At 68.9% G+C, this 412,658-nt stretch carries 383 protein-coding genes, 1 tRNA gene and 1 riboswitch (1 of these 385 cut by a window edge); of the genes, 226 read left to right on the top strand and 158 right to left on the bottom strand.

The window, feature by feature from the left end:
* Nucleotides 1-219 precede the first annotated feature (219 nt).
* The 3 genes from F6B43_RS13955 (at nucleotide 220) to F6B43_RS13945 (ending at nucleotide 3,764) form a co-directional block, all read left to right on the top strand.
* Nucleotides 220-1,542: a transcriptional regulator gene (locus F6B43_RS13955; protein WP_150449501.1), complete on the top strand. Its 1,323-nt coding sequence runs from the start codon at nucleotides 220-222 to the stop codon at nucleotides 1,540-1,542.
* 176 nt (nucleotides 1,543-1,718) lie between these two features.
* Nucleotides 1,719-3,266, top strand: a complete 1,548-nt coding sequence (exaC, locus tag F6B43_RS13950) for an acetaldehyde dehydrogenase ExaC (protein ID WP_150449500.1) — start codon at nucleotides 1,719-1,721, stop codon at nucleotides 3,264-3,266.
* A 99-nt stretch (nucleotides 3,267-3,365) separates the two neighbouring features.
* Complete coding sequence (locus F6B43_RS13945; protein WP_150449499.1) at nucleotides 3,366-3,764, top strand: DUF779 domain-containing protein; 399 nt, start codon at nucleotides 3,366-3,368, stop codon at nucleotides 3,762-3,764.
* A 9-nt stretch (nucleotides 3,765-3,773) separates the two neighbouring features.
* Here the strand turns inward: F6B43_RS13945 and F6B43_RS13940 are convergent, their stop codons facing one another.
* The 4 genes from F6B43_RS13940 to F6B43_RS13925 are packed head-to-tail and all read right to left on the bottom strand — an operon-like array spanning nucleotide 3,774 to nucleotide 7,460.
* Nucleotides 3,774-4,436: a response regulator transcription factor gene (locus F6B43_RS13940; protein WP_246159951.1), complete on the bottom strand. Its 663-nt coding sequence runs from the start codon at nucleotides 4,434-4,436 to the stop codon at nucleotides 3,774-3,776.
* The gene (locus F6B43_RS13935; protein WP_150449498.1) at nucleotides 4,433-5,611 is read right to left on the bottom strand and encodes a sensor histidine kinase; all 1,179 of its coding nucleotides are present in this window, start codon (nucleotides 5,609-5,611) and stop codon (nucleotides 4,433-4,435) included. Before F6B43_RS13935 ends, F6B43_RS13940 begins: the two co-directional genes overlap by 4 nt.
* A gap of 50 nt (nucleotides 5,612-5,661) precedes the next feature.
* Nucleotides 5,662-6,483 (bottom strand): ABC transporter permease, encoded by an 822-nt coding sequence (locus F6B43_RS13930; RefSeq protein ID WP_150449497.1) that lies wholly within the window; start codon nucleotides 6,481-6,483, stop codon nucleotides 5,662-5,664.
* Entirely contained in the window at nucleotides 6,480-7,460 is a 981-nt protein-coding gene (locus F6B43_RS13925; protein ID WP_150449496.1) for an ABC transporter ATP-binding protein, read from the bottom strand. The genes F6B43_RS13930 and F6B43_RS13925 overlap by 4 nt, the downstream gene beginning before the upstream one ends.
* 266 nt (nucleotides 7,461-7,726) lie before the next feature.
* Here F6B43_RS13925 and F6B43_RS13920 point away from each other — a divergent pair, with 266 nt between their 5' ends.
* From F6B43_RS13920 to F6B43_RS13900, 5 genes are all read left to right on the top strand, one after another.
* A complete protein-coding gene (locus F6B43_RS13920) occupies nucleotides 7,727-9,361 on the top strand; it encodes an ABC transporter substrate-binding protein (protein WP_150449495.1) in 1,635 nt (544 codons plus the stop codon).
* A 91-nt stretch (nucleotides 9,362-9,452) separates the two neighbouring features.
* Nucleotides 9,453-10,526: an ABC transporter permease gene (locus F6B43_RS13915; protein WP_150449494.1), complete on the top strand. Its 1,074-nt coding sequence runs from the start codon at nucleotides 9,453-9,455 to the stop codon at nucleotides 10,524-10,526.
* A gap of 1 nt (nucleotide 10,527) precedes the next feature.
* Nucleotides 10,528-11,625, top strand: coding sequence for an ABC transporter permease (locus F6B43_RS13910; RefSeq protein WP_150449493.1), 1,098 nt, complete (start codon nucleotides 10,528-10,530; stop codon nucleotides 11,623-11,625).
* Nucleotides 11,622-13,334, top strand: a complete 1,713-nt coding sequence (locus F6B43_RS13905) for a dipeptide ABC transporter ATP-binding protein (protein ID WP_150449492.1) — start codon at nucleotides 11,622-11,624, stop codon at nucleotides 13,332-13,334. The genes F6B43_RS13910 and F6B43_RS13905 overlap by 4 nt, the downstream gene beginning before the upstream one ends.
* Nucleotides 13,335-13,336: 2 nt before the next feature.
* Entirely contained in the window at nucleotides 13,337-14,011 is a 675-nt protein-coding gene (locus F6B43_RS13900) for a TMEM175 family protein (RefSeq protein ID WP_150449491.1), read from the top strand.
* Here F6B43_RS13900 and F6B43_RS13895 read toward each other — a convergent pair.
* Together F6B43_RS13895 and F6B43_RS13890 are read right to left on the bottom strand one after the other, a co-directional pair.
* A complete protein-coding gene (locus tag F6B43_RS13895) occupies nucleotides 13,998-15,149 on the bottom strand; it encodes a hypothetical protein (RefSeq protein ID WP_150449490.1) in 1,152 nt (383 codons plus the stop codon). The two genes, F6B43_RS13900 and F6B43_RS13895, sit on opposite strands and share 14 nt — an antisense overlap.
* The gene (locus F6B43_RS13890) at nucleotides 15,146-16,177 is read right to left on the bottom strand and encodes a YqgE/AlgH family protein (protein ID WP_150449489.1); all 1,032 of its coding nucleotides are present in this window, start codon (nucleotides 16,175-16,177) and stop codon (nucleotides 15,146-15,148) included. The genes F6B43_RS13895 and F6B43_RS13890 overlap by 4 nt, the downstream gene beginning before the upstream one ends.
* Nucleotides 16,178-16,512: 335 nt before the next feature.
* On the opposite strand from F6B43_RS13890, the gene rpsF reads away from it, so the two are divergent.
* The 4 genes from rpsF to rplI all read left to right on the top strand — a co-directional run bounded on the left by rpsF (nucleotide 16,513) and on the right by rplI (nucleotide 18,227).
* Nucleotides 16,513-16,902 (top strand): 30S ribosomal protein S6, encoded by a 390-nt coding sequence (gene rpsF, locus F6B43_RS13885; protein WP_150449488.1) that lies wholly within the window; start codon nucleotides 16,513-16,515, stop codon nucleotides 16,900-16,902.
* Between the two features lie 5 nt (nucleotides 16,903-16,907).
* The gene (locus tag F6B43_RS13880; RefSeq protein WP_150449487.1) at nucleotides 16,908-17,414 is read left to right on the top strand and encodes a single-stranded DNA-binding protein; all 507 of its coding nucleotides are present in this window, start codon (nucleotides 16,908-16,910) and stop codon (nucleotides 17,412-17,414) included.
* A gap of 97 nt (nucleotides 17,415-17,511) precedes the next feature.
* Nucleotides 17,512-17,766, top strand: coding sequence for a 30S ribosomal protein S18 (gene rpsR / locus F6B43_RS13875; RefSeq protein ID WP_150449486.1), 255 nt, complete (start codon nucleotides 17,512-17,514; stop codon nucleotides 17,764-17,766).
* 8 nt (nucleotides 17,767-17,774) lie between these two features.
* Nucleotides 17,775-18,227 (top strand): 50S ribosomal protein L9, encoded by a 453-nt coding sequence (gene rplI, locus F6B43_RS13870; RefSeq protein WP_150449485.1) that lies wholly within the window; start codon nucleotides 17,775-17,777, stop codon nucleotides 18,225-18,227.
* A gap of 129 nt (nucleotides 18,228-18,356) precedes the next feature.
* Here the strand turns inward: rplI and F6B43_RS13865 are convergent, their stop codons facing one another.
* A complete protein-coding gene (locus F6B43_RS13865) occupies nucleotides 18,357-19,823 on the bottom strand; it encodes a beta strand repeat-containing protein (RefSeq protein ID WP_150449484.1) in 1,467 nt (488 codons plus the stop codon).
* Nucleotides 19,824-19,910: 87 nt separating this feature from the next.
* Nucleotides 19,911-20,903 carry a hypothetical protein gene (locus F6B43_RS13860; protein ID WP_150449483.1) on the bottom strand — a complete coding sequence of 331 codons (993 nt, stop codon included), beginning with the start codon at nucleotides 20,901-20,903 and terminating at the stop codon, nucleotides 19,911-19,913.
* 592 nt (nucleotides 20,904-21,495) lie between these two features.
* On the opposite strand from F6B43_RS13860, the gene dnaB reads away from it, so the two are divergent.
* The 4 genes from dnaB (at nucleotide 21,496) to arfB (ending at nucleotide 25,575) form a co-directional block, all read left to right on the top strand.
* Entirely contained in the window at nucleotides 21,496-22,863 is a 1,368-nt protein-coding gene (gene dnaB, locus F6B43_RS13855) for a replicative DNA helicase (protein WP_150449482.1), read from the top strand.
* Between the two features lie 99 nt (nucleotides 22,864-22,962).
* Nucleotides 22,963-23,682 (top strand): AIM24 family protein, encoded by a 720-nt coding sequence (locus F6B43_RS13850; RefSeq protein ID WP_150449481.1) that lies wholly within the window; start codon nucleotides 22,963-22,965, stop codon nucleotides 23,680-23,682.
* A gap of 379 nt (nucleotides 23,683-24,061) precedes the next feature.
* Nucleotides 24,062-24,838 (top strand): hypothetical protein, encoded by a 777-nt coding sequence (locus tag F6B43_RS13845; protein ID WP_150449480.1) that lies wholly within the window; start codon nucleotides 24,062-24,064, stop codon nucleotides 24,836-24,838.
* A gap of 299 nt (nucleotides 24,839-25,137) precedes the next feature.
* On the top strand, nucleotides 25,138-25,575 hold the full coding sequence (gene arfB / locus F6B43_RS13840; protein ID WP_150449479.1) for an alternative ribosome rescue aminoacyl-tRNA hydrolase ArfB: 438 nt from the start codon (nucleotides 25,138-25,140) through the stop codon (nucleotides 25,573-25,575).
* A 34-nt stretch (nucleotides 25,576-25,609) separates the two neighbouring features.
* Here the strand turns inward: arfB and F6B43_RS13835 are convergent, their stop codons facing one another.
* On the bottom strand, nucleotides 25,610-26,266 hold the full coding sequence (locus F6B43_RS13835) for a dihydrofolate reductase family protein (protein WP_150449478.1): 657 nt from the start codon (nucleotides 26,264-26,266) through the stop codon (nucleotides 25,610-25,612).
* A gap of 146 nt (nucleotides 26,267-26,412) precedes the next feature.
* Here F6B43_RS13835 and F6B43_RS13830 point away from each other — a divergent pair, with 146 nt between their 5' ends.
* Entirely contained in the window at nucleotides 26,413-26,703 is a 291-nt protein-coding gene (locus F6B43_RS13830) for an NHLP leader peptide family RiPP precursor (protein ID WP_150449477.1), read from the top strand.
* 92 nt (nucleotides 26,704-26,795) lie between these two features.
* Here the strand turns inward: F6B43_RS13830 and F6B43_RS13825 are convergent, their stop codons facing one another.
* The gene (locus F6B43_RS13825) at nucleotides 26,796-27,650 is read right to left on the bottom strand and encodes a helix-turn-helix domain-containing protein (protein ID WP_150449476.1); all 855 of its coding nucleotides are present in this window, start codon (nucleotides 27,648-27,650) and stop codon (nucleotides 26,796-26,798) included.
* A gap of 86 nt (nucleotides 27,651-27,736) precedes the next feature.
* On the opposite strand from F6B43_RS13825, the gene F6B43_RS13820 reads away from it, so the two are divergent.
* A complete protein-coding gene (locus tag F6B43_RS13820) occupies nucleotides 27,737-28,708 on the top strand; it encodes a phytanoyl-CoA dioxygenase family protein (protein ID WP_170285664.1) in 972 nt (323 codons plus the stop codon).
* Complete coding sequence (locus F6B43_RS13815; RefSeq protein WP_150449474.1) at nucleotides 28,705-30,984, top strand: alpha-amylase family protein; 2,280 nt, start codon at nucleotides 28,705-28,707, stop codon at nucleotides 30,982-30,984. Before F6B43_RS13820 ends, F6B43_RS13815 begins: the two co-directional genes overlap by 4 nt.
* A 16-nt stretch (nucleotides 30,985-31,000) precedes the next feature.
* Here F6B43_RS13815 and F6B43_RS13810 read toward each other — a convergent pair whose 3' ends face one another.
* The gene (locus F6B43_RS13810; RefSeq protein ID WP_150449473.1) at nucleotides 31,001-32,023 is read right to left on the bottom strand and encodes a LacI family DNA-binding transcriptional regulator; all 1,023 of its coding nucleotides are present in this window, start codon (nucleotides 32,021-32,023) and stop codon (nucleotides 31,001-31,003) included.
* A 136-nt stretch (nucleotides 32,024-32,159) separates the two neighbouring features.
* Here F6B43_RS13810 and F6B43_RS13805 point away from each other — a divergent pair, with 136 nt between their 5' ends.
* From F6B43_RS13805 to F6B43_RS13770, 8 genes are all read left to right on the top strand, one after another.
* A complete protein-coding gene (locus F6B43_RS13805) occupies nucleotides 32,160-34,232 on the top strand; it encodes a beta-galactosidase (protein ID WP_425486839.1) in 2,073 nt (690 codons plus the stop codon).
* Nucleotides 34,229-35,173, top strand: coding sequence for a carbohydrate ABC transporter permease (locus F6B43_RS13800; RefSeq protein ID WP_150449472.1), 945 nt, complete (start codon nucleotides 34,229-34,231; stop codon nucleotides 35,171-35,173). The genes F6B43_RS13805 and F6B43_RS13800 overlap by 4 nt, the downstream gene beginning before the upstream one ends.
* Nucleotides 35,174-35,196: 23 nt before the next feature.
* Nucleotides 35,197-36,105 carry a carbohydrate ABC transporter permease gene (locus F6B43_RS13795; RefSeq protein WP_150449608.1) on the top strand — a complete coding sequence of 303 codons (909 nt, stop codon included), beginning with the start codon at nucleotides 35,197-35,199 and terminating at the stop codon, nucleotides 36,103-36,105.
* A 61-nt stretch (nucleotides 36,106-36,166) separates the two neighbouring features.
* Nucleotides 36,167-37,498 carry an ABC transporter substrate-binding protein gene (locus tag F6B43_RS13790; RefSeq protein WP_150449471.1) on the top strand — a complete coding sequence of 444 codons (1,332 nt, stop codon included), beginning with the start codon at nucleotides 36,167-36,169 and terminating at the stop codon, nucleotides 37,496-37,498.
* A gap of 10 nt (nucleotides 37,499-37,508) precedes the next feature.
* The gene (locus F6B43_RS13785; protein WP_246159950.1) at nucleotides 37,509-39,635 is read left to right on the top strand and encodes an alpha-galactosidase; all 2,127 of its coding nucleotides are present in this window, start codon (nucleotides 37,509-37,511) and stop codon (nucleotides 39,633-39,635) included.
* 134 nt (nucleotides 39,636-39,769) lie between these two features.
* Entirely contained in the window at nucleotides 39,770-40,060 is a 291-nt protein-coding gene (locus F6B43_RS13780) for an NHLP leader peptide family RiPP precursor (protein WP_150449469.1), read from the top strand.
* A gap of 101 nt (nucleotides 40,061-40,161) precedes the next feature.
* On the top strand, nucleotides 40,162-42,495 hold the full coding sequence (locus tag F6B43_RS13775) for a TOMM precursor leader peptide-binding protein (protein WP_150449468.1): 2,334 nt from the start codon (nucleotides 40,162-40,164) through the stop codon (nucleotides 42,493-42,495).
* Nucleotides 42,492-43,895, top strand: coding sequence for a SagB family peptide dehydrogenase (locus tag F6B43_RS13770; protein ID WP_150449467.1), 1,404 nt, complete (start codon nucleotides 42,492-42,494; stop codon nucleotides 43,893-43,895). Before F6B43_RS13775 ends, F6B43_RS13770 begins: the two co-directional genes overlap by 4 nt.
* Before the next feature lie 5 nt (nucleotides 43,896-43,900).
* Here the strand turns inward: F6B43_RS13770 and F6B43_RS13765 are convergent, their stop codons facing one another.
* Both F6B43_RS13765 and F6B43_RS13760 read right to left on the bottom strand, forming a co-directional pair.
* Entirely contained in the window at nucleotides 43,901-44,974 is a 1,074-nt protein-coding gene (locus F6B43_RS13765; RefSeq protein ID WP_211368136.1) for a DNA polymerase IV, read from the bottom strand.
* A gap of 33 nt (nucleotides 44,975-45,007) precedes the next feature.
* Nucleotides 45,008-45,202, bottom strand: a complete 195-nt coding sequence (locus tag F6B43_RS13760) for a hypothetical protein (protein WP_150449466.1) — start codon at nucleotides 45,200-45,202, stop codon at nucleotides 45,008-45,010.
* A gap of 100 nt (nucleotides 45,203-45,302) precedes the next feature.
* Between F6B43_RS13760 and F6B43_RS13755 the strand changes: the two genes are divergently transcribed.
* The gene (locus F6B43_RS13755) at nucleotides 45,303-46,799 is read left to right on the top strand and encodes an SDR family NAD(P)-dependent oxidoreductase (protein WP_150449465.1); all 1,497 of its coding nucleotides are present in this window, start codon (nucleotides 45,303-45,305) and stop codon (nucleotides 46,797-46,799) included.
* Complete coding sequence (locus tag F6B43_RS13750) at nucleotides 46,793-46,999, top strand: putative acetyltransferase (protein ID WP_150449464.1); 207 nt, start codon at nucleotides 46,793-46,795, stop codon at nucleotides 46,997-46,999. The genes F6B43_RS13755 and F6B43_RS13750 overlap by 7 nt, the downstream gene beginning before the upstream one ends.
* A 645-nt stretch (nucleotides 47,000-47,644) precedes the next feature.
* On the opposite strand, the gene F6B43_RS13745 is transcribed toward F6B43_RS13750, so the two are convergent.
* Entirely contained in the window at nucleotides 47,645-48,379 is a 735-nt protein-coding gene (locus F6B43_RS13745; protein ID WP_150449463.1) for a sulfurtransferase, read from the bottom strand.
* Between the two features lie 91 nt (nucleotides 48,380-48,470).
* On the opposite strand from F6B43_RS13745, the gene F6B43_RS13740 reads away from it, so the two are divergent.
* Together F6B43_RS13740 and F6B43_RS13735 are read left to right on the top strand one after the other, a co-directional pair.
* The gene (locus F6B43_RS13740; RefSeq protein ID WP_246159949.1) at nucleotides 48,471-49,175 is read left to right on the top strand and encodes an acyl-CoA synthetase; all 705 of its coding nucleotides are present in this window, start codon (nucleotides 48,471-48,473) and stop codon (nucleotides 49,173-49,175) included.
* On the top strand, nucleotides 49,172-49,504 hold the full coding sequence (locus F6B43_RS13735) for an amino acid transporter (RefSeq protein WP_150449462.1): 333 nt from the start codon (nucleotides 49,172-49,174) through the stop codon (nucleotides 49,502-49,504). The genes F6B43_RS13740 and F6B43_RS13735 overlap by 4 nt, the downstream gene beginning before the upstream one ends.
* 17 nt (nucleotides 49,505-49,521) lie before the next feature.
* Here the strand turns inward: F6B43_RS13735 and purB are convergent, their stop codons facing one another.
* On the bottom strand, nucleotides 49,522-50,901 hold the full coding sequence (gene purB, locus F6B43_RS13730) for an adenylosuccinate lyase (RefSeq protein WP_150449461.1): 1,380 nt from the start codon (nucleotides 50,899-50,901) through the stop codon (nucleotides 49,522-49,524).
* Between the two features lie 43 nt (nucleotides 50,902-50,944).
* The gene (locus tag F6B43_RS13725; RefSeq protein WP_150449460.1) at nucleotides 50,945-51,451 is read right to left on the bottom strand and encodes a low molecular weight protein-tyrosine-phosphatase; all 507 of its coding nucleotides are present in this window, start codon (nucleotides 51,449-51,451) and stop codon (nucleotides 50,945-50,947) included.
* Between the two features lie 153 nt (nucleotides 51,452-51,604).
* On the opposite strand from F6B43_RS13725, the gene F6B43_RS13720 reads away from it, so the two are divergent.
* Nucleotides 51,605-51,898, top strand: coding sequence for a hypothetical protein (locus tag F6B43_RS13720; protein WP_150449459.1), 294 nt, complete (start codon nucleotides 51,605-51,607; stop codon nucleotides 51,896-51,898).
* Nucleotides 51,895-53,235: a hypothetical protein gene (locus F6B43_RS19620; protein ID WP_170285663.1), complete on the top strand. Its 1,341-nt coding sequence runs from the start codon at nucleotides 51,895-51,897 to the stop codon at nucleotides 53,233-53,235. Before F6B43_RS13720 ends, F6B43_RS19620 begins: the two co-directional genes overlap by 4 nt.
* Here the strand turns inward: F6B43_RS19620 and F6B43_RS13710 are convergent.
* The 3 genes from F6B43_RS13710 to F6B43_RS13700 are packed head-to-tail and all read right to left on the bottom strand — an operon-like array spanning nucleotide 53,207 to nucleotide 54,201.
* Entirely contained in the window at nucleotides 53,207-53,599 is a 393-nt protein-coding gene (locus F6B43_RS13710; protein WP_150449605.1) for a phage holin family protein, read from the bottom strand. The two genes, F6B43_RS19620 and F6B43_RS13710, sit on opposite strands and share 29 nt — an antisense overlap.
* A 7-nt stretch (nucleotides 53,600-53,606) precedes the next feature.
* A complete protein-coding gene (locus tag F6B43_RS13705; protein ID WP_150449458.1) occupies nucleotides 53,607-53,993 on the bottom strand; it encodes a type II toxin-antitoxin system death-on-curing family toxin in 387 nt (128 codons plus the stop codon).
* A 1-nt stretch (nucleotide 53,994) separates the two neighbouring features.
* Nucleotides 53,995-54,201 carry a CopG family ribbon-helix-helix protein gene (locus F6B43_RS13700; protein WP_150449457.1) on the bottom strand — a complete coding sequence of 69 codons (207 nt, stop codon included), beginning with the start codon at nucleotides 54,199-54,201 and terminating at the stop codon, nucleotides 53,995-53,997.
* Nucleotides 54,202-54,281: 80 nt separating this feature from the next.
* On the opposite strand from F6B43_RS13700, the gene hisC reads away from it, so the two are divergent.
* The 17 genes from hisC (at nucleotide 54,282) to F6B43_RS13615 (ending at nucleotide 70,120) form a co-directional block, all read left to right on the top strand.
* Nucleotides 54,282-55,406: a histidinol-phosphate transaminase gene (gene hisC / locus F6B43_RS13695; RefSeq protein ID WP_150449456.1), complete on the top strand. Its 1,125-nt coding sequence runs from the start codon at nucleotides 54,282-54,284 to the stop codon at nucleotides 55,404-55,406.
* Nucleotides 55,407-55,415: 9 nt separating this feature from the next.
* Complete coding sequence (locus F6B43_RS13690; protein ID WP_150449455.1) at nucleotides 55,416-56,561, top strand: thiamine pyrophosphate-dependent dehydrogenase E1 component subunit alpha; 1,146 nt, start codon at nucleotides 55,416-55,418, stop codon at nucleotides 56,559-56,561.
* A gap of 77 nt (nucleotides 56,562-56,638) precedes the next feature.
* Nucleotides 56,639-57,604, top strand: coding sequence for an alpha-ketoacid dehydrogenase subunit beta (locus F6B43_RS13685; RefSeq protein WP_211368148.1), 966 nt, complete (start codon nucleotides 56,639-56,641; stop codon nucleotides 57,602-57,604).
* A 118-nt stretch (nucleotides 57,605-57,722) separates the two neighbouring features.
* Nucleotides 57,723-59,063, top strand: coding sequence for a dihydrolipoamide acetyltransferase family protein (locus F6B43_RS13680; RefSeq protein WP_150449453.1), 1,341 nt, complete (start codon nucleotides 57,723-57,725; stop codon nucleotides 59,061-59,063).
* 59 nt (nucleotides 59,064-59,122) lie between these two features.
* On the top strand, nucleotides 59,123-60,076 hold the full coding sequence (locus F6B43_RS13675; RefSeq protein ID WP_150449452.1) for a metal ABC transporter solute-binding protein, Zn/Mn family: 954 nt from the start codon (nucleotides 59,123-59,125) through the stop codon (nucleotides 60,074-60,076).
* Nucleotides 60,028-60,885, top strand: a complete 858-nt coding sequence (locus F6B43_RS13670) for a metal ABC transporter ATP-binding protein (RefSeq protein ID WP_150449451.1) — start codon at nucleotides 60,028-60,030, stop codon at nucleotides 60,883-60,885. The genes F6B43_RS13675 and F6B43_RS13670 overlap by 49 nt, the downstream gene beginning before the upstream one ends.
* Complete coding sequence (locus F6B43_RS13665) at nucleotides 60,882-61,742, top strand: metal ABC transporter permease (RefSeq protein WP_150449450.1); 861 nt, start codon at nucleotides 60,882-60,884, stop codon at nucleotides 61,740-61,742. Before F6B43_RS13670 ends, F6B43_RS13665 begins: the two co-directional genes overlap by 4 nt.
* A 195-nt stretch (nucleotides 61,743-61,937) precedes the next feature.
* Nucleotides 61,938-62,339, top strand: coding sequence for a Fur family transcriptional regulator (locus F6B43_RS13660; RefSeq protein ID WP_150449449.1), 402 nt, complete (start codon nucleotides 61,938-61,940; stop codon nucleotides 62,337-62,339).
* A gap of 32 nt (nucleotides 62,340-62,371) precedes the next feature.
* On the top strand, nucleotides 62,372-63,382 hold the full coding sequence (locus tag F6B43_RS13655; RefSeq protein ID WP_246159969.1) for a permease: 1,011 nt from the start codon (nucleotides 62,372-62,374) through the stop codon (nucleotides 63,380-63,382).
* A complete protein-coding gene (locus tag F6B43_RS13650; protein ID WP_211368135.1) occupies nucleotides 63,375-64,211 on the top strand; it encodes a TIGR03943 family putative permease subunit in 837 nt (278 codons plus the stop codon). The genes F6B43_RS13655 and F6B43_RS13650 overlap by 8 nt, the downstream gene beginning before the upstream one ends.
* Nucleotides 64,201-65,646, top strand: coding sequence for a hypothetical protein (locus tag F6B43_RS13645; protein ID WP_150449447.1), 1,446 nt, complete (start codon nucleotides 64,201-64,203; stop codon nucleotides 65,644-65,646). The genes F6B43_RS13650 and F6B43_RS13645 overlap by 11 nt, the downstream gene beginning before the upstream one ends.
* Before the next feature lie 16 nt (nucleotides 65,647-65,662).
* Complete coding sequence (locus F6B43_RS13640) at nucleotides 65,663-66,385, top strand: DNA-3-methyladenine glycosylase (RefSeq protein ID WP_150449446.1); 723 nt, start codon at nucleotides 65,663-65,665, stop codon at nucleotides 66,383-66,385.
* Between the two features lie 144 nt (nucleotides 66,386-66,529).
* Nucleotides 66,530-66,766 carry a 50S ribosomal protein L28 gene (gene rpmB, locus F6B43_RS13635; RefSeq protein ID WP_150449445.1) on the top strand — a complete coding sequence of 79 codons (237 nt, stop codon included), beginning with the start codon at nucleotides 66,530-66,532 and terminating at the stop codon, nucleotides 66,764-66,766.
* Complete coding sequence (rpmG, locus tag F6B43_RS13630; protein ID WP_150449444.1) at nucleotides 66,766-66,936, top strand: 50S ribosomal protein L33; 171 nt, start codon at nucleotides 66,766-66,768, stop codon at nucleotides 66,934-66,936. The genes rpmB and rpmG overlap by 1 nt, the downstream gene beginning before the upstream one ends.
* Nucleotides 66,937-66,939: 3 nt before the next feature.
* Nucleotides 66,940-67,245 (top strand): 30S ribosomal protein S14, encoded by a 306-nt coding sequence (gene rpsN / locus F6B43_RS13625; RefSeq protein WP_150449443.1) that lies wholly within the window; start codon nucleotides 66,940-66,942, stop codon nucleotides 67,243-67,245.
* Between the two features lie 368 nt (nucleotides 67,246-67,613).
* A complete protein-coding gene (locus F6B43_RS13620) occupies nucleotides 67,614-67,901 on the top strand; it encodes an HU family DNA-binding protein (RefSeq protein WP_150449442.1) in 288 nt (95 codons plus the stop codon).
* A 200-nt stretch (nucleotides 67,902-68,101) separates the two neighbouring features.
* On the top strand, nucleotides 68,102-70,120 hold the full coding sequence (locus tag F6B43_RS13615) for a bifunctional copper resistance protein CopD/cytochrome c oxidase assembly protein (RefSeq protein WP_150449441.1): 2,019 nt from the start codon (nucleotides 68,102-68,104) through the stop codon (nucleotides 70,118-70,120).
* Nucleotides 70,121-70,160: 40 nt separating this feature from the next.
* On the opposite strand, the gene F6B43_RS13610 is transcribed toward F6B43_RS13615, so the two are convergent.
* Nucleotides 70,161-71,291: a hypothetical protein gene (locus F6B43_RS13610; protein WP_246159948.1), complete on the bottom strand. Its 1,131-nt coding sequence runs from the start codon at nucleotides 71,289-71,291 to the stop codon at nucleotides 70,161-70,163.
* A 112-nt stretch (nucleotides 71,292-71,403) separates the two neighbouring features.
* Here F6B43_RS13610 and F6B43_RS13605 point away from each other — a divergent pair, with 112 nt between their 5' ends.
* Nucleotides 71,404-72,774 carry an ATP-dependent DNA helicase gene (locus tag F6B43_RS13605; RefSeq protein ID WP_150449440.1) on the top strand — a complete coding sequence of 457 codons (1,371 nt, stop codon included), beginning with the start codon at nucleotides 71,404-71,406 and terminating at the stop codon, nucleotides 72,772-72,774.
* A 38-nt stretch (nucleotides 72,775-72,812) separates the two neighbouring features.
* Here the strand turns inward: F6B43_RS13605 and F6B43_RS13600 are convergent, their stop codons facing one another.
* Both F6B43_RS13600 and F6B43_RS13595 read right to left on the bottom strand, forming a co-directional pair.
* Nucleotides 72,813-73,466, bottom strand: a complete 654-nt coding sequence (locus F6B43_RS13600) for a biliverdin-producing heme oxygenase (RefSeq protein ID WP_150449439.1) — start codon at nucleotides 73,464-73,466, stop codon at nucleotides 72,813-72,815.
* 89 nt (nucleotides 73,467-73,555) lie between these two features.
* Entirely contained in the window at nucleotides 73,556-73,867 is a 312-nt protein-coding gene (locus tag F6B43_RS13595) for a DUF2470 domain-containing protein (RefSeq protein WP_150449438.1), read from the bottom strand.
* Nucleotides 73,868-73,977: 110 nt separating this feature from the next.
* Between F6B43_RS13595 and F6B43_RS13590 the strand changes: the two genes are divergently transcribed.
* The 3 genes from F6B43_RS13590 (at nucleotide 73,978) to F6B43_RS13580 (ending at nucleotide 76,620) form a co-directional block, all read left to right on the top strand.
* A complete protein-coding gene (locus tag F6B43_RS13590) occupies nucleotides 73,978-75,234 on the top strand; it encodes a serine hydrolase domain-containing protein (protein WP_343030095.1) in 1,257 nt (418 codons plus the stop codon).
* A gap of 43 nt (nucleotides 75,235-75,277) precedes the next feature.
* Entirely contained in the window at nucleotides 75,278-76,153 is an 876-nt protein-coding gene (locus F6B43_RS13585; RefSeq protein ID WP_150449436.1) for an EamA family transporter, read from the top strand.
* A gap of 98 nt (nucleotides 76,154-76,251) precedes the next feature.
* Nucleotides 76,252-76,620 (top strand): DUF7144 family membrane protein, encoded by a 369-nt coding sequence (locus F6B43_RS13580; RefSeq protein WP_150449435.1) that lies wholly within the window; start codon nucleotides 76,252-76,254, stop codon nucleotides 76,618-76,620.
* Between the two features lie 333 nt (nucleotides 76,621-76,953).
* Here F6B43_RS13580 and F6B43_RS13575 read toward each other — a convergent pair whose 3' ends face one another.
* Nucleotides 76,954-77,922: a nucleoside hydrolase gene (locus F6B43_RS13575; protein WP_150449434.1), complete on the bottom strand. Its 969-nt coding sequence runs from the start codon at nucleotides 77,920-77,922 to the stop codon at nucleotides 76,954-76,956.
* 107 nt (nucleotides 77,923-78,029) lie between these two features.
* Here F6B43_RS13575 and F6B43_RS13570 point away from each other — a divergent pair, with 107 nt between their 5' ends.
* The 7 genes from F6B43_RS13570 to F6B43_RS13545 all read left to right on the top strand — a co-directional run bounded on the left by F6B43_RS13570 (nucleotide 78,030) and on the right by F6B43_RS13545 (nucleotide 85,583).
* Complete coding sequence (locus tag F6B43_RS13570; RefSeq protein ID WP_150449433.1) at nucleotides 78,030-78,866, top strand: ribokinase; 837 nt, start codon at nucleotides 78,030-78,032, stop codon at nucleotides 78,864-78,866.
* 114 nt (nucleotides 78,867-78,980) lie between these two features.
* Nucleotides 78,981-79,268, top strand: coding sequence for a GtrA family protein (locus F6B43_RS19900; protein ID WP_246159947.1), 288 nt, complete (start codon nucleotides 78,981-78,983; stop codon nucleotides 79,266-79,268).
* Between the two features lie 53 nt (nucleotides 79,269-79,321).
* Nucleotides 79,322-79,516: a GtrA domain-containing protein gene (locus tag F6B43_RS19895; RefSeq protein ID WP_246159946.1), complete on the top strand. Its 195-nt coding sequence runs from the start codon at nucleotides 79,322-79,324 to the stop codon at nucleotides 79,514-79,516.
* Nucleotides 79,513-81,012: a glycosyltransferase family 2 protein gene (locus F6B43_RS13560; RefSeq protein ID WP_246159945.1), complete on the top strand. Its 1,500-nt coding sequence runs from the start codon at nucleotides 79,513-79,515 to the stop codon at nucleotides 81,010-81,012. Before F6B43_RS19895 ends, F6B43_RS13560 begins: the two co-directional genes overlap by 4 nt.
* Nucleotides 81,009-83,018 carry an ArnT family glycosyltransferase gene (locus F6B43_RS13555; RefSeq protein WP_150449432.1) on the top strand — a complete coding sequence of 670 codons (2,010 nt, stop codon included), beginning with the start codon at nucleotides 81,009-81,011 and terminating at the stop codon, nucleotides 83,016-83,018. Before F6B43_RS13560 ends, F6B43_RS13555 begins: the two co-directional genes overlap by 4 nt.
* A gap of 61 nt (nucleotides 83,019-83,079) precedes the next feature.
* Complete coding sequence (locus F6B43_RS13550; RefSeq protein WP_170285662.1) at nucleotides 83,080-83,979, top strand: DUF4397 domain-containing protein; 900 nt, start codon at nucleotides 83,080-83,082, stop codon at nucleotides 83,977-83,979.
* Nucleotides 83,979-85,583 carry a class F sortase gene (locus tag F6B43_RS13545; RefSeq protein ID WP_150449430.1) on the top strand — a complete coding sequence of 535 codons (1,605 nt, stop codon included), beginning with the start codon at nucleotides 83,979-83,981 and terminating at the stop codon, nucleotides 85,581-85,583. Before F6B43_RS13550 ends, F6B43_RS13545 begins: the two co-directional genes overlap by 1 nt.
* Before the next feature lie 117 nt (nucleotides 85,584-85,700).
* On the opposite strand, the gene F6B43_RS13540 is transcribed toward F6B43_RS13545, so the two are convergent.
* Nucleotides 85,701-85,774: transfer RNA gene (locus tag F6B43_RS13540), tRNA-Gly, on the bottom strand.
* 57 nt (nucleotides 85,775-85,831) lie between these two features.
* A complete protein-coding gene (locus F6B43_RS13535) occupies nucleotides 85,832-88,060 on the bottom strand; it encodes a helix-turn-helix transcriptional regulator (RefSeq protein WP_150449429.1) in 2,229 nt (742 codons plus the stop codon).
* Nucleotides 88,061-88,192: 132 nt separating this feature from the next.
* Here F6B43_RS13535 and F6B43_RS13530 point away from each other — a divergent pair, with 132 nt between their 5' ends.
* Genes F6B43_RS13530 through dcd form a run of 4 tightly spaced genes read left to right on the top strand, consistent with a single transcriptional unit; the run spans nucleotide 88,193 to nucleotide 91,021 of the window.
* On the top strand, nucleotides 88,193-88,453 hold the full coding sequence (locus F6B43_RS13530; RefSeq protein ID WP_150449428.1) for a hypothetical protein: 261 nt from the start codon (nucleotides 88,193-88,195) through the stop codon (nucleotides 88,451-88,453).
* A 51-nt stretch (nucleotides 88,454-88,504) separates the two neighbouring features.
* Nucleotides 88,505-88,885: an SHOCT domain-containing protein gene (locus tag F6B43_RS13525; RefSeq protein WP_150449427.1), complete on the top strand. Its 381-nt coding sequence runs from the start codon at nucleotides 88,505-88,507 to the stop codon at nucleotides 88,883-88,885.
* 28 nt (nucleotides 88,886-88,913) lie between these two features.
* Complete coding sequence (gene cls / locus F6B43_RS13520; protein ID WP_150449426.1) at nucleotides 88,914-90,386, top strand: cardiolipin synthase; 1,473 nt, start codon at nucleotides 88,914-88,916, stop codon at nucleotides 90,384-90,386.
* A 29-nt stretch (nucleotides 90,387-90,415) separates the two neighbouring features.
* Nucleotides 90,416-91,021: a dCTP deaminase gene (dcd, locus tag F6B43_RS13515; RefSeq protein WP_150449425.1), complete on the top strand. Its 606-nt coding sequence runs from the start codon at nucleotides 90,416-90,418 to the stop codon at nucleotides 91,019-91,021.
* A 337-nt stretch (nucleotides 91,022-91,358) separates the two neighbouring features.
* Here the strand turns inward: dcd and F6B43_RS13510 are convergent, their stop codons facing one another.
* Nucleotides 91,359-91,991: a hypothetical protein gene (locus tag F6B43_RS13510; RefSeq protein ID WP_246159944.1), complete on the bottom strand. Its 633-nt coding sequence runs from the start codon at nucleotides 91,989-91,991 to the stop codon at nucleotides 91,359-91,361.
* A gap of 307 nt (nucleotides 91,992-92,298) precedes the next feature.
* Between F6B43_RS13510 and F6B43_RS19890 the strand changes: the two genes are divergently transcribed.
* Nucleotides 92,299-92,880: a MarR family winged helix-turn-helix transcriptional regulator gene (locus F6B43_RS19890; protein ID WP_246159943.1), complete on the top strand. Its 582-nt coding sequence runs from the start codon at nucleotides 92,299-92,301 to the stop codon at nucleotides 92,878-92,880.
* A 12-nt stretch (nucleotides 92,881-92,892) separates the two neighbouring features.
* On the opposite strand, the gene F6B43_RS13500 is transcribed toward F6B43_RS19890, so the two are convergent.
* Complete coding sequence (locus F6B43_RS13500) at nucleotides 92,893-94,338, bottom strand: MFS transporter (protein WP_150449423.1); 1,446 nt, start codon at nucleotides 94,336-94,338, stop codon at nucleotides 92,893-92,895.
* A 156-nt stretch (nucleotides 94,339-94,494) separates the two neighbouring features.
* On the opposite strand from F6B43_RS13500, the gene F6B43_RS13495 reads away from it, so the two are divergent.
* The 6 genes from F6B43_RS13495 (at nucleotide 94,495) to F6B43_RS13470 (ending at nucleotide 99,858) form a co-directional block, all read left to right on the top strand.
* Nucleotides 94,495-95,082, top strand: a complete 588-nt coding sequence (locus F6B43_RS13495) for a hypothetical protein (RefSeq protein ID WP_211368134.1) — start codon at nucleotides 94,495-94,497, stop codon at nucleotides 95,080-95,082.
* A 166-nt stretch (nucleotides 95,083-95,248) separates the two neighbouring features.
* Nucleotides 95,249-97,117, top strand: a complete 1,869-nt coding sequence (gene dnaK / locus F6B43_RS13490; protein ID WP_150449422.1) for a molecular chaperone DnaK — start codon at nucleotides 95,249-95,251, stop codon at nucleotides 97,115-97,117.
* A gap of 9 nt (nucleotides 97,118-97,126) precedes the next feature.
* Nucleotides 97,127-97,750 (top strand): nucleotide exchange factor GrpE, encoded by a 624-nt coding sequence (locus F6B43_RS13485; RefSeq protein WP_150449421.1) that lies wholly within the window; start codon nucleotides 97,127-97,129, stop codon nucleotides 97,748-97,750.
* Between the two features lie 15 nt (nucleotides 97,751-97,765).
* The gene (locus F6B43_RS13480) at nucleotides 97,766-98,758 is read left to right on the top strand and encodes a DnaJ C-terminal domain-containing protein (RefSeq protein ID WP_150449420.1); all 993 of its coding nucleotides are present in this window, start codon (nucleotides 97,766-97,768) and stop codon (nucleotides 98,756-98,758) included.
* A gap of 5 nt (nucleotides 98,759-98,763) precedes the next feature.
* Nucleotides 98,764-99,234, top strand: a complete 471-nt coding sequence (locus tag F6B43_RS13475; protein WP_150449419.1) for a heat shock protein transcriptional repressor HspR — start codon at nucleotides 98,764-98,766, stop codon at nucleotides 99,232-99,234.
* Between the two features lie 207 nt (nucleotides 99,235-99,441).
* Nucleotides 99,442-99,858: an MmcQ/YjbR family DNA-binding protein gene (locus F6B43_RS13470; protein ID WP_150449418.1), complete on the top strand. Its 417-nt coding sequence runs from the start codon at nucleotides 99,442-99,444 to the stop codon at nucleotides 99,856-99,858.
* 93 nt (nucleotides 99,859-99,951) lie between these two features.
* On the opposite strand, the gene F6B43_RS13465 is transcribed toward F6B43_RS13470, so the two are convergent.
* On the bottom strand, nucleotides 99,952-101,349 hold the full coding sequence (locus tag F6B43_RS13465) for a DUF2252 domain-containing protein (RefSeq protein ID WP_150449417.1): 1,398 nt from the start codon (nucleotides 101,347-101,349) through the stop codon (nucleotides 99,952-99,954).
* A gap of 134 nt (nucleotides 101,350-101,483) precedes the next feature.
* On the opposite strand from F6B43_RS13465, the gene F6B43_RS13460 reads away from it, so the two are divergent.
* From F6B43_RS13460 to F6B43_RS13445, 4 genes are all read left to right on the top strand, one after another.
* Nucleotides 101,484-102,284, top strand: a complete 801-nt coding sequence (locus F6B43_RS13460) for an ion channel (RefSeq protein ID WP_150449416.1) — start codon at nucleotides 101,484-101,486, stop codon at nucleotides 102,282-102,284.
* Between the two features lie 31 nt (nucleotides 102,285-102,315).
* Nucleotides 102,316-103,413 carry an AI-2E family transporter gene (locus F6B43_RS13455; protein ID WP_150449415.1) on the top strand — a complete coding sequence of 366 codons (1,098 nt, stop codon included), beginning with the start codon at nucleotides 102,316-102,318 and terminating at the stop codon, nucleotides 103,411-103,413.
* A gap of 302 nt (nucleotides 103,414-103,715) precedes the next feature.
* On the top strand, nucleotides 103,716-105,443 hold the full coding sequence (locus tag F6B43_RS13450) for an ABC transporter ATP-binding protein (protein ID WP_150449414.1): 1,728 nt from the start codon (nucleotides 103,716-103,718) through the stop codon (nucleotides 105,441-105,443).
* Nucleotides 105,440-107,548, top strand: a complete 2,109-nt coding sequence (locus F6B43_RS13445) for an ABC transporter ATP-binding protein (protein WP_150449413.1) — start codon at nucleotides 105,440-105,442, stop codon at nucleotides 107,546-107,548. Before F6B43_RS13450 ends, F6B43_RS13445 begins: the two co-directional genes overlap by 4 nt.
* A gap of 287 nt (nucleotides 107,549-107,835) precedes the next feature.
* Here the strand turns inward: F6B43_RS13445 and F6B43_RS13440 are convergent, their stop codons facing one another.
* The 6 genes from F6B43_RS13440 to F6B43_RS13415 all read right to left on the bottom strand — a co-directional run bounded on the left by F6B43_RS13440 (nucleotide 107,836) and on the right by F6B43_RS13415 (nucleotide 113,462).
* Nucleotides 107,836-109,155 (bottom strand): ion channel protein, encoded by a 1,320-nt coding sequence (locus F6B43_RS13440; protein ID WP_246159942.1) that lies wholly within the window; start codon nucleotides 109,153-109,155, stop codon nucleotides 107,836-107,838.
* A complete protein-coding gene (locus F6B43_RS13435; protein WP_211368146.1) occupies nucleotides 109,152-110,078 on the bottom strand; it encodes a formylglycine-generating enzyme family protein in 927 nt (308 codons plus the stop codon). Before F6B43_RS13435 ends, F6B43_RS13440 begins: the two co-directional genes overlap by 4 nt.
* Before the next feature lie 118 nt (nucleotides 110,079-110,196).
* Nucleotides 110,197-110,550 (bottom strand): SHOCT domain-containing protein, encoded by a 354-nt coding sequence (locus tag F6B43_RS13430; RefSeq protein WP_246159941.1) that lies wholly within the window; start codon nucleotides 110,548-110,550, stop codon nucleotides 110,197-110,199.
* Nucleotides 110,547-111,074 (bottom strand): DUF6325 family protein, encoded by a 528-nt coding sequence (locus F6B43_RS13425; protein ID WP_246159940.1) that lies wholly within the window; start codon nucleotides 111,072-111,074, stop codon nucleotides 110,547-110,549. Before F6B43_RS13425 ends, F6B43_RS13430 begins: the two co-directional genes overlap by 4 nt.
* Before the next feature lie 42 nt (nucleotides 111,075-111,116).
* Entirely contained in the window at nucleotides 111,117-112,769 is a 1,653-nt protein-coding gene (locus F6B43_RS13420) for a SulP family inorganic anion transporter (protein ID WP_150449411.1), read from the bottom strand.
* Between the two features lie 99 nt (nucleotides 112,770-112,868).
* Nucleotides 112,869-113,462, bottom strand: a complete 594-nt coding sequence (locus F6B43_RS13415; RefSeq protein ID WP_150449410.1) for a hypothetical protein — start codon at nucleotides 113,460-113,462, stop codon at nucleotides 112,869-112,871.
* Between the two features lie 215 nt (nucleotides 113,463-113,677).
* Between F6B43_RS13415 and F6B43_RS13410 the strand changes: the two genes are divergently transcribed.
* The 6 genes from F6B43_RS13410 (at nucleotide 113,678) to F6B43_RS13385 (ending at nucleotide 120,909) form a co-directional block, all read left to right on the top strand.
* Nucleotides 113,678-114,826: a glycosyltransferase gene (locus tag F6B43_RS13410; protein ID WP_150449597.1), complete on the top strand. Its 1,149-nt coding sequence runs from the start codon at nucleotides 113,678-113,680 to the stop codon at nucleotides 114,824-114,826.
* A gap of 2 nt (nucleotides 114,827-114,828) precedes the next feature.
* On the top strand, nucleotides 114,829-115,923 hold the full coding sequence (locus tag F6B43_RS13405; RefSeq protein WP_150449409.1) for a glycosyltransferase family 4 protein: 1,095 nt from the start codon (nucleotides 114,829-114,831) through the stop codon (nucleotides 115,921-115,923).
* 263 nt (nucleotides 115,924-116,186) lie between these two features.
* The gene (locus tag F6B43_RS13400) at nucleotides 116,187-117,173 is read left to right on the top strand and encodes a GlxA family transcriptional regulator (protein WP_150449408.1); all 987 of its coding nucleotides are present in this window, start codon (nucleotides 116,187-116,189) and stop codon (nucleotides 117,171-117,173) included.
* Between the two features lie 42 nt (nucleotides 117,174-117,215).
* A complete protein-coding gene (locus tag F6B43_RS13395) occupies nucleotides 117,216-117,650 on the top strand; it encodes a VOC family protein (protein ID WP_150449407.1) in 435 nt (144 codons plus the stop codon).
* An 84-nt stretch (nucleotides 117,651-117,734) separates the two neighbouring features.
* Entirely contained in the window at nucleotides 117,735-119,942 is a 2,208-nt protein-coding gene (locus tag F6B43_RS13390; RefSeq protein WP_150449406.1) for an ATP-dependent Clp protease ATP-binding subunit, read from the top strand.
* Between the two features lie 130 nt (nucleotides 119,943-120,072).
* Entirely contained in the window at nucleotides 120,073-120,909 is an 837-nt protein-coding gene (locus F6B43_RS13385) for a UbiA family prenyltransferase (protein ID WP_150449405.1), read from the top strand.
* Nucleotides 120,910-121,212: 303 nt separating this feature from the next.
* On the opposite strand, the gene F6B43_RS13380 is transcribed toward F6B43_RS13385, so the two are convergent.
* From F6B43_RS13380 to F6B43_RS13370, 3 genes are all read right to left on the bottom strand, one after another.
* Entirely contained in the window at nucleotides 121,213-122,355 is a 1,143-nt protein-coding gene (locus F6B43_RS13380; protein WP_150449404.1) for an FAD-dependent oxidoreductase, read from the bottom strand.
* A 107-nt stretch (nucleotides 122,356-122,462) separates the two neighbouring features.
* The gene (locus F6B43_RS13375) at nucleotides 122,463-123,161 is read right to left on the bottom strand and encodes a methyltransferase domain-containing protein (protein WP_150449403.1); all 699 of its coding nucleotides are present in this window, start codon (nucleotides 123,159-123,161) and stop codon (nucleotides 122,463-122,465) included.
* Nucleotides 123,158-124,285: a type III polyketide synthase gene (locus F6B43_RS13370; protein ID WP_150449402.1), complete on the bottom strand. Its 1,128-nt coding sequence runs from the start codon at nucleotides 124,283-124,285 to the stop codon at nucleotides 123,158-123,160. The genes F6B43_RS13375 and F6B43_RS13370 overlap by 4 nt, the downstream gene beginning before the upstream one ends.
* Nucleotides 124,286-124,523: 238 nt before the next feature.
* Between F6B43_RS13370 and rraA the strand changes: the two genes are divergently transcribed.
* Nucleotides 124,524-124,988 carry a ribonuclease E activity regulator RraA gene (gene rraA / locus F6B43_RS13365; protein ID WP_150449401.1) on the top strand — a complete coding sequence of 155 codons (465 nt, stop codon included), beginning with the start codon at nucleotides 124,524-124,526 and terminating at the stop codon, nucleotides 124,986-124,988.
* A gap of 124 nt (nucleotides 124,989-125,112) precedes the next feature.
* Here the strand turns inward: rraA and F6B43_RS13360 are convergent, their stop codons facing one another.
* On the bottom strand, nucleotides 125,113-125,712 hold the full coding sequence (locus F6B43_RS13360; RefSeq protein WP_150449400.1) for a nitroreductase family protein: 600 nt from the start codon (nucleotides 125,710-125,712) through the stop codon (nucleotides 125,113-125,115).
* Between the two features lie 183 nt (nucleotides 125,713-125,895).
* Between F6B43_RS13360 and F6B43_RS13355 the strand changes: the two genes are divergently transcribed.
* Nucleotides 125,896-126,276: a VOC family protein gene (locus F6B43_RS13355; protein WP_150449399.1), complete on the top strand. Its 381-nt coding sequence runs from the start codon at nucleotides 125,896-125,898 to the stop codon at nucleotides 126,274-126,276.
* Nucleotides 126,277-126,282: 6 nt separating this feature from the next.
* Here the strand turns inward: F6B43_RS13355 and F6B43_RS13350 are convergent, their stop codons facing one another.
* Nucleotides 126,283-127,656: a glucose-6-phosphate dehydrogenase gene (locus F6B43_RS13350; RefSeq protein WP_150449398.1), complete on the bottom strand. Its 1,374-nt coding sequence runs from the start codon at nucleotides 127,654-127,656 to the stop codon at nucleotides 126,283-126,285.
* A 38-nt stretch (nucleotides 127,657-127,694) separates the two neighbouring features.
* Between F6B43_RS13350 and F6B43_RS13345 the strand changes: the two genes are divergently transcribed.
* On the top strand, nucleotides 127,695-129,503 hold the full coding sequence (locus tag F6B43_RS13345; RefSeq protein ID WP_150449397.1) for a glycoside hydrolase family 15 protein: 1,809 nt from the start codon (nucleotides 127,695-127,697) through the stop codon (nucleotides 129,501-129,503).
* Nucleotides 129,504-129,622: 119 nt separating this feature from the next.
* Here the strand turns inward: F6B43_RS13345 and F6B43_RS13340 are convergent, their stop codons facing one another.
* The 4 genes from F6B43_RS13340 to F6B43_RS13325 all read right to left on the bottom strand — a co-directional run bounded on the left by F6B43_RS13340 (nucleotide 129,623) and on the right by F6B43_RS13325 (nucleotide 133,823).
* Complete coding sequence (locus F6B43_RS13340; protein ID WP_425486845.1) at nucleotides 129,623-130,675, bottom strand: ABC transporter permease; 1,053 nt, start codon at nucleotides 130,673-130,675, stop codon at nucleotides 129,623-129,625.
* Between the two features lie 92 nt (nucleotides 130,676-130,767).
* Nucleotides 130,768-131,652: an ABC transporter ATP-binding protein gene (locus tag F6B43_RS13335; RefSeq protein ID WP_150449395.1), complete on the bottom strand. Its 885-nt coding sequence runs from the start codon at nucleotides 131,650-131,652 to the stop codon at nucleotides 130,768-130,770.
* A 216-nt stretch (nucleotides 131,653-131,868) separates the two neighbouring features.
* Complete coding sequence (locus F6B43_RS13330) at nucleotides 131,869-132,528, bottom strand: response regulator (RefSeq protein ID WP_150449394.1); 660 nt, start codon at nucleotides 132,526-132,528, stop codon at nucleotides 131,869-131,871.
* Entirely contained in the window at nucleotides 132,525-133,823 is a 1,299-nt protein-coding gene (locus F6B43_RS13325) for a sensor histidine kinase (protein ID WP_150449393.1), read from the bottom strand. The genes F6B43_RS13330 and F6B43_RS13325 overlap by 4 nt, the downstream gene beginning before the upstream one ends.
* 230 nt (nucleotides 133,824-134,053) lie before the next feature.
* Here F6B43_RS13325 and F6B43_RS13320 point away from each other — a divergent pair, with 230 nt between their 5' ends.
* Together F6B43_RS13320 and F6B43_RS13315 are read left to right on the top strand one after the other, a co-directional pair.
* A complete protein-coding gene (locus tag F6B43_RS13320) occupies nucleotides 134,054-134,671 on the top strand; it encodes a dihydrofolate reductase family protein (RefSeq protein ID WP_150449392.1) in 618 nt (205 codons plus the stop codon).
* Between the two features lie 132 nt (nucleotides 134,672-134,803).
* Nucleotides 134,804-135,382 (top strand): hypothetical protein, encoded by a 579-nt coding sequence (locus F6B43_RS13315; RefSeq protein WP_246159939.1) that lies wholly within the window; start codon nucleotides 134,804-134,806, stop codon nucleotides 135,380-135,382.
* A 197-nt stretch (nucleotides 135,383-135,579) separates the two neighbouring features.
* Here F6B43_RS13315 and F6B43_RS13310 read toward each other — a convergent pair whose 3' ends face one another.
* A complete protein-coding gene (locus tag F6B43_RS13310; RefSeq protein ID WP_150449391.1) occupies nucleotides 135,580-136,419 on the bottom strand; it encodes an exodeoxyribonuclease III in 840 nt (279 codons plus the stop codon).
* Nucleotides 136,420-136,578: 159 nt separating this feature from the next.
* On the opposite strand from F6B43_RS13310, the gene pyrE reads away from it, so the two are divergent.
* Together pyrE and F6B43_RS13300 are read left to right on the top strand one after the other, a co-directional pair.
* Complete coding sequence (pyrE, locus tag F6B43_RS13305) at nucleotides 136,579-137,157, top strand: orotate phosphoribosyltransferase (RefSeq protein WP_150449390.1); 579 nt, start codon at nucleotides 136,579-136,581, stop codon at nucleotides 137,155-137,157.
* Nucleotides 137,158-137,159: 2 nt separating this feature from the next.
* On the top strand, nucleotides 137,160-138,092 hold the full coding sequence (locus F6B43_RS13300) for an ROK family protein (protein ID WP_150449389.1): 933 nt from the start codon (nucleotides 137,160-137,162) through the stop codon (nucleotides 138,090-138,092).
* A gap of 104 nt (nucleotides 138,093-138,196) precedes the next feature.
* Here F6B43_RS13300 and F6B43_RS13295 read toward each other — a convergent pair whose 3' ends face one another.
* Nucleotides 138,197-138,769 carry a YdeI/OmpD-associated family protein gene (locus F6B43_RS13295; protein WP_150449388.1) on the bottom strand — a complete coding sequence of 191 codons (573 nt, stop codon included), beginning with the start codon at nucleotides 138,767-138,769 and terminating at the stop codon, nucleotides 138,197-138,199.
* Nucleotides 138,769-139,587: an HAD-IIA family hydrolase gene (locus F6B43_RS13290; protein WP_150449387.1), complete on the bottom strand. Its 819-nt coding sequence runs from the start codon at nucleotides 139,585-139,587 to the stop codon at nucleotides 138,769-138,771. The genes F6B43_RS13295 and F6B43_RS13290 overlap by 1 nt, the downstream gene beginning before the upstream one ends.
* A 293-nt stretch (nucleotides 139,588-139,880) precedes the next feature.
* Here F6B43_RS13290 and F6B43_RS13285 point away from each other — a divergent pair, with 293 nt between their 5' ends.
* Entirely contained in the window at nucleotides 139,881-140,825 is a 945-nt protein-coding gene (locus tag F6B43_RS13285; protein ID WP_170285661.1) for an SDR family NAD(P)-dependent oxidoreductase, read from the top strand.
* A 186-nt stretch (nucleotides 140,826-141,011) separates the two neighbouring features.
* Here the strand turns inward: F6B43_RS13285 and F6B43_RS13280 are convergent, their stop codons facing one another.
* Entirely contained in the window at nucleotides 141,012-141,647 is a 636-nt protein-coding gene (locus F6B43_RS13280) for a metal-dependent transcriptional regulator (protein ID WP_150449386.1), read from the bottom strand.
* A gap of 23 nt (nucleotides 141,648-141,670) precedes the next feature.
* On the bottom strand, nucleotides 141,671-142,978 hold the full coding sequence (locus tag F6B43_RS13275) for an Nramp family divalent metal transporter (RefSeq protein ID WP_150449385.1): 1,308 nt from the start codon (nucleotides 142,976-142,978) through the stop codon (nucleotides 141,671-141,673).
* Between the two features lie 217 nt (nucleotides 142,979-143,195).
* Here F6B43_RS13275 and F6B43_RS13270 point away from each other — a divergent pair, with 217 nt between their 5' ends.
* Nucleotides 143,196-143,942, top strand: a complete 747-nt coding sequence (locus F6B43_RS13270) for a TrmH family RNA methyltransferase (protein WP_150449384.1) — start codon at nucleotides 143,196-143,198, stop codon at nucleotides 143,940-143,942.
* A gap of 4 nt (nucleotides 143,943-143,946) precedes the next feature.
* On the opposite strand, the gene F6B43_RS13265 is transcribed toward F6B43_RS13270, so the two are convergent.
* Complete coding sequence (locus tag F6B43_RS13265; protein WP_150449383.1) at nucleotides 143,947-145,269, bottom strand: MATE family efflux transporter; 1,323 nt, start codon at nucleotides 145,267-145,269, stop codon at nucleotides 143,947-143,949.
* 78 nt (nucleotides 145,270-145,347) lie between these two features.
* On the opposite strand from F6B43_RS13265, the gene F6B43_RS13260 reads away from it, so the two are divergent.
* From F6B43_RS13260 to F6B43_RS13250, 3 genes are all read left to right on the top strand, one after another.
* The gene (locus F6B43_RS13260; RefSeq protein ID WP_150449382.1) at nucleotides 145,348-147,309 is read left to right on the top strand and encodes a M13 family metallopeptidase; all 1,962 of its coding nucleotides are present in this window, start codon (nucleotides 145,348-145,350) and stop codon (nucleotides 147,307-147,309) included.
* A 112-nt stretch (nucleotides 147,310-147,421) separates the two neighbouring features.
* Entirely contained in the window at nucleotides 147,422-148,384 is a 963-nt protein-coding gene (locus F6B43_RS13255; RefSeq protein WP_150449594.1) for a serine hydrolase, read from the top strand.
* A 176-nt stretch (nucleotides 148,385-148,560) separates the two neighbouring features.
* On the top strand, nucleotides 148,561-149,337 hold the full coding sequence (locus F6B43_RS13250; RefSeq protein WP_211368133.1) for a COG4705 family protein: 777 nt from the start codon (nucleotides 148,561-148,563) through the stop codon (nucleotides 149,335-149,337).
* Here F6B43_RS13250 and F6B43_RS13245 read toward each other — a convergent pair.
* The 5 genes from F6B43_RS13245 to F6B43_RS13225 all read right to left on the bottom strand — a co-directional run bounded on the left by F6B43_RS13245 (nucleotide 149,321) and on the right by F6B43_RS13225 (nucleotide 153,966).
* A complete protein-coding gene (locus tag F6B43_RS13245; RefSeq protein WP_150449380.1) occupies nucleotides 149,321-149,923 on the bottom strand; it encodes a PadR family transcriptional regulator in 603 nt (200 codons plus the stop codon). The genes F6B43_RS13250 and F6B43_RS13245 overlap by 17 nt on opposite strands.
* Before the next feature lie 88 nt (nucleotides 149,924-150,011).
* The gene (ligM, locus tag F6B43_RS13240; RefSeq protein ID WP_150449379.1) at nucleotides 150,012-151,424 is read right to left on the bottom strand and encodes a vanillate/3-O-methylgallate O-demethylase; all 1,413 of its coding nucleotides are present in this window, start codon (nucleotides 151,422-151,424) and stop codon (nucleotides 150,012-150,014) included.
* 53 nt (nucleotides 151,425-151,477) lie between these two features.
* Nucleotides 151,478-152,362, bottom strand: coding sequence for a formyltetrahydrofolate deformylase (gene purU, locus F6B43_RS13235; RefSeq protein ID WP_150449378.1), 885 nt, complete (start codon nucleotides 152,360-152,362; stop codon nucleotides 151,478-151,480).
* Between the two features lie 12 nt (nucleotides 152,363-152,374).
* Complete coding sequence (locus F6B43_RS13230; protein WP_150449593.1) at nucleotides 152,375-153,181, bottom strand: methylenetetrahydrofolate reductase; 807 nt, start codon at nucleotides 153,179-153,181, stop codon at nucleotides 152,375-152,377.
* Nucleotides 153,182-153,396: 215 nt separating this feature from the next.
* Complete coding sequence (locus F6B43_RS13225) at nucleotides 153,397-153,966, bottom strand: MarR family winged helix-turn-helix transcriptional regulator (protein ID WP_150449377.1); 570 nt, start codon at nucleotides 153,964-153,966, stop codon at nucleotides 153,397-153,399.
* 261 nt (nucleotides 153,967-154,227) lie between these two features.
* Between F6B43_RS13225 and F6B43_RS13220 the strand changes: the two genes are divergently transcribed.
* The 9 genes from F6B43_RS13220 (at nucleotide 154,228) to F6B43_RS13180 (ending at nucleotide 164,130) form a co-directional block, all read left to right on the top strand.
* Nucleotides 154,228-155,106 (top strand): transketolase, encoded by an 879-nt coding sequence (locus tag F6B43_RS13220; protein WP_150449376.1) that lies wholly within the window; start codon nucleotides 154,228-154,230, stop codon nucleotides 155,104-155,106.
* Nucleotides 155,106-156,071: a transketolase family protein gene (locus F6B43_RS13215; protein ID WP_150449375.1), complete on the top strand. Its 966-nt coding sequence runs from the start codon at nucleotides 155,106-155,108 to the stop codon at nucleotides 156,069-156,071. Before F6B43_RS13220 ends, F6B43_RS13215 begins: the two co-directional genes overlap by 1 nt.
* Before the next feature lie 30 nt (nucleotides 156,072-156,101).
* Entirely contained in the window at nucleotides 156,102-157,172 is a 1,071-nt protein-coding gene (locus F6B43_RS13210; protein WP_150449374.1) for a zinc-dependent alcohol dehydrogenase, read from the top strand.
* Nucleotides 157,169-158,707: a sugar ABC transporter ATP-binding protein gene (locus F6B43_RS13205; RefSeq protein WP_150449373.1), complete on the top strand. Its 1,539-nt coding sequence runs from the start codon at nucleotides 157,169-157,171 to the stop codon at nucleotides 158,705-158,707. Before F6B43_RS13210 ends, F6B43_RS13205 begins: the two co-directional genes overlap by 4 nt.
* On the top strand, nucleotides 158,691-159,686 hold the full coding sequence (locus tag F6B43_RS13200; protein WP_150449372.1) for an ABC transporter permease: 996 nt from the start codon (nucleotides 158,691-158,693) through the stop codon (nucleotides 159,684-159,686). Before F6B43_RS13205 ends, F6B43_RS13200 begins: the two co-directional genes overlap by 17 nt.
* 74 nt (nucleotides 159,687-159,760) lie before the next feature.
* Nucleotides 159,761-160,753 (top strand): sugar ABC transporter substrate-binding protein, encoded by a 993-nt coding sequence (locus tag F6B43_RS13195; protein WP_150449371.1) that lies wholly within the window; start codon nucleotides 159,761-159,763, stop codon nucleotides 160,751-160,753.
* A gap of 104 nt (nucleotides 160,754-160,857) precedes the next feature.
* On the top strand, nucleotides 160,858-161,637 hold the full coding sequence (locus F6B43_RS13190) for an SDR family NAD(P)-dependent oxidoreductase (protein ID WP_150449370.1): 780 nt from the start codon (nucleotides 160,858-160,860) through the stop codon (nucleotides 161,635-161,637).
* A 19-nt stretch (nucleotides 161,638-161,656) separates the two neighbouring features.
* Nucleotides 161,657-162,583 (top strand): sugar phosphate isomerase/epimerase family protein, encoded by a 927-nt coding sequence (locus tag F6B43_RS13185; RefSeq protein ID WP_150449369.1) that lies wholly within the window; start codon nucleotides 161,657-161,659, stop codon nucleotides 162,581-162,583.
* Nucleotides 162,584-162,642: 59 nt separating this feature from the next.
* Nucleotides 162,643-164,130 (top strand): benzaldehyde dehydrogenase, encoded by a 1,488-nt coding sequence (locus F6B43_RS13180; protein WP_150449368.1) that lies wholly within the window; start codon nucleotides 162,643-162,645, stop codon nucleotides 164,128-164,130.
* A 209-nt stretch (nucleotides 164,131-164,339) separates the two neighbouring features.
* Here F6B43_RS13180 and F6B43_RS13175 read toward each other — a convergent pair whose 3' ends face one another.
* The 6 genes from F6B43_RS13175 to F6B43_RS13150 form a co-directional block, all read right to left on the bottom strand.
* Nucleotides 164,340-165,485, bottom strand: a complete 1,146-nt coding sequence (locus F6B43_RS13175) for an MFS transporter (protein ID WP_246159938.1) — start codon at nucleotides 165,483-165,485, stop codon at nucleotides 164,340-164,342.
* A gap of 68 nt (nucleotides 165,486-165,553) precedes the next feature.
* Nucleotides 165,554-167,041: an aldehyde dehydrogenase family protein gene (locus tag F6B43_RS13170; protein ID WP_150449366.1), complete on the bottom strand. Its 1,488-nt coding sequence runs from the start codon at nucleotides 167,039-167,041 to the stop codon at nucleotides 165,554-165,556.
* Between the two features lie 171 nt (nucleotides 167,042-167,212).
* Entirely contained in the window at nucleotides 167,213-168,181 is a 969-nt protein-coding gene (locus F6B43_RS13165; RefSeq protein WP_150449365.1) for a VOC family protein, read from the bottom strand.
* 33 nt (nucleotides 168,182-168,214) lie between these two features.
* Entirely contained in the window at nucleotides 168,215-169,279 is a 1,065-nt protein-coding gene (locus F6B43_RS13160) for a PrpF domain-containing protein (protein ID WP_246159937.1), read from the bottom strand.
* The gene (locus tag F6B43_RS13155; RefSeq protein ID WP_150449364.1) at nucleotides 169,272-169,976 is read right to left on the bottom strand and encodes a 4-carboxy-4-hydroxy-2-oxoadipate aldolase/oxaloacetate decarboxylase; all 705 of its coding nucleotides are present in this window, start codon (nucleotides 169,974-169,976) and stop codon (nucleotides 169,272-169,274) included. The genes F6B43_RS13160 and F6B43_RS13155 overlap by 8 nt, the downstream gene beginning before the upstream one ends.
* Complete coding sequence (locus F6B43_RS13150) at nucleotides 169,973-170,728, bottom strand: PIG-L deacetylase family protein (protein WP_150449363.1); 756 nt, start codon at nucleotides 170,726-170,728, stop codon at nucleotides 169,973-169,975. The genes F6B43_RS13155 and F6B43_RS13150 overlap by 4 nt, the downstream gene beginning before the upstream one ends.
* 165 nt (nucleotides 170,729-170,893) lie before the next feature.
* Here F6B43_RS13150 and ligM (F6B43_RS13145) point away from each other — a divergent pair, with 165 nt between their 5' ends.
* A complete protein-coding gene (ligM, locus tag F6B43_RS13145) occupies nucleotides 170,894-172,300 on the top strand; it encodes a vanillate/3-O-methylgallate O-demethylase (protein WP_150449362.1) in 1,407 nt (468 codons plus the stop codon).
* Nucleotides 172,301-172,360: 60 nt separating this feature from the next.
* Here ligM (F6B43_RS13145) and F6B43_RS13140 read toward each other — a convergent pair whose 3' ends face one another.
* A complete protein-coding gene (locus F6B43_RS13140; protein ID WP_150449361.1) occupies nucleotides 172,361-173,731 on the bottom strand; it encodes an aminomethyltransferase family protein in 1,371 nt (456 codons plus the stop codon).
* A gap of 116 nt (nucleotides 173,732-173,847) precedes the next feature.
* Complete coding sequence (locus tag F6B43_RS13135; protein ID WP_170285660.1) at nucleotides 173,848-174,792, bottom strand: LysR family transcriptional regulator; 945 nt, start codon at nucleotides 174,790-174,792, stop codon at nucleotides 173,848-173,850.
* Between the two features lie 111 nt (nucleotides 174,793-174,903).
* Here F6B43_RS13135 and F6B43_RS13130 point away from each other — a divergent pair, with 111 nt between their 5' ends.
* Nucleotides 174,904-176,256: an aminomethyltransferase family protein gene (locus tag F6B43_RS13130; RefSeq protein ID WP_150449359.1), complete on the top strand. Its 1,353-nt coding sequence runs from the start codon at nucleotides 174,904-174,906 to the stop codon at nucleotides 176,254-176,256.
* Between the two features lie 135 nt (nucleotides 176,257-176,391).
* Here the strand turns inward: F6B43_RS13130 and F6B43_RS13125 are convergent, their stop codons facing one another.
* Nucleotides 176,392-177,048: a GntR family transcriptional regulator gene (locus tag F6B43_RS13125; protein WP_150449358.1), complete on the bottom strand. Its 657-nt coding sequence runs from the start codon at nucleotides 177,046-177,048 to the stop codon at nucleotides 176,392-176,394.
* Between the two features lie 88 nt (nucleotides 177,049-177,136).
* On the opposite strand from F6B43_RS13125, the gene F6B43_RS13120 reads away from it, so the two are divergent.
* Nucleotides 177,137-177,919, top strand: coding sequence for an NAD(P)-dependent oxidoreductase (locus F6B43_RS13120; protein ID WP_150449357.1), 783 nt, complete (start codon nucleotides 177,137-177,139; stop codon nucleotides 177,917-177,919).
* Here F6B43_RS13120 and F6B43_RS13115 read toward each other — a convergent pair whose 3' ends face one another.
* On the bottom strand, nucleotides 177,920-179,032 hold the full coding sequence (locus F6B43_RS13115) for a 5-methyltetrahydropteroyltriglutamate--homocysteine S-methyltransferase (protein WP_150449356.1): 1,113 nt from the start codon (nucleotides 179,030-179,032) through the stop codon (nucleotides 177,920-177,922).
* Nucleotides 179,033-179,036: 4 nt separating this feature from the next.
* Entirely contained in the window at nucleotides 179,037-179,948 is a 912-nt protein-coding gene (locus F6B43_RS13110) for an IclR family transcriptional regulator (RefSeq protein WP_150449355.1), read from the bottom strand.
* Nucleotides 179,949-180,232: 284 nt separating this feature from the next.
* On the opposite strand from F6B43_RS13110, the gene F6B43_RS13105 reads away from it, so the two are divergent.
* The 5 genes from F6B43_RS13105 to F6B43_RS13085 are packed head-to-tail and all read left to right on the top strand — an operon-like array spanning nucleotide 180,233 to nucleotide 184,969.
* Nucleotides 180,233-181,015, top strand: coding sequence for an ABC transporter ATP-binding protein (locus F6B43_RS13105; protein WP_150449354.1), 783 nt, complete (start codon nucleotides 180,233-180,235; stop codon nucleotides 181,013-181,015).
* Complete coding sequence (locus F6B43_RS13100; RefSeq protein WP_150449353.1) at nucleotides 181,002-181,712, top strand: ABC transporter ATP-binding protein; 711 nt, start codon at nucleotides 181,002-181,004, stop codon at nucleotides 181,710-181,712. The genes F6B43_RS13105 and F6B43_RS13100 overlap by 14 nt, the downstream gene beginning before the upstream one ends.
* Before the next feature lies 1 nt (nucleotide 181,713).
* Nucleotides 181,714-182,595: a branched-chain amino acid ABC transporter permease gene (locus tag F6B43_RS13095; protein WP_150449352.1), complete on the top strand. Its 882-nt coding sequence runs from the start codon at nucleotides 181,714-181,716 to the stop codon at nucleotides 182,593-182,595.
* Complete coding sequence (locus F6B43_RS13090; RefSeq protein WP_246159936.1) at nucleotides 182,595-183,704, top strand: branched-chain amino acid ABC transporter permease; 1,110 nt, start codon at nucleotides 182,595-182,597, stop codon at nucleotides 183,702-183,704. Before F6B43_RS13095 ends, F6B43_RS13090 begins: the two co-directional genes overlap by 1 nt.
* A 2-nt stretch (nucleotides 183,705-183,706) precedes the next feature.
* Nucleotides 183,707-184,969 (top strand): ABC transporter substrate-binding protein, encoded by a 1,263-nt coding sequence (locus F6B43_RS13085; protein ID WP_150449351.1) that lies wholly within the window; start codon nucleotides 183,707-183,709, stop codon nucleotides 184,967-184,969.
* Between the two features lie 288 nt (nucleotides 184,970-185,257).
* On the opposite strand, the gene F6B43_RS13080 is transcribed toward F6B43_RS13085, so the two are convergent.
* Genes F6B43_RS13080 through F6B43_RS13065 form a run of 4 tightly spaced genes read right to left on the bottom strand, consistent with a single transcriptional unit; the run spans nucleotide 185,258 to nucleotide 187,527 of the window.
* Nucleotides 185,258-186,022: an ABC transporter permease gene (locus F6B43_RS13080; protein ID WP_150449350.1), complete on the bottom strand. Its 765-nt coding sequence runs from the start codon at nucleotides 186,020-186,022 to the stop codon at nucleotides 185,258-185,260.
* A complete protein-coding gene (locus F6B43_RS13075; RefSeq protein ID WP_211368132.1) occupies nucleotides 186,019-186,783 on the bottom strand; it encodes an ABC transporter ATP-binding protein in 765 nt (254 codons plus the stop codon). The genes F6B43_RS13080 and F6B43_RS13075 overlap by 4 nt, the downstream gene beginning before the upstream one ends.
* 2 nt (nucleotides 186,784-186,785) lie before the next feature.
* Nucleotides 186,786-187,175, bottom strand: a complete 390-nt coding sequence (locus tag F6B43_RS13070) for a DUF1048 domain-containing protein (RefSeq protein WP_150449348.1) — start codon at nucleotides 187,173-187,175, stop codon at nucleotides 186,786-186,788.
* A 1-nt stretch (nucleotide 187,176) separates the two neighbouring features.
* Entirely contained in the window at nucleotides 187,177-187,527 is a 351-nt protein-coding gene (locus tag F6B43_RS13065) for a PadR family transcriptional regulator (protein WP_150449347.1), read from the bottom strand.
* Between the two features lie 132 nt (nucleotides 187,528-187,659).
* Between F6B43_RS13065 and F6B43_RS13060 the strand changes: the two genes are divergently transcribed.
* The 6 genes from F6B43_RS13060 (at nucleotide 187,660) to pcaC (ending at nucleotide 192,716) form a co-directional block, all read left to right on the top strand.
* Complete coding sequence (locus tag F6B43_RS13060; protein WP_150449346.1) at nucleotides 187,660-188,433, top strand: IclR family transcriptional regulator; 774 nt, start codon at nucleotides 187,660-187,662, stop codon at nucleotides 188,431-188,433.
* Nucleotides 188,434-188,819: 386 nt separating this feature from the next.
* A complete protein-coding gene (pcaH, locus tag F6B43_RS13055) occupies nucleotides 188,820-189,635 on the top strand; it encodes a protocatechuate 3,4-dioxygenase subunit beta (RefSeq protein ID WP_150449345.1) in 816 nt (271 codons plus the stop codon).
* Between the two features lie 13 nt (nucleotides 189,636-189,648).
* Nucleotides 189,649-190,191: a protocatechuate 3,4-dioxygenase subunit alpha gene (gene pcaG / locus F6B43_RS13050; RefSeq protein ID WP_246159935.1), complete on the top strand. Its 543-nt coding sequence runs from the start codon at nucleotides 189,649-189,651 to the stop codon at nucleotides 190,189-190,191.
* Nucleotides 190,181-191,548, top strand: a complete 1,368-nt coding sequence (locus F6B43_RS13045) for a lyase family protein (protein WP_211368131.1) — start codon at nucleotides 190,181-190,183, stop codon at nucleotides 191,546-191,548. Before pcaG ends, F6B43_RS13045 begins: the two co-directional genes overlap by 11 nt.
* Nucleotides 191,545-192,321: an alpha/beta fold hydrolase gene (locus F6B43_RS13040; protein ID WP_150449343.1), complete on the top strand. Its 777-nt coding sequence runs from the start codon at nucleotides 191,545-191,547 to the stop codon at nucleotides 192,319-192,321. Before F6B43_RS13045 ends, F6B43_RS13040 begins: the two co-directional genes overlap by 4 nt.
* Entirely contained in the window at nucleotides 192,318-192,716 is a 399-nt protein-coding gene (pcaC, locus tag F6B43_RS13035) for a 4-carboxymuconolactone decarboxylase (RefSeq protein ID WP_211368130.1), read from the top strand. The genes F6B43_RS13040 and pcaC overlap by 4 nt, the downstream gene beginning before the upstream one ends.
* A gap of 231 nt (nucleotides 192,717-192,947) precedes the next feature.
* Here the strand turns inward: pcaC and F6B43_RS13030 are convergent, their stop codons facing one another.
* The 7 genes from F6B43_RS13030 to F6B43_RS13000 all read right to left on the bottom strand — a co-directional run bounded on the left by F6B43_RS13030 (nucleotide 192,948) and on the right by F6B43_RS13000 (nucleotide 201,657).
* The gene (locus F6B43_RS13030; protein ID WP_150449342.1) at nucleotides 192,948-194,132 is read right to left on the bottom strand and encodes a 4-hydroxybenzoate 3-monooxygenase; all 1,185 of its coding nucleotides are present in this window, start codon (nucleotides 194,130-194,132) and stop codon (nucleotides 192,948-192,950) included.
* A 295-nt stretch (nucleotides 194,133-194,427) separates the two neighbouring features.
* The gene (locus F6B43_RS13025) at nucleotides 194,428-195,813 is read right to left on the bottom strand and encodes a glycine--tRNA ligase (RefSeq protein WP_150449341.1); all 1,386 of its coding nucleotides are present in this window, start codon (nucleotides 195,811-195,813) and stop codon (nucleotides 194,428-194,430) included.
* 130 nt (nucleotides 195,814-195,943) lie between these two features.
* Nucleotides 195,944-197,293, bottom strand: a complete 1,350-nt coding sequence (locus F6B43_RS13020) for an alpha-hydroxy-acid oxidizing protein (protein ID WP_150449340.1) — start codon at nucleotides 197,291-197,293, stop codon at nucleotides 195,944-195,946.
* 28 nt (nucleotides 197,294-197,321) lie between these two features.
* Nucleotides 197,322-198,326 carry a hypothetical protein gene (locus tag F6B43_RS13015; protein ID WP_150449339.1) on the bottom strand — a complete coding sequence of 335 codons (1,005 nt, stop codon included), beginning with the start codon at nucleotides 198,324-198,326 and terminating at the stop codon, nucleotides 197,322-197,324.
* Nucleotides 198,323-199,453: an o-succinylbenzoate synthase gene (menC, locus tag F6B43_RS13010; RefSeq protein WP_150449338.1), complete on the bottom strand. Its 1,131-nt coding sequence runs from the start codon at nucleotides 199,451-199,453 to the stop codon at nucleotides 198,323-198,325. The genes F6B43_RS13015 and menC overlap by 4 nt, the downstream gene beginning before the upstream one ends.
* Before the next feature lie 677 nt (nucleotides 199,454-200,130).
* Nucleotides 200,131-200,820, bottom strand: a complete 690-nt coding sequence (locus F6B43_RS13005; RefSeq protein ID WP_150449337.1) for a cyclase family protein — start codon at nucleotides 200,818-200,820, stop codon at nucleotides 200,131-200,133.
* Nucleotides 200,821-200,937: 117 nt separating this feature from the next.
* Nucleotides 200,938-201,657, bottom strand: a complete 720-nt coding sequence (locus tag F6B43_RS13000) for a GNAT family N-acetyltransferase (protein WP_150449336.1) — start codon at nucleotides 201,655-201,657, stop codon at nucleotides 200,938-200,940.
* Between the two features lie 117 nt (nucleotides 201,658-201,774).
* Here F6B43_RS13000 and F6B43_RS12995 point away from each other — a divergent pair, with 117 nt between their 5' ends.
* Entirely contained in the window at nucleotides 201,775-203,178 is a 1,404-nt protein-coding gene (locus tag F6B43_RS12995) for an MFS transporter (protein WP_150449588.1), read from the top strand.
* A 119-nt stretch (nucleotides 203,179-203,297) separates the two neighbouring features.
* Here the strand turns inward: F6B43_RS12995 and F6B43_RS12990 are convergent, their stop codons facing one another.
* Entirely contained in the window at nucleotides 203,298-204,068 is a 771-nt protein-coding gene (locus tag F6B43_RS12990; RefSeq protein WP_281349553.1) for an IclR family transcriptional regulator domain-containing protein, read from the bottom strand.
* A 150-nt stretch (nucleotides 204,069-204,218) separates the two neighbouring features.
* Here F6B43_RS12990 and F6B43_RS12985 point away from each other — a divergent pair, with 150 nt between their 5' ends.
* The gene (locus F6B43_RS12985) at nucleotides 204,219-205,337 is read left to right on the top strand and encodes an agmatine deiminase family protein (protein WP_150449334.1); all 1,119 of its coding nucleotides are present in this window, start codon (nucleotides 204,219-204,221) and stop codon (nucleotides 205,335-205,337) included.
* A gap of 66 nt (nucleotides 205,338-205,403) precedes the next feature.
* On the top strand, nucleotides 205,404-207,122 hold the full coding sequence (locus tag F6B43_RS12980; protein WP_150449333.1) for an amidase: 1,719 nt from the start codon (nucleotides 205,404-205,406) through the stop codon (nucleotides 207,120-207,122).
* A gap of 462 nt (nucleotides 207,123-207,584) precedes the next feature.
* Here F6B43_RS12980 and F6B43_RS12975 read toward each other — a convergent pair whose 3' ends face one another.
* From F6B43_RS12975 to F6B43_RS12960, 4 genes are all read right to left on the bottom strand, one after another.
* Nucleotides 207,585-208,751: a thiolase family protein gene (locus F6B43_RS12975; RefSeq protein WP_150449332.1), complete on the bottom strand. Its 1,167-nt coding sequence runs from the start codon at nucleotides 208,749-208,751 to the stop codon at nucleotides 207,585-207,587.
* 1 nt (nucleotide 208,752) lies between these two features.
* Nucleotides 208,753-209,421 carry a 3-oxoacid CoA-transferase subunit B gene (locus tag F6B43_RS12970; protein WP_150449331.1) on the bottom strand — a complete coding sequence of 223 codons (669 nt, stop codon included), beginning with the start codon at nucleotides 209,419-209,421 and terminating at the stop codon, nucleotides 208,753-208,755.
* Nucleotides 209,418-210,158 (bottom strand): 3-oxoacid CoA-transferase subunit A, encoded by a 741-nt coding sequence (locus F6B43_RS12965; protein WP_150449330.1) that lies wholly within the window; start codon nucleotides 210,156-210,158, stop codon nucleotides 209,418-209,420. Before F6B43_RS12965 ends, F6B43_RS12970 begins: the two co-directional genes overlap by 4 nt.
* A gap of 95 nt (nucleotides 210,159-210,253) precedes the next feature.
* Nucleotides 210,254-211,261: an acyl-CoA thioesterase gene (locus tag F6B43_RS12960; protein WP_246159967.1), complete on the bottom strand. Its 1,008-nt coding sequence runs from the start codon at nucleotides 211,259-211,261 to the stop codon at nucleotides 210,254-210,256.
* Between the two features lie 72 nt (nucleotides 211,262-211,333).
* On the opposite strand from F6B43_RS12960, the gene F6B43_RS12955 reads away from it, so the two are divergent.
* The gene (locus F6B43_RS12955; RefSeq protein ID WP_150449329.1) at nucleotides 211,334-212,086 is read left to right on the top strand and encodes an IclR family transcriptional regulator; all 753 of its coding nucleotides are present in this window, start codon (nucleotides 211,334-211,336) and stop codon (nucleotides 212,084-212,086) included.
* Between the two features lie 110 nt (nucleotides 212,087-212,196).
* On the opposite strand, the gene F6B43_RS12950 is transcribed toward F6B43_RS12955, so the two are convergent.
* The 7 genes from F6B43_RS12950 to F6B43_RS12920 all read right to left on the bottom strand — a co-directional run bounded on the left by F6B43_RS12950 (nucleotide 212,197) and on the right by F6B43_RS12920 (nucleotide 217,353).
* Nucleotides 212,197-212,409: a hypothetical protein gene (locus F6B43_RS12950; protein ID WP_150449328.1), complete on the bottom strand. Its 213-nt coding sequence runs from the start codon at nucleotides 212,407-212,409 to the stop codon at nucleotides 212,197-212,199.
* Between the two features lie 54 nt (nucleotides 212,410-212,463).
* On the bottom strand, nucleotides 212,464-212,826 hold the full coding sequence (locus F6B43_RS12945) for a hypothetical protein (RefSeq protein ID WP_150449327.1): 363 nt from the start codon (nucleotides 212,824-212,826) through the stop codon (nucleotides 212,464-212,466).
* Between the two features lie 149 nt (nucleotides 212,827-212,975).
* Nucleotides 212,976-213,797: a hypothetical protein gene (locus tag F6B43_RS12940; RefSeq protein ID WP_150449326.1), complete on the bottom strand. Its 822-nt coding sequence runs from the start codon at nucleotides 213,795-213,797 to the stop codon at nucleotides 212,976-212,978.
* Complete coding sequence (locus F6B43_RS12935) at nucleotides 213,794-214,186, bottom strand: hypothetical protein (RefSeq protein ID WP_150449325.1); 393 nt, start codon at nucleotides 214,184-214,186, stop codon at nucleotides 213,794-213,796. The genes F6B43_RS12940 and F6B43_RS12935 overlap by 4 nt, the downstream gene beginning before the upstream one ends.
* 46 nt (nucleotides 214,187-214,232) lie before the next feature.
* The gene (locus F6B43_RS12930) at nucleotides 214,233-215,078 is read right to left on the bottom strand and encodes an FHA domain-containing protein (protein ID WP_170285659.1); all 846 of its coding nucleotides are present in this window, start codon (nucleotides 215,076-215,078) and stop codon (nucleotides 214,233-214,235) included.
* Between the two features lie 245 nt (nucleotides 215,079-215,323).
* On the bottom strand, nucleotides 215,324-215,899 hold the full coding sequence (locus F6B43_RS12925) for an HhH-GPD-type base excision DNA repair protein (RefSeq protein ID WP_150449323.1): 576 nt from the start codon (nucleotides 215,897-215,899) through the stop codon (nucleotides 215,324-215,326).
* A gap of 152 nt (nucleotides 215,900-216,051) precedes the next feature.
* The gene (locus F6B43_RS12920) at nucleotides 216,052-217,353 is read right to left on the bottom strand and encodes a glutamyl-tRNA reductase (protein WP_150449322.1); all 1,302 of its coding nucleotides are present in this window, start codon (nucleotides 217,351-217,353) and stop codon (nucleotides 216,052-216,054) included.
* A gap of 56 nt (nucleotides 217,354-217,409) precedes the next feature.
* Here F6B43_RS12920 and F6B43_RS12915 point away from each other — a divergent pair, with 56 nt between their 5' ends.
* Both F6B43_RS12915 and F6B43_RS12910 read left to right on the top strand, forming a co-directional pair.
* Nucleotides 217,410-218,216 (top strand): ABC transporter ATP-binding protein, encoded by an 807-nt coding sequence (locus F6B43_RS12915; RefSeq protein WP_150449321.1) that lies wholly within the window; start codon nucleotides 217,410-217,412, stop codon nucleotides 218,214-218,216.
* Nucleotides 218,213-218,947 (top strand): ABC transporter permease, encoded by a 735-nt coding sequence (locus F6B43_RS12910; protein ID WP_150449320.1) that lies wholly within the window; start codon nucleotides 218,213-218,215, stop codon nucleotides 218,945-218,947. Before F6B43_RS12915 ends, F6B43_RS12910 begins: the two co-directional genes overlap by 4 nt.
* 10 nt (nucleotides 218,948-218,957) lie before the next feature.
* Here F6B43_RS12910 and F6B43_RS12905 read toward each other — a convergent pair whose 3' ends face one another.
* Complete coding sequence (locus tag F6B43_RS12905; protein WP_150449319.1) at nucleotides 218,958-220,505, bottom strand: amino acid permease; 1,548 nt, start codon at nucleotides 220,503-220,505, stop codon at nucleotides 218,958-218,960.
* An 88-nt stretch (nucleotides 220,506-220,593) separates the two neighbouring features.
* Here F6B43_RS12905 and hemE point away from each other — a divergent pair, with 88 nt between their 5' ends.
* From hemE to F6B43_RS12845, 12 genes are all read left to right on the top strand, one after another.
* Nucleotides 220,594-221,634 (top strand): uroporphyrinogen decarboxylase, encoded by a 1,041-nt coding sequence (gene hemE, locus F6B43_RS12900; RefSeq protein WP_150449318.1) that lies wholly within the window; start codon nucleotides 220,594-220,596, stop codon nucleotides 221,632-221,634.
* Nucleotides 221,631-223,124, top strand: coding sequence for a protoporphyrinogen oxidase (gene hemG / locus F6B43_RS12895; protein ID WP_150449317.1), 1,494 nt, complete (start codon nucleotides 221,631-221,633; stop codon nucleotides 223,122-223,124). The genes hemE and hemG overlap by 4 nt, the downstream gene beginning before the upstream one ends.
* Nucleotides 223,125-223,230: 106 nt before the next feature.
* Entirely contained in the window at nucleotides 223,231-223,623 is a 393-nt protein-coding gene (locus F6B43_RS12890) for a hypothetical protein (RefSeq protein WP_150449316.1), read from the top strand.
* 1 nt (nucleotide 223,624) lies between these two features.
* Nucleotides 223,625-224,026: a phage holin family protein gene (locus tag F6B43_RS12885; RefSeq protein ID WP_150449315.1), complete on the top strand. Its 402-nt coding sequence runs from the start codon at nucleotides 223,625-223,627 to the stop codon at nucleotides 224,024-224,026.
* Nucleotides 224,016-224,294: a hypothetical protein gene (locus F6B43_RS12880; protein WP_150449314.1), complete on the top strand. Its 279-nt coding sequence runs from the start codon at nucleotides 224,016-224,018 to the stop codon at nucleotides 224,292-224,294. Before F6B43_RS12885 ends, F6B43_RS12880 begins: the two co-directional genes overlap by 11 nt.
* 52 nt (nucleotides 224,295-224,346) lie before the next feature.
* Nucleotides 224,347-225,030, top strand: coding sequence for a hydrogen peroxide-dependent heme synthase (gene hemQ, locus F6B43_RS12875; protein WP_150449313.1), 684 nt, complete (start codon nucleotides 224,347-224,349; stop codon nucleotides 225,028-225,030).
* A gap of 28 nt (nucleotides 225,031-225,058) precedes the next feature.
* On the top strand, nucleotides 225,059-226,075 hold the full coding sequence (hemC, locus tag F6B43_RS12870; RefSeq protein WP_150449312.1) for a hydroxymethylbilane synthase: 1,017 nt from the start codon (nucleotides 225,059-225,061) through the stop codon (nucleotides 226,073-226,075).
* A complete protein-coding gene (locus tag F6B43_RS12865) occupies nucleotides 226,072-226,917 on the top strand; it encodes a uroporphyrinogen-III synthase (protein WP_150449311.1) in 846 nt (281 codons plus the stop codon). The genes hemC and F6B43_RS12865 overlap by 4 nt, the downstream gene beginning before the upstream one ends.
* Nucleotides 226,914-227,891, top strand: a complete 978-nt coding sequence (hemB, locus tag F6B43_RS12860) for a porphobilinogen synthase (protein WP_150449310.1) — start codon at nucleotides 226,914-226,916, stop codon at nucleotides 227,889-227,891. Before F6B43_RS12865 ends, hemB begins: the two co-directional genes overlap by 4 nt.
* Before the next feature lie 176 nt (nucleotides 227,892-228,067).
* Nucleotides 228,068-229,390: a glutamate-1-semialdehyde 2,1-aminomutase gene (locus F6B43_RS12855; RefSeq protein WP_150449309.1), complete on the top strand. Its 1,323-nt coding sequence runs from the start codon at nucleotides 228,068-228,070 to the stop codon at nucleotides 229,388-229,390.
* The gene (gene cofD / locus F6B43_RS12850; RefSeq protein WP_150449308.1) at nucleotides 229,387-230,385 is read left to right on the top strand and encodes a 2-phospho-L-lactate transferase; all 999 of its coding nucleotides are present in this window, start codon (nucleotides 229,387-229,389) and stop codon (nucleotides 230,383-230,385) included. The genes F6B43_RS12855 and cofD overlap by 4 nt, the downstream gene beginning before the upstream one ends.
* Before the next feature lies 1 nt (nucleotide 230,386).
* Entirely contained in the window at nucleotides 230,387-231,127 is a 741-nt protein-coding gene (locus F6B43_RS12845; RefSeq protein ID WP_246159934.1) for a sulfite exporter TauE/SafE family protein, read from the top strand.
* Nucleotides 231,128-231,139: 12 nt separating this feature from the next.
* Here F6B43_RS12845 and F6B43_RS12840 read toward each other — a convergent pair whose 3' ends face one another.
* From F6B43_RS12840 to cofG, 5 genes are all read right to left on the bottom strand, one after another.
* Entirely contained in the window at nucleotides 231,140-232,351 is a 1,212-nt protein-coding gene (locus F6B43_RS12840; RefSeq protein ID WP_170285658.1) for a serine hydrolase domain-containing protein, read from the bottom strand.
* A 198-nt stretch (nucleotides 232,352-232,549) separates the two neighbouring features.
* Nucleotides 232,550-233,206 carry a 2-phospho-L-lactate guanylyltransferase gene (gene cofC / locus F6B43_RS12835; protein ID WP_150449306.1) on the bottom strand — a complete coding sequence of 219 codons (657 nt, stop codon included), beginning with the start codon at nucleotides 233,204-233,206 and terminating at the stop codon, nucleotides 232,550-232,552.
* On the bottom strand, nucleotides 233,203-234,222 hold the full coding sequence (gene fgd / locus F6B43_RS12830) for a glucose-6-phosphate dehydrogenase (coenzyme-F420) (protein WP_150449305.1): 1,020 nt from the start codon (nucleotides 234,220-234,222) through the stop codon (nucleotides 233,203-233,205). The genes cofC and fgd overlap by 4 nt, the downstream gene beginning before the upstream one ends.
* Entirely contained in the window at nucleotides 234,219-235,769 is a 1,551-nt protein-coding gene (locus F6B43_RS12825; protein ID WP_150449304.1) for a flavin-containing monooxygenase, read from the bottom strand. Before F6B43_RS12825 ends, fgd begins: the two co-directional genes overlap by 4 nt.
* Nucleotides 235,766-238,234: a 7,8-didemethyl-8-hydroxy-5-deazariboflavin synthase CofG gene (cofG, locus tag F6B43_RS12820; protein ID WP_246159933.1), complete on the bottom strand. Its 2,469-nt coding sequence runs from the start codon at nucleotides 238,232-238,234 to the stop codon at nucleotides 235,766-235,768. Before cofG ends, F6B43_RS12825 begins: the two co-directional genes overlap by 4 nt.
* Nucleotides 238,235-238,338: 104 nt before the next feature.
* On the opposite strand from cofG, the gene F6B43_RS12815 reads away from it, so the two are divergent.
* Together F6B43_RS12815 and F6B43_RS12810 are read left to right on the top strand one after the other, a co-directional pair.
* On the top strand, nucleotides 238,339-238,806 hold the full coding sequence (locus F6B43_RS12815) for a hypothetical protein (protein ID WP_150449303.1): 468 nt from the start codon (nucleotides 238,339-238,341) through the stop codon (nucleotides 238,804-238,806).
* 254 nt (nucleotides 238,807-239,060) lie between these two features.
* Nucleotides 239,061-244,004 carry an RHS repeat domain-containing protein gene (locus F6B43_RS12810; RefSeq protein ID WP_150449302.1) on the top strand — a complete coding sequence of 1,648 codons (4,944 nt, stop codon included), beginning with the start codon at nucleotides 239,061-239,063 and terminating at the stop codon, nucleotides 244,002-244,004.
* A 126-nt stretch (nucleotides 244,005-244,130) separates the two neighbouring features.
* Here F6B43_RS12810 and F6B43_RS12805 read toward each other — a convergent pair whose 3' ends face one another.
* The gene (locus tag F6B43_RS12805; RefSeq protein ID WP_150449301.1) at nucleotides 244,131-244,952 is read right to left on the bottom strand and encodes an ABC transporter permease; all 822 of its coding nucleotides are present in this window, start codon (nucleotides 244,950-244,952) and stop codon (nucleotides 244,131-244,133) included.
* Complete coding sequence (locus F6B43_RS12800; RefSeq protein ID WP_150449300.1) at nucleotides 244,949-246,481, bottom strand: ATP-binding cassette domain-containing protein; 1,533 nt, start codon at nucleotides 246,479-246,481, stop codon at nucleotides 244,949-244,951. The genes F6B43_RS12805 and F6B43_RS12800 overlap by 4 nt, the downstream gene beginning before the upstream one ends.
* 104 nt (nucleotides 246,482-246,585) lie before the next feature.
* Between F6B43_RS12800 and F6B43_RS12795 the strand changes: the two genes are divergently transcribed.
* Genes F6B43_RS12795 through F6B43_RS12780 form a run of 4 tightly spaced genes read left to right on the top strand, consistent with a single transcriptional unit; the run spans nucleotide 246,586 to nucleotide 250,093 of the window.
* A complete protein-coding gene (locus tag F6B43_RS12795; protein ID WP_150449299.1) occupies nucleotides 246,586-247,680 on the top strand; it encodes an enoyl-CoA hydratase/isomerase family protein in 1,095 nt (364 codons plus the stop codon).
* Nucleotides 247,681-247,683: 3 nt separating this feature from the next.
* On the top strand, nucleotides 247,684-248,550 hold the full coding sequence (locus F6B43_RS12790; RefSeq protein ID WP_150449298.1) for an LssY C-terminal domain-containing protein: 867 nt from the start codon (nucleotides 247,684-247,686) through the stop codon (nucleotides 248,548-248,550).
* The gene (locus F6B43_RS12785; RefSeq protein ID WP_150449297.1) at nucleotides 248,547-249,092 is read left to right on the top strand and encodes a hypothetical protein; all 546 of its coding nucleotides are present in this window, start codon (nucleotides 248,547-248,549) and stop codon (nucleotides 249,090-249,092) included. The genes F6B43_RS12790 and F6B43_RS12785 overlap by 4 nt, the downstream gene beginning before the upstream one ends.
* A 56-nt stretch (nucleotides 249,093-249,148) precedes the next feature.
* Complete coding sequence (locus F6B43_RS12780) at nucleotides 249,149-250,093, top strand: DnaJ domain-containing protein (protein ID WP_150449296.1); 945 nt, start codon at nucleotides 249,149-249,151, stop codon at nucleotides 250,091-250,093.
* Nucleotides 250,094-250,104: 11 nt separating this feature from the next.
* On the opposite strand, the gene F6B43_RS12775 is transcribed toward F6B43_RS12780, so the two are convergent.
* On the bottom strand, nucleotides 250,105-251,538 hold the full coding sequence (locus F6B43_RS12775; RefSeq protein ID WP_150449295.1) for a D-alanyl-D-alanine carboxypeptidase family protein: 1,434 nt from the start codon (nucleotides 251,536-251,538) through the stop codon (nucleotides 250,105-250,107).
* 38 nt (nucleotides 251,539-251,576) lie between these two features.
* Nucleotides 251,577-251,686: riboswitch (TPP riboswitch) on the top strand.
* Between F6B43_RS12775 and F6B43_RS12770 the strand changes: the two genes are divergently transcribed.
* The 6 genes from F6B43_RS12770 to F6B43_RS12745 all read left to right on the top strand — a co-directional run bounded on the left by F6B43_RS12770 (nucleotide 251,679) and on the right by F6B43_RS12745 (nucleotide 257,254).
* The gene (locus F6B43_RS12770) at nucleotides 251,679-252,326 is read left to right on the top strand and encodes an ECF transporter S component (RefSeq protein ID WP_150449294.1); all 648 of its coding nucleotides are present in this window, start codon (nucleotides 251,679-251,681) and stop codon (nucleotides 252,324-252,326) included. It overlaps the preceding riboswitch by 8 nt.
* A gap of 1 nt (nucleotide 252,327) precedes the next feature.
* Nucleotides 252,328-253,830, top strand: coding sequence for an ABC transporter ATP-binding protein (locus F6B43_RS12765; RefSeq protein ID WP_150449293.1), 1,503 nt, complete (start codon nucleotides 252,328-252,330; stop codon nucleotides 253,828-253,830).
* Nucleotides 253,827-254,615: an energy-coupling factor transporter transmembrane component T family protein gene (locus tag F6B43_RS12760; protein WP_150449292.1), complete on the top strand. Its 789-nt coding sequence runs from the start codon at nucleotides 253,827-253,829 to the stop codon at nucleotides 254,613-254,615. The genes F6B43_RS12765 and F6B43_RS12760 overlap by 4 nt, the downstream gene beginning before the upstream one ends.
* A gap of 183 nt (nucleotides 254,616-254,798) precedes the next feature.
* Entirely contained in the window at nucleotides 254,799-255,563 is a 765-nt protein-coding gene (locus F6B43_RS12755) for an SDR family NAD(P)-dependent oxidoreductase (RefSeq protein ID WP_150449291.1), read from the top strand.
* An 81-nt stretch (nucleotides 255,564-255,644) separates the two neighbouring features.
* The gene (locus F6B43_RS12750; RefSeq protein ID WP_150449290.1) at nucleotides 255,645-256,424 is read left to right on the top strand and encodes an enoyl-CoA hydratase/isomerase family protein; all 780 of its coding nucleotides are present in this window, start codon (nucleotides 255,645-255,647) and stop codon (nucleotides 256,422-256,424) included.
* Nucleotides 256,421-257,254 carry an SDR family oxidoreductase gene (locus tag F6B43_RS12745; protein WP_150449289.1) on the top strand — a complete coding sequence of 278 codons (834 nt, stop codon included), beginning with the start codon at nucleotides 256,421-256,423 and terminating at the stop codon, nucleotides 257,252-257,254. The genes F6B43_RS12750 and F6B43_RS12745 overlap by 4 nt, the downstream gene beginning before the upstream one ends.
* A gap of 23 nt (nucleotides 257,255-257,277) precedes the next feature.
* Here the strand turns inward: F6B43_RS12745 and F6B43_RS12740 are convergent, their stop codons facing one another.
* Nucleotides 257,278-258,111 carry a hypothetical protein gene (locus tag F6B43_RS12740; protein WP_150449288.1) on the bottom strand — a complete coding sequence of 278 codons (834 nt, stop codon included), beginning with the start codon at nucleotides 258,109-258,111 and terminating at the stop codon, nucleotides 257,278-257,280.
* A gap of 108 nt (nucleotides 258,112-258,219) precedes the next feature.
* Between F6B43_RS12740 and F6B43_RS12735 the strand changes: the two genes are divergently transcribed.
* Complete coding sequence (locus tag F6B43_RS12735) at nucleotides 258,220-259,689, top strand: DUF4407 domain-containing protein (RefSeq protein WP_150449287.1); 1,470 nt, start codon at nucleotides 258,220-258,222, stop codon at nucleotides 259,687-259,689.
* A gap of 232 nt (nucleotides 259,690-259,921) precedes the next feature.
* Nucleotides 259,922-260,704: an AfsA-related hotdog domain-containing protein gene (locus tag F6B43_RS12730; protein ID WP_150449286.1), complete on the top strand. Its 783-nt coding sequence runs from the start codon at nucleotides 259,922-259,924 to the stop codon at nucleotides 260,702-260,704.
* A gap of 11 nt (nucleotides 260,705-260,715) precedes the next feature.
* Here the strand turns inward: F6B43_RS12730 and F6B43_RS12725 are convergent, their stop codons facing one another.
* On the bottom strand, nucleotides 260,716-261,486 hold the full coding sequence (locus tag F6B43_RS12725; protein ID WP_150449285.1) for an SDR family NAD(P)-dependent oxidoreductase: 771 nt from the start codon (nucleotides 261,484-261,486) through the stop codon (nucleotides 260,716-260,718).
* Nucleotides 261,483-262,091, bottom strand: a complete 609-nt coding sequence (locus F6B43_RS12720) for a ScbR family autoregulator-binding transcription factor (RefSeq protein WP_281349558.1) — start codon at nucleotides 262,089-262,091, stop codon at nucleotides 261,483-261,485. Before F6B43_RS12720 ends, F6B43_RS12725 begins: the two co-directional genes overlap by 4 nt.
* Before the next feature lie 59 nt (nucleotides 262,092-262,150).
* On the opposite strand from F6B43_RS12720, the gene F6B43_RS12715 reads away from it, so the two are divergent.
* Nucleotides 262,151-263,128, top strand: a complete 978-nt coding sequence (locus tag F6B43_RS12715; protein WP_150449283.1) for an NAD-dependent epimerase/dehydratase family protein — start codon at nucleotides 262,151-262,153, stop codon at nucleotides 263,126-263,128.
* On the opposite strand, the gene F6B43_RS12710 is transcribed toward F6B43_RS12715, so the two are convergent.
* A complete protein-coding gene (locus F6B43_RS12710; protein ID WP_150449282.1) occupies nucleotides 263,125-263,754 on the bottom strand; it encodes a GntR family transcriptional regulator in 630 nt (209 codons plus the stop codon). The genes F6B43_RS12715 and F6B43_RS12710 overlap by 4 nt on opposite strands.
* Nucleotides 263,755-263,983: 229 nt before the next feature.
* Nucleotides 263,984-264,625 carry a LysE family translocator gene (locus F6B43_RS12705; RefSeq protein WP_150449281.1) on the bottom strand — a complete coding sequence of 214 codons (642 nt, stop codon included), beginning with the start codon at nucleotides 264,623-264,625 and terminating at the stop codon, nucleotides 263,984-263,986.
* Nucleotides 264,626-264,714: 89 nt separating this feature from the next.
* Between F6B43_RS12705 and rlmN the strand changes: the two genes are divergently transcribed.
* From rlmN to F6B43_RS12680, 5 genes are all read left to right on the top strand, one after another.
* Nucleotides 264,715-265,974 (top strand): dual-specificity RNA methyltransferase RlmN, encoded by a 1,260-nt coding sequence (gene rlmN, locus F6B43_RS12700; RefSeq protein WP_150449280.1) that lies wholly within the window; start codon nucleotides 264,715-264,717, stop codon nucleotides 265,972-265,974.
* A gap of 20 nt (nucleotides 265,975-265,994) precedes the next feature.
* Nucleotides 265,995-267,965: an ABC1 kinase family protein gene (locus F6B43_RS12695; RefSeq protein WP_150449279.1), complete on the top strand. Its 1,971-nt coding sequence runs from the start codon at nucleotides 265,995-265,997 to the stop codon at nucleotides 267,963-267,965.
* Between the two features lie 30 nt (nucleotides 267,966-267,995).
* Entirely contained in the window at nucleotides 267,996-268,928 is a 933-nt protein-coding gene (locus tag F6B43_RS12690; RefSeq protein ID WP_150449278.1) for an aldo/keto reductase, read from the top strand.
* A gap of 49 nt (nucleotides 268,929-268,977) precedes the next feature.
* Nucleotides 268,978-269,991: an aldo/keto reductase family protein gene (locus F6B43_RS12685; protein WP_150449277.1), complete on the top strand. Its 1,014-nt coding sequence runs from the start codon at nucleotides 268,978-268,980 to the stop codon at nucleotides 269,989-269,991.
* A 108-nt stretch (nucleotides 269,992-270,099) separates the two neighbouring features.
* Nucleotides 270,100-270,576, top strand: a complete 477-nt coding sequence (locus F6B43_RS12680) for an NUDIX hydrolase (protein ID WP_150449276.1) — start codon at nucleotides 270,100-270,102, stop codon at nucleotides 270,574-270,576.
* A gap of 85 nt (nucleotides 270,577-270,661) precedes the next feature.
* Here F6B43_RS12680 and F6B43_RS12675 read toward each other — a convergent pair whose 3' ends face one another.
* From F6B43_RS12675 to F6B43_RS12655, 5 genes are all read right to left on the bottom strand, one after another.
* The gene (locus F6B43_RS12675; RefSeq protein WP_150449275.1) at nucleotides 270,662-272,656 is read right to left on the bottom strand and encodes an LPXTG cell wall anchor domain-containing protein; all 1,995 of its coding nucleotides are present in this window, start codon (nucleotides 272,654-272,656) and stop codon (nucleotides 270,662-270,664) included.
* 153 nt (nucleotides 272,657-272,809) lie between these two features.
* The gene (locus F6B43_RS12670; protein ID WP_246159932.1) at nucleotides 272,810-273,280 is read right to left on the bottom strand and encodes a GbsR/MarR family transcriptional regulator; all 471 of its coding nucleotides are present in this window, start codon (nucleotides 273,278-273,280) and stop codon (nucleotides 272,810-272,812) included.
* 4 nt (nucleotides 273,281-273,284) lie between these two features.
* Nucleotides 273,285-274,907: an ABC transporter permease gene (locus tag F6B43_RS12665; RefSeq protein ID WP_150449274.1), complete on the bottom strand. Its 1,623-nt coding sequence runs from the start codon at nucleotides 274,905-274,907 to the stop codon at nucleotides 273,285-273,287.
* Entirely contained in the window at nucleotides 274,904-275,809 is a 906-nt protein-coding gene (locus tag F6B43_RS12660) for an ABC transporter ATP-binding protein (protein WP_150449273.1), read from the bottom strand. Before F6B43_RS12660 ends, F6B43_RS12665 begins: the two co-directional genes overlap by 4 nt.
* 79 nt (nucleotides 275,810-275,888) lie before the next feature.
* Nucleotides 275,889-276,548 carry a type 1 periplasmic-binding domain-containing protein gene (locus tag F6B43_RS12655; RefSeq protein WP_211368129.1) on the bottom strand — a complete coding sequence of 220 codons (660 nt, stop codon included), beginning with the start codon at nucleotides 276,546-276,548 and terminating at the stop codon, nucleotides 275,889-275,891.
* 204 nt (nucleotides 276,549-276,752) lie between these two features.
* Here F6B43_RS12655 and F6B43_RS12650 point away from each other — a divergent pair, with 204 nt between their 5' ends.
* The 11 genes from F6B43_RS12650 to F6B43_RS12600 all read left to right on the top strand — a co-directional run bounded on the left by F6B43_RS12650 (nucleotide 276,753) and on the right by F6B43_RS12600 (nucleotide 289,153).
* Nucleotides 276,753-278,753: a purple acid phosphatase family protein gene (locus F6B43_RS12650; RefSeq protein ID WP_150449272.1), complete on the top strand. Its 2,001-nt coding sequence runs from the start codon at nucleotides 276,753-276,755 to the stop codon at nucleotides 278,751-278,753.
* Nucleotides 278,754-278,849: 96 nt separating this feature from the next.
* Nucleotides 278,850-279,950, top strand: coding sequence for a COG1361 family protein (locus tag F6B43_RS12645; RefSeq protein ID WP_150449271.1), 1,101 nt, complete (start codon nucleotides 278,850-278,852; stop codon nucleotides 279,948-279,950).
* An 85-nt stretch (nucleotides 279,951-280,035) separates the two neighbouring features.
* Complete coding sequence (locus F6B43_RS12640; protein ID WP_150449270.1) at nucleotides 280,036-280,719, top strand: GntR family transcriptional regulator; 684 nt, start codon at nucleotides 280,036-280,038, stop codon at nucleotides 280,717-280,719.
* A complete protein-coding gene (locus tag F6B43_RS12635) occupies nucleotides 280,716-282,242 on the top strand; it encodes an MmgE/PrpD family protein (RefSeq protein ID WP_150449269.1) in 1,527 nt (508 codons plus the stop codon). Before F6B43_RS12640 ends, F6B43_RS12635 begins: the two co-directional genes overlap by 4 nt.
* A gap of 127 nt (nucleotides 282,243-282,369) precedes the next feature.
* On the top strand, nucleotides 282,370-283,269 hold the full coding sequence (prpB, locus tag F6B43_RS12630) for a methylisocitrate lyase (protein ID WP_150449268.1): 900 nt from the start codon (nucleotides 282,370-282,372) through the stop codon (nucleotides 283,267-283,269).
* A gap of 10 nt (nucleotides 283,270-283,279) precedes the next feature.
* Nucleotides 283,280-284,464 carry a bifunctional 2-methylcitrate synthase/citrate synthase gene (locus F6B43_RS12625; protein ID WP_150449267.1) on the top strand — a complete coding sequence of 395 codons (1,185 nt, stop codon included), beginning with the start codon at nucleotides 283,280-283,282 and terminating at the stop codon, nucleotides 284,462-284,464.
* 2 nt (nucleotides 284,465-284,466) lie between these two features.
* On the top strand, nucleotides 284,467-285,645 hold the full coding sequence (locus tag F6B43_RS12620; RefSeq protein ID WP_150449266.1) for a thiolase family protein: 1,179 nt from the start codon (nucleotides 284,467-284,469) through the stop codon (nucleotides 285,643-285,645).
* Nucleotides 285,646-285,747: 102 nt separating this feature from the next.
* Complete coding sequence (locus F6B43_RS12615; protein ID WP_150449265.1) at nucleotides 285,748-286,080, top strand: YciI family protein; 333 nt, start codon at nucleotides 285,748-285,750, stop codon at nucleotides 286,078-286,080.
* A 112-nt stretch (nucleotides 286,081-286,192) separates the two neighbouring features.
* Nucleotides 286,193-287,353: an acyl-CoA dehydrogenase family protein gene (locus F6B43_RS12610; RefSeq protein ID WP_150449264.1), complete on the top strand. Its 1,161-nt coding sequence runs from the start codon at nucleotides 286,193-286,195 to the stop codon at nucleotides 287,351-287,353.
* Entirely contained in the window at nucleotides 287,350-288,258 is a 909-nt protein-coding gene (gene mmsB, locus F6B43_RS12605) for a 3-hydroxyisobutyrate dehydrogenase (protein WP_150449263.1), read from the top strand. Before F6B43_RS12610 ends, mmsB begins: the two co-directional genes overlap by 4 nt.
* 118 nt (nucleotides 288,259-288,376) lie before the next feature.
* A complete protein-coding gene (locus F6B43_RS12600; RefSeq protein ID WP_150449262.1) occupies nucleotides 288,377-289,153 on the top strand; it encodes an enoyl-CoA hydratase in 777 nt (258 codons plus the stop codon).
* A 107-nt stretch (nucleotides 289,154-289,260) separates the two neighbouring features.
* Here the strand turns inward: F6B43_RS12600 and F6B43_RS12595 are convergent, their stop codons facing one another.
* Nucleotides 289,261-289,797: a MarR family winged helix-turn-helix transcriptional regulator gene (locus F6B43_RS12595; RefSeq protein ID WP_150449261.1), complete on the bottom strand. Its 537-nt coding sequence runs from the start codon at nucleotides 289,795-289,797 to the stop codon at nucleotides 289,261-289,263.
* Between the two features lie 185 nt (nucleotides 289,798-289,982).
* Here F6B43_RS12595 and F6B43_RS12590 point away from each other — a divergent pair, with 185 nt between their 5' ends.
* From F6B43_RS12590 to F6B43_RS12580, 3 genes are all read left to right on the top strand, one after another.
* Nucleotides 289,983-290,759, top strand: coding sequence for an electron transfer flavoprotein subunit beta/FixA family protein (locus F6B43_RS12590; protein WP_150449260.1), 777 nt, complete (start codon nucleotides 289,983-289,985; stop codon nucleotides 290,757-290,759).
* Nucleotides 290,760-290,769: 10 nt separating this feature from the next.
* Complete coding sequence (locus F6B43_RS12585; protein ID WP_150449259.1) at nucleotides 290,770-291,738, top strand: electron transfer flavoprotein subunit alpha/FixB family protein; 969 nt, start codon at nucleotides 290,770-290,772, stop codon at nucleotides 291,736-291,738.
* 295 nt (nucleotides 291,739-292,033) lie between these two features.
* Entirely contained in the window at nucleotides 292,034-293,560 is a 1,527-nt protein-coding gene (locus tag F6B43_RS12580; protein ID WP_343030093.1) for a cytochrome b/b6 domain-containing protein, read from the top strand.
* 40 nt (nucleotides 293,561-293,600) lie between these two features.
* Here the strand turns inward: F6B43_RS12580 and F6B43_RS12575 are convergent, their stop codons facing one another.
* Nucleotides 293,601-294,353, bottom strand: a complete 753-nt coding sequence (locus F6B43_RS12575; RefSeq protein ID WP_170285656.1) for an SDR family NAD(P)-dependent oxidoreductase — start codon at nucleotides 294,351-294,353, stop codon at nucleotides 293,601-293,603.
* Nucleotides 294,354-294,558: 205 nt separating this feature from the next.
* Between F6B43_RS12575 and F6B43_RS12570 the strand changes: the two genes are divergently transcribed.
* Genes F6B43_RS12570 through F6B43_RS12550 form a run of 5 tightly spaced genes read left to right on the top strand, consistent with a single transcriptional unit; the run spans nucleotide 294,559 to nucleotide 298,813 of the window.
* Complete coding sequence (locus F6B43_RS12570; RefSeq protein ID WP_150449256.1) at nucleotides 294,559-295,446, top strand: branched-chain amino acid ABC transporter permease; 888 nt, start codon at nucleotides 294,559-294,561, stop codon at nucleotides 295,444-295,446.
* 31 nt (nucleotides 295,447-295,477) lie between these two features.
* The gene (locus F6B43_RS12565; protein ID WP_170285655.1) at nucleotides 295,478-296,404 is read left to right on the top strand and encodes a branched-chain amino acid ABC transporter permease; all 927 of its coding nucleotides are present in this window, start codon (nucleotides 295,478-295,480) and stop codon (nucleotides 296,402-296,404) included.
* The gene (locus F6B43_RS12560) at nucleotides 296,401-297,255 is read left to right on the top strand and encodes an ABC transporter ATP-binding protein (RefSeq protein ID WP_150449254.1); all 855 of its coding nucleotides are present in this window, start codon (nucleotides 296,401-296,403) and stop codon (nucleotides 297,253-297,255) included. Before F6B43_RS12565 ends, F6B43_RS12560 begins: the two co-directional genes overlap by 4 nt.
* Nucleotides 297,185-297,904: an ABC transporter ATP-binding protein gene (locus F6B43_RS12555; protein ID WP_246159931.1), complete on the top strand. Its 720-nt coding sequence runs from the start codon at nucleotides 297,185-297,187 to the stop codon at nucleotides 297,902-297,904. Before F6B43_RS12560 ends, F6B43_RS12555 begins: the two co-directional genes overlap by 71 nt.
* A 21-nt stretch (nucleotides 297,905-297,925) precedes the next feature.
* A complete protein-coding gene (locus F6B43_RS12550) occupies nucleotides 297,926-298,813 on the top strand; it encodes an SDR family NAD(P)-dependent oxidoreductase (RefSeq protein WP_150449253.1) in 888 nt (295 codons plus the stop codon).
* A 16-nt stretch (nucleotides 298,814-298,829) separates the two neighbouring features.
* Here the strand turns inward: F6B43_RS12550 and F6B43_RS12545 are convergent, their stop codons facing one another.
* The 6 genes from F6B43_RS12545 to F6B43_RS12520 are packed head-to-tail and all read right to left on the bottom strand — an operon-like array spanning nucleotide 298,830 to nucleotide 304,811.
* Entirely contained in the window at nucleotides 298,830-299,348 is a 519-nt protein-coding gene (locus tag F6B43_RS12545) for a nuclear transport factor 2 family protein (RefSeq protein WP_170285654.1), read from the bottom strand.
* 17 nt (nucleotides 299,349-299,365) lie between these two features.
* The gene (locus F6B43_RS12540) at nucleotides 299,366-300,250 is read right to left on the bottom strand and encodes an LLM class F420-dependent oxidoreductase (RefSeq protein ID WP_150449251.1); all 885 of its coding nucleotides are present in this window, start codon (nucleotides 300,248-300,250) and stop codon (nucleotides 299,366-299,368) included.
* Nucleotides 300,247-301,830 (bottom strand): class I adenylate-forming enzyme family protein, encoded by a 1,584-nt coding sequence (locus F6B43_RS12535; protein ID WP_170285653.1) that lies wholly within the window; start codon nucleotides 301,828-301,830, stop codon nucleotides 300,247-300,249. Before F6B43_RS12535 ends, F6B43_RS12540 begins: the two co-directional genes overlap by 4 nt.
* Nucleotides 301,827-302,798, bottom strand: coding sequence for an amidohydrolase family protein (locus F6B43_RS12530; RefSeq protein ID WP_150449249.1), 972 nt, complete (start codon nucleotides 302,796-302,798; stop codon nucleotides 301,827-301,829). Before F6B43_RS12530 ends, F6B43_RS12535 begins: the two co-directional genes overlap by 4 nt.
* A gap of 2 nt (nucleotides 302,799-302,800) precedes the next feature.
* Complete coding sequence (locus tag F6B43_RS12525; protein WP_150449248.1) at nucleotides 302,801-303,985, bottom strand: thiolase family protein; 1,185 nt, start codon at nucleotides 303,983-303,985, stop codon at nucleotides 302,801-302,803.
* A gap of 25 nt (nucleotides 303,986-304,010) precedes the next feature.
* Entirely contained in the window at nucleotides 304,011-304,811 is an 801-nt protein-coding gene (locus F6B43_RS12520; protein WP_150449247.1) for an SDR family NAD(P)-dependent oxidoreductase, read from the bottom strand.
* A 216-nt stretch (nucleotides 304,812-305,027) separates the two neighbouring features.
* On the opposite strand from F6B43_RS12520, the gene F6B43_RS12515 reads away from it, so the two are divergent.
* The gene (locus tag F6B43_RS12515; RefSeq protein ID WP_150449246.1) at nucleotides 305,028-305,996 is read left to right on the top strand and encodes a nuclear transport factor 2 family protein; all 969 of its coding nucleotides are present in this window, start codon (nucleotides 305,028-305,030) and stop codon (nucleotides 305,994-305,996) included.
* A 19-nt stretch (nucleotides 305,997-306,015) separates the two neighbouring features.
* Here F6B43_RS12515 and F6B43_RS12510 read toward each other — a convergent pair whose 3' ends face one another.
* The 3 genes from F6B43_RS12510 to F6B43_RS12500 are packed head-to-tail and all read right to left on the bottom strand — an operon-like array spanning nucleotide 306,016 to nucleotide 308,713.
* Nucleotides 306,016-306,486 carry a nuclear transport factor 2 family protein gene (locus F6B43_RS12510; RefSeq protein WP_170285652.1) on the bottom strand — a complete coding sequence of 157 codons (471 nt, stop codon included), beginning with the start codon at nucleotides 306,484-306,486 and terminating at the stop codon, nucleotides 306,016-306,018.
* A gap of 2 nt (nucleotides 306,487-306,488) precedes the next feature.
* Nucleotides 306,489-307,526, bottom strand: a complete 1,038-nt coding sequence (locus F6B43_RS12505) for a TIGR03617 family F420-dependent LLM class oxidoreductase (protein ID WP_150449244.1) — start codon at nucleotides 307,524-307,526, stop codon at nucleotides 306,489-306,491.
* The gene (locus F6B43_RS12500; RefSeq protein ID WP_150449243.1) at nucleotides 307,523-308,713 is read right to left on the bottom strand and encodes an acyl-CoA dehydrogenase family protein; all 1,191 of its coding nucleotides are present in this window, start codon (nucleotides 308,711-308,713) and stop codon (nucleotides 307,523-307,525) included. The genes F6B43_RS12505 and F6B43_RS12500 overlap by 4 nt, the downstream gene beginning before the upstream one ends.
* A 112-nt stretch (nucleotides 308,714-308,825) precedes the next feature.
* Between F6B43_RS12500 and F6B43_RS12495 the strand changes: the two genes are divergently transcribed.
* From F6B43_RS12495 to F6B43_RS12425, 15 genes are all read left to right on the top strand, one after another.
* Nucleotides 308,826-310,211 (top strand): zinc ribbon domain-containing protein, encoded by a 1,386-nt coding sequence (locus tag F6B43_RS12495; RefSeq protein ID WP_150449242.1) that lies wholly within the window; start codon nucleotides 308,826-308,828, stop codon nucleotides 310,209-310,211.
* The gene (locus F6B43_RS12490) at nucleotides 310,211-311,395 is read left to right on the top strand and encodes an acetyl-CoA acetyltransferase (protein ID WP_150449241.1); all 1,185 of its coding nucleotides are present in this window, start codon (nucleotides 310,211-310,213) and stop codon (nucleotides 311,393-311,395) included. Before F6B43_RS12495 ends, F6B43_RS12490 begins: the two co-directional genes overlap by 1 nt.
* An 86-nt stretch (nucleotides 311,396-311,481) precedes the next feature.
* On the top strand, nucleotides 311,482-312,090 hold the full coding sequence (locus F6B43_RS12485; RefSeq protein ID WP_170285651.1) for a TetR/AcrR family transcriptional regulator: 609 nt from the start codon (nucleotides 311,482-311,484) through the stop codon (nucleotides 312,088-312,090).
* A gap of 106 nt (nucleotides 312,091-312,196) precedes the next feature.
* Complete coding sequence (locus tag F6B43_RS12480; RefSeq protein WP_150449239.1) at nucleotides 312,197-313,285, top strand: acyl-CoA dehydrogenase family protein; 1,089 nt, start codon at nucleotides 312,197-312,199, stop codon at nucleotides 313,283-313,285.
* Nucleotides 313,286-313,287: 2 nt separating this feature from the next.
* On the top strand, nucleotides 313,288-314,175 hold the full coding sequence (locus F6B43_RS12475; RefSeq protein WP_150449238.1) for a MaoC family dehydratase: 888 nt from the start codon (nucleotides 313,288-313,290) through the stop codon (nucleotides 314,173-314,175).
* A 154-nt stretch (nucleotides 314,176-314,329) separates the two neighbouring features.
* The gene (locus F6B43_RS12470; RefSeq protein WP_170285650.1) at nucleotides 314,330-315,475 is read left to right on the top strand and encodes an ABC transporter substrate-binding protein; all 1,146 of its coding nucleotides are present in this window, start codon (nucleotides 314,330-314,332) and stop codon (nucleotides 315,473-315,475) included.
* On the top strand, nucleotides 315,472-316,287 hold the full coding sequence (locus F6B43_RS12465) for an LLM class flavin-dependent oxidoreductase (RefSeq protein WP_150449236.1): 816 nt from the start codon (nucleotides 315,472-315,474) through the stop codon (nucleotides 316,285-316,287). The genes F6B43_RS12470 and F6B43_RS12465 overlap by 4 nt, the downstream gene beginning before the upstream one ends.
* A gap of 1 nt (nucleotide 316,288) precedes the next feature.
* Nucleotides 316,289-317,209, top strand: coding sequence for an LLM class flavin-dependent oxidoreductase (locus F6B43_RS12460; protein WP_150449235.1), 921 nt, complete (start codon nucleotides 316,289-316,291; stop codon nucleotides 317,207-317,209).
* Nucleotides 317,206-318,426, top strand: coding sequence for an acyl-CoA dehydrogenase family protein (locus tag F6B43_RS12455; protein WP_150449234.1), 1,221 nt, complete (start codon nucleotides 317,206-317,208; stop codon nucleotides 318,424-318,426). The genes F6B43_RS12460 and F6B43_RS12455 overlap by 4 nt, the downstream gene beginning before the upstream one ends.
* Nucleotides 318,423-319,448, top strand: a complete 1,026-nt coding sequence (locus F6B43_RS12450) for an acyl-CoA dehydrogenase family protein (RefSeq protein WP_150449233.1) — start codon at nucleotides 318,423-318,425, stop codon at nucleotides 319,446-319,448. Before F6B43_RS12455 ends, F6B43_RS12450 begins: the two co-directional genes overlap by 4 nt.
* Nucleotides 319,445-320,989, top strand: coding sequence for an AMP-binding protein (locus F6B43_RS12445; RefSeq protein WP_150449232.1), 1,545 nt, complete (start codon nucleotides 319,445-319,447; stop codon nucleotides 320,987-320,989). The genes F6B43_RS12450 and F6B43_RS12445 overlap by 4 nt, the downstream gene beginning before the upstream one ends.
* A 4-nt stretch (nucleotides 320,990-320,993) precedes the next feature.
* Entirely contained in the window at nucleotides 320,994-321,389 is a 396-nt protein-coding gene (locus tag F6B43_RS12440; RefSeq protein WP_150449231.1) for a Zn-ribbon domain-containing OB-fold protein, read from the top strand.
* Nucleotides 321,386-322,534, top strand: coding sequence for a thiolase C-terminal domain-containing protein (locus F6B43_RS12435; RefSeq protein WP_211368128.1), 1,149 nt, complete (start codon nucleotides 321,386-321,388; stop codon nucleotides 322,532-322,534). The genes F6B43_RS12440 and F6B43_RS12435 overlap by 4 nt, the downstream gene beginning before the upstream one ends.
* Nucleotides 322,535-322,659: 125 nt before the next feature.
* A complete protein-coding gene (locus F6B43_RS12430) occupies nucleotides 322,660-322,857 on the top strand; it encodes a hypothetical protein (RefSeq protein ID WP_246159930.1) in 198 nt (65 codons plus the stop codon).
* 4 nt (nucleotides 322,858-322,861) lie between these two features.
* The gene (locus F6B43_RS12425; RefSeq protein WP_150449230.1) at nucleotides 322,862-323,125 is read left to right on the top strand and encodes a ribbon-helix-helix domain-containing protein; all 264 of its coding nucleotides are present in this window, start codon (nucleotides 322,862-322,864) and stop codon (nucleotides 323,123-323,125) included.
* 30 nt (nucleotides 323,126-323,155) lie between these two features.
* Here the strand turns inward: F6B43_RS12425 and F6B43_RS12420 are convergent, their stop codons facing one another.
* From F6B43_RS12420 to F6B43_RS12395, 6 genes are read right to left on the bottom strand one after another with little or no spacing between them, the layout of a single operon-like run.
* Complete coding sequence (locus F6B43_RS12420) at nucleotides 323,156-324,037, bottom strand: TIGR03620 family F420-dependent LLM class oxidoreductase (protein WP_211368127.1); 882 nt, start codon at nucleotides 324,035-324,037, stop codon at nucleotides 323,156-323,158.
* Entirely contained in the window at nucleotides 324,034-324,537 is a 504-nt protein-coding gene (locus tag F6B43_RS12415; protein WP_170285649.1) for a nuclear transport factor 2 family protein, read from the bottom strand. Before F6B43_RS12415 ends, F6B43_RS12420 begins: the two co-directional genes overlap by 4 nt.
* Nucleotides 324,534-325,019 (bottom strand): MaoC family dehydratase, encoded by a 486-nt coding sequence (locus F6B43_RS12410; RefSeq protein WP_150449228.1) that lies wholly within the window; start codon nucleotides 325,017-325,019, stop codon nucleotides 324,534-324,536. The genes F6B43_RS12415 and F6B43_RS12410 overlap by 4 nt, the downstream gene beginning before the upstream one ends.
* 56 nt (nucleotides 325,020-325,075) lie before the next feature.
* Complete coding sequence (locus F6B43_RS12405) at nucleotides 325,076-325,999, bottom strand: hydroxymethylglutaryl-CoA lyase (protein ID WP_150449227.1); 924 nt, start codon at nucleotides 325,997-325,999, stop codon at nucleotides 325,076-325,078.
* Nucleotides 326,000-326,019: 20 nt separating this feature from the next.
* Nucleotides 326,020-326,778 (bottom strand): FadR/GntR family transcriptional regulator, encoded by a 759-nt coding sequence (locus F6B43_RS12400; protein WP_170285648.1) that lies wholly within the window; start codon nucleotides 326,776-326,778, stop codon nucleotides 326,020-326,022.
* 14 nt (nucleotides 326,779-326,792) lie between these two features.
* Nucleotides 326,793-327,959 carry an acyl-CoA dehydrogenase family protein gene (locus F6B43_RS12395; RefSeq protein ID WP_150449225.1) on the bottom strand — a complete coding sequence of 389 codons (1,167 nt, stop codon included), beginning with the start codon at nucleotides 327,957-327,959 and terminating at the stop codon, nucleotides 326,793-326,795.
* Nucleotides 327,960-328,052: 93 nt separating this feature from the next.
* Between F6B43_RS12395 and F6B43_RS12390 the strand changes: the two genes are divergently transcribed.
* Nucleotides 328,053-329,309: an acetyl-CoA hydrolase/transferase family protein gene (locus F6B43_RS12390; RefSeq protein ID WP_150449224.1), complete on the top strand. Its 1,257-nt coding sequence runs from the start codon at nucleotides 328,053-328,055 to the stop codon at nucleotides 329,307-329,309.
* A 44-nt stretch (nucleotides 329,310-329,353) separates the two neighbouring features.
* Here the strand turns inward: F6B43_RS12390 and F6B43_RS12385 are convergent, their stop codons facing one another.
* Nucleotides 329,354-331,063, bottom strand: coding sequence for a flavin-containing monooxygenase (locus tag F6B43_RS12385; RefSeq protein ID WP_211368126.1), 1,710 nt, complete (start codon nucleotides 331,061-331,063; stop codon nucleotides 329,354-329,356).
* A gap of 68 nt (nucleotides 331,064-331,131) precedes the next feature.
* Between F6B43_RS12385 and F6B43_RS12380 the strand changes: the two genes are divergently transcribed.
* From F6B43_RS12380 to panB, 8 genes are all read left to right on the top strand, one after another.
* A complete protein-coding gene (locus F6B43_RS12380) occupies nucleotides 331,132-331,908 on the top strand; it encodes an enoyl-CoA hydratase-related protein (protein WP_150449223.1) in 777 nt (258 codons plus the stop codon).
* Nucleotides 331,905-332,783, top strand: coding sequence for an MBL fold metallo-hydrolase (locus F6B43_RS12375; protein ID WP_150449222.1), 879 nt, complete (start codon nucleotides 331,905-331,907; stop codon nucleotides 332,781-332,783). The genes F6B43_RS12380 and F6B43_RS12375 overlap by 4 nt, the downstream gene beginning before the upstream one ends.
* Nucleotides 332,776-333,051: a LysR family transcriptional regulator gene (locus tag F6B43_RS12370; protein ID WP_170285647.1), complete on the top strand. Its 276-nt coding sequence runs from the start codon at nucleotides 332,776-332,778 to the stop codon at nucleotides 333,049-333,051. The genes F6B43_RS12375 and F6B43_RS12370 overlap by 8 nt, the downstream gene beginning before the upstream one ends.
* Before the next feature lie 129 nt (nucleotides 333,052-333,180).
* Nucleotides 333,181-334,035, top strand: a complete 855-nt coding sequence (locus tag F6B43_RS12365; RefSeq protein ID WP_343030098.1) for a pyruvate, water dikinase regulatory protein — start codon at nucleotides 333,181-333,183, stop codon at nucleotides 334,033-334,035.
* A gap of 72 nt (nucleotides 334,036-334,107) precedes the next feature.
* The gene (gene ppsA, locus F6B43_RS12360; RefSeq protein WP_150449219.1) at nucleotides 334,108-336,495 is read left to right on the top strand and encodes a phosphoenolpyruvate synthase; all 2,388 of its coding nucleotides are present in this window, start codon (nucleotides 334,108-334,110) and stop codon (nucleotides 336,493-336,495) included.
* Between the two features lie 65 nt (nucleotides 336,496-336,560).
* Nucleotides 336,561-337,322: a Rossmann-like and DUF2520 domain-containing protein gene (locus tag F6B43_RS12355; protein WP_150449218.1), complete on the top strand. Its 762-nt coding sequence runs from the start codon at nucleotides 336,561-336,563 to the stop codon at nucleotides 337,320-337,322.
* Nucleotides 337,319-338,167, top strand: a complete 849-nt coding sequence (gene panC, locus F6B43_RS12350) for a pantoate--beta-alanine ligase (protein ID WP_150449217.1) — start codon at nucleotides 337,319-337,321, stop codon at nucleotides 338,165-338,167. The genes F6B43_RS12355 and panC overlap by 4 nt, the downstream gene beginning before the upstream one ends.
* A 28-nt stretch (nucleotides 338,168-338,195) precedes the next feature.
* The gene (gene panB, locus F6B43_RS12345; RefSeq protein WP_150449216.1) at nucleotides 338,196-339,119 is read left to right on the top strand and encodes a 3-methyl-2-oxobutanoate hydroxymethyltransferase; all 924 of its coding nucleotides are present in this window, start codon (nucleotides 338,196-338,198) and stop codon (nucleotides 339,117-339,119) included.
* A 19-nt stretch (nucleotides 339,120-339,138) separates the two neighbouring features.
* Here the strand turns inward: panB and cofE are convergent, their stop codons facing one another.
* Both cofE and F6B43_RS12335 read right to left on the bottom strand, forming a co-directional pair.
* A complete protein-coding gene (gene cofE, locus F6B43_RS12340; RefSeq protein ID WP_246159929.1) occupies nucleotides 339,139-339,930 on the bottom strand; it encodes a coenzyme F420-0:L-glutamate ligase in 792 nt (263 codons plus the stop codon).
* A 16-nt stretch (nucleotides 339,931-339,946) separates the two neighbouring features.
* Nucleotides 339,947-340,453, bottom strand: a complete 507-nt coding sequence (locus F6B43_RS12335) for a GNAT family N-acetyltransferase (RefSeq protein WP_150449214.1) — start codon at nucleotides 340,451-340,453, stop codon at nucleotides 339,947-339,949.
* Nucleotides 340,454-340,606: 153 nt separating this feature from the next.
* Between F6B43_RS12335 and F6B43_RS12330 the strand changes: the two genes are divergently transcribed.
* The 5 genes from F6B43_RS12330 (at nucleotide 340,607) to F6B43_RS12310 (ending at nucleotide 346,904) form a co-directional block, all read left to right on the top strand.
* Complete coding sequence (locus tag F6B43_RS12330; protein ID WP_150449213.1) at nucleotides 340,607-341,167, top strand: acyl-CoA thioesterase; 561 nt, start codon at nucleotides 340,607-340,609, stop codon at nucleotides 341,165-341,167.
* A gap of 21 nt (nucleotides 341,168-341,188) precedes the next feature.
* Nucleotides 341,189-344,998, top strand: coding sequence for a proline dehydrogenase family protein (locus F6B43_RS12325; protein ID WP_150449212.1), 3,810 nt, complete (start codon nucleotides 341,189-341,191; stop codon nucleotides 344,996-344,998).
* 246 nt (nucleotides 344,999-345,244) lie between these two features.
* Nucleotides 345,245-345,679 (top strand): hypothetical protein, encoded by a 435-nt coding sequence (locus tag F6B43_RS12320; protein WP_150449211.1) that lies wholly within the window; start codon nucleotides 345,245-345,247, stop codon nucleotides 345,677-345,679.
* Nucleotides 345,679-345,903 carry a helix-turn-helix transcriptional regulator gene (locus F6B43_RS12315; protein WP_150449210.1) on the top strand — a complete coding sequence of 75 codons (225 nt, stop codon included), beginning with the start codon at nucleotides 345,679-345,681 and terminating at the stop codon, nucleotides 345,901-345,903. The genes F6B43_RS12320 and F6B43_RS12315 overlap by 1 nt, the downstream gene beginning before the upstream one ends.
* Nucleotides 345,900-346,904, top strand: coding sequence for an NAD(P)-dependent alcohol dehydrogenase (locus tag F6B43_RS12310; protein ID WP_150449209.1), 1,005 nt, complete (start codon nucleotides 345,900-345,902; stop codon nucleotides 346,902-346,904). Before F6B43_RS12315 ends, F6B43_RS12310 begins: the two co-directional genes overlap by 4 nt.
* A 79-nt stretch (nucleotides 346,905-346,983) precedes the next feature.
* Here the strand turns inward: F6B43_RS12310 and F6B43_RS12305 are convergent, their stop codons facing one another.
* On the bottom strand, nucleotides 346,984-348,999 hold the full coding sequence (locus tag F6B43_RS12305) for an MDR family MFS transporter (protein WP_150449577.1): 2,016 nt from the start codon (nucleotides 348,997-348,999) through the stop codon (nucleotides 346,984-346,986).
* Nucleotides 349,000-349,320: 321 nt separating this feature from the next.
* On the opposite strand from F6B43_RS12305, the gene ddaH reads away from it, so the two are divergent.
* A complete protein-coding gene (gene ddaH, locus F6B43_RS12300; RefSeq protein WP_150449208.1) occupies nucleotides 349,321-350,160 on the top strand; it encodes a dimethylargininase in 840 nt (279 codons plus the stop codon).
* Nucleotides 350,157-351,368 (top strand): ornithine--oxo-acid transaminase, encoded by a 1,212-nt coding sequence (rocD, locus tag F6B43_RS12295; protein ID WP_150449207.1) that lies wholly within the window; start codon nucleotides 350,157-350,159, stop codon nucleotides 351,366-351,368. The genes ddaH and rocD overlap by 4 nt, the downstream gene beginning before the upstream one ends.
* A 62-nt stretch (nucleotides 351,369-351,430) precedes the next feature.
* Here the strand turns inward: rocD and F6B43_RS12290 are convergent, their stop codons facing one another.
* Together F6B43_RS12290 and F6B43_RS12285 are read right to left on the bottom strand one after the other, a co-directional pair.
* Complete coding sequence (locus tag F6B43_RS12290) at nucleotides 351,431-351,631, bottom strand: hypothetical protein (RefSeq protein ID WP_150449206.1); 201 nt, start codon at nucleotides 351,629-351,631, stop codon at nucleotides 351,431-351,433.
* Between the two features lie 43 nt (nucleotides 351,632-351,674).
* Complete coding sequence (locus tag F6B43_RS12285; protein ID WP_150449205.1) at nucleotides 351,675-353,288, bottom strand: molybdopterin-dependent oxidoreductase; 1,614 nt, start codon at nucleotides 353,286-353,288, stop codon at nucleotides 351,675-351,677.
* 77 nt (nucleotides 353,289-353,365) lie between these two features.
* On the opposite strand from F6B43_RS12285, the gene F6B43_RS12280 reads away from it, so the two are divergent.
* Genes F6B43_RS12280 through F6B43_RS12270 form a run of 3 tightly spaced genes read left to right on the top strand, consistent with a single transcriptional unit; the run spans nucleotide 353,366 to nucleotide 356,807 of the window.
* Nucleotides 353,366-355,039 (top strand): circularly permuted type 2 ATP-grasp protein, encoded by a 1,674-nt coding sequence (locus F6B43_RS12280; protein ID WP_150449204.1) that lies wholly within the window; start codon nucleotides 353,366-353,368, stop codon nucleotides 355,037-355,039.
* Nucleotides 355,033-355,965: an alpha-E domain-containing protein gene (locus tag F6B43_RS12275; RefSeq protein WP_150449203.1), complete on the top strand. Its 933-nt coding sequence runs from the start codon at nucleotides 355,033-355,035 to the stop codon at nucleotides 355,963-355,965. The genes F6B43_RS12280 and F6B43_RS12275 overlap by 7 nt, the downstream gene beginning before the upstream one ends.
* Nucleotides 355,962-356,807 (top strand): transglutaminase family protein, encoded by an 846-nt coding sequence (locus F6B43_RS12270; protein WP_150449202.1) that lies wholly within the window; start codon nucleotides 355,962-355,964, stop codon nucleotides 356,805-356,807. The genes F6B43_RS12275 and F6B43_RS12270 overlap by 4 nt, the downstream gene beginning before the upstream one ends.
* Before the next feature lie 27 nt (nucleotides 356,808-356,834).
* Here F6B43_RS12270 and F6B43_RS12265 read toward each other — a convergent pair whose 3' ends face one another.
* From F6B43_RS12265 to F6B43_RS12245, 5 genes are all read right to left on the bottom strand, one after another.
* The gene (locus tag F6B43_RS12265; protein WP_150449201.1) at nucleotides 356,835-358,280 is read right to left on the bottom strand and encodes a rhamnulokinase; all 1,446 of its coding nucleotides are present in this window, start codon (nucleotides 358,278-358,280) and stop codon (nucleotides 356,835-356,837) included.
* A gap of 171 nt (nucleotides 358,281-358,451) precedes the next feature.
* Complete coding sequence (locus F6B43_RS12260; RefSeq protein WP_150449200.1) at nucleotides 358,452-360,488, bottom strand: bifunctional aldolase/short-chain dehydrogenase; 2,037 nt, start codon at nucleotides 360,486-360,488, stop codon at nucleotides 358,452-358,454.
* Nucleotides 360,485-361,336, bottom strand: coding sequence for an alpha/beta hydrolase fold domain-containing protein (locus tag F6B43_RS12255; RefSeq protein WP_150449576.1), 852 nt, complete (start codon nucleotides 361,334-361,336; stop codon nucleotides 360,485-360,487). The genes F6B43_RS12260 and F6B43_RS12255 overlap by 4 nt, the downstream gene beginning before the upstream one ends.
* Nucleotides 361,337-361,341: 5 nt before the next feature.
* Nucleotides 361,342-362,508, bottom strand: a complete 1,167-nt coding sequence (gene rhaI, locus F6B43_RS12250) for an L-rhamnose isomerase (RefSeq protein ID WP_150449199.1) — start codon at nucleotides 362,506-362,508, stop codon at nucleotides 361,342-361,344.
* Nucleotides 362,505-362,891: an L-rhamnose mutarotase gene (locus F6B43_RS12245; RefSeq protein WP_150449198.1), complete on the bottom strand. Its 387-nt coding sequence runs from the start codon at nucleotides 362,889-362,891 to the stop codon at nucleotides 362,505-362,507. The genes rhaI and F6B43_RS12245 overlap by 4 nt, the downstream gene beginning before the upstream one ends.
* 206 nt (nucleotides 362,892-363,097) lie before the next feature.
* On the opposite strand from F6B43_RS12245, the gene F6B43_RS12240 reads away from it, so the two are divergent.
* Nucleotides 363,098-363,892 carry a nucleotidyltransferase domain-containing protein gene (locus tag F6B43_RS12240; protein ID WP_150449197.1) on the top strand — a complete coding sequence of 265 codons (795 nt, stop codon included), beginning with the start codon at nucleotides 363,098-363,100 and terminating at the stop codon, nucleotides 363,890-363,892.
* 12 nt (nucleotides 363,893-363,904) lie between these two features.
* Here the strand turns inward: F6B43_RS12240 and F6B43_RS12235 are convergent, their stop codons facing one another.
* The 3 genes from F6B43_RS12235 to F6B43_RS12225 all read right to left on the bottom strand — a co-directional run bounded on the left by F6B43_RS12235 (nucleotide 363,905) and on the right by F6B43_RS12225 (nucleotide 367,151).
* A complete protein-coding gene (locus F6B43_RS12235) occupies nucleotides 363,905-364,813 on the bottom strand; it encodes a carbohydrate ABC transporter permease (RefSeq protein ID WP_246159928.1) in 909 nt (302 codons plus the stop codon).
* Nucleotides 364,810-365,739: a carbohydrate ABC transporter permease gene (locus tag F6B43_RS12230; RefSeq protein WP_150449196.1), complete on the bottom strand. Its 930-nt coding sequence runs from the start codon at nucleotides 365,737-365,739 to the stop codon at nucleotides 364,810-364,812. The genes F6B43_RS12235 and F6B43_RS12230 overlap by 4 nt, the downstream gene beginning before the upstream one ends.
* Nucleotides 365,740-365,822: 83 nt before the next feature.
* Complete coding sequence (locus F6B43_RS12225; protein WP_150449195.1) at nucleotides 365,823-367,151, bottom strand: ABC transporter substrate-binding protein; 1,329 nt, start codon at nucleotides 367,149-367,151, stop codon at nucleotides 365,823-365,825.
* Nucleotides 367,152-367,418: 267 nt separating this feature from the next.
* Here F6B43_RS12225 and F6B43_RS12220 point away from each other — a divergent pair, with 267 nt between their 5' ends.
* From F6B43_RS12220 to F6B43_RS12210, 3 genes are read left to right on the top strand one after another with little or no spacing between them, the layout of a single operon-like run.
* The gene (locus F6B43_RS12220; protein ID WP_170285646.1) at nucleotides 367,419-370,139 is read left to right on the top strand and encodes an alpha-L-rhamnosidase; all 2,721 of its coding nucleotides are present in this window, start codon (nucleotides 367,419-367,421) and stop codon (nucleotides 370,137-370,139) included.
* 34 nt (nucleotides 370,140-370,173) lie between these two features.
* Nucleotides 370,174-372,996 (top strand): alpha-L-rhamnosidase, encoded by a 2,823-nt coding sequence (locus tag F6B43_RS12215; protein ID WP_150449193.1) that lies wholly within the window; start codon nucleotides 370,174-370,176, stop codon nucleotides 372,994-372,996.
* Nucleotides 372,997-373,038: 42 nt separating this feature from the next.
* The gene (locus F6B43_RS12210) at nucleotides 373,039-374,046 is read left to right on the top strand and encodes a LacI family DNA-binding transcriptional regulator (protein ID WP_211368125.1); all 1,008 of its coding nucleotides are present in this window, start codon (nucleotides 373,039-373,041) and stop codon (nucleotides 374,044-374,046) included.
* A 9-nt stretch (nucleotides 374,047-374,055) separates the two neighbouring features.
* Here F6B43_RS12210 and F6B43_RS12205 read toward each other — a convergent pair whose 3' ends face one another.
* Both F6B43_RS12205 and F6B43_RS12200 read right to left on the bottom strand, forming a co-directional pair.
* Nucleotides 374,056-374,946: a nucleoside hydrolase gene (locus F6B43_RS12205; protein WP_150449192.1), complete on the bottom strand. Its 891-nt coding sequence runs from the start codon at nucleotides 374,944-374,946 to the stop codon at nucleotides 374,056-374,058.
* Complete coding sequence (locus F6B43_RS12200) at nucleotides 374,943-376,319, bottom strand: FAD-binding oxidoreductase (RefSeq protein WP_150449191.1); 1,377 nt, start codon at nucleotides 376,317-376,319, stop codon at nucleotides 374,943-374,945. Before F6B43_RS12200 ends, F6B43_RS12205 begins: the two co-directional genes overlap by 4 nt.
* 69 nt (nucleotides 376,320-376,388) lie before the next feature.
* On the opposite strand from F6B43_RS12200, the gene F6B43_RS12195 reads away from it, so the two are divergent.
* Together F6B43_RS12195 and F6B43_RS12190 are read left to right on the top strand one after the other, a co-directional pair.
* Nucleotides 376,389-377,372: an aldo/keto reductase gene (locus F6B43_RS12195; RefSeq protein WP_246159927.1), complete on the top strand. Its 984-nt coding sequence runs from the start codon at nucleotides 376,389-376,391 to the stop codon at nucleotides 377,370-377,372.
* A complete protein-coding gene (locus F6B43_RS12190) occupies nucleotides 377,369-380,389 on the top strand; it encodes a glycoside hydrolase family 2 TIM barrel-domain containing protein (RefSeq protein ID WP_150449190.1) in 3,021 nt (1,006 codons plus the stop codon). Before F6B43_RS12195 ends, F6B43_RS12190 begins: the two co-directional genes overlap by 4 nt.
* Nucleotides 380,390-380,533: 144 nt before the next feature.
* Here F6B43_RS12190 and F6B43_RS12185 read toward each other — a convergent pair whose 3' ends face one another.
* Nucleotides 380,534-381,733, bottom strand: a complete 1,200-nt coding sequence (locus tag F6B43_RS12185) for an aminotransferase class I/II-fold pyridoxal phosphate-dependent enzyme (RefSeq protein ID WP_281349556.1) — start codon at nucleotides 381,731-381,733, stop codon at nucleotides 380,534-380,536.
* A gap of 117 nt (nucleotides 381,734-381,850) precedes the next feature.
* Nucleotides 381,851-382,531: a TetR/AcrR family transcriptional regulator gene (locus F6B43_RS12180; RefSeq protein ID WP_170285644.1), complete on the bottom strand. Its 681-nt coding sequence runs from the start codon at nucleotides 382,529-382,531 to the stop codon at nucleotides 381,851-381,853.
* 694 nt (nucleotides 382,532-383,225) lie between these two features.
* Here F6B43_RS12180 and F6B43_RS12175 point away from each other — a divergent pair.
* Nucleotides 383,226-383,870, top strand: coding sequence for a tetratricopeptide repeat protein (locus F6B43_RS12175; protein WP_150449187.1), 645 nt, complete (start codon nucleotides 383,226-383,228; stop codon nucleotides 383,868-383,870).
* Between the two features lie 3,065 nt (nucleotides 383,871-386,935).
* On the top strand, nucleotides 386,936-387,436 hold the full coding sequence (locus F6B43_RS12170; protein ID WP_150449186.1) for a hypothetical protein: 501 nt from the start codon (nucleotides 386,936-386,938) through the stop codon (nucleotides 387,434-387,436).
* 290 nt (nucleotides 387,437-387,726) lie between these two features.
* Here F6B43_RS12170 and F6B43_RS20025 read toward each other — a convergent pair whose 3' ends face one another.
* Entirely contained in the window at nucleotides 387,727-387,855 is a 129-nt protein-coding gene (locus F6B43_RS20025) for a hypothetical protein (RefSeq protein WP_281349549.1), read from the bottom strand.
* Nucleotides 387,856-388,175: 320 nt separating this feature from the next.
* Here F6B43_RS20025 and F6B43_RS12165 point away from each other — a divergent pair, with 320 nt between their 5' ends.
* Both F6B43_RS12165 and F6B43_RS12160 read left to right on the top strand, forming a co-directional pair.
* On the top strand, nucleotides 388,176-388,631 hold the full coding sequence (locus tag F6B43_RS12165) for a hypothetical protein (RefSeq protein WP_150449185.1): 456 nt from the start codon (nucleotides 388,176-388,178) through the stop codon (nucleotides 388,629-388,631).
* A 444-nt stretch (nucleotides 388,632-389,075) separates the two neighbouring features.
* The gene (locus F6B43_RS12160; RefSeq protein WP_150449184.1) at nucleotides 389,076-389,360 is read left to right on the top strand and encodes a hypothetical protein; all 285 of its coding nucleotides are present in this window, start codon (nucleotides 389,076-389,078) and stop codon (nucleotides 389,358-389,360) included.
* On the opposite strand, the gene F6B43_RS12155 is transcribed toward F6B43_RS12160, so the two are convergent.
* The 6 genes from F6B43_RS12155 to F6B43_RS12130 all read right to left on the bottom strand — a co-directional run bounded on the left by F6B43_RS12155 (nucleotide 389,361) and on the right by F6B43_RS12130 (nucleotide 396,082).
* Nucleotides 389,361-389,636, bottom strand: coding sequence for a hypothetical protein (locus F6B43_RS12155; RefSeq protein ID WP_150449183.1), 276 nt, complete (start codon nucleotides 389,634-389,636; stop codon nucleotides 389,361-389,363).
* A gap of 227 nt (nucleotides 389,637-389,863) precedes the next feature.
* A complete protein-coding gene (locus F6B43_RS12150; protein ID WP_150449182.1) occupies nucleotides 389,864-390,205 on the bottom strand; it encodes a hypothetical protein in 342 nt (113 codons plus the stop codon).
* Between the two features lie 15 nt (nucleotides 390,206-390,220).
* Nucleotides 390,221-390,964, bottom strand: coding sequence for a cutinase family protein (locus F6B43_RS12145; RefSeq protein WP_170285643.1), 744 nt, complete (start codon nucleotides 390,962-390,964; stop codon nucleotides 390,221-390,223).
* Between the two features lie 529 nt (nucleotides 390,965-391,493).
* Nucleotides 391,494-392,783, bottom strand: coding sequence for a four-carbon acid sugar kinase family protein (locus F6B43_RS12140; protein ID WP_246159926.1), 1,290 nt, complete (start codon nucleotides 392,781-392,783; stop codon nucleotides 391,494-391,496).
* Between the two features lie 49 nt (nucleotides 392,784-392,832).
* Nucleotides 392,833-394,086: a RuBisCO large subunit C-terminal-like domain-containing protein gene (locus tag F6B43_RS12135; protein WP_150449179.1), complete on the bottom strand. Its 1,254-nt coding sequence runs from the start codon at nucleotides 394,084-394,086 to the stop codon at nucleotides 392,833-392,835.
* 10 nt (nucleotides 394,087-394,096) lie between these two features.
* Complete coding sequence (locus tag F6B43_RS12130; RefSeq protein WP_150449178.1) at nucleotides 394,097-396,082, bottom strand: glycoside hydrolase family 127 protein; 1,986 nt, start codon at nucleotides 396,080-396,082, stop codon at nucleotides 394,097-394,099.
* 155 nt (nucleotides 396,083-396,237) lie between these two features.
* Between F6B43_RS12130 and F6B43_RS12125 the strand changes: the two genes are divergently transcribed.
* The 4 genes from F6B43_RS12125 (at nucleotide 396,238) to F6B43_RS12110 (ending at nucleotide 400,128) form a co-directional block, all read left to right on the top strand.
* Entirely contained in the window at nucleotides 396,238-397,572 is a 1,335-nt protein-coding gene (locus tag F6B43_RS12125) for an ABC transporter substrate-binding protein (protein ID WP_150449177.1), read from the top strand.
* Between the two features lie 99 nt (nucleotides 397,573-397,671).
* Nucleotides 397,672-398,553: a carbohydrate ABC transporter permease gene (locus F6B43_RS12120; protein WP_150449176.1), complete on the top strand. Its 882-nt coding sequence runs from the start codon at nucleotides 397,672-397,674 to the stop codon at nucleotides 398,551-398,553.
* A 1-nt stretch (nucleotide 398,554) separates the two neighbouring features.
* Nucleotides 398,555-399,469 carry a carbohydrate ABC transporter permease gene (locus F6B43_RS12115; RefSeq protein ID WP_150449175.1) on the top strand — a complete coding sequence of 305 codons (915 nt, stop codon included), beginning with the start codon at nucleotides 398,555-398,557 and terminating at the stop codon, nucleotides 399,467-399,469.
* Nucleotides 399,466-400,128, top strand: coding sequence for an aspartate/glutamate racemase family protein (locus F6B43_RS12110; RefSeq protein ID WP_150449174.1), 663 nt, complete (start codon nucleotides 399,466-399,468; stop codon nucleotides 400,126-400,128). The genes F6B43_RS12115 and F6B43_RS12110 overlap by 4 nt, the downstream gene beginning before the upstream one ends.
* 43 nt (nucleotides 400,129-400,171) lie before the next feature.
* On the opposite strand, the gene F6B43_RS12105 is transcribed toward F6B43_RS12110, so the two are convergent.
* Nucleotides 400,172-401,152 (bottom strand): sugar-binding transcriptional regulator, encoded by a 981-nt coding sequence (locus F6B43_RS12105; RefSeq protein ID WP_246159925.1) that lies wholly within the window; start codon nucleotides 401,150-401,152, stop codon nucleotides 400,172-400,174.
* Nucleotides 401,153-401,249: 97 nt separating this feature from the next.
* Here F6B43_RS12105 and F6B43_RS12100 point away from each other — a divergent pair, with 97 nt between their 5' ends.
* Complete coding sequence (locus tag F6B43_RS12100; RefSeq protein ID WP_150449173.1) at nucleotides 401,250-402,089, top strand: NAD-dependent epimerase/dehydratase family protein; 840 nt, start codon at nucleotides 401,250-401,252, stop codon at nucleotides 402,087-402,089.
* Here the strand turns inward: F6B43_RS12100 and F6B43_RS12095 are convergent.
* The 7 genes from F6B43_RS12095 to F6B43_RS12065 all read right to left on the bottom strand — a co-directional run bounded on the left by F6B43_RS12095 (nucleotide 402,086) and on the right by F6B43_RS12065 (nucleotide 409,590).
* Nucleotides 402,086-403,828, bottom strand: coding sequence for a D-apionate lactonase family protein (locus tag F6B43_RS12095; protein ID WP_150449172.1), 1,743 nt, complete (start codon nucleotides 403,826-403,828; stop codon nucleotides 402,086-402,088). The genes F6B43_RS12100 and F6B43_RS12095 overlap by 4 nt on opposite strands.
* 13 nt (nucleotides 403,829-403,841) lie before the next feature.
* A complete protein-coding gene (locus F6B43_RS12090; RefSeq protein ID WP_150449171.1) occupies nucleotides 403,842-404,600 on the bottom strand; it encodes an SDR family NAD(P)-dependent oxidoreductase in 759 nt (252 codons plus the stop codon).
* Nucleotides 404,601-404,707: 107 nt separating this feature from the next.
* Entirely contained in the window at nucleotides 404,708-405,565 is an 858-nt protein-coding gene (locus F6B43_RS12085; RefSeq protein WP_150449170.1) for a phosphogluconate dehydrogenase C-terminal domain-containing protein, read from the bottom strand.
* Complete coding sequence (locus F6B43_RS12080) at nucleotides 405,562-406,371, bottom strand: sugar phosphate isomerase/epimerase family protein (protein WP_150449169.1); 810 nt, start codon at nucleotides 406,369-406,371, stop codon at nucleotides 405,562-405,564. Before F6B43_RS12080 ends, F6B43_RS12085 begins: the two co-directional genes overlap by 4 nt.
* Nucleotides 406,372-406,486: 115 nt before the next feature.
* The gene (locus F6B43_RS12075) at nucleotides 406,487-407,287 is read right to left on the bottom strand and encodes a triose-phosphate isomerase family protein (protein ID WP_150449168.1); all 801 of its coding nucleotides are present in this window, start codon (nucleotides 407,285-407,287) and stop codon (nucleotides 406,487-406,489) included.
* Between the two features lie 106 nt (nucleotides 407,288-407,393).
* Nucleotides 407,394-407,870: a ribose-5-phosphate isomerase gene (locus F6B43_RS12070; protein WP_150449167.1), complete on the bottom strand. Its 477-nt coding sequence runs from the start codon at nucleotides 407,868-407,870 to the stop codon at nucleotides 407,394-407,396.
* A 1-nt stretch (nucleotide 407,871) separates the two neighbouring features.
* Nucleotides 407,872-409,590 (bottom strand): dihydroxyacetone kinase family protein, encoded by a 1,719-nt coding sequence (locus F6B43_RS12065; RefSeq protein ID WP_150449166.1) that lies wholly within the window; start codon nucleotides 409,588-409,590, stop codon nucleotides 407,872-407,874.
* Nucleotides 409,591-409,740: 150 nt separating this feature from the next.
* Here F6B43_RS12065 and F6B43_RS12060 point away from each other — a divergent pair, with 150 nt between their 5' ends.
* Both F6B43_RS12060 and F6B43_RS12055 read left to right on the top strand, forming a co-directional pair.
* On the top strand, nucleotides 409,741-410,478 hold the full coding sequence (locus F6B43_RS12060) for a FadR/GntR family transcriptional regulator (RefSeq protein WP_150449165.1): 738 nt from the start codon (nucleotides 409,741-409,743) through the stop codon (nucleotides 410,476-410,478).
* A 42-nt stretch (nucleotides 410,479-410,520) separates the two neighbouring features.
* The gene (locus tag F6B43_RS12055) at nucleotides 410,521-411,792 is read left to right on the top strand and encodes an FAD-binding protein (protein WP_150449164.1); all 1,272 of its coding nucleotides are present in this window, start codon (nucleotides 410,521-410,523) and stop codon (nucleotides 411,790-411,792) included.
* A gap of 225 nt (nucleotides 411,793-412,017) precedes the next feature.
* Here the strand turns inward: F6B43_RS12055 and F6B43_RS12050 are convergent, their stop codons facing one another.
* Nucleotides 412,018-412,658 carry the 3' end of an MFS transporter gene (locus tag F6B43_RS12050; RefSeq protein WP_150449571.1) on the bottom strand. Its footprint extends 703 nt past the window's final position, so the window shows 641 of its 1,344 coding nt (coding positions 704-1,344); the start codon falls outside the window, past its right edge; its stop codon occupies nucleotides 412,018-412,020.

The following is a 412,658-nucleotide window of genomic DNA, read 5'->3' as shown; positions in this document are numbered from 1 at the left end:
CCGCCCGCCCGCCCGCCCGCCCGGCCGCCACCGGCACCCGGACGCCGCCCGCCCGGCCGTTCGGCCATCTGCAGGGAGGTGGGCCCGTGCGCGGTCGCTTAGGCGCACTTCGGCCACTTCTGTCCCATCGCTCCCTGCAGATGGCGAGATACTCGAGCCTCTCGCCCGCCGCCGACTTACACTGGACCCACACATCCCCCGACCTTGATCGGAGCCCGGGTGTCATCGCCATGGTCGCAGCGACGCGACGTGTCTCCTGAGACCTCGCGTCTGCTGATCGAGCGCGCGCACGAGGAGCTCATCGCGGGAAACGCCGCGGATCAGCGGCTGCTGGATGTGCGCCCTCTCGTGCGGGATTCGTGGCGCCGATCGCTGGCCAGCCTCGCGGGCGCAGATTCTCCTCCGCCGCTGGATCTGAGCATTCTCGAACTCGAGGAATACCGCCGCACCCACCCGCTCGCCGGAGTGATGGACATGGTGCGAGCGCTGCTGCTGCCCGGCGAGGCCGAGGAGTCGGGCGTCGTCGTGGCGATCGGCGACGCGGCCGGGCGCCTGCTCTGGGTCGAGGGCGACCGCCATGTGCGCACGCTGACGGGCGACATGGGATTCGTCGCCGGCGCGAACTGGTCCGAGACAGCGGTGGGCACATCCGCCCCCGGCACCGCTCTGACGCTCGATCGATCGGTGCAGATCCGCGGCGCCGAACACTTCAACCGGCTCGTCGCTCCGTGGTCGTGCACCGCGGCCCCCGTGCACGACCCCGAGACGCGCCGCATCGTCGGGGTCATCGACGTGACCGGAGGCATCGAGGCGGTCACGCCTCAGGCGCAACTGCTGGTGGATGCCACAGCCCGGGCGATCGAGGGAGAGCTGCTCGTCGCCCGGCTCAGGGCGCGGTCCGAGGCACGGCCCGCACGACGCCGCACGTCGGCCCGGCCCGCGGCCGCCAGGGCAACCCTGCGGGTGCTCGGGCGGGACCGTGCGCAGCTCGTGGCGGACCGCGAGGGCACGGAGACGGTGATCGAGCTCAGCGCTCGTCACGCCGAGATCCTCCTGATGCTCGCGACGCATCCGCACGGGCTTTCAGCCGATGATCTCGGCGAGCTGGTCTACGGGCAGCCGCAGGCCGCCGACACGCTGCGCCCCGAGATCGTGCGCCTGCGAAAGGTCCTCGAGCGCGTCGCGCCCCAGCTCGTGCCGTCTTCCCGCCCGTACCGGCTGCCGGTTCCTCTCGAGACCGATGCGCACAACGTGATCTCGCTCCTCGACCGAGGGGCCCATCGCGTCGCGCTCGCCGCGTACCACGGGCCGGTGCTGCCGGAATCGGTCGCCCCCGGGGTGGAGCAGCTGCGGGACACGGTGCGCACGGCGCTCCGCGAAGCGTTGATGGCCGAGGCCGGCATCGACGTCCTCGTGGCGTACGCAGACACCGCGGAGGGCGTCGACGACGTCGACCTCCTGCGCCTGTGCCTCGAGATGCTCCCCCCGCGCTCCCCGCGTCGTGCGGGTCTGGTCGCCCGGATCGAGCGTCTCGAGGCCTAGAGCCGCCAGCGTCTCGTCCGGCCACGGCGGCGGGCGGCGTAGCCCTGCGGCGCCCCCTCTGGCATCGCTCGCCGGGCGGACGAGCGGTGCAACGGGATGCAACGTCCGTCGGCGTAGCGTCCGAGCATCCGCGTGACACCGCCAGTCACGCGTCATGACACGTCGAAGGAGACAGCATGACCATCGTCGAAGAGGGCGTCTCGAGCGTCTACGCCGCCCCCAACACCCGAGGCGCGGTCGCGGACTACCGCCCGCGCTACGGCCACTACATCGGGGGCGAGTTCGTCGACCCCGTGAAGGGCCAGTGGTTCGAGAACCCGTCGCCGGTCACCGGCAAGACGTTCACCGAAGTCGGTCGCGGCACCGTCGAAGACATCGACCGCGCCGTGGATGTCGCATGGAAGGCGTTCGCGACGTGGGGCAAGACGAGCCCCACCGAGCGCAGCAACGTCCTGCTGAGGATCGCCGACCGTATGGAGGAGAACCTCGAGAAGATCGCCGTCGCCGAGACCTGGGAGAACGGCAAGCCGGTCCGTGAGACGCTGGCCGCCGACATCCCCCTCGCGATCGACCACTTCCGGTACTTCGCGGGGGTGCTGCGTGCGCAGGAGGGCGGCATCTCGCAGCTCGATGAAGACACCGTCGCCTACCACTTCCACGAGCCGCTCGGTGTGGTGGGGCAGATCATCCCCTGGAACTTCCCGATCCTCATGGCGGTCTGGAAGCTCGCGCCCGCGCTCGCCGCAGGCAACTGCATCGTGCTGAAGCCGGCCGAGCAGACGCCGGCGTCGATCCTGTTCCTGATCGACATCATCGGCGACCTGATCCCCCCGGGCGTCCTGAACATCGTCAACGGCTTCGGCATCGAGGCGGGCGCTCCGCTGGCGTCGCACAAGAAGATCCGCAAGATCGCCTTCACGGGCGAGACCACGACGGGTCGCCTCATCATGCAGTACGCGTCGCAGAACCTCATTCCGGTGACCCTCGAGCTCGGGGGCAAGAGCCCGAACGTGTTCTTCGAAGACGTCGCGCGCAGCAGGGACTCGTTCTACGACAAGGCACTCGAAGGGTTCTCGTTCTTCGCGCTGAACAACGGAGAGGTGTGCACGTGCCCGTCGCGTGCTCTCATCCAGCGGTCGATCTACGACCAGCTGCTGGGTGACGGCATCGAGCGGGTCAAGGCGATCAAGCAGGGAAACCCGCTCGACCCCGAGACGATGATCGGCGCGCAGGCCTCGAACGATCAGCTCGAGAAGATCCTGAGCTACATCGACATCGGCAAGCAGGGTGGGGCCAAGCTGCTGATCGGCGGCGAGCGCGTCGACCTGGGCGGCGACCTGAGCGAGGGCTACTACGTGCAACCGACGATCTTCGAGGGCGCGAACGACATGCGGATCTTCCAGGAGGAGATCTTCGGCCCGGTGCTCGCGGTGACCTCGTTCGACGACTTCGACGACGCGATCGCGACAGCGAACGACACCCTGTACGGTCTCGGCGCCGGCGTGTGGAGCCGCGACATGAACACCGCGTACCGCGCAGGTCGGGCGATCGAAGCCGGCCGGGTCTGGACGAACACGTACCACCAATACCCCGCGCACGCGGCGTTCGGCGGGTACAAGCAGTCGGGGATCGGCCGTGAGAACCACCTGAAGATGCTCGACCACTACCAGCAGACGAAGAATCTGCTGGTCTCGTACGCCGAAGGTCCGATGGGCTTCTTCTAAACCGGCCGCTCCGTCTCGTTGCCCGCTCCTCGCTCGACGACCGACCCCGGCGGTCGTCGAGCGAGGGACGCGGGACGAGACGCACAGACAGGAGAGACGATGGTCTCGATCGGCATCTATCAGCGTGTGGACGTCACGGAGGCCGCGGGCGAGCTCCTCCGCGAGCTCACCGTCACGCACGGACCACTCATGTTCCATCAGTCGGGCGGATGCTGCGACGGCAGCGCCCCGATGTGCTACCCCGTCGGCATGTTCATCACGGGGCCCAGCGACGTGCACCTCGGCACGCTGGAGGTTCGCGGGCTCGACCCGATCGAGGTCTTCATCTCGGAGGCGCAGTTCGAGTACTGGAAGTACACGCACATCACGATCGACGAGGTGCCCGGCCGCGGGGCCGGCTTCTCGGTGGAGGGCCCGACGGGCCATCGGTTCATCATCCGGTCGCGGATGCTGAACGACGCCGAACTCGAATACTTCGGCCTCGGACCGGAGGCCTGACCGAGGCGCCTAGAGCCAGCCGTTCTGCTCGGCGATGCGGGCGGCGTCGGCGCGATTGCGCCCGGCGGTCTTGCCGATCGCGCTCGAGAGGTGATTGCGCACCGTGCCCTCGGACAGGTGGAGGATGCGCGCGATGTCGGCGATCGACCCGCCGGTGCGCGCGGCCTCCAGCACGTCGGTCTCCCGCTCGGTGAGCGGCGAGTCGCCCTGCGCGAGCGAGGTGGCCGCCAGGGTCGGATCGACGACGCGGAACCCGCGATGCACGCGGCGGACGGCATCCGCGAGCTCTGCCGCCGGAGTGTCCTTCACGACGAACCCCGAAGCGCCCGCCTGCATCGCCCGCTTGAGGTAGCCGGGGCGGCCGAACGTCGTCACGATGATGACCCGGCACGCAGGAGCGGCGGTGCGAAGTTCGGCCGCCGCGGCGATGCCGTCGATCCCGGGCATCTCGATGTCGAGCATGGCGACGTCGGCGCGGGCTGCGAGCGCCGCCGCACGCACCTCGTCGCCGCGCCCGACCTCGGCGACGACGTCGATGTCGGGCTCGAGCCCCAGCAGTGCAGACAGCGCACCGCGGACGAGGGCCTGATCGTCGGCGATGAGGAGCCGGATGGATGCCTCGGCCCCGGCGGTTGCGTCGGCGGTGGCCGCCGCATCCGATCCCGCACTCACAGCGTCACGCGCAGGCTGAAGCCACCGAGGTCGCTGCGCCCCACGGACATGCGGGCGCCGGCGGCTTCGACACGCTCGCGGAGGCCGGCGAGCCCCGTGGATGACCCCGCGGCGCGGGTCGGCCCGACGCCGTCGTCGGCGATCTCGATCTCGCGGGGGCTCAGTGTGATGCGGCAGCGCTGCGCGTGGGAGTGGCGCACCACGTTCGTGACACCCTCGCGCACGACCCAGCCGGCCAGTTCCCGATGCGGGGCCGGGATGCTGTCGGTCGAGGCTGGCGTATCCGCGTCGATGCCCGCCGCGTCCAGCGCCGAACGGGCCGCGGCCAGCTCGCCGCTGATGTTCACTCCGCGGAACCCGGCCACCGTCGCCCGGACGTCGGCGAGGGCGCCGCGGGCCAGCCCCTCGACCTCGCCGATCTCCGCGCGGGCCCGTGCGGGGTCGACATCCACGAGCCGCCCGGCGAGCTCGGCCTTGACCGTGATCACGGTGAGGGAGTGCCCGAGGATGTCGTGGAGGTCGCGTCCCACCCGGTTGCGCTCCCGCTCGACGGCCAGGATCTCGAGCTGGGACTGCGTCGCCCGCAGCTGGTTCATCGCGGCCGTCGTGCGGGCGAACGCGGCCATCATGAGCGAGATCGAGACGATGATCGCGGGCAGCCAGAGAATGTCTTCCGTCCAGCCGTCCACCATCCCGCTCACGACGAGGGCCGTTGCGCCGAGACCGAGGATCACCGGCCAGGTCACGGCCCAGCGGAGCACGCTCATTCCCACGAGCACCCCGACATATGTCCAGGTACCGAACACCCCCCACCCGATCCAGGGGAAGAGGCTGAACGAAAGCGCGAGGAGCCCGGCGCACACGATCAGCCGGTGCCGCCGGGGGAGCGACCACGACACCGGCGCAGCGATGAGGAAGGAGACGCCGAAGAGAACGACCAGCACCACGCCGATCACCGCCGACGCGACCGAGCCGGATGCGGCGACGACCTCCTGGGCGATGCTGATCAGCCAGATCAGGGCGATGCCGCCCCCGGTGTACCAGCTGACGGCACCCCGCGAGAGCAGCAGGTCGCGCAGCGACCCGTCCGTCGGCGTCGTCGCGACGGACGGCGGGCGTATGGGCCAGTCCGGCCCGGCGTCACGGTCGTGACGGTCTCGCAGCCCAGCATCCATGAGCCTCACCCTAGTTCTGCGCGTCTGCGCCGCGAGAGGGAGGCCACCGGTCAGACCCGTTTCGTGTCGCGGCGGAAGGCCCACGCCGTACCGGCGACGAAGATCGCGAGCCAGATGACGGCGTTGACGATCCAGAGCAGGTCCACCGATTCACCCGTGAGGGGCGCGCGGGCGATCTGGCTGATGCCGTACACCGGTGTGAACGCGGCGATGGTCTGCATGAAGTCGGGCATCCCGCTCACGGGGTAGAACAGTCCGCCGATGAAGGCCAGCAGCACGATCGCCAGGCTCGTGATCTGCGCCGCGTTCTCGCCGGGCACCAGGTAGCCGACGAGCAGGCCGAGGGCGGTGAACACCCCGCCGGCGAGGATCCAGCCCACCAGACCGGTCGCGATCCACTGCACGGCCGACAGCTGGATGCCGCAGATCGCTCCGGCCGCGAAGGTCGCCACCACCGCGAGCAGACCCATGAGCATGCCCGCGATCATCTTGATGACGACGTTGACGAACGGGTTGAGCGGAGTCAGGCGCAACTGCCGGCTCCACCCCTGCGCGCGCTCGACGGCGACGGCGGCGCCGGTCTGGGTGGCCGACATCATGGCGCCGTACATCGCCATCGAGACCATGATGTAGGCGCCCACCGAAGGGCCGCCCTGCGCGATCGGGGTCGCGGTGAGCGGCTCATCCTTCAGGGGCAGGCCGATGATGAGGAACATCACGATGGGGAACAGGACCGTGAAGATGAGCGTGCGCCGGTTGCGCAGCTTTCGCTTCAGCTCGATCCCGAGGTAGGTGAGGTTGAATCCGCCGAGCGGCGGAACCCGCCGATCCAGCGTGACGCGATCTGCGGTGGTGGCGGCTGCGGCGGTCATGACCGGTTCCCTTCGGTGGTGGCGGATGCAGGGAGCGGCGCGGATGCCGGATCATCCGACGTCAGCGCGAGGAAGACGCTCTCGAGGTTCTGCGCGGTCACTTCCAGATCGTGCGCCGGGGTCTCGGTGAGGAGGTGACGGACCAGTGCGTCCGAGTCCTTCGTGTGGATGACGACGCGGTCACCCTTGATCTCGACCCGGTCGACACCGGGCAGCGCCGCGAGCGCGACAGGGTCGGCACCGGGGAGGTTCGCCTGCACGATGCGGCCCGAGACGAGGTTCTTGATGGATGCTGTCGTGCCGTCGGCGACGATCCGCCCGCGGCTCATCAGCACGATGCGGTCGGCGTACTCGTCGGCCTCTTCGAGATAGTGCGTGGCGAAGAGCACGGTGCGGCCGCGCGCGGCGTCGGCGCGGATCGCGTTCCAGAAGGAGCGGCGCCCTTCGACGTCCATCCCGGTCGTCGGCTCGTCCAGGATCAGCAGGCCGGGATCCGACAGCAGGGCCATCGCGAACCGCAGGCGCTGCTGCTGCCCCCCCGAGCACAGGCCGACCCGCCGGCCGGCGATCTCGGTGATGCCCGCCCGCTCCATGACCTCGGCCGCCGGTCGGGTGTCGGCGAACAGGCTCGCGGTCAGATCGAGGGTCTCGCGCACCGTGATGTCTTTGAGCAGGCCTCCGGTCTGGAGCACGGCCGACACCAGGCCGTGGGCGATCGCCGCGCGCGGCGACTCGCCGAAGACCTCGACCGTGCCGTCGTCGGGCGCCGAGAGTCCCAGCAGCATGTCGATCGTCGTGGTCTTTCCCGCCCCGTTGGGGCCGAGGAAGGCGACGATCTCGCCTTGTGCGACGTGGAGGTCGATGCCGTTCACGGCGGTGAACGACCCGAATCTCTTCACGAGACCGGAGGCCGCGACCGCGGACGTGCGGCGACCGGCGTCGGAAGAGCTCTGGAGCGGTGCGGGCGTGGTGTGCATGACCCCATGGTGGCGCTGATCCGCCGGCAAGGCATCGCCCGTGCGTCACGACCTCGCCGTGACATTCGTCATGGTCATTCGTGATGCCCGGAGGCGCCGATCCTGAGCGATGTGCTCTGCGCCCGAGCATCCGACACAGCATTCCGAGAGTTTCAGTCTCGTTACGAATCGTGTATGTGTTTGGTGTGGGTGGGCTGCGCGTGAATGATAGCCGGAGGGCTGCGCCTTCCCGTCGCCGCCGACTCCTTCACAGTAGAGGTAGCACTATGTCACTGCACCACACTGGGCGCGGCCGCCTCGGCCTCGCCATCGGGGCGCTCGGCGCCTCGGCCATCCTCCTCGCCGGCTGTTCCGGTGGTGGCGGCGGCACCTCCTCGGACGGCGCCGCGTCGGGCGAGCCGATCATCGTCGGAACCACCGACAAGATCACCTCGATCGACCCGGCCGGCTCGTACGACAACGGATCGTTCGCCGTCATGAACCAGGTGTACCCGTTCCTGCTCAACAGCAAGTACGGCACCTCCGACGTCACCCCCGACATCGCCGAGTCCGCCGAGTTCACCACGCCCACCGAGTACACGGTGAAGCTCAAGTCCGGCCTCAAGTTCGCCAACGGCCACGACTTGACCTCGTCCGACGTGAAGTTCTCGTTCGACCGCCAGGTCAAGATCGCCGACCCGAACGGCCCGTCGTCGCTGCTCGGCAACCTCGACAGCGTCGCCGCACCCGACGACACGACAGTCGTCTTCACGCTGAAGAACGGCAACGACCAGGTCTGGCCCCAGATCCTGTCGAGCCCGGCAGCCCCCATCGTCGACGAAGAGGTCTTCTCGGCCGACGCGGTCACTCCCGACGCCGACATCGTGGCGGGCAACGCGTTCGCCGGGCAGTACGTGATCGACTCGTACAAGGTGAACGAGCTCATCTCGTACAAGCCCTACGCCGACTACCAGGGCAACCTCGGCGCGGCCGAGAACGCCGGGGTCACCGCCAAGTACTACGCCGACTCGTCGAACCTGAAGCTCGACGTCTCGACCGGTGCGATCGACACCGCGTTCCGCAGCCTCAGCGCGACCGACATCGCCGACCTCGCCACCAACAAGGACGTGAAGGTCGTCGACGGCCCCGGCGGCGAGATCCGCTACATCGTGTTCAACTTCAACACGATGCCGTTCGGCGCATCGACCGCCGAGGCCGACCCGGCCAAGTCGCTGGCCGTTCGTCAGGCCGCTGCCGACCTGGTCGACCGCGCCGCGATCGCCAAGGACGTGTACAAGGACACCTACTCGCCCCTCTACTCGTACGTTCCTCAGGGCCTCACGGGAGCGAACACTTCGCTCGAGGGCCTCTACGGCGACGGCAACGGCGGACCCGACCTCGACAAGGCGAAGGCAGCCCTCGCGGCCGCCGGCGTCACGACTCCCGTCGTGCTCAACCTGCAGTACAACGGCGACCACTACGGCCCGTCGTCTGCCGACGAGTACGCGGCGATCAAGACGCAGCTCGAGACCGGTGGCCTGTTCACCGTCAACCTCGCCCAGACCGAGTGGGTCACGTACTCGAAGGACCGCACGACGGACGCGTACCCGGAGTACCAGCTCGGCTGGTTCCCGGACTACTCGGATGCCGACAACTACCTGTCGCCGTTCTTCGCGAAGGACAACTTCCTCGTGAACCACTACGACAACGCCGAGGTCCAGCAGCTGATCACCGAGCAGGCGACCCAGACCGACGCCGCGGCCCGTGAGGCGACGATCGGAAAGATCCAGGACCTCGTGGCCGCGGATCTGTCGACGCTGCCGCTCCTCCAGGGCAAGCAGGTCGCCATCGTCGGTGCCGACGTCCAGGGCGCAGTGCTCGACGGCTCGTTCAAGTTCCGCTACGCACCGCTCCACAAGTAGGCGATCCACCGAAGCAGTGCAGCGCGCGGCGGGGGCCGGTTTCCGATTCGGAACCGGCCCCCGTACGCGCACCGCTGAGTAAGGTCTCCCCATGGTCACTGCGATCGACGATCCCGTCTCCGCGAAACCCGTCACCGCGACCCGCGGCGGTCTCTGGCGATACATCGCCGTCCGGCTGCTGCTCATCATCCCGACCGTCTTCATCCTGGTGACGCTCGTCTTCATCCTGATGCGTCTCACGGGCGACCCGATCACTGCCGCCCAGGGCGGCCGCCTTCCTCCCGATCAGCTGCAGGAGCGCATCCATGCCGCCGGATACGACCGCCCGCTGATCGTCCAGTACCTCGAATACCTCGGCGGCATCCTGCGCGGCGACTTCGGCACCACCATCACCGACAACCGCCCGGTCACCGAGATCCTCTTGACGTACGGCAGCGCCACTCTCGAGCTGGCGTTCTACGCGCTCATCGTGGCCTTCATCATCGGCATCCCGTTCGGTCTGATCGCCGCCTACCGTCGCGATCGCTGGCAGGATGCCGTGCTCCGCGTCACCGCGATCCTCGCGTACGCGACGCCCATCTTCTTCGTCGCCCTGCTCCTCAAGCTCGTCTTCTCGGTATGGCTCGGCGCGCTGCCGGTCGCCGGTCGCGCCTCCACGCGCACGGAGTTGAAGCTGCAGGGACTCGACGCCCCCACCGGCATCTATCTCATCGATGCGCTCAGGCTCGGCGATCCTGCGGCGGTCGTCGACGTGCTGTGGCACGCCGTTCTCCCCGGGCTCGCGCTCGGCCTGCTGACGGCCGGCATCTTCCTCCGCCTCGTCCGCACGAACGTGATCAGCACGCTCGATGCGCAGTACGTCACATCGGCCCGCTCACGCGGCGTCCGCAACTTCCGCCTCGTCACGACGCACGCGTACCGCCCCGCGCTCATCCCGATCATCACCGTGATCGGTCTGCAGATCGGTCTCCTGCTGGCTGGGGCGGTGCTCACCGAGAGCGCTTTCGAGTGGAAGGGCATCGGGTTCATGCTGTCCGACTACCTGAAGGCCCGCGACTTCGTCGCGGTTCAGGGCATCGTCGTGATGATCGCGGTGATCGTGGCCCTCACCAACTTCGTCGTCGACGTCATAGCCGCGCTCATCGACCCGAGAGTGAGGTACTGACATGTCGGATGCCGTACCCACCGACACCGCCGCGAGCGCGCTCACGACCCGCAAGGTCCCGCTTCGCGAGCGCATCCCCGTGATCTCGCAGCTGCGCATGAGCGTCGGGCTCCAGCGCGGGATGCTCGTCGCCGGTCTCGTCATCACCGCGATCTTCATCATCACGGCGATCTTCGCCCCGTGGATCGCGCCCTACGGTTTCGCGCAGCGCAGCGTCGACGGTGTCGACTTCGGAACACAGCAGCCCCCGAACCCGATCAACCTCCTGGGCACGACCGTCAGCGGGTTCGACGTGCTGTCGCGCACGATCTGGGGCGCGCAGACGGCGATCCTCGTGATCATCGCAGCGGTGGCGTTCTCGATCTTCCTCGGGATCTTCCTCGGGCTCGTGAGCGGGTACTTCGGCGGCTGGCTCGATCGCGTGCTCGTCGTCATCTGCGATGCGATCTACGCCTTCCCGTCCCTGCTCCTGGCGATCGTCATGTCGATCGTGATCAGCAAGGGCCAGTCGACGCTTCTCGGCGGCATCCTGTCGGCCGCGATCGCGATCACTGTCGTGTTCGTCCCGCAGTACTTCCGGGTGATCCGCGCCGAGGTCGTGCGTGTGAAGGCCGAGCCGTTCGTCGAATCCGCGCGCGTGATCGGGGTTCCGACCGCCCGCATCCTCGTCCGTCACGTGCTGCGCAACTCGACCCGCTCGCTCCCCGTGGTGGTCACCCTGAACGCCTCGGAGGCCCTGCTGACCCTCGCCGGCCTCGGCTTCCTCGGGTTCGGCATCGAGGCCACCGCCGCCGCCGAGTGGGGCTACGACTTGAACCGCTCGGTCGCCGATGTCTCGAGCGGCATCTGGTGGACCGCCATCCCTCCGGGCCTCGCGATCGTGCTCGTGGTGCTGGGCATCACGCTCGTCGGCGAGAGCCTCAACGACCTGAGCGACCCGCGCCTGCGCCGCCGGCGCTCGGCGGCGAAGTCGACGAAGTCGGCCAAGTCGGCCAAGTCGGCCACGTCGGCGAAGGCTTCGAACAGGGATGCCGTGACCGACGCCACCCCCACGACGTCCGGCCCATCCCCGACTTCCACACCGGGAGGTGCGTCATGACCCCCATCGCCACCGGCGTCGCCGTAGCGGGCGAGAACGTCGCACGCATCGACGACCTGCGCGTGCAGTTCGCGACCGACGGCGACCCGGTCGTCGCCGTCGCCGGCATCTCGCTCGAAGCGCGCGCGGGCGAGGTGCTCGCGATCGTCGGCGAGTCCGGCTCCGGGAAGACCGTCACCGCCAACACGCTGCTGGGCCTGCTGCCCGAGACGGCGACCCTCTCGGGTGCGGTCATCGTGCGGGGCCGCGACGGCGGTGAGACCGATATCGTGCATGCGACAGCATCCGAACTCCGCGCGATGCGCGGGCGCGATGCCGCGATGGTGTTCCAGGAGCCCTCCACCGCGCTGAACCCTGTGTTCACCGTCGGCTTCCAGATCGCCGAGGGCCTGCACGCGCACGAGAAGCTCTCGAAGTCCGAGGCGAAGGCGAAGGCCGTCGACATCCTGCGGCGTGTGGGCATCCCCGACCCCGAGAAGCGCGTCGACGACTACCCGCACCAGTTCTCGGGCGGCCAGAAGCAGCGCGTCGTGATCGCGATGGCTCTCGTGCTGGATGCCGGACTGATCATCGCCGACGAGCCCACCACGGCGCTCGATGTCACAGTGCAGGCAGAGATCCTCGACCTGCTGCGCACCTGCCGCGACGAGTTCGGCGCGACGATCGTGCTCATCACTCACAACATGGGCGTCGTCGCCGACCTCGCCGACCGGGTGGTCGTCATGAACCACGGCGAGATCGTCGAGCAGGCGCCGGTGCGCGAGCTGTTCGCGAACCCGCGCGAGGAGTACACGCGCGAGCTGCTGGCCGCGGTCCCGCACGTCGGTCGCGGCAAGAGTGCGCTGCAGGATCCGGCGGCTCCGGCACCGGTTGCGCCCCCCGCGGGGAGCCTGGTGGTCGCCACCGACGTGCAGATCGGCTACCCCGGCCGTTTCGGTTCGGCGGGCGTCGTGGCCGTCAAGGGTGTGAGCTTCTGGATCGCTCCGGGCGAGGTGCTCGGCCTGGTCGGCGAGTCCGGTTCGGGCAAGACCACCATCGGGCGCGCCATCGTCGGGCTGACAGAGGTGCTCGACGGGTCGCTGACCGTGCTGGGCACCGAGATGCGCAAGGCGAAGCCCCGCCACCTCACCAAGCTGCGGCCCGACATCGGCTTCGTCTTCCAAGATCCGGCGACGAGCTTCAACCCGCTGCTGACGATCGCGGAGTGCATCGCCGAGCCGCTGGTCGTCCACGGTCGCGCCGGCAGTCCGCGCGCCGCGCGTCAGCGCGTGAACGAGCTGCTGGATGCTGTACGCCTGCCGGTCGCGTTCGGTGACCGCTACCCGCACGAGCTGTCCGGCGGGCAGCGGCAGCGCGCGTCGCTCGCGCGGGCCCTCGCCCTCGACCCGAAGCTCCTGATCGCCGATGAGCCGACCAGCGCCCTGGACGTGTCGGTGCAGGCCAAAGTGCTGCAGCTGTTCGCCGATCTGCAGCGCGACCTCGGCTTCGCCTGCCTGTTCATCAGCCACGATCTCGCCGTCATCGACGAGGTGGCCGACCGGGTGGTGGTGCTGCGCAACGGCACGGTGCGCGAGCAGGGAACGACCGTGCAGGTGCTCACGAACCCGCAGGACGACTACACCCGGCGGCTTCTGGCCTCGCTGCCGGTGCCCGACCCGGTCGAGCAGGAGGCACGCCGCGCACTCTGGCGGACGACGCGGGGAGCGTGACGATGACCGGCCCCGTCGGCGGCCCGGGCGATTCCCCGATCGCCCGGGAGGATGCGGCGATCTCGCGCGTCGCGTCCTCCGAGCGGGTGAAGGCGTTCACCGACGCCGTCGTGGCGATCGCGATGACGCTCCTCATCCTGCCGCTGCTGGACTCGGTGGGCGAGGCAGCGCAGCAGGATCTGACCACCCTCGAGTGGCTTCAGGACAACTTCGGCTCGATCATCGCGTTCCTCATCAGCTTCGTGATCATCGCGAACTTCTGGACCACTCACCATCGCGTCTTCGCGAGGGTGGAGCGCGTGTCTGAGCCGCTCCTCTGGCTCACGATCGCCTGGATGCTGACGATCGTCTGGCTCCCCGTCGCCACGGCGATGACCGGACAGATGAAGAGCGACGCCCTGCAGTACGTGCTCTACATCGGCTCGATGGCACTCACGAGCATCCTCCTCATGTGCACTCGTCTCTATCTGCGCGCGCACCCGCAGCTGCACGACATCCCGCGCGAGGCGCTCACGTCGGGGATCATCGCCGACGTGCTGATCTCGGCGCTCTTCGTGGTGGCGATGCTCATCGCGATCCTCGTGCCCGGCGTCGGCTACAACGCGATGTTCCTGCTGCTGCTCAGCGTGCCGATCCACCGGCTGGTCGGGCGATGGAGGCCCGTCAGCGTCCGCTGAACTGGGTGAAGATCCAGAACGCGGCGAAGGCGACGAGCACCACGACCCCGGCCCACGGGAATCTGCGGGTGAGCCGGCGGCCCTGCGGGGCGACGCCGGGCGGCGGCGTGAGGGCGCGCGTCGGCGCAGCGAACGGAACGGCGGATGCCGCGGCATCCGTCCTGCTCGCGCCGGCCGTCTCGCTCGACAGGCGCTCGTCGCGCCAGCGCGCCCACTGCGCGAACTTGTCGTTCAGGGCGCCGACCACCGAGAACAGCCACGCCCACGTGTGCGGATCGATGGTCGAGAAGGAGCGCTGGCCGTAGAGGAAGAGCCAGTCGTCGACGATCTCGACGTCGAGCGCGGCGGCATTGTCGACGAAACGCTCCATGATGTCGGGCGTGAACAGGTAGAGCGCGTCGCGCTCGTAGCCCTCGGGGCAATACAGCGAGAAGTAGGTGTCGAAGTCGCCCTCGAGGCTCAGGCGCTGATGCTTGGCGAAGCTCGCCGGCAGGTTCGACGCCCCGAAGAGTCCGTTGTTGCCCACGGCGTCCAGCACGATGTTGGGCAGCGGGGTGTCGAGCCGGATCGCGACATAGCCCCAATCGTGGGTGGTGCGGTCCTTGCCCGACCCGGTCGTGTAGCGGTAGTTGCCGAACTCGGCGAACCGGGGCTGTGCGGCGCGGACGACGTCGCGCGCCACGCGCGAACCGCCGATCCCGAAGATCATGCCGGGTAGCGGCGGATTGCCGATCGACGGGATGAAGGTCATCCCGTTCGCGCGCGCGAACGCGTCGAGTCGGTACCGGGTGTCGTCCGCCTGGAAGAAGCGGCGTACGACTGACACGGCGATCGTGACGAAGACCGCCAGGATCACGACCGGGAAGAGCAGGAACACCAGTCCGAGGGGCTGGAACCCGTCGCCGCTCACGAAGGAGTCGATCATGGCGAGCACGATGGACAAGAAGACTCCGGCGAAGACGACCACGATGAATCCGCCGACGACGACGGCGCCCACGCCGCCGAGGTTCGAGAAGAGACTCGGTACCCGGCCCTCTGCCCGCAGTCGCCGGATGTATGCGCGGGATGCGGCACGATCGACGGGGTCGGTCAGGGGGCGAGGGTCGAAACCCATGGCCGACGGCTGCGCGGAGCTCATCGGTTGATCCCGTCGGCGTCCCAGCTCAGATCCGCCCCCTCCTCCAGACGCAGGGCTTCCAGCAGCGGGTCGGCGACGATCGCGCGGATGAGCTCGGCGCTCCCGCCCACGATCGTCGAGTCGAAGTCGACCTCGGTCACCATGGTCCATGCCCGGTCGGCGGGCCAGACGAGGCTCGGCGACTCGGCCGCCGGCTCGAGCCCGAGTCGCTCGCGTTCGGGGTCGCGCCACGGCACGCTCGCCGCCCACTCCGGATCGGCCAGCTCGTCGATACGGCCGTGGAACAGGATGTGGTCGCGAGCGGGCAGTCGAAGGCGCGCACCCCGTGAGATCTCGTCGGAGAGGATGCCGGGTTGCCAGGTGGGCTGCCCCAGCACAGTATTGAACGAGTCATGGATGCTCCGCCCGAGCATCGCGTTGTGCTGGGCGTAGACGGCGGCGTCGGCAGCCCGGCGCTCGGCGTCCTCCGCCCGTGTCGCGGAAGCGGTCTGGTCGTGCGCGGCGAGCTGCATGAAGGTGCGACCCGGACTCTGTCCGAAGAAGCCCGTCAGCCCGCCCCATCCCTCCCAGATCGTGACGAACACATCGTCCGGCGTCGTGGTGTGCGCGGCGAGGTGCCTCGCCACGGCCGCAACGAGGTCGGGGTCGAGCTGACCCGCCGTCGGCGCCTCGAACTCGCGGCCGTCGGGGGCGAGGGCGTGCTGCCAGTCGCCGGCCGAGGTGCGAACCAGCCGGTTCCATTGGGCCTCGGAATGGACGACGGTGCCGAAAGCGCGTGCCGTCTCGGCCCAGGTCGTCGGGCCGTACACCATCGCGTCGCTCAGTCGCTGTCGTTCGGCCTCCGGCATCCGCATCCATTCGTCCTGCGTCGGAACGGGTCTCCCCGGCAGCCGGACGACGTGCGGCCTGTGCAGGACCCGGGCGTAGGCGGGGTATCCGTGCGGCACGACGCTGTGCATCGTCGGGGTCGCCGCGTCGAGTCGGGCGCGGATCCAGTCGCCGTGGCCGACCTGATCGGTCCATTCCATGGGGCCACGCTACTGCCGGCGAACGCTTCCCTCACCCTCGGCCCGCGTGCACAACGCAGGATCAACCCGGGCGATCGAGCCCGACACGCCGCTGCGCGGGCCCGCGACGGCGGAGCGGTCCTGCGTTGTGCACGAACGGCGGGGGGCAGGGGTTCGGGCAGGCGGGGGGGCAGGGGTGGGACAGGGGGATCGAATCGCGTGTTGGCGAGGCATCCGGTACACTACGAAGGTTGCCCGGGTAGCGATGCATTCGCATCACATCCCGAGCACGTGCACACACCCTCCTGCTTCCGGGAAATGCCCGGAAGCCGTTCTAGTCCGAAGGAGGTGGGTTAGTGACGCACCAGTACGAACTCATGGTCATCCTCAGCCCCGAGCTGGATGAGCGCACCGTGGCCCCGAGCCTCGACAAGTTCCTCAAGGTCATCACGAATGATGGCGGCTCGATCGAGAAGGTCGACGTCTGGGGAAAGCGCCGTTTCGCGTACGAGATCGACAAGAAGACCGAGGGCATCTACGCCGTCGTCAACTTCACGGCGACCAGCGAAGCCACGCAGGAGCTCGACCGTCAGCTGAAGCTGAACGAGACGGTCATGCGCACCAAGGTGCTCCGCGCCGAGGAGGCCATCGCGATGGTCGCCGCAGAGGCCGAGCGCTCCGCTGAGAAGGCCGCCCGCAAGGCGGCTCGCCCGGTCAAGCCGGTCGCTGCGAAGCAGGACGCGTAACGCTCATGGCCGGCGAGACGATCATCACCGTCGTGGGCAACCTCACGGCTGATCCCGAGCTGCGCTACACGCAGGGCGGACTTCCCGTCGCGAACTTCACGATCGCGTCGACGCCCCGCAACTTCGACCGTGCCGCCAACGAGTGGAAGGACGGCGAAGCGCTGTTCCTCCGCGCGTCGGTCTGGCGCGAGTTCGCGGAGCACGTCGCCGGTTCGCTGACGAAAGGCTCCCGCGTCATCGCGACCGGGCGTCTGAAGCAGCGATCCTACGAGACGAAGGAAGGCGAGAAGCGCACGTCCATCGAGCTCGAGATCGACGAGATCGGTCCGTCGCTGCGCTACGCGACCGCACAGGTCACGCGCGCGGCATCGAACGGTCAGGGCGGCGGGCAGTCCCGCGGCCAGGTCGCCGATCAGCCGTGGTCGACCCCCGGGTCCGCCAGCGCTCCCGCAGCCGGCGGAGCCGACGCCTGGAGCGCCCCCGGCGCCTACGGCGACGACACGCCGTTCTAGCAGCGGGGTTGAGGAGGCGCGCCAGCGCCGAATCGAGACCGCGAAAGATTCGGATGCCTCGGGCCGAGGCATCCCCCACTTCACGTAAAGGAAAACCATGGCTGGAAAGTCAAGCGGCGACCGCCGCAAGCCGCGGAAGGGCGGCAAGACCGCTGCTCCCGCGAAGCCGACCCGCGTCGGCGTCATCGACTACAAGGATGTCGCGACGCTTCGCAAGTTCATCTCGGAGCGCGGGAAGATCCGCGCCCGTCGTATCACCGGTGTCTCCGTGCAGGAGCAGCGTCTCATCGCCCGCGCCATCAAGAACGCGCGCGAGATGGCGCTTCTGCCCTACGCCGGCGCCGGCAGGTAGGGACTGATATGTCGAAGCTGATTCTCACGAACGAGGTCGCCGGGCTCGGTAGCGCCGGTGACGTCATCGAGGTCAAGGACGGGTACGCCCGCAACTACCTCATCCCGCAGGGCTTCGCCGTGGCATGGAGCCGCGGCGGCGAGAAGCAGGTCGCGTCGATCCGCGCAGCCCGCGAGTCGCGTGCCATCCACATCCACGAAGAGGCCGTTGCGCTCAAGGACGCCCTCGAGTCGAACAAGGTCAAGCTGACGGTCAAGGCGGGTGCCGAAGGGCGCCTGTTCGGTGCGGTCAAGACCGGCGACGTCGCTGACGCCGTCAAGGCCGCCGGTCTGGGCGACCTCGACAAGCGCAAGATCCACATCACCGCGCCGATCAAGGCCGTGGGCGAGCACGAGGCGACCGTTCGCCTGCGTGACGACCTCACCGCCGTGATCACGCTCCAGGTGGTCGCAGCGAAGTAGTTCTTCCGTCCTGAGCAGGGCGAAGGGCATGACGGATGCCCCGGACTCGGTCGAGTCCGGGGCATCCGCCTTTTTCGCGCCCGCGTGGCGGGAGGTGAGCCGTCCAGGCACGGTCGGCTCACCCGCCACTCACGCGGAGCGGCGCCGCGACAGAAGCGCCCCGAAGCCGGCGGCGATGAGGGCGAGCCCCATCAGCCACACGGTCAGGCCGCTCGTCCCCCCTGTGGCGGCGAGCTGGGTGACGCCCGTGGCCGCTGCCATCGGGGCCGAGGCCGGGAGTGCGGTCACGCCGGTGCCGGGGTTTCCCGGGGTCCCGGGGTCGCCCGGGGTGCCGGGGTTTCCCGGGTTTCCCGGGTTACCGGGGTTACCGGGATTTCCCGGGGTGCCGGGGGTCACGACCGTCGAGTCACCGACGACCGAGACGGCGTTGCCGCCGAGCGTGATGGGCAGCGCTCCTCCGAGGATCAGCTGGCTGCCGCCGAGGAGGGAATCCGTTCCGCCCGTGGTGGCGGTCGGTTCACTCCCCGTCATCACGGGCGTCGAGGCCGGCTCGGTGCCGGTCGTGCTGCTGTCGCCGAGCACCGAGATGGCGTTTCCGGTGACAGAGACGGGAGCCAGCACATCCGCGAGCACCTGGGTGCCGCCTAGGGCCGAGTCGTCGCCGTTCGTGGTCGCCTCGGTGTCGCTGCCCGTCGTGGCAGGCGTGCCGGCCGCGGAGCTGCCGGTCGTGCTGCTGTCGCCGAGCACCGAGATGGAGTTGCCCGTGATGGTGATCGGTGCGACGGCGTCTGCGAGCACCTGTGTGCCGCTCAGGATCGAGTCGTCACCCGCGGTCGTGGCCCCGGTGTCGCCCCCGTTCGTCGGCGTCGCGGCCGGCTGGGTGCCGGTCGTGCTGCTGTCGCCGATCACCGAGATGGAGTTGCCCGTGATGGTGATCGGTGCGACGACATCTGCGAGCGCCTGTGTGCCGCCGAGCGCCGAGCCGTCGCCGGTCGTCGTCGCCTCGGTGTCGCCGCCAGCGGTGGGCGTCGCGGCCGGCTGGGCGCCGGTCGTGCTGCTGTCGCCGATCACCGAGATGGAGTTGCCCGTCACGGCGATCGGTGCGACGACATCAGGGAGCACCTGAGTGCCGCCCAGAATCGAGTCGGCGCCGGTCGTCCCGGCGGACGCGGGCGCGTCCGACGCGGTGTCGCCGGCGGGCGCGGCGGGTGCGGTCGAGGCATCCGTGACGCTGCTGTCTCCGATCACGGATACCGCGGTGTCGGCGACCGTGACCGGCGCCACGGCGTCGATGACGGCCTGGGTGCCGCCGCCGATCGACTCGTCGCCCGACGTGGTCGCCGCTTCCGACGAGGCCGGGCTCGCGGGCGCGGCCGGGCCCGCGGCATCCGTCGTCCCGACGCTGCTGTCTCCGATGACCGACACGGCGTTGCCGACGAGCGCCAGTGGCGCCTGCACGGTGGAAACGATCTGGCTGCCCGAGAGCAACCCGTCGTCCCCGGTGGTCTCGGCCGCATTGGCGAGCGTTGCGCCGGCGAGGGTGATCCCTCCGGCGATGAGCGTGCCCCATAGGACGCGCTTGAGCATGGTGCGCATGATTTCTCCCTCTGAACTGCGATGACTGATGGATGCGCGCAGACGCGCGCGATGGACGCATGCCGCAAGAGCGCGGCAGCGCCCGGATCAGTCGGGAGAGACGTCCGTAGAGGCAGTGGGTGCCGGTGGCACTCGGTCGTTCGTCGGGCCGTGTCGACGCACCCAGGCACGGTGTGCGGCGAATGGCCCGCGCGCGACCAGCGCGGCGGCACCGAGTCCGGATCCGAATCCGGACGAGAACGCGCCCGACGGGGCACAGAGGCCCATCAGGAGCGCAGAGAACACCCCTGCCCCGCCGGCGATGGCCAGGGCGGAGAACGAGGGGGAGAAAGAAGATACGACGGATGCTGCGGCATCCGCCGTCGCGGTCACCAGGGTGGCCGCGACGACCGCGGGCACGGCGAGAGCCGGCAGACCCGTCGACGCCGGAACGGTCGTGATCGTCGAGACGGGCCACGCCAGCGCGGGCAACAGGGCCTCGACGCCGGGAAGACCCGGCAGTTCGGGAAGGGCGCCGGATACCGCGCCCGGTGTGGAGTGGACGATGCCACGAACGGCTCCGGTGGTGGCGCCCAGCGCGTGGTCGACGGTGCCGGCGACTGCGGTGACGGCGTGACCGCCGCCCAGGCCGGAGACAACGGCTCCGACGACCGGAACACTCGTCGCGGTCGTCACGACCGGTGCGACGGCGGTGCTGACGACTCCGGAGGAGACGATGTCGGCGACGGGCGAGGTGACCGCGCTCACGGTGTCGGTGACCGCCTGGACGGCCGGGACGGCCGCCTCGACGACGGGAGCCACGGGAGGCAGCACGTCAGTCACGGCCGACACAGCGGCCGAGGTGGCGCCCGAGACGGCGCCTGAGGCGGCTCCCGTCACCGAGTCCACTGTGCTGTCCACAGCGCCTGTGAGCGTATCGGTGACGCCGCCCAGCAGGCCACCCCGATCGTCATCGGCGGCGTGCGCTCCGCCCGATCCCCATCCGAGGACCAGCGTGAGCAGCACCCAGGCGAACGCGACGCAGAAGCCTGCGAGTGCCAGCATCCAGACCCGGTTCAGGGTCTTCGTCTGAGTAACCACGTTCACCTCCCACGTCGAATAACGTCGCCACAGCGCGATTGCGACTGCGACTCGGGGTGCCTGGAAGAGCGACGATACCCCCGCCTCAATAGCTCGTCCATAGGTTTCACCGGTTTCTTTACCGGATCTTGAGGATCGGGTTTCGCCACCCCCTATCACCTCACAGCGGAACTTCCCGCATATCTGTACACAAGCAGACCGCAGGAGGGGAACCTTCAAGCGTGACTTCAATCACATCTCAATCCACAGACTAGTAGTGAGCAAATCCCAGATCAGATACGGAAAAAAATATCCAGTCGAAATCGAAACCCACACTTTCCACAGGCGTTGTACACAGGCGCCCCGGCGTTTCGCGCAGACTTTCCACACAGTTATCCACAGGCCGGTTTGCATCTCCCGAGTGCCGTCTCTAGCGTGGGGTCCGGCCCATCGGGGGACCATGGCCGACCGTCGTTGGGGAGCGAAGGTCGACTGTCAGAGGTACGTGATCTGCTTACGAGCGGACGAAGGATGCTGCGGCAACCGTTCGCTTTGCTTTGGAGTGCGCGGACTCGAGGCGGGCGCCGAACAGATGACGGGGAGGACGTAGCGTATGTCGATCGCTGACATCTCGGAGGAGCGACTCGGTGGCTCGCGTCAGCCTGAGCGCACTCCTCCGCACGACCTGCTCGCTGAGCAGAGCGCGCTCGGCGGCATGCTGCTGTCGAAGGATGCGGTCGCCGACGTCATCGAGACTCTCCGGGGTGCCGACTTCTACGTCCCCAAGCACGAGCTGATCTTCGACGCCGTCCTGTCGCTGTACTCGCACGGCGAGCCGACCGACGTGGTCGCGGTCACCGATGAGCTCATCAAGACCGGTGAGCTCCAGCGGGCGGGCGGCGCGGATTATCTCCACACCCTGACCTCTATCGTTCCGACGGCGGCGAACGCGGGGTACTACGGCTCGATCGTGGCCGAGCGCGCCCTGTTGCGGCGGCTCGTCGAGGCGGGCACGCGCATCGTGCAGATGGGCTATTCGGGCCAGGGCGAGGCGCTCGACCTCGTCAACAACGCCCAGGCCGAGATCTACGGGGTCACCGGGGCCGACGCGGCCGAGGACTACATCCCGCTCACGATCGCCGTCGACGCCGCCGTCGATGAGATCGAGGCCGCACGCGGCCGTGACGGCCAGATGACGGGAGTGCCGACCGGCTTCGCACAGCTCGACCAGCTCACCAACGGGCTGCACCCGGGTCAGCTGATCATCCTCGCCGCGCGACCTGCTCTCGGAAAGTCGACCCTCGCCCTCGACTTCGCGCGCTCCGCGTCGATCAAGAACAACGAGCCGTGCATCTTCTTCTCGCTCGAAATGGGTCGAAGCGAGATCGCGATGCGCCTGATGAGCGCCGAGGCATCCGTCCCCCTGCAGAACATGCGCAAGGGCACGCTCGACTCACGCGACTGGACGACGATCGCCTCCGTGCGCGGTCGTATCAATGACGCGCCCCTCTACATCGACGACAGCCCGAACATGACGCTCGTGGAGATCCGCGCGAAGTGCCGTCGACTCAAGCAGCGGGTCGGGCTCAAAATGATCGTGATCGACTACCTGCAGCTCATGACGAGCGGCAAGCGCGTCGAGTCGCGTCAGCAGGAGGTCTCGGAGTTCTCGCGTGCGCTCAAGCTGCTCGCCAAGGAGCTGCAGGTGCCCGTCATCGCGCTGTCGCAGCTGAACCGTGGCCCCGAGCAGCGCGCCGACAAGAAGCCCGCGCTGTCAGACCTTCGTGAATCGGGTTCGCTCGAGCAGGACGCCGACATGGTGATCCTGCTCCACCGCGAAGCGGCCTACGAGAAGGAGAACCCCCGCGCGGGCGAGGCCGACCTGATCGTGGCGAAGCACCGCAACGGCCCGACCGACACGGTCACCGTCGCGTTCCAGGGTCACTTCTCCCGGTTCACCGACATGGCGGTCGGCGGGTAGGACCGGATTGAGGCAGGCGCATCAATTGAGGGTCTGCTGCACACCGGTCACCGGGCGAGAGCCCTGGTCGCCCGGACCCGCCCGCAGTAGCGTGATCGCATGGAGACGAAGATCACAGGGACGACCATGCCGGTGCTCGAGATCACGCTGGCCGGGGGTGAGCAGATCATCGCCGAAGGCGGCGACGTGGCCTGGCTGACGCCGGGCTTCGACATCCAGACCTCGACCGGGTTCGGGTCGGGCGGCAAGGGCGGGTTCCTGAGCGGGCTGAAGCGCATGATCGGCGGCGGCCAGCTGTTCCTCACGCAGTACACCGCGTCCGGAGCCGGCGGGTTCGTCGCGTTCGCCGCGCAGCTGCCGGGCACGATCCGCGAACTCGCGATCGACCCGGCCGACCAGTTCATGGTGCAGTCGGGGTCGTACATGGCCAGCACGCCGCAGGTCGAGGTGTCGGTGGGCATGCAGACCAAACTCGGTGCGGGCATCTTCGGCGGGGCGGGCGTCGTCTTCCAGAAGCTCGCCGGTCAGGGCGTCGCGTGGGTGCAGCTGGCCGGCGAGATCGTCGAGTACGAACTGCAGGCGGGGCAGTCGCTGTTGATCCACCCCGGTCATCTCGCGCTGTACCGGGCCGAGATGCAGATGGAGTTCGCGACCATCAAGGGCGTCAAGAACAAATTCTTCGGCGACTCGCTCTTCCTCGCCCAGCTGCACGGACCCGGGCACGTCTGGCTCCAGTCGATGACGCCGGCCAAGCTCGCGGCGGCGATCGAGCCCTATCTCCCCGACAAGTCCTCCTCCTCGTCGTCGAACGACAACTGATCGGAGGTCGCCCGCGCCGGTCCGTACGGGGCGGCGGGGGTGACGGAGCGCTTGACGCAGGTATGAAACTTCCACGCATGTGCGGGCGAACAACTCACCCCGACGGACGACTGTCCTGATCGCCTTTACGATCTGCCGACGCACCGGCCGCTTCTAGGGCACCCGTGGACGGAACGGTGCTATCGCTCGCGGATCTCCATGGTCGTAAAAACATGTATATTACGTTGAGTGCGCTCATGGGTGTCCAGCAGGGCACCCCATAGGCAGTCTCCCGCGTTGGCGATTGCTCATCGATGTCCGCTTGAACAGTGATGTCACTCGGAGGGCGATCTGCCGACATGCAAAGACACGGGCTAACCCCGAACTCGAAGGAGATGAGATGAACATCCGCATGCGGGGGATTCTGGCGATCGCCACCGTCGCTGTCGGCGCGGTCACCATTGCCCTCAGCGTCACGCCGGCTCGTGCGACAACGACAAGCCGGCCGCTCAGCATTCAATCTGTCCAGCAACGGATTGTCCAAGGGACCCAAGAACCGGGGAACTGGCGTGTGGGTTCGCCCCGCGAGACCGCCGAACTGTGGGCCGAGCACAGCGATGCGTTTCACAGTTCGAGCGGGCTCGCAGTGAACCCGGCCGCGCTCGTGTCCTGGGAGATCGATGCGAGGACGAGCCTGCTCCAGGCTCCACTCGCCTCCGGACAGAACGCTGTTGCACCTAGCGCGATGACACTCGTCATCGACCGTCGTACAGGTTCGGCAAGCACCATCGAAACCGTATTCACTCCCCTCAGCACGACGTCCGGTACGGTTCGGGCGTGGATCGATGGTGAGCTGAAGGTAGACAGCACTGTGTCCGCCCTCGAGGCCTCGAGCGGGTACAGCCGAACGAATGCTGCGCTCAAAGCTTCGGCGCGATCCGTGCGACCGCTGGCAGATCCTGGGTCCGGTCCGTGGTGGCAGGCTCTGAACACGTGTCTTGCGGCCATGGGTATCCCCGGCTGGATCCTTGCGGGTCTTTCGATCGTCTGTGGTGTTGCTTGTGTCGCAGCATTCACACCGCCCGGTCTCGTCGCTTGCGCGCTGTGTATCGCGGCGGCGTCTGGCTTTGCTACGGGCGTGGTCACAGTGTGCGTGAACAATGCGAACAATGCTTAGGGCGACGCGGATCTCCCGGGCTGCCCGGGCAACCACGATCGCGGCGACGTTCAGCGCGGCAGCGGCATTCTTCCTCGCCGTCGCGGTGCCCCTGGAGTTGAAAGTCTGGATGTGGGCTGCGGGTCTTCTCCTTCTCTTCGTCGCCTTTGGATTCGCGATGGCGATCGCAGTTCTCCGATGTCGGGTCTCGAGGGATTCGTCGACCGACGAGCGCGAATTTGGTCGCTCCGAGCCCCCGCAGCAGCGTCGGAGAGTTCGCCACCGCCGATCCGCGGGGGACGCGGGAGGATGATGGAGACATGGCGACTCCGCATCGACCCGGCCTGCCGGTCGGCGCGGGCCTCACCATCCCCGAGTCCGAGCTGTCTTGGCGGTTCTCACGCTCGTCCGGGCCGGGAGGCCAAGGCGTGAACACGGCGGATTCCCGAGTGGAGCTCGAGTGGGATGTCGGGGGTTCGGGCGTGCTGTCGCCGGTTCAGCGCGAGCGACTGCTCGACCGGCTCGACGGTCGCCTGATAGGCGGAGTGCTGCGGATCACAGCATCCGAGCACCGTGCGCAGTTGCGCAACCGCGACGCCGCGCGCGAGCGCTTGTCAGCCGTCGTCGCGGATGCGCTGCGACCGCCCTCGCCGCCGAGGCGGCCGACGAAGCCGACTCGCGGGGCGAAAGAGCGGCGCCTGCAGGCGAAGCAGCGGCGCACCGGCATCAAGCAGCTGCGCCGGCCGCCCACCGACTGAGACCAGGGGTCGCGTGCGACAGGGACCGGCCGCGTCAGCCGCGGGATTCGCGCCGGAACGTGATGTGAGTGATGCCGCTCGGGGCGGCTTCGGTGGTCACGTCGTAGCCCGCCTCGAGGCCGCGGAGGTCGTCCCAGAGGCGGATGCCCTGACCGAGCAGGATCGGGGTGATCGCGACGTGCAGGTCGTCGACGAGTCCGGCGCGCAGGAACTCCCGCACGGTGCTCGGCCCGCCGCCGATGCGGACGTCGCCGCCATCGGCCACGGCGACCGCGCGCGCGAGCGCCTCCTCGGGCGACGCCTCGACGAAATGGAAGACCGTGCCCCCCTTCATCTCGATCGAGGGCCGGGGGGTGTGGGTGAGGATGAAGACGGGTACCCGGAACGGCGGCTCGTCCTCCCACCACCCCTTCCACTCGGGGTCGTCGCCATGCTCGTGGAGGCCGAACATCCCCGCGCCCATGATCTCGGCACCGACGGCTTCGAAGTAGCGCTGGGCGTACTCGTCGTCCACACCGGTGGTGCCCGCGCCGCTCGTGTCGTGCAGCACGCGCTCGCGGAAGGTGCGCGTACCGACATACGCGGTGGTCAGCCGGCCCCAGTCCTGGCCGAACGGATTGTCGGGCGTTTGGTCGGCCGTCGTGGCGAAGCCGTCGAGTGAGATGTTGAGGTCGACGCGGACTCGGGTCATGGTGGTCTCCTTGGATATCGCTCCCGCCATTGAACACCGCGTCGTCGACAGGACGTAGACCCATGGTGCGCTCCGCACGCTCCCGGAAGGATCGATAGCGAGAGGCGGAGACCCGAACTCCGCCCGGCTAATAGGGAGTTATCGACATGGCTGACGCCAACAACATCGGCAAGATCATCGCTCAGGCCTGGGAGGACGACGCGTTCAAGGCGAAGCTCATCGCCGACCCGACCGCCACGCTCGCCGAGGCCGGGGTCAGCGCGCCCGAGGGCGCGCGCTTCGAGGTCGTGGAAGACACCGCCGAGGTCGTGCACTTCGTCCTCCCAGCCCGTACGAGCGAGCTGTCCGACGACCAGCTGGAGGCGGTCGCCGGCGGCGACATCCTGACCCTGACCGACTGGGGCGGCGTCGACGCGAGCCGCACCGTCCGAGGCTGAGCACGATCCACCGGCACCGACAGCGCCGCGGACCGCGGTCCGCGGCGCTGTCGTGTCCGCCTGCCGTCGCGTGCGGCTCCTCAGGGGCGGGATCAGGCGATGGTCGCCGAGACCGGAGTGCGATGTTGCCGTCGCCACTGCGCGGGCGACGTACCGCACACGGCCGCGAAGGCCGCGTGGAAGGAGCTCGCCGATTGAAAGCCGGCGTGATGGCCGATAGCCGCCGAACTCATCTCGGTCGTCAGGAGAAGGCGCTGCGCCTCCGCCACGCGGTACTGCCCCAGATACGTCGTGATGCTGCTGCCGAAGACCGCCTTGAAGATGCTCGCCGCCCGATTGGGATGCAGATGCACCGACGCGGCGACATCCGGAACACGGATGGGCGTGTGCGCGTGCGACGAGATGAACGTCGCCATCTCCGCGGCACGGCTGAGGCTGATCGAGGACCGGTCCGGGGTCGCGGCGGTCGCGGACCACTCGCCGAACGTCATGCGGATGAGGAACGCCTCGATCTCGAGCGCAGTCGCGCGGGCGCGGAGCTCGTCGCCGCTGTGGAGGTCGCCCGACCAGTGATCGAACCGCTCAGCCAGAGCATCCGGCAGCTCGTCCGACGGGGCCAGGAGGAGCTCACCCTGGAGCAGGCGGGACTTGGATGCGGTGGGCACATTCCATCTCATGAACTGCGCCAGCGGGATCGTGATGTACGCCAGAGGACTGGTCGAGGTGATGTCGATGAGCTGATGGGGCTTGGCCCCCCAGAAGGCGCACGGCACACCGGCGGGGATGGTCGAGGTCAGGCCGCCGCTCTCATAGGTCAGGGGGCTCGCGCAGTAGTTCACCTCGATGTCGTTGTGTGCGTGAGGTGCGGACATGACATGCGAGTGCCCGCGCCAGGCGGTGAAGCCGAAGCTATTGCCGGACTGCTGCGGCTCTGGTGTCGTGTGCATGGTGGATTTCTGGAATCTCTGGTCTTCTTCGGCCAACAATAGCGAGAATGCCCACCCTAGTCTCGAGTGCGACAAGGAGGACAGCCATGACCGACACCCTTCCGGCCCCCGTCCGCTCAGCCGGCGTCTCAGGAATGACGCCGCGCGACTATCACCTCAGCGATGAAGAGATCGCATCCTTCGACGAGAACGGGTACGTCATCCTGAGGGATCGCATCCCCGCGGATCTGCTTCGGAAGCTGCAGCAGGCCTCGACGCGGTGGATCGCGGATGGCCACGCGCTCGAGAGCGAATCGGACGGCGACGGCGACTACAACTTCGCCACGCGTCCATCCGGTCGCGTGCTGTTTCGCATCAACTACCTGCACAACAAGCATGAGGCCGCGTCTCTGGAACTCCTCGGGAGCCCGCAGATGCTCGGGATCGCCGAGAGCCTCGCCGGTGCGGATTTCGTTCCGACCTATGAATCCCTCGTGTTCAAGAACACGGGTGACGGTGCCCCCATCGACTGGCATCAGGATGCGGTGCACCCCCGCACCCACCGGATCTTCAACGTGGATGTCTACCTCGACGAGAGTCGTAAGGGTGCAGGGTCGCTCCGAGTCGCTCCCGGCTCGCAGAAGCAGATCGTGGACGTCTGCCAGTTGCAGGAGGAGTTCGGCTGGGATGCGCCCGGTGTCATCCAGACCGAGCTGAACCCGGGGGACGTCCTCGTCCACGATGTGATGCTCGTCCACGGCTCGGAGGCGACGCTCGCCAACAAGCTCCGACGCACGATCTACTTCGAGTTCCGATCCGCGCAGCAGATCCTCGCCGAGGGCCCCTGGGACGCGGACTTCATCGACCGCCGGCTGCGGCTCGTCGCTCTCGGGCTGGAGGAGTGGCGCGCGCAGAACCCGCAGCTGGCTCCCTTCGCCTGGAACGTCGCTGATGACCTCAGGCCGTCTCGTGCCGATGATGCCGAGGCGGAGCTTCGTATCGCTCACGGTGTCCACAGCCCGGGTTCGTACTGCAGCGCAGGGAGTGTCGCGACCCGCCCGAACGGTCGCCCCGTGTGAACGGCGCACTCGAAGCGCGTTCGGGCGCCCGGCACGCCGTGCAGATCCGGACGAGCCACGAGAGCGTGACCGTATCGGGACCGGCATTCGCGTGGGAATGGTCTTCGGCGACCGACCTCTTCCGCATCAGGGATGCTCGGGGAAGGGTTGTCGTCGAGGCTCCGCTCCAGCCGGCCATCCTGCTCGCCGAGACACCGCCCGTCCGCGGGCGCTGCGTCGGGTTCTCGTTCTCGGAGGACCGCCTCGAGGTCGCCTATGACGGAGTGAACGGGGCGGATCGGCTCCGCCTCTGTGTTCGCTTCGATGAAGCGAGCATCTGGTTCCCCGCGCCCGAGTACACCAGCGGTGGTCGCGGCGACGAGGTCGTCTCGGTCATGGCTTTCGCCGACTGGTCGACAGGATGCCCGGAACCCGGGATGGTCTCCGACTATCTCGTTCACCCCGGCGCGAGTGAATCCTCGGTCCTGGGCCCGGTGATCCCCGCGCACCTGGGTCTTGACCTGACGACGTGGCTCGGCCGTGGATCGAACGACTGCGATGACATCGTCGCCGCCCAATGGGGTCTGCCGGTGCACTACTTCGCCGGGTTCAGCATCGAAGGCTCGATGTGCGAGCGGGGCGCTCTCACCGAGCGGCTCTCCGCGTCATTCTGCCTGGGCCTGAGCGCGATCCCCCCGGGTGATCTGCTCCTGCGGCAGAAGCGAGGGCGCACGAGTCCGCTGCTACGCGTCCACTCCGACCTCTGGCACCATATGACCACCGGGGCGCAGTCGATCGAACTCGGCACTGCGTGGGTCCTGACGATCGCCCCGACGTACGACGCAGCCGTCCGCGGCTATTACCGGGCACTCCGCCGCTCGGGAATCGTCACCCCTCGATCGCGCAGCCCCCGCCAGCAGGAAACGCTCTCGCGCCCGCAATTCAACACGTGGGGCGCACAATGCGCCGCCGGTACCGCGGTCGAGCACTTCACGCAGGACGCCCTCGAGAGCATCTACGCCGACGTCGGATCGAGCGGGATGCGACCGGGTGTCTTCGTGATCGATGACAAGTGGGAAGGAGAGTACGGACTGCTCGAGCATGATCCCGATCGATTCCCCCGCTTCGATGAGTTCCTGCAGCGCGTGCGCGCGGATGGTGTGGAGGTCGGGCTGTGGGCGGCCTTCCTTCGTTGCGACGACCCGGCCTCCCATGGACTCGGGCCTGAGCACATGCTCTGCGATCCTTCGGGGAAACCGGTGCTGAGAGGCAATCAAGGACACACCTACTACCTCTTCGACGTCTCTCAGGACGAGGTCCGGGCGCGGCTCACGGACCTCGCTCAGCGCTTCATGCGCAGGTACCGGCCGAACGTCGTGAAGTTCGACTTCGGCTACGAGCTGCCCGCACTGGTCAACGCCGCCCCGCGGAACCGCGCGTGGGGCGGGGAGCTCCTCCTCGTCAAGGCGCTCGAGCTCGTCATCGGCGCCATGCGAGCCGTCGACCCCGACGTCGTGGTCATGTACTACAACCTCTCCCCTCTGCTGGCCGACCACATCGACCTGCACTCGACGGACGACATGTACCTGAATGCCGACGAGTACCACCTGGAGGCCAACCGCCGACTCTTCTTCAGCTCGCTGCTCGGCGAGGTGGGCGTCCCCAGCTATGGATCCGGGGGATACGACTGGCTGCAGATGGCCGACATCTGGCTCGACACCGTCGCGTTCGGCCCCATCGGTTCGCTGGGGAGCTTCCACGGGGATCCCCGGGATTCTTCGGCGTCGGACCTCGACATCGCACGGTACAACGGCCTTGCCGCTCTGACCCGGCGACCGACGACGTTCTCCGTCGAGCCCCTGGCTCCCGCCTATCTCGGCGGATCTTCGGGCGCGCGCTCCGCGTCATGGGCTCGGTATGAAGGTGATCGGCTGACCGCGCTCGTGCTGCGATCGACGAGGTTCGACGGCGCCCGCGTGGAGCGCTCGCAGGATCTGGTGCGCACGACGGTCCCCACGGCGATCGTCAGTCGCACGGCGGAGGGGCTGCACCACACCACATCGCTCGGAATGGTCTGCCTCGGGCCCACCGTGGTGACGCTCACCCGTCCCGACGCCGAAGCGGTGTCGGCGATCGCTCACGCGAGCGACGGCTCGGCCACGACAGTGCCGGTCGATCATGAGCAGGGGGCATTCTCGCTGCGGGTCGACGAGCGGATGCCGGGCGGTGCGCCGATCGAGTGGATCGAGCTGGCGATCGTTCTCGGCCAGAACGCCTCGGGGCCCGATGTCCAATGACCCGGGGGTGACCGGACTACGCCGACTCCCGCCACACGACGCTGCAATCCAGTTGCACCTGGGTCGGCGCGGCCTCGCCGCGCAGCTTGAGCAGGACGAGGCGGGCCGCCTCCGCGCCCAGCTCGCGCGCCGGCTGGTGCACCGTGGAAAGCGCAGGTATCGTCCGCCGAGACCAGGTGCTGTCGTCGAAGCCCACGATGGCGACGTCCTCCGGAATACGGCGTCCTGCGGCCCGCAGGGCCTCCATGGCGCCGGCGGCCACGGCATCCGATGCGGCGAACAGTCCATCGATGTCCGGTGCGCGCTGAAGCAGCGACGTCGCCGCATCCCGGCCGCCGGAGTACGAGTACAGCGGCGTGGCCTCGACGAGGGTCTCATCGAATCTGTCGCCGAGCGCTTCCCGGAAGCCGGCGAGACGGTCGGCGCCGGAGTCGCGATCGAGGGCTGCGGCGATCATCCCGATCCTGCGACGGCCCGTGGCCGCAAGCCGTGTGGTGATCGCGGCCGCGGCACTGCGATTGTCGATGACGACGAAGGATGCCGCGGCGGGAGCGTCCGGCGGACGCCCGACGTAGGCGGCGGGAAGCTCGAGGCGGTCGATGACTTCGGATATCGGGTCGTGCGAGCGGGCCGAGACGATGATCGCCCCTTCCACGAACCCACCCGAGAGGTAGCGCGCGACTCGGTCTGTGTCGCGATCGGAATCGACGACCAGCACTGCCATCTGATGGTCTTCGGCGGACAGGGTGGCGTTGGCGCCCAGCATGATCTCGCCGATATTGGGGTCTTCGATGAAGAGCGATCCCGGTTCGTGAACGATGAACCCCACCGACTGGCTGCGCTGCATGACGAGGTTCCGCGCCGCGGTGTTCGGAACGTACCCGACTTCGCGGATGGCGGCCTCGATCGCCTCCCTGGCGGCGGAAGACACGTAACGCTCGCCGTTGATGTATCGGCTGACGGTGCCCCGAGAAACGCCGGAATGAATGGCGACGTCGTGCACGGTCGCTCGCCGCTTCCTGTGAGGGGGACTCGCCACGCCCCCACTCTATCCGTCGGCGGAGTTGACGTCCTGGCCGATCTCAGGCATTCTGTGTACGTTCACACATTTCACAGTTCTTCTTCTGTGACGCAATGTGTGCACGTGCACAGGTCAGAGTCGATCAAGGAGAACCGTGAGCGTTAGCGCGACGTCCGTGGACCAGCTCACGCGGGTCCTCCCCGCCGCGAGCGCGTCGCGGCCCTCGTTCACCCATCGAGGCATCGCCTTCGGCTGCGACTACAACCCTGAGCAGTGGGATCCGCGAGTATGGCGCGAAGACGTCGCCTTGATGGCGCGAGCGGGCGTGGATCTCGTAGCGATCAACATCTTCGGGTGGGCGAGCCTTCAAGGCCCGGACGGGTTGTTCCACTTCGATGATCTCGATGAGGTGATCGACCTCCTCCACGCCCACGGAATCCGTGTGAACCTCGGCACGGGGACGGCCTCGCCGCCACCGTGGCTCACGACACGGCATCCCGAGATTCTCCCCATGATGGAGGACGGCACCCGACGCTACCCGGGCGGGCGGCAGGCGTGGTGCCCGAGTTCTCCGGTGTTCCGTGCCGCGGCGCTCGAGCTCGTCGAGGCGGTGGCCGCACGCTACGGCGAACATCCGGCTGTGGCCATCTGGCACGTCTCCAACGAACTCGGCTGTCACAATCCGTACTGCCACTGCGAAGTATCCGCGGCGGCATTCCGGGATTGGCTGCGGTCCCGCTACATCACGATCGACGCGCTCAACGCCGCGTGGGGGACCTCATTCTGGAGCCAGCGATACTACGACTGGGCCGAGATCCTGACCCCGCGAGCGACCCTCTCGACGTACAACCCCGGCCAGATGCTCGACTATCGACGCTTCTCATCCGATGCTCTGCGCGACTACTTCCGCGCCGAGGCCGAGGTCATCCGCCGGCACAGCACCCTGCCGGTGACGACCAATTTCATGGTGACCGCCCACGTCCGCGCGCTCGACTACTGGAGCTGGGCCGACGACGTGGACATCGTGGCCAACGATCACTACCTCGACCACCGATTGGATGCTCCGACCGCCGAGCTCTCGTTCGCCGCCGATCTGACCCGCGGCCTCGCGGGCGGAGAGCCCTGGCTGCTCATGGAGCACTCCACCGGGGCCGTGAACTGGCAGCCGGTCAACGTCGCCAAGACGCCCGGCGAGATGATGAGGAACTCCCTCTCCCACGTCGCGCGCGGGTCCGACGGAATCTGCTTCTTCCAGTGGCGAGCCTCGCTCCAGGGGGCGGAGAAGTTCCACTCGGCGCTCCTTCCCCACTCCGGGACGCAGAGCGGAGCCTGGAAGGACGTGCTCGAGCTCGGTCGCGCCGTGAAAGCGCTCGAAGAGGTGCGGGGAAGCCGCGTCGTCGCGGATGTGGCGGTGCTGTTCAGCTGGGGAGCATGGTGGGCCACGGATGCCGAGAACCGGCCTTCGGCTGCGATCTCGTACCTCGACCAGGTTCACGCGGTCTATCGCGGACTCCGCGACGCCGGTGTGACGGTCGACATCGTCAAACCTGATTCGGACCTCACGCGGTACCGACTCGTTGTCGTGCCCTGCCTTCACCTGGTGTCGGATGCCGAGGCCGCCCGCGTGGAAGAGGCGGTCGCCGCCGGCGCGCACGCGCTGATCACGTTCTACAGCGGCATCGTCGACCAGGACGACCGAGTCCGCCCCGGGGGGTATCCGGGTGCGTGGCGAGACATGCTCGGCATGCGCGTCGAGGAGTTCGCCCCCGTCCTGCCCGGGACGACGCTGGCTCTGGACTCCGGTGCGCGGGCCGCAATGTGGTCCGAGCGGATCGTCGCGACGGATGCCGAGGTGGTCGACCGTTTCGCGGACGGCCCGTCCGCGGGTCTGCCCGCGATCACGCATCGCACGGCAGCGAACGGACCGGGATCAGGCGACGCGTGGTACCTCGCGACGATGCTGGATGAGCCGAGTCTCGCCGCGCTCATCTCGAGGATCGTCGCGGCGGCCGGCATCACCCCCCACCCGGGAGCGGGCGCCGACGTGGAAGTCGTCGTCCGACAGTCGGCCGATGGCCGCACGTGGCGCTTCGTCATCAACCACACGAAGGACTTCGTCGAGGTGCCGGGCCACGGATTCGAGCTGCTCACCGGCGAACCGGTGGAGCGCCGCTTGACCGTTCCACCCGGCGCGGTCCGCGTCCTACGAGAGGAGGCTCAACGATGAGCTCCACCACCACAAGCGTCCCCGCGCGCGTCGCGCGCACGGCGTCGCCGGGCAACAACAGGCGCCGGCGGGCGCGGACGGTGCCGATCGGCGCACTCGCGATCTTCGTCGGCCCGTTCGCGGTGCTCTTCATCGCGTTCTACCTCGTGCCGATCGGCTACGCCATCTGGAAGTCGCTCCTGGTCGTCGAGCGCCAAGGAACGTTCGGAGCGGCGACCGAAGTGTTCGGCGGCCTCTCGCAGTACGTGCGGGTGTTCGAGAACGAGGTCTTCTGGCAGTCGGTGGTCCGCGTGCTCGTGTTCGGAGTCGTCCAGGTACCGGTGATGCTCGGCCTCGCGCTCCTGTTCGCTCTGCTGCTGGACTCACCCCTGCTGAAAGGCAAGCGGTTCTTCCGGCTCGCCTTCTTCGTCCCGTACGCCGTCCCCGGCGTGATCGCGGCCATCATGTGGGGCTTCCTCTACTCGCCGCAGCTCTCGCCGTTCTCCGCGGTGACGAGCAAGGTCGACTTCTTGTCATCGGACTTCGTGCTCTGGTCGATCGCCAACGTCGTCACGTGGGTCTTCGTCGGGTACAACATGCTCATCATCTATTCGACACTGCTGTCGATACCCACGGACATCTACGAAGCCGCGCGCCTGGACGGCGCCGGCCAGCTGCGCATCGCCTGGTCGATCAAGATCCCGCTCGTCCGCCCGTCACTCGTGCTGACATCGGTGCTCTCGATCATCGGAACGCTCCAGCTGCTCGCCGAGCCGCAGACGTTCCGCGCCTTCAGCTCGGCCGTCACCAGCACGTACACGCCGAACATGACGATCTACGCCACCAGTTCTGTGCCGAACGTCTCACTCGCGGCGGCGATGTCGGTGGTCTTGGCGCTGGCGACGTTCATCCTCTCGTTCACGTTCCTTCGGATCACGCGGCGCAGAGGAGCGGCACTGTGAGCTCGCAGGCGAAAGCAGACACGATGTCGCTGAACACCCGCGCCGTCGTCACCGGGTCGAAGCGACGGTCAGAGCTGCCGTCGGGTCGCGGCCCACGAGAAGGAATCGTGCCGCGGGCCGCCACCTTCCTGGTGATGACGGTCTTCACGCTCTACTTCCTCACCCCCATCTGGTGGCTGCTGGTGGCCTCCACGAAGTCGCGCGGCGATCTGTTCTCCACGAACCCGCTGTGGTTCGCGGCCCCGAACTTCCTCGAGAACCTCACGGGGCTGCTCACGTATCGAAACGGCGTCTACCTTCGATGGCTGGGCAACAGCGCGCTCTACGCCGGGCTGGGGGCGCTCGTGGCCACGATCCTCGCGGGCATGTGCGGTTACGCCCTCGCGAAGTATCGGTTCCGCGGTCGTGAGACGATCTTCAACGTCGTGCTCGGCGGAGTCCTCGTGCCGGCCACCGCGCTCGCACTGCCCCTCTTCCTGCTGTTCAGCCAGGTGCAGCTGACCGACACCTTCTGGTCGGTCTTCCTCCCCAGCGTCGTCAGCCCGTTCGGGGTGTATCTGACGAGGGTGTTCGCCGAGGCATCCGTCCCGGAAGAGCTGCTCGAGGCGAGCAGACTCGACGGCTCGGGCGAGGTGCGTACGTTCTTCACGATCTCGATCCGCCTGATGTTCCCCGCCCTGGTGACCGTCTTCCTGTTCCAGTTCGTGTCGATCTGGAACAACTTCTTCCTGCCGCTCATCATGTTGCGCAGCGAGGACCTGTTCCCGGTGACGTATGGCCTCTACGCGTGGAACTCGACCATCAACCAGTTCCCCGAACTGCGCACCTACGTGTTGATCGGCTCGCTGATCTCGATCGTGCCGCTGATCATCACGTTCCTGCTGCTTCAGCGCTACTGGCGCAACGGACTCGGATCCGGCGCGCTCAAATGACTCCCGTCCGCTTTGCGGACCGCCCTCCCCACCAAGAAACACCCACCAAGAAAGAGAGAAGATGCGACACACAACACGAGCGGTCAGCGCCGCCCTGCTCGCCGCCACAGCGCTCGTCGTGGCCGGCTGCTCCTCAGGCAGCTCCTCGACGGGTTCCGCCGACTCGAGCGCCTGCGCTCCGGCCGGCGGCGATGTCACGTTGACCTTCACGTCCTGGATCCCCGGCATCGAGGATGCCGTCGCACTCTGGAACAAGGAGAACCCCGACATTCAGGTTCAGGTCCAGACCGGCCCGTCCGGCAACGCGGGGACCTATCAGAACTTCTTCAACCAGCTGCAGGCGGGCAACGCCCCCGACCTCGGTCAGATCGAGTACGACGCGCTGCCGAACTTCCGCGTGCAGGACGGTCTCGAGAACCTCGCGGCATGCGCGGACGTCGTCGCGGCCAAGGATCAGTTCCTTCCCTGGACGTGGGGGCAGGTCTCGCTCGGCACGTCCGATCAGGTCTACGGCATCCCGCAGGATCAGGGCCCTCTCGGCCTCTTCTACCGCTCCGACCTCTTCGCGCAGAACAACATCCCCGTGCCCACCACGTGGGACGAGTACCGCGCAGCCGCGGTGAAGATCCGCCAGCTCGGCGGCTACATCACCAACTTCTCGCAGACCGACATCAACCAGTTCGCTGGATTCGTGTGGCAGGCCGGCGGAGAATGGTTCGCGAACGACGGCGACTCGTGGAAGGTGCAGCTGACGAGCCCGGAATCCGTGAAGGTGGCGGACTACTGGGAGGACCTCATCAAGAACGACCTGGTCTCCACCTACCCGGCGTGGAGCGATGAGTGGAACAACGCGTACAACTCGAGTCAGGTGTGGTCGTGGAACTCAGCAGTGTGGGGTGCGAACTCCATCCTCAGCGGCGCGCCCGACACATCCGGCAAGTGGTCTGTGGCCCTCGCCCCGCAGTGGGAGAAGGGCGGCAACGCGTCGGGCAACTGGGGTGGCTCTTCCGTAGCCGTCTTCAAGGGCACGAAGCACCTGTACGAAGCGGCGAAGTTCGCTCTGTGGCTGAACACCTCCGACGAGGCGCTGACATCGCTGAACAAGACGGCACAGATCTATCCCGCGACCACGGCCGGCCTCAAGCTGCCCTCGCTCTCCGAAGGCGTCCCCTTCTACGGCGGGCAGAAGATCTACGACGTGTTCGCCGAAGCAGCGACGCAGGTCAGCCCGGACTTCGTGTGGGGTCCGACGATGACGCAGGTGTACAGCGACGTGTCCGACGGCTTCAAGGCTGCCGTTTCGGGAACCCAGACGCTGGAGGATGCGCTCTCCAACGGTCAGGCCTCGACGATCAAGGCACTGGAAGCTCAATCGATCCCGGTTGCGCAGTAGTAGTCCATCCGTGGTGATCCATCTCCGTGCCGCGGGCGTCAGCGTTCTCGTCGACGCCCGTGGCACGGCGGTGCCCACGCTCATCCATTGGGGTCGCGACCTCGGCGATCTCGGCGATGACGACCTGATCCTGGTCGCCGACGCCGGTGTCCCGGCGATTCCCCCGTCGTCGATCGACATCCCCCTGCGGGTCTCGCTCGTCCCGGGAGTGAGCGAGGGATGGACCGGCCGGCCGGGCCTGGCTCTCTGGCGTCTGGAAGGAGCCGTGGAAGCCGCGGCGACCCGTTCGACGCGGCTCGAGCAGAGCGGTGCTCCGGTCGTCACGCGACAGGGCGGCGACGTCGGTGCCGCGTTCACGGTCTCCGACCGGGCCGCGGGTGTCGAGATCGTCATCGAGATCGAGCTGAGCGCCGAGGGCGTCCTCAGGGTGCGATCGACGATCCGAAACATCGCCGCCGCGCCTCTCATGATCGACGCTGCCGCGTCCGTCCTGCCGGTGCCCGAGCGAGCACGCGAGCTGCTCGACTTCTCCGGCCTGTGGGCCCACGAGGGTCGCGCCATCAGGAGGCCGCTGGAACACGGCATCCATTCCCGCGAAGGCAGACACGGTCGCGGGGGACATGACAGCGCCTTCGTGCTCGTCGCGGGGGCACCCGGGTTCAGCTGGGAGAGCGGTGAGCTCTGGTCGGTCCATGCGGCCTGGAGCGGTGACACCGCCGTGTGGGCAGAGCGATCGGCGCTCGGCCCGACCGTGCTGGGTGCGGGCGAACTGCTCGCGGCCGGCGAGGTCGTCCTCGAGCAGGGCGAGGAGTATGTGGCGCCGTGGACGGTCGCGACCTACTCGCGGCACGGGCTCAACGGGATCAGCGATCGAGTGCATGCATGGATCCGCCGGGGCGAGCACTCCCCCAGGCGCCCCCGACCCGCGATCCTCAATACGTGGGAGGCGGTCTATTTCGATCATTCTCTCGAAGCGCTCACTCCTCTGATCGACGCGGCGCGGGAGGTGGGCGTCGAGCGCTTCGTGCTCGATGACGGCTGGTTCCGGGGGCGTCGAGATGATCGTCGCGCGCTCGGCGATTGGACCGTCGACACCGCGGTCTGGCCGGATGGTCTCGGCCCTCTCATCGACCGTGTGCACGCGGCCGGGATGGAGTTCGGGCTCTGGGTGGAACCCGAGATGATCAGCCTCGATTCGGATGCCGCCCGCCGGCATCCCTCGTGGGTTCTGGGCCGCGAGGGCGCCCTGTCCTGGCGTCACCAGCACGTGCGCGATCTGACCGCGGAAGGATCGGCGGAAGACCTCTTCGCGCATCTCGATGCCCTGCTGAGGCGGTACGACATCGCCTACCTGAAGTGGGACCACAATCGCGACCTGCTCTCGGTCGGGGCTCACGCGCAGACGTCGGCCGCGTACGCTCTGATCGACCGATTGCGACGAGCTCACCCGACGGTGGAGATCGAATCGTGCGCGTCGGGAGGTGCCCGGCTCGATCTGGGCATGTTGACCCGGGTCGATCGGGTCTGGCCGAGCGACACCAACGATCCGCTCGAACGTCAGCGGATCCATGGATCTCTGGGACTCCTGATCCCGCCGGAGTACCTCGGAGCGCACGTGGGCGCGCCCCGCGCTCACACGACCGGGCGTCGCGCCGATCTGTCGTTCCGTCTGGCGACGGCCCTGTTCGGCAGCGCAGGCATCGAATGGGACATCTCCCGGGCGTCCGAGTCCGAGCGGCACGAGGTCGCCGAGTGGCTCGGTCACTACAAGCGCCTGCGGCCCCTGCTTCACTCGGGAAGGGTCGTGAGGGTCGATACCGCGGATGCTGCGCAGGTCGTGCACGGTGTGATCGATCCCGCACGGCTCGCCGCCGTCTTCGCCGTGGCGATGATCGACTCGTCCGCCGGAGCGCTGCCACCACCGGTGCGATTCCCCGGGCTCGACCCGGATGCGTGGTTCGACGTCCGCCCGCTCATCCTCGGCGGAGCGCCGCTGACCATCGCCGATCGACCGCCGCGATGGTTCGCCGAAGGCTCGATTCGTCTCACGGGTCGTGTGCTGGCCGAGGTCGGGCTGCCGATGCCGCTGCTCGCGCCCGAGCAGGCGATCGTGCTCGAGCTTCGCGCCGCACCCTGACGCGACGAACACCAGACCATCCACCCGCACCCGTCGACAGGACCTAGACCCATGGTGCGGTCCCTCGTGCTCCCGGAATGATCGATAGCGAGGCGGAGATTCGGACTCCGCCCGGCTAACAGGGAGACATCGACATGGCTGACGCCAACAACATCGGCAAGATCATCGCTCAGGCCTGGGAGGACGATGCGTTCAAGGCGAAGCTCATCGCCGACCCGACCGCAACGCTCGCCGAGGCCGGGGTCACCGCGCCCGAAGGCGCGCGCTTCGAGGTCGTGGAAGACACCGCCGAGGTCGTGCACCTCGTCCTCCCGGCCCGCCCGAGCGAGCTCTCCGACGACCAGCTGGACGCTGTCGCCGGTGGCAACACCATGAGCTGGACCAACTGGGCGACCTGCGACTCGACGCGCACCGCGAAGGGCTGAGGATGACCCATCGGCACTGACCGCGCCGTGGACTGCGGTCCGCGGCGCGGTCGTGTCTGTCGACCGGCCGCCCGCGTAAGGCCTGCATAGAGGAGGAGACGATGACCATCACCGAGACCCGGAGCGCCACCCATGACGCCGAGCCGTCGGCCGAACCTCGATGGGCGGTCGACCCGCGTGTCTCGTTGCGGATCCTCGACGGCGCGGGCATCGTCGCCCTGCGAGGCGACGATGCGTCGCTGCTGCGAGGCCCGACCATCAAGGCGGTCGCCGAGTCGATCGAGGGGCGCACCTCAGACGAGGTCGCGACGCTGCTGGGCACCCAGATCGCGCCCGCCAAGGTCTACTACGCGATCGGTCAGCTGAAGAAGCGCGGAATCATCGTCCCGGCCGCCGACCCGAGAACTCTGGCCGAGCGCGCGTGGTGGTCGGAGATGGGTGTCGGCGCCGACGCGGCGAGCGAGGTGCGCAGGGCGACGGTGGCCGTCGTGACGCTGCGCGGCGTGGGTGCCGGTGTCACCGCGGCGGTCGCCGCGACCCTCGGCGACGAGGGATGCTCGGTGCTCGAGCTCGGCGAAGTGCCCGCGGCGCTCGACCCGGCGCCCGAACTGACCACTCCCGACCTCGTCATCGTCCTGGCCGGCGACTACCTGGACGACGAACTCGCGACGATCAACGAGCGCTGCCTGGATGCCGGCATCCCGTGGCTCCTCGTCTGGCCCGACGCGGCGAAGCCGTGGATCGGTCCGCTGTTCCGGCCGGGCGCGACGGCGTGCTGGGAGTGCCTCCGCAACCGCCGGAGCACGCACCGGCGCTTCCACGCCGTTCTCGCCGAAGACGGCGCCTCGTCAGCAGCGGTACCGATGACCGCCGGCGCCCAGGCCTCCGCCCTCGTCGGCAGGATGGCAGGACTCGAGGCGCTCAAAGCCTTGGGCGGCATCGCGCAGCCCACGATCGAGGGCGCGCCCGAGGCATCCGCGATCCTCACCGAACTCGACCTGACCGACTGGCGGACCCGTCACCACGTGGTCGTCCGCCGGCCGCAGTGCCCGGCGTGCGGCGACCCGATTCCGTCGGCCGCAGAGCCGGTCGTCCCGCAGCCCGAGCGACCGCGCCGGGGTGACGACGGAGGAACGCGCACGGTCAGCGCCGACGAGACCTACCGTCGCTACCGGCATCACGTGAGCCCGGTCACCGGCGCGGTCCCGTTCCTGGAGGAGCACGAGCTGCCGTTCCCCGGCGCCCACTTGTGGATGTCGGGAACCAACCTCGCCCTCGCCCCGAAAGACCTGCTCTCGCTCAAGCACAGCCTGCGGTCGATGACCGCGGGCAAGGGAACGACGCGCGAACAGGCTCGCGCGGGGGCGCTCGCCGAGGCCCTCGAACGCTACTCCACGATGCGGCAGGGTGGGGAGCGCGCGATCAGGGGCTCGCTGCGCAGCCTGGGCGCCCGCGCGATCCACCCCAACGACGCCATGCTCTTCAGCGAGCGCCAATACGCGCACGCCGACGAACACGGCTCGCCCGAGTCGTGGTTCAACGGCGTGCCCGAGCGATTCGACGAAGAGGCGGTCATCGACTGGACCCCGGTGTGGTCGCTGACCCATGATCGCGAGTATCTCCTTCCGACCGGGTACTGCTACTACGGCGGCTCCGTCGAGGCGACGAGAGGCATCGCGTCGGATTCGAACGGATGCGCGGCGGGCAACACCGTCACCGAGGCGATACTGCAGGCGTTCTACGAACTCGTGGAGCGTGACGGCGTCGCGATCTGGTGGTACAACCGGCTGCGGCGACCGGCGGTGGACCTGGCGAGCTTCGGCAACACCTGGATCGACGACATGGTCGACGACTACCGATCGCGCGGCCGCGACACCTGGGCGATCGATCTCACCACCGACCTCGGCATCCCGACGTTCGCGGCGTTCTCGCGCCGTACGAGCGACGGCGCGGACGCGATCCTCATGGGGTTCGGCGCGCACCTGGACCCCGAGATCGCGGTCCTGCGGGCGCTGGGCGAGATCAATCAGTCGTCGTACCTCGATGAGCACCCGCACGATGAGGACTCGCCGATGGATCGCGAGCTCATGCACTGGCTGCGTACCGCCACGATAGAGAACCAGCCCTACCTCGTGCCCGATCCGGCCGCGCCGGTCTGGCACGCGCAGGATCACGCGACCCAGACCGGCGCGGACCTCGCCGTGGACGTACGCACGTGCCGCGACAGGGTGGAACGCGCCGGGATGTCGATGTACGCGATCGATCAGACCCGCCCCGACATCGGCCTGCCCGTCGTACGGGTCGTCGTCCCGGGCCTCCGGCACTTCTGGTCGCGCTTCGCACCCGGGCGCCTGTACGAGGTGCCGATCGCCCTCGGCTGGCTCGAAGAGGCGGTCCCCGAGTCCGAGCTCAACCCGATCCCGTTCTTCCTGTGAGCGGCGGGATGCTGGTCGCCCTCCGCGATCGGACCGCGGTCGACCTGGGTGCGAGTCCGCCAGTGCTCGAGCGCGCCGGCATCCGACTGCCGATGCCGGCGCTCGCCGCCCCCGAAGCGGGCCCGCTCGCTCGAGTGCTCGCGGCGCCGACGGACGCGGTCACGCTGTCGGAGCTTGCGGCAGAGGGTGGCCCGGTCGCGCTTGCGCGCTGGATGACCTGGTCGCGCCGGGCGATGCGGTTCGGATTGCTCGCATACCGGCTCGTCGACGAGCACGGCGAGCTGATCGCCGAGTTCGTTCCCACCGCAGCGGGCGCACCGGATCTGGCGGATCCGGCGCCCCTGCCGAGCGCGTCGCTCCTGCTGCTCTCGCGCTTCGCGCTGCTGCACCGCGGCGATGGCGCTCTGACGCTGGAGTCGCCCCAGGGCACCCTCCGTGCCGAGCTGTCGGGGGTCGCCGCAGCGGTCGTCGCGGCGTTCATGGTGCCCCGAACGGGGGCTGCCGCATCCATCCCCGGCATGAACGCCGACACGGCCGAGACCCTCGTCGCCGCGCTCTACGCGGGCGGTCTCCTCGTGACCGTCGACGACGATGGACGCGCCGCCGAAGACGACGACCCCGTCCTTTCTCAGTGGGAGCTGCCGGATCTGCTGCTGCACGCGCGCAGCAGGTACGCGGTGGCCGATCGCCCCCGCGGCGGCACGTTCCGCTTCGTCGGCATCCGTCCTGCGCCTGCGGCGCTCGCGTTCGATTTCGGGGTGCCCGCGATCCCGCTGCCGCGACCCGACCTCGACCTCCTGGCACGCGAGGACCCTCCGTTCGCGGCCGTGATGGAAGCGCGCGCGTCGCGACGGTCGCTCGGGCCGATCGACGCGGCCAGGCTCGGCGAGTTCCTCTACCGGAGCGTGCGCGTGCGACGCGCGTTCGACGCGGGTGACGACCCGCGCGACTACCCGATGACCGTACGACCCCATCCCGCCGGGGGCGGGATGCACGAGCTCACGACCTACCTCGTCATCGGCGAGTGCGCTGACATCGAGCGCGGGTTCTACCGGTACGACCCGGTCGGGCATGGGCTCGATCCGGTCGCGCCGTGGGGGCCGCGGGTCCACACTCTGCTGGGGGATGCCGGCAAGGCGACGGGGTCGGACATCGTGCCCCCGCTCGCGGTGATCCTGGCGGCGGACTTCCGGCGGCTGTCGTGGAAGTACGAAGGGATCGCCTACCCGACCATCCTCAAGAACGTCGGGGTCGTATACGCGACGATGCAGCTCGTCGCGACGGCGATGGGCCTCGGGTCGTGCCCGCTGGGGGGCGGCGACTCGGAGCTCTTCGCCCTCGCAGCCGGCACACGAGCCATCGAGCACACCTCCGTCGGCGAGTTCCTGCTCGGCGCCTGAGGCCGTCACCAGCCGCTGCGGGTAGGGGTGTGCCCCTCGCGTGCGTCGTCGGGCATGGCCATCTCGACCCGGACCCCGAGCAGGCGGATCGCGCGATCGGGTTCGATCTTGGCAACGAGTTCGCGGAGCTTCGCCTGCACGACATCGCGGTCCGAGGTCGCGGCGATCTTCTTGGTGAACGTCTTGGTGAAGAACGGCACGTAGCGCACCTTGAGCGTCAGGCCGATCGCCGGCCGGCCCTCCGCGGCCACATCATCGAGCACGTGCGCGAGCAGCTCCCGGATCGCGGCATCGATCTCGGCAGGAGCGACGAGATCGACCTGGTAGGTGGTCTCACGCGCATGACCCCGAGCAACCCAGGGAGTGTCGTCGACGACCGACGCGCCCTCGCCGCGCCCGAGCTGCGCGAACCACGGGCCCATGCGCGGGCCGAACTCGGGCACGAGCGCGGCATCGTCCGCCGCGGCGAGGTCTGCGACGGTGCGGATGCCCAGGCCCTCCAGGCGGCGTGAGATCTTGCTGCCCACACCCCAGAGTTCGATCGTCGGCTTGTCGCCCATCACCTCGAGCCAGTTCTCCGAGGTCAACCGGAAGACCCCGCGCGGCTTGCCGAACGCGGTGGCGACCTTGGCGCGCACGAGGGTGTCTCCCACCCCGACACTGCAGTGCAGTGCTGTGCGTTCCCGCACAGCCGCCTGCACGCGCCGTGCATACGCCTCCGGATCGTCCGTCGTCACTCCGACGAACGCCTCGTCCCAGCCGAGAACCTGCACCACGGCGCCGGGCTGCTCACGCAGGGTCGACATCACCTGTTCCGATGCGGCGAGGTAGGCCGGAGCATCCACGGGAAGGATGATCGCCTCCGGCGCCTTGCGCGCAGCGATCCGCAGCGGCATGCCCGAACCGACCCCGAACGCCCGCGCCTCGTACGACGCCGTCGAGACCACGGCGCGCTCGGTCGGGTCGCCGCGACCACCCACGATCACCGGCTTTCCGGCGAGCTCGGGGTTGCGGAGCACCTCGACCGCGGCGATGAACTGGTCCATATCGACGTGCAGCACCCACGGGCGAGGAGACATGTGCGCTCGGTCGGATCGATCAGGAAAGGGAGATCAGGCCGAGGGTGCGTCGGGGTCGAGGGCCTTGAGGGTGTCTTCCTCGACCGCGTTGTCGGCGGTCAGCTGCTCCTCCGTGGTCTTGTCGCCCCCGGTCGGATTCTTCTCGTCGTCGGCCTGCCCCTCGCCGGTGTGGTCGTCTGAGCCGGGCTGGCCCGCTGCGTGCGGATCGGTCGCGCCGTGATCTGTCATACCCGCACGCTACGCCGGCGTCCGGACAGCCGCACGGGGGTTGCGCTCGCGCCGGCGAGGGGATCGGTCCGCATTCAGGCGAGCGCGGATAGAATTCCGTGTGCCCACCGACGACCTCGACCGCAGCGCCTCCGAAGGCAGCGCCACTGAAGGCAGCGGTATCGACCCGGCCGACCTCGCGGTCGCGCTCGAGGTGCTGGAGCGACTGGTCGAGGTCGACGACTCCCACCCCGACTTCATCGCCGTCCGCCGCGCGACGGCCAAGATGTTCAAAGCGGTGAAGCGCGAGCGCCGCCGGGTGGCGAGGGATGCGGTCAACGACGCCGACCGCGCCGTCGTGGCGGCAACGGCCACCGGCGCGCCCGACCGGATCGACGACGAGACGCGCGGCATCCCGATCTCGACGGCCACGACGGCACCCACCGCCGGGGTCCTGATCAAGGCGCGCGGCTGCTACATCTGCAAGCAGCCTTACACCGTGGTGGACGCGTTCTACCACCAGCTCTGCCCCGACTGCGCGGCGATGAGCCACGCCAAGCGCGACGCGCGCACCGACCTGACCGGCAAGCGGGCGCTCCTGACCGGCGGGCGCGCGAAAATCGGCATGTACATCGCCCTGCGGCTGCTGCGCGACGGCGCGCACACCACGATCACCACACGGTTCCCGCGTGACGCGGTGCGCCGTTTCACGAGCCTCCCCGATTCTCCCGAGTGGATCGATCGCCTCAAGGTCGTCGGCATCGACCTGCGCGATCCGGCCCAGGTGATCGGCCTCGCCGAAGACGTCGCCGCAGCAGGGCCCCTCGACATCCTCATCAATAACGCGACGCAGACGGTGCGGCGCTCGCCCGGGGCGTATCAGCCCCTCGTCGATGCCGAGCTCGCTCCCCTTCCGGACGGCCCTCTGCCCGAGCTCGTGACCTTCGGGCACACGAACGATCAGCATCCGCAGGCGCTCGAGCGATCCGTGGCTGCGCACCCGGTTCTGGCCGCGGCGGCCGCACGCGCCGATGAGCTCACCGAGCAGGCGATGGCGCCGGGGTCGAGCTCGCTCGAACGGCTCGCCGCCGGGACGGCGATCGATGCGGGCGGACTCCTGCCCGACCTGCACGACGTCAACTCGTGGACCCAGCGCGTCGAGCAGGTCGACCCGCTCGAGATGCTCGAGGTGCAGCTGGCCAACACGACCGCGCCGTTCCTGCTCATCTCGAAGCTGCGGGCCTCTCTCGCCGCGAGCTCGGCGCGTCGCACGTACATCGTCAACGTGAGTGCGATGGAGGGCGTGTTCGGTCGCGGCTACAAGGGCCCCGGGCATCCGCACACCAACATGGCCAAAGCCGCTGTCAACATGCTCACCCGCACGAGCGCGCGCGAGATGTTCGAGAGCGACCGCATCCTCATGACGAGCGTCGACACCGGCTGGATCACCGATGAACGCCCTCACCCCACGAAGGTGCGTCTCGCCGAGGAGGGCTTCCACGCCCCGCTCGACCTCGTCGACGGTGCCGCACGTGTGTACGACCCGATCGTGCGCGGCGAGGCGGGTGAAGACCTGTTCGGCGTCTTCCTCAAGGACTACGCGCCCGGCGCATGGTGAGCGGCCTCGAGCCGGGCATGCGCGTGGTCGTGCGCTACCTGCTCCCCACAGGTCAGGCGACCGACGCGCTCGGGGTGCTGCTGCGCGCCGATGCCGACACCCTCGTCGTCGACGGGGTCAGGGGAATCGAGACGATAGCGGTGACAGACGTGATCGCCGCGAAAGAGGTGCCCCCGCCCCCGGCGCCGCGGCGACGGTAGGGTCCGGTCCTCGGCGCCCGACCCGTCTGCGTGCGCACCCCGTCTGCGTGCGCACTCCGTCTGCGTGCGCACCCCGTCTGCGTGCGCATCCCGTCTGCGTGCGCATCCCGTCTGCGTGCGCACCCCGTCTGCGTGCGCATCCCGTCTGCGTGCGCACCCCGTCTGCGTGCACAACGCGTCTGCGTGCGCACCCCGTCTGCGTGCACAACGCAGGATCGATCCGGCGTTGACCGGGGCGCGCGCGGCGTGTCGGCGTCTCGGAGGGTGATGGGTCCTGCGTTGTGCGCGCCGCGGACCGGTCCTCGCGTCGCGGACCTGTCCTCGCGTCGCGGACCTGTCCTCGCGTCGCGGACCTGTCCTCGCGTCGCGGACCCGTCCTCGCGTCGGGGTGGCGCACTCGGCCCGGATGCCGCTGAAGGACGCGCGCAGCTTCGACACCGTGCGCCGGACCCGGCGCGGTTTTCGTCGACCGCATTTCGGGTGCACAACGCAGGACGGATCGCGGCTCGCGGGGCCCCCGCACGGCGTGTCGGCGCCCGCGCGGGGCAAGCGTCCTGCGTTGTGCGCGCGGCCACCGGCGCCCGCGCAGGGAAAGCGTCCTGCGTTGTGCGCGCGCGTGCGCGGCGACGGGGTCGGGCGATCGGGTCAGGCTCGGGGGACCAGGTCGGCGCCGAGCGCTTCGCGCTCGTCGAAGACGAAGCAGTCGCCGTCGAAGTGTGCGCCCCCGACTTCTTCGAAATATGTCAGGATCCCGCCGTCCAGCTGCAGCACGTGGGGATGGCCGGCCTCGCGCAGGTAGATGGCTGCCTTCTCGCAGCGGATTCCGCCCGTGCAGAAGCTCACGACCGTCTTCCCCTCGAGCTCGGCGGCGTGAGCGGTCGCGGCATCCGGAAACTCGGTGAACCGGGTGATGCCCCAATCCACCGCGTTCTGGAAGGTGCCGTACTCGACCTCGAATGCGTTGCGCGTGTCGAGCATGACGACCTCCCGGCCGTCGTCGTCGTGACCGTCGTCGAGCCAGCGGCGCAGCGTCCGCGCGTCGACGGAGGGCGCGCGGCCGGCGGCGGGCTGAATCGTCGGGTGGTCCATCCGGATGATCTCGCGTTTGAGCTTGACGAGCATCCGCCGGAACGGCTGATCGTCCGACCAGCTCTCCTTCGTCGTGAGCGCGGCGAACCGGGGGTCCGAGCGCAGTCGCCCGAGGAAACCGCGCACATCGACGGGATTGCCGGCGAGGAAGAGGTTGATGCCCTCCTCGGCCAGCAGGATGGTGCCTTTGAGGTTGCGGCCGTCGGCATCGCCCTTCAATACGGTGCGCAGGGCGACCCGATCATCCAGCGGGGTGAACAGGTAGGCCGAGATATTGAGCACACGATCCATCGCGCCGGAGTCTACCTTCGGACGTTCGGCAGGACCTCCCCACCCGACGACTTAGACTGGCTCCATCCCCCTTTCTCATACAGGAACACACGTGTCATCAGCTTCTGCGCCCCGCACCTTCGAGGTGCGGCATGTGCAGCTCGCGCGCGCCGCCTTCGCAGCGATTGCGGCTGTCATGATCACGTTCTCGCCGGACCACTCCGGAAGCCTGGGGCTCGCCGTCTTCAGTGGTTTCGCGATCGCGTCCGGACTGGTCTTCCTCCTCGCCGCGTGGCTTGTGCACCCGAGCGGCGCCCGCTGGCCCGCGATGCTCCTGGGCATCATCAGCGTCGCGGCAGGAATGGTCGCCGGTGTCACGTCGCTGCGGTCGACCCTCATGTTCTTCGCGGTCGTGATCGCCTGGGCGATCGCGAGCGGGCTCGTCGAGACGATCGTCGGCGCCCGCACGCTGCGGTCGTTGCGTCGCGAGGCCGACACGGATGCGCCGACCCGCGGCGAGGCCCGCGACGCGCTCACCATCGGGATCATCACGCTCGTGCTCGCGGCCGGCCTGGCCGTGATTCCGGCGCAGTACGCCTTGAATTACCACATCGAAGCCGCCGGCCAGACGTTCACCCTCACGGGCATCGTGATCGCTGTCGGCGTGTTCGGCGGCTACGCGGCGATCGTCGCGGTCTACCTCGCGATCGCCGGCTTCTCACCCCGCAGGCACGCGGTGGCGCAGATCGAAGATCCCACGATCGGCCGCGCGAACGCTGCCGGGCGCGGCGACGACTCAGCAGGAGGTGTCGCGTGACCGAAGAGAAGCCGACTCGGCGTGACCTCATGAAGCCCGTGCAGCTGCTCGGGCTGGCTTTCGGGGCCGCGCTGTTCGCCGGCATCGTCACGCTCATCTCGATGGGCTTCTTCCAGCAGCGCCAGCCGGGTCAGGCCGAACGTGCGCTTGTGGTCGCCCTGATCGTGCTGGGCGTCACCTTCATCGTCGTGCTCGTCGTCGTCGCCCTGCTCCTGCTCGTGGTCGATCCGGCACAGGTGCGCAAGACGATCGATCGCCCTGTGCTGTTCGACGAAGAGAAGGAAGAACCGGATGCCGCGGCATCCGGAGATACCCACCCTCGAACCTGAGCGAGGCCGGCGCCGCGTCAGCGGAAGTCGACCACCCGCGACGCGAGCCCGACGTAACCCGCGGGGGTCAGAGCCAGCAGGCGCTCCTTGGCTCCATCGCCGATGTCGAGGCCCGACACGAATTCGGCCAGCTCCGGCGCTCCCACCCGACGGCCTCGGGTGAGGTCCTTCAGCAGCGCATAGGGGTCGGTGATCGACGACCGACCCGCAGCGATCTCAGCGCGCACCACGGTCTGGATCGCCTCGGCGAGCACTTCCCAATTGGCGTCGAGGTCTGCATCCAGCACCGGCTGCGCGAGCGAGATCTCACCCAGCCCGAGCTGCAGGTTGTCGAGCGCGAGCAGCGAGTGACCGAGTGCCACACCGATGTTGCGCTGCGTCGTCGAGTCGGTCAGATCGCGCTGCAGGCGCGAGGTCACGAGGGTCTGCGCCAGCGAGGCGAGCAGGGCGCCCGAGATCTCGAGGTTCGCCTCGGCGTTCTCGAACCGGATCGGGTTGATCTTGTGCGGCATGGTCGATGACCCGGTGGCGCCGGCGACGGGGATCTGCGAGAAGTACCCGAGCGAGATGTAGGTCCAGACGTCGGTCGCGAGATTGTGGAGGATGCCGCCGGCATGCCGGATGCGGTCGTACAGCTCGACCTGCCAGTCGTGCGACTCGATCTGCGTCGTGACCGGGTTGAACCCGATACCCAGCCCCTCGATGAAGGCGCGCGTCAGCGCGGGCCAGTCGACGTCGGGCTCGGCCGCCAGGTGCGCCGACCAGGTTCCGGTCGCACCCGAGAACTTCGCCAGGTACTCGGATGCCTCGACCTGCGCCGCGACGCGCTCGAGGCGGTGCGCGAACACCGCGATCTCTTTGCCCATGGTCGTGGGGGTCGCCGGCTGGCCGTGGGTGCGGGCCAGCATCGCGGCATCCCGATGCTCTTCGGCGATCGAGCGCAGCGTGCCGATGACTGTCCGCAGGCGCGGGAGCCACACGAGCGTGACGGCACGCTGGACCGTGAGCGCGTACGAGGCGGAGTTGATGTCTTCGCTCGTCGCCGCGAAGTGCGTGAGCTCCGCGATCGCGTCGAGCCCGAGTGCCGACAGGCGGTCGCGAACGAGATACTCGACGGCCTTGACGTCGTGGCGCGTGACCGCCTCCTTCTCGGCGAGCCACGCGATCTCGGCCTGCCCGAAGTCACGGTAGACCGCACGCAGGCGCTCTTTCTCCGCGTCGCTGAGGGGGCTCGTCCCGAACAGGGAGCGGTCGGTGAGGGCGATGAGCCACTCGACCTCGACCTCGACGCGCGCGCGGTTCAGGCCCGCTTCGGAGAGGTAGTCGCCGAGGTCGGCGACGGCCGCGCGGTAGCGGCCGTCCAGAGGGCTGAGGGGCTGGGGGGCAAGAGTGGGCACGAGGCTCCCGTCGTGGACCTGCAGGGCCGGCCGACCGGGCGGGTCAGGTCGTCGAGCGGATCGCGGGTTCGAGCTGCCGGAAGAGCGACCGGCTCGCACTCTCGATCATACCGAGCACGTCATCGAACATTCCCGGCCCGGCATAGTACGGGTCGGGCACGTCGAGGGTGGGAGCGGCCGGGTCGAACGACATCAGCAGCGCGATCTTGTCGGCGTCGCCCTCGTTGCGCGCCCAGCCCGAAAGGATCCGCTCGTGGCTGCGGTCCAGCGCCACCACCAGGTCGCTCCGGCCGAAGTCGGCGTGGGTGAACTGCCGAGCCCGATGCCGGCTCCCGTCGTAACCGCGCCGCTCGAGCGCTTCCAGCGTGCGCTGGTCGGCGCGCTCGCCCACGTGCCAGTCGCCCGTGCCCGCGCTCGTGGACGCGACGCGATCGCGCAGGCCGGCAGCATCCGCGAGCGAACGGAACACGACGTCGGCCATGGGTGAGCGGCAGATGTTGCCCGTGCACACGAAGACGACGCGAAACGGCTCGTCGGCGCTCGCAGTCATGCCTCCATTCTGGTCTGTGTGCCGGTTGCGGTGCACTTCGCCTGGAACGGGGTCGTTCCCGTTGCGCCCTCCCCAGGCGCCCTCTGGTACGAGTTGTCCGCAGGGCATCCCGCATCGTCATCGCCGCTCCCGAGGATCCACCACGCTGGGATGATGTCCGTCCAGCCGCGATATCCGCTCGAAGTCGTCCATACCCTCAGCACGCTGGAGCTCGCGAGCCGCACCCTGGCTGAGGTCGTCGATCGGCTCGTCGCCATCCGCTCGGAGGCGTCCGATCTCCTGGCTGCGACCGATTGGCAGACAGCCTCGGCCCGACTCTTCCATCGCCGCGCGGCCGGCTGGCGCGGCGACCTCGATGCGCTCATCGACACCGCGCGGCTGCTGGACGATGATGTGGGCATCGCACGAGGCCGGGCGCTCGCCGCGGCGTGGTGGGCGGGCGTGTGAGCGATGAACTCGACATCCGAAGCGGAGGGGTGGTCGCCGTCGACCCCGAGTCGCTGCGCGCCGCCGCCGATCGGTGCGAGCGCATCGGCGGTGAACTCGCGGGTATCGAAGACCTGGTGCGATCAGTGGTCGTGCTGCTCGCCGACATCGCCCCGGTCGCCTACGACAGTGGGTACACCGCTCACGCGCTCGCCGGCCGGGTGGATGCGGCGTCCTCCGCCGCACGTTCCTTCGGCGCGCAGCTGCGGTTCGCCGCCGCGGTCTATGAGATCGTGGAGCTGCGCGCCGCCGCCGCATTCGAGCACTCTGCGGGCGGCCCGCTCGCCCGTTTGCGCGAATCCGAGATCTCCGAGCGGCTCGCCGCCCTGAGCGACGCGTACCCCTGGGCAGCAACGACAGCGACCATTCGCGAAACCGGCTGGCGCCTGGCGTGGCCAGCGCAGCTCGCCGTGCAGGGCATGGGCGCGTGGCCGCTCCATGCGTTCAGCGGGGCGCCGTTCGTGCCGGGGGCGACCTTCGTGCTCGGGCTGGGCATCGCCGCGACCGGAGCAGGCACGCTTCCGGCGACGGCACGCCTGAGCCCGGGGCTCGGCCACGCGCGGGTGACCGCGCTCGCCCCGCCGACCGCGGGCACGGCTCCTGCGACACTCGCCGAGGCGGCCGGCCGCATCCCGGGTGGCCAGAGCGCGGCGAGGGTGCGGGTCGAGCGCTACACGATGACCGACGGTTCGAAGCAGTTCGCCGTCTACGTCAGCGGCACGCGCGCGATCGGCCCGGACGCCCGTGATCCGTTCGACATGAATTCGAACCTCGAGCTCTACACCGGGCACGGATCCGCGTCCTACGAGGCGACAGTGGCGGCCCTGCGTGAGGCCGGGGCACAGCCTGGGGACGTCGTGCACGCCTTCGGGCACTCGCAGGGTGCCATGATCACCGCCCACCTCGCGCTCGAGGGGGAATACGACACGCGGACGCTCGTGTCGTTCGGTTCACCCGTCGAGGCCGATGTGGGGGATCGCACCCTCAGCGTCTCGCTGCGGCACTCCGACGATCCCGTCGCGTTCCTCGAGGGCGGAGGGCACGCGCAGGGGGTGGGGGCACCGGGCAGCTTCGTCGCCGAGCGGGTCGCCGATCCCGCGCTCGGCGCGCACGACGTGACTCTCCCCGCACACGGCATAGCCGGCTACACCGAGACGGCGCGGATGCTGGACGAGTCGGCCGATCCGCGGATGGCGCAGGTGCGCGAGCTGTTCGACGAGCTCGGCGACGCGGCATCCGTCGACGTCGTCGAGTACTCCGCGCGGACGCTCAGTCCCTCCGGCGGGGGCGGAGGATGAGGCCGAAGATCCAGTTGATGAAAGAGATGATGATCGCCGCGATCACGCCCCACCAGAAGTCCTCGACCCGCAGGCCCCAGTTCCAGAAGCCCGTGATCCAGGCGGTGAGCCAGAGGAGGAACGCGTTGATGATCAGCGAGATCAGCCCGAGCGTGAGGATGTAGAGCGGGAAGGCGAGGATCTTGATCACAGTGCCGATGATCGTGTTCACGAGGGCGAAGATCGCCGCCACGATCAGCAGCGTGAGCACGAGCTGGAGCGTCTCGCCCGGGGGGAAGGCGATGACCGAGACCTGGAGCGCGGGGATCAGGGTCACGACCCAGATCGCGAATGCGTTGACGACGACGCGGATGAGGAAGCCCATAGTGAGGTCAGTCTGCCACGCGGGGGCCGAGATGATCACGGATCAATTCGGCGATGCGGTCGAGATCGATCTTGCTCTGTGCCACATCGAGCACGAGATCGAAGGCTTCGTCGTTCGTGAAGGTGACTCGGTATCCGTTTATCCTCAGGAACGCGAAGGTCAGGTACAGCGAGAGTCGCTTGTTGCCATCGAAGAGCGAGTGGTTCTGGGCGAGCGACGAGAACATCGCCGCCGCCTTGAGCTCGAGCGTCTCGTAGGCGTCCTGACCGAACATGCCGGCCGAGGCTCGTGCGAGGGCGGACTGGAGCAGACCTTCGTCGCGGACCTGGAAACCGAGGCGGTCGATGACCGCATGAGCCTGCTCCGGTTCGATGTAGTCGATCGCCTCCGCCAACTCAGGCGTCCTCGAGGCGCGTCAGGGCGTCGGAATAGCGGTCCCCCACCTCGTCGACCGCAGAGAGGACACGATCCGTCTTGGACTGCCCGGAGACGAACCTGTCGGCCGCCTCGATGAGAAGGGCGTGCTTGGAGGTGTGCCTCGATGCCGCGAGGGCGTCGAGCTGCGCGTCGAGCTCGGGGGGAAGGCGAAGAGTCATAGCCATACCAGAATGATACCGAGATACCAGTTCAGTATCAACGACGCATCAAGAAGTCCAGGCCGGTCGCTCGTAGACTCGGGCGGGTGACCGACTCGCCAGACCGCTCTTCTCTCCCCGATGCTCCCGTACGCATCCGCCCGGAGATCGCCGCGCTGCCGCCCTATCGCCAGGGCAAGCAGGCCGGGTCGGATTCGTACAAGCTGTCGAGCAACGAGAACCCGTTCGATCCGCTCCCGAGCGTGCTCATCGCCCTCCAGAGCGCGGCGGCCGTGAACCGGTACCCGGATGCCACGGCCGGCCGCCTCCGTCAGCGCCTCGGTGCACGATTCGGCGTGTCTCCCGACGAAGTCCATATCGGCGCGGGCAGCGTGTCGATCCTGGCGCAGCTCATCCTCGCCGCGGCGGGCCCCGGCGACGAGGTGATCTACGCCTGGAGATCGTTCGAGGCCTACCCCGGGCTCGCCCTCGTCGCCGGAGCGGTACCCGTCGAGGTGCCCCTCGATGCCGACGCGCGCCACGACCTCCCCGCCATGGCCGCCGCCGTCACCGATCGCACGCGCGTGATCATCGTGTGCAGTCCGAACAACCCCACCGGCCCGATCGTCACCCACGCCGAGTTCGAGCAGTTCCTCGCCGCCGTCCCGCGCGACGTGCTGGTGGTCCTCGACGAGGCCTACGCGGAGTTCGTAACCGCTCCCGACGCGGTGGACGGGATGCGGGTGCTCGGCACCTCGGGTCACGACAATGTCGTGGCGCTCCGCACGTTCTCCAAGGCGTTCGGGCTTGCCGGGCTCCGCATCGGGTATGCGATCGGGCACCGCCGGATCCTCGATGCGGCGCGGACCACCAGCATCCCGCTGTCGGTCACGGCGCAGGCCGAGGAAGCGGCGCTCGCGAGCCTCACCGCGGAGTCGGAGCTGCTCGAGCGCGTGCGCGTCATCGCGGAGCGTCGCGACCGGTTGGCGGAGGGGCTGCGTGAGATCGGCTGGCGTGTGCCCGACGCGCAGGGCAACTTCGTGTGGCTGGCCGCAGGCGACCAGGCGACAGCGGTCGCCGAAGCATTCGACGAGGAGGGCCTGATCGTGCGGCCATTCGCGGGCGACGGGGTGCGTATATCCGTTGGCGAGCATGAGTCTGTGGAAAGGGTCCTACAGATCGCGGCTTCCGTTGTCCGGACTCTCCCAGAAGGTCACTCGGGGCGACGGTAGCGTGGGACTGTGACGTCGCTACAAGATCCTGGGTTCGACGATCCCCGGCTCGTCCGGGTGCTGGCCGCCGATGGTTCGCTCGCGCCCACACCGGCCGCGGAGCCCTACCTCGCGCTCGTGAATGCGCTCACGGATGCCGACCTCGAGGGCTTCTACCGCGACATGGCGGTGATCCGCGCGTTCGACCGCGAGGCCACGAATCTGCAGCGGCAGGGTCAGCTGGCGCTGTGGCCGCCGAGCTTCGGGCAGGAGGCCGCGCAGGTGGGTTCGGCCCGCGCCGCGCGCCCGCAGGATCACCTCTTCCCCTCGTACCGCGAACATGTCGTGTGCATGATCCGCGGGGTCGACCTCGTCGACATCATCCGCGTCATGCGCGGACTGACGCACGGCGGGTGGGACCCGTACGACCCCAAGAACGGCAACACGCACATCTACACGCTCGTGCTCGGAGCGCACACGCTGCATGCCACGGGGCTCGCGATGGGCCTCGCGTTCGACGGCAAGAGCGGCTCGGGCGACCCCGACCGCGACGAGGCCGTCATCGTCTACTACGGCGACGGCGCGTCCAGCGAGGGCGACGTGCACGAGTCGATGGTGTTCGCGGCGAGCTATCAGACCCCGCAGGTGTTCTTCCTGCAGAACAACCAGTGGGCGATCTCGGTGCCGGTCTCGACGCAGTCGCGGTCACCGCTGTACCGGCGCGGCGAGGGCACCGGCATCCCGAGCGTGCAGGTCGACGGCAACGACGTGATCGCCAGCTACGCCGTCTCGAAGGTCGCGCTCGACGAGGCGCGCGCCGGCGGCGGGCCACGGGCGATCGAGGCGCTGACATACCGGATGGGCGCGCACACGACGAGCGACGATCCGACGAAGTACCGCACCACCGAGGAAGAGCAGTCGTGGGCGCGACGCGACCCGATCGAGCGGATGCGGGTGTTCCTGCGCGGCCGCGGAGCCTCCGACGCCTTCTTCGCCGACGTGGAAGAGCAGTCGAGGGCACTCGCTGACGACGTGCGCACGAGGACGATGAGCCTCGGCGGACTGCCGGCGGCGCAGATCTTCCAGAACGTGTACTCCGAGCCGCACCCGCTCGTCGAGGCGGAGCGCGAATGGCTCGCCGGGTACGAGGCATCCTTCGAGGAGGGAGCGTCATGACGATCGACGCGGCGACGGGAGAAGCGACAGGCACGGCGGGCGCCGAGCCCGCCGAGGAATCGGCGGCGATCTCGACCATGCCGTTCAGCCGGGCGCTGAACGCGGGGCTGCGCAAGGCGATGGAAGACTCCGACCGCGTCCTGCTGATGGGCGAGGACATCGGACTGCTCGGTGGCGTGTTCCGCGTCACGGAGGGCCTGCAGGCCGACTTCGGCCCCCGGCGCGTGATCGATACGCCGCTGGCCGAGTCCGGCATCATCGGCACGGCCATCGGCCTGGCGATGGGCGGGTTCCGCCCGGTGTGCGAGATCCAGTTCGACGGTTTCGTCTATCCCGGGTTCGATCAGATCACCTCGCAGCTCGCCAAGCTCACGTACCGACACGAGGGCGCGCTGCAGATGCCCGTCGTCATCCGGATTCCCTACGGCGGGCACATCGGCGCGATCGAGCACCACCAGGAGAGCCCCGAGGCGTATTTCACGCACACTCCGGGCCTCCGCGTGGTGAGCCCGTCGACCCCGAACGACGCGTACTGGATGATCCAGGAGGCGATCGGCTCGAACGACCCGGTGATCTTCCTCGAGCCCAAGAGCCGCTACTGGCAGAAGGGCGAGGTGGATGCCTCGGCCCCGGCTCTTCCGTTGCACGCGAGCCGCATCGTCCGAAGGGGCAGCGACGTGACCCTCGTCGCGCACGGGGCGATGGTGGCGACGGTGCTGCAGGCCGCTGCGCTGGCCGAGTCCGAGGGCACGAGCTGCGAGGTCATCGACCTGCGGTCCCTGTCGCCGGTGGACTACGGCCCGATCCTCGACTCGGTGCGCCGTACCGGGCGCATGGTCTACGCGCAGGAGGCGCCGGGCTTCACGTCGCTCGGCAGCGAGGTCGCCGCGACGGTCATGGAGCGGGCGTTCTACGCGCTCGAAGCACCCGTCCTGCGCGTCTCGGGATTCGACACCCCGTTCCCCCCGGCGAAGCTCGAGGGGCTCTATCTGCCCGATGCCGACCGCATCCTCGAAGCCGTCGACCGCGCGATGGCCTACTGATGTGCATCCCAATTCCCGCGAGACCGGATAGGCGCCACGAGACGGAGTGCGTTCGTCACCTTTTCGTGGCGTCTATCCGGTCTCGCGCAAGACGACGACGACGACGAAGGGATCTCGCATGACGGACCAGACGTTCCATTTGCCCGATGTCGGGGAGGGGCTGACCGAGGCCGAGATCGTCTCGTGGCACGTCGCCCCCGGCGACACCGTGGGGATCAACGACGTGCTCGTCGAGATCGAGACGGCGAAGTCGCTCGTCGAGCTGCCCTCGCCCTTCGAGGGCGTCGTCGGCGAACTGCTCGCGAACGAGGGCGACACGGTCGACGTGGGCGCGGCGATCATCACGATCGCCGGAGCGGGCGCCGGGGGTGCGAGCGATGTCCCCGAGGTGCAGCCCGAGCCCGAAGAGACCGGCGGTGCCGTGCTCGTCGGCTACGGCAGCGCCGGACACGTCCAGTTCCGCCGCCGCAAGCCCGCCGCGGCCGCCGTGGTGCGAGCATCCGTCGGTGTCGCGGCGAAGCCGCCCATCCGCAAGCTCGCGCGCGACCTCGACGTCGACCTCGCCGACGTCACGCCCACGGGCGCCGCCGGCGAGATCACCCGCGACGACGTCGTCAAGCACGCGTCGCAGGCGAGCGTCTTCCGCAACATCGAGACGCCGGAGTGGGGCGCCGTTCGCGAAGAGACGATCCCCGTCGCATCCGCCGCCATCACGACCCCCCGGCCGCAAGCGGCCGTGCCCGCGCCCCCGGCCGGTGAGCGCGAAGAGACCATTCCGGTCAAGGGCGTGCGCAAGGCGACGGCGTCGGGGATGGTGCGCAGCGCCTACACCGCCCCGCACGTCTCGGTGTGGACCGACGTCGACGCGTCGCGCACGATGGAGCTCGTCAAGCGGCTGAAGGCCTCGCCCGACTTCGCCGACACGAAGGTGTCGCCCCTGCTGATCATGGCCAGGGCCGTCATCTGGGCCGTGCGCCGCACGCCGATGGTGAACGCCGCGTGGATCGACGGCGAGAACGGCGCCGAGATCCGCGTGCGCCACTACGTCAACCTCGGCATCGCGGCGGCGACCCCCCGCGGCCTGCTCGTCCCGAACATCAAAGACGCGCAGGACCTCAACATGCAGGGCCTCGCCAGGGCGCTCGAGAAGCTCACGATCACGGCGCGCGAGGGCAAGACGACGCCCGCCGACCAGTCCGGCGGCACGATCACGATCACCAACATCGGCGTGTTCGGGATGGATGCCGGCACCCCGATCATCAACCCGGGCGAAGTCGGGATCGTGGCGCTCGGCACGATCCGGCAGAAGCCGTGGGTCGTCGACGGCGAGGTGCGGCCCCGCTGGGTGACGACCGTCTCGGGATCGTTCGATCATCGGGTGGTCGACGGAGACGGGGTGTCGCGGTTCATCGCCGACATCGCGTCGATCCTCGAGGAGCCGGCGCTGCTCCTCGATTGAGCACTTGGGTGTCCCGGCCTGATTTTGAGAATCGTTCTCATTAGACATACAGTCGAGGTATGGCACGAAAAGCGACCGTCCTCGCCGCACTCGGAGCATTCGCAACCCTGTTGGCGGGATGCTCCGGCACCGCCTCACCCGCGGGTTCGACGGCCGGCACGCTGAGCGTCGTCGCCTCCACCAACGTGTACGGGCAGATCGCCGAGGCCGTCGGTGGTGACGCCGTCACCGTCACCTCACTCATCGCCTCGAGCGCGCAGGACCCGCACGAATTCGAGCCGAGCGCCGGCGACCAGCTGAAGGTGCAGCGCGCAGACCTGCTCATCGAGAACGGCGGCGGCTACGACCCGTTCCTCGACGCGCTCGTCGGGGCATCGGGTACGACGGCCCCGGTCATCACTGCGGCACAGCTCTCGCCGGAGTGGCCGGCCGACGACGACACCTCGACGCACACCGACGATGCCGATCACGCGCACGACCACCTCGAGGGCTTCAACGAGCACGTCTTCTACGACCCGGCCACGATGGGACTGCTTGCCGAGGCCATCGCGCAGCAGCTGGGCTCGCTCGATCCCGCGCGAGCCGCAGAGTTCACGCAGAATGCCAAGACCTTCGCGGACGGCACCGCCGCCCTCGAAGACAGCCTGGCGACCATCGCCCGCACCCACGCGGGGGCGCGGGTGTTCGTCACCGAACCGCTGCCGCTCTACCTCACGGATGCCGCGGGGCTCGAGAACGCGACACCGAGCGCATTCAGCGAGGCGGTGGAGGGAGGCCAGGACGTACCGCCCGCGACGCTTCTGGACGCGCTGCGAGTCCTCTCCTCGGGTGAGGTGAAGGTCGTGATCACCAACGCCCAAGCGGCGGGGGCGGAGACCACCCAGGTGGAGGACGCCGCGGGCGCCGCCGGCATCCCGGTCCTGAAGTTCTCGGAGATCCTCCCCGATGGCACCACCTATCTTGGATGGATGCAGGGGAACATCGATCAGCTCGCCAAGGCGCTGGGGGCGTGAGCGGGTCGAACCCGCTCGAGATCGCGGGCGCTGCTCTGCGTCGCGGTGACCGTGAGCTGTGGAGCGGGCTCGATCTGACGGTCTCGCCCGGCGAGCTGATCGCCGTGCTCGGCCCGAGCGGCTCCGGAAAGACGACCCTGCTGCGGGCGATCCTCGGCCTCGAGCGTCTCAGCGCCGGCTCGATCACCGCGCTCGGCGAGCCCGTGCAGCGACCGGGCAACCGCCGGATCGGCTACATTCCGCAGGCGCGCCCGCTGCCCCGCGACACGTCGCTGCGAGGGCGCGACCTCATCGCGCTGGGCGTGGACGGCCACCGCTTCGGGCTCCCCTTCCCGCGGAGAGGCGATGCCGCGCGCGTCGACGCGCTCGTCGACGCTGTCGGTGCGCGGGGCTTCGCCGACCGGCCGGTGGGGCTCCTGTCCGGCGGCGAGCAGCAGCGGCTCCGCACGGGCCAGGCGCTCGCCGACGACCCCCGTCTGCTGCTGTGCGACGAGCCGCTCACGAGCCTCGATCTTGCGAACCAGCAGGCCGTGGTCGGCCTCATCGATCGCCATCGACGCGAATCCGGGGCCGGCGTGCTCCTGGTGACTCACGACATCAACCCAGTACTCGGGCTGGTCGACCGCATCCTCTACATCGCGAACGGACGGTTCACGCTCGGCGCACCGGATGAGGTGCTGCGCTCCGACGTCCTCACCGATCTGTACGGCGCTCGCGTCTTCGTGCTCCGAGCCGGTGATCGGCTCGTCGTGGTCGGAGCGCCCGATGCCGAGGCATCCCACCACCACCACGACGAGGCGGCCTCATGAACTGGGACGACGTCTCGTCCGCGATGTTCGGCGGCCTCGCCGATTACGGCGCGATCCTCGCGCTCGTCTCCAACTCGGTGATCGCCGGAGCGGTGCTGGGCCTGGTCGGGGGGCTCGTCGGGGTGTTCGTCATGCAGCGCGACATGGCGTTCGCGGTCCACGGCATCAGCGAGCTCTCGTTCGCAGGGGCCGCCGCCGCCCTCCTGATCGGCGTGGACGTGGTGACCGGATCGATCATCGGCTCGCTGATCGCGGCCGCACTCATCGGCTGGCTGGGCGCCCGGGCCCGCGACCGCAACTCGATCATCGGCGTGCTCATGCCGTTCGGGCTCGGGCTGGGCATCCTGTTCCTGTCTCTGTACAACGGACGCAGCGCGAACCGGTTCAGCCTGCTCACCGGCCAGATCGTCTCGGTGCAGAGCGGCCAGCTGGGCTGGCTCATCGTGATCAGCGCGTTCGTGCTGATCGGCATCCTCCTGATCTGGCGCCCGCTGCGCTTCGACTCGCTCGACCCGCAGTCCGCCGCCGCCCGCGGGGTCCCCACGACGGCGGTATCGCTCTCGTTCATGCTGCTGCTGGGACTCATCGTCGCCGTCAGCGTGCACATCATCGGTGCGCTTCTGGTGATGGCCCTCCTCGTGACGCCTGCCGCCGCGGCGATGCGGATCGCATCAGGGCCCCTGTCGGTGCCGGTGCTCGCGACGGTCTTCGGGTTCGTCTCTGCGGTCGGAGGCATTCTGCTTGCGATCATGGGCACCCTGCCGGTGAGCCCCTACATCACGACGATCTCGTTCGCGATCTACGTGGTGTGCCGCGTGATCGGAGCGCGCCGCGATCGCGTCTCTCGTGCCGACTGAAGCCGGCCGGTCGCGGCGTCTCGGCGCCCAGCCGAACATCGTGAAGGAAAGTCGTGCCCGAAACCGACCGCCGTTGCCCCGGTGGTGCTCACGCGCCACATTCGTCCTTCGAGATGTTCGCCCCTGCCGGTTCACCACCAGAGCAGCCCCGACACCGCCAGCCCATGCACAGGCCGCGTCGTTAGAATCGCGGCCATGACCCAGCGGAACACGTGGCAGCGCGAGCGCGTCCGCGAAGCGCTGGCGGAATCTCGGGGCTTCGTGAGTGCGCAGACTCTGCACGCCACCCTCCGCGAGGAGAACACCGGCATCGGCCTGGCCACCGTCTACCGCGCGCTCGCCGGCCTCGCGTCGCAGGGTGACGCCGACTCGCTGCAGAGCCCTGATGGCGAAAGCCTCTATCGTGCCTGCGCGACCCCCGGGCACCACCACCACCTCATCTGCCGGTCGTGCGGACTCACGGTCGAGATCGAGGCCACGGCCGTCGAGCAGTGGGCTCGCAGCACAGCCGCGACGCACGGCTTCATCGACGCCGAGCACGTCGTCGACATCTTCGGGCTCTGCGGTTCCTGCGCGAAGGCACGCGAAAGCGCGTGAGCCTGCGCAGTACCGCCGCCGGGCCGGCACGCCTGAACGAACCCCGGCCCGATCGCAGCCCGCTCACGCGCACCGCGCTCTGGCTCGGCGTCGGCATCGCGTTCGTCGCGGCGCTGTTCCTGATCGACGTCCTCGCTCCGACCTTCTATCCCGCCTCCCTGCCGACGCGGGCCCAGGACGGACTGACGCTCTCGATCAGCGTGCTCATCGAATCGCTCCCGTTCGTCGTGCTCGGGGTGGTGCTGTCGATCGTCGTCCAGGTGTGGGTGCCACCGGGTGCGATCGAACGATGGATGCCGCGTCGAGCGTGGGCTCGCCGCGCCGTGCTCTCTCTCTTCGGCATGGTCATCCCCGTATGCGAATGCGGGAATGTTCCGTTCGCGCGCGGACTGCTGATGCGGGGCTTCTCGGTTCCCGAGACCCTCACGTTCCTCATCGCGGCGCCGATCGTGAATCCGATCGTGATCATCACGACACACCAGGCATTCGGCTGGAGCGACGGCATCCTGATCGCCCGTCTCGTAGGCGGCTACCTCATCGCCAACCTGATCGGCTGGCTCTACAGCCGCCACCCCGACCCGGACGCACTGCTGACCGAGCGCTTCCTCGAGACGTGTGAGGTGGTGGCGCAGGAATCCGGCGGACGCGGCCGTCGCAGTCTCGCGCAGTTCATCGTGGAGCTGCGTTCCGTGATGCCCGCTCTCGTCATCGGCTCGGCGATCGCCGGCGCCGTGCAGGTGCTCATCCCGCGCGATGCGCTGCTCGCGATCGGCTCGAACCCCGCGCTGTCGATCGTCGCGATGATGGTGCTCGCGATGGTGGTGTCGATCTGCTCCAACGTCGATGCGTTCTTCGCGCTGTCGTTCGCGTCGACGTTCACACCGGGTTCGATCGTGGCCTTCCTCCTGGTCGGACCCCTCGTCGATGTCAAGATGCTCGCGCTCCTCAGGACGACCTTCCGCACGCCGGTGCTCGTCGGCATGGTCGTGGTCGTCGTGCTCTCGGCGTTCGCCATCGGAACGGTGGTGAATCTCCTTGCGTGAGATGAGCAGGCTCGCGACGCGGTGGCTGGGAGTGGGCCTCGCCTCATGCCTGGCGGTCGTGACGTTGACGCTCACGCTCACCGGCCGGCTCGCGCTCTACATCAACCCCGACTCGACGTGGTTCGCTGCGGGGATGTCGGTGGTCGTGCTGATCGGTGCGGTCCTGTCGTTCCTGCTCCCCCTGGGAGCCGAGGCCGATCACGGTCACGATCACGGCGGGCCCGCCCATGCCGAGCCCCCGGCCCTCCGTCGGAGAATCGACGCCAAGTCGGAGGATTCGAGCGAGATCGTCCGACATCCTGCGCATCCTCCGACATTGGCGCGGAGCCTCGGGCTCGCCGCGACCGTGACGGGAGGCGTCGCCGCCTCCGCCGTCGTGCTCTTCATCCTCGTGCTCCCGCCGGCCTCGCTGTCGGCACAGCTCGCGATGTCGCGCGACGTCGGCGCTCCCCCGCTCTTCGCCGGAGCGGATGCTGTCGCCCTCGCCTCGACCGGCGACACCTCGTCGTTCGGCATCGGCGCCTGGGCGAGCGCCTTCGCGACCTCGACGAATCCCGACGCGTTCGACGGCGACACCGTGACCCTCACCGGCTTCGTCACACCGTCCACGAGCGGCGGAGGATTCGCGCTCACCCGCCTCGTCATCACGCACTGCGTGATCGACGCGCAGACCGCGAGCGTGCCCGTCGCAGCCGACGGGTCTGCACCCGAGACCGGTCAATGGGTCACGGTCAGCGGAACCGTGCGTTCGAACGCCGACGGGAAGCTCGAGATCGCCCCGACCTCGATCGCACCGATCCCTGAGCCGCAGGACCCGTATGAGTACTGACGGCACGCCGCTGACCACCCGTCGTGGCCGCACACGTCGCCGACGCGGCCGGGCGTTCGCGATCGGGTTCGCCCTGGTGGTGGGCGTCCTCTCGGTCGTCAGCCTCGCCGGGGCTGCGGGCATCATGGCCCAGGGACCGCGCGTGACCGACGTGCAGATCGACCCGGTCGCCGCCGTGCAGGCGTCGGGCTCGCGGTTGATCCTCACGACGACCCAGTCGCTCACCCCCGTGGACGCGAGCCAGGTCACCGTCACCCCGGCGACGCCGTTCACGGTCGACACCTCCGGCCGCAGCGTCGGCGTGCGGTTCGTGCTGCCCTTGCACGATGCGACCGACTACACGGTCACGATCGCAGGGCTCAAGGGTGTCGGGGGCGGCCCGACCGGCTCGGTGACCCAGTCCTTCTCGACCCCTCCCGTCGACATCTACGTGCTGCGCCGCGCCGCGCAGGCAGACACGATCTTCCGCACCGATCTCGCCGGCCAGACCGCCGTCCCGGTCTTCTCGAATCCCCACATCGAGGACTTCCGCGCCACGGCGAGCCACCTCGTGGTGTCGGTGCGCACCGGTGACGGCACGGCAGCCGGCGGCGCGGCGGCACTGATCGTGACGGATCTCAACGGCGGCGCCCAGCGCGAGCTCCCGCTGCCAGGTACCGGTTTCGTCACCAATCTGCAGAGCGCCGACCGGGGCGAGCTGATCGGATACACATACTCGGATGCTTCGCTCAACGCCACCTCGGGCCTGGAAAGCGCCCTGTTCACGGCATCCCTGAAAGACTCCGCGGCCGATAACGCCCCCACCCCCGTGGCGGTGGCCGGCGGGGATGTGCGGGTCTCGGAGTGGCGATTCGTGCCTGACACCTCCAGCATCCTGCTCCTCGCTTTCGACGGTCGGCTGCTGTTGACCGACTCGACCGGCGCCGATCCGGTCTCACTCGGCAACGCGATGAGCATCGACGGCATCGCTCGCGGTTCGTCGCAGGCCGTCGTGCTGCGGCCGAACGGTCGCTTCGTCGTCGACCTGACGAATGGCGCCGAAACGGCGCTCGTCGATCCTTCCGCCGACCTCGGGCGCGTCGCGGCGGTCACGCCGCTGCCGGGTTCGGATGCAGGGACGGTCCGGATCATCAACAAGATCCAGGGGGGCGTGACGGTGCTGGGCACCACCGTCGCCGTGGTCGGGGCGGACGGCACCACGACCCCGGTCTTCTCCTCGCCGCCCGAGGACGCACTGCTGCAGACCTGCGTGTCGCCGAGCGGGCGGTACGTAGCGATCCTGGTGGCGCCGGCGGTCGTCGACAACAGATTCGACGCGTACCAGCTGCCTCTTCCGGGCCGCCTGGACACCCACATCGTCGACCTGTCCACCGGCGCTGAGACCGTGAACGTCACGGGTTTCGACGCGTCATGGTGCCAGATCCCGCCGAAATGACACGGAACCCGCCGAAATGACACTGCGACCGGCCACACGCGACGACCTGAGGGGACTCCCCGTCGAGGTCGCCCCCGGACTGCTGGGCGCGCACCTGACCGTGCGGCTCGGAGGCGACGTCGTGACCGCCCGGCTCACCGAGGTCGAGGCATATCACGGGCTCGGTACCGGCGCCGTGCCCGACCCCGGTTCGCACGCGCGCAGCGGCCCGACCCCGCGCAACGCCACCATGTGGGGCGAACCGGGCCACCTGTACGTCTACCTCAGCCACGGCATCCACTCGTGCGTGAACGTCGTGTGCGGCCCCGCCGGCACGGCCGGCGGAATCCTGCTGCGGGCGGGAGAGATCGTCGCGGGAAGGGATGCTGCTCTTCGCCATCGCCTGCAGCGCGGCGGCGTCGTGCGCAGCGATCGAGACCTGGCGCGCGGGCCCGGACGGTTCGGCGACGCGATCGGCCTCCGGCATCCCGTCCACGACGGGATCGATGCGATCTCGGGAGGCGAGTGGCACGGGGCGGTGGCGCGGCTCGACCTGCCGAGCGAACCCGTGCCGGGCGTCGTCACCGGCCCGCGCGTCGGAGTGGCGGGCGTCGCGGGCACGGCCGCGTTCCCCTGGCGCTTCTGGATCGCCGGCGACCCGACGGTCTCGGCCTTCCGGTGGGGGCGCGGCGCCGGGCCGTCGTCGCCGCGGGCTCCGGCATCCGTCCGTCAAGCCAACACGCCGCACATGCTAGACTGACTCTTTGTCTGCGCGTCTTCCACACGTGCAGTTCGCCCCCCACACCCCTCTCGGTCCTCCACAGGGCCGGGTCGCGGTGTGCGGGACAGACAAGGGATCTTGGGTGAGGCCGTCCGGTCTCACGGTATTGAAGGAGAAATCACTATGGCAGCAGTGTGCCAGGTGACTGGAGCTGTTCCCGGCTTCGGTCACTCGATCAGCCACTCGCACCGCCGGACGAAGCGCCGCTTCGACCCGAACGTGCAGAAGAAGACGTACTACGTGCCGTCGCTGGGCCGCAACATCAAGCTCAACGTCTCGGCCAAGGGCATCAAGGTCATCGACGCCCGCGGAATCGAGTCCGTCGTCAAGGACCTCCTCGCGAAGGGTGTGAAGCTCTAATGGCGAAGAAGGCCCAGGACATCCGTCCGATCATCAAGCTGCGTTCGACCGCCGGCACGGGGTACACCTACGTGACGCGCAAGAACCGCCGCAACAACCCCGACCGCATCGTGCTGAAGAAGTACGACCCGGTCATCCGCAAGCACGTCGACTTCCGAGAGGAGCGCTGATCCATGGCCAAGAAGAGCAAGATCGCGCGCAACGAGCAGCGCAAGGTGGTCGTCGACCGCTACGCCGCGAAGCGCGCCGAACTGAAGAAGGCGCTCATCGCCCCCAACTCGACCGACGAAGAGCGCGAAGCCGCCCGTCTCGGTCTGCAGAAGCTGCCGCGCAACGCGTCGCCGGTTCGCCTGCGTTCGCGTGACGTCATCGACGGCCGCCCCCGCGGTGTCCTCACGAAGTTCGGCATCTCGCGTGTCCGCTTCCGTGACATGGCGCACCGTGGCGAGCTGCCCGGCGTGACCAAGTCCAGCTGGTAGTCACTCGCACCACGCAGAAGGCCCGCGGATCCTCGGATCCGCGGGCCTTCTGCGTTCCCCGCGCCGTCCCTCCTACAGTCCGCGAGACCGGATAGGCGAGACGAGACAGTGACGAATGCGCCCGGTCTCGTGGCGCCTATCCGGTCTCGCGGAAGGGAGGTGAAGAGAGTCGCACCAGCCCCAGAGACCCCATCCGTCACACGAATAACGCCGACACGCCGGGCAGATGTGTCAACAACCCCGGAAATCCGCGGATTTCCGGGGTTTCTGGCTATAGTCGAGGGCGGTCGATCCGACCAGCCGGAGGGCAGATGCCGTCCGGTCCGAGCAATGAAAAGGCGGCGATCGCCGCCTTGGAGGACAACCCCATGGCCGACAAGTCCATCACCAAGACCGAGCTCGTCGCGAGCATCGCCAGCGCCACCGGTCAGAGCCAGGCCGCTGTGTCGGGCGTGCTCGACTCCCTCTTCTCGACCGTGTCCGAGGCCGTCGCCAAGGGCAGCAAGGTCTCGATCCCGGGCTGGATCGCATTCGAGCAGGTCGCCACGTCCGCTCGCACGGGTCGCAACCCCCAGACCGGCGCCGAGATCAAGATCCCCGCGGGCAAGCGCGTCAAGGTCACGGCCGGCTCGAAGCTGAAGGCTGCCGTCAAGTAGACCCGAAACTCAACGAAAAGGGGGATGCTGCGGCATCCCCCTTTTTCGTCTGTCCGGGCGGCGGGCCCCGACGTCGAAGCGCCGGGAGACATCGGCCCGATCGCGCCACTGGCGGGCCAGAAGCTCGCAAAGAGCCCGGAGTCTTCACCGCCGCCGGCCCCGCCGACCGGCGGCGCCGCCGCCGCGCCTAGGCTGGAGAGGTGAACCCCCGAGTACTCAGGGCCGCCGGCCCCGCGATCCTCGTCGTGGTCGCGCTCGTGGCGCTGCTCTGGGGGCTCGCGTTCGGTGGGGGCGCTGTCCCCCTCGTGATCGGCGACCCGGGTGCGTTCGTCCGCTGGGGGCTGCCGATCGCGACGCTCGCCGTCAACCTGAGCGCTGCGGGGTTGGTCGGATCGCTCGTACTCGCGCTCTTCGCGCTGCGCGCCGGCGAGCAGGAGTTCGACACCGCGCTGGATGTGGCATCCATCTCGGCCGCCCTGTTCACCGTCGCGGCCGGGGTCACCGGCTTCCTCACGTTCTTGAACGTCATTCCGGCGACGGTGAGCGCCGACGCCGCCTTCGGCCAGCAGCTCGGCCGATTCCTCGTTGAGGTCGAGACGGGCCGCGGGTGGCTCATCACGACGATCGCCGGCGCCGCTCTGACCGTCCTCACCTTCGCCGTGCGGTCGTGGACGGCGACGCTGTTCGTGACGATCCTCGCCGTCGCTGCGCTCGTGCCGATGGGTACGCTCGGGCACTCGGGTGAGGAATCGAATCACAACACGGCGGTGATGGCGCTCGTGCTGCACATGATCGGTGCGGCGGTCTGGCTCGGTGGCCTCATCCTTCTCGTCGCCGTGCGGCCCCTGCTCACCGCCGAGCGGATGCAGTCCGTCTTGCTGCGCTACTCGAGCATCGCGCTCGGGGCGTTCATCGTGGTGGCCGTCTCGGGTACGGTCCGCGCCGCGATCGGTGTGGGTACCTGGGCGGCCCTGTTCTCGTCGGCCTATGGTCTGCTCGTGCTCGTCAAAGTCGCCGCGCTGATCGCGATCGGTGTGCTCGGCGCGATCTACCGCAGGTACCTGATCGCCCGCATGGGCGGGGATGCCGCACCCGGCCGTACGGCGAAGACCACCCCGGCCCGGGGGAGTGCGTCGCCCCGGTTCTGGTGGCTCATCACTCTCGAGCTCGCATTCATGGGGGTGGCCAGTGGCGCGGCCGCGGCGCTCGCGCGCACACCTCCGCCGACGGGCGGGTCGCTTCCTGAGCAGACACCGGCGGTGGTGCTCACCGGTTCGCCCGTGCCGCCCGAGCTCACCTTCGAGCGCTGGCTGACATCGTGGGACATCGATCTGCTCTGGGCGTTCATCGTGGGCTTCGGTCTGTTCTTCTACCTTGCGGGCGCGTGGCGGTTGCACCGCAGGGGTGACCGCTGGCCCATCTATCGCACGGTCTTCTGGGTGCTCGGTCTGCTTCTGCTCTTCTGGGTCACGAGTGGGCCGGTGAACGCCTACCAGGATTACCTGTTCAGCGTTCACATGGTGGGGCACATGCTGCTCACGATGGCCATCCCTCTGCTTCTGGTGGCGGGGGCGCCCGTCACTCTCGCGGCCCGCGCGATCCGCAAACGCGACGACGGGTCGCGTGGCGGCAGGGAATGGATCCTGTGGGCGGTGCAGTCGCCGGCCTCACGGGTGCTGACGAATCCGTTCGTCGCGGCCGGCCTGTTCATCGGATCGCTCTGGGTCTTCTACTTCACCGATCTGTTCCGCTGGTCGCTCTACGACCACCTGGGGCACGAGTGGATGGTCGCCCACTTCCTCATCACGGGATATCTGTTCGTGCTCACCCTGATCGGCATCGACCCGATCCCCTATCGCCTTCCGTACGCGGGCCGCCTGGTCGTGCTCATCGGCATCATGGCGATGCATGCGTTCTTCGGCATCGCGATCATGATGCAGTCCGGTCTCATGGTGTCGGAGTGGTTCGGAGCGATGGGGCGCACGTGGGGCGCGACCCCGCTGGAGGATCAGTACATCGGCGGCGGCGTCGCATGGTCGATCGGAGAGCTGCCCACCCTGATCCTCGCGATCGTCGTTGCGATCCAATGGAGTCGCAGTGACGACAAGGCGCAGCGTCGGCGTGACCGCCAGGTAGACCGATCGGGCGACTCGGAACTGGACGCATACAACGCCAAACTCGCGGCGCTCGCCGAGCAGGATGCGCGGGTCGGTCGCTAAGGCTCTCGAAAGCGAGGGCGCGGTGGCACCGGCATCCCTCTCAGGACGGACCCGGTCCGCTCACCTGAATCGATGCCGTTCCGTCGGGGAGCACCTCGATCGTGCCACTGACATCGAACGCCACATCCTCGTCGATCTCGCTCAGCGAGCCGTCGAAGAGCGAGCGGACCTCGACCCGGATGTGCGCGATGGCCTGCGTCGCCGGGATCTGCCAGTCCGCGCCGTTGGGCACCACGCTGATGGTCGGCGACTGCGCGATCGACCACGTCGGGGGTGAGACGACGCGATCCTCGAGCCGGTATCCGAACGGGCAGGCGGTCGGCTGGAGCACCTGCTGCTGCGCGCACGCAGTCAGGAACTCGTCGACGCGCTCCTGCACGACCTCCACGAACTGGGCGGTCGGCTGGGCCTGCACGTCGATCGGCACAGCGGTGAGGGGGCTGTCCGAGAGCACGGCGACCCCCGGAGTGGTGGCGATCGCTGTGCTCACCGACACGGAGTACAACCCGGGGGAGAAGACCAGCATGGGCAGGGGCGCGAGCGCCACCGCATTGACACCGTCGGGTGAGACCTGGCGCTTGTCGAGGGCGAACCCGTTGACGTCGAACTTCATCGACCCGCGCACGGTGAGGTCGATCACTGCCAGCGGGCTCGTTGCGAACCGCCATGCCGGCGCGATGCCGATCCACCCGTCGCGCTCGACATCGAACGTCGTCGTGCCGGGGTACCCGCCCGCGACATATGACACGGTCACGTGCGTGAGATCGCCCGCCTCCTCCTCCGACAGGACCTTGACGTCGGTGAGGCTCGTGAGCGCGGCCTGACGCAGCAGCGCATCGGAGGCATGGTCGCCGATACCGGCGGCGGCGAGCTCTTCGGAATCGACCGCGACTCCCGGGAGGGCGAGTGCATCGGCCGCGCGCCGCTCGGCGAGCAGACCGAGATAGCGCTCGACGAAGGCGCGAGCGCTGTAGAACTCCTGCGAGATCGAGAGCGCTCCCGCCACGACGGCGCCGATGAGCAGCACGCCCACGAGGGCGAGGGCGGTCAGATCGAACGCGAGGCCGCTGCGCCGTGGCCGTCGGCCGCGAGGGGCGGATGCTGCGACCGCCGCCGAGGCAGGCACCGGCGCAGCGCCCTCGTGCGCTTGACCCACCGCCCCTTGGTCCACGGCCTCAGTCTAGGAAACCGCGCCCGAAGGGAAGCTGAGTCAGAAAGGACGAACCATCCACCGAGCGGGTGCGGCGCACCGGGCGGAGCACGCTCGCGGTTAGCATGAAGCGGTGAACGCGCCCGCCCTGTCTGCCGAGCAGGAGGCGCTGTTCCGGCTGATTGAAGACACCCGCGACCATGTCTTCGTGACGGGGCGCGCGGGCACGGGCAAGTCGACGCTCCTCCAGCACCTGGCGTGGAACACCTCGAAGCAGATCGCGGTGTGCGCCCCCACCGGCGTCGCCGCGCTCAATGTCGAGGGTCAGACGATCCATTCGCTGTTCCGGCTGCCGATCGGCCTCATCGCCGACGGCGAGCTCGACCAGTCCGACGCGACACGCAAGATCCTCAACGCGATCGACACGCTCGTCATCGATGAGATCTCGATGGTGAACGCCGACCTGATGGACGGGATCGACCGCTCGCTCCGCCAGGCGCGCGGGCGCAAGGCCGAACCTTTCGGCGGTGTGCAGATCGTGATGTTCGGCGACCCCTACCAGCTCGCCCCCGTCCCGCCCCGGGGCGACGAGCTGCGCTACATCAACGATCACTACCGCTCGTTCTGGTTCTTCGACGCGAAGGTCTGGGTCGGCGACGTCGCGAGCGACGGCCTCATGGACGTCGGCGCCTACGGCGCGCACCTGCACATCCGTGAGCTCGTCGACATCCACCGGCAGGCCGACCCGGCCTTCAAGGCCATGCTCAACGCCGTGCGGTACGGGCATGTCACGGCCGACATCGCCCAGGTCCTCAATGACACGGGTGCGCGCACGCCTCCCGGTCCGGCCGATGGCGAGCATCCGATCATCACCCTCGCGACCCGCAACGACATCGTCAACAGCATCAACCGCCGGCACCTGGCCGACCTCGTCGGGCGTGAGCAGACCGCGAACGCAGAGATCAGCGGGGATTTCGGGCGGGGGGATGCCTCGTACCCCGCGGATGCCGAGCTGAAGCTGAAGGTCGGCGCTCAGGTCATGTTCCTGCGCAACGACACGTCGTCCTTCGGTGAGCCCCCGCGCTGGGTGAACGGCACGATCGGAACGGTCACGCGGATCGCGGGCGGGAGCGTCCGGGTCGAGGTCGACGGAGCGACGCACGACGTCGAGCCGGCCGTGTGGGAGAGATACCGCTACGCGTACGACCCCGGCTCCAAGGCGCTCACGCGCGAGATCGTCGCCGAGTTCACGCAGTTTCCGCTGCGTCTGGCGTGGGCGGTCACGATTCACAAGTCTCAGGGCAAGACGTACGACCGGGCGATCATCGATCTGGGATCGGGTGCGTTCGCGCCCGGGCAGACCTACGTGGCGCTGTCGCGGCTCACTTCGCTCGACGGCCTGTACTTGTCGCGACCGCTCCGACCGAGCGACATCCGGGTCGACCCCGATGTGCAGCGGTTCATGGCCGACCGGCGACGCGCGGCGGCAGCCTCCACGTCCTGACGTTTCGTCGAGCAGCGCAGCGACGAGACGAAACGCGACTACGCCACCCGGCGGGCCTTCGCGTCGGCGAGGTCGATGAACAGGTCGGTGTTGAACTGATAGGCCACCAGCACCTCGTCGATCACGCGCTCCTGCTCCGCGGCGTCCCAGGGCGCAGCATCCAACTGCTCGCGGTAGTACTCCTTGAACGCCTTCGGGTCGGCGATGTCGGCGAAGAGGTAGAACCCGATGCCGTTGGTCTCGAAACCGAACTGCCTGGCCATGAGGCGTCCGATGAACTGTCCGCCGGAGAGGTCGCCCAGGTAGCGCGTGTAATGGTGCGCCACGAACCCGCCCGGCCAGGTGGCCGCCACCGCGTTGATGCGGTCGACGTAGCGCTGCGTCGTCGGCAGAGGCTCGATGCGATCGCGCCAGTCGGCGCCGATCAGGAACTCGAGGTCGGCCTCGAGCGCCGGGATCCGGGTGAGGCGATCACTCAGGAACACGGATGCCACCGGGTCGGCGCGCATCCGATCGGCGGCGCTCTCGAGGGCTTCGTAGATGAACCAGTGCTGGGCGACGAGAGCGACGTAGTCGTCGCGAGTGCCCTTGCCCTGCATGAGGTCGGACATGAAGCCGGCGTGCTCACTGCCGGAGTGAGCACCACTGGAGCGCTCGCGCAGGGCGGCGGAGAAGGGGACGAGGTCGGGCATACCTTCACCATAGCTCAAGGTAAGGGAGCCCTTACTCAGAGATCTCTGAGAGTGCCGGCCGTTCGGTGGGGGCCAGGGGGGCCAGCGGTTCAGCCGTGCGGGCGGGGTTCCAGGCCGAGCCGCAGGCACGCCTCGTCGTACAGGGCCACGATCTCGCGGCGCACCTCGCGCCGTTCCGTGATCGCGCCGCCCGGCCACGGGACGCGCAGCGTCGCGGGCGACCCATCGGCCCGCTCCACCGACCACGAACCCCCGTCGCCATCGAACCCGGTCATCACGGCGGCCACCGCATCCCGATCCGCACCGAACGCGCGCGCGATGAGCAGGTTGTCGTCCGAGTGATCGTCGTTCATGTGACCGAGCACACCGCTCAGGGCGGCATCGTCGAAAACGTGGGCCATCTCTACAGCCTAGGGACGTCGATGATCGTGCACTCGGCTCGGTGTGTTTGAATTCAATGCAGAATTCCTCGGGGGTGAGTATGCGAGGCCGTCCAAGACGCCATCGCGCCGTGGCGACGTTGTCGGGTGTCGTCGCGCTGATCGTCGCGCTCGCAGGCTGTGCCGCCGAGGACCGGGTAGAGGTCAAGGGGCCCACGCAGGTCGAGGCGGCGCTCCCCGAGGCGACGGTGCAACAGCTTCAGGATGCGGTGACCGCCGCGATGACGGCGACCGGGTCGCCCGGGGCGATCGTCGGGGTGTGGGCCCCGTGGAGCGGCACCTGGGTGACCGCTCTGGGCACTCAGACTCCCGGCGGCGGAGATGCCGTGAGCGTCGATGACGAGTTCCGTGCCGGCCCCGTGACGCGAGCGATGACGTGCGACGTGCTCTACCAGGTCGCCGCAGCGGGCAAGGTCGGTCTCGATGACAGCGTCACGAAGTGGGTGTCGGGCGTGCCGGACCTCAGCGACATCACGCTCCGCCAGCTCTGCGACGGCACTTCGGGTATCGGGTCGTCGTCGGGCGTGCTGATGGGCGAGCTCCTGGCCAACCCGGCTCGGGCATGGAACCCGCGCGAGTTCGCCAGCTTCGGCCTCGGCCAGAACCGCACGTCGCAGCCGGGTGTCGCCTGGCGCGACTCCGACGCGGGATACATCCTCCTGGGCCTCGCACTCGAACGGGCCACCGGCGAGAGCGCGGCGACACTCCTGAACGACCACGTCTTCGGGCCCCTCGGCATGACCGCGACCAGCCTGCCCGACGCCCCTGCGGCCGCGCCCGGCGGTGACGGGACCGCGCTCGCGGGCTACTATTCCCCGCGCGGGGGCGACGGCGTCGTGAACTGCGCCGCCCCGTTGGACATCACGACGATGTCGTCGAGCTCGATGTTCACCGACTCAGGCGTGGTCACCGACATCCAGGATCTCGGGCACTACGTCCAGGCCCTCGCACACGGCTCGCTCCTTCCTGCCGGAACCCAACGGCTTGCGGACGCCAAGTCGCCGTTCGACGGCGCCCCGTCATGGTTCACGACCGGCGGCGGCGTCTTCCAGGCAGGGTCGCTCATCGGTCAGTACGGGGCGGTGCCGGGCTACCTCACGGCGGCGTTCTCCGACCCAGACAGCGGCCTGACGGTCGCGATCGTGCTCAACAACTCCGCTGCCGGTTCGAGCGTGGCGGCGGAGCTCGCATGGGAGCTCGCGGCGATCGCCTCGAAGGCGCCCGCTGCGGCAGGCCAGACGTCGCCGGGCGCGGGGCTGCCGTGGACGGCGGAGCAGTTCCGCGACGAGGTCGCCAAGGCGGCGATCTGCGCGCCGCCTGCGCAGTGAACCCGTCCGCCGAATGACCATCCGAGTTATCTGAAGCACCCAGGTGACCACTCGAGCGGGCACGACTCCCGCCATCCTCATCGTCGTCGTCGGGCTGATGTGCCAAGAGGTCGGCGCATCGCTCGCGGTGCTGCTGTTCCCCTCGGTCGGGGCACTCGGCATGGTCATGCTGAGGCTCGTCTTCTCGGCGCTCGTGCTGATGCTGATCGCACGTCCGAGCCTGAGAGGCCATTCCGGGTACGCGTGGCGTTCGGTGCTCTGGCTCGGAGGGGTGCTCGCTCTGATGAACGGGCTCTTCTACCTCGCCCTCGAACGCCTCCCTCTCGGTGTCACCGTCACGATCGAGGTGCTGGGGCCGCTCGTGCTGTCGATCGTGGCGAGTCGCCGCGCCTCGGCGTGGCTGTGGGCGCTGCTGGCCCTCGTCGGCGTGCTCGCACTCGGTGGCGGGGGCTGGGACAATCTCGATCCGGTCGGAGTGCTCTTCGCCCTCGGCGCGGCAGCGACCTGGGCGTTCTACATCCTCGCTTCGGCACGGGTGGGGCGCGAGTTCCCCAGGCTCGACGGGCTCGCCCTCGCGATGACCGCCGGTGCTCTGCTGTCGCTCCCCTTCGGCATCTTCTCGGCCGGTGCCGCACTGCTGCGACTGGACCTGCTCGCCATCGGCGCCGCCGTTGCCCTCCTCTCGTCGACGATCCCGTACGCTCTCGAACTCATCGCGCTGCGCAGGCTCCCCGCGGCGGTGTTCGCGATCCTGATGTCGGTCTCGCCGGCGACGGCGGCCCTGGCGGGGTTCGTGCTCCTCGGTCAGGCGCTCACGTGGGTCGAACTCGTCGGGATCGCGCTGGTCATCGCGGCGAGCATCGGGGCGGTGCTGGCCTCGAATCGTGCGGCGCGAGACACGGCGCAGCCGCTGGGCTGAGCATCCGATTCACCCGCTCGGGATGCCGCGGCCGACGCGCGTCGCGGTATACCCTGGCGGCACATACCGCGCTCGGCGCGCCAACGGAGGGAGTCGTCATGGCTGGAACCCGACCCGGTGGGGTCACCGTCGTATCGATCCTCGCGTGGATCTCGGGGCTGCTGCAGCTCATCACCGGCATCCTCGCCCTGTTCGTGGCACCGACCTCGTCGGCGATCATGGTCGCGGCGTGGATCGCGATCGTGCTGGGCGTCATCACGATCCTCGTGGGTGCCGGCCTCTGGCGCGGCAGCTCGGTCGCACGGCTCATTGCGACCGTCGTGTTCGTGCTCAACCTCGTGAACGCCGTTTTCACGATCTTCGCCACGCCCGCGAACGCGTGGTCTGCCACCGTCAACGGACTCTTCGCGCTGATCGGCATCATCCTGCTCTGGACGAAGGCCGCGAGCGACTTCTTCCGCCGCTGAGCGGGCGCGTTTGCCGCACGGGGGCAGGAGAACTCGCGGAGACAGGATAGATCAGGCCGGTTTCGTCCTGTGGGCGTGCGATCGCCTGTCGTGGTGCGCTGGCGAGCAGCGGGCGCGTTTGCCGCACGGGGGCAGGAGAACTCGCGGAGACAGGATAGATCAGGCCGGTTTCGTCCTGTGGTCGTGCGATCGCCTGTCGTGCTGCGCTGGCGAGCAGCGGGCGCGTTTTGCCGCACGGGGGCAGGAGAACTCGCGGAGACAGGATAGATCAGGCCGGTTTCGTCCTGTGGGCGTGCGATCGCCTGTCGTGGTGCGCACATCGCCGGGCGGGTGTCAGCGCGGCGGGCGCTCGCCCGTGAGCACCTGCATGAGGTGCGACGAGATCGAGCCGTCGACGTCGAGCACCACGCGGGTGCGCGCGCCCGGGTGATCGCGATCGCCGAGCCGTTGGCCACGCAGGTCGGCGATCGTCTGGCCGCGGCCGGGGCCGTGAGTGGTGTCCACGCGCACAGGCACGCGGGGTCCGCGGGTGATCGTCGTGCCACCGGCGGCGATCACCGCGGCGAGCGGATCGTGCAGGGCGCAGGTGCGGATGCCGTAGGTGGGCCGGTAGAAGTCGAAGTAGAGGTCGAGCATCCCTCCCACGGCTCGCAGCAGGGGATCGGATGCTTCGGCCAGTGTGACGCGGTCCGCCTCGCTGAGTGTGTGCTCCATCGTGGCATCGAGCGGCACGAGCGTGATGTCCCAGTCGGCCGTGAGCAGGGCGTCCGCCGCGGCGGGATCGTTGAAGACATTCGCCTCGGCGACGGCGGTGATGTTGCCAGGAACGTTTGCTGCGCCGCCCATCGTGGTGACCTCCGCGATCCGCTCGGGCAGAGTCGGATCCGCCTCGAGCGCCTCGATGATGTTGGTCATCGGCCCGATGGTCAGGACGTGCAGGCGGCCGGCGTAGCGATGCGAGAGGTCGATCAGGAGCTCGACCGCCGACACGGCCTCGGGCTCGCGGCCGGAGCGGGGCAGTTCCACCCCGCCGATGCCGTTGTCGCCGTGCACGTGCGCGGCGCCGCCGGAGTATTCGTGCGACGAGTGGTGGTGCGCGCCGACGGCGACCGGGATGCCGTCCGCACCGGCGAGGGCCAGCAGATCGAGCGTATTGCGGGCGGCCTGCGCCGCCGATGTATTGCCGCTGACGGTGCCGATGCCGACCAGGTCGATGCTCGGCGAGCGAAGCAGGTAGGCGAGCGCGACGGCGTCGTCGACTCCCGTGTCGCAGTCCAGGTAGACGGGAATCGGGTCGGTCATGGAGCTCCTCATCGTGATTCGTCGGCGCTCGCGATGCGCCCCACTCTCGGTTATACCGTGACCCGGACGTGCCGCGGCGCGAGGGCCGCCCGTGATGGAATGAACGCATGGACTCGCCGCAACTCGGTTCCCTCGTGGTCGTGGGCAGCATCAACGTCGACCTCACGGCATCCGTCGCGCGTCTTCCGGGTGCGGGCGAGACGGTGCTGGGCGGCACGCTCGAACGCCTGCCCGGAGGCAAGGGCGCCAATCAGGCCGCCGCCGCGTCGCGGCTGGGGGGCGCAGTGCGGATGGTCGGTGCGGTCGGCGACGACGCGGACGGCCAGTGGATGCTGCAGAGCCTGCGCGACGCCGGAGTCGACACCGCCGACGTCTGGCTCGGCGCCACGGCCACCGGCACCGCGCTGATCACGGTCGACGCGGCGGGCGAGAACCAGATCGTGGTGTGCCCCGGGGCCAACGCCGACGTGTCGCTGGATGGCGTGCGCTTCGCGCCGGACGACGCGGTGCTCGCCCAGCTCGAGATCCCGTTCGAGGTCGTTGCCCAGCTCGTGGACGCACCGGGCTACCTGGCGATCAACGCCGCGCCCGCGCGCCCGCTCACCGAGGCGCTCGTGCATCGGGCGGATCTGATCATCGTCAACGAGACCGAGTTCGCGCTGCTCCCCGAACTGGAGAGCGCCCAGCTCGTCGCAGTGACGTACGGCGGCGACGGCGCGGCGCTGCGTCGCCACGGCCGCGAGGTGGCGCGCGTCGCCGCGCCGCGGGTCGAGGTGGTGAGCTCGGTCGGGGCGGGCGATGCGTTCTGCGCGGCGATCACGCTCGCGCTGCACGCCGGTTGGGACGATCACGACGCGCTGCGCGCCGCGTGCGCCGTCGGTGCGGATGCGGTCACCCACGCCGCTGCACAACCACCGCTCCGCGCGCTGCACTCGTACCGCTGAGCGCCCGCCGAGCGCCGCTCGAGTCCGCCTCTTCTCGCCGGGGCGGATGACCGGCAGGTTTCGTCTTACTGGCAAAGGGCTGACCGCTCCAAACCCGAACTCCATCCGCTCCGTATGACCGGTATGCGGAATGACATCGATACTGACGAAGACACGAATACCCGGGGCGCCGCCGCAGTCGTTCCGCTCTTCACCCAACTGGCCAGCTTCGGTTTCATCGGCGCCTGCGCGTTCTTCGTCGATCTCATCGTCTACAACGCACTCCGTGCCGGCGTTCTGCAGGATTCACCGATCTGGTGCAAGGTTCTCAGCGTCGCTGTGGCCACCGTCGCCGCCTGGTTGGGAAACAGGTATCTGACATTCCGGCGCGAGCGTTCGCCCCGCGCACTCCGTGAGGCCTGATCTTCGCGGTCGTCAACGTCATCGGTCTGCTCATCGCCGCCGGCTGCCTCTTCGTGTCGCACTACCTGCTCGGATTCACGTCGCAGCTGGCCGACAACATCTCGGGCAACGTCGTGGGCCTCGTCCTCGGCACCGCCTTCCGCTTCGCCGCCTATCGGTGGCTGGTCTTCTCGCCGCGGTTGCGCACCCTGCGCCTTCCGCGCCCCACCCGTCGAATCGTCCGCATGGACTCCGGAGGTCTCTCGTGATCCCAGCTCTTGACATCGCCCTATCCGCGCGCGACCCCGACCCGATTCCCGAACCGCTCCTCACGCCCGTCGCACCCGCGCCGGGGCAGCTCGTCCCCGGTGTGACGGATGTCCCCGTCCCCGCACAGTCCCCGACCACGATCGCCGGGGGCATCCTGCCCGACTGGTCGATAGCGGAGTGGTTCGGCTACAGCGGCATCATCGTGCTGGCGCTCCTGCTCACCGCGGTCGCGACGACGACGCTGTGGTGGATGCTGCATGCCTGGCGATCCGCCGACGACCTGCGCGCGACGCAGTTCAGCTCGTCACCGCGCGCCGCACGCCATCGCTTCACCCTCTTGGTGCCCGGGCGTCACGAGGAGGAGGTCATGGGGCAGACGCTCGACCGTCTCGCGCAGCAGGACCATCCCGACTTCGAGATCATCGCGATCGTCGGCCACGACGACCCGGGAACCGAATTGGTCGTGCGCGAAGCCGCGGCCCGTCACCCCGATCTCATCCGGGTGGTCGTGGATGACAGCGTGCCCAAGAACAAGCCGAAGGCGCTGAACCGCGCCCTCCAGATCGCGACCGGTGACATCGTCGGGGTGTTCGACGCGGAGGACGAAGTCCATCCGGGCCTGCTCACTGTCGTCGACTCGAAGTTTCAGGAGACCGGAGCGGATGTCGTTCAAGGCGGCGTGCAGCTGATGAACTTCGAGACGAGCTGGTGGTCGCTGCGCAACGTGCTGGAGTACTACTTCTGGTTCCGCTCGCGCCTGCACTTCCACGCGCGCTCCAAGTTCATCCCGCTGGGCGGGAACACCGTCTTCGTCACTCGCGACCGCCTCGAATGGTCGAAGGGGTGGGACGATCAGTGCCTCGCCGAAGACTGCGAGCTCGGTGTGCGTCTGTCGAGCGACGGGGCGAAGGTGGTCGTCGCCTACAACCCCGAGTACGTCACCCGCGAGGAGACGCCGCCGACGCTGAAGTCGCTCTACAAGCAGCGCACGCGCTGGAACCAGGGCTTCCTGCAGGTGCTGGGCAAGGGCGAGTGGAAGAAGCTCCCGACGCTCCGTCAGCGCATGTACGCCAGGTACCTGCTGAACATGCCGTTCCTGCAAGCGGCGACCGGCATCCTGATTCCGATCTCGGTGGCCTTCATCCTCCTCGTCAAGGTGCCGACCATCGTCGCGCTCATCACCTTCCTTCCGCTGGTGCCGACGGTCATCACTCTCGTCGCGGAAGCAGCCGGACTCACCGAGTTCGGCCGGGTGTACGCCAAGAAGGTCCGCATCCGCGACTACGTGCGGCTCGTCCTCGGCCTCGTGCCCTACCAGGTCTTCCTCGCCGCAGCGGCCGTCCGCTCCGTCATCCGCCAGTTGCGCGGTGACGGCAGCTGGGAGAAGACCGAGCACACGGGGGCGCACCGCGATCCGGCATCCACGACGTCCACCCCACCCCGCCTCGCTTCGCCTGAGCTGGTCCCCGCCACCGCTTCGGAGGTGAACCGATGACTTCGACACTCGAGCGCACGCCCACGGTGTCCGTCCCCGTGCTGCCCCCTGCTTCCGGCGGCACGGCAGCCGTGCGCCCTCGGGGCTCGTGGCGTGCGCGACTGACCGACCTCGTCTGGCTCCTCCCCGCTCTTGCTGTCGGCCTCGTCGTCAACGCGATCAACCTGGGCGGCTCGCCGCAACGAATCGACGATGAGGGCACCTACACGGCACAGGCCTGGGCCATCGGCCATCTGGGCGACCTCACCCACTACACGTTCTGGTACGACCATCCGCCCCTCGGATGGATCCAGATCGCCGGGTACGCGGGCCTCACCGGAGCATGGGATCGGCACGATGTCGCCGTCGTCGCTGCCCGCGAGGCCATGCTCGTGGCGACCGCGATCGCCGCGATCCTCCTCTGGTTCCTGGTGCGGCGCATCGGATTCGCACGCCCCACCGCCTCCGTCGCCACCGCACTGTTCCTGCTGTCGCCGCTGGCGGTGCAGTTCCACCGTCAGGTGTACCTCGACAACATCGCCACCGCGTGGCTGATCGGAGCACTCCTGCTCGCGATGAGCAGACACAAGCAGCTCCTCGGATACATCGGCGCCGCGGCGGCGTTCGGGATCGCGGTCCTCACCAAGGAGACCTATCTCCTCGCGCTCCCCCTCGTCGCGTGGCTCATGTGGCGTGGCGCAGACCGCACGACCCGTCGCTACACGCTGTCCGTGGCATCCGCCGTGTTCGCACTCATCGGCCTCGTCTATGTCGCGTTCGCTCTCGTCAAGGGAGAGGTGCTTCCCGGCGCCGGACGAGTCAGCCTCGCCGAGGGTCTAGGCTTCCAGCTCGCATCCCGTGAGGGCAGCGGGTCGCTCCTGGACCCCGGCAGTCTCATGTCGCGCACGGTGGGCATGTGGTGGCAGCTGGACTCCATCCTGATCGTCGCATCGCTTGCCGCAGCCGTCGTCGCGCTCTTCGTGCGTCGTCTGCGTCCGTGGGGGATCATGCTCCTCGCACTCACCGCATTCATGTTCCGCGGCGGCTACCTGCCGGTGCCCTACGTCATCATGCTGCTGCCGTTCGCCGCCATCGTGCTCGCCGGGGTCGGGCAGGTCGCCGTCGAACGTGTGCTGACCCGGACACGGCGTCGTCGGCTGCTTTCCCGCCTCGCGGGGGCGGGAATCGCGGCGGGGCTCGTGGTGGCGGTCATCGCCGCGGGGCCGCTCTGGACCGCGCAGCTTCGCGGATTCCTGCTCGCTGATCTTGACCGCCCCCTTCGCGACGCCGAGGCGTGGATGGCGCAGAACGCGCCGAGGGATTCGCGGATGCTGGTGGACGATGCCATGTGGGTCGACCTCGTCGACGAAGGGTTCGACCGCGAGAACGTGGTCTGGTACTACAAGGCCGATACGGACTCCGACGTTCAGGCTCTGGCTCCGAACGGGTGGCGGGACTACGACTACGTCATCACCACCGATTCCATGCGAACCTTCCCGACCGACCTTCCCACGGTCCAGGAAGCCACCACCAACAGCGTTGTCGTCGCCTCGTTCGGCGAGGGCGCGCAGCAGGTCGAGATCCGATTCGTCGATACCGCGCAGTCCGGTCTCGCCCAGGCCGGTGACGATGGGCTCTACGCCGCCCGCTCGATCGCCGGTCAGCAGCTGTCACGCAGCCCCCAGGTCGGCTTTCCAGCCGAAGAACAGGACCTGCTGGCATCCGGCGTCGTGGACGCGCGGATTCTGCTCACGCTCGGACAGCTCTCCACCATCGGGCGGGTCGACATCGCGACCATCGGCCAGCTCGACGGCGACCCGTCCGGCGTGCATCGTCAACTCGTCATCAGCTCGTTCGCCGGCGAGGATGCGCGAGGGACGGCCGCCGGCTCCGAAGAGGTGCTGCGCTTCTACGAAGCTCTCACGGGAGTGTTCGCCCCGCTGTCCGCAGTGCCGAGCGACGCGGGCGTCGTCGTGACGTTCTCGCCCGTCGAGCCCGCCGATCTCCTGCCGCGGCCGACGGAATGACCCTGTGCCGGCGCGCGGCATGACCGCGTGCCGGCCGATAGCCCTCCATGAAAGGATCACCATGATTCGCAACAGCGCACCCCGAAACTCACCACCCCGCAGCGTGGGACGAGGCATCCGCCGTCTGGCCATCGTGGCCGCCGTCGTCATCCCGGCCACTCTCGGCATCGCCAGCGCCCCGGCGGCGTACGCGGCACCCGCCGATCCAGGCGGGTGGGCCCGCGTCGCGCATCTCTCGCCCGACACCAAGTCCGTCGACGTCCAGATGACGGCCCTCGCCGGAGGCGCGGTCGTCTACGAGCTCGACGATGTCGCCTACGGCGCGGTGAGCCCGTACATTCCGCTTGCGGAAGGCACCTACGTCGTGTCCATGGTGCCGTCGGACGCCGCAGCAGGCACCGAGCCGATGGTGCAGCAATCCGTCGAAGTCGCTGCGGGACAACCGGTCACGGTCGCTGCGTACGGACGAAACATGAATCTCCAGACCGTCGTCTTCCGGGATGACCTGTCCGCCCCGGCGGAGGGACAGGCGCGGGTGCGGGTGATCCAGGCGTCGACGGTCGAACCGACGGTCGACGTGGACACCGCGCAAGGGCGCTCCATCGCTCGCAAGGTCCCGACCGGTACGGCCACCGGTTACGCGGCCGTGGCCGCGGGCGCGTGGAACCTCGAGCTGACCGGCGCCGATGTGGTGTCGTCCGCAGCGGTGGACCTGCCGGCGGGTACGGTGTCGACCCTGTTCGTCCTGGACACCGCGAACGGCGCACTCACTGCCCGGGCGATCACCGACTCCGCGACACTCGCCGACATGCCCGTCGGGGGCATCAACACGGGCGGCGGCGGCACGGCGAACGGCAGCGGATCTCCGCTCGGCGCCCTCGCCGGGTTCGGGGTCGCCCTCGGAGGCATCGCGCTCACCCTCACCGCACTGCGCCGCCGTCGGGCTGGAGGCACCGGCTGATGCGGCTGAAGCGGGCTCTGACCGCGGCCGCCACCCTCACCGCCTTCGCCCTCGTGATGACGGCGTGCTCCGGGCCGGCCGCCGACGTGTCGGCTGACGCCAGTGAGCCCGCCGCGGCGGCGGCCGACGCCTTCCTCGCGCAGTACGTCGACGACGGTCGAGTGGTGCGTACCGATCAGGGCGGCGACACCGTGAGCGAGGGCCAGGCCTACGGTCTGCTGCTCGCCGTCGCCGCTGACGACGAGGCGCGATTCGACGAGATCTGGGGGTGGACGACCGCACACATCCAGCGCGACGACCTGCTCCTCGCGTGGCGCTGGGAGAACGGATCGGTGGTCGATGACCAGCCCGCCTCCGATGCGGACCTCGATGCGGCGCGGGCCCTCGTCCTTGCCGGAGACGCGTTCGATCGGGAGGACCTCCGTGAGGACGGCGTCGCTCTGGGCAAGGCCCTGCTCGACGAGATGACGGCGACGACCGGCATCGGACGGATCCTCTTGCCGGGCCCGTGGGCGACCGCTTCACCGCACGCGTACAACCCGTCTTACTCCTCACCGGTCGCGTACGCCGTTCTGTCGGATGCTTCCGGTGACCGGCGCTGGGACGAGCTCGCCGACGGAAGCCGCGCGGCGACCGAGGCGTTGCTGAACGCCAACGCCCTTCCCACGGACTGGGCCACCGTCGCCAGCGACGGGTCGGTCGCGATCGCCGGTTCGGCGAAGGGCGACGGCGAGCCCGGATACGGATACGACGCGACCCGCTTGTCGATCCGGTACGCCGAGTCATGTCAGCCCGGCGATGTGGCCCTCGCCGCCCGGATCGCCGCCGCTCTTCCCGACGACGACGTGCTGCCCGCCGAGCTCGACTCGGGCGCCGGCCCCGTGACGACGGATCAGCATCCGATCGCATATGCCGCCCGTGCCGCTTCCTACGCGGCGGACGGACGGCAGGATGCCGCACACGCCGATCTCGCACGAATGACGGCGACAGCGGCTGCGACGCCGACGTACTACGGCCAAGCCTGGGACGCCCTCGCGGTGGCCATGCTCACCGATGATGTCCTCGCCGGGTGCGCTCCGCTCGCGGCGCCGGCCTCCGGCGCAGCTGCCTCGACCTCGAGCGCGGGCGGCCTCCAGGATCCCGTTCCCGTGAAGGCTGCGTCGAACGTGGTCCCCGAGCGGATCTCGATCCCCTCCATCGGCGTGGACTCGCCACTGATCGGCCTCTGTCTCGGCGCGGACGGCTGGATCGAGGCACCAGCTGATTTCAACGACGTCGGCTGGTACGAGAACGGGGTCGTCCCTGGTCAGATCGGCCCCGCCGTGATCGCCGGCCACGTCGATTCGCCGACGGCGGCCGCCGTCTTCTACGACCTTCCGAAGCTCGCTCCGGGCGACACCGTGACGGTGGCTCTGAGCGACGGCACGACCGCGGAGTTCGCCGTCACCCGCATCGAAACGGTGGAGAAGGAGAGCTTTCCCACGTCATCGATCTACGCGCCCGTCCCGACGCCTGAACTCCGGCTCGTCACGTGCGGCGGCGCGTGGAACCCCGACACCGGTCACTACGTCGACAACGTCGTGGTCACCGCGGTCTCCATCTGAGCGATTGCGTCGCGTGCGGAGCCTCTGGGCGGTGGGGCCCGCCCGGGGCGGGTCGGGTTCCTACGGCATCCGCATCGATTGCCGCTTCGTACGACCTTCGGCCGCACGAAGCGGCAATGGAGGGGATGACGGGAATCGAACCCGCGCTATCAGCTTGGGAAGCTGAAGTTCTGCCATTGAACTACATCCCCGCAGCGGCAGGCCGCGGCATCCCCCCAGCATAACAAGACCACTCGCGCGTTCCGCGACTACAGGAGCCCCAGCGCCTGAGCGTGCGCGATCGCCGCGTCGCGATTCGGGGCGTCGAGCTTGCGATAGATGTGGGCCATGTGGGTCTTGATCGTGTTGACCGAGACGAAGCACCGGGCGGCGAGCTCGGCGTTGGTGAGCCGGCTCGGAAGGAAGATCAGAAGTTCGCGCTCACGGTCCGTCAGGGGTTCGCTTAGCGGCACGACCTCGGGAACACCGGGAATCCTATGCGGCGCCGCGGTGATCGGGCGCCCTACGACCCGGTCGCGGGTGGACCCGCCCACGCGCCCCGCGGCCGCGGCCAAGCGAGCGCGAACGACCGGTGGCGCCGAGACGGGCGGCGGCGGGGCGACGTCCTCTCCCGGGTGCGCCAGCACGTCGATCGCATGTCCGATCCACATCAGCTGCGTGCGCTGATTCGAGGTCGCTCGCGCGATGCCCTCGTGCAGCGTGAACGCCCCCTCGAGAGGATCGCCGCGCTCCACCGAGAGCAGGGCGAGAGCGAGGTACGCATCGGCAGGGGCGGGATGCCCGAGCAGGCGCACCTCAGAGGCCAGATGCAGCGCCTCATCGGCGAGTGCCTGTGCGCGATCGAGGTTCCCGGTCCAGGCATCAAGGAGCGCCATCGACCCGAGCATGTGCACGCGGTACGCGGAGTACCGTGCGCCCGCAGTGGATGCCGCGCGCGTCATCCACCGCCGTGCGGAGTCGAGATCGCCGAGGAGGAAGTGGGCGCGCGCCACGCTGCCGGTCGATGCCGTCTCGAGCAGGCCGCGTTCGGTGAGCCCCAGCAGGTTGGGGACGGCGGCGTGCGGGTGTTGCGACAAGAGCTCCACCGCGCGCAGCCCTGCCTCCAGCGAGGCCTGCGGATCGGGTCGGAATTGGACGAGCGCGCTGAGGTACGTGTGCACGACGAGCGCGTGCCCGATCGGCAGAGAGGCCGATGCTGCGAGCCGACGCAAGACATCGTCTGCCATCGCATACTGGCCGCTCAGGCCCAGCATCATCCCGTGGACGACTTCGGCGTCGAGGTTGGCGCGGCGCACGGGGGCCGGGATCATTCCGAGCCACCGGCTCATGGATGCCGTCTCACCGCGCTCGAAGACCTCTCGACCTCGCGCCAGGATGAGGCTCATCGCCGGATCCCACTCGTGCGCCTGCAGCAGACACTCGATCGCTTCGCCGATGTCGCCCCTGCCCAGGTGCCATTGCGACGCGAGCACCAGCATCCGCGCGTCTTCTCCTGGGTGTGCGGCCCTGAGGCGATACCGCAGCAGATCGCGGAACAGGTGGTGGAAGCGGAACCACTCGCTCGCGTCATCGAGCGGCACGAGGAACATCGAGTCGCGTTCGAGCTCGGCGAGCATCTCGCCGGCGCCGGCGACCCCCGTGATCGCTTCGAGGAGTTCCGCGCTGATGCGGTCGAGCACCGACATCCGGAGGAGGATCTCACGGCGCTCTGGCGACTGCGCACGCAGCACCTCTTCGCTGAGGTAGTCGGCGATGAGGCGATCGCTTCCGGCGAGATGCAGAGCGAACTTCTCGGGGTCGTCCTTGGTCCGCAGCGTGATCGCGGTCAGCTGCACCCCCGCGGCCCAGCCCTCGGTGCGGTCGAGTACGGCGTTCGTGGTCACGGTCGAGGGGCTGGCGCCGGAGATCCGCTCGAGCACTTCGTCGACGGTCTCGGCGTCGAACGCCAGCTCGGCCTGCCGCAGCTCGGTCGGGGCATGGACGAGCCGCAGCCGTCCCCGGTCGAGTCGGAGGTCGACGCGCGACGACAGCACGAGATGCACGCCGGGGGGCAGGCGGCCCGACAGGGCGCCGATCTCGGTCAGCACCGCGCGACCCGCCAGGTTGTGCAGGTCGTCGAAGACGAAAACGACGGACGCTGAGGATGCGGCGATCGCCGCCTGGAAGATGCCCAGCAGACCCGCGCGGAGGCTGGACGGGCCGAGCGACTGGAATCCCGCTGCCTCCGGGATCTCGAGGATCAGCTGCCCCAGCACCTTCTTGAGGAGCACGACGGGGTCGTCGTCCGAAGAGTCGACGTTTACCCAGACGAAACGGAGGTCATCTCGAGAGGCCGCCCACTGCGACAGAAGTACCGTCTTGCCCGATCCGGCAGGCGCGACGATGAAACTCACGGGAGCGGTCAGACCCGCGTCGAGCCTGCGGCGCAGCGCTGGTCGATCGACGGCGTGAGGTGGAGGCGAGGGTGCCGTCGTCATTGGATGCCTTCTGTCGCTGTCAGTATGCCAGCCGCGTCAGAATCACTCCGGGAGGATGACGGGGCACGATGTCGCGCCGCCCAGGATGGGGATGCGGAGGCGGGCATCGGTTCCGCAACGGAAGGATTCGTCGTGGGCGCCCACCGGTACGAAGTGCTCGTGAAGGGACGATTCGGTCCTGAGCTGTCGGCGGCACTCGAAGGCTTCGAGATCACGACGGCCGCGGGCGGATTCACCCTCGTCACGGGCGACGTGCCCGATCAGCAGCGACTTCTCGGCCTGCTCGCGGCATTCGACGATCTGCACATCCAGGTCATCTCCGTGAACCCCTCAGAGGTCCCCGCAAACGGTTCACCCTTGTCGGGTGACGTAGCGCCTTCCACCGATGATTAGATTTCCCTCATGCGGCACCTCGTGTCGTCCCTCACCGAGTAAGGAAAAACAATGAACTTCTGGGATGTCGTCGCCTGGTTCTTCTGGGTATTCGTCTTCTTCGCCTACCTGATGGTGCTCTTCTCGATCATCGGAGACCTCTTCCGCGACCACAAGCTGAACGGGTGGTTCAAGGCGATCTGGATCATCTTCCTCATCTTCGTGCCGTTCCTGACGGCGCTGGTGTACCTGATCGCCCGTGGACGCGGGATGTCGGAGCGTCAGGCGGCGGCTATCCAGGCGGCGCAGTCCGCGCAGGCCGCCTACATTCGCGAGGCCGCTGGCACGGGCTCGCCGGCCGACGACATCGCGAAGGCGAAGTCGCTCCTCGACAGCGGCGCGATCAGCGCCGACGAGTTCGCGAGCCTGAAGGCGAAGGCTCTCGCCGGCTGAGCCGGTCGAGCCGGAGAACCCGAGAGACGTGGACGGCGCCGCCACCTCGAGCCTGATCTGGACCGTTCTGGTTCTGGCCGATCTCGCCATCAAGGTGGCGGCGCTGATCATCCTCCCGAGGGATCGCAAGCCCACCGCCGCAATGGCCTGGCTGCTCACGATCTTCCTCATCCCCTTCCTCGGCATCTTCCTCTTCTTCGTCTTCGGTGGAACGAAGCTGCCGAAGAAGCGCATGCAGCAGCAGGCTGAGACCACGGCGCGCATCAGCGGGCTCGCATCGACGCTCGACCTCACCCCCGAGAAGGGCGACTGGGCCCCGTGGTTCTCGAGCCTCGTGGCACAGAACCGCCTGCTCGGCGGCATCCCGGTCGTAGGCGGCAACCGTGCCGTCCTGATCGGCGACTACACAGCATCCATCGCCGCCATGACTGCGGCGATCAACGCCGCGAAGACGTTCGTCCACGTCGAGTTCTTCATCGTCTCGTGGGATGCGACGACGCGCGAGTTCTTCAGTGCGATGGAGGATGCTGTCGCGCGCGGCGTCACCGTGCGACTGCTGGCCGATCACCTGTCGTCGCGCAAGATGGCGCACGCGAAAGAGACGTTCGCCGAACTGGATCGCATCGGGGCGACGTGGGCCTACATGCTCCCGGTGCGCCCGTTCCACGGCGACACGCAGCGACCCGACCTGCGCAACCACCGCAAGATCGTCGTGGTGGACGGCCTCGTCGGTCTGATGGGTTCGCAGAACCTGATAGATCGCAGCTACAACTCCAAGAAGAACATCTCGCGCGGGCTGCAGTGGCAGGAGCTCGTCACGCGCGTCGAGGGGCCCGCCGTGGCCGGTATGAACGCCGTCTTCCTGTCGGACTGGCTCGCCGAGACGGGCGAAGACGTATCGGCCGAGCACCTGCCGGCCGACCGGGTGCCGTTCGCCTCGGGCCCGGCGGCGATCGAGTGCCAGGTGGTGCCGAGCGGACCGGGGTTCACGCAGGAGAACAACCTGCGCATGTTCCTCGGACTGATCTACGGCGCGCAGGAGAAGGTCATCATCACGAGCCCTTACTTCGTGCCGGACGAGGCGATGGTCTACGCGATCACGTCGGCATGTCAGCGGGGGCTCGACGTTCAGCTCTTCGTCTCCGAGATCGGCGACCAGGGGCCGGTCTTCCACGCCCAGCGCTCCTACTACGACGTACTGCTGAACGCCGGCGTGCGGATCTTCATGTACCCGGCGCCCTTCATCCTGCACGCCAAGCACCTCTCGATCGACGACGACTACGCGGTCATCGGCTCGAGCAACATGGACATCCGGTCGTTCAACCTCAACTTCGAGGTCTCGCTGCTCGTACGCGGAAAGAGCTTCGTCGCCGACATGCGCGCGGTCGAAGAGGGGTACCGGACAGCCGGTCGCGAGCTCACGAAGGCGGAGTGGGATGCCGAGCCCGGCAGTTCCCGCTTCCTCGATGGTCTCGCGCGCCTGACCTCGGCACTCGAGTAGCGCGCCCGCCCGCTCGCTAGGCTGATCGCGTGCTGCTCTCCGACCGCGACATCAAGCTCGAACTCGACTCGGGCCGTATCGGCCTCGCGCCCTGGGACCCCGAGATGGTGCAGCCCTCGAGCGTGGATGTGCGCCTCGACCGGTACTTCCGGCTCTTCGACAACCACAAGTACCCGTTCATCGATCCGGCCGCCGATCAGCCCGACCTCACGCACCTCATCGACGTCGCGCCGGAGGAGCCCTTCATCCTGCACCCCGGCGAGTTCGCGCTGGGCTCGACATTCGAGCAGATCACGCTTCCCGACGACGTCGCCGCGCGCCTCGAGGGCAAGTCCTCACTCGGGCGCCTGGGCCTTCTCACGCACTCCACCGCCGGCTTCATCGATCCCGGGTTCACCGGGCACGTCACCCTCGAGCTCTCGAACGTCGCGACCCTGCCCATCAAGCTGTGGCCCGGTATGAAGATCGGCCAGCTGTGCTTCTTCCGCTTGTCGTCGCCCACGGAGAACCCCTACGGATCGGGCCCATACGGCAATCGCTATCAGGGGCAGCGCGGGCCGACGGCATCCCGTTCGTTCCAGAACTTCCACCGCACCGACGTGGGCACGCTCGACCTGGGGTCGACCGGCGGCTGACCCCGTTCCCTCCACTCACGCCCTCCCCTTTTCGGGGCCCCGTTCCTGCGTCGGCCCCCCTTCTGCCGCCCGCCCACCCCTCTGGCGTCGGCCCACCCCTTCCGCTCTTTCGTCGAGCCACCCCCTTCGCGCCGAGCCGCCCCTTTATGGGCGGGCGGTAGGGGGTGGCTCGGGGGTAAGGGGGTGGCTCGGTGAAGGGGGCTTGACGAGCTGTCCGGGAGACACGCGGAGAGGGGTGGCCCGGGCAAGGGGAGGCTCGGGCAAGAGGGCGAGGCATGGGGAAAGGCACCCCCGCGAAGCGAGGGTGCCTTTCGCCAGACCGGGAGGGTGCGAGAGGTCAGCTCTTCGACGAGACTCGGGATGCCGCGGCGAAGCCCGCCTCGAAACCCCGCTCGTATGCACGCTCGGTCTTGCGACCCTCGCGTGCACCTGGGTGCCCGTGGCGCCCGTGGTGCCTGTGCTCGGAGGTGCCGTGCGCGTCGGGGCCGCAGCCGTGGTGGCCGTGCCGCTCGGCGTCGTCCGGACCGAAGCCCGGGCGGCCGCGCCCGAAGTCCGGGTGGCCGTATCCGAACCCGCGACCCGGGCCGAAACCGGGGCCGAAGCCGCGACCCGGGCCGAAACCGTGGCCGAACCCGCGGCGACCGAAGCCCCGCGGCATCCGCTCGGCGCCGTCCCACCCGAACTCGCGGGCAACGGCCTCGAGTGAAGCCACCGTGGTGGCGTAGTCCTCGGGTGACACCGCGGCGGTGACCCGTTCGCGGATCGCGTCGACGCGCGTCTTGAAGACGTCGCGCTGGGCGCGGCCCTCGTCGGTCAGCGTCCACGTGCCGTCCTCCTCGACGATCCAGCCGCGCTCGGCGAGGGCGCGGAACAGCTTGCCGCCCCCCTTGTGCGAGTGCGTGGCGACGCGCTCGGCGAGCCGGGCGAGCCGCTCGTCGTCGACGTCTCCGGCAAGGAGGTTGAGCACCATCCATCCGCGGCGCCCGAAGCCGTCGGCTTCGAACTCTGCGGCGAAGGCCTCGGTGAGCTGGCGGTCGACGAGACGCAGCCAGAAGCCGAGCGGTCGGCGATCGGTCGGTGCGCCCTCATCGGTCGCAGGCTGGTCGTCGGGATTCTCGGTGGAGTTTTCGTTGATGTTGTCATCGGTGTTAATGGGAAGTCCTTTTCCTGTGGGCCGGGGCGTTGGCTCTCCGGCCGGTTATGCATGTCAGGTGGCATGTATATGTAGTGTGACATGCACATGGATTGCATGTCAAGTGGCATGTACTGTCTTTCGTGTGACCGATTCCGACGCGACCCCGCTCGACCCCGTTGAGGCGATCACCGCCGCGCTCGCTCGGCTTCGCGGTCGGCGCCGGCCGCCGTGGGCGGATGGCGTACGCAGTGCCCCCGATCCGTCCGCCGAGTGGCGCGGCAGCCCGTGGGGACCGCGAGGTCCGCACACGCACGGCGGCCCGCACGGTCATGGCCGCGGCATGCCGGGCGGGCAGGGCTGGCCCGAGGCGATGCAGGCCCGTTTCTCAGGCCCCGCCCGCCTGAGGCTTCTCGAGGCGCTGGCCGCAGCATCCGACCCTCTGACCGTGAGCGAGATCGGCACGGCGATCGGTGTCGATCAGCCGCGTGCCTCTCGTCTGGTGCAGCAGTCCGTCGACATGGGCGTCGTGCGGCGAGAGGCTGACCCGTCGGATGCGCGCCGGACGCGCATCGTCTTGACGGATGCCGGTGCCGCCCTCGTCCGCGGGTTCCACGGCGAACGCCGGGGGGCGGTCGAGGCCGCCCTCGCCTCCTTCACCGACCAGGAGCGGGCCGACCTCGCCCGACTGCTCACGAAGCTCGCCGAGACCTGGCCGCGCGGCTGACCTGCCCCCAGGTCAGAGGCGCTGGTGCGCGGGGAGCTTCACGAACAGCAGGAGCACGAGGCCGAGGGCCAGGATGATCGTGATGCCCAGGATGCCGAAGTAGGTCGCGCCGAACCATCCGATGAACAGGGCCCACAGGAGCGGTGAGAGGAAGCTCATCGCGCGCCCGGTCGTGGCGTACAGCCCGAACACCTCGCCCTGCATGTGCGCCGGCGTGACGCGCGCCAGAAGCGACCGACTCGAGGCTTGGGCGGGGCCCACCGCGGCGGACAGGACGATGCCGCCGATCCAGAACACCGTCTTGCCCCCCTCGTGGAAGAAGAAGACGAAGAGCGCACTGGCGATGAGGATCGACAGAGCCGAGACGATGACCGCGCGCGCCCCGAACCGGTCGTCGAGTCGGCCCGCGGCGATCGTGGAGATGCCGGCGACGAGGTTGAGGGCGATGCCGAAGATGATCACCTCGGTCGGAGTGAAGCCGAACGCCGCCGCCGCGAGCACGCCGCCGAACGTGAAGACCCCCGCGAGCCCGTCGCGGTAGACGGCGCTGGCGATCAGGAACCAGAACGTCGAACGGTGGTCGCGGAAGAGCGCGATGACGTCCTTCACCAGCACGACGTAGCTCTCGAAGAACCCCACGTGCGAGCGATCGTTGCGCGCGGCGGCCTCGGGAACGTTGAAGACGAACGGCAGGGCGAACACGACGGTCCAGACGCCCGCGCCGACGGCGATGAGCCGGTACGCGAGTCCGCCCGACACGTCGAGCCCGAACCACGAGAGCTGGTCCAGCACCACGACGATCACGAGCGCGACGATTCCGCCGATGTAGCCGAGGCCCCAGCCGAGGCCGCTCACGCGGCCGATCGACCGGGGAGTCGAGACCTCGACCAGCATCGCGTTGTAGTTGACTCCGGCGATCTCCGAGACGACCGAGCCGACGGCGACGATCGCCGCGCCCACCCAGAAGAAGACCGGCTCGGCATAGACGAAGAAGAGGGCGAACTGCAGCAGAGCCAGAAGGGCGGTGCTTCCGAGCACCCACCGCTTCTTGTTGCCCTTCGCATCCGCGCGCTGCCCGAGCACGGGCGCGAGGAGGAGGATCAGGATGCCGGCGGCGAACGCCACCCACCCGTACCAACCGGCGAGGTCGGACAGGGACTGGCAGTACTGCGTGCCCGAGTACGCGGCCGAGGAGCACTCGATCGTGCCGTTCGCGTTCTGCGCAGCGATCTCCGGCGGGAGGAAGCTGTCTGAGACGAGGTAGAGCGAGACGAAGACGAACGTCAGGATGACCGAGTTGAACGGCTGCGTCGCCCAGTCCCAGAGCGCCCACGACACCACCTGCTTGCGCGGCACGACACGGTCGGGGTCGAGCTCGGCGCCCATCGCCGCGATCGCGCCGGTGTTGGCCGTCGGAGGGGGTGTGATCGGCGAGGCTTCGGGGTCGTGCGAACTCATGGCGATCACTCTCGGCTAGGTGGGTGAACGGAACGCGACGCATCCCTGCACGAGGATGCCTCGCCCGCCACGTCGCGGGCGAGCCCAGGCTACTCCCGCGCCGCCCTTTCCCCGACGGTAGGCTCGCGGCAGCGCGCCGCGCGGAACGGGGGAGCGATGGTCGACACCGCGCAACAGGATCGCGAGCCGGTGGGCCGGCGACGCGACCGGGGCGGCCGCAAGCCACGGGCGCAGGATCGCCTCGCCGAGTTCGAGGGGCGCGACGACGCCTTCGTCATGTACTTCAAGGAGCGCGTCTACGCGACCTTCACGGGCCTTGCGATCGTGCTCGTGGTGTGGGCGAGCGGGCACGCGGAGGCCGACCATGCCTTCTTCGCGCTCGTGCTGGGCGTGCTCGGCATCACCGCAGCGGGATTCGTCTCCGACGTGATCTCGCACCTCGCCGTGCATCAGGAGTTCCCGAGCGGCACAGAGCTCCGCATCCTGTTCCAGGTGGCGGGCGGTGCGCTCGGAACGGTGCTGATCCCCGGCATCCTCTTCGTGCTCGCGTGGGTCGAGGTGATCTCGGTCGACGCGGCCCTCCGGGCTTCGCTCATCGTCTACATCGTCACTCTGGCCGTCGTCGGATGGTTCGCCGTGCGGCGATCGCACCTCATCTGGTGGAAGCAGCTCCTCGTCCTCCTCGTGCTGATCGCGCTCGCCCTCCTTGTGGTGCTGCTGCAGGCGCTCGGCCACTCGGTCTGAGGCTTCCTGAAAGTTGAGCCTGAGCGTATCAAGTTCATTTGACACGCTCCCAGGGCCTCGCTAGCCTTGAGTCATCAGGGCTCAACCTCGAGTCCGACGACTTTCACAGACGAACAACCCGGGGCCGCGGCATCCGCTGCAGTCCCAGAACGATCAAGGAGACACAATGCCCCGTGCAGTGGGAATCGACCTCGGTACGACCAACTCGGTCGTGAGCGTGCTGGAGGGCGGCGAGCCCAAGGTCATCGCCAACGCCGAAGGTTTCCGCACCACCCCGTCGGTGGTCGCCTTCACGAAAGACGGCGAGGTGCTCGTCGGCGAGACCGCCAAGCGCCAGGCCGTCACCAACGTCGACCGCACGATCTCGTCGGTCAAGCGCCACATGGGCACCAACTGGACCTTCGAGGTCGACGGCAAGAAGTGGACGCCGCAGGAGATCTCGGCCCGCATCCTCGGCAAGCTCAAGCGCGACGCCGAAGAGTACCTGGGTGACAGCGTGACGGATGCCGTCATCACCGTTCCCGCGTACTTCAACGACGCCGAGCGTCAGGCCACGAAAGAGGCTGGCGAGATCGCGGGCCTGAACGTCCTGCGCATCATCAACGAGCCCACCGCCGCCGCGCTCGCGTACGGCCTCGACAAGGGCAAGGAGGACGAGCTCATCCTCGTCTTCGACCTCGGTGGCGGAACGTTCGACGTGTCGCTGCTCGAAGTGGGCAAGGACGACGACTTCTCGACCATCCAGGTGCGCGCCACCGCCGGTGACAACCGCCTCGGCGGCGACGACTGGGACCAGCGCCTCGTCGACTACTTCATCAAGCAGTTCAAGGACACGACCGGCGTCGACGTCTCGGGCGACAAGATCGCGCTCCAGCGCCTCAAGGAGGCTGCCGAGCAGGCGAAGAAGGAGCTCAGCTCCTCGATGTCGACGAGCGTCAACCTGCCGTACCTGTCGCTGACCGACAGCGGCCCGGTGTCGCTGTCCGAGACGATCACGCGCGCCAAGTTCGAAGACCTCACGAAGGACCTGCTCGACCGCACCAAGAAGCCCTTCGAGGACGTCATCCGCGAGGCCGGCATCAAGGTCGGCGACATCGACCACGTCGTCCTGGTCGGTGGATCGACCCGTATGCCCGCCGTCGCCGAGCTCGTCAAGAAAGAGGCCGGCAAGGAGGCGAACAAGGGCGTCAACCCCGATGAGGTCGTCGCCGTGGGCGCTGCTCTGCAGGCCGGCGTGCTGAAGGGCGAGCGCAAGGACGTCCTGCTCATCGACGTCACCCCTCTGAGCCTCGGCATCGAGACCAAGGGCGGCATCATGACCAAGCTCATCGAGCGCAACACCGCCATCCCGACCAAGCGCAGCGAGACCTTCACGACGGCCGACGACAACCAGCCGTCCGTCGCGATCCAGGTCTTCCAGGGCGAGCGCGACTTCACCCGCGACAACAAGCCGCTGGGCACGTTCGAGCTGACCGGCATCGCGCCGGCGCCCCGCGGCATCCCGCAGGTCGAGGTCACGTTCGACATCGACGCGAACGGCATCGTGCACGTGTCCGCCAAGGACAAGGGCACGGGCAAGGAGCAGTCGATGACGATCACGGGCGGCTCGTCGCTCGCGAAGGACGACATCGAGCGCATGGTGCGCGAGGCCGAGGAGCACGCCGCCGAAGACAAGAAGCGTCGCGACTCCGCGGAGACCCGCAACCAGGCCGAGACGCTGTCGTATTCGATCGACAAGCTCATCAAGGAGAACGACGACAAGCTCCCCGCGGACGTCAAGTCCGAGGTGCAGGGCGACGTCGACGCGCTCAAGTCGGCGCTCGCCGGCGACGACGACGACGCGGTGAAGTCCGCGTTCGACAAGCTGACCGCGAGCCAGGGCAAGCTGGGCGAGGCCATCTACGCCTCGTCGCAGGCTGCGGGCGAGACGCCCGACCCTGCCGCGACAGACCCGGGCAACGGCGATGTGCCGAACCCGGAAGAGGATGTCATCGACGCCGAGGTCGTGGACGACGACGACGAGACGAAGAAGTAGGACGCTCCCATGTCGAAGAAGGACCACGAAGAGCCCGGTGCCGGCAAGGACCGGGGCTACGAGGGGCCCGATCCTGTCGACGGGTCTGACGCGGCCGGACCGGCGGATTCCTCCGCCGGCCCGGCCGCCGGGTCGGCCGACGAGCTGACGGTCGACGACATCCTCGGTGCGTCTCAGAACGCGGATGCCGCTGCCGAAGACGCCGTCCTCGCCGACCTCGAGTCAGCACTGCTGGGCGATCTCAAGCGCCTGCAGGCGGAGTACGCGAACTACCGTCGCCGTACCGAGGATCAGCGCGAGCGCGAGATCGAGCGCGCCAAGGGCGAGGCGGCCAAGGGCCTCATCCCCGTGCTCGACGACCTGGATCGGGCCGCCAAGCACGGCGACCTCTCCGAAGGGACGCCGTTCTTCGCGATCGCCGAGAAGCTCCGCGCTCTCGCCGATCGCATGGGGCTGGTCGTGTACGGCGCTGCGGGCGAGGTCTTCGATCCTCAGCATCACGAGGCGATCTTCCAGGCGCCCACCCCCGGCGTCACCGAGCCGACGGTCCTCGAGGTCGTCGAGACGGGCTACCGTCTGGGATCGGTCGAGCTTCGACCCGCCAAGGTCGTCGTCGCCGTTCCCGCCGAATAGCCCGAAGGGAGATTCATGGCCAGCCAGGACTGGTTCGACAAGGATTTCTATGCCGTGCTCGGTGTGGACAAGAGCGTGACCGATGCCGACCTGAAGAAGACCTATCGCAAGCTCGCCCGGAAGTACCACCCCGATTCGAATCAGGGTGATACGGCCGCGGAGGCGAAGTTCAAGGAGATCAGCGAGGCCTACTCGGTGCTCTCCGATGCCGAGCAGCGCAAGGAGTACGACCAGATCCGCGCGATGGGCTCGGGCGCGCGCTTCACGGCGGGCGGTCAGAGCGCCGGCGGCTTCGAAGACGTCTTCAGCATGTTCGGGCAGGGTCGCGGGGGCCGCGCGCAGAACCCGCAGGACTTCGACGACATCTTCTCGATGTTCAACCAGCAGCAGGGCGGTGGGTTCGGGTCGGGCCGGTTCGGTCAGACCTCGGGGGGATTCCGCGGCTTCGGCGGCCCCACGAGAGGCGCCGACGTCACGGCGCGGACCACGATCGACTTCATCACCGCGACCAAGGGCGAGACCATCACGCTCCAGGGCGACGACGGCAAGCCGTTCAAGGTGAAGATCCCCGCCGGGGTGGCCGACGGCCAGAAGATCCGCCTCCGCGGGCGCGGACGCCCGTCACCCGATGGCGGCGAGACCGGCGACATCGTCGTGCAGATCACCGTGCGCCCGCATCCGGTGTTCACTCGCGATGGTCTGAATCTGCGGGTGACCGTTCCGGTCACGTTCACCGAGGCGGCGCTCGGCGCGACCATCGAGGTTCCCACCCTCGGCGGCGACCCCGTCAAGCTGAGGGTCGCCCCCGGCACCCCTTCTGGGCGCGTGCTGCGCGTCAAGGGCCGTGGTGTCGAGACGGCCAAGGGCACCGGCGATCTGCTGGCCGAAGTGCAGGTGGCGGTTCCTTCGCACCTGGATGACGAGGCCCGGGCCGCGCTGGAGAAGTTCCACGAGCTCGAGCCGAAAGAGAACCCGCGCGCCGACCTGATGGCCAAGGCGCGGGGCTGACCGACATGTTCGACGACGACCAGCTCGACGAGGATTCGCCGATCCTCGCGATCGCGGCCGCCGCGGAACTGGCGGGTATGCACCCGCAGACGCTGCGGCAATACGACCGGATCGGCCTGGTCGTCCCCGCGCGCACCCAGGGCGGCTCGCGGCGGTACTCGCTGCGTCACGTGCAGCAGCTGCGCGAGGTCGCGAGGATGTCGAGCGAGGGCATGAGCCTTCCGGCCATCGCGCGCATCATCGAGCTCGAGGATCGCGTGCGCGAGCTCCACTTCCGCGTGCGCGACCTCGAGGCGCGCGTGCAGGCCGAGCTGCAGAACCGCCCCGGGGCCAGGGTGTTCGCGGCCGGGACGAGCGGTTCGGTCATCTCGCTGCGCCACGGCACCCGCGTGCGCCGGACCCGCGAGGTCATGCTCTGGCAGCCCCGTCGTCCGCTCGATCTCGGCCCCACCCCCGACGACCTCGACGAAGACTGAGCGCTCCCGAGCATCCCCCGAGCATCCCCCGTCCGCGAGACCGGATGGGCGCGACGAGACCGGGGTGTTCTGCACCCTTCTCGTGGCGCCTATGCGGTCTCGCGGGGGAGAAGGGGAACGCAGCGAGCGTCCCTCGGATCGGGCTCGCGGACGGTGGGGAGCGTGCTCGGCGTGGCGCGACGGCGCCGAGCGGGGCAGGATGTCGGCATGGTGACAGTCGAGGATGTCCGTGCGCTGGCGCTCGCGCTGCCTGACACGATCGAGAAGGTCGACGGTCACCGCGGCGGGGCGGGTTGGCGTGTGCACGACAAGCTCTTCGCATGGGAGCGGGCTCCGTCGGCGTCGGATCTGCGACAGCTCGACGCACTCGATCGCTCGTGGCCCGACGGGCCCGTCATCGGAGTGCGCACCGACGGCCTCGACGTGAAAGAGGCCTTGATCGGGTCATTCCCCGACGTCTTCTTCACCATCCCGCACTTCGACGGATACCCGGCCGTGCTCGTGCGGCTCGACGCGATCGAGCCGGCCCACCTCGCCGAGGTCGTGACCGACGCCTGGCTCGTGCAGGCGCCGAAGCGCACCGCGAACGCCTGGCTCGCCGAGCATCCCCCTGTCGCGCCCTGACCCGCCCTCCCCCGTCCCCCCGCCCCCCGTGCCCGTCCGCGAGACCGGATAGGCGCGACGAGACCGGGGTGTTCTGCACCCTTCTCGTGGCGCCTATGCGGTCTCGCGGGGGGTGATTCCCCGGGCCTCCAGGTACAGGGCGTAGTCGGCGCGTGACACGTCGGCGTACGCGTAGGCCCACTCGACGATCGACTCGCCGACGACACGGCCGTTCCCGATGTATCCGGCCACCCGCGCCGCGGTCTGGGACTGCACGTGCGCGCGGGCCAGCGTCGTGGCGCAGACGTCCGCGTAGCGGGCGAAGGGGATGTCGTCGAGCGTCTCCATCTCGATGCTCCCCTTCATGTCGTGGAACTGGCGCACGTAGAACTCGGTGTCGTTCTCTGTGACACGGAGGCTCCCGAGGAACGGATCCGACACCGCCTGCAGGATGTGCTGCAGCGCGACGACGCGGCCGCCCTCGCCGAACTGCGCGACGTGGTCGATGAAGGCCTGAGGCTGGGCGACGTGCCCGTACTCCTCCAGCACGCTGCGCACCGCCTCCTTCGCCTGCAGGAGCAGCGCGTTGCCCGCGCCGTCCTGGAGCAGCAGCAGGAAGCACCGCGTGCCGACGCTGCCGACGCCGACCACTCGCCGGACGATGTCCGAGACCGTGTAGTGCCGCAGCAGCAGGCGGATGTCGACGCTCGTGGTCATGACGTAGCGGTCGAGCAGCGCGCTCAGCTGCGATTCGATCTCGGCGTCGGTGTGCACCATCGTGGGCGGGGCCTCCACGAAGGCGATGCGCCCCGTTCCCGTGACGCGCGTGAGCTTGCGCATCGCACGCTCCGCTGTTCGCTTCTCGGCGTCCTTCATCGCGGCGCTCATCGAGCGGCGGCTCTCCGGATCCATGCCGGCCAGCCGGGCGTCCGCGTCGAAGTGTTCGTAGAAGCGTGCGAGGGGGCTGAGCCGCACCCCTGCCTCCATCGCCCTCGCGTATGTCCGCACGGCGCTGAGCGCAGCATCCCGCACGACCGCGTCGTCACGCGACGTCGACTGCCCCGCGATCACGATGCTCGTGACGAGCCGCTTGAGATCCCACTCCCACGGCGCCCACGCCGCCTCGTCGAAGTCGTTGAGGTCGAAGACGAGAGTGCGCTGCGGCGAGGCGTAGAAGCCGAAGTTCGACACGTGCGCATCTCCGCAGGACGCGACGAGGATGCCGGTGTGCGGGTCGTTCGCGAGATCGGCCGCCATGATCGCGGCCGTGCCGCGGTAGAACGCGAACGGGCTCGCCGACATCCGTTCGGCCCGCATCGGCAGGTACTGCGGCAGTCGCGAGGCGTTCTGCCTGTCGAGGATGCCGATCGGGTCGCGTTCGGCCTCCACATGCCAGGACAGCGTGCTGCGGGGAACCGTCGCGCGCACTTCCCGCCCGGAAGCCAGCAGGTCGGCGAGGGTCGGAGGCGGAGTCCAGGAGTCGGCGAGAAGACGAGGTGCGATGTCGGTCATGGCTCATTGTCCACCCGGGCCCATGCGCGGCGAAGGTCGAGGCGGCAACATCATCCTGAGCGGGTGAGCTCCCGCCCCGGCCGCGCCCAGCGGGTCTGCGGGGGCGCCCGCGCATCCGCCTTTAGAGTGCAGACGTGACCACCCTCACCGCCACCGACCGCGCAGGCCAGCGCGGTGAGACGGCGCGGAGCCTGCGCTGGGAGCGCCTGACGTACTGGCCGCTGACCGTCGCAGCGGCGGTCTTCCTGGTGACCTACACGGTGCACGTGATCGGCGATGTCCAGGGCGTATGGAGCATCGCCACCACGTCGTTGATCGGCTTGATCTGGGTGATGTTCGTCGCCGACTACATCGTGCGGCTTTCGCTGTCGAACCCACGGCGCCTGTGGGCGCGCACCCACAAGTTCGAGCTCCTGCTCGCGCTCCTTCCCGCCCTTCGGCCGATCCGGCTGCTGGATGCGACCACACGGCTGGCCTCGTTCACCAAGACGGCCGGCAACTCGATCCGCGCGCGTCTCCTGATCTACGGTGTCGGATCGGCCTTCATCCTCATCTGGTACGTCTCGCTCCTGGAGCTGCAGTTCGAGCGGCACGCCGAGGGTGCCACGATCACGACCTTCGGCTCGGCCGTGTGGTGGGCGTTCTGCACCGTGACGACCGTCGGATACGGCGACTATGTACCCGTGACGGTGCCCGGCCGGGTCGCGGCGGTGGTGCTCATGGCCGGAGGGGTGGTGCTGGTCGGCCTCGTCGTGGCGACGATCTCGTCGTGGGTCGTCGAACGCGCAACGCGAGGGCACGAGGACGCGATCCCCGCCACGCGCGCCGACGTGCGGGCGCTGACGGATGCTCTCGAGCAGGCGCAGCACCGCGTCGAGGCCGAACGGCTCGCGGCGCAGCAGACGCCCTCCGGTCCGACGCCGGCCGGCTCATGAGCCCTCTTCACCCGTCGAACGGACCGAGCCGATGAGACGCCGTCCTCCGCCACCCGTCGTCGCGCCGGCCCCCATTCCGCCCGCCCTCTCGCCGACTCTCCGTGTGCTGATCGGCCTGGCGGCGGCGGTCATCGCCCTGGCAGGGCTCTCCGTCGGCCGCGAGCTCGTCGGGCCGCTCGCGCTCGCCGCCGTGATCGTCATCATCTGCCACCCGATCCGGCACCCGCTCGAGCGGCGCGGGTGGCCCCGCTGGCTCGCGACCACGATGGTCATCGTGGTCGCGTACCTGATCCTCGCGGTCCTCGCGGGCCTGATGTTCTTCGCGGGCACGCAGTTCGTGCGGCTCGTGGGCAGCTATGCCGACGAGCTCCGCACGTCCGCACAGGCCCTCGTCGCATGGCTGGAGTCGACGGGGCTCGACCAGCAGGCGACGGGCGCAGCATCCGCGATCTTGGATCCGAGCGCGATCGTGGGCTATGCCACGTCTCTCGGGGGCACCGTGCTGAACGTGCTGACGGCGTTCTTCTTCGTCCTGGCGTACGTCATCTTCATGGCGGCGGACGGGTCGCGTTACGCGCGAGCGGAGGCGCAGTTCGGCGCGGGGATCCGCTCGACGGTCGCCCGGTTCCAGAGGTACAACACCGGCGTGCGCCGGTACTACATCGTCAACGCGTCGTTCGGCGCGGTCGTGGCGATCATCGACGGCCTGGCTCTGTGGGCACTCGGCGTGCCGGCGCCGGCGGTCTGGGCGATCCTGGCGTTCGTGACCAACTTCGTGCCGAACATCGGCTTCGTGCTGGGGCTCATACCCCCGGCGGTGCTGGCGCTCGTTGTGGGCGGCTGGCCGCTCATGCTCGCCGTCGTCGCGATCTACTGCGTCGTCAACGTCACGCTGCAGGTGCTCGTCCAGCCGAAGTTCGTGAGCGATGCGGTCAACCTCAGCCTCACGCTCAGCTTCTTCTCGGTGATCTTCTGGACGTTCATCATCGGTCCGCTCGGCGCGATCCTGTCGATTCCGCTCACTCTGCTCGTGCGCGCGCTCGTGCTGGAGGGCGATCCGGGAGCGCGCTGGCTGCGCTGGCTCTCCGGAGATGCGGATGCTGCACCCCGGGCCTCTTCGCCCACCTGACCCGCGCCCCGCGCGGCGCGCTCGTCGCCGAGCCACCCCTGTGTTGCCGAGCCACCCCTGTGTGGACGCTGAAAAGGGGGTGGTTGGGCAGTAAAGGGGCGGTTCGCGAGCACGATGTGGGGGAGGTCGGGCGCGAAAGGCGTGCGCAACGGCGTGGAGGCTCATACGCGAGCGGCCTTCGCTGAGGGCGTACGCCGATGGTTGGAGCGTGTCGGCGGTTGGTCGTAACCTGAAAGGCGCGACCGGGTGCTGTGTCCTCGCATCCTCCCTCTTGCGCGCAAAACAACTCATCGGAGACGCCCGTGCTCGGAAAACTCCTCTTCCGCTATCTCAAGCCGTACCGTTGGCTCCTCGCCGCGCTGCTCGTGTTCCAGATCATCTCGGCGGTCGCCACGCTCTATCTGCCGACGTTGAACGCCGACATCATCGATCAGGGCGTATCCAAGGGCGATGTCGCGTACATCTGGTCGACCGGCGCGCTGATGCTCGCGATCTCGCTCGGGCAGATCGTGGCCGCGATCATCGCCACGTACTTCGCCGCTCGCGCATCGATGGCGGCGGGCCGCGACATCCGGCGCGACATCTTCGAGAAGGTCAGCGCCTTCTCGGAGCGCGAGGTCTCGGCCTTCGGGCCCGGCTCGCTCATCACCCGCAACACGAACGACGTGCAGCAGGTGCAGATGCTCGCGATGATGGGCTCCACGATGCTCGTGACCGCTCCGCTGCTCGCGATCGGCGGCATCATCATGGCGGTTCGCCAAGACCTCGGTCTGTCGTGGCTCATCGCCGTCGCCGTTCCGCTCCTGCTGGTGCTCGTGCTCCTCATCGTCAGCCGGATGGTGCCGCTGTTCCGTCAGTTCCAGAAGAAGCTCGACGCCGTCAACCGCGTCCTTCGCGAGCAGCTCACCGGCGTCCGCGTCGTGCGGGCCTTCGTGCGCGAAGACATCGAGGAAGAGCGGTTCGGCGTCGCCAACACCGACATCATGGTGGTCGGGCGCAAGGTCGGGTCGCTTTTCGTCCTGCTCTTCCCGATGGCGATGCTGGTGCTGAACGTCACGATCGTCGGCGTCATCTGGTTCGGCGGCATCGAGGTCAACGACGGCACGATCCAGATCGGCACTCTGTTCGCCTTCATGCAGTACATCGCGCAGATCCTGATGGGCGTGCTGATGGCGAGCTTCATGGTCATCATGATCCCGCGCGCCGCGGTGTCGGCCGAGCGGATCAGCGAGGTCCTCGCGAGCGAGTCGACGCTCGTCCGCGCCGAAGATCCGGTGACGGACTTTCCGGCACGCGGCTCCGTGCGGTTCCAGGATGTGGAGTTCACCTATCCCGGTGCCGAAGAGCCCGTTCTGCAGGGCATCTCCTTCGATGCGGCGCCCGGCGAGACCGTCGCGGTGGTCGGCTCGACAGGCGCGGGCAAGACCACGCTCGTGTCTCTGATCCCTCGCCTGTTCGACGTGACGGGCGGCTCGGTGCTCGTCGGCGGCGTCGACGTGCGCCAGGCGGATCTCGATCTGCTCTGGAACGGCATCGGGCTCGTTCCGCAGCGCCCGTTCCTGTTCTCGGGCACGGTGGCCTCCAACCTCCGCTTCGGACGCGAGGACGCGACCGAAGACGAACTGTGGGCAGCGCTCGAGATCGCCCAGGGGCGGGACTTCGTCGAGCAGATGGAAGGAAAGCTCGACGCGCGGATCGCGCAGGGCGGCACGAATGTGTCGGGTGGGCAGAGGCAGAGGCTCGCGATCGCACGGGCGATCATCCACCAGCCCGACATCCTCGTGTTCGACGACTCGTTCTCGGCTCTCGACCTCACCACGGATGCCCGGCTCCGGCAGGCCCTCTGGCGCGAACTGCCTCACGTGACCAAGATCGTCGTCGCCCAGCGCGTCTCGACGATCACCGAGGCCGATCGCATCGTGGTGCTCGAGAACGGCCGGATGGCCGGTATCGGCACGCACGAAGAGCTCATCGAGTCCAGTCCCACCTACCGAGAGATCGTCGATTCGCAGCTGGCGGTGCAGGCATGAGCACCCCAGACGCCCTCACCGAGGAAGAACAGCTCGAACTCGACCTCGCCGAGCAGGCCCGCCAGAGCTCCGGCACCTGGGACAGCGTCAAGCCCGGCAAAGCGTCGAACTTCGGCAAGAGCTTCCGTCGCCTGATCGGCCTGCTCCGTCCGCACGCCGTGTCATTCACGATCGTGTCGATCCTCGGCGCGATCGGCGTGGTGCTCGCGGTGATCGCTCCGAAGATCCTCGGCCAGGCGACGAACATCATCTTCGAGGGCGCCGTCTCGGCGGGCCTCGGCGCGCAGTTCCCGGCGGGCACGTCGCAGGCCGATGTGGTCTCCGCTCTTGAGGCGGCCGGCCAGACCGACTTCGCGAACATCGTCGGCGCGATGGGCAACTTCACCGTCGGCGCCGGTGTGGACTTCACCGCCCTGCGCACGGTGATCGTCGCCGTCCTGGCGATCTACGTCGTCTCGTCGTTCCTCAGCTGGATCCAGGGCTACGTCATCAACGTGATCATGGTTCGCACCATGTGGCGCCTCCGCCAGGACGTCGAGGTGAAGATCAATCGCCTTCCGCTGTCGTACTTCGACAAGGTGCAGCGCGGCGACCTCATCTCGCGGGTGACGAACGACATCGACAACATCACGCAGACGATGCAGCAGTCGCTGTCTTCGGCCCTGACCTCGGTGCTGACCGTGGTCGGCGTGATGATCATGATGTTCTCGATCTCGTGGCAGCTCGCCCTCGTCGCACTCGTCTCGCTGCCCCTGATGGCCGTGATCTTCGGAGTCATCGGGCCCAAGTCGCAGAAGGCGTTCGGCATCCAGTGGCGCAAGGTGGGCACGCTCAACGCCCGGGTCGAGGAGTCGTTCTCCGGTCACGCGCTCGTCAAGGTCTACGGTCGCCAGCAGGATTCGCGGGCGAAGTTCGAGATCGAGAACGAAGAGCTCTACCAGGCGAGCTTCCGCGCCCAGTTCCTCTCGAACATCATCATGCCCGGCATGACCTTCATCGGAAACCTGACCTACGTCGGGATCGCCGTCCTCGGCGGGGTGATGGTCGCCGGCGGCCAGCTTCGGCTCGGCGACGTGCAGGCCTTCATCCAGTACTCGCAGCAGTTCACCCAGCCGCTGTCGCAGCTGGGCGGCATGGCCGCGATCGTGCAATCGGGCGTCGCATCCGCCGAGCGGGTCTTCGAGCTGCTGGATGCCGACGAGCAGGAGCCCGACGCGCCCGACGCCCCGAAGTCGGTGAACGGCGACGGCGTAATCGAGTTCGAGCACGTGCGGTTCTCGTACACGCCCGAGCGTCCGCTCATCACCGATCTGTCGTTCCGCGTCGAGCCCGGTCAGACGGTGGCGATCGTCGGCCCGACCGGCGCGGGCAAGACGACGCTCGTGAACCTCATCATGCGGTTCTACGAACTCGACGGCGGGCGGATTCTGCTCGACGGCCAGGACATCGCGGCGCTCACCCGCGATGACGTGCGGTCGCGCACCGGCATGGTGCTGCAGGATCCGTGGCTGTTCGCCGGCACGATCCGCGACAACATCCGGTACGGGCGCGAGTCGGCTTCGGACGACGACATCATTCGGGCCGCGACGGCGACGCGTGTCGACAGGTTCGTGCATTCGCTGCCCGACGGCTATGACACGGTCCTCGATGAGGATGCCTCGAATGTCTCCGCGGGCGAGAAGCAGCTCATCACGATCGCCCGAGCGTTCATCGCGCAACCCTCGGTGCTGATCCTCGATGAGGCCACCTCGTCGGTCGACACCAGGACCGAGCTGCTGCTGCAGCAGGCCATGAACAAGCTGCGCGAGGGGCGAACGTCGTTCGTGATCGCGCACCGGCTCTCGACCATTCGCGACGCCGACCTGATCCTCGTGATGGAGCACGGCGACATCGTCGAGAAGGGTTCGCACGACGAGCTCATCGCCGCGCGAGGGGCTTACTGGCGGCTCTACCAATCGCAGTTCGAGCAGGCGGCCAACGACCTCGACGCCGAGGCGGCCCTCCTCGACCTGTCGCTCACCGGCAGCATCCCTGTCTCGGCCGGCGGCGGTGGGGGCTCGGCGCCCGAACCCGGCGGCGACGAGTCGACGACCCCGCAGGCCTAGCCTTCGAGGCGCCCCTCACCTCGCCGTGCGCGGGGTGAGGGGCAACGCCGAATGCCGGCATCCCGCGTCTCGTGTTGTCTCCGATGTCCGCCTGTTGGTGGGCATGGGTGGGGGTGCGTGCCGTCTGGCGGACATGCGGGGTGGGGCGTGTCGGGAAGACGGTCGACGGGCGAGCTCATTCCCGCCTCCTGGCGGACATGAGCGCGGCGGACGGCAGGGACAGGCGCGAGCGCGCGGCGCGCGGGCGGCTGCAGGGACAGGCGCGAGCGCGCGGCGCGCGCGCCGCATCAGGCGGGCTTCGCGGGAACGAGGTAGTCCGGGTCGGTCGCCGTCGTGTGGATGAGCATCTCGGGCGCACTGCGCACCACGAGCCACGCGGGAAGGATGATCACGCAGAGCACGGGCAGCAGCGTGATGTCTCCGACGATCGCGACGGCGATGAACAGCGCGATCCACCCATCGCGTGCGATCGCGAGGGTGAGCCCGAGCACTCCGCAGGCGACGGCGAGGCCCAGGGGGATGCTCGGCACCAGCGCGTGGGCCAGCATCCCGAACGAGACCCCGATGAAGACGGCGGGGAAGACGCGACCGCCGCGGAATCCCGCTGCCGCGGCCACCGCGAGGGCGATGATCTTGATGCCGGTGAACAGAGCGAGCTGGCCCCCACTGTAGGCGGACGGGTCACTGAGCAGCTCGGCACTCTGGTCGAGTCCTTTGAAGAGGGTGATGGGTCCGCCGATCACCCCGAGGACCCCGAGGATCAGCCCGCCCACCGTCGTGTAGACGATCGGGTACTTGAGCGCGCGGAATGCCCGCCAGAGGTAGGGGAACACGAACACGCCGATGAGCCCTGCCAGCACCGCGGCGCATGCGACGCAGGCTCCCCACAGCGCATCGAGCGGGATGCTCGTGCTGGCGTACGGCTCGATCCCGGTGACGACGCCCAGGCCCCCGCCCAGCATGTTCGTGACGATGCCGCCGGCACCGGCGGCAACGAGGGGGAGGAACAGGCGGTCCCACAGCGACCCAGGAGCCTTTGCGGCGGCGACCACGCCGGTGAAGACGAGCGCCGCGGCCACCGGAGTGCCGAAGAGCGCCCCGATGGTGGCCGAGGCGGCCAGAAGGAGCACGATCTGCTGCGGCACAGCCCGGAAGAAGCGCGAGACGATGGCGACCGCGAGGGCGGTGTTGATCGCGATGATCGGGTTCTCGGGGCCGAGGCTGACACCTCCGGCCAGAGCGAGCACGACGACGATGATCAGGCTGGGGAGGGCCATGAGGCGCAGGGGCGGGGAGATCAGCTCGGTCGTGGCCGAGTCCACGCCGCCATGCCCCGGCACGAGCCACACCACCAGACCCACGGCCGCCCCGGTCGCGGTGAGGATCAGGACGATCCACCAGCCCGCCGGATCGACGTGCAGCACCGTCGGCAGCGTTGTCCAGATCGCGGTCTCGAGCACGGAGGCGACCTGCTCCAGCCCCCACAGCGTCAGAGCGGAGAGGATGCCGATCAGCAGCGCGGGGATCGCCATCAGCAGAAGCTGACGGGTGCGCGGCGGCGGTGGGATGGCCGGGATGCCGGATGTGCCAGCGTGCGAGTCGGTCACGGTCTCACCTTAGGGGCGGTGCGCGGCGGCACATCGCGGGCGCAGCGGAACCCGATGTGCGTCGTCGCGGAGTCGTCCGACTGGGGCGACCGCGCGGCAGGACGGAAGCGCAGGCAGTAGTCGGGCGAGCACAAATGCGATCCGCCCTTGAGCACCCGTCGCGGAATGCGCGATCCGGGCTCCGCGCTCGCGACCGAGAGCAGGTTCGCGCGCTTCTCGGGATCGACCGACTGCTGCCCCGGCACCAGATGCCTCGTCGTGTAGAAGTCGCTCGTCCACTCCCAGACGTTGCCGATCATGTCGAACAGGCCGTAGCCGTTCGGTGGGAACGATCCGACCGGGGCCGTTCCACCGTCGAAGCCGCCCCGGTCGTCGTACGGGAATGCGCCGATCCACGAGTTGGCGAGCGCGGCGCCACCCGGGTAGGGCTCATCGCCCCACGCGAACGCGGTGTCGGCCGAGCCTCCTCGGGCTGCATACTCGTGCTCGACCTCGGTCGGGAGTCGCTTGCCGGCCCACGCAGCGTAGGCCGAGGCATCCTCGAACGATACTTGCACGACGGGATGCCGCATCCGATCCTCGATCGACGACCCGGGCCCGCGCGGGTGGCGCCACTGCGCGCCCGGCACCCACCTCCACCACTGCCGCCAGTCGTTCAGATCGACGGGGCCGGACGTCGGGGTGAAGACCAGCCCGCCGGGGATCAGGTCTTCGGGAGCGACGCCGGGGTAGTCGGCCGCGTTCATCGGCCGCTCCGCGACCGTGACGTACCCGGTGGCGGCGACGAACGCCGTGAAGTCCTCGTTGGTGACTTCGTACCTGTCGATCTCGAAGTCGCCGACGGTGCGCTCGTGGGCGGGCCGCTCGTTGGGGTAGAACTCCTCCGAGCCCATCCGGAACGTGCCGCCCGGGATGCGGACCATGTCGTTCACGCGTGCTTCTTCCTCACGGATCCGGAGGCGGGATGCTGCGATCCGACGCCGATGAGAACGAGGAGCCGGAGCGCATCAGGCGTCCGGCTCCCGCGTTCAGATCGACCGATCAGGCCAGAAGCCGGGCCTTCGCAGCGGCGAACTCGTCGTCGCTGAGCACACCGGCCTCCTTCAGGCCCGCCAGCTTCTGCAGCTCCGCGACGAGATCGACAGCGGGCGCCGCGGCCGCCGCGGCCGGCGCTGCCTGCGGCGGCGGCGCGTACTGCGCGGCGGCGGCCTGGGCGGCCGCATCGATCTGCGCCTGCTGCTGCTGCGCCTGGTAGGCCTCGGCCTGAGCCTGCTGCTCGGCCTTGTTCTGCTGGTTGCGCTGCATCGAACCGCTCACGGCCGTGGCGGTTCCGGCGACCACGGCGGTGCGCGCAGCGAGTCCGATGAGGCCGGGACGGCCCATGCGACGGATCATGATTCCTCTTCTTCCTGCGCGGCCTCGACCAGCGCGTTCACGACGGGCGCGGGGATGCGCTCGCTGCGGAGGACGACGCCTCCTGATACGGCCAGGCTCTCGGCGAGGCGCTTGGCCCAGACCAGCTCGTACGCGACGATCGCGGCCGATGCACCCGGCGGGATCATCTCGGCGAGTTCTTCGATGTCTTCGTCGCCGGCGATGCCCAGCTCGGCGAGTTCGACCGTGCCGAAGCCGTAGCGATCGCTGTCGTCCTCGATCTCGACGGCGGTCACCTCACCGTCCTCGGACTTGGACACGATGATGAAGTCCAGGAGCCGGACGGCGCCGGCCTCGATGAGCTCCACGATCGCGGCGATGACCCCTGGGTCGGGTCGGTCGCCCTCGAAGCCGACGAGGTGCAGCTCGACCGGCCCGTATTCGAATTCAGCCACGGTGTTCCTTTCGTAGTAGTTGCTGAGGTGAGAAGCTTCGATGCCCTTGCCGATCATCGAGACGCCGGTGACGAGGAGCAGCACTGCCATGATGACCGCGTTCTCTCGTCCGAGCCAGTGTCCATGATGCTCCTAGCCGACGCGCGATGTCAGGGCGGCGACGGCCGCGCGGTTGGTGTCGTACACGGCGTCGGTCCGCAGGACGCCCAGTCGTTCGAGGCGCGGGCGCGCCCCGGTGCGCACCCGGCTGAAGGCGAGCGCCACGCCTTCGTCGTCGAGCCATTCGCGCAGGGTCGCGAACGCCTCCGACCCCGTCACGTCGACGTCCGTGACGGCCTCCATGTCCACGACGAGGTGATGCACCTCGGACGGTCCGCCTGCGGCGGCGACCGCGCTGCGCACGGCCTGAACGAACACATCGGCATTGGCGAAGAACAGGGGTGCGGCCATCCGGACGACGATCACACCGGGGGCGGTCGTCGTGCCCCGCGGTGCCTGCTCGAGCAGCGAGTCGGAGGGACTGTCGTTGCGGGCCAGCACGTCGATCGCCGGTGCCGCGGCGCGCTTGGCCAGGTTGATCAGCGTGAGCACGAACGCCACGAGGATGCCGGGGATGGATCCGACGAAGAGTGTCACGATGAAGCACGTCGCACCGATCCAGAACTCGAACCGGTCCAGCCTCCACAGATCGACGAACTCGCGGATGCCGAGCAGCGGCAGGATCGCGACGCCGACGATCGCGCCGATCGCGGGGGACGGGATGTCGGCCAGCAGCGCCGTGCCGAAAAGGAGCAGGAGCAGCGTGCCGGCGGCGAGCACCAGCGAGGGCAGCTGCGTGCGCGAGCCCGCCTGATCCATTGCTGCGGTGCGGGAGGTGGACGAGCCCATCGCGAAGCTTCCGCTGGCACCCGCGGCGATGTTGCCCAGACCGAGGGCGAACAGGTCGCGATTGGGACTCGTGGGGTAGTGGCGACGGTCTCCGTACGACCGCGATATGAGCAGTCCCTCCGCTGTGGCGACCATCGTGAGGGCGATGGCCGAAGGGATGACAGCGAGCCACATCATCCAGTCGAGCACCGGCCACGTCAGGGCCGGAGGACCCGCGGGCACGGGACCGAGCACGGCCACCCCGGCCTGATCCGCTGAGGTGAGCATGACGAAGATCGTCGCGAGAGCGAGCACGACCAGAGCCCACGGCACGAGGGGAAGCCAGCGTCGACCCAGGAGCAGGATCGCGACGGCGCCCACCGAGATCATCAGCGACCAGGGGTTGGTCGTACCGAGCCCCGCGGCGAGATCGGCGACCTTCTCGACGAACTCGCCTCCGGAGTCGATCTTCACGCCGAGCATCTTGGCGATCTGCGAGACCAGGATGTCCAGTGCGAGCCCGCCGACGAATCCGACGAGGATCGGCTTGGAGAGGAAGTTCGCGAGGAAGCCCAGTTTGAAGACGGCGAGGAGGACGAGCAGGATGCCGCTGATGATCGCTTGCGCCAGGGCCAGGGTGGCGTAGTCGGCCGTGCCCGCCACCGCGAGGCCGCCGATCGATGAGGCCACGAGGGCGGCGGCCGCGGCATCCGGCGAAGCCACCAGCTGCCGGGACGAGACCACGAGCGCGTAGACGACCGTGGGGACGATCAAGGCGTAGAGCCCCGCGGTCGGAGCCAGACCCGCGATCTGGGCGTAGCCGATGTTCAGGGGGATCGCGATCGCGAGCAGGGTGACGCCCGCGAGCAGTTCGCGACCCACGTTCTGGCGCGTGAGCCCGACGAGAGGTTTCTGCACGGGTGATCCTCCGGGGGTGACACGACCGAGGCTACCTCCGGGCCTCTTTCGCCCTCTCACCCGCCTGGGGTGAATCCTTCGGGCTGGGAGGGTGGGGCTTCACGCAGGGTCGATGCGGAGAACCGTCGGCGACTCGCCGAGCATCATGTCGTCGACGATCCGCAGCGTCTTCACGAGCTCATCCACCGCGGGGAGCACCGTCCCGAACCGCGATCGATCCGAGCAGACGGCCGTGACGCTCACGAAATGCGATCCCGTATCCCACGTGTAGGTGGCGAAGGGGGGCGTGCGCCCGTCGGAGGGGAGGGGCATCTCGAGCTTCTCGCCCACACCCAGGTACGGATTGGCGAAGGGCCGGGTGTCGTCGTACTCCATCGGCAGCGACGCCCGCGCCGCCCGGAGCTGCGATGTCGCCTCCTGCACCTGCGCCATCGCGACGAGCAGCTCGGGGTCGGACTTCCACACCCACACCAGCACTCGCCCTTCCGCGCGGCGGATCAGAAGGGGTGCCGCCTGGCTCATCGCCCACGCGAGGACCCCGCTGCCCGCGCGCTCCTCGGCGCCGAACGAACGGTTCGCCTGGGTCAGCAGCATCCTGATCGCGGCTTTGCGGTGGCGGCGGCCGCGGAATCCGAGAGATCCGGTGACGGCCACCCAACGGGCGGGATCGGCGTCGGCCTGCAATCGGGGCATGCATCCAGGGTACGGTGCGCCCATCGAAACGCCCCGGGAGGGCTTCGGAGGGCGCTCGGGTAGAGTCGGTGGGTGTACGCAGTACCTCGCGCGACCCACCCGCCGCACGGATCGACCGTGCATCACGTGCCGCACAGACAGGCCCCCCACCACCAGTGAGTCCCGACACACCGCCGCTCGATGACGCCGCACCGCCCCCGCGACTGACCATCGTCATGGCGTGCGACACCTTCGCGCCCGACGTCAACGGTGCGGCCAGGTTCGCGGAGCGGCTGTCGGCCGGCCTGGCGCGGCGGGGGCACGACGTGCATGTCCTCACTCCGGGAATCACGCCCTGGCATTCGCGGGTCGCCGTCGAAGAGTTCGAGGGCGCCGAGATCACGGTGCACCGCCCGCCGGGATGGCGCTACCTGCCGCACGACTGGTTGCGGTTCGTGCTGCCATGGCGCGCCAAGCATTACGCCCGACAGGTGATCGACGCGGTCCATCCCGATGTCATCCACAGCCAGTCGCACATCGTGCTGGGCAGGGCGCTCACTCGTGTGGCCCACCAGCGGGGCATCCCGGTCATCTCTACCAATCATGTGATGCCCGAGAACATCATCGACTTCACCACGATGCCCCCGCTGATCAACAAGCTCGTCGTGAAGCTGTCCTGGGATGACGCCATGCGCACCTTCGGCATGTCGCGCGCCGTGACGACGCCCACTCGCAAGGCGGCCGACTTCCTCGAATCCACCGTCGGCATCACCGGGGTCATCCCGATCAGCTGCGGTATCGACAAGAGCAACTACAGCCCGGACTTCACTCCGCGCACGCAGATGCGCGTCGTGTTCGTCGGGCGTCTGACGACGGAGAAGCACGTCGACACCGTGCTGCGGGCGATCGCGCTCCTCGTGCCGGAGCTCGACATCCAGTTCGACGTCGTCGGTGGGGGCGATCAGCTCCGCAGCCTCGAACAGCTGACGCGCGAACTCGGACTCGAAGACCGAGTGCACTTCCACGGACGCACGTCGGAAGAGGAGCTGCGCAGCTACCTCTCGCACGCCAGCGTGTTCGCCATCGCCTCGATCGCCGAGCTCCAGTCGATCGCCACGATCGAGGCCATGGCGTCGGGGCTGCCCATCGTCGCGGCGAACGCGGTCGCCCTTCCGCACCTCGTGCGCGAGGGCGAGAACGGATATCTCTTCGAACCGGGCAATGCCCAGGACGCGGCCGACAAGCTGCGTCTGGTCCTCACGGCCCCACCCGAGGAATACCGTCGCATGCAGCAGGCCTCGCTCGACGGCGTCCTCGTCCATGACATCGAGCGCACGCTCGACACGTTCGAGGCGCTGTACCGCGGCGAACCCGTCACGCCCTGACGATGCGCCTGTTCTTCGACGCGCGGTACATCCGCACCGATTTCCACGACGGGATCAGCCGGTTCTCGCACGAGCTCGCTCACGCCGTCGCGCGCGCGGCGCCGTCCACCGATGCGGAGGTCACCTTCCTCGTCCATGACGATGCGCAGGTCGCGATGCTTCCCTCCGGCAGCCCGTACCGGAAGATCCACGCGCCCACCTCGGTGAAAGAGCCCTTCACCGCTCTCCTCCTCAATCGGTGGCATCCCGATGTCGTCTATACGCCGATGCAGACGATGGGAACGGCCGGCCGCAGGTTCCGGGTCATCCTCACACTCCACGACACGATCTATTACCGCCACCGCACACCGCCACGAGATCTGTCCTGGCTTCTGCGGGTGGGGTGGCGACTGTTCCACCTGAGCTATCTGCCCCAGCGCCTCGTTCTCAATGCGGCAGATGTGGTGGCGACCGTGAGCCGGACGAGCAGGCGCCAGTTCGCCGACGCTCGACTCACCAAGCGCGAGGTCGTGGTGATCCCGAACGCGCCGCAGCGTCTGGCGGAGCTGCTTCCTCCCGGCAGCGCCACTCCCGGAGCAGATGCGCCCGCGAACATCGTGTACATGGGTGCGTTCCTCCCCTACAAGAACGTCGAGACGGTCATCCGTGCGATGCAGTGGTTGCCCGGGCGCACCCTGCATCTGCTGAGCCGCATCTCCGCGGTACGTGAGGGCGAGCTGCGGAAGCTGGTGCCGGATGGTGCGGTGGTCCAGTTCCACAACGGCGTGAGCGACGAGCTCTACGCGCAGCTTCTGGCAGACGCGGGGGTGCTCGTCTCGGCGAGCCTCGACGAGGGGTACGGCCTGCCGCTGGCGGAGGCACTCGCGCTCGGCGCGCCGGCGGTGGTGAGCGACCTCGAGATCTTCCGTGAGGTCGCCGGTGACGGCGCACTGTTCGTGCCCGCGATGGATGCCGGAGCCTTCGCCGCTGCCGTGCGCTCACTCGATGACGCGGAGACGCGCCGCGCGCTCACCACGGCGGGTCGCGCGCATATCGCTCGGTTCACGTGGGATCGCTCGGCCGACATCCTGCTCGGCGTCGTGCGCGGCCTCGCCTGAGCCGACGTGCGGCGCGAGCCCGGCCATGGCAAATCACGGAAGGCGGGTCCAGTCCGTGCGGGCCGGCCGGTAGCCGTCCTTCGCGAGGGTCGCGATGGTCGCGACGATCGCGATGGTGGACAGCGCTGCGAGTGCGATGAGGATGAACATGGCAGGAACGCTACGCTTGCGCTGAATCTGCCACGAGTGGCAGGATGGACAGTGATCCAACGAAAACTGCCAGTCGAGGCATCCCCTCTTCGCGCATCACCTCGGGAGCATCCATGAGAACCGTCGCCGTCATCGTTCAGGATGGCTTCACGCCCTTCGAGTTCGGCCTGGCCTGCGAGGCGTTCGGCCTCGATCGTTCGAATGACGGCATCGTTCCCTTCGATTTCCGGATCGTGGCGCCCGAGCCCGGCGCGATCCGCAGCAATCTGGCCTTCTCGATCAACGTCGAGCACGATCTGGCCTTCGCCGACGAAGCCGACCTCGTCGTCGTCACGCCGGTCCCGAAGTCGACGTGGGGCACGATCGACCCTCGGGTGGCGGGCGTGCTGCAGCGCGCCGCAGCGCGCGACGCCTGGGTGCTGAGCGTCTGCAGCGGTTCGTTCGTCGTCGCCGCCTCAGGGATCCTGAACGGCCGACGGGCGACCACGCACTGGATGTACGCCGACCGGATGGCGGCGATGCACCCCGAGATCGACGTCGACCCCGACGTCCTCTACGTGCAGGACGGGCGGATCATCACCAGCGCAGGCACCGCCGCGGGGCTCGATGCGTGCCTGCACCTGCTGCGCCAGGAGCTGGGAGCCGAGGCGACCAACAAGATCGCGCGGCGCATGGTGGTGCCCCCGCAGCGTGACGGGGGGCAGGCGCAGTTCATCGACAAGCCGCTTCCCCAGGTCGCTTCGCTCTCGCTCGCGCCCGTGACCGACTGGATGGTGCAGAACCTCAGGCAGGATCTCACGGTCGATCAGCTGGCGGCCAAGGCGCACATGTCGCCGCGCACGTTCGCGCGCCGATTCAAGGCCGACTTCGGCGCGACGCCCGCGGCGTGGCTCGGGCGGCAGCGGCTGATCCACGCGCAGCGCCTGCTCGAGAAGACCGATCTGGGGCTCGACCGGATCGCGTGGGAGTCGGGATTCGGCTCGGCTGCGGTGCTGCGGCAGAACTTCGCGCGCACACTCGGCACGACCCCGACCGCCTACCGGTCGGCGTTCAACTGCCGCACGGACAGCGTTGAGACCCAGCCCGAGCTCGTCGCCTGACTCCCCCTGGCGGGTGCCCGCCGGCAGGAGGACCATGGAGCCATGGACTGGACACTCGAGGTCGTCATCGTCCCGGTGAGCGACCTGGCGCGATCGATCGCCTTCTATCGCGATCAGGTCGGTTTCGAGCTCGACCACCACATCGCGAACGAGCACATGGAGTTCGCACAGCTCACGCCGCGCGGCTCCGGCTGCTCGATCGTGATCGGCACGCTGCCGTCGCAGCAGGATATGGCGCCCGGCTCGCTCAGGGGGGTGCAGCTGGTGGTGTCGGATGCCACGGCCGCGCGTGCCGAACTCGTCGAGCGCGGAGTCGAGCCGAGCGAGATGACGGTGCTCGACGACCGCGACGGCAGTACGTTCTTCGGATTCCGCGATCCGGACGGCAATACGTGGACGGTGCAGCAGCTCGCTGTGCGTGCGGAGCACCCCCTCATTCCGCGCGGTGCGCAGGGTGGTCGGGGAGCCGTCGAGTGATGCGCGCAGCATCCCTCTTCTGTTAAACTTGAGTCAACACGGCTCAAGTTTTAGGTCAGGGCCGGAACAGACTTCAGGAGACACATGAACGCCACCCAGAACCCCGGGCAGGAGGACGCGCAGAGCGCCCTCGAGCAGTTCGGGATCAACCTCACCGACCGGGCCCGGCAGGGCAAGCTCGACCCCGTGATCGGTCGCGACAGCGAGATCCGCCGCGTGAGCCAGGTGCTCACCCGGCGCACCAAGAACAACCCCGTGCTCATCGGCGAGCCGGGTGTCGGCAAGACCGCCGTCGTCGAGGGGCTCGCGCAGCGGATCGTCGCGGGCGACGTCGCCGAGAGCCTCAAGAACAAAGAGCTCATCACCCTCGACATCTCGGCGCTCGTCGCCGGGGCGATGTATCGGGGCCAGTTCGAGGAGCGCCTCAAGGCCGTCCTCAAAGAGATCACCGAGTCCGACGGCCGGATCATCACCTTCATCGACGAACTCCACGTGCTCATGGGTGCGGGTGGCGGCGAGGGGTCGGTCGCCGCATCCAACATGCTCAAGCCCATGCTCGCGCGCGGTGAGCTGCGCCTCATCGGCGCGACCACGCTCAACGAGTACCGCGAGTTCATCGAGAAGGACGCCGCCCTCGAGCGCCGCTTCCAGCAGGTCTACGTCGGCGAGCCCACGGTCGAAGACACGATCGCGATCCTCCGCGGGCTGAAGGAGCGCTACGAGGCGCACCACAAGGTCGCGATCGCCGACGCCGCCCTCGTCGCGGCCGCAGCCTTGAGCAACCGCTACATCCCCAGCAGGCAGCTGCCCGACAAGGCGATCGACCTGATCGACGAGGCCGCGTCGCGCCTGCGCATGGAGATCGACTCTGCGCCGCTGGAGATCGACGAGCTGCGCCGGCACGTCGACCGCCTCAAGCTCGAAGAGCTCGCGCTCAAGCGCGAGAAGGACGCCGCCTCGAAGGAGCGCCTCGCCGCCCTGCGCGACACCCTCGCCAAGGAGCAGACCCAGCTCGACGCGCTGCAGCAGCGCTGGGAGCACGAGCGCGCATCTCTCAACCGCGTCGGCGACCTCAAGACCAAGCTCGATGCGGCGCGCATGCAGGCCGAGCGCGCGCAGCGCGAGGGCAATCTCGAGAAGGCGTCACGGCTGCTGTACGCCGAGATCCCCGCGCTCGAGCGGCAGCTCATCGACGCCGAGCGCGAGGAGCCCGCCGGCGACCGCATGGTCAACGACCAGGTCACCGAAGAAGACATCGCCTCCGTGATCGCGATGTGGACCGGCATCCCCGTCGGTCGCCTGCTGCAGGGCGAGACGGAGAAGCTGCTGCACCTCGAGTCCGAGCTCGGCAAGCGCATCATCGGGCAGAAGGATGCGGTCAAGTCGGTCGCCGACGCCGTGCGCCGGTCGCGCGCGGGCATCAGCGATCCGGGCCGCCCGACGGGGTCATTCCTGTTCCTCGGCCCGACCGGGGTCGGCAAGACCGAGCTCGCCAAGGCGCTCGCCGAGTTCCTCTTCGACGACGAGCACGCCATGGTGCGCATCGACATGTCGGAGTACGGCGAGAAGCACTCCGTCTCGCGCCTGGTCGGCGCTCCTCCCGGGTACATCGGGTACGAGCAGGGCGGGCAGCTGACCGAGGCCGTGCGGCGTCGTCCGTACAGCGTCGTCCTGCTCGACGAGGTCGAGAAGGCGCATCCCGAGGTGTTCGACGTGCTCCTCCAGGTCATGGACGACGGCCGCCTCACCGACGGCCAGGGCCGCACCGTCGACTTCACGAACGTGATCCTGATCCTCACCTCGAACCTCGGTTCTCCGATCCTGATCGACCCGACGCTGTCGCTCGAGCAGAAGCGCGACGCCGTCCAGGCGATGGTGCGCCAGGCGTTCAAGCCCGAGTTCATCAACCGTCTCGATGACATCGTGATCTTCCAGGCCCTGACCGAGGACGACCTGGCCCAGATCGTCGAACTCGCCGTCTACGCCCTGCAGCGGCGCCTGCACGATCGCCGGCTCAGTCTCGCAGTCACCCCCGACGCCCGAGCGTGGCTCGCGGAGCGCGGCTACGACCCGATGTTCGGGGCGCGGCCCCTGCGCCGGCTCATCCAGTCCGAGATCCAGGACCGCCTCGCCATGGCGATCCTCTCCGGTGGCGTTCACGACGGCGACGTCGTGCTGGTGGATGTCGCGGCCGACGCGTCGTCGCTCGTGCTGACGAGCGATGGGCCGGCCGCGGCTCCCGAACCGGACGACGATGACGAGGTGATCGAGGCCGTCCTCGAGGAGGACTAGGCGGTTCGTTCCGGGCCTTGTTCGGCAGACCCTCGGGGATCTGCCGTTCCTCGGAGGTTTCCGGGTGGCCGGCTCCTGAGAACGGCAGATCTCCGTCGAAACGGTACGGTCGGAGGGTGACGGCGAGGCGATGACCAGGTTCGGCGCGCTGCTGCGCTCGACCCACCCCGGCCCGAGCCTCGTCGTGACCGCGATCGCGGTCGCATTGGGGATCGCGACGGGCCTCGAGGCCTGGCGCGTCGTCGTGCTGGGCCTCGCGATCCTGTCCGGGCAGCTGTCCGTCGGGCTGTCCAACGATGCGATCGACGCCCGGCGAGACCGCATCGCGCAGCGCCCGGACAAACCGCTCGCGCGGGGCGCGGCATCCGTCCGGTCGGCATGGATCGCGGCGTTCGGGTGCGTGTTCGCCGCGCTCGTGCTCTCGGCGCTGCTGTCGTGGTGGATGCTGGCTGCCCACGCGATCGCGCTCGCCTCGGCGTGGTCGTACAACGCGTGGCTCAAGTCCACGGCGTTCTCGGTCGTGCCGTTCATCGTGAGTTTCGGACTGCTCCCCTCGCTCGTGACGCTCGCCGCGGCTCAACCCAGGCCGGCGGCGGGGTGGGCGTGGGTCGCCGGCGGCGCGATCGGGATCGCCGTGCACCTCACGAACGTGCTGCCCGACCTCGACGAGGACGCGAAGACGGGCGTTCACGGGCTGCCGCATCGCCTCGGGCGCACCGCGTCGGCGGTGGTGGCAGCGGCGGCGCTCATCGCGGGGGCTTCGGCCGTGCTCATCGGCCCCATTCCGGCAGCGGGTCCGACTCCGATCGCCTGGACGGCATTCGTGCTGGCGACCGGCATCGCCGTGGGAGGAATGGTGTTGGCCCTCGTACGCGCGCCGGGGCGCTGGATCTTCCGTCTCGTGATGCTCGCAGCCCTCATGCTGTGCGTCGCGCTTGCGGCGGCGGGTCAGTCTCTCGTCGGCTGAGCGCCGGGTGCGTCACGTCTTCGATCGTGCCTCGCGCGATAGAAACCTCATCAGCGAACCGGGTGCGACCACTGAGTGCTAGTATATCGGCAAACAGATGGGAGATCGCGTGCCTCTTCGCGTTCGCAAAGTGATGTTCTCTATGGTTGCCGCAGCCGCCGTTGCCGCCGGCGGCTTGGTCGCGACCCTTCCGGTCGCAGCCGACACGGCACCGCAGGCCACCGCCGACGGCCGGGTGTGCTACGAGACGAGACCAGGCATGTGGGCGTGCTACCCGGTTTGGGATTGGGATTCGTAGGAGGCCTACGAGGTCGCGTCGGCGTCGAGGCCCATCGCGTAGGCGGATGCGAACGCGCCGCCCAGGAATCGTGACAGCGCCAGACGCAGGGCGGCGCGGCGAGCCGCGTCTGCGGACGGGCCGAGCGAGCGGCCGAGCGCGGTGTTGACGGCGGCGAGGCGTGCTGCCGTGGTCGCGGAGCGCACGCGCCGACGCTCCCATACGCGGAGTGCGGCGTCGGGCGGTTCGTCCTCGCGCAGCCACTGAGCGATGAGGGGGGCGAGGGTCGCAGCATCCAGCAGTCCCAGATTCATGCCCTGACCGCCGATCGGGCTCACCTCGTGCGCGGCATCGCCGATCGCGAAGAGCCGCCCGCCTCGGAGTTGTGGCGCGACCACGCGGCGAACGCCGAAGGCGGAAGCATCCCGCACCGACGCGGCGGCCTCCGGCTCACCACGCCTGGCGACCGCGGTTGCCAGACGCTCAACGCGCGCGGCATCCGAATCCTCGGCCGGCGGAGAATCCCACGCGACGAGCCGGCGCCTGCCCGCGGGGAGCGGGAATGATTCGAGCACCCCCTCCGGGTCGAGGTTCACGAGGGCCACGGCGGCGTCGGGGCGGTCGGCGACATCGACATCCGCCATGAGATACCGATCGCGGTATACATGCGTCGGCACGTCGCGGTACACGAGTGAGCGCCCCGTCCAGCCGGACGCGGCCACGACGACCCGCGCGGACTCCTCGCGCTCGCGGGTCGCGTTCTTGACCGTCACTCGCACGCTGTCGCGTGCAGGAACGATCGAGGTGACGGTGGCTCCGCGCTCGGGAGGGGGCGCGAACGCCGTCAGGACGCTCTCGGTCGCCGCCTGCGGCAGCGTCGCCACGAAGGGGAACCGCGTCGACAGCCGGTCGAAGCGCACGACTCCGAGCGTGCGTCCGCGCGATCGCGCCTCGCCGCGCTCGACGCGGAGCGCATGGGTCAACAGCGACTCGGTGACCCCGGATGCCTCGAGAGCGGCCAGCACCGGAGCATGCACCCCGATCGCCCGCGTGCCCGCGCCGACGCTCTCGCGACGCTCGAGAACCAACACATCGAACCCGCGGTGCGCCAGCTCGCCGGCGATCAGCAGTCCGACCGGCCCGGCACCGACGACGATGACGTCACGCATCACGCCCGCCTTCCCGTAGGGTCCTGCGTCGGAGGATCGGGGCAATGTCGGACGATTCGGCCGGAATCCTCCGACATCGGCGCGAATCTCCGACGCGGCGCCGGGCCTCAGGCATCCGCCAGCCCGTCGGCGACCGCCACGAGGCGGAAGGGCGCCGGGCAATTCACCGACCACCCTTCTGGAAGCGCGGCGGCGAGCTCGTCGGCGCGGTAGCTGCGGCGGATCGAACGGAGGCCGTCCGTCCGCAAGAACGTGCCCGGCGCGAACGGAGTGATCCCGATCGCGTACAGCCCATAGGCGAGGCGGCCGCGGGCGATGTCGGCGTGGAGGACGGGGCCTGCCGACAGCATCCGCGAATCATCGGTGAATGCGCGGAGGCTCGCACGCGAGAGGTGGTGCAGCACGTGATTGGAGATCACGGCGTCGAACCTCTCACCGGCGGCGATCAGCTCAGTCGAGTCGGCGACGCGGAATTCGACATCGCCCGTCCCGCGCAACCGGGCGGCTTCGTGCGCGCGGGGGTCGGGATCAGCTCCGACCCACGAGACCGCCAGGCCGTCGCGGTCGGCGAGGGTCGCGAGCCGGGTCACGACGTCGCCCCCGCCGCAGCCCAGGTCGAGGACGCGGGCCGGCCGGCCGAGCCCCGTCAGGTGCGGCCGCAGCAACGTGCGGTACACACCTCCCCACGCCGAGATGAGCCGGTTGATCGTGCCGAATCGCCGGTAGGTCGCCTGCAGCCGCCGCTCGTCGCACGACGGGTCGTCCATGAGCTCGAGGAGCTCCTCGTCGCGCTCGGTCAGGTTCATGCCGATTCCGGTATGCGTTTCACGAACAGCGCGGACTCCACGGTGAGCCCCGGTCCGAACGCCAGCCCCGCGATGCTCTCGCCGTCGGCGACGTCTACATCGGCGAGCAGTGCAGCGAGGATGAACAGCACGGTGGCACTGGACATGTTGCCCCGTTCGCGCAGCACGGTCCGGGACGCCGCAAGCGCGGCGCCGTCGAGATCGAGGCCGGATTCGACGCGATCCAGCACGCTCCGACCGCCCGGATGCACCGCCCACCGGTCGACACCCCAATCCGACCCGCCCGGCTCGACGCCGAGAAACCCCTCGACAGCTCCGCGGATCTCGCGCCCGATGATTCGCGGGACCTCGGCGGTGAGCGTCATCTCGAAACCCTCGTCGCCGATGATCCACACCATGTCGGACTCGCCCTCGCTCGTGAGGGTGGTCCCGAAGCGCTCGAGGTCGAGCGCGGCGCCGTGGCCGATCCCCTCGACGGCCGAGACGATCGCCGCGGCGGCTCCGTCCGCGAACACGGACGATGCGACGATCTGCTCTGGGTCGCTCGACCCGCGGATGTGCAGCGTGCACAGCTCGCCGCACGCGACCAGCACGACAGCCTCGGGTTGGGCGGCGCAGATGCGTGCGGCAGCGCGCAGCGCCGGGAACGCGGCCGAGCAGCCGAGGAATCCGAGATGGTACCGCTCGGTCGTGACCGGCAGACCGAGGTCGCGCACGAGCCGGTAGTCGGGCCCGGGTGCGAAGAATCCGGTGCACGAAGCGGTGACGACATGCGTGACCTCGGATGCTGCGACCCCCGCCCCCGCGAGGGCATCGCGCGCCGCCGCGGCGAACAGGGGAGGGGCATCCCTGGCGTAGATCGCATTTCGCTCGCCCGTCGATGGCGAGATCAGGCCTCCCTCGGCATCGACGAACGTCGCGGCCCGGCCTGTCATGCCTCCGCCGGCCAGCTCGTCGATCACGGTGTGGCGGGTGTCGATCGCCGCCGCGTCGAAGGCGGCGTGCACCAGGCGCCGGGCCAGTCGGTCGTACCCCGGCTGCCGGATGAAGAAGTCGCGCACGTCGTGCTGTGCGAGCGTCGTGGCCGGCACCGCGGTGCCGATGGAGAGGATGCGCGCGGTCATTTGCGTTCACCCTAGTTCGCGGACTGCGGGGTGAGGGTGGGCTTGACCAGATTCGCCCCGCACGTTGTCGGGAGCACGTTGCCCCGGAGGCGGGGGAGCGCCGGTGCGCCGGCCGGCGCGCACAACGCAGGATCGATTGAGCCGAATCAGGCCTGAGAGGCCTCTTTCGGCGAAGAAGCGCCGTTCTTTCCTGCGTTGTGCGCGGGTGACGGGCCCGAGGCGCGCCTACCGTGGACGTATGACCTCGACGGCCGACCTCTACGACGAACGCGCCGCCGACCTCGATTCACTGTCGCTGCAACTCCGCGACTTCGGGGGTCGGCGCACATTCCACGGGCCCATCCGCACGGTCCGATGTTCGCGCGACAATGCCCTCGTGAAGGCGATGCTCGCGACGCCCGGCGCGGGCGCCGTGCTCGTGGTCGACGGCGGTGGGTCGCTCGCCTCTGCCCTCGTGGGCGACCTGATCGCCGCATCCGCCGTCGACAACGGCTGGGCCGGGATCATCGTGCACGGCGCGATCCGCGACAGCGAGGCGATCGGGATGCTGCCGCTCGGCGTGAAGGCCCTCGGGACGAATCCGCGCAAGAGCGCCAAAGACGGCGTGGGCGAGGTCGATGTCGCGGTCGAGATCGACGGCGTCGTGTTCCGCCCCGGAGCGCACGTGTGGTGCGACCCGGACGGGGTGCTCACCGAGCGTTGATACCTCGCTCGGCGAACATCCGAGAGGACGCGCGGTGCGCGTGACGCCTCAGAAGGGCCCCGACGGGCCTCTTGGGCCCCGGGCATCCTTCCGGATGTCCGGGGCCGGCGCGAAGGAGCGGCCGTCAGGCCGAGAGGACGACCGTCTCGGCCAGCGGCCGACGCACGCGCGGCGCGGCTTCGCGCTCCTGCAGAGCCTCGGGGAGGGTCTCGATGCCCCCCAGTGTGCCGACCGCAGACACCGTGAGCGGGGTGAACCGCTCGTCCAGCCCGAACGCCTGGCGCAGTCCGTCGCGCTCGATTCCGCCCATCTGGTGCACGAACAGGCCGTCGTGGTGCGCCTGCACAGAGAAGTGCGCCATGGCCTGGCCCAAGTCGTACTGCGCGAAGTGGACGGGGGTGCCGTCCGCCGTCGCCGTCTCGGCGACTGCGACCACGAGCGCTCCGGCGCGGTCGGCCCACATCTGGTTGAAGCCGAGCAGGTTCGCGACGATCTGGTCGAAGGCCTCGGTGCCGCGACGCGCGACGATGAAACGCCAGGGCTGGCTGTTGTTGGCCGACGGCGACCAGCGGGCGGCCTCGAGGGCGCTGGCGAGCTTGGCCTCGTCGATCGGGGCGTCGACGTCGAATCCGCGGGGGCTCCAGCGCTCGGCGAGCACGTCGAGCACGGGGCTCTCGGTGGGGGCGGTGCGGTCGGACAGGGACAGAACTGCGGTGTCGCTCATGGCGGCCTCTTTCCGGTTGATGGGATGCTGCGGCCGCCGTTGGCCCGGTGAGGTAAACACCATGCGCGTGCATGTATTCCCGCCGCGGCCCGCAGCATGAACGCAGCACGCAAGGCCCTGGACAGAACGCGCGCGGCGGAGAAAGGTGGGTGCAGCAGCATTCACTCGATCCAGAGGTGGCACATGTTCCGAACTGACGGCGCGTTCAGCGGGTTCTCGGTCGACGACATCGACGCGGCCCGGCACTTCTACGGCCAGATCCTCGGTCTCGATGTGGCCGACAACCCGATGGGGTTCCTCGATCTGACGCTGCCGTCGGGCGGTGCGGTGCTGATCTACGCGAAGCCGAACCACGAGCCGGCGTCGTTCACGATCCTGAACTTCCCGGTCGACGACGTCGAGGCGGCGGTCGACGACCTCAATTCGCGGGGCGTGGTCACGAAGATCTACACCGATCCTGACTTCGGCACCGATGAGAAGGGCATCTCGCGCGGCCGCGGCCCCGACATCGCGTGGTTCACCGATCCGGCAGGAAACGTCCTCTCGGTACTGAAGGCGAACTGAGCCCGTCTACAGAACGGGCCAGGATGCCGGACCGGGCGTACCCGCCGGGTACTCGTCCAGCGGCACCGCGCCGCTGCGCCAGGCGTCGAGCACGGGCTGCACGATCCGCCAGCACTCTTCGGCCGTGTCGCCGCGCACCGACAGGGTGGGGTCGCCGTCGAGGATGCCCTGCAGCACCTCGGCGTAGGCCAGCAGCTCGCCCTCGCCGAACTCGGCCTCCAGCGATGCCCGGTCGAGCTGGAACGGATCGCCGGGGCCGTTCAGGTTGACCTCGAGCGCCATGCGGTCGGGCCCGAGCGTCAGGCGCAGGACCGAGGCATCCGCCGATCCGCTGAACCCGGTGGGAAGGTGCGACACGGGCTTGAACGTGATGACGACCTCGCTGCGCCGGTTGCCCAGCGCCTTGCCGGAGCGGAGCGTGAACGGCACGCCCTCCCACCGGGTGGTGGCGATCCCGACGGTCATCTCGGCGAGCGTCTCGGTACCGATCGCGGGGTCGACGCCCGCCTCGTCGGCGTAGGCGATCAGTTCACGGCCGTCGACGGATCCGGCGCCGTACCGTGCGCGCCGGGAGGCCGCCCGCGGGTCGCCATTCCACACGCTGGTCGCCCGGAGCGCCATGCCCTTGGCATCGCGGAGATCCATCGCGCTGAGGGTCGAGGGCGGATCCATCGCCACGACGGCGAGCACCTGGAGCAGGTGGCTCTGGATCATGTCGACCAGGGCGCCCGCCTTGTCGTAGTACCCCGCACGGCCCTCCAGGCCCAGGGCCTCGTCGTAGCGGATCACGACCGACTCGATGTGCTCGGACGACCACACCGGCTCGAAGACCCGGTTCGTGAACCGGACCCCGAGCACGTTCAGCACAGTGGAGCGGCCGAGGAAGTGATCGATGCGGTGCACCTGGTCTTCGGGGACGAGCTTCGCGAGCTGCTCGTTGAGCACATGAGCGCTCGCCTGATCGGTGCCGAACGGCTTCTCGAGCGCCAAGATCAGCCCGTCGGGCAGGGTGACGGATTCGAGCGCCACGCACGCCTTCGCCGCGATCGCGGGCGGAACGGCGAAGTAGAACGCGGCCCTCCCTTCGGCCAGAGCGAGCAGAGCCTCGAGGTCGGACGGCTTCGTGATGTCGCTCTTGCGATAGATCGCCCCGGCCAGGACCGCCTCGACAGCGGGGCCCCCGGCATCCACCGTGGCGAAGGACTTCTGCACCACCTCGCGCCAGTGCGCGTCGTCCCACTCGTCCATGCCCGCACCGATGAGGCGGATGCTGCGCTGGGGCTCGCGGGTGAGGAGCTGCCCGAGCGCGGGCATGAGCAGGCGTGCCGTGAGATCGCCCGAGGCTCCGAGCACGATCAGCGTGGTGTGGGACGTATCCATTCCGCCACACTATTCCCGCGGGCTGACAGACTCGGCACATGGCTTCACCGATCGAGGACTACGCGATTCTCAGCGATTGTCACACCGCCGCGCTCGTCTCCCGCGAGGGGAGCATCGACTGGCTGTGCCTGCCGCGATACGACTCGGCCTCGACGTTCGGTGCGCTCCTGGGCACAGAGGATCACGGCAGGTGGATGCTGCGGCCCACCGATCCGGATGCCGCCACCACGCGCCGCTACGACGGCGACGGGTTCGTGCTGCTGACCCGCTGGGAAACGGCGACCGGGGTGGCCGAGGTCGCGGATGTCATGCCCTACGGCGATCGGCGTGCCGACGTCATCCGCCGGATCCGCGGGATCTCGGGGAGCGTCGAGTTCATCCAGGACCTGAGGGTGCGCTTCGACTATGCGCGTGCCATGCCGTGGATGCGCCAGGTCGGCACCGACGACGCTCCCGCTCTCGTGGCGACAGCGGGGCCGGACGCCCTGGTCTTCCGAGGCGCTCCCCTTCACGCGGCCGATCACTCGCACGCCGGAACCGTGACGGTTGCCGAGGGCGAGACGGTCGATCTCACCATGACCTGGTTCCCCTCGCACCGCGCCGTACCGGACGCGGTCGACGTCGACGCGGCTCTCGCCTCCACCGCGACGTGGTGGGCGTCGTGGGGCGACGGCATCCGGCATCACGGGCCTCACCACGCCGAGGTCGTGCGATCCCTCCTGGTGCTCCGCGCGCTGACGCACGAAGACACCGGCGGAATCCTCGCGGCGGCAACGACATCCCTCCCGGAGGATTTCGGCGGGGTGCGCAACTGGGACTACCGGTACGTGTGGCTGCGGGATGCCTCGCTCACGCTCGAGGCGCTCATCGACCACGGCTTCATCGACGAGGCCGTCCAGTGGCAGCGCTGGCTGCTGCGGGCGATCGCCGGGGACCCGGCCGACGTGCAGATCATGTACGGACTGGCGGGCGAGCGCGACCTCGTCGAGCGAGAGCTCGACAGCCTTCCGGGGTACGACGGCGCCGCGCCGGTGCGGATCGGCAACGGCGCGGTCGACCAGTACCAGGCGGACGTGATGGGCGAGGTGATGGTGGGGCTCGAAGCGGCGCGCGTCGCCGGAGTGGCGGAGGACGAGTTCTCCTGGCCGCTCCAGCGTGCTCTGCTGGACTACGTCGAAGCCCACATCGACCGCCCCGACAACGGCATCTGGGAGATGCGCGGCGAACCGCGCATGTTCACCTATTCGCGGGTCATGATGTGGGCCGCCTTCGACCGTGGCGTGCGCGCGGTGCGCGAGCACGGACTGGACGGACCCGTCGAGCGGTGGGTGCAGTTGCGCGATCGCGTGCGCGCCGAGATCGACGAGCACGGCTACGACGCAGGCCGGGGCTTCTTCGTGCAGTCCTATGGGTCGGCCGAGGTCGATGCGTCGCTGCTCCTGCTGCCGCAGGTCGGGTTCTGCGCGCCCGATGACCCGCGGATGCTCGGCACGGTCGCCGAGATCGAGAAACGCCTGATGCACGACGGCCTCCTGCACCGCTATCGGACGCAGACGGCGGTGGACGGGCTTCCCGGGGACGAGCATCCGTTCCTGGCGTGCTCGTTCTGGCTCGTCGCGCAGTACGCCGCGACCGGCCGCATGCCCGAGGCCCACCTGCTGATGAACAAGCTGTGCGGGCTCGCGAACGACGTCGGGCTGCTGAGCGAGGAGTACGACGTGACCCTTCAGCGTCATGCCGGCAACACCCCGCAGGCGCTGTCGCACCTCGCGCTCGTCCGTGCCGCGGACGCGCTGAACGGAACGCACGGGCGCGCCGCCCACCGCCGCAGCATCCCCACCCCCTGACCCGCCCGTCTGTCGATTCGCCCGCGCGTCGAGCCGCCCCGTTAACGCCGAACCGCCCCCGTGAGCCTCGTCCGCACGGGGGCGGTTCGGCGCCACGGGGGTGGCTCGGCGGCCGGGAGTCAGCCCCGGAGCGCCTCGCTCAGCTTGACGCGGGCGCCCATGCGCAGGAGTGAGTTCTGGTAGATCTTCGCCCCGACCAGGATCGCGCCGACGCAGGTCGCGAGCAGGATCACCAGCGAGATCAGCGGCTCCCACCACTGCGCCTCGCCGAGGAACAGCCGCATCGGCATACCGACCGGGGCGGAGAACGGCACGTACGACATGACCGTCAGCACCGTCGAGTTGTCGTTGAAGAAGATCACCAGGAAGTACGGCGCCATCACGAGCAGCGTGATCGGGAAGGTCGTCGACCCGATGTCCTCCTGGCGTGACACCATCGCCCCGGCCGCGGCGAACAGGGCCGCGAGCAGGATGAACCCGAAGAGGAAGAAGACCGCGAACCAGAGGATGGGTGCCCCGAGCATCCCGAGCAGCTGAGTCTGGCCGATGATCGTGAGCCCCACGATGGCGATCGCCGCCAGCACGAGGATCTGCGCCATCGCGAGGATCGTGTTGCCGATCACTTTGCCGGCCAGCAGAGTCCGGGCACGGATCGCCGAGATGAGGATCTCGACGACACGCGTCTGCTTCTCCTCGACGACGCTGGCGGCGATCGTCGAGCCGAACAGGCTCGCCGCCATCAGGAACACGATCCCGAAGCCGATCGCCACGAAGTAGCGGATCGCCTGGTCGGTCCCGGCCGGGGCGAGCAGCTCGACGGGCGGCACCTGGGCGAACTGCAGCATGAGCTGAGTGGGCGCCGACTTCTCGGCGATGATCGTGAAGCCGAACGGAGTAGCGGACGGATCTGCGACGATCGCCGCGTCGACCTTGCCGTCGGTCACGAGCTGCTCGGCCGCCGCTCGGTCGGGCACCTCGGTGACCTGCAGGCCCTGGGTCGACGGGAGGAGCGACGTGGCGTCCGAGGTCACGGCGACCGGCGTGCCCGACTGATTCTGCGCGGCCAGCCCGCCGAACACCAGGCCCGCGAGCGCGACGACGAACAGGATCGCCGTCGAGATCATGAACGCCTTGCTGCGCAGCTTCGTGCTGATCTCGCGCTCGGCGACCATCCACACCGCGGAGGCCTCGCTCGGGGCGGACGGCCGTTCACGTCGCGGTGCGGTGGGTGCCGGGGCGGGTGCGCTTGTCGACGTCTGGGTGCTCATCGGACGACCTCCCTGAAGATCTGGGCAAGAGTGGGATGCTGCGGTGCGAAGCTCCCGACATCTCCGCGGGCGACAGCCTCGCGGAGGATCCGCTGCGCGGTCTGGTCGGAGTCGACGTCGAAGAGCGCGTACCCGCCTTCGAAATCGACGATCTGCACGCCGGCTTCGCCGCGCAGCCACCCGGCATCGCCGGCGGAGACGAGTTCGTACCGCCGCGTGGAGTGCTCGGCGCGGAGCCGCTCGCGCTCTCCGGCCGCACGGATCGACCCGTCGGCGATGATCACGAGGTCGTCGCAGAGCCGCTCGACCAGGTCGAGCTGGTGCGACGAGAACAGCACGGCCGTACCGGCGATCGCACGTTCCTGCAGTACTGCGGCGACGACGTCGACGGCCATCGGGTCAAGGCCCGAGAACGGCTCGTCCAGGATCAGGACGTCAGGGTCGTGCACGAGGGCGGCGGCGATCTGTGCGCGCTGCTGGTTGCCCAGCGACAGCGTCTCGACGTTGTCGTTCAGGCGCTCGCCGAGCCCGAGGCGCTCGAGCAGAGTCGTGGCGGCGGCCGCGGCATCCGTCTTCGAGTAGCCGTGCAGGCGCGCGAGGTACACGATCTGCTCGAGCACCTTCATCTTGGGGTAGAGGCCGCGCTCCTCGGGCATGTACCCGAACCGGCGACGGTCTTCGGCGCCGACGGACGAGCCGTCGAGAGTGACGGTGCCCGCGTCGGCCGCGAGCACGCCGAGCACGATCCGCATCGTCGTGGTCTTGCCCGCGCCGTTGCCCCCGACGAAGCCGGTGAGCCGGCCGGGGAGCACGTCGAACGAGACGTCTGTGAGCACGTGATGCGTGCCGTAGCTCTTGTCGAGGTTTCTCAGTTGCAGCATGCGTCCGACGTTACGTCCGCCGCGCGCCGGGCGGATCCCCCGCGCGACGGAGATCCCGCTCCGCCGGCGGTCGCACGGGCGTTGCTCGGCATCCCTGCGTGTCCGCAAGCTGGCTGCCGCGCGGGGCTGGCTCGACCCTTTCCTGGGCACAGGGGAGGGACGGGGAGGGCGAGATGGGATGACGGGAGGGCGAGGGCGGATGCCGGAGGCGCGCCGTCAGGTCAGGCCGTGCTGGTGGGCGAGCACCGCGGCGTGCACGCGGTCGCGGGCGCCGAGCTTCTGCAGCACGTTCGAGATGTGGGTCTTCACCGTCGCCTCGCCGATGAACAGCTCGCGGGCGATCTCGGCGTTGCTGCGGGCCTGCGCCACCAGGCGCAGCACCTCCGCTTCGCGATCGGTGAGCGATCCGGCCGGTGCCCAGGGCACTTCGACGGGCGCCGCGTGCGGCGCGGACGACCCCGCGAACCTCTCGATCACCCGGCGCGTGACCTCGGGCGCCAGCAGGGCGTCACCGCCCGCGACCACACGCACGGCCGCGACCAGCTCGTCCGACCCGGCGTTCTTCAGCAGGAAGCCGCTGGCCCCCGCCTCCAACGCCGAGAACAGGTAGTCATCGCGGTCGAAGGTCGTCACGACGATCACCGCCGTCTCAACGGACGGATCGGCGACGATGAGCCTCGTGGCCTCGAGGCCGTCCATATCGGGCATCTGCACGTCCATGCAGATGACGTCCGGTCGCGCGACGGATGCTGCGGCCACCGCCTCGCGCCCTGTCGCCGACTCTCCGACGACGACGATGTCGCCGGCCGCCTCGAGGATCGTGCGGAAGCCCGCTCGCATCACTGCATGATCATCGACGAGCAGCACGCGGATCATCGGGCGGCGTCCACGGTGGCGCGCGCGAGGTCCGGCACGTCGTCAGTCGCCAGGGGAACGGCGACCCGCACGCGGAACCCGCCACGCTCGCGGGGCGCGATCTCGATCGTGCCGCCCGATGCCGCGGCCCGCTCGCGCATACCGAGCTGACCGAGGCCCGGGCGCGGTTCGCGCACGGTGCGACCTGTGTTGACGACCTCGAGCTCGAGCATCCGCTCGTCCGTGTAGCGCAGGCGCACGTCGGCCGTCACTCCCGGGCCGCCGTGCCGCCGCGCGTTGGTGAGGGCCTCCTGAGTGATGCGGTACAGGTTCACCTCGGTCACGTGCGGAACGGGGGCCGGGTCTCCGACGACGGTGAAGGTCGTAGGCAGCCCCGCGGCATCCGATGCCGCGATCAGCTGCGGGAGTGCGTCGAGACTCACCGTCGAGGCCGGTGCCTCGTCGCCCTCGCCGGGTGTGCGGAGGGTGTCGAGCAGCCGATGCAGTTCGTCGATCGCCGAACGGGCAGATGACTCGACGCCGCTCAGCATCGCCCGGGCGGCCGGGGGATCCGTGTCGAGCACCGCACGGGCGGCCCCGGCCTGCACGCCCATCACCGAGACGTGGTGCGCGACGACATCGTGCAGTTCGCGAGCGATGCGCACGCGGTCGAGCGCGACCGCCTGCGCGGCGGTCAGCTCGCGTTCGCGCTCGAGCTCGGCCGTGCGCTGCTCGAGCGCGGTCAGCTGTGCGGCAGAGACCCACGCGCGCTCGCCGAAGTAGTACGCGCCGCCGAAGTACAGCGCGTTGACCAGGATCGACAGCATCGCCTGGGCGATGAACGGCGAGAACGCAGCGGCGATCACGCCGCTGTCCTGGGCGTGGTCGATCGCGTCGCGGTACATCGTGAAGAGCAGCCAGACGAACATGCCGACGATGATCGCGATCCGAACCACGAGCGCGCGACGCCGATCGAACGACCACGCGCCGACCGTGTACAGCGCGATGAACACCGCGATGTTGCCGACGTAGACCTCGGGCAGCCGTAGCGAGACGGCGGCGAAGTAGGCCGTGCAGACGATGACCGCGACCGTTGCGGGCCACCGGCGTCGCACCGCGAGGGGGGCGGCGAGCACGACGGAGTACACGAGCGCGAGCGGCATCGGACCCTGCTCGGTGCCGTAGATTCCTGCGATCGAGCTGAGCACCGAGCTGAGGATCGCCCCGACGAGGATCACGGCGGCGAGGTACACGTCGCTGCGCAGTTCGCGGGCGGTGGGTGCAGGGCGCGCGGGTAGGGACGGGAGGGATGCCACGCCTCCACGCTATGACGCCGGGCCGGCCGCCGGCATCCCCCTTGCGGTGGAGGACCCGGCTGACCCGACCGGATGGGTTTCCCTCTGCAGGGAGCGGTGGGGCTCAGGGGGCCGTAGGGACGCCGCGACCCCACGTTCGGCGCGGACTTCCCTGCAAACGGACTTCGTGCGACACTCCGCTGGGGTGGCGGACGAACGCGCCGCATGAGGCGCCGCGGAAGGAGATCATCATGACCGGTCGCATCACGATCGATCTGTTCACGACCCTGGACGGGGTCGCGCAGGCCCCCGGTGGGCCGGAGGAAGACACGTCGGGCGGGTTCCGCTGGGGCGGCTGGCAGGCGCCCGTCGATGACGACGTGCTCGGCGCCACGGTCGGCGAGGGCATCCAGGGCATGGACGCGCTCGTGCTCGGCCGGCGGACGTACGACATCTTCGCCGGCTACTGGCCCCATCACACGACCGGGCCGGCGGGTCCGATCGGGCGCAAGTTCGCGAGCATCCCGAAGTATGTTGCCTCACGGAGCGTCATGACGCCCGAGTGGGAGGGCACGACCCAGCTGAGGCCGGACATCGCGGCGGAGATGGATGCTCTCCGCGAGCGCCATTCGGACATCCACGTCATCGGGAGCGTCGACTTCGTGCAGACCCTGTTGGCCGGCGAGCTGTACGACATCCTGAACCTCTGGGTGTACCCGATCGTGCTCGGCGAGGGCAAGAAGGTGTTCCCGGACGGGGCGACCCCGGCGAGGCTGCGGTTGACCGAGCCGACGCTCACCGGCCCGAGTGGCGGGCTACGCCTGCGCTACGCTCCGGACGGCCGGCCGACGACCGGCGACATGACGTGATCCCCTGAGTACTTCGCGCGGAGCGCGGTTCGGTGATCGGGGAGCGAGCTTGCGGGCGTATCGGGATCCGCGGAGCATACGTCTCGGCGCGGCAGCGCCGCGCGGGATCATCGGCGCGATAGCGTGCGGCGCGTGAGCGCAGATCCGCCTGGCGAAGGTGTGCCGGCCGTCGACCGGCGTCGCCGCGACATTCCCGTCGGCGTCGTCATGGTCGGCATGGCGATCGCCACCTGGTGGCCGGCGTTCACGCTCGGGGCGTGGGGCGAGATCTTCTTCGATCAGCTCCTGGCTCTGTGGGCGGCCTCGATCGCGGCGTTCGTCTTCGTGCTGGTCGAGCGGAGGCCGGTGCGTGCTCGGCTCGCCCGGGCGTTCGCGCTCCTGCTGCCCTCGCTGTGGGTGGTGGTGATGTTCTTCCTCGGCGACGAGACGGACGACGTCTTCGTCGTCCTCGTGCAGCTCTCGGCGCTGCTCGCCGTCTTCATCGGCATGCCGTTCACGATCTGGGTTCTGGTCCGCATCATCTGGCCGGATTTCGGCACCGAGATGCCGGGGCGGACGAAATGGCTCATCGTCCTCGTTGTGATCGGCGTCGCGGTCGCGTCGTTCGTGCTGGGACTCAACCAGTCGCGCTTCCTCACGTGCGACGACTTCGCCATCAGCGGCAACTCGCTCCCCCCGGGCTGCCGGCCGGCGCCGACGGCGACGCCCTGAGCGCGCGGCGGTGATCGGGGAGCGATGTTCGCGCGCCCCTCTCGCGGTACCGGAGGGGGCGGGCGCGCATCTGGAAGGATGGACGGCTCGCATTGGAGCCGGGATCGCGCGGGGAGCGCTCCCGTGGCCCATTCGTCCTTCGAGATGTCCGGCGCGATCTCGAGACGGCGCTGGCGCGCCTCCTCGACCTCTGCGGCTCAGAAGATCATCGGGCGATCGTCGTCGTCCGGACCGGTCAGATCGAGGTCGACGACGACCGGCACATGGTCGCTCGGAGCCTCGCCCTTGCGCTCGTTGCGGTGGATCGCGGCGCCGGTCACAGCATCCGCGAAGGAGTGCGAGCCGAGGATGAAGTCGATCCGCATCCCCTCGTTCTTCGGGAAGCGGAGGCGCTTGTAGTCCCAGTAGGTGTAGCCGGTCGGCACGAGGGGGCGCACGACATCGCTCAGGCCGGCCGCCTCGAGTGCGGCGTAGGCCTCGCGCTCGGGGGCAGAGACGTGGGTGGCGAAGCCTTCGACGACGGCCGGGTCGCCGTTGTCGGCGTTCGTCGGAGCGATGTTGAAGTCGCCGACCAGCGCGAGCGCCTGATCGGGCGTCTCGGTCAGAGTCTGCCGCACGTGCTGCTCGAGGGCGCCGAGCCAGTCGAGCTTGTAGAAATAGTGGGGATCGCCGAGCGCACGCCCGTTCGGAACGTACAGGCTCCACACGCGCACGCCGCCGACCGTCGCGCCCAGCGCCCGGGCCTCGAGCGGCGAATCGGGGCCGGACACGTTGTTCGCGAACCCCGGCATGCCGGGGAAGGATGTCTCGACCTCGGTCAGCGGCTCGCGGCTGGCGATCGCGACGCCGTTCCACTGTGAGAAGCCGTGCGCCTCGACGTGGTAGCCGGCCTCGGCGAAGGCGTCGAACGGGAACTGCGCCACCGTGCACTTGATCTCCTGCATCGCGAGCACATCGACGCTCTCGCGCACGGCGAACTCGACGATGCGGTCGACGCGGGCGCGGACGGAGTTGACGTTCCAGGTGGCCAGGCGCATGGCATCCAGCCTAGGGCGGCCCGCTGACGGTCACGGCGGTCGGTCCCAGAGCTGTAGCCCCGGTCACGGGGAGGGCCGGTGGCGCCCCGGCCGGGAGGGCGGGGTCACGCCCGGGCCGGGGGCACGAGCGGCGCAGAGCGCGCCCCTAAACTCGGAGCCATGACCGCAGCATCCACTCCAGAGATCGAGGCCGACCGTCAGGCGCTCATCGAGCTGATCAAGGCCGAGGCGGTGTTCCACGGCGACTTCGTGCTGTCCAGCGGCAAGCGCGCCACGTATTACGTCGACATGCGCAAGCTCACGCTCGACCACCGCGCAGCCCCGGCGATCGGCCGCATCATGCTCGATCTGATCGGCGGGATCGACGGCATCGTCGCCGTCGGAGGTCTGACGCTCGGCGCCGACCCCATCGCGAACGCGGTCATGCACGAGTCGACCCGCACCGATCGGCCTCTCGACGCTTTCGTCGTGCGGAAAGAGCCGAAAGACCACGGTCGCGGCAGGCAGGTCGAGGGAGCGGATGTCGCGGGCAAGCGCGTCATCGTCGTCGAAGACACCTCCACCACCGGGCAGTCGGCGCTCAAGGCGGTCGAGGCCCTGCGGCGCGAAGGGGCCGAGCCGGTCGCCGTCGCTGTGATCGTCGACCGTCGGACGGGCGCTCAGGCGGCGGTCGAGGCGGCGGGGCTGCAGTGGCTCGCGGCGATCGACCTGGACGACCTCGGCTTGGCGCCCCAATAGCCATGGCCGACTTCGCGCTCGCCGTCGACATCGGGGGAACCAAGGTCGAGGCCGCCCTCGTCACGGCCGAAGGCGTCCTCGTCGCGGAGAGCCGCGCTCGGCGCCCCACGGGCCCGGACACGACGGTGGGGCTGCTGCACGCTGCTGTGAGCGACGTCGTGCGGGACGCGCTGCCGGCGCTCCCCGATGGCTCGATGATCGTCGGCGCGGGAATCGGCTCAGCCGGCCCCGTCGACCTGCCGACCGGCACCATCTCGCCCGTGAACATGCCCGGCGCACATGGATTCGCGGTGGTCGAAACCGTCGCAGAACTCCTCGCCGAGGGCGGCGTGGCCGGCACGCCGGTCATCCTCCGGCACGATGGCGGGGCGCTCGCGCTCGCCGAAGCATGGAAGGGCGCGACCGCCGGGGCCAGGGCGTCGATGTCGATCGTCGTCTCGACGGGGGTCGGCGGGGGGTTCGTCGTCGGCGGCCGACCGATGTCCGGGGCTTCGGGCAACGCCGGGCATCTCGGCCAGACCCGCGCAGAGGCGGGCGGTGGCCTCACCCTCGAGGAGGTCGCCTCCGGGCCGTCGAGCGCGGCCTGGGCGCGAGCCCAGGGGTGGACGGGGTCGACCGGTGAAGACCTGGCTCGTGACGCCGCGGCGGGCGACCGGGTCGCCCGGGCCGCGATCGAGCGCTCGGCCGAAGCAGTCGGAAGAGCGCTGGCGGATGCTGCGACCCTCGTCGACCTCGAGATCATCGCGATCGGCGGGGGATTCTCCCGCGTCTCGGCGGACTACGTCGAACTCGTCGCGGCGGCGGCCGGAGCATCCGCGGCTCTGCCGTATTCGCGGGCCACGCGGATCGTCCGCACGGCGCTGGGCGACGAGGGCCCCCTGCTGGGCGCCGCGGCGCTCGTGATCGCTCCCGCGAGGGGCACGTCCGACGGCTGATCAGTCTTTGCGGTTGTTGCGGCGGTACTGGACGATGAACGCGATCAGCGTGCCGACGAGGATGATGACGGTCACACCGTAGAGGAGGCTCTGCTCGAGCGAGGTCACGGACGCTTCCCCTCTGCGGCATCGGCGACGATCTTGGCGATGCGCGCGGCCGCGGTCTCGGGCCTGCGTGCCATCGCGATGTTGGTGAGTCCGAGCTTGCGGGCCGACGGAGGGAACGCGTTCCAGTTCTCGCGGGCTGCCGGCACGGCGTCGAGCGCGCGTGTCAGCTCGGGCGGCTCGATGAGTGCCTCGGGGCCGTCGAGGACCTCCCACATGCCGTTGGCCTTGGCTGCCTCGATCACGCGGCGTCCGGCATCCGTCATCTCGCCAGAGGCCTCCAGCAACACGACCCGCGCCTTGTTCGTCGCCGCCCACCCGCTCATCGGCCGCCGCGGCGCGAACCATAGGCCGCTGGTCTCGGCGTCGAACGTACGGACCGGTCCGTCGATCCAGCCGAAGCACAGCGCGTGCATGATCGCGGGTTCGTACGCGATGTGCAGGTGGGTGAAGCCGGGCCGACCGCGCAGGAGCCACGCGCCCTTCGAGGTCGTGTGGTTGTCTTCGAGCCAGGCACGCCAGGTGGCCGCATCCGGGGCGAACACCTTCTCGCCGTCTTCGAGGGCGCCCATCAGAGCAGCTCGGGCAGGTCGGGCATCTCGCTCTCGATCGGCTCGTCGCGGATGAGATCGGCGACGGAGTCGAGCACCTCGTCGGGGCGGAACGGGTAGCGCTCGATCTCGGCGAGGTCGCTGATGCCCGTCATGACGAGCACCGTGTGCAGGCCCGCCTCGATCCCGGCGACGATGTCGGTGTCCATGCGGTCGCCGATCATGCCGGTCGTCTCGGAGTGGGCTCCGATACGGTTCAGGGCCGAGCGGAACATCATCGGGTTGGGCTTGCCGACGACGTAGGGCTCCATCCCGGTGGCCTTGGTGATGAGCGCCGAGATCGCCCCTGTCGCGGGGAGCACGCCGTCGACGGAGGGGCCGGTCGCGTCGGGGTTGGTGGCGATGAACCGCGATCCGGCGCCGATGAACCGGATGGCCTTGGTGATCGCCTCGAACGAGTAGTTGCGCGTCTCGCCGACCACGACGTAGTCGGGTTCGGTTTCGGTCATGATGAAGCCGGCCTCGTGCAGCGCGGTCGTCAGCCCGGCCTCGCCGATGACGAATGCCGAGCCTCCCGGAGCCTGGCTGCGCAGGAAGTCGGCCGTGGCGAGCGCGGACGTCCAGATCGACGCCTCGGGCACGACCAGGCCTGATTGCCGCAGCCGTGCGCTCAGGTCGCGGGGAGTGAAGATCGAGTTGTTCGTGAGGACGAGGAACGGGGTGCCCTCATCCCTCCACTGGCGCAAAAGCTCGGCGGCCCCGGGGATCGGCGTGTTCTCGTGCACGAGGACGCCGTCCATGTCGGTCAGCCAGCACTCGATCTCGCCGCGTGTGCGCATGGCCACAGCCTAGCCAGCGCGGCCGCGGCTCAGCGAGCGCGGCTGCTGAGCCGGGCTGGCGCGGCTGCTGAGCCGGGTGTCGCGGCTGCTGGCTGCACAACGCAGGATCGATCGTGATGCGCTCCGCGTGCCGCCCCGGAAATCCGGGGCAGACCAGTCGCGCCGCGCCAGTCGGTCCTGCGTTGTGCACGCGGAGCGGGGCGCTGTGCCCGCGGAGGGGTCCGCGGAGCGGGGCGCGCGTTGCGCATGTCGCGCGCGCGAACACCACCCGGTCGGGGCCTAGTCTCGAAGTCGTGGCCCGAGCCGACTGGAACCCGCGAGAGCTGCCCGATCTCGCCGGGCGCACCTACCTGATCACCGGAGCGAATGCGGGGCTCGGCTACTTCTCCGCCGAGCAGCTCACGGGGGCCGGTGCCCACGTCATCATGACCGGACGCAGCCCCAACCGGCTGGCCGATGCGAAGGCGGCGCTGCGGCGACGGGTGAAGGATGCCTCGGTCGAGACGCTCCTCCTCGACACGAGCAACCTCGGATCAGTGCGCGCCGCCGCCGCGACGGTCGGCGCGCGCGGCGCGCTGGACGGTCTCCTGCTCAACGCCGGCATCGTCCACCCGCCGAAGACGCGAGAGACCACCCTCGACGGCAACGAGGTCGTCTTCGCGACCAACGCGCTCGGCCACTTCGCGCTCGCCGGAGCGCTGCTTCTGACGCTGGCCGCAGCATCCGGTCGAATGGTGTGGCTGGGGAGCATGTCGACGTCGCTCGGCGCGCACGACCCGGTCGATCCGCAGCTCGTCGAGGGCTACACCCCGTGGCGCGCGTATGTGCAGTCGAAGGTCGCGACCACGGCTCTCGGACTCGAGGCCGACCGGCGGCTGCGGGCCGCGGGCGCTCCGGTCGCCAGCGTCGTCGCTCACCCCGGGTACTCGACGAGTGGTCGCACGATCGGCATCAGGGGCGTGAACGAACCGAGCAGGATGACCCGCTTCGCCGACAATCTGCAGGCTGCGATCACGCAGTCCAAGGAGCACGGAGCGTGGCCCCTCGTGAGGGCGCTGGTCGATCCGGCTGTGGAAGGCGGGCAGTTCTGGGGTCCGCGCTTCGTCACCCACGGCGAGCCGAAGGCCGCGAAGCCGTCGAAGATCACCCGGAGCACCGAGATCGCTGAGCGGCTCTGGGGCGTCTGCGAAGAAGCCGCAGGGGTGCATTGGCCCTTCGAGGACGCCGCACGGCGCTGAGCCGCACGGCGCCGCACGGCGCTGAGTCGCACGGCGCCGCACGGCGCTGAGTCGCACGGCGCCGCACGGCGCTGAGCCGCACGACGCCGCACGGCGCTGAGCCGCACGAGCCCTGCGGGAGACCCGGCGTCGCACCCGCGCGGAGAGGTCGCGCGGAGAAGCCGGGCGCTGACCCAGCGGCAAGAGTCAGGCGCTGAGCCACACCGCGCGGGCTGCACCGTCGGGTAGATCCAGCGGTGCGCCGTCGAGCACGAGGGTCGATGCATCCCGAACCTCTACCCGCGTTCCGGGTCGCAGGCCCGCGTCGTCGAGGAGGCGCAGCAGGGCGGGGTCACGGTCGCTGATCCGGAGGACGCGCCCGCGGTGACCCGGCACGGCGTCGCCGAGGGCGACGAACGGCTCTCGGTTCACATGCCCCGCCGCGTCGGGGATGGCGTCGCCGTGCGGGTCGAAGCTCGGGTGGCCGAGGCGTGCGTCGATTCCGTCGAGCAGGCGGTCGCTGACGGTGTGCTCGAGCACCTCGGCCTCGTCGTGCACTTCGTCCCACGTGTAGTCGAACTCCCGCACGAGCCACGTCTCGATCAGCCGGTGACGACGGATGACGGCGGCGGCCCGCAGCTCGCCCGCCTCGGTGAGCGACACCGGCCCATAGGGCCGATGCGTGACGAGCCCTTGCGCGGCGAGCTTCTGCACCATCTCGGTGACGCTCGACGGTGCAAGGCCCAGCTCGAGGGCGAGCTGCGAGGGGGTGATTCGATCCGGCTGCCACTCAGTGTGGTGGTAGATCGTCTTGAGGTAGTCGTCGACGGCGGGAGATGCCACCCGCTCAGGGTACCTGTCGGCCCCTATGTGCCCGACAGGACCAGCCACAGCAGCACGCCGTTGAGGGCGATCAAGAAGACGGATGCCGCGATCCCGGCCGCTGTCGTCCCCCACCGGTTGCGGTGGGGGCCGAGCACGTCCGCTCGCGCGGTGAGTGCGACGAGGGGGATCAGTGCGAACGGGATCCCGAACGAGAGCACGACCTGGCTGAGCACGAGCGCGATCGTCGGCTCGACCCCCGCGCCGAGGATGAGGAGCGCCGGGATCAGGGTGACGAGGCGCCGCGCGATCAGCGGCACGCGCACGTGCAGCAGGCCGCGCATGATCTCGGCCCCGGCATACGCGCCGACCGATGTGCTCGCGAGGCCGCTCGCGAGAAGTCCGACCGCGAAGAGCGTCGCGACCAACGGGCCGATTCCGACGCTGAGCGCCGCATAGGCGCCCTCGAGCGAGTCGGTGCCCGGCACGCCGGCGAGGTTCGCGGCGGCCAGGAGCAGGATGCAGAGGTTCACCGTCCCGGCGATGAGCATCGCGATGCTCACGTCCCATCGCGTCGCCCTCAGGAGTACACCGGTGGGGATGCCGCGCGCGTGCGCCAGCTCGGCATCCGTCGGCTGCGCACCCTGCGAGTGCTGCGCGCCGGGGAACCGGTCGCGGGCGAGCGCGGAGTGCGCGTAGATCGCGTGCGGCATGATCGTGGCGCCGAGGATGGATGCCGCCAGCAGCACCGAATCCGTACCCTCGAACCGCGGAACGAGGCCGCCGACGACCGCGGCGCCGTCGGGAGGGGCGATGAACACCCCGAAGGTGAAGCCGATGGCGATGATCGCGATCAGTCCGATGACCACGAACTCGAACGTGCGTGCCCCTCGGCGCGACTGCACCACGAGCAGCGCGAGCGAGACGGTGCCGGTGATGACGCCGCCCCACACCAGCGGGATCCCGAACAGCAGGTTCAGGGCGACGGCGCCGCCGATCACCTCGGCGATGTCGGTGGCCATCGCGACCAGTTCGGCCTGCAACCAGTAGGCCCGGCGCCCCCATGGATTGCGGATGCGGCGGCCGAGCGCCTCCGGAAGGCTCTGCCCCGTGACGATCCCGAGTTTGGCTGAGAGGTACTGGATGAGCCAGGCCATCGCGTTGCCGAGCACGACGACCCACACCAGGAGGTAGCCGAACCGGGCACCGGCTGTCATGTTGCTCGCGACATTTCCGGGGTCGAGATAAGCGACCCCCGCGACCAGCGCCGGGCCGAGCAGCCACACGACCCGAGGCACGGTGGCGCGCGGGGCCCGGACGGGCAGCGCGTCCGACGGCGCTGGTTTCGGCATGCCGAAACCCTATACCCAACGCTTTCGGGCTGCCGAAATATTCGGCTTCTCCCCGACCCCGCTGCACAACGCAGGACCGATTGCCTCGCAAAGGGGCGACACGCCGGGTGCGGCGTGCGAGGGGGGCTATCGGTCCTGCGTTGTGCAGCAACCGAAGTGCAGCAGTCACGCATGGGGGGGCAGAGGGGGCCCGGGGCGGAGCCGATACCGTGGGCGGATGAACGCGACTGAGCGGCAAGAGGACGGGGACGGGCAGGCGGGGGCCGGGCAGGCGGGGGACGGGCAGGACGGGGACGGGCAGGACGGGGACGGGCAGGCGGGGGACGGGCAGGCGGGGGACGGGCAGGCGGGGGCCGGGCTGCCCGGAGTCGGGGTGGGGCCCTGGCCCGGGGGCGTGGATGCCTGGCCCGCAGAGCCGTGGTTCGACCCCGAGCTGCTCGCCGCCGGCGACACGCGCAACGTCATCGACCGCTACCGTTACTGGCGCATGGAGGCGATCGTCGCCGACCTCGACACGCGCCGGCACCCGTTCCACGTCGCGATCGAGAACTGGCAGCACGACATGAACATCGGCTCGATCGTCCGCAGCGCCAATGCGTTCCTCGCCGACACGGTGCACATCATCGGCCGCCGCCGATGGAACCGTCGCGGCGCGATGGTCACCGACCGCTATCAGCACGTCGTGCATCACGAGGATGTCGCGGCCTTCGCCGCATGGGCCTCCGGAGCCGGGCTTCCCGTCGTTGCGGTCGACAACGTCGAGGGGTCCGTGGCGGTCGACCGGGCCGACCTGCCCGAACGCTGCGTGCTGCTGTTCGGTCAAGAGGGCCCCGGGCTGTCGGCCGAGGCGCTGGCCGCGGCATCCGGCATCGTCGAGATCAGGCAGTACGGCTCCACACGCTCGATCAACGCGAGCGCAGCCGCGGCCGTCGTGATGTACGAGTGGTGCCGCCGGTGGGCGTGAGCGCTCAGGCGCCGGCGGTCATCCACCCGGTGCCGCGCACGCGCCACCCGAGCGTGCCGAGCCGCGCGAGCATGTAGACGCCGAAGAAGGCGACCGACAGCCACGCGAGTCCTGCCCATCCGGCCGGTGCGAACAGCGCGACCGCAGCCAGCGCGGGGGCGAAGACGACGACGTTGAGCACTCCGGCCACCGCCAGGTAGCGGCCGTCTCCTGCGCCGATCAGCACCCCGTCGAGCACGAACACGATCCCGCAGATCGGCTGGGCCACCGCGAGGATGAGCAGCGCCGGCTGGATCAGGGCGGCGAGCGCGGCATCCCCCGTGAACACGATGCCGATCACCCCGGACAGCGCCGCGACGGCGGCCCCGACGCTCACCCCGAACCACGCGCCCCAGGCCACCGTGCGGCCGAGCACCCGGCGCACGAACGGCTCCTCCCCGGCTCCGAGGCCCTTGCCCACGAGGGCCTGCGCGGCGATCGCGAGGGCATCGAGCGCGAACGCCGTCGTGGAGAAGATCGTGAACACGACCTGCCAGCCCGCGAGCTCGCCGGTGCCGAGGCCGGTCGCAACGCCGACCGTCGCCAGCAGCGCGACGCGCAGCGACAGGGTGCGCAGGAACAGCCATCCTCCGGAACGGGCGGAGCCGGCGACGCCCGCGCGCTGGGGGCGGACGGATGCCGAGTGGCGGCGCGCGAGGCGCCCGATGACGACGACATAGGCGCCCACCATGGCCCACTGGGCCAGAACCGTACCGGCGGCCGACCCCGCGATGCCCCAGCCCAGTCCGTAGATGAGCAGCCAGTTCAGCACCGCGTTCGCGGCGAAGCCGAGACCGGCGATCCACAGCGGGGTCACGGTGTCCTGCATTCCACGGAGCAGGCCGGTCGCGGCGAAGACGATGAGCATCGCCGGCAGCCCCCACATCGACAGGCCCAGGTAGATCTCCGCCTGCGCGGCCACCTCAGGCCCCGCGCCGAACAGACCCACCAGGAACGGCGTCGTCACGGAGCCGACGCCGGCCAGGACTGCTCCGATCCCAAGAGCGAGCCACATCCCGTCGATGCCTGCCGACACGGCGCGCGACGGGTCGCCGGCCCCGAAGCGCCGCGCCACGGCGGGCGTCGTCGAGTACGCGAGGAACACCATGAGCCCCACGATCGTCTGCAGCACCGCCGACGCGATGCCGAGGCCGGCGAGCGGAACGACGCCGAGGTGCCCGACGAGCGCCGAGTCGACGATGAGGAACAGCGGCTCGGCGATGAGTGCTCCGAGGGCGGGCACCGCGAGCCGCAGGATGTCGCGGTTCAGCGTGCGGGGGGTGCTCACCTCTTGAGCCTACGAGTCCGGCGATCCCACCCTGCCGGCTGCGGTTGCCGTGTCGATCGGGGGACGTATCCTTGACGGATGACCGAGCCCCGAACCGGTATCGCACTCGATGACCTCAGCGCCGAGATCCGCCCGCAGGACGATCTGTTCCGACACGTCAACGGCCGCTGGCTGGAGCGCACCGAGATCCCCGAAGACAAAGCACGCTGGGGCTCGTTCCACGTGATCGCCGAGCAGGCCGAGAAGCACGTGCGCGAGATCATCGAAGAATCGACGGATGCCGAGCCCGGCACCGAGACGCGCAAGATCGGCGACCTCTACACGAGCTTCCTCGACACCGATCGCATCGCCGAGCTCGGTGCGGCGCCGCTGGCCGAGAACCTCGCGCTCGTCGACGGGATCGACAGCATCCCCTCGCTTCTGCGCACGATCGGCGCGCTCGAGCGCGACGGTGTCAGCGGTCTCATCGAGCTGTACGTCGAGCCTGATCCGGGCGACCCGCAGCGCTATGTGCCGTTCCTCATCCAGGGCGGCCTTTCGCTGCCCGATGAGAGCTACTACCGCCTCGAGAACTTCACCGAGACGCGGATCGCATACCGCGAGCACATCGAGCGGATCCTGGCTCTGGCCGGCGTCGACGACGCCTCGGGCACGGCCGACCGCGTCGTCGCCATCGAAGCCGACCTCGCCACCCACCACTGGGACAATGTGCGCAGCCGCGACGCCGTCGCGACATACAACCTCATGTCGTGGGACGAGATGGTCGCGCTCGCCGGGGTCGACCTGCAGCCCTGGCTCGAGGGCATCGCCGCCGATCATGCGGGTGCGTTCACCGAGGTCAACGTCTACCAGCCGAGCTTCGTCGAGGGCCTCGGGGCCGTGCTCGTCGAAGAGCGGCTCGACGAATGGAAGGCCTGGCTGCGCTTCAAGGTCGTGCACTCCGCCGCCGCGTTCCTGTCGGACGAGTTCGTGGCCGAGAACTTCGCGTTCTACGGCACCCAGCTCACGGGCGTCCCGGTGAACCGCGAGCGCTGGAAGCGGGGCGTCAGCCTCGTCGAAGCGGCGCTGGGCGAAGCGGTCGGCAAGGTCTACGTCGATCGCCACTTCCCGCCCGCGGCGAAGGTCGCGATGGACGAGCTCGTCGGCAACCTCGTCGAGGCGTACCGGCAGAGCATCGCCGCCCTCGAGTGGATGACCCCCGAGACCCGCGAACGGGCGCTCGCGAAGCTCGACGCGTTCACGCCGAAGATCGGGTACCCGGTCACCTGGAAGGACTACTCGACCCTCGAGATCGACGCGGCAGACCTGGTCGGCAACGTACGGCGTGCTCACGTCTGGGAGCACGACAGGCAGCTGGGCAAGGTGGGTCAGCCCATCGACCGCGACGAGTGGTTCATGACTCCGCAGACGGTGAACGCCTACTACAACCCGCTCATGAATGAGATCGTGTTCCCCGCCGCCATCCTGCAGTACCCGTTCTTCGAGCCGGATCGCGATGCCGCAGCCAACTACGGCGGCATCGGGGCTGTGATCGGCCACGAGATCGGGCACGGCTTCGACGACCAGGGCAGCAGGTTCGATGGTGACGGGTCGCTGCGCGACTGGTGGACGGATGCTGACCGCGCAGCCTTCGAAGAGCGCACCGCCTCGCTCATCGACCAGTACAACACCCTTGTCCCGGTCGGCCTGACCGACGATCACACCGTGAACGGCGCCCTCACCATCGGCGAGAACATCGGCGATCTCGGTGGCCTGGGCATCGCCCTCAAGGCGTACGAGCTGTCGTTGAACGGCGCCGAAGCGCCCGAGATGGACGGGTTCACCGGCATCCAGAGACTCTTCCTCAGCTGGGGGCAGATCTGGCAGCAGAAGGGCCGGGATGCCGAGACCATCCGTCTGCTGACGATCGATCCGCATTCTCCCAACGAATTCAGATGCAATCAGATCGTGCGCAACATCGGCGCGTTCTACGATGCATTCGACGTCACCGAATCCGACGCCCTGTGGCTCGATGAGAGCAAGCGCGTCACGATCTGGTGATCGCACGCCGACGATGACAGGGCCAGAACTCCCCGACGATCAGAACCCCTAGAAGAATCGGCCTCACCCGACCCTGCGCTCCACTCCATCGGAAGGACCCCCGCTCGTGGGCATGCCCCCTGAGCCTTTCGACTCCCCGGCCTCGCCGCCTCTGCACGAACCCGCTTCCCTGGCTCCTCGCGACCATGAAACCGCGCGCAGCTCGCGTCGCGGCAACAGGCGCCTGCCTCGCCGCGCCGCGGCGGCCCGCCGATCCTTCACATCGACACTCAAGGCGCTCGACGGACTCGCCGCCTCCGGCGCGAAGGTCTCGGTGCGGATCAACGACCTCGACCGGGGCACGTCGGTGCTGAGCGGCGACGACTTCGTCACTCTCCCCGTCGCGGGGCTCGGGGTCGTGCCGCTGCTGATCGAGCTCGCCGCCGCCTTCGAGTCGGGGGCACTGGATCCGTTCGAGATCATCGAGCGCACGTCGGTTCCGCCGGTTCACGTCGCCGGTGTGTGGCAGCACCTCAAAGCGCCGGCGCTGCCGCTCGTCGACCTGGCCGTGCTCACAGGATCCGCGGGCGACGCCACCGCGGCCAACGCGCTGCTGGAGAGGGTGGGTCTTCCGGCCGTGCGCTCCCGGATCGAGAAACTCGGTCTCGCGCGCTCGGCTCTTCTCGACGGATTCCGCGATGAGCGCGGGCCGGATGATGCTCCGCAGGTCGCGCTCGGATCGGCCCGCGAGCTCGCGGAGCTCTTCGCTGCGCTCGTCAACTCCGAAGTCGTCTCCGCCGGCGTCTCGGCACAGGTCTCGGAGTGGCTGAGCCTCAATCACGACCTCTCGCTCGTTGCGGGGGCGACCGGTCTTGATCCCTTCGCCCATGAGAACGACGACCACGGGCTGCTCTTCATCAACAAGACGGGGCGGGATGCCGGCATCCGCGCCGAGGCGGGAGTATTGGCCGGCCCTCGGGCCGGCGTCTCCTACGCGCTCATCGTGTGCTTCGACGACCTCTCGATCGCCCACCGGCTTCGCGCGCACGAGGCGTTCCGCACTCTCGGCGTCGACCTGATGGAGTACGTCTTCTAACGCCCCCGCCCCCGCGCCCGCCCCCGCGCGCCCGTGCCGCGCCGCGAGACCGGATGGGGACGACGAGACCCCGGGGTTCTTCCACCGTTTCGTGGTGCACATCCGGTTTCGCGGGAAGAAGGGCGGGGGCGGGGGGTCTTGGTGAAGTCTTAGAACGGGACGGGCAGGGTGAGGCGGTGACGACTTCTGAGCACGGTGCTGCGGTGAGCCGCGTCGCGGCTCCGACCGTGCTGTTCTGGGCCGCCAAGGCCGCATCGACGGCCCTCGGTGAGGCGGCATCCGACTTCTCGATCCGTGTGATGCCCCCCGTTCTGGCGGTGCTGGTCGGGTTCGCGCTGTTCGTCATCGCCTTGGCGTTCCAGCTCACGCGGCGCCGGTACATCCCAGAGGCGTACTGGCTCACGGTCGCCGCCGTCGGGATCTTCGGCACGATGGCGGCCGACGTCGTCCACGTGGTGCTCGGTCTGCCCTACGCGGTCTCCGCCGCGTTCTACGCCCTGGTGCTCGCGGCCGTCTTCATCGCGTGGTGGTGGGTCGAGCGCACGCTCTCGGTGCACGACGTCACGACCACGCGCCGCGAGCTGTTCTACTGGGCGGCCGTCGTCGGCACGTTCGCGATGGGAACCGCACTCGGCGACTTCGCGGCCGTGACTCTCGGCCTCGGTTATGCGGCGTCGACGGCCCTGTTCGCGGTGCTCATCCTCGTGCCGGCCCTCGGCTACCGCATCTTGCGATGGAACGGGGTCTTCGCGTTCTGGTTCGCCTACGTCCTCACCCGGCCGGTGGGCGCGAGCGTGGCGGACTGGCTCGGCAAGCCGATCGCCGAGGGCGGCGTCGGGATGGGATCGGGGTGGGTGTCGCTGGGGTTCGTGCTCGTCATGGTCGGCCTGGTCGGCGTGATGCGCCGGCAGCTCGTACGCCCGGCCGCGGCGCGCGTCACTCGGGCGGCGTAGGGGCCGGGCCATCCAGTCGGTCCACGAGGGACAGGCCGCGGCGCGCCCACTCGATCTCGATGCGGGCGCGCTCGACAAGCCCTTCGTAGGCGAAGCGTTTGAACGCGATCGTGCGCTCGCGGTCGGCCTCCGGAGTGACGGCGAGGCGCCGGACGAGCATGGGATTGTCGCGCGCGTCGATGCGGGCCAGTTCGCCCTCCCACTGTTCGAGTTCACCCTCCCACTGCGCGATATGGGCGTTAAGGAACCGGAGCGCGCCCTCGCGAGAAGCACCCTCGAGGTACGCGGCCCGCAGGTGCGCGGGATCGCGGACCCGCTGATAGTCCAGCGGCGCCTCCATCCAGGCGAGGTACGCCTGCTCACCGGCATCCGTCACGTGGTAGACCCGCCGGACACCGCGAACTCCGCGGGTCTGCTCCTCGCCCTCGATGAGCCCGTCGAGCTCCATCTTGCGCAGCTCGGGGTAGATCTGGGAATCGGGGGCGTGCCAGACGTGACCGACCGACTGCGCGAACTGCTTCTGCAGGTCGTAGCCCGACAGCGGACCCACGCGAAGCAGAGCGAGCAGCGCGTACCGCAGGCTCATGTCGACCTCCCGGTGATCTCGAGGAATGCGCAAGGGGCTCGCACGGATCAGGCGGACCTGACCGGTGCGAGCCCCTCGAGCCTATGACCTAAGCGGGCTGGTACTGCGTGCGCCACCCGCCCTGATAGGTCGCGCGAGCGACGGTGGAGTACGGGACGGGGCTCACGACCGCCCGCACCTCGGTCTGCTCGTGCGGCTCGACGCTCGCCTTGGAGGTGCCGCCGTTCGGCTCGCCCCAGACGACCTTGAGCTCGGTTCCCTCCGGCACGTTCGGGTCGACGGTCGCCAGCGACAGGCCCCTGCGCTCGTTCGCGCTGTACCCGGTGAACATCGAGTAGCCGACGACCGTCCCGTCCTCATCCACGACGGAGTCGTAGTTCGCCGAGCCGTAGTTGGCCAGCGGCAGGTCGAAGAACTTGTAGTTGGGTCCGTCGACGTTCAACAGCGACGTCCACACCTTGCCGAGGTCTTCGGCGTCCCACGCGAGGGTGACCTTCTTGCGCTGCGATGCCGGGTCGATCTTCTCGAGGGCGTCGCGACCGATGAAGTCGTGGTCGAACTTCACGAACGAGCCGTAGCCGAGCTCCCACGGGGTGAGGTAGTAGTCCTCGATGTCGTCCGACACGAACGACCCGGCGAGCGTGCCGGTCGCCTCGTACCCATCGGCCGGGAGCCACTCGCGGTAGGCCTGCTCTTCGGCGCCCGTGTAGATCGCGGGGAGCGGGGACGGGATCCAGCCCGACTCGAGCGTGTTGGAGGGGTAGGCGCGCGAGCCGACGGGCACGAGGCCGAACTCGGCCCCCGCGTTCACGATCGCGGTCCAGATGCGGTCGTGGTCGGCGTACGGCCCCCAGACCTCAAGACCGGGAGCGCCGGCCATGCCGTGGCGGAGCGTGCGGACGGTCGTGCCGTCGATCGTCATCGTCGACATCGTGAAGAAGCGGAGCTGCTCGAGCGGGCCGCCGTTGAGCTTCTCGATGACCTGCCATGCGTTCGGGCCCTGGATCTGGAACCGGTAGTACTGGCGCGAGACCTCGTGCCCGTAGGGGCGCGAGGGGGAACGGCGGTCGACCGTGACGTCCAGGTTCGCGTACCCGCCCGTCTCCGCGTGGAACATCAGCCAGTTCGACGCCGGTGCCCGCCCGACGTACGTGTACTCGTCCTCGCCCTCGCGGAACAGGATGCCGTCACCGATGACGTGGCCGGCGGCGGTCGTCGGGACGTACTGCTTCGCCTTGTCGACGGGGAAGTTCGCGACCGAGTTGATCGCCGTGTCGGAGATCAGCCTGATGGCGTCGGAGCCCTTCAGGAACACGTTGTCCATATGGTGCGACTGGTCGTAGAGCACGGCCGTGTCGCGCCACGCCTTCTGCTCCTTGATCCAGTTCTGGAAGTCGGCCGGCACGACCGGGTAGATGTACGAGCCGATCTGCGAGTTGCGCAGGAGTTCGACGGGATTTCCCGCCGCGTCGATGACGTCCTGCAGATTCCTGGGTGCCACGGTGAACCTCTGATTTCTCTTGTTGCGACGGGGATGCCTCGGAGGCGCCCCCGTCAGGGTCGGTCGGTGAAGACGATGGTCTGGTTGCCGTGCCGGATGACGCGGTCTTCGGCGTGCCACTGCACGGCGCGCGAGAGCACGGCGCGTTCGACGTAGGCGCCGCGCGCCTGGAGGTCGGCGGCGGTCATCGTGTGATTCACGCGGGCGACGTCCTGCTCGATGATCGGACCTTCGTCGAGTTCCTTCGTGACGTAGTGCGATGTCGCGCCGATCAGCTTCACGCCGCGCTCCTTGGCCTTGCGGTAGGGGGCGGCACCGATGAACGCGGGGAGGAACGAGTGGTGGATGTTGATCACGGGCACGTCGACGCGGTCGAGGAAGTCCTCGGAGATGATCTGCATGTAGCGCGCCAGCACGACGAAATCGGTGTTGCCGATGAGCAGCTCGAGGATCTTCGCCTCGGCTTCGGACTTGTCCGGCCCCTGCGACGGCACGTGGAAGAACGGGATGCCGAACGAGCGCACATCTTCTGCCACGTTCGTGTGATTGGAGATCACCATCGGGATCGTCACGTTGAGCTCGCCTCGACGGTGTCTCCACAGCAGTTCGAGGAGGCAGTGGTCGGACGTGGAGGCGAGGATCGCCATCCGCTTGGGGATCGACTGGTCGGTCAGCTGCCACGTCATCCCGTACGGCTCGAGGGTCGTCCGCAGGTCGGCCTCGATGTCGGGCATGACGGCCGACAGCTCCGGGCGGTGGAAGACCAATCGCTGGAAGAAGTGGCCACCCTCGGGGTCATCGGAGTACTGGTCGAGGCTGACGATGTTCGCCTTGTTCCGGGTGATCAGCGCCGTCACGGCGGCGACGATGCCCGGCTGGTCGGGGCCATGGACGATCAGGCAGGCGCGATCTGCGAGCGCGGTGGTGTGGACAGTCATGAGACAAGCCTGTCAGGACTGGGTGGCGGCGTACGCGCGCGCCCAGTCGGCTGTCGCCTTGAGCCCGCCGAAAGTGTAGAAGTGGAGCCGCACGGTGCCGACACCCGGGTCTGCCGCGAGCAGCGCTGAGAGGTCGGTCACGAAGGTGTCGGGGCCGGCCGTGCCCATGAGGTTCGTCAGCGAGAAGCCGTACTTCTTCACGATCATGGCGTTCGCACCGATCCCGAATCGGCGCGCGAAGCCGAGCAGGCGCTTGATGCCGGCGGGGCCGGGGGTGCCGATCCGGATCTGCGTGTCGATCCCGCGAGCGCGCACGGCATCGATCCAGGTGATCACCGGATCGGTGTCGAAGGCGAACTGGGTCAGGATCGTGGCATCGAGGCCCTGTTCGCGCAGCGACCAAGACTTGTCGTCGAGCGCCTTCCAGAGCTTCTCTCCGGAGATGTCGGGGTGGCCTTCGGGGTATCCCGCGATGCTGACGTGCCGCACGCCGTACTCGGGGAGCAGGCCGGTCCGGATGACGTCGAACGAGTCCTCGTAGGGGCCTTCCGGCGTCGTCGGGTCGCCGCCGACGACGAACACGTGCTCCGTGGCACCGACGTCCTGCAGCGCGGAGAGAAACTCCTCCAGCTGCGCGCGCGACTGAAGACGGCGTGCCGAGATGTGCGGCACCGGCACGAAACCGAGCTCGCGCACGGTCTTGGCGGCCGACACGCGCATCTCCAGATCCTCGTTGCCGAGGAACGTGACGTTGATCCGGGTGCCGAGCGGGATCGAGTCCTTCGCTTCGAGCAGCGCAGGAACATCCTTGCCGGTCATCTCGAGCGAGAAGTCCGAGATGAGCTCTCGCGCTGCAGCCTTATCGGGTGCGGGGGTCGTGTGTGCCACTGATCGAGGTCCTTTCCGCTCTCAGCGGGCGCATCGTTGCGCTTCCGATCTGAAGATACCTACAGACATAGGGAATGTCCATAGGTAAACTGCGGAAATGGATGCTCACCGTCGAGCGCCGGCCGACTCCGCACAGTGCTACGCGGTCAGGCCTGCTCCGACTCAGGGGCGATTCCGGGTGCCGGAGACAGATCCGGTGTCCGCTCGAGGAGGCGGATGAGGAGGTGGTTCAACTGAGCGACTTCATCGGGTGTCAGGTCGGCCAGGACGATCTCTTGACCCTGCAGCGAGATCGGCTTCATCCGATCGTGCATCTCCGCGCCCGCACGGGTGAGGTAGAGGTGTCGCGATCCGCGCTTGCCATCCGCGGGCACGATGAGCTCTCGGGCGATCAGGGTGTTCACGCTCTTGGACACGATCGCCTTGTTCATCGCCACGAACTCCGAGATGTCGGTGGAGGTCGCACCGGGACGGATCGAGATCGCAGAGATCACCCGCCAGTCGTTGGTGCCCAGGTTGAACTCGCTGCGCAACAGCCTCGACTCACGCCAGACGAGCGCGTTCGAGATCAGGTGCAGGAGGCGAGGCGTGAAGTTCTCGGTGTCGACGACGTCCTTCAGAGGCGTCGTGATGACCTCCGCGGCGTCGACGAAGACGGGCCCGCCCGGATCGCCCAGGTCGCCTGTCAACCGCACTCCCATCCAGCGTCGGATCATGGGGAAATCTGTGAAGCGAGTCTAGCCACGGCCATTCGTGTCACGCGATCGAGCTCCTCTGCGGCTTGTCCCTGCGGCAGTGCGATGGGAAACAGCATCCTTAAACAAGTTTATGTACATTCCTGTTTACTTGTAAAACAAGCCGTGTTACTGTCACCACGTCGGAGTCCGGATCACCGGATCGGACCACAAGCGAATGTCGACGGAGACCGCACAGTGCCGGTGTCTCGTCGACGAATTCAGACGACGAGGAGGCATGTGATGGGCGACCAGAGCCTGCAGGCGACCGAGAGTCCGCATACCGTTCAGGAGCTGGAAGACCTGGCATTCGAGCTGCGATCGAAGCTGCTCCACCTGTGCGGGACGTACGAGGGGGCCGTGCACATCGGCGGCGACCTGTCGGCGGCCGACATCTTCACCGCACTCTTCCACTACGGCCTGCACGTCGACCCGACAGACCTCAGGAATCCGTCGCGCGACCGATTCGTCTTGAGCAAAGGCCACGCGGCGGTCTGCATGTACATCGCGATGTCGATGCGCGGCTTCTTCTCCTACGAGGGCATCCTCGACACGTACGGGCAGCTCGACTCGGCCTACGGCATGCACCCCTGCAAGGTGCAGCTGCCCGGTGTCGAGTGCTCGACCGGTTCGCTCGGGCACGGCCTGCCGATCGCGGTGGGCATGGCGCTGAGCGCCCGCGGTCGCGGCGAGTCGCACCGCGTGGTGTGCCTGCTGGGCGACGGCGAGACCGGCGAGGGATCGGTGTGGGAGGCCGCGATGGCCGCTCGCAGCAACGAGCTCGGCAATCTGGTGGCCTTCGTCGACCGCAACCGCCAGCTCATGACGAGCTTCGCCGAGGAACGCGTCGTCTTCGAGCCCTACCCCGACAAGTGGGCGGCGTTCGGGTGGAACGTCGTGCACATCGACGGCCACGACATGGGTGAGCTCGTCGAGGCGATCGATGCCCTGCCCGCAACCGACAGCAACCGCCCCACGGTGATCATCTGCGAGACCGTGAAGGGCAAGGGCGTGGACTTCATGGAGCACAATCTCGCCTGGCATGCCGGTTCGCTCGGCGCCGCAGACCTGGAGCGCGCCATGACCGCGCTCGAAGCATCCCGCACGAAGGAGAGCGTCTGATGCCCGTTACTTTCACTTTCGGCGAGTTCCTCGGTGCCCGCTCGGTGATCGGGTCGACCCTCGCCGAACTCGGCGACGAGCACCCCAACCTCTGGGTCATCACCCCTGACATCGGGGCGACCCTGGTCGAGTTCCGCGACAAGTTCCCCGAGCGCTTCCTCGACGTGGGGCTCGCCGAGCAGGTCAGCGTCGGCATCGCCGCCGGACTCGCGTACGACGGCAACATCCCGGTCGTCTCGGGCATGCTGCCGTTCCTCTCGATGCGAGCGCTGGAGCAGGTCCGCACGGACGTCTGCTATCCGAACCTGCCCGTCAAGATCATCGGGACACACGGCGGACTCGTCGGCAACGGCGGCTCGACGCACTACGCGGTCGAAGACCTCGCCCTCATGTGCGCGCTCACCAACATGACGGTTACATCCATCGGCGACCCGCTCATGGTCGGCGAGATCCTCCGCCAGTCCATGTCGATGGCGGGGCCGATCTACATCCGGCTCGCGGTCGGCAAGAAAGACAAGGTGCTCTACGAGCCGGGTCAGCACGACATCCGGATCGGGAAGGGCATCGTCGCGCGGCAGGGGACGGATGCCACCATCTTCACGCACGGAACGGTCGTCGCCCAGGCGATCGATGCCGCCGAAGAGCTCGAGCGGGAGGGCTACTCCGTGCGCGTGGTCGACATGTTCACCCTCAAGCCCATCGACCAGGACCTCATCGCGCAGTGCGCGGAGGAGACGGGCGGCCGGTTCGTCGTCCTCGAGGACCACCTCGCCTACGGCGGGCTCGCATCGCGCGTCGCCGACGTCGTCGCCGACCGGGGCATCCACCTCACCGCGTTCGAGCGACTCGGTATTCCGCAGGTGTACGCCGGGTTCGGCGAGGACGAGCAGTTGCGCGACAAGTACGGCTACGGGCTGTCGGCGACCATCGCCGCGACGCGCCGGGTCATCGCCGCGGGCGACTGACCCACCCCCCATCGCTCAACGGAGAGACGAATGAGAACTGTCGCCGTCACGAAGATCGGCAGCCTGCGGGATCCCGACGAGGATGCGCGCGGGCGCATCGGCGTGGTCGACTTCCCCGACCAGCCGCTCGGCCCCGAAGACGTGCGCATCCGGGTCGCCTACTCGGCGATCTGCGGCTCGGATCCGCACCTCGCGGAGGGCTTCTTCGGCACCGACGTGCCGATCGGGCTGGGGCACGAGCTGTCGGGGGTCATCGAGGCGCTCGGCGAGCGTGCGCATCGCACGGGGCTGCAGGTGGGCGACCGCGTCGCGGGCAACTTCCTGCGGTTCTGCGGCACGTGCACCCCGTGCCGCGCGGGCAGGCAGCAGTTCTGCGAGCACATCCAGGACTACAACCGTCCGGGCATGGCCGAGACCGTGACGTGGCACGAGTCGCAGGTGTACCGCCTGCCCGATTCCGTGTCGCTGCTGCACGGCTGCCTGCTCGAACCGGCATCCGTCGCCGTCCGCATCGCCGACAAGACGCGCATCAGGGTCGGCGACCGTGTCGCGATCTGCGGCGGGGGGCCGATCGGTCAGCTCGCCCTCCAGGTCATGAAGATGTACGGCGCGACATCGTTGACGCTGATCGAGCCGATCGCCGAGCGACGAGAGATGGCACGCCGGCACGGCGCCGAGCACGTCATCGACCCGGTGGGCGAGGACCAGCGCGCACGGACCGACGAGATCACCGAGGGTCGGGGCTTCGACGTCGTGATCGATGCATCCGGGTCGCCGCGTGCGGTCCGCGGGCTGCTCGACATCGCCGCGAAGGGTGCCACGGTGATCTACGGCGCGATGTACCCGCACGACTTCGAGATGCCGCTGAACCTGTCGGACTACCTCTATCTGAAGGAACTGACCCTCACGGGCGTCTTCGTCTCGCCGTACGCGTTCCCGCGGGCGCTGCAGATCCTGCCGCACCTCGAGCTGGACGAGCTGACGCAGTCCGTGTTCGACCTCGAAGACGCGACCGACGCGTTCGAGATGCACATCAGCGGGCGCTACCCGAAGGTGGTCATCCGGTGCAACGACATCGCTGACGAAGGGATGCTGTCATGACGATCGACGACGTACGGAGCGCGACGCTCCCGGCGCTCGAGGCGCACGACATCGTCAAGCGGTTCGACGGCGTGCACGCGCTCAACGGTGCGCGCCTGTCCGTGAACCCCGGCGAGATCCACGCGCTGCTGGGGGAGAACGGCGCGGGCAAATCCACCCTCATCAAGATCCTGACCGGCATCTACTCGCCCGACGCGGGCACGCTCCGGCGCAACGGCGACGAGGTCGAATTCGCGAACGTGCGCGTGGCCAAGCATGCCGGCGTCGTCGCGCTCTACCAGGAGCTCTCCGTCATCCCCTCGATGACCGTGGCCGAGAACATCCTGCTCGGCGAGGAGACCCCCAGCCGCGGCGGGATCGTCCAGTGGCGCACCCTCCGCCGCACGGCGAGAGAGCAGCTGGACCGCATCCACCAGCGGATTCCGCTCGGCAGGCTCGCGGGCGAGCTCTCGCCCGTCCAGCAGACCATGGTCGCCTTCGCCCGCGCGCTCGCGACCGACGCGCGCGTGCTGATCCTCGACGAGCCGACCGCGTCGCTGACCGATACCGAGATCACCGAGCTGTTCAGCGTCCTCCGCCGGCTGCGCGACGAGGGCGTGGCGATCGTCTACGTCTCACACCGTCTCGAGGAGGTCTTCGAGCTGTGCGACCGCCTCACGATTATGCGCAACGGCGAGACGATCATCACGAAGGACGTCGCCGATTCGCACATCGATGAAGTGATCTCCACGATGGTCGGGCGATCGGCTGGAGAGTTGTACCCGCCGCGGGGGACTCCCGACGTCACCACCGTCGCGCTCGCGGTCGACGGCCTCGACGGCCGACGCGTCAAGGACGTGACGTTCTCGGCGTATCGCGGCGAGGTGCTCGGCATCGGCGGTCTCGCCGGCTCCGGTCGCAGCGAGCTGCTCCGGCTCCTGGCGGGCGCACAGCGTCACACGGGCGGAACCGTCTCGGTCGGCGACACGGTCCTGACGCGTGCACCCAGCGTCGGACGTGCACTGGACGCCGGGATCGCGCTGGTGCCAGAAGAGCGTCGCAGTCAGGGCGTGATCCTCGGCGCGACGATCCGCGACAACGTCGCCCTCGCGAACATCCCGGCCATCAGCACGATGGGGGTCGTCTCGAACGCGCGCATCTCCGACATCGTCGGCAAGGGGATGCTCGACCTGCAGATCAAGGCACGCAGCTCGCGCCAGTTCGTCGGAGAGCTGTCGGGCGGCAACCAGCAGAAGGTCGTGCTGGCCAAGATGCTCGCCCGAAAGCCGAAAGTGCTCCTCATGGATGAGCCCACGCGCGGAATCGATGTGGGCACCAAGGCGGAGATCTATCGCCTCATCCGCGCGCTCGTCGCCGACGGCACCACCGTGATCGCGGTCAGCTCGGAGCTGCCCGAGCTGATCGGAATGTGCGACCGGATCCTGATCATGCACGAGGGACGGATCTCGGGCGCGGTGCAGGCCGATGAAGCGGACGAAGAGGTCCTGCTCGCTTACTGCTACGGAAAGGTGGATTCGAATGGTCACGACGCATAACCCGGGGTTGGAGGATACGACCGACACCCTGGCCGTTCCGCGTCGCTCGGTGGGGCAGCGGCTGCTGTCGAGCGGAACCGTGCTCGCGCTGATCGTGCTGATCGCCTTCTTCTTCGTGATGAGACCGGACGTCTTCCTCACGTTCACGAATGTGCGGAACATCCTGTACCAGGTCGCGATCCTCGCGATCATCGCAGGGGCGCAGACGCTCGTGATGGTCGTCGGCGACTTCGACCTGTCGGTCGCGGCGACCTCCGCACTCGCGGGCGCCGTATCGGCATCACTCATGCTGAGCGGCGTGCCGGTCGCGGTGGCGATCCTCGCGGGGCTCGTGGTGGGCCTGCTCATCGGCCTTGCGAACGGCCTCCTGATCGCCTACCTGAACCTCTCGGCGTTCGTCGCCACCCTGGCGACGCTGACATCGGTCACCGGGCTCGCGTACCTCGTGACCGCCGGAACGACGCTGTTCAACCTGCCCCCGGAGTTCAACAACCTCGGCCAGGGACGCATCCTGCAGATCCCGCTGCCGGTCTTCTTCGCGATCGGGATCTCGGTGATCCTGTGGTTCGTCCTGCGCTACACGACCCTGGGTCGCCGCTGGTACGCGACGGGCGGAAACGCCGAGGTCTCGCGCCTCTCGGGAGTCAACGTGCGTCGTGCCCGGCTGCTCGCCTTCACGGTCGCCGGATTCGTTTCCGCGATCGGCGGCATCCTCCTCGCCGCCCGGCTGGGCAGTGCGAGTGCCGTGCAGGGCTCCGACAACCTGCTCTTCTCCGTCGCCGCGGTCTTCCTCGGGATGACGGTCGTGCGTTCCGGCGCCGCGAACATCGTCGGAACGATGGTCGGCGTCGCGATCATCGGCGTCATGAGCAACGGACTGAACATCCTCGGCGTGAATTCCTACGTCCAGCAGGTCGTCACTGGTCTCATCATCATCGCCGCCGTGACCCTTTCGTCCCTGAAGACGCGGGAGCGATAGCGGCTTCCGTCCTCCCCACGAGCCGGCACCGACCGGACTCTCCAAGAAAACGCAATCACAACAAAGGAGTTAACATGCGACCCAGAATCAAGGCGGCGTTGGCCGTCGCGGCCGTTGCCGCGCTCGCACTGACCGGATGCTCGACGGGTGGCTCGAGCAGCGGCGGCGGCGATTCGAGCAAGCCGTTCAAAGTCATCGCCTTCACATCGGGCAACCAGACCCCGGTGGGCGCCTGGTGGGTCAAGGCCGTCACCGAGAAGGCGAAGGAAGCCGGCTGGGACCTCACGATGATCCAGGGCGACTTCGACTTCCAGAAGATGAACCCGCAGGTCGAGAGCGCGATCGGCCAGGGCGCCGACGCGATCTTCGACGGCTACACCGATGTGGCCTCGATCGGCTCGATCGTGACGGCGGCGAAGGATGCCGGCATCCCGATGTTCGCGATGGACAGCGCCACCGAGGCGAACGACGCGTTCGCCCTGAATGTCACGACCGACCAGCAGGGGATCGTCGACCAGACCGTCGGTGCCCTCGACAAGGCCATCGGCGGCCTCAAGGGCAAGACCGTCATGGTCATCGGTCACGACCCGCACCCCGGCATCCGGCTGCGGGCGAGCCTGGCGGAGAAGGCCTTCACCGATGCGGGCGCCACGATCGCCGGCGGCGACATCCAGAAGGTCAAGTCGCCCGCCACGGGCCGTACCGAGGCGCTCGCCCTGGTGGCCGATTACCTCTCGGCGCACCCGAACGGCCTCGACGCCGTGTGGGTCGGCTGGGATGACGCCGCCCTCGGCGCCGCGCAGGCCGTGACCGAGGCCGGTTCGTCGGCCAAGGTCACGGGCGTGGATGCCACCAGTGAGGCCATCTCGCAGATCGAGGCGGGCGGCGCCTTCCTCGCAACGGTCGAGCAGCCCTGGCCGCAGATCCTCGACACTCTCATGGCGGCGATGACGGCATACCAGAAGGACGGCACGATGCCGGCGAAGAACTTCGACGCGGTCTCCACGACCCTCGTCGACAAGAGCAACGCCAGCACCATCACGCCGTCGGACAAGCTCGCCGGCTAGCAGTACGAAGCTCGTTCGCCCGTGGGGCGGGAGTCCTCCCGCCCCACGGGTTCCATCGGACTGTCTGATCCGACCGTCCCCCTCGATCAAGGAAGAAGTTCGCCATGCGCCTCGAAGGCAAGGTCGCCATCATCACCGGTGGCGCGAGCGGGATCGGCTACGCCACCGTTCGCAAATTCGTGCAAGAGGGTGCCCGCGTCGTGGTCGCCGACATCAACCTGGCTGCCGCGCAGGCGGTGGCCGACGAGTTCACCACGAGCGCATCAGCCCCCGTCTCGGCCGTTCAGGTGGACGTCTCGGACTTCGCGGCGGTCGAAGCGGCCGTCGCGCACGCCGTCGCCGTATTCGGCAAGCTCGACGTGATCTTCAACAACGCCGGGATCGCCGGCGGAAAACCGCTCCTCGATCACGACCCGGCGGTCGACTACGCGCCCATGATCCGCATCGATCAGGACGGCGTCTACTACGGCATCCTGGCGGCAGGACGACAGTTCCGCGACCAGGGCACGGGCGGAGTGATCATCAGCACGTCGTCGATCTACGGCGAGCAGGCGGCCGAGCTGTCGTTCACCTACAGCGCGGCCAAAGCCGCCGTGATCTCGTTCACGCGCTCGGCCGCATACGAACTCGCCCAGTTCGGCGTCCGCGCCGTCGCCATCACTCCCGGCCGGGTCGGCACGCCCATCATCAACCAGTTCAGCGACGAGCTCAAGGCGACCTTCGCCGCCGAGCAGCTGCGCAACAAGATGACCGAGCCCGAAGAGATCGCGAACGTGGTGGCCTTCCTCGCCTCCGACGAGGCGAACGTCATCAACGGCACGGTGGTCAGCGTCGACGACGGCTACTCCGTGTTCAAGCAGCGTCTCGACCTGCCCACATTCTGACCGGCGGACCGAGCCGCGCATGACACTCGAACCGCTCCGTCCGAACCTCGACGTCGCCTGCCACCTCAACGTGCTGCTGCCCGACGCCGGCGCCGGCGACCTTCCCGCGGCGCTCGATCTGCTCGCCGGGCACGGGTATACGCGCGTGGTCCTTCCCCCGCTCGACCCGGCGGCCACGGATGCGCGGCTCCTCCGCGCGATCTTCGCCGACCACGGCGTGGCGCCCATCACGATCGCCGGGGGCCAGGGCGGGTCGGCGGACGTCTCATCCGCCGATCCGGCCGAGCGGGCCGCCGGCGCGGCCGTCCTGCGTGCCGTGGTCGATCTCACCGTCGAGCTCGGCGGCGACCAGATGAACGGCGTGCCCTACGGGCCGTTCGGGCCGCCCGGAACAGCCACTCCGCTGGCCGCGGTCGAACGTGCCGCCCGCGAGGTGGGAGCCGTCGCCGACTACGCGCATGATCGCGGTGTCGCCATGACGTTCGAGGTCCTCAACCGGTACGAGACCTCGCTCCTCAACACCGCGGCCCAGGCGATGGACTTCGTGGAGCTGAGCGGATCGCCGCACCTGCGCATCCATCTCGACACGTTCCACATGGCGGTGGAGGAGTCCGACATCGCCGAGGCGATCCGGACCGCGCTGCCCAGGCTCGCGTTCCTCGAGCTCGGCCAGTCCGGGCGCGGGATGCTCGAGACCGGCGCCGTGCCCATCGCCGAGGTCGTGCGGGCGGCGCTGGACGACGGATACGACGGCCGATGGGGGGTCGAGGCGTTCACCCGGTCGATCCTTCCCCCGTTCGCTGCCGACATGCTGGCGATCTGGCGGGCGCCGTACGACGATGGAGGGGCGCTCGCTGCCGACGCGATGCGGGTCATCCAGCGCGGGTGGTCGATGAGCACCGTGGGCCGGCGCGCGCAGCGCCTCTCGCGCAGCGCATCCGTCTAGCCGCCGAGCGAACGAACAGACGAACCAACCCGACGCACCACCAGACGAAGGAGTCACCCATGAGCATCCTCACCGACAACGCCGCCACTCTTCTGGACGCGGAGGTCTTCGCCGGCCGCATCTTCATCGACGGCGAATGGGTGACCGGCGGCGGGGGAGAGATCCCCTCGATCGAGCCCGCGACGGGGGAGACGCTCGCGATGGTGGGGATCGCGGACGCCGCGGATGTCACGCGCGCGGCCGAGGGCGCCGCACGTGCGCAGAAGGAGTGGGCGGCACTGCCGCACCCTGCCCGGTCCGCCGTGCTGCGCCGGGCGGGGCAGCTCTGGGAGCAGTACGCCGACGAGATCGGCGGCTGGAACATCCGCGAGGTCGGGGCCATCCCGCCCTTGGCCGGATTCGCGCTGCACGTCACGGCATCCGAGTGCTACGAGGCATCCGCTCTTCCCTCCGCGCCCCGGGGCTCGATCCTGTCGAGTGAGGAGCCGCGTCTCTCGCTGGCCCAGCAGATCCCGGTCGGGGTCGTCGGTGTGATCTCACCCTTCAACGTGCCGCTGATCCTCGGCATCCGGGCCGTGGCCCCGGCGCTGGCGCTCGGCAACGCCGTGCTGCTCAAGCCCGACCCGCGCACGGTCATCACCGGCGGCGTCTCTATGGTGCGGATCTTCGAAGAGGCGGGTCTGCCCGCCGGCCTCCTCCAGCTCGTCCCGGGCGGCGCGGAGGTCGGTGAGGCGATGATCGCGGATCCGCGCGTGCGGGTGATCGCGTTCACCGGCTCGACGCGCGCGGGGCGCGCGGTGGGTGAGGCGGCCGGACGCCATCTCACTCGCGCGCACTTGGAGCTCGGCGGCAACTCCGCCTACATCGTCCGGAGCGACGCCGACGTCGACAAGGCCGTCAATCTGGCCACGTGGGGCGCCTTCCTCCACCAGGGGCAGATCTGCATGACGGTCGGCCGGCACATCGTGCACGAGTCGCTGTTCGACGAGTATGTCGACAAGCTCGCGGCGAAGGCCGAGTCGATGCATGTCGGCGATCCTGCGGCCGGCCAGGTGCACCTCGGTCCGCTCATCGACGAGGTGCAGCGCGACCGCGTGCACACGCTGGTGCAGGATGCGGTGGCCCAGGGCGCCGAGCTGCGCGCGGGCGGAACGTACGAGGGCCTCTTCTACCGTCCCACGGTCTTGGCCCACACGCCGAGGGATGCCGCCGCATACTGCGACGAGGTGTTCGGGCCCGTGGCATCCGTCGTGTCGTTCGCCACCGATGACGAGGCTGTCGCGCTCGCATCCGAGACCGAATACGGACTGTCGCTCGGCATCGTGACGGCGGATGTGTTCGCAGGACTCGAGATGGCGCAGCAGATCCCGACCGGCATCGTTCACATCAACGACCAGACGGTCAACGACGAGGCGAACGCTCCGTTCGGCGGCACGGGTTCGTCGGGGACCGGCTCGCGGCACGGCGGCGCGCAGGCCAACATCGACGCCTTCACCGAGACGCGCTGGATCACGATGCGCCGCGAGCCCGGCCAGTACCCGCTCTGACCCCGTTCGGCCTCGGCATTCGTCGTCGCCGACCCGCCCTTTCCCGTCGAGCCCCCCTGTGTTGCGCGGCCAACCCTGTGTTGTCGAGCCAACCCTGTGTTGTCGAGCCAACCTTGTGTTGTGCGGCCGCGAGGGGGCGGTTCGGCGCTAAGGGGGTGGTTCGGCGTGTGCGGGGGGCGGGAGGGTCGAGGCGTGAAGAAGAGTGGGGGTCAGGAGTCGAGGACGTGGCGGTCACGGCCGACGAACAGGCCGACGGCCAGCTGTCCGGTCAGCACGAACGCGACGAGGATCAGCGAGGCGAGCCACCCGCCGCTCAGCGTGACGAGCGAGCCGAACAGGATCGGGCCCGCCGCGGCGATGAGGTAGCCGCCCGACTGCGCCATGCCCGATAGGGCGCTCGCCGCCTGATGGGTCCGGGCACGCAGGCTGAACAGGCTCAGCGACATGCCGAGCGCCGCGCCGCACCCGATTCCGCAGACGATCGCCCATACCGTGAAGAGGTCCGGGACAACGATGAGACCGAGGATCCCGAGGAGCGTGAGCGCGGGGATGCACGCCGCCGCGTAGCGACCGAACCGCCCGCGCAGCAGGAGCGGCACGACCAGGGATCCGCCGAAGCAGAACAGCTGGTAGACCATGACGTCTATGCCGGCGACGACCTCGCTCCGGCCGAGCGACTGCGCGATGGGTGCGAACCAGGTCACGAGCATGTAGAAGGTCATCGACTGAAGGCCCATGTAGAGCAGCACCTGCCAGGCCAGCCCGTCGCGCCAGATGCCCACGGCGGCGGTGCGCTGCGCAGGCTTCTCGTGACGCGGCTGACGGCGCATCGACAGCATCCAGGCGACGACGGCGAAGGGGAGGAGGGCGCCGGTCCAGAGCAGCGCCGCCTGCCACCCGAGCGCCTCGCCGCCGACCGGGATCAGCGAGATCGGCACGACGATCCCCGACGCCACCGCGCCCATTCCCGACAGACAGGCCGTGAACACCGCGGTCATCACCGGCACGCGGTCGGCGAAATCACGTTTGATCACGGCCGGCATGAGGACGTTCACGATGGCGATGGATGCTCCGATCAGCGCCGTGCCCACCCACAGGTTGGCGACGAGACCCGGGAGCGATCGCACCACGGTGCCGGCGCCGAGCAGGAGGAGCGACCACAGCACGGTGCGGGGGATGCCGAATCGGGCGCTCAGCCCGTGTGCCAACGGTGAGATGACCGCGAAGGCGATGAGCGGCACGGCAGCCAGAGCACCCAGGGCCGCCTCGGTGGTGCCGAGCGTGGCCGAGATCTGCGAGAGCAGCGGGCCGACCCCGGTGATCGTCGGTCGGAGGTTGAGCGCGATGAGCAGCACCGCGACCGCGAGAAGCAGGCGCGACGAGCTCGTCGTCGCGCCTGCTTCGTCGGTGGGTGCGGGGATCGTCAGTGCGCCTGTGCCGCGAGGGCCGCGGCGTCGATGTGGGCGATCGACCGGGTGTCCTGGAAGGCGCGGATGCCCTCGATGCCCTGCTCGCGCCCGAAGCCGGACTGCTTCATGCCGCCGAACGGCGCGCGCAGGTCCAGACGGGTCGCGCCGTGGTCGTTGACCCAGACGTATCCGCAGACGAGCTGGCTTCCGACGCGGTTCGCGGCATCCACATCAGCGGTCCACACCGAGCCGCACAGGCCGCCCCACGTGTCGTTGGCCGCGGCGATCGCCTCGTCCTCCGTGTCGAAGGGGATGATCGGGATGACGGGGCCGAACTGCTCCTGGGTGACCACGCGCAGCGACGGGTCGGGATCGACCACGATGGCGGGCCGCAGGAAGTTGCCGCCCGCGAGGTCGCCGCCCGGAAGCTCGCCGTACTCGCGCACGTCGGCGCCGGCATCCTTCGCCTCCTGGATGATGTCGGCGACGAAGGCCTTCTGCACGGGCGAGTGCAGCGGGCCCATCGTGGTGCCCTCGTCGAGGCCGTAGCCGATCACGGCCTTGTCGAGGCGGGCGGCGATGCCGTCGACCAGCTCGTCCAGGCGTGAGCGGTGCACGTACAGCCGCTTGGCGTTCATGCAGATCTGGCCTGTGGTGTCGAACACCGCGGCGTAGATGCGGTCGAGGTGCGCGTCGTCGAGGATCGCGTCCTCGAGGAAGATCGCCGCGTCGTTTCCGCCGAGCTCGAGGGTCACGCGGGTGAGCGACTTCGAGGCCATCTCCATGATGCGCTTGCCGCCGTTCACCGAACCCGTGAAGCAGACCTTGGCGATGTCGTCGCTCGAGATCAGGGCGGGCATGTCGGCGTCCTTGCCGGTGACGACGTTCAGCACCCCGGCCGGCAGCTTCTCCGCGATGCGCTGCACGACACGGGTCGTGGCCAGCGGCGCCGACGGCGGCGGCTTGACGATCGCGGTGTTGCCGGCGAGCAGCGCGTGGGGAAGGGCGGCGCCGAGGATCGCGATGGGCCAGTTGAACGGAACGATGACGGTCACGACCCCGAGAGGCTGGTAGGCGACGGTGGTCTCGACGGGGATGCCGGGGGCCACCGGCAGCACCTTTCCGGTGTCGACCTCGTCGGCGATCATGAGCGCGAGGTTCCAGCGGATCTCGAACACGAGCGCGTCGACCCACGACTCGAAGCGGATCTTGCCGTTCTCCTGCGACAGGATCGCCGCATCCTCATCGCGATCGTCCGCGATGCCGGCGATGGCCTCGGCCATCTTGGCAGCGCGTTCGGTCGCGCTGAGCGCCGACCACGCGGGGAAGGCTCCCTTGGCTGCGGCGATCGCGTCGTCCACGTCCTTTGTGCTCGCCGCCGCGGCGCGGCCGACGATGACACCCGGCTTGCCGGGGTCTGCGATGTCGAGGGTGGCGTCGGTGAAACGCTCCTCGCCTCCGATGTACAGTCCTGTGCGGACTGTCTCCAATGTTCCACTCATGAAGATCAAGCACCTCTCTGTGTTTGCCCTGATTGCTCTATTTGCCCTCATGGCTCTGTTGCCCTGATGGCTGTGTTGCGTCGATGTCTGGTTCGGGTTCTGACAAGAGCGGCTACCCGCTCGCGTCGAGTGTACGTTCAGTCCTGTTTACCTGTAAACCCATATGGCGTCTTACTGCTCGACGAGCGGTGTTCCGTGCGTGTGGAAGCTCTCGATCGTCTTCATGCCCCACGCCTGGCCCTTCTTGCGCTCCTCCGCCGTCCACTCCACGACGGGCTGATCGGGATCGAGCAGGAGGCGGGCGCCGGCGTTGGCGAACTCGATGCGGTTGCCGCCGGGCTCCCACACGTAGAGGAAGAACGTCTGGTTGATCGCGTGCTTGTGCGGCCCCGACTCGATGTAGATGCCGTTCTCGAGGAAGATGTCGGCCGCCTTGAGAATGTCTTCGCGGGTGTCGGGGGCGAAGGCGATGTGGTGCAGCCGGTTGCCGTGCTTGGTCCAGTCATCGGAGTAGACGACGTCGTACGACTTGTTGTTGAAGTGGAACCACCACGCCGCGTACGCGGCGGGCTCGCCCTCGGCCGTGTCGATCTTGATCCGCTCGCTCTCGCGTCCGCCGAGGGCGGCGGCGATGAATTCGCCGTTGGCCACGACATCCTTCGCGAGGTAGTTGATGTGGTCGAGGCGTCGAGCGTTGACCCCTCGGCCCGGAAACGCGGACGCCTGATTCTTGAGCGCGGGCTTGTCGTCGGTCGCCACGTATCGCTCGGTCTCGTAGTAGATCCCCATCGCGTGCCCGTCGGGATCGCGGAACGCGTAGGTCGGGCCGGTGCCCTCCTCGCCGTCGATCCAGCCCTCGCCGAGGCCGAAGCCGTCGATGGCGGCGACTCGGCGTTCGAGGGCCTCCTGGCTGGAGGTGCGGAACGTCGTGCGCCCGACGCCTGCCGCGGCCGACGCGGTGAGCTTGATCGTGTACCGCTGGTACTCGTCCCACGTGCGGAGGTAGACGGAATCGCCCGATTCGGCGACGACGCGCATCGCCAGCAGATCGCGGAAGAACCACAGGCTCTTGTCGAACGTGGGCGTCAGCAGTTCGACGTTGCCGATGTGCGCGACGTCGAACGAGGTGTAGTCGGTCATTCGGGTTCCTCCGGGGGTGCGGATGTACGGATGCTAGAGGCGGGGCCGTGGAAAGACGACGCCGTCGAAGATCTTGCGAGCGGTGCGGAGCGAGGTCGATGTCGCCGTCCAGGTGCCGTCGGCGCCGCGGTGCACGGCGACGTCGGCGGGGAAGATCCCGCCGGGATGCTCGATGCCGTACGGGCCGTCGGCTCCGATGTCGGCGATGTCGGCGCCGACCGCGCCGGGGATCTGGATGCCGGCGGCCACGGAGGCTGCCATGAGCACGCCGATCGAGGTATGGACGCGGGCCGGGATGAAGGCGCGCGTCGAGATCGCACCGCCATGGCGGGGCGGCGAGAGGAGGAACATCTTGGGCACCGTCGCTTCCGCGACATCACCCCGTCCCATCCGGGGTCCGGCGATCAGCCGGATGCGCTCGACCGCCTCTCTCAGCGCCGTGCGGCCCTCGAGCTCGTCCGCGCTCTCGTCGCCCGAGACGCCGAATTCGTCTGCCCGGAGCAGCACGACCGGCATGCCGTTGTCGACGAGGGTGACGGTGTGCCCGTCGATCTCGTCCGCGGCGGCTCCGGTGGGAAGAAGTGCGCGGCCGCCGAGCTCGATCCGGATGCCGGCGGCCGTGCCGGGCACGCCGTCGATCGCCGCCGTGCCGTCGTAGTCGACCCGCCCGTGGGGTGTGGGGAACGTCTCGATCGCGAGGTCGCCGGTGTTGATCAGGCGGATGCGCACGGTGGTGCGCTCGGGGTCGGGCGACCACAGGCCCCGTTCGACGGCGAACGGTCCGACGCCGGCGAGCAGGTTGCCGCACGTCTGCGCATCGCTCACGGTCGGCTGGTCCACCCCTATTTGCAGGAACAGGTAGTCGATGTCTACGCCGGGCTCCGTCGACCGTGACACGATCGCGACCTTGCTCGTGAGGGGATGCGCGCCGCCCAGTCCGTCGATCTGCGCCGGATCGGGCGAGCCCATGATGCGCAGCAGGAGGTCGTCGCGCGCGTCAGGAGCGGACGGGAGGTCATCGGCGACGAAGTAGGCGCCCTTCGACGTGCCTCCGCGCAGGAGCATGCAGCGGATGCCGTCGGTCGCGGAATCAGTCACCGTCGTAGTCCGCCTGCGAGATGTAGGAGACGCCGAGGCCGTCGAGCACGGGGCGGAGCTCGTTCAGGTCCATCGAGATCTCACCCGCCGCGTACCGCGCCCTGTTCGCCGCCTCCTTGGCTGCGCGGGCGCGGGATGCCTCGAGCGCGTCCTCGGCGATCGTGCGCGGCACGATCGTCACGCCGTCGTCGTCGGCGACGACGACGTCGCCCGGGTTGACGACCACTCCGTCCAGGACCACGGGTACGTTCACCGAACCGGCGGTGTCCTTCACCGTTCCCTGCGCGCTGACGAACGCGGTCCAGACCGGGAATCCCATGCGGCGCAGCTCAGCCGTATCGCGCACCCCGCCGGAGGTGACGTACCCCCGCACGCCGCGCACCTGCATCTGCGTGGCCATGAGCTCGCCGATGAAGCCGAAGGGGGAATCGGTCAGCGGAACGACGACGATCACGTCGCCGGGCTGCGCCTGTTCGATCGCCGCGTGCACCATGAGATTGTCGCCGGGTGCGACCAGCACGGTGATCGCGCTGCCCGAGATCACGGCATCCTGCTGGATCGGACGGATGCGCGGACCGGCGTAACCGACTCGGCCCATCGCTTCGTGCACCGTCGCCGAGCCGAACTCGGCGAGCGCGTCCACGACCGCGGGCTCTGCGCGCGCGATGTCCGTCACGACGACGGGTCGCGTGGTCACGCGAGCACGTCCGTGACCTGCGGGTAGTACCGCTGGTACGCCTCGCCCATCGTCTCGACGGGCAGGCCGAGGTTGGGTCCGGCGTTGCGCTTGACCTGCACGCCGCGACGGACGGCGAGGGAGGTGTAGTAGTCCCACATGTGCTTCTGCGCGGGGAGGCACTGCATCGCCCTCTGCTTGAGCGGGAAGGCGGCGGTGATGTCGAGGAGCACGTTCGGCTTGAAGTCGGACTGCTCGGGCTGATGGGGCTCGAAGAAGAACACCGGCGGAGCCCCGATGATCTCGTCTGTCGTCGGGTACGACCCGTCCGAGTTCGCCACTCCGATCGCCTGGGCCAGCACCCGCGCCTGCAGCGCCATCTGCGCCGCGGCCGGGTGGTCGCCGTTGTACGGATCGGACAACGGATGGGTCAGCACCACGGTGGGCTGCACGCGCCGGTACACGTCCACCAGGGCGGCCACGGTCTCAGGGGTCTCGCGCAGCGGATAGTCCCCCGCATCCAGGAACTCGATGTCGGCTCCGAGGGCGGATGCCGCGGCAGACGCCTCGTCGCGGCGGATGTCCTTGATCTCGTCGAGCGTCTTGCCCTGCATCCACTGGCTCGCCGACTCGCCGCGCTCGCCGTACGAGATGCACACCACTGTCGCGCGCTCACCGCGCAGGGTTGCGGCTGCGATCGCGCCGCCGGCGCGCCAGACGAAGTCGCCGGCGTGAGCGCTGACCACCAGCAGCGAGGGAGCTGTACCGGGCAAGTGAAGGACTCCTGTCTGACGCGATGATCACAGCGAACCATACCCCTGGCGGAATGGTCAAGATTTTGGTTACAATTCTGGTAACCCCAAATGACTATGGACAGAGGTAAATCTCGTCCGTAGCATCGCGAGCAGACCACGACGAAGAAGTTGAAGGGACCGGACATGGCCGAAAATCTGCAGGACGTTCTGGACGAGGCGGGCAGCACCGTCGAGCATCTGCGCAATTCGCAGCTCGGAACCTACATCTACCCGGTCGTGCCGGCCGAGTTCACCAACTGGCGCCGCGAGCAGATCTCGTGGCGCGAGACGGCGGTGCTCTTCGACCAGTCGCACCACATGGTGAACTTCTTCATGTCGGGCCCGGGCGCGCTGCAGCTGCTGTCCGACACCGGCATCAACAGCTTCGCCAACTTCCCCGTGAACACCGCCAAGCAGTTCGTGCCCACGGCCTCCAACGGCGGGGTGATCGGCGACGGCATCCTCTTCCACGAGGGCGAGAACGAGTACGTCTACGTGGGCCGCGCGCCCGGCGCGAACTGGCTGCAGTTCCACGCCGAGACCGGCGGCTACGACGTCGAGTTCCGCTACGACGACCGATCGCCCTCGCGCCCGTACGGTGCGGCGGTGAATCGCGAGTACTACCGATTCCAGATCCAGGGACCGAACGCCTGGCAGATCATCGAGAAGCTCAACGGCGGACCGATGGAGAAGGTGCGCTTCTTCCACATGGGCGAGATGACCATCGCCGGCGAGAGGGTGCGGACGCTCCGCCACGGCATGGCCGGCGCTCCGGGGCTGGAGCTGTGGGGTCCCTACGCCCACCACGGCAGGATCCGCGACGCGATCCTCGAAGCGGGCCGCGAATTCGGCATCGAGCCCTGCGGCTCGCGGGCGTACTCGTCCAACACGCTGGAGTCGGGTTGGATCCCCTCGCCCCTCCCGGCGATCTACTCGAGCGAGGCCGAGCGGGCGTACCGCGAATGGCTGCCCGCGAACAGCTACGAGGCGATCAACGCCCTCGCGGGATCCTTCGTCTCGGACGACATCGAGGACTACTACCTCAACCCGTGGGAGCTCGGCTACGGCTCGTTCGTCAAGTTCGACCACGACTTCATCGGCCGCGACGCCCTCGAGAGGGTGGATGCCGCGGCCCAGCGCAAGAAGGTCACCCTCGCCTGGAACGACGAAGACCTCGCGAAGCTCCTCACGACGCCCATCGACCGCGAGGGGACCGGGTACCAGGTCTTCGATCTCCCGAACGCGAACTACGGCTCGTCGAACTACGACGCCGTCATCGATGCGAACGGTGACACCATCGGCCTGTCGCTGTTCACCGGCGTGACGGCCAACGAGAAGCGGGGACTGTCGCTCGCCACGGTCGACGCCGGCGTGCCGATCGGCGCCGAGGTACGCGTCGTGTGGGGCGAGCCGGACGGCGGATCGCGAAAGACGACCGTCCAGCCCCACGAGCAGCTCGCCGTGCGCGCGGTCGTCAGCCCGGTGCCGTACGCGGTCACCGCGCGGACCGAGTACCACGGCGGCTGGCGCACCGCGGCGGTCGCCGTCTGAGAGTCGTATGACAGAGGGGCGGATGCTGCAGCATCCGCCCCTCTGCGTTTCGCGCTCGCCTCAGTCGTCGGCGCGATAGACCGTCCGCGCATAGTCGTGGTAGGGCGCGGGGGCGACCGTGGCGCGGATCTCGACCTGCCGGTGGTGTGCGTCGACCGAGCTCTTCTGAGAGATGGGGTCCTCGCCCCACACGATGACGACCTCGGTGCCCTCGACGACGCTGTCGTCGATCGTCGCGAGCGACATGTACAGCTGGTCGAAGGCGACGTACCCGGCATCCGTCGAGATGCCGACGAGCTCGCCCCCGCGGCGCACCTCGTCCATCTGGTAGAAGCCGTAGCGCGCCTTCGGGAAATCGAGGTACTTCGCGGGGATTCCGGGCTCGACCTGCGAGCGCACGACGGCCGCGACGTCCTCCGAGTTCCAGATGAGCGTCGCCTTGCGGCGCCGCGGTGCCGCGGCGTGCTTCTCGAGCGCCTCGCGTCCGTGGAAGTCGTGGTCGAACCGCACCGAGCGGCCGAGTCCGAGGTCGAACGGCGTCATGTAGTAGTCGTGGATGTCAGCGGAGTACAGCGATCCGGCGAGCGATCCGATGCGGGCTGCCGGGAGCCACTCGCGATACTCGGCGAAGTCCTCGTCGAAGATCGCCGGGAACGGCGTCGGCACCCATCCCGCCTCCAGCGGCGTCGACGAGTAGGCCTTCGCCCCGACCCGGCGGATGCCGAAGTCCTCGCCCGCCGCCATGATCGCGTCGAGGACGATCCGGTTGTCCTCCCACGGGCCGAAGAACTCGAAGCCCGGCTGGCCGGCCATGCCGTGACGCAGGGCCTTGACGGGCCGCCCGGCGATCGTCACGTCGCCGATGTGGAAGAACTTGATCTCCGGCGCCGGTCCGCCGAACAGCTTCTCCATGACCGTGTCGGCGTGGGGGCCTTGCAGCTCGTAGCGGTAGAAGGTGGGCGGTCCCTGTCGCATGTGCGAGTTCGGGTCGAGCCGGCTGTACACGTCCTTGCCCGAGGCCTGGGCCTTCTCGACGTTGAAGCGCACCCAGTCGATGAGGATGTGATGTCCGACCAGGACGAGTCCCTCGTCGCCCTCGGTGATGTTGAACAGGATGCCGTCGCCGATGAGATAGCCGTCCTTGTTCACCGAGATCAGCTGCTTGGCCACGCCCGGCCGGAACGTGGCGAACGTGTTGGGTGAGATGCCCTCGAGCATCGGGAGCAGGTCGGCGCCCCAGAGGAACAGCTGCGTCATATGGTGCGACTGGTCCATCAGCGCCACGGAGGTGTTCCACGCGCGCTGCTCGTCGCGCCAGTTCGTGAACTCCGGTGCGACCGGGAACGTGAAAGCGGGCCAGTCCTGGTTGCGCAGGAGTTCCACGGGGCTTCCGGCACGCGCAATGGCCTGCGCAAGGGATTCGTCAGTCATCTTCGACCTTTCGTCGGGAATCCCACGTTAAGAGCCGTCACGCACCCGAGCGCCGCTGTTTCCGTTCAACGGAACCGCGGCGCCGGGGTCCGGGGGCCGGGGTCCGGGTTCGCGGCTCAGGGCGCGGAGTGCGCCCGCGCATCGCCGTGGATCGCGAAGAACTCGCCCTGCGTCCCGCCCACCGCGCGCACCACCGTGTCGTACAGCCAGTCGAGCGCGGCGAGCTGCTGCGTCGTCGTCCGGCGGTAGAGGCACACCTCGACGGGCTGCATCTCGAGCGGCAGGCGGTGCAGGACCAGCGGCCAGCTCTGCGCCCACCCGGTGGCGATCGTGTCGGGCACGGTCGCGATCAGACCCGGGCTCGCCGCGAGCAGTGACGGCAAAGAGGCGAAGTGGTTCACCACGACGTCGGAGCGCAGCGCCGCTCCGGCCCGACGCAGGGCCGACTCGAGGCGCGGGAGGCCCGAGTCGCCCGACACGACGACCTGGTCGGCGTTGATGTAGTCCTCGACCGTGATGCCCGCGGTGGTGCCGGCCAGCCGGTGGTCGCGCGACATGAGCACGGCGTAGGCCTGCGACTTGAGCACGATGTGCGGGAAGCCGCCGTCGACGGGTGAGGACGTGACCGCGAGGTCGATCGTTCCCTGGGAAAGCCATTCGGGAAGCGCCTGGACATCCAGGGGCACGGCCTCGATGCGCACGTGCGGGGATGCTGTGCGCACCGCACGGAAGATCGACGGGAAGTAGCCGATCTCGCCGAGCTCCGACAGCGCGATCCGGCAACGCCGGGTCGAGAGTGCGGGGTCGAACCCCACGACACCGTCGATCGTGCGGTCGATCCCGGCGAGAGCATCCCGGAATCCGGGGAACAGACTGACTGCGAGCGCGCTCGGCTCCATCTCGCGCCCGACCCGCCGGAAAAGCGGATCGTTCAGCTCCCGGCGCAGTCGGGCCAGTGCCTGACTCACGGCCGGCTGGGTGACGTACAGGCGCGCACCGGCCGCGGTCAGGCTGCGGGTTTCGTAGATCGCGACGAACGATCGGATGAGGTTGAGGTCCACGATGCGCCGGCTTAGGCATCCTTTCCACTCGATAAGCACTGCTTATGGACGATCGTAGGCCCGGTACCTGTCCGTGCATAGCATGGAGGAATTCGGAACGAAGGAGTTCTCATGACTGAAACGCTCGCTCAGGCCATCGCCCGTGCCGGGAGTCCCGTCGCGCTGCTGCGCAACGCGCAGTCCCGCCCGACGGTCTTCCCGGTGACGCCGGAGTTCAGCAACTGGCGCTCGGAGCAGCTCGCCTGGCGGACGTCCGTGGCGCTCCTCGACCAGTCGCACCACATGACAGATCTGTTTATCAGTGGCCCCGACGCGCTGCGGTTGCTCTCCGACGTCGGCGTCAACAGCTTCGCGACATTCCAGGTCGATCAGGCCAAGCAGTTCATCGCGGTCAATCACGAGGGATATCTGATCGGTGACGCGATCCTGTTCCACCTCGCGGAGCAGTCGTTCGACCTGGTCGGATGGCACATGGTGCTCGACTGGGTGCAGTACCACGGTGAGACCGGCGATTACGACGTCGCGTTCGAGCGCGACGCGTCGTCGGCCGTGCGGCAGGGTGACCCGAAGCTGTACCGCTACGAGATCCAGGGCCCGAACGCACTCGCGCTGATGGAGAAGGCGACCGGCGCACCCGTTCCGCCGACCAGGTTCTTCGGGATGACGACCTTCACGATCGACGGGATCACGGTCAGATCGTTGCGCCACGGCATGGCGGGTCAGCCCGGGTTCGAGCTGTTCGGCCCGTGGGCCGAGGGCGAGCGCGTCCGCTCGGCGCTCATTGCAGCCGGGGAGGACCTCGATCTCGTGCTCGTCGGATCGAAGGCGTACTCGTCGGCGAACCTCGAATCCGCATGGGTTCCTTCGCCGCTCCCCGCGATCTTCTCCGGCGAGGGGACGGCGGCGTACCGCGAATGGCTCCCCGTCGCGCGCACCGGGTCGCTCGCCGGCAGCTTCGACTCCGACGACATCGAGGACTTCTACCTCACCCCGTACGACCTCGGATACGGTCGCAGCGTCGCGTTCGACCACGACTTCATCGGCCGCGCCGCGCTCGAACGCCACGCGGCGGAGCAGAAGCGGGTGAAGGTCACGCTCGTGTGGAACCCCGACGATGTGGCGGCGGCGATGCGCTCGCTGTTCGAGCCCGGCATCCCGGCGAAGTACATCGACCTCCCGAAGGCCCGCTACGGCCAGCATCAGGTGGACCGCGTGCTGAGCGACGGGAAGGATGTCGGCATCTCGCACGACGTCGGCTACATCACGAACGAGCACGCCTTCGTGTCTCTCGCGAGCATCGAGACGGCGTTCTCCGAGCCCGGCACCGAGGTCGAGGTGGTGTGGGGTGAGGAGCCGAACTCGCACAAGCCCGCCGTCGAGCCCCACCGCCAGGTGACGATCCGCGCGACGGTGCAGCCGGCGCCGTACTCCGCGTTCGCGCGCGAGCACTATCGCACGACCTAGCCCCCGCGCCCCCGCGCCCCCGTCCCCCCCCCCGCGAGACCGGATAGGCGCCACGAGAAGGTGACAGACGCACCCTGTCTCGTGGCGCCTATCCGGTCTCGCGGAAAAAGGAGGGGGGGAGAGGGGGGCGGGGGGTCAGGGGAGGTCGCGGAGCGCCGCGATGACGCTCTGCAGGTGCACGCGCACCGCGCGCTCGGCGGCCTCGGGATCGCGCGCGACGATCGCGTCGATGATCGCCGCATGCTCCAGCACCGAGATCTTGGCCCGCTGAGGCCGCGACGACAGCTTGAACTGGTGCCGCACGCTCTGGGCGTGCAGCCTGCCCAGCACGTCCGATGCCGTGGCGTGCCCGCTGAGGGCGCGCACCCGCTGATCGAGCAGTCGGTTCAGCCGGGAGTACTCGACGAGGTCGCCCTCCGCGACGGAATCCACCATGTCCTGGCGGAGCCGGAGAAGCTCGTGGACGTGCTCGTCGTCGATCGATTCCGCAGTCTTGGCGGCGCACAGGCCTTCCACACCGATCCGCACCTCGAGGATCTCGATCGCCTCCTCGAGCGAGATCGCCCGCACGCGCGAGCCGCGATTGGGCAGCCGCTCGACGAGGCCCTCATTGGCGAGTTCGAGAAGGGCGGTGCGGACCGTCGCGCGGCTGGCCGAGAACGTGTCGCTCAGGTCGGCCTCGATGAGCCGTTGGTTGGGGGCGTAGTCGCCGCGCACGATCGCGCTGCGGATGATGTCCGTGACACGTGCGTCGGACCCTTCGGCGGTTGCGTCCTGCACGATCGTCGACATCGGACCTCCTCGTCCGCGCCGTCGCGCGGATCTCCCACCACTATTGTCAACAATATAGAGGCGGACGCCTCGTACGGGAGGTTCCGCTGTGCATATCGCTGTCGTGGGTCTGGGTGAAGCGGGAAGCATCTACGCCGCCGATCTGGCGGCGCGAGGTGCGACGGTGACCGGCACCGATCCCCGCGTGGATGCCGGGCCGGAGGGCGTCGTCGTCCGCCCGGACATCGCTGCCGCCGTACGCGGAGCCGCGCTCGTGCTCAGCCTGGTCGGAGCGGATGCCGCAGCATCCGTCTTCGCGGAGGCGGCCCCGGCGATGCCCGCGGGAGGTGTCTTCGCCGACATGAACACGAACTCGCCGGAGGCCAAGCGGCGGCTCGCTGCCGAGGCGGCCGAGCGCGGCATCCCCTTCGTGGACGTCGCGATCCTCGCCCCCGTGCCGCGCGCTCGGATCGACACGCCCCTGCTCCTGAGCGGCACCGGCGCGCACCGGCTCACCCTGCTCTTGAACGAGGTCGGGATCGGCGCAACGGTCGTCGACGGCGAGGCGGGCGCGGCCGCTCAGCTCAAGCTGCTGAGGAGCGTGTTCATGAAGGGTCTGGCCGCCGTCGTCTACGAGAGCGCAGAAGCGGCGGATGCCGTCGGCGCGCGGCAGTGGGTCCTCGACCAGATCGCCGCCGAGCTCGGGACCGGCGGCGACGAGGTCGTGCGGCACCTGCTGGAGGGCACGGCCAAGCATGCGGTGCGGCGCGAGACGGAGATGCGCGAAGTGCGCACGATGCTTGTCGCGCTCGGCGCTCGCCATTCCGTCACCGACGGGACGATCGAGTGGATGCGCGTGCTCGCGGAGCGGTCGGGTCACGCCGCGGGGTGATCAGCCCCAGACGCCGGCGGCGATGGCGACCGTGGCCTCGATCTTGGCCCACTGCTCGGCCTCGGTCAGGACGTTGCCCTCTTCGGTCGAGGCGAAACCGCACTGCGGGCTCAGCGCGAGCTGGTCGAGCGGGGCGATCGCGGCCGCCTCATCGATCCGGCGCTTGAGCTCGTTGGGGTCTTCGAGCGTTCCGGACTTGGTCGTGACGAGCCCGAGCTCCACGACCTTGTCGCCCTTGGGCAGGAACCGCAGCGGCTCGAAACCGCCGGCGCGCTCGCTGTCGTACTCGAGGAAGTAGCCGTCGAACGTCGTCTCGCCCAGCAGCTGCTCGGCGACGGGCTCGTAGCCTCCCGAAGAGATCCAGGTGGAGCGGAAGTTGCCGCGGCAGACGTGCGTCGTGATCACCATGTCGGCGGGCTTGTCGCGCAGCGACGCATTGATGAGCGCGGCGTAGCGCTCCGCAAGATGATCGGTCCGGATGCCGCGCTCGGCCGCCTTCGCGAGCTCGTCGGCCGAACAGAGGTAGGCCCATGCCGTGTCGTCGAACTGGAGGTAGCGGCATCCCGCGTCGTAGAAGGCCTGCACCGCAGCACGATAGGTCGCGGCCAAGTCGTCGAAGATGTCGTCGTGACCGCCGTACTGCGACCCCTCGAGCGCGTCGCGCTCGAGCCGGAAGTCGAGCACCGTGGGGGCCGGGATGCTGAACTTCGGGACCACGCCCGCGGCCTCGGCGACGGGCTTCAGGAAGCGGAAGTGGTCGAGCATCGGGTGGTCAGCCGGAAAGCCGACCGGTCCGTCGATGTGCAGACCGAGCGGGCGCGTCTGCACACCCTGGAACTGGATGCCGTGGTCGAGCTCGACGACGTTCACGCCGTCGAGCATCCCGAAGAAGTCGAAATGCCACCACGAACGGCGGAACTCGCCGTCCGTCGCGAGCTGCAGGCCCGCCTCGGCCTCACGGGCGACGAGGGCGGTGATGGCCTCGTCCTCCACAGCGCGGAGGGCTGCGTCGTCGATCTCACCTGCGGCGCGCTGTGCTCGGGCTGCCTTGACCGAGTCGGGACGGAGGAAGCTGCCGACGATGTCGGCGCGGAAAGGGGGGTTCACAGACATGCCGTCAGCCTACGGGAGGCGCCGACACCGGCGCATTGTGCGCCGCGCCGTCACCCGCGGCGGTCGGAGAGAGCGACTCGAGGTACTCCATCGACCGCACCGAGGAGGTGACGAGCGGACGGAACCGGCCCCCCGGCGTTGCCGCGGGATGCCCCGTCGGCAGATACGCCCCTCGCAGGTCGGCCGAGATCGCGCGGGCCGCACGGGTCAGCAGCTCGATGTGGGGCAGGGGAGGCGTGTCGTCGTTGGCGACCACGACGCTGATCGCGGCGATCACGTCGCGGTGGGCGCCGTACACCGGCACCGCGATCCCGCGGGAGTCTTCGTGGATATGACCGTCGCTCACGGCCCACCCGTCTGCGCGCACGCGCCGCAGCGCGGCCCGCAGCTGCCGTTCGGACGCGATCGTGTGCGGGGTGTACCGCCGCAGCGGGTGCGAGAGCACCTCATCCACGAGTTCCTGCCCCGCGTACGCGAGCAGGACCAGGCCGCTCGATGACGCGTGCAGCGGGATGCGTCCGCCGATCAGCGTGGCGTTCACCACCGCGTCCTTGACCGAGAGCCGGTCGAGGAAGACGACCTCGGTGCCGCTCAGGACGCCGAGCTGCACGTGCTGGCGCACCCGGGCGTGCACGGCGTGCAGGTGGGGACGCGCGAGTTCGCGCAGACCGAGCGCCCCCGGCGTGCGGCAGGCGAGCTCCCACAGTCGGACGCCGAGCCGGTAGGTGCGGTCGGGGAGACGCTCCAGGAGTCCCTCCGCCTCGAGCTCGGCGACGAGTCGGTGCGTCGAGGAGGGGGCCAGACCCGCTCGAGCCGCGATCTCGGACAGCGACAGGAAGGGGACGGCCGCCTCGAACGCGGCGAGGATGCGCAGGTGCTTGCTGAGGACCGACTGGCCTTGGGATGCTCGCGCCACCGCTCCCCCTCCGTGCTCGCACCGTGCGATGCGGCCGCAAGCATACGGCCGATTTCCATTGAACGGAACCGCCGGTGTGTGCGCGTCGTCCCACCGCGTAGCGTGTGGGCTCCCGTGGGGCGCGCGGGGCGCGAGATCACGAACCGGTCACCGATCCTCAAACTCGTTCCAAAATCGTTGACAATCTCGTCGCACATCCCTAGCGTCGAACACACCGCGGTCCACGGGCCGCAGCTTTTCCCGAGCGACGACGTGAGCAACGATGCGAGCAGGAGAGGTCACGCATGGCGGCAGGGCTTCGACTCAGCGATGTGTCACTGCGCTTCGGGGGCATCAGAGTGCTCGAGGACGTGAGCTTCGAGGTCGAGCCCGGGTCGATCTTCGGACTGGTCGGGCCGAACGGCGCAGGCAAGACGTCGCTCTTCAACTGCATCAGCGGGCACTATCGGCCGAGCTCGGGCTCGATCACGATCGACGGCGACGAGGTGCTCGGGCTCGCGCCCGCGAAACTCGCCAGGCACGGCCTGGCGCGGACGTTCCAGCATCCGGCCCTGCAGCTGGATGCCTCGGTGCTCGAGAACGTGATGCTCGGCGGCCACTCGGAGCTTCCGGGCGGACCGATGTCGTGGGCCGTGAGACTGCCTTTCACGAGCAGGTCCGAGCGGGACCTGCGCGCCCGTGCCGAAGGCCTGCTGGAGCGCCAGAACCTGGGCTGGGCACAGGATCTCCCGGCGGGCGAGCTCAGCCACGGACTGCACAAGGGTGTCGAGCTGTGCCGGGCGCTGATCATGAACCCGTCGCTCCTCCTGCTGGATGAACCGGCCGCCGGGCTCTCGCACGGCGAGGTCGAGCAGTTCATCGCCACGGTCAGGCGCCTGCGCGACGACGACGACATCACCGTCGTGATCGTGGAGCACCACATGGGTCTGATCTCCGCCCTCACCGATCGCGTGGTGGTTCTCGACCACGGCAGGAAGCTCATGGAGGGCAGCGCCGCAGAAGCCCAGTCGGATCCGCGGGTGATCGAGGCGTACCTCGGAAAGGACGCGGCCGATGACGCTGCTTGAGCTCGTCGACGTCAGCGCGTCGTACGGACCGGTCCAGGTGCTCGAGAGCGTCTCGCTGGCCGTGCCCGAAGGCGGAGCGGTCGGCATCCTCGGAGCGAACGGCGCGGGCAAGACCACCACCCTCCGCGCGATCAGCGGCACGGTCCGCACCGCGGGGCGGATCGCGTTCGACGGACGCGAGCTGCGCGGACTGGGCCCGGATCGCGTCGCCGCGCTCGGCATCGCGCACGTGCCGGAGGGCCGGGGAACGCTCACGCAGCTCACCGTGCGCGAGAACCTCCGGGTCGGCGCCTACCTGCGCAAGGACCGCAAGGCGATCGCCGCCGACATCGACTACTGCCTCGACCTGTTCCCGCAGCTGCAGGACCGCATCGGGTCCAGCGCCGCCGCGCTCTCCGGCGGCGAGCAGCAGATGCTCGCCGTCGGCAGGGCGTTCATGGCCAGGCCCCGCCTTCTGCTGCTGGACGAGGCATCCCTCGGGCTCGCCCCCGGAACAGCCAAGAACGTCTACGAGGCGATCGGACGCCTTCGAAAGGAGTCGGGCATCGCGATGCTCATCGTGGAGCAGAACGCCAATCTCGCCTTCACCCTCGTCGACACCGCGACGGTGCTCGAGACCGGTCGCAACGCTTTGACCGGAACGTCGGCGGAGCTCAAGGGCATGGACGAGATCCGCCGCGCCTACCTGGGGGGCTGACGTGGGCACCTTCATCCAGCTGGTCATCGACGGACTGTCGACGGGATCGATCTACGGAGCGCTCGCACTGGCGATCGTCCTGGTCAACCAGGCGACCGGACTCATCAACTTCGCGCAGGGCGGGATGGCGGTGCTGTCGGCCTACATCGCGTACGCGTTCACGCAGATCGGCCTCCCCGTGCTGGTCGCCATCCTCATCGCCGTCGTCGTGTCGTTCTTCATCGGCGCGATCGTCGAGCGGTTCCTCGTCCGTCGCTTCGAGCGGGGCGACCCCGACACGGCGGTCGTCGTCACGATCGGCATCCTCACCCTGGTCACGGGTATCTGCGCGTGGATCTGGGGCTACAACAACCGTCAGTTCCCGTCGCTCTTCCCGCTCGACAGCATCGACGTCTTCGGCGCGGTCATCAGCATCCGCTCGCTCGGCACGATCCTCGCGATCATCCTCATCATGATCGTGCTGCAGCTGCTGTTCATGCGCACGAAGCTGGGGCTGGCGCTGCGCGCCGTCGCGATCAACCCCGAGTCGGCTGCGCTGTCCGGCCTGCCCGTCGGGCGGCTGCTCATGGTCGGCTGGGGGCTCGCCGCCTCGCTGGGGGCCGTGGCAGGCTCGCTCGTCGCACCTCAACTGACCCTCACCCCGGGCATGCTCGACACTGCCCTGGTCTACGCCCTCGCCGCCGTCATCATCGGAGGACTCACGAGTCCGATCGGAGCGGTCGTGGCGGCGTGGCTCATCGGGGTGCTGGAGAACCTTGCGGCCGTGTACGTGCCGTTCATCGGCTTCGACCTCAAGATCGCCGTGCCGTTCGTGCTCGTCTTCGTCGTGCTGATCCTCCGTCCGCAGGGCCTGTTCGGCCGCAAAGTCGTGGTGCGCGTCTGATGGCCGCCACGGCAGAGGTGCAGACGAGGATGCCAGGGCCCGGGGCATCCGGATTCCTCCGGCGGCCGTGGGTGCGCGGGGCGCTCATCGCGCTCGTGATCGTGCTGTTGATCGTCGCACCGCTCGTGCTGCCGCAGTTCGCCAACCAGACCCTCATCCGCATCGGGGTGTATGCGGTCGCAGTCCTGGGCTTGAACATCGTCATGGGGTACGGCGGCCAGGTGAACCTCGGCCAGATCTTCTTCCTGGGTCTGGGTGCCTACGTGACCGCCTACGGCGTGATGAACGACTGGAACATCGTCCTCACCTTCGCGGCCGCCTGCCTCATCCCGGCAGCGGTGGGCCTGGCCGTCGCCCTGGCGGCCGCCCGCCTGGGCGGTCTGGCCATCGCGATGGTGACGATCGCGCTGCCGATCGTCGGTGTGCCGCTCGCCAAACGACTCTCCGACCTGACCGGGGGCTCGCAAGGTGTCTCGGCGCGGTTCTCGGACGCGCCGGAATGGACCGGGCTCTACGACGACCAGTGGCAGTTCTACATCGTGCTCCTCATCGCCGGGGTGTCGTTCCTGCTCGCACGCAACTTCGTCCGCGGCAAGTTCGGCCGCGCGCTCGCGATCGTCAAGGCGAACGAGTCGGTCGCATCGTCGATGGGGATCTCGCCCTATCGCTACAAAGTGCTCACCTTCACCGTCGCGTCGCTGTTCGGCGGAGTTAGCGGCTTCCTCTATATGGTCGCCGTGCAGTACACGTCGCCCGAGACCCTCAGCTTCGGGCATTCGATCAGCCTGCTGGCGGCGATGGTGATCGGCGGCGCAGGGAGCATGATCGGCTCGCTGATCGGCGGCGCGTACTACGTCTTCGTCCCGCAGGCCACGGCCGCGATCGATCCCAATCTCACGACGATCATCCAGGGCGTGATCCTCCTCGTCGTCCTCTTCGTGCTCCCCGGCGGACTGGTCAGCCTGCCCCGCCGAATCCGCAGCCTGGCGCGACGCAGAGGGCCGCGCGGTGCGGGCCCGAACACCCCACAGACCGCTTCGGAGGCGAGCCCGGGGCAGGGCTCGACGCCGGAGGGACCCGAACACACAGAGAGGCAAGGTCAGGCATGAACATGCGAAAGAGAGCAGGAGGGCTGGTCGGCGCCGTCGCCGTGGCATCCATCATCGCGCTCACCCTCGCGGGGTGTTCCCGCGGGGGAGACAGCGGAGGGGGCGCATCCGGCAGCGGAGCGGCGGCGAGTCCCGGCATCACCGACACGACCCTCACATTCGGCATCACGAGTCCGCTGACCGGCGCGACGGCGGGCCCGGGCAACTGCACGGTCGACGGCGCGACCGCGTACTTCGACGCGAAGAACGACGCCGGCGGCATCACCTTCGGCGACGGCAAGACGCGCAAGGTCGAGATCAAGGCCTACGACGACGCCTACGACCCGCAGAAGGCTCTCGCGAACTTCCAGCAGATGGTCTCGGACGGTGTCTTCGCCGCAGGCGTGGGCCTGGGCACCCCGACCAATCGCGCGTGGCGCGAGGCGGCGATCGCCGAGGGCGTCCCGCAGGTGCTGGTCATGACCGGCGACCCCCTCTTCAGCGATCGCACGCAGAGCCCCGAGCAGCTCGGACTCGTGCCGATCTACCAGCAGGAGGGCGCCGCCTTCGGCGAGCTCCTGGCGTCCTCGACCGCGCCGCACAAGGTCGCGATCCTCTCGCAGAACGACGACTACGGGAAGGGGTACGTCGAGGGCTTCACGGAGGCCATCGCGGGCGCGAGCAACATCGAGGTCGTGAAGTCGCTGACATATGAAGCGACCGACACGTCGGTGGATGCGCAGCTGACCGAGCTGGCGGCATCCGGAGCGGACGTCTTCTTCAACGCGATGTCGATCACTCCCCTGGTGATCTCCTCGCTGCAGAAGGCTCAGCAGATCGGCTGGCTGCCGAGCTGGTTCCTGCCCTCGAACACCTCGAGTCCTTCGGCGATCCTCGAGCCGGGTGGCGGCTCGGCTTTCCCCGGGATCTACTCGGTCGCCTTCTCGCAGTCCGCCGCCAGCCCGACCTTCGCCGGCACCGACGACGGCAAGGCCTTCCTCGACGCGATCGCGAAGTACACCAAGCAGGACGGCGTCCCGGCGTTCCCGCACTGCGTGTGGAGCTGGATCGCCGCGGCGACGCTCGAACAGGCGTTCATGAAGATGACGGAGCCGACGCGCGAGAGCTTCATGACGGCCCTCGAGAGCATCAGCGATTTCAAGGCCCCGCTGATGCTCGATGGATCGACGATCGACACCACGCAGGACGGCAAGCCCGCCGTGTCGGCAGTGCAGGTCCAGAAGTTCAACGGGAAGGGCTACGCCCCCGCGACGACCTTCGGGTGAGCCCGTTCCGGACCCGCGACGACCTTTCGGGTGAGCCCGTTCCGGACCCGCGACGACCTTTCGGGTGAGCCTGTTCCGGACCCGCGACAGACGACCGCCCGCTCCCTCTCCGGGGGCGGGCGGTCGTCGTCCGCCGCCCCTCCGTCCCCGCCCCTCCGTCCCTACCGTCCGCGAGACGGTATGGGCGGGACGAGACCGGGGGCTTCTACCGGGGTCTCGTGCCGCATATCCGGTCTCGCGGTGAGAGGGGCGGGGGACGGGGGCGGGGGGCAGGGGGTGGGGGGGGGGTCAGCGGAGCTTGCGGCGGTAGATTGCGATCGCCCAGATGTAGGCCACCACGAGGATGCCCACGAGCCAGGCGAGCGCGACCCAGATGTCGGTGCCGACCGGCTGCTGGGCGAACAGCGCACGCAGCGTGTCGACGATCGAGGTGACGGGCTGGTTCTCGGCGAACCACGCGACAGGGCCGGGCATCGAGGCGGTGGGCACGAAGGCCGAGCTGATGAACGGCAGGAAGATCAGCGGGTAGCTGAACGCGCTCGCGCCGTCGACGGTCTTCGCCGAGAGCCCGGCGATCACGGCGAGCCAGGTCAGCGCCAGCGTGAACAGGATCAGGATGCCGACGACGGCCAGCCACGCACCCACCGACGCACCGGTGCGGAACCCCATGATCAGCGCCACCGCGACCACGATCGCGATCGACACGAGATTGGCGACCACCGAGGTCAGGACGTGGGCCCACAGCACGCTCGACCGGGCGATCGGCATCGACTGGAAGCGGTCGAAGATGCCCCCCTGCATGTCGAGGAACAGCCGATACGCGGTGTACGCCACTCCTGAGGCGATGGTGATGAGCAGGATGCCGGGGAGCATGTAGTCGATGTACGACTCGCTCGAGCCGATCGAGATCGCGCCGCCCAGCACATAGACGAACAGGAGCATGAGCGCCACGGGGGTGACCGCGGTCGTGATGATCGTGTCGGGGCTGCGGAGGATGTGGCGCAGCGACCTGCCGGTCAGGACGCCGGTGTCGCTGAGGACGTACGTGGTCATCGTGATTCCTTTCCGGTGTCGCCCACCAGGGCGAGGAAGACCTCCTCGAGGGAGGGCTGCTTCTCGACGTACTCCACCCGGGCGGGCGGCAGGAGCTGCTTCAGCTCTGCGAGGGTGCCGTTCTGGATGATCGTGCCCTCATGGAGGATCGCGATCCGGTCGGCGAGGTGCTCCGCCTCATCGAGGTACTGGGTGGTCAGGAGGACCGTCGTGCCCCCCTTGGCCAGCTGCTGGACGGTCTGCCACACCTCGATGCGCGCCTGCGGATCGAGCCCGGTGGTGGGTTCGTCGAGGAAGATGACGGGCGGGTCGCCGATGAGACTCATCGCGATGTCGAGGCGGCGGCGCATCCCTCCGGAGTACGTGCCCGCCTTGCGGTCGGCCGCGTCCGCGAGCGAGAAGCGGGCCAGCAGCTCGTCGGCGATGGCACGAGGCTTGCTCAGATGACGGAGCCGGGCCACCAGCACCAGGTTCTCGCGACCGCTCAGCACTTCATCGACCGCGGCGAACTGCCCGGTGAGACTGATCGAGCGGCGCACGTCGTCGGGGGCCTCCGCGACGCCGAAGCCGGCGACGGCAGCGGTGCCGGCGTCGGCCTTCAGCAGGGTAGAGAGGATCCGGACGAGAGTGGTCTTGCCGGCGCCGTTGGAGCCGAGGAGCGCGAAGATGCTCCCCGGCGCCACGTCGAAGTCGACGCCGCGGAGGACATGGAGGTCCTTGAAGGACTTCTCGATCCCACGGACGCTGATCGCGGCATCCATGATCAGTCCTTCGTCCCGCGCTCGGGGTCGTCGTCGCCGAGTCCCCGAATGGTGTCGGACAAGCGGGCGCGCTCCTTATCGATCCAGCGCTTGCCCGAGTACGCGGCCGCGAACGCCTCGGCGAACTCGACCGGGTCCTCGCCGACGATCTCGTCCACGGGCGTCCCGTCGGCGGCTGCACGCTCCCACAGATCGGCGAAGTCGTTCAGCATCGTGATCATCATCGCGGGGTCGCCATCGGTGATCCCGCCGTTGTACATGAAGTAGCGCTCGAAGGCCTTCGCGGCTGTTCGGTGCGGCTCGGGCAGCGCGGCTATCCGGGCCTTGTACTGCCGGTAGGCCTTCTTGTCGTCGAGCGATCCTGTGAGGAACTCGATCCATTTCGCGGCCATCTCAGTTCTCTCCTTCTGTGTGTGCTGCGTTGTCGGTCTGGAGCTTTCCGATGCGTTCGGAGAGGAAGCTCCAGGTCCTCCAGAACTCTTCGAGCTGCGCGCGACCCGTCGCGTTCAGCGAGTACACCTTGCGGGGCGGCCCCTTCTCCGAGGGCACCTTCTCGACGTCGACCATCCCGCGCTGCTCGATACGCACGAGCAGTGCGTACACGGTGCCCTCCACGAGGTCGGAGAAGCCCTGGTCGCGCAGTCGCGCGGTGATCTCGTAGCCGTAGGCCGGCTGCGTCGACAGCACCGCGAGGACGATGCCCTCGAGAGTGCCCTTGAGCATCTCGGTCATCTGGTTGCCCATGCCCACCTCCTTCATCTACTCTGTGTCGCTGACTACCACTAGACGGTAACACTAGGTACTAGTAGTTGGCAACACTGAGTAGTGGGATGCTCGGTAGCCTCGGCCCAGAAGGTTCGGACGACGGAGGGGCGGATGGCGCAGCAGCACGATGCCGAGGGAGTCCTCTCGCGCGCAACACGGATGCTGCGCTCGTTCTCTGCCGATGACGAAAGCCTCAGCGCGACGGACCTCGCCCATCGCACGGGGCTGGCCCGCACGACCGCGCACCGACTCGCGATCGAGCTTTCCGGGCTCGGGATGCTCGACCGCCACGCCGACGGTCGCTACACGATCGGCATGGGACTGTGGGAGATAGGAGAGTTGGCGCCGGTGTCGATGCGGCTTCGGGAGCGGGCTCTGCCGCACATGCTGCGGCTGTACGAGGCCAGCAGCGAGGTGGTTCACGTCGCGGTGCTCAGCGGCGACGATCCCACCACCGCCGAGGCGCTGTACGTCGCGCGGGTGACGGGTCCGCACTCGATCCCGACCCTGAGCCGCATGGGCGGACGCCACCCTCTGCACACCACCGGTGTCGGCAAGGCGCTGCTCGCGGCGCAGGGCGATGCCTGGCTCGACGTGTTCTTCCGACGCACCCTCGAGCGCGAGACCGTACACTCGGTGATCGACGAGCGCCAGCTGCGCGCGGAGATCGCGGAGGCCAGGGAGCGTGGCTTCGCGACGACGCGGCAGGAGATGACTCTCGGAAACGTCTCGATCGCTGCGGTGATCCCGCCGACCGCCGACCTGCCGCCCGCCGCGGTGGGGGTCGTCACGCACCTGGCTCGTGCCGACGAGCGCCGGCTCGCACCCCTGGTGATGACCGCGGCCCGCGACATCGCGAGCTCGCTCGAGTCCATCGCCCCGTAGCGTCGCGCGCACAACGCAGGATCAATGCTCCGCCGGTGGCTGTCCGTGCGGCGTGTCGCGGCGTCAGGCCCGAATCGATCCTGCGTTGTGCGCTCGGACCTGCGCGCTCGGGCCGCCGCGCACGAATCACACGCCGGCTTCAGGCGCGCGGGGTGCGTCCCCGCCGCAGTCCGGACATCTCGAAGGATGGATGGGGGTGGATGTTCCGTTTGAGCGGGCTGGGGCGCTCATGCGTGTCGTCGGACCTCTCCGATGTCCGCGCGTAAGCGCCCGGAACCCCGCCCAGCCCCGGTCGCGGACGGTCGATTCCACTCAGTGGGATCGACCCCTTCGGAAAGGCCGGCACACGTGTGACGCTGGGCGACAGCATCCGTCGAAGGAGACCTATGAGCACGCCCACGCCCGCCGCAGCGCCAGAGAGTCTGCTGGCGTCGCCCGATATGCCCTCGCAGCGTCAGATCACCGCCGAGATCGGCGACCTGCACGCGGCGGCCGCGGCGCGTGAGGCGGCGGGGGAAGAGGCCCCCCGCACGCTCTACGACTTCGCGCCCTACCGATCGAGCGTGCTCCGCCACCCCACGAAGAACCCGCGTCTGGTCGACCCCGAGACGATCGAGCTGTGGTCGCCCGCGTTCGGACAGCGCGATGTCGCGCTCCTGGAGTCCGACCTCACTCTGCAGCACACCGGAGAGCCCCAGGGCGAGCGCATCACCGTCCAGGGCCGTGTCCTCGACTCGTGGGGACGGCCGCTGCGCAACCAGCTCGTCGAGGTGTGGCAGGCCAATTCGGCCGGTCGCTACATCCACCAGCGCGACCAGCATCCGGCTCCGCTCGATCCGAACTTCACCGGCGCCGGCCGTACGATCACGAACGACGACGGCGAGTACTTCTTCACCACGATCAAACCCGGGCCCTACCCGTGGAAGAACCACGTCAACGCGTGGCGGCCGGCGCATATCCACTTCTCGCTCTTCGGCACCGGGTTCACGCAGCGGATCATCACGCAGATGTACTTCCCGGGCGACCCGCTGTTCGCACTCGACCCGATCTACAACACGATCCCGCGGCAGAAGGATCGTGACGCGCTGATCAGCACGTACGACCATGACCTCACCGTGCCCGAGTTCTCGATGGGCTACCGCTGGGACATCGTGGTCGACGGTCCTGAGGCAACCTGGTTCGAGTCCGAGGGAGAGCACTGAGATGAGCGGCAGGATGCTGGAACCGACGGCAGGGCAGACGATCGGGCCGTTCTTCGCGTTCGGTCTGCAGTACCCCAAGATGCACGAGGTCGCCTCTCCGCACTCGCCCGACGCGATCGTGCTCGGCGGCACGGTGTACGACGGGGCGGGTGCGCCCATCCCTGACGCGTGCGTCGAGATCTGGAGCGCAGATGCCGACGGGACGATCTCGCGCGAGCGCGGATCACGCCGGCGCGACGACCACACCTTCACGGGGTTCGGCCGGTCGTTCACGACCGACGAGGGCCACTACGAGTTCTGGACCCGGAACCCCGGGGCGGTCGACGGCACGGCGCCGTTCTTCGCTGTCGTCGTCTTCGCCCGCGGCCTGCCGAACAAGCTGCACACGCGCATCTACCTGCCCGAGCCGACCGAGCTGCTCGAGGCCGACCGGCTCCTCGCATCGCTCACGCCCGACGAGCGCGCTACGCTCATCGCAACGCGCACCCCCGACGGGTACCTGCGGCACGACATTCGTCTGCAGGGCGAGAAGGAGACCGTCTTCCTTGCCTTCTGACCTCGGGCCCCTCGGCCAGCCGGCCGACGTGGGGCTGCTCTCGCCCGTGTCGATCGGCGCCGGTGACGAGGCATCCGATCGCGCCGTCGTGTCGCACCTGATCGAGGCCGAGCTCTCCCTCACGGGCGCCCTGGTCGCTGCGGGGCTCGCACCTGCGTCGGTCGCATCGGCCGTCGCCGCGGTGCGGGCGGATCCGCCCGCGGTCGATCTGGCCGCGCTCGCGCGGGATTCCGTCGCCGGCGGCAACCCGGTGATCCCGCTCATCCCGCTTGTACGTGCGGCCGTTGCCGCGCACGATGCGGACGCGGCGGTGTGGGTGCACCGGGGCGCGACGAGCCAGGACATCCTCGATTCGGCGCTGATGACACTGTCGCGCGACGTCGCCGCGAGTGTCGTCGAGAACCTCTGGCGTGCCGCGGGTGCGCTTGAAGAGCTCGCCCGCGCCCATCGCGACGATCCCGCCGCCGCGCGCACGCTCACGCAGCACGCGGTTCCGACCACCCTGGGGCTCAAGGCCGCGACCTGGCTGCGCGCGATCACGCGTGCCCGCCACCGGCTCGCCGATATCGCCGCCGAGCTCCCGGCGCAGCTCGGGGGTGCCGGGGGCACCCTCGCCTCGTTCGTCGAGCTCTTCGGTGCGGCCGCGGCCGCCGGCCTTCCGGCGCACTACGCGCACGAACTCGGCCTCGCGGCCCCCGCCGCGCCGTGGCACACCGACCGGTGGCCGGTCACCGAGCTCGGCGATGCCCTGGCCGCCGTGATCGCCGCGGTCGGCGCATTCGGGTCTGATGTCGCGACGATGGCCCGCACCGAGATCGGCGAGGCGAGCGTCGAGGTCGGCGGCGGGTCGAGCGCCATGCCGCAGAAGCAGAACCCCGTGGATGCTGTGCTCCTGCGCTCCGCCGCGCTGCGCGCCCCCGGGCTCGCCGCCCAGCTGCACCTGGCCGCGGGCCTCGCCGTCGACGAGCGCCCCGACGGTGCGTGGCACGCGGAGTGGCCGGTGCTGCAGGAGCTGCTCAAGCTCGCCCTCGGGGCCACGGACCGCGCGGCTCACCTCGCCGCCGGCCTGAGACTGGATGCGCCGCGCGCTCGCGCGAACCTCGCGCTCACCGGCGGGCTCATCGTGAGCGAGCGGCTCGGCCTCGTTCTCGTGCCGCTCATCGGCAAAGCGCGCTTCGACGTGCTGATCGCCGACGCGGCGGCCGGCGCCGATCTCGGCGAGCTGATCCGTGCGCTCCCCGAGGCATCGCACGTCGATGCCGCCGCGCTCGTCGACCCGGCGCAGTACCTCGGGCTGGCGCCCCAGCTCGTCGACCTCGCCGTGCGCGCGGCCGTGGCGGACGGCATCCGCCCGTGACCGTCCCCGTCATCACCCTCACCGCCCCGGTGGGCGGCGCCGGCGCGCCGCTCGTCGTGCTCGGGCCCTCGCTCGGCACGTCGAGCATCCTGTGGGAAGACGTCGTGCCCGCCCTCGCGGCCGAGTATCGCGTCGTCGCGTGGGACCTGCCCGGCCACGGCGCGTCGCCCGTCGCGACCGACTCCTTCACCGTCGACGAGCTCGCCGAGGGTGTCGCGGCCGCGGTCGCCGACGTGCACGCCGGCCCGTTCTTCTACGCCGGTGTGTCGCTCGGCGGAGCCGTCGGGCTCACGCTGGCGCTCCGGCATCCGTCCCTCGTGCGGCGCGCCGCGATCGTCGCGTCCGGGGCGCAGCTCGGCGAGCCGGCGGGCTGGCACGACCGCGCCGCGCAGGTTCGCGCGCAGTCGACGTCGAGCCTGATCGTCGCGTCGGCCCAGCGATGGTTCGCTCCCGATTCGATCGCTCGCCGCCCGGAGCTGTCGGGTCGCCTGCTGCATGCACTGCAGGACGCCGACGACGAGAGCTACGCGCGGTGCTGCGAAGCGCTCGCCGCGTACGACGTGCGGGCGCAACTGGACGGTATCGGGATGCCGGTGCTCGCCGCATGGGGAACGTTCGACCGCGTCGCTCCCGAGGCCAAGGCGGTCGAGATCGCCCGCGGTGTGCGCGACGGCAGGATCGTCGAGATTCCGGATGCCGCGCACCTGCCCCCCGCCGAAGCACCGGAGGCGACCGCCGCGGTGCTGCTCGAGTTCTTCAAGGAGGCGCGATGAGGCCGCTCGGTGAAGGTCTGTCCGACGAGGACCGCTACGACCAGGGCATGGCGATCCGGCGCGAGGTGCTCTCGAATGCGCACGTCGACAGGTCGACCGAGGCGGCGACCGAACTCACGCAGGAGTGGCAGGACTTCATCACCCGCGTCGCGTGGGGGGATGTGTGGGCACGCCCGGGCCTGGACCGCCGGTCGCGATCGATCGCCGTGCTGTCGTCGCTCATCGCGCACGGCCACCACGAGGAGCTCGCCATGCACCTGGGCGCGGCCCGGCGCAACGGGCTGAGCCTCGACGAGATCAAAGAGGTCATCCTGCAGAGTGCGATCTATTCCGGTGTGCCCGCCGCCAACACGGCGTTCCGGATCGCCGGCGAGGTGTTCGCCGACGAGCTCTGACCCGGCCCGCGGTGATCGGGCGAGCGCCCGCCCCCGCGCGGCGGCACCGCACATCTCGAAGGATGGACGGCTCGCATCGGCGCCGCTATTGCCTCACGGGAACACTCCTGCCCCATTCGTCCTTCGAGATGTCCCCACGCTCCGCCCCGCGCTAGCGCCAGCCCCCCGGTGATCGAGGAGCGAGCGCCAGCGAGCGCATCGAGATCCGCGAACCCGCGAACGACGCCCGGGTCAGCGCCCTGCCAACGGCCAGCCCGTATACGCCTCGGCGAGGTATCGGCTCCCCGCCTCCGACTCGACGACCGACCGCAGCTCGCCGAGCTGGCGCAGTCGGTCGAAGTCCGAGGCATCCGGAGTGCTGTGCAGCATGCTCGTCATCCACCAGCTGAAGTGCTGCGCCTTCCAGATGCGGCGGAGAGCCGTCTCGGGGAACGCCTCGAGCAGCCGCGAGTCGTCGTCGAGGAGGAGTGCCCGCAACGCCCTGTCGAGCAGCACCACATCGGCGACCGCAAGGTTCATGCCCTTCGCCCCGGTGGGGGGCACGGTGTGCGCGGCGTCGCCGATGAGGGCGACGCGGCCCCGCAGCAGCTCGTGCGCGACGAAGCTGCGGAACCGCAGCACATCGCGCTGGAAGATCGGCCCCTCGATGAGCGTGTGGCCGTCCACGCGCGACTGCAGGTCGTCCCAGATCTGCCGGTCGCTCATCGAGTTCGGGTCGAGCTCCGGGTCGCACTGCAGATACATGCGCTGGATCGTGGCGCTCCGCTGGCTGATCAGCGCGAAGCCGTCGGGCGAATTGCTGTAGATCAGCTCGTCCGAGCTCGGGGGCGCTTCGCACAGGATGCCGAACCACGCGAACGGGTACTCGCGGAAGTATCCGCCCGTCGCCGAGCCCGTGACGGCCGCGCGCGCGACGCTGCGCGAGCCGTCGGCGCCGACGACGAACTCGGCCTCGATCACGAACTCGCGACCCCCGGCGTCCGTCGCGACGATGCTCGGCCGGTCGGTGCCGGCGCCGTCCACACGTGTCGCGGTGACGCCGAAGCGCAGGTCTTGCCCTGCGGCGATCCGTGCGGCGATCAGGTCTTTGAGCACTTCGTGCTGCGGGTAGAGCCACACCGAGCGCCCGACGAGCGACTCGAAGTCGATGCGGTGCCCCTCGCCCGCGAAGCGCAGCTCGATGCCCTCGTGGCGGCTGCCGACCGTGAGCACCCGGTCGGACGCCCCCGATTCGCGGAGCACCTCGACGGTCCCCTGCTCGAGGATGCCGGCGCGGATCGTGTGCTCGATCTCGTCGCGGGTGCGCTGGTCGATAACGATCGAGTCGATCCCGGCCTCGGCGAGCAGGTGCGAGAGCAGCAGGCCGGCGGGACCGGCGCCGATGATCGCCACGCGGGTGCGGGTGGTCTCGGTCATGTTCGTCTCCTTCGACGGTGAGCGGATGCTCGGTCCAGTGTGCCGCGCGGCGGCGGCGCGGCAGCATTCTTTCCCATTCATCGGGAATCGATTGACCGTGCGGGCCCGCACCCTGACAGGAAATCGCACCGCGACAGGAGATCGTGCCGGCGCAGGATGAATCGGGCCGAGATCGACCTGTCTTCGTGCGATGTCCTGTGCTGGTGCGGCCGAGTCGGCGGTATGGGTGTGTGAGCCCCGCGGAATCCTCCGAGTTCGGGCCGATTCTCCGAAGAACGGATGCCGGAAGCCGCCGTTACGCGCCGCGCAGGCGCTCCGCGAGGTAGGCGTGCAGAGCGTCGAGCGGCACGCGCTCCTGGCTCATCGTGTCGCGATCGCGCACCGTGACGGCGCGATCCTCGAGCGAGTCGAAGTCGATCGTGACGCAGAACGGCGTGCCGATCTCGTCCTGGCGGCGGTAGCGGCGGCCGATGGCCCCGGCGTCGTCGAAGTCGATGTTCCACTCGCCGCGCAGGTCGGCGGCCAGCTCGCGCGCGATCGGCGAGAGCTGTTCGTTGCGAGACAGGGGCAGGACAGCGACCTTGACGGGCGCCAGACGCGGGTCGAGCTTGAGCACCGTGCGGGTGTCCGTGCCGCCCTTCGCGTTCGGCGCCTCCTCCTCGTGGTAGGCGTCGACCAGGAACGCCATCATCGCGCGGGTGAGGCCGAAGGACGGCTCGATGACGTACGGGGTGTACCGCTCGCCGCTGGCCTGATCGAAGTAGCTGAGGGACTGGCCCGATGCCTCGCTGTGGCTCGAGAGGTCGTAGTCGGTGCGGTTCGCGATACCCATGAGCTCACCCCACTGCTTGCCGGGGAACCCGAATTCGTACTCGACGTCGATCGTGCCGTCGGAGTAGTGCGCGCGGTCTTCTTCCGGCACATCGAAGCGGCGCATGTGCGCGGGGTCGATGCCGAGATCCACGAACCAGTCCCAGCACGCCTCGACCCAGTGGTCGAACCACTCCTGCGCCTCGGCAGGCGGAACGAAGTACTCGATCTCCATCTGCTCGAACTCGCGGGTGCGGAAGATGAAGTTGCCCGGGGTGATCTCGTTGCGGAACGCCTTGCCCACCTGGCCGACGCCGAACGGCGGCTTCTTGCGGGCCGCGGTCAGCACGTTCGAGAAGTTCACGAAGATGCCCTGGGCGGTCTCGGGGCGGAGGTAGTGCACGCCCGACTCGTCGTCGACGACCCCGAGGTAGGTCTTCATGAGGCCCGAGAACGCCTTGGGCTCGGTGTACTGACCCTTCGTGCCGCAGTTCGGGCACGGGATCTCGGCGAGGCCGGCCTCGGCCTTGCGGCCCTTGCGTGTCTCGTAGTCCTCGATGAGGGTGTCGGCGCGGAAGCGCTTGTGGCAGTGCAGGCACTCCACGAGCGGGTCGGTGAAGGTCGCGACGTGACCGGATGCCTCCCACACGCGCTTGGGGAGGATCACCGACGAGTCCAGGCCGACCATGTCTCCGCGCCCGCGCACGAACGTCTGCCACCACTGGCGGCGGATGTTCTCTTTCAGCTCGGTGCCGAGCGGGCCGTAGTCCCACGCCGAGCGCGACCCGCCGTAGATCTCGCCCGCCTGGAAGACGAACCCGCGGTGGCGGGCGAGGGCGATGACTTTGTCGAGGCGGGACTGTTCGGCCACGGTGGCTCCAATGGTCGGATGCGGGGAAGTGTCGCGGATTCGCGCTGCCGCGCGCCTCACGGGAACGGCGGGCACGGCATCCTCGATTCTATCGGTGCCCCGCGCGGCTCTTTCCGTATCGAGGAGCCCCTCAGCGGCGGGCGGCGCGCAGCGCGTCACGCCCGAGATCGTCGACACGGGTGTGACCGGCGAGGCCGAGCGTGATGTCGAGCTCGGCGACGATGTTGCGCAGCACTTCGCGCACTCCGTCCTCGCCCGCGACGCCGAGGCCGTAGGCGTACGGTCGCCCGATCGCGACCGCAGACGCCCCCAGCGCGAGCGCGACGAACACGTCGGCGCCCCCGCGCACCCCCGAATCGAAGATCACCGGGATGCGCCCGGCGACCCGGTCGGCGATCTCGGGGAGTACGGCCAGCGTCGGCACGGAACGATCGATCTGCCGGCCGCCGTGGTTCGAGACCCAGACGCCGTCGGCACCGGCGTCCATCGCCCTCGCGGCGTCATCGGGGTGCACGATGCCCTTCAGGATGATCGGGAGCGAAGTCCACTCCCGGGCCCTGGCGAGATCGTCCCACGTCACCGCCGGCGTCGAGAACACGTCGAGGAACGTCTCGACCGCCGCGCGCGGCAGCGGCGACCGCAGGCTTTCGCGGAGCCCCGCCCCGGTCAGGGCCCCGCCCTTCCGGGCGATCGTGACGCCGGCCGCGATGGCCTTCGGGGTGATCCGCACCGTGGTCGAGGCATCCCCACTGGCCGCCGGCGTGCGCACGCGCTCGCGCACGAGCTGCTGGAAGACGGGATCGCTCGTGTACTGCGCGATGCCCATTCCGCGCGTGAACGGCAGGTACGCGAGATCGAGGTCGCGCGTACGCCACCCGAGCAGGTGAGTGTCGAGCGTGACGACGATCGCTTCGCACCCGGATGCCTCGGCCCGGCGCAGCAGCGATGCGTTGAGCTCGTCCGAGGCAGACCAGTACAGCTGGAACAGACGAGCGCCGTCGGGCGCGGCATCCGCGATCCGCTCCATCGCGAACGACGCCTGATTGCTCAGCGTGTAGGGGACGCCCGCGGCGGCAGCGGCTCGCGCGACCGCGAGATCGGCGTCGGGGTGCGCCATCTCCATGACACCGAGCGGCGCGAGCAGGAGCGGTGTCGGGCGGCGGCGGCCGAGCAGCTCGATCGACAGGTCGCGCTGCGAGACGTCACGCAGCGGCCTCGGCCACACCTGCCACTCGTCGAACGCGGCCCGGTTGGAGGCCATGGTCGCCTCGGCGCCCGCGCCCCCGGCGATGTACGCGAACGCCTCGGCGCTGAGCGCCCTTCGCGCGGCGTCCTCGAGGGTCGTGGGATCGACCGGAACCCGTGTCCTGGTGCCGCTGATGCCCGCGCGGTAGATGTCGGACTGGGCTCGGCGCGAGGCGCCCCGAGCGGCAGCGGGATCCGCGGGAGCCGGGTCGTTGCGGCCGGCGGCGGGACTCATGCGGTCAGCCTACGGCGCGACCCCGCTGTTACGGGGCGATCCCGCACCACGTGCGGGCCCAGCCCAGGATCTCGTCTCGCACGTCGGCAGACATCCCGAGGTCGATCTCTCCCGGCGTGCCGTCGAGCTCGACGGTGAGCGAGAAGAGCGTTGCGGCGCGGTCGTCCCTGAGTGCGAGCGCGTCGCAGCGCGCCGGCCGCACCGGTACGTGCACGACGGTCGGCGCACCGGCCGTGGTGGCCTCGACCCCGATCGGGAATGCGGTGGCCGTGCCGCCCGCGCCGTTGTCGAATCCGAGCGCCGTCGTGCTCACGATGCTGACGATGCGTGCAGCGCCGAGACCAGTGGGACGGATGCTCAGGGCCAGGTCCGCCGGCTGCCCCTGCGCCGACCCTGTGAAGGACGAGATCGACAGCGAGGCCGTCTTGGCGACCTGTTCGGCGAGGCACTCCCTGTCGTAGAGGTCCTCCAGGAACGGGACGGGGGTCGAGACCGGCTCGGTCGCCGTGGCGATGCTCGCGCCGAGCTGATAGTGCACGGTGACGGTGGTCGTGCTGGGCGGCCCGGTCATCGTCGCGGTCGAAGACGGAGAGGGCGACGGGGAGGCACTCGGAGCGGTGGTCGCCGTCGCGAGCGGGACCGGATCGGGCGTCGGCGTGGAGGTCGCCGTCGATCCGTCGTCCGCGGCGCACTTCATCAGCGGAAGCTGAATGCGGATGTCGGCGGTGACACCGGGCGAGATCGTCGAGACGAGCCCGTCGAGCCGGCGGGCGACCCCCGCGAACCTGGGGTCATCGACACGCACCGACGAGATCGTCAGCTCTTCTTCGCTCGAGTTGTGCACCAGGATCTGCGCCTGTCGCGTGGCGACGTCCGACGGCAGCTGCATCATCGTCGCCGAGACACCGCTCGGCAGCGCGGTCGCGGACGGGCGCGGACGGGGCGCGTCGCCCGCGCAGCCGGTGATCGCCACGGCGAGAGTGAGGGTGAGGAACGCGGCCGCCAGCGCTCCGATCCGGGTTCGCCCGCTCACCGGTGGAGCATCTCTCGCGCGACCGTGAAGTCGTCGAGTGCCACGGGATCGATCTCGACGCCGATGCCCGCGCCGGTCGGAACGCGCACATGCCCGTCTTCGAGCACGGCGGGCTCGGTCACGATGTCGCGGTGGTAGAAGCGGCTCGACGCCGAGATGTCTCCGGGGAGCGTGAAACCCGGCAGCGCGGCCAACGCGGCATTGGCGGCGCGGCCGATGCCCGTCTCGAGCATGCCTCCGCACCAGACCGGAATTCCGGCATCCCGGCACAGATCGTGGATGCGCACGGCTTCGAGGTAACCGCCGACGCGGCCGGCTTTGATGTTGATGATGGATGCTGCACCCAATGCCAGGGCATCGGCGGCGGCTTTGTGCGACGTGATCGATTCGTCGAGACAGATCGGGGTTCGCAGCCGCCGGGACAGGGTGGCATGGTCGACGATGTCGTCTTCCTGCAGCGGCTGCTCGATCAGAAGCAGGTCGAACCGGTCGAGCTCGGCCAGCACGTCGGCGTCGTCGAGTGTGTACGCCGAGTTGGCGTCGACCTGGAGCGGGATCGCGCCGAACGCGTCGCGCACCGCCGCGGTCTCGGCGATGTCGCGCCCCGGTTTGATCTTGATCTTGATGCGCACGTAACCCTCGTCGAGATAGCCGCCCACCGCCTCGACCAGGGCCCCGGGATCGCGCTGGATGCCGACCGACACCCCGGACGCCACGCGATCGCGGACGGCCCCCAGATGTTCGCCGAGTGGTCGCCCCGCTGCGCGCAGCGCGGCATCGAGGACGGCGAGTTCGAGACCGGCCTTGGCCATCCGGTGCCCGATGACGGGGGCGAGCACGTCGGCGACGCGCTCGGGGGCGAGCGTGCGCCGATCGAGGAGGGCGGGGATCAGGTGGCGGAGCGACACATCCCATGCCCCCTGCGTGTATTCGCTCGAGTAGTGCGGCTCGGCGCCTGTGACGATCTCGCCCCACCCCTCACCGTCGGACGTCACGGCCCGGACGATGATGACCTCGCGTACCGACTCGGTGCCGAAACTCGTGGTGAACGGCGTCACGAGGGGAATGTGCAGGACGCGCAGCTCGATTCCCTCGAGCGCAACCGGGGGGACGGAAGGCGCGGGCATGTGTTCAGGTTATCCCGGGCTCTCAGGGCCATCCTGTGAGCCCGGCGAGTGCGAGGACGACCGTTATACAAGTGCGACCGCGACCGATGCGGAAGAGGGTGGCCGCCGCCGCACTCGATTCGAGCGCCCCCAGGACGGCGGCCACCGGGGAGAGACCCCATCCACCGTGGTGCGACCGGATCGCTCCGGCCTCCCCCCACCACGGCTCGCTCGCGTCCCCCGAAGGACGAGAGCGCGGACCCTCACTTCAAGATTCGCCCCCGCGAGCCTTGAGCGACATGGGTCTGAGTCGCCGAACGCGCCGACCTAGGTCCTGGGTTTGCGCTCACCCTGAGCCGTCGGATCGTCCGGTCATCGCGCGAGCGCGACGGGAGCGGCAGCGATGAAGGTCGCTCGCGCACGCCGCGGATTCCCGCCGCGCGCCCTCCGAGCCCGCCCCCGGTTCAGCGCCTTCGCGACGGCATTTCGGCCGACGGACGTGCGATTGCTGTTCATGATGCCCTCCTGCCCTCCTCCGTTGTTCGACGAGGAGATGCCGGCCGCGACGTCGTGGACGCGTCCTCTGCAGGAAGAGAGCGACGTTCGGCCACGGCGATACATCACGATGCGGATCGGCGGGGACGAGCTCGAGCCTGGGCCGATCCGGGGGCGAACCCGATGCGGAGCGGGTCGCCCGGTCAGGCGAGTTCGGCGAACGCTCGCACCGGGAAGGTGCCGAAGCCGTGCACCGCCGGAGGCGCCGCCGTGAAGCGCGCGCCGTGCTCGGGGAGCGCGCCGAGGTTCGTGAGGTGCTCGACGATGTGCACGCCCGCCGCGAGGAGCAATGTGTGCGCGGGCCTGTGGCCACCCGACTCGGTGTCGTCGATGTTGAGCGAGTCGATGCCGACGAGCGCGACACCCTGGTCGATGAGCCACTGCGCGCCCGCACCGGTGAGGAACGGAGCACCCGTGCCGTACTCGGGCTCGCCGAACAGCCGATCCCAGCCGGTGTGCAGCAGCACGGCCGCGCCCGCGAGGTCGCGGCCGGCGAGCGCCTCTGCCCCGATGCCGCGGTCCGAGGCATCCCACGCGTCCTGGAGGTGGAACACCTCGGCGGGCAGCCCGACCAGGCTCGACAGCTCGAGTCCGGCGAGGTCGGGGCCCTCCGCGTAGCGATGGAACGGCGAGTCGAGGTAGGTGCCGGTGTTGCCGATCATGTGGATGACGTCCATCGCGAACTCGGTGCCCGGCGCGTACTTCGCCCGCGAGTCCTCGCGGGTCAGGTGCGATGTGATCGTCGGGGCGGGCAGGCCCGGGTACGTGACCAGCCCGGCGCGGATGGGGTGGCTCAGGTCGATGATCTGCGGACGGGCACGAGAGTCGGGCATGCGGGTCAGCCTAGGTCTCCGGCATCCGGACGTCGGAGAATTCGCGTTCGGTCGGAGGATTCGGCAGGAATCCTCCGACGTCGGCTCGTTTCTCCGACGTTCCGGCGCCGCGCCGGCTCAGGCTCGCACGAGCAGGTACCCGCGGTCATCGTCGAAGCCGCCGATCACCAGTCCGTCCGTCAGGTGGCGGACGAGCGCGTCGCGCACGCGGATGCGCCAGGCCGCGGCATCCGTCGGCGATCCCTCTCGCAGGAGCGCGATGTCGCGGGGGATCGGCACGGTCGCCACGACGAGCTCGTCGGCGGCCGTCGGGGCCGGCGGTGCGGCGAGCGCCCACGACACCATGATGCGGTCGGACTCGTCGCCGCGGTTCACCCCGTCGTCCATGGGGCCGTACTGATTCACGAGGTACTCGGTGACGCGCGCGCCGAGCACGCGCAGGTTGAAGTGCGCGTTGCGTGCCACGAGCGGATCGAAGGTCCACGTGATGTGGCCGACGCCGCGGGCGAGCGCCCACTCGCGCTGATGCTGCTTGAGCGCGCGCCCCAGGCCGTGGCTCTGCAGGCCGGGCAGTACGCCGGTGATGTGCGAGTGCATCGACCGCGCGGCGGGCTCGGCGAAGAAGGCGACGGATGCCCCGACCATGCGCTCGTGATCGTACAGACCGACCGCGTAGTTGCCGGAGTGGGCGAGCGCGCGCAGCAGATTCGGCGGCATCCCCGAGCGATCGCCGGCCCAGACCTCGGCGAGCACGGCCGATGCCGTGAAGACCTCGGCGACGGTCTCGAGCGGGCGGATGTCGATGCCGGGAGCGAGGTCGGGGGAAGCAGCATCCATTGCTCCAGTCTGTCGTGCACGAGGGGGTTGCGGCAGAGCCGCCCCGCTCACGGCGGGCGCCGATAGCCTGAAGGGATGCCATCACGGGACGAGGACGCACGAAAACGCCTGACCCGGATGCCACGACAGGGCGTGATCGTCGCTGTGCTCGCCTACACGGGCCTCGTCTCGTCGTTCATGTTCACGCTCATGGTTCCGATCCAGTCGAAGCTCCCCGAGCTGCTGAACTCCAGCCGCGAAGACACCGCATGGGTCGTCACCTCCACGCTGCTCGCCGCCGCGGTGATCACGCCGATCGCGGGGCGACTGGGCGACATGTACGGCAAGCGCCGCATCGTGCTGGTGCTGCTGCTGGTGATGGTCGCCGGGTCGGTCATCGCGGCGTTCGCTCCCGGAATCGTCTGGATCATCGTGGGCCGCACCCTGCAGGGCGCGATCGTCGGCGTGGTGCCACTGGGCATCTCGATCCTTCGCGACGTGCTGCACGAGAACCGAGTGGATTCGGCGATCGCGCTCATCAGCGCGACGCTCGGCGTCGGGGGCGCGCTGGGGCTGCCGATCAGCGCACTCATCACCGAGCGCAGCGACTGGCACTTCCTCTTCTGGGTCGCTGCAGGCCTCGGCGTGCTCGGCTTCGTGCTGGTGCTGTGGATCGTGCCGGTGAGCGTTCTGCGAACCGCGGGCCGGTTCGACTTCGTCGGCGCCGCTGGCCTGGCGGTCGGGTTGATCGGCATCCTGCTGGCGGTATCGCGCGGCAATTCGTGGGGCTGGACGTCTCCGGCGACGCTCGCCACAGGGCTCGGCGGACTCGTCGTGCTGCTGGTGTGGGGCTGGTTCGAACTGCGCATCGGCGAGCCGCTGCTCGACCTCCGCGTCGCCGCGCGGCCCGCGGTTCTGCTGACCAACATCGCCTCGGTCGCGATGGGCTTCTCGCTGTTCGCCTCGAACGTCGTGTACCCGCAGATGCTCGAGCTCCCGGTCGCGACGGGCGCGGGGTTCGGGCTGTCGCTCCTGGCCGCGAGCTTCATCATCATGCCGTCCGGCATCGTCATGATGGTGCTCTCGCCCGTGGCGGGCGGCCTCGCACGCCGCACAGGGCCCAAGCTGCTCCTGATCATCGGAGCCACCGCACTTCTGGCGGCCTACTCGTTCTCGCTCGTGTTCGCGAGCGAGGTCTGGCACATCCTCATCGCGAACGTCCTCATCGGCGTGGGCATCGGCTTCGGCTACGCCTCGATGCCGATGCTCATCATGCGATCGGTCCCGCAGAGCGAGACCGGCGCCTCGAACGGCCTGAACGCCCTGTTCCGATCGCTCGGCACGAGCGTCGCGGCTGCGGTCGTCGGTGCCGTCCTCGCGTCGTATTCGGTCGACTTCGGGGGCACCCAGGTGCCGACGTCGACCGCGTTCACGCTGTCGCTCATCCTCGGCGGTGCCGCCGCGGTCGTCGCGCTGGTCGTCGGCTTGTTCATCCCGACCCGCCGAGCGGCGCAGGAGCGGCATCCGTCCCTGCCGGAGTGAGGGCCGTGTGCGCAGCGAGACCGGATAGGCGCCACGAGACCGCGGGTTTCTGCGGGGGTCTCGTGGCGCCTATCCGGTTTCGCGGGAGGCGGTGTCAGCGGCCGGGTTGAGCGGACGGATCAGACGAGGCGCAGCTCGGCCTCGACTGCCGCGGCCGCATCCCGCAGGGGCGGCAGGTACTCGTCGGTGAGGCGCTCCACCGAGTCGCGGGTCGCGCTCGTCGAGACGTTCAGCGCCGCGACGACCCCGCCGTCCCGGCCTCGCACGGGCACGGCGATCGACCGCAGGCCCGGTTCGAGCTCGCCGTCCACGAGCGCCCAGCCCTGCGCGCGCACGCGATCGAGCTCAGCCCGGAGCTCTTCCGGCGCGGTCAGGGTGCGATCCGTGAGGTGCTGGGGTGAGGATGCGGCGAGCGCGGCGTCGACGCCGGCTTCGGGCATCCCGGCCAGCAGCACGCGGCCCATCGACGTCGCGTAAGCGGGGAAGCGGGTGCCGATCGTGATGCGCACGCTCATGATCCGCCGAGTGGGAACGCGCGCGACGTAGACGATGTCGGTGCCGTCCAGTACTGCGGCCGAGACGCTCTCACCGACATCGCGTGAGAGCGTCTCGAGGTGAGGCTGCGCGATCTCGGGCAGCGATAGCGCCGACAGATAGCTGAAGCCGAATTCGAGCACGCGGGGCGTCAGGCGGAACGATTTGCCGTCGAACCGCAGGTATCCGAGCGTCTCGAGCGTGAGCAGGAATCGGCGCGCAGCGGCCCTGGTGATCGACGCGCGGCGCGCGACCTCGCTGAGGGTGAGTTCGGGATGCTGTGCGTCGAACGCGCGCATCACCTCGAGGCCGCGCGCGAACGACTGCACGAACTCGCCGGAATCGGGGGTGCTCACCGGTTCATCTTCCCACCCGGCCGCAGGCGTCCCCGGACATGCGACGCGCGCACCGGAGCGCGGCGCGCCCGAGTCCCGCATCCCGCACCCGGAGCGGTGGACGAGCGACCCCCATTGGCCGCAGAATCGACCAGACGATGGAGGTGCCGCATGACCTGGCGCATGCCCGCAGAGACGGACCCGCACGAGCGCACCTGGATGGCGTTCCCCCGGCCCGGGCTCACGCTCGGCGACGACACGGCCTCGGCCGAGGAGGCGTACGCCGCGTGGACAGCCGTCGCCCACGCCGTCGCCGAGTTCGAGCCGGTCACGATGGTCGTCGACCCGATCGAGCGCGAACGCGCGGCGCGGATGCTGTCATCCGCCATCACCCGCGTCGAAGCGCCCCTCGACGACTACTGGATGCGCGACATGGGCGCGACGTTCGTGGTCGACGACGACCGCCCCGGCGTGCTCGGAGCCGTCGACTGGATCTTCAACGGGTGGGGAGCCCCGGCGTGGTCGACGTGGGCCCACGACCGCGAGATCGGCCGATTCACCGCCGAGGGCGCAGAGGCCGAGCTCGTCTCGTCGATGCTCGTCAACGAGGGCGGCGCGATCCACGTCGACGGTGAAGGCACGGTGCTCGTCACCGAGACCGTGCAGCTCGACCCCGGACGCAACCCGTACGCCGACAAGGCGCGCATCGAGACAGAACTCGCACGCACGATCGGCGCGACGAAGGTTATCTGGTTCCCGCGCGGGCTCACGCGCGACTACGAGGATTTCGGCACGCGCGGGCACGTCGACATGTTCGCGACGATCCCCTCACCGGGAACACTGTTGATCCACGAGCAGCCGAATGCCGAGCATCCCGATCATGCGGTCATGCGCGGCCTGCGCGAGTTCGTCGCCGAGACCACGGATGCCGCCGGCCGCTCGTGGAACATCGTCGACATCCCGGGACCCTCCGCCGTGCGAGACGACGAGGGGTTCGTCGACTGGAACTACGTGAACCACCTGGTGGTCAACGGCGGGGTGATCGCGTGCGGCTACGGCGACGAGCGAGCGGATGCGGCGGCCCGCGACATCCTCTCGTCCGTGTACCCGGGGCGCACGGTCGTGACCGTCGATGCCCGGCCGATCCTCGCCCGGGGCGGCGGCATCCACTGCATCACGCAGCAGCAGCCGGCCGTGCCATCGGATTCTTCGCGCGGAGCGCGATCCGGTGAGCGGGGAGCGAGCGCCGGCGAGCGTACCGAGATCCCCCGGACCTCCGATGAACCCTGACCTCGACATGGGCACCCGGCCTCGATACGGCGCTGGCGCGCCTGCTCGACCATCGCGGTTCGGGCGATGAGCGCCTCCTTCGACGTGGTCGAGGCCACCATCGCCGACCTCCGCGCCGCCCTCGAGTCGGGCCGTGCGACGAGCGTCGACCTGCTCGACGCGTACCTCGCTCGGATCGCCGCCTACGACGCGGCGGGCACCGCGACGGCGCTCAACGCCGTTGTGGTCTTCAACCCCGGTGCCGCCGCCGACGCTCGCGCGTCGGACGAGCGAAGGGCGCGCGGTGAGACGCTCGGCGCGCTCGACGGCATTCCGTACACGGCGAAGGACAGCTACCTCGCCCGCGGACTCACCGCTGCCGCCGGTTCTCCCGCGTTCGAGCATCTCGTCGCGCAGCGCGACGCGTTCGCGATCGAGCGACTGCGCGCCGGCGGAGCGGTGCTGATCGGCCTCACGAACATGCCGCCGATGGCCAACGGCGGCATGCAGCGCGGCGTCTACGGGCGCGCCGAGAGCCCGTACAACGCCGACTTCCTCACGGCGGCGTTCGGTTCGGGGTCATCGAACGGATCGGGCACAGCGACGGCCGCGTCCTTCGCGGCCTTCGGCCTCGGTGAGGAGACCTGGTCGTCGGGGCGCGCGCCGGCGTCGAACAACGCGCTCTGCGCGTACACGCCGTCGCGCGGTGTCATCTCCGTCCGGGGCAACTGGCCGCTCGTTCCCACGATGGACGTCGTCGTGCCCCACACGCGCACGATGGCCGACCTGCTCGAAGTGCTCGACGTGATCGTCGCCGACGATCCGCAGACCCGCGGCGATTTCTGGCGCGTCCAGCCGTGGGTGGCGATCCCCGCCGCCTCTTCCCTCCGCCCGCCTTCATCCCTCGAGCTCGGCGGCACCGGCGCTCTCGCGGGCGCGCGGATCGGCATCCCCCGCATGTACATCAACGCGGATCCGGATGCCGGTACCGCCGACCCGGGACGCGCTCCGGGTATCGGGGGCCAGACCGGGCAGCGCATCGAGACCCGCGCCTCGGTCATCGCGCTGTGGGAGGCCGCCCGGCGCGACCTCGAGGCCGCGGGGGCCGAGGTGGTCGACGTGGACTTCCCCGTGGTGTCGAACTACGAGGGCGACCGGCCGGGCGCGCCGACGATCGCGACCCGCGGTCTCGTCTCGCCGGAGTACCTGCACCGCGAGATCGTGGATCTGTCGGCGTGGGCGTGGAACGACTTCCTCGCCGCGAACGGCGACCCGTCGCTGAACTCGCTCGCCGACGTCGACGGATCGCGGATCTTCCCGCAGCCCGCGGGCGCACTGCCCGACCGATATGACGGGTTCGATGACGACATCTCGAGCTATCCGGTGCAGGTGCGGGATCACCCGTACTCGTCGTTCATCGAGATCCCCGAGCTGGAGGGCGGTGTGCGCGGGCTGGAAGAGACCCGGCGCGTCGATCTCGAGGAGTGGATGGATGCCCTCGGCCTCGACGCCGTCGTCTTCCCGACGGTCGCGGACGTCGGGCCCGCCGACATGGATGTGAACGAGGCATCGGCCGATCTCGGCTGGCGGAACGGGGTATGGGTCGCCAACGGCAACCTCGTGCCCCGGCACCTCGGCATCCCGACGGTCACCGTGCCGATGGGGACGATGGCCGATATCGGTATGCCGGTGGGTCTCACGTTCGCGGGTCGGGCGTACGACGACACCGCCCTGCTGCGCCTTGCCGCCGCGTTCGAGGCGACCGGATCGCGGCGCACGGTGCCGCCCCGGACCCCGCGTCTCTGAGTCTTCGGCGCCGGGCGGACATCTGCAAGGACCGACGGTGCAGATGCCCGGCTGAACCTCGCCCTGCGTGAACGTCAGCCCCATCCGTCCTTCGAGATGTTCGGGGTCGAGCGGCACCCCGGCCGCGCGGAGCGGTGAGGCACGCCACCCCGGGATCCCTCAGACCGGCAGGCGTTCCCGCCGATCCGGCCGCACAACGCAGGATCGATCCACACCACACGCCGCGACACGCCGTGCGGACACCCCGCTGCGGTGCAACGATCCTGCGTTGTGCCGGGCGGGTGACTCAGCGCTCGAGCACGGCTATCCGGCGAGGAAGGGCGGGGGGGGGGGGGGGGGGGGGCCCCCCCCCCCCCCCCCCCCGCCCCCGCCCGCCGCCGCCCCAGGCCGTGGGGGGGCCGGGGGGGGGCGCCCCGCGCGGGGGCGCGGAGGGGGGGGGGGGGGGGGGGGGGGGGGGGGGGGTCAGCGCTCGAGCACGACCGCCAGGCCCTGGCCGACGCCGATGCAGATCGCGGCGACCGCGACCCCTCCACCGCGACGTTTCAGCTCGTGCGCCGCGTGGCCGATGATCCTGCCGCCAGACGCCCCGAGGGGGTGGCCGATCGCGATGGCCCCGCCGTGGATGTTCACGCGCTCGGGGTCGAGCTCGGGCCACAGCTGCAGGCAGGCCAGGCTCTGCGATGCGAATGCCTCGTTGAGTTCGACGACGTCGACGTCGGCCCACGTGCGCCCAGCTCGTGCGAGCGCTCGGTTGGCCGCCTCGACCGGCGCGACGCCGAACACATCCGGGTCGTTGCCGAACACGCCCCGGCCGGTGATGCGGGCCAGCGGCTCGACATCGACAGCCCCCTCCGCCCCCAGCAGCACGGCCGAGGCGCCGTCGTTGATCGGTGAGGAGTTGCCCGCCGTCACGGTGCCGTCCGCGGCGAACGCGGGCTTCAAGCCTGCGAGCACGTCGATCGTCGAATCGTCTCGGATGCCCTCGTCCCGCGTGAGCTCGTGACCGTCGACCTGGACGATCTCGGCGTCGTACGCGCCGGAGGCCCAGGCCTCGGACGCCAGGCGGTGGCTGCGCGCAGCGAACGCGTCCTGCGCTTCGCGCGAGAGGCCGTAGATCGATGCGAGCTTCTCGGCACTTTCGCCGTTCGAGATCGTCCAGTCCTTGCGCAGCCGGGGGTTGGTCATGCGCCAGCCGATCGCGGTGTTCCACATCGTCTGGTTGCCGGCGGGATAGGGCCGCTCGGCCTTCTGTATGACGTACGGTGCACGGCTCATCGACTCGACTCCGCCGGCGAGGATGATGTCGGCATCCCCGGCCTCGATCGCGCGGCTGCCCTGGATGACCGCCTCGACCGCCGAGCCGCAGAGCCGGTTGACCGTCACCCCCGGAACGCTCGAGGGGAAACCGGCGAGCAGCGCGCCGAAGCGAGCGACGTTGCGATTGTCTTCGCCGGCCTGATTGGCATCGCCGAAGATCACGTCGTCGATACGGGCGGGGTCAAGGCCCGTGCGCTCTGCCGCGGCGCGCATCACGACGGCGGCGAGATCATCGGGGCGCACGTCGGCGAGCCCTTTGCCGTACCGGCCGAACGGGGTGCGGACAGCGTCGAAGATGTAGGTGGCAGCCATGTCAGTTTCCTTTCGGGGATGCTGCGGCATCCGACTCGGTCAGCGCCAGCCCGATCAGCTCTGAGAGCGACTCGACGGTGTTGTCGCCGAACGGCTCACGCACCCGGAAGCCGTCGGGAGTGACGTCGAAGATCGCGTGGTCGGTGTACACGCGGGTGACGCAGCCGACGCCGGTGAGGGGGTAGGTGCAGCTCTCGACGAGTTTGGAGTCGCCCTGTTTGGTGAGCAGATCGGTCATGACGTAGACGTCCTTCGCGCCGATCGCGAGGTCCATCGCCCCGCCCACGGCGGGGATGGCTCCCGGGGCACCGGTGGACCAGTTCGCCAGGTCGCCGGTCTGGCTCACCTGGAACGCACCGAGAACGCACACATCGAGGTGCCCGCCGCGCATCATCGCGAAAGAGTCGGCGTGGTGGAAGTACGCCGACCCGGCCAGTTCGGTGACCGGCTGCTTGCCGGCGTTGATGAGGTCAGGATCGACGAGTCCGGGCGCCGGCTGCGGGCCCATGCCCAGCATCCCGTTCTCGGTGTGCAGGATGATCTCGAGCCCCTCGGGGAGGAAATCGGCGACGAGCGTGGGAGCGCCGATCCCGAGGTTCACGATCGCCCCCTCGGGGATGTCGGCGGCGATCTTCGCGGCCAGATCATTGCGCGAGATGCGGGTGCTCATGCGGATGCCTCCTCGAGAGGGGCGCCTTCGACCGTGACGCCGCCGACGAACTCGCCGCCGGCGAGCCACCGGCGCTCGCCCACGGCGACGACGCGGTTCACGTAGATCCCGGGGGTGACGACAGTCTCGGGATCGATCGACCCCAACGGCACGACGGCGTCGACCTGCGCGATCGTCGTGGCTGCGGCGGCCGCCATGATCGGGCCGAAGTTGCGTGCCGTCTTGCGGTAGACGAGGTTTCCCCAGCGATCCCCCGACAGGGCGCTGATGAGGGCGAAGTCGGCGCGGATCGGGTACTCGAGCACGTAGTCGCGGCCGTCGATCGTGCGCGCCTCTTTGCCTGCAGCGAGCTCCGTGCCCACCCCCGTGGGGCTGAAGAACGCGCCGATGCCCGCGCCCGCAGCCCGGATCCGCTCGGCGAGATTGCCCTGCGGAACGAGCTCGAGCTCGATCTTCCCGTCACGGTAGAGAGCGTCGAACACCCACGAATCGGACTGCCGGGGGAACGAGCACACGATCTTGCGCACCCCGCCGGTGGCGAGGAGTGCGGCGAGGCCCGTGTCGCCGTTGCCCGCGTTGTTGTTGATGATCGTGAGGTCGCGCGCGCCGCGCGCGATCAGCGCGTCGATGAGCTCGACGGGCTGGCCGGCGCGGCCGAACCCGCCGATCATGACGGTGGCGCCGTCCGGGATGTCGGCGACGGCGGCCGCGGCATCCGTCATTGTCTTGTCGATCATGCGTGCTCCTCGCTGCCGTCTCGGCAGGTGCTCGCTGTGCGAACACTCGTTCGTCTAGCGTGCAGTCTAGCACTCGCCGCGGGAGGGCTCCGGTTCTACGGCTCGAGCGCGAGCGAGGCCGCGATCGGCACGATGTGCTCGCGCAGCCGGATGATCTCGCGGGCGTGCTCGTCGAGTCGGAGGTCTTCCGCGAGCGACGGCGTCCACGGCGGCACCGGGAGCGCGACTTCCCCGGCGCCGGGCACGACGAACACGCTCATGCACAGGGTGGTGAGGGTCTTGTCGTGCGGCGAGCGCGGATCGGCGGTGACCACCCGGGTGCTGATGTGCATGCTGTGCCCGCCCGTATGGATCAGCCGGGCGTCGACCTCGACGAGGTCGCCGATGCGCACCGGCGCGAAGAAGTGGATGCCTCCGGAGTAGACGGCGACCGCGTGATCGGCGAGCTCGGCGCCGCCGAGCCACCCGACGGCGCACGCATACGCCGCCTCGTCGATCCAGCGCATGACCGTCCCGCCGTGAGCCTTGCCACCCCAGTTCACGACCCCGGGCGGGGCGAGGAACCGCAGCAGGGTGCGCGGGGCTTCGGATGCCTCGGTGTAGTCCTCGTCGAGCATCAGGCGCTTGATCTCGGTGCGGGCGGGGATCCTCTCCAGCGCCCCGGCCGCGAGCCGGTGATCCGAGCGCGAGAGCGGCTCCCACGGGGGGACGGGAGTGGGCTGCCCACCGGCATCCTTCGCGACGAAGATCAGGATGCAGGTGGTGGCGGGCGAGTACGTGCGACTGCTCACCTCCGCCGCCGAGACGGTCACCACGACGTGCATGCTCGAGCGCCCGGTGTGCACGAGACGCGCCTGCACCTCGATGAGGCTGCCAGGGGCGATGGGCCGGCGGTGCCGGACATTGCCGACGTACGCCGTGACGCAGTAGGCGCCCGACCACCCGACGGCGCAGGCGTAGCCGGCCTTGTCGATCCACTCCATGACGCTCCCGGCTGCGACCGAGCGCCCGCCGGCGGCGGTGTCGGCCGGCGTGGTCATGAAGCGCAAGGTGATGCGGTCGTCTCGCCCCGCGGCGGGAGCGGGCATCGTGTCGGACGTCATCGTGCTCACGACGTCAGCATAGGGTCAGCGCCTTTCCGCGGCGCGGACGGGATGCTGTGCCAGCCTGGTGCCATGGCCAACTCACCGTCGGGCGACTCGGCGACGGATCGGATCGTGCGGATCCTCGAGACCTTCACCTCCGACCGCACTGTACAGACCGTGGCGCAGATCGGGCGGCGAGCCGGGCTGCCGTCGGCGACGGCGTACCGGCAGGTCGGGGCGCTCGTCGAGGCGGGCCTGCTCGAGCGCGACGAAGAGCAGCGGGTCCGGCTCGGGATGCGGCTGTGGGAACTGGCCCTCCGCGGATCGGACGCCCTCCGCCTCCGCCAGGCGGCGCTGCCGTCGATGGAGCGCGTGCAGGCAGAGATCCGCGAGCACACCCAGCTCGCTGTGCTCGAGCAGGACGAGGCCCTGTTCCTCGAGCGACTCTCGCACCCTCAGGCGGGCGCCAACATCACGCGCATCGCGGGCCGTCTGCCGCTGCACGCGTCGTCGTCGGGTCTGGTGCTGCTGGCCTTCAGCCCGCGGGAGCGGCAGGATCACGTTCTCGCGGCGCCCCTGGCTCGCGTGGCGCCCGACACGATCACGGATGCGGCGACCCTGCGCCGCACTCTCGCCGAGGTGCGGCGCTCGGGGTTCGTCGTGGCCGCCGGATCGATCGAGGCGGTGTCGACGGGCGTCGCGGTCCCCGTCCGCGGGGCCGACGGCGAGGTGATCGCCGCGCTCTCTGTCGTTCTCCCGAGGGAGGCGCCGACCGATGCGGCGATCGCCGCGCTGCTGCGCGCCGCGCGCGAGATTCGGGCGAGGCTCGCGACATCGCGCTGACATGGGTCAAGAAATGCCCGCTCCGACGCGGCCCGCAGCCGGTTGTCCGAATGGGATTGGTTTGTTGCCGCTAAGACGGCGCTCCGCCGGTGACAGCGCGGCGAGGTCGTCTAGGGCTGATTCGAGCGCGTCCGACTCGCCAGCGAATCGGCGGCGAGTCGTTCCATCAACCCCGCGCGTTCGTCTGTGATGACCGACTGCCAGAACCCCTCAGACCCGTACACGCACACTCGATTGGCGGAGGCTCCATCGGGCGGCCCGACCTGGACCCAGCGCATCAGGCGCTCCGCCAGAATGGCTTCGCGGAAATCCTCCGCGTTCACGGCAACTCCTTCAGCACACCGAGCTCGGTCAGCAACTTCTCATCGGATGGTGTCTCAGAGGTCGCCTGGACGTCTTGCGACGACGTGGGCGGTAACGAGAGTGTGATCGGGGAGAGTGACCACCCTGTCGATCTCCCATTCGATGCCGCGTCCGAGCAACAGGGTCCCGGGGTTATCCGGCAGCGCGGGCTCCTGGAAGAGTGCCGGGGTGCCTTCCGGGATCAGTAGGCGGACGACAGTTGCCTGCGGGAAGGGGCGGTAATCTTTTCCGGTCAGGTAACTGGTGAGGAAACTCGGCTCGAAGGTGCGCGTACCGGGCGCAGGATCATCAGGTATGCGCGCAGAAGCTCCAGTCAGAGTGACCACGATCGGGTCGACGGTTGGTCTGACGGCGAGGGCACTGTCAATCAGGGCCACGCGCTCCCGCACTGCGGGGGTAAGAGGGAGACCGCTTCGCAATTCCCCGTCGATCGCGTCACGAGAAACGTCAGGTTCAGAGCGAAGCGAAGAAGTGCTATCGCTGCGCAATCGATCCACCTTTCCCTTGTCCGGGTACCGTCCCGCCACTACGCGTTCGTCGGCGGCGGGAGTTGGCGGGTGAGGCCTTGTATGTCGGTGATCTCCGCGCGTGGGACGAGGTGCCAGTAGATCCCGGGCTCGAGTTCGACCGCCCCCATCTGCGCGGCCCGGGCGGCGTCGGTGGAGAGCAGGATCGCGGCTTCGTCCTGGTTCGATTGCACCAGTGTGCACGGGATGCCTTGCCATGTTCCGGTGAACGAGTTCTCGAACAGACGTGAGCAGGAGGCCGCCTCCACGACGCGGCTGAACACGAACGGGCGCGTCTGCGTGAAACCGTCCAACGTTTCGCGGCTCAGCGTGACGAGTTCGATATGGGTCGCGTCCACCCACGTCGCGACGTACTCACGCCCCTGCCATTCGGCGCGCGGCCCGACCAGCATCGTCGGCGGCACGAACACGCCCGTATCACGCCACCCCACGGCCGGCCCCCCATAACCCGCGACGAACTCCTGCTGGCCGTCCGCATGGATACGCCAGATCTCCGCATCACGAGGCATCACAGTGGCCGCGACATTCCACACCGGAACAGCCCCCGGGCCGCGCAGAAACCCGGTCCCGTACCCCGCTGACCACGACGGGTCACCCGGTCGCGGGATGGACACGTCCGTCAACGGTGACCGCTCGAACCGCAACACATCCACCGTGCCCGCCCCGGCCGCATCGAACCCGTACGCGGTCAGCACCTCACCGGCCGTCCGCCACTGCAACGCATCCCCGATGCGCACCGCGGGACCCACCAGCAACGACGAACCCTGCTCAAGGAAAGCCCGCTCCGACGCGGCCCACAACAACTTCTGCAACGGAATCACGTCGCACTCCCCTCAGAAGGGTCCACCGACGGTTGCCATCGCGCTTCCAGCACAACTTCGTCGGCATCAACCCACCGGCTCCACCCGTCGTTACGTGAACCCTTCCATTCCCACGGGTTGCTCATCGCGGTCGAGTATGAGCTGGTCACGATCAGCAACCGCTCCTCACGCACGTTCGCCACCCAGCACCACTCGCCCGCGAACAGGGCGTACCAGTCCCATCCGCCTAAGTCCGTCACCGCAGAACGCGGGATGCGAATGGCGTCCGAACCAGGCGCGTAATCGCCGGGCAGCGGCGTCACCCAGGAGGGGGCATCGTCCTTCGCGATCGTGACGTATGCGACCGGGGTTCCGAAAGTTCCGGCGCTGCCGACTCCGAGCACCGGCACCTCGACACCACCGATGCGACCAAATCCCCCGCGCGGGTGCAACCCATCACCAATCACGGCAGCACCGGCTTCCACCCCGCAGTATCGTCAAACACGGCGAGCAACCGGTACGTCCCTGTCGTCGTGACTTCCTGGTCGACACGGTCACCATGCGGTCGCCGAGTTCGAGCGTGGCTTCGGGTGGGATTGCCGTGCGCTGGAACGGAACGAGCTCCTGAGCAACCGCCTCCACCTGGAGAAACGTCCCGTTCGTCGAACCGAGGTCGGTAACCCACACGAGCCGCCCATCCCATTCGATCCGGGCATGTGACCGCGACAGCGAGCGAGAGAGGTCGGGCCATTGATACACCTCGGCGGGTGCGTCCGCTGGTGCCGAGGGGCTTCGCCCCAGCACGAGTGCCGACGACACGGTCAGCCGCTGCCCGGAATCGAGTGCGATCACGGGAACGCCGCCGCGGTGGAGGCCGCGCGGTGCCGCGGGGACCCCCTCAGGGAAGACGAACGGCATCAACGCCGGGGCGAAGGGGTCTCGGCCGCGACGGATGTCGAACGTGCCCAGATCACCTCGAAGGAACGAGGTGACGAGGGATGCGGCGGCCGCTGCTCCCGTCGACCGCCGCACCGTGCGGGTGGCCACCGCCCGGTGTCCGAGGGTCGAGCCCGTGCGGGCGAGCGCGCGCAGGGTGACGCAGATCGCAGCGGCGGCGACGAGCATCAGCATCCAGGCGATAGCGGTGTGCCGGGTCGCCAACGCGGCGGTGCCCGTCGCCGCGGCGGCCAGCGGGATGGCGGCGTCGATCGCGAGCGCAGCGACGCGCTGACCGGCGCGCGCGGGCGATGTGGCCACCAATGGATCGACGCCGGCGGGGCGCGTCTGCTCTTGTGTCGTCATGGGCATATCGAGGAAGCCGATCACCACCGACCCTCACCGGTGCGACTACCTCATCAAGATACCAATATTATAAAAATCGGCAATACCCTCTGAGTGCCCGCGTCGAAGCGGATGCCCGGATGGACGCGCCGAATCGGATCGGCTCGACCCCAGGCTGAGACGCAGCTCCACTCCCCGGAAGGGACGGCCGCCGCCTCCCCATCGCTTCCCCTGACTCGCTGCGGTGCCAGGCGCCGCGTCGTCCCCTAGGCCGTGCCGGCCTTCGCGGCCGCCTTCATCGCGCGCTTGTGCTCGCGGACCTTCGTCAAAGAGTCGGGAGAAACGATGTCGGCGACCGAGCGGAACGACCCGTCCTCGCCGTATTGCCCGGCCGCTTGACGCCAACCGTCGCCGTCGAATCCGCACTGCTTGCCCAGCAGGGCCAGGAAGATCTTCGCCTTCTGCTCGCCGAAACCGGGAAGCGCCTTAAGCCGCTTGAGCACTTCGGCGCCGCTGGGTGCTCCGGTCGTCCAGATCGCTGCGGCGTCGCCACCCCAGTCCTTGCCGATCGCCGCACACAGCGACTGCACGCGCTCGGCCATCGATCCGGGGTAGCGGTGCACGGCGGGAGTCGCCTTGAACGCCTCGGCGAAGGCCTCGGGGTCGTATTCGGCGAGGGTCGTGGCATCCATGCTCCCGACGCGCTGCTGGATCTTCAGCGGGCCCGAGAACGCGGTCTCCATGGCGACCTGCTGGTCGAGCAGCATGCCGATCAGCAGGGCCAGCGGGTTGGTGCTCAGCAGTTCGTCCGCGGCGGCATCGTCGGTGATGTGCAGGCTCATGCCTCCAGTCTGGCACCCGGCCCGCGAGTCGCGGGGGCACGGTTTCGCGGGGCGGGTGTTGCCGCTCGAGGGGGTGGTCGCCTCGGTAACCGGCCCGCGAGCGACGCTCCGAGAGCGCGGGGGCTGCTCTCGCACAACACCCCTTCGGCGAGTCAGACCGCGAGATCGCCGGGGACGGATGCGGTGGCCACCGCTGAGGGCGCCGGCACGTCGATGCCGAACAGTGTTGCCAGGGCTGCGGTGTATTCGTCGGCGCGGCCCGCGGCCGCCAGCTCGTGTGCCCGGGCGGTCGGGGTGTGCAGCAGCACGCCGACGAGGTGGCGGAGCGACTGCTCGGACTGCTCGTCGCCGCGCGCGTGAGCGCGGGCGATCTCGGCCTCCATGAGCGAGAAGACGTGGGAGCGCAGTGCGACGACGGCGGGCTCGACCGAGCGCACAGCGCCGACGTCGGCGAATCTGCGGGCGGCGTCCTCGACGACGGCGCGCGCGGCATCAGTGGCCTGCAGCTCTTCCAGGGGGGCGTGCAGGCGGATCGTCTCCAGGTCGAGCAGGTCGGTCGCCGCGACGCCGGCGACATCCGGGTCGACGTTTCGGGGCAGCCCGAGATCGATCACGAGGCGGCGGGCCGGGATGGCCAGCTCGCCCTCGAGCGCGGCACCCGATGTCAGGACGGACGCCGAGACCACCGGCACGTCGGACGAGGTGCAGGTCACGATCAGATCGGCGTGCGCCGCGACGTAGGCGAACGCCTCAGCCTTCACGGCACGGATGCCGTGCTTCAGCGCGAAGCGGTCGCCCCGGCCGGACGGCGAGTAGACGGCGATGTCGGCGGCACCGTGGTCGCGAAGCGCCGCGAGGGTCGCTGCCGCGTACGAGCCCGTGCCGACCAGCAGGACCCGCAGCGTCGACCAGTCCGCGATGCGGCTGTCGGCGAGGTCGAGGGCGAGGCGCACGAGCGAGCGACCCGCGCGGCCGAGGGCCGTCGAGTTCTTGACGCCCCTCTGCGCTTCGGACGCACGCTGGAAGAGTCGCTCGAGCTCGCGGGAGGTCGTGCCGTGCTGCCGTGCGTCGACGAGGGCCCTGCGCACCTGGCCGGCGATCTCGCCCTCGCCCACGACGACCGACTCGAGTCCTGCCGCGACCGCGAAGAGGTGCTGGGCGACGGCCGGCCCGGAGATGACGCGGTACGACCCGTCGAGCTCCTTCGCGGCGACGCCGGTGACCGACTCGATCGCCGACAGCGCCGCCTCGACAGCGACGGGGCCCGAGGCCGTGACCGGCTCGTCCATGTCGACGTACGCCTCGAAGCGATTGCACGTGGCGACCACGACAGCTCCCTGCACGCACTCGCCGTGCGAGGCGATGAGGGGCGCGATCGCCGTGGGGTGGATGCTGAGCCGCTCGAGAAGCTCGAACGAGGCGGTCTTGTGACTCGCCGTGACGCAGATCAGCACTCCGCAAGGATATCTCGCCATCCCGAGGGGCCGGTCGGCGGCGCATAATGCATCACATGAGCACCGATCGGATCGGCACGACGACCTCCGATACTCGCGGCCCCGCGGTGGCGGTGCGCGGACTGCGTGTGCGGCGCGGCGCCACAGACGTGTTCGACGGCCTCGACCTCGATATCCCGCGCGGTCAGGTGACCGGTCTGCTCGGCCCGTCGGGCTGCGGCAAGACCACACTCATGAGGTCGATCGTGGGAGTCCAGAAGATCGCGGGAGGCGCGGTGACGGTGCTCGGGCAGCCCGCCGGATCCCGGATGCTGCGCACCCGCGTCGCCTACGACACTCAGTCCGCGTCGGTGTACGGCGACCTGACGATCCATCAGAACGTCCGATACTTCGGCCGGGTGATCGGAGCGCCGCAGACGGATGCGGCGCGCGTGATCGAACAGGTCGGGCTGGGCGACCGGAGGAATCAGACCGTCGACTCCCTCAGCGGCGGCCAGCGGAGCCGGGTGTCTCTCGCCGTCGCGATGCTCGGCTCACCGGACCTGGTCGTTCTCGACGAGCCCACCGTCGGGCTCGACCCTCTGCTGCGCGCCGAATTGTGGGCGCTGTTCCGCGACCTCGCCGACTCGGGGGTCACGCTCCTGGTCAGCAGTCACGTGATGGATGAGGCATTGCGCTGCGACCGCCTCGTCTTGATGCGTGCCGGCCGCATCGTCGCCGATACGACCCCGGATCGACTGCTCGCCGACACGGCGACGACGGACCCGGATGCCGCGTTCCTTGCTCTCATCGAGAGTGACGCCGCCGCCCACCCACCCGCTGCGACGCGTCGCGCGGCCCGCGACGGGGAGGCGAGATCGTGAACGCCGGACGGACACTGGCCACGGCGGGACGGGTGCTCAGACAGCTCAGCCACGATCCGCGCTCGATCGTGCTCATGATGGTCGCACCCAGCGCCCTGGTCGGCCTGTTCGCCTGGCTTTTCAGTGCCCAGACGGGAGTGTTCGATCAATTCGGGGGACCGATCCTGGCCCTGTTCCCTTTCACCGTGATGTTCCTCATCACGTCGATCACCACGCTGCGGGAGCGTCGTTCGGGGACGCTCGAACGACTCATGACCACGCCGCTCGGCAAAGGCGATTTCATCGTGGGCTACGGCGTCGCGTTCGGGATGATGGCCACCGTCCAGGCCGTGATCACCGTCGCGTTCGCGGTGGGAGTCTGCGGGCTCCAGGTCGACGGACCGCTCTGGCAGCTCGGACTCGTGGCCGTCGTGAACGCGATGCTGGGCACGGCGCTCGGCCTGCTCGCGAGCGCATTCGCGCGGACCGAGTTCCAGGCGGTTCAGTTCATGCCGCTCATCGTGTTCCCGCAGATCATCCTGGGCGGCCTCTTCATGCCGCGAGACCAGATGCCCGACGCGCTGTACGCCATCTCGGACTTCCTACCCCTCAGCTACTCGATCGACGCGATAAACGCCGTGACGGGGGGAAGCGCCGGGTGGGACGTCTACGGCCCCCTCCTCGTGGTCGCCGCGTTCGCGGTCGGCGCACTGGTGCTCGCGTCGCTCACGCTGAAGCGCCGCACGCCGTAGCAGCCGGGCGTCAGTCCTCCGACGCCGGCGACGCCTCGCGCGGCCCTGGTCGGTTGGCGACCGTCGGGAAGCTTCCGGTGAGCCCCTCCCTCGCTTTGGCGACCTCGAGGATCCGGCCGCGGAAGAAGTACCACCCCGCGATGAGCAGCGGGATGATGACGACGAGCGAGCTGACCGTGAACGTGCCGACCGGGTAGTCGAGGCCCATCAGGACGATCACCGCGAAGAGGAATGCGAGGGTGATCCACGATGTGACGGGTGCCCCCGGCATCCGGAAACTCGGTCTCACGAGCTTGCCCTGCTTGGCCCACGCCTGCAGACGCATCTGGCACAGCACGATCGTGGCCCAGCTCGCGATGATTCCGAGGGCCGCGATGTTGAGCACGATCTCGAAGGCCTGCTCGGGCACGATCGCGTTCAGGCCGACTCCGAGCAGTGCGATCGCGCCGGTCAGCAGGACTCCGCCGTACGGCACCCCCTGCTTGCTCATGAGCGACGTGAACTTCGGCGCCGATCCGTTCACCGACATGGAGTGCAGGATGCGGCCTGTCGAGTACAGCCCGGCGTTCAGGCTCGACAGCGCCGCCGTCAGCACCACGAAGTTCATGACCGAGCCAGCGATCTCGCCGAGCTGCGGTGATCCGATGCTGCTGAAGAACGTCACGAACGGGCTCACCCCCGCTTCGAAGGCGGTGTAGGGGAGCAGGAGCGAGAGCAGCAGCACCGAGCCGACGTAGAAGACGCCGATACGCAGGATCACGGAGTTGATCGCGCGCGGCATGACCTTCTCCGGGTCTTTCGTCTCACCGGCGGCAGTGCCGACGAGCTCGATCGCGGCGTAGGCGAACACGACACCCTGGGTCATGATGACGGCGGCGAGCAGGCCGTTCGGCAACCACCCGCCGTTGTCGTTGATCATCGAGAAGCCGGTCGGGCCGAACTCGGTCGGCCATCCCGCACCGAGGAAGACGGCTCCGACGACGAGGAAGACGACGAGCGCGGTGACCTTGATCGCGGCGAACCAGAACTCCATCTCGCCGAAGAGCTTCACCGACACGAGGTTGATCGAGACGACGACGGCGAGGGCGATGAGCGCGAGCGCCCACTGGGGGATCGAGGTGAACACACCCCAGAACTGCAGGTACAGGGCCGCAGCTGTCACGTCGACGATGCCGGTCATCGCCCAGTTCAGGAAGTACATCCACCCCGAGACGAATGCGAACTTCTCGCCGAAGAACTCGCGGGCGTACGACACGAACGAGCCGGACGACGGCCGGTGCAGCACGAGCTCCCCCAGCGCACGCAGGATGAGGAACGAGAAGACGCCGCACACCAGATAGACGGCGGTGAGGGCGGGGCCTGCCCCCGCGAGGCGGCCTCCGGCTCCGAGGAACAGCCCCGTACCGATCGCCCCGCCGATCGCGATCATCTGCAGGTGCCGGCGTTTCAGGTCCTTGTGATAGCCGGTCTGCTCACTCTCGAACCCCGCTGGGGTCTCCGCCTCACCGCGCGGGTCGACGACGGGCAGTGTGAGATCGGCCTTTTCCCTAGCACCCATTGCTGTATTTCAGCATATTAATGTCTGCAAGGAAAGCGGAGAGCGAGAAGTTCGACGGGTCGTGCGCGAAGTGACGGACAATGGAGGGATGCCCCGCACCGCCGATTCCGCCCTGCTCCGCGCGCTGCGCGGTGATCGTCCCGCCCACACTCCGGTGTGGTTCATGCGTCAGGCCGGCCGGTCGCTGCCGGAATACCGCGAGCTGCGGGTGGGCACGCGGATGCTGGATGCCTGCCTCGACCCCGCGCTCGCGGCCGAGATCACCCTCCAGCCGGTGCGTCGCCACGGGGTCGACGCCGCGATCTTCTTCAGCGACATCGTCGTGCCTCTGCGCCTGGCCGGCGTGGAGGTCGAGATCCAGCCCGGCCGGGGGCCGGTGTTCGCAGACCCGGTCCGCACACGCGATGACGTCGCGCGTCTGACGTCGATCGAGCCCGCGAGCGTCGCAGCCGCGGCGGGCCCGGTCCGCGACGCGGTGGGCATCGTCGTGGAAGAGCTCGGCGACACGCCCCTCATCGGCTTCGCGGGCGCCCCGTTCACCCTGGCCGCGTATCTCGTGGAGGGCGGGCCTTCGAAAGAGCACCTGCGTGCCAGGGCGATGATGCACGCCGACCCGGAGGCGTGGCACGGCCTTGCCGGCTGGCTCGCCCAGGTCTCGGCGGCTTTCCTCGGGGCGCAGATCGAGGCGGGGGCCTCGGCGGTGCAGCTGTTCGATTCGTGGGCCGGATCGCTCAGCCCGGCCGATTATCGAGCGTTCGTCGCCCCCCACTCGCGTGCGGCGCTGGAGGGGCTCGGCGACATCCCGCGCATCCACTTCGGGGTCGGCACGGGGCCGATTCTCGCGGACATGAGGCTCGACGGCCTCGCCGACGCGGTCGGCGTCGATTGGCGGATGCCGCTCGACGAGGCCGCTGCCGTGCTCGGCGGGCGGACCACTGTCCAGGGCAACATCGACCCCGCCCTGCTCACCGCACCGTGGCCCGTGCTCGAGGCGCACGTCGGCGATGTCGTCGCCCGAGGGCGCGCAGCGCGTGCGCACGTCGTGAACCTCGGCCACGGCGTGCCCCCCGAGACCGACCCCGACGTGCTGACCCGCATCGTCGGCCTCGTCCACTCGCTGCAGCCGTGAGCGACGAGGCCGACCCGGGGTTCGACGAGCTCGTCGAGCAGGCCCGCGATACCCGTGTCGTCGTGATCGGCGGCGGGATCGCCGGGCTCGTCGCCGCCCTGGAATGCGCGAAGGTGGGATTGCGGGTGACGGTGCTCGAGGCGTCCGATCGCGTCGGCGGGGTCATCCGCTCGGCCGAGGTCGCCGGCGTCACGGTCGACGTGGGTGCCGAGAGCTACGCGACGCGCGGCGGGCGCGTACGGGCGCTGCTGACCGAGCTCGGCTTGGACGATGCGGTCGTGCGCCCCGCCGCGGGTCGCGCGTGGGTGGCGGGTCTTCCCGGGGGAGCGGCAGCGCCGCTGCCGGCCGGCGGTGTCCTCGGCATCCCCGACAACCCGTGGAGCCCCGATGTGCGCAGGATCATCGGATGGGGAGGCGCATGGCGGGCATACGTCGATCGCCTGCGGCCCCCTCTCACGATCGGGCACGAGCACAGCCTCGGGCGGCTCGTCCGCACCCGGATGGGACGGCGCGTGCTCGAACGCCTCGTCGCTCCGGTAACGGGCGGGGTGTATTCGGCGCGGCCCGATGACATCGACGTCGACGTCGCGGCGCCCGGCCTCAACTCGGCGCTCACGCGTGCGGGCTCGCTCGCGGGCGCCGTCGGGCTGCTTGTCGGCGAGCGCTCCGCGACCCCCGGGAGCGCGGTCGAGGGCATCGACGGCGGAATGACGCGCCTGCCCGCGGCGCTGCGCTCGCGCCTGGTCGAGCTCGGCGCCGTCGTGCGCACGTCCGTTCGTGCCGAGTCCGTGACGGCGGCAGACCCCGCGACCGGCACCGGCTGGACTGTCTCGGTCGTGGACCTCTTGGACGACTCGGCAGGGCCGCTGGAGGCAGATGCCGTGATCGTGGCCACGCCTGAGGACGACGCGCGCCGCCTCCTCGCGCCCGTCGCGCCCGCGCTCGAACCTTTCGCGGCGGCGCCCCACCCGATCGTCGAGATCGTCACCCTCGCGCTCGAGGCTCCGGCGCTCGACGAGGCGCCCCGGGGCACCGGGGTGCTCACGGTGCCCGGCGCCCGCGCGGCAAAGGCGCTGACCCACTCCACCGCGAAGTGGGCGTGGCTGGCACGCGAGGCTCAGGGGCTCCACCTCGTCCGCGTGTCGTTCGGTGCGCAGGGCGAAGCGCCCGCCACAGCGACTCTCGACGACACGGATGCTGTGCAGCTCGCGCTGGCCGAGGCATCCGCCCTCCTCGGGGTGCCGCTCGATCCCGCGCAGCTGCGCGGGGCGCAGCGGGAGGCCTACGTGCAGTCGCAGCCCGCATCGGCGATCGGTCAGGCCGATCGCTCTGCTGCGGCCCGCTCCGCCGTCCGCGCGATCGACGGGCTCGCCGTCGTCGGCGCGTGGATATCGGGAACCGGGCTCGCCCAGGTCGTGCCGGACGCGGTCGCAGAGGCCGAGCACGTGCGCAGGCGAGTGCTGTGGGGCGACCGGGCTGCCGATCACTGACCGGAACGCCGCTCGCGCGGCGGCTTGTCAAGGTGGATGCCGGAAATGGAATACCGGTCTACCCTGGTGAGCAGACCAGCAGTCTCATCCAGCGTGAGGAGACCCCATGAGGGGCAAAGTAGGACTCGTCATCGGGCTCGGCGCGGGCTACGTGCTCGGCACCCGTGCGGGTCGCGAGCGGTACGAGCAGATCAAGACCCAGGCCGCGAAGGTGTGGAACCTCGACCCCGTGCAGCAGCAGGTCGGCAAGGTGAAGGACTTCGCCAAATCGAGCGTCATGGCGCTTCCGAACGCCCTGTGGGACGGCGCGGTGAAAGTGACGAAGGCGGCATCGTCGCGCGGAACGGCGGGCCAGAAGATCGACGCCGCGGTCAGCGCGGGCAAGGCCTCGGTGGATGACGTCGCGAAGGCGGCCGATACGTCCAAGAACGCCGTGAAGAACGCGGCCGACGATGCGATCGACGACATCGCGGATGCCGCGGGCCGCGGCGGGAGCTGAGATGACGACTCCTCGCGGCTTTCGCGACCGGTCAGAAGACAGCATCTTCACCCTCCTCGGCGACATTCCCGAGCTCGTCCGCAATCTGATCGTCGCGGAGATCGATTCGGCAAAGGCGTGGGTGAGCCGGACGGCGAAGGATGCCGGGGTCGGCGCCGGATGGTTCGTCGGCGCCCTCTTCGTGCTGTTCTGGTCGATCCCCGTGTTCGGCACGTTCGTGATCGCGGGCCTGTCGTCGTGGTGGCCGGTCTGGCTGTCGGCGATCGTGGTGTTCGGAGCGATGCTCCTGCTCACGATCGTGCTGGGCCTGCTCGGGTTCCTGAGGTTCCGCAAGATCGGCAAGACCCCGAATCCGGCCCAGTCCATCGCCATCGACGTGAAGGAGGTGCGCGATGAGTTCTAACTCGCCCGTGCCCGTTCCGCGCACCGCCGTGCCGATCGGCATCGCCGACCCGGTCGAGCAGGCGCGCACCGAGCTCAAGGCGGCGCTGGCCGCGATCGAAGAGAAGGTGAACGTGCCGCGGCGCGTGTCGCGTGTCGCCGACGAGCGGATCGCGCAGGCGCGCAGCTTCACGCGGAAGAACCCGACCCTGGCCACCGCGGTGGTCGTCGCCAGTGCGGCCGCGGTGGGTTCGATCGTGTGGGCACTGGTCCGCGCATACACCCGCTGACGCGGGTCGGCGAGCGTTTGCCGAGCGCCGTCGCCCGGGAGAGACTGGGGGTATGGCACCCGAACCCGAGCCTTCTGAAACGCCGACGTCGTACACGCTGTGGGCGGTGCTGCGGCGTGATCCGCAGCATCCGGTCACCGAACCCGACGAGACCGAGGTCGCGTCTATCACGGCGCTGATCGAAGAGGGCGGCGTGATCGTCCGCGGGTTCTACGACGTCAGCGGCCTGCGGGCCGACGCCGATCTGATGATCTGGCTGCACGGGCCGGACGCCGAAGACCTGCAGCGCGACCTGCGCCGCCTGCGCCGCACCGACCTGCTGCGCCCGCTCGTCCCGGTGTGGAACGCGATGGGCGTGCACCGCGATGCGGAGTTCAACCGCTCTCACGTGCCGGGGTTCCTGCGCGGCATCGCCCCCAAGCGGTGGCTGTGCGTCTATCCGTTCGTCCGCAGCTACGAGTGGTACCTCCTTCCCGAGGAGGAACGGCGGCGGATGCTGGCCGAGCACGGCCGCAAGGGCGCGGCCTTCACCGGGGTGACCGCCAATACCGTCGCGTCGTTCGCGCTCGGTGATTACGAGTGGATCCTGCCGCTCGAGGCGGACGAGCTGACCGACCTGGTCGACATGATGCGCGACCTGCGCTACACGGACGCCCGCCGGCACGTGCGCGAGGAGGTGCCGTTCTACACGGGTCGACGCATCGAGCCGCACGAGATCCCCGAGGTGCTCCAGTGACGGCGGCTGCGACCTTGCCGGTGCTCAGGTGAGCAGCGTTCTGCGCCTGGGTACCCGGCGCAGCGCCCTCGCCCTCGCGCAGTCGCAGCACGTGGCCGACGCGTTGGCCGCAGCATCCGGCCGTCCCGTGGAACTCGTCCCGATCGTCTCCGAGGGCGATGTCTCGCGTGCGTCCCTCGCCTCACTCGGGGGAACGGGCGTGTTCGCGACGACGCTGCGGGCCGCCCTGCTCGCGGGCGAGTGCGACCTGCTCGTGCACTCGCTGAAGGATCTGCCCACCGCGCCCGCGCCGGGACTCGTGATCGCCGCGACGCCGGTGCGCGAAGATGCGCGTGACGTCGTCGTGACGCGCGCAGGCGCTCAGGACGGCGCACCGTTTCACGATCTGGCGCCGGGGTCGACGGTCGGCACGGGCTCGCCCCGACGGGTCGCCCAGGCCCGGCGGCGCAATCCCCGCGTCGACGTGCGGGATCTGCGCGGCAACGTCGACTCCCGGCTCTCCCGCGTCCGGGACGGCGAGCTGGATGCTGTCCTCCTGGCCGCGGCGGGGCTGGCGCGCCTCGGCATCGACGATCCCGCGCTCCACATCGAGTATCTCGGGCTCGCCGAGTGGCCGACGGCTCCGGGCCAGGGAGCGCTCGCAGTCGAGATCCGCGAGGACGCTCCCGCCGAGCTTGCCGTCGCGGTCTCGGGTCTGGACGACTGGCCGACGCGCCACGCGGTCACGGCCGAGCGAGCGGTGCTCGCCACGCTCGAGGCCGGGTGCAGCGCACCGATCGGCGTGCACGCCGAGGTGCGCGATGACGCGGATCTGCGCATCCGCGCGGTCGTGTACTCTCCCGACGGCGCGAGGCGCCTGGGGATAGACCGGACGGTCGGCCTCGGGCCGGGGTATGCTCGGGAGTTGTCAGGCAGTGGCAATGGCGCAGATGCTGTCGATGGCGCGAGCCCGATCGCGCGTGCAACGCGCGCCGGGTCCGATGTCGCTCGTCGACTGCTCGAACGTGGGGCGGCCGACGTGGTACCACGAGAGTCGACCCAATGAATGCAGCCCCTCAGCACTCCCCGGCCCACCAGCCTGCGGTCAAACCGCTCACCGGCTGGCGCGTTCTGGTGCCCCGCGGCGGACCCTGGGGAGACGGTGTCGCCGCCGCGCTCCGCACCCAGGGGGCCACGCCGGTCGTCGCGCCCCTGATCAACTTCGCCCCGACGAACGACCAGGCGTCGCTCGACAGTGCCCTGGCCGATCTCGCGGCCGGAGCCTTCGACTGGCTGACGGTCACGAGCGCGACGACGGCCGACGTGCTCTACGCCTACCGCGCCGAGATCCCCGGCACGACCCGCGTCGCCGCCGTCGGCGAGACCACGGCAGCGGCCCTCCAATCGATGGGGTACCGCGTCGACCTCATCCCGGAGCGTGACAACTCGGCGGCGGGCATGGCCGAGCAGCTCATCGCTCTCGAGCCCGAGCCGCGCGACATCCTGACCCTGCGAAGCGAGATCGCCAAGCCCGTCCTCACCCGGATGCTGGTGGAAGCCGGTCACCGGGTTCGCAGCGTCGTCGCGTACCGCACCGTGGGTGTGCCGGTGACGGAGCGCATCGCGCACGACGTCCACTCGGGCCGAATCAACGCCATCCTCGTGACGAGCGGTTCGGTGGCCGAGCAGGTCTCGGCGCAGTTCCCTGAGATTCCCGACGGGACGGTCATCGCGGCGATCGGGCCGCGCACGGCGAAAGATGCCCGGCGCGCGGGCCTGACGGTCGATGTCGTCGCCGAGCAGCAGACCGTGGACGCTCTCATCGACGCGGTATCGCGGTTCGCGCTCCCGCGCACGCCTGACGAGCACAGCACCGACGACCGCCGCGCGGACGAGTTCTCGACGTGAGCTTCCCCGTCCACCGACCGCGGCGGCTGAGGCAGTCGCCCGCGGTCCGCAGACTCGTGCGCGAGACGGCGGTGCATCCCGCCCAGCTCGTGCTGCCGATGTTCGTCCGCGAGGGGATCACCGAGCCGGTCCCGATCTCGTCGATGCCCGGGGTTGTTCAGCACACGATCGACTCCCTGCGCCGTGCGGCGGCCGAGGCGGCGGCCTCCGGCATCGGCGGCGTGATGCTCTTCGGCGTCCCCGAAGAGCGGGACGCGACGGGTTCGGGCGCGGACGACCCGCGCGGCATCCTCAATGTCGCCGCGGCCGCGGTGGTCGCGGAGGTCGGCGACGCGGTCGTCGTGCAGACCGACCTGTGCCTCGACGAGTTCACCGACCACGGGCACTGCGGTGTTCTCGCGCCGGACGGTTCGGTCGACAACGACGCGACGCTCGAGCGGTACGCGTCCATGGGGCTCGCGCAGGCGCGCGCGGGGTCGGCGATGCTCGGTTTGTCGGGCATGATGGACGGCCAGGTCGGGTTCGTGCGTGCGGCGCTCGATGCCGAGGGCTTCACAGAGACGATCCTGCTCGCGTACTCGGCGAAGTACGCGGGGGCGTTCTACGGTCCGTTCCGCGAGGCGGTCGACTCGCAGCTGAAGGGCGATCGGCGCACGTATCAGCTCGACCCGGGCAACGGGCGCGAGGGGGTGCGAGAGGCACTGCTCGACGTGGAAGAGGGTGCCGACATCGTGATGGTGAAGCCCGCCATGCCATACCTCGACGTGCTGGCTGAGGTGCGGGCATCCGTCGACGTCCCGGTGTGGGCGTACCAGGTGTCGGGCGAGTTCGCGATGATCGAAGCGGCGGCGGACAACGGCTGGATCGACCGCCGGGGCGCGATCCTCGAGTCGCTCACCGCGATCCGCCGGGCGGGCGCCGATGCGATCCTGACGTATTTCGCGGTCGAAGCGGCCGCCTGGCTGCGGGCTTAGCCCGTGCTCGGTTCCCCCCGCCGTTCCGTGCCCGCCTCGGTGCACAACGCAGGACGAACACGACCGCTCCGCGGCACGGCCCGCAGAATTCCGCCAAGCGGTTCGGCTGCGGGGCCGAACGATCCTGCGTTGTGCGCGGTCGGGCGCCCACAACGAAACCAGAAAGAGGTGAGGCCATGACCGACGCCAACGACGACCTGTTCGCCCGCGCCCGCGCCGTGACTCCCGGGGGCGTCAATTCGCCCGTGCGCGCCTACGGCTCTGTCGGCGGCACGCCGCGCTTCATGTCTTCGGCCCGGGGGCCCTACATCACGGATGCCGCGGGCCGGGAGTACGTCGACCTGGTTGCCTCCTGGGGTCCGGCTCTGCTCGGCCACGCGCACCCGGAGGTGGTCGAGGCCGTGCGAACCGCCGCATCCCGCGGGCTGTCGTTCGGAGCGCCCACCGGAGCCGAGGTCGACCTTGCCGACCTGATCGCCGACCGCGTTTCGGTCGGCGCCGCGCACCCCGTCGAGCGCGTGCGCCTGGTCTCCACCGGGACCGAGGCGACGATGACGGCGATCCGCCTCGCACGGGGTTTCACCGGCCGCGACCTGCTCGTGAAGTTCGCCGGGCACTACCACGGCCACTCCGACGGCCTGCTCGCCGCCGCGGGGTCGGGGGTGGCGACCCTCGCCCTTCCCGGTTCGGCCGGTGTGCCGGCACCGATCGCCGCCCAGACTCTCGTGCTGCCCTACAACGACCTCGACGCCGTTCGCGAGGCGTTTGCGGTCCATGGCGACCGGATCGCCGCGGTGATCGTCGAGGCCGCCGCGGCGAACATGGGAGTTGTCGCGCCGCTCCCGGGCTTCAACGCCGGGCTCGCCGCTATCGCGCACGCCGCCGGGGCGCTGCTGATCATCGACGAGGTGCTCACCGGGTTCCGCGTGCATCCGGCCGGTTTCTGGGGCCTGCAGGTCGAAGGCGGCGAGGACTACACGCCCGATCTCTTCACGTTCGGCAAGGTCGTGGGCGGCGGCATGCCGCTGGCGGCGCTCGGCGGCAGGGCCGACGTCATGGACTTCCTCGCCCCCGTCGGCCCGGTGTACCAGGCGGGCACGCTGTCCGGCAATCCGCTCTCGGTCGCGGCGGGTATCGCGACACTCCGGCTCGCGACGCCCGAGGTGTATGAGCGGGTGGATGCCGCGGCATCCGCTGTGGCGACAGCCCTGTCGGGATCGCTCGAGATCGCCGGCGTCACGCACGCCGTGCCGAGGGCCGGTTCGCTGTTCGGCGTCGTCTTCCTGCCGGAGGCGCCGGACGACTACGCGACGGCGCTGACCCAGGAGTCGTGGCGGTACCCGCCGTTCTTCCACGCGATGCTCGACGCGGGGGTGTCGCTGCCGCCGAGCGTGTTCGAGGCCTGGTTCCTCACCGCCGCGCACGACGAGGACGCGCTCGCGCGCGTGCTCGCCGCGCTGCCGGCCGCAGCTCGCGCTGCCGCGGAGGCACAGCAGTGACCGGCCCGCGCGTCGTCGTTCTCGCGGGTGGAGTGGGCGGCTCGAAGTTCACGCTCGGCGTCCGCGAAGCGCTGAAGCGTCGCGGAGCGCCCGAGGCCACCGTCGTCGCCAACACGGGCGACGATCTCTGGCTGAGCGGGGTACGCCTCCAGCCCGACGTCGACTCGCTCGTCTACGCACTCGCGGGGGTGAACGACACCCAGCGGGGGTGGGGGCGCGTGGGCGACACCGAGCGCGTCAACCATGAGCTGCAGGAATGGGGCGCGGGCTGGCCGTGGTTCACGCTCGGCGACCTCGACCTCGGCACCCACCTGGCGCGTACCGGGTGGCTGCGCGAGGGCTCGACCCCCGCGCAGGTGATCGAGCGGATGTCGCAGCGCTGGCAGCTCGGAGTCCGGGTGCTGCCGATGACGAACGCCGAAGTCGATACGCATGTCGTGTTGCGCGACGGCGCCGTCTTGCACTTCCAGGAGTGGTGGACGCGACACCGGGCGGCACTCGAGCCTGCGGCCTTCCAGAACCCCGGCATCGCCGAGGCGCGCCCCGCGCCCGGGGTGCTCGAGGCGATCGCAGCGGCCGACGTCGTGCTGATCGCACCGTCGAACCCGGTCGTCTCGATCGGCCCGATCCTGGCAGTGCCGGGCATCCGCGACGCGCTCCGCTCGGCCCCCGGCGCGGTGGTCGGCGTCTCGCCGATCATCGGCGGTCGTGTGGTGCGCGGCATGGCCGACGTGTGCCTGACCGCGATCGGCGTCGACACCTCCGCCGCAGCCGTGGCGGCGCACTACGGCGCGCGTACGCACGACGGGATCCTCGACGCGTGGCTGCTCGCCGAAGAGGATGGGAGCGAGTCCGGGGCGGTCTCCGAATGCGGGATCCGTCCCGTCGTCGCTCCGCTGTGGATGACGGATGCCGCCGCCTCTGCCGCGATCGTCGATGCGGCGCTCGACGCGGCCCTCGACGGCGCAGCTTCCGACGACAGCGCCCGGTGGTGACGTGCCCGATCTGAGCACGATCGCCTGGGGGCTGCTCGTCGTCGCTGCCTTCACCGTCGGGATCTCGAAGACCTCGCTGCCGGGCGCATCGATCCTCTCGGTGGCGATCTTCGCCGCGATCCTGCCCGCCAAGCAGTCCACCGGCGCGCTGCTTCTGCTGCTGATCGTGGCCGACATGTTCGCCGTGCTCACGTATCGCCGGCACGCCAACTGGCCCGCACTGCTCCGGCTCGCGCCCGCCGTGCTCGTGGGGGTCGTGCTCGGGGTGGCGTTTCTCGCATTTGCGCCCGATCAGTGGGTGAAGCGCTTCATCGGCGTGATCCTGCTCGTGCTGATCGCCATCACCCTCTTCCGGAGGCGGGTGCAGGCGCAAGTGCTCGACGGTGGCCGGCATCGTGTCGCCGCCGCGTCTTACGGCACGCTGGGCGGCTTCACGACGATGGTCGCGAACGCCGGTGGCCCGGTGATGTCGATGTACTTCCTCGCGTCGCGGTTCGAGGTGAAGGAGTTCCTCGGCACGGCTGCGTGGTTCTTCGCCCTGGTGAATCTGACCAAGGTCCCCTTCTCGATCGGCCTCGGCCTGATCACGGTGCCCGAGCTGCTGCTCGACCTCGTGCTCGTGCCCGCCGTCGTCGCCGGCGCGCTGCTCGGCCGATGGCTCGCGCAGCGCCTGAACCAAGTGCTGTTCGATCGCATCGTGATCACCCTGACGATCGTCGGGGCGGTCTACCTGCTGTTCTGACGCGGGGCCGGGCTACGTGGTCTTGAGGATCTCCGCGATCCGGCGGAACAGCTGGTCGGCAGGGTGGGCCTTGCCTTCGTCCTCCGACTCGTTGACGAAGACGTTCGACTCGTTCATGAAGACGACGATGCTCGCACCGGTCTCGGGGTTGTGGAAGGCCGCCGCCGTGAATCCGATGCCCTCGCCGTTGTGCCCCCACCAACCGTCGGTCTCGCCGATGCCCAGGGCGTAGAGGTCGTAGGGCGGCCCGGATTCCAGCGGCGCGCCGATCTCTCGCTCCTCCTGCGTGGCGGGCTGGAGCAGTGCCCCGGTCGCCAGGGTCTCGGCCCACACGCGGGTGTCGTCGAGAGTGCTGAACATCGAGCCAGCGGCTCCCAGGATCGAGAGGTTCTGGGTCTGCGCGACGGGTCCGTCGGGACCCGGCTGGTAGCCGACGGGGTGGGGGGCGGTCCACCGGTCCACGTCGACCAGGTACTCGGTCTGAGACTGGGCGAGCGGGGTCAGGATGCGCTCATCCAGCGCCGTGGCGAAGTCCTCGCCCGTGACCTTCTCGACGACGGCGCCCAACAGGTTGGTGTTGGCGTTGGTGTAGACCTTCTCGGTGCCCGGCGCGAACTGGGCGGGCTTGCCGAGCATGAAGCTGTTCAGCTCGTCGATCGTGAAGATCTTCGTCGGATCTTGCTCGAACGCCGCCCCGAAGTCGGCGTTGGTGTAGTCGGCATTGCCGCTGGACATGTTGGCGAGCTCGCGGAGAGTGATCTTGTCGCCGTCCGTGACGCCGTCGACGTACTGGCTGATCGTGTCGTCGAGGCTGACCTTGCCCTCGTCGACGAGCTGCAGGATGAGCGTGACGGTGTACGACTTCGTGATGCTGCGCAGCGGCCAGCTCATGTCGGTCGAGGCCGGGATGTTGTTCGCGATGTCGGCGAGCCCGGCCGCGGTCTCCCACGATCCCTGGCCCGGAATCCACACGCCTACCGCTGTCGCGGGCACCGAGTACTCTGCCAGGGTGTCGTCCACGGCTTCCTGCAGCTTCGCCTGCAGGTCGGCGGGCAGGGTGCCCTGCGGAGCATCCGGTCTCGCGACCTGGATGCTCGGTGCGGATGACGGCGCGGCCTGGGGCGATGCGCTGCACGCGGCGAGCAGGCCGCCCACGATCACGAGCGATCCTGCGGCGATGAGCCAGCGCGTACCTGTCTGGGTGCTTCGGGCGAGCTTCGTCATGTCACGATTTCCTCGGGTTCGGGGTGCGGGCGGCAGACGCTGTCGGATGCGCACTGCGTCCAGCATCCCGCGATCCAGGGTCGGTGGTCCATGGATCTAGGTCGTGTCCCGGTTCGGTCGGAGAATGAGCCCTTCGTCGGAGGATTCGGTCGGCGATTCTCCGACGAAGGCCTGATTCTCCGACGCTTGGGATGACGGCTACGACGCGATGCGCTGCTGCGCGATGATCCCGCGCGTCCGGGCACCCAGGCCGAGTGTCTCGGCGGCGGCGAGCTGCTCAGCGGTGTCGACATCGCGTCGCAAGGTCGAGGCATCCCCGATCTCCAGCGGAACGCACCCGAGCGCGACGTGGCGCGCGAACGAGTCGGTGCCGAACGCCGATGCCCAGGTGACTCCGGCGCGCGCGGTCACGAGCGTCGAGCCCGTGCCCTCGGCGTCCGAGACGAGCCCGCGATCGACGGATGCCGCTGCCGACAGCGCCTCGGCGAGGTCGGCGGGGCGCAGGGCGGGGAGGTCACCGAGGAGGGCGGCGCGCGGCATCCGCTCGCCCGCGGCAGCGGCCCCGAGGGCGACGGCGGCGTCGATGCCCCGTGGGCCTCCCGGAGTCTCGCTCTCGGCGACGAACCGGAGCCCCGGTATATCGGTCGCCAGCGCCACGAGGCCACCGTCGTCGGTCACGATGAAGACCTGCGCGACAGCGTCGCACGACGCGGCCGCCGCGATCGTGTCGAGCGCGATCGCCCGGGCGAGCGCGATCCGGTCAACGCCGGGGACGCTGAGCCTCGACTTGCCGAGCGACGCGGGCTTGACCGGGATGATCACCGCCCAGCGCGCGCCGTCGAACGTCGGCGTCACTCCGCGAACCGCGCCCGGAGCCTCGGCAGCACCTCGGCACCGTACACCCGCAGGAACTCCTCCTGGTCGTGCCCGGGGTCGTGGAAGACGAGGTGGCGGAACCCGAGGTCGACGTAGGCCGCGATGCGCTCGACGTGCTCGTCGATGTCGGTCGAGACGATGAACCGCGATGCGACGCGCTCGATCGGCAGTTCGTCGGCGAGCCGCTGCATCTCGATCGGGTCGTGGACCCGCATCTTCTCCTCGGCCGACAGTGCGAGGGGCGCCCAGAAGCGCGTCTTCTCGAGCGCGACCTCGCGGTCGGGGTGGTACGAGACCTTGACCTCCATCAGCGTGTCGATCGCATCGGCGGGCCGGCCGGCTTTCGAAAGACCCTCGGCGAGCGCCGGCAGCAGCGTCTCGGTGTAGAGCGCGGGGTCTTTGCCCGAGGTCGTGATGTAGCCGTCGGCGATCCTGCCGGCGAGCCGCGTGGCGGCGGGGCCGGAGGCGCCGATGTAGATCGGAACTTTGGCGTCGGCCGGCGGACGGTCGTAGATCGTCGCGTCCTTGACCGAGTAGTAGGTGCCGTCGAAGGTGACCCGCTCATCGGCCCACAGCGCCTCGATGAGCTGGATCGCTTCCTTCAGACGCTGGAAGCGCTCGGGCGCGTCGGGCCAGTCCAGCCCGAGCGTCACCTCGTTCAGCGCCTCGCCCGTTCCCACCCCGAGGATCACCCGGTTCGGGTACAGCACGCCGAGCGTCGCGAACATCTGCGCCACCACGCCGGGGTGGTAGCGGAACGTGGGGGTCAGCACCGACGTCCCCATGAGGATCTTCGAGGTCCGCGCGCCCAGCGCCCCGAGCCACGGCACGGCGGCCGGGGCATGCCCGCCCTCGTGCATCCAGGGCTGCAGGTGATCGGAGACGAACACCGAGTCGAAGCCCATCTCTTCCGCGAGCACCCCGAATTCGAGCAGCTCGGTCGGGCCGAACTGCTCGGCCGAAGCCTTGTAGCCGAAACGGAGGGGAACGGTCATGGTCTCTCTTCTCCTTCATCTGGCGCGACTGCGCCGTCATGCAGTTTGCCGTCGCGCACGCTACCGTCGTGCACTCTCGCGTCACGGCGCGCATCAGCGCCGAGGAATTCCGATCCATCGGTCCTGGCCAGGCGCGAGCGGAAGGCGTCGACCGTGCCGGGCCACAGCAGTGTGAGGCGCCCCGACCTTTCGTCGACGTACCAGTTGCGGCATCCCCCCGTGATCCAGGGCGTGGATGCTGCCGCCCGCGCGATCTCGTCCGTGTAGGCCTCTTCGGCCGCGGGGTCCACCCTCAGCACGCCGCCGACGGCGTCGCGCGCGGCGAGCGCCCGCACGGCATAGGCCGCCTGCTCCTCGACCATCAGGACGGATGAGTTGTGACCGAGCGAGGCGTTGGGTCCGTTGAGGACGAAGAGGTTCGGGAACCCGCTCACGACCGTCGATCCGAACGAGGTCATCCCCTCCGACCAGTGCTCGTCGAGCGTGACGCCGTCCTCGCCGCGGATCAGCGGCGCGTAGGGCTGCCGCGTCGAGGCGAACCCCGTCGCCAGCACGAGCACGTCAGCCTCGTGCCGTCCGCCGTCGGCGGCCACGAGCGTGCGCCCGTCGACTTCGGCCAGCGCCGACGGCTCCAGGGTCACGCGATCGGAGGCGACCGCGGGGTAGAAGTCGTCCGAGAGCAGCACGCGCTTGCAGCCGAACGCGTAGTCGGGGGTGAGGGCCGCCCGCAGCTGCGGATCGGCGACCTGCGCGTGCAGATGATCGAGGGCGATGCGCGTCGCCCGCACGGATGCCTCCGCATCCCCCGAGCGGGACGCGAAGCGGGCCTCGCCTTCGGTGTACAGCTCGGCCCGCAGGCGGTCGAGCGCCTCAGGGTGCGTCGCGAACAGGTCGCGCTCGGCGTCGGCATAGGGTCGCGCATCGCGGGGGACGATCCACGCGGGTGTGCGCTGGAACAGGGTCACATGGTCGGCGACCCGGGCGAGCTCGGGAACCAGCTGGATCGCGCTGGCCCCGGTGCCGACGACCGCCACCCGCGCCCCGGCCATGTCGACCGTGTGGTCCCAGCGGGCGGAGTGGAAGAGGGGCCCAGCGAAGCCCTCGAGCCCCGCGATATCCGGCACCTCCGGTTCGGTGAGGCGCCCGCAGGCCAGCACGAGAGCATCGGCCTCGATCAGGCCGGGGGTCGCGCCCCCGGTCTCGACCAGCCAGCGCCCGTCGCTCCAGCGGGCAGAGAGCATGGGGGTGTGCAGACGCAGCCGGTCGCCGAGATGCTCGCGCTCCGCGACATCCTGGAGGTAACGGTGTATCTCGTCGCCCCGCGCGTACACCCCGGACCATCCGGGATGGGGGTGCGCGGCGAAGCCGTACAGGTGCGAGGGGACGTCGCACGCGACGCCCGGATACGTGTTGTCTCGCCAGGTTCCACCGACGGATGCTGCGCGCTCGAGGATCACGAACGACTCGCGGCCCGAGCGGCGCAGCGCCATCGCCATGCCCAGCCCCGCGAAGCCGGCCCCGACGATCGCGACCTCGACGCGGGTCACGGTGTCGCCCGTGCCGGTCGAGGAGCGGGCTCCTTGTAGTCCGTCGTCCTCACCCGGAACGGCCGGAACATGCGCGCGGCGATCGTCGCCGCATCCTTCACGGGCAGTTCCAGCCCTTGTTCCACGCCGGCATCGGGCCGCACCCGGCCATCCAGCAGCGTGCCTCCGAGGTCATCGCCGCCCGCGCGCAGCAGTTCGGCGGCAGCCGGGCGTCCGACGCGGGTCCACGGGATCTGGATGTGGGCGATGCTGCCGGAGAGCAGCAGCCGAGACACGGCGACCATCGCCCGGTGCTCGTCGAGCGCGGAACGGCCCTCCACGAGGGCGACGCCGTGCCCGGGCAGCGGGATCGGGACGAACTCGGTGAAGCCGCCGCCCGCGTGCCAGGCCTTCGCGGCGGACTGCAGTTCGCGCAGGCGCTGCAGATGCGCGATGCGCTCGCCGGCCGTCTCGACGTGGCCGTAGAACAGCACCGACGTCGAACCGAACCCGGCGCGGTGGGCTGCGGTGATGCCCTCGATCCACCGGTCGATCTCAAGGTCTTCGGGCGCGACGAGGCCGCGCACGCGCTCGCTCAACACCTTCACGCCCGTGCCCGGCACGGTGTCGACGCCGGCGTCCCTCATCGCGGCGAGCGCCTGTTCGAGGCTCAGCCCGCTCCGGTCGGCGAGGTCCCACACGTCCTGCGGCCGGTACGCGTGCAGGTGGATGCCGGGGGATGCGGTCTTGATCGTGCGGGCGAGCGCGAGGTAGCCCTCGGGCGACTCGGATGCCGGCATCCGGCCCTGAACGCAGATCTCGGTGGCGCCGAGGTCCCACGCGTCCGCGGCGATCTGCGCCGCCTCGTCGACGGTGAACGTGCCCTGCTCGGCCGATCCCGGAGCATGCCGCAATCCGCTCGAGGTGAGGTTGCGGTTCACCACGATGCTCACGGCCTCACCCACGGTGTAGCGGCGCACATCGTCGGCGGTCGCCGTGAGAGCGTCGAGGTCGGCGCCTGCGGCGCCCAGCAGCGCCACCCACTCGGCGTCCTCGAGAGCGAGGGGGTCGGAGGCGGCGGTCTCGGCCAGGCGCCGGATACCCGTGCTCGCCGCCGCAGAACGCAGGATCGATTCGTGCGGGCGGGGCGCAGCGACCCCGGAAACTCGCGGATCCGCGCCGGAAGCCGTCGCATCGGGCACGGTCGATCCTGCGTTGTGCACGGCGGCGAGCCCCGACTCCGGGTCGGCCAGCGCGGCGACCGCGCCGTGCAGCGCCGGATCGATCCACGTGCCCGCGTCGCGTACGAACTCCGGCTGGGCCGTCAGTCGCTCGCGCAGCTCGAAGCCGAGCGCGGCGGTCATGGCGGCGAGGTCGTCCAGGTGCGGCCAGGGGCGCTCGGGGTTCACATGGTCGGCGGTGAGCGGCGACACTCCGCCCCAGTCGTCGGCCCCGGCTCGCACGAGCAGGTCGAACTCGGCGGGATCCGACAGGTTCGGAGGCACCTGGATCCGCATGTGCGGTCCCATGACCAGCCGAGCGACGGCCACGGCCGCGACGTACTCGAGCACCGAGGCGTCCGGCGCACCCTGCATCGCCGTGCGCGGCTTCGCGCGGAAGTTCTGCACGATCACTTCCTGGATGCCGCCGTGGCGCTCCTGGATGTCGCGCAGGGCGATGAGCGACTCCGCCCGGTCGCGCAGCGTCTCGCCGATCGCCACGAGGATCCCGGTCGTGAAGGGGATGCCGGCACGCCCGGCGTCATCGATCACCCGGAGGCGCAGATCGGGGTCTTTGTCGGGCGACCCGAAGTGCACCTGACCGGGCTCTTCGAACAGGCGCCGCGACGTCGTCTCGAGCATCATTCCCATCGAGGGAGCGGTGGGACGCAGCATCCGCAGTTCGTCGTACGACATGACGCCGGGATTCAGGTGGGCGAGCAGACCCGTCTCCGCCGTGATGAGCCGTGCCATGGCTCCGACGTAGTCGAGCGTCGACGTGTAGCCGTGCTCGTCGAGCCAGGCGCGCGCCTCGGGCCAGCGGTCCTCCGGCCGGTCGCCGAGCGTCAGCAGCGCCTCTTTGCAACCCATCGCCGCGCCCTGCCGGGCGACCGCGAGCACCTGCTCGGCCGACATGTACGTCGGCTTGTGCATCTTGAGCAGCTGAGCGGGGGTGTCCACGAAGATGCAGTAGTGGCAGCGGTCGCGGCACAGCGTCGTGAGCGGGATGAACACCTTGCGCGAGTACGTGATGACACCGGGGCGACCGGATGCCTCGAGCCCCGCGTCGCGCATCTCTCCCGCGAGCTTCAGCAGGAGGTCGAGCTGCGGGCCCGATGCCGCCAGCAGCGCCTCGGCATCCTCGGTGCTGAGACGCTCGCCCGCCTCGGCGCGCGTGAGGCTCACCGCGAAGCGCGCCGCGGTGACGGACGAGCCGTCGCCGGACTCGACGCCGTCGACCTGGGAGGGGGGCTCGAGCAGGGTCACCGATCAAGTCTGTCACCGCGGGGACCGTCGGGGGCGTCGTGATCGTTGCCCGTCTGTAAGCAAACGGGCCTCTGGGGCGTGCGTCGCGCTGGCAGACTAGACGCATGGTCACGCTGCTGCTCGACTCCGCGCAGCTCGAAGTCGTGCTCTCTGGTGTGGAGCACGCGCTCGCATTCCGCAAGCGGAATGTGATGATCGACCGCTCGGCGATCGCAAAGGTTCAGCTCACCGATGACGCGTGGACCTGGCTGCGCGGCGTGCCCGGTCCTGGGACGCATGTGCCCGGTACTGTCGCGATCGGTACATGGAAGCACGCGGGGGCGGCCGACTTCGTGCTCATCCGCCGTCACCGCCCGGGCGTTGTCATCGACCTGGCCGGTCACGACGAGTTCGAGCGCATCATCGTCAGCACGCGACACGGCCTCGCCCTCGTGCAGGCGCTCCGCCTCGACGTCGATGAGCAGGCGGCCGATGTCGCCGACCTCGCGACCGGCACGATCCCGGTCGCACCCGCGCCCGCGAAGAAGCCGGCGAGGAAGCGCGCCCCGAAGGCCGCGCCCGCGACGGGCTGACGTCGGGGAGTCTTCGTCTCCTCCCGCTGACCCGACGCATGTTCCCGCGCGCTGGTCGATCCGGGTAAGCAGTCGTGGGTGTGCCCGAGACCGGCTATCCGTCAGGAGCGGCCGTGTCGATCGGCAGAGCGGCTCACGCCGCGCAGGGTGTTCACCGACACGCGACGTAATGAGTCGCACTCGATTGGTGGTCACTGCATTCAAAGAGTATTAGTAGTAACGAATACTAGAACTCTCTTGAAGGCTGATCACTCATGGGTTGTCATGTGCAAGGTGCGGGTCGTGCGGGTCTGGGTGTCGTCTTGGCGGTGTGCGTGGTGCTGGCTGGGAGCACCGTGTCGGCGAGCGCGGCTGACGGTGGCGGCGGTTCGGGTTCGGTGTCGCCGGTGGTGGGCGGGTTCGGTCTGGGTGACGGGGTGGAGGGTTTGATCGATGAGCGGGTGGGGTCGCTCTCGCTCGATCTTCTGACGGCGGGGCTGGGGTTGCGTTGGGATTCTCGTGCGGTCGGTGCGGATCGGGTGGGGTTCGGTGCGGGCTGGGTGATCGCAGGTCTGGGGGATGTCGAGGTGATCGGTGGGGTGAAGGTGCACCCCGCGTCGGGTCGGGTGTACGACGCAGACGCGAGCGCTCCGTCCGGCATGGCCGGTTACCTGCTCGGTGATGTGGTGTTCTCCCAGACCGGCGGGATGCTGCCCGGGCGGCCCGATGGCCTCGTGGGGGATCGGGAGTACGGATTCGTGCTGTCTCAGACCGGTGGGACGATCGGATACTTCAGCGCGACCGGTGACCCGTTGACCCAGGTGGACGGCCTCGGGAATCGTTCGGATTGGGATTTCGCACCGGACGGGTCTCACCGGCTCGTGCGGATGGTGGACACGGTCGGGGTGGTCACCCGTGTGGACTGGTCCGACCCGCCCGCGGCGCGGGTCACCCGCGCCGCGGGCGCGAGCGCTGGGGCTGCGGTGGTGTCGGGCGTCGTGGAGTTGGATGGGGGTCAGGTCACCGCTGTGGTCGACGCAGTGGGCGGCCGAGTCACGGTCGGGTATGACCCGCGCGGGCTGATCTCACGGATCGCCGGCGTCTCGGGTGCGGTCGACGAAGTGTCGTGGCAGACCCTCGCCGACGGATCCACGGCCGTAGACCGCGTCCGCGTCGTGGACGGACTCACCGGGGCGGTGCTCTCAGAGCGGGAGTGGGATGCGCTGTCCGGAGAGGCGTCCGGCTGGCCGACTTACGCAGGCGAAGGGGATGTGTTCTCCTCCGGCGACAGCGGATTCCGCTACCGGACGGTCCTTTCGGATGGCGCGACGCGGGTGATCTCGGAGTACAACTCCACCCACCTTCTGATCGATCGATCCGTGGAAGTGACCACCGCGAACGGTCCGGTCGTCCTCCAGGAGCAGACGTTCGAATATCCCGAAACGGCGGGTGGGACTGTTCCGGCACCGTGGGCGCTGCCTGAGCAGTTCAACCGGCCCACTCACACGAACGTGGTCTTCCGCGACGGTGCGGGTAGGGAGCGGATCACATCGGGAGAATACGCGTTCGACAGGTACGGGAAAGTCACTTCCCAAACCTCCGCGGATGGGACGATCACCGACACGGTGTACGACGATTCGGTCGCGACCGGTGCGGCGCTGCCGGTCGGACTGCCTCTCTCTGAGACCGTGACCACGAAGGATGGGCTGGTCTCCCAGACTCGCTATGAAATGAACGGGGAACGAACCGCCCCCGTGGCGGTGGAGACCTTCAGCGGCACCACCACGGGAGAGCTTTCCCGCACCGGCCGGGTCGAGTACACCGTGCAGGCGGATGGGTTCATTTCCGCGGAACGCGTGTTCGGCCAAGGGGGAGCGGGCACCCGAGTCGTTACGACCCATCGAAAGGATGTCGACCTCGACGCGGGGACGACGACACTGGTGGATACGGTCGCCGCCGGAACAGATCTCGCCGTCAGCACGAGCCGGGTCACCGACCTGCTGACCGGGCAGACCGTGTCACAGACCGACTCGGTCGGCAACACCGTGACGAACTCGTACGACGCGGCGGGGCGAGTGACCGGGCAGACCGATGCGGCGGGGAACACCACCGCGACCCGGCATTTGACAATGCAGGATGACGGAGTCAACGCGACGGTCGTGGCGAGCCCGGACGGGGTGGTCACGACGACGGAGGCGGATGTGTTGGGGCGAGTGGTGAAGGTGACCGACAACCTGAAGGACGGCTCTCCTGTCGAGGGGTTCATCCGGGTCGTGGAGTCGCGGGCCCACCCGGATCCGGGGACGGTGAAGATCACGGACGCGTGGGGGGCGGTGACGGTCACGAAGCAGGACGTGTTCGGGCGGGAGATCGAGACGGCCGCGTCGACCGGGTTGACGAAGATCACCCGGTACGACGACGTTGCGCACACAGTCACGACGGGGCTGAGCCCGACGGGGAACATAGCGGATGCGGAGCAGACCACCACCCAGGTGTTGGACGCGGCCGGGCGAGTCGCTCAGACCAGCGGCACACGTGCTGATGCGCGTCCGGTGCCGACGATCACGAGCACGTTCGATGGGTTGGGTCGACAATCCGCCACAACAGACGGGACCATCCGCACCGAGGTGCAGCGGGATCTGTTCGGCAACCCGACCACCACTGTCACGAAAGCCGGTAGTGGGCTGCCGCTGGTCGCGGCGCGGCAGTTCGATCAGTTCGGCACGAGCGTGGAGAAGACCCTCCGCGAGGGCGATCAGTCTCGTTCCGGCGGCACCCGAACCCTGAACGTGCGTGGAGAGATCCTCTCTGAGACCGACCAGAACGGGTCCGCAACGACCTATCAGTACACGCCCGACGGGCTGGTCGCCAAAGCCGTGACCGGGTACGGGCAGGTGACGACCAACACGTATGACGCGGTGACGCGGGCGCTCGTCGAGACGGTGACGACGTCGCCGATCGGCGAGCAGGTCCGCACGGGGTTCCAGAACGACCCGGTCTCCGGCAACCTGCTCGCGGTGTTCGACCCGGCTGACCGGGCGGGCACCGAGATCACCTTCACCTATGACGCCTTCAGGAACAGCACGAGCACCACATACCCGGACGGGAAACGGCTCACCCACACCTACGACGGCAACGGGCGCAAAGCCACCACCACGGACATCGCCGGGAACACCACGTCGTACACGTACGACCGTGCCGGGCTGCTCACCTCCGCGGCCCAGACGGATGCTGCCGGCGCCGAAATCGGTGCCGTGCGCTATGAGTACGACGCGTTCGCGCGGGTAAGCGAGCTATCGCGTGGAAACGGAGTCAGCACCCGATACACCTACACGTCGTCGGACCAGATCGCGACCGAGACCACGACCGGTCCAGACGGGAGCGCGCAGGATGCCCGCGCGTACACCTATGACACGCGCGGCAACCTCACCTCCCGCACCGACACGATCACCGATCTCGACCCCGTGGAGGGTGCCGCCGCAACCACGTCGACGGTGACGGCGTATGAGTACGACGGGCGCGACCGGCTCACGCGCTCGACCGTCCGCAACGGCGACACTGCGGATGCGCCGGTGGCCAGCGAGACCAGCTACCTGGTCACCGTATCCGGTGACATCTTCCAGGAGACCGTCACGACGTCCGACCCCGATACCGGGGCGAAAGCGACGACCGTGCGAGAGTTCGGGTACACACCGACCGGCGAAATCGCCACTCTCACCACCACGGCGCCCGATGGATCCACCGCCACGGTCGCTCCGACCTACGACGCGGCCGGGAACCTGACGGACGCGATCGACGGCACCCACTACACCTACAACGCCGCCAACCAGCCGGTGCGTGAGACATCTCCGACGGGTGAGTCGATCACGACCGGGTATTGGGCCACGGGGCAGCGCGCCCAACTGTCCAGCACCGATGCTGTCAACGTGTCCGGTCGGGCTCAGTTCTACTGGGACGACACCACCATGGTGAACGACACCCACACCCTGGACAACACCCCGACCGGGACCGCGTCGTACCTCATAGGTGCTACCCGACACGCCCGCACCACCACCACCAGCCCGGCGTCCGCCTCCACGCGCTATTACACGCAAGACCGGCACGGCAACACCACCGCTCTCACCGCGGAGGATGGCGCCCCCACCACCCGGTACACCTATACCGACTACGGCACTCCGACCACCACATCCACCGACCCCGGCGCGGGCGCGCGCGAGGGATGGGTGGGGAACCCCTCTTACCAACCGTTCCAGTACGCGGGGGAGCACACCACTCCCACTGGCCGCCAGCATCACCAAGCCCGTACCTACGACCCCGCCACCACGCGGTTCACCACCAAAGACTCCGCGAAGCTGCACAACACGTACAACTACGCCAACCTCAATCCCATCATGATGATCGACCCCACCGGCAACACGGCTGAGCTGGGTGAGCTTTTCGATGCCACCATGCTCGGTGCGGGCATCCTTCTCGTGATGTTCACGGTGGGCGCCGCGATCTTCACCGAGGGGGCCTCGCTCGGTGCAATGGGGATCGTCAGCCTGATCGCGGACGCGGCGACCACTGGCGTTGCCGCAACACTCGTTGCTCACCAGTTCAACTCCCTCGAACTGGCTCCTGAGACGGTGCGTGGTCTCCGGGTCGTGGAAGCAGTTGTGGGGTTCGCGACGATTGGTCTCGGCGTAGCCGTCGCGAAATCGTCGCTCACGACGATCGCAAAGGTCATCGATGACGTGCAGCAGGATCGCCGCCTGATGCGCCAAGCGTTCCGCGTCCTCGAACCTGATGCCTTCGTCCGATATGCGGATCAAGACATCACCGAAAGCATGGTTCGATCTGCATCGAGTCAATCCGGGAACGGACTGCCAAAGGAAATCACGGAGAAGATCCGGGATCTGGCCAGGCTCACCATGGCGCAGCTGAGAAGCCTCGCGAAGGCGAGGCTGATCGTCGCTCAGTACGCGAAGACCTACGAAACGACCGGCAGCCTCGGGATGAGGTTGCCTCGCAGCTGGCTCAGTAAGCTCGGGTCCGTGAAGCTCCCAGCGCAGCTGAGACTGTCACCGTTCCTGCGCACATTCAGTGATGACGCGACCGAGGCGTGGGAGCGGGTAGAGCAGGAGATCTTGCGCCGCACGAAGGGCCGCCGTTACGGAGCGGACCCCACTGACGTGAGCATCAACTCGGGATCCTCTCGGGCGAGCGAGGATGCCTTCTAGCGCGACGGTCGCGTTCGTCGTGCGCGCCGTCCGGCTGACGTCGGGTGCTCGATGGGTGTCAGCTCGCTGACGTCCGGTACTCGATGGGTGTCAGCTCGCTGACGTCCGGTACTCGATGGGTGTCAGCTAGCTGACGTCCCGGCGCCAGCTGAGCAGGTGTCCGAGCACGAGGAAGACCACGGCGTAGCCCAGCAGCACGAGACCGCCCGCCCACCAGGCGAGCGGGTCGGTCGACGTCGACGATGCCGTCGCCGCACCGAAGACGCTCGAACCCACGAGCGCGTCGCCCGCGGCGCCCGGCAGGAATCGGGTCACGTTACCGAGTCCGTCGACGAAGGATGCCGCGAGCCGGCCGATCGGCTCGAGGAACTGCGTGAAGACCAGGACGCCCACGATCGCGCCCACCTGGTTGCGCACCAGCGCGCCCACTCCGATTCCGACCAGCACCCACAGCACGAACGAGATGACCATGCGGCCGATGAGCGCCCATGTGTCGCTCGATCCGAATCCGGTGTCGAAGCCGAAGCCGGCGAGGAACGCCGCGCCCGGACCGACCGAGGCCACGATCCCGATCAGGGCGTAGAGCACGCCGAGCAGCACGCCCACCAGTACCTTCCCGCCGAGCACGAGCCCGCGGCGGGGAGTGGCGAGGAACGTGGGGGTGAGCGTCTTGTGCCGGAACTCGCTCGTCACCATCAGGGTGCCGATCAGCAGGGGGAAGACGTACCCCACAGACGTCGCGGCGCTGTAGATCGTGGCGGGCAGGCCGTCGGGCGAGATCGGCGCACCCCGCGTCGGCAGCGCACCCGTCGCGGAGGCGGAGAACACGAAGCCGAGAGCGCTCGCCGTGAACGCCACGTACACGAACAGCACGATTGCGAGGATCCACCACATCGAGGTCGAGAACTGCTTGGTGGCCTCCGAGCGGCTCGCATTCATCAGGCTCATCGCAGCTCACCCCCGTTCGCGTCCGTGTCGTTCTCGTCGGTGCTGTCCTTCTCGCTGCGCGAAACGTGATCGCGATCGACCGTCACCGGGTTCCCGTCGGCGTCGAACGACGAGAAGAAGCGATCTGCCTCCTCGTCGGACTCGGTCTTCACCCGCCGCTCCCACGGTCGGTCGGGAAAAGTCTCGTCAGACTCGTCGAGGTCCGTCTCGAGCTCGTCGTCGATCTGGCCGATGGCCTCGACATCGGGGTCGGCATCCACGGGGGCGGCGTCGGCATCCACGGGGGCGGCATCGACAGGCACGGGATGCTCGGTCTCGGTCTCGGGTGGATGCTCGCGTGGGGGGATGATGTCGATGATGCCGGTGCTGGCGACGGCGAACGCGGCGTCGTGGGGCTCGGACGCGGAGCTCGGCGCGCTCGGCTCGGTCACGTCGGCGGGGGCGTCGGTCGCACCGGTGCCGGGAACGTCGGCGTCCTCGGTCGGCGTCTCGGCGTCGCCCACCGCCGAGGTGGCGACCGCGACAGCAGCGACAGGTCCGGCATCCACGGGTGCGGCGTCCGCAGGTGCAGCATCCACGGGGACAACAGGCACGGGGGCGGCGAGCACCGGCATCCCGGAAGCGCTCGGGTGCACCCTGACACCGTTGACGAGGTCGAGGAAGACCTCTTCGAGGGCAGGACCCCGCCGCTGCAGCAGCGACAGCGCGACGCCCGCCCGCGCGGCGATCGCGCCCACCTCGCCGGGATCCGTGCCGCGAACGGTCAACCCGGAGCGCAGCACCTCGACCACCGCCCCGGCGGCGGTCAGGGCGGCCGAGAGCGCGGCCCGGTCGGGCGAGTCCACGACCGTCGCGTATTCGGACGGGTCGGTGAGGTCGTCCAGGCCGCCCTCGAAAACGAGACGCCCGTGCGCGATGATCAGCAGGTTGTCGACCGTCTGCTGCACTTCGGCCAGGAGGTGCGACGAGACGAGCACCGTGCGTCCCTGTCTCGCCAGCTCACGCAGGAGGCCGCGAAGCCACTTGATGCCCTCTGGATCGAGCCCGTTGGCCGGTTCGTCGAGCACGAGCACACCGGGGTCGCCGAGGAGCGCGTACGCGAGTCCGAGCCGTTGACGCATCCCCAGCGAGAAGCCGCCGACCTTGCGCCCCGCGACGTCGGACAGGCCGACCATCCCGAGCGCGGCGTCGACCTGCGACACGGGAAGCCCTGCGGCCTGCGCGTAGACCTTCAGGTGGTTCGCCGCCGAGCGACCGGGGTGGAAGCTGGATGCCTCGAGCACGGCCCCCACGGTCTCGAGCGGGTTATTCAGCTGCGCGTACGGCATCCCGCCGACCGTGGCGGTGCCCTCCGTCGCCCTCACCAGGCCCAGCAGGATGCGCAGCGTGGTGGTCTTGCCGGCTCCGTTCGGACCGAGGAATCCGGTCACCGCTCCGGGCTCGACCCGGGCGGTGAACCCGTTGACCGCGCCGACGGGTCCGAAGCGCTTCGTGACGCCCCGGAACTCGAGCACCTGTCCGTCGGGCATGCGGCCACCCTCTCGTCTTCGTGAGCTGTTCTTCTCATCTTTGCGGAAAAGTCATCTCGAGGTGTGATCGGTGGCGACGCCGACCCCGACGGTAGCCTTGCCCCGTGACGGATCAGACCGAGACGGACCAGACCGCGACGCATCAGACTTCCGCATCGCGCGTGCTCGCCCGGGCGCACGGAGCGCTCGGTCATCTGACGCTCGACCGCCCGGAGGCCATCAACGCGCTCGATCTGGGGATGGTGCTCGACCTCGCCCGGGCCTTGGATGCGTGGGCGGTCGACTCCGACGTGGAGATCATCGTTCTGGACGGCGCAGGCGACCGCGGACTCTGCGCGGGTGGTGACGTGCGGGGGCTCTACCGACAGATCGCATCCGGTGATGTGGCGGCGACCGCGACCTTCTTCCGGGCCGAGTACGCGCTCAACGCGCAGATCGACGAGTACCCGAAACCCCTCGTCGCCCTCGCCGACGGCATCACGATGGGTGGCGGCATCGGTCTGGCCGGCCACGCCGCGATCCGGGTCGTGACCGAGCGTTCGAAGCTCGCCATGCCCGAGACCCGGATCGGCTTCACGCCCGATGTCGGTGGCACGTGGCTGCTGGGCCGCGCTCCGGGACGCCTGGGAGAATACCTCGGGTTGACCGGTGCATCGATGGATGCTGCCGACGCCATCCACTGCGGATTCGCCGACTACTTCGTGCCCGCCGCGCACCTCGACGGGCTTCGCGAGGCGCTGCAGACCCGGGCCGACCCGTCGAGCCCGACCGAGATCGTGCTGCTGTTCGATGAGACTGCGGGGTCATCCTCGCTCGAGGCCGCGCGGCCCTGGATCGACGACGCGTTCTCGGCGGGCACGGTCGCCGAGATCATCGCGCGGCTTCGCGCACGCGCCGAGCCTGAGGCGATCGCCACAGCCGATCTGCTCGCGACCTCGTCGCCCACCGCACTGACGATCACGCTCGAAGCGGTCCGCCGGGCGCGCGCGCTGCCCGATCTGCGCGCCGCCCTCGAACAGGAATACCGCCTGGTCATGTGGTTCGGCCAGACCCAGCCGGACCTTCTCGAAGGTATCCGCGCGCAGCTCGTCGACAAGGACCGCAATCCGCGATGGCGCCCTGCGACGCTCGACGACCTCGCCCCGGATCTGGTCGCTGCCGCCTTCTCGTTCGAGCCCCCGCAACCGCTCTGGAGCTGAGAAGTGGTCGCCGCAGAGACGAAGAAGCAGACGCCGGAGGGGGATGCTCCGCCCAGGCGCCGCCGCGCCTACTCGGTCGGCATCGCTTTCGACTGGTTCTTCTTCGTCTTCGCCGGCCTCGCCGCCATCTGGCTCGCCTACCTGAGCTTCTCCGAGACATTCCAGCTCGGATGGTGGGGCATCCTCGGCGCCATCCTCTTCTGGGTGCTGCTGGCCTACCTCGTGCTGCCGCGCCTGCACCGGATCCTCACGACGATCTACGTGCCGGACTACTTCATCGGACGCGCGCGCACGAGCGACGGGCTGCTGGGCGATCCGGTGAACCTCGCCTTCATGGGCACGGACGAGCAGATCACGGCTGCACTGGCCGCGGCCGGATGGACGCGCGCCGACCCCGTCACGTTCGCGACGTCGTGGCGGATCGTCGTCTCGACGCTGACGCGCCGCAGCTACGACGAGGCGCCGGTGAGTCCTCTGTTCCTCTTCGGTCGCCAGCAGGACTACGCGTTCCAGCAGGAGGTCTCGGGCAACCCCGCGCAGCGGCACCATGTGCGGTTCTGGAAGTGTCCGGAGGGGTGGCTGCTTCCCGGCGGGCGCCGCGTGGACTGGGTGGCCGCAGGAACCTTCGATACGGCGGTGGGTCTGTCGCTCTTCACTCTGCAGATCACTCATCGCATCGACGCCGACACCGACGTCGAGCGCGATCACATCGTTGAGACGGTCACGGCCGCCGACCCGCGGATCACCGTCGATGTGATCGAGGACTTCTCGACCGGGTATCACGCGCGCAACGGCGGGGGCGACAGCATCCGCACCGATGGCGACCTGCCGATCATCGATGTGACCGGCGTCCACGGAGCGACGGCATGACCGCCTCCGGAGGAGTGCCCGTCGAGCCGCGGAAGGATCCCGCCAAGCGGCCCGCGTACGAACCCGCCGCACGGCTGATGCAGCCCGTGGTCTTCGACCCGCAGATGAAGCGCCCGGTCACGACGGTAGCCGGGGCGCTCCTCGTGCTGCTGCGTGTGATCGCGGGGGCTCTCGTGCTCGTCGACCTTTCGTTCAACTGGAAGACCGTCGCGGCGCAGGTCGACCCGGCGCTGAGCGACGGCGAGATCCCGGCCGATGTCGCCTCCGCGGGCCTGACGGTCGTGATCGTGTTCGTGGGCGCTGTGCTGCTCTTGGACCTCGTGCTCGGATTCTTCACCTACCGCGGCAGCAATCTCGCGCGCGTGATCGTGATGGCGTTCTCGGTGATCTCGATCTCGTTCGCGTTCATCAACTGGTGGTTCGACGGACAGGAGATCACCCTCAAGACGAGCTTCGTGTCGCTCGCCTTCGACATCCTGGTACTGCTCGCGCTGTCGAGCCGCAGCGCCGCCGCGTACGCCCGCCGCAACGAGCGACGCTGAGCCGACGCATCGGATCGCGGGTTACCCTGTAACGCGCCGGATCGAGGGGAGCGCGCGTGTTCGACAGCCCGCTGTCCGCTTCGGCGTACGACGTCCTGGGGGTGGAGCCCACCGTGGACGACGACGGCCTGCGCAAGGCGTATCGCCTGCGCCTGCGCCAGACCCACCCCGATACCGGCGGTGACGCCGCGGTCTTCATCCAGGTGCAGCGCGCGTGGGAACTCGTCGGTACGGAGGAGGCGCGCGCCGCATACGACCGGGGTCACGGTTTCGCCGACGCGTTCGCCCCCATGAGTTCGACCGCCGGCTCGTCGTCCGGATGGCGTGCACCGTCGACGCACGCCGACACGCGCCCCCGGGCTCGGTCGTACGGTCAGCCGGGGGGCTGGCGCCGCGAGCGCTACCTCGTGCTCATCCGCGAGTGGGCGGGACGCGGGGTCACGCTCGAGGATCCGTACGACCCCGCCGTCGTGCGCTCGGCGCCCCATCACCTGCGCAGGCTTCTCGCCGATGCCCTCGCCGAAGAGGCGACGGCGCGAATCGTGGCCGACCTCGGTATGGGGTACACGGTGTGGCACGACGTCGCCGCGGGCGGCCGCTCGGGCGATCCCGAGTCGAAGCTCGACCACATCGTGCTGGGCCCGAGCGGACTGTACGGCGTGCTGTCGGAGGACTTCGGCGGACCGGTGCGCCTCCGGCGCGGCGAGATCATCGGTGACGGGGTACCCGGATCCCCCATCGCCGATCTGCTCGGGCGGATGCGGGTGATCGCGCGCGCCGCGGGAGTGCGGTTCAGCGGGGCGCTGGTCGTGCTTCCCGACGACGACGTCATGACCTCGATCGACGAACTCGGCAAGGTCCGCGGCATCCCCGTCGTCATCGTCGCACGCAGCGCCCTGTCGACCGTGCTGCGTCGGGGGGCGTCCGGTGCGCGGGCGATCGGCGGCAACGAGGTCTTCGACGTCCGCACCCGGCTTCAGCAGGCCGTGCGCTTCGTCTGAGTGGCTTCGCTTCAGCCCGCGAGGCCGAAGAGGTCCAGCGGGTGCGTCAAGCGCCACCACGGACTCGGATCGGGGATGTCCGCGGACAGCTTCAGGCCCACCGTGGTCGTATTCAGCGGTCCGGTCACCTCGAGCGACCCGACGGCGTCGCCGCTCGTGCGGTTGTCGCCGAGGGCGTATGTCGTGGTCACCGCACCGGTGCCGCCGTTCCACAGGATCACGCCGGCATCGGCGGAGGTCACGACATCCACACTCGCCCCCCAGCGGGTGTTGACGACGCCGGCGAGAGTGCCCGCCGTGACCGACGGACGCGGCTGCAGCTCCTGCTCCATCTGCGCGTACAGGGCCCGGCTCGCCGCGAGTCGAGACGCGTCGTCGGGCTGGCCGAGCACTGATGCGTACAGGCGCACCGTCGTCTCCCCGATCGTGACGTTCTTGGCCGACAGCAGGTTGTAGCCCTCGAGCGAGCCGGTCTTCACGCCGATCACCCCGTCGTCCGCCAGGAGCCCGTTCGTGTTCTCGACCACCCCGGCGCCGGGCAGATCTATCGACTTCTTGGCGACGATCTCGGCGATCACCGGATTCTCCAGAGCGCGCTGCGCGAGCGGGATGAGGGCATCGGGACTCGCGGTGTTCCCCGCATCGATGCCGGTCGGTTCCACGATCGTGATGCCGTTCACGCCGTGCGAGGTGAGCCAGCTCTCGGCTGCCGCGGCGAACACGCGGTCGGAGGGCCACAGATCGCCCGCGAGACGGTCTGCGTAGTTTCCGGCCGAGCCCACCAGCATCCCCTCCAGGAGCTGGTACTCCGTGAGGGTGCCGTCGACCGGCACGTCGAGCGCCGATTCGTCGTTGGAAAGGTAGTTCCAGTAGTCGTCCGAGTCGGCCTGCGTGAAGCGGTACTCGGGGCCCTGCTCGCCGACGGCGAGCGGCATCTGGTCGAGCACGAGCAGCGCGGTCACGACCTTCGTGATGCTCGCCATCGCTTCCGGGTCGGAGGTGCTGGTGAGCTGGCCCACGCGGTCGACCGAGATCGCGGCGCTCCCCGTGGCGGGCCACGCCGGAGCCGCCGCCGCCGCCGGTGCCGAGGGGACCTGCACAGCCGTGATCGTCGGTGCGACCGCGTAGAGGGGCCAGAGCAGGGTCGTCGCCGCGTACACGCCCACCAGCGCGGCGGCGATCACGATCGGCACCAGCACACCCGCTCGCCAGGGCGAGCGGCGCGGGGGATTGCCGAGCAGGTCGGGCTCGACGAGCACGAATGCATTCGTCGCCGCGTCGAGGTTCTGTGCGGCCGGCTGCGGACGAGCGATGGATGCTTCGTCCACCCACGACAGCGCCACGCGCGACGCCGCGCCCGCCGAGGCGCCCGCCGCCGCGGCCGCTGCTGCCCGCGCCGCTGCGCGTGTGAGCGGCGCTTCCGGTGGCGGCGACACGAGCGTCATCCGAATAAGTTACCGGACCTGAGCGGGGCTATACTCAACGCCAGAACCACGGGAGTCCGGTGAGCCGGGCTGAGAGGAAGCGATCCACGCTTCGACCGTCGAACCTGATCTGGATCATGCCAGCGCAGGGAGGAGCAGAAATGAATGTTTCCACGTCGCCTTCCGTCACGGGAGCACGCGAGACCACGCCTCGGGGATGGGCCGCGATCACGTGGCGCTGGCGGGTCGTCGACATCGTCGTCGCGAGTGTGATCGGTGTCGCGTCATCCCTCGTGTTCCTGCTCTGGAACATCGGGTACCAGGTGCCGGGGGCTGCGCTGTCGGCCGTCCTTCCAGGCCTGCAGGGGCTCATGGCGGGCCCGTGGCTGTTCGCCGGAGTGCTGGGCGCCCTCGTCATCCGCAAGCCCGGCGCCGCGCTGTTCACCGAGACGGTCGCCGCGGTCGTCTCGGCCCTGATCGGCGCGCAGTGGGGGGCATGGACGATCGAGTCCGGCCTGGTGCAGGGCCTCGGCGCGGAGATCGTCTTCCTCGCGTTCCTCTACGCCTCCTGGCGGCTCCCGGTTGCGATCCTGGCGGGAGCCGGCGCGGGGCTCGCCTGCGGGATCAACGACAGCCTCGTCTGGTACGCAGGTTCAGACACGGCGTTCGTCGTGATCTACATCGTGAGCACCACGGTCTCGGGGGCCGTCATCGCCGGCGCGGGCGCCTGGCTGATCGCGCGCGGGCTCGCGCGCACAGGCGCCCTCGGGCGTTTCGCGTCCGGCCGCGAGAACACCGCCCGCGTCTAACGTGGATCATCTCGCCACGCCCGCGGCGCTCGAGGCGCGCGGCTGGGCGTGGCGGCACGCCACGCGGCAGAGGTGGGCCCTTCGGGACGTCTCCTTCCGGATCGCGCCCGGCGAACGGGTTCTGCTGCTCGGGGCTTCCGGCTCGGGCAAATCCACGCTCCTCCAGGGCCTCGCCGGAGTGCTCGGGGGTGACGACGAGGGCGAGTCGCAGGGTGCCCTCCTGGTCGACGGCACGCCTGCCGCGCGTGCGCGGGGGCGGGCGGGGCTCGTCCTGCAGGATCCCGACAGCCAGGCGATCCTCGCGCGCGTGGGCGACGACGTCGCCTTCGGCTGTGAGAACCTCGGCGTTGCGCGCACCGAGATCTGGCCGCGCGTGCGCGCAGCGCTCGACGCCGTCGGCCTCGATGTCGAGCTCGACCGTTCGACGTCGGCGCTGAGCGGCGGGCAGAAGCAGCGGCTCGCGCTCGCCGGGGTGATCGCGATGTCGCCCGGGGCGATCCTGCTCGACGAGCCGACCGCGAACCTCGATCCGATGGGGGTCACCGACGTGCGGGATGCGGTGGTCCGTGCCACCGCGCGCTCCGGCGCGACTCTCGTCGTCGTCGAGCACCGCCTCGACGTGTGGCTCCCGGTGGTCGACCGGGTGATCGTGCTCGGCGCAGGCCGGGGCGACACCGGCTCGGGCAGCGCCGCGGGCGGGGTCATCGCCGACGGCAATCCCGACGAGGTGCTCCGGGTGCGCGGGAAGTCGCTCGCCGCGGCGGGCGTCTGGGTTCCCGGCATCCGCCCGGACTTCCCTCCGCGGCCCGTTCACGCCCCCGGTGAGCCGATGCTGCGCGCCGAGGCGCTCGTCGCGGCCCGGCGGCGCGGGGTGCCGGTCGCCGGGCCGCTCGAGGCCGAGGTCCGACCCGGTGAGGTGCTCGGGATCACCGGCCCCAACGGGTCGGGCAAGTCCACCCTCGGCCTGACGCTCGCGGGGCTCATCGCTCCCGAGAGCGGGCGGGTGGAAGCATCCACCCGGCTCGCGGATGGCGCACGGGGCGACCCGATCTCGTGGAGCTCGCGTCAGCTTCTCACCCGGATCGGCACCGTCTTCCAAGATCCCGAGCACCAGCTTCTGGCGACCACCGTGCGGGCTGAGCTCGAGGTCGGCCCCCGTGCCCTGCAGCTGCCCGAGCACGAGATCGCGGAGCGCGTCGATGAGCTGCTGGCCCGTCTGCGACTCGACGCACTCGCTGCGGCGAATCCGTACACGCTCTCGGGTGGTGAGAAGCGCCGCCTCACAGTCGCGGCCGCGCTCGCGACCCGCCCGCGGGTGATCGTCCTGGACGAACCCACGTTCGGGCAGGATGCGATCACCTGGGCCGAACTCGTCGCGATCATCGCCGACCTGCGAGACGGTCGCGGCTCGGGCGAACCGGCGGCGATCGTTGCGATCACGCATGACGACGACGTGCTGCAGGCTCTCTCGGCGCGCCCATTCGTGCTGGGCGGGCCGGGGTGAGTCTGCTCGACGCGCGCCGCGTGCGGCGGGGGCCCATCGCGGGGATCAATCCGGTCGCGAAGCTCGGCGCGGCCTTTCTGATCAGCGCTCCGCTCATCCTCACGATCGACTGGGTGTCTGCGGCCACCGCGCTCGCGCTCGAATCGGTGCTCTTCGTCTTCGCCGGGCTGACGTGGCGCGAGTTCTGGCTGCGCACGTCGCCGGTGTGGATCGCGGCGCCGATCACTGCGGTCACGATCGCGCTGTACGGCACGACGACCGGCCAGATCTACGTCGACTGGTTCGTGCTCCGGATCAGCGACGGCTCGCTCGAGCTGGCCCTGGCGACGTTCTTCCGCGTGCTCGCCATCGGGCTGCCCGCCGTGGTGCTGTTCGTGACCGTCGACCCCACCGATCTGGCCGACGGCCTCTCGCAGATCGTGCGCCTGCCGAGCCGCTTCGTGCTCGGAGCGCTCGCCGGCATGCGTCTGATCGGGCTGCTCACCGACGACTGGCGCGCCCTCTCGCTCGCCCGACGCGCACGCGGAGTGGCCGATGCCGGGCGTGTGCGCAGGCTGTTCGGGATGGCGTTCGCGCTCCTGGTCCTCTCGATCCGACGGGCGTCCAAGCTCGCCACGGCGATGGAGGCGCGCGGCTTCGGGGGCCACGGCGTGCGCACCTGGGCGCGCGAGTCGCGGTTCGGCGGTCGGGAATGGATGCTGCTCGCCGTGGGGGCGGCGATCTCGGCCGTGGCGATCACCGTGTCGGTCGTGACCGGATCGTGGACGTTCATCCTCGGGCGTTGAGCCCGTCGCCTCGCGCAGCTGTGTCTCCCCCTCGGCCCGTCGGAAGATCGCCCCTTTGTCGGAGGATTTGCCGGGAAACCTCCGACATCGCGCGGATCCTCCGACCGGAGCAGACGCGGGATGCGGGAACCGACCTGACACGGAGTGTCAACTAGGCTGAGACTCAAGTTCGAAGGAGAGCACATGAACCTCACTGGAGCATCGGCCCTCGTCACCGGTGGTGCGAGCGGTCTGGGTCTTGCGACCGCCCGCCGGCTCGCCGCGGCCGGCGCCGCCGTCACGATCATCGATCTTCCGTCCTCGGCCGGAGCGGCGATCGCCGACGAGCTCGGTGGCACGTTCGCTCCCGCCGACGTCACCGATCCGGAGCAGGTCGCCGCGGCGGTGAAGATCGCCGCAGCCGCCGGACCCCTCAGGGTCGTGGTGAACTGCGCGGGCATCGCGCCGCCGGCCAAGGTGCTCGGCCGCAATGGCGACCCCTCGCCGCTCGGGGACTTCGAGCGCGTCATCAGGGTGAACCTGATCGGCACGTTCAACGTGATCGGGCAGGCATCGGCCGCGATGGCGCGCACCGAGCCGGACGCCGACAGCGGCGACCGCGGCGTCATCGTCAACACGGCGAGCGTCGCTGCGTTCGACGGACAGATCGGTCAGCCCGCGTACTCGGCGAGCAAGGGCGGCGTGCACGCGATGACGCTCCCCATCGCGCGCGAGTTCGCCCGCTACGGCATCCGCGTGCTGACGATCGCCCCGGGCATCATGGAGACGCCCATGCTCGCGGGGCTGCCGCAGGCCGCTCAGGATTCGCTCGGACAGCAGGTGCCCTACCCGCAACGCTTGGGCCGACCCGACGAGTACGCCCAGCTCGTCATGGCGATCATCGACAACGGCTATCTCAACGGCGAGACGATCCGGCTGGACGGCGCCATCCGTATGCAACCGAAGTGAGTCGCATGCCAAGAGTGATCCGTACGGGGTTGAAAAAAGCTCCGCATGGCCCCGATGAGCACGTCGACGTGAGGAACTGACATGACCGACCCGATTCTGTTCTCCGTGCACGAGGGCCTCGCGCGCATCACCCTGAATCGACCGACCCGCCTGAACGCATTCGACGAGGCGACCGCACGGGCCTGGGAGCGCATCACGGCCGAAGCGGTCGCGCGCGACGACGTCGGGGCGATCCTCCTCGATGCCGAAGGACCGTCCTTCTGCGCCGGAGGCGATGTCCTCGGAATGGCCGCGGGCGGATTCTCCGCCGACGGCATCACCGAGCTCGCCGGCGTGATCAACCGCGGCATCCTCTCGCTGATCGAATCGGATAAGCCGGTGGTCGCCGCGGCCCAGGGTACGACCGCCGGGGGTGGCCTCGGCATCCTCCTCGCGTCGGACTATGCCGTCGTCGGTGAAGACTCGCGCATCGGCAGCCTGTACGCCAACATGGGCCTCACGCCCGACCTGTCGGTCACGGCTCAGCTGCACCGTGCGGTGGGGCAGCGCCGCGCCCTCCAGCTCGTGCTGCAGGATCGCCTGCTCAGCGCAGCCGAGGCGGTCGAGTGGGGTCTGGTGGCCGAGGCGGTCGCGCCCGACCAGGTCCGTGCGCGCGGCGAAGAGATCGCCCGGTTCTGGCTCGCCGGGGCGAGCGCGGCCTACGGACAGGCCAAGCGCCTGGTGCGCGCCGCCCCCGAGCAGCGCACCCTCGATCAGCTCGGCGACGAGGCGCGCACGATCGGAGCTGCGCTCGCCACTCCCGAGGCCCAAGCCCGCGTCGCCGCGTTCGCTGCGGCATCCGCCCGGAAGGCAGCCCGATGAGCCAGAGCCTCGGTGGAAAGACCGTCCTCATGTCGGGCGGCAGCCGCGGCATCGGCCTCGCGATCGCTTTGCGGGCGGCGGCGGACGGCGCGAACATCGTGCTTCTCGCCAAGACCGACACCCCGCATCCCCGGCTCGAGGGCACGGTCCACACCGCGGCCGAGCAGATTCGCGCGGTCGGCGGCCGGGCGCTCCCGATCGTCGGGGATGTGCGGAACGACGACGACATCACCGAGGCCGTGCTCAAAGCGCAGGGCGAGTTCGGCGGTATCGACATCGTCATCAACAACGCGAGCGTCATCGACCTGTCGCGGACCCTCGAGCTTCAGCCCAAGAAGTACGACCTGATGCAGGATGTCAACGTGCGCGGCACCTTCATGCTCTCGCGCGCGGCCGTGCCGATCCTGCGCGAGAGCGAGAACCCGCACATCCTGTCGCTCTCGCCGCCGCTGAACATCACGCCCGCGTGGCTCGGCGCGCACACCGGCTACACCCTCGCGAAGTTCGGGATGACGATGGTGACCCTCGGGCTCGCTGCCGAGTTCGCCGAAGACGGCATCGCCGCCAACACGCTCTGGCCGCGAACGACGATCGCCACCGCGGCGGTGCAGAACCTGCTGGGCGGCGACCAGGCGATGGCGGCCAGTCGCACGCCCGAGATCTACGCGGATGCCGCGTACGAAGTGCTCATGCGCCCCGCCCGCGAGTACACCGGGCATACGCTCATCGTCGAAGACGTGCTCGCGGATGCCGGCATCACAGACCTCTCTGGATACGCGGCTGTCTCCGGCACCCCCGAAGACCGGATGTTGCCCGACATCTTCCTCTGAGGCTGCTGCCGCCTCCGACCGGACTATGCGGGGTCACCCTCCCACCCGAGCACGATGAAGACCGTGCTGTCGGTCAGCCATTCGAACCCCAGGCTCTGAAACGGCATCATTCCGTCCGGGCGGTGGTCAGCGGGGATCGCCTGGTACGGGATCGTCACGGTGAGGGCGCCTTCGTCGAAGTGGGCGGGCATGACGCACTTCGCGCGCGTCGGTTTGCCCTCGAGAGAGAGGGCGACGCAGGGGAACCCGCTCGTGCTGCGCGCGAGCCACAGATTCCAGCCGTAATAGCTCCCGAGCGGCGAGGTCCACAGCAGTTGCTCCGGCACCGGAAAGGACGGAGGGCCTCCATCGGGTTCGCCGAGGTATTTGCCGAGCGTGCCGTCGGTCGGCACCTGCGCCAGCACGCTGGCGGACGGGTCGCCGTGGAACGGGCTCGCCGGGCCCAGTGGGTCGGGAGCAGGAGTGGATGCTGCGACCGGCGCATCCGCCGGGGCTCCCGACCCGACCGAGGCCAGGGCGATCGCGACCGCCGCAACCCCGAGCACGAGTCCGGTGTGCCACCGGGCCCGGCGCCGGGTCACCGTCCCCGCAGTGCCCCCCGCGGTGCCCCCCGCGGTGCCCCCCGCCCCCGCGGAGCCCCCCGCGCTCGCCGAGCCCTCCCCTTCGTACCGAAAGGCCCCGTTGTCGACGTCGGTATCGGGCGGGCTCGGCGCGATACGGCGGGTTGGGGGGAGGGGTCGCGCGGCATCCTCCAGCGCGACCAGCCGCGCGAGAGCTGCCGGATCCGACGCGATGTCGGCATCCGGCCCGTACGCGCGTCGTCGCAGCTCGGCTAATTCAGTGGCGTCGTCGTCCACGACTCTCACGGTAGCCGCCCCGGCGGGCCCGCGGGTCGTCGCGGGCATGCACGAGGCTCACAAGGTCTCTGCACCCGACATACAGGTGAACTCTCGTACTCTGTCCCGATGTCTTATTCGGCCCACCGTCCCGGCACCTTCGGCTCCGATGGAGCCATCGAGATCGCCGTCGACGATGAGGAGGCGCTGTACCTGAGCGACCTGGTGGACGACACCGACCCCGTCGAGGTGGTCGAGGACGACGGTGCTGACGCACTCCCCGCCGAGCAGGCTGGCCCCATCGCGGTCCCGGTCACCCCGCCCGCACCGGTCGTGGATGCCGTGGCAGAGCCCGAGCCGTCCCGCCGGTCCGAGTCTCCGCGCCGGCGCCGGATGCCGGCATCCCGCCTTCTTGCAATCCTCGGCGGTGCCCGGGGTGCCGTCCTGGACGACGTGCCGTCCGAGACGTCGCGGTTCGTGCAGATGTTCTTCGTGCTCGCCGGGACAGCTGTCGTCTCAGCGCTGTCGATGTTCTTCGCGCTGCTCACCGGCGTGCGCATCTCACCGTGGATCGCCGTGCCGATCGCGCTCGTCTGGGCGCTCATCATCTTCAACCTCGACCGCTTCCTCACCTCGACGATGCATTCGACCCGCCACGTGTGGAAGCTGATCGGGCTGGCGATCCCCCGCGTGATCATGGCCGCGCTGATCGGCATCGTCGTGGCCGAACCGCTCGTCCTGCAGGCTTTCCACAACGACATCGCGCGCGAGGTCACCTCGAGCAACGTCGTACAGGCGCAGGCCGATCAGGATGCGGTGACCACCGGACCCGAGAAGCAAGCCCTGGATGCGGCGAGCGCTCGTGTCTCGGCGCTCGAGAACCAGGCGGCGACGGGCATCGTGGCCGGAACCTCGTCGACGTCGGCGGAGTCCGTCTCTGCACAGCAGACCGTCGACCAACTCACCGCGCAGCTCGCCGATCAGCAGAAGGTCATCGACCAGGCGCGCGCGCTGTACCAGTGCGAATTGACGGGCCAAGGCGCGGGGACGGTGCCCGGCTGCACGGGAGTCGTCGGCAACGGTGCGAGTTCGGATGCCGCGAAGGCCCAGCTCGCGCAGGCTCAGAGCTCGTACGATGCCCTCGCCGTCCAGCTGCAGCAGGCGCAGACGGCGCTTGCGACCGCGAACTCCGCGAGTACGGATGCTGCGGCCACCTCAGCCCAGCAGAACACGCAGCAGGCGAACGATCAGCTGCCGGCGGCCCGCCAGCAGTACGACGCGGCGCTCGCCGCGTACAACGATCGCGCGGCGGCGGTCGCCGGCGGCAACGCCGAGGCGGTCGGCCTGCTCAGCCAGATGAGCGCGCTCGAGCGGCTCTCGGAGAAGGAGCCCGCGCTCGGGTGGGCGCATTGGCTGATCGCCGCGCTCTTCTTCATGATCGAACTCCTCCCGGTGCTCGTGAAGGTGCTGACCAGCTACGGCGACCCCACGGTGTACGAGCGGGCCGAGGCGATGCACCGCCAGGTCGACCTCGACCGCGTGACGGCTCGCACGTGGCACGAACGCGCGGCGATCGCGACGGCGGGCCCGTCGGCCTGACCCGCGGTCGTTCTGGTCACGCCGCTGTGGGCTCCGACGCAGCCTGCCCGGTTCCAACGCTCAACATCAGGCGATCGGTTTCTGTCCTGACCCTCAACCTATTGCCATCGCGCTGAGGAATACTAAGACGTGAGAGTTTTGATATTTCACATCATCTTTCATGACGATGGGGTTTGAGTGGGATTGGTCAACTGGCTGAGAGGGCGAGTGGAGCGGCGTGAATGCTGGGGATATGTTGGAGGTGCAGCGGACTGTCGACCGTTCGCTAGTACACAAGCTCGCGGTTTCCGAAGTATTGATCACGGACTGGACGACGGTCGATGGGTCGGTGTGGGTAGCTGCGCAATGGCCGCGGCGACACTGGTTCTTTGGTGAGCCACACCTGCGGCTAGACCCCGTGCTCGTGATGGAGACGTTTCGGCAGGCGTGGGTGTTAGTTGCCCACACCTCGTTCGGAGTCCCCCTCTCCTCTCATGTTGTGATGGAGGAGCACGGGCTACGGATCGACAAGACGGTGGCGTCGTCAGATCCGAAGCCGCCAACGGTGTGGTTGAAGTTCTCTACCCTTCACGCAGGGCGATCCGCTGGCGCCGGTTCGTCGTTGCAGCTTTCGGCGGAGATCTTTGTGGCGGGAGTGGCGATCGCTCATGCGTGGGGCAAGGCGCGACTGGTGACTAAGTCCGTGTACGAACGCATGCGCCGCAGACCCCCGCGCGCTGATCTGGTTGCGCAGTTTCGTTGGCCGTCCGAACGATGCGTGGTCGCTTTTGACACGCGTCATCCGGTGTTCTTTGATCACCCGAATGATCACGTTCCCGGGATGCTACTCATTTCCGCCGCCTGCGACGCTGTCAGGTCCGAGGACTCGATCCGACAGATCCGGGCGAGGTTCATCCGATACTTCGAACTGAATTCGACCATCTCGCTTGAGCGCGCCACTACCGAGCCGGGCTCGGTAGTGCTTCGCTTCTACCAGTTAGGTACTTGCGGGGGAGAGGTTGAGATCTGCTGGTGAGCCGTGCCTGATCAGACGCCGAGGGCTGTTCCACCGGACACGTCGATGACTTGCCCGGTGGTCCACCCTGCCCCGTCCGAGGCCAGATACCGGACGGCATGCGCAATGTCCTCCGGTTGGCCAAGCCGGCCGAATAGAGACAGGGCGCGGACGTGTCGGCGTGCGATTGGGTCGGCGAGCCGTGTGGCGAGTCGATCTGTCTCGACGTATCCGGGCATCACAGCGTTAATCGTGATCCCTCGCGCTGCGAGTGAGGGAGCCAATGAGAGGGTGAGTGCGTTCAGTGCACCCTTGGACGCGGAATAGCCCGGATACTTCGGGTCGGCGATGCGGGTGAGCCCGCTCGAAATATTGATGACCCTGCCCCCAGCCCGGATGTGTGGGGTGAGCGCCTGGATGAGAAAGAGAGGGGCAGTGACGTTCGCTGCCCACATGCGTGTGACTGATTCGAGTGTGCACTCCTCGAGTTCTTGTGCCTCCAGGATTCCCGCATTGTTGACGAGAACGTCCAAGCCTCGAGTGCCGGTTCCTACTTCCACCGCATCGAGCAACCGGGTCGCGACGGACTTCGCCATGGTCACGGGGTCATGACTGAAGTCAGCCGCGATCCGTACGGGAAACGCACCAGCTTCAAGGATCTGGGCCGCAGCGTCTGCAGCGTGGTCTTCGTTAGACCTGTATTGGAGGCCCACGACTGCTGCCCCGTCCTGGGCGAGTCCGACCGCGATAGCCCTACCGATACCCCGCGAGCCACCCGTGACCATTACCACTCTGCCTGTCACGCGACGATCGTCTCCGGCAAGGCCTTGATGGTCAATGGATGGAGGACGATGTCCCACATCTGATCCACCCGCTCCAACAGGTCCTCCTTCTCTGTAAGCACACTCGACATCAGGTGCACACCTGTGAAGGCGGACGTAACGAAGTACGCGACTTCCTCCGGGGAACGCCGAGTGACCAACTCTCCCGCCTCTGCGGCATCCCGGAGGTACATCTCGCTCGTGTTCAACCACACGAGGTAGGCCATGTTGATCTCGGGTACGAGCTCCGGCCGCTCAAAAGTCACGCGTACGCCGCCGCCGACGATGGGGTTGCGCTGAATCTGCTCCGCCCACCGGTAGGACAACGTACGCAGTCCCGCCAGCCCCTTGTCACTTCCTGCGAGTGCCTCTTTCGCGATCGCTTCGGCGATCTCTCCCTCCGCGATGATGAGCGCGCGGGCGAGTTCTTGCTTCGACCCGAAATGGAAATAGATCACACCGGTGGTCATTCCCACCTCATCCGCGACGTCCACGAGCGTGGCTTTCGAGTACCTCACACGCCCGAATATCGTCCCCGCCGCCCTCAGCACCCGCTCCCGAGTCACAATCGCCCTTGCTTGCTTCATCCGTTCAGCTCCAATACGGTAATAGACATTAGGCTCCATTATGACCCCAAGGTGTTGTTATCACTAGCGTTCTGGTTACGGGTTCCTCCGGGCTGATCGGCTCGGCCATCGCCCAGCACCTTTCTTCTGATGGGGATGTGCGCCTTCGCAGATTGGTGCGCGATGGGCGAAGCTGCGCGGCGGGGGATGTCTGTGGTGATCTGCGGGACGCTGTATCTGTTCGGCGCGCAATGGACGGGGTCGATGTTCTTGTGCACGCCGCCAGTTACACCGGTCCGGACCCGGCTCTAGCCTGGGGGGTCAACGAGACGGGTACCCGTGTGCTGGTGGACGCCGCGCACGCCGCGGGGGTTCGCAGGATCGTCTCGATCAGCACAGCCGCCGTCTACGGACCCGGCCCGCACCTGAACGTTGTGGAAGGGCGACTGTCGTCGAACCCGGTCTCCGAGGTGAGCCGCTCCCGCCTGGCAGGCGAGACCCATGTCCGCGAGGCCGGAGGGTATGTGCTGCGCCCCAATTTTGTGTCGGGCGCACGGGACCGAGCCTTCATTCCTGGACTGGTTGCCCTCTTCGCCAGCCTGGGTGCCTGGGTCGATAACGGCGCTGCACACATCTCGACTATCGACAGCTGCGATCTCGCCCGGCTCACCGCGGCATTCGCTCTCGGCCCCGCGATCACCGGCCCGCGGATCGTTCACGTGAATCACCCCCAACCGATCAGCATCCGGTACCTCCTCAACGCCATCGAGCAACGGTTTCGCGTCCCCGCCCCCGAGCGGTCCATCACTTGCGAAGAAGCGTTTGCCATCGCGAGCAGACCTGAGTTTCCGTTCACCAAGAGGCAGGTCTCGCTCGTGACCCTCGACCACACCTACGACTCGATGCGCGCGTGGCGCGCCACCGGTCTGGTGCCGACCGCTCCGTTTCCCATCCGCGCGGAGAGCTCGAGTTGGTATGGGGCGACCCTGGGGCAGTACGCCCCCGGGTTAGCCGACTGGCATGGATCGCGGCAGGTGTCCTACGAGTCCATGGGTTAAAGACCGGGCATCCAGTTGGCCAGAGCCTCGCGTGCGTGGCGTGGGCTCCGGGTCTTCAGGGCGTGGATGATGCCGTCGTGAAGAGTGGTGTGTGCATGCGGGGTGAGGGGGAGTGCCGCTTCGGCGAGGCGGAGCCGGTAGGCGGCGGCCGTGGCGCCGAGGGTGACCGTGGAGTGGGGTGCGGCTTGCCGCAGGTTGCGGAAGAAGGTGAAGTTTCCGGTCTGGATGTGGTCGGGGTGGGTCTGCCCGACCATCACGTCACGGACCCGGCAGAGCCGGTCGATGAGTTCGTCCGGCAGCCTGTCCATCACGCTCGAGGTCAAGGCGTTGTGCAGCAGCGACCAGTCGCGTGCCTCCTGCTGCGCCTCTTCTGGCGTGTAGGTCTGCAGGCGGGTGTACCGGGCGGCGGCGACGGTGAGGAGCCCCATGCTGTGCAGGTGCTGGATGGCTTCTCGGACCGGGGTGCGTGACACCCCGAACGCGCTCGCCCACTCATGATCGTGGATGACGTCGCCGGCCACGAGTTCGCCTTGTGCGATCGCTGCGAGCATTACCTGCTGCACTTGTACTGCGACGGGCCCTTCACCCGAAAGCTTCGCTCGCTGCACAAAACTCTTGACGTCCATCACTGCTCCTTAGGTCTCTCCCCGCGATCACATTAGCAGAAAGGTAACCGGGATTAAGAACAACAGTATATTAGACCGATGACGACAGACGGCGTCGAGCTACGGGGCGATCCACGTCGCATCGGGCTCGGAGGGGCTCGCTGACCCCTAAATCCACCGGTTCTTTGACGGCCGCGCGCCCTGGCGCCGCTCCGTACCGAAAGGCGAGCGACCTCGTCGCCCAGAAAGGTCAGTGCCTGGTGCCGGTGAGCAGCAGGATGCCGCCGAGCCCGATCATCATGCCGCCGCCGGTGGCAGTCAGCGTCTCGATGCGTTTCGGCGATTTCGCGAACCACGTGCGTGCGGCGGCCGCCGCCAGCACCCACACGCTGTCGGAGACGACGGCGATCACGGCGAAGACGATGCCGAGCTCGATCATCTGAAGGGGGACGGCTCCGGCATCCAGCGACACGAACTGCGGTAGCACGGCGACGAAGAAGGCGATCGTCTTGGGGTTGGTGATCCCGACGACGAATCCTTGCCACAGCTGGCGGCCATGCGAGTGGGCGAGCCGGGCCGGATCGACGGCGGCCGCGCCGGCGGCCTTGCGATGGCGGATCGCCTGCACGCCGAGGAAGACCAGGTAGAGCGATCCGGCGATCTTGACGATCGTGAAGAGGACGACGGACTGCGCGACGATTCCGCCTACGCCGATCGCGACGAGGGCCACGATCGGGATGAGGGCGAGCGAGACGCCCAGCACGCTGAGGAGGCCACCCACCCGCCCGAGCGCCAGGGTGCGCCCGACGGAGAAGAGCACCGCGGGGCCGGGGATGGCGATGATGACGAACGCCGCGGCGACGAAGGCGAGGAGGTTGGATGCCGGGACCACAGCAGAACCCTACCCGCGGGCCGGTGCACGGGGACGGGACCGCGGCCACCGGCCAGACATCACGCAGGCGCGTCCTCTACCCTGAGAGCATGACCCCTCCCGCCGAGCAGAAGCCGCCGCGCGCCGAGCGCCTCGGCGCGGTGCGTCAGGTGCGCCCCGCAACGGAGGGGTGGAGCCAGAAGAAGGATGCCGAGGGCCGGCCGCTGCTGCAGTTCGCGAGCCCGAAGCGGGGCAAGCCCCCTGTGCATCTGGCCGACCTGAACCCCGAAGAGCGGACGGCGCGACTCAAGGAGCTCGGCCTGCCCGGCTTCCGGGCGAAGCAGCTGGAGACGCACTACTTCACTCACTACACGAGCGACCCCACCCTGATGACCGACCTTCCGGCCGCAGGGCGCGAAGAGCTCGTGGCGGGGCTCCTGCCACCGCTCCTGACCGAGGTCCGCCGCCTCGAGACCGACCGCGGCGACACGATCAAGTTCCTCTGGAAACTGCACGACGGCGCCCTCGTCGAGTCCGTGCTCATGCGGTACCCCGGTCGCATCACCCTGTGCGTCTCGTCGCAAGCCGGCTGCGGCATGAACTGCCCGTTCTGCGCGACCGGCCAGGCGGGGCTCACCCGCAACATGTCGGCCGCCGAGATCGTCGATCAGATCGTGCGGGCCAATCGCCTCATCGCCGAAGGCGGCCTGGGCGGCAAGAAGCGCGACGACCACTCCGCCGACCGCGTGAGCAACATCGTCTTCATGGGCATGGGCGAGCCGCTGGCCAACTACGCCCGGGTGATGCAGGCGGTGCGCGTCATGACCGACAAGCAGCACGGTCTCGGGATGAGCGCCCGCGGCATCACCGTGTCGACGGTCGGTCTCGTGCCGGCGATCAAGAAGCTCGCCGCCGAGCAGATCCCCGTCACGTTCGCGCTCTCGCTGCACGCCCCCGACGACACGCTCCGCGACGAGCTGATCCCGGTCAACTCGCGCTGGAAGGTCGATGAGGCATTGGATGCCGCTCGCGCGTACTTCGACGCCACCGGTCGCCGCGTCTCGATCGAGTACGCGCTCATCAAAGACATGAACGACCACGGCTGGCGCGCCGACCTGCTCGCCGAGAAGCTGAATGCGCGTGGACGCGGCTGGGTGCACGTCAACCCCATCCCTCTCAATCCGACGCCGGGTTCGATCTGGACAGCATCCGAGCGCGACGTGACGAACGAGTTCGTGCGCCGCCTCAACGCCGCGGGCGTCCCCACGACGCTCCGCGATACGCGCGGCAAAGAGATCGACGGCGCGTGCGGTCAGCTCGCGACCACCGAAGACGACGAGCGGGCCGCCGAGGCGATGCCCGTAGCCTGATCGCCTGACAGAATCGGCGCATGCCCACCTGGCTCGTCATCTCGATCGTCGCGGTTGTGTTCGCCCTCCTGGCGGCGTGGGTGGTCCGGCGCCTGCTGGACACCCAGATCGGCTGGATCCGCGCCGGCGTCACCGCGCTCGTGGTCTTCGTGCTCGCGCTGCCGATCGCGGACTGGTCGCTGCAGCAGGCGGACGTGATCGTCGACGGGCGCATCGTCGTCGACGACCTCATCGCCGTCTCCTTCCTCGCCCTGACGTTCGGCTGGATGTTCGCGGCTGTCGTCATCTGCATCATCACGCTCGAGTTCCTCTGGCCGTCGCAGGGCTTCCGCAATCCGATCACCACCGTGCGCGATCTGATCCGCCGCCGTGATCGTGCCCGCCGGTACGCGCAGATCCTCGCGATCGGATCGCGGCACGGCCTGGGTCTCTACGAGAGCCGCCGCAAGGGCGCTACCGACGACCTCCCTGCGGCCCTCGTGGGCGCGATGAACGATGCGGGCGTGACGTTCGTGAAGCTCGGCCAGGTGCTCTCGACCCGCGACGATGTGCTGCCGCCGGACATCCTCGCCGCGTTCGCGACGCTCCAGATGGATTCGACCCCGATCGCCTGGGCCGAGGCCGAGGCGGCGATCACCGCGCAGCTCGGGCGTCCGATCGCCGAAGTCTTCGGCGAGATCGATCCGGTGCCGCTGGCCGCGGCATCCGTGGCGCAAGTGCATGCCGCGCGCCTTGTGAGCGGCGAGGACGTCGTGGTGAAGATCCAGCGGCCGTCGGCCCGCGCGCAGGTCACGACCGATCTCGACATCCTCGGCAGGCTCGCGGGCGAGGCGGAACGCCGGACGACCTGGGCTCGCGAATACGGTGCCACCGCACTCGCCGCCGAGTTCTCGCGGGCGCTGCGCGAAGAACTCGACTATCGCAGCGAGGCTCGCAATACCGAGATGCTTCGGGCCGCGATCGAGAAGGCGCCATCGGTGCTGCGCGTGCCGCGCGTGTACGTCGAATTCTCGACCGAGCAGATGCTCGTGCAGGAGCGCGCGACCGGCACGCCGTTCAGCCGGCTGGACGGGTCGGCCCTCGATCCCGACCTGGGTGCGGCGCTCGCCGACTCGGTGCTGGCCGCCGTGTTCGACCAGATCGCCGTGCGCGGCGTCTTCCACGCCGACCTGCACCCCGGCAACCTGATCCTCAGTGATCCGGCCGACGGCGCGGCCACGGTGACGCTGATCGACTTCGGCGCGGTCGGGATCATCGAGAAGAGCATGCGGAGGATGCTGGTGCCCCTCCTCATCGCGATCATGAACGAAGACGATGTCGCCGCCACAGATCTCGCCCTGCTGATGTGCGGTGAGAGCCCGTCGCTCGACAAGGTCGCTCTGCAGCGCGATATCGGCGTGATCCTCACCCGGATGACCTACAGCGGGTCGCACCAAGACATCTTCGCCCTGTTCCTGGATGCGCTCCGCCGTCACCGGATGGCACTCCCTCCGTCGCTTCTGCTGGTCTTCCGCACGCTCGGCTCGCTCGAGGGGACGCTGCGCAAGCTCTCACCGCGATACGACATGGTCGGTGCCGCGCTCGAACTCGCGCCGAAGGTCGCGTTCGGAGCGGTATCCGGTCGGAGCGCGATGCTCGGCGCGCAGACGTGGGCGGCGGTTCTCACCGAGCAGTTCCGCCGGATGCCTCGCCGCATCGAGAGCGTCACCCGCTCCCTCGAGCAGGGCGACCTCTCCGTGCGGCTCCGCACGTTCGAGAGCACCGACGAACGCAGCTGGATCGACTCGCTGCTCGGCCGGATGACCACCACGCTCGTGGGGATCGCACTCGTGATCACCGGCATCCTCCTCACGGTGAACGGCGCAGGGCCGATGCTGACGACGAACGTCTCGGTGTACGAGTTCCTCGGGAGCATCGTGGGGCTCGGGGGGCTTCTGCTTCTTCTCCGCAGCCTGCGCACGTCATTCCGGCGGCGATCCTCGTCGCGCTGAGTGTCGGGGATCGTCCGTAGGCTGGCCGGCATGAAGAAAATCCCCCTCGGCGCTACCGAGGCCCCCAACGTCGTTCTCGGGTTGATGCGGATCGCCGACAAATCCGACGATGAGATCCGCACCCTCATCGGCACAGCGCGCGATGCGGGAATCGACTTCTTCGATCACGCCGCGATCTACGGCGGTGTGATGCACGGCTGCGAGGCGCGATTCGCCCGCGCGATGCAGCTGAGCCCTGCCGAGCGTGCCGAGGTCACGATCCAGACCAAGGCCGGCATCGTCGGTGAGGGCGGGCCGTACTTCGACTTCTCGTACGAGCACCTGATCGAATCGGTCGAGGGGTCGCTGCGCGCGCTCGAGACCGACTACCTCGACATCCTGCTGCTGCACCGCCCCGACGCCCTCGTCGAGCCGGATGAGGTGGCCAAGGCCTTCGACGAGCTCGAGGCAGCGGGCAAGGTGCGTGCATTCGGGGTCTCGAACCACACGCCCCGCCAGATCGATCTCCTCAAGACTTCGGTGTCTCAACCACTGATCGCCAACCAGCTCCAGCTGTCGATCACGCACGCGCCGATCATCGCCCAGGGCGTGGCCGGCAACATGGCCGGGCTCGAGCAGTCGATCACGCTCGACGGCGGCGGCATCCTCGACTACTGCCGTGTCAACGGCATCACCGTGCAGGCGTGGTCGCCGTTCCAGGCAGGGTTCTTCAATGGCACGTTCCTCGGCTCGGCCGATTATCCCGAGCTGAACGCGGTCATCGACCGGCTGGCGGCGCAGTACGACGTGCCGGCGATCGCGATCGCCACGGCGTGGATCACCCGGCATCCCGCAGACATGCAGGTCGTTCTCGGAACCACGACTCCGCGGCGCGTGGCGGACGCGGCGCTCGGGTCCGACATCCGGTTCACGCGCGCGGAATGGTACGAGCTGTTCCGCGCCGCCGGGTATCGGGTTCCCTGATCCGGGTCAAGTCCAGACGCGGCGTCCCCGGCACGGCTAGCGTTGAGACATGGTCAACTATCGCTTTCTCGGCAACAGTGGTTTCAAGGTCTCGGAGATCACGTACGGCAACTGGATCACGCACGCCTCCCAGGTGGAGAACGACGCGGCGATCAAGACGGTGCACAAGGCACTCGATCTGGGCATCACCACGTTCGACACCGCAGACGCCTACGCGAACACCGGGGCGGAGTCGGTGCTCGGTGAGGCGCTCAAGGGTCAGCGTCGCGAGTCGCTCGAGATCTTCACGAAGGTCTATTGGCCGACAGGTCCGAAGGGCCCCAACGACACCGGGCTGAGCCGCAAGCACATCCTCGACTCCATCAACGGTTCGCTGAAGCGTCTCGGCACCGACTACGTCGACCTCTACCAGGCCCACCGGTTCGACTACGAGACCCCCTTGGAAGAGACGTTCCAGGCCTTCGCCGACATCGTGCGGCAGGGCAAGGTGCTGTACATCGGCGTCTCGGAGTGGACGGCGGAGCAGCTGCGTGAGGGTCACGCGCTCGCGACGAAGCTCGGCATCCAGCTCATCTCCAACCAGCCGCAGTACTCGGCGCTCTGGCGAGTCATCGAAGGCAAGGTCGTGCCCGCGAGCGAAGAGCTCGGCATCTCGCAGGTCGTCTGGTCGCCGATGGCGCAGGGCGTGCTGAGCGGCAAGTACCTGCCGGGGCAGCCGCTGCCGGAAGGATCGCGCGCGACCGACGAGAAGAGCGGCGCCGACTTCATCAAGCGCTTCCTCGACGACGACGTGCTGACCGCTGTGCAGAAGCTCAAGCCGATCGCGCAGGACGCGGGGCTCACGATGCCGCAACTGGCGATCGCGTGGGTGCTGCAGAACCCGAACGTGTCGGCGGCGCTGGTCGGGGCATCCCGTCCGGAGCAGCTCGAAGACTCGGTGAAGGCGTCGGGAGTGACGCTGGATGCTGACACGATGACGGCGATCGAGACCGCGCTCTCGGGCGTGGCCGTCACCGACGCCGACGCGACGTACGAGACCTCACCCAAGAAGCGTGTGGTCTGAGCCCGAGCGCGAACGTCGGAGGATCGCCTGGATGTCGGAGGATTCTGGCCGAATCGTCCGACAACGGCCCGATTCTCCGACGTTCGACATCTCTCTGAGGAGGGTTCCATGCCCGTGACCAGCGCCGGCATCCTCCTGTATCGGCTCCAAAGCGAACCCGAGGTGCTGATCGCCCACATGGGCGGGCCGTACTGGGCGAAGAAGGACTCCGGCGCCTGGTCGATCCCCAAGGGCGAGTACGTCGAGGGTGCGGAGGCGGCGCTGGACGCGGCGCACAGGGAGTTCCACGAGGAGCTCGGCGTCGCCGCCCCCGATGTCCCGTATGCCGAGCTCGGCACGTACACGTACTCGTCGGGCAAGCGGATCGTCGTGTTCGTCGCCGACGGCGCGGGGTTCGAGGCATCCGGATTCACGTTCGGCGAATTCGAGATGGAGTGGCCGCCGCGATCGGGGCGCACGGCATCGTTCCCCGAGGTCGATCGCGCGGAATGGGTGACGCTGGATGCTGCGCGCGAGCGCCTCGTGAAGGGTCAGCGCTCCGCGATCGACGCCCTCCAGTCTCAGCTCGATGCAGCCCTCGGCTGATGCCCCGAGCTCGCACACGAAGACGACGGCGTCCCGATCTCTCGGGACGCCGTCGCCTTTCGCGTGATGTGTCTCGCGTCGGGTGCTACTGCGTACGGTTCCGACGTCGCCGAACGAACACCAGGACTCCGCCCAGGGCCGTCAGCGTCGCCGCGACGACCACGATCGGCAGGACGGCATCGTTGTTGCCGCCGGTCGCCGCCAGACTCGTCGCCGTGGCGCGCGACGCCGGCGTGAGCCCCGCCAGAGCGGGGTCGAAGTCGCCGAGCCCGGTGCCCGGCTCAGCGCCCCCGAGCCCGACGACCGGCTCCTTGTTCGGCTGGATGATCCAGTCGGTGTCCTTGGCAGACGGGAAGCTCGCTGCGACGTCCTTCATCTCGTAGTAGATGCCGTTCTCGAGCACGACGATCGTTCCGACGGTGTCGATCATCATCACGCTCGCCTCCAGCCACCCGAGGTAGTTCGGCGGAACGGGGATGCCCATCTCCGTCGTCGTGGTGCTGGTGGACGCGACGGTCTTGTCGTGGTTATACGCCAGCGACGCCTTGTACTTCGGGCCGAGGCCACCCGGGCCGCCACCCGATTCGACCGAGATCTCGATCTTGAAGCCGTTCGTCTCGGACGTGCTCTCGGACGTCTGCGTGGTGCGGTGCACGACGTAGCCGGGCTCGCCGTTCGGGTTTCCGAACTTCTGCGTGATTCGCTTGGTCTCGCCCGCGCGGGAGGTCACCTTCGCCAGGCTCAAGCCGCAGTCCTCCGGGTGCGGCGTGCACACGCGGTTCACCCTGTCCTGCTGCTCGAGCTCGTGCTGCGCATTCTCGATGACCTGCGTCGCGCGCCTCACTACCGTGAAGTCGGCGTTCCAGTGGCCCCGATCGTCGACCTTCCCGTCGGTGAATCGGCAGTCGAAGGCGCTCACCTTCACCGTCGGCTGCTGCTCGAGCCTGAGCCCGGTGCGCCGTTCGGCCTTCACCGGGTCTTCGTCGTAGATCCCGCACTTCGTCTCGTGCTCGAAGCTCGACGCCCTCTCGCTCTGCACCCAGCCCGCGACCCACAGAGACGTCGGAACCGGAGCGCCGTTGGAGTCGGAGTCGACGATCTTGTAGATGAAGCGCACGCGCGCCAGGTTCTTCCCGCCGTCCTGCTGCGGATCGCCCTCGCGCATCACGACCGAGAAGCCGGTCTGCGAGTTCTTCGCCACCTCCGTCGAGCCGTGCGTGAAGTACGGCAGGCCCGAGCCGGTCTCGTAGTAGCCCTCGGTGAGCGAGACGCGGCCGTCGGTCGTGAGGGTGCCGCTGGCCTCTGCCGCGCGGTTGAGCGACAGGGCGAAGGTCGCCGTGGCGTGCTGGATGCCTTCGTTGTCGGTCGTGAATCGGGGAACGCTGCCATCGCAGATGAAGGGACTCGGCGAAGGGGTGACGCCCCCCGCGCGCGGGTCCCCCTGGTACACGGTGCACACGGCGGACGGACTCGAGCCGTTCACCTCGATCCGCGTCGTGACCCAGTATCCGGTCGGCGTTCCCAGCATCGCGATCTGGTAGACGGCTCCGCCGCCGACGCCCGAGGCCTGCCTCGCGGGGCCGTTTCCGTAGGTGCCCCACGCCTGGAACACGTCCGGGGTGCTCGCGGTGAGCTCGGCGGGGATCGTCGACTGCTTCCACGGCACGGTCCCGTACGCGGTCCCCCCGGTCAGCGTGACGCGCGAAAGGGTGAAGCCGGCCGAGATCTCGCCCCGGAAGTTCCCGGAGTCCGGCCAGTCGCTCCCCGCGTCGACGAGCGCAGCGGCGGTCGGTTCGGTCGCGTCCGCCTCCTGCACCACATCCGTCTCCGACGTCGATGCCGCGGGCGCGGGCTCTGTCGCGGTCTCCCCGGCCGCCGCTTCCGCATCCGTCGCCTCGACCGATTCCGTCGGGCTCGCCGCCGGATCCGGAGACGCCGACGGCTCTGTCGGTGCGGAGACGGCCGGGCTCGGGTCGTCCCCGGATTCCGCTGTCGCGGCAGACGCCGCCATTCCCGTATGAAGGATGAGGGTGCTCGCAATCGCTGCGACCCCCAGCATCCCGACAACTCTCTTCATCATCACTTCGTCCTCGATCACTTTTCGTGGTCGGTGGCGAGCACGCCCACCCCAGATGGCCGTGGTCACGGCCTCCTCCAGCCTGCGGGCGCGCGTGGCGGCGGCCCATAGACCTACATCCCCTATCGGATGGATGGGTGAGCGGATGCTGTCGGGTCAGCGCGGACGGTGCGCGCGCTGCGCCTCCCACTCGTCGACGAGCTGTGGCATGCGGGCCGACATGAACCGGAAGAACGCCGCCATGTCGGCGGCGCGGGCCCGCGCATCCGGATCGTCCTCCTGCTCGTCGCCGATCCGCTCGATGAAGCCGGCCAGTCTGTCGTACAGCGGGGCGTTACTCGTCATGACGCCGTACCAGACGTCGTGGGCGAGTTCGTAGCGATCGCGGCGATCGCCGGCGCGTGACATCCGGTGCACCATCCGCAGCGTCTGCAGGTAGCGGACCGCACCCGACACCGCCGCGGCGCTCACTCCCAGCCGGTCGCCGAGCTCCGCGGCGGTGTAGCCACCGGCGGGCGCGGCGATCAGGGCCATGAGCGTGCGCGCGGGCATGCGAGGCATCCCCGCAGCCGTCATCATCGCCGCGGCCTGCTCGGCCGGTTCGGTCCCTCGGTGCGCGTCGCTCACAGGGCTATCCTGCCGGAGCGAGTTCGCGACGGCGCATGAGGGCGAGCGATGCCGCCGCACCGGCGATGGCCACCGCCACGAGCCACCAGAACCCGCGCAGGTCGATCCCGGTATCGGTCGTGACCTGCGGCGTGACCGCGATGGGCGCGAGGTCGACCAGCCACGACGGGAAGCCGAAGAGCGGGCCGAAGAGCCCGACGATCGTTGCGAGGGCGACCAGCCCCCAGCCCACCGCGATCGTCGCGCGCGGTGCGAGCACGAAGACCAGCGCGGTCAGCGCGAGGAACACGGATGCCGCAACCCCCTGCCCACCGCCGACCACCGCGACATCCCGCATGAGTGACCAATCGCCGCGCTGCGAGGCGATCCCGAGTGCGGCGCCCGCGATCGCGGCGGCCACGACCAGCACGATGCCGACGAGCGCGACGAGCAGGTAATCGCCCAGCCAGCGCACGCGGCCGATCGGCGTGGACAGCAACGGCTCCGCCGTGCCGCTCGCCTCCTCCTGGCGGGCACGGATGACCACCTGCACCGCGCAGCAGCCCGCGAGCACACCGAGGAGCGTGAAGAACACCGCGACGGTCGCTCTGGCGAGGTCGGCGTTGCCCCCGAGCGCGACGAGGATCTGCTCGACCGCAGGATTGTCGCCGCTGATCGAACTGACCACGGATGCCAGTGCGGTGGAGAGCATGCCGGTGAGAAGCCCCCCGATCGCCCAGCCGATGAGGGCACCCGTCGACAGGCGCCGGACGAGGGCGGTCGGCGAGCCGAGCGCCCTGGTCGCGTCGGCGCGGCCGCGGCGCTCCGCGATGAAGCTCTGACCGAGGTCGCGCCCCGACTGGAGAACGACCGAGATCGCGCCGAGGACGACGCCGACGGCGAGACACAGCGCGATCGGCCACAGCTCGTCGTCGGCGTAGGGGCGTACGTTCTCGCCCCATCCGAACGGCGAGAGCCAGGCCAGCCATGAGCTCTCCATCCGCTGGAGATCGGCGCTCGGTGAGCCGAGCGCGTTGCCGATGCCGCTGAAGAGGAACGTGATCAGCACGACCCACACCGCGAGCGAGTTCGCCGCGCGCGACGTGCGCATGAGCTGCCCGGCGACGAGGCCGACGCCGAGGAACGAGACACCGACCGCGCCGACGGCGACGCCGGAGACCACTGCGCCCTGGGCACCGGAACCGGTGCCGAGGAGCGCCAGGATCGTGAGCGCCGCGAGCACGGCGTTGGCGATCAGGCCGTGGATGATCGTGGCGATCAGCGGCGTCGTGCGGCCGGCGGGTGTCGCGGCGACGAGCTCGGCGCGCCCGAGCTCTTCATCCATGCGCGTGTGCCGGACGGCGAGGAACGTGCTCATCAGCGCGGCGAGGAACGCGAGCCACGGAAAGATCAGGAACAGCATGAACGCACCCTGATCCGGGCCGGAGGGGAGGCCGCGGAAGAGCAGGATCACCGGGTTCGCGATCGCCGCGGCGAGGAGCGAGGCGCGATCCTGTTCCGTGCCGTACGACTGGGCGACGCCGACGTACGCGAGGTAGGCGAGCAGGGCGGTCCCGATCGTCCAGATCAGCAGCTGACGCCAGTCTCGGCGGAGGCGCTGACGCAGGATCGCGCCGAGTCCGCTCATCGCCGGGCCTCTTGCCCGTAGTGGCGGAGGAAAAGCTCTTCGAGCGAGGGCGGCTCGATCCGCAGGCCCTCGACGCCTCGACGAGCCAGCTCGGGAAGCGCGGATGCCACGGCATCGCTGTCGATCGTGAACTTCGCCCGGCCGTCCTCGACGGTCAGATCGTGCGCGTTCGGGATGCCCGCGGCCGTCGATGCGTCGGTCGCGACGAACGACACCTCGGTGCGGGTGAGGTGTCGCAGCTCCGCGAGCGTTCCGGTCTCGACGATCTTTCCCGCGCGGATGATCGACACGCGATCGCACAGCTGCTCGACCTCGGAGAGGATGTGGCTCGAGAGCAGGACGGTGGCCCCGGCATCCCGCACGCGTGCGATCTCGCGACGGAACATCACCTCCATCAGCGGATCGAGCCCACTCGTCGGCTCGTCGAGGATGTAGAGGTCGGCCGGCACGACGAACGCGGCGATGAGCGCGACCTTCTGCCTGTTGCCCTTCGAATACGCGCGGCCCTTCTTTCGCGGGTCGAAGTCGAACGTCTCGAGCAGGCGCGCCTTCTCGGTGCGGTACGAGTTCTCGTGGGTCAGCGCCCCTCGGAGCCGGGCGAGCAGATCGATCGCTTCGCCGCCGCTGAGGTTGGGCCACACGCTGACATCTCCCGGTACGGAGGCGATGCGACGGTGGACGGCGACGGAGTCGCGCCACGGATCGAGACCGAAGACGGATGCTTTGCCCGCGCTGGGTCTCGCCAGCCCGAGGAGGACGCGGATCGTCGTGGACTTGCCCGCGCCGTTCGGCCCGAGGAAGCCGTGCACCTGGCCCTGCGCGACATCGAGATCCAGCCCGTCGAGGGCATGCGTGCTGCCATAGCGCTTGACGAGGCCGCGGGTGCTGATGAGGGGGGACATGCGCGTGACGATACGCCGATTTCATGAATTTGTGAATGCTGTGCAGGCACCACTCGCTCTCGATCGACCTGACGGCGCGTCAGTCGATCCAGAGGACGATGCCGGTCATGCCGTGCAGGACCGCGGCGACGCCGGCCCGCACGGCAGCGGCGCTCCGCTCCGGCGTGAAGGTCGCTTCGTCGTAGGCGGATGCGGCGCCCAGGCCTTCGCCGCGGAAGGAGGCGCCCGTCCAATCCACCGCCGTGACGTTATGGGTCGGCTCGGCGAGCTCCGCTCCGAGGACGAGGAACTGCCGATCGAGGTGATTCGGGGTGACGGCCGCGAGGGCGTCGATCAGGCTGTTGCCGCCCGTCACGATGAGATCGGGGTTCTCGTCCATCGCCGCGACGATGCCGTCGATGTGGTCATCGGCGGCCGAGACCTCGCGCAGATCGGCACCGTTCTCGCGCGCCCAGGTGCGCACGGCCTCCGAGATCGTCGCGGTGGGGGCGTCTGCATCGGCGGTCAGGAGTACCACGCGCATGCCCGGAGAGGCCCGCACGTCGTCCCACGAACCGGACGCGGGAAGGATCGTGGCCTCGGGGCTGGGCGTGGCGGTCGGCACGAACCCCGCCCCGAGGGTTCCGACCGGAGTAGGCGCCTCGTGCGGCTGCGACCAGTCGCTCGCGCACCCGGAGAGGAGGAGCGCGCAGAGGAGTCCGGTGGCCAGGCACGACGCGGCCAGATGACGAGAGCCCACGGGGTCCTTTCGTGCGGGGAGGCGCGCGGGAACGAGCGCATACCCAGCATCGCGGCATCCCGCTGTCTGGGGAGATGATCCGGCCGCTCCTCGGGGAGTGTTCCGCGGGTAGTTCGTTGTAGCGAATCAACCGTTTGCCCGGAGTTCACCTGGGGCCCAGAGGTTTGACAGGCCACACATAGGCACCCGAGAGATTGGAACCCGATGACCTCCCCCCGTGCTGACGCACACACCCCGCGGCACCCGCGCCGCTCGATCGCGTGGCTCACAGCCGCCGCGGTCTGCGCCACCGTCGCCTTCGGCGGAGTCGCCTTCGGCGGCGTCGTCGCCTCGCCTGCCACTGCCGCCGACCAGGCCAACCTGACCGGCATCATCCTCGGTGTCGGTGCAGACGAGTCCCAGCGCATCGTCACCTGGTACTCGTCCGCCGACACCGCCCAGAGCGTGCAGCTCGCCCCCACGTCGCAGCTCAACGCGGGGCAGTTCCCCGCAGGCGCCACCGCGATCGCGGCCACCGGCTCGGCGAACATCGCCACCAGCGGTGGGTTCAACCGGCACGCCACGCTCTCCGGTCTCTCCGAGAACACCGCGTACTCGTACCGGGTCGGCTCCGAGGGGAACTGGTCTGCGACGTACGAGTTCAAGACGCAGTCCTTCGACGGCGCCTACGACTTCCTCTTCTTCGGAGATCCGCAGATCGGATCGTCGGGCGACCTCGCGAAAGACGGCGCCGGCTGGAACGACACTCTGAACGTCGCGCTCACCGCCAACCCGAATGCCGAGATCCTCGTCTCGGGCGGCGACCAGGTCGAGACGGCCAACACCGAGTCGCAGTGGGACGCGTTCCTCGCACCGGAGAAGCTGCGTCAGTACCCCTGGGCGGCGACGATCGGAAACCACGACGTGGGTGGCAAGGCCTACGAGCAGCACCTGTTCACGCCCAACACCGACCGCTCGGGCGCTCTCTACGCGAACGGCAACCCGTCGTCGAACACCTCGGGCGGCGACTACTGGTACATCTACAAGGACGTGCTGTTCATCGACCTCAACAGCAACAGCTACCGGACCGCATCCGGCGGCGGGGGTGACGCCGCCCACGTCGCATATGTCACGGATGTCGTGAACCAGCACGGCGCCGAGGCGAAGTACACCGTGCTCGTCTACCACCACGCGATCTACTCGCCTGCCGACCACGCGAAGGACAGCGACAACAAGATCCGTCGCACCGACTTCCCGACCACCTTCTCGAACCTGGGTGTCGACCTCGTCCTGCAGGGTCACGACCACAGCTACTCGCGCAGCTACGAGATCAAGAACGGCGAGAAGGCCAACCCAGCCGAGCAGCCCGGTCAGGAGGACGTATTCACCGGCCCCGGCGGCGTGGTCTATGTGACGGCCAACTCGGCGTCCGGCTCGAAGTACTATGACATCACGGCGCCCGACTCCAGCGGCACGAGTGGTGCCGGAAACGGAGCGGACCCCCTCAACCCGGGCAGCTACTGGTACAACTCGGTGCAGAACCAGGAGCACGTGCGCACGTACGTCAAGGTTCAGGTCAAGAGCGACCAGCTCGTCGTCCAGAACATCCGCAGCGGCACGTGTGCGGCGCCGAACGCGGCCGTCGAGCTCAACAAGGTCCCGTGGTGCGGGCCCGACAGCGGCGCGACCGCGGCCCACCCGGTCGGCTCGATCGTCGACTCGGTCACCATCCACCCGTACCACGGCGAGGGTCAGGAGATCCAGGTCACCGTTCCGACGGCGGCTCCCGGTGAGTTCGGCTGGACGATCGACGGGCGCAACAGCCTCGTCGACCTCGGCACGGCCGTCGAGAACGGCGACCACTTCGACGCTGCCGGTCAGATCAACCCCATCACCGTCACCGACACGCGGCGATCGCTGACGCCGTGGTCGATCTCTGCGAGCGTCGGCGACTTCCGCGACGGCACGCAGACCTTCCCCGGTAAGTACCTGGGCTGGACGCCGAAGGTGGTTCTGGCCGGCGGTGGTGCGACCGCCGGTCAGTCCATCGGCTCGGGCTACTTCTCCGGCGACGGCCTGGCCGTTTCGCGGCAGCTCGGTTCGGCTGCGCAGGGACACGAGCGCGGCACAGCCAAGCTCGGCGCCGACCTGGACCTGAAGATCCCGGTCTCGGTGGGCGAGGGCAGCTACCGCGCGACCATGACGATCACCGCTCTGAGCAACTGATCGACAACTCCTGAAACCCGCGGGGTGGGCGCCGAGAGGCACCCACCCCGCGGGCGCACGCTCGAATCCGATCGACTCACCCGAGGAACCCCACACATGCGCACCTGGTCACCTGCCAGCATCCGGCGATCGGCGATCGCCCTCCTATCCGTTTTCCTGATCGCCGCCGGCTTCGTCGTCGGCTCAGCGGGGCTGGCCCACGCCGAGGACGTCACGTGGACGGTCAGGACATCGTCGAACTCCCTGGGGGCCGACCGGACCAACTACGCGTACTCGATCAATCCCGGCAGCTCGGTCGACGATGCGATCGTCATCGCGAACCACGGCGGAATCGCGGTAGACCTCTCGGTGTACGCGGCGGACGGCTACACGACCGACAGCGGCGAGTTCGACGTGCTCGTCGGCGGCGCGACCTCGGCTTCGATCGGAGCCTGGGTGCATCCGAAGATCGATCGACTGACGGTCGGCCCCGGCGAGAGCGTCGAGGTGCCCTTCACCGTCCAGGTGCCCGACAACGCGACCCCCGGCGACTACGCCGGTGCGATCCTCACCTCGCTCGTGGCCCCCGACCAGGCCAGCGGCATCAGCGTCGACCGCCGCCTCGGCATCCGCATGGGGCTCCGCGTCGGAGGCGAGCTGGCACCGTCCCTCGCCGTAGAGAACCCCCAGCTCGCGTGGGACGGCGGTCTGAATCCATTCGCCGGGGGCACCGCGACGCTGTCATACACGATCCACAACACCGGCAACACGATCGTCTCGGCCGATCAGGCGGCCGCCGTCACGGGTCCCTTCGGCTGGCTTCGCACCGACGCGGCCGACATCGCCGCACCGCCGAAGCTGCTCCCCGGCGAGAGCTGGGACGTGTCGATTCCCGTAGGCGAGGTCCCGCCGATGTTCTGGCTGACCGGTGCCGCGACCGTGATCCCCGTCGTGACCGACGCGTCCGGATCCACGACGGCCCTCGCGCCGGTCGAGGCGAGCGCGGGCGGGTGGGCCGTGCCGTGGATGCTGCTGCTCATCGTCGTGCTCATCGCGGCGGCGATCGTGCTGACGCTGGTCCTCGTCCGGCGCAGCCGCCGACGCAGGACCGAGCGGGAGGACGCTCGCGTTCAGGAAGCGGTGGAGCGGGCCCTGAGCGAGAAGGGAGCCCTCGCGGGCGAGCGAGCGGACAGCGCGGAACTTACTCCTCGCGTCTAGCGTGTATACGCTCTGAGGGAATTAGCGCTCACTATTGGCGATTCGGCCGGTCTGTGTATACATTGGATCGGTGCGAGGAGGCGAGATGCGAGCGAGCGACCGTGCCTACGCGACCCTCCTGGAAGAGATCCAGTCCGGTGATCTCGCCCCGGGCGCCGTGCTCGGCGAAGTCGAGCAGGCGTCGCGTCTCGGCGTGAGCCGAACCCCGCTGCGCGAGGCGCTCGGCCGCCTGGCCGCCGACGGGCTCGTCGCCCAGCAGTCCGCGCGCGTCACGGTGGTGACCGACGTCGACGCGGGCGACATCCGCGAACTGTTCGAAGTGCGGCGTGCGCTCGAAGAGACCGCCGCCCGCCTCGCCGCAGAACGGGGGGACGCGGCGACCTTCGCTGCGCTCGCCGACGCCTTCGCCCACGCGCGGCTCGACGGGCCCGCGGGCCTCGACGCGTACTACGCGCTCATCGCGCGCTTCGACGTCGAGCTCGACGCCGCGGTCGCCAACGACTATCTCACCTCGGCGCTGCGCGGCATCCGCACCCACCTCGTGCGGGTGCGCAGGCTCGCTCGCGACAACCCCGACCGGCTCGCGGCATCCGTCGCCGAGCACGGCCTCATCGCCCGGGCGATCGCCGCGGGGGACCCCGATCTGGCCGCGCACGCCACGCACGTGCATCTGCACAACGCTCTGGAGAGCATCCTGTCGTCCGTCGACACATCGGCGGGCGCATCGGACAGGAACTCGACAGCATCGATCACCGAAGGAGCACCATGACCGTCTCACACCACGTCCGCGTCTACCGCAGCGACGAACCCCTTGCCCGCCAAGACCAGCTCGCGTACAAGATCGCCGAGGTCGCCGCAGACCCCGTGGCGGTGGAGCCCGACGTCGTCGAGATGATCGTGAACCGGGTGATCGACAACGCGGCGGTGGCCGCAGCATCCCTCACCCGCCGGCCCGTGAGCGCCGCACGGCAGCAGGCGCTCGACCACGCCGTGTCGATCAGCGGAAAGGGCGCGACGATCTTCGGCTGCGCGCTCGAGCGGCACACGAGCCCCGAGTGGGCCGCGTGGGCGAACGGCGTCGCCGTGCGCGAGCTCGACTACCACGACACGTTCCTCGCCGCCGAGTACTCGCATCCGGGCGACAACATCCCGCCGATCGTGGCGGTCGCCCAGCACGTCGGCGCCGACGGCGCCGCGCTCGTGCGCGGCATCGCGACGGGCTACGAGATCCAGATCGACCTCGTGCGCGCCATCAGCCTGCACAAGCACAAGATCGACCACGTCGCCCACCTCGGGCCGTCGGCCGCGGCCGGCATCGGCACGCTCCTGGGGTTGGATGCCGACACGATCTACCAGGCCGTCGGTCAGGCCCTGCACACCACGACGGCCACGCGCCAGTCGCGCAAGGGCGAGATCTCGTCGTGGAAGGCGCACGCCCCGGCCTTCGCGGGCAAGATGGCGGTCGAGGCCGTCGACCGCGCGATGCGCGGCGAGACGAGCCCGTCGCCGATCTACGAGGGTGAAGACGGCGTGATCGCCTGGATGCTCGACGGAAAAGGCGCGTCGTACGACGTGCCGCTGCCCGCCCCCGGCGAGGCCAAGCGCGCGATCCTCGATTCGTACACGAAGGAGCACTCGGCCGAGTACCAGGCGCAGGCCTGGATCGACCTGGCGCGCAAGCTCGGCTCGGAGCGGCCCGAGCTGCGCGACCCGGCGAACGTCGAGGCGATCGTGCTGCACACGAGCCACCACACGCACTACGTGATCGGCTCGGGCGCGGGGGATCCGCAGAAGTACGACCCGACGGCATCCCGCGAGACGCTCGATCACTCGATCCCGTACATCTTCACCGTCGCGCTGCAGGACGGCGCGTGGCACCACGTGGATTCGTACGCGCCCGAGCGCGCGGGGCGCGAAGACACCGTGGCCCTATGGCACAAGGTCACCACCGCCGAGGACGAGGAGTGGACGCGCCGCTACCACTCGGAGGATCCGAACGAGAAGGCGTTCGGCGGCCGGGTCGAGATCCGGCTGACCGACGGCTCGGTCATCGAGGACGAGATCGCCGTCGCGGACGCCCACCCGCTGGGCGCGCGGCCGTTCGCCCGCGAGGACTACATCCGCAAGTTCCGGATCCTCGCCGAGCCCGTGCTCACCCCCGAAGAGATCGAGCGATTCCTCGACCTCGCCCAGCGCCTGCCCGAGCTCACGCCCGAAGAGGTCGCCCAGCTGACGATCGTGGCCAAGCCCGGGGTCCTGGCGGGCGCTCCCGCGCCGAAGGGGCTGTTCTGATGCGCGGGGTCAGCACCCGCGCGTGCACAACGCAGGACCGATCGCGTGCCAACGGCGTATTCGGCAGGGTTCGGAGGGATTTCGCCGCATTGATCCTGCGTTGTGCACCGGTGACGAGGGATTCCTGATGCTCTACGCGCAGACGCCCGCCGCGGAGAAGCGGCGACTGTTCCGCGAGCGGCTCGCCAGCGGGGAGCTGCTGCGCTTTCCGGGCGCGTTCAACCCTCTCAGCGCCCGCCTCATCGAACAGAAGGGGTTCGACGGCGTCTACATCTCGGGCGCCGTGCTCAGCGCCGACCTCGGCCTGCCCGACATCGGCCTCACGACCCTCACCGAGGTCGCCGGCCGGGGCCAGCAGATCGCGCGGATGACCGAGCTGCCCGCGATCATCGACGCCGACACCGGCTTCGGCGAGCCGATGAACGTCGCCCGCACGATCCAGACCCTCGAGGACGCGGGCCTGGCCGGCACCCACATCGAGGATCAGATCAACCCCAAGCGGTGCGGGCACCTCGACGGCAAGGCCGTCGTCGACGAGACCACGGCGATCAAGCGCATCCGCGCCGCCGCGGACGCGCGTCGCGACCCGAACTTCCTGATCATGGCTCGCACCGACATTCGCGCCGTCGACGGGCTCGACGCGGCGATCGACCGGGCGAAGGCTCTGGTGGATGCCGGAGCCGACGCGATCTTCCCCGAGGCGATGCGCGACCTCGGCGAGTTCGAGGCCATGCGGTCGGCGCTGGAGGTGCCGATCCTGGCGAACATGACCGAGTTCGGCAAGAGCGAGCTGTTCTCGTCCGATCAGCTGCGCGATGCGGGCGTGAACATCGTCATCTGGCCCGTCTCCCTGCTGCGGATCGCGATGGGTGCGGCGGGCCGTGCGCTGGATACCCTGAACGACGAGGGGCACCTGACCTCGAAGCTCGGGGAGATGCAGCACCGCGCCGACCTCTACGAACTCATCGACTACGAGGGCTACAACCACTTCGACACGAGCGTCTTCAACTTCGAGATCCAGCGATAGGAGCACGTCAATGACCGACGTAGAGATCAAAAAAGGCCTGGCCGGCGTCACCGTCGACTACACCGCCGTGAGCAAGGTCAACCCCGATACGAATTCGCTGCTCTACCGCGGCTACCCGGTGCAGGAGCTCGCGGCGACGCAGCCGTTCGAGGCCGTCGCGTACCTGCTCTGGCACGGTGAGCTCCCGGATGCTGCGCAGCTGGCCGAATTCGAGGCATCCGAGCGCGCGCAGCGCGCCCTCGATGAGAACGTGAAGATCACGATCGACCTGCTGCCGCTGGATGCGCACCCGATGGATGTCGTCCGCACCGCGGTCTCGGTGATCGGCGCGTCCGACCCCGAGGCGTACGACAGCTCGCGCGAGTCGGATCTGCGCAAGAGCGCGCGGCTGTTCGCGAAGCTCCCCGCGATCGTCGCGTACGACCAGCGTCGCCGCCGCGGCCAGGAGCTCATCGATCCGCGCGACGACCTCGACTACTCGTCGAACTTCCTCTACATGACGTTCGGCGACCTCCCCGACGAGGTCGTGCGTCGGGCGTTCAACGTGTCGATGATCCTGTACGCCGAGCACTCCTTCAACGCCTCGACGTTCACCGCGCGTGTGATCACGAGCACGATGTCCGACCTGTACTCGGCAGTGGTCGGCGCGATCGGCGCGCTCAAGGGGCCGCTGCACGGCGGGGCGAACGAGGCCGTGATGCACATCTTCGACGACATCGGATCTGCCGACAACGTCGGGCCGTGGCTGGATGCCGCGCTCGCCGAGAAGCGCAAGATCATGGGCTTCGGGCATCGCGTGTACAAGAAGGGCGACTCGCGGGTCCCCACGATGAAGGCCGCCCTCGACACCCTGGTCGAGCACTATTCCGCGGACGGACCGGATGCGGGCGACCTCGCCGCGCTGTACGACGCGCTCGAGGCCGAGTTCGTCTCGCGCAAGGGCATCTATCCGAACCTCGACTATCCGTCTGGCCCGGCTTACCACCTGATGGGTTTCGACACCCTCACGTTCACGCCGCTGTTCGTGGCCGCGCGCGTCACGGGGTGGACGGCGCACATCATCGAGCAGGCCGCATCCAACGCGCTGATCCGCCCGCTGTCGGCCTACAACGGTCCCGAGGAACGACACATCGCCGGGTATGTCGCCGACCCCGCGGTCGACACGACGGCGCGCGCGGAAGAGGCGGCGGACTGATCATGAGCGCCACCGCCGTCATCGTCGACGTCGTCCGCACGCCCTCGGGTCGTGGAAAGCCCGGGGGAGCGCTGTCGGGCGTGCACCCCGTGGATCTCGCCGCGGGCGTCCTCACCGCCGTCCTCGAGCGCAACGGGCTCGAGTCGCGCCAGATCGACGATGTCATCATGGGCTGCGTCAGCCAGATCGGCGACCAGTCGCTGAACATCGGGCGCCAGGCGGTGCTCGCTGCGGGTTTCGACGAGTCGGTGCCGGCCACCACGATCGACCGCCAGTGCGGTTCGAGCCAGCAGGCGGCCCACTTCGCTGCGCAGGGCATCATGGCCGGCGCCTACGACATCGTGATCGCGGCCGGGGTCGAGTCGATGAGCCGTGTGCCGCTCGGATCGAGCGCCCACGGCGGGTCGGTCTCGCGCGGAGTCGCGGCGCGCTACCCGGAGGGGCTGGTCAACCAGGGGGTCTCCGCCGAGCTGATCGCTGCCCGATGGGGCTTCTCGCGCGAGGAGCTCGATGCGTTCTCCGCCGAGTCACACCGCCGGGCCGCCGAGGCGTGGGCCGCCGAGCGGTTCGGCTCGCAGCTGCTCGTGGTCGAGACCGATGCCGGCGCGGTGTCGGTCGACGAGACGGTGCGCGCGGGCACGACGGTCGACAAGCTCGCGGGGCTGCCGGCCTCGTTCCGCACCGATGAGCTCGCCGCGCGCTTCCCCGAGATCGAGTGGAACATCACGCCGGGCAACTCCTCTCCGCTCACCGACGCGGCCTCGGCGGCGCTCATCATGAGCGAGGAGAAGGCGATCGAACTCGGCCTCACACCCCGGGCGCGGTTCCACGCGTTCTCGGTCGTCGGCGATGACCCGATCATGATGCTGACGGGGCCGATCCCGGCCACGCGGCGCATCCTCGAACGGTCGGGCCTGAGCATCCACGATCTCGACGCGTACGAAGTGAACGAGGCGTTCGCTCCCGTGCCGCTCGCGTGGCAGCGCGAGCTGGACGCCGACCCGCAGAAGCTCAACCAGTGGGGCGGCGCGATCGCACTCGGGCACGCCGTCGGCGCATCCGGCACACGGCTTCTCGGGACGCTTCTGGCGACCCTCGAGGCGACCGGCGGACGATACGGGCTGCAGACGATGTGCGAGGGCGGCGGGCTCGCGAACGCGACGATCATCGAGCGCCTCTGACCTGCGGAGATTCTTTTCGAGGGAATCGTCGATCTGACCCGAGCGCGTGCGACGCCCTCAGTGAACCGGGCGATTCCCGCCCGGACCTGAAAGGATCACGCCATGAAGTACATGATGTTCGTCGTCACCTCCCTCGAGCCGGATGCCGAGCTCGACGAGTCCGATGTCGACCTGTGGGTCGATCCGCTCGACGCGGCCGGCAAGCGCGTGATCGGCGAGGTGCTGGAACCGGCTTCGGCGTCCACCGTCGTCAAGGTCCGTGGCGGGAAGGTGCTCACCACCCGCGGCCCGTTCGTCGAGACGAGCGAGGTGATCGTGGGATTCGACATCCTCGAGGTGGACGACCTCGACGAGGCGATCGAGATCGCGTCGCGGCATCCGATGGCCCGCAACGGTCAGATCGAGCTGCGGCCGTTCATGGTCTGGGACGACTGACCCTCGCGCTGCCTCGTCCGTCCGAGCGTGCTCGGTCGGGCGGGGAGCGATGAGGATCGCCCGAATAGTAGGAAGTCCTTGTATCATGTAGGGAGACCTATGAGGAGGACCGATGACGATCCTGACCGACAGCCCCACGACCGCCGAAGAGCGCGCCGCCATCCTCGACGCCGTCCGCGACTTCGCGCGGCACGAACTGGCCCCGCACGCGCTCGAGTGGGACGAGAACAAGCACTTCCCCCGCGACGTCCTGCACCGCGCCGGTGAGCTCGGGCTCGGCGGGATCTGCATCCGTGAGGACGTCGGCGGCTCGGCGCTCTCCCGCGAGGACGCGGTGGCGGTCGTCGAGGAGCTCGCCCATGGCGACCCCGCGATCGCCGCGTTCATCACGATCCACAACATGGTGGCGTGGATGCTCGACACCTACGGCACCGAAGCGCAGCGCCACGAATGGCTGCCGCGGCTCACGGCCATGAGCGACTTCGGCAGCTACTGCCTCACCGAGCCGGGAGCGGGATCGGACGCCGCCGCCCTGACGACGAGCGCGATCGCCGACGGCGACGACTATGTGCTGACGGGCGTCAAGCAGTTCATCTCGGGTGCGGGTGAGGCATCCGTGTATGTCGTGATGGCGCGCACCGGTGAAGCCGGGGCACGCGGGATCACGGCGTTCCTGGTGCCCGGCGACGCGCCGGGCCTGTCGTTCGGCGCGAACGAGAAGAAGATGGGCTGGAACGCTCAGCCGACGCGGCAGGTGATCCTCGACGGAGTGCGGGTGCCGGCATCCGCGGTGCTCGGATCCGTCGGTGGCGGCTTCAAGATCGCGATGTCGGCCCTCAACGGCGGTCGTGTGAACATCGCCGCCTGCTCGCTGGGGGGCGCGCAATGGGCGCTCGATCGCGCGGTGCAGTACGTGCACGAGCGGTTCACGTTCGGTGAGCCGCTGGCCGAGCGCCAGAGCGTCGTGTTCACCCTCGCCGACATGGCGACCGAGCTGCGCGCCGCACGTGCGCTCGTGCGCGATGCCGCGATCGCCATGGACGAGCACCACGACGATGTTGCGCTGCAGTGCGCGATGGCCAAGCGCTTCGCCACGGACGTCGGGTTCCGGGTCGCGAACGACGCCCTGCAGCTGCACGGCGGGTACGGATACCTGCACGACTACGGCATCGAGAAGGTCGTTCGCGACCTGCGTGTGCACCAGATCCTCGAGGGGACGAACGAGATCATGCGCGTCATCATCGGACGCGAGCTGATGGGCGGCGCACGATGAGGGTCGCATTCCTCGGCCTCGGGCACATGGGCCTGCCGATGGCGCGCAACCTCGCGGGCGCGGGGTTCGACGTCATCGGCTTCGACGTCTTCCCCGCCGCGGTCGAGGCCGCGCGCGCCGCGGGCTTGCCCGTCGCATCGAGCGGGACGGATGCGGCGACCGCCGCCGACCTCGTCATCACGATGTTCCAGACCGGCGCCCAGGTGCTGGACGCCTATCGGGGCGGCGACGGAGTCCCCGGTCTGCGGGAGGTCGCCGCATCCGATGCGCTCTTCATCGACTGCTCCACGATCTCGGTCGACGATGCGCGCGCCGCGCACGCACTCGCCGAGGAGGCGGGGCATCGCAGTCTCGACGCACCCGTGTCGGGCGGAGTGGTCGGCGCCGAGAACGCGACGCTCGCCTTCATGGTGGGCGGCTCCGCCACCGTCTTCGACGCGGCGCGCCCCCTGTTCGAGGCGATGGGTGCCCGCATCGTGCACTGCGGCGGCGCGGGGCTCGGGCAGGCGGCGAAGGTGTGCAACAACATGATCCTCGCCGTGTCGCAGATCGCGGTCGCCGAGGCATTCGTGCTGGGCGAACGACTCGGGCTGACCCACCAGGCGCTGTTCGACGTCGCTTCGAATGCATCGGGGCAGTGCTGGGCGCTCACGACGAACTGCCCGGTGCCGGGGCCGGTGCCGACGAGCCCCGCTAATCGCGACTATCAGCCCGGCTTCGCCGGCGCCCTCATGAACAAAGACCTGGGGCTGGCCGCGCACGCGCTGGATGCGACGGGCGTCGACGCCCGGATGGGTCGCCTCGCGCGCGAGATCTACCGGGAGTTCGCCGAAGGCCCCGGCGCCGGGCAGGACTTCTCCGGGATCATCCACACCGTCCGCGCGCACAGCGCCGATCCCGCCTGATCCCGCTGCCTGACGACAGGAGAACCAGCGAGAACAGGACGATTCAGCCGATATCGTCCTGTTCAGGCGTGTTCTCCTGTGCCCATGCGGGCATCCTCACCGACGAAAGCAGGAACGAATGACCGAGTACGAGACGATCCTGGTCGAGACCCGCGGACGGGTCGGGTGGATCACCCTCCATCGTCCTGAAGCACTCAACGCGCTGAACACGCAGCTCATGCACGATGTCGTGGATGCTGCGACCGGGTTCGACGCCGACCGGGGGATCGGGGCGATCGTCGTCACCGGATCGGAGCGGGCATTCGCTGCGGGCGCCGACATCAAAGAGATGGAGGCCAAATCGGGCCTCGACATGATCATGGGCGATCACTTCGGCGAGTGGTCGCGGTTCGCCGCGATCCGGACGCCCGTGGTCGCCGCGGTGGCGGGGTACGCGCTCGGTGGAGGCTGCGAGCTCGCGATGATGTGCGACATCATCATCGCCGCCGACACGGCGAAGTTCGGGCAGCCCGAGATCAACCTCGGGGTGATCCCGGGCCTCGGCGGATCGCAGCGCCTGCTGCGCGCGATCGGCTACTACAAGGCTGCAGACCTCGTGCTGACCGGACGGATGATGGATGCTGTCGAGGCCGAGCGCTCGGGACTCGTGTCGCGCGTCGTACCGGCCGCCGATCTGCTCGCCGAGGCGGGGAAGATCGCCGATACGATCGCGTCCAAGTCGCTGCCGTCGGTGTTCGCCGCCAAAGCGGCGCTGGATGCCGCGATGGAGACGACGCTCGCCGAGGGCCTGCGGTTCGAGCGGCAGGCGTTCGCCGCGCTCTTCTCGACGCACGACCAGAAGGAGGGGATGGCGGCCTTCCGTGAGAAGCGGAGCCCCGACTTCACCAACAGCTGACGCGCGTTTCGTCTCGCTTCGCTCGCTCAACGGCCGGGGTGCGCGTGTCGTCTACCGTGAGGCGGTCGTTGAGCGAGGAGCGCAGCGACGAGACGAAATACGCTCGCTCACAGCGGATCGGGCAGCGGTCGCGGGTCGGCGAAGTCCCCGGCGGCCTTGCGGAGGCGGGCGATGATCCGCACGAGCTCGTCGGTGTCGGCGCGGTCGAGCCCCGGCTCGACGAAGACATCCGCGTTGAGCGTCTCGGTCGCTCGTTCGACGAGCTCTCTGCCCTCTTGCGTGAGCACGAGCATGGCGGCTCGTCCGTCATCCGGATGGGGCTCGCGGGCGATCAGGCCGTCGCGCACGAGCCGGTCGACGGTGTTCGTGACGCTCGTGGGGTGCACCTGGAGGCGCGCGATGGCGCTGGCCATCGGCATCCGTCCCTCTCGCGTGAAGGCGAGGAGGCGCAGCATCTCGTACCGCGCGAACGACAGCGCGAAGGGTTTGAGGGTCGACTCGATGCGACCGAGGAGCAGCTGCTGTGCGCGGATGATCGAGGTGACGGCCGTCATGCCGGTGGCGGCATCCGTCCATCCGTGCGCCACCCACTGGCGCTTCGCCTCGGCGATCGGGTCGACGGGGAGCGGTGCGCGCGGTGCCATGGGCGACTCCCTTCGTTGTCGCCCCACGTTACTCAGCGCGTGCTCCACATGACGAATGGGGTCCACGATGAGCCCGCAATGTATACACAGCGTGGCCGGAACGCAATGATTCGTGCGGATTGCGGAGCGAATGGGTACATAGTGACGCGGCCGGATAGACTCGCCGAAGGCGTGAGGAGATGTCGATGAAGATCATCGTGCTGGTCAAAGAGGTCCCCGACACGTACGGGGATCGCAAGCTGAATCTCGCGACGGGTTTGGCCGATCGCGGTGCGGGCGACGTGGTGCTGGACGAGATCGGCGAGCGGTCGCTGGAGGTCGCGCTCAGCCACGCCGACAAGAACCCCGGTACCGAGGTGGTCGTGGTGTCGATGGCTCCGGAGTCGGCGGCCGCGACCGTGCGGAAGGGCCTTGCGATGGGTGCGGGTTCGGCCGTGCAGGTCGTGGATGAGGCTCTGCACGGCGCCGATCTGGGGTTGACCGCAGAGGTCCTGGCAGCCGCGATCAAACGGACCGGCTTCGACCTGGTGATCACCGGCAACCTGTCGACCGACGGAGTGGGCGGCGTGATCCCTGCGATGATCGCGGAGCTGCTGGACGTGCCGCAGCTGACCGCGCTGTCATCGGTGCAGATCTCGGCGGATTCCGTCTCGGGCACGCGGATCGCGGATGCGGCGACGCTCACGGTATCGGCGCCGCTGCCCGCGCTGATCTCGGTGACCGAAGCTCTGCCGGACGCGCGGTTCCCGAACTTCAAGGGCATCATGGCGGCGAAGAAGAAGCCGTTCGAGACGCTGTCGCTCGCTGACCTGGGCGTTGTGGCCGAGGATCCCGCCGCGGCGCGGTCGATCATGACCGCGATCAGCGAGAAGCCGCCGCGCGCGGCGGGCGTGAAGATCACCGACGAGGGGGATGCCGGCGAGAAGGTCGCCGAGTTCCTCATCGCGAACAGGCTGGCGTGAGGGGCATCCGATGACTGATTTCGCAGAAGATTCGATCCTCGTCCTCGTCGAGGTGACCGCGTCGGGCACGATCGCGAAGTCCGCGGCGGCGCTGCTGGGTGCGGCGTCGCTCGTGGGCACACCGGTCGCGCTCGTGGTCGGCGACGAGAAGCTCGCGGCGGATGCCGGTGCCCTCGGCGCGGCGACGGTGCTGGTCGCCGCGCCCGGCGACGGACTGACGGTTCCCGTGGTCGATGCGCTCGTCGCGGCGGCCGACCTCGTACGGCCCGATGCGGTGCTGATCTCCAACTCGATCGAGGGGCGCGATGTCGCCGGCCGCTTCGCGGCGCGGACGCGTTCGGCGCTGTGCGTGGACGCGGTGGGCGTGGCCCGCGACGCCGAAGGCGTCCTCGCGCAGCACTCCGTCTACGGCGGCGCATACACGGTGACCTCGTCCTCGACGTTCGGTGCCCCGGTGATCACCGTGCGCCAGGGTGCGGTCGAGGCCCGCGCCGAGGCGGTCGCGTCTCCGGTCGTGCAGGCGCTGAAGGTGACGGCATCCGGCAAGAAGGCAGCATCCGTCGATTCCGTCGAGGAAGCGGTCGTGGCGTCCTCGCGTCCGGAGCTGCGCGGATCGGGGAAGGTCGTGTCGGGTGGCCGCGGGCTCGGCTCGAAGGAGCAGTTCGTGCTCGTCGAGCAGCTCGCCGACGTGCTGGGCGCCGCTGTGGGCGCGTCACGCGCGGCCGTGGATGCCGGCTACGTGCCGTACTCGGCGCAGGTCGGGCAGACCGGTGTCTCGGTGTCGCCGCAGCTGTATGTGGCTCTCGGCATCTCCGGCGCGATCCAGCACAAGGCCGGCATGCAGACCGCCAAGACGATCGTCGCGATCAACAAGGACGCGGATGCTCCGATCTTCGACATCGCCGACTTCGGCGTCGTCGGCGACGTGTTCACCGTCGTGCCGCAGCTGATCGCCGCGCTCGAGGCGAAGAAGGCGTAGCCGGATGGCGACCTTCGGAACCACCGTGCGCCGGGGCCTGCCACGCCGCCCCGGCGGCGACCCCTGGCCGCCCGCGGGGGAGTCGGCCGCCGTAGCAGTCGAGGGGCCGGTTGTGGTCGCTTCCGAGGCTGCGTTGCGGCAGGAAGTGGCACCTGAGCCGGACGTACCCACCATTGAGGGGCCGGTTGTGGTCGCTTCCGAGGCTGCGTTGCGGCGGGAAGTGGCACCTGAGCCGGACGTACCCATCATTGAGGGGCCGGTTGTGGTCGCTTCAGAGGCTATGTTGCGGCAGGAAGTGGCACCTGAGCCGGCGCAGGCCCCGGTCGCCGCGCCCGTGATGAGGTCGGTGCGCCGGGGGCTGCCGCGTGTGCCCGGCGGGGAACCCTGGCCTCCGGCATCCGTCGCTCCCGCCGTGGCCGCTCGAGGGCCAGCTGCCGCCGCTTCCGAGGCCGAGTTCCGGCGGGAAGTGGCCCCCGAAGCGCCCACGCCTGCGCTCGCGCCGCCGGCGCCGCCGGTGCCGGCGACGGCACCGGCCGCGAGCGCTGCAGGCGCGGGGTCGGGTCGGGCCCTGCGACGTGGGCTGCCCCGCGTCGAGGGCGGCGAGCCCTGGCCCCCGGCCGGGTTCGCGCCCGTCGCCGCACCGATCGCGGAGTCCGCGCCGGCCGAAGAGCCGGAGACGACGGCCGTCGAAACGCCGGTAGCGACCACGGCCGTCGAAACGCCGGTAGCGACCACGGCCGTCCAGCTGTCGCGGACGGCCGAACCGCCCGTTCCTCCCGGCATTTCGACGGGGTCCGTCGTCGCGACGACCGGCCCGCGCCCGCCCCTGCCGTTCACTCTGACGGTGTGGCCGGGTAAGGCGGCGGCATCCAAGCCTGCGGCGCTCGCAGAGCCGAAAGACGACAGCATCCGGTCGCTGGCGAAGCGCCCGCCGTGGCCGATCGCGATCGCGGGGGTGTTCGGCGTGCTGGCGCTGCTGATCCTCGCGGCGTCGGCGGTGCTGTTCGTCCGCTGGTTCCTGAGCCTGACCTTCATGCAGGACTTCCTCGTTACCTACCCCGGCGAGTCGCACCTGCCCGAGGGGGCGCCGGTCGGCATCCCCGGCTGGCTGGCATGGCAGCACTTCTTCAACACGTTCTTCATGGTGCTGATCATCCGCACCGGCCTGCAGGTGCGCAACGACAAACGGCCGAGTGCGTTCTGGACGCCGAAGTGGTCGAAGAACGGGCGCGGCAAGATCAGCCTGTCGTTGTGGTTCCACCAGTCGCTCGACGTGCTGTGGCTCACGAACGGTGTCATCTTCGTCGTGCTGCTGTTCGCGACGGGGCAGTGGATGCGGGTGGTCCCGACATCCTGGGACGTCATCCCGAACGCGATCTCGGCCGCGCTGCAGTACGTGTCGCTGGACTGGCCGACCGAGAACGGCTGGGTCAACTACAACAGCCTGCAGGTGCTCGCCTACTTCGTCACGATCTTCATCGCCGCTCCGCTCGCGGCGATCACCGGGGTGCGGATGTCGGGACTCTGGCCGAAGAACGCCGAGAAGCTCAACAAGGCCTACCCGATCGAATGGGCCCGCGCGGTCCACTTCCCGGTGATGCTCTATTTCGTGGCGTTCATCATCGTCCACGTCGCCCTCGTTTTCGCGACGGGTGCGCTCCGCAACCTCAACCACATGTACGGGGGGCAGGACGCGATCAACTGGACCGGGTTCTGGATCTTCGTGGGTTCGCTGGTGCTCATCGTCGCCGCGTGGATCGCCGCACGCCCCCTCGTGCTCGCGCCCATCGCCCGACTCTCCGGCAAGGTCAGCCAGCGCTGAGCCGGGGAGGCGCTCGCGGGCGTTCCTCGCTCGCGGGCGTTCAGATCGAACGGTGCATGCCGCCGTCGACGCTGAACGTGTCACCGGTGATGTAAGCGGCCGGGCCCGAGACGAGGAAGGCGACGAGCGCCGCCGCCTCGTCCGCCGTTCCCAGGCGGCCCGCGGGGATCCACTGGCGGATGAATGCGTCCTTCGCCTCTCCGTCGGGGAGGGCGCGGCGCACCTGTTCGCTCTCGACGCGCCCGGGGGCGACGCAGTTGACGGTGACACCGTCGGGTGCGACCGTTCTGGCGAGCGCCTTGGACCAGAGGATGCACGCGGCCACGGCAGCCTGCGCCGCCGAGACCACCGAGGGCTCGAGCAGCCCCACGAAGTTCACGATGCGCCCCTGGTCGCTTGCCCGGATCATGGGCAGGACAGCCTCGGCCAGTCGCCGCTTGGCGTGGAAGTTCAGCTCGAACTGGCGGAGCCAGATCTCGTCCGTGAGCGCTTCGCCCGGTCGCTCCGCCGCTCCGGCGGCGTTGACGAGGATGTCGAGCCGGCCGTGCCTCTCGCGTACGGCTTCGCCGATGCGGGCGGCGGAGCGCGGGTCCGTGACATCCAGATCGAGCACCAACGGGGATGCCCCGGCGACGCCCTCGATGTCGGTGGCCGCGTCGCGCAGCGCCTCGGGGCGCCGCGCGACGAGCACGACGTCTGCGCCCTCCGCCGCCAGCATCCTGCTTGCGGCGCGACCGATCCCCCCGCTCGCGCCGGTGACGACGGCGACTCGGCCGGCAAGCTGAAGGTCCACGGCGTCTCCTCGTTTCGGCTGATCGGAGCCTAGGAGGCGCCGAGTGCGTTCGTCAAGCAAGCGCTTGACGAACTCACTGTCCTGAAAGGTTGACAGCCCGGCATCGGGGTGACGTACACTGGGCAAGCTGACACTGAAGTCAAGCGAGCGCTTGATTCAGAATCTGCTCACCCGAGTCGATCTCGCGCCCCGAAAGAGAGCATCCGTGCAACTCCTGATTCAGCAGCTGATGAACGGCATTGCGCTCGGATCCATCTACGCGATCTTCGCAATCGGGTTCTCGCTCATCATGGCGCGGATGGGCATCCTGAACGTCGCCCACGGCACCTTCGCGACATGGGGGGCGCTCTCGTCGTACTGGCTCGTCGCCCAGCTGGGCTGGAACTTCTGGATCGCCCTCGTCGCGGGCGTGCTCTTCGCCGGAGTTCTCGGAGTCGCCGCAGACGTTCTGGCTTTCGAGCCGCTGCGCAAGCGCAAGGCGGGAACGTTCGCGCCGATCATCGCGAGCATCGGCATCTGGATCGTGCTGCTCGCGGTCGCCGAGGCATTCGCGGGGCCGTCGGCGACGAGCTATCCTGCGGGGTCGGTCGCCACCGCCGCGATCCGCATCGGCGACTTCGTCATCCTCCCCACGCAGCTGTACAGCGTGGTCGCTCTCATCGTCGTCGTGACAGGTGTTCACCTCCTCCTCACGAAGACCCGCTTCGGGTCGGCGGTGCGGGCGGTCTCTGCCGACACGCGCTCGGCCACGATCGTGGGCGTGAACGCGCGCAGCACGCTCATCGTGGTCGCCTTCCTCGCGGCGGCGATCGCGGGACTCGCCGGGGTGCTCGCTGCCCTCGCCGACAACAACGTCTCGTTCAACCTCGGCGAAGCACTCCTGCTCAAGGGCTTCGCCGCCGTCGTGGTCGGCGGCTGGGGCGACATCCGCGGCGCAGCGATCGCGGGACTCGCGATCGGAGTCCTCGAAGTGATGAGCGCGCAGTACATCTCGTCCGGTTTCCGCGACGCGATCACGTTCGGTGTGCTGCTGCTCGTCCTGGTCGTCTGGCCGCGCGGCATCTTCCGAGAACGACAGTTCGTCCGAGCCTGAGAACGATCGAGCCCGACATGGAGACCCCCTCGTGAGTACCGCAGCCTGGCTGACCACTCTGCAGTTCGCCGGCGTCAGCTCTCTGTTCGCCCTCTCGATCTACGCATCGCTCTGGACGGGGGTGTTGAGCCTCGCCCCGGTGTTCTTCGGTGCGTTCAGCGCGTTCACGTTCGCGTACATCGTCGGCTCTCTCGGGATCCCGCCGGTGCTCGCCTTCGTCGTGTGCATCGTGGTGGGCGCCGTCATCGGCGTCGTGACCGCGGCCCTGCTCATCCGGCTTGAGAGCCACTACCTGGCGATGGCGACGATCGCGATGGTGCTGATCGGCCGCGTGCTGATCCTCAACCTTCCCGACTTCACCGGCGGGGCCACCGGCACCCGGGTATCGGGCGATCTCGGAACGTGGCTCTGGCTCATCGGCTCGATCGTCGTCGCCGGCTACATCATGGCCAGGCTCGGCGGGTCTCGGTTCGGGCTGGCGGCCGACGCCGTGCGGGAAGACCCGGCGGTGGCTGAGACCCTCGGCATCTCGCCTCGCCGCATCCAGTTCATCGGGATGATCCTGTCGGGCGCATTCGGGGGCGCCGCCGGCGTGCTGCAGGCGAGCTTCCTCCAGTACATCGGGCCCGATACCTTCTACACGCACCTCGGCTTCGTCAGCCTCGCGGCTGTCGTGCTCGGCGGAGCGTTCTACTGGCTCGGTCCGATCGTCGGGGCGATCGTCTTCACGATCCTCCCCGAGCTGCTCCGCGGCCCGATGGGCGAGTACGACCGTGTCGTCACCGGGGTACTGCTCGTCGTGATCATCATCTACATGCCTCGTGGGCTCGTGGACATGCGCCGCATGAGGCTGATGCGTGCGCGGTGGGACAAGCGCCGAGCCGCGCGGCGAGGGACGGATCCGGACGACACCGTCGACACTCCATACGAGGGCGCGAAGGCGGGTGCGGCGTCATGAGCGACCAGAAGCAGACGACACAACCGGATGCGGGCGAGCTCGCCGTCGAGATCGTGGCGTTGACGAAGGAGTTCGGCGGGCTGAAGGCCGTCGACGATGTCACCATCACGGTGCCCCGTCAGCGGGTTCACGGCATCCTCGGTCCGAACGGCGCCGGCAAGACGACGGTCCTCAACATGGTCAGCGGATTCATCCGTGCCGACTCCGGCTCGATCACGCTGTTCGGTGAAGACGTCACGCGGATGCAGCCCTTCCACATCGCGCGTCGCGGAGTGGCCCGCACCTACCAGAACATCCGCCTGTTCCCCGGGATGACGGTCATCGAGACGGTCATCGCGGGCGCCTACATGCAGCGCTCGTCGACGATCGCGGGCGCGATCCTGCTGAGCCCTACCGAGCGACGGGAGCGCAAGCAGGTACGTGCGCGCGCCGCCGAGCTGCTGGACATGGTCGGGTGCCGCGCTCCGCACTCGTCGCTCGCCGAAACCCTTTCGTACGGCGATCAGCGTCGCGTGGAGATCGCGCGCGCCCTCGCGACCGATCCCCGGATCCTGCTCCTCGACGAGCCGACCGCGGGCATGAACGACGTCGAGTCCGAACAGATCGGTCAGCTGCTCGTGCAGCTCAAGGATCTCGGGCTCACGCTCATCCTGATCGAGCACAACATGCGCCTCGTCGAGGAGTTCTGCGAGACGGTGTCGGTGATGAATTCGGGTGCAGTACTCGCCGAAGGCGCCCCCACGTGGTGCCTCGAGCAGGATGATGTGAAGGAGGCCTACTTTGGCAAACGATCCGATGCTGCGCGTATCGCGACTCTCCGCCGGGTACGGCGCGATATCAGCGGTCCGTGATGTCGATCTGGAGGTCCGTCAGGGCACCCTGGTCGCCCTGATCGGCTCGAACGGCGCAGGCAAGACCACGACCCTGAACACGATCGCGGGGCTTCACAAGCCCTCGAGCGGTTCGGTGACGGTCGACGGACGCGAGATCACCGGCTGGGCCGCCCACCGTGTGGTTCGGTCGGGCGTGGCCCTCGTGGCCGAAGGGCGACGAGTGGCGCCACCTCTCACGGTGCTCGAGAACCTCGAACTCTCGGCGTACAGCGGTCGCGGATCGCGCACGGAGCGGCGCGACGAACTCGCGCGCGTCTTCGAGCTGTTCCCCCGTCTCGCCGACCGCAGGAACCAGTACGCCGCCTCATTGAGCGGTGGCGAGCAGCAGATGCTCGCCTTCGGCCGCGCACTCATGACCATGCCCCAGGTGCTGCTCCTCGACGAGCCGTCGATGGGCCTCGCGCCCTCCATCGTGGACATCCTGTTCGAGAACATCGAGACCCTCCACCGCGCCGGCGCCACGATCCTGCTCGTCGAGCAGAATGCCGAACTCGCGCTGGAGGTCAGCGACGAGGTCTACGTGATCCAGCGGGGCCGGATCGTCTCGCACGGAACCGCAGAAGAGGTCCGAGGGAGCGCCGAAGTCATGTCGGCGCTCTTCGGCTGATCCCCCGAGGAGCTGGAATCAATGACCGAGATCGATCTGAACGGACGAGTCGCGATCGTCACGGGTGCCGCCCGCGGCCTCGGCCGTGAGCATGCGCTGGCCCTCGCCTCGCGTGGTGCCACCGTCGTCGTCAACGACCGCGACGCGGCGGACGCGGTCGTCGAAGAGATCCGCGCCGCGGGTGGCGTGGCGACAGCCGACGCGAACGACATCAGCACCCTCGAGGGTGCCACCCGAATCGTCGAGCTCGCCACCTCGACCTACGGGCGCCTCGACATCCTCGTCAACAACGCGGGCATCCTCCGCGACCGCTCGTTCTCGAAGCTCAGCGAAGAGGAATGGACGTCGGTGCTCGCCGTGCATCTCGGGGGCACGATCTGGATGAGCAAGGCCGCGTGGCCCGTGATGGTCGAGCAGGGCTACGGACGCATCGTCAATACGACCTCCGCGGCCGGGATCTTCGGCAACTTCGGTCAGGTGAACTACGGTGCGGCGAAGGCCGCGATCTGGGGGGCGACGAAGACGCTCGCGATCGAGGGGGCGCGGCACGGCATCAACGTCAACGCGATCGAGCCGGGCGCCCGCACGCGCATGACCGAGAACCTGCTGGGCGAGTACGCCGACCGCCTCGACCCGAGCCTCGTCTCGCCCGTCGTGGTGTGGCTGAGCGCCGAGGCGTGCACGACGACGGGCGAGGTGTTCAACGTCGGCGGCGGTCGGGTCGCCCGGGTCGTCATCGCCCAGACGCCCGGCTACTTCTCGCGTGACCTGAGCCCCGAGGGCGTGCGCGACCACTGGGACGAGCTGAACTCGCCCGACGAGGTGCAGGTGATGGTGTCGTTCCAGCAGGAGTTCGAGGTGCTCGCCGCGCTGCTGACCGATGGCGCCCCCGTGACCGCGGGGTCCTGAGCACGGGCCCGACCTCTCAGCCGGCCCGGCCCGCACCGTGGGCCGGGTCGTCTGCGCCGCGCGCACCGTTGGCGAAGACGTGCGGCGGATACGCCGCCGCGGCGCGGTCGTCGAGGAAGTCGAGGTCGTGCACGAACATCCGCTCGCTGATCGCCCAGTCGCCGTCGGTGCACGTGAACAGATCGAGGTAGCGACCGTGGAGGTGCTCGATCGTACGGCGGCCGTCGACCTCGACTTCGTGAAGGGCCATCACGTTCGACTCCACGCGCACGGTACGGGTATCGATCCAGTCGAAGGCCGACGGCCCGAGGACGTGCACGGTCGAGCGCGTCCGGTCGACGAGCCGGGCGAGGGCGTCCGCGAAGTGTCCGTCGACGCGGCCATCCCACGTGCCGTGATGATCGACACCGTCAGGGTGATAGGCGCTCACGGCCAGAGCCGCGTCCCCGCGGTCGACACCGCGGCAGTACGCGAGGAGCGCTCGACGGACAGCGTCCTCGGCGAGGAGCCGCTCGACGCTCGAGATCAGAGCCACGGCGAGTCCACCGGGCGTCAGAGCCCGACGATCTCGGCGTAGCGTCTCATGTCGCGTTCGTAGTGCTCGTCGCCGATGCGCGGCGAGACGACGACCTCATCGATGCCGAGCTTCTCGACGCTCTCGATGTAGGCGAGGTCGTCCTCCCAGTCCTTCTCGGTCTTGCCCTTGCTGCGTCGACCGACCTTGAGGGAGAGCTCCGACATCCGCCTCCCGGCCGCCTCCATCGCCGTGGCGAGCCGCTCGACGAAGATCTCGATGTCTTCGGTCGTGCGGCTGTAGCCGGCCCACCCGTCGCCGACCTCGACGATGCGGCGGAGCGATGCGTCGCTGTTGCCACCGACGATGATCGGCAGCCGGCTCTGCACAGGCTTGGGGAAGCAGTAGAGCGGGGGGAAATCGACGAACTCGCCGGAGAAGCTCGTGAGCTCCTCGGGCGACCACAGTGCGCGCATCGCGGCGAGGTACTCGTCCATGCGCGCTCCGCGCCGGCCGAAGGGCACATCGAGGGCGTCGTACTCCTCCACCGCCCATCCGACTCCGACGCCGAACTCGAAACGTCCGCCGCTCAGCTGGTCGATGCTCGCGACCTGCCGCGCCGTGATGATGGGATTGCGCTGAGGAACGACGAAGACGTACGTGCCGATCCGCAGCGTCGTCGTCGACGCCGCGATGCTCGAGGCCAGGACGAGCGGGTCGATGACCCCCAGCATCCGATGCACCTCCTGGGCGCCGCCCGACTCGTACGGGTACTGGGATTTGTACTCGGGGAAGAAGACGACGTGCTCGGGCAGCCAGACCGAGGCGAACCCGATCTCTTCGATCAGTCGAGCGGCGTCGTTCGACCACGAGCCGTCGCGCGGCCCTGCACCGGTGAAGAGCTCGCTGATGCCCAGTCTCATGCCTGTACCTTCTTCTCGGTGTTCTTCTGGCCGGCCTGATCGATGCGTCCTGCCAGCTGCTCCTTGAGCACGTGCTTCATGACCTTCATCCCCGCGTTGCGCGGGAGCTGCTCGACGATGAAGATGTGCACGGGCTTCTTGTAGCCGGCCAGCTGACCGCGCGTGAAGGCACGGATGTCGTCGAGGCTCACCGTGGATTCCGGCGCCATCACGAGGGCGCACGAGACCGCTTCGCCCCAGCGCTCGTCGGGAAGGCCGAAGACTGCCGCGTCGACGATCTCGTCCATGAGCAGCAGCACGCGTTCCACCTCGGCGGCGTAGACGTTCGCACCCCCACTGACGATGAGGTCTTGGGCGCGGCCCGTCAGGTAGTAGTAGTCCGCCTCGTCGCGATACCCGAGGTCGCCCGTGAAGTACTCGCCGTCGCGCAGGACCGCCGCGGTCTTCTCGGGAGCGTTGTGATACCCCGAGAACATCGTGTCGGCCGAGATGACGAGCTCGCCGATCTCGCCCGGGGCGAGGGTGCGGCCTTCGGCGTCCACGACCCGCATCGACGAGGTCGGAAGCGGGCGCCCGACCGACTCGAAGATGTGCTCCGGTCCTCCGTCGCGGTAGTCGGCGCGGTTGGTGATCGTGATGGGCCCCACGACCTCGGTCATTCCGTACGTCTCGACGAGCCGGTCGCCGATCACGCCGACGAGCTTCTCGGCGTACTCGGGAGGAAGGGGCCCGCCCGAGTGCAGAACCGACTGGAGCGTGTCGAGCACCTTCGGGTGCAGCCGGATGGCCTCGAGCAGGATCGGGATGAGGGGGGTCAGGCCCAGCGTGAACGTCGAGCCCCGCTCGACCATGTGCCTGCCCAGCTCATCGGGCGTCGCTCCGGGGATGAACGACACCGTGCCGCCCGTGTAGAAGTGCGGGAAGATGACGCCCCAGAGCCCCGAAACGAACGACCAGCCGCCCGGGAAGGCGACGTGGCCCTGCAGCGGCAGCCGATAGGCGAAGGGCACGAGCTTGATGCAGTTCACAACGGCCCGGTGGCTGACCAGGACGCCCTTGGGGAATCCGGTCGTACCGCTCGTGTAGCCGATGAGCGCGATGTCTTCCGGGTCGACGTCGATGGGGAGAGGGGCGGCGGATGCTGCGTCGAGCGCGCTGTTGAAAGACTCGGCGCCGGCCGGGGGCTCGTCCGCGATGGCGAGCCACGCGCGCAGCTGGGCGTGGGTGGAGAGGCCCGCCGCCACAGCGCTCGCCGTATCGGTATGGATGAGGGCCACGGCGCCGGAGTCCGACAGGACGTAGTCGACTTCAGCGGACGTGAGCCGATCGTTCACGTGGACCGTGGTGTAGCCACCGAGCGCGAGGCCGACGTACACCTCGAGCGATTCGACGCGGTTGCCCAGCAGGGCGGCGACGCGCGACCCGGCGGGGATTCCGCGGTCCTGAAGGGCGTGTACCAAGCGCCAGCCCCGCTCGATGACCTCTCCGAAGGTCTTCTGCCTGCCGCACGACTCGATCGCGATTCTGTCGTGGAAGCGCTGCCCGGCGTTGGCGAACAGCTGACCGAGGTTGTCGCTCATGCGAACTCCTTGAGATCGAACAGTCGAATGGCATTGTCTGAGAGGAAGAGTCCCATCTCCTCCTCCGAGAGCACAGCGGGAGTACCCGCGTAGGGGGCGGCGAGGTCGCGCACCATGTCGACCCATCGCTGCAACTCTGCGCCGTCCGGATCGTGCTTGGTCCCTCGGACGATGTCAGAGCCGAAGACGAGGCGATGCGCGCCGAGCTGGTCGCGCATCAGGGCGACACGGTGACGAAGCTCACCGTAATCGCGCTCTCCGACGCGCTGCCAGAGCGAGAGCTCGAGATATGCGTGCTGCCACCCGGTGGCGCAGTCCAGCGCTTCGGCCCACCATGCCTCGATCCCTGCGTGGGCGAAAGACACGCGGAGGGTCGGATGCTGTGCGAGCAGCGCCGCCACCTCGGCGGGGCGGGAGCGGATCACCTGCAACGGGTCTCCGCCCAGCGGACTGCAGTGGATCACCGCGGTGAGCTCGCGTTCGACGAGTTCACGGAACAGCCAGTCGTGAGCGGGATCGCGGAGGTCCCACCCCGCGGCGGGATAGAGCTTCACGCCGCGGCAGTGCGGGTGGGCGACCGACTGCTCGAAGAGCTCACGGGCATCGGGATGCCTCGGGTCGATCCCCGCGGCGAAGAACAGGCGTCCCTCGTGGGCGGTGCAGACCGCTTCGTAGCGCGCGTTGAGCGCGCCGATCGGGAGATGCTCGCCCGCCGGCGCGCCCACGATCGTCCAGTCGACGACCGGGACGAGGCCGGCCGCCACGCCGGCCCGATCGAAGGCGCTGATCGTGAGAGCGGCGTCGGGGTCGCTCTCACCGGTCGCAACGCGGGGGAGGATGTCGAGCGGATCGCGTTCGGGATACCGGCGGCCCGCGCCCTGCCTCGCCCACGCGAGGCGCAGCCCTTCCGGCAGCCACGTGACGTCCCAGAAATGCATATGGGCGTCGATGACGAGGTCCGCAGGCACCGTCAGCCCCTCCCGAGGATGTGCACGCTCGAGGCCGCGGTGAGCCAGTCCACGACTCCGCCTCCGATCTGCACCAGGGCGCGCTCGGCGGTCGGGAGCTGCAGTTCGCCGGCCTCGCCGCGGAGCTGGGCGACGACGTCGTGCACCTGCGCGAGGCCGCTCGCTCCGAGCGCGTGGCCTCGCCCGACGAGTCCGCCGGAGCGGTTGACGGGCATGCTCCCGGACGCTTCGGTGACGCCCTCCATCGCCCAGCGCTGCTCGTCGCCGGGCGCGCAGATGCCGACATCCGTCCATGCCATCAGCTCGTAGGCGACCGACGCGTCGTGCACTTCGGCGAAGTCCATGTCCTCCGGGCCGAGACCGGCCTGCTCGTAGGCGGCGAGGGCTGACCCCTCGACGGCGTTCGGGGCATCGGGCTTGTTCTTCGGCGGCCGGGTCGCCATGCGCGACGCGAGGATGCTCACCGACCGCGCGGACCGTACGACATCGGGCCGGCTCGTGACCACGACCGCGGCGGCGCCGTCGCTCACCGGTGAGCTCATCAGCACCGTCAGCGGATCGACGACCACGCGCGAGTTGAGAACGTCCTCCGGCGTCCCGCCGAAGCGGCGATGGGCGTACGGGTTGAGCCGGGCGGCCTGGAGCGAGCGGGATGCGACCCGGGCGAGCCCCTCCATCGTGACGCCGCGCTCCTCGAAGAGTGTGGATGCCAGCCGCGCCTGGCGATCGACGAACGGGCTCCGCTCCTGGCCGGCACCCTCCCCCGTGGCGAAGGCCTGTTCGACATCCATTCCCGCCGCGTACGCACTGAAGGTGCGCTGGCGATCCTCGTGATTCGCCTTCTCGACGCCCAGCGCGAGGACCGTGTCGTACATCCCCGACGCGACCGCCATCCAGGCGAGGTGCAGCGCGTTGCCGCCCGACGCGCACGCGTTCTCGACGTTGTGGATCGGGATGCCGCCGAGCCCGAGCGGATACACGGTGACTTCGCCCCTGATGCACTCCTGGCCGGTGATCAGTCCCGCCAGGGCGTTGGAGAAGAAGAGGGCCTGCACGTCGTCGACGCCGATCGCCGCATCCGCGAGGGCGGCATCGACGGCCACCTTCGCCATGTCCTTCATCGAGAGATCGAGGAACTTGCCGAAGGGGTGCATCCCGACACCGCTGATGACGACCTGACTGTTCACGCGTGCTCCTTCGTTTCGCCGTCCATCACCGAGGCGGAATCGGCCACGCGGCGCTCACTCCGCCGTCGACGATCAGGCTCTGGCCGGTGATGTAGCCGGCATCGTCGCTCGCGAGGAATGCGACGGCGGATGCGGCTTCTTCTGGTGTGCCTTCGCGCCCCATGGGCACCACCCGGGCGCGGGCGGCGGATCCGTCGGCGCCGAATTCGCGCCGCACGAGTGCAGAGTCGATGTTGCCGAGCACGACCGCATTCGATCGGACACCGCGCTCCGCATAGCGCACGGCGATGTGCCGCATGACGGCCAGCTGGGCGGCTTTGGTCGCCTCGTACGACAGCGAACGGCGACTGCTGAGGATGCCGGCGGTCGAGCCGACGAACACGAAGGCGCCGCTCCCCGCATCGAGCATGCCGGGGAGGGCCGCCTGCGCCGTGATCCAGTGCGACCTCACGTTGACGTCGTCGGCGAGGCCCCAGTCCTCGAGGGTCTGGACTTTGAGGGGCTCGCGCCCCGATATCCCGACGTTGCACACCACGATGTCGAGACGGCCGGCATGCGCGGCCGCCGCGGCGACCGCGTGGCGGCACGACGCGGGGTCTGCGGCATCCACCTGCACGGCCAGCCCCGGTCCGCTCAGGTGCTCGACGGTGGCGGCAGCGCGTTCGAGTACCTTGTCGCCGACGATGACCGTCGCGCCCTCTGCGCTGAGCCGCAGGGCGATCGCGCGGCCGTTTCCGATCGCGAGCGTCTCGCCCGCGCGAGCCGGTCCGTCACTGCCCCCGCCGAGCACGTACGCGACGCGGCCCGACAGCCGAGAGGACGTCATCGCGGGGCCTCCGCCGACTTCTCAGCGCGCGGCGCGCGGCGGCGGCGGGTCAACTTCATGTCTGTCCTTCATCGGCGACGTTGGCGGTGATCCGACTGTAGAGCAAGTGCTTGATCTACGCAATTGAGGCCTTGCCTTGGAATGCTCCATATGCGACATTCACTCTAAATCAAGCATTTGCTCTGCATTCATCGCCGCACGGAACGAGGATCACGGATGACCGAATCGGAGACGCTCCGAGTAGCACTCGGGTTCATGAGCGCACTCGATGCCAACGACGCCGAAGGAGTGCGCTCCTGGATGGCGCCTGGTGCGACCTGGTGGGTGGACACGGGTCTGGACCGGGCCAGCGGCGCGTTCGGGCTGGACCCGGGCGACGGGCGGCCGTGGCCGCTGCACGGCGAGATGGACGCGGGCGAGAAGTCGGACGGCCTCGCGGGCGTGCGCGACAGATTTCCCGGCGGCATCCGTCAGATCGTGCGGAGATCGTTCGCCGGGGGTGATGTGGCCGTCCTCGAAGTGGCGGGCGACGGCCTCTATCGAGGCGAGAAGCCCTACCGGAACCGGTACTGCTTCGTGATCACGGTCAGCGGCGATCGGGTCACCTCCGTACGTGAATATCTCGACACGAGGCATGCGGCAGATGTCTTCGAGGGGCGCCACCTCGATCGGCGCTCGTCGCTGCATCGTCAGCAGTTCCCCGACCTGCCCCTGAGCGCGGAGTCGCGAGGCGGCGACGCCGCACTCCGTCTTCTCGCGGCGATCGGGGCCGGCGACCAGCCGACTTTTCTGTCGCTCTTCACTCCCGACGCGACGTGGTGGGCCGATGGCGGACGAAGCCGCCGATGGTCGCATCCCGAAGCGCCTCCCGAGACCGCCCCCGACATCCTTCTCGTGGGGCGGGTGCGCGTTTCGGAGCGCGGCGCGCGGATCTCAGAACTCCAGGGAAGTTACGCGAAGGGATTGCGCATCGCGGCGCACCGGATCATCGAGGACGACCGCTTCGCGGAGTCGGGCCTCGTGTGCGTCGAAGCCGTCAGCGAGGGGGAGCGCGTCGCGAACGGCAGGATGTATCAGAACCGGTACGCGTTCGTGCTCACCGTCACAGCGGGGGGGCTCATCGACGAGGTCCGCGAGTACTGCGACACGCAGCACGCGTTCGACGTCTACGAACTCGATCTCTGAGCGGTCGTCCGGCGGCCGATCAGTCCACCTCGGCGCGCAGGTAGCGTTCGAAGCGCTCCGGAAGCTCTTCTGACGGAGTCGTGCGGGCGCCGGCGGTACGGACCTTTCGAGAGACGATGCGCCAGCGATCGCCGTCGTCGACGAGTTCGTCCTCGTAGCATCCCCAGAGGTGGAAGTGCATCTCGCCCGTGTCGTGGAATGCGTAGACGTACGACAGCGTCGATGCGCTCCCGGCCTCGAGCCGGGGGTAGGCGATCGTCGAGACGTGGTGGCTCGTCGCCTTATACCGTCCCGTCGCCGACACGAAGAGTGCGCGCAGATCGTCTCGACCCGAGATGATCCGGCCATTGCCGTAGTCGAACGTCGCGTCGTCGGTGAACAGATCTGCAAGCAGATCGATGTCGCGCCGGTCCACGCCGCGACTGTACGCGTGAAGCGTGTCGGCGATCTCCGCCCTCGACAGCAGCTCCTCCGCCGTGAGTCTGCCCATGGTCATGCCCCTTCCGTGTCGGTGGTCGGATCGTCATGGAAGCGCGAGAGGATGCCGGCCAGCCGGTCGGGGTCATCGACCGGCCAGCCGTAGTACGACGAGATCCGGTCCACGCGACCGCCGAAGCGCGCCTTGCACAGCTCGGGCATGTCGTCAGGGCTGCCCGTCACGGCGATCGCATCGAGAAGATCGTCGTCGATGAGGTGGGCCATGTCCGCCCACCGCCCCTGGCGCGACAGGGCCTGCAGCTCAGGCTGGAGATCGCCGTAGCCCACCGTGTCGAGCACGCGCGAATAGGCCGGGGTCGAGGCGTAGAACGCGATCTGCTCGCGGGTCTTCCTCGTCACCTCGGCCACCTGCTCCTCCGTGTCGCCCATCACGAGGAACAGCGGGACGTAGAGTTCGACGGCGTCGCGCGAGCGCCCCGACGCGGCGAGCCCCCGCTCCACGGCGGGGAGTGTCACGTCGTCGAGATACGCGCTCGTCGTCATGCCGTGCAGGAGCAGACCGTCGCAGAGCTCCGCGCCGAGCGCTGTCATGCGCTCGCCGACCGCGGCGATCATGACGGGGATCCGATGATCGTGGTGCTTCGGCGTGAAGGTGGGCGTCATGAGCGTGTGCTGGTACACCGCGCCCTGGTAGTCCAGCCGTGTGCCCTCGCGCCACGAGGTGAAGATCGCATCGAGAGCGAGCAGGTAGTCCCGCATCCTCGCGGCGGGCGCCGACCAGGGCATCGAGAACCGTCGCTCGATATGGGCCTGGATCTGGCTGCCCAGGCCGAGGACGAATCGCCCCTGCGACATCCCCGCGAGATCCCAGGCGGCATAGGCCGTCGACATCGGATTGCGTGCGAACGCCACGGCGATGGCCGTACCCACCGTGAGTCGCGACGTGCTCAGCAGCGCCGCCTGTGACTGGAGGAACGCATCCGTCACGCTCTCGCTCGCCCACACGGCGTCGAAGCCTCTGCGCTCGGCGTCGGCGGCGATCGGACCGCATTCGACGGACGAGGCGCCGATCAGACCCATGTCGATCTTCATCGTGCGTCCTTCGGGAGGTGCAGGACGCGCTCGCCGATCGCGTTCTTCAGGATCTCGTCCGTTCCTCCGCCGACGCGGAGGCCCGGCAGGCCCAGAGTGAGCTCCGACCACGCGTACGTTCCCCACTCCCCGGTGTCCGCCACGTGGGCGCCCTCGAGGATGTCGGCCGCGATGTCGCTGATCTGGCGGAGCAGGTCGGTCGTCAGGAGCTTGGTGAGGGCCAGCTCGGGGCCGGGCGTCCCGTCGGAACCCCGCATCCGATCCGTCGTCAGTCGCGCGGCCCATGCTCGCACCACGACATCGGCGACCGCATCCCGCGTGCGTGCATCCGGCGGGTTCTGCGTACGCCGGGCGAGATCGACGAGGCGGTCCACGAGTGCGGCGTCGACGCCCACCTCGCGTCCGATCGCGGATCGCTCGTTGAGAAGCGACGTCACCACGACAGACCAGCCGCCGTCGACCTCGCCGACCCTGGCCGAGTCGGGCACGAAGACGTCGGTGAGGAAGACCTCGTCGAACGAGGCCCCGCCCGTGAGCTGCCGGATCGGCCGCACCTCGACGCCGGGCGAGCGCATGTCGACGAGGAAAGTGGTCAGGCCCGCGTGCTTCGGCTTGGCCGCGTCGGTGCGGGCGATGCACAGCCCCAGGTCGCTGAAGTGCGCGCCCGAACTCCAGACCTTCTGTCCGTTGAGACGCCATCCGTCGCCGTCTCGTTCGGCGCGCGTGGCGAGACCGGCCAGGTCTGATCCCGCACCGGGCTCGCTGTACAGCTGGCAGGCGATGAGCTCGGCCGTGCGCAGTTTCGGCAGCAGTTCGTCGCGCTGGGCGGGCGTGCCGTGCTCGAGGAGAGTGGGGCAGAGCGTCGACACGCTGAAACGCAGGTAGCCGTCGTCGGGGAGGATGTAGCCGCCCTCGAGTTCGCGCAGGAGAGCGGAGAACCGGGAATCCAGCGCCCGCCCACCGTAGGCCTCCGGGCCGTCGACCCAGTCGAGCCGATGACGACGCAGATGGGAGCGGTAGCGGCGCAGCTCGGCGAGTTCCTCCGCCTCACCCTCTGATCGCTCCGCCACGACCGACACCCGGTCATCCGCCGGCTGTGCCGAGGAATCTGTCTCGCGCTTGGCGGCGAACGAGTCGAGCACCGCCATGACTTCTTCTCGGAATGCCGCGTCGCTCACGCTCGTCATCGTCCTCCTCGACCGGCCCGTCCCGACACCGGTTGCGTCGGCGGTGACTGAGTTCGTATGCTAGCAAAGCAAGTGCTTGATTGAAACCGCTTCATCGGCGAAGGGATGTGCCGTGGTCGGCATCGAGACCTACAGCGCCTACGTGCCCGCACCCCGGCTCGATCTCGCCGACGCCGCGCGCGTCGCCGGCGGCCGCGCGAAGGGTGCGCGACCCGTTGCGTCCTATGACGAGGACACTACAACGATGGCCGTCGAGGCGGCCCGGCCGGCACTCGACGACGCGCCTGCTGTGGAGAGTCTCTGGTTCGCCACGACCCACCCCGGCTACCTCGAGAAGTCGAACGCGACCACCGTCGCCGTCGCGAGCGGTCTGGAAGCGGATGTCGCCGCGTACGACGTCGGAGGGGCCCTCCGCGGAGCCGCCGGAGCATTCCGCGCCGGCCTCGCCATGGGCTCGGCCGTCGTCGTCTTCAGCGACGTGCGCTATGGGCTTCCCGGCTCGGCCGACGAGCTCACGGGCGCTGACGGCGCCGCCGCGTTCGTGGTGGGCCAGGACCCGATCGCGGATCTGGTGGCGACCTCGTCGGTCTCGAGCGAGTTCCTCGATCGCTGGCGCGAGCCCGGCGCGGTACGGACCCGCATCTGGGAGGAGCGCTTCGGCGTCGAGGAGTACGTCCCTCTCATGGAGCGTGCGCTGCAGGACGTGCTCGCCCGATCCGGAGTGAACCGCGAGCAGGTCGACCACGTCATCGTCAGCGTGCCGCACGCCCGCGCCGGAGCTGCCGTGCGTCGCACCTTCCGGCCCGAGCAGCTCGCCGCCGCCGACGTCGCCGGACTCGGCTATGCCGGCGCCGCCGATTTCGCGCTCAGGCTCACCGCTGTCCTCGATGCCGCCGCGCCGGGTCAGACGATCCTGGTGCTCAGTGCCGCGGACGGTGCGGACGCGTTCGTCTTCCGCGTCACTCCGAAGCACGTCCCCCGGGAGCGCGGTGGTCTCGCGCGGGCGATGGGTGGCGGCTACTCGATCGGCTACGGCGACTACCTCAACTGGCGCGGCCTCCTGCCGCGGGAGCCCGCCCGGCGGCCTGAGGTCCGGCCGCCTGTGCCCCCCGCCTCGCGTCGCAACGCGAGCTGGAAGTTCGCATTCGTCGCCGGGCAGTGCACCGAGTGTGGGTACCGCAACATGCCACCTCGCCGGGTGTGCCTTCGCTGTTCCGCGACCGACAGCTCCGAGCCGATCTCGATGGTCGGCATCCCCGGGCGTGTCGCGTCATTCACCGACGACTGGCTGTCGGAGTCGATTCAGCTGCCGGCGAAGGTGGTTGCCGTCGACTTCGAGGGAGGAGGACGCTTCGAGTGCGAGATGACGGATGCTCTCGGTCGCGGCTTCGCGATCGGTGATGCCGTCCGCCCCACGTTCCGGCTGGCCGGCATCGGCGGCAACGGCGTGCGCAACTACGTGTGGAAAGTACGTCCGGAAGACGAGGAGAAGGTCTGATGGGAGCTCACGCTCTGAGGAACCCGGTCGCGATCGTCGGGATGGCATGCACCGATTTCGGTGAGCACTGGGATCGTGACGTCGACGATCTGCTGGTCGAGGCGACGCAGGGTGCACTCGCCGCCGCCGGTGGGCTCGACGTGCAGAACGTCGACGCCTTCTGGCTGGGCTCGATGATCTCAGGCGTCTCGGGGCTCACGCTGACGCGTCCGCTCAACATCTCGCACAAACCGGTGACCCGCGTCGAGAACATGTGCGCGACGGGCTCCGAGACGTTTCGCAATGCGTGCTTCGCGGTGTCGTCGGGGGCGTACGACATCGTCATGGCAGTGGGTGGAGAGAAGCTGAAGGATGCCGGCTACTCCGGGCTCGAGATGCCGAGCGTGCCGAACGACGGCACTCCCGCCGTGCTGAGCGCGCCGGCGATGTACTCGATGATCGTGCCCGCGTATGCGCGTCGGTACGGAGTGTCCGAGGCGCAGATCAAAGAGGCCATGACGCACATCGCATGGAAGAACCATGGCAACGGTGCACTGAACCCGCGCGCACAGTTCCGCAAGGCCGTCTCGAAGGAGACGATCGCCGCCGCGCCCTCGCTCGCCGGCAACCTCAGCGTCTTCGACTGCTCGGGCGTCGCCGACGGTGCTGCGGCCGCCGTGATCGTGCGCGCCGAAGACGCCTACAAGTACACGGATCGACCGCTCTTCATCCATGCGCTCGCACTCGACGCGGGCTCAGGGACGGGGAGATTCGACAGCGACTACGACTATTCGGATCTCTCCGAGGCCGCGGTTTCGGCGAAGATCGCGTATGCGCAGGCCGGAATCACCGATCCGGCCTCGCAGATCTCGCTCGCCGAGGTGCACGACTGCTTCACCCCCACGGAACTCGTGCTGATGGAGGAGCTCGGCTTCTCCGAGCGGGGCAAGGCGTGGAGCGATGTGCTGGACGGTCGGTACGACCGGAGCGGCGCGCTGCCGGTCAATGTCGACGGAGGGCTCAAGAGCTTCGGGCACCCGATCGGGGCGAGCGGCCTGCGGATGATGTACGAGATGTGGCTGCAGTTCCGCGGCGAGGCGGGGGAGCGGCAGCTCGCCGACCTCCGGTACGGTCTGATCCAGAACCAGGGCGGCAGCCCGGGCGACCTGGTGAGCGCGGTGACGATCGTCTCGGGAAGCGCGTGATCCCCGGCACGTCACCGCGAGCAGTCTCGGAGCCCTTGGGTAGGCTTCCGGAAAGACGCGGTCCCGTACCAGAGAGGAAGCGCATCGTGACAACGACCCGACGCCGTTCTGCAGGCTCGCCGGCGGGTGTCGCGCGCAAAGAAGTCATCATCCGCGCGGCCGCGAAGGTCTTCGCCGAGAACGGATTCTCCGCGGCCACGGTGCGCGACGTCGCCGACGAGGCCGACATGCTCTCCGGCAGCCTGTACTACTACTTCGACTCGAAGGAGTCGATCGTCGAGCAGGTGCTCGTCGAGTACCTCGACATGCAGATCCGGGCCTACGAGCGCGCCGTCGAAGCGACCGAACGTCCCGTCGAGCGACTGGAGCAACTCGTCGCCGAGGCGCTCCGCGGCACGGTCACGCACCGTGAGCACCTCACGATCCTGCAGAACGACTGGCAGTACGTCGGCCCGATGCAGGGGATCCTGGAGCGCCAGGCGCAGATCGAGAAGATCTGGCTGCGCACCATCCAGGAGGGCATCGACAGTGGCGCCCTGCGTGCCGACATCGACCCGCGCATGATCTATCGCACCGTGATGGGGGCCATTCAGGCCGTCATCCGCTGGTTCGACCCTCGTGGTCGCGTCAGCATCGACCACATCATCTTCATCCAGAAGGCGATCCTTCTCGACGGCGTTCGCGCGCCGAGCTGATCTCGTGCGGGGCCGCGGCGCGGTCCTCCCCGTCGCAGATCGCCATCAAATAAATAAAGCAAGCGCTTGTTTATAGGCCCACCGTCATCACCGAGGAGTCCGAATCATGTTCCCGCCGATCAGTCCCGACCTGAGTCCGGTCTTCGGGCGCTTCATGGATCAACGCTGCGCATGGGACGCCGACCGCGAACCCGCTGCGGGGGCTCCGACCCTGTGGCGAGCGCTCGCTGAAGAGGTCGGTGCCGCCGGTCTCCTCGTCGACGATGACCTGGGCGGTCAGGGCGGGACGCTCGTCGAGCTCGCCGCCGCGATCGCGGAGGCCGCGCGATGCGGATGGTCGGGGCCGCTCGTGGCGACCGCCGGCGTCGCCGTGACGCTTCTGAGGCGTGTGGACCCGAGCGATCGCTGCGGTCTGCTGCGCGAGATCGCCGAGGATGCCGTCATCGTCGTGGTGGCCCTTCACGAGGACGAACGGGGAGCGTCCCTCGACGCGACGGCCCGCCTCACCCATGCGGGCGATATTGCGAGGATCGACGGCCGTAAGACCTTCGTCGACAGCGGCATGCACGCGGACGTGATCCTGGTGCCCGCCGTGGATGACGAGGGCGTCGCTCACATCGCGCGTGTGGATTGCGCCACGGCCGGCGTGACCCGCACTCCGATGGACGCGGTGGACCCCGGCCGAGGACTCGCGACGATCGAATTCGAGCACGCGGAGGCCGTGATCGTCTCGTCCGGCGCCGAAACGGTCGCAGCCGTCCGCGACGCATGGCTCACCGGAGCGCTGCTGACCGGCGTCGACCTGCTCGCGTCGGCCATCCGGGCGTACTCGCTGGCTCTGGAATACGCCGTCGTGCGGGAGCAGTTCGGTCGCCCGATCGCGTCGTTCCAGAGCATCAAGCACAAGCTCGTGGACATGTACGGCGAGCTGCAGACCGCGTACAGCGCGGTGATCGCCGCGGTATCGACCGACCCGGCCGATCCCGAGTGGGACTTCGCCGCCTCGGCGGCGAAGGTGCGGTCGGGCGACGCTGCGATGCAGGTGCTGCGCGAAGCGGTCCAGGTGCACGGCGGCATCGGATTCACGTGGGAACACGAGGTCTCGCACCACTTCCGCCGCGTCGTCGCAGAGCGGGCCCTCTACGGGACGCCGACGCATCACCGCACGCTCGTCGCTGCGGCGAGCGGGTTCTGACCATGGCCCTCGACGTCTCGCGCCTCGGCTTCCGATCGCAGCCGGAGGTGGTGACCTGGACGACGAAGGAGTCGCTCCTGTATGCGCTCGCGGTCGGCGCGGGCCAGGTGGACCCATCCGCCGAGCTGGCGTTCACGACGGAGAACACCGAAGGCATCCCCCAGCAGGTGATACCGAGTTTCGCTGTCGTGCTGGGGTTCGCGAACGGAATGCCGGATGTCGGTACCTACGATCCGACGCGAGCGGTCCACGCCGAGCAGACCCTCGATGTCGAAGGCCCGATCGCACCGGAGGGACGCGCCGAGGTGACGACAACGATCACCGAGATGTGGGACAAGGATCCGCACGCGATCGTCTGGACCGAGACCGAGCTCCGCGACATCGAGACGAATCGTCTCATCGCGCGGAGCCGCACCGGCGCATTCCTGGGCGGCGCGGGCGGGTTCGGCGGAGAACGCGGCCCGAGCGCCGCATGGTCGCCTCCGGACCGCGCGCCCGACGCCGAGGTGGGTTTCGTCACCAGGCCCGACCAGGCGCTCCTGTATCGCCTCACGGGTGATCGGAATCCCCTGCACTCCGACCCTGCGTTCGCCGCGCGCGGGGGCTTTCCTCGCCCGATCCTGCACGGCATGTGCACGTACGGATTCGCCGCGCGACTGCTCGTGGGCGAGCTGTGCGCCGGCGACGTCGCCGCGTTCCGCGGGATGTCGGGCCGATTCGCTCGGCCGGTGTTCCCCGGTGATGCGCTGCGCCTGCACGTCTGGCGCGTCGAGGGCGGCGCATCCTTCCGCGTGCTGACCGATGGTGGCGATGTGGTGATCGACCGCGGTCACGTCGAGCTCGCGCCCGTGACGGCGCCTCGCTCCGTCACGGAGTCCGCACCCGGCTGAGCCTCGTATCGAGGAGGTAACGGCCATTGCGTCGCGACGCACCGTGTGTCAAAATCAAGTGCTTGCTTCACAAACCACTGGTGTCACCCAACCCGAAGAAGGGACAAAGATGTCTCAGAACGCAATCACTCGCACATTGCGGAGGCGCGCTGTCATGGCCGCCGTCGCCGTCACAGCGCTCGTCGGACTCGCCGGATGCGCGTCCGACACGCCGGCGCCGGGTGGCAGCGCAGCCGCCGTCACCTACGTCGTCGGATTCCCCGCCATCCTCTCCGGACCGGCCGCGTTCGCGGGCGTGCCCATCTCGGACGGCGCGAAGCTCGCCGTCAAGGAGATCAACGAGAGCGGATATCTCGGCGAGGGCTCGAAGATCGATCTGAAGATCGACGACATCAAGGGCGACCCTGCGCAGGCGATTGCCCTGTTCAACCAGTACGCCGCTGACGGAGCATCCGGCATCCTCTGCTGCGGTCTGTCGTCCGAGGCGGGCGCGCTCGCCCCGGTCATCACGGCCAAGTCGACCCCCGCTGTCGTGACCTCCGCGATCCTCGCAGGACTCGCCGATCCGCCCTACATCTATCGTTCGGTGATCCTGCCCTCGCAGAAGGGCGGAATGTACGACCAGTTCGTCGACGCCGTCGTACCTGGCGAGAAGATCAAGACGGCCGTGATCGTCGTGACAGCCGACAACGACGGAATGGTGGGCGACTCCAAGGTGTGGCAGGCCGCACTCGAGCGCAACGGCGTCGACGTCCTCAAGGTGATCGAGACCTCGGCCGCAGACACCAACTACACCCAGGCGGCGACCGAGATCGAGTCGCTCAACCCCGACGCCGTCGTCGGTTCCACGCTCGGCACCCCGTCGGCTCTGCTGGCGAAGTCGATGCGCGAGCGCGGGTACGACAAGCCGTTCCTCACGACGTACGGCGTGGACAGCGAGGCACTGTTCACGACGTCAGGCGGCGGACTTGCCGGCACGATCTTCATGTCGCCCTTCCACGCCGGCTTCAACGACAACGAGACCGCGGTCAACTTCGTCAAGGCCTACGAGGCCGAGTACAACGCCACACCCGATATGTACGGCGCACAGGGCTACACGGCGATGTGGCTGCTCGCCCAGGGCCTGAAGGGCGCGGGAGACCCCGACCCCCAGAAGGTCGCAGACGCCCTCTCGAAGGTCACCACGCAGGACTCGGTGTACGGCACGCTCACCTACGAAGGCGGGCAGGCCAGCCTCGACGGACCGGGCGAGTACCTGGTCTGGCAGAAGGACGGAACGCTCAAGCAGTGGGATAAGTGACGGTGGCGACAGGGATGTCGCCGGAGGTCGGTCTCGCATGCGCTCTCCGGCCGACGGGTGACCTGTCGCTCCGGGACGCTCTCCACCAGGCGGCGCGCGCAGCGCAGGACAGCGCGCTCGCCTCGTGGTGGGCTCCCGGAGACCGGGAGGTGCTCGACGGAAGATCGCACGATGCGACGCTCGCGCTGCACGTGGTGGTCACCTCGACCACCACTCTGCGAGTGGGCCTCTCCGGCGACATCCCGTCGCTCTACAGTGCGCCGGTGCGGGCGAAGCAGATCGCGACGCTCGACTGGTTCAGCGGCGGGCGGCTCGAGCACGGCATCGATCTCGCACCGCCCCCCGCGCCCCTGGCCGACCCCCTGCGGCAGGACCCGGAGGACCACCTCGGGCAGGCCATCGATCAGACGGCCGCGATGCATGCGCTCTGGACTCAGAGCCGGGCGGGCTATTCCGGCCCTTTCGTTTCATTCGAGGGAGCGATCGCGCTTCCCAAGCCGATCGGAGACCGGATCCCCGTGACTCACCTCCGTGCCACGTCGGCCGACTCGCTCGCCAGGTACAGAGGCGCCTGCGCAACCCCGGCGGGGTGGATGGTCTGGTCGCCCCGAGCCGACGACGTGAAGCGGTCTGCGGACGTGCTGACCGACGTGCTCGGCGACGCGGCGCACGCCGTCCGACGGACGTGGGTCGTGCCGGCCGATGCACATCCCGCAGCTCTGGACGCTGCGCAGCAGCTCGGCGTCGACGAAGTCGTGGCGTTCTTCGACCACATCCCGACCCCCGACCAGATCACGGCGATGGTGAAGTGACGTGGTTGCTCTCACACTGAAGGGCGAGCCCGTGCAGATCGGGCTCGTCGACCTGTTCGACGGCACCCCGGAGCGCGGTCCTGAGTTCATCCAGGCGTATGCGAAGACCGCGGAGGACCGCGGATTCGCGGGGATCTGGCTACCCGAGCACATCCTCTTCTTCGACCACTACGCATCGGCCTATCCCTATCCGGCCGCCCCCTCGGCGACGGATCCCACCACCGCCGAGGTGCACAACAAGGTGGTCGACGGCACGGCGCAGGTCGAGGCATCCGCAGATCAAGGGCTTCTCGACCTGTTCCAGACGGCTGTGTACGTCTGCGACGCGACCACGACGCTTCGCTTCGGCAGCTCGGTCATGCTGCTGCCGTTGCGCAATCCCAAGGTGATCGCGCGCGAGCTCATGACGGTGAGCGAGCTCACGGACGATCGATTCGACCTCGGCGTCGGCGTCGGCTGGTCATCGGAAGAGCTCGAGGCGTGCGGAACGGACTTCACGACACGAGGCAGGCGGTGCGAGGAGATGATGATCGAGATGCAGAAGCTCTGGTCGGACGAGGCTGTCTATCCGGCTGCGTCGCGGCCGTTTCCGCGGATGCTCGTCGGAGGGCACTCGCCCGCGGCGATCCGGCGCGCGGCGCAGGTCGCGACGGGCTGGTACCCGTGGAACCTCACCCTCCCCGAATTCGCGCACCACTACGCCACGTACCGTCGGCACCTCGAAGCGGGCTCGCGTGAGGTCGGAGAGCAGAAGGTCATCGCCGGACTCCGATTCAGCGGCGATCTGGAGGCGCTTCCCGCGATCGTCAACGGCTACGCGAGGCTGGGCGCCGATGCCGTGAACATCTCGCTGCGCACCGACACCGCCACGTACGCCGACACGCTCTCGGCGGCCTCCCGAGTGCTCGGGCTCGCAGCATGAGCGGGTACCCCGGCTCCGAGATCCAGTCCGACACCGAGATCGACGACTTCCGCCTGGAAGTGCGTGAATGGCTCGAGGCGCACGTGCCGGCCGAGCCGCTCCCGACCTGGACGGATCCGGCCGGGTTCGCACTGCATCGCGATTGGGAGCGCGTGCTGTACGAAGGCGGGTACGCGGCGATCGACTGGCCGTCGGAGTACGGCGGACGTGACGCGGGCCCTCGCCGCTCCATCGTGTTCGGCGAGGAGTACTACCGTGCGGGTGCTCCCGAGCGGGTGAACATGGGCGGCCTGTATCTGCTCGGACCCGTCCTGATGCAGCACGGCACGCCCGAGCAGTGCGCCCGCTGGATTCCCGACATCCTCAGTTGCCGCACCGTGTGGTGCCAGGGATTCAGTGAGCCCGAGTCGGGCTCGGACCTCGCATCGCTCCGCACCCGCGCCGACCGCGACGGCGACGAGTTCATCGTCAACGGGCAGAAGATCTGGACGTCGATGGGCGGGTTCTCGGATTGGATCTTCGCGCTCGTGCGTACCGACCCGGTCGCCGGCAGCATCCGAAAGCACGACGGGATCACGTTCCTCTGCATCGACCTGCGCTCGCCCGGCGTCGAGGTGCGGCCGCTCACGATGGTGGACGGCACGAAGGGCTTCGCCGAGATCTTCTTCACCGATGTGCGGGTGCCGGTGGAGAACGTCGTCGGCGAGATCGGCGGCGGGTGGAGGGTCGCCATGTCGACGCTCGGATTCGAGCGCGGCGCTGTGTTCGGCGACCACGCCAAGTACTCGAAGGACGTGGGCGATCTCGCGCGCCTCGTCGCGGCGCGCGGGCTCGAAGACGACTCGGCAGCGCTCGACGACCTCGGCCGAGTGCTCGTCGAGACGGAGGTCTACCGCGCGAACGTGTACCGCCTCGCGGACCTCGCCGAGCAGGGCGTCGACCTCACGGCGACGGCGAGCATCAACAAGATCTACTGGACGCAGATGCAGTTCGACATCTTCGACACGGGGCTCCGCCTGCTCGAAGACGATGCTGCCGTGGTCGGCGACCCGAGTGCGATCCCCGGAGCCGACGATCGCACGCGCCTCGCGTGGGCGAACTGGCATCACCGGTACTGGTACTCGCGTGCCGCGATGATCTTCGGCGGCACCAATGAGATCCAGCGCAACATCATCAGCGAGCGGGTGCTCGGTCTTCCCATGGAGAGCCGCAAATGATCGAGACAGACGTCGACACCGAGCGTCGCGAGCTTGCCGAGCTCAGCGACGATCTGCTCGAGAGGTTCTGCTCCGTCGAGCATCTGCGCGGGTGTCTCGACCAGGGGCGCGCCCACAGCCCCGAGCTGTGGGGGCGACTGGCAGAGGCCGGGCTGATCTCCGCGATCGTAGGTGAAGACTTCGGTGGCATCGGCCTCACGCCTGCCCACCTCTCCGGCGTGCTCTACAACCTCGGACGCCATGCGGCTCCCGAACCCTTCCTCGAGACGGCGGTCGTCGCCGCGACGGTCCTGGGTGCTTCGTCGTGGCCCGAGGCGTCGGCGTGGCTCGAGCGCGTCGCCGCGGGCGACGCGATCGTCGCCATCCGCTTGGACGGAGCACCGCACGTGGCGTTCGCCCGCGACGCCGACCTCCTGCTCGACATCGGGCAGGACGACAGCGTCCGGGTGTTCACCGCGGATCAGCTCGAGATCACCGACCTGGACTCACTCGACGCCCTGCGCCCCGTCACCGCGGTGGCCTACCGCACCGAGGGCGTTGCGCTCCCCGTCTCTGCGGACAGCATCCGGTACGCCCGCGCGCTTGCGATCGCGGGCGCGGCCTGCCTGCTGGCCGGAGCGACCAATCGCCTCCTCGAGCTGACGGTCGACTACGTCACCCTGCGCCGGCAGTTCGATCGGCCCGTCGGGTCGTTCCAAGCCGTCAAGCACAAGATCGCGGACGTCGCCGTGATGGCCGACATGGCCAGGTCGGCGGCGCTGTCGGCCATCGACGGTGCCGGGGAGCCGGCCGGATTCCGCCGCGCAGCGGCGGCCAAGGCGTACGCCGGTGACGCGGCTCACCTCGCGAACGTGCATGCGCTCCAGCTCCATGGCGGGATCGGGTTCACGTGGGAGTACCACCTGCACATCTGGCTCAAACGGGCCATGAGTCTCTCGGCCGCGTACGGAACCACGCGGAGCCTGCGTCGCGCACTCGCGCGCGATCTCCTCGCTGAGATCGGCGGAGCCGGGTCACGATGACGGGCCTCGGATTCTGGCGACTCGCCGCCGACGACCCCGGCGCCCCGGCTGTCGTCCGCTCCGACGGCACGATCGTCAGCAGAGGAGAACTGCTGGCGTGGTCCAACGGCCTCTCGCACCTCTTGAAGAGCCTCGGGATGACGGCGGGCGACCGGGCGGTCGGCGTCGTCGCGAACGAGCCGTTCGCGCTCGCACTCGCGCTCGCATGCCAGCAGTCGGGGGCGTACTACGTGCCCGTCAACACCGCTCTCACAGCCGCCGAGATCGCGTACATCGTCGAGGATGCCGCTCCCGTGGCGCTCTTCACCTCGTCGAGGTTCGCGCGCGTCGTGCACGAGGCCGCCCTGGCTGGCCGCATCGCGCCGGAGGTGTGCTTCTCGTTCGGCACGGATGACGGCTTCCAGGATGTCCGAACGGTGCTGCCGCGACATCCTGTCTACGCTCCCGCTGATCGCACACCGGGGGCATTCCTCGGCTACACGTCGGGCACGACCGGTCGCCCGAAGGGTGTGGCGCGCAAGCTCGCCACCGGCGACCCGGATGACGTCTTCGAAGCGGGCGCCAGGTGGCAGCTCGGCATGTTCGGCATCGAGCCGCTCGCCTCGGGCGTGCACCTGGTGACGTCGCCGCTGAGTCACACGGCGGTCAGCGGCCTGGCCGTGACATCCCTCCACTTCGGACACGCGGTGGTGCTCACCGAGTCGTTCGATCCGGAAGGGGTGCTCCGCCTCATCCAGGATCAACACGTCACGACCACGCATATGGTGCCCACCCAGCTGCATCGGCTGTTGCGGCTGCCCGAAGACGTGCGCTCGCGCTACGACGTCAGCTCGATGCGCAACCTCGTGCACGGCGCCGGCCCCTGCCCCGAGGCCGTCAAGCGCGACATGATCGCGTGGTTCGGTCCGGTGATCTGGGAGTACTACGGCGCCACCGAAGCCGCCGGCACGGTCATCGATTCGTTCGAGTGGCTCGAGCGCCCCGGGAGTGTCGGACGCGCGCAGCCCGGCGCGGAGGTGCGGATCCTCGATGCGTCGCGCAACGACGTGCCCGCCGGTACGAGCGGGGCCGTGTTCCTGCGGATGGGTGCGCACGCGTTCGAGTACCGCGGCGACCCGACGAAGACCGAGGCCGGCAGGCACGGCGACTTCGTCACCGTCGGCGATGTCGGCTGCATCGACGACGACGGCTACCTCTACCTCCTCGCCCGTGTGTCGGAGGTGATCGTCTCCGGCGGCGTGAACATCTACCCTGCCGAGATCGAGGCAGCCCTGCTCGCGCACCCCGACGTCCGCGACGCGGGTGTGATCGGACTGCCCGATCCCGAATGGGGCGAGACGGTCTGCGCCGTCGTCGAAGCCGTGCCTGATTCTCCGCTTGCGCTGTCGCCCGCCGAAAGCACCCCACCGCTGCTCGAGTTCCTCTCGGAACGCCTCGCGCGGTTCAAGATGCCCCGCCGCGTGGAGGTGGTGGCCGCGCTGCCACGCGGAGAGAACGGCAAGCTCCGCAAGCACCTCCTGCCCGATCTGATCGCGAAGTGATGCCATGAAGCCCGTCGCCCTCCCGACCCCCGACACCCGCGAGTGGTTCGACCGCATCGACCTCGGCCGGCTGACCGTGCCGCGATGCCGGGACTGCGGCTCGTTCTTCCTGTACCCGCGCAGCTCGTGCCCGCGCTGCGGCGGCCGTTCGATCGAGCTCGTCGACGCGGCGGGCACCGCGACGCTCCTGTCGTTCGTCGTCAATCAGCGCGGGCCTGAGGGGTTCGAGCCGCCCTACGCCCTCGCCATCGTCCAGCTGGCGGAAGGGCCGCGGATGCTGGCGGGTATCGCCACGACCGATCCGGCCGAGCTGGAGATCGATGTTCCGCTCCGTGCGGTCTTCGAGGAGCGCGGCGACCGAAAAGTGCTGTATTTCGAGCCGGAGGTGGCGCAGAAGTGACCTTGCGCGGAGCAGTGGCGATCGTCGGAGCCGCCGAAAGCACCGACCTCGGTCGCATCCCCGACAAATCGGCTCTCGAGCTGCACGTGGATGCCGCGCTCAACGCGCTCGCCGACTGCGGGCTGACGCCGGCTGACGTCGACGGCGTCGCGTCGGCGGGAGAGATGCCGGTCGATGTCGCCGACTATCTCGGAATCGTGCCCGAGTACCTCGATGGGACGAACGTCGGCGGCTCGTCGTACATGCTCCACGTGCGGCACGCGATGGCCGCCATCACAGCGGGGCTCTGCCACACCGTCCTCGTCACGCACGGCGAGTCGGGCCGCTCGCGGGTCGGGATGGTGCCGTGGGCGCCCGCGCCCCAGTCGCTGATGGGACAGTTCGAGGTGCCGTACGGGCCCGTCGGGGCTCCCTCGCTGTTCCCGATCGGCGTGCGCCGCTACATGGCCGACTACGGGATGACACGGGAGCAGCTCGCTCTGGTGCCCGTGATCCAGCGCGAGTGGGCGTCGCGGAACCCCCGGGCGAAGCTCCGCGACCCCATCACGGTCGACGACGTCTTCGCATCCGCCGTCATCGCCGACCCGATCCACCTGCTGCACTGCTGCCTCGTCACCGACGGCGGGGGAGCGCTCGTCATCACTTCGGCGGAGCGCGCGAAGGACCTGTCGTCGTCGCCGGTCTACGTGCTCGGCGCCGGCGAGAGCAGCGAATCGTCGACGGTCGCGGGCCTCGAGAGCCTAACCTCGTCGCGGGCCATCCGCATCGGTGGCGAGCGCGCGTTCGCGCAGTCGGGCGTTCGCCGCGACGAGGTCGACCACCTCATGATCTACGACGCGTTCGCGCACGTTCCCATCTACGGCCTGGAGGATCTCGGATTCGTCGGGCGGGGCGAGGCTCCCGCTTTCATCGAGGACCGCAACACGGCCCCGGGCGGCCGGTTGCCGCTCAACACGAACGGCGGAGGCCTGTCGTATACCCACACGGGCATGTACGGCATGTTCGCGATTCAGGAGTCCGTGCGGCAGGTGCGCGGCACTGCGGCCGCACAGGTCGACGGCGTCGACATCAGCGTCGCGACCGGCGTCGGCGGGATGTTCATGAGCTCGGGCACGCTCGTCCTGGGAAGCGCCGCCACCCTCTAGGTTGAGCCCGCGAGGCGGTTTTCGTACTACACTCATGTGGTACGAAATGATTGAGCGGGGTGATGGTGCGAGTACGAGTGCATCCGAGGGTCACGGATTGTCACCCCGAGGTGATGGTTTCGGATGTGATCGAGGCGTTCGAAGGCACTCTGCGAGCCCGCGCACGTGACACCCACCCGGTGCAGTGGGTGGGTGTCGGGACGGATACGAGCGGACGTTTGCTGGAGTACATCGCCGTGGAAGACGAACCGGATGGCTGGCTGATCTTTCACGCCATGCCCGCGACGAAGAAGGTTCTCATCGAGGTTGGACTGAGGAGGTAGACGAATGGGCACGTACAGCGACGTGAACGGGATTCCGTTCACAGACGAAGACATCGAGTCGTGGGCTGCCGAAGCAGAATCCGATACGGGATACACCGGAAAGCACCTCGGTCCCTCGGTGCCCGGCCGCCCTATCAGCGTGGGCGCACAGGCCCGTCCCTTCACCCTTCGCCTCGACGCGGCGCGCCGCGCGAAACTGGATGAGGTGGCGCAGGAGCGCCACACCACGCCCTCGCAGCTCATGCGCGAACTCATCGACGCCCTTTGACGGCTGCGCGGGCGGAGTCGTCAAACGATTTCAGCCGGCGAGGGCCTCGGCCAGGCGCTGCCAGTCGCCGACCGGGAGAGGCTGATCCTTCCAGCCGCCTTCGCGATCGAGCATCTGGATGCAGACGTGATCGGCGCCCGCGTCGAGGTGACGGCGGAGACGGGTGGTGACGGCATCCTCTTCTCCCCAGGCCACGAGGGCGTCGACCAGCCGGTCAGACCCCCCGGCGGCGAAATCATCGGCGGAGAAGCCGAGCCGCATCCAGCTCGTGATGTAGTTCGGCTGCCCCAGGTACATCGCGAGGTAGCGCCGCGCCGCCTCGCGCGCGGTGGCCGGGTCGGCCTCGAGAACGACCATCTGCGTCGGAGCGAGGAAGGTCTCGGTGCCGATCAGCTCCCGTGCCCACGAAGTGTGCTCGGGCGTCGTCAGATACGGGTGGGCGCCGGTGGTCCGTTCGGCCGCGAGCTCGAGCATCCGCGGTCCGAGCGCGGCGAGCACGGTCCGACTGGCGCGGAGGGGATCAGCGCGGTCGAGGTCGTCGAGGTACTCGTGCATGCGCGTCAGGGGCCGGCGGTAGCGCCCGGGTACGCCGCGGTCGACGAACTTCGCGTGGCTCACGCCGAGCCCGAGCAGGAAGCGGTCACGTTCCCGCGACGCGAGAGCGTCGACCTCGGTGGCCACCTCGGCGGCCGTCATCGACCAGATGCTCAGGATGCCGGTGGCCACCGTCACGCGAGTCGTGCTCGACAGCAGAGCGCGGACGCGCTCGAACGGGCTGTCGAAGCCGCCCGTCATCCACAGCGCGGAGTAGCCGGCTGCCTCGAGTGCAAGCGCGGCATCCACCGCGGCGCTCGTCTCGCGCAGACGGAGGCCCGTCGACCACACCCCCCACGGGCCGCCGGGAACGATCACGCCGTGCTCTCGTCGGGAGTCAGCACCGACCCGTGCGCAAGGTCGGCGACCCACGAGCTGAATCGCCACCCGCCACCGGTTCGTGCGAACGCGCCGGTGTACGACCCGACGACGATGTGGTTGCCGTCGCGGCGCCGGTAGTAGGCGATGCCCTTGAAGATGCCCGTCGCAGTGCCGGCGTCGAGATCGACCTCGATGTCGCTGTTGGTGAACGTGTGCAGGATCCACGGCATCGAGGACTGCAGCCGAACGAACTGCTCGCGGATCTCGTCGCGCCCGCGGCACGGCGGCCGTCGCGGATTGATCCGGTACACGCCGTCCGGCGTCCACAGATCGGCCAGGGCATCGGGGTCGGCGTGACTGGGCCCGGCCCATCCGCCGTCACAGAGCGTGTGGTATCGCGCAGCGAGCGCTTCGATATCGCGCACGCTCTCGAGCACGCGCAACCGGCGGTCGAGCGCGTCGATGCGTTGGCCGACCCGATCGGGTTGCGCCGTCACGCGGGAATCGCCTCGTCCTCTGGGATGCAGCGCACGAGCGCGGTGCGCACGGCGCGGCAGACGAGGACCCCGTCCTGGTTGTGACCGCGGTGCTCGAGGGTGACGATGCCCTGGCCCGGTCGCGAGGCCGAGAGGCGCTTCACGCCGATCTCGGTCTCGCAGTAGAGCGTGTCGCCGATGAACACCGGGGCCGGGAAGTCGATCCCCTGGAAGCCGAGGTTCGCGATCGTCGTCTTCTGCGTAAGGTCCGGAACCCCGATGCTGCACACGATCGCGAGCGTGAGCATGCTGTTGACGAGGCGCTGGCCGAACTCGGACTCGGCCGACTTGACGGCATCCAGATGCAAGGTCTGGGCATTGAGCGTCATGCTGCAGAACAGCACGTTGTCGGCCTCGGTGATCGTCCTTCCGGGGTCGTGCCGGAACACGTCGCCCGTGATCATCTCTTCGTAGTAGCGGCCCCGCCGCGTGTGTATTGTCATCGGTCTCTCCTTCGTGATCGATTCGTGTTCGTGTTCGTGTCCGCGTGTCGCTGGGCTCAGGCGTCCTGCGCGGCGAGTGCCTGCACGACGCGGGACGTGGACGGACGGCCGAGCGTCGCGGCCATCCAGGTGCTCGTGCGGGCGAGGGCCGCGACGTCGACGCCGCTCCGGATGCCGAGTCCGTCGAGCATCCACACCAGGTCTTCCGTGGCGAGGTTGCCGGCCGCACCGGGGGCGTACGGACAGCCGCGGAGGCCGCCGGCTGATGCATCGAAGGTGCGGATGCCCGCCTCGAGCGCGGCGTACGAGTTCGCGAGCGCCTGACCATACGTGTCGTGGAAGTGCACCGCGAGGTCGTCCGCTCCGAGTCCGGCGGCGGCGAAGGCCCCAAGCAGGTCGTGGACGCGGCCGGGCGTCGCAAGGCCGAGCGTGTCTCCGATCGACAGCTGCGACGCGCCCAGGTCGAACAGGCGCCGGCCGACCTCGACGACCTGGGCGATCGGCACGTCGCCCTCCCAAGGGTCGCCGAAGCACATCGACACATAGGCACGCACGTCGATGCCCGCGGCGCGGGCGCGGGCGACGGTGGGCTCGAACATGGCGAACTGGTCCTCGAGCGACCGATTGAGGTTCTTCCGCGCGAAGGTGTCGGTGGCGCTGCCGAAGATCGCGATGCGGGTCACGCCGGCCGCCAGCGCACGGTCTAGGCCGCGTTCGTTCGGCACGAGCACCGGCAGCGACAGCGCCGGGTCCCCGGCAAGATCGAGACCCGCGAGCACGTCCTCCGCGTCGGCCAGCTGGGGGATCCATTTCGGATGCACGAAGCTGGTCGCCTCGATCGTGGTCAGGCCCGCCTCGGCGAGGCGCCGGATGAAGGCGATCTTGTCGTGCGTCGAGACGGTGATGGCCTCGTTCTGGAGCCCGTCGCGGGCGCCGACCTCGTAGATGACGACGGAGTCGGGGAGGGAAGTCGCGGTCATGTCGATCCTCGTATCTCGAATCAGCTCTGCGAGCGCACGATCGCGATCGGACCGTCGAGGAGCTGCGGGTAGGAGCGGGCGACGTGCTCGGCCATCGCCTCGAGGTGGATGCGCATCGCGCGAGCCGCCCCTTCGCCGTCACCCGCGACGATCGCGCGCAGGATCTTGCGGTGCGCGGCATCGGCCTCGTGGAGCGAGTGCGCCGGATAGCGGACGCCGGCGTCGTGGCCGTCGGCGATCATGCTCAGGATGTCCCACATCATCGCCAGCGGTCGGTTCGCCGCGATCTCGGCGATCAGCGTGTGGTACTCGCGGTTCATCCGTCGCCAGTCCTCGCCGCCCTCTTCGAGCCGTCCGAGCGCGTCGTTCGCGCTCTCCAGGAGCGCGGCCTGCGCAGGGGTGCAGTGCGAGGCCGCTGCGGCGGCGAGCGACGGCTCGATGAGCAGACGCGCTTCGAGAACCTCTCGCAACCCGATGTCGCTCATCCGCATGAGGACCGAGAGCGGCCGGGCGATGCTCTCGCGGCGCGGATGCGCGACGAAGGCTCCTCCTCCGGCGCCCACGCGCGTCTCGACGATTCCCTCCGCCTCGAGGATCCGGAGCGACTCCCGCACGGACGCGCGCCCTGCGCTGTACTTCAGAGCCATCTCGGCTTCGGCGGGCAGGCGTTCCCCCGGACGCATCCCCGCGTCGACGATGCCGTCGGCGATCGTCTCGGCGAGGATCATCGGCTTACGTGGGCGGCCGCGCCTCGTGGATGCTCTGGTGTCGGAGGTCACGGGACCAGTCATGGTCAGTACGAGCGCGGGAGGGCGAGCACGTGCTCGGCGATGAAGTTGAGCACCATCTGCTGGGGGACGGGAGCGCTCTTCATCAAGCGGGACTCGACCCAGTAGCGGCCGACGTCGTACTCCTTCGCGTACGCATACCCGCCCAGCGTCTGCATCGCGGTGTCCGCGGCGAAGAAGGCGGCGTCGGACGCGAGGTACTTCGCAGCGTTCGCCTGTTCGCCGCACGGCAGGCCCTGGTCGTACCGCCACGACGCCTCGCGCACGACGAGCTCCGCGGCCGCGAGACGCATGTGGGCCTCGGCGAGCGGGAACGAGATGCCCTGGTTCTTGCCGATCGGACGGCCGAACACCACGCGTTCGCGGGCGTACTGGGTCGCCCGTTTCAGCGCGGCGCGCCCGATGCCGATGGCCTCACCCGCAATGAGGATGCGCTCGGGGTTGAGCCCGTCGAGGAGATACGAGAAGCCGCTGCCCTCCTCACCGACCAGATCGTCGGCCGAGACGCGCAGACCGTCGAACCTGACTTCGCACGAGCCGACCGCATTGCGGCCGATCTTGTCGATGAGATCGATCGTCACGCCGGGCGCCTTGAGGTCGGCGAGGAGCAGGGTCATGCCCCGCGTGCGCTTGTCGACCTGGTCGAGGGGAGTCGTGCGCGTGAGCAGGAGGACCTTCTCGGCGATGTGGGCCTTCGTCATCCACACTTTCTGCCCGTGCACGACGTACTCGTCGCCGTCACGCACGGCGCGGGTCGAGATCGACGGCGTATCCGTTCCGGCATCCGGTTCCGTGACCCCGAAGGCCACGTGCAGCTCTCCTGACGCGACCCGGGGGAGGTAGGCCTCTTTCATCGCCGTCGAACCGTGCTTGGCTACTGGGTTCATGCCGAAGATCGAGATGTGCAGCGCACTGGCGCCGTTCATCGCAGCGCCAGAGGCGGCGACCTCTTCGAGCACGATCGACGCCTCGGTGATCCCACCGCCACCGCCGCCGAACTCTTCCGGGATCGAGATACCGACCCAGCCTGCCTTTGCCATCGCATTGTAGAAGTCCCAGGGGAACTCGTGCTCGTTGTCACAGCGGCGCCAGTACTCGCCGTCATAGCCGGCGCAGATGTCGCGGACGGCCGTCCGGATGTCGCGGAGGTGTTCGGGCTCCTCGAAGTCCATGAGTGCTCCCTGGGTCGAATATGCGCATATTCAGCGCAGGAGTAGTGTATCAAGCGCTTGCTACACCTCGTCAAGAGAGGACGATCCGGAGATATGAAGGGCTCGATCTCGACCACCGCGTCGGCCGAAGCCGCGCTCGCGGATGTGCCGCCGGATGCGCGGATCGTCGCAGGGAACGCGTGCGGCACTCCGCTCACCCTGCTGCGCGGCCTCGGTCGTCGCGCGCGATCCGCCGGCGCCGTGTCGCTCACGCTCGGCCTCACCCTGGGTGAGGCGGGTCTGCGGGAAGCCGCGCTCGAGGGCGCGCTGCGGATCCGCAGCTGGCACCTGCACGGTGAGATCCGGATGCTGTACAAGGAGGGCCTCGTCGACTATCTGCCGATGCGTCTGCTCGATGTCCCTCGCATCGTCCTGACCGGCGCCGACGTCGCTCTCATCCGGGTGAGCGCACCGGACGCTGATGGCTACTGCAGTCTCGGCCCCTCGACGAGCTACGCACGCGATGCGGTGCGTCTGGCCCGCCTCGTCGTCGCGGAGGTCGCGGAGGATGTCCCGCGGACGGCGGGCGACAGCCGCATCCACATCTCGGAGATCGACCGATTGGTCAATTCCACCACCTCGATGGCCCTCTACGAGACGAGCATCCCGACGGCCGCAGCGACCGCTGTCGCGGCGAACGTGGGCGCTCTCATTCCCGATGGGTCGACCGTGCAGCTGGGCATCGGGGCGATCGGCGACGCCGTCGCGACCGAGCTCTCGCGGATCGGCCAAGGCACGTCGCTGCGGCTGCACGGAATGCTCTCGGATCCGATGATCCCGCTCGTGGAGGCGATCGCCGCGGCGGGCGGCCCACCGGTGCAGACGGTGGAGCTCCTCGGCTCTGCGGCGCTCATGTCGTGGGCGGACCGCAATCCCACGATCGAGATGCATGACTCGCAGCAGATTCATCATCCGCTCGCGATCGCCTCCGTGCCGTCCTTCGTGTCGATCAATTCCGCTGTCGCAGTCGACGTGCGCGGCCAGGTCGTCGCCGAGACCGTGCGCGGCGGCGTGATCTCAGGAGTCGGCGGGAGCGCCGACTTCGCCGAGGGCGCGCACCTCTCGGAGGGCGGTCTGCGCGTGATCGCCCTCGCGTCCACGACCGGGCGCGGCGACTCCACGATCGTGGCCGCCCACGCGCCCGCCGACCTCGTCACCGCGGCTCATCACAGCGTCGACGCGGTCGTCACCGAGCACGGCGTGGCCTGGCTGCGGGGCCGGACGAGCAAGCAACGGCGCGAGAACCTCATCGCCGTGGCCGCACCGGAGCATCGTGAGCGGCTCGAGGAGGAGAGCGCGTCGCCCGCGTAGCGCCCCCGGTGCCGGTTCGACGTGCGGTCGCACTCCAGAGCGTCTCACCGCGGAGCGCCCACCGACGCGCGCTCGAGTTCGAAGCTGGGGTAGCCGTTCGCGGACTCTTCGGCGAGGCGCCGGCGATACTTCGGTCCGCCGCCGAGGTAGACCATCGCGCGGGGCGCCTCGTCGCGGTCGAGGTTCTTGTTGTGACCGTTGAACCAGGACTTGGTCTTGGACATCAGCAGCCGTGAATTCACGTCGTGCACGTGGGCGGTCCACGCGGCCTCGGCGTCCGCGTGCGCCTCGACGCGCACGATGCCCTCGGCGTTGATCACGGTGGCGAACTCCGTCATCCAGTTGACGACGTCCTCGATCCCGCGCGGGAAGTTCGCCGATGCCGAACCGGACTGGGGCCCGGCCAGGATGAACAGGTTGGGGAAGCCCTCCACCTGCACGCCGAGACAAGTGATGGGGCCGGCGCTCCACTTGTCGCGCAGGCGCAGACCATCCTCACCCACGATGTCGATCCGGTCGAACGGACCCGTCACCGCATCGAACCCGGTCGCGTAGACGATGACGTCGACGTCGATCGGCGGGCGGCCCGCATCCCCTCCGAAGCGAAGTCCTTCCGGCGTGATCTCGGTGACGGGGGTGGCTTTGAGGTCGACCAGCTCGACGTTGTCCTGATTGAAGACCTCGTAGTAGCCCGACTCGCCGGCGACGCGCTTCGTGCCGAAGCCATGGTCCTTCGGGATCAGGATGTCGGCGACGCGCGGGTCGTGCACGCGCTCCCGGATCCGCTCGGCGATGAATTCGGAGAGCTCGGCATTGGGTCCCGGCTCCATCATCGTGTCGCGATAGTTGCCCATGTACATCCCGGCGCCCGACCCGCGATAGAGCTCGTTCCAGTGCGCGATGCGCTCCTCGCGGGTGACGTCTGTGCTGAGGACGCGGTCTGGTCGGTGGATGAAGCCGGCCGGGGTCTCGCTGCACCATTTGAAGATCTCGTCGTACCGGGATCGCAGGTCGGCCATCTCGTCCGACGAGATCGGACCGTTGCCCAAAGGCGCGCCCCAGTTCGCGCCGCGCTGCAGCACGTAGAGCTGGTCGACTCTCGAGGCGATCGCCGTGATGACCTGCACGCCGCTTGCGCCGGTCCCGATCACCGCGACGCGCTTGCCCGTGACGTCGAGGTCTTCGGGCCAGTCGAAGGTGTGCACCGCTGTTCCGGCGAAGGTCTCCATCCCCGGGATGCGGGGGTAGGTGGGGGCAGAGAGGATGCCGATCGCCGAGAGGACGAACCGCGCGCGCAGCGCGCGGCCGTCGGTGAGGGTCACGTTCCAGACCAGCTCATCCTCGGACCACGTGAGAGAGGTCACGCCGCTGTCGAAGCGGATGTGGGGGCGCAGGTCGAACTTGTCGGCGAAGTAGTTCAGGTAGGCGAGGGTCTCGGGCTGGGCGGCGAATCGCTCGGACCAGTCCCATTCCTGGAGCATCTCGCTCGAGAACGAGTACTGGTAGGTGTAGGACTCGGAGTCGAAGCGGCACCCGGGGTAGCGGTTCTTGTACCACGTGCCGCCGAGGTCGCTGTTGGCGTCCACGAGGAGCACGTCGGCGTCCAGCTCAAGCAGCCGTTGGAGCTGGCAGAGCCCGCACACGCCCGCGCCGACGATCAGGTACTCCACGAATTCGGGAAGGGCTGCGGCCGGCCCGGTTCCGCTTACGTTCTCGCCGAACGCCGATCCTGCGGCATCCCTCACTGAGCTCACGACTCCTCCAAAAATCAAGCGCTTGCTTTATGCTAGCATGGCGAGGACGCACGAGAGGAGCTTGGTGGATGACCACATACCAAGCGATCGTCACCAAGGTTCGAGGCCGCGTCGCGTGGATCACTCTGAATCGACCAGAGGTGCTCAACGCGCTCAACCACGTCGTGCGAGACGAGGTCGTCGCCGCGGCCCAGGCGTTCGATGCCGACACGGGTATCGGCGCCATCGTCCTCACCGGGTCGGAGAGAGCGTTCGCGGCCGGCGCCGACATCGGTGAGATCTCGGACATCACGGGCACGGAGGTTCTCGTCTCGCGGGTGTTCGACGGCTGGGAGGCGTTCGCCGCCCTGCGGACGCCCGTCATCGCGGCCGTGTCGGGCTACGCGCTCGGTGGAGGGTGCGAACTCGCGATGATGTGCGACGTCATCATCGCCGCCGACACGGCTCAGTTCGGTCAGCCCGAGATCACCCTCGGTATCATCCCGGGCATGGGGGGAGCGCAGCGGCTCGTGCGCACGATCGGCTACTACAAGGCGGCGGACCTCGTGCTCACCGGTCGGATGATGGATGCGGCAGCGGCCGAGCGTGCCGGGCTCGTCTCACGCGTCGTGCCCGCCGCGGAGCTGCTCTCTGCGGCGTCCGAAATCGCAGCCGAGATCGCGGCGAGATCCCTGCCTGCGGTCTACGCGGCGAAGGCGGCGCTGGACACAGCCCTGGAGACCTCCCTCGCCGAGGGCCTCCGGTTCGAGCGCCATGCGTTCGCGGCGCTCTTCGACACGGCCGATCGCAAAGAGGGCATGGCCGCCTTCCGCGCGAAGCGCGCCCCCGAGTTCCAGAACCGATGATCTCGCCGCTTCCCGGGGCCTTCGGAGGCTCGGATGCCTCGGCAGCGATCACCGAGTGGACCATGTTGACGACGCGCATTCTTGCGCCCAACCCCGGCCCGATGACGCTCGACGGCACCAACACGTTCATCGTGCGCAAGCCCGATTCCCACGGCCTCGTCGTCGTAGACCCTGGCCCCCTGGACGCGAACCACCTCCGTCGCATCACCGCCATGGGCAGGACCGAGCTTGTGCTCCTGACCCACCACCATCATGATCACAGTGCTTCCGCCGCGCGCCTGTCCGCGCTCACGGGCGCCCCGGTCCGCGCCGCGGATCCGCAGCTCTGCATCGCGGGCGATCCGCTCCGAGACGGCGAAGAGATCCTCGCCGCGGGCACCCGCATCCACGTCCTGAGCACGCCCGGCCATACGTCCGACTCGGTGTGCTTCCAGCTCCCGCTCGACCGGACGCTCGAAGATCGCTCGCGCGCGGCATCCGTTCTCACCGGCGATACGATCCTCGGGCGGGGCACCGCGGTCCTCGACAGCGCGGGTGGCGGCTCGCTCGTCGACTACCTCGCTTCGCTCGCGCGGCTCACCGAGCTGGGGGCGGTGCCCGCCCTTCCCGCCCACGGCCCGATGATCGCGAACCTGGCCGCTCTCGCGACCGTGTACACCAGGCACCGGCTTCGGCGGACGGCCGACATCGAGCGGGCTATCCGTGCGCTGCAGAGCGCCGTACCTCCCCGACCCGTGACCGTCGAGGAGATCGCTGACGTCGTCTACGCGGATGCTCCTGCGAACGTCCGATTCGCGGCCGAGGCGAACGTGGCCATCCACCTCGACTACCTGGCCGCGCGCGACGATTCCACGAAGCAGGGCGAGCATGGTTGACCTCGGCGTGCTGAAGACCTTTCTCGCGGTGATCGACAGCGGGTCGGTCGTCGCAGCCGCACGGGAGCGGGGCTACTCGCCGGCTGCGGTCTCGCGGCAGATCGGCTGGCTGCAGCGACGGATGGGCGTGCGGTTCTTCGAGCCGGACGGTCGCTCGATCAGGCCGACATCCGATGCCCTCGAGTTCGCGGTCCGGGCGAGGGAGCTGGTCGACGAGGTGAATCGGTTCGAACGCTACTCGAGCCGATTCGGCGCCGCGCGCCGCTGACCCGGTTCGCGAAGCGCGTCCGCAATTGCCCCGACGGCAAATACCGCGTTTCCTTCGCAAGAACTCGCCCTCAACCCCACTCGTTCTTTCCCTACGCTCGCAAACACGTCATCGCGAGAGGAGCACGCCATCGACGCCACGACGGACAGCATCCCGCGTCCTTCGGCGAGCCGCGCCACCGCGCGCCCCGCGTACTTCGTCTCGGACAGCACGGGCATCACCGCAGAGACCCTCGGCAGTGCGCTGCTCGCCAACTTTCCGGGCGTCGCGTTCCACCGCCACACGATCCCCTTCGTCGACACCGTCGGGGGAGCGCGCGATGTCGTGCGCGACATCCAGGCCGCGGCAGCGACAGGCGCGGTCCCGATCCTGTTCGCGACCGTCAAGTCGGCGGAGATCCTCGCCGAGCTGATGGCCTCGGGGGCTGTCGTCGTCGACCTGCTCGGCGGTCATCTGCGCGAGCTGGAGGCGGCGCTGGGGAGCACGGCGTCCGAGCAGCTCGGCCAGTATCACGGTGTCGGCGACATCGAGCGGTACTTCGCGCGCATGCGGGCGGTCGAGTACGCGATCGAGCACGACGACGGGCAGAGCATGCGCGCCCTCGACATCGCCGATGTGATCGTCATCGCACCCTCCCGATGCGGCAAGACCCCGACAACGATGTATCTGGCGCTGCAGTACGGGCTGCTCGTGGCCAACTATCCGTTGACCGACGACGACTTCCCCTCGGACGGGCTGCCGGCTCCGGTGGCGCCCCACCTCGACAAGTGCTTCGGGCTGACCACCACGCCGCTGCGCCTGAGTCAGGTGCGCCACGAACGGCGCCCCGATTCGGTGTACTCGAGCCTCGCGCAGTGCACTCTCGAGCTGCGTCGGGCCGAAGACCTCTACCGCCGCAATCGCGTGCCTTTCCTCAACTCGTCCACGAAATCCGTGGAAGAGATGTCGGCCGTGATCATGCAGTCCATGCGCCTGCGCTCATGACCTTCACCCCGCCTCCTCTTCGACTCTGCGTTTCGACTCGCTTCGCTCGCTCAACGACCGAAAGAAGACCCCATGACGAACAACATCCTCTGGTTCGCTGAGATCGGCATGAACGACGTCGCCCAGGTCGGCGGCAAGAACGCCTCGCTCGGCGAGATGGTGAGCAATCTCGCGGATGCCGGGGTCAGCGTCCCCGGCGGGTTCGCAACCACCGCCGATGCGTATCGCGATTTCCTGTCCGTCGGCGGCCTGTACGACCGCATCCGCTCGACAGTCGAGGCGCTGGACGTGACCGATGTGGCCGAGCTCGCCCGTGTCGGCGCGAACGTGCGCGAGGGGATCGAGCGCCAGCCCCTGCCGGCCGCGTTCGAAGCCGACATCCGCACGGCGTACGCCGCTCTCGTGGCGGGTGACCCCGCACCCGAGTCGGTGTCGTGGGCGGTGCGCTCGAGCGCGACAGCCGAAGACCTCCCGGACGCGTCGTTCGCGGGTCAGCAGGAGACGTTCCTGAACATCAGCGGGATCGACAACATCCTCGCCGCGATCCGGAGCGTGTTCGCGTCGCTCTACAACGACCGCGCGATCGCGTACCGCGTGCACCACGGGTTCGATCACCACGACGTGGCCCTGTCGGCGGGCATCCAGCGGATGGTGCGGTCGGATGTCGGGGCTTCCGGCGTGCTGTTCACGGTCGACACCGAGTCGGGGTTCGACCGGGCCGTCTTCGTGACGAGCTCCTACGGATTGGGGGAGGCGGTCGTGCAGGGGGCGGTGAACCCCGACGAGTTCTACGCGTACAAGCCGGCGCTCCGGGCCGGGCGCCCGGCGATCCTCAAGCGGTCGGTGGGGGAGAAGGCCCTGAAGATGGTCTACGCGGACGGCACGCACGCCGGCGGCAGCACGGTGTTCACCGACGTGCCGGTCGCCGACCGCGGGCAGTTCAGCATCACCGACGCCGAGGTCGAAGAGCTCGGACGGCAGGCCCTCGTCATCGAGGATCACTACGGTCGCCCGATGGACATCGAGTGGGGCAAGGACGGTGTCGACGGCAAGCTCTACATCCTGCAGGCCCGCCCCGAGACCGTCGTCTCGCGCACAGACGGCAACCTGACCCGCCGGTTCGTGCTCGAGGAACCGGGCACGGTGATTGCGATCGGCCGTGCGATCGGGCAGAAGATCGGCGCGGGGCCGGTGCGCGTGATGCGGTCGCTCGCGCAGATGGATCAGTTCCACCCCGGCGACGTGCTGGTGGCCGACATGACCGATCCCGACTGGGAGCCCATCATGAAGCTCGCCTCGGCGATCGTCACGAATCGCGGCGGCCGTACCTGCCATGCGGCGATCATCGCGCGCGAGCTCGGCATCCCCGCCGTCGTCGGCACGGGAGATGCAACGACCGTGCTCGCCGACGGACACGCCGTGACCGTCTCGTGCGCCGAGGGTGACAACGGGTTCGTCTACGACGGCATCCTCGCTTTCGAAGAGGTCATCACAAAGCTCGACGAGATGCCCGAGAGCCCGACCAAGATCATGCTCAACGTCGGCACCCCCGACCAGGCTTTCGCGTTCTCGAAGCTCCCGAACACGGGCGTCGGCCTCGCGCGGCTGGAGTTCGTGATCAACCGGCAGATCGGCATCCATCCGCGCGCCCTCCTCGACTTCGACACCCTTGAACCGGCACTGAAGGCCGAGATCGCGGAGCGCATCGCCGCCTACCCCTCACCCCGCGACTACTTCGTGCAGCGCGTCGCCGAGGGCGTGTCGATGATCGGAGCCGCGTTCGCGCCCGAGAAGGTCATCGTGCGCCTGAGCGACTTCAAGTCCAACGAGTACGCGAATCTGATCGGCGGCGAGCTGTACGAGCCGCACGAGGAGAATCCGATGATCGGGTACCGCGGAGCATCCCGGTACATCTCGAAGGAGTTCCGCGAGTGCTTCGACATGGAATGCGAGGCCCTCACATTCGTGCGCGACGAGATGGGGCTCACGAACGTCGAGATCATGGTGCCGTTCGTCCGCACCGTCGGCGAGGCCCGCGCGGTGATCGAGCTGCTCGCCGAGAACGGCCTGCGCCGCGGCGAGAACGGGCTCCGCGTCATCATGATGTGCGAGCTGCCGTCCAACGCCGTGCTCGCCGACGAGTTCCTCGAGTACTTCGACGGATTCTCCATCGGCTCCAACGACATGACCCAGCTCACCCTCGGGCTGGACCGCGACTCGGGGCTCGTCGCCGCGACGTTCGACGAACGCGACCCCGCCGTCCTCAAGATGCTGTCGATGGCGATCACCGCCTGCCGTACGGCGGAGAAGTACGTCGGAATCTGCGGGCAGGGCCCGAGTGATCACCCCGACCTTGCGGAATGGCTCGTCGAACAGGGCATCGAATCCATGTCGCTCAACCCCGACACCGTCGTCGAGACCTGGCTCCGCCTCGCGAAGCGTCAGCTCGCGAGCGTCTGACCCTGCAGCGGCGAGACTAAAATCGACCCACGGACTCGCCCTCGAGCGGGCGTTCTCACGAAGACATGACCCCCACCCCCACCCCGCGCGCCCCCGTAGCGACCGCGACCATCGTCGGTCGCGGTCGGGTCGGGCGCGCGATCGCGGCGGCGCTGAGTGCGGCGGGGGTGGCGGTCAACGGGCCGACGACGCGCGGTGAGGCTGTACCGGATGCCGACGTGATCCTCGTCTGCGTGCCCGACGACGCGATCGCCGGCGTGGTGGCCGGGCTCGGGGTGAGGCAGGGTCTCGTCGGCCACATGTCCGGCGCGGTGACCCTCGAGGCGTCCGGCGTCGGCTTCGGGCTGCATCCGCTGCAGACATTCGCCGGCGGTGAAGGGCCGGACGCATTCCACGGCATCGGCTGCGCGATCGCAGGGCGGTCTGCTGCGGCGGTGGATGTGGCACGCGAGCTGGCGATCCGGATCGGGGCGAGACCCTTTGCGATCGACGACGAGCACCGTGCCGGGTACCACGCGTCGGCATCCCTCGCCTCGAATTTCGTCGTGACGCTGCTGGCGGCCGCAGAGCAGGTGGCCCGCACGGCAGGCCTGGACGGGCCGGATGCGCGGGCGCTGCTGACGCCGCTCGTGAGACGCACGGTCCAGAACTGGGCGGCGGAAGGACCGGAGAACGCGCTGACAGGTCCGATCGCGCGCGGCGACGGCGTGACGGTCGAGAGGCAGCGCGACGCGATCCGCGCCGATGCTCCGGACCTGCTGCCCCTCTTCGACGCGCTCGCCGACTGCACGCGCGCACTGGCAGCCCGAAGCAGGAGCATCGCGTGAGAATCCTTCGACGCATCGCGGAGGTCCGCGCCGCTGTCTCCGAGGCCCGCGGCGAGGGCCGCTCGATCGGACTCGTCCCGACGATGGGAGCGCTCCACGAGGGCCACCTCTCCCTCATCCGCCGCGCCCGCGCCGACACCGGATTCGTCGTGGTCTCGCTCTTCGTGAATCCGACGCAGTTCGCCGCGAACGAAGACCTCGGCGCCTACCCGCGCACCGAGGAGCGCGACGCAGCGCTCGCCGCCGATGCGGGGGCGGATGTGCTCTTCGCGCCGCCGGTCGAAGAGGTGTACCCGGACGGGTTCGCGACGACCATTCACGTCTCGGGCGTCACCGAGGTCCTCGACGGAAAGCATCGCGGGGCGGGTCACTTCGACGGCGTGGCCACGGTGGTCGCCAAGCTGTTCCAGATCGTGGCGCCCGATGACGCCTACTTCGGGCAGAAGGATGCGCAGCAGGTGCTCGTGATCCGGCGACTCGCCCGCGACCTCGACATCCCCGTGCGCATCGTGGCATGCCCGACCGTGCGCGAGAGCGACGGGCTGGCGATGAGCTCTCGCAACATCTATCTCGATCCCGCCTCGCGGGAGCGGGCGACCGCGCTGAACCGTGCCCTCGCGGCCGCGCAGGCCGCTGTGACCGGACCCGAGACGAGCGCAGTCACCGTGCTCACCGCGGCGCACCGCGTGCTCGCACAGGCCGGCATCGAACCCGAATACCTCGAGCTGCGCTCGCCGCATGACCTCGCCGAGCTCGATCGCATAGGCGACGGCGCGCTTCTCGCCGTCGCCGCCCGGGTGGGCGCCGCTCGCCTGATCGACAATCGAATCCTGGAGGCGCACTGATGCGACCTGAACTGAAGGCGCCGGCGGCATGAGCGCCGGCACGATTCCCGCACGCCCGCGTGTGACGATCGCCGGCCTCGCCGACATGAGGTCCCAGCGCCAGCCGATCGCGATGGTCACCGCGTACGACTACCCGAGCGCCCAGATCGCGGAGGCCGCGGGGGTAGACATCGTGCTCGTCGGAGACTCCGCCGCGATGACGGTGCTCGGTCACGAGAGCACCGTGCCGGTCACCATCGACGAGATGCTCATGCTGACGGCCGCGGTGCGCCGCGGTCTTCGGACGCCGCTGCTCGTGGCGGACCTTCCGTTCGGCTCCTACGAGATCTCGGACGAGCAGGCGATCACGACAGCCCAGCGCTTCATCAAGGAAGCAGGGGCGGACGCGGTGAAGATCGAGCGCGGCGGCACGTCCGTCGAACGGGCGCGCGCGATCGTCGCCGCAGGTATCCCGGTGATGGGGCACGTTGGCCTCACCCCGCAGACCGCTTCGACGATCGGCGGCTTTCGCGCGCAGGGCCGCACCGCCGAAGAGGCCGTCGCCGTCTTCCGCAGTGCCCGCGCTCTGCAGAACGCCGGATGCTTCGCACTCGTGTTCGAGGCGATCCCGAGCGCCGCGACCGAGGCGATGATGCCGCTGCTCCACCTTCCGATCATCGGTATCGGCGCAGGCCCGGCCACCGACGGCCAGGTGCTGGTCTTCCACGACCTGCTCGGCATCTACGACGGCCACGCGGCACGCTTCGTGAAGCGGTATGCGGAGCTCCGCGAACCGATGATCACGGCCGTTGCCGCCTACGCGGAGGATGTGCGCACCCACCGTTACCCGGCGCCCGAGCACGAGTATTCGATGCCCGCAGCCGAGACGCAGCTCCTGATCGGGCTCCTGCCCGAACCCGCCCACCCGGGCGACGCCGTCAGCGGGATCACCCCGTCGCCGGCGACGGCCTGACGCTCGGCCGCTCGTTGGACTAGGGCCCGGAGCCGAAGGCCTCCGCGTCACGTTCGTGGACGGATGCCGCGCCCGCCGCGAACCCCTCGGCCCAGGCCTCATCGGCGCCGAGCCGGAACATGTCGCGCTCCAGCGGCCGCACGATCGACCGGGCCCCCGGAAGATCGAGCGACCCGACGAGATCGGCCCGGCCCCGCACCACCGCGATCGGGCGCCGGGCAGCCTTGCCCTTGACGAGCTCGGCGGCCGAGGCCAGCTCGTCGGCGACGCACGGCATGGTGACGGTGAGGGGCCGACCCTCGGCATCCGTCTGTCCGCGGAGGTCTTCGAACACGTGCACGCCGGCGGCGCCGATCGCTGAATCCGTCTGACCATCGCGCCACGCACGGCCGAGGGTGTCGGAGATGATCACGCCCACCTCGATGCCCAGGCGGGTGCGCAGCCCGTGAGCGAGGGCACGAGCGGACGCATCCGGATCTTCGGGCAGCAGCAGCACCGTCCCGTCCGGGGTGTTCGACGCGTCGACCCCCGCGGCGGCTGCGACGATCCCCAGCCGGCTCTGCACGATGCGCGTCACGTGGCCGTCGGGCGACGTCCTCGTGGCGACGACGCGGACGGTCTCGGCCGTGATCGCGTCCTCGCGGTCGTCCGCGTGGAGGATACGGCCTTCGGCCTTCGACACGATCTTCGAGGTCACCACGAGGATGTCGCCGCTCTGCAGCACGGTGGCCCCGGCATCCACGATCGCGCCGACCAGATCGGTGCCGGGCGTGATCTCGGGGATGCCGCCGAAGGCCCAGACCTCGATCACGGAAGGAGTACGCGGATCAACGGACGAACCGCACCTCGGTGAGCGTCTCACCCAGGAACGGCTCGGTGTGCGTCGCACCATCGAGCGTGAAGCCGTTGCGCTCGTAGAAGCGATGCGCGCGCGGGTTGTCGTCGGCGACCCAGAGGTAGACGCTCTCGCCCTCGTCGATCGCTGCGTCGAACAGTCGCTGTCCGATGCCGGTGCCGTGCCATGCGTCCAGCAGGTAGATGAAGTACAGCTCGCGGATCGCCGGTGCATCCTTGTCGCGGGCGGGGCCCGAGCCCACGAATCCGACGATGTCGCCGCCGGCCAGGGCGGCGCTCATGCGGAACTCGGGGCCCTGGGCCGCCCAGTGCGTCCACAGCTCGGCGAGGCGACGGGGCGACACCGCTTCGAGCGCGGCCTTGCTGATCAAGTGGTCGTAGGTCTCGTGCCAGCAGGTCGCATGCACGCGCCCGAGAGCTTCGGCATCGACGTCCCGCACCGGACGGACGACGATGTCGGTCTGCAGTTCCGCTTCCATGGGCCAGACTCTACGCGCCGCCGATGAACACCGGAAATCGAGGCGGGCACGACGCGGAGAGGTCCTGCGAGGCGCCGGGATGCTGTCGCCACCGCTGTAAGAAATCCACAACCGAATCGCAAAATCGTCGGTGGAACAATACGATCGCTCCTCGTGAACGTGATCTGGCGGACGCTCCTGACGATCTGGCGTGCGAAGGCACAGTTGCGGCGACGCGGAGCGGTGCCGCCATCGACGATCGGCCGAGTGCGCGTGACGACGCTGCCGACCGACCTCGACCTGCTCGGGCACATGAACAACGGCCGATACGCCTCGCTGTTCGATCTGGGACGCTTCGATCTGCTCATCCGCACCGGCTTCTGGGACCTCCTCGTGAAGGAGAAGTGGTACGCCGTCGTCGCGAGCGAGACGATCACCTTCCGCAAGTCCCTGGAGCTCTGGCAGCGGTTCGACGTGGAGACGCGCCTCCTCGCGCACGACGACAAGTCGGTGTACCTGGTGCACCGAGCGGTCGTCGGGGGCGAGATCTATGCCGAGATGATCGTGCGGGCCCGGTTCCTCCGCCGTTCCGGCGGCATCGTGGGGCACGACGAGCTGTTCGCCGCGCTGGGGCGACCCGACACCCTGCCGCCGCTCGCGCCGTGGATTCACGACTGGGCCGCGGCGTCCGCTCTCCCGTCGACGCGCGCCGAGGCACCGAGCACCTGGGACTAGCCCGGCCGTAGGCTGGAGGCCATGTCCGACAGTGATGTTGCACCGCCAAAAGCGCCGCAGCCCGACGCCCTGAACTCCGACGAACGAGCCACGCGAGCGATCGACCTCGCCCGCCGCTGGGTGGACGAGTCTGCGGGCGCCGAGGTCGACCCGTCGGCCGAGCGCCTCGCGGGCGTCCTGAAAGACGTCAACGGGCTCCCGTTCACGATCGGATTCGTCGACGGGGTGATGCGTCCGGAGAGCCTGTCTGCGGCAGCATCCAATCTCCATCGCGTCGCCCCGCTCGTGCCCGGGTTCCTCCCGTGGTACCTGCGCAGCGCGGTCCGCGTGGGCGGGGCAATGGCGCCCGTGCTGCCGTCGCCGGTCGTGCCGATCGCCCGCCGGGTGCTGCGCGATATGGTCGGGCACCTCGTGATCGATGCCCGCCCCGACAAGCTGGGCGCCGCGATCGCGAAGCTCCGCGAGGGCGGCGCCCGCCTGAACCTGAACCTGCTCGGCGAGGCCGTGCTCGGCGAGGACGAGGCGCTGCGCCGGCTCGACGGCATCCACGACCTCATCCGCCGCCCGGACGTCGATTACGTGTCGGTCAAGGTGTCGGCGATCGCGAGTCACATCTCGATGTGGGCGTTCGACGAGGTGGTCGGCAAGGTCGTCGAGCGCCTGATGCCGCTGTACCTCACCGCCGCGTCGCCCTCCACCCAGAGCGGCGGCCCCACCTTCATCAACCTCGACATGGAGGAGTACCGCGACCTCGACCTGACGATCGCGGTCTTCACGCGCATCCTCGAAGACCCGCGACTGCGGAGTCTCGAAGCCGGCATCGTCCTCCAGGCCTACCTGCCCGATGCCCTGCCCGCTCTCCAGCAGCTCACGGCGTGGGCGCGCGAGCGCGTCGACGCGGGCGGCGCGCGCATCAAGGTGCGTCTCGTGAAGGGCGCGAACCTCGCGATGGAGCGGGTGGATGCCGTCATGCACGACTGGTCGCTCGCCACATACGACGCGAAGGTCGACTCGGACGCGAACTATCTGCGCTGCCTCGATTTCGCGCTGCGGCCCGAGAACACCGCCGCCGTGCGGCTGGGGATCGCCGGGCACAACCTGTTCGACATCGCCTACGCGTGGCTGCTCGCGGGCGAGCGCGGGGTGCGGGGCGACGACGCCGTCGAGTTCGAGATGCTGCTGGGCATGGCCCAGGGCCAGGTCGAAGCGGTCACTCGCGAGGTCGGGCACGTGCTGCTGTACGTGCCGGTCGTCCGCCCCGACGAGTTCGACGTCGCGATCAGCTACCTCGTGCGGCGCCTGGAAGAGAACGCGTCGAGCGACAACTTCCTCTCGGCGGCGTTCGATCTGGCCGATGACCCCGCGATGTTCGATCGCGAGCGCGACCGGTTCCTCGCCTCGCTGACGCGCGCGGCCGATGACACGCTGCCGATCGGCGCGCGCCGGCAGCAGGACCGGCGGGCGAGCAGCGCGGCTCCCGGCGAAGAGACCGGGCGAAACCCTGCGCCAGAGGGCGGGAATGACGCGCGCGACCCGATTTCTCCCGACGGTTTGACGCAGGCCGTGCTCGGCATCGGGCGGTCTGCCTCGGCGCACGGCGCCGGGGGAGACACCGAGCCGGTGGGTCCGACGATTCGCGGCGCCATGTTCGGCGGGCAGGAGTTCGTCGAGACGGCCGTCTTCTCGTCGCGCGAGTCGGGATCGAGGGCGGCCGGCGCGCCGGGGTTCCGCAACACCCCCGACTCCGACCCCGCCCTCCCGGCCAACCGCGAATGGGCCCGTGGGATCCTCGACCGCGTAGAGGCGTCGACCGCCGGTGATGCGACGGTCGCGGCATCCCGCGTCGATGACGCCGAGACGCTCGAGGCGACGATCGCCCGGGTGCGTGACCCCGCGGCCGGATGGGGCGGCCTTCCTGCCGCCGACCGATCGGCTGTGCTCGCCGCCGCCGCCCGGGCGCTGGAGGCGCGCCGCGGCGAGCTGATCGAGGTCGCCGCCAGCGAGACCGGCAAGGTGTTCGCCGAGGCGGACGTCGAAGTGAGTGAGGCGGTCGACTTCGCGAACTACTACGCGGCCACGGCGCGGGAGCTCGACAGGGTGAGCGGGGCCGTCTTCGTTCCGGCTCGGCTCACGGTCGTGGCGCCGCCGTGGAACTTCCCGCTCGCGATTCCCGCGGGCGGCGTTCTCGCCGCGCTGGCCGCAGGGTCGGGGGTCGTATTCAAGCCCGCCCCGCAGGCGCGCCGGTGCGCAGCCGTGGTGGCCGAGGCGCTGTGGGACGCGGGGGTGCCCCGCGACGTGCTCGCCCTCGTCGACATCGACGAGGGCGCGCTCGGGCGCCAGCTCCTCTCGCACCCCGATGTCGACCGGGTGATCCTCACCGGATCGTGGGAGACGGCGGCGCTGTTCCGCTCGTGGCGGCCCGACCTTCCGCTGCTCGCCGAGACGAGCGGCAAGAACGCGATGATCGTGATGCCGTCGGCAGACCTCGACCTGGCAGCATCCGATCTCATCAAGAGCGCGTTCGGGCATGCCGGGCAGAAGTGCTCTGCGGCGTCGCTGGCGATCCTGGTCGGCCCGGTCGCGCGCTCGAAGCGATTCGCGCGTCAGCTCGTGGATGCGGCGACATCGCTGCGCGTCGGGCCCCCGACCGATCCGCTCGCCGAAGTCGGTCCGGTGATCGAAGTGCCGCAGGGCAAGCTCCGGTGGGCGCTGACGACGCTCGACGAGGGCGAGAGATGGCTCGTCGAGCCGCGGCCCCTGGACTTCGGGCCCGAGACGGCGGGGCGGTTCTGGACGCCCGGCATCCGCACCGGCGTGGAGCCGGGTTCGCGCTTCCACCTCGAGGAGTTCTTCGGGCCCGTGCTGGGCGTCATGCACGCGAGCTCGCTCGCGCACGCGATCGAGCTGCAGAACGCCGTCGCGTACGGGCTCACCGCGGGGCTCTATACGCAGAGCCCCGATGATCTGGCGCACTGGCTCGACAAGGTCGAGGCCGGAAACCTCTACGTCAATCGCGGCATCACCGGAGCGATCGTGCAGCGACAGCCGTTCGGCGGCTGGAAGCGTTCGTCGGTCGGGCCGGGGACCAAAGCCGGCGGCCCCAACTACCTCATCGGTCTCGGCTCGTGGCGGGCATCGGGTGGCGGTGCGCCTTCGGCCACGCTGCATCTGCGCGGCCTGGACTCGCGCATCACGAACGTGATCGAGGCGTCGCAGCCGTCGCTCGACTACGACGCGTTCGACTGGCTGCGTCGTGCGGCGCTCGCCGATGCGATCGCGTGGGATCGCGAGTTCGGCCAGGTCCGCGACGTGTCGGGGCTGGGCGTGGAGCGCAACCTCTTCCGCTACCGTCCGGTCGATGTGGCCGTGCGGGCGACCGAGGATGCCGCGCCCCAGGCGCTCCTGCGCGTCATCGTCGCGGGGCTCCGCGCCGGCTCGCGATTCAGTGTCAGCGCGCCGGCCGGCGTCCCGGCCGACGTGCGTCGCGCGCTGACCGCGCAGGATGTGCCGGTGTTCGTCGAGAGCGAGGAGCAGTGGTTGCAGCGCGCGGCCGCCGGCGCGGGGTCGTCGCTCGCCGATATGTCGGCGGCGGTGGGCGAAGCATCCCCCCGTCCTTCCCGTGTGCGACTCGTCGGTTCACCGTCCGAGGTCCAGCTGCTGCAGCGCGCGCTCGCGGAGGCGACCGGCGGCGATCCGGACGTCGCGGTCTATGCCAACGAGGTGACGACGGCCGCGCGGATCGAGCTGCTGCCGTTCCTGCACGAGCAGGCGATCGCGATCACGGCGCACCGTTTCGGTAACCCCGACGCGTGGTCCGCCCCAGTGATCTGACCCCCCTCGCCCCTGCGCCCCTGCGCCTCCGCCCGCGCCTTCCGCATTTTCCGCGAGACCGGATATCCGCCACGAGAAGGTGGCAAATGCACTCCGTCTCGTGCTGCCTATCCGGTCTCGGCGGAGGTGGCGGGGGGCGGGGGCGCGGGGGGCGGGGGGGCGAGGGGGGTGTCAAGGATTCTTGACACGTGCGACAGCGTGGGCTACTTTGGCGATGTCAAAGATTTTGGACATTGAGGAGTGATCATGGCCTACGAGGAGCGCAACGTCTGGGTCGGGCTGATCGTCACGGTGATCGCGATGACGGCCTACGTGCTCATCGTGCTGCAGCACGCAGCGGACGAACCCCTCATCGACGTGGTGTGGTGGCCGATCATGCTGTGGACGATCGGCCTGAGCATCGTGGCGGTGATCGTCATCAACATCGTGTGGGGCATCATCGCGGGGATGCGGGATCCCGACGGGGTCGGAAAGTCCGATCAGCGCGACCGGGACATCGCCCGCCTGGGAAGCCGGGTCGGCCAGGCCTTCCTGGTGATCGCCGGGATCGGGGTGATCGTGCTGTGCGCGTTCGAGGCCGACTGGTTCTGGATCGCGCACACGATGTTCTTCGGCTTCGCGCTCTCGGCCTTCGTCGGCGGGATCGCGAGCGTGATCGCCTACCGTCGTGGCCTCGTCTGATGGTCAAGCCGACGAAGGTGACCAACACGATCCGTGCCCTCCGCGAGGGTGCCGGACTCACCCAGGTCGAGCTCGCGAGGCGCGTCGGTGTGACCCGCCAGACCCTCATCGCGATCGAGCAGGGCAGATACTCGCCCACCCTCGAGCTCGCGTTCCAGATCTCTCGCGTCTTCGGCGTCGGCCTCGACGACGTCTTCCACTACCCCGAAGGAGCAGGTTCATGACTGATCTCACCAACTTGCGCACGATGACCGCATGGCGGCAGAGCCGCTACGGCGGCCCGGATGTCGTGGGGAAAGCGGACGTCGACGTGCCCGTGCCCGGCCCCGGCGACGTGCTGCTGCAGGTGCGCGCGGTCGGCCTGAACGCCGCAGACCATCACCTCATGCGCGGCACTCCGCTGCTGCTGCGGCTCGGATTCGGGCTCCGCAGGCCCAAGGCCGCGGTACGGGGAATGGATGTCGCAGCCACCGTTGTCGGAGTCGGCCCGGGCGTGACGACGTGGACCGTGGGCGACGAGGTCATGGGCGAGCTGCCGGGCGGCGGTGGGTTGGCGCAGTACGCCGTGGCGCCGGCATCCCGCCTCGTGTCCCGCCCCGATGCGCTGGAGGCCGGCACCGCGGCGGCGTTGCCGATGGCCGGCGGCACGGCGTGGCAGGCGCTCGAACGCGCCGCAGTCGCGCGCGGTCAGCGCGTACTCGTCCTTGCCGCGTCAGGCGGCGTGGGTCATTTCGCGGTGCAGCTGGCGGCGCTGCGTGGCGCCGAGGTGTGGGCGACGTGCGGGGCGCACAGCCGCGGCATCGTCGCCGAGCTCGGCGCGACGCGAACCTTCGACTATCGCGTGACGGATGCTGCATCCCTCCCGCCGTCGTCGTTCGACGCCGTGATCGACATCGCCGGCACCGCGCCGCTGCGTGTGCTCAGAGCCCTCGTGCGTCCGGCGGGATCCGTCGTCCTGGTGGCGGGTGACGGCGGACGCGTGCTCGGCCCGGTGGGGCGCATCGTCCGCGGGGTGTTGCTCTCGATCACCCCAGGCCCCCGCATCCGCCCCCTCGCCGCCGTCGCCAAGCCCTACGTCACGCGTGAGCTGGCCGCGCTGACGGCCACCGGTCGGATCCGCCCGGTGATCGAGCGACGTTACCCGCTCGCCGATGCCCGCGAGGCCCTCGTCCGCATCGACTCGGCCCGCACGGTGGGCAAGCTGGTGGTCGACGTAGCCCCCTAGAGGCGCCGAGACCGGATAGGCGCCACGAGAAGGTGACGAACGCACCAGGTCTCGTGGCGCCTATCCGGTCTCGCGGAATTCAGGGCTGGACCATCACCCCGGCGGTGTCGGCGGCCCGCGTCGCGCGGACGAGCTCGTCGTCGCGCGCCTCGGCCTCTGCCTCGTTGTCGGCGGCCTCCTGGAGAGCCGACTTCGCGCGCAGCGGCGGGGTCTTGAAGAAGAGCGCCAGCACGAAGGCGATCAGCACCACGAACATCGCGACCCAGTAGACCAGCACCGCGGAGGCGTTGAACGCCACGAGGAGGGGCTTGCTCAGTCGCGGGTCGGCGCCGTTGAGGAACGACGTGTCGTTCAGCGCGCTGCTGTCCATCGAGGTCGTGCCGCTCCCCGAGGCGAACTGGTCTTCGATCGTCGGGACGACCGAGTTCACGAACGACAGCCGCGCGGCCGGGTCCGAGAAATCGAGCGTGACCGTGCCGTCGGCCGCGATCTGCGCGACCGGGATCTGCTGCTGGATCTGGGCGGCCGCGGCAGCCTGGGCCTGTGCGACGGCTGCGGTGGTCGCCGCAGCCTGGGCTGACGCGGGGATCGTGCCCGCTGCGACCTGGGCGGCGACAGCGGCGGTCGCCGCATCCGCTGCCTTGGTCAGCCCGGCCTCGATCTGCGCCGTGGTGGCGTCGGTGATGCCGCTCGTGATCGGCGTGTAGATCTGTGCCATGATCGCGGCGTTCTCGGGCGCTGTGGCCACCGCAGGATCGAAGGCGGCGTCGAGGGATTGGGTCAGGGTGTCGGTGTCGGTGAACGAGGTCTGCACATTCGCGGGAAGCACCGTGAACATGAGCGAGAGCAGCACCGCCGTGCCGAGCGTTCCACCGATCTGCCGGAAGAAGGTGGACGCGCTCGTGGCCACGCCCATGTCACGCAGGCCCACCGAGTTCTGGCTGGCGATCGTGAGAGTCTGCATGAGCTGTCCGAGACCGAGGCCGATCAGCAGCATGGCGCCCGCGATGAACCAGTACGACCTGTCGTACTGCAGGAAGGTCAGCCAGAAGAACCCGCCGGTGAGGAACGCCGTGCCGATGATCGGGAACATGCGGTACCGCCCGGTGCGGGCGATGATCTGGCCGCTCGCGATCGACGAGATCATGAGCCCGAGGATCATCGGCAGCATCTGGAAGCCGCTCTGGGTCGGGTTGGACCCGAGCACGAGCTGCAGATAGAGCGGAAGCGTCAGCATCGCGCCGAACATCCCGAACCCGACGAACACGCCGATGATCGTCGCCATGGAGAACGTCGAGGAGCGGAAGAGCTTCAGGGGGATGAGCGCATCATCCTTCATGAGCGTCTCGGCGATCACGAACGCGATCACACCCAGCCCGCCGATGATGTAGCACCCGATCGCGAGCGGTGAGCTCCAGCCCCACTCGCGGCCCTGCTCGGCCACGAGGAGCAGCGGCACGAGCGCCAGGACGACGAAGGATGCCCCCCACCAGTCGATCCGCACCGAATGCACGGTGTGCTTCGGGAGGTGCAGGAACCGCAGCACGATGACGAGGGCGATCAGGCCGATGGGCACGTTGATGAGGAAGACCCAGCGCCAGCCGGCGATGCCGAGGATCTGATCGGCACCGGCGAACAGGCCGCCGACGAGGGGGCCGATGAGGCTCGAGATGCCGAACACGGCGAGGAAGTAGCCCTGGTACTTCGCGCGCTCGCGCGGCGCGAGCATGTCGCCCATGATCGCGAGCGGCATCGACATAAGGCCACCGGCGCCCAGGCCCTGGATGGCGCGGAACGCGGCGAGCTCGAGCATCGACGTCGAGAAGCTGGCGAGGATCGAGCCGATGATGAACACGACGATCGCGAAGACGAAGAGCGGGCGGCGGCCGAAGATGTCGGAGAGCTTGCCGTAGATGGGCGTCGAGATCGTGGAGACGATCAGGTAGGCGGTGGTGACCCAGGCCTGCTGGCTCAGCCCGTGGAGGTCGTCGCCGATCGTGCGGATCGCGGTGCCGACGACGGTCTGGTCGAGGGCCGAGAGGAACATGCCCGCCATGAGACCGACGATCACGAACATGATCATGCGGTGCGTCATGACCGGGGCGGCGCCCGGTGTGCGGATGCGCCCGGTGGCGGTGCGGGAAGCGGCGGCGTCAGACATCGGACCTCGATACAGATCGACGGGAGGGGATGCGGCGACGCACTGCAGAGGCTGTCGTTGTCGCAGGTCAACTACATTACCGCGCCCGCGCGCAACGGTACGCCGATTCCGGCGAACCGGCGATGACTCATGCGAGAATCGGATGCGGCGTGCCCGAGTCGCCCCCTTTCCCCCGCGCTTCATCGTGAAGCCGCAGAGCGAAGGGCCGTCGGGCCTCGAGGACAGCGTCCGCCGCCCCTCTCCTCAGGAGCAGAAATGACGCGAACCGCACACCACCGCCGCTACCTCATGTGCCGCCCCGAGCACTTCACGGTGAGTTACACGATCAACCCGTGGATGGAGCCGGCGAACCCGACCGACACCGCCAAGGCCGTCAGCCAATGGCAGGTGCTGCACGACCTCTACCTCGAGCTCGGTCATGAGGTCGAGCTGATCGATCCCGTCGAGGGACTCCCCGACATGGTCTACACGGCCAACGGCGGGTTCCTCATCGACGGCGTCGCATACGGGCCGAAGTTCCGCTTCCGCGAGAGGCAGGGCGAGTCGGGCCCGTTCATCGACTGGTTCCGTACGCACGGCTTCGACACGCGCGAGCCCGTCGAGGTCAACGAGGGCGAGGGAGACTTCCTGCTCGTGGGCGACACGATCCTGGCCGGCACGGGCTTCCGCTCGACCGACGACAGCCACCGCGAACTCCGCGAGATCTTCGGGCGCGAGGTCGTCTCTCTCACGCTCACCGACCCCCGGTTCTACCACCTCGATACCGCGATCGCCGTGCTCGACCCCGTCGAGGGCGTCGAGAAGGGCGGCCCCGCACACGCCACGATCGCGTACCTGCCGTCGGCGTTCGACGACGCCAGCCAGCGGATCCTCGCTGAGCGCTACCCCGACGCGATCCACGTCTCGGACGAGGACGGCGCCGTGTTCGGCCTCAACTCGTCGAGCGACGGATACAACGTGATCATCTCGCCGCGCGCGAAGGGCTTCGAGAGGCAGCTGCGCGAGCGCGGCTACCACCCGATCACGGTCGACCTGTCCGAACTCCTCCTGGGGGGCGGGGGCATCAAGTGCTGCACGCTGGAGCTGCGCTCATGAGCCTCGACACCAGCGCGCTGCGGATCATCGCCGACGAGAACCGGCACCTCGCCCACAACTACCACCCCCTGCCGGTCGTCATCGCACGAGGCGATGGGGCGTGGGTGACGGATGTCGAGGGAAAGCGCTACCTCGACCTGCTGTCGGCTTACTCGGCGCTCAACTTCGGCCACGGGCATCCGGCGATCCTCGCCGCCGCGCGCGAGCAGCTCGAGCGGCTCACGCTGACCAGCCGCGCGTACCACAACGACCGGCTCGGGCCTTTTGCGACGGCGCTCGCGCGGCTCTGCGGCAAGGACCTCGTGCTGCCGATGAACACCGGTGCCGAGGCGGTCGAGACCGGCATCAAGGTCGCACGCGCGTGGGGCTATCGCGTGAAGGGCATCGCTCCGGATGCGGCGACCATCGTCGTGGCGGACGGCAACTTCCACGGCCGCACGACGACGATCGTCGGCTTCAGCGACGATCCGCAGTCGCGCGACGGCTTCGGACCGTTCGCGCCCGGGTTCGTGCACGTGCCGTTCGGCGATGCCGACGCGATCGACGCGGCGATCGACGCAAACACGGCCGCCGTGCTGATCGAGCCCATCCAGGGCGAAGCGGGCGTCATCATCCCGCCCGATGGGTATCTCGCCGCTGTGCGTGAGATCTGCACCCGGCGCGGCGTGCTGTTCATCGCGGACGAGATCCAGTCCGGCCTGGGCCGGGTGGGCACCACGTTCGCGTGCGATCGCGAGGGTGTGGTTCCCGACCTGTACCTGCTCGGCAAGGCGCTGGGCGGCGGCATCCTTCCCGTCTCGGCGGTCGTCGGCGACGCCGCGGTGCTCGGCGTGATCGGCGCGGGCGAGCACGGCTCGACGTTCGGCGGCAACCCGCTGGCCGCGGCGGTCGGGCTGCGAGTGGTCGAGATGCTCGAGACGGGCGAGTTCCAGGCGAGGGCTGCGGCACTCGGCGAGCACCTCGCCGTTCTGCTCGACGCTCTGGTCGGCCACGGCGTGACGGCCGTGCGCGTCGCAGGACTCTGGGCGGGCGTCGACATCGACTCCGCGGTGGGGACCGGCCGCGAGATCGCCGAGCGGCTGCTCGCCCGCGGCGTGCTCGTGAAGGACACGCACGGCCAGACGATCCGCATCGCACCGCCGATCGTCGTGCGCGCGACCGAGCTGGACTGGGCGGTCGAGCAGCTCAGGGTCGTCCTCGCGGGCTGATCAGGGTCGTCCTCGCGGGCTGAGGCTGAGGGCTCGGCCGCTCGCTGATGCACGCGTGCGCCTCATCGGCGCGAGTGTGCGTTCACCCATCTGCGCCGCCAGATCGCAACAGCGAGCCAGGCGAGCGCGGTGAGGGCGAATCCGGCGCCGACCCAGGGCGTACCCGTCCGGAGGTTCCACACGGCCAACGCGGCGAAACCGACGGCGAACACCAGACAAGCGATCCATCCGGCTCTGGGCTCGTCGTGCTCTGCATGGCTCACGCCAAAATACTAAAACACGCTCAAGGGGTCGATGGGCGCCCAGCTACGCGAAGACGGTGATGAAGCGCTCGTTCCAGCCGGTCGCGCCGTCGGGGACCACGTCGGCGAGCGTTCCGGTCTGCACCTCGCCGGTCGCGCTGATCGCCCTGCAACGCAGCAGGTGGTCGCCGGCGGTGGCCGTCCAGGGGATGCTCCACTGCACCCAGGTGTCGTCCGATATCGCCGTCGCGAGGGTCGCGGGCATCCAATCGCCCTCGTCGATCTGCACCTCGACGCCCGACACGCCCACGTGCTGCTGCCAGGCGACGCCCGCGATCACCGTGTCGCCCGCCTTGAGCCCCTGGGATTTGCGCGGGACGTCGATGCGCGACTCGAGCTTGATCGGGCCGCGCTCTGACCATCCCCGCTGCGTCCAGTACGCGGCGGCGTCTGTATAGCGCATGACCTGCAGCTCGGTGACCCACTTGGTCGCCGACACATACCCGTACAGACCGGGAACCACCATTCGCACGGGGAAGCCGTGCTCAGCGGGCAGCAGGTCGCCGTTCATCCCGACCGCGAGAATCGCATTGCGGTCGTCGGTGAGCGCTTCCAGCGGGCTCGAGGCGGTGAATCCGTCGATCGACCGCGACAGCACCATGTCGGCATCGGCAGTCGGCTTGGCGCGGGCGAGCAGCGCCCGGATCGGATGGCCGAGCCACAGAGCATTGCCGATCAGGTCGCCGCCGACCGCGTTCGACACGCACGTGAGCGTCGTCACGCTCTCTTCGAGAGGGAGGGCGAGAAGTTCATCCCACGTCAGCGTGAACTCGTTCTCGACCATGCCGTAGACGCGAAGGCTCCAGTCGGCGGGATCGACCTGGGGCACGATCAGCGCGGTGTCGATGCGGTAGAAGCTCGCGTTCGGTGTGACCACCGACGAGAGCCCGGGGATGCCGAGCTCAGCCGACGCCGGAATCGCGGGCGCCTGCGCGGCCGGGGTCGGCAGTGTGAGCTTGGCTCGGATGGCCTCGACCGACCTCGCCCCTGCGCGGAGGGTCGCGCCGCCGATCGTGGCGAACACCCCGATCGCCACGGCCCCACCGCTCCACAGCAGGAACCGTCGCCGGTCGACCCCGGCGTCATCCGCTCGCGAGACCCGGCTCGGGGCCCTTCCCGGGGCGGACGAAGGTTCCGCGGCCGCGTCTCGCGACGCGGGGGCGGGGGCCGCGGGAGCCGGGGCGCGGGCCACCAGCATCCACAGGGCGACGGATGCGCCGACCCCGGCGAGGATCGACGGGATCCACGAGAGCAGGCCGGCGTCGGCACGCGTCAGTGCCGCCACGGCGCCGGCGATGCCCACCAGGATGAAGACGACACGCCCCCACGGGGGGAGGCGCTGTTCGAGGATTCCGGCGCCGCCGGCGACGATCAGCAGCACGATCGCGATACCGACCAGGAGCGCGGCCTTGTCGTTGGTGCCGAACAGGCCGATCGCCGTCTCTTTCGCCCACGGGGGAGCGAAGTCGATGAGCGCTGACCCGATCGCGGCGAAGGGGCTTGAGCCGGGTGAGAGGATCGCCGCCGCGAGCTCTCCGATGCCCGCACCGAAGATGACTGCGGCGACACCGGCGATGGCGCCGACGAGGCCGCGCCTGGTGCGTTCGGCGGCTCCCACGAGTCGAAGCCTACGACCGATCTCTGTATGCGGGATCCGAAATACTTCGGCAACATGCCGCGGACTAGGCTCTCCCCATGGGCGATCTGTTCGACGGCTACGGCTCCACGTTGGCGCCGCGCAAGACCGCGTCCGGTGTCCCCGCGTTCGACGAGATGTTCGGCGCCCCCGATCATCCCGGCGATGCCGCGGAGTCGCGCGAGGCGTATCGGGAGCTCTATCAGGCCCTGGCCAAGATGACGCAGGAAGAGCTGCGCGGCCGCACCGAGTCGCTCGCGAGCTCCTATCTCGCGCAGGGCGTGACGTTCGACTTCGCCGGTGAGGAGCGGCCGTTCCCGCTGGATGCGGTGCCTCGGATCATCACGTACGACGAATGGGCGCGCGTGGAGGCGGGCGTCAAGCAGCGCGTCAAGGCGCTCGAGGCGTTCCTCGACGACGCCTACGGGCGCCAGCACTGCGTGCGCGACGGCGTGCTCCCCGCCGGGCTGATCGCGTCGTCTCAGTACTTCTATCGCCAGGCCGCCGGCATCCACAGCGCCAACGGCGTGCGCATCCAGGTGTCGGGAATCGACCTGATCCGCGACGAGCACGGCGAGATGCGCGTGCTCGAAGACAACGTGCGCGTGCCGAGTGGCGTCAGCTACGTCATCTCGAACCGGCGGGTCATGGCCCAGACGCTCCCCGAGCTGTTCGTCTCGATGCGGGTGCGTCCGGTCGGCGACTACCCCAACAAGCTGCTGGCCGCCCTGCGGGCGTCGGCTCCGTCCGGTGTCGAAGACCCGAACGTCGTCGTCCTCACCCCGGGCGTCTACAACTCGGCGTACTTCGAGCACACGCTGCTCGCGCGCTTGATGGGCGTGGAGCTCGTCGAGGGCCGCGACCTGATCTGCATCGGCGGTCGCGTCTTCATGCGCACGACCCGCGGGCCCCAGCGCGTGGACGTGATCTATCGCAGGGTCGACGACGAGTTCCTCGACCCGCTGCAGTTCCGCGCCGACTCGATGCTGGGTGCCCCCGGCCTCATGCTGGCCGCGCGCCTGGGCAACGTCACGATCGCCAACGCGGTGGGCAACGGCGTCGCCGATGACAAGCTGCTCTACACCTACGTGCCGGACCTCATCCGGTACTACCTCGCCGAAGAGCCGATCCTGAAGAACGTCGACACGTGGCGCCTGGAAGACCCCGGCGCGCTCGAGGAGGTGCTCGATCGCCTGCCCGAGCTCGTCGTGAAGCCCGTGGACGGGTCGGGCGGCAAGGGTCTGGTCGTGGGGCCGGATGCTTCGCCCGCCGAACTCGAGAAGCTCCGCAAGCGCCTCATCGCCGACCCCCGGGGGTGGATCGCGCAGCCCGTCGTCATGCTCTCGACGATCCCCACTCTCGTCGAGGACGGGATGCGCCCGCGGCACGCCGACCTGCGCCCGTTCGCGGTCAACGACGGCGACGACGTGTGGGTGCTGCCCGGGGGGCTCACGCGCGTCGCGCTGCCCGAGGGCCAGCTGGTCGTCAACTCGAGCCAGGGCGGCGGCTCGAAAGACACCTGGATCGTCGGCGGCGCGGCGCCCGGCCACGTCGAGTACGGCCAGGGTGTGGGACTTGCCGGGCTCGTGGCAGACCAGGCCGCCACGGTGACCGCCGCCATCCCGATCATCTACGACAGCCAGCCCGCGCCCGCGCACTCGCCGCAGGATCGGCCGCGCGGCCACACCGAGCAGCAGGAGCAGCAGCAGCAGTCGCAGGAATCGTCATGCTGAGCCGCATCGCGGAGAGCCTCTTCTGGATCGGCCGGTACATCGAGCGCAGCGACGGCACCGCCCGCATCCTCGACGTGCACCTCCAGCTGCTGCTGGAGGACCCGTGGGTCGACGAAGACACCGCGTGCCGCTCGCTGCTGCTCGTGATGGGATCGGTCCCGCCCGATGACGACGAGATCGTCCGGCGCGAAGACGTGCTCGCCCGGCTCGCGATCGACCGCGGCAACCCGTCGAGCATCGGCTACGCGCTGGGCGCCGCGCGCGAGAACGCCCGCCGCGCGCGCGAGATCGTGAGCACCGAACTGTGGGAGACCCTGAACACCACCAACTCGCGGATGCCGCGTCGCCTTCAGCTCGACAAGGTGCACGACTTCTTCAAGTGGGTCCGCGAGCGCTCGGCGCTCGCGATCGGCACGGTGGATTCCTCGACCAGCCGCGACGAGGCCTGGCAGTTCTTCACACTGGGTCGCAGCATCGAGCGCGCCGACATGACCGCACGCCTGCTGGCGACGCGGTCGCTGACCGAGGCATCCGGTCCGTCCTGGACGACGATCCTGCGTTCGTGCGGCGCCTACGAGGCGTACCTGCGGACCTATCGCGGCATGCCGAGCGCCCTGAATGCCGCAGAGTTCCTGCTGCTCGATCGCTTGTTCCCCCGCTCGATCATCTACTCGATCCAGACCGCCGAGGCCTGCATGAGTGCGATCGATCCGGTGGCCGATCGGGTCGGCCACTCGAACACCGTGCTCCGCGCGCTCGGCCAGATCCGCAACGACCTGGAGTACAGGCCGATCGGCGAGATCCTCGGCGAGCTTCCGCAGCACATGGATCGGGTGCAGAAAGTGACGCGCGAGGCATCCGAAGCCATCCGGCACCGCTTCTTCCCCACGCAAGCCGAGCCGAGCTGGATCGGGGAGACATCATGAAGAGATTGCGCATCGAGCACCAGACCGGGTTCTCGTACAAGGGCGACGTGTCTGCCTCGTACAACGAAGCGCGGATGCTGCCCAGCTCCACCGACAGCCAATTCGTGCTCAGCTCATCGCTCGACATCGAACCCGGTACCGCGGTGAACCACTACGTCGACTACTTCGGCACACGGGTCGCCGTCTTCGACGTGCTGTCGGCGCACGCCGCCCTGCAGATCACCGCCAAGAGCCTCGTGGAGGTGCGGCCTCGGCCGCTCGAGTACGCCGACATCTCGTGGGACCGGCTGCGGACCGAGGCGACGCGATCCATCGAGACCGTCGAGCAGCTCGGCCAGACATCCCGCACCGCGCCGCATCCCGAGGTCGTCGAGATCGCTCGGAGTATCGCCTCTCAGCACGACGACCCGGGGCACGCCGCGCACGCGATCGCCTCCACGATCGGCGACGCCGTCGAGTACATGCACGGCATCACGGGCGTGCACTCCACCGCACAAGACGCGTGGCAGGCACGTAAAGGCGTCTGCCAGGACATCGCGCACATCACCCTCGGCGCGCTCCGCGAGGTGGGAATTCCCGCCAGGTACGTCTCGGGCTATCTGCACCCCCGCGCGAACGCAGAGGTGGGCGTGGCCGTGGCAGGCGAATCGCACGCCTGGGTCGAGTGGTTCGCCGGCGACTGGCAGGGGTTCGACCCCACGAACAACATCGAGATCGGCGACCGGCACGTGCTCGTCGGGCGCGGCCGTGACTACAGTGACGTGCCCCCGCTCCGCGGCGTGTACGCCGGGCCGCACAAGTCGCACCTGAACGTGAAGGTCACGATCACGCGCGAGGCCTAGCAGCCGTTCGATCGATGCGCGCGCCCCTCAGAGCCGGGGGTCGTACCGCACCGGCGCGTGCGTGCGCGCGACCAGGTCGCGCAGAGCCTCGAGCGATCCGTCGATGTACCCCATCGCCCTCGCCTGCACGAGGACGTTGCCGAGTGCTGTCGCCTCCACGGGTCCCGCGAGAACGGTCATGCCCGAACGATCGGCGGTCCTCTGGCAGAGGAGCCGATTGAGTGCCCCTCCGCCGACGATGTGGATCGTGCGCGCGTCCACACCCCCGAGTTCGGCGGCGCGAGCGGCCGACTTGGCGAACGCCTGGGCGAGCGATTCCACGATGCTGCGGACGTAATGCGTCCGGGTTCGAGGCGCAGGCACGCCGTGCTCCTCGCACCACGCATCGATGCGTGCGGGCATGTCGCCGGGCGGCAGGAAGCGCGGGTCGTTGATGTCGAACACCGGGACGCCGGGGCCGGCCTCGGCTGCAGCATCCAGCAGCGCGGTCAGATCCACAGGATGACCCTCGCGCTCCCACCCGCGCAGGGTCTCGCTCAGCACCCACAGCCCCATGACGTTGTGCAGCAGGCGCACGCGCCCGTCGACACCGCCCTCGTTGGTGTAATTCGCGGCGATCGCATCGGGGCCGAGCACCGGATGCTCGACCTCGACGCCGACGAGCCCCCAGGTGCCGCACGAGATGTAGACGGCCGATTCGGGATGCATCGGCACGGCGACGACCGCCGACGCGGTGTCGTGCGATCCGACCGCCGTCACGGATACGCCGGCCGGTGCGCCGATCGCCGAAGCGACGTCGGGCAGGAGCGATCCGAGGCGCTCACCCGCGGAGATCAGCGGGGGAAGGATGCCGCGCGGCAGGCCGAGGGTGGCGATGAGTTCGTCGTCCCACTCGCCGCTCTCGACGCCGAGGAGCCCTGTCGTCGAGGCGTTGCTGCGCTCCGCGCGCGCGATGCCGGTCAGCCAGTAGCCGACGAGATCGGGGATCAGCAGCGCCGTATCGGCGAACGCAAGCTGCTCGGGGGGCTCTGCCGCGAACTGGTAGAGCGTGTTGAACGGCAGGAACTGCAGGCCGTTGCGTGCGAAGAGCGCGGAGTGCGGCATCCGCTGATGGACTGCTGCGACACCGGCCGTCGTGCGGGCGTCGCGGTAGTGGAACGGTTCGCCGAGCAGACGCGCCCGCCCTTCGCCGACCCCGCGCAGCAGGCCGTAGTCGACCGCCCACGCGTCGACGCCGATGCTGGCGATGCCCGGCTCGTCGCGGAACGCCGTGCGCAGCCCGGTCAGCGCGGCGCCGTACATGCCGAGCAGGTTCCAGTGCAGCCCGTCGATCGCCTCGACCGGATCGTTCGCGAAGCGCGCGACCTGCCGGGTCTCGAGCACGCCGCCGCCCACGTGTCCGACGATCACGCGCCCGCTCGTGGCTCCCATGTCGATGGCCGCGACGGTACCCGTCTCTGCGCTCTCCGTCATCCCCGCGTCCTCCCTCCGCCGACCCGCATCATCCCGTCCCTCCTCCTTCGCCGAGCCACCCCTCTCGCGCCGAGCCGCCCCTGTGCCGGCGGTCGGTAGCGGGGTGGTTCGGTGGGAAGGGGGTGGTTCGGCGAAGAGTGCGTGCGGCGCCGAAGGGGGAACGGAAGGGGGTCATCGCAGGAAGGCTGCGGCGACGCCTGAATCGACGGGGATGTGCAGGCCCGTCGTCAGCTGGAGTTCGGGGCCGGTGAGGGCGATCACGGCGTTCGCGATGTTCTCGGGCAGCACTTCGCGCTTGAGGATCGTGCGCTGCGCGTAGAACTTGCCGAGGTCGTCTTCGGCGATGCCGTACGTCTTCGCGCGATTGGCGCCCCAGCCGCTCGCGAAGATGCCCGAGCCTCGCACGACGCCGTCGGGATTGATGCCGTTGACGCGCACGCCGTGCTCACCGAGTTCGACCGCGAGGAGGCGCACCTGGTGCGCCTGGTCGGCCTTCGTCGCCGAGTACGCGATGTTGTTGGGCCCGGCGAACACGCTGTTCTTCGACGAGATGTAGATGATGTCGCCGCCGAGCTGCTGGTCGATCAGGACGCGCGCCGCGGCCTTCGAGACCAGGAACGATCCCTTCGCCATGACGTCGTGCTGCAGGTCCCAGTCGGCCTCGGTCGTCTCCAGGAGAGGCTTCGACAGCGAGAGCCCGGCATTGTTGACGACGAGGTCGAGCCCGCCGAACGCGAGCACGGCGTCATCGACGGCGGTCTGCACGGCCGCGGCGTCCGCGACGTTCGCGGCGATTCCGATCGCGACGTCCGTCCCGCCCAGCTCTGCGGCTGCCGCCTGGGCCTTCGCGAGGTCGAGATCGGCCACGACGACGCACGCGCCCTCGGCGGCGAGCCGTGTTGCGATCGCCTTTCCGATCCCCGACGCCGCGCCGGTGACCAGCGCGATACGGCCGGCGTGGGTCTTGGGCTTGGGCATGCGCTGCAGCTTGGCCTCTTCGAGCGCCCAGTACTCGATGCGGAACTTCTCGGCATCCGAGATCGGCGCGTAGGTCGAGAGGGCCTCGGCCCCCCGCATGACGTTGATCGCGTTCAGGTAGAACTCGCCGGCCACCCGGGCGGTCTGCTTGTTCGCGCCGAAGCTGAACATGCCCACCCCGGGCACGAGCACGATCAGCGGATCGGCGCCGCGCATGGCGGGCGAATCGGGCGTGGCGTACTTCTCGTAGTAGGCCGTGTAGTCGGCGCGATACGTCTCGTGCAGCTCCTTCAGACGGGTGAGGGATGCCTCGACCGACGCGTTCGACGGCACGTCGAGCAGCATCGGCTTGACCTTCGTCCGCAGGAAATGGTCGGGGCAGCTCGTGCCGAGCGCGGCGAGCTCCGGCGCCTTGGACGAGGCGAGGAACTCGAGCACCCGCGCATCGTCGGTGAAGTGGCCGACCATCGGCTTGTCGTGCGACGCGATGCCCCGGATGGTCGCCGCCAGCGCAGCGGCCTTCTCGCGACGCTCGTCGGCGGGGAGGGCCTCGAAGCCGGCCCGCACCGACCCGAACGGCTCGGCCTTGCCGTGCGCGTCGATGTAGGCCTGCGCGGTGTCGATGATCCACAGCGAGTTGGCCTCGGCCTCGTCGGACGTGTCGCCCCACGCGGTGATGCCGTGGCCACCGAGGATGCAGCCGATCGCCTCGGGGTTCGCGGCCTTGATCGCCGCGATGTCCAGGCCCAGCTGGAACCCGGGCCGGCGCCAGGGCACCCACACGACCTTCGGTCCGAAGATCTTCGCGGTCAGCTCTTCGCCGTCGGAGGACGTCGCGATCGCGATACCGGAGTCGGGATGCAGGTGGTCGACGTGCGCAGCATCCACCAGTCCGTGCATCGCCGTGTCGATCGACGGCGCCGCGCCGCCCTTGCCGTGCAGGCAGTAGTCGAACGCGGCGACCATCTCGTCTTCGCGATCCACGCCCGGGTAGACGTCGACCAGCGCGCGCATCCGGTCCAGGCGCAGCACCGCCAGCCCCGACTCGGTCAGGGTGCCGAGGTCGCCGCCCGAGCCCTTCACCCACAGCAGTTCGACCGGCTCACCGGTGACCGGGTCGGTCTCGGTCCCCTTCGCGGACGTGTTGCCGCCCGCGTAGTTCGTGTTCTTCGGATCGGCGCCCAGGCGGTTGCTCCGCGCGATGAGGTCGTGAGCCGTCGGGTTCGTCATGAGGGCGTCCCTTTCAGGGCGAGGATTCGAGCGGCGAAACGGGTGAGGGATGCCGTGGCCGCAGGGTTCTCGGGATCGTTGAGGTGACCGTGGCGGGTGCCGGGCTCGGTCGACACGTCGATGTCCCGCCCCGCGGCCAGAAGCGCCGCGGCGAATGCCTCGCCGGAGACCCGGAGCTGGTCGACCTCGTCGTTGATCATGATGGTCGGTGGAAAGTCGGCCAGGTCTCCCGCGGTCGCGTTGCCCGGAACCGCGAAGATCTCGGCGGTGTCGGCACTGCCGCCGAGATAGTTCTCGTACATTCCCCGCACGGCGTCGGGGCCGAACGTGTCGGCCGCCGGGTCTGCGTCGAGCGCGGCGCGGAGCGCCGCGTCGGGCTCGGCCTGCACGGCGTGCAAGGTGGGGTAGGCGAGGACGGCCAGCGCCGGAATCGGTCCCCCGGAGCGCGCGAGACGGAGTGCGGCGCCCGCTGCGAGGTTTCCCCCCGCGCTGGCGCCCCCGAGTGCCCACGGCCCTTCGGCGAGGCCGGATTCGGTGGCCCACCGGAACGCGAACGCCGCTTCTTCCGATGCGACGGGGTATCGGACACCGGACGACGGTTCGATTCCGCTCGCCGCGGCCCATTCCGGCGGCACCGGCGCGCGCTGATAGTCCACGGAGACGACCACGATGCCGCGTTCGGCGAACTGCGCACTCACCCAGTCGGCCTCGGGCATGTCGAGGTCACCGCCGGCGAAACCGCCGCCGTGCAGCCACACCAGGCCGGGGCCGGCGGGCGTCGACGGCGTGTACACGCGCACGACCAGAGGCCCATGGGGGCCGTCGAGCGTTCGATCTGTCGCCACCATCGAGGTCACGCGCCCCAGCTCGCCTGCACGCCGCCGAGGCGTTCGGTCTCGATCTTCTCCTGGTACCCGGATGCGGCGTAGGCCGCCATCGGGTCTGCCGCCAACCCGCGGCTCTCGCGCCATTGGCCGAGCGCGGGACGCACGTCGGTGTAGAAAGCGTCCATGAAGACCGCGTTCGCGGCGAGCACGTCGCCTGAGAGCTGCGCGACCCGGAGGGCCTCCGCGTCCACCAGCAGCGCCCGAGCCGTCATCTCCTGCACATTGAGAACCGAGCGGATCTGGCCGGGGATCTTCTTCTCGACGTTGTGGCACTGGTCGAGCATGAAGGCCACGTCCGGGTTGTTCAGCCCTCCGCCTCTGATGACCTCGAAGAGGATGCGGAACAGCTGGAACGGATCGGCCGCGCCGACGATCAGGTCGTCGTCGGCGTAGAAGCGCGAATTGAAGTCGAACGAGCCGAGCTTGCCGAGTCGCAGGAGCTGCATCACGATGAACTCGATGTTCGTGCCCGGGGCGTGATGCCCGGTGTCGAGGCACACCATCGCCCGTTCGCCGAGCGCCGACACCTGCACGTACGACGTGCCCCAGTCCGGGACGTCGGTGTGGTAGAAAGCCGGCTCGAAGAACTTGTACTCGAGCACGAGGCGCTGCTCGCCCGACAGGCGGGCGTAGATCTCCTGCAGCGACTCGTGGAGGCGATCCTGGCGACCGCGCAGGTCGGCCTGCCCCGGGTAGTTCGACCCCTCGGCGAGCCAGATCTTCAGGTCGCGCGAGCCCGTGGCATCCATGATGTCGATGCACTCGAGATGGTGGTCGATGGCCTTGCGGCGCACCGCGGCGTCTTCGTGCGTGAGCGCACCGAACTTGTAGTCGTCGTCCTGGAACGTGTTCGAGTTGATCGTGCCGAGCTCGACGCCGAGGTCGTTCGCGTAGGTGCGCAGGGCCGCGTAGTCGTCGACCTTGTCCCAGGGGATGTGGAGGGCGACCGCCGGTGCGAGTGCCGTCACCCTGTTGACCTGGGCGGCGTCGGCGATCTTCTCATAGGGGTCGCGCGGCGTCCCCGGCGTCGTGAACACCTTGAAGCGCGTGCCGGAGTTGCCGAACGCCCATGAGGGGAGCTCGATGCTCTGCGCGGTGAGCTGAGCCTGGATGTCGGGAGACAGCGTCGTCATGATCGCGTGCTTTCTGTGGAAGGAGTGGGGCTGACCGCGGCGAGCTGGTCGTGCAGGTGGAACACTTCGGTCAGAGCGATCGCCGACTGGTCGGGCCGGCCGTCGAGCCCGACGAAGAAGCCGGCCATCTCGGATTCCCACCGCGCGGCGACGGGCGAGGCGGCGAGGTAGGCCTGGGCCGCCGTGTCGTCGTCGGTCTCGTAATACCCGATGAGGGTGCCGTCGTCGCCGAGGAACAGCGAGTAGTTGCGCCGGCCGGATGCGGCGATCTCGACCAGCATCTCGGGCCAGACCGGGGCGTGCCTGGCGAGGTACTCGGGGACGCGGTCGGGGTCGACGTGCAGCTGGAAGCACACCCGCGTCGCAGTGGTGGTGCTCGTCATCGAGGTACTCCTTGTGCGGTGCGGTGGTGCGGCGAGAGGGACGGGCGGCACCGGCCGGGCCCGGGAGCTCTCACGCATCGATGAATCGTTTCAAACCTAGACGACCCGGTCGCGGTGCGCAACTCGGAGCCGCCTCGATGTAACGTTTCAGGCGATGACGGCGGTGCGGAAGCCTCCGTTCTCCCCCACGATGCGAAGGAGCCGGTGTGGAGCAGCAGGAGAGGGCGCTGGTCGCCTACGTGGACGCCGTCCGGGACGAGCCGGGCACGCTGGCGGTTGTGGTGGTGGGGTCGGTCGCCCGCGGTACCGAGCGCCCCGACTCGGACGTCGATGTCTACCTGGTGGTGGACGACCAGCGCTTCGCCGCGGAGACGGCGGCGGGGCGCTTCGCCTGGACGGATCGTGCGGGCCTCGATTACCCGGGCTCGTACATCGACGTCAAGCTCGTGAGCCCGTCGTACCTCGAGGCGGCGGCCCGCGACGCCGACGACCCGACGCGTGCGTCGTTCGAGGGGGCGCGGATCGCCCACGCCAAGGGCGGGTTCGCCGCGGAGCGGCTTGCACCGCTCATCGAGATGATCACGACGCTCCCCGAGCCGGTGTGGGCCGAGCGCATCCGCTCCTTCCGCGCCCAGGCGCACCTGTACGGCGGATACTTCCTCGCCCAGGCGATCGACCGGAACGATCCGTTCCTGCGCCGGCATGCCGGCATCCATCTCGCCCTCGCGGCGGCGCGCGCCGCACTCGCGGCCAACCGCACCCTCATGCGGGGTCCGAAGTACATCTCGGCGCTCGTGCGCGCGGTGCCCACCCCCGACGGATTCGTGGATGCCTGGCAGAACGTCGTCGATGCCCCGGATGTGCAGAGCGCCGAGGTTCTGCTCGGTCTGCTGGACGAGTGGTTCGGTGACGAGATCGACCCGGATGACGCGCTGTCGTTGTTCATCCGAGACAACGAGCTGGCGTGGCTCCGCGGGACCGTTCCCGCGGAGTTCTGGTGACCGGAGCATTCTCTAGCCCTTGATCGCGCCGCTTGTCATGCCCGCGACGATCTGCCGGTTGAAGAACATGTACATGATCAGCGGCGGGATCGTCGTGAGCAGGATGTACATGAACAGCAGGTTGAACTGGCTCACGGACTGGCTCTGGAAGTTGTAGAGCCCCAGCTGCACCGTCGGGTAGTCGTTGCCGGGCAGGAAGTACAGCGGGTTCTGGAAGTCGCCGTACACGAACACCGCCTGCACGACGATGACCGTCACGATGACGGGGCGCAGAAGCGGCAGGACGACAGTGAAGAAGAGTCTCATCGAACCGGCGCCGTCGATGATCGCGGCCTCGTCGAGTTCTTTCGGGATCGTCGCGACGAATGCGCGGAACAGCAGTACGCAGAACGCGAGCCCGAAGGTCGCCTCGATGAGGATCATCCCCGGGATCGTCTTGAACAGCCCGACGCCCTGCAGCACCCAGATCGTGGGGACCACGGCGGGCGGCACGATGAGCGCGGCCAGGACGAAGAAGTTGATGACGGGGTTCAGCTTCGAGCGCTTGCGCTGCAGGACATAGCCGACCATCGCCGCGAAGACCACCATGATGGCGCACGCGAACACCGTGATGACGGTCGTCCAGAGGAACGCCCAGAGCACCTGGTAGTCGTTGGTCTGGAGCGTTGCGAGCAGGTTGGGCCAGAACTGCCATTCCGAGGGGAGGCTGAATTCGACGAGGCCCGCCTCGCGCGGGTTCTTCGACGCCTGCAGGACGACGAACACGAACGGGAGCAGGAAGATCACGACGGACGCGATGATCGCGATGATCCCGACGAGGTACTTCCGCAGCCAGCGGCGGAGAGTCATCGGCCGCCGGTCGACCTTGGGGCGACGGGACTGGCGTGAGTTGGCGGTCGTGAGGGTTTCTGTGACGGTCACAGTTCCGTCTCCCTTCTGTTCAGGAAGTACGACACCGGCACCATGACCGCAGTGACCACGATGAACAGGATGACGTTGCCCGCGGTGGAGAGACCGAAGAATCCGGCCTGGTACTGCTTGTAGATGACGGATGCGATCACGTCGCTGCTGAAGCCGGGGCCGCCCTTGGTCATGGCCCAGATCATCGCGAACTCCCGGAGGCCGCCGATGAGCGAGAGGATGATGACGGTTGCGGTCGCCGGGCGCACGAGCGGCAGCGTGATGGTGCGGAAGATCGACCACGCTCCGGCGCCGTCCATGCGGGCCGCTTCGAAGTACTCCTGCGGGATGGCGACGATCCCGGCCATGAAGATCAGGGTGGCGATGCCGACGCCCTTCCAGACATCGACCCCCGCGACGGTCAGCAGGGCGAGGTTCGGGTCGGTGTACCAGCCGGGTTCGGGCAGGTTCAGGAAGCCGAGGACGGCATTGACCGCTCCGTGGAACGGATCGAGGAGAGCCTTGAACGTGAGGCCGACACCGATGGTCGAGACCAGCACGGGGAAGAACACGACGGCGCGCAGGTAGCCGCGACCGAGGATGGGGCCGGTGAGGAGCAGGGCGAGTGCGAGGCCGATGATGACCTTCGCCGCCGACGTCACGAACCCGTAGATGAACGTGTTGACGAAGCCCTGGACGAGCTGCGGCTCTTGAAAGAACTGGACGAAATTGTCGAAGCCGATGAACTGGACGTTGAAGAGCGTCCACCTCGTGAGCGAGAAGTAGAACGACGCGAACGTCGGCACCGCGAAGAACACGATGAACAGCACGGCAGCCGGTATGTAGAACCAGGACGGGTACGGGCTCTTGATGCCCTTCCGGCGCCCGCGCGGCGGCTTGGCGGGCTTCGTCGTCGGCGGGGCAGAGCCCGCGACTGCAGTCGTCATATCCACTCCTCATCGAGTCGGGGCCGGCGACGATGCCGCCGCCGGCCCCGGGTTGTGCCGATCTCAGCAGATCAGCGCGGGTCTCACCAGCCGGACAGCCCCAGCTGCTGGGCCTGCTTCTTCACATCGTCGTCGTACTGCGCGGCGCCGTCCTTCGCGGACGTGATGCCGGATCCCACGGCGACGGTGATGTTCTCGAGGTTCGGTCCCTTGATGGGGGAGAGGAACTCCAGAGCCGAACCCGTCTTGCCTGCGTCGAAGTACTTCTGGATGTCGCCGATCAGCGCCGGAGCGGTGCTCGGCAGCGTGCAGGCGCTCGTGACGTACGGTCCCGCGGCCCCACCGGCGTCGTTCTGCACCGCGCAGCCGTCGGACGAGTTCGCGAATGCCACGAACTTCTTCGCGGCGTCGAGCTTGGCCCCTTCGGCGGTCTTTGCGATGTAGATGCCGTTCGGCTGCCACATCGTGATCGACGTGTCGGACGCGTTGGCGGCCGGCAGGGCGAACACGCCGATGTCATCGGTCTTGTCGGGCTCGTTCTGCTGGACCGTGGCGATCGTCGCCGAGAGCATCGGGTACTGGGCGGCCTGGCCGTTGGCCAGAGCATCCATCGCCTGTGCGTTGGTCATCGACGCGAAGTCCTCGTTCATGAGCTTCTTGTCGAAGACCTCCTGCTGGTTCGCGAAGCCCGCGAAGGCCGGCTCGTTCACGTACTTGGCGCTCGGGTCGTTCGCGGTGTAGTTCTTCGCCCAGTTCGGATCCTGCGCCGACACGTTGGCGAAGTCGCCGAGCACGAACAGCTGGCTCGTCCAGGTGTCGCCGTACGACTGCAGGATCGGCGTGATGCCGTTGCCGGTCGCCTTGATCTTCTCGCTGTTGGCGATGAAGTCGGCCCACGTCGTGGGGACCGTCAGGCCCAGCGACGAGTAGACCTTCTTGTTGTAGAGCACCGCACCGGCGAAAGACGTGCCCCACGGCGCGCCGTACAGGCCGTTGTCGGTCGAGACGACCTGCTTGAAATCGTCGGTGAGGGTGCTCACCCAGCTCTGGTCGCTGAGGTCGACGAGCGTCTGATCGGGGTTCAGAGCCTGCAGCAGCGAGCCGGAGTTGTAGTGGAAGACGTCGTCCATCGAACCGGTCGACAGTTTCGTCTTCATGAGGTTGTCGCCCTCGGTGCCGCCGGGCTGCGTGTCGAGCTTGACGCTGATGTCGGGGTTCGCCTTCTCGAACGCCGCGATGAGCGCCTTCGCCTGCGCGGTGTTCGCGTCGTCGCTCTGCGTGAGATACGTGATCTCGGTCGTGCCTCCACTGCTGGAACCACCGCCGCCGCCGGAACATGCTGCGAGCGGGATGGCCAGAACAGCCACTCCCACCGATGCGGTGAGCACCCTCCGGGTAAGGGAGTTCTTCATCCTTTTACCTCCTCGTAAAAGCTGAGCGGACAGTCCGCCCTCGCTGCCGGTCTGAGATGTCGAAAGTATTGAAACCATTCAACTCCCCGTACCGTACGTCTCCGGGTGGCCGGTCGTCAATCAAAGATTGAATCGGTTCATCACGATCGGATAACGCCGTGCCGTCGTCCTCACCGATGTCGTCGGGATGTTTGACATTCGACTATGAATCGTTTCAGGATGGGGGCGCGCTCCTCGACGCGGTCGAGCGCCGAAAGGACTCCCGCCATGACGGCATCTCCCGAAACGACGGTGCAGACCGAGCAGACGCTCCCCGACACGACGTCGACCGACCCGTCGACGCGCGTCGTCGAACTGCGCACGCAGCACGGAGCGGGCCTGCTCGGCGTCCCGGGCCGTGGCGTGCGGTTGAGCTGGCGTGCCCAGAGCGATCTCCCGGCCGCGAGCCAGCTCGCGTACGAGATCGCGTCGGGGCCCGAGGGTGGGGCGCAGGATTCGCACGGGGTCGTACGCGGCGATGACTCGATCGGCATCGCCGCCGGGCTCGACCTCGCACCGCGCGAGCGGCGCTCCTTCGCGGTGCGGATCGCCACCTCCGCCGGCTGGACGGCGTGGAGCGAGCCGCTCGTCGTCGAGGCCGGTGTCGAAGGCCTGGGACTGAACGCGCGTGTCGTCGGGATTCCGAGCGAGGTCGGGGGCCCTGTCCCGGTTCTCCGACGCGAGTTCACGGTGAACGCAACCCCGGCCGCGGCCCGCCTGCGCCTCAGCGCACTGGGCGTGGTGGATGCCTGGATCAACGGCGTTCGCGTCTCGGATGCGCTGCTCACCCCGGGGTGGACCTCGTACCAGGCCCGCATCCTGATCGACACGGTCGACGTCACCTCCCTCCTGCGCGAAGGCGAGAACGTGATCGTCGCGGCCGTCGGCGACGGCTGGTACCGCGGCCACTTCGGCTTCGCGTACCGCAAAGAGATCTACGGCACGAGCTCGGGCGTGCTCGCGCAGCTCGAGATCACCGACGCGTCCGGTGCGACGACGACGATCGCGACCGATGAGACGTGGCGCGGCGGGTTCGGCGCGATCCGCTCCGCCGGCATCTACGAGGGAACCGTCATCGACCACAACCTCGAGGCGGTCGGGGTCCACGAGCCCGGCTTCGACGACGGCGCGTGGGCCGCGGCATCCGTCATCGACACCGATCTGTCGCTGTTCGAACCGCGGAGTGCGGCGCCCGTGCGCGTCATCGAAGAACGGCCGATGACGATCGAGCCGCGAGCAGATCGCGTACTCCTCGACTCGGGCCAGAACATCTCGGGCTGGGTGCGGCTGGTCGTGCGGGGAAAAGCGGGAGATGTCGTGACGATCCGGCACGCCGAGGTCCTCGAGCCGTCGGGGGCGCTGCACACCGCAGCCCTGCGACGGGCCAAGGCGACCGACGTCTACACGCTCGCCTCGGGCGGCGAGCACGTGCTCGAGCCGGTCTTCACGTTCCACGGGTTCCGCTACTCCGACGTGGTCACGGGCGCCGAGGTCGTCTCGGCGACGGCGATCGCGATCTCGAGCGATCTCGCCCCCCGCTCGACGTTCCGCTCGTCCGATGCGAGCCTCGACCGGTTCCACTCGAACGTGCTGTGGTCGCAGCGCGACAACTTCGTCTCGGTCCCCACCGACTGCCCGCAGCGCGACGAGCGGCTCGGCTGGACCGGAGACGCCCAGGCCTTCGCCGCCACCGCCAACACGCTGCTGGACACCGAGGCGTTCTGGACGTCGTGGCTGCGCGACCTCGAGATCGATCAGACCGATGAGGGCGGGGTGCCCTCGGTGGTGCCCGACATCATCCGCCGCGAAGACATGCTCATGGGCGGCACCCCCACCGACAACATGGGGCGCGCAGGCTGGGCGGATGCCGCGACCATCGTTCCTCTCGCGGTGTACGAGTCCTACGGCAGCGCGGAAGTGCTCGAACGACAGCTGGACAGCATGCGGCGCTGGGTCGCGCACCTGCGCCGCCGGGCCGGAGACGGCGTCGTGCTGCCGACGGAGCCGTTCCAGTACGGCGACTGGCTCGACCCGGATGCCCCCGCGGCGCGGCCGTGGGAGGCGAAGGTCGACAGCGACTACGTCGCCAACGCGTTCTACGTGCACTCGACCCGGCTCCTCGCCCGCGCCGAACGCATCGTCGGCGACCCGGCCGCGGCCGACGAGCTCGACGAGCTCGCGAGAACCGTCGCCGACGCGACGTGGGCGCGGTGGGGCGAACGGGCCGTGACGACGCAGACCGGCGCCGCCCTCGCCCTCGAGTTCGACATCGCGCCCGCGGAGCGACGGGTCGCGATCGCCGACGATCTCGCGGCGAACGTCGTCGCGGCCGAGGGGCGCATCTCGACCGGCTTCCTCGGCACCCCGCTCGTGCTCTTCGCGCTCTCGCACAACGGCCACATCGGTGAGGCGTACCGCATGCTGCTCCGCCATGACGCTCCGTCGTGGCTCTACCAGGTCGACCGCGGCGCGACGACGGTGTGGGAGCGGTGGGATGCGATCAAGCCCGACGGCTCGATCCACGGCGGAGATATGGACGCGGGAAACAGCGGCGGCGAGAGCGGCGGGATGCTGTCGTTCAACCACTACGCGTACGGCGCCATGATCGACTGGGTCTACCGCAACGTCGCCGGGCTCGCGCCCGATCCCGCCGACCCGGGCTACCGCACGGTGCACGTCGCCCCGCGCCCCGCGGTCGGTATCGACCACGCCGCCGCGACCATCGCGACCGGGCTCGGCGAGCTCGCGATCGACTGGCGACGGGACGGCGACGCCCTCGAGATCGCTCTCACCGTTCCGTTCGGCGCTCGAGCGGTGCTCGATCTGCCGGTGACGGCGGGCTCGACCGTCTCGATCGACGGCGCCGCGGCGCCGGCCGAGGCCGGCACGACCCTGACCCACGGCATCCATCACCTCACGGTCACCCAGCCGGCGGTCGCCGGTCGCTGACCAGAACACTCACCCTCACGTTCGAAGGAGAACCATGAGCACCCCCGCGATCGCCCGCATCGTCACCGACGCGCCGTACACGAGCGACACCGTCCCCTCACCCGAGCCGGTGATCGGCTGGGTCACCGAGACGGATGCCTCGGACTGGCGGCAGTCGTCGGCCGAGCTCGAACTCGACAGGGGGGGATCCACGACGGTTCACGTCATCGACGGGCGTGAATCGACCCAGATCGCCTGGCCGTTCACCCCCCTTGCGCCGCGCGAGCGGGTGTCGCTCCGGGTGCGCGTGACCGGCTCGGACGGGCAGACCGGGCCGTGGAGCGAATCGCGATCGATCGTCGGCGGCTTCCTCGGTGATGGGGAGTGGACGGCGTCGCCGATCGGGCTCGCAGAGCCGTCGGGGGTCGCCGAGCCGGCCTACCTCCGCACCGAGTTCGACGTCCGCGAGGGCGTTCGGCGAGCGACCCTCTACGCCACCGCGGTCGGGGTCTACCAGGCGGCGCTGAACGGCACCGACGTCGACGACCAGGTGATGAAGCCGGGCTGGACACCGTACAACCACCGGACGATCCACGAGACGACCGACGTCACGTCGTTGCTCGTCGCGGGACGCAACGCCTGGGGCGTGCGGCTCGCGGGCGCGTGGGGCACCGAGTACTTCGGCTTCCGCGAGAACGCGCAGCCGATCTACGGCGACCAGCCGCGGTTCGCCGGGCAGCTCCTCGTCGAGTACGCGGACGGCGCGACCGAGTGGATCACGACGGATGCCTCGTGGCACGCGTCGACCGGCCCGATCACCGCCAGCGGGCTGTACGCCGGCGAGAGCTTCGATGCCCGCCGGTCGCTCGTCGACGCGGCGGGCCGCGGATTCGCCGAGCCCGGCTACGACGCAGCCGGGTGGAGCCCCGTAGGCGCCGCCGCAGACATCGTCGTGCCCGAGGCCCGCGTGTCGCCGTTCGTCCGGCGCATCGAGGAGGTGGGGGTGCGAGAGGTCATCACGACCCCGAGCGGGCAGACCGTGCTCGATTTCGGGCAGAACCTCGTCGGGCGCCTCCGCATCCGGGTCAGCGGCCCTGCGGGCACCGAGATCACCCTCCGCCACGCCGAGGTGCTCGAGCACGGCGAGCTGGGCACCCGGCCGCTCCGGCAGGCGGCGGCGACCGACCGCTACACGCTCGCCGGTTCCGGCGTCGAGGTGTGGGAGCCCGAGTTCACGTTCCACGGGTTCCGGTACGCCGAGGTCGCCGGGTGGCCGGGCGAGTTCGACCCCGCGGATGTCACGGCGGTCGTGATCCACAGCGATATGGAGCGCACCGGCTGGTTCGAGGCATCCGATCCGCTCGTGAACCAGCTGCACGAGAACGTCGTCTGGGGCCTTCGGGGCAACTTCCTCTACGTACCGACCGATTGCCCGCAGCGTGACGAGCGGCTCGGCTGGACGGGCGACATCCAGGTGTTCGCACCGACCGCGAGCTTCCTCTACGACGTGCGCGGCTTCCTCGACTCGTGGCTGCGCGACCTCGCCCTCGAGCAGGCCGACGAACACGGGATCGTGCCGTTCGTCGTGCCGAACGTGCTCGGGCCTGCGCGCCCCGCGGCGGCGTGGGGCGATGCCGCCACCGTCGTGCCGTGGGTGCTGCACGAGCGCTTCGCCGACACGGCGACGCTCTCCCGCCAGTACCCGAGCATGCGCTCGTGGGCCGACGCGATCCTCGAGATCGCCGGCCCGCGGCGGCTGTGGGAGGGGCGATTCCAGTTCGGAGACTGGCTCGATCCGGATGCTCCGCCCGAGCTCCCCGCGGATGCGAAGACCGACGCCGACATCGTCGCCAGCGCCCACCTGTTCCTCTCCACGCGCAATGTGGCGCGCGCGGCCGCGCTGCTCGGCTACGACGACGAGGCCGAGCGGTACGCCGCCATCGCGGAGGAGGTGCGCGCGGCGTTCCTGCGCGAGTATCTGACGCCCTCGGGGCGGATGGTCTCGGACGCGCAGACGGCCTACGCGATGGCGATCGTCTTCGACATCGCACCCGCCGCGCAGCACGCCGCTCTGGGGGATCGGCTCGCCGAACTCACCCGCCGGTCGGGCTACCGCATCGGCACCGGCTTCGTCGGCACGCCGATCATCCAGGACGCGCTGACCCGCACGGGCCACCTCGAGGTCGCGCGGCGCCTGCTCGTGCAGACCGAGAACCCGTCGTGGCTGTACCCCGTGACGATGGGCGCGACGACGATCTGGGAGCGCTGGGACTCGATGCTGCCGGACGGCACGATCAACCCGGGTGAGATGACGTCGTTCAACCACTACGCGTTCGGCGCGATCGGCGACTGGCTGCACCGCGCGGTGGCAGGACTCGCACCCGCGGCCCCCGGCTACGCGCGCATCCGCATCGAGCCGCACCCGCTGGCCGGGTTCGACTCGGCGTCGGCCGAGCACCTCACGCCCTATGGTCGCGCGCGATCGGCCTGGTCCCGCGTCGACGGCGTCGTCCGGATCGAAGCGGTGATCCCTCCCAACACCGAAGCGGATGTCGTGCTGCCGGACGGCACCGAGCACCACGTCGGATCGGGCACGTACTCGTGGGAGGTCACCGACGCGCCGGCCGCGCTGCCGCCGTCGCACGTCGGGCTCTCGTCGAGCCTGGCCGCGATCGTCGACGACCCCGAGGCCTACGCCGCGGTGCTCGAGGTGCTCGAGGCGAACAAGCCTTCTGCGGCGCTGACGATCCGCACGAAGACGCGCTGGCTCGAGGGACGCGACCTGGGCGAGTCGCTCTCGAACATCGTGGGGCTGGATGTCCGGGATGCTGTTGCCGAGAGCCTGCAGCGGCTCACGGCCGGTCGCTCCGGCGCCTGACCGATACACTCTGGCACAGTCCGACGATGAGGAGGGGTCGAGGTGGCAGTGAGTGTGCGTGACGTCGCCGCCGCGGCATCCGTGTCGGTCGGAACGGTCTCGAACGTGCTGAATCAGCCGGCGAAGGTCGCCCCGGCGACCGTCGAGCGGGTCCTGCGGGCGATCACCGACCTGGGTTTCGTCCGCAATGACGCCGCACGGCAGTTGCGGGCCGGTCGCAGTCGCAGCATCGGGCTGATCGTGCTCGATGTCCGGAACCCGTTCTTCACCGATATCGCGCGCGGTGCCGAGGATCGCGCCGCCGAGGACGGTATGACGATCCTGCTGGGCAACAGCGACGAGAACGCCGCCCGAGAGGCGTCGTACCTCGACCTGTTCCAGGAGCAGCGCGTGAACGGGGTTCTCGTGACACCCGTCGACGAGGATGTGCCGCGACTGGAACGCCTCAGGGCCGGCGGCACGCCCGTCGTGCTGGTCGACCGCACGACCGACGACCAGAGCTTCTGCTCGGTCGCCGTGAACGATGTCGAGGGGGGCGAGCTCGCCGCCGGGCACCTCACCGCGATCGGGAGGCGGCGCCTGGTGTTCGTCGGCGGACCGCCGTCGATCCGGCAGGTCGCCGATCGCCTCGAGGGTGCACGCCGCGCCGTCGCCGAGACCCCCGGGGCCACGCTCGAGGTGATCGAGATGGGCGCGCTCACCGTCTTGGAGGGCCGCCGTGCCGGCGAGGAGATCGCCGCGCGCCCGGCGGCGGAGCGACCCGACGCGATCTTCGCGGCGAACGATCTGCTGGCCGTGGGGCTCCTGCAGGCGCTCGTCATGATCGACGACCTCCGTGTGCCGCAAGACATCGCCCTGATCGGCTACGACGACATCGACTTCGCGTCGGCCGCGGTCGTGCCGCTCAGCTCGGTTCGTCAGCCGGCGACGCTCATCGGCTACACGGCCGTCGACCTGCTGCTGCGCGAACTCGGCGACGGCGTGCCCAGAGACGAGCGCACCGTGCTGTTCCGCCCCGAGCTGGTCGTCCGTGACTCGACCCGCCCGTAGCGCGCCCACCTAGGGGGCGAACTCGGCGATCTTCGCGAACATGTCCTCGAGGAAGAACCGCACGTCGATCTGCTCGACCACGCGGATCTCGCCCCCGACATCGGCGGCTTCGTAGGCGCCGTTCGCGGTGAAGCGCACCGGCGGCTGGCGGCGGAAGGAGGCGCTGTGCGGGTCGAGCATGAGGGCGATCGCCGGGGAATCGCCGAGCGCGCGCGACTCCACCGGCACAGGGTGGTGGGCGGTGTTGAAGTCCACGACTCCCTGGGCCAGATGAGCGCCGATCGCGCCGTGCGGCTCGACGCGACGGCGCAGCTCGGCATAGCCGACCGCGGTCAGCCGGTAGATGTTCGACGGCACCTGCCAGACCGCGATGCCCGAGCCGAACACCACGTTGGCCGCTGCGATGTCGTTGCGCAGGTTGAATTCGGGCCACGTGCCGGCGTACTCGCGATCGCCGTACGGCGGACCGCCGATCCAGATCACGGTCGTCTCGGTGCGCGCGATGTCGGGCGCGAGCAGCAGCGCGGTGGCCATGTCGGTCAGCGGACCGAGGAAGGCGACGAACAGCGGGCCGGCATCGCCGCGTCGCGCCTCGTCGATGATCAGTCGAGCCCCCGGGCTGTCGATCGGTTCGCGGCGCGACGCGAGTGCGTGCGGTGCGCCGTCGGCGATCGGGACGGTTCCGGTGCGGTCCATGAGATCGAGGAGGCGCTCGAGCTCGTCGCGCGAGGCCCGCATCGATTCGCGGGTGCGCTGCGTGCCGAAGTGCGCCGGGATGATGCCGCGGATGTCGAGTGTGGGCGACAGGAGCGCGTGAACCACGGCGAACTGGTCGTCGGCTTCGTTCGCGACGTCGGAGTCGATGATGACCCGGCGTCGCCGCCGGTCGTCGTTGTTCACGCCAGCATCGCCCCCGGGTTGAGCAGGTTCTGCGGATCGAGCGCCTTCTTGATGCGGTGATTGAGCTCGAGCACGTCGGTCCCGAGGTAGTCGCCCAACCACGGCTGCTTGAGCCGGCCGACCCCGTGCTCACCCGTGATCGTGCCGCCGAGCGCGATCGCGAGTGCCATCACGGCGGCGTACGCACGGTCGGCCCGTTCCCGCTGGGCGGGGTCCTGCCGGTCGAAGACGATGAGCGGATGCGTGTTCCCGTCGCCCGCGTGCGCGATGAGCGCGATCGTCACGTCGTGCTCCGCGGCGATCTCCTCGATCCCGGTCACGAGTTCGCCGAGCCGGGGGATCGGCACGCCGACGTCCTCGAGGAGGAGGGTGCCGAGCCGCTCGACCGCCGGCACCGCCATCCGCCTCGCCGCGACGAACGCCTCACCCTCGTCGGGATCGGACGTCGCGAAGCATTCGTCCGCGCCGTGCGAGAGGCAGATCGCCTCGATCAGCGAGATCTCTTCGGATGCTGCATCCGCTCGCTCGTCCGACTGGATGACGAGCATCGCCGCCGCGTCGCGATCCAGGCCCATCCGCGTCGCATCCTCGACGGCGTTGATCGTCGTGCGATCCATGAACTCCAGCATCGACGGGCGCGCTGCACGCGTGATGGCGATCACCGCGTCCACCGCCCCCGAGAGCGAGGGGAAGGTCGCTACGAGCGTGGTGCGGGGCGGCTGAGCGGGGATCAGGCGCAGCACGACCTCTGTGATGATGCCGAGGGTGCCCTCGCTGCCCACGAAGAGCTTGGTGAGGGGGAGCCCGGCGACATCCTTCAGACGCGGCCCGCCGAGGTGGACCGCACGTCCGTCGGCGAGGACGACGGTGAGCCCGAGCACGTAGTCGCTCGTCACGCCGTACTTGACGCAGCAGAGGCCGCCGGCGTTCGTGGCCACGTTGCCTCCGATAGAGCTGATCTCGAACGACGAGGGGTCGGGCGGGTACCACAGGCCGTGGGTGGCTGCCGCCGCCTTCACCTCGGCGTTCAGCGCTCCGGGCTGCACCGTTGCCATGTGCGTCGCCGGATCGACCTCGACCCCGCGCATCCGATCGAGCGAGACGATCAGGCAGCCGTCGATCGCTGCGGCGCCCCCCGACAGTCCGGACCCCGCGCCACGCGGCACGATCGGCGTGCCCGTCGCCGCCGCGAAGCGCACGGCGGCCTGCACGTCGGCCGTGGATGCCGGGCGGACGACGGCCAGCGGCATCCCCGTCGCGGGGCTGTTGGTCCGATCCCACCGGTACGCATCCATGGATGCGGCGTCGGTGATCACGCTTCCGGCGGGCAGTTCCTCCGCGAGTCGGGCCAACGCGATCTGAAGTGTGGTCATGACAAGCCTTCTCCTCGAGTGCGGATGAATTCATACTAGAATGAATATGCATCTGGGAAAAGAGGAGCCGTGGCGACCCCCACTCTCGACACCGCCGGAACACGCGTCGGCGAGATCACGATCGGCACCTCGGGCCTGGGCCGAGGAACGCGCGCGGGCTCGCCGGATGAAGCACGCGCGGTTGATCTCGCCCGCGCCATCCTGACCGGTCCGTTCGCGACCGTCGACACGTCGAACGCCTACGCGGGCGGCCGGGCGGAAGGAGTGCTCGGACTCGCGCTCGCGCAGCTGCGCGCTGATCCGGCAGTGCAGTCGGCGCAGATCACCACGGCGCAGATCACCACGGCGCGGCTGATCACGAAGGTCGACGCCGATCCCGTCACCGGCGTCCTCGATCGCGACCGCGTGCGGCGTTCGTACGAAGAGTCTCTCGCGCGCCTCGGGATGGATCGCGTCGAGCTGCTCCACCTGCACGACCCGTACACGATCACGCCGGCCGAGGCCTTCCGCGACGGCGGGGTGGTGGATGCTCTGTGCGAGCTGCGCGACACCGGCGCCGTCGACGCGATCGGCATCGCCGCCGGACCCATCCCGCTCCTGCGCGAGTACGTCGAGACCGGCGTCTTCGATGCGCTGCTGACACACAATAGGTACACGCTCGTCGACCGTTCCGCGGCACCCCTGTTGGAGCAGGCGCGCCGCCGGGGGATGACCACGTTCAACGCTGCCCCGTTCGGCGCGGGCATCCTCGCGAGCGGAGTCAGGCCAGGGGCCACCTACGGCTACCGGCCCGCGTCGGCGGAGCTCGTGGCGTGGGCCACTCGCGCCGAGGGCGTATGCGTCGCACACGGCGTCACCCTCCGCGCTGCCGCCCTCCACTTCTCGCTGCGCTCGCCGCTCGTCGACTCGACCGTCGTCGGCGTCTCGTCGGCGGGTCGGCTCGCCGATCTCGAGGCCCTTCGCACGATCGCCATCCCCGCCGAGCTGTGGACCGATCTCGACGCGCTCGGCCCGGCGCCCAGCCCGATCTCCGACCCCGAGGATGCCGCATGAGCACCGAGGACCGTGACCGCCTGCCCTACTGGGAGAGCACAGAGCCGGGTGCCGGCCGCCGCGCTCCCCGGGCCGACGCCGTCAGCGACGCGCGGGCGCGCAGTCTCAACGGACGATGGCGCTTCCGGCTCTCGCCGACGGCAGCGGGCACCGGCGACGCCTTCCTCGCACCCGATTTCGACGATTCGACCTGGGATGAGATGCCGGTGCCTTCGCACTGGGTGCTGGAAGAGTTCACGCCGCTCGCCGGAGGGACGGCACGCTCGATGCGGGGTACCGCCGAGGGCCCGCTCTATACGAACACGGCCTACCCGATCCCGCTCGACGCACCCAGGGTGCCGACCGAGAACCCGACCGGCGACTACCGGTTCGTCTTCGACCTGCCGGAAGGCTGGGGCGATTCGGTTCTCCGGTTCCAGGGCGTCGACTCGTGCGCCAAGGTGTGGATGAACGGGCGAGAGCTCGGCTGGTCGAACGGCAGCCGCCTGCCCTTTGAATTCGACGCCCCTGTGATCCCCGGCCGCAACGTCCTGTCGGTGCGGGTGCATCGCTGGTCGAGTGGTACGTACCTCGAAGACCAGGACATGTGGTGGCTGCCCGGGATCTTCCGCGACGTCGAGCTGATCGAGCGGCCCCGCGGGGCGATCGACGACCATTTCGTGCACGCCGACTACGACGCATCCACGGGCCTCGGCACGCTGCGAGTGGATGCCTCGGCCGACGCCGTCGTCGAGATCGCCGAACTCGGCATCCGCATGGCCACGGGCGAGACCGCCGAGGTCGCCGTCGAGCCCTGGAGCGCCGATTCTCCGCGCCTGTACCGCGGAACGCTGTCATCGGCGGGCGAGACGGTCGCGCTCGCCGTCGGGTTCCGGCACGTCGAGATCATCGACGGCGTCTTCACCGTCAACGGTCGCGCCGTGACGCTCCACGGCGTCAACCGTCACGAGCATCACCCCGACACCGGCCGCGCGCTGGACCGCGAGACGATGATCCGCGACATCGTCCTGATGAAGCGGGCGAACATCGACGCCGTCCGCACGAGCCACTACCCGCCGCATCCCGAATTCCTCCGCCTCTGCGACGAATACGGGCTGTGGGTGGTGCTCGAATGCGATCTCGAGACCCACGGCTTCATCTACGCGGGCTGGGAGGGGAATCCGCCCGCCGAACCCCGCTGGCGCGACGCGCTCATGGATCGCCTGTACCGCACGGTCGAGCGCGACAAGAACCACCCGAGCATCGTGATCTGGTCGCTCGCGAACGAAAGCTGGGTCGGCGACGCCTTCACCGAGATGCGGCGGTGGCTCGATCGTCGCGATCCTTCGCGGCCGGTGCTCTACGAGCGCGACCCGCGCTATCGCGATTCGGACTTCTACTCGCTCATGTATCCGTCGCTCGAGCTGCTCGAGCAGATCGGCCGGCGCGAAGAGCCCCGCGGTGGCCGGCTGGGCATGCACGGAATCGTGTTCGACGACGATGGCGAGAGCGATTCGGACGGGGTCGCGGATGCCGACGACGCGCGTCGCCGCACCCTGCCCTTCCTGCTCGTCGAGTACGCCCACGCCATGGGCAACGGGCCGGGGTCGCTGCGGGACTATCAGCGGATCATCGACGCGCACGATCGGCTGTGCGGGGGTTTCGTCTGGGAGTGGATCGACCACGGTTTCACCGCCGTGGCCCCCGACGGAACGTCGTTCATCATGCACGGCGACGACGTCGACTACGAACCCCGAGGCGGGCGCTTCAGCCTGCACGGCGTCGTATTCAGCGACCGCACGCCCACTCCTGCGCTGACCGAGCTCGCGAAGGCGTACGAGCCGATCCGAATCGAGGTCGGCGACGAGATCCGCATATCGAACCGGCGGCACTCGGCCGACGCATCCGACCTGCGGTTCGCGTGGCGTCTCGAGCACGATGGCATCGAGGCGGCGTCGGGGATGCTGGCGGTCGCCGCCCTCGCACCGGGGGAGTCCATCGACCTGGCGCTGCCGCCCGAAGCGTCTGCGCCCGCGGGTGCGCGTCTCGGCGTGTTGACGGTCGAGGCCCGCACCGCCCGCGACGCGCTGTGGGCCCCCGCGGGTCACGTCGTGGCGTGGGGGCAGCGGGTGATCGACGAGCCGGTGGCCGCGGCATCCGCGATTCTCCCCGTGCGCGGGAGCGGGGCGCCGGCGCATGGCGAGATCGCCCTCGGCGCTGCCCGGTTCGACGGCGCGACGGGGCGGCTGCGCCGCCTCGGCGACCTCGAGCTCGACGGCCCGTGGCTCGACCTGCACAGGGCGCCTACCGAGAACGATCACGGCCAAGGTGCGCTCAACGACCTCGCTGCGGTGTGGTCGGCGACGGGCATGGATCGGATGCTGCACCGCACCGACCTCGTCGAGCACGGCGCCGAGTGGCTTCGCGTGGCGGGTCGCACCGCGCCGACGACCCACCCGCACGGCGTGGAGTGGACCATGCTGTGGTGGACAGACGGCGACGGCATCGTGCTCGACGTCGATGTCGACTTCGTCGGCCCGTGGGCCGACACCCCCTACATGCACCGCGACATCTGGGTGCCGCGCCTGGGGCTGCTGTTCGCCCTGCCGGGAGAGCTCGACCGAGTGGAGTGGCTCGGCCGCGGGCCGGGCGAGACGTACGCCGACTCGTACGAGGGGTCGCAGCTCGGGCGCTTCGCGCGGTCGATCGACGACCTCCAGGCGCCGTACCCGGTGCCACAGGAGAACGGCAATCACGTGCAGACGCGGTGGCTCGAGGTGCGTGGGGCGGGTTCGACCGCGCTGCGCGTGGAGGGGCGCCCCGCATTCGACTTCACCGCTCGGCGGTGGACCTCACTCGACCTCCAGCGCGCCGCCAAGCCGTTCGAGCTGCGCGATTCGGGGCGGGTATGGCTGAACCTCGATCACGCGCAGCAGGGCGTCGGCTCGGCCTCGGTCGGCCCGGCGCTGCCCGAGCGGTACCGCATCCCGCGCCAGCGCACGTCATGGTCGTTGCGGATGGGGGCTGTCGCTCGCTGAGCGACGTCGACATCGGGTGCGATCCAGTAGGAGATCAAGGCGCCGATGGACCGCAGCACGTTCCTTCGGGGATAGCGGCCCAGAGTGTCACTGTTCATGGCGCTCTCCTCTCCGAAGCAGCCGATGATCACGGGATGAAACCGTTCAGCCCAGTGCAGGCGCCATCTGTACGCCACTTCGTTCGAAGTGCTCCGAGAGGACAGCGCAGAACTGTGTGATCTCAGTACCCGTCATGTTGGCTCGGAGTCTTATCCGCAGGCCCGCCTTGCCCCACATCACGGCGGGGAAGAAGTCGGGTTCGACGTAGTAGCCGGCGTCCATGAGCGATCGTGTGGAGCGAATGGTTTCTGTTTCACTTCCGATCGGCACGAATCGGACCGGACTCTTCGGATTTGCGTGTGGGAGGCGGAAATTGTCATCGAACGTCTGGATGGCGATCTTGAGCTGCGCTTGGAGGGTCCCGAGTTCGGAGCCCTCGTGAATGTCGCACGATCCCAGGATCGCGCCTAAGCCTGGTGTGTTGACTCGTTGAGACCACGTGAATGGTCCACCGTTGCCGAGGGCGATCCTCCGCCTCGTTCGGTTGCTGCGCGGCCCGAAGATGATGGCACCGCCGGTAGCTCCGAACCCCTTATTCAGAGAAGTGACGATGATGGTGTGCTCGTTGATGTCGCCCATGGCATCGAGCACGTATCCCCTGCCCTTTTCCCCGACGATGGATGTCCCGTGAGCGTCGTCGAGGAAGAGGTACATGCCGTACTGATCCTGTAACCGCATCAGCTCGTCCATCGGTGCGATGGTTCCGCCGGTGCTGTAGATGCCGTCACCGACGTAAGCGACGCAGGGGTTCTCGCGACAGATCTGCTCGAGTTTCTCCATGTCGTTGTGAGCGATGGTGCGCACGTCGGTTTCCATGGCACACAGGGGGCGTAGGGATTGCAGACAGAAGTGTGCATGGCGGTCAAACACCATCACCGGGCGGATGCCGTTACTGAGAACCCCGGAAGCTAGTAGCGGCAACATCGACCACACGCCAGCCGCGCACGAGCTGACCGTACCGACATCAGCATCGAACAGGCACGAGAGCCGTTCTTCTACGTCGTTGAGAGCACGCAGCCGGACCCGCACGCGGGAGAGGGAACTGTTCAGTACGTGGGAATCGGTGAGACCTTCGTGTGCGGCCTGCATGATCCGCGGATGCTCATCCAGACCGAGGTAGGAGTAGGAGGACATATTCGTCAGCTCCTTGTCATCGATCACCATGGATGCCGAGGGACCGGTGTCATCGATGATCAGACCGTGGACACCGACACGGACGGCCTCATCGAGGAAAGGCATGGACATACCGGCTGCGCGAGCCAAAGGCGAAAACCTTGGAGTCCGCTGATGCACTGAGGAGATGATCTACCCTTCCGCCGGGGTTGGATGAAGAAGACGAGACAAGGCCCGCCCGCGGTTCCCTCACCGTTCGAGACGTCCCGAGGTGCTCAACTGAAGCGGGGGTTGCGTGGCATCGCAGATTTCAAGTGCGCGCTGCGCCCAATAGGCTTGCTTCTCGGGAACAACATAACTGGATATTAGGATAATTGAAAGATCGCTGACTCGCTCCAGCAGATCATTCAGACCGTTCAGCAAGCCTGAGAAGATGAAGACCCCTGCGTACGTGCCGATGGCGTAGCTTGCATACCGATCTACATCGATCTCGGGTTTCACGTCACCCTCTTGGATGGCGCGGGTCAAGTTTTGAACGTGGACTGTCGACCAGGCCGTCCAGGGCAACACCGGTGGGTTATCGAACACGAGGGGTTGCGAGGTCAGCCGCGCACCCGCCTGCACGATCGGGTCTTTAAGAATCGCCCGCGTAAATTTCGCGATAGTCAGCAGAATTGTCTCCATCGCGGGCAGGTGTTGCTGGAGAATCTCTTCGGCATCGCGCTGCGTTCTCTTGTTGTACTCGTCGATGATGGTGAGAGCTATCGCCTCCTTATTGGCGAAGTGAAAGTACACAGCTCCCGTCGTGACCCCCGCGTTACGGGTGAAATCCTTCATCGAAGCGTGGTCCCAGGTGCGCTCGTTTATCAGGCGCGCGGCCTCGACGACGATGTCATCTCGTGTCTTCTGCGAGCGTTGCTGTCGAGCCACGGGTCTCCCTTCCACTGTGACTTTGAAGCGCTCTGGGTCTGATGGAGACACGCGCTCATTGATCCCCACGCCGATCTCGGAGCGGCGGAGGTAGAGGACTAATATACATTATGCTTACGGTCGGCGTCGTCGAGCGAAGGCTATCGCGCAGGGTGGACGCTGGTTGAGAGCGAGGAGGGCTGGACGTGGATTCTCAAACGCGATCCATGTCCGGGAATGGCGGCGCGTGCGGAAGCGGTCTGGGAGCAGTTCGTGCGCGCCAACACCACAACTCCCGACGAGTGGCTGCCTCTCGTTGCTGAGCTCTTCACCATCCGACCCGAAACGTCGGAGACAACATCCTCGAGAACAGGCCCGCTTGATAATGACCCGCCTAGTGTCCCCACCCGTATGGCGTGTGGCGATAGATGCGATCAATCCCGTCGCCTGGGCACTGGGACCAACATGGCCCACCGTCACTCGTGTACTGCACGTCTGGATAAATGCTGATGGAGTCCTGCATCGAAAGACGACCGGGGATATCCCCCGTAGATGGCGTCAACGCTACGAGTGGGACGTTCCCGACGGCCCGGCCAGCTGACGTCTGAAGCGCCCCTGGCGGGTCCTCTGATTGGTCGGCGTTGAAAAGGGGATCTTCGAGTAGTGTGCGGTCGTGACTGACTCCACGGACTTGGACGGGTTCCGTGTCGCGTGGGTGGCTCAACAAGACCTGCCTAGCGGTCGTCGATATATCGAAGCGCTGGAAGCGAATGGGGATTTCACGACCGCGCTTCAGGTGTGCGAGAGGATGTGGGATCTCGGATTCCCGTCGGGACGGGTCGATGCGGCGTGGATCGTGAAAGACGCCGGCAACGTTGGCCGAGCGATCGACCTCATGACGGAGGCGCTCACCCTGCTCGACGACGAGCATGTGCCCCTGGCTGAGGGCGTGATCGGACATTGGAGGTGGCACTACCTCAACGACCCTGCCGCGGAGACTCAGCTCCGCCGCGGGATGCACGCATATGGCACGGCGCGAGCAGATCTCGCACACCTGCTGATCGCCACAGGCCGTCACGCTGAAGCCCGGTCAATACTCTGCGAAGGGGCTAGTCAGAAGGTTGTCGAATGCATCCTTCCGCTCGCTCGCCTGTTAGAGGACGACGGGGACCGCCGCGCGGCGGAAGATCTTTATCGGCATGGCATCGAGCTGGGTGATGGTCACTCCGCGTGGAACTTGGCGGTGCTCTTGATCGAAGACGGCCGGCCGGAAGAAGCTGCCCGGTGGCAATGGACGGCCGCCGAGATGGGGGATGAACTCGCGATCCAATACCTCGCCGACCGCGACCCGTTGGGGTAGCAAGCCCGACGCCGCCGTCAGTGATCGACGAGAAGGTGTCGCGATCGACGACGGCCGGTTCGCGATCTGCTCGACGATCCACCGAGCACGTTCCTCCGTGTCACCTCCCGGCCCTTCCATGTCGGTGCCGTCGCTCAGGTACAAGCGGGGATGTCTTTCCGGCTGCTCCATACTCATGATGTGACTTGTCGCCAGGAGCGACTATCTCGCGGTGAGCGGCGCACCCGTCGGCCTTCATGGTTACCTTGGCGGACGCCGAGGCATCGCCTCAATCCGACCACGTTCGCTTGCTCGATAGGACTGATCGTCATCGGGATCGTGGGCTTCCCATTCGCAGTATTCAGCTCTGTGTCCGCCAATTGGGCGGGGGCCTTTGGAATGTTGGTCTTCGCGGGCATCGGCGGGCTTGCGTGGTCCTTGCCAGATCGACAGCTTTTGCCCTGGCGATCAAGGAGATCGATCGGCGGCGCCGCGTTCCTGATTGGCCGCCCGATCCGATCGGGGAGAAGATCGTTCCGGTAAGCGAGCGGGGCTGCTCTTGTATGACCCCTATGGTGGTGGCGGAACACTCCCGACGAGAGCATTAGCGCCGAAAGCGGCACAAGCGACGTCCGCAGTTCTTCCGACATCCACGGACGGGGGTGGTGGAGATCGAGAGAGCCGACTCGAAGCCGCGAAGTGGCCCGGCGCGCTGAAGGGTGGTGCGGTCTTGATTTCGCTACTCGCCGCGGGACTCGAGCTCTCTGGAATTCTGACCGCAGAAACGATCTATGCACCCGCCGCGGAGATACTGCTTGCGAAGGTGCTTGACGGGGTCGCTGTCGCTATGGCACTCGTCGGAGTTTATGCCGATTGCTATGCGTACCAGTTTCACGCCCAGCGCATAGGCGAAGCGGTCACCACCATGGCTGCAACCGCGCTATTTGGGGGTACAGGCTCGCCGGAGTTCGCGGCGTATACATTCAATGTGATGCTCGCGGGAGTATCTTTGCTCCCAACGCAGCGTGCCGATCTAGATGTCTGCCGAGAATCCGATCAGGGTCCGATTGCAGCCCCATGTTCGAGTCGCGTTGACGGGATTAGCAATACTGCTACCGCTTTTCATCTGTGTCGTCTCACTCGCGCCACTGCGCGATTCTCTGAAAAGCATCGCCTTTTTGCTCGTATTCGCACTCTTGTTACCGTTCCTCTGGATTGGCACTCAATTTATGAGGTATCGATTTCTCGATCACCGCTCCCGTCGATATGGGAGTATGAATAGCGATAGATCAGTATGGCTGTTTGGCCACGCGGTGCTCTCGCGCGACGGAGAGATGACGATCACGGATGCCGACTATCTCTCGCGAGGATGGATCATTGCAGACAAACGATCGGTTGAGTTGTGGGTGGACGTCTCCCCCCGTGAACCGATGATCCGCCGCGGAAGCGAGATACGCGTACACCAGGCTGTTGACAGAGCCGATTCTTCACGTGGCGCTCAGCGACGGCAGCATGCTGCAAGTTGCCCTGGTCAGGCCAGGGTTATCTGGCGCTCTCGGAGTATCGATGCGCTATCTCAAACACGTTTCAAGTCACCTCCAAGCGGCGGCGTAGGATAGATTCTTGCCTGTTTAGGAGGCGTCAGATGACGGATCCGGTCTTCGGGCTATTTGCGCTTGCAGTGGGCATCTTTGGTTTCTCGGTTGGAGTCATGCGGCTACTCCGACATCGCGCGGTTCAGCGCAGTACGCGTCGCCGGGCGGAACAAAAGCGAAATGCCCAAGGGTCCGATCCAGGAAACTAGTCGGATACGGACGCCCACTCTGCTCGTGACTGGGACACTGCAGGAACGCATTTTCTCCCTAATTTGCAGCCTCGAGATCCGCAGATACGATCTCAATCTGGACGAATCCGTTCTCGCGGTGTAACTCCGTCGGCCCTCTCCGAAACCACCGAACCGGCGAGCCACGAACTACTCCTCACCGCCTGAACGGGGTTACACCGCGAGAAGGGATTTGATCCTACTTAGTGTAGATGGAACGGTTGGGGGCGATATTCCATCGACTTGTGCGCCGGAGCGTGATTCAACCCCAAGCATTCCCTCACTGCCTAGCACGGCCGAATCGGTGTGAGCTGGGGTGCTGAACTCGGCGTGCGGGAGTTTCGTTTGGAGGCGGAATTCAAGAGCACGGTCCACTCGGATTCTCGGCCGTTGCGTACGCTATTGGTGCTAGGGCCCGGATGCAGCACTGGTGGAGGGTGGGGGTGGTGATCTAATGGAATCTGCAGACACCTCGGGCATTGTTCCAAGCCTGATACTTGGGATCGTAGTCTTCGTTGTCGGCATACTCCTCATCGTTTTCCGACGCCGCCTGGCGGTGTTCATGTCGACCTCGCAGAAGGCTATGTTGCCAAGAGCTGTGTCTCCCCCCCTACTGAGAACCAACCAATCGCTTTGGATCGCGGTGGTTGGATTTGTGGCATCGCGTGGGGGGTCGTCGTGTTCGCCCTGGTGCTGAGCACAGTCATACAAAACCAAGCTGGGTGACGAAGATGTTCTGGCAGATCGTTCCTTGGGCCGGTGTGCTCTGGCTCATCGCAGGCTCGGTCATATTGGGCATGCGGGCCGGGATCGTCCGCCGCATAATCGCTCGGCGGGCCGATCGTGCCGGACCACCCACCCTGCCGACCGCGAGGTACGTCACGGCAATCGTCCTGACTGAGGGGATTGCAGCCGTCGCCCTCGGCGCTGGAGCGGCGGTCCTCAGATATTTCCATGGCAGCTGATCGGGCTTTCCGTCCCCAGAGCTTTGAGCGGCAGCGCCAAGTTCATCACCGCCCCCGACTGTGACCACCGAATGATGTGCGACGCGCATGAACGATGTCGGATCGAACCCCGGCTGGTCGGTGTTGCTCTCCTGTACTGGAGCTATCGAAGGTGGCATCTCGAGAAGCCGGTGTCGGCGCTGGACCGAGCTTCCCAGGAGGGGGAGGGGTCGAGTTGGTTGGCGGCGCCAGAGCAGGATGCAGTGGTGGATCATCTAGGAAGAGAACTGGTGGTGAGTGTCGTGGGGGCATTCTGACAAATGGAGAAGATTCTCTTCCTCATACTTGGAGGCACGTCAATCCTTGCTGCGTGCGCGATATACGTTTTCCGTGTCCAGCTCACGGACAGAATCATCGCCGCGCTCCGGCGCTCTCCCGGCATACCTTTTCGGAACGGTGTGATCCGCGACGCTAACCCCAACCGACTCAAGCTGGCGAGCCTGGGGGCTCTCGTCATCGGCGTGGTGTTCCTCGTGCAAGCAGCACTTCGGACTCTTCAACTAATGCCGACGCCCGTCATTACGGCTTCACCACCGCCTGGGGTTTTGATCACAGTCGCCGCATCGTTGCTGGTGATAATTGAGTTCGCGGGCGGATTTGTTCTTGTCGTCGGACATCGTGCCATTGCTGCCGCCTTGGCGAAACGGTGGGGCGCCGATAGAGCGTCGGCGCCGAGAGCGGGTCAATTGATCGCGGTCGGGCTTGTTGCGCTGATCCTCGGATTCGCATCGGCAGCGATTCTCATCGCTTCGGTGAACTAAGGCGTATCGGCCTGTACAGTTCGGAGACCCCTGGAGCCATATGGTCCCAGACCAATGCGTGAATGGCCGTTCGCTGACAATCGACTCAGTCAACTGAGGTTGACATCGACTGCTCACTGTTCCCTTAGCGAACACCTAGGGATCATCGTGGTGACCGCGACCGTAGCACGGGCGACAAGCGAACGCATGCCGGCCCGGCGGGTTTCGCTCCCGGGGCTCGGACTCCTCTTCCTCACGCTCGCATCGTGCTTCGTCATCCTTCTCAGCGCGGTGCGCGCTGAGCCCGCGGCTCAACGACCGGATTCACCGAGCTCCAGAATCCGGTCGAACAGGTCGACCTCGACGACCTGGCCGCCCTTGAGCAGCAGTTCGAGCCCGTCGATCGCCGGATCGGCGGCAAGATCAATTGGACCCTCCATCCGCCTGTCGGATCGGCCAGCCCCACAGGCTGACAGCCCACGCTTACTCGAATCGAGGGCCCCAGCCTCAAGGGAGGACCGAAGGCTCATATCGTCTAGACGCGAGAGAACTCGCCGCATCTGGCTCTTCCAAGCACTTGTTTGTGCAGGCATCAAGCTGTCGGCGCGGACGCTCAGCTCACAGGTTGGGTAGGGATGTCGCGCTATGCGGCGGCGAGTCGCCCCCCCAAACGTGCGCTCACGAGAGCAACACGACTCTGGATGTCCTGCTCATCCATCCGAGCGATAGGCAGTCGCCAACCCTCAAGTGCACAGGCAAATTGGACGAGTACTTCCTCGTCCCCGCTGTCGAGCACACCAATAGTGATAGTGGGAATCGTCCTTCCCGCGACGCCTGGCATAACGGCCACCCTCGTCAATCGGCGGGCATCGATCTCAAATCGGCAAACGGGCACTTCGGCGCCCTTGAAGAACTGAACCTTATCTTTGGTCACAACGACTACGAAGTGGCTGCCGAGACGTGGACCCGTGGCGCCGAGCCAGCGAATGGCATCCTCGAAGTGGTCGACCCGGACGGCGGGAAGAACCACATCAGACGGATGATCGCGGCGCAGCGCGTCCAGGCGAAGCCGTTGCGGGCGCATCCAGATCGCGATCCCTATCCAGAGCGCAGCAGCGAGTCCAAAGATGAAGAGAGCAAAGATCAATATCAGGTCTGGACCAGTGAGGCTCGAGCGCCCAACGCGATCAACCGTCAGCGCAATCTGCAGCACTGAGAAGAGGCCAATTCCGGCGACCCCTGCGATCCAGTACCACCTGGCAGAATTCTTTCGCGTCATCTTTTCAGGTCTCATCAACGGTGAATCCCATGATTACATCACGCGCCAGACAGGTCCGCCGCCGCCTCCGCTGCGGCGCGGCTTCGCCGGGAGCATCCTGCCCGGAGACGAGATGCCGTAGGCAAGATCGAAATCGAGTGACCCAGACCTCCATCCGATAGCACGCGGCGGGGGGCGGGAACCGCGCGAGGCGAAGGATGACGGGCGACCTCGTGACGCTCGCTGTTGCCCTCACCGCTGACCGCTTCAGAGCGATGCGTTCCGGCGTCGTGCCCTTCGGGGACGTGTTCGCGGAGCTTCGCGCGGCCCGTTGTTCAGAATCGACTGGACCTGGAACGACTATGGCGAGGCCGTGCCGACGACCACGCCGACGACTGCCGCGTGGCTCCCGGAGCGCTGGTTTCCGAGCGCGCACGCCTATCGCTCCCAACGGCGACCGCGGAGGCATATCAGCCGTCGAAGCTCGTCGCGCTCTCACAAGCCCAGTCGCGGACGCTGTTCGCGGTGGAGCTCCAGCACGAGGGCAAGCTCAGCACCGAGTTTCCCGCGCGCAACGCCGGCGAGCTGCAGGTCGCCGACGACGGCGCGATCGGATCGCTCGCTCGGGAGTATGTCGGCAAGCTGAACGGCAGGGCTAAGTTGCCCGTGGCGCGGGAGCTGTCGTAGTCACATTTGTATCTCTGCGATCGCAGCATTGACCTGCGCTGTGATCCACGAGACGCGATTTCCTGGGTCAACCTCCGAGCCTTCCTGCTCGAAGGTCGCTCCCCTTCTTGACACATGGTCGAAATGCTCGATGACGATGTCAACTACTGCCGGACTGGTCCGATAGGGCTGAATAGTAACAGCCCATACCTCTCCTGGTGCGTCGATCCGTTTCGAAGCGATCCGAGCTTCTGGGAAGAGGTTGCGAAGTGACCGCGCTACGTCGCTCGCGACCATTTCCTCATCCGACACGGGCAATTCAACCTCCGACCAAACATCTAATCTACCTTCGCTTCGTTAACCGGGTAAAAGCTTCGAGCGATGCCGCATCCCGCGCACGCGCACGTCGTGGTCGCTGCGCCTGGGGGCTCTCGCCCGCTGAGCGACGTTCATCGTGGCCGGAGTCTGCCGCTTCAGTCCCCGCTGAGGTCGCGCGCCCGACGATCCTTCGTGTCGCGCTCACGTTAGGGTGCGAAGGCGTTGAAGCCAGCGATGATCGCCCACATGGCGGCCGCGATCGTCAAGATGATTCCGACCGTCGGGGCCCATCGACTCCTCCGACCCCGCGCAGCAAAGACGATGACGACGATGAGCGCTGCGCAGAAGAGCAGTCCGGCGATCCAGCGAAACACGTGATTGATCTGGTTGAACAATTCGTAGTTGCATCCAGGACTGCAGCCTGGCGAAATGGCGCCCACCTGGTACACGAAAAAGACGGCCACCGCCGCGACCAATCCCTGAGTGATCAGAAGAAGGGGTTCTGAAAGCCCGGGTCGACCGCGGCGGTCTGCGGATTCCATGTTCATCTACAAGCGATTGTCTCAGTTGGTGTTGGTCAGCATGTAGTCAAGCCATGAAATGACCTGCGGATGCACAGTCGTGTAGATCGAGTGGATGTACCACCCCTCATCGGTGAAGTTGCCTGTACACGCGGCGTCACCTGTAAAGCAGTAGTCCCGCACTCTCGGAATCCAACTTGGGTTCGGGTCCTGGCTGCTTTCTCCCCATCCCCAGAACCTGTAAGTGTTATTGATGGTGCTGTATTCGGAAGGGAGCATGAACATGGAGCCGTTGCTTGCAGTGTTCATGGCGGAGTAGGGCATGTTTGCGGAATGGCCGGGGTCGCCAAGCAGCGCCACGCCCTTGATCTGCTGCTTAGCGCGATCGTTGATGAGCTCGGGATTCTTCAGCACTCCATCGATCACTGCCGCGCCCTGAGAATGGCCAGCAAGAATGATACTTGGGGTGATCGGGCACGCGGATCCGAGATGGTTCAGCTCCTCGCGGAGCGTCTCTACCCCTACTGAGATGCTGTTGAGTAGGTCCGCCGAAGCCGGATAGTTGAGTGCCTCAACGTAGGTCGGCCATGCTTCGCTATAGGGGGAGTCGTTCTTGAAGTGGTCCGCAATCCCCGCGACCTGATCGCCCATCCCCCCAATCTGCCAGGCATTGCCCGTCGTACTTTCCACCGAACCGCCCGGCGCGCCTGTCCCTCGAACGCCGATGAAGACGTTCGACGATGAGCACACGCTAAACGGCTGCGCTGCGCTCGCTGGCGTTGCCACGAGGACGGATCCTCCCACGATGAGTGCTGCGATGGTCGGCACTGCCCAGAGCGCTCGAATTTGGCGAGGACGAGGGGGCCGCGGCCGCCATAGCGTATTGATCATCTAGCTCCTGAGCGTCGGATCGTGATTGGTGCCCTGCACACTGAACTGGAGTCGTATCGGAGGAGGTCTCGACTCGATGAGCAGGATAATAATGTATATTAGTGCATCGCAACGAGTTGATTGGTGAGTGCAATCCGCAGATCCCTCGTCCAATCACGGACTGGCGCTCGTGCTGAGGATCCGCGCTTCCTGAGCTGTATTGCGCCCCTGTGGGAACACGCCTCATCGTCACTGCGTCCTCAGACTTTCACGCGGTGAGATGAGGGCGGAGGTTCCACGTCACCGCGATAGGTCAACTGCGCTCCGAGGGTGCAATCGCCATGCATGCTCTCGTCGACCCGCCCTTTTGTCTGGCGGGGAGAGCACGGGAAGGGCGATCCCGGCGAACGTGGATCAGGGCGGTTCGTCTGCTCGCCGCGGCGGCTCAAAGACCGGGTTCGCCGAGCGCCAGAATCCGGTCGAACAGGTCGACCTCGCCGACCTGGCCGCCCTTGAGCAGCAGTTCGAGCCCGTCGATCGCCGGGTCGGCGGCGTGCGCGCGCAGCAGCACGATGTTCGCCCATGGGTTGGCCGCGATCGACAGCGAGCCGACGCCGAGCAGCCCGGTGATGCGGCTCGATGTGTCGCCGCCGCACACGATCACGCGGCCGGTCGCGCCGGCTCGGACGGCGGCGGAGACGACGGATGCTGCGCACTCGGCGATCGCCTCCAGCACAGGCCGGTCGGCGGCGGCCGCGATGTCGGCGTCGTCCGACGTGAGCACGACGCTGCGGCCCGCGCCGAGAGCGGCGATGACCTCATCGAGCACGGCGTCGGATCCGTCGAGGGGGAGGGGCCGGACGAGCCAGCCGGCGGCGGCCGCGGCATCCGCTTGCCGTCGCGTCTGGGCCGAGCGGCTGCCCGAGACCGCGAGGATCGGCCCGGACGAGCTCGTGCGGGTGGGCGGCGGGCTCGCGCTGCCGGGATCGGCGGCGGCCACCCCGTGGCTGAGGCCGCCCGACCCGACCGCGAACACGGGTCCTGGCAAGCTGCGGATCGCCTCGCCGATCGCCACGAGGTGGGTCTCGTCGAGCGCGTCGAGCACGAGTGCCGCGGCGGGTGAGTCGTGGAGAGCCGCGGCGAGGTCGCCGGGCGCCCCGAAGGCGGTGTGCGCGACGGCTCCGATCGGCAGGGCGGTCTGCCGGCCGAGGTGAACGGCGAGGTCGGACTCCGTCATCGGGGTCGTGGGGTGGGTAGACATCGTCGGCTGCCGGTCGAGGCGGTACACGGTCGCGCCCTCAGCGGCGAAATGATGCCCGAACACCGTATAGCGACCGAAGTCGGGCTGGGCGAAGAGCATAGGCACCGGAGCATCCGACACGACCTCCCGGCCGATCTCGATCACGCGCCCGATGCTGCCGATCGCGGGCGACGAATCGGCGGTCGAGCACGCCTTGTACTGCAGGACGTGCGGGCCGAGGCGCGTGAGGGCCTGGAAGACCGGGCGCAGTTCGTCGTCGAGGCGGTCGGTCGACAAGGACCGCGCGATGCCGGCGATGCCGACCACGTCGCAGGATGCTGCGGCCTGAGCGAGCGCGTCGTCACCGGGTAGCCCCACGAACAGTCGCCCTCTCCACCCGCGGCGCGAGAACTGGAGGAGTGCGTCGACGCTGCCCGTGAAGTCGTCGCCGTAGAACGCGGCACGCAGGCCTCGGCTCGACTGCTCGGATTGCACTCCTCCAGACTGCACCCCACCAGACTGCACCTGATCAGACTGCACCTGCTCAGACACGCACCGGGCCGAAACGCTCGGCCGCTCGGCGCAGCGGCTCTGAGGCCGCGAACGCGTCGGAGGCATCCTCGCCCCGCTCGGCAGACGCCCACGCGTCGCGCATGCTGGCGACACCGGCAGCCGCACCGTCGGGGTGCCCGTGGATGCCGCCGCCCGACAGCACCAGCAGATCGGTCGTGCCGACCGCCGAATACGTGGCGTGGGCGAGGCCGCCCCACTGACCGGACGAGAGCACCGGCACGGTGGGGGTCAGGCCCAGAAGCGGCGTGCGCACGGCCTCGATCGCCGCCAGCACCTCAGCGTCGGACTCGTAGAACTTGTTGCTGATGCCGTTGGTGTGCAGGTGATCGGCCCCCGAGAGGCGAGCGATCTTCTGCCATGCGCCGAACGCGATGCCGACCTGGTCGCTGCGGGCGATCGCGCCCAGCATCGCCCGGTGGCCGTGGATCGGCACGGCCGCGTGACTGCGCAGGAACTCCAGCCCCGCCAACCCGATGAGGTTGATGCACGCCATGACGCACGTGCCCCCGGCCGCCACGACCAGATCGTGGTTGGCCTCGAGGCGGCCGATGTCATCCGTGATGTTGAACGCGTACATCGGCATCTTGCCCGTGCGATCCGCGTGGCGCTTGAGCACCGGCATGACCGCTGCGACGCGTGCCGCGAGCGGAGCGCTCGGGCCGTTGGCCTGAAGCTCGTCGTCTTTGATGAAGTCGATTCCGGCCGCCGCCAGGTCGCCGACGACCTCGGCCAGTTCCTCCGGAGACAGGCCGATACTCGGCTTGATGATCGTGCCGACCATCGCCCCCGAGGGCCGATTCATCAGGGCACGGGTGCCCGCCACGCCGAACCCGGGCCCGGGGTAGCGGTCGGCGAACTCCTGCGGCAGCTCGAGGTCGATCAGGCGGATCGCCGCGAGCTCCTTCATCTCGAACAGATTGCCCGCCACCGCCGCCATGAGGTTCGGCAGCGACGGCCCGAAGTTGCCGAGGGGGAACCGGAGCCGCAGGCGTGCGCGGCGGCGGAGATCCGGATCGCCCACCGATCCCGGCAGGGCGGACGAACCGGTGAGGGGCAGTTCGTGGATGCTCTCGACCTGGGCGGCGAAACGGGCGCGGACGTCGTCCGATTCGCGCTCGACGCGTACGAAGGTGCCGGTGGATTGCTCGCCCGCGAGCATCTCGGCGGCGCGGGCGAGCGGCAGCGAGGTCTCGATGATGTACGTAGCGAAGACGTGAGAGGTCATGATCGGCGCCTCACCAGACCAGGGGGAGCCAGACGGACATCTCCCCCGGTCCTCTGTTGCCCCACGCGTAGTAGGGGATGAGCCGGGCGGTCACCGTTCGCAACGGCGCGTCGGCGAGATCTTCGTACAGGCCGGCGGTCTCGTCGATGGGGAGGACCGTCAGCTCGGTCTTGAGCGCAATCACACGGTGCCCGTTGATCGCGGTCTCGATCGGCGTGAACGACGCGCCCCGGGCAAGAGCCGCCTGTTCGAGCAGGACGCCCTCGGGCAGGTCGGCGCTTTCGAGGCAGTACACGACCGGTCCGCGCTGGACCGCCACCTGGTTGGTGAGCTCCTCGGCCAGGCGGTGGCCGCGAACGACTCGCACCGGCATCGGAAGGGTCAGCTCCACGACATCGCCGGCGCGCCATTCGCGGTCGACGCGCGCGTAGGTGCCCGGAGCCGAGACGGCCACCGGGTCGCCGTTGACGGTGAGCGAAGCATCCGCCGACCATCCGGGGATCCGCAGGTGAAGCGGCAGAGCACCCGCCGCGCGCGTCACGGTGAAGGTGATGCGCTCGTTCCACGGGTAGTCGCTGATCTCGCTCACCGCGAGCTCGCGCCCTGATTCGCTGACGTCGAGGTCGCTGCCGCCGTAGAGGTGGATGTAGAGGCCATCGGCCGACAGCGACGCCGCACGCTCGTGGAAGCGGGCCAGAGTACGTGCGATGTTGGGCGGGCAGCAGAAGCAGCTCAGGTAGCGCTGGCGGAGCCGCTCGTCCGACGGGGGCGGAGCCGGGACAGGATGCTGTCCGGTGTCGCCGGGGCGCCGCAGATCATAGGGCAGCCCCCGCACCTGACGGAGGGCGTTCGTGTAGAAGTACTCCGAGCCCTCGAGGCTGATGCTCGCGAGCAGGCTGTTGTGCGCGATCCGCTCGATGACATCCGCGTAGCGCGCGTCGGCGGTGAGGGCCAGCATCCGCTCACCCCACAGGACCATGCCGATGTTCGCGCACGACTCTGCGTGCGCGGTCGTGTGGGGCAGCTGATAGGGCCGGCCGTACGCCTGATGGACGCGCGAGATCTCGCCCTGCCAGGGGTGGCCGTCGGGCGAGGCTCCGTCGTACAGCGCGCCGCAGCCGCCGGTGAGGTACAGCTTCGTGTCGACGACGTCTCTCCAGAGGTTCTCGAGGACCGCCGTGAGCTCGGCGTCGCCGGTCTCGGCGACGATGTCGGCCAGGCCCGCATAGAGGTAGTTGGCGCGTACCGCGTGCCCGGCGACCGAGGTCTGCTCGCGAACCGGGATGCGGTCCTGGTTGTCGTCGCCGCCCTCGTCGAAGTCGTCGCGCACGCGCACGAAGGCCTCGGCGAGCCGGAGGTAGCGCTCCTCGCCGGTGGCGCGGTACAGCTCGACGACCGCCATGTAGTGCGAGGGGCAGATCGCGCTGCGGGCGAGCTCGACCGGCTTGTTCGTCGCGAGGTCTTCGAGGAAGGATGCCGCCTTCCGCGCCGCGTCGAGGAGCGTTGTGGTGCCCGTGACCTCGTAATGGCGCACACCGGCGGTGATGAGGTGGCCGAGGTTGTAGGTCTCGAAGTTGAAGCGATCGGCGAGGGCCACGACGTCGTTCTCGTTGCGCTCGGCGATGAAGGTCGGGGTGTGGAGGTAGCCGTCTTCGCGCTGCACGGACGCGATGAGCTGGGCGAGCTCTTCGATGAGTGCCGCGAGCTCGGGGTCGGGATCGGTCTCGAGGCGGGCGATCGCCGCCTCGAGCCACTTGTAGAAGTCGCCGTCCATGAACGGCGGTCCCTCGTGCGTTCCCGCCTCCAGCCCCGCTGCGAGCCGGAAGTTGCGCAGGCCGGGGCTGACCGCCGGGTCGCTGAGCGACTGCCAGATGCGCGGCACGGTGACATCACGGGTCCGCGCGTGCACGTCACCCCAGTAGCCACGGGCCCACCGCGCATCCGCCGCGTCGAGCGCCCGAAGGGGGGCGTGTCTGCGCACTTGTGTCGAGGGCATGAGGGGGGTTCCTTCCGAGTGCCGTTCAGTCTGACATCCATGATTCAGTCACAAAGTGAATAGAATTTCAACCCCGACTGTTGACACACGTCGCGAATTTCCCTACTGTCGCTGACGTACCCCCCACTCGCATGGCTGTCGTCAAGGAGGACGCTATGAACACCCGAAGCACCTACCGCAGAATCTTCACGGTCGGGCTCGCCCTGACCGCGGTGGCCGCCCTGACCGCCTGCGCCGGCGGCTCCGGCGCGTCGCCCAGCGCGAGCGGCGGCGGCCCGGCCGGAACCGACCCGAGCTCGTTCACCGTTCTCACCGCCAACGAGAACCCGACGCTCGAAGCGGAGCTCACCGCGCTCGCCGACGGCGCCTGCAAGGCGCAGAACGACGCGCTCCCGCTCGAGCACCAGAAGGTCGCCCAGGCCGACGTCGTGCAGAAGGTCACCCTCCTGGCCAGCCAGGACGCACTCCCGGCGCACTTCATCGCGGGTACCGCGATGGTCCGGCCCAACGGCGACCTCGGCTCGAACAACCTGGTCCTCGACTACGGCTCAGCCCTCGATGACCTGGGTCTGTCGGACGAGATCCTCCCCGCCGCCGCCTCCACGATCAACAGCGTGTACGGCCAGATGGTCTCGCTGCCCTACCAGTACAACATCGAGGGCATCTGGTTCAACAAGGAGATCTTCGACAAGGTCGGCATCGATGAGCCGAAGACCTTCGACGAGCTCCTGGCGGCCAACAAGAAGCTCGCCGCCGCGGGGTACACCCCGATGGCGGTCGCCGGCGCACAGGCGTTCCCGCTCACCCGCATCCTCGGCATGTACATCTTCCGCAACGTCGGACCGGATGCGATGACGGCGATCCGCGACGGCAAGGCGAAGCTGACCGATCCCGAGTACCTGGCCGGAGCACAGGCTCTGCAGCAGATGGCACAGGCCGGCGACTTCGGCGAAGGATTCGTGTCGATGGATGCGGCGGCCGCCAACAACGCGTTCCTCACCGGGAAAGCGGCCATGAAGTACGACGGGTCGTGGCTGCTGGCGAACATCAACGACTCGGCGCAGAACCAGATCGGCTCGGACAACATCGGCCTGATGCCGTTCCCGGCGGTCGACGGCGGAGCGGGCGACATCAGCCAGTGGGCGGCGAACGCCGGAACGGCGATGGCGATGAGCCCCAAGACCTACGGCCCGAAGGTCGCCGACTGGCTCGGCTGCATCGTGCAGAACTACGGCGCGCAGGCGCTCAACGACGCCGGCGTCATCTCGGGCTTCAAGGTGAACGGCGAGGTCAAGGACCTTCCCGCACCGACGAAGATGGTTCAGGACAAGGTCGCCGAGATCCAGCAGACCGTGCTCTGGTTCGAAGCGCTGATGGACGGCAAGTCCACCTCGCTCGCGCAGTCCAACGTGTCGCTCCTGGTCACCGGGCAGATGACCCCCGAGGACTACATGAGCCAGCTCCAGGCCAGCCTGGACGCGAACAAGTAGTAGGAGCGCGCCGCAGGGCGCGCACCCCGCAGCAAGGTCCGGCCCGGGCCATCACCACAGGTGAGGTCCGGGCCGGACGACGTCAGAAAGCAGCTCTTCATGAAACGGGTCTTCGGTGATCGCAAGACGATCATCATCCTGCTGGCGCCGACGCTGATCCTGTACGTGCTCTTGAAGCTCGTCCCGGTGGCGTGGTCGCTCGGGCTCTCGTTCTTCGAGGGCAACACCCTTCGCGGCTTCACGTTCGTCGGGTTCGAGAACTTCGCCACGTTCGTCAGCGATCCCGCCGCGATCCAGTCGCTCTGGGTGAGCATCATCTTCGCGGTCCTCGCGACCGTCGGTCAGATCGTGCTCGGCTACCTGCTGGCGCTGCTCTACGTGTTCGTGCTCCGCAAGGGGTCGGCGTTCGTCCGCACCGCGGTGTTCTTCCCGATGGTGCTGCCGACCGTCGCCGTCGCCCTGCTCTTCCGCAGCTTCATCTCGGTCGGCGACAACCAGGGCCCGGTCAACGACATCATCAACTTCTTCGGCGGGCAGAGCGTCGAGTTCCTCGCCTCGACGGTCGGCACGATGGGTGTCGCTCTGGTCATGACGTACTGGAGCTCGATGGGCTTCTACGCCGTGCTGCTCTACACGGGTCTGCTCGACATCCCCGACGAGATCATCGAGTCGGCCCGCCTCGACGGGGCGAGCGGGCTCAAGCTCGTGCGCCACATCGTGATCCCGCTCTCGCTGCCGATCCTGATCTCTTCGATCATCTTCAGCTTCAACTCCACTCTCAAGGTGTTCGACAGCCTGCTCGCGCTCAACGGCGGCGGTCCCGGCACCTCGACGGCCCCACTCACCCTGTACATGTACCGGACCGCGTTCGAATACGCCGAGTACGGCTACGGCAGCACGATCGCCCTCGTGCTGACGCTCCTGTGTCTCGTGTTCACCCTCGCGATCTTCCGCACCTCGAGCCAGAAGGCGGAGAGCTGATATGACCGCCACCCAGACATTGACCCAGGCGCGTCCCGATTCGCGCAAGGTCGCCCCGCGCATCCGGCAGCCGTGGGAGCGACGCGCGCTCCGCGCGTTCCGCCGACTGCCCGTGTGGATCCTCATCACGGTGCTGCTCGTCGTCGTTCTCTACCCGCAGCTGTGGATCATCCTCGGGTCCTTCAAGACGCAGGCCGAGTTCCTCTCGAACCCCACGTGGGCGCTGCCCGAATCCTTCAACCTCGACAACTACATCCAGGCGCTCACCCGCGGCAATGTCGCGACGAACTACCGCAACAGCATCCTGGTCACGATCCCCTCGGTCGCCCTCATCGTGTTCCTCGGCGTGGCAGCCGGCTACGCGCTCGAAGTGATGGTCTGGAAGGGCCGCAAGACCATGTTGCTGGTGATCCTCGCCGGCATCATGGTGCCCGGTCAGATGATCCTGGTTCCGCTGTTCACGGTGTACTTCAAGGTCGGCATCACCGACACGCTGTGGCCGCTCATCCTCACCTACACCGTGATGGGCCTGCCCCTCACGACCTTCCTGATGGCGGCGTACTTCCGTGCGATTCCCCGAGAGATCTTCGAGGCGGCGACGGTCGACGGATGCGGTCCGCTCCGGTCGTTCTTCGTGATCGCGCTGCCGCTCATGAAGAACGCCGTGCTCACGGTGGCCCTCGTGCAGTTCTTCAGCGTCTGGAACGACCTGCTCATCGCACTCACGTTCACCGTTCGGCCCGAGCTCGCGACCATCCAGGTGGGTCTGCTGAGCCTGAATGACCAGTACGGCTCGACGCAGTACGGTCCGCTCTTCGCGGCGATCAGCATCAACATCGTGGCCCTGCTGATCATCTTCGTATTCTTGAACAAGAAGATCATGGCCGGACTCGCGGCCGGATCGCTGAAGGGATGACCGTGTCCGCTCCGCGAATCGCGTTTCTGCATACGGGCGCCGTCGTCATCGCGCCGGTCATGGCGCTCGCGTCCGACCTGCTGCCCGGCGCCACCACCGTCAACTACCTCGACGACAAGATCGTCGCCGACCTCGGCGACCCCGCGCGCGCCGACTCGGTTCCCGAGCGCCTGACCGATCTCGTGAAGGCAGCCCGGAGCGCCGGGGCGGATGCTGTCATGCTCACGTGCTCGTCGATCTCGCACTATGCGGCTCCGATGTCGGCCGAGCTCGGCATCCCCGTCCTGCGCATCGATGAGGCGATGGCCGACGAGGCGGTCGCCACCGGTCCGCGGATCGCGGTGCTCGCCACACTCGCGACGACGCTGCGACCCACGCTCGCGCTGATCGCCGAGCGGGCCGAGCTCGCGGGTGCAGACCCTGAGCTGACGAGCGAGGTCGTCGATGGGGCGTTCGCCGCCGTATCGTCGGGAGACCGGGCGACCCACGACCGGCTCGTCGCCGCCGCGATCGAACGCGTCGCCGCCGGAGCGGACGTCGTGGTGCTGGCGCAGGCGTCGATGGCGAGCGCCGCGGATGCCGCGCACGTCGCCGTGCCGGTGCTCACGAGCCTGAAGCCCGGGATCACGCGGCTCAGCGAGTTCGTCGCGGCCCGATAGAAGTCCCGCCGGGCGCTCCTGCCGGTCGCGCCCGGCGGGCATCTCACTCCACGAGGGATTCGGCGGTGCGCAGGTCGGTGATGAGAGTCGTCACCCATCCGCCGGCGAGCGCACCGTGGATCGCGTCGAGCTTTCGCGGACCGCCGGCGATCCCGACCCGTCGCGGGATGTGCAGGAGGTCGTCGACCGGAATCGCGATGATGCGGTCGTCGAGGCTTCCCCGTACGAGCGAGCCGTCGGCACGGAAGATGCGGTGACAGATGTCGCCCACGGCGCCGGCCGCGATGAGATCGACGCGCTCCTCGGCGGCGAACGCGTTGCCGCTGGTCGCCAGCACGTTCGAGGGCTCGATGCTGCCGATGCCCATGATCGCCATCGTGAGGCTGCGCCAGTGGCGAGTCACCTCCTGCATCGAAGGGTCGGCGAGCAGGCTGTCGCGGATCTCCGGGCCGGCGACCACGCCGGGCGCCGGCACGTAGACCGGCTCGGCGCCGAGCATGCGCGCAAGCTCGCCCAGGATCCGGTTGGAGTGGCTCTGCGCCTCGGGCGCCCCGATGCCGCCGAGAAGCTGTACGACCTCGGTCGCGCCCCGGACGGTGAACGGGCGCAGCCTGTCCACCATCGCGAGCACGGTCTGGCTCCACGACGAGACGCCGATGCGGTCACCGCCTCCGAGGGTCGCCTCGAGGTACGCTGCCGCTCCCGCACCGATTGACGCCAGGGTCTCGGCCTCGTCGGCGTCAGGGCCGACGTCCACGACGACGGCCTCGGTGAGCCCGAAACGCGTCTCGAGCTGCTCTTCGAGCTCGGCGTACACACCGGGTGCCACGGTCACGGTCGTCCGGACGATGCCGATCGCCTCGGCGCGCTTGAGCAGGCGCGAGACCTTGGCCTGCGAGATACTCAGCGCCTCGGCGATCTCTGACTGACGAGCGCCGCGCTCGTGATACATCCGCGCGATCTTGGTCATCAGGCGCACCTGGCCATCGAGCGGGCGGGTGAAGTGCGTAACCGTGATCCTCACCCCTTCTCTGCGACAAGTTTCACTGTAGAATCTTTATGCATCCTATCGCCCGGTCACGGGCTCCGATACCTCCGCACCGATATCCGAGGACACAGAGATGACCATCGCCGTCACCGGCAGTTCCGGCAAACTCGGTAGGGCCACCGTAGAGCGTCTGCGCGCGGAAGGCCACGATGTCATCGGCCTTGACGTCATAGGGACGCCCGGGGCAGGGTTCACCCGCGTCGATCTCGCCGACTACGGGCAGACGCTCGACGCGCTGCTCGGGGTGACGGCGCGCCACACCGGGCTGACGGCCCTGGTGCACCTCGCCGCCATCCCCGTCAACGGACTCGTTCCCGATGCGGCCACCTTCCAGAACAACATCGCAGTGACGTTCAACGTGCTGTTCGCGGCGCATCGTGCCCGCATCCGCACGGTCGTGCTGGCATCGAGCATCACCGCGATGGGCTTCCCGTTTGAGACCGCGCCGCCGGCGCTCCCCGTCAGCGAGACGTACACGAGCGCCAACAACACCTATGGCCTCGCCAAGGTCGCCGAAGAGGCGATCGCTGCGCAGATGGTGCAGTGGGACGAGGATGCCTCGATCACCGCGCTCCGGTTCACCAACGTCGTCGCCGACGACGAGTACGCGACCTTCGCGCGTGCCGCCGAGCCCGGGTACCGCCGCGATCTGCTGGGTTCGTGGATCGACGCGCGCGACGGCGCGACGGCCGTCGCCCTCGCGCTGGCCGCGGCGGCGCCCGGTTATCGCGTCTACAACGTCGCCGCTCCGACGTCCGGTTCGGCGATCCCCTCGCGTGAGCTGGCCGCGCGGTGGTTTCCGGGCACCCCCGTGGCCGATGATCTGGGCGAGTTCGAATCACTCATGTCGACCCGCAAGATCCAGCGCGAGCTCGGCTTCGCGGCGCAGTACGACTGGCGGGCAGGAGGTTAGCTGCCGAGCACTCGTGCGACGCACGTCAGGGCCGGCACCTCGATGGTCGTGCGGACCTCGCCGATCTCCACCGCGATGCCACGCGCACGGCGGTCGACGTTTGCCACGAGCAAGATGTCGCCCTCGGGCTTGCGCGAGCCCAGAGCCCACACGAGTCCGTCGGGGCTGTCGCCCCACAGCAGCTCGCCGCCCTCGAGCTCGGCCAGCGCGCGCACGGCCTGTGCGACCGGGAGCGGTTCGCCCGACGAAGAGCGGATGCCGCGGGCACCCCATTCCTCGAAGAAGTACAGCGCCGACACCCCCGGGACGGCGAGGGCCGCTGCGCTCGCCACCGTCCAGGCCGCGAGTTCGGGCGCGGACTGCCGCGGATCGGCCGCGCCCGTGAACGCGGCACCGTAGCCATCGCGCAGATCCAACCGGGTCGGGCGCAGCTCGGGCTCCGTCGCGACGTTGTTGAAGCGCGCGCGCAGCGTCACGGGACCCACGACGACGTCGCGGTCGGCGGCACCGGCCACCGCCTGCCGGGCGATCAGTCGCTGGACGGCGAGCGACTCCACGAGCTGTTCGGTGCCCACGGTGTGGAAGAGGGGGGTGGTCGCGAAGACGATGCCGTCGACGTCGTCCGGCACGCGATCGCGTTCCCTGTTCAGTTCGGTGAAGTGCGACCTCGTCCCCCCGAGGATGGGGAGCTCGACATCGGCACGAGCGAGGGCCTGCCGGAGCGCGGCGGCGGCCGCAGCATCCGTCACATGAAGTACCGGGTCGAAGGCGGCGACGCGGATCGCGCCCGCGGCCCGCAGGCGCGACGCCAGATCGAGCAGGACGGTCGTCGGGTCGCCGTCCGGCAGGACGACCCGCACGTCGAGGGGGAGCCCCGCTGTCGCTGCGCGTTCGAGGGCGGCGATCCAGGTCGGGGTGCGCAGATCGAGTTCGACGAGGAGCACCGAGCCGGAGGGCTCCAGCGACTCAGGGGCAGGATCCGGCGCCGTCGACGCACCGACCCCGATCGCCGGGAACGGTCCGGCGGGCAGGAGGGTGATGCGATCGGGGTCGCCGGATCTTCGCGGTGCCGCCTGCTCGGTGACCGATACCGTGACCCGCTGCAGGACGCGTTCTCCGGCGGAGAGGGCGTAGGGAAAGGGCAGGCCGAGCGGGCGACTGTAGGTCTTGAACGAGGCATCCGACCAGTTGCGCTGATCTTCCATCTCGAACACGTCGCCCTCGAACTGCACCGCGACGCCGAGCCCGTCGTCGCGCCACGCGAGCGAGGCGATGTCGAACACGGGCTGGTGGGGGCTGATCTTCGCGGGAAAGACGGTCTGTTCGGACTCGCCGTTCGCATGCACGACCGCGAGGGCCGACCCGGCGAGCTGGTGCGGATGCAGCACCACCAAGCCGGTGCGGTTGGTGAGGAACTCGGTCGCCGACACCGCGTCGAAGGTCACCTCGAGCGTGTCGCCGAGCGCGATCACACGTACCGCCCCGCGGATGTCGGCGCCGAGCTCGGTCGTGGATACGCGCACCTCGAGCAGCGAGTCTTCCGCCGAGACGCCGTCGATCGCGAACGCCGCCGTGTTCCAGTCCCGGTCACGGACGACGGCACGGATGCTGCGCAGCACGCGCCGCCCGTCGAACCGGACGTCGGCGAGCTCGTCGTCGCGCAGCTCGAGCGACCAGCTGCCGCTCGCCCATGCCTCGGCGGGGGAGTGCGACGAGTCCCAGACGGAACGGGCGGGCACGGCTACCGCATCCCTACAGGGTCGTCATGCCGCCGTCGACGGCGAACAGCCCGCCGGTGGCGAAAGCGCCGTCGTCGCTGGCGAGGAACACCATGATGCCCTCGACGTCTTCCGGCGCACCGGCCCGGCCGAGCGGGATGCGCCCGATGATGGCCGCGCGAGCCTCCGGGTCGGACGTGATCGTCGTCACGAGCGACGTCTCGGTGTAGGCCGGGACGACGGTGTTGACGCGAATATTCCGATCGGCGTATGCGGCCGCGACCGTGCGAGCGAGCCCGTGGATACCGGCCTTCGTCGCGCTGTAGGCCGTGAAGTCCTTGCCCTCGCCGTTCAGGCCCGTGGGGCTGCCGGTCAGGATGATCGAACCGCCCGCGCCGGCGGTGAGCATCGCGCGCAGCGCGTGCTTGATCGTGAGGAACGTGCCGGTGAGGTTGATGTCCACGGTCTGCTTCCACACGGCGAGGTCGAGTTCGGCGGCCGGCGCGTCCTTCCCGAACAGTTGCACGCCGGCGTTGGCGACCACGACGTCGGGCGACCACCCTTCGGCGGCAAGCAGCCCGAAGGCCGCCTCCACCGACGGCTCGTCCGAGATGTCCATGACGGCCGCCCGCGCGGCGTCGCCGATCGCCTCCGCCGCCGAGCTCGCTGCTTCCGCGTCGCGGTCGGCGATCACGACGCGGGCGCCCTCACGTGCGAACCGCGCCGCGACGGCGTAGCCGATGCCGGTGCCCGCGCCGGTGACGAGGGCGGTCTTTCCTTCGAGTCTGCTCATGCGTGTCTCCTGTGTCCGATCCTTCGGCGCCGAACACCTGCTCAGCGCGAGAGCGCTCAGCGCCCGATACCTGCTCAGCGCCCGATACCTGCTCAGCGCGAGAGCGCTCAGCGCTCGATGCTCTCCAGGTGCAGCATCCGCGCGAGGTTCTTGTCGAGCTCGTCATCGCGGAAGATCTTCTTCCAGTCGTCCTTGATGATGCTCTCGCGACCGTAGTCCATCGCGATCAGGCAGGCATCGCTGAACGGATTGTCGCCACGGAGGCCGTTTGCGAGCGCCACCTGCGTGTGGCCGTACAGGATGCTGCGGGCCGCCGCCTCGGGCACACCCATCGTGTGGATCGCCTCGTCGAGGGCCTCGTTGAGCAGGGCGCCGATCATGCATGCGACCGTCTCGACCAGCGTGGGCTCGAGCTGGGCGAGCTGCTTGATCGTGACGAAGTGCACGTCGATGACGGGCGCGTAGATCGCGCGGACGGTCGCCTCGACGATCGCGGCCTTCGCCGGGTCGTCGGATTCGACCGCGGCGATCGCGTCCTGCGGGGCGGCGATGCCGCCGAAGGTGTCGGCGTACTCCTCGGGGGTGGTGCGCTGCAGGAAGATCGACGGGTGGCACGGGTGCGCCACGGCGCGGATCACGTCGTCGCGATCGGTCAGGAGCCCGGCGTACGCGGCGGCGGGGTCGAGCGTCAAGGCGATCGCGCCCGACTTCATCTGGGGCACGAGGTCGGCGGTCACCGACGCGAGGGCGAGGTCGGGGACGGCGAAGACGACGATGTCGGCATCGGCGACGGCATCCGATGCATCCGTCAGCTCGCGGCCGGCGGCGATCGTGCGGTCTCTGCCCGCGGGGGAGTTCTCCACGTAGAACGCCTCGTGCGCGGTCTTGTCGAGGTTGTTCGACACCCGCATCCCCATCTTGCCGCCGGCGCCGATCACGGCGATCTTGTACGTACTCTCGGTCATGTCGTGCTCCTCAGATAGTCGAGTGTGGTGCGGGTCCAGTCGCGCTCGATGCGGACCGTCGTCTGTGCGTCGCCCTGCCACGAGAGCCAGTGCTCGACGACCTCGTTCACCGGTGGCTCGGTCGCGCCGCGCTCGCGCGGCCGGACGGTGCGCAGCAGGTGCGGGTAGTCGTGCAGGCCCTCGCCCATGCGTGCGCCCCCGTAGGTGAATCCGACCCAGCCGGGCTGTCGGGCGAACGCGAAGTCCTTGACGTGGACGTTCGCGACGTAGGGCGCGGTGGCCTCGACGCAGTCGCGCGGAAGCTCGAGGCGGGCGACCACGTTCGCGGGGTCGAGGCAGAGGCCGAGGTGGTCGCTGCCGACGGCCTCGATCAGGGCGACCAGGTCGGTGGTCGCGACCTGTTCGTAGGTCTCGAGGGCGAGCGTGACGCCGGATGCCTGATACGCGGGCAGCGCGTCGCGCAGCCGCTGTTCAGCCTCGGCGAGCGTCGGCCGCGAGTGGGGGCCGTAGAGCATCGAGCGCACGACGTGCGCGCCGAAGATCTCGGCGAGCTCGAGGAAGCGCGTGAGCCTCGCGGGCTCGATGCCTTTCGTGCCGAGCTCGATCGTGATGTTCAGGTCGCGGGCGGTGGCCGCGGCATCCCGCAGCGCGGTGTCGCTCATCGCCTCGAGGGGTGCGAAGTCGCAGATCTGGAAGAGGTCGACCTCGAGCGCGCGCGTGGCTTCGAACGCCCCGCGCAGCGACAGCGGTTCGTCGACCCGGTCGGAGTGCTGCCAGAAGAACGCATACGTGCCGAGCCCGATCACGGCCCCCCCACCCCCTGTCCCCGCTGTCCGCGAGACCGGATAGGTGCCGCGAGAAGGGGGCGAACGCACTCGGTCTCGTGGTGCCTATCCGGTCTCGCGGACAGAAAGAGGGGGGTCATGAGAGAGAGCCCTCGCGGGAGAGGGCGAGGGCGGATGCCTCGGTCAGGACCGTCGCGAGATCGGTGACGTCGTGCGCGAAGCGGCCGAGGAACAGTCCGTCGACGGCGTCGCCGAGGCTCGCGAGCAGACCGGGCCCGGCGGATCCGCCGTAGATCACGGCGCTGCCGGCGCGGGCGGGGTCCGCGAGCAGCGCGGCGCGCAGCGCGCGCGTGACGGCGACGATGTGGTCAGCCGGTGCCGGCTCGGGTGCGCCGATCGCCCACACCGGCTCGTAGGCGACGATGACGGGTCCGGCGGGCGCGCCGTGCAGATCGGCAGCGAGCTGCGCGACCGTGGCGGCCGCAGCATCCTGCGGGTCTCCCCGATGCGACTCGCCGACGCACAGCAGCGGCTCGATGCCGTGGGTGAGCGCAGCGGTCGCCTTGTGGGCGACGAGCGCGGAGTCCTCGCCGAACAGCCGGCGACGCTCGGCATGGCCGATCTCGGTGATCGAGACCCCGACCTCGGCGAGCTCGGCGGCCGAGATCTCGCCCGTGTAGGGGCCGGGGCCATACTGCGACACGTCCTGGGCGCCGATGCGCACGGGGGTACCCGCGAACGCGTCGCGCGCGAGGTGCAGCTGCAGGTAGGTGGGCACGACGAAGAACGTCACCGAGCCGTCGGCGATGGCGGGCATCGAACGGATGCTCTCGGCCACGGCCGCGAACCACTCACGCGCCTGCCCGTGCCCGAAGTACGTCTTGAGGCTGACCCCGATCGTGACCGGCCGGGGCGTCACGGTGTTCGCGTCGGTCATGCGCTCGGTCGGAGGATGCGCGGAATGTCGGAGGATTCGCGCCGAATCCTCCGACCGAGGGCCGACTCTCCGACGAAGCGGATGCCGCGGGCAGGGTCGAGCATCGTCAGCACGCCCCTGTCGTCTCGTACTGCTCGAGCACCGCGACCTTCTCTGCGGATGCCGAGGTCGGGTCGAACCGGTAGGTGAGCCACTCGCGCACGAGGCGGCGGGCGAGCTCGATGCCGACCACGCGCTGGCCCATCGTCAGCACCTGCGCGTCGTTCGAGAGCACGGAGCGCTCGACCGAGAACGAGTCGTGGGCGGTGACGGCCCGGATGCCGGCGACCTTGTTCGCCGAGATCGCGACGCCGAGGCCCGTGCCGCAGATCAGCAGCGCGCGGTCGGCATCGCCCTTCGCGACGAGCTCGGCGGCCGTGATCGCGATCTTCGGGTACGGCGTGTGCCCGTCGGCGTCGACCCCCACATCGACCACGGAGGCGACACCCGGGTTGGCTTCGAGGTCCTTCTTGAGGATCTCCTTGTAGTCGAATCCGGCGTCATCGCAGCCGATCACGAGTCGGAGGGGAGTGGGGTCTGTCATGTCAGTTCCTTTCGAGGACGACGGCCAGCGCGCTGACGATGAGGGCGAACGAGTGTGCGCCGGGGTCGGCGGTGCCGACGCTGTGCTGTCCGTGCGCGCGAGCGCGGCCCATCTTGGGCAGCAGCGCGGCGGTGTCGGCAGCGGCGGCGGTCGCGGCATCCGCAGCCTTCCCCCACGCGTGAGGGAGGGATGCACCGGATTCGACCGCCTCGGTCAGAACGGTCGTGAAGGGCACGAGCGCGTCGACCATCGTCTTGTCGCCCACCTCGGCCTTGCCGTATGACGTGACGCCGCTCACGCCCGTCTCGATACCGGCCGCGACCTCCGCGGCCGAGGGCGTGCCGGTGTCTCCGAGCGCTCCGGCGACCCCGTTCAGGATCACGCCCCAGAGCGCGCCGGACGTTCCGCCGGCCTTGTCGGCCCACGCATCGCCCGCCCGCGCGAGCACCGTCGCGGCACCCGCGCCGGCCTCCTGCGCGGCGACGCCGGCCGCCAGGGCTGCGTGCGATCCGCGCTGCATGCCGATGCCGTGGTCGCCGTCGCCGGCGATCGAGTCCATCCGGCCCAGTTCGTCGACGTGCGCGTCGATCGTGTCGACGACCGTCTGCAGCGCGTCGCGGACGGCGGCGGCGACGGTGCGGGATGCCTCGTCCGAAGCCGGGATCTCTGCTGTCAGCGCCTCCACGGCCACGGCGGTCGACCGCGCCGCCGCGACGACCGATCCGCGACGGTACGCGGGGGTGTCGACCGGGGCGTCCCACAGGCGCTCGAGTTCTTCGTCGAGCCAGAAGAGGGTGAGCGACGTGCCCGCCATGTCGAACGACGTGCAGTACTCGCCGACGTGGGGATCGACCGGCACGATCCCGGCGTCCGCGAGCAGCCGGGCGATCCGCCGGTAGACGACGAACATCTCCTCGTACTTGAGCGAGCCGAGCCCGTTCAGGATGGGGACGACCCGCGCCCCCGCGACGCTCACCCCGTCGGGCACCTCGTCGAGCAACCGTGAGACGAGGAGCTCTGCCAGGCCGTCGGCCGTGGGGATGTCGGTCTCATCGATTCCGGGTTCGCCGTGGATGCCGAGCCCGATCGCAATCCTCCCCTCCGGGACGGTGAACAGCGGCTCGGGCGCGCCCGGCAGGGTGCAGCCCGTGAAGGCGACGCCGAACGACCGGGTCCGCTCGTTCGCGAGAGCGGCGACCCGGGTGACGGCGTCCAGGTCGTAGCCGGCCTCGGCCGCGGCGCCGGCGACACGGAACACGGTCAGGTCACCCGCGATGCCGCGGCGCTTGTGCTTCTCGTCGAGCGATGCGCTCGAGATGTCGTCGGTCACGGTGACCGTCTCGCACGCGATGCCCTCGTCGCGCAGCCGGTCTTGGGCCGCGTCGAAGTTCAGCACGTCGCCCGCATAGCTGCCGTAGGTGAAGAAGACGCCGCCGCCGTTGTCGGCGGCTTTGGCCACCGAGAGGATCTGCTGCGCCGACGGCGACGCGAACAGGTTGCCCATCGCCGCGCCGTGCGCGAGCCCCTGGCCCACGAGCCCGCCGAACGCGGGGTAGTGGCCCGACCCGCCGCCGACGACGACCGCGACCTGGCCGTCGGGCGACACCGTCGAGCGCACGACGCCGCCGGGTACACGGCGCACATACCGCTCGTTGGCGGCGACGAAGCCCTCGATCATCTCGTCGGCGAAGTCGGCGGGGTCGTTCCAGAGTCGCGTCATCGCGAATTGTCTCCAATGCTGACCGGGAGTGGGTGCGGCGCGGGATACGTGGGCGCGCAGCATCCATCCTGACAAACCGGTTGACCAATTGCAAGGTAACCGGTTGACCAATTCTGGCCGATTGGCCTGTACCGCGCTAGCGTGGTGCGCATGCCCGCCTACCCCGGTGGCCGCTCGGACGAGATCGCGGCCTCGCTCGAGACGCTGCCCACCGGCACGCCGGTCTCGGAGGTCGCGCGGCGCATGCTCGACCTCTTCACCGGTGGATCGATCGCCCCGGGCACGAGGCTGCCCCCCGAGCGCCAGCTCGCCCTCACCCTGGGGGTGGGTCGCTCCGCGGTGCGCGAAGCGCTCGCCGCACTCGAGATCATCGGAATCGTCGACGTGCGCCCCGGATCGGGCACCTACCTCCGCGGGACAGCGAGTGAGCTGCTGCCGCAGACCCTCCGATGGGGACTGCTGATCGGCGAGCGCAACACGACCGAGCTGCTCGAGCTGCGCTCCGGCCTCGAGATCTACGTCGCCCGACTGGCCGCCGGGCGGGCCGCGGCATCCGATCTCGACACGATCGGCGCGACCCTCGAACGCATGCGCACCAGCGTCGGCGACCTGTCGGCCTTCGCACAGGCCGACCTCGAGTTCCACCACGCCCTGGCAAGAGCGGCGGGCAACGCCGTGCTGATCGACACGCTCCACGTCGTGCGCTCGCTCCTCCAGGTCTACGCCGACCGTGCGGTGCACGACGCAGACCAGGCTCTGGTCGCGATCGCCGAGCACGATGCGGTGTATCGGGCCGTGAGGGAGCAGGATGAGGATGCCGCGGCCTCGGCGATGGCCGTGCACATGACCACGGCATCGCAGAGACTGTCCGCGGTCTCGGCGGAGTAGCCACGACGGCCGGCAGCGATGCGGGCAGGACGAAGGAGCAGGATGTCGCGCAACTGGGCGGGAACATACGAATACACCGCGCCGCGGATCGTCGCGGCATCGACGGTCGACGAGGTGCGCAGCGCCGTCGCCGCGGCCGTCGCGAGCGGTGGGAGGGTGCACGCCCTGGGCACCCGGCACTCGTTCACCGACCTGCCCGACACCAACGGCACCCTCATCGACCTCGCGGGCCTCGAGGGCGGCCTCGCGCTCGACGAGGAGGCCCGCACCGTCACGGTCGCCGCGGGCACCCGCTACGGCGTGCTCGCGCTGTGGCTCGAGGAGCGCGGATGGGCACTCCACAACCTCGGCTCGCTGCCGCACATCTCGGTCGGGGGCGCGACGGCCACAGGCACGCACGGCTCGGGCGACGGCAACGGCGTGCTCTCGACGGCCGTGGCCGCGTTCCGCTACGTCGGGGCCGATGGAGAGGTGCACGACGTGCGCCGAGGCGACCCCGACTTCGCGGCGCTGGTGGTCGGGCTCGGCGCGTTCGGCATCGTCGTGTCGCTGACGCTCGATCTGCAGCCGTCGTTCCGTGTGCGCCAGGACATCTACCGCGGACTGCAGTGGGATGCTCTGCTCGACCGGTTCGACGAGGTCACCGGTGCCGGCTACAGCGTGTCGGTCTTCACCCGCTGGGAAGACGACGAGGTCGGGCACGTCTGGGTCAAGACGCGTCTGGACACCGACGACGATCCGGTGCCGGACGATCTCGCCGGGTCGGTGCGCGACCAGGTCGTGGGCGAGGCGCTCACCCCCGTGCTCGATACGAACGTCACCGAGCAGGGCGGCGTCCCGGGCCCCTGGCTGCTGCGCCTCCCGCACTTCCGCCTCGAGGCTCAGCCGTCGTACGGCGACGAGATCCAGACCGAGTACTTCGTGCCCCGCGAGCAGGGGCCCGAGGCGCTGCGCGCGGTCAAGGCGCTGGCTGCGAGCGTCCAGCCGTATCTCCTCGTGACCGAGCTGCGCACCGCCGCCGCCGACGAGCTGTGGCTGAGCGGCGCGTACCAGCGCGACTTCCTGGCGATCCACTTCACGTGGATGCGCGACGCGGAGGGGGTGGGGTCGGTGATCCCGCTGATCGAGGCTGCCCTCGAGCCGTTCGGAGCCCGGCCGCACTGGGGCAAGTTCCACGGCTTCCGCGCCGCCGAGATGGAGCGCGTCCACCCGCGGCTGGCCGACGCGCGGGCCGTGTACGAACGCCTCGACCCGGACGGATGCTTCACGAACGCGCACCTCGAACGCGTGGGCGTGCGCGCTCCGCGCGGCTGAGCGCTGCCCGGCGCCGGTCGGTCCTCTCGCTGTAGAGCGATCAGCACCGTCGCGGGGTCGCGGGCTCGCGGGCTGGCGGGGCACTTGCGGTCGGTTCGGCGTGGGGGATGCGGCATGAAGTGGCCCGCGAGCGTGGAGGCCGCGGGCTGGCGGGGCACTTGCGGTCGGTTCGGCGTGCGGGATGCGGCATGAAGTGGCCCGCGAGCGGCTGGAAGGCCAGCCTCCTCAGCCGGTCGGGCGGGGCGTGAATGTGCTCGCGCGCTCGGGAAGTGGGAGAGTGGTGGCACCGCTGGCCGTATCGGCCACATCCTCCGGGGTCAGTACCCGTAGCGGGCGGGTCTCATCCATCGTGAGCCGGAACCGGCGCTCCTGATCACGGTGCAGCCGGCCCGAGGCGATCACCCAGCTCGCACCGATCGCACAGGCGAGCAGGCCCGCGGCTGCGCCGAGCTGGATCGCGGCGCGGGGCCCGAGGTTCGTCGCCACCCAGCCGGCGATGGGAGCGCCGATCGGGGTCGCGCCCATGATGACCGCCATGTACAGGGCGAGCACGCGGCCGCGGAGGGTCGGGTCGGTCGTCGTCTGCACGTACCCGTTCGCCGTCGTGAGCATCGTCACGGTGCAGAAGCCGACGAGCACGAGCACCGCCGCGTATGCCAGGTAGATCGGCATGAACGACGAGATGAGGGAGACGACGCCGAACCCGCCGGCGGCGTAGATCACGACGCGCATGCGCGCGCGGTCGCGCCGTGCCGAAAGGAGCGCGCCCGCGAGCGACCCCACCGCGAGCACCGAGCTGAGCAGGCCGTAGCCGTCGGCGTTCTGGCCGAATTCGAGCGCCATCGTCGACGCGAAGATCGGGAAGT

Origin of the sequence: Microbacterium rhizomatis, from assembly GCF_008710745.1 — a bacterium.
In the GTDB taxonomy this organism is placed as follows: domain Bacteria; phylum Actinomycetota; class Actinomycetes; order Actinomycetales; family Microbacteriaceae; genus Microbacterium; species Microbacterium rhizomatis.
Note: the sequence above shows the minus strand (reverse complement) of the source record. Positions and strands in the feature narration are given on the sequence as shown.

What these genes read in the sequence shown, in the direction of transcription:
- exaC (WP_150449500.1), top strand. Translation starts at nt 1,719, where the DNA reads ATGACCATCGTCGAAGAGGGCGTCTCGAGCGTCTACGCCGCCCCCAAC.
- F6B43_RS13945 (WP_150449499.1), top strand. Translation starts at nt 3,366, where the DNA reads ATGGTCTCGATCGGCATCTATCAGCGTGTGGACGTCACGGAGGCCGCG.
- F6B43_RS13935 (WP_150449498.1), bottom strand. Translation starts at nt 5,611, where the DNA reads ATGGATGCTGGGCTGCGAGACCGTCACGACCGTGACGCCGGGCCGGAC.
- F6B43_RS13930 (WP_150449497.1), bottom strand. Translation starts at nt 6,483, where the DNA reads ATGACCGCCGCAGCCGCCACCACCGCAGATCGCGTCACGCTGGATCGG.
- F6B43_RS13925 (WP_150449496.1), bottom strand. Translation starts at nt 7,460, where the DNA reads ATGCACACCACGCCCGCACCGCTCCAGAGCTCTTCCGACGCCGGTCGC.
- F6B43_RS13920 (WP_150449495.1), top strand. Translation starts at nt 7,727, where the DNA reads ATGTCACTGCACCACACTGGGCGCGGCCGCCTCGGCCTCGCCATCGGG.
- F6B43_RS13915 (WP_150449494.1), top strand. Translation starts at nt 9,453, where the DNA reads ATGGTCACTGCGATCGACGATCCCGTCTCCGCGAAACCCGTCACCGCG.
- F6B43_RS13910 (WP_150449493.1), top strand. Translation starts at nt 10,528, where the DNA reads ATGTCGGATGCCGTACCCACCGACACCGCCGCGAGCGCGCTCACGACC.
- F6B43_RS13905 (WP_150449492.1), top strand. Translation starts at nt 11,622, where the DNA reads ATGACCCCCATCGCCACCGGCGTCGCCGTAGCGGGCGAGAACGTCGCA.
- F6B43_RS13900 (WP_150449491.1), top strand. Translation starts at nt 13,337, where the DNA reads ATGACCGGCCCCGTCGGCGGCCCGGGCGATTCCCCGATCGCCCGGGAG.
- F6B43_RS13895 (WP_150449490.1), bottom strand. Translation starts at nt 15,149, where the DNA reads ATGAGCTCCGCGCAGCCGTCGGCCATGGGTTTCGACCCTCGCCCCCTG.
- F6B43_RS13890 (WP_150449489.1), bottom strand. Translation starts at nt 16,177, where the DNA reads ATGGAATGGACCGATCAGGTCGGCCACGGCGACTGGATCCGCGCCCGA.
- F6B43_RS13880 (WP_150449487.1), top strand. Translation starts at nt 16,908, where the DNA reads ATGGCCGGCGAGACGATCATCACCGTCGTGGGCAACCTCACGGCTGAT.
- rpsR (WP_150449486.1), top strand. Translation starts at nt 17,512, where the DNA reads ATGGCTGGAAAGTCAAGCGGCGACCGCCGCAAGCCGCGGAAGGGCGGC.
- rplI (WP_150449485.1), top strand. Translation starts at nt 17,775, where the DNA reads ATGTCGAAGCTGATTCTCACGAACGAGGTCGCCGGGCTCGGTAGCGCC.
- F6B43_RS13865 (WP_150449484.1), bottom strand. Translation starts at nt 19,823, where the DNA reads ATGCGCACCATGCTCAAGCGCGTCCTATGGGGCACGCTCATCGCCGGA.
- dnaB (WP_150449482.1), top strand. Translation starts at nt 21,496, where the DNA reads ATGTCGATCGCTGACATCTCGGAGGAGCGACTCGGTGGCTCGCGTCAG.
- F6B43_RS13850 (WP_150449481.1), top strand. Translation starts at nt 22,963, where the DNA reads ATGGAGACGAAGATCACAGGGACGACCATGCCGGTGCTCGAGATCACG.
- F6B43_RS13845 (WP_150449480.1), top strand. Translation starts at nt 24,062, where the DNA reads ATGAACATCCGCATGCGGGGGATTCTGGCGATCGCCACCGTCGCTGTC.
- arfB (WP_150449479.1), top strand. Translation starts at nt 25,138, where the DNA reads ATGGCGACTCCGCATCGACCCGGCCTGCCGGTCGGCGCGGGCCTCACC.
- F6B43_RS13835 (WP_150449478.1), bottom strand. Translation starts at nt 26,266, where the DNA reads ATGACCCGAGTCCGCGTCGACCTCAACATCTCACTCGACGGCTTCGCC.
- F6B43_RS13830 (WP_150449477.1), top strand. Translation starts at nt 26,413, where the DNA reads ATGGCTGACGCCAACAACATCGGCAAGATCATCGCTCAGGCCTGGGAG.
- F6B43_RS13825 (WP_150449476.1), bottom strand. Translation starts at nt 27,650, where the DNA reads ATGCACACGACACCAGAGCCGCAGCAGTCCGGCAATAGCTTCGGCTTC.
- F6B43_RS13820 (WP_170285664.1), top strand. Translation starts at nt 27,737, where the DNA reads ATGACCGACACCCTTCCGGCCCCCGTCCGCTCAGCCGGCGTCTCAGGA.
- F6B43_RS13800 (WP_150449472.1), top strand. Translation starts at nt 34,229, where the DNA reads ATGAGCTCCACCACCACAAGCGTCCCCGCGCGCGTCGCGCGCACGGCG.
- F6B43_RS13795 (WP_150449608.1), top strand. Translation starts at nt 35,197, where the DNA reads ATGTCGCTGAACACCCGCGCCGTCGTCACCGGGTCGAAGCGACGGTCA.
- F6B43_RS13790 (WP_150449471.1), top strand. Translation starts at nt 36,167, where the DNA reads ATGCGACACACAACACGAGCGGTCAGCGCCGCCCTGCTCGCCGCCACA.
- F6B43_RS13780 (WP_150449469.1), top strand. Translation starts at nt 39,770, where the DNA reads ATGGCTGACGCCAACAACATCGGCAAGATCATCGCTCAGGCCTGGGAG.
- F6B43_RS13775 (WP_150449468.1), top strand. Translation starts at nt 40,162, where the DNA reads ATGACCATCACCGAGACCCGGAGCGCCACCCATGACGCCGAGCCGTCG.
- F6B43_RS13765 (WP_211368136.1), bottom strand. Translation starts at nt 44,974, where the DNA reads ATGTCTCCTCGCCCGTGGGTGCTGCACGTCGATATGGACCAGTTCATC.
- F6B43_RS13760 (WP_150449466.1), bottom strand. Translation starts at nt 45,202, where the DNA reads ATGACAGATCACGGCGCGACCGATCCGCACGCAGCGGGCCAGCCCGGC.
- F6B43_RS13750 (WP_150449464.1), top strand. Translation starts at nt 46,793, where the DNA reads ATGGTGAGCGGCCTCGAGCCGGGCATGCGCGTGGTCGTGCGCTACCTG.
- F6B43_RS13745 (WP_150449463.1), bottom strand. Translation starts at nt 48,379, where the DNA reads ATGGATCGTGTGCTCAATATCTCGGCCTACCTGTTCACCCCGCTGGAT.
- F6B43_RS13725 (WP_150449460.1), bottom strand. Translation starts at nt 51,451, where the DNA reads ATGACTGCGAGCGCCGACGAGCCGTTTCGCGTCGTCTTCGTGTGCACG.
- F6B43_RS13720 (WP_150449459.1), top strand. Translation starts at nt 51,605, where the DNA reads ATGTCCGTCCAGCCGCGATATCCGCTCGAAGTCGTCCATACCCTCAGC.
- F6B43_RS13710 (WP_150449605.1), bottom strand. Translation starts at nt 53,599, where the DNA reads ATGGGCTTCCTCATCCGCGTCGTCGTCAACGCATTCGCGATCTGGGTC.
- F6B43_RS13700 (WP_150449457.1), bottom strand. Translation starts at nt 54,201, where the DNA reads ATGGCTATGACTCTTCGCCTTCCCCCCGAGCTCGACGCGCAGCTCGAC.
- F6B43_RS13685 (WP_211368148.1), top strand. Translation starts at nt 56,639, where the DNA reads ATGCCGTTCAGCCGGGCGCTGAACGCGGGGCTGCGCAAGGCGATGGAA.
- F6B43_RS13680 (WP_150449453.1), top strand. Translation starts at nt 57,723, where the DNA reads ATGACGGACCAGACGTTCCATTTGCCCGATGTCGGGGAGGGGCTGACC.
- F6B43_RS13675 (WP_150449452.1), top strand. Translation starts at nt 59,123, where the DNA reads ATGGCACGAAAAGCGACCGTCCTCGCCGCACTCGGAGCATTCGCAACC.
- F6B43_RS13670 (WP_150449451.1), top strand. Translation starts at nt 60,028, where the DNA reads ATGGATGCAGGGGAACATCGATCAGCTCGCCAAGGCGCTGGGGGCGTG.
- F6B43_RS13665 (WP_150449450.1), top strand. Translation starts at nt 60,882, where the DNA reads ATGAACTGGGACGACGTCTCGTCCGCGATGTTCGGCGGCCTCGCCGAT.
- F6B43_RS13660 (WP_150449449.1), top strand. Translation starts at nt 61,938, where the DNA reads ATGACCCAGCGGAACACGTGGCAGCGCGAGCGCGTCCGCGAAGCGCTG.
- F6B43_RS13645 (WP_150449447.1), top strand. Translation starts at nt 64,201, where the DNA reads ATGAGTACTGACGGCACGCCGCTGACCACCCGTCGTGGCCGCACACGT.
- F6B43_RS13640 (WP_150449446.1), top strand. Translation starts at nt 65,663, where the DNA reads ATGACACTGCGACCGGCCACACGCGACGACCTGAGGGGACTCCCCGTC.
- rpmB (WP_150449445.1), top strand. Translation starts at nt 66,530, where the DNA reads ATGGCAGCAGTGTGCCAGGTGACTGGAGCTGTTCCCGGCTTCGGTCAC.
- rpmG (WP_150449444.1), top strand. Translation starts at nt 66,766, where the DNA reads ATGGCGAAGAAGGCCCAGGACATCCGTCCGATCATCAAGCTGCGTTCG.
- rpsN (WP_150449443.1), top strand. Translation starts at nt 66,940, where the DNA reads ATGGCCAAGAAGAGCAAGATCGCGCGCAACGAGCAGCGCAAGGTGGTC.
- F6B43_RS13620 (WP_150449442.1), top strand. Translation starts at nt 67,614, where the DNA reads ATGGCCGACAAGTCCATCACCAAGACCGAGCTCGTCGCGAGCATCGCC.
- F6B43_RS13600 (WP_150449439.1), bottom strand. Translation starts at nt 73,466, where the DNA reads ATGCCCGACCTCGTCCCCTTCTCCGCCGCCCTGCGCGAGCGCTCCAGT.
- F6B43_RS13595 (WP_150449438.1), bottom strand. Translation starts at nt 73,867, where the DNA reads ATGGCCCACGTTTTCGACGATGCCGCCCTGAGCGGTGTGCTCGGTCAC.
- F6B43_RS13580 (WP_150449435.1), top strand. Translation starts at nt 76,252, where the DNA reads ATGGCTGGAACCCGACCCGGTGGGGTCACCGTCGTATCGATCCTCGCG.
- F6B43_RS13575 (WP_150449434.1), bottom strand. Translation starts at nt 77,922, where the DNA reads ATGACCGACCCGATTCCCGTCTACCTGGACTGCGACACGGGAGTCGAC.
- F6B43_RS13570 (WP_150449433.1), top strand. Translation starts at nt 78,030, where the DNA reads ATGGACTCGCCGCAACTCGGTTCCCTCGTGGTCGTGGGCAGCATCAAC.
- F6B43_RS19900 (WP_246159947.1), top strand. Translation starts at nt 78,981, where the DNA reads ATGACCGGTATGCGGAATGACATCGATACTGACGAAGACACGAATACC.
- F6B43_RS13555 (WP_150449432.1), top strand. Translation starts at nt 81,009, where the DNA reads ATGACTTCGACACTCGAGCGCACGCCCACGGTGTCCGTCCCCGTGCTG.
- F6B43_RS13550 (WP_170285662.1), top strand. Translation starts at nt 83,080, where the DNA reads ATGATTCGCAACAGCGCACCCCGAAACTCACCACCCCGCAGCGTGGGA.
- F6B43_RS13545 (WP_150449430.1), top strand. Translation starts at nt 83,979, where the DNA reads ATGCGGCTGAAGCGGGCTCTGACCGCGGCCGCCACCCTCACCGCCTTC.
- F6B43_RS13535 (WP_150449429.1), bottom strand. Translation starts at nt 88,060, where the DNA reads ATGACGACGGCACCCTCGCCTCCACCTCACGCCGTCGATCGACCAGCG.
- F6B43_RS13525 (WP_150449427.1), top strand. Translation starts at nt 88,505, where the DNA reads ATGAACTTCTGGGATGTCGTCGCCTGGTTCTTCTGGGTATTCGTCTTC.
- F6B43_RS13510 (WP_246159944.1), bottom strand. Translation starts at nt 91,991, where the DNA reads ATGGTGCTCAACCTCCTTGCCGGAGACGTCGACGACGAGCGGCTCGCC.
- F6B43_RS13500 (WP_150449423.1), bottom strand. Translation starts at nt 94,338, where the DNA reads ATGAGTTCGCACGACCCCGAAGCCTCGCCGATCACACCCCCTCCGACG.
- F6B43_RS13495 (WP_211368134.1), top strand. Translation starts at nt 94,495, where the DNA reads ATGGTCGACACCGCGCAACAGGATCGCGAGCCGGTGGGCCGGCGACGC.
- dnaK (WP_150449422.1), top strand. Translation starts at nt 95,249, where the DNA reads ATGCCCCGTGCAGTGGGAATCGACCTCGGTACGACCAACTCGGTCGTG.
- F6B43_RS13485 (WP_150449421.1), top strand. Translation starts at nt 97,127, where the DNA reads ATGTCGAAGAAGGACCACGAAGAGCCCGGTGCCGGCAAGGACCGGGGC.
- F6B43_RS13480 (WP_150449420.1), top strand. Translation starts at nt 97,766, where the DNA reads ATGGCCAGCCAGGACTGGTTCGACAAGGATTTCTATGCCGTGCTCGGT.
- F6B43_RS13475 (WP_150449419.1), top strand. Translation starts at nt 98,764, where the DNA reads ATGTTCGACGACGACCAGCTCGACGAGGATTCGCCGATCCTCGCGATC.
- F6B43_RS13470 (WP_150449418.1), top strand. Translation starts at nt 99,442, where the DNA reads ATGGTGACAGTCGAGGATGTCCGTGCGCTGGCGCTCGCGCTGCCTGAC.
- F6B43_RS13465 (WP_150449417.1), bottom strand. Translation starts at nt 101,349, where the DNA reads ATGACCGACATCGCACCTCGTCTTCTCGCCGACTCCTGGACTCCGCCT.
- F6B43_RS13455 (WP_150449415.1), top strand. Translation starts at nt 102,316, where the DNA reads ATGAGACGCCGTCCTCCGCCACCCGTCGTCGCGCCGGCCCCCATTCCG.
- F6B43_RS13445 (WP_150449413.1), top strand. Translation starts at nt 105,440, where the DNA reads ATGAGCACCCCAGACGCCCTCACCGAGGAAGAACAGCTCGAACTCGAC.
- F6B43_RS13435 (WP_211368146.1), bottom strand. Translation starts at nt 110,078, where the DNA reads ATGGTCCGCATCCCGGGCGGCACGTTCCGGATGGGCTCGGAGGAGTTC.
- F6B43_RS13430 (WP_246159941.1), bottom strand. Translation starts at nt 110,550, where the DNA reads ATGATCCGTCGCATGGGCCGTCCCGGCCTCATCGGACTCGCTGCGCGC.
- F6B43_RS13425 (WP_246159940.1), bottom strand. Translation starts at nt 111,074, where the DNA reads ATGGCAGTGCTGCTCCTCGTCACCGGCGTCTCGATGATCGGCAAGGGC.
- F6B43_RS13415 (WP_150449410.1), bottom strand. Translation starts at nt 113,462, where the DNA reads ATGCCCCGATTGCAGGCCGACGCCGATCCCGCCCGTTGGGTGGCCGTC.
- F6B43_RS13410 (WP_150449597.1), top strand. Translation starts at nt 113,678, where the DNA reads ATGGCGTGCGACACCTTCGCGCCCGACGTCAACGGTGCGGCCAGGTTC.
- F6B43_RS13405 (WP_150449409.1), top strand. Translation starts at nt 114,829, where the DNA reads ATGCGCCTGTTCTTCGACGCGCGGTACATCCGCACCGATTTCCACGAC.
- F6B43_RS13400 (WP_150449408.1), top strand. Translation starts at nt 116,187, where the DNA reads ATGAGAACCGTCGCCGTCATCGTTCAGGATGGCTTCACGCCCTTCGAG.
- F6B43_RS13395 (WP_150449407.1), top strand. Translation starts at nt 117,216, where the DNA reads ATGGACTGGACACTCGAGGTCGTCATCGTCCCGGTGAGCGACCTGGCG.
- F6B43_RS13390 (WP_150449406.1), top strand. Translation starts at nt 117,735, where the DNA reads ATGAACGCCACCCAGAACCCCGGGCAGGAGGACGCGCAGAGCGCCCTC.
- F6B43_RS13385 (WP_150449405.1), top strand. Translation starts at nt 120,073, where the DNA reads ATGACCAGGTTCGGCGCGCTGCTGCGCTCGACCCACCCCGGCCCGAGC.
- F6B43_RS13380 (WP_150449404.1), bottom strand. Translation starts at nt 122,355, where the DNA reads ATGCGTGACGTCATCGTCGTCGGTGCCGGGCCGGTCGGACTGCTGATC.
- F6B43_RS13375 (WP_150449403.1), bottom strand. Translation starts at nt 123,161, where the DNA reads ATGAACCTGACCGAGCGCGACGAGGAGCTCCTCGAGCTCATGGACGAC.
- F6B43_RS13370 (WP_150449402.1), bottom strand. Translation starts at nt 124,285, where the DNA reads ATGACCGCGCGCATCCTCTCCATCGGCACCGCGGTGCCGGCCACGACG.
- rraA (WP_150449401.1), top strand. Translation starts at nt 124,524, where the DNA reads ATGACCTCGACGGCCGACCTCTACGACGAACGCGCCGCCGACCTCGAT.
- F6B43_RS13360 (WP_150449400.1), bottom strand. Translation starts at nt 125,712, where the DNA reads ATGAGCGACACCGCAGTTCTGTCCCTGTCCGACCGCACCGCCCCCACC.
- F6B43_RS13355 (WP_150449399.1), top strand. Translation starts at nt 125,896, where the DNA reads ATGTTCCGAACTGACGGCGCGTTCAGCGGGTTCTCGGTCGACGACATC.
- F6B43_RS13350 (WP_150449398.1), bottom strand. Translation starts at nt 127,656, where the DNA reads ATGGATACGTCCCACACCACGCTGATCGTGCTCGGAGCCTCGGGCGAT.
- F6B43_RS13345 (WP_150449397.1), top strand. Translation starts at nt 127,695, where the DNA reads ATGGCTTCACCGATCGAGGACTACGCGATTCTCAGCGATTGTCACACC.
- F6B43_RS13340 (WP_425486845.1), bottom strand. Translation starts at nt 130,675, where the DNA reads ATGGTCGCCGAGCGCGAGATCAGCACGAAGCTGCGCAGCAAGGCGTTC.
- F6B43_RS13335 (WP_150449395.1), bottom strand. Translation starts at nt 131,652, where the DNA reads ATGCTGCAACTGAGAAACCTCGACAAGAGCTACGGCACGCATCACGTG.
- F6B43_RS13330 (WP_150449394.1), bottom strand. Translation starts at nt 132,528, where the DNA reads ATGATCCGCGTGCTGCTCGTCGATGATCATGCAGTGATGCGAGCGGGC.
- F6B43_RS13320 (WP_150449392.1), top strand. Translation starts at nt 134,054, where the DNA reads ATGACCGGTCGCATCACGATCGATCTGTTCACGACCCTGGACGGGGTC.
- F6B43_RS13310 (WP_150449391.1), bottom strand. Translation starts at nt 136,419, where the DNA reads ATGCGCCTGGCCACCTGGAACGTCAACTCCGTCCGCGCCCGCGTCGAC.
- pyrE (WP_150449390.1), top strand. Translation starts at nt 136,579, where the DNA reads ATGACCGCAGCATCCACTCCAGAGATCGAGGCCGACCGTCAGGCGCTC.
- F6B43_RS13300 (WP_150449389.1), top strand. Translation starts at nt 137,160, where the DNA reads ATGGCCGACTTCGCGCTCGCCGTCGACATCGGGGGAACCAAGGTCGAG.
- F6B43_RS13295 (WP_150449388.1), bottom strand. Translation starts at nt 138,769, where the DNA reads ATGGGCGCCCTCGAAGACGGCGAGAAGGTGTTCGCCCCGGATGCGGCC.
- F6B43_RS13290 (WP_150449387.1), bottom strand. Translation starts at nt 139,587, where the DNA reads ATGCGCACACGCGGCGAGATCGAGTGCTGGCTGACCGACATGGACGGC.
- F6B43_RS13275 (WP_150449385.1), bottom strand. Translation starts at nt 142,978, where the DNA reads ATGCCGAAACCAGCGCCGTCGGACGCGCTGCCCGTCCGGGCCCCGCGC.
- F6B43_RS13270 (WP_150449384.1), top strand. Translation starts at nt 143,196, where the DNA reads ATGAACGCGACTGAGCGGCAAGAGGACGGGGACGGGCAGGCGGGGGCC.
- F6B43_RS13260 (WP_150449382.1), top strand. Translation starts at nt 145,348, where the DNA reads ATGACCGAGCCCCGAACCGGTATCGCACTCGATGACCTCAGCGCCGAG.
- F6B43_RS13255 (WP_150449594.1), top strand. Translation starts at nt 147,422, where the DNA reads ATGCCCCCTGAGCCTTTCGACTCCCCGGCCTCGCCGCCTCTGCACGAA.
- F6B43_RS13245 (WP_150449380.1), bottom strand. Translation starts at nt 149,923, where the DNA reads ATGAGCCTGCGGTACGCGCTGCTCGCTCTGCTTCGCGTGGGTCCGCTG.
- purU (WP_150449378.1), bottom strand. Translation starts at nt 152,362, where the DNA reads ATGACTGTCCACACCACCGCGCTCGCAGATCGCGCCTGCCTGATCGTC.
- F6B43_RS13230 (WP_150449593.1), bottom strand. Translation starts at nt 153,181, where the DNA reads ATGACCGGCAAGGATGTTCCTGCGCTGCTCGAAGCGAAGGACTCGATC.
- F6B43_RS13225 (WP_150449377.1), bottom strand. Translation starts at nt 153,966, where the DNA reads ATGATCCGACGCTGGATGGGAGTGCGGTTGACAGGCGACCTGGGCGAT.
- F6B43_RS13220 (WP_150449376.1), top strand. Translation starts at nt 154,228, where the DNA reads ATGGGCGACCAGAGCCTGCAGGCGACCGAGAGTCCGCATACCGTTCAG.
- F6B43_RS13215 (WP_150449375.1), top strand. Translation starts at nt 155,106, where the DNA reads ATGCCCGTTACTTTCACTTTCGGCGAGTTCCTCGGTGCCCGCTCGGTG.
- F6B43_RS13210 (WP_150449374.1), top strand. Translation starts at nt 156,102, where the DNA reads ATGAGAACTGTCGCCGTCACGAAGATCGGCAGCCTGCGGGATCCCGAC.
- F6B43_RS13205 (WP_150449373.1), top strand. Translation starts at nt 157,169, where the DNA reads ATGACGATCGACGACGTACGGAGCGCGACGCTCCCGGCGCTCGAGGCG.
- F6B43_RS13200 (WP_150449372.1), top strand. Translation starts at nt 158,691, where the DNA reads ATGGTCACGACGCATAACCCGGGGTTGGAGGATACGACCGACACCCTG.
- F6B43_RS13195 (WP_150449371.1), top strand. Translation starts at nt 159,761, where the DNA reads ATGCGACCCAGAATCAAGGCGGCGTTGGCCGTCGCGGCCGTTGCCGCG.
- F6B43_RS13190 (WP_150449370.1), top strand. Translation starts at nt 160,858, where the DNA reads ATGCGCCTCGAAGGCAAGGTCGCCATCATCACCGGTGGCGCGAGCGGG.
- F6B43_RS13185 (WP_150449369.1), top strand. Translation starts at nt 161,657, where the DNA reads ATGACACTCGAACCGCTCCGTCCGAACCTCGACGTCGCCTGCCACCTC.
- F6B43_RS13180 (WP_150449368.1), top strand. Translation starts at nt 162,643, where the DNA reads ATGAGCATCCTCACCGACAACGCCGCCACTCTTCTGGACGCGGAGGTC.
- F6B43_RS13170 (WP_150449366.1), bottom strand. Translation starts at nt 167,041, where the DNA reads ATGAGTGGAACATTGGAGACAGTCCGCACAGGACTGTACATCGGAGGC.
- F6B43_RS13165 (WP_150449365.1), bottom strand. Translation starts at nt 168,181, where the DNA reads ATGACCGACTACACCTCGTTCGACGTCGCGCACATCGGCAACGTCGAA.
- ligM (WP_150449362.1), top strand. Translation starts at nt 170,894, where the DNA reads ATGGCCGAAAATCTGCAGGACGTTCTGGACGAGGCGGGCAGCACCGTC.
- F6B43_RS13140 (WP_150449361.1), bottom strand. Translation starts at nt 173,731, where the DNA reads ATGACTGACGAATCCCTTGCGCAGGCCATTGCGCGTGCCGGAAGCCCC.
- F6B43_RS13130 (WP_150449359.1), top strand. Translation starts at nt 174,904, where the DNA reads ATGACTGAAACGCTCGCTCAGGCCATCGCCCGTGCCGGGAGTCCCGTC.
- F6B43_RS13125 (WP_150449358.1), bottom strand. Translation starts at nt 177,048, where the DNA reads ATGTCGACGATCGTGCAGGACGCAACCGCCGAAGGGTCCGACGCACGT.
- F6B43_RS13115 (WP_150449356.1), bottom strand. Translation starts at nt 179,032, where the DNA reads ATGTCTGTGAACCCCCCTTTCCGCGCCGACATCGTCGGCAGCTTCCTC.
- F6B43_RS13105 (WP_150449354.1), top strand. Translation starts at nt 180,233, where the DNA reads ATGGCGGCAGGGCTTCGACTCAGCGATGTGTCACTGCGCTTCGGGGGC.
- F6B43_RS13100 (WP_150449353.1), top strand. Translation starts at nt 181,002, where the DNA reads ATGACGCTGCTTGAGCTCGTCGACGTCAGCGCGTCGTACGGACCGGTC.
- F6B43_RS13090 (WP_246159936.1), top strand. Translation starts at nt 182,595, where the DNA reads ATGGCCGCCACGGCAGAGGTGCAGACGAGGATGCCAGGGCCCGGGGCA.
- F6B43_RS13085 (WP_150449351.1), top strand. Translation starts at nt 183,707, where the DNA reads ATGCGAAAGAGAGCAGGAGGGCTGGTCGGCGCCGTCGCCGTGGCATCC.
- F6B43_RS13080 (WP_150449350.1), bottom strand. Translation starts at nt 186,022, where the DNA reads ATGACCACGTACGTCCTCAGCGACACCGGCGTCCTGACCGGCAGGTCG.
- F6B43_RS13075 (WP_211368132.1), bottom strand. Translation starts at nt 186,783, where the DNA reads ATGGATGCCGCGATCAGCGTCCGTGGGATCGAGAAGTCCTTCAAGGAC.
- F6B43_RS13070 (WP_150449348.1), bottom strand. Translation starts at nt 187,175, where the DNA reads ATGGCCGCGAAATGGATCGAGTTCCTCACAGGATCGCTCGACGACAAG.
- F6B43_RS13065 (WP_150449347.1), bottom strand. Translation starts at nt 187,527, where the DNA reads ATGGGCAACCAGATGACCGAGATGCTCAAGGGCACTCTCGAGGGCATC.
- F6B43_RS13060 (WP_150449346.1), top strand. Translation starts at nt 187,660, where the DNA reads ATGGCGCAGCAGCACGATGCCGAGGGAGTCCTCTCGCGCGCAACACGG.
- pcaH (WP_150449345.1), top strand. Translation starts at nt 188,820, where the DNA reads ATGAGCACGCCCACGCCCGCCGCAGCGCCAGAGAGTCTGCTGGCGTCG.
- pcaG (WP_246159935.1), top strand. Translation starts at nt 189,649, where the DNA reads ATGCTGGAACCGACGGCAGGGCAGACGATCGGGCCGTTCTTCGCGTTC.
- pcaC (WP_211368130.1), top strand. Translation starts at nt 192,318, where the DNA reads ATGAGGCCGCTCGGTGAAGGTCTGTCCGACGAGGACCGCTACGACCAG.
- F6B43_RS13030 (WP_150449342.1), bottom strand. Translation starts at nt 194,132, where the DNA reads ATGACCGAGACCACCCGCACCCGCGTGGCGATCATCGGCGCCGGTCCC.
- F6B43_RS13020 (WP_150449340.1), bottom strand. Translation starts at nt 197,293, where the DNA reads ATGAGTCCCGCCGCCGGCCGCAACGACCCGGCTCCCGCGGATCCCGCT.
- menC (WP_150449338.1), bottom strand. Translation starts at nt 199,453, where the DNA reads ATGCCCGCGCCTTCCGTCCCCCCGGTTGCGCTCGAGGGAATCGAGCTG.
- F6B43_RS13005 (WP_150449337.1), bottom strand. Translation starts at nt 200,820, where the DNA reads ATGCCCGACTCTCGTGCCCGTCCGCAGATCATCGACCTGAGCCACCCC.
- F6B43_RS13000 (WP_150449336.1), bottom strand. Translation starts at nt 201,657, where the DNA reads ATGGATGCTGCTTCCCCCGACCTCGCTCCCGGCATCGACATCCGCCCG.
- F6B43_RS12995 (WP_150449588.1), top strand. Translation starts at nt 201,775, where the DNA reads ATGCCACGACAGGGCGTGATCGTCGCTGTGCTCGCCTACACGGGCCTC.
- F6B43_RS12985 (WP_150449334.1), top strand. Translation starts at nt 204,219, where the DNA reads ATGACCTGGCGCATGCCCGCAGAGACGGACCCGCACGAGCGCACCTGG.
- F6B43_RS12980 (WP_150449333.1), top strand. Translation starts at nt 205,404, where the DNA reads ATGAGCGCCTCCTTCGACGTGGTCGAGGCCACCATCGCCGACCTCCGC.
- F6B43_RS12975 (WP_150449332.1), bottom strand. Translation starts at nt 208,751, where the DNA reads ATGGCTGCCACCTACATCTTCGACGCTGTCCGCACCCCGTTCGGCCGG.
- F6B43_RS12970 (WP_150449331.1), bottom strand. Translation starts at nt 209,421, where the DNA reads ATGAGCACCCGCATCTCGCGCAATGATCTGGCCGCGAAGATCGCCGCC.
- F6B43_RS12965 (WP_150449330.1), bottom strand. Translation starts at nt 210,158, where the DNA reads ATGATCGACAAGACAATGACGGATGCCGCGGCCGCCGTCGCCGACATC.
- F6B43_RS12960 (WP_246159967.1), bottom strand. Translation starts at nt 211,261, where the DNA reads ATGACGTCCGACACGATGCCCGCTCCCGCCGCGGGGCGAGACGACCGC.
- F6B43_RS12955 (WP_150449329.1), top strand. Translation starts at nt 211,334, where the DNA reads ATGGCCAACTCACCGTCGGGCGACTCGGCGACGGATCGGATCGTGCGG.
- F6B43_RS12930 (WP_170285659.1), bottom strand. Translation starts at nt 215,078, where the DNA reads ATGACGACACAAGAGCAGACGCGCCCCGCCGGCGTCGATCCATTGGTG.
- F6B43_RS12925 (WP_150449323.1), bottom strand. Translation starts at nt 215,899, where the DNA reads ATGAGCCTGCACATCACCGACGATGCCGCCGCGGACGAACTGCTGAGC.
- F6B43_RS12915 (WP_150449321.1), top strand. Translation starts at nt 217,410, where the DNA reads ATGAGCACCGATCGGATCGGCACGACGACCTCCGATACTCGCGGCCCC.
- F6B43_RS12905 (WP_150449319.1), bottom strand. Translation starts at nt 220,505, where the DNA reads ATGGGTGCTAGGGAAAAGGCCGATCTCACACTGCCCGTCGTCGACCCG.
- hemE (WP_150449318.1), top strand. Translation starts at nt 220,594, where the DNA reads ATGCCCCGCACCGCCGATTCCGCCCTGCTCCGCGCGCTGCGCGGTGAT.
- F6B43_RS12890 (WP_150449316.1), top strand. Translation starts at nt 223,231, where the DNA reads ATGAGGGGCAAAGTAGGACTCGTCATCGGGCTCGGCGCGGGCTACGTG.
- F6B43_RS12885 (WP_150449315.1), top strand. Translation starts at nt 223,625, where the DNA reads ATGACGACTCCTCGCGGCTTTCGCGACCGGTCAGAAGACAGCATCTTC.
- F6B43_RS12880 (WP_150449314.1), top strand. Translation starts at nt 224,016, where the DNA reads ATGAGTTCTAACTCGCCCGTGCCCGTTCCGCGCACCGCCGTGCCGATC.
- hemQ (WP_150449313.1), top strand. Translation starts at nt 224,347, where the DNA reads ATGGCACCCGAACCCGAGCCTTCTGAAACGCCGACGTCGTACACGCTG.
- F6B43_RS12865 (WP_150449311.1), top strand. Translation starts at nt 226,072, where the DNA reads ATGAATGCAGCCCCTCAGCACTCCCCGGCCCACCAGCCTGCGGTCAAA.
- F6B43_RS12855 (WP_150449309.1), top strand. Translation starts at nt 228,068, where the DNA reads ATGACCGACGCCAACGACGACCTGTTCGCCCGCGCCCGCGCCGTGACT.
- F6B43_RS12840 (WP_170285658.1), bottom strand. Translation starts at nt 232,351, where the DNA reads ATGACGAAGCTCGCCCGAAGCACCCAGACAGGTACGCGCTGGCTCATC.
- fgd (WP_150449305.1), bottom strand. Translation starts at nt 234,222, where the DNA reads ATGACCGTTCCCCTCCGTTTCGGCTACAAGGCTTCGGCCGAGCAGTTC.
- F6B43_RS12815 (WP_150449303.1), top strand. Translation starts at nt 238,339, where the DNA reads ATGGTCACGCTGCTGCTCGACTCCGCGCAGCTCGAAGTCGTGCTCTCT.
- F6B43_RS12810 (WP_150449302.1), top strand. Translation starts at nt 239,061, where the DNA reads ATGGGTTGTCATGTGCAAGGTGCGGGTCGTGCGGGTCTGGGTGTCGTC.
- F6B43_RS12805 (WP_150449301.1), bottom strand. Translation starts at nt 244,952, where the DNA reads ATGAGCCTGATGAATGCGAGCCGCTCGGAGGCCACCAAGCAGTTCTCG.
- F6B43_RS12800 (WP_150449300.1), bottom strand. Translation starts at nt 246,481, where the DNA reads ATGCCCGACGGACAGGTGCTCGAGTTCCGGGGCGTCACGAAGCGCTTC.
- F6B43_RS12785 (WP_150449297.1), top strand. Translation starts at nt 248,547, where the DNA reads ATGACCGCCTCCGGAGGAGTGCCCGTCGAGCCGCGGAAGGATCCCGCC.
- F6B43_RS12775 (WP_150449295.1), bottom strand. Translation starts at nt 251,538, where the DNA reads ATGACGCTCGTGTCGCCGCCACCGGAAGCGCCGCTCACACGCGCAGCG.
- F6B43_RS12770 (WP_150449294.1), top strand. Translation starts at nt 251,679, where the DNA reads ATGAATGTTTCCACGTCGCCTTCCGTCACGGGAGCACGCGAGACCACG.
- F6B43_RS12755 (WP_150449291.1), top strand. Translation starts at nt 254,799, where the DNA reads ATGAACCTCACTGGAGCATCGGCCCTCGTCACCGGTGGTGCGAGCGGT.
- F6B43_RS12750 (WP_150449290.1), top strand. Translation starts at nt 255,645, where the DNA reads ATGACCGACCCGATTCTGTTCTCCGTGCACGAGGGCCTCGCGCGCATC.
- F6B43_RS12745 (WP_150449289.1), top strand. Translation starts at nt 256,421, where the DNA reads ATGAGCCAGAGCCTCGGTGGAAAGACCGTCCTCATGTCGGGCGGCAGC.
- F6B43_RS12735 (WP_150449287.1), top strand. Translation starts at nt 258,220, where the DNA reads ATGTCTTATTCGGCCCACCGTCCCGGCACCTTCGGCTCCGATGGAGCC.
- F6B43_RS12730 (WP_150449286.1), top strand. Translation starts at nt 259,922, where the DNA reads ATGTTGGAGGTGCAGCGGACTGTCGACCGTTCGCTAGTACACAAGCTC.
- F6B43_RS12720 (WP_281349558.1), bottom strand. Translation starts at nt 262,091, where the DNA reads ATGAAGCAAGCAAGGGCGATTGTGACTCGGGAGCGGGTGCTGAGGGCG.
- F6B43_RS12710 (WP_150449282.1), bottom strand. Translation starts at nt 263,754, where the DNA reads ATGGACGTCAAGAGTTTTGTGCAGCGAGCGAAGCTTTCGGGTGAAGGG.
- rlmN (WP_150449280.1), top strand. Translation starts at nt 264,715, where the DNA reads ATGACCCCTCCCGCCGAGCAGAAGCCGCCGCGCGCCGAGCGCCTCGGC.
- F6B43_RS12695 (WP_150449279.1), top strand. Translation starts at nt 265,995, where the DNA reads ATGCCCACCTGGCTCGTCATCTCGATCGTCGCGGTTGTGTTCGCCCTC.
- F6B43_RS12690 (WP_150449278.1), top strand. Translation starts at nt 267,996, where the DNA reads ATGAAGAAAATCCCCCTCGGCGCTACCGAGGCCCCCAACGTCGTTCTC.
- F6B43_RS12685 (WP_150449277.1), top strand. Translation starts at nt 268,978, where the DNA reads ATGGTCAACTATCGCTTTCTCGGCAACAGTGGTTTCAAGGTCTCGGAG.
- F6B43_RS12680 (WP_150449276.1), top strand. Translation starts at nt 270,100, where the DNA reads ATGCCCGTGACCAGCGCCGGCATCCTCCTGTATCGGCTCCAAAGCGAA.
- F6B43_RS12675 (WP_150449275.1), bottom strand. Translation starts at nt 272,656, where the DNA reads ATGATGAAGAGAGTTGTCGGGATGCTGGGGGTCGCAGCGATTGCGAGC.
- F6B43_RS12665 (WP_150449274.1), bottom strand. Translation starts at nt 274,907, where the DNA reads ATGAGCGGACTCGGCGCGATCCTGCGTCAGCGCCTCCGCCGAGACTGG.
- F6B43_RS12660 (WP_150449273.1), bottom strand. Translation starts at nt 275,809, where the DNA reads ATGTCCCCCCTCATCAGCACCCGCGGCCTCGTCAAGCGCTATGGCAGC.
- F6B43_RS12650 (WP_150449272.1), top strand. Translation starts at nt 276,753, where the DNA reads ATGACCTCCCCCCGTGCTGACGCACACACCCCGCGGCACCCGCGCCGC.
- F6B43_RS12645 (WP_150449271.1), top strand. Translation starts at nt 278,850, where the DNA reads ATGCGCACCTGGTCACCTGCCAGCATCCGGCGATCGGCGATCGCCCTC.
- F6B43_RS12640 (WP_150449270.1), top strand. Translation starts at nt 280,036, where the DNA reads ATGCGAGCGAGCGACCGTGCCTACGCGACCCTCCTGGAAGAGATCCAG.
- F6B43_RS12635 (WP_150449269.1), top strand. Translation starts at nt 280,716, where the DNA reads ATGACCGTCTCACACCACGTCCGCGTCTACCGCAGCGACGAACCCCTT.
- prpB (WP_150449268.1), top strand. Translation starts at nt 282,370, where the DNA reads ATGCTCTACGCGCAGACGCCCGCCGCGGAGAAGCGGCGACTGTTCCGC.
- F6B43_RS12625 (WP_150449267.1), top strand. Translation starts at nt 283,280, where the DNA reads ATGACCGACGTAGAGATCAAAAAAGGCCTGGCCGGCGTCACCGTCGAC.
- F6B43_RS12620 (WP_150449266.1), top strand. Translation starts at nt 284,467, where the DNA reads ATGAGCGCCACCGCCGTCATCGTCGACGTCGTCCGCACGCCCTCGGGT.
- F6B43_RS12615 (WP_150449265.1), top strand. Translation starts at nt 285,748, where the DNA reads ATGAAGTACATGATGTTCGTCGTCACCTCCCTCGAGCCGGATGCCGAG.
- F6B43_RS12610 (WP_150449264.1), top strand. Translation starts at nt 286,193, where the DNA reads ATGACGATCCTGACCGACAGCCCCACGACCGCCGAAGAGCGCGCCGCC.
- mmsB (WP_150449263.1), top strand. Translation starts at nt 287,350, where the DNA reads ATGAGGGTCGCATTCCTCGGCCTCGGGCACATGGGCCTGCCGATGGCG.
- F6B43_RS12600 (WP_150449262.1), top strand. Translation starts at nt 288,377, where the DNA reads ATGACCGAGTACGAGACGATCCTGGTCGAGACCCGCGGACGGGTCGGG.
- F6B43_RS12595 (WP_150449261.1), bottom strand. Translation starts at nt 289,797, where the DNA reads ATGGCACCGCGCGCACCGCTCCCCGTCGACCCGATCGCCGAGGCGAAG.
- F6B43_RS12590 (WP_150449260.1), top strand. Translation starts at nt 289,983, where the DNA reads ATGAAGATCATCGTGCTGGTCAAAGAGGTCCCCGACACGTACGGGGAT.
- F6B43_RS12585 (WP_150449259.1), top strand. Translation starts at nt 290,770, where the DNA reads ATGACTGATTTCGCAGAAGATTCGATCCTCGTCCTCGTCGAGGTGACC.
- F6B43_RS12560 (WP_150449254.1), top strand. Translation starts at nt 296,401, where the DNA reads ATGAGCGACCAGAAGCAGACGACACAACCGGATGCGGGCGAGCTCGCC.
- F6B43_RS12550 (WP_150449253.1), top strand. Translation starts at nt 297,926, where the DNA reads ATGACCGAGATCGATCTGAACGGACGAGTCGCGATCGTCACGGGTGCC.
- F6B43_RS12540 (WP_150449251.1), bottom strand. Translation starts at nt 300,250, where the DNA reads ATGAGACTGGGCATCAGCGAGCTCTTCACCGGTGCAGGGCCGCGCGAC.
- F6B43_RS12535 (WP_170285653.1), bottom strand. Translation starts at nt 301,830, where the DNA reads ATGAGCGACAACCTCGGTCAGCTGTTCGCCAACGCCGGGCAGCGCTTC.
- F6B43_RS12520 (WP_150449247.1), bottom strand. Translation starts at nt 304,811, where the DNA reads ATGACGTCCTCTCGGCTGTCGGGCCGCGTCGCGTACGTGCTCGGCGGG.
- F6B43_RS12515 (WP_150449246.1), top strand. Translation starts at nt 305,028, where the DNA reads ATGACCGAATCGGAGACGCTCCGAGTAGCACTCGGGTTCATGAGCGCA.
- F6B43_RS12510 (WP_170285652.1), bottom strand. Translation starts at nt 306,486, where the DNA reads ATGGGCAGACTCACGGCGGAGGAGCTGCTGTCGAGGGCGGAGATCGCC.
- F6B43_RS12505 (WP_150449244.1), bottom strand. Translation starts at nt 307,526, where the DNA reads ATGAAGATCGACATGGGTCTGATCGGCGCCTCGTCCGTCGAATGCGGT.
- F6B43_RS12500 (WP_150449243.1), bottom strand. Translation starts at nt 308,713, where the DNA reads ATGACGAGCGTGAGCGACGCGGCATTCCGAGAAGAAGTCATGGCGGTG.
- F6B43_RS12490 (WP_150449241.1), top strand. Translation starts at nt 310,211, where the DNA reads ATGGGAGCTCACGCTCTGAGGAACCCGGTCGCGATCGTCGGGATGGCA.
- F6B43_RS12480 (WP_150449239.1), top strand. Translation starts at nt 312,197, where the DNA reads ATGTTCCCGCCGATCAGTCCCGACCTGAGTCCGGTCTTCGGGCGCTTC.
- F6B43_RS12475 (WP_150449238.1), top strand. Translation starts at nt 313,288, where the DNA reads ATGGCCCTCGACGTCTCGCGCCTCGGCTTCCGATCGCAGCCGGAGGTG.
- F6B43_RS12470 (WP_170285650.1), top strand. Translation starts at nt 314,330, where the DNA reads ATGGCCGCCGTCGCCGTCACAGCGCTCGTCGGACTCGCCGGATGCGCG.
- F6B43_RS12455 (WP_150449234.1), top strand. Translation starts at nt 317,206, where the DNA reads ATGAGCGGGTACCCCGGCTCCGAGATCCAGTCCGACACCGAGATCGAC.
- F6B43_RS12450 (WP_150449233.1), top strand. Translation starts at nt 318,423, where the DNA reads ATGATCGAGACAGACGTCGACACCGAGCGTCGCGAGCTTGCCGAGCTC.
- F6B43_RS12445 (WP_150449232.1), top strand. Translation starts at nt 319,445, where the DNA reads ATGACGGGCCTCGGATTCTGGCGACTCGCCGCCGACGACCCCGGCGCC.
- F6B43_RS12440 (WP_150449231.1), top strand. Translation starts at nt 320,994, where the DNA reads ATGAAGCCCGTCGCCCTCCCGACCCCCGACACCCGCGAGTGGTTCGAC.
- F6B43_RS12425 (WP_150449230.1), top strand. Translation starts at nt 322,862, where the DNA reads ATGGGCACGTACAGCGACGTGAACGGGATTCCGTTCACAGACGAAGAC.
- F6B43_RS12410 (WP_150449228.1), bottom strand. Translation starts at nt 325,019, where the DNA reads ATGACAATACACACGCGGCGGGGCCGCTACTACGAAGAGATGATCACG.
- F6B43_RS12405 (WP_150449227.1), bottom strand. Translation starts at nt 325,999, where the DNA reads ATGACCGCGACTTCCCTCCCCGACTCCGTCGTCATCTACGAGGTCGGC.
- F6B43_RS12395 (WP_150449225.1), bottom strand. Translation starts at nt 327,959, where the DNA reads ATGGACTTCGAGGAGCCCGAACACCTCCGCGACATCCGGACGGCCGTC.
- F6B43_RS12390 (WP_150449224.1), top strand. Translation starts at nt 328,053, where the DNA reads ATGAAGGGCTCGATCTCGACCACCGCGTCGGCCGAAGCCGCGCTCGCG.
- F6B43_RS12380 (WP_150449223.1), top strand. Translation starts at nt 331,132, where the DNA reads ATGACCACATACCAAGCGATCGTCACCAAGGTTCGAGGCCGCGTCGCG.
- F6B43_RS12375 (WP_150449222.1), top strand. Translation starts at nt 331,905, where the DNA reads ATGATCTCGCCGCTTCCCGGGGCCTTCGGAGGCTCGGATGCCTCGGCA.
- F6B43_RS12370 (WP_170285647.1), top strand. Translation starts at nt 332,776, where the DNA reads ATGGTTGACCTCGGCGTGCTGAAGACCTTTCTCGCGGTGATCGACAGC.
- ppsA (WP_150449219.1), top strand. Translation starts at nt 334,108, where the DNA reads ATGACGAACAACATCCTCTGGTTCGCTGAGATCGGCATGAACGACGTC.
- F6B43_RS12355 (WP_150449218.1), top strand. Translation starts at nt 336,561, where the DNA reads ATGACCCCCACCCCCACCCCGCGCGCCCCCGTAGCGACCGCGACCATC.
- panB (WP_150449216.1), top strand. Translation starts at nt 338,196, where the DNA reads ATGAGCGCCGGCACGATTCCCGCACGCCCGCGTGTGACGATCGCCGGC.
- F6B43_RS12335 (WP_150449214.1), bottom strand. Translation starts at nt 340,453, where the DNA reads ATGGAAGCGGAACTGCAGACCGACATCGTCGTCCGTCCGGTGCGGGAC.
- F6B43_RS12325 (WP_150449212.1), top strand. Translation starts at nt 341,189, where the DNA reads ATGTCCGACAGTGATGTTGCACCGCCAAAAGCGCCGCAGCCCGACGCC.
- F6B43_RS12320 (WP_150449211.1), top strand. Translation starts at nt 345,245, where the DNA reads ATGGCCTACGAGGAGCGCAACGTCTGGGTCGGGCTGATCGTCACGGTG.
- F6B43_RS12315 (WP_150449210.1), top strand. Translation starts at nt 345,679, where the DNA reads ATGGTCAAGCCGACGAAGGTGACCAACACGATCCGTGCCCTCCGCGAG.
- F6B43_RS12310 (WP_150449209.1), top strand. Translation starts at nt 345,900, where the DNA reads ATGACTGATCTCACCAACTTGCGCACGATGACCGCATGGCGGCAGAGC.
- F6B43_RS12305 (WP_150449577.1), bottom strand. Translation starts at nt 348,999, where the DNA reads ATGACGCACCGCATGATCATGTTCGTGATCGTCGGTCTCATGGCGGGC.
- ddaH (WP_150449208.1), top strand. Translation starts at nt 349,321, where the DNA reads ATGACGCGAACCGCACACCACCGCCGCTACCTCATGTGCCGCCCCGAG.
- rocD (WP_150449207.1), top strand. Translation starts at nt 350,157, where the DNA reads ATGAGCCTCGACACCAGCGCGCTGCGGATCATCGCCGACGAGAACCGG.
- F6B43_RS12280 (WP_150449204.1), top strand. Translation starts at nt 353,366, where the DNA reads ATGGGCGATCTGTTCGACGGCTACGGCTCCACGTTGGCGCCGCGCAAG.
- F6B43_RS12275 (WP_150449203.1), top strand. Translation starts at nt 355,033, where the DNA reads ATGCTGAGCCGCATCGCGGAGAGCCTCTTCTGGATCGGCCGGTACATC.
- F6B43_RS12270 (WP_150449202.1), top strand. Translation starts at nt 355,962, where the DNA reads ATGAAGAGATTGCGCATCGAGCACCAGACCGGGTTCTCGTACAAGGGC.
- F6B43_RS12265 (WP_150449201.1), bottom strand. Translation starts at nt 358,280, where the DNA reads ATGACGGAGAGCGCAGAGACGGGTACCGTCGCGGCCATCGACATGGGA.
- F6B43_RS12260 (WP_150449200.1), bottom strand. Translation starts at nt 360,488, where the DNA reads ATGACGAACCCGACGGCTCACGACCTCATCGCGCGGAGCAACCGCCTG.
- F6B43_RS12255 (WP_150449576.1), bottom strand. Translation starts at nt 361,336, where the DNA reads ATGGTGGCGACAGATCGAACGCTCGACGGCCCCCATGGGCCTCTGGTC.
- rhaI (WP_150449199.1), bottom strand. Translation starts at nt 362,508, where the DNA reads ATGACGACGCTGTCTCCCGACATCCAGGCTCAGCTCACCGCGCAGAGC.
- F6B43_RS12245 (WP_150449198.1), bottom strand. Translation starts at nt 362,891, where the DNA reads ATGACGAGCACCACCACTGCGACGCGGGTGTGCTTCCAGCTGCACGTC.
- F6B43_RS12230 (WP_150449196.1), bottom strand. Translation starts at nt 365,739, where the DNA reads ATGACGACTGCAGTCGCGGGCTCTGCCCCGCCGACGACGAAGCCCGCC.
- F6B43_RS12225 (WP_150449195.1), bottom strand. Translation starts at nt 367,151, where the DNA reads ATGAAGAACTCCCTTACCCGGAGGGTGCTCACCGCATCGGTGGGAGTG.
- F6B43_RS12220 (WP_170285646.1), top strand. Translation starts at nt 367,419, where the DNA reads ATGACGGCATCTCCCGAAACGACGGTGCAGACCGAGCAGACGCTCCCC.
- F6B43_RS12215 (WP_150449193.1), top strand. Translation starts at nt 370,174, where the DNA reads ATGAGCACCCCCGCGATCGCCCGCATCGTCACCGACGCGCCGTACACG.
- F6B43_RS12200 (WP_150449191.1), bottom strand. Translation starts at nt 376,319, where the DNA reads ATGACCACACTTCAGATCGCGTTGGCCCGACTCGCGGAGGAACTGCCC.
- F6B43_RS12190 (WP_150449190.1), top strand. Translation starts at nt 377,369, where the DNA reads ATGAGCACCGAGGACCGTGACCGCCTGCCCTACTGGGAGAGCACAGAG.
- F6B43_RS12185 (WP_281349556.1), bottom strand. Translation starts at nt 381,733, where the DNA reads ATGTCCATGCCTTTCCTCGATGAGGCCGTCCGTGTCGGTGTCCACGGT.
- F6B43_RS12170 (WP_150449186.1), top strand. Translation starts at nt 386,936, where the DNA reads ATGGAGAAGATTCTCTTCCTCATACTTGGAGGCACGTCAATCCTTGCT.
- F6B43_RS20025 (WP_281349549.1), bottom strand. Translation starts at nt 387,855, where the DNA reads ATGGAGGGTCCAATTGATCTTGCCGCCGATCCGGCGATCGACGGGCTC.
- F6B43_RS12155 (WP_150449183.1), bottom strand. Translation starts at nt 389,636, where the DNA reads ATGGTCGCGAGCGACGTAGCGCGGTCACTTCGCAACCTCTTCCCAGAA.
- F6B43_RS12150 (WP_150449182.1), bottom strand. Translation starts at nt 390,205, where the DNA reads ATGAACATGGAATCCGCAGACCGCCGCGGTCGACCCGGGCTTTCAGAA.
- F6B43_RS12135 (WP_150449179.1), bottom strand. Translation starts at nt 394,086, where the DNA reads ATGACCTCTCACGTCTTCGCTACGTACATCATCGAGACCTCGCTGCCG.
- F6B43_RS12130 (WP_150449178.1), bottom strand. Translation starts at nt 396,082, where the DNA reads ATGCCCTCGACACAAGTGCGCAGACACGCCCCCCTTCGGGCGCTCGAC.
- F6B43_RS12125 (WP_150449177.1), top strand. Translation starts at nt 396,238, where the DNA reads ATGAACACCCGAAGCACCTACCGCAGAATCTTCACGGTCGGGCTCGCC.
- F6B43_RS12120 (WP_150449176.1), top strand. Translation starts at nt 397,672, where the DNA reads ATGAAACGGGTCTTCGGTGATCGCAAGACGATCATCATCCTGCTGGCG.
- F6B43_RS12115 (WP_150449175.1), top strand. Translation starts at nt 398,555, where the DNA reads ATGACCGCCACCCAGACATTGACCCAGGCGCGTCCCGATTCGCGCAAG.
- F6B43_RS12110 (WP_150449174.1), top strand. Translation starts at nt 399,466, where the DNA reads ATGACCGTGTCCGCTCCGCGAATCGCGTTTCTGCATACGGGCGCCGTC.
- F6B43_RS12100 (WP_150449173.1), top strand. Translation starts at nt 401,250, where the DNA reads ATGACCATCGCCGTCACCGGCAGTTCCGGCAAACTCGGTAGGGCCACC.
- F6B43_RS12090 (WP_150449171.1), bottom strand. Translation starts at nt 404,600, where the DNA reads ATGAGCAGACTCGAAGGAAAGACCGCCCTCGTCACCGGCGCGGGCACC.
- F6B43_RS12085 (WP_150449170.1), bottom strand. Translation starts at nt 405,565, where the DNA reads ATGACCGAGAGTACGTACAAGATCGCCGTGATCGGCGCCGGCGGCAAG.
- F6B43_RS12075 (WP_150449168.1), bottom strand. Translation starts at nt 407,287, where the DNA reads ATGACCGACGCGAACACCGTGACGCCCCGGCCGGTCACGATCGGGGTC.
- F6B43_RS12070 (WP_150449167.1), bottom strand. Translation starts at nt 407,870, where the DNA reads ATGACAGACCCCACTCCCCTCCGACTCGTGATCGGCTGCGATGACGCC.
- F6B43_RS12065 (WP_150449166.1), bottom strand. Translation starts at nt 409,590, where the DNA reads ATGACGCGACTCTGGAACGACCCCGCCGACTTCGCCGACGAGATGATC.
- F6B43_RS12060 (WP_150449165.1), top strand. Translation starts at nt 409,741, where the DNA reads ATGCCCGCCTACCCCGGTGGCCGCTCGGACGAGATCGCGGCCTCGCTC.
- F6B43_RS12055 (WP_150449164.1), top strand. Translation starts at nt 410,521, where the DNA reads ATGTCGCGCAACTGGGCGGGAACATACGAATACACCGCGCCGCGGATC.